At 62.0% G+C, this 456,212-nt stretch carries 431 protein-coding genes, 1 tRNA gene and 16 pseudogenes; 161 read left to right on the forward strand and 287 right to left on the reverse strand.

All coding sequences use genetic code 11. From position 1 onward, the window contains the following. Positions 1-45 precede the first annotated feature (45 nt). Entirely contained in the window at positions 46-870 is an 825-nt protein-coding gene (locus tag QOU61_RS21430) for an alpha/beta fold hydrolase (protein WP_289653186.1), read from the reverse strand. Positions 871-1,013: 143 nt separating this feature from the next. Beyond that, positions 1,014-2,531, reverse strand: a complete 1,518-nt coding sequence (locus QOU61_RS21435) for an MFS transporter (RefSeq protein WP_289653187.1) — start codon at positions 2,529-2,531, stop codon at positions 1,014-1,016. Positions 2,532-2,742: 211 nt separating this feature from the next. Between QOU61_RS21435 and QOU61_RS21440 the strand changes: the two genes are divergently transcribed. Then, positions 2,743-3,645, forward strand: a complete 903-nt coding sequence (locus QOU61_RS21440) for a LysR substrate-binding domain-containing protein (RefSeq protein WP_289653188.1) — start codon at positions 2,743-2,745, stop codon at positions 3,643-3,645. Between the two features lie 655 nt (positions 3,646-4,300). On the opposite strand, the pseudogene QOU61_RS21445 reads toward QOU61_RS21440, so the two are convergent. The 4 genes and pseudogenes from QOU61_RS21445 to QOU61_RS21460 all read right to left on the reverse strand — a co-directional run. After that, positions 4,301-4,409: pseudogene (locus tag QOU61_RS21445) on the reverse strand (nitroreductase family protein); the annotation flags it as partial. Positions 4,410-4,490: 81 nt separating this feature from the next. Beyond that, positions 4,491-5,447: an MBL fold metallo-hydrolase gene (locus tag QOU61_RS21450; protein WP_289653189.1), complete on the reverse strand. Its 957-nt coding sequence runs from the start codon at positions 5,445-5,447 to the stop codon at positions 4,491-4,493. Between the two features lie 53 nt (positions 5,448-5,500). Next, positions 5,501-5,890, reverse strand: coding sequence for a cupin domain-containing protein (locus tag QOU61_RS21455; protein WP_289653190.1), 390 nt, complete (start codon positions 5,888-5,890; stop codon positions 5,501-5,503). A gap of 63 nt (positions 5,891-5,953) precedes the next feature. Beyond that, positions 5,954-6,706: an SDR family oxidoreductase gene (locus QOU61_RS21460; protein WP_289653191.1), complete on the reverse strand. Its 753-nt coding sequence runs from the start codon at positions 6,704-6,706 to the stop codon at positions 5,954-5,956. Positions 6,707-6,787: 81 nt separating this feature from the next. Between QOU61_RS21460 and QOU61_RS21465 the strand changes: the two are divergent. Together QOU61_RS21465 and QOU61_RS21470 are read left to right on the forward strand one after the other, a co-directional pair. Next, positions 6,788-7,133: pseudogene (locus QOU61_RS21465) on the forward strand (transposase); the annotation flags it as partial. 580 nt (positions 7,134-7,713) lie between these two features. Then, the gene (locus QOU61_RS21470; protein WP_289653192.1) at positions 7,714-7,950 is read left to right on the forward strand and encodes a hypothetical protein; all 237 of its coding nucleotides are present in this window, start codon (positions 7,714-7,716) and stop codon (positions 7,948-7,950) included. A gap of 449 nt (positions 7,951-8,399) precedes the next feature. Here QOU61_RS21470 and QOU61_RS21475 read toward each other — a convergent pair whose 3' ends face one another. The 8 genes from QOU61_RS21475 to QOU61_RS21510 all read right to left on the reverse strand — a co-directional run bounded on the left by QOU61_RS21475 (position 8,400) and on the right by QOU61_RS21510 (position 15,499). Next, complete coding sequence (locus QOU61_RS21475; protein ID WP_289653193.1) at positions 8,400-8,609, reverse strand: hypothetical protein; 210 nt, start codon at positions 8,607-8,609, stop codon at positions 8,400-8,402. A 792-nt stretch (positions 8,610-9,401) separates the two neighbouring features. Next, entirely contained in the window at positions 9,402-9,638 is a 237-nt protein-coding gene (locus QOU61_RS21480; RefSeq protein WP_289653194.1) for a hypothetical protein, read from the reverse strand. A 243-nt stretch (positions 9,639-9,881) separates the two neighbouring features. Continuing rightward, the gene (locus QOU61_RS21485) at positions 9,882-10,862 is read right to left on the reverse strand and encodes an ABC transporter substrate-binding protein (RefSeq protein ID WP_289653195.1); all 981 of its coding nucleotides are present in this window, start codon (positions 10,860-10,862) and stop codon (positions 9,882-9,884) included. 199 nt (positions 10,863-11,061) lie between these two features. Continuing rightward, positions 11,062-12,126, reverse strand: coding sequence for an ABC transporter substrate-binding protein (locus QOU61_RS37365; protein WP_289653196.1), 1,065 nt, complete (start codon positions 12,124-12,126; stop codon positions 11,062-11,064). A gap of 204 nt (positions 12,127-12,330) precedes the next feature. Next, a complete protein-coding gene (locus QOU61_RS21495; protein ID WP_289653197.1) occupies positions 12,331-12,678 on the reverse strand; it encodes a Lin0512 family protein in 348 nt (115 codons plus the stop codon). A 99-nt stretch (positions 12,679-12,777) separates the two neighbouring features. Further along, complete coding sequence (locus QOU61_RS21500; RefSeq protein WP_289653198.1) at positions 12,778-13,308, reverse strand: DUF8737 domain-containing protein; 531 nt, start codon at positions 13,306-13,308, stop codon at positions 12,778-12,780. Between the two features lie 64 nt (positions 13,309-13,372). Then, the gene (locus tag QOU61_RS21505) at positions 13,373-14,653 is read right to left on the reverse strand and encodes an MFS transporter (protein ID WP_289653199.1); all 1,281 of its coding nucleotides are present in this window, start codon (positions 14,651-14,653) and stop codon (positions 13,373-13,375) included. 15 nt (positions 14,654-14,668) lie between these two features. Next, positions 14,669-15,499 (reverse strand): class I SAM-dependent methyltransferase, encoded by an 831-nt coding sequence (locus QOU61_RS21510; RefSeq protein WP_289653200.1) that lies wholly within the window; start codon positions 15,497-15,499, stop codon positions 14,669-14,671. Positions 15,500-15,626: 127 nt separating this feature from the next. Here QOU61_RS21510 and QOU61_RS21515 point away from each other — a divergent pair, with 127 nt between their 5' ends. After that, positions 15,627-16,601 (forward strand): LysR family transcriptional regulator, encoded by a 975-nt coding sequence (locus QOU61_RS21515; protein ID WP_289653201.1) that lies wholly within the window; start codon positions 15,627-15,629, stop codon positions 16,599-16,601. 95 nt (positions 16,602-16,696) lie between these two features. On the opposite strand, the gene QOU61_RS21520 is transcribed toward QOU61_RS21515, so the two are convergent. Together QOU61_RS21520 and QOU61_RS21525 are read right to left on the reverse strand one after the other, a co-directional pair. Then, complete coding sequence (locus tag QOU61_RS21520) at positions 16,697-17,035, reverse strand: hypothetical protein (protein ID WP_289653202.1); 339 nt, start codon at positions 17,033-17,035, stop codon at positions 16,697-16,699. A gap of 259 nt (positions 17,036-17,294) precedes the next feature. Further along, positions 17,295-18,254 (reverse strand): LysR family transcriptional regulator, encoded by a 960-nt coding sequence (locus QOU61_RS21525; RefSeq protein ID WP_289661660.1) that lies wholly within the window; start codon positions 18,252-18,254, stop codon positions 17,295-17,297. A 113-nt stretch (positions 18,255-18,367) separates the two neighbouring features. On the opposite strand from QOU61_RS21525, the gene QOU61_RS21530 reads away from it, so the two are divergent. Together QOU61_RS21530 and QOU61_RS21535 are read left to right on the forward strand one after the other, a co-directional pair. Continuing rightward, positions 18,368-18,790, forward strand: coding sequence for a DoxX family protein (locus tag QOU61_RS21530; RefSeq protein WP_289653203.1), 423 nt, complete (start codon positions 18,368-18,370; stop codon positions 18,788-18,790). Between the two features lie 92 nt (positions 18,791-18,882). Next, positions 18,883-19,251, forward strand: coding sequence for a nuclear transport factor 2 family protein (locus tag QOU61_RS21535; RefSeq protein ID WP_289653204.1), 369 nt, complete (start codon positions 18,883-18,885; stop codon positions 19,249-19,251). 33 nt (positions 19,252-19,284) lie between these two features. Here QOU61_RS21535 and QOU61_RS21540 read toward each other — a convergent pair whose 3' ends face one another. Both QOU61_RS21540 and QOU61_RS21545 read right to left on the reverse strand, forming a co-directional pair. Further along, the gene (locus QOU61_RS21540; protein WP_289653205.1) at positions 19,285-19,758 is read right to left on the reverse strand and encodes a nucleoside deaminase; all 474 of its coding nucleotides are present in this window, start codon (positions 19,756-19,758) and stop codon (positions 19,285-19,287) included. A gap of 14 nt (positions 19,759-19,772) precedes the next feature. Further along, positions 19,773-20,756 (reverse strand): LysR family transcriptional regulator, encoded by a 984-nt coding sequence (locus tag QOU61_RS21545; RefSeq protein ID WP_289653206.1) that lies wholly within the window; start codon positions 20,754-20,756, stop codon positions 19,773-19,775. A 116-nt stretch (positions 20,757-20,872) separates the two neighbouring features. Between QOU61_RS21545 and QOU61_RS21550 the strand changes: the two genes are divergently transcribed. Further along, positions 20,873-21,616, forward strand: coding sequence for an SDR family NAD(P)-dependent oxidoreductase (locus QOU61_RS21550; protein ID WP_289653207.1), 744 nt, complete (start codon positions 20,873-20,875; stop codon positions 21,614-21,616). Here QOU61_RS21550 and QOU61_RS21555 read toward each other — a convergent pair. From QOU61_RS21555 to QOU61_RS21565, 3 genes are all read right to left on the reverse strand, one after another. Continuing rightward, complete coding sequence (locus QOU61_RS21555) at positions 21,566-21,922, reverse strand: helix-turn-helix transcriptional regulator (protein ID WP_289653208.1); 357 nt, start codon at positions 21,920-21,922, stop codon at positions 21,566-21,568. The two genes, QOU61_RS21550 and QOU61_RS21555, sit on opposite strands and share 51 nt — an antisense overlap. A 173-nt stretch (positions 21,923-22,095) precedes the next feature. Beyond that, entirely contained in the window at positions 22,096-22,482 is a 387-nt protein-coding gene (locus QOU61_RS21560) for a VOC family protein (protein ID WP_289653209.1), read from the reverse strand. Next, on the reverse strand, positions 22,448-22,822 hold the full coding sequence (locus QOU61_RS21565) for a winged helix-turn-helix domain-containing protein (protein WP_289653210.1): 375 nt from the start codon (positions 22,820-22,822) through the stop codon (positions 22,448-22,450). Before QOU61_RS21565 ends, QOU61_RS21560 begins: the two co-directional genes overlap by 35 nt. Before the next feature lie 393 nt (positions 22,823-23,215). On the opposite strand from QOU61_RS21565, the gene QOU61_RS21570 reads away from it, so the two are divergent. Both QOU61_RS21570 and QOU61_RS21575 read left to right on the forward strand, forming a co-directional pair. Beyond that, entirely contained in the window at positions 23,216-24,490 is a 1,275-nt protein-coding gene (locus QOU61_RS21570; protein ID WP_289653211.1) for a M20 family metallopeptidase, read from the forward strand. 141 nt (positions 24,491-24,631) lie between these two features. After that, on the forward strand, positions 24,632-25,300 hold the full coding sequence (locus QOU61_RS21575) for a trimeric intracellular cation channel family protein (protein ID WP_289653212.1): 669 nt from the start codon (positions 24,632-24,634) through the stop codon (positions 25,298-25,300). A 207-nt stretch (positions 25,301-25,507) separates the two neighbouring features. On the opposite strand, the gene QOU61_RS21580 is transcribed toward QOU61_RS21575, so the two are convergent. Beyond that, the gene (locus tag QOU61_RS21580) at positions 25,508-25,909 is read right to left on the reverse strand and encodes a DUF1801 domain-containing protein (protein ID WP_289653213.1); all 402 of its coding nucleotides are present in this window, start codon (positions 25,907-25,909) and stop codon (positions 25,508-25,510) included. Positions 25,910-25,967: 58 nt separating this feature from the next. After that, complete coding sequence (locus QOU61_RS21585) at positions 25,968-26,429, reverse strand: MarR family winged helix-turn-helix transcriptional regulator (protein ID WP_289653214.1); 462 nt, start codon at positions 26,427-26,429, stop codon at positions 25,968-25,970. A 157-nt stretch (positions 26,430-26,586) separates the two neighbouring features. Here QOU61_RS21585 and QOU61_RS21590 point away from each other — a divergent pair, with 157 nt between their 5' ends. Beyond that, positions 26,587-27,423 (forward strand): SDR family NAD(P)-dependent oxidoreductase, encoded by an 837-nt coding sequence (locus tag QOU61_RS21590; RefSeq protein ID WP_289661662.1) that lies wholly within the window; start codon positions 26,587-26,589, stop codon positions 27,421-27,423. Positions 27,424-27,652: 229 nt separating this feature from the next. Here the strand turns inward: QOU61_RS21590 and QOU61_RS21595 are convergent, their stop codons facing one another. Further along, the gene (locus QOU61_RS21595) at positions 27,653-28,924 is read right to left on the reverse strand and encodes an MFS transporter (RefSeq protein ID WP_289653215.1); all 1,272 of its coding nucleotides are present in this window, start codon (positions 28,922-28,924) and stop codon (positions 27,653-27,655) included. Positions 28,925-29,089: 165 nt separating this feature from the next. Here QOU61_RS21595 and QOU61_RS21600 point away from each other — a divergent pair, with 165 nt between their 5' ends. After that, complete coding sequence (locus QOU61_RS21600) at positions 29,090-29,230, forward strand: hypothetical protein (RefSeq protein ID WP_289653216.1); 141 nt, start codon at positions 29,090-29,092, stop codon at positions 29,228-29,230. A gap of 199 nt (positions 29,231-29,429) precedes the next feature. Here QOU61_RS21600 and QOU61_RS21605 read toward each other — a convergent pair whose 3' ends face one another. Further along, on the reverse strand, positions 29,430-30,203 hold the full coding sequence (locus QOU61_RS21605) for an outer membrane protein (protein WP_289653217.1): 774 nt from the start codon (positions 30,201-30,203) through the stop codon (positions 29,430-29,432). An 822-nt stretch (positions 30,204-31,025) separates the two neighbouring features. Between QOU61_RS21605 and QOU61_RS21610 the strand changes: the two genes are divergently transcribed. Continuing rightward, on the forward strand, positions 31,026-31,979 hold the full coding sequence (locus tag QOU61_RS21610; RefSeq protein WP_289653218.1) for a patatin-like phospholipase family protein: 954 nt from the start codon (positions 31,026-31,028) through the stop codon (positions 31,977-31,979). Between the two features lie 18 nt (positions 31,980-31,997). On the opposite strand, the gene QOU61_RS21615 is transcribed toward QOU61_RS21610, so the two are convergent. Then, the gene (locus QOU61_RS21615; RefSeq protein ID WP_289653219.1) at positions 31,998-32,210 is read right to left on the reverse strand and encodes a hypothetical protein; all 213 of its coding nucleotides are present in this window, start codon (positions 32,208-32,210) and stop codon (positions 31,998-32,000) included. A gap of 248 nt (positions 32,211-32,458) precedes the next feature. Between QOU61_RS21615 and QOU61_RS21620 the strand changes: the two genes are divergently transcribed. Further along, positions 32,459-34,963 (forward strand): arylsulfatase, encoded by a 2,505-nt coding sequence (locus tag QOU61_RS21620; protein ID WP_289653220.1) that lies wholly within the window; start codon positions 32,459-32,461, stop codon positions 34,961-34,963. A gap of 481 nt (positions 34,964-35,444) precedes the next feature. Here QOU61_RS21620 and QOU61_RS21625 read toward each other — a convergent pair whose 3' ends face one another. Next, a complete protein-coding gene (locus QOU61_RS21625; RefSeq protein WP_289653221.1) occupies positions 35,445-35,612 on the reverse strand; it encodes a hypothetical protein in 168 nt (55 codons plus the stop codon). 539 nt (positions 35,613-36,151) lie between these two features. Here QOU61_RS21625 and QOU61_RS21630 point away from each other — a divergent pair. Then, positions 36,152-37,096, forward strand: coding sequence for an AraC family transcriptional regulator (locus tag QOU61_RS21630; protein WP_289653222.1), 945 nt, complete (start codon positions 36,152-36,154; stop codon positions 37,094-37,096). A gap of 294 nt (positions 37,097-37,390) precedes the next feature. On the opposite strand, the gene QOU61_RS21635 is transcribed toward QOU61_RS21630, so the two are convergent. Next, positions 37,391-38,194, reverse strand: coding sequence for an LssY C-terminal domain-containing protein (locus tag QOU61_RS21635; RefSeq protein WP_289653223.1), 804 nt, complete (start codon positions 38,192-38,194; stop codon positions 37,391-37,393). A 420-nt stretch (positions 38,195-38,614) separates the two neighbouring features. Between QOU61_RS21635 and QOU61_RS21640 the strand changes: the two genes are divergently transcribed. Beyond that, positions 38,615-38,899: a hypothetical protein gene (locus tag QOU61_RS21640; protein ID WP_289653224.1), complete on the forward strand. Its 285-nt coding sequence runs from the start codon at positions 38,615-38,617 to the stop codon at positions 38,897-38,899. Between the two features lie 494 nt (positions 38,900-39,393). Here QOU61_RS21640 and QOU61_RS21645 read toward each other — a convergent pair whose 3' ends face one another. Next, positions 39,394-40,431 carry an alpha/beta hydrolase gene (locus QOU61_RS21645; protein WP_289653225.1) on the reverse strand — a complete coding sequence of 346 codons (1,038 nt, stop codon included), beginning with the start codon at positions 40,429-40,431 and terminating at the stop codon, positions 39,394-39,396. Positions 40,432-40,613: 182 nt separating this feature from the next. Here QOU61_RS21645 and QOU61_RS21650 point away from each other — a divergent pair, with 182 nt between their 5' ends. Then, the gene (locus tag QOU61_RS21650) at positions 40,614-43,469 is read left to right on the forward strand and encodes an ATP-binding protein (RefSeq protein ID WP_289653226.1); all 2,856 of its coding nucleotides are present in this window, start codon (positions 40,614-40,616) and stop codon (positions 43,467-43,469) included. A gap of 100 nt (positions 43,470-43,569) precedes the next feature. On the opposite strand, the gene guaA is transcribed toward QOU61_RS21650, so the two are convergent. Further along, positions 43,570-45,165: a glutamine-hydrolyzing GMP synthase gene (guaA, locus tag QOU61_RS21655; RefSeq protein ID WP_289653227.1), complete on the reverse strand. Its 1,596-nt coding sequence runs from the start codon at positions 45,163-45,165 to the stop codon at positions 43,570-43,572. 137 nt (positions 45,166-45,302) lie between these two features. Here guaA and QOU61_RS21660 point away from each other — a divergent pair, with 137 nt between their 5' ends. Both QOU61_RS21660 and QOU61_RS21665 read left to right on the forward strand, forming a co-directional pair. Beyond that, positions 45,303-45,674 (forward strand): nuclear transport factor 2 family protein, encoded by a 372-nt coding sequence (locus QOU61_RS21660; RefSeq protein ID WP_289653228.1) that lies wholly within the window; start codon positions 45,303-45,305, stop codon positions 45,672-45,674. A gap of 48 nt (positions 45,675-45,722) precedes the next feature. After that, complete coding sequence (locus QOU61_RS21665) at positions 45,723-46,055, forward strand: DHCW motif cupin fold protein (protein WP_289653229.1); 333 nt, start codon at positions 45,723-45,725, stop codon at positions 46,053-46,055. Between the two features lie 34 nt (positions 46,056-46,089). Here the strand turns inward: QOU61_RS21665 and QOU61_RS21670 are convergent, their stop codons facing one another. Next, complete coding sequence (locus tag QOU61_RS21670) at positions 46,090-47,388, reverse strand: RsmB/NOP family class I SAM-dependent RNA methyltransferase (RefSeq protein WP_289653230.1); 1,299 nt, start codon at positions 47,386-47,388, stop codon at positions 46,090-46,092. A 169-nt stretch (positions 47,389-47,557) separates the two neighbouring features. After that, positions 47,558-47,980 (reverse strand): MAPEG family protein, encoded by a 423-nt coding sequence (locus QOU61_RS21675; RefSeq protein ID WP_289653231.1) that lies wholly within the window; start codon positions 47,978-47,980, stop codon positions 47,558-47,560. Between the two features lie 157 nt (positions 47,981-48,137). Between QOU61_RS21675 and QOU61_RS21680 the strand changes: the two genes are divergently transcribed. Next, on the forward strand, positions 48,138-48,842 hold the full coding sequence (locus QOU61_RS21680) for an acriflavin resistance protein (protein WP_289653232.1): 705 nt from the start codon (positions 48,138-48,140) through the stop codon (positions 48,840-48,842). A gap of 51 nt (positions 48,843-48,893) precedes the next feature. Further along, a complete protein-coding gene (locus QOU61_RS21685) occupies positions 48,894-49,718 on the forward strand; it encodes a metallophosphoesterase family protein (protein WP_289653233.1) in 825 nt (274 codons plus the stop codon). An 81-nt stretch (positions 49,719-49,799) separates the two neighbouring features. Here QOU61_RS21685 and QOU61_RS21690 read toward each other — a convergent pair whose 3' ends face one another. From QOU61_RS21690 to QOU61_RS21720, 7 genes are all read right to left on the reverse strand, one after another. Further along, on the reverse strand, positions 49,800-50,075 hold the full coding sequence (locus tag QOU61_RS21690; protein ID WP_289653234.1) for a hypothetical protein: 276 nt from the start codon (positions 50,073-50,075) through the stop codon (positions 49,800-49,802). Positions 50,076-50,273: 198 nt separating this feature from the next. Then, a complete protein-coding gene (locus QOU61_RS21695; RefSeq protein ID WP_289653235.1) occupies positions 50,274-50,567 on the reverse strand; it encodes a hypothetical protein in 294 nt (97 codons plus the stop codon). Positions 50,568-50,748: 181 nt separating this feature from the next. Then, complete coding sequence (locus QOU61_RS21700) at positions 50,749-51,273, reverse strand: GlcG/HbpS family heme-binding protein (RefSeq protein ID WP_289653236.1); 525 nt, start codon at positions 51,271-51,273, stop codon at positions 50,749-50,751. Between the two features lie 25 nt (positions 51,274-51,298). Then, positions 51,299-52,264 carry a tripartite tricarboxylate transporter substrate binding protein gene (locus QOU61_RS21705; RefSeq protein WP_289653237.1) on the reverse strand — a complete coding sequence of 322 codons (966 nt, stop codon included), beginning with the start codon at positions 52,262-52,264 and terminating at the stop codon, positions 51,299-51,301. 31 nt (positions 52,265-52,295) lie between these two features. Next, positions 52,296-53,324: an NADPH-dependent curcumin/dihydrocurcumin reductase gene (gene curA, locus QOU61_RS21710; protein WP_289653238.1), complete on the reverse strand. Its 1,029-nt coding sequence runs from the start codon at positions 53,322-53,324 to the stop codon at positions 52,296-52,298. Positions 53,325-53,543: 219 nt separating this feature from the next. Next, positions 53,544-55,040: an IMP dehydrogenase gene (gene guaB, locus QOU61_RS21715; protein ID WP_289653239.1), complete on the reverse strand. Its 1,497-nt coding sequence runs from the start codon at positions 55,038-55,040 to the stop codon at positions 53,544-53,546. A 188-nt stretch (positions 55,041-55,228) separates the two neighbouring features. Beyond that, positions 55,229-55,477, reverse strand: coding sequence for a hypothetical protein (locus QOU61_RS21720; protein ID WP_289653240.1), 249 nt, complete (start codon positions 55,475-55,477; stop codon positions 55,229-55,231). 145 nt (positions 55,478-55,622) lie between these two features. Here QOU61_RS21720 and QOU61_RS21725 point away from each other — a divergent pair, with 145 nt between their 5' ends. After that, positions 55,623-57,098 carry a DHA2 family efflux MFS transporter permease subunit gene (locus tag QOU61_RS21725; RefSeq protein ID WP_289653241.1) on the forward strand — a complete coding sequence of 492 codons (1,476 nt, stop codon included), beginning with the start codon at positions 55,623-55,625 and terminating at the stop codon, positions 57,096-57,098. A gap of 179 nt (positions 57,099-57,277) precedes the next feature. On the opposite strand, the gene QOU61_RS21730 is transcribed toward QOU61_RS21725, so the two are convergent. Further along, positions 57,278-57,964: an RlmE family RNA methyltransferase gene (locus tag QOU61_RS21730; protein WP_289653242.1), complete on the reverse strand. Its 687-nt coding sequence runs from the start codon at positions 57,962-57,964 to the stop codon at positions 57,278-57,280. A 9-nt stretch (positions 57,965-57,973) separates the two neighbouring features. Further along, on the reverse strand, positions 57,974-59,035 hold the full coding sequence (locus tag QOU61_RS21735; protein ID WP_289653243.1) for a Ppx/GppA phosphatase family protein: 1,062 nt from the start codon (positions 59,033-59,035) through the stop codon (positions 57,974-57,976). A gap of 186 nt (positions 59,036-59,221) precedes the next feature. On the opposite strand from QOU61_RS21735, the gene QOU61_RS21740 reads away from it, so the two are divergent. Then, positions 59,222-61,594 carry a xanthine dehydrogenase family protein molybdopterin-binding subunit gene (locus tag QOU61_RS21740; RefSeq protein WP_289653244.1) on the forward strand — a complete coding sequence of 791 codons (2,373 nt, stop codon included), beginning with the start codon at positions 59,222-59,224 and terminating at the stop codon, positions 61,592-61,594. Positions 61,595-61,704: 110 nt separating this feature from the next. Here the strand turns inward: QOU61_RS21740 and QOU61_RS21745 are convergent, their stop codons facing one another. Beyond that, the gene (locus QOU61_RS21745) at positions 61,705-62,505 is read right to left on the reverse strand and encodes a hypothetical protein (protein WP_289653245.1); all 801 of its coding nucleotides are present in this window, start codon (positions 62,503-62,505) and stop codon (positions 61,705-61,707) included. A gap of 112 nt (positions 62,506-62,617) precedes the next feature. Here QOU61_RS21745 and QOU61_RS21750 point away from each other — a divergent pair, with 112 nt between their 5' ends. From QOU61_RS21750 to QOU61_RS21760, 3 genes are read left to right on the forward strand one after another with little or no spacing between them, the layout of a single operon-like run. After that, a complete protein-coding gene (locus QOU61_RS21750; RefSeq protein ID WP_289653246.1) occupies positions 62,618-63,115 on the forward strand; it encodes a YaiI/YqxD family protein in 498 nt (165 codons plus the stop codon). A gap of 4 nt (positions 63,116-63,119) precedes the next feature. After that, on the forward strand, positions 63,120-64,931 hold the full coding sequence (locus tag QOU61_RS21755; RefSeq protein ID WP_289653248.1) for an ABC-F family ATP-binding cassette domain-containing protein: 1,812 nt from the start codon (positions 63,120-63,122) through the stop codon (positions 64,929-64,931). Between the two features lie 28 nt (positions 64,932-64,959). Then, positions 64,960-66,042 carry a D-TA family PLP-dependent enzyme gene (locus QOU61_RS21760; protein WP_289653249.1) on the forward strand — a complete coding sequence of 361 codons (1,083 nt, stop codon included), beginning with the start codon at positions 64,960-64,962 and terminating at the stop codon, positions 66,040-66,042. Here QOU61_RS21760 and QOU61_RS21765 read toward each other — a convergent pair. From QOU61_RS21765 to QOU61_RS21805, 9 genes are all read right to left on the reverse strand, one after another. After that, positions 66,039-67,271, reverse strand: coding sequence for a BaiN/RdsA family NAD(P)/FAD-dependent oxidoreductase (locus tag QOU61_RS21765; protein ID WP_289653250.1), 1,233 nt, complete (start codon positions 67,269-67,271; stop codon positions 66,039-66,041). The genes QOU61_RS21760 and QOU61_RS21765 overlap by 4 nt on opposite strands. 157 nt (positions 67,272-67,428) lie before the next feature. Beyond that, positions 67,429-68,346, reverse strand: a complete 918-nt coding sequence (locus QOU61_RS21770; RefSeq protein ID WP_289653251.1) for an SDR family NAD(P)-dependent oxidoreductase — start codon at positions 68,344-68,346, stop codon at positions 67,429-67,431. A 127-nt stretch (positions 68,347-68,473) separates the two neighbouring features. After that, positions 68,474-68,953, reverse strand: a complete 480-nt coding sequence (locus QOU61_RS21775) for a MaoC family dehydratase (protein WP_289653252.1) — start codon at positions 68,951-68,953, stop codon at positions 68,474-68,476. A 258-nt stretch (positions 68,954-69,211) separates the two neighbouring features. After that, a complete protein-coding gene (locus QOU61_RS21780; RefSeq protein ID WP_289653253.1) occupies positions 69,212-70,939 on the reverse strand; it encodes an AMP-binding protein in 1,728 nt (575 codons plus the stop codon). A gap of 204 nt (positions 70,940-71,143) precedes the next feature. Continuing rightward, complete coding sequence (mmsB, locus tag QOU61_RS21785; protein ID WP_289653254.1) at positions 71,144-72,034, reverse strand: 3-hydroxyisobutyrate dehydrogenase; 891 nt, start codon at positions 72,032-72,034, stop codon at positions 71,144-71,146. 20 nt (positions 72,035-72,054) lie between these two features. Next, complete coding sequence (locus tag QOU61_RS21790) at positions 72,055-73,131, reverse strand: enoyl-CoA hydratase/isomerase family protein (protein ID WP_289653255.1); 1,077 nt, start codon at positions 73,129-73,131, stop codon at positions 72,055-72,057. Continuing rightward, positions 73,128-74,273 carry an isobutyryl-CoA dehydrogenase gene (locus QOU61_RS21795; RefSeq protein ID WP_289653256.1) on the reverse strand — a complete coding sequence of 382 codons (1,146 nt, stop codon included), beginning with the start codon at positions 74,271-74,273 and terminating at the stop codon, positions 73,128-73,130. Before QOU61_RS21795 ends, QOU61_RS21790 begins: the two co-directional genes overlap by 4 nt. Positions 74,274-74,290: 17 nt before the next feature. Continuing rightward, positions 74,291-75,787, reverse strand: coding sequence for a CoA-acylating methylmalonate-semialdehyde dehydrogenase (locus tag QOU61_RS21800; RefSeq protein ID WP_289653257.1), 1,497 nt, complete (start codon positions 75,785-75,787; stop codon positions 74,291-74,293). A gap of 223 nt (positions 75,788-76,010) precedes the next feature. Beyond that, complete coding sequence (locus QOU61_RS21805; protein WP_289653258.1) at positions 76,011-76,658, reverse strand: TetR/AcrR family transcriptional regulator; 648 nt, start codon at positions 76,656-76,658, stop codon at positions 76,011-76,013. Positions 76,659-76,846: 188 nt separating this feature from the next. Here QOU61_RS21805 and QOU61_RS21810 point away from each other — a divergent pair, with 188 nt between their 5' ends. From QOU61_RS21810 to QOU61_RS21820, 4 genes and pseudogenes are all read left to right on the forward strand, one after another. Then, complete coding sequence (locus QOU61_RS21810) at positions 76,847-77,617, forward strand: enoyl-CoA hydratase (RefSeq protein ID WP_289653259.1); 771 nt, start codon at positions 76,847-76,849, stop codon at positions 77,615-77,617. Positions 77,618-77,765: 148 nt separating this feature from the next. After that, a pseudogene (locus QOU61_RS37370) lies at positions 77,766-78,678 on the forward strand (FAD-dependent monooxygenase); the annotation flags it as partial. Between the two features lie 345 nt (positions 78,679-79,023). After that, positions 79,024-79,317 carry a hypothetical protein gene (locus QOU61_RS37375; protein ID WP_502876967.1) on the forward strand — a complete coding sequence of 98 codons (294 nt, stop codon included), beginning with the start codon at positions 79,024-79,026 and terminating at the stop codon, positions 79,315-79,317. Then, the gene (locus QOU61_RS21820) at positions 79,314-79,499 is read left to right on the forward strand and encodes a hypothetical protein (protein WP_289653260.1); all 186 of its coding nucleotides are present in this window, start codon (positions 79,314-79,316) and stop codon (positions 79,497-79,499) included. The genes QOU61_RS37375 and QOU61_RS21820 overlap by 4 nt, the downstream gene beginning before the upstream one ends. Positions 79,500-79,613: 114 nt before the next feature. Here the strand turns inward: QOU61_RS21820 and QOU61_RS21825 are convergent, their stop codons facing one another. Continuing rightward, complete coding sequence (locus tag QOU61_RS21825; protein ID WP_289653261.1) at positions 79,614-80,903, reverse strand: metallophosphoesterase; 1,290 nt, start codon at positions 80,901-80,903, stop codon at positions 79,614-79,616. A 97-nt stretch (positions 80,904-81,000) separates the two neighbouring features. Between QOU61_RS21825 and QOU61_RS21830 the strand changes: the two genes are divergently transcribed. From QOU61_RS21830 to QOU61_RS21840, 3 genes are all read left to right on the forward strand, one after another. Continuing rightward, entirely contained in the window at positions 81,001-82,116 is a 1,116-nt protein-coding gene (locus tag QOU61_RS21830) for an AI-2E family transporter (protein WP_289653262.1), read from the forward strand. Between the two features lie 256 nt (positions 82,117-82,372). Beyond that, a complete protein-coding gene (locus tag QOU61_RS21835; RefSeq protein ID WP_289653263.1) occupies positions 82,373-83,563 on the forward strand; it encodes an acetyl-CoA C-acyltransferase in 1,191 nt (396 codons plus the stop codon). Positions 83,564-83,581: 18 nt separating this feature from the next. Beyond that, positions 83,582-84,877: an MFS transporter gene (locus QOU61_RS21840; protein ID WP_289653264.1), complete on the forward strand. Its 1,296-nt coding sequence runs from the start codon at positions 83,582-83,584 to the stop codon at positions 84,875-84,877. A gap of 17 nt (positions 84,878-84,894) precedes the next feature. Here the strand turns inward: QOU61_RS21840 and QOU61_RS21845 are convergent, their stop codons facing one another. Next, positions 84,895-85,674 carry an acetoacetate decarboxylase gene (locus tag QOU61_RS21845; RefSeq protein WP_289653265.1) on the reverse strand — a complete coding sequence of 260 codons (780 nt, stop codon included), beginning with the start codon at positions 85,672-85,674 and terminating at the stop codon, positions 84,895-84,897. A 230-nt stretch (positions 85,675-85,904) separates the two neighbouring features. Here QOU61_RS21845 and QOU61_RS21850 point away from each other — a divergent pair, with 230 nt between their 5' ends. Beyond that, positions 85,905-87,068, forward strand: coding sequence for a patatin-like phospholipase family protein (locus tag QOU61_RS21850; protein ID WP_289653266.1), 1,164 nt, complete (start codon positions 85,905-85,907; stop codon positions 87,066-87,068). A gap of 14 nt (positions 87,069-87,082) precedes the next feature. On the opposite strand, the gene QOU61_RS21855 is transcribed toward QOU61_RS21850, so the two are convergent. Further along, a complete protein-coding gene (locus QOU61_RS21855; RefSeq protein ID WP_289653267.1) occupies positions 87,083-88,642 on the reverse strand; it encodes an acyl-CoA carboxylase subunit beta in 1,560 nt (519 codons plus the stop codon). After that, entirely contained in the window at positions 88,572-89,549 is a 978-nt protein-coding gene (locus QOU61_RS21860; protein ID WP_289661664.1) for an IclR family transcriptional regulator, read from the reverse strand. The genes QOU61_RS21855 and QOU61_RS21860 overlap by 71 nt, the downstream gene beginning before the upstream one ends. Positions 89,550-89,663: 114 nt before the next feature. Here QOU61_RS21860 and QOU61_RS21865 point away from each other — a divergent pair, with 114 nt between their 5' ends. The 3 genes from QOU61_RS21865 (at position 89,664) to QOU61_RS21875 (ending at position 93,306) form a co-directional block, all read left to right on the forward strand. Next, positions 89,664-89,885: an acyl-CoA carboxylase biotin carboxyl carrier protein subunit gene (locus QOU61_RS21865; RefSeq protein WP_289653268.1), complete on the forward strand. Its 222-nt coding sequence runs from the start codon at positions 89,664-89,666 to the stop codon at positions 89,883-89,885. Between the two features lie 66 nt (positions 89,886-89,951). Continuing rightward, a complete protein-coding gene (gene glsA, locus QOU61_RS21870) occupies positions 89,952-91,796 on the forward strand; it encodes a glutaminase A (RefSeq protein ID WP_289653269.1) in 1,845 nt (614 codons plus the stop codon). A gap of 130 nt (positions 91,797-91,926) precedes the next feature. Further along, positions 91,927-93,306: a patatin-like phospholipase family protein gene (locus QOU61_RS21875; protein ID WP_289661666.1), complete on the forward strand. Its 1,380-nt coding sequence runs from the start codon at positions 91,927-91,929 to the stop codon at positions 93,304-93,306. A 1-nt stretch (position 93,307) separates the two neighbouring features. Here the strand turns inward: QOU61_RS21875 and QOU61_RS21880 are convergent, their stop codons facing one another. The 5 genes from QOU61_RS21880 to QOU61_RS21900 all read right to left on the reverse strand — a co-directional run bounded on the left by QOU61_RS21880 (position 93,308) and on the right by QOU61_RS21900 (position 98,443). Further along, positions 93,308-93,832 (reverse strand): carboxymuconolactone decarboxylase family protein, encoded by a 525-nt coding sequence (locus QOU61_RS21880; RefSeq protein ID WP_289653270.1) that lies wholly within the window; start codon positions 93,830-93,832, stop codon positions 93,308-93,310. Between the two features lie 367 nt (positions 93,833-94,199). Then, positions 94,200-94,556 carry a Zn-ribbon domain-containing OB-fold protein gene (locus tag QOU61_RS21885; RefSeq protein WP_289653271.1) on the reverse strand — a complete coding sequence of 119 codons (357 nt, stop codon included), beginning with the start codon at positions 94,554-94,556 and terminating at the stop codon, positions 94,200-94,202. Beyond that, positions 94,553-95,689 carry a thiolase family protein gene (locus tag QOU61_RS21890; RefSeq protein WP_289653272.1) on the reverse strand — a complete coding sequence of 379 codons (1,137 nt, stop codon included), beginning with the start codon at positions 95,687-95,689 and terminating at the stop codon, positions 94,553-94,555. The genes QOU61_RS21885 and QOU61_RS21890 overlap by 4 nt, the downstream gene beginning before the upstream one ends. Positions 95,690-95,901: 212 nt before the next feature. Beyond that, positions 95,902-97,068: an acyl-CoA dehydrogenase family protein gene (locus QOU61_RS21895; RefSeq protein ID WP_289653273.1), complete on the reverse strand. Its 1,167-nt coding sequence runs from the start codon at positions 97,066-97,068 to the stop codon at positions 95,902-95,904. A gap of 172 nt (positions 97,069-97,240) precedes the next feature. Next, complete coding sequence (locus QOU61_RS21900; RefSeq protein WP_289653274.1) at positions 97,241-98,443, reverse strand: CaiB/BaiF CoA transferase family protein; 1,203 nt, start codon at positions 98,441-98,443, stop codon at positions 97,241-97,243. Positions 98,444-98,673: 230 nt separating this feature from the next. On the opposite strand from QOU61_RS21900, the gene QOU61_RS21905 reads away from it, so the two are divergent. After that, positions 98,674-99,642 (forward strand): alpha/beta fold hydrolase, encoded by a 969-nt coding sequence (locus QOU61_RS21905; protein WP_289653275.1) that lies wholly within the window; start codon positions 98,674-98,676, stop codon positions 99,640-99,642. Positions 99,643-99,741: 99 nt separating this feature from the next. Here the strand turns inward: QOU61_RS21905 and QOU61_RS21910 are convergent, their stop codons facing one another. From QOU61_RS21910 to QOU61_RS21920, 3 genes are all read right to left on the reverse strand, one after another. Further along, positions 99,742-99,873 (reverse strand): hypothetical protein, encoded by a 132-nt coding sequence (locus QOU61_RS21910; RefSeq protein WP_289653276.1) that lies wholly within the window; start codon positions 99,871-99,873, stop codon positions 99,742-99,744. 59 nt (positions 99,874-99,932) lie between these two features. After that, a complete protein-coding gene (locus tag QOU61_RS21915) occupies positions 99,933-101,264 on the reverse strand; it encodes an MFS transporter (protein WP_289653277.1) in 1,332 nt (443 codons plus the stop codon). A 629-nt stretch (positions 101,265-101,893) separates the two neighbouring features. Next, the gene (locus QOU61_RS21920; RefSeq protein WP_289653278.1) at positions 101,894-102,172 is read right to left on the reverse strand and encodes a hypothetical protein; all 279 of its coding nucleotides are present in this window, start codon (positions 102,170-102,172) and stop codon (positions 101,894-101,896) included. On the opposite strand from QOU61_RS21920, the gene QOU61_RS21925 reads away from it, so the two are divergent. The 4 genes from QOU61_RS21925 (at position 102,171) to QOU61_RS21940 (ending at position 107,339) form a co-directional block, all read left to right on the forward strand. After that, a complete protein-coding gene (locus QOU61_RS21925) occupies positions 102,171-102,899 on the forward strand; it encodes a carbonic anhydrase (RefSeq protein ID WP_289653279.1) in 729 nt (242 codons plus the stop codon). The two genes, QOU61_RS21920 and QOU61_RS21925, sit on opposite strands and share 2 nt — an antisense overlap. Before the next feature lie 266 nt (positions 102,900-103,165). Then, complete coding sequence (locus QOU61_RS21930) at positions 103,166-105,040, forward strand: phospholipase C (protein ID WP_289653280.1); 1,875 nt, start codon at positions 103,166-103,168, stop codon at positions 105,038-105,040. Between the two features lie 62 nt (positions 105,041-105,102). Further along, positions 105,103-106,524 (forward strand): cytochrome c peroxidase, encoded by a 1,422-nt coding sequence (locus QOU61_RS21935; RefSeq protein WP_289653281.1) that lies wholly within the window; start codon positions 105,103-105,105, stop codon positions 106,522-106,524. 14 nt (positions 106,525-106,538) lie between these two features. After that, a complete protein-coding gene (locus QOU61_RS21940; RefSeq protein WP_289653282.1) occupies positions 106,539-107,339 on the forward strand; it encodes an EfeM/EfeO family lipoprotein in 801 nt (266 codons plus the stop codon). 17 nt (positions 107,340-107,356) lie between these two features. Here QOU61_RS21940 and QOU61_RS21945 read toward each other — a convergent pair whose 3' ends face one another. The 8 genes from QOU61_RS21945 to QOU61_RS21980 form a co-directional block, all read right to left on the reverse strand. Beyond that, on the reverse strand, positions 107,357-108,526 hold the full coding sequence (locus QOU61_RS21945) for an acetyl-CoA acetyltransferase (protein ID WP_289653283.1): 1,170 nt from the start codon (positions 108,524-108,526) through the stop codon (positions 107,357-107,359). Between the two features lie 56 nt (positions 108,527-108,582). Continuing rightward, on the reverse strand, positions 108,583-109,227 hold the full coding sequence (gene eda, locus QOU61_RS21950) for a bifunctional 4-hydroxy-2-oxoglutarate aldolase/2-dehydro-3-deoxy-phosphogluconate aldolase (protein ID WP_289653284.1): 645 nt from the start codon (positions 109,225-109,227) through the stop codon (positions 108,583-108,585). Continuing rightward, a complete protein-coding gene (locus QOU61_RS21955; protein ID WP_289653285.1) occupies positions 109,224-110,156 on the reverse strand; it encodes a sugar kinase in 933 nt (310 codons plus the stop codon). The genes eda and QOU61_RS21955 overlap by 4 nt, the downstream gene beginning before the upstream one ends. A gap of 39 nt (positions 110,157-110,195) precedes the next feature. Then, a complete protein-coding gene (gene denD, locus QOU61_RS21960; protein ID WP_289653286.1) occupies positions 110,196-111,182 on the reverse strand; it encodes a D-erythronate dehydrogenase in 987 nt (328 codons plus the stop codon). 53 nt (positions 111,183-111,235) lie between these two features. Then, a complete protein-coding gene (locus tag QOU61_RS21965; RefSeq protein WP_289653287.1) occupies positions 111,236-112,144 on the reverse strand; it encodes a carbohydrate ABC transporter permease in 909 nt (302 codons plus the stop codon). 83 nt (positions 112,145-112,227) lie between these two features. Beyond that, positions 112,228-113,187, reverse strand: coding sequence for a carbohydrate ABC transporter permease (locus tag QOU61_RS21970; protein ID WP_289653288.1), 960 nt, complete (start codon positions 113,185-113,187; stop codon positions 112,228-112,230). A 138-nt stretch (positions 113,188-113,325) separates the two neighbouring features. Continuing rightward, positions 113,326-114,648 carry an ABC transporter substrate-binding protein gene (locus tag QOU61_RS21975; protein ID WP_289653289.1) on the reverse strand — a complete coding sequence of 441 codons (1,323 nt, stop codon included), beginning with the start codon at positions 114,646-114,648 and terminating at the stop codon, positions 113,326-113,328. A gap of 58 nt (positions 114,649-114,706) precedes the next feature. After that, positions 114,707-115,768, reverse strand: coding sequence for an ABC transporter ATP-binding protein (locus QOU61_RS21980; RefSeq protein WP_289653290.1), 1,062 nt, complete (start codon positions 115,766-115,768; stop codon positions 114,707-114,709). A 214-nt stretch (positions 115,769-115,982) separates the two neighbouring features. Between QOU61_RS21980 and gntR the strand changes: the two genes are divergently transcribed. The 4 genes from gntR (at position 115,983) to QOU61_RS22000 (ending at position 120,731) form a co-directional block, all read left to right on the forward strand. Continuing rightward, positions 115,983-117,053: an HTH-type transcriptional regulator GntR gene (gene gntR, locus QOU61_RS21985; protein ID WP_289653291.1), complete on the forward strand. Its 1,071-nt coding sequence runs from the start codon at positions 115,983-115,985 to the stop codon at positions 117,051-117,053. Positions 117,054-117,213: 160 nt separating this feature from the next. Continuing rightward, complete coding sequence (locus tag QOU61_RS21990; RefSeq protein WP_289653292.1) at positions 117,214-119,037, forward strand: IlvD/Edd family dehydratase; 1,824 nt, start codon at positions 117,214-117,216, stop codon at positions 119,035-119,037. Positions 119,038-119,160: 123 nt separating this feature from the next. After that, positions 119,161-119,895, forward strand: a complete 735-nt coding sequence (locus QOU61_RS21995) for an SDR family oxidoreductase (protein ID WP_289653293.1) — start codon at positions 119,161-119,163, stop codon at positions 119,893-119,895. An 89-nt stretch (positions 119,896-119,984) separates the two neighbouring features. Then, positions 119,985-120,731 (forward strand): SDR family NAD(P)-dependent oxidoreductase, encoded by a 747-nt coding sequence (locus QOU61_RS22000; RefSeq protein ID WP_289653294.1) that lies wholly within the window; start codon positions 119,985-119,987, stop codon positions 120,729-120,731. Positions 120,732-120,824: 93 nt separating this feature from the next. Here the strand turns inward: QOU61_RS22000 and QOU61_RS22005 are convergent, their stop codons facing one another. Next, positions 120,825-121,733 carry a DMT family transporter gene (locus QOU61_RS22005; RefSeq protein WP_289653295.1) on the reverse strand — a complete coding sequence of 303 codons (909 nt, stop codon included), beginning with the start codon at positions 121,731-121,733 and terminating at the stop codon, positions 120,825-120,827. A 97-nt stretch (positions 121,734-121,830) separates the two neighbouring features. Between QOU61_RS22005 and QOU61_RS22010 the strand changes: the two genes are divergently transcribed. The 3 genes from QOU61_RS22010 to QOU61_RS22020 are packed head-to-tail and all read left to right on the forward strand — an operon-like array spanning position 121,831 to position 123,901. Beyond that, a complete protein-coding gene (locus QOU61_RS22010; RefSeq protein ID WP_289653296.1) occupies positions 121,831-122,748 on the forward strand; it encodes a LysR family transcriptional regulator in 918 nt (305 codons plus the stop codon). Next, positions 122,745-123,431 (forward strand): site-2 protease family protein, encoded by a 687-nt coding sequence (locus QOU61_RS22015; protein WP_289653297.1) that lies wholly within the window; start codon positions 122,745-122,747, stop codon positions 123,429-123,431. Before QOU61_RS22010 ends, QOU61_RS22015 begins: the two co-directional genes overlap by 4 nt. A 35-nt stretch (positions 123,432-123,466) precedes the next feature. Beyond that, on the forward strand, positions 123,467-123,901 hold the full coding sequence (locus tag QOU61_RS22020; RefSeq protein WP_289653298.1) for a hypothetical protein: 435 nt from the start codon (positions 123,467-123,469) through the stop codon (positions 123,899-123,901). 9 nt (positions 123,902-123,910) lie between these two features. Here QOU61_RS22020 and QOU61_RS22025 read toward each other — a convergent pair whose 3' ends face one another. Further along, a complete protein-coding gene (locus tag QOU61_RS22025) occupies positions 123,911-125,116 on the reverse strand; it encodes a glycosyltransferase family 39 protein (protein WP_289653299.1) in 1,206 nt (401 codons plus the stop codon). A gap of 563 nt (positions 125,117-125,679) precedes the next feature. Here QOU61_RS22025 and QOU61_RS22030 point away from each other — a divergent pair. Further along, positions 125,680-126,900, forward strand: coding sequence for an ABC transporter substrate-binding protein (locus tag QOU61_RS22030; RefSeq protein WP_289653300.1), 1,221 nt, complete (start codon positions 125,680-125,682; stop codon positions 126,898-126,900). A gap of 85 nt (positions 126,901-126,985) precedes the next feature. Here QOU61_RS22030 and QOU61_RS22035 read toward each other — a convergent pair whose 3' ends face one another. From QOU61_RS22035 to QOU61_RS22055, 5 genes are all read right to left on the reverse strand, one after another. Next, positions 126,986-127,780 (reverse strand): energy transducer TonB, encoded by a 795-nt coding sequence (locus tag QOU61_RS22035; RefSeq protein WP_289653301.1) that lies wholly within the window; start codon positions 127,778-127,780, stop codon positions 126,986-126,988. Beyond that, positions 127,777-128,220, reverse strand: coding sequence for a TonB system transport protein ExbD (exbD, locus tag QOU61_RS22040; RefSeq protein WP_289653302.1), 444 nt, complete (start codon positions 128,218-128,220; stop codon positions 127,777-127,779). Before exbD ends, QOU61_RS22035 begins: the two co-directional genes overlap by 4 nt. 3 nt (positions 128,221-128,223) lie before the next feature. Then, on the reverse strand, positions 128,224-129,156 hold the full coding sequence (exbB, locus tag QOU61_RS22045) for a tonB-system energizer ExbB (protein ID WP_502876805.1): 933 nt from the start codon (positions 129,154-129,156) through the stop codon (positions 128,224-128,226). A 247-nt stretch (positions 129,157-129,403) separates the two neighbouring features. Further along, a complete protein-coding gene (locus QOU61_RS22050) occupies positions 129,404-131,722 on the reverse strand; it encodes a TonB-dependent siderophore receptor (RefSeq protein WP_289653303.1) in 2,319 nt (772 codons plus the stop codon). A gap of 352 nt (positions 131,723-132,074) precedes the next feature. Beyond that, a complete protein-coding gene (locus QOU61_RS22055; protein ID WP_289653304.1) occupies positions 132,075-132,536 on the reverse strand; it encodes a MarR family winged helix-turn-helix transcriptional regulator in 462 nt (153 codons plus the stop codon). Positions 132,537-132,697: 161 nt separating this feature from the next. Between QOU61_RS22055 and QOU61_RS22060 the strand changes: the two genes are divergently transcribed. Next, positions 132,698-133,855: an efflux RND transporter periplasmic adaptor subunit gene (locus QOU61_RS22060; RefSeq protein WP_289653305.1), complete on the forward strand. Its 1,158-nt coding sequence runs from the start codon at positions 132,698-132,700 to the stop codon at positions 133,853-133,855. Beyond that, complete coding sequence (locus tag QOU61_RS22065) at positions 133,852-136,998, forward strand: efflux RND transporter permease subunit (RefSeq protein ID WP_289653306.1); 3,147 nt, start codon at positions 133,852-133,854, stop codon at positions 136,996-136,998. Before QOU61_RS22060 ends, QOU61_RS22065 begins: the two co-directional genes overlap by 4 nt. 78 nt (positions 136,999-137,076) lie before the next feature. Here the strand turns inward: QOU61_RS22065 and QOU61_RS22070 are convergent, their stop codons facing one another. Continuing rightward, complete coding sequence (locus QOU61_RS22070; RefSeq protein ID WP_289653307.1) at positions 137,077-139,365, reverse strand: arylsulfatase; 2,289 nt, start codon at positions 139,363-139,365, stop codon at positions 137,077-137,079. A 125-nt stretch (positions 139,366-139,490) separates the two neighbouring features. Here QOU61_RS22070 and QOU61_RS22075 point away from each other — a divergent pair, with 125 nt between their 5' ends. Next, a complete protein-coding gene (locus QOU61_RS22075) occupies positions 139,491-140,141 on the forward strand; it encodes a TetR/AcrR family transcriptional regulator (protein ID WP_289653308.1) in 651 nt (216 codons plus the stop codon). Positions 140,142-140,168: 27 nt separating this feature from the next. On the opposite strand, the gene QOU61_RS22080 is transcribed toward QOU61_RS22075, so the two are convergent. The 6 genes from QOU61_RS22080 to QOU61_RS22105 form a co-directional block, all read right to left on the reverse strand. Continuing rightward, positions 140,169-140,888 carry an ABC transporter ATP-binding protein gene (locus QOU61_RS22080; protein ID WP_289653309.1) on the reverse strand — a complete coding sequence of 240 codons (720 nt, stop codon included), beginning with the start codon at positions 140,886-140,888 and terminating at the stop codon, positions 140,169-140,171. Beyond that, positions 140,885-141,667 carry an ABC transporter ATP-binding protein gene (locus QOU61_RS22085; protein ID WP_289653310.1) on the reverse strand — a complete coding sequence of 261 codons (783 nt, stop codon included), beginning with the start codon at positions 141,665-141,667 and terminating at the stop codon, positions 140,885-140,887. Before QOU61_RS22085 ends, QOU61_RS22080 begins: the two co-directional genes overlap by 4 nt. After that, positions 141,657-142,643, reverse strand: coding sequence for a branched-chain amino acid ABC transporter permease (locus tag QOU61_RS22090; RefSeq protein ID WP_289653311.1), 987 nt, complete (start codon positions 142,641-142,643; stop codon positions 141,657-141,659). Before QOU61_RS22090 ends, QOU61_RS22085 begins: the two co-directional genes overlap by 11 nt. Continuing rightward, the gene (locus QOU61_RS22095; RefSeq protein WP_289653312.1) at positions 142,643-143,506 is read right to left on the reverse strand and encodes a branched-chain amino acid ABC transporter permease; all 864 of its coding nucleotides are present in this window, start codon (positions 143,504-143,506) and stop codon (positions 142,643-142,645) included. Before QOU61_RS22095 ends, QOU61_RS22090 begins: the two co-directional genes overlap by 1 nt. 76 nt (positions 143,507-143,582) lie before the next feature. Further along, positions 143,583-144,836 carry an ABC transporter substrate-binding protein gene (locus QOU61_RS22100; protein ID WP_289653313.1) on the reverse strand — a complete coding sequence of 418 codons (1,254 nt, stop codon included), beginning with the start codon at positions 144,834-144,836 and terminating at the stop codon, positions 143,583-143,585. A gap of 950 nt (positions 144,837-145,786) precedes the next feature. Further along, positions 145,787-146,755, reverse strand: a complete 969-nt coding sequence (locus tag QOU61_RS22105; protein ID WP_289653314.1) for a DUF2971 domain-containing protein — start codon at positions 146,753-146,755, stop codon at positions 145,787-145,789. Positions 146,756-147,478: 723 nt separating this feature from the next. Here QOU61_RS22105 and QOU61_RS22110 point away from each other — a divergent pair. Continuing rightward, complete coding sequence (locus QOU61_RS22110; protein WP_289653315.1) at positions 147,479-148,573, forward strand: site-specific integrase; 1,095 nt, start codon at positions 147,479-147,481, stop codon at positions 148,571-148,573. 679 nt (positions 148,574-149,252) lie between these two features. Here the strand turns inward: QOU61_RS22110 and QOU61_RS22115 are convergent. From QOU61_RS22115 to hppD, 24 genes are all read right to left on the reverse strand, one after another. Continuing rightward, complete coding sequence (locus QOU61_RS22115) at positions 149,253-150,203, reverse strand: ATP-binding protein (protein ID WP_289653316.1); 951 nt, start codon at positions 150,201-150,203, stop codon at positions 149,253-149,255. Then, the gene (locus tag QOU61_RS22120) at positions 150,172-151,764 is read right to left on the reverse strand and encodes an AAA family ATPase (protein ID WP_289653317.1); all 1,593 of its coding nucleotides are present in this window, start codon (positions 151,762-151,764) and stop codon (positions 150,172-150,174) included. The genes QOU61_RS22115 and QOU61_RS22120 overlap by 32 nt, the downstream gene beginning before the upstream one ends. Beyond that, positions 151,764-152,894: a metallophosphoesterase family protein gene (locus QOU61_RS22125; RefSeq protein ID WP_289653318.1), complete on the reverse strand. Its 1,131-nt coding sequence runs from the start codon at positions 152,892-152,894 to the stop codon at positions 151,764-151,766. Before QOU61_RS22125 ends, QOU61_RS22120 begins: the two co-directional genes overlap by 1 nt. A 114-nt stretch (positions 152,895-153,008) precedes the next feature. Next, entirely contained in the window at positions 153,009-154,403 is a 1,395-nt protein-coding gene (locus QOU61_RS22130; RefSeq protein ID WP_289653319.1) for a BilD N-terminal domain-containing protein, read from the reverse strand. Beyond that, a complete protein-coding gene (locus tag QOU61_RS22135; protein WP_289653320.1) occupies positions 154,400-154,840 on the reverse strand; it encodes a hypothetical protein in 441 nt (146 codons plus the stop codon). Before QOU61_RS22135 ends, QOU61_RS22130 begins: the two co-directional genes overlap by 4 nt. A 1-nt stretch (position 154,841) precedes the next feature. Beyond that, positions 154,842-155,270 (reverse strand): ubiquitin family protein, encoded by a 429-nt coding sequence (locus QOU61_RS22140; protein WP_289653321.1) that lies wholly within the window; start codon positions 155,268-155,270, stop codon positions 154,842-154,844. Between the two features lie 89 nt (positions 155,271-155,359). Continuing rightward, on the reverse strand, positions 155,360-158,740 hold the full coding sequence (locus QOU61_RS22145) for a UvrD-helicase domain-containing protein (RefSeq protein WP_289653322.1): 3,381 nt from the start codon (positions 158,738-158,740) through the stop codon (positions 155,360-155,362). Between the two features lies 1 nt (position 158,741). Beyond that, entirely contained in the window at positions 158,742-159,002 is a 261-nt protein-coding gene (locus tag QOU61_RS22150) for a hypothetical protein (protein ID WP_289653323.1), read from the reverse strand. A gap of 758 nt (positions 159,003-159,760) precedes the next feature. Continuing rightward, the gene (locus QOU61_RS22155; RefSeq protein ID WP_289653324.1) at positions 159,761-159,910 is read right to left on the reverse strand and encodes a hypothetical protein; all 150 of its coding nucleotides are present in this window, start codon (positions 159,908-159,910) and stop codon (positions 159,761-159,763) included. Positions 159,911-160,070: 160 nt separating this feature from the next. Next, positions 160,071-161,822, reverse strand: a complete 1,752-nt coding sequence (locus tag QOU61_RS22160) for a ParB/RepB/Spo0J family partition protein (RefSeq protein WP_289653325.1) — start codon at positions 161,820-161,822, stop codon at positions 160,071-160,073. Between the two features lie 266 nt (positions 161,823-162,088). Then, positions 162,089-163,060 carry an ArdC family protein gene (locus QOU61_RS22165; protein WP_289653326.1) on the reverse strand — a complete coding sequence of 324 codons (972 nt, stop codon included), beginning with the start codon at positions 163,058-163,060 and terminating at the stop codon, positions 162,089-162,091. A gap of 661 nt (positions 163,061-163,721) precedes the next feature. Next, entirely contained in the window at positions 163,722-164,942 is a 1,221-nt protein-coding gene (locus QOU61_RS22170; RefSeq protein WP_289653327.1) for an MFS transporter, read from the reverse strand. A 136-nt stretch (positions 164,943-165,078) separates the two neighbouring features. Further along, positions 165,079-165,630, reverse strand: a complete 552-nt coding sequence (locus tag QOU61_RS22175) for a hypothetical protein (RefSeq protein ID WP_289653328.1) — start codon at positions 165,628-165,630, stop codon at positions 165,079-165,081. Between the two features lie 64 nt (positions 165,631-165,694). Next, positions 165,695-166,738, reverse strand: coding sequence for an alpha/beta fold hydrolase (locus QOU61_RS22180; protein WP_289653329.1), 1,044 nt, complete (start codon positions 166,736-166,738; stop codon positions 165,695-165,697). A gap of 136 nt (positions 166,739-166,874) precedes the next feature. After that, positions 166,875-167,219 (reverse strand): acyl-homoserine-lactone synthase, encoded by a 345-nt coding sequence (locus QOU61_RS22185; RefSeq protein ID WP_354142461.1) that lies wholly within the window; start codon positions 167,217-167,219, stop codon positions 166,875-166,877. 46 nt (positions 167,220-167,265) lie between these two features. Further along, on the reverse strand, positions 167,266-167,769 hold the full coding sequence (locus QOU61_RS22190) for a cysteine hydrolase family protein (protein ID WP_289653331.1): 504 nt from the start codon (positions 167,767-167,769) through the stop codon (positions 167,266-167,268). Positions 167,770-167,847: 78 nt separating this feature from the next. Continuing rightward, complete coding sequence (locus tag QOU61_RS22195) at positions 167,848-168,486, reverse strand: acyl-homoserine-lactone synthase (protein ID WP_289653332.1); 639 nt, start codon at positions 168,484-168,486, stop codon at positions 167,848-167,850. A gap of 192 nt (positions 168,487-168,678) precedes the next feature. Continuing rightward, entirely contained in the window at positions 168,679-169,407 is a 729-nt protein-coding gene (locus QOU61_RS22200; RefSeq protein ID WP_289653333.1) for an autoinducer binding domain-containing protein, read from the reverse strand. 94 nt (positions 169,408-169,501) lie between these two features. Continuing rightward, positions 169,502-170,176, reverse strand: a complete 675-nt coding sequence (locus tag QOU61_RS22205) for an MmgE/PrpD family protein (protein ID WP_289653334.1) — start codon at positions 170,174-170,176, stop codon at positions 169,502-169,504. Between the two features lie 34 nt (positions 170,177-170,210). Continuing rightward, on the reverse strand, positions 170,211-171,536 hold the full coding sequence (gene fahA, locus QOU61_RS22210; protein WP_289653335.1) for a fumarylacetoacetase: 1,326 nt from the start codon (positions 171,534-171,536) through the stop codon (positions 170,211-170,213). A 26-nt stretch (positions 171,537-171,562) separates the two neighbouring features. Beyond that, positions 171,563-171,772: a DUF2783 domain-containing protein gene (locus QOU61_RS22215; RefSeq protein ID WP_289653336.1), complete on the reverse strand. Its 210-nt coding sequence runs from the start codon at positions 171,770-171,772 to the stop codon at positions 171,563-171,565. 10 nt (positions 171,773-171,782) lie between these two features. Then, on the reverse strand, positions 171,783-173,393 hold the full coding sequence (locus QOU61_RS22220) for an FAD-dependent oxidoreductase (protein WP_289653337.1): 1,611 nt from the start codon (positions 173,391-173,393) through the stop codon (positions 171,783-171,785). A 210-nt stretch (positions 173,394-173,603) separates the two neighbouring features. Further along, a complete protein-coding gene (locus QOU61_RS22225; protein ID WP_289653338.1) occupies positions 173,604-174,770 on the reverse strand; it encodes a homogentisate 1,2-dioxygenase in 1,167 nt (388 codons plus the stop codon). 201 nt (positions 174,771-174,971) lie between these two features. After that, entirely contained in the window at positions 174,972-176,069 is a 1,098-nt protein-coding gene (gene hppD, locus QOU61_RS22230; RefSeq protein WP_289653339.1) for a 4-hydroxyphenylpyruvate dioxygenase, read from the reverse strand. Positions 176,070-176,345: 276 nt separating this feature from the next. Between hppD and QOU61_RS22235 the strand changes: the two genes are divergently transcribed. After that, positions 176,346-176,885, forward strand: coding sequence for a MarR family winged helix-turn-helix transcriptional regulator (locus tag QOU61_RS22235; RefSeq protein ID WP_289653340.1), 540 nt, complete (start codon positions 176,346-176,348; stop codon positions 176,883-176,885). Here the strand turns inward: QOU61_RS22235 and QOU61_RS22240 are convergent. Continuing rightward, the gene (locus tag QOU61_RS22240) at positions 176,875-177,240 is read right to left on the reverse strand and encodes a YciI family protein (protein WP_289653341.1); all 366 of its coding nucleotides are present in this window, start codon (positions 177,238-177,240) and stop codon (positions 176,875-176,877) included. The genes QOU61_RS22235 and QOU61_RS22240 overlap by 11 nt on opposite strands. Before the next feature lie 137 nt (positions 177,241-177,377). Here QOU61_RS22240 and QOU61_RS22245 point away from each other — a divergent pair, with 137 nt between their 5' ends. Further along, the gene (locus QOU61_RS22245; RefSeq protein ID WP_289653342.1) at positions 177,378-178,736 is read left to right on the forward strand and encodes an MFS transporter; all 1,359 of its coding nucleotides are present in this window, start codon (positions 177,378-177,380) and stop codon (positions 178,734-178,736) included. Further along, a complete protein-coding gene (locus QOU61_RS22250) occupies positions 178,733-180,145 on the forward strand; it encodes an FAD-binding oxidoreductase (protein ID WP_289653343.1) in 1,413 nt (470 codons plus the stop codon). The genes QOU61_RS22245 and QOU61_RS22250 overlap by 4 nt, the downstream gene beginning before the upstream one ends. 98 nt (positions 180,146-180,243) lie before the next feature. On the opposite strand, the gene QOU61_RS22255 is transcribed toward QOU61_RS22250, so the two are convergent. Further along, the gene (locus QOU61_RS22255) at positions 180,244-181,302 is read right to left on the reverse strand and encodes an integrase core domain-containing protein (RefSeq protein WP_289653344.1); all 1,059 of its coding nucleotides are present in this window, start codon (positions 181,300-181,302) and stop codon (positions 180,244-180,246) included. A gap of 135 nt (positions 181,303-181,437) precedes the next feature. Continuing rightward, positions 181,438-181,698 (reverse strand): DUF1488 family protein, encoded by a 261-nt coding sequence (locus tag QOU61_RS22260; protein ID WP_289653345.1) that lies wholly within the window; start codon positions 181,696-181,698, stop codon positions 181,438-181,440. Between the two features lie 590 nt (positions 181,699-182,288). On the opposite strand from QOU61_RS22260, the gene QOU61_RS22265 reads away from it, so the two are divergent. The 3 genes and pseudogenes from QOU61_RS22265 (at position 182,289) to QOU61_RS22275 (ending at position 183,813) form a co-directional block, all read left to right on the forward strand. Beyond that, positions 182,289-182,426: a hypothetical protein gene (locus tag QOU61_RS22265; RefSeq protein WP_289653346.1), complete on the forward strand. Its 138-nt coding sequence runs from the start codon at positions 182,289-182,291 to the stop codon at positions 182,424-182,426. 76 nt (positions 182,427-182,502) lie between these two features. Continuing rightward, the gene (locus QOU61_RS22270; protein ID WP_289653347.1) at positions 182,503-182,685 is read left to right on the forward strand and encodes a hypothetical protein; all 183 of its coding nucleotides are present in this window, start codon (positions 182,503-182,505) and stop codon (positions 182,683-182,685) included. Positions 182,686-183,038: 353 nt separating this feature from the next. After that, positions 183,039-183,813 (forward strand): annotated as a pseudogene (locus QOU61_RS22275) (sensor histidine kinase). 407 nt (positions 183,814-184,220) lie between these two features. On the opposite strand, the gene QOU61_RS22280 reads toward QOU61_RS22275, so the two are convergent. From QOU61_RS22280 to QOU61_RS22295, 4 genes are all read right to left on the reverse strand, one after another. After that, positions 184,221-184,463, reverse strand: a complete 243-nt coding sequence (locus tag QOU61_RS22280) for a hypothetical protein (protein WP_289653348.1) — start codon at positions 184,461-184,463, stop codon at positions 184,221-184,223. A 69-nt stretch (positions 184,464-184,532) separates the two neighbouring features. After that, positions 184,533-185,828 (reverse strand): glycoside hydrolase family 130 protein, encoded by a 1,296-nt coding sequence (locus QOU61_RS22285; protein WP_289653349.1) that lies wholly within the window; start codon positions 185,826-185,828, stop codon positions 184,533-184,535. 33 nt (positions 185,829-185,861) lie between these two features. Beyond that, the gene (locus QOU61_RS22290; protein ID WP_289653350.1) at positions 185,862-188,147 is read right to left on the reverse strand and encodes a glycosyltransferase family 4 protein; all 2,286 of its coding nucleotides are present in this window, start codon (positions 188,145-188,147) and stop codon (positions 185,862-185,864) included. Further along, positions 188,144-189,064, reverse strand: a complete 921-nt coding sequence (locus tag QOU61_RS22295; protein ID WP_289653351.1) for a class I mannose-6-phosphate isomerase — start codon at positions 189,062-189,064, stop codon at positions 188,144-188,146. The genes QOU61_RS22290 and QOU61_RS22295 overlap by 4 nt, the downstream gene beginning before the upstream one ends. 565 nt (positions 189,065-189,629) lie before the next feature. On the opposite strand from QOU61_RS22295, the gene QOU61_RS22300 reads away from it, so the two are divergent. From QOU61_RS22300 to QOU61_RS22315, 4 genes are all read left to right on the forward strand, one after another. After that, a complete protein-coding gene (locus tag QOU61_RS22300; RefSeq protein ID WP_289661670.1) occupies positions 189,630-190,001 on the forward strand; it encodes a signal transduction histidine kinase in 372 nt (123 codons plus the stop codon). A gap of 95 nt (positions 190,002-190,096) precedes the next feature. After that, the gene (locus tag QOU61_RS22305) at positions 190,097-190,324 is read left to right on the forward strand and encodes a hypothetical protein (RefSeq protein ID WP_289653352.1); all 228 of its coding nucleotides are present in this window, start codon (positions 190,097-190,099) and stop codon (positions 190,322-190,324) included. A 369-nt stretch (positions 190,325-190,693) separates the two neighbouring features. Next, on the forward strand, positions 190,694-190,879 hold the full coding sequence (locus tag QOU61_RS22310) for a hypothetical protein (protein WP_289662310.1): 186 nt from the start codon (positions 190,694-190,696) through the stop codon (positions 190,877-190,879). Positions 190,880-191,018: 139 nt separating this feature from the next. Beyond that, the gene (locus QOU61_RS22315; protein ID WP_289653353.1) at positions 191,019-191,258 is read left to right on the forward strand and encodes a helix-turn-helix transcriptional regulator; all 240 of its coding nucleotides are present in this window, start codon (positions 191,019-191,021) and stop codon (positions 191,256-191,258) included. A gap of 561 nt (positions 191,259-191,819) precedes the next feature. Here QOU61_RS22315 and QOU61_RS22320 read toward each other — a convergent pair. Next, on the reverse strand, positions 191,820-192,158 hold the full coding sequence (locus tag QOU61_RS22320; RefSeq protein ID WP_289653354.1) for a hypothetical protein: 339 nt from the start codon (positions 192,156-192,158) through the stop codon (positions 191,820-191,822). Positions 192,159-192,415: 257 nt separating this feature from the next. On the opposite strand from QOU61_RS22320, the pseudogene QOU61_RS22325 reads away from it, so the two are divergent. The 3 genes and pseudogenes from QOU61_RS22325 to QOU61_RS22335 all read left to right on the forward strand — a co-directional run bounded on the left by QOU61_RS22325 (position 192,416) and on the right by QOU61_RS22335 (position 194,687). Then, positions 192,416-192,767, forward strand: a pseudogene (locus tag QOU61_RS22325) (hypothetical protein). 951 nt (positions 192,768-193,718) lie between these two features. Continuing rightward, the gene (locus tag QOU61_RS22330) at positions 193,719-194,141 is read left to right on the forward strand and encodes a hypothetical protein (protein WP_289653355.1); all 423 of its coding nucleotides are present in this window, start codon (positions 193,719-193,721) and stop codon (positions 194,139-194,141) included. 354 nt (positions 194,142-194,495) lie between these two features. After that, the gene (locus QOU61_RS22335; RefSeq protein WP_289653356.1) at positions 194,496-194,687 is read left to right on the forward strand and encodes a hypothetical protein; all 192 of its coding nucleotides are present in this window, start codon (positions 194,496-194,498) and stop codon (positions 194,685-194,687) included. A 701-nt stretch (positions 194,688-195,388) separates the two neighbouring features. Here QOU61_RS22335 and QOU61_RS22340 read toward each other — a convergent pair. From QOU61_RS22340 to QOU61_RS22395, 12 genes are all read right to left on the reverse strand, one after another. Continuing rightward, positions 195,389-196,090 carry an SDR family NAD(P)-dependent oxidoreductase gene (locus tag QOU61_RS22340; RefSeq protein WP_289653357.1) on the reverse strand — a complete coding sequence of 234 codons (702 nt, stop codon included), beginning with the start codon at positions 196,088-196,090 and terminating at the stop codon, positions 195,389-195,391. Positions 196,091-196,129: 39 nt separating this feature from the next. Continuing rightward, entirely contained in the window at positions 196,130-196,936 is an 807-nt protein-coding gene (locus QOU61_RS22345; protein ID WP_289653358.1) for a glutathione S-transferase family protein, read from the reverse strand. Between the two features lie 54 nt (positions 196,937-196,990). Next, positions 196,991-198,190 (reverse strand): ABC transporter substrate-binding protein, encoded by a 1,200-nt coding sequence (locus QOU61_RS22350; protein WP_289653359.1) that lies wholly within the window; start codon positions 198,188-198,190, stop codon positions 196,991-196,993. A gap of 163 nt (positions 198,191-198,353) precedes the next feature. Beyond that, entirely contained in the window at positions 198,354-199,514 is a 1,161-nt protein-coding gene (locus tag QOU61_RS22355; protein ID WP_289653360.1) for an iron-containing alcohol dehydrogenase, read from the reverse strand. A gap of 49 nt (positions 199,515-199,563) precedes the next feature. Further along, positions 199,564-200,337 carry an enoyl-CoA hydratase-related protein gene (locus QOU61_RS22360; RefSeq protein WP_289653361.1) on the reverse strand — a complete coding sequence of 258 codons (774 nt, stop codon included), beginning with the start codon at positions 200,335-200,337 and terminating at the stop codon, positions 199,564-199,566. A gap of 11 nt (positions 200,338-200,348) precedes the next feature. Beyond that, positions 200,349-201,359, reverse strand: a complete 1,011-nt coding sequence (locus QOU61_RS22365; protein ID WP_289653362.1) for an NAD(P)H-dependent flavin oxidoreductase — start codon at positions 201,357-201,359, stop codon at positions 200,349-200,351. 19 nt (positions 201,360-201,378) lie between these two features. Beyond that, positions 201,379-202,566 (reverse strand): acetyl-CoA C-acyltransferase, encoded by a 1,188-nt coding sequence (locus QOU61_RS22370; RefSeq protein ID WP_289653363.1) that lies wholly within the window; start codon positions 202,564-202,566, stop codon positions 201,379-201,381. Between the two features lie 15 nt (positions 202,567-202,581). Continuing rightward, positions 202,582-203,712 carry an acyl-CoA dehydrogenase family protein gene (locus QOU61_RS22375; RefSeq protein WP_289653364.1) on the reverse strand — a complete coding sequence of 377 codons (1,131 nt, stop codon included), beginning with the start codon at positions 203,710-203,712 and terminating at the stop codon, positions 202,582-202,584. A gap of 23 nt (positions 203,713-203,735) precedes the next feature. Continuing rightward, the gene (locus tag QOU61_RS22380) at positions 203,736-204,917 is read right to left on the reverse strand and encodes an acyl-CoA dehydrogenase family protein (RefSeq protein WP_289653365.1); all 1,182 of its coding nucleotides are present in this window, start codon (positions 204,915-204,917) and stop codon (positions 203,736-203,738) included. A 12-nt stretch (positions 204,918-204,929) separates the two neighbouring features. After that, positions 204,930-205,667, reverse strand: a complete 738-nt coding sequence (locus QOU61_RS22385; protein ID WP_289653366.1) for an SDR family oxidoreductase — start codon at positions 205,665-205,667, stop codon at positions 204,930-204,932. A gap of 47 nt (positions 205,668-205,714) precedes the next feature. Beyond that, the gene (locus QOU61_RS22390) at positions 205,715-207,268 is read right to left on the reverse strand and encodes a class I adenylate-forming enzyme family protein (RefSeq protein ID WP_289653367.1); all 1,554 of its coding nucleotides are present in this window, start codon (positions 207,266-207,268) and stop codon (positions 205,715-205,717) included. Between the two features lie 62 nt (positions 207,269-207,330). Beyond that, entirely contained in the window at positions 207,331-207,969 is a 639-nt protein-coding gene (locus QOU61_RS22395; protein ID WP_289653368.1) for a 2-hydroxychromene-2-carboxylate isomerase, read from the reverse strand. 219 nt (positions 207,970-208,188) lie between these two features. Between QOU61_RS22395 and QOU61_RS22400 the strand changes: the two genes are divergently transcribed. Further along, on the forward strand, positions 208,189-208,689 hold the full coding sequence (locus tag QOU61_RS22400; protein WP_289653369.1) for a winged helix-turn-helix transcriptional regulator: 501 nt from the start codon (positions 208,189-208,191) through the stop codon (positions 208,687-208,689). A 304-nt stretch (positions 208,690-208,993) separates the two neighbouring features. Here QOU61_RS22400 and QOU61_RS22405 read toward each other — a convergent pair whose 3' ends face one another. The 3 genes from QOU61_RS22405 to QOU61_RS22415 all read right to left on the reverse strand — a co-directional run bounded on the left by QOU61_RS22405 (position 208,994) and on the right by QOU61_RS22415 (position 211,670). Further along, complete coding sequence (locus QOU61_RS22405) at positions 208,994-209,785, reverse strand: SDR family NAD(P)-dependent oxidoreductase (protein WP_289653370.1); 792 nt, start codon at positions 209,783-209,785, stop codon at positions 208,994-208,996. Between the two features lie 166 nt (positions 209,786-209,951). Continuing rightward, complete coding sequence (locus tag QOU61_RS22410; RefSeq protein WP_289653371.1) at positions 209,952-210,755, reverse strand: enoyl-CoA hydratase/isomerase family protein; 804 nt, start codon at positions 210,753-210,755, stop codon at positions 209,952-209,954. 198 nt (positions 210,756-210,953) lie between these two features. Continuing rightward, positions 210,954-211,670, reverse strand: a complete 717-nt coding sequence (locus tag QOU61_RS22415) for a hypothetical protein (RefSeq protein ID WP_289653372.1) — start codon at positions 211,668-211,670, stop codon at positions 210,954-210,956. A 654-nt stretch (positions 211,671-212,324) separates the two neighbouring features. Here QOU61_RS22415 and QOU61_RS37380 point away from each other — a divergent pair. The 4 genes and pseudogenes from QOU61_RS37380 to QOU61_RS22430 form a co-directional block, all read left to right on the forward strand. Further along, a pseudogene (locus QOU61_RS37380) lies at positions 212,325-212,489 on the forward strand (hypothetical protein); the annotation flags it as partial. Positions 212,490-212,510: 21 nt separating this feature from the next. Further along, the gene (locus tag QOU61_RS22420; protein ID WP_289653373.1) at positions 212,511-213,233 is read left to right on the forward strand and encodes a zinc-binding dehydrogenase; all 723 of its coding nucleotides are present in this window, start codon (positions 212,511-212,513) and stop codon (positions 213,231-213,233) included. Beyond that, a complete protein-coding gene (locus QOU61_RS22425) occupies positions 213,230-213,838 on the forward strand; it encodes an NADPH-dependent F420 reductase (protein WP_289653374.1) in 609 nt (202 codons plus the stop codon). The genes QOU61_RS22420 and QOU61_RS22425 overlap by 4 nt, the downstream gene beginning before the upstream one ends. A 20-nt stretch (positions 213,839-213,858) precedes the next feature. Then, positions 213,859-214,830 carry a zinc-dependent alcohol dehydrogenase family protein gene (locus QOU61_RS22430; protein WP_289653375.1) on the forward strand — a complete coding sequence of 324 codons (972 nt, stop codon included), beginning with the start codon at positions 213,859-213,861 and terminating at the stop codon, positions 214,828-214,830. Positions 214,831-214,870: 40 nt separating this feature from the next. Here the strand turns inward: QOU61_RS22430 and QOU61_RS22435 are convergent, their stop codons facing one another. The 4 genes from QOU61_RS22435 to QOU61_RS22450 all read right to left on the reverse strand — a co-directional run bounded on the left by QOU61_RS22435 (position 214,871) and on the right by QOU61_RS22450 (position 219,220). Continuing rightward, the gene (locus QOU61_RS22435; RefSeq protein ID WP_289653376.1) at positions 214,871-216,013 is read right to left on the reverse strand and encodes a zinc-binding dehydrogenase; all 1,143 of its coding nucleotides are present in this window, start codon (positions 216,011-216,013) and stop codon (positions 214,871-214,873) included. 111 nt (positions 216,014-216,124) lie between these two features. Further along, on the reverse strand, positions 216,125-216,496 hold the full coding sequence (locus QOU61_RS22440) for a c-type cytochrome (RefSeq protein WP_289661673.1): 372 nt from the start codon (positions 216,494-216,496) through the stop codon (positions 216,125-216,127). 68 nt (positions 216,497-216,564) lie between these two features. Continuing rightward, a complete protein-coding gene (locus QOU61_RS22445) occupies positions 216,565-218,748 on the reverse strand; it encodes a xanthine dehydrogenase family protein molybdopterin-binding subunit (protein ID WP_289653377.1) in 2,184 nt (727 codons plus the stop codon). A gap of 10 nt (positions 218,749-218,758) precedes the next feature. Next, complete coding sequence (locus QOU61_RS22450; protein ID WP_289653378.1) at positions 218,759-219,220, reverse strand: (2Fe-2S)-binding protein; 462 nt, start codon at positions 219,218-219,220, stop codon at positions 218,759-218,761. Between the two features lie 561 nt (positions 219,221-219,781). Between QOU61_RS22450 and QOU61_RS22455 the strand changes: the two genes are divergently transcribed. Next, complete coding sequence (locus tag QOU61_RS22455; protein WP_289653379.1) at positions 219,782-220,369, forward strand: alpha/beta hydrolase; 588 nt, start codon at positions 219,782-219,784, stop codon at positions 220,367-220,369. Between the two features lie 132 nt (positions 220,370-220,501). On the opposite strand, the gene curA (QOU61_RS22460) is transcribed toward QOU61_RS22455, so the two are convergent. Then, entirely contained in the window at positions 220,502-221,515 is a 1,014-nt protein-coding gene (gene curA / locus QOU61_RS22460) for an NADPH-dependent curcumin/dihydrocurcumin reductase (RefSeq protein ID WP_289653380.1), read from the reverse strand. A gap of 320 nt (positions 221,516-221,835) precedes the next feature. On the opposite strand from curA (QOU61_RS22460), the gene QOU61_RS22465 reads away from it, so the two are divergent. The 6 genes from QOU61_RS22465 to QOU61_RS22490 all read left to right on the forward strand — a co-directional run bounded on the left by QOU61_RS22465 (position 221,836) and on the right by QOU61_RS22490 (position 228,931). Continuing rightward, complete coding sequence (locus QOU61_RS22465) at positions 221,836-222,780, forward strand: GlxA family transcriptional regulator (protein WP_502876968.1); 945 nt, start codon at positions 221,836-221,838, stop codon at positions 222,778-222,780. A 280-nt stretch (positions 222,781-223,060) separates the two neighbouring features. Continuing rightward, positions 223,061-223,684 carry a hypothetical protein gene (locus tag QOU61_RS22470; RefSeq protein WP_289653382.1) on the forward strand — a complete coding sequence of 208 codons (624 nt, stop codon included), beginning with the start codon at positions 223,061-223,063 and terminating at the stop codon, positions 223,682-223,684. Between the two features lie 113 nt (positions 223,685-223,797). After that, positions 223,798-224,709, forward strand: a complete 912-nt coding sequence (locus QOU61_RS22475) for an oxidoreductase (RefSeq protein ID WP_289653383.1) — start codon at positions 223,798-223,800, stop codon at positions 224,707-224,709. A 10-nt stretch (positions 224,710-224,719) separates the two neighbouring features. Beyond that, positions 224,720-225,406: a VOC family protein gene (locus QOU61_RS22480; RefSeq protein WP_289653384.1), complete on the forward strand. Its 687-nt coding sequence runs from the start codon at positions 224,720-224,722 to the stop codon at positions 225,404-225,406. A 181-nt stretch (positions 225,407-225,587) separates the two neighbouring features. Then, positions 225,588-227,051, forward strand: a complete 1,464-nt coding sequence (locus tag QOU61_RS22485; protein ID WP_289653385.1) for an MBL fold metallo-hydrolase — start codon at positions 225,588-225,590, stop codon at positions 227,049-227,051. 509 nt (positions 227,052-227,560) lie between these two features. Continuing rightward, positions 227,561-228,931: an MFS transporter gene (locus QOU61_RS22490; RefSeq protein ID WP_289653386.1), complete on the forward strand. Its 1,371-nt coding sequence runs from the start codon at positions 227,561-227,563 to the stop codon at positions 228,929-228,931. Between the two features lie 117 nt (positions 228,932-229,048). Here QOU61_RS22490 and QOU61_RS22495 read toward each other — a convergent pair whose 3' ends face one another. The 6 genes from QOU61_RS22495 to QOU61_RS22520 all read right to left on the reverse strand — a co-directional run bounded on the left by QOU61_RS22495 (position 229,049) and on the right by QOU61_RS22520 (position 235,524). Continuing rightward, entirely contained in the window at positions 229,049-229,825 is a 777-nt protein-coding gene (locus QOU61_RS22495) for an SDR family oxidoreductase (protein ID WP_289653387.1), read from the reverse strand. 38 nt (positions 229,826-229,863) lie between these two features. Next, positions 229,864-231,066 (reverse strand): CaiB/BaiF CoA transferase family protein, encoded by a 1,203-nt coding sequence (locus tag QOU61_RS22500; RefSeq protein ID WP_289653388.1) that lies wholly within the window; start codon positions 231,064-231,066, stop codon positions 229,864-229,866. Positions 231,067-231,120: 54 nt separating this feature from the next. After that, complete coding sequence (locus QOU61_RS22505) at positions 231,121-232,035, reverse strand: 3-hydroxyacyl-CoA dehydrogenase NAD-binding domain-containing protein (RefSeq protein ID WP_289653389.1); 915 nt, start codon at positions 232,033-232,035, stop codon at positions 231,121-231,123. 58 nt (positions 232,036-232,093) lie between these two features. Further along, complete coding sequence (locus tag QOU61_RS22510; protein WP_289653390.1) at positions 232,094-232,861, reverse strand: acetoacetate decarboxylase; 768 nt, start codon at positions 232,859-232,861, stop codon at positions 232,094-232,096. Between the two features lie 232 nt (positions 232,862-233,093). After that, entirely contained in the window at positions 233,094-233,516 is a 423-nt protein-coding gene (locus QOU61_RS22515; RefSeq protein ID WP_289653391.1) for a phasin family protein, read from the reverse strand. A 142-nt stretch (positions 233,517-233,658) separates the two neighbouring features. Further along, on the reverse strand, positions 233,659-235,524 hold the full coding sequence (locus QOU61_RS22520; RefSeq protein ID WP_289653392.1) for a fatty acid--CoA ligase: 1,866 nt from the start codon (positions 235,522-235,524) through the stop codon (positions 233,659-233,661). A 291-nt stretch (positions 235,525-235,815) separates the two neighbouring features. On the opposite strand from QOU61_RS22520, the gene QOU61_RS22525 reads away from it, so the two are divergent. Next, positions 235,816-236,445: a TetR/AcrR family transcriptional regulator gene (locus QOU61_RS22525; protein WP_289653393.1), complete on the forward strand. Its 630-nt coding sequence runs from the start codon at positions 235,816-235,818 to the stop codon at positions 236,443-236,445. A gap of 218 nt (positions 236,446-236,663) precedes the next feature. Here QOU61_RS22525 and QOU61_RS22530 read toward each other — a convergent pair whose 3' ends face one another. From QOU61_RS22530 to QOU61_RS22540, 3 genes are all read right to left on the reverse strand, one after another. Next, a complete protein-coding gene (locus tag QOU61_RS22530; RefSeq protein WP_289653394.1) occupies positions 236,664-236,888 on the reverse strand; it encodes a hypothetical protein in 225 nt (74 codons plus the stop codon). Positions 236,889-237,007: 119 nt separating this feature from the next. After that, the gene (locus QOU61_RS22535) at positions 237,008-237,193 is read right to left on the reverse strand and encodes a hypothetical protein (protein ID WP_289653395.1); all 186 of its coding nucleotides are present in this window, start codon (positions 237,191-237,193) and stop codon (positions 237,008-237,010) included. A gap of 717 nt (positions 237,194-237,910) precedes the next feature. Beyond that, complete coding sequence (locus QOU61_RS22540; RefSeq protein ID WP_289653396.1) at positions 237,911-238,192, reverse strand: hypothetical protein; 282 nt, start codon at positions 238,190-238,192, stop codon at positions 237,911-237,913. A 120-nt stretch (positions 238,193-238,312) separates the two neighbouring features. Here QOU61_RS22540 and QOU61_RS22545 point away from each other — a divergent pair, with 120 nt between their 5' ends. Further along, positions 238,313-238,468: a hypothetical protein gene (locus tag QOU61_RS22545; RefSeq protein WP_289653398.1), complete on the forward strand. Its 156-nt coding sequence runs from the start codon at positions 238,313-238,315 to the stop codon at positions 238,466-238,468. On the opposite strand, the gene QOU61_RS22550 is transcribed toward QOU61_RS22545, so the two are convergent. The 12 genes from QOU61_RS22550 to QOU61_RS22605 all read right to left on the reverse strand — a co-directional run bounded on the left by QOU61_RS22550 (position 238,465) and on the right by QOU61_RS22605 (position 249,346). Beyond that, positions 238,465-238,647: a hypothetical protein gene (locus QOU61_RS22550; protein ID WP_289653400.1), complete on the reverse strand. Its 183-nt coding sequence runs from the start codon at positions 238,645-238,647 to the stop codon at positions 238,465-238,467. The two genes, QOU61_RS22545 and QOU61_RS22550, sit on opposite strands and share 4 nt — an antisense overlap. Positions 238,648-238,819: 172 nt before the next feature. Continuing rightward, complete coding sequence (locus QOU61_RS22555) at positions 238,820-239,257, reverse strand: hypothetical protein (protein ID WP_289653402.1); 438 nt, start codon at positions 239,255-239,257, stop codon at positions 238,820-238,822. Between the two features lie 55 nt (positions 239,258-239,312). Next, on the reverse strand, positions 239,313-239,666 hold the full coding sequence (locus QOU61_RS22560) for a hypothetical protein (protein WP_289653403.1): 354 nt from the start codon (positions 239,664-239,666) through the stop codon (positions 239,313-239,315). 191 nt (positions 239,667-239,857) lie between these two features. Next, entirely contained in the window at positions 239,858-240,607 is a 750-nt protein-coding gene (locus QOU61_RS22565) for an SDR family NAD(P)-dependent oxidoreductase (protein WP_289653404.1), read from the reverse strand. Positions 240,608-240,682: 75 nt separating this feature from the next. Continuing rightward, entirely contained in the window at positions 240,683-241,798 is a 1,116-nt protein-coding gene (locus QOU61_RS22570; protein WP_289653406.1) for an SDR family oxidoreductase, read from the reverse strand. Between the two features lie 49 nt (positions 241,799-241,847). Further along, the gene (locus QOU61_RS22575) at positions 241,848-242,789 is read right to left on the reverse strand and encodes a D-2-hydroxyacid dehydrogenase family protein (protein WP_289653407.1); all 942 of its coding nucleotides are present in this window, start codon (positions 242,787-242,789) and stop codon (positions 241,848-241,850) included. A gap of 12 nt (positions 242,790-242,801) precedes the next feature. After that, complete coding sequence (locus tag QOU61_RS22580; protein ID WP_289653408.1) at positions 242,802-243,602, reverse strand: alpha/beta fold hydrolase; 801 nt, start codon at positions 243,600-243,602, stop codon at positions 242,802-242,804. 20 nt (positions 243,603-243,622) lie between these two features. Then, complete coding sequence (locus QOU61_RS22585) at positions 243,623-244,183, reverse strand: 2,4'-dihydroxyacetophenone dioxygenase family protein (RefSeq protein WP_502876806.1); 561 nt, start codon at positions 244,181-244,183, stop codon at positions 243,623-243,625. A 44-nt stretch (positions 244,184-244,227) separates the two neighbouring features. Beyond that, entirely contained in the window at positions 244,228-244,932 is a 705-nt protein-coding gene (locus QOU61_RS22590; protein WP_289653409.1) for a glutathione binding-like protein, read from the reverse strand. Between the two features lie 69 nt (positions 244,933-245,001). After that, positions 245,002-245,577, reverse strand: coding sequence for a carboxymuconolactone decarboxylase family protein (locus tag QOU61_RS22595; RefSeq protein WP_289653410.1), 576 nt, complete (start codon positions 245,575-245,577; stop codon positions 245,002-245,004). 385 nt (positions 245,578-245,962) lie between these two features. Next, positions 245,963-246,247: a hypothetical protein gene (locus QOU61_RS22600; protein WP_289653411.1), complete on the reverse strand. Its 285-nt coding sequence runs from the start codon at positions 246,245-246,247 to the stop codon at positions 245,963-245,965. Positions 246,248-246,496: 249 nt separating this feature from the next. Further along, entirely contained in the window at positions 246,497-249,346 is a 2,850-nt protein-coding gene (locus QOU61_RS22605) for an ATP-binding protein (protein ID WP_289653412.1), read from the reverse strand. 388 nt (positions 249,347-249,734) lie between these two features. Here QOU61_RS22605 and QOU61_RS22610 point away from each other — a divergent pair, with 388 nt between their 5' ends. The 4 genes from QOU61_RS22610 (at position 249,735) to QOU61_RS22625 (ending at position 253,107) form a co-directional block, all read left to right on the forward strand. Further along, on the forward strand, positions 249,735-250,925 hold the full coding sequence (locus tag QOU61_RS22610) for a thiolase family protein (RefSeq protein ID WP_289653413.1): 1,191 nt from the start codon (positions 249,735-249,737) through the stop codon (positions 250,923-250,925). A gap of 21 nt (positions 250,926-250,946) precedes the next feature. Next, entirely contained in the window at positions 250,947-251,774 is an 828-nt protein-coding gene (locus QOU61_RS22615) for an NHL repeat-containing protein (RefSeq protein ID WP_289653414.1), read from the forward strand. A 95-nt stretch (positions 251,775-251,869) separates the two neighbouring features. Next, on the forward strand, positions 251,870-252,709 hold the full coding sequence (locus tag QOU61_RS22620) for an alpha/beta fold hydrolase (protein WP_289653415.1): 840 nt from the start codon (positions 251,870-251,872) through the stop codon (positions 252,707-252,709). Continuing rightward, positions 252,706-253,107 carry a hypothetical protein gene (locus QOU61_RS22625; protein WP_289653416.1) on the forward strand — a complete coding sequence of 134 codons (402 nt, stop codon included), beginning with the start codon at positions 252,706-252,708 and terminating at the stop codon, positions 253,105-253,107. The genes QOU61_RS22620 and QOU61_RS22625 overlap by 4 nt, the downstream gene beginning before the upstream one ends. Positions 253,108-253,121: 14 nt before the next feature. On the opposite strand, the gene QOU61_RS22630 is transcribed toward QOU61_RS22625, so the two are convergent. Continuing rightward, complete coding sequence (locus QOU61_RS22630; protein ID WP_289653417.1) at positions 253,122-254,294, reverse strand: patatin-like phospholipase family protein; 1,173 nt, start codon at positions 254,292-254,294, stop codon at positions 253,122-253,124. A 102-nt stretch (positions 254,295-254,396) separates the two neighbouring features. Further along, positions 254,397-254,630, reverse strand: a complete 234-nt coding sequence (locus tag QOU61_RS22635) for a hypothetical protein (RefSeq protein ID WP_289653418.1) — start codon at positions 254,628-254,630, stop codon at positions 254,397-254,399. A gap of 90 nt (positions 254,631-254,720) precedes the next feature. Between QOU61_RS22635 and QOU61_RS22640 the strand changes: the two genes are divergently transcribed. From QOU61_RS22640 to QOU61_RS22655, 4 genes are all read left to right on the forward strand, one after another. Continuing rightward, positions 254,721-255,602, forward strand: coding sequence for a LysR family transcriptional regulator (locus QOU61_RS22640; RefSeq protein WP_289653419.1), 882 nt, complete (start codon positions 254,721-254,723; stop codon positions 255,600-255,602). 283 nt (positions 255,603-255,885) lie between these two features. Then, positions 255,886-256,302 carry a hypothetical protein gene (locus QOU61_RS22645; RefSeq protein ID WP_289653420.1) on the forward strand — a complete coding sequence of 139 codons (417 nt, stop codon included), beginning with the start codon at positions 255,886-255,888 and terminating at the stop codon, positions 256,300-256,302. A gap of 149 nt (positions 256,303-256,451) precedes the next feature. Further along, complete coding sequence (locus QOU61_RS22650) at positions 256,452-257,126, forward strand: peroxiredoxin-like family protein (protein ID WP_289653421.1); 675 nt, start codon at positions 256,452-256,454, stop codon at positions 257,124-257,126. Between the two features lie 139 nt (positions 257,127-257,265). Next, positions 257,266-258,309 (forward strand): alkene reductase, encoded by a 1,044-nt coding sequence (locus QOU61_RS22655; protein WP_502876969.1) that lies wholly within the window; start codon positions 257,266-257,268, stop codon positions 258,307-258,309. 16 nt (positions 258,310-258,325) lie between these two features. Here the strand turns inward: QOU61_RS22655 and QOU61_RS22660 are convergent. Next, a pseudogene (locus tag QOU61_RS22660) lies at positions 258,326-259,382 on the reverse strand (AraC family transcriptional regulator). A gap of 133 nt (positions 259,383-259,515) precedes the next feature. On the opposite strand from QOU61_RS22660, the gene QOU61_RS22665 reads away from it, so the two are divergent. Together QOU61_RS22665 and QOU61_RS22670 are read left to right on the forward strand one after the other, a co-directional pair. Continuing rightward, positions 259,516-260,052: a carboxymuconolactone decarboxylase family protein gene (locus tag QOU61_RS22665; RefSeq protein WP_289653423.1), complete on the forward strand. Its 537-nt coding sequence runs from the start codon at positions 259,516-259,518 to the stop codon at positions 260,050-260,052. A gap of 47 nt (positions 260,053-260,099) precedes the next feature. Then, entirely contained in the window at positions 260,100-260,606 is a 507-nt protein-coding gene (locus QOU61_RS22670; RefSeq protein WP_289653424.1) for a YkgB family protein, read from the forward strand. A gap of 610 nt (positions 260,607-261,216) precedes the next feature. Here QOU61_RS22670 and QOU61_RS22675 read toward each other — a convergent pair. Together QOU61_RS22675 and QOU61_RS22680 are read right to left on the reverse strand one after the other, a co-directional pair. Beyond that, positions 261,217-261,585, reverse strand: coding sequence for a restriction endonuclease (locus QOU61_RS22675; protein WP_289661677.1), 369 nt, complete (start codon positions 261,583-261,585; stop codon positions 261,217-261,219). Then, positions 261,543-262,061: a hypothetical protein gene (locus QOU61_RS22680; protein WP_289653425.1), complete on the reverse strand. Its 519-nt coding sequence runs from the start codon at positions 262,059-262,061 to the stop codon at positions 261,543-261,545. The genes QOU61_RS22675 and QOU61_RS22680 overlap by 43 nt, the downstream gene beginning before the upstream one ends. Positions 262,062-262,188: 127 nt before the next feature. Here QOU61_RS22680 and QOU61_RS22685 point away from each other — a divergent pair, with 127 nt between their 5' ends. Further along, a complete protein-coding gene (locus QOU61_RS22685; protein ID WP_289653426.1) occupies positions 262,189-262,698 on the forward strand; it encodes a transposase in 510 nt (169 codons plus the stop codon). A gap of 33 nt (positions 262,699-262,731) precedes the next feature. Next, positions 262,732-263,070: a CoA transferase gene (locus tag QOU61_RS22690; RefSeq protein ID WP_289653427.1), complete on the forward strand. Its 339-nt coding sequence runs from the start codon at positions 262,732-262,734 to the stop codon at positions 263,068-263,070. Positions 263,071-263,352: 282 nt separating this feature from the next. On the opposite strand, the gene QOU61_RS22695 is transcribed toward QOU61_RS22690, so the two are convergent. Further along, on the reverse strand, positions 263,353-263,478 hold the full coding sequence (locus tag QOU61_RS22695; protein ID WP_289653428.1) for a hypothetical protein: 126 nt from the start codon (positions 263,476-263,478) through the stop codon (positions 263,353-263,355). A 251-nt stretch (positions 263,479-263,729) separates the two neighbouring features. On the opposite strand from QOU61_RS22695, the gene QOU61_RS22700 reads away from it, so the two are divergent. After that, a complete protein-coding gene (locus tag QOU61_RS22700) occupies positions 263,730-263,930 on the forward strand; it encodes a hypothetical protein (RefSeq protein ID WP_289653429.1) in 201 nt (66 codons plus the stop codon). Between the two features lie 466 nt (positions 263,931-264,396). On the opposite strand, the gene QOU61_RS22705 is transcribed toward QOU61_RS22700, so the two are convergent. From QOU61_RS22705 to QOU61_RS22765, 13 genes and pseudogenes are all read right to left on the reverse strand, one after another. After that, positions 264,397-264,657 carry a hypothetical protein gene (locus QOU61_RS22705; RefSeq protein WP_289662312.1) on the reverse strand — a complete coding sequence of 87 codons (261 nt, stop codon included), beginning with the start codon at positions 264,655-264,657 and terminating at the stop codon, positions 264,397-264,399. After that, positions 264,588-264,816 (reverse strand): annotated as a pseudogene (locus QOU61_RS22710) (PRC-barrel domain containing protein). The gene QOU61_RS22705 and the pseudogene QOU61_RS22710 overlap by 70 nt, the downstream one beginning before the upstream one ends. Before the next feature lie 4 nt (positions 264,817-264,820). Continuing rightward, complete coding sequence (locus QOU61_RS22715) at positions 264,821-266,860, reverse strand: heavy metal translocating P-type ATPase (protein WP_289653430.1); 2,040 nt, start codon at positions 266,858-266,860, stop codon at positions 264,821-264,823. A gap of 212 nt (positions 266,861-267,072) precedes the next feature. Next, complete coding sequence (locus tag QOU61_RS22720) at positions 267,073-267,573, reverse strand: DUF417 family protein (protein WP_289653431.1); 501 nt, start codon at positions 267,571-267,573, stop codon at positions 267,073-267,075. A 178-nt stretch (positions 267,574-267,751) separates the two neighbouring features. Next, positions 267,752-269,026: an urea ABC transporter substrate-binding protein gene (gene urtA / locus QOU61_RS22725; RefSeq protein WP_502876970.1), complete on the reverse strand. Its 1,275-nt coding sequence runs from the start codon at positions 269,024-269,026 to the stop codon at positions 267,752-267,754. Positions 269,027-269,037: 11 nt separating this feature from the next. Next, positions 269,038-270,990 (reverse strand): adenylate/guanylate cyclase domain-containing protein, encoded by a 1,953-nt coding sequence (locus QOU61_RS22730; RefSeq protein ID WP_289653433.1) that lies wholly within the window; start codon positions 270,988-270,990, stop codon positions 269,038-269,040. A 332-nt stretch (positions 270,991-271,322) separates the two neighbouring features. Then, positions 271,323-272,573, reverse strand: a complete 1,251-nt coding sequence (locus tag QOU61_RS22735; protein ID WP_289653435.1) for a threonine/serine exporter family protein — start codon at positions 272,571-272,573, stop codon at positions 271,323-271,325. An 83-nt stretch (positions 272,574-272,656) separates the two neighbouring features. Then, positions 272,657-274,081, reverse strand: coding sequence for a class II fumarate hydratase (fumC, locus tag QOU61_RS22740; protein WP_289653436.1), 1,425 nt, complete (start codon positions 274,079-274,081; stop codon positions 272,657-272,659). A gap of 192 nt (positions 274,082-274,273) precedes the next feature. After that, complete coding sequence (locus tag QOU61_RS22745; RefSeq protein WP_289653438.1) at positions 274,274-275,905, reverse strand: NAD-dependent malic enzyme; 1,632 nt, start codon at positions 275,903-275,905, stop codon at positions 274,274-274,276. 590 nt (positions 275,906-276,495) lie between these two features. Further along, a complete protein-coding gene (locus tag QOU61_RS22750; RefSeq protein WP_289653439.1) occupies positions 276,496-276,861 on the reverse strand; it encodes a hypothetical protein in 366 nt (121 codons plus the stop codon). 75 nt (positions 276,862-276,936) lie between these two features. Next, positions 276,937-277,302, reverse strand: a complete 366-nt coding sequence (locus QOU61_RS22755; protein WP_289653441.1) for a DUF3551 domain-containing protein — start codon at positions 277,300-277,302, stop codon at positions 276,937-276,939. Between the two features lie 14 nt (positions 277,303-277,316). Then, positions 277,317-279,011 carry a thiamine pyrophosphate-binding protein gene (locus QOU61_RS22760; protein ID WP_289653442.1) on the reverse strand — a complete coding sequence of 565 codons (1,695 nt, stop codon included), beginning with the start codon at positions 279,009-279,011 and terminating at the stop codon, positions 277,317-277,319. 376 nt (positions 279,012-279,387) lie between these two features. Next, positions 279,388-279,891 carry a YkgB family protein gene (locus QOU61_RS22765; protein ID WP_289653443.1) on the reverse strand — a complete coding sequence of 168 codons (504 nt, stop codon included), beginning with the start codon at positions 279,889-279,891 and terminating at the stop codon, positions 279,388-279,390. 408 nt (positions 279,892-280,299) lie between these two features. Here QOU61_RS22765 and QOU61_RS22770 point away from each other — a divergent pair, with 408 nt between their 5' ends. Further along, complete coding sequence (locus QOU61_RS22770; protein ID WP_289653444.1) at positions 280,300-281,082, forward strand: sensor histidine kinase; 783 nt, start codon at positions 280,300-280,302, stop codon at positions 281,080-281,082. Positions 281,083-281,569: 487 nt separating this feature from the next. Here QOU61_RS22770 and QOU61_RS37225 read toward each other — a convergent pair whose 3' ends face one another. The 7 genes from QOU61_RS37225 to QOU61_RS22800 all read right to left on the reverse strand — a co-directional run bounded on the left by QOU61_RS37225 (position 281,570) and on the right by QOU61_RS22800 (position 291,338). Beyond that, on the reverse strand, positions 281,570-282,097 hold the full coding sequence (locus QOU61_RS37225) for an FUSC family protein (protein WP_354142543.1): 528 nt from the start codon (positions 282,095-282,097) through the stop codon (positions 281,570-281,572). 60 nt (positions 282,098-282,157) lie between these two features. Next, complete coding sequence (locus tag QOU61_RS22775; protein WP_289653445.1) at positions 282,158-282,964, reverse strand: SDR family NAD(P)-dependent oxidoreductase; 807 nt, start codon at positions 282,962-282,964, stop codon at positions 282,158-282,160. 136 nt (positions 282,965-283,100) lie between these two features. Beyond that, entirely contained in the window at positions 283,101-284,018 is a 918-nt protein-coding gene (locus QOU61_RS22780) for a winged helix-turn-helix domain-containing protein (protein WP_289653446.1), read from the reverse strand. A gap of 389 nt (positions 284,019-284,407) precedes the next feature. After that, on the reverse strand, positions 284,408-284,845 hold the full coding sequence (locus QOU61_RS22785; protein WP_289653447.1) for an ABC transporter substrate-binding protein: 438 nt from the start codon (positions 284,843-284,845) through the stop codon (positions 284,408-284,410). Continuing rightward, positions 284,763-284,987: a protein kinase domain-containing protein gene (locus QOU61_RS22790; protein ID WP_289653448.1), complete on the reverse strand. Its 225-nt coding sequence runs from the start codon at positions 284,985-284,987 to the stop codon at positions 284,763-284,765. Before QOU61_RS22790 ends, QOU61_RS22785 begins: the two co-directional genes overlap by 83 nt. Beyond that, on the reverse strand, positions 284,984-285,142 hold the full coding sequence (locus QOU61_RS22795) for a hypothetical protein (protein WP_289653449.1): 159 nt from the start codon (positions 285,140-285,142) through the stop codon (positions 284,984-284,986). The genes QOU61_RS22790 and QOU61_RS22795 overlap by 4 nt, the downstream gene beginning before the upstream one ends. Positions 285,143-285,839: 697 nt before the next feature. After that, a complete protein-coding gene (locus tag QOU61_RS22800; protein ID WP_289661681.1) occupies positions 285,840-291,338 on the reverse strand; it encodes a trifunctional serine/threonine-protein kinase/ATP-binding protein/sensor histidine kinase in 5,499 nt (1,832 codons plus the stop codon). Between the two features lie 488 nt (positions 291,339-291,826). Here QOU61_RS22800 and QOU61_RS22805 point away from each other — a divergent pair, with 488 nt between their 5' ends. The 5 genes from QOU61_RS22805 to QOU61_RS22825 all read left to right on the forward strand — a co-directional run bounded on the left by QOU61_RS22805 (position 291,827) and on the right by QOU61_RS22825 (position 296,406). Next, positions 291,827-292,684, forward strand: coding sequence for a branched-chain amino acid ABC transporter permease (locus QOU61_RS22805; RefSeq protein ID WP_289653450.1), 858 nt, complete (start codon positions 291,827-291,829; stop codon positions 292,682-292,684). A 3-nt stretch (positions 292,685-292,687) separates the two neighbouring features. Beyond that, complete coding sequence (locus tag QOU61_RS22810) at positions 292,688-293,923, forward strand: substrate-binding protein (RefSeq protein ID WP_289653451.1); 1,236 nt, start codon at positions 292,688-292,690, stop codon at positions 293,921-293,923. A gap of 66 nt (positions 293,924-293,989) precedes the next feature. Next, entirely contained in the window at positions 293,990-294,991 is a 1,002-nt protein-coding gene (locus QOU61_RS22815) for a branched-chain amino acid ABC transporter permease (protein ID WP_502876807.1), read from the forward strand. Beyond that, entirely contained in the window at positions 294,978-295,712 is a 735-nt protein-coding gene (locus QOU61_RS22820; RefSeq protein ID WP_289653452.1) for an ABC transporter ATP-binding protein, read from the forward strand. The genes QOU61_RS22815 and QOU61_RS22820 overlap by 14 nt, the downstream gene beginning before the upstream one ends. Next, positions 295,705-296,406, forward strand: coding sequence for an ABC transporter ATP-binding protein (locus QOU61_RS22825; protein WP_289653453.1), 702 nt, complete (start codon positions 295,705-295,707; stop codon positions 296,404-296,406). Before QOU61_RS22820 ends, QOU61_RS22825 begins: the two co-directional genes overlap by 8 nt. A gap of 121 nt (positions 296,407-296,527) precedes the next feature. On the opposite strand, the gene QOU61_RS22830 is transcribed toward QOU61_RS22825, so the two are convergent. Continuing rightward, complete coding sequence (locus tag QOU61_RS22830; RefSeq protein WP_289661686.1) at positions 296,528-297,265, reverse strand: response regulator transcription factor; 738 nt, start codon at positions 297,263-297,265, stop codon at positions 296,528-296,530. A 498-nt stretch (positions 297,266-297,763) separates the two neighbouring features. On the opposite strand from QOU61_RS22830, the gene QOU61_RS22835 reads away from it, so the two are divergent. Continuing rightward, positions 297,764-299,137, forward strand: a complete 1,374-nt coding sequence (locus QOU61_RS22835; protein WP_289653454.1) for a helix-turn-helix domain-containing protein — start codon at positions 297,764-297,766, stop codon at positions 299,135-299,137. Between the two features lie 596 nt (positions 299,138-299,733). On the opposite strand, the gene QOU61_RS22840 is transcribed toward QOU61_RS22835, so the two are convergent. Continuing rightward, the gene (locus QOU61_RS22840) at positions 299,734-299,970 is read right to left on the reverse strand and encodes a hypothetical protein (RefSeq protein WP_289653455.1); all 237 of its coding nucleotides are present in this window, start codon (positions 299,968-299,970) and stop codon (positions 299,734-299,736) included. 873 nt (positions 299,971-300,843) lie between these two features. Between QOU61_RS22840 and QOU61_RS22845 the strand changes: the two genes are divergently transcribed. Next, positions 300,844-301,605, forward strand: a complete 762-nt coding sequence (locus QOU61_RS22845; protein ID WP_289653456.1) for a response regulator transcription factor — start codon at positions 300,844-300,846, stop codon at positions 301,603-301,605. 141 nt (positions 301,606-301,746) lie between these two features. Here QOU61_RS22845 and QOU61_RS22850 read toward each other — a convergent pair. From QOU61_RS22850 to QOU61_RS22905, 12 genes and pseudogenes are all read right to left on the reverse strand, one after another. Then, positions 301,747-301,892: pseudogene (locus tag QOU61_RS22850) on the reverse strand (IS5/IS1182 family transposase); the annotation flags it as partial. A gap of 333 nt (positions 301,893-302,225) precedes the next feature. Then, complete coding sequence (locus tag QOU61_RS22855; protein WP_289653457.1) at positions 302,226-303,044, reverse strand: helix-turn-helix transcriptional regulator; 819 nt, start codon at positions 303,042-303,044, stop codon at positions 302,226-302,228. Positions 303,045-304,173: 1,129 nt separating this feature from the next. Then, positions 304,174-304,845 carry an urease accessory protein UreG gene (gene ureG, locus QOU61_RS22860; protein ID WP_289653458.1) on the reverse strand — a complete coding sequence of 224 codons (672 nt, stop codon included), beginning with the start codon at positions 304,843-304,845 and terminating at the stop codon, positions 304,174-304,176. After that, positions 304,842-305,549: an urease accessory protein UreF gene (locus tag QOU61_RS22865; RefSeq protein ID WP_289653459.1), complete on the reverse strand. Its 708-nt coding sequence runs from the start codon at positions 305,547-305,549 to the stop codon at positions 304,842-304,844. Before QOU61_RS22865 ends, ureG begins: the two co-directional genes overlap by 4 nt. Positions 305,550-305,579: 30 nt before the next feature. Next, complete coding sequence (gene ureC / locus QOU61_RS22870) at positions 305,580-307,283, reverse strand: urease subunit alpha (protein WP_289653460.1); 1,704 nt, start codon at positions 307,281-307,283, stop codon at positions 305,580-305,582. A gap of 9 nt (positions 307,284-307,292) precedes the next feature. Beyond that, positions 307,293-307,634: an urease subunit beta gene (locus QOU61_RS22875; protein ID WP_289653461.1), complete on the reverse strand. Its 342-nt coding sequence runs from the start codon at positions 307,632-307,634 to the stop codon at positions 307,293-307,295. Between the two features lies 1 nt (position 307,635). Continuing rightward, on the reverse strand, positions 307,636-308,208 hold the full coding sequence (locus QOU61_RS37230; protein WP_354142462.1) for a HupE/UreJ family protein: 573 nt from the start codon (positions 308,206-308,208) through the stop codon (positions 307,636-307,638). A gap of 12 nt (positions 308,209-308,220) precedes the next feature. Further along, positions 308,221-308,520, reverse strand: a pseudogene (locus QOU61_RS22885) (urease subunit gamma); the annotation flags it as partial. Between the two features lie 25 nt (positions 308,521-308,545). Then, entirely contained in the window at positions 308,546-309,379 is an 834-nt protein-coding gene (locus tag QOU61_RS22890; protein WP_502876971.1) for an urease accessory protein UreD, read from the reverse strand. 204 nt (positions 309,380-309,583) lie between these two features. After that, complete coding sequence (locus QOU61_RS22895) at positions 309,584-310,858, reverse strand: beta-propeller fold lactonase family protein (RefSeq protein ID WP_289653465.1); 1,275 nt, start codon at positions 310,856-310,858, stop codon at positions 309,584-309,586. A 64-nt stretch (positions 310,859-310,922) separates the two neighbouring features. Continuing rightward, positions 310,923-311,504 carry a cytochrome P460 family protein gene (locus QOU61_RS22900; protein WP_289653466.1) on the reverse strand — a complete coding sequence of 194 codons (582 nt, stop codon included), beginning with the start codon at positions 311,502-311,504 and terminating at the stop codon, positions 310,923-310,925. 40 nt (positions 311,505-311,544) lie between these two features. Next, entirely contained in the window at positions 311,545-312,141 is a 597-nt protein-coding gene (locus tag QOU61_RS22905) for a cytochrome P460 family protein (RefSeq protein ID WP_289653467.1), read from the reverse strand. A 274-nt stretch (positions 312,142-312,415) separates the two neighbouring features. On the opposite strand from QOU61_RS22905, the gene QOU61_RS22910 reads away from it, so the two are divergent. The 4 genes from QOU61_RS22910 (at position 312,416) to QOU61_RS22925 (ending at position 314,285) form a co-directional block, all read left to right on the forward strand. Then, entirely contained in the window at positions 312,416-313,039 is a 624-nt protein-coding gene (locus QOU61_RS22910; protein ID WP_289653468.1) for a sulfite oxidase-like oxidoreductase, read from the forward strand. 85 nt (positions 313,040-313,124) lie between these two features. Continuing rightward, positions 313,125-313,787: a ferredoxin reductase gene (locus tag QOU61_RS22915; protein WP_289653469.1), complete on the forward strand. Its 663-nt coding sequence runs from the start codon at positions 313,125-313,127 to the stop codon at positions 313,785-313,787. Positions 313,788-313,792: 5 nt separating this feature from the next. Further along, positions 313,793-314,059, forward strand: a complete 267-nt coding sequence (locus QOU61_RS22920; RefSeq protein ID WP_289653470.1) for a DUF6510 family protein — start codon at positions 313,793-313,795, stop codon at positions 314,057-314,059. Positions 314,060-314,081: 22 nt separating this feature from the next. Beyond that, the gene (locus QOU61_RS22925) at positions 314,082-314,285 is read left to right on the forward strand and encodes a DUF2171 domain-containing protein (protein WP_289661688.1); all 204 of its coding nucleotides are present in this window, start codon (positions 314,082-314,084) and stop codon (positions 314,283-314,285) included. A gap of 473 nt (positions 314,286-314,758) precedes the next feature. On the opposite strand, the gene QOU61_RS22930 is transcribed toward QOU61_RS22925, so the two are convergent. The 6 genes and pseudogenes from QOU61_RS22930 to QOU61_RS22955 all read right to left on the reverse strand — a co-directional run bounded on the left by QOU61_RS22930 (position 314,759) and on the right by QOU61_RS22955 (position 319,952). Further along, positions 314,759-315,364, reverse strand: coding sequence for a DsbE family thiol:disulfide interchange protein (locus QOU61_RS22930; RefSeq protein WP_289653471.1), 606 nt, complete (start codon positions 315,362-315,364; stop codon positions 314,759-314,761). Next, entirely contained in the window at positions 315,365-315,541 is a 177-nt protein-coding gene (ccmD, locus tag QOU61_RS22935) for a heme exporter protein CcmD (RefSeq protein ID WP_289653472.1), read from the reverse strand. A gap of 6 nt (positions 315,542-315,547) precedes the next feature. Continuing rightward, positions 315,548-316,315: a heme ABC transporter permease gene (locus tag QOU61_RS22940; RefSeq protein WP_289661690.1), complete on the reverse strand. Its 768-nt coding sequence runs from the start codon at positions 316,313-316,315 to the stop codon at positions 315,548-315,550. 244 nt (positions 316,316-316,559) lie between these two features. After that, positions 316,560-317,744: pseudogene (gene hemA / locus QOU61_RS22945) on the reverse strand (5-aminolevulinate synthase); the annotation flags it as partial. A 390-nt stretch (positions 317,745-318,134) separates the two neighbouring features. Continuing rightward, positions 318,135-318,773 carry an enoyl-CoA hydratase-related protein gene (locus QOU61_RS22950; RefSeq protein ID WP_289653474.1) on the reverse strand — a complete coding sequence of 213 codons (639 nt, stop codon included), beginning with the start codon at positions 318,771-318,773 and terminating at the stop codon, positions 318,135-318,137. A gap of 804 nt (positions 318,774-319,577) precedes the next feature. Continuing rightward, positions 319,578-319,952, reverse strand: a complete 375-nt coding sequence (locus QOU61_RS22955) for a response regulator transcription factor (protein ID WP_289653475.1) — start codon at positions 319,950-319,952, stop codon at positions 319,578-319,580. Positions 319,953-320,175: 223 nt separating this feature from the next. On the opposite strand from QOU61_RS22955, the gene QOU61_RS22960 reads away from it, so the two are divergent. After that, a complete protein-coding gene (locus tag QOU61_RS22960) occupies positions 320,176-321,192 on the forward strand; it encodes an integrase core domain-containing protein (RefSeq protein ID WP_289653476.1) in 1,017 nt (338 codons plus the stop codon). A gap of 70 nt (positions 321,193-321,262) precedes the next feature. Here QOU61_RS22960 and QOU61_RS22965 read toward each other — a convergent pair whose 3' ends face one another. The 9 genes and pseudogenes from QOU61_RS22965 to QOU61_RS23010 form a co-directional block, all read right to left on the reverse strand. Next, the gene (locus QOU61_RS22965) at positions 321,263-321,790 is read right to left on the reverse strand and encodes a hypothetical protein (RefSeq protein ID WP_289653477.1); all 528 of its coding nucleotides are present in this window, start codon (positions 321,788-321,790) and stop codon (positions 321,263-321,265) included. Positions 321,791-321,924: 134 nt separating this feature from the next. Then, entirely contained in the window at positions 321,925-322,752 is an 828-nt protein-coding gene (locus QOU61_RS22970; protein WP_502876808.1) for an ABC transporter substrate-binding protein, read from the reverse strand. A gap of 21 nt (positions 322,753-322,773) precedes the next feature. Beyond that, positions 322,774-323,496, reverse strand: coding sequence for an energy-coupling factor ABC transporter ATP-binding protein (locus tag QOU61_RS22975; RefSeq protein WP_502876972.1), 723 nt, complete (start codon positions 323,494-323,496; stop codon positions 322,774-322,776). Positions 323,497-323,498: 2 nt separating this feature from the next. Further along, positions 323,499-324,191: an ABC transporter permease gene (locus tag QOU61_RS22980; RefSeq protein WP_289653479.1), complete on the reverse strand. Its 693-nt coding sequence runs from the start codon at positions 324,189-324,191 to the stop codon at positions 323,499-323,501. 314 nt (positions 324,192-324,505) lie between these two features. After that, positions 324,506-325,336, reverse strand: coding sequence for a universal stress protein (locus QOU61_RS22990; RefSeq protein WP_289653480.1), 831 nt, complete (start codon positions 325,334-325,336; stop codon positions 324,506-324,508). Between the two features lie 472 nt (positions 325,337-325,808). Further along, positions 325,809-325,886, reverse strand: a pseudogene (locus tag QOU61_RS22995) (nucleoside diphosphate kinase regulator); the annotation flags it as partial. Positions 325,887-326,054: 168 nt separating this feature from the next. Then, on the reverse strand, positions 326,055-327,665 hold the full coding sequence (gene ctaD, locus QOU61_RS23000) for a cytochrome c oxidase subunit I (RefSeq protein WP_289653481.1): 1,611 nt from the start codon (positions 327,663-327,665) through the stop codon (positions 326,055-326,057). Positions 327,666-328,332: 667 nt separating this feature from the next. Continuing rightward, positions 328,333-328,464, reverse strand: a pseudogene (locus QOU61_RS37385) (amino acid ABC transporter substrate-binding protein); the annotation flags it as partial. Between the two features lie 78 nt (positions 328,465-328,542). After that, on the reverse strand, positions 328,543-329,025 hold the full coding sequence (locus QOU61_RS23010; RefSeq protein ID WP_289653483.1) for a universal stress protein: 483 nt from the start codon (positions 329,023-329,025) through the stop codon (positions 328,543-328,545). An 880-nt stretch (positions 329,026-329,905) separates the two neighbouring features. Between QOU61_RS23010 and QOU61_RS23015 the strand changes: the two genes are divergently transcribed. From QOU61_RS23015 to QOU61_RS23035, 5 genes are all read left to right on the forward strand, one after another. Further along, positions 329,906-330,424 (forward strand): DUF6306 domain-containing protein, encoded by a 519-nt coding sequence (locus QOU61_RS23015; protein ID WP_289653484.1) that lies wholly within the window; start codon positions 329,906-329,908, stop codon positions 330,422-330,424. A gap of 160 nt (positions 330,425-330,584) precedes the next feature. Next, positions 330,585-330,767: a hypothetical protein gene (locus QOU61_RS23020; RefSeq protein WP_289653485.1), complete on the forward strand. Its 183-nt coding sequence runs from the start codon at positions 330,585-330,587 to the stop codon at positions 330,765-330,767. An 80-nt stretch (positions 330,768-330,847) separates the two neighbouring features. Next, positions 330,848-331,354, forward strand: coding sequence for a PAS domain-containing protein (locus QOU61_RS23025; protein ID WP_289653486.1), 507 nt, complete (start codon positions 330,848-330,850; stop codon positions 331,352-331,354). Between the two features lies 1 nt (position 331,355). After that, a complete protein-coding gene (locus QOU61_RS23030) occupies positions 331,356-331,835 on the forward strand; it encodes a hypothetical protein (protein ID WP_289653487.1) in 480 nt (159 codons plus the stop codon). A gap of 27 nt (positions 331,836-331,862) precedes the next feature. Then, a complete protein-coding gene (locus QOU61_RS23035) occupies positions 331,863-332,273 on the forward strand; it encodes a DUF488 domain-containing protein (RefSeq protein WP_289653488.1) in 411 nt (136 codons plus the stop codon). Positions 332,274-332,543: 270 nt separating this feature from the next. Here the strand turns inward: QOU61_RS23035 and rnk are convergent, their stop codons facing one another. Both rnk and folE read right to left on the reverse strand, forming a co-directional pair. Further along, entirely contained in the window at positions 332,544-332,951 is a 408-nt protein-coding gene (gene rnk / locus QOU61_RS23040) for a nucleoside diphosphate kinase regulator (protein WP_289653489.1), read from the reverse strand. Positions 332,952-333,005: 54 nt separating this feature from the next. Further along, complete coding sequence (gene folE / locus QOU61_RS23045) at positions 333,006-333,569, reverse strand: GTP cyclohydrolase I (protein ID WP_289653490.1); 564 nt, start codon at positions 333,567-333,569, stop codon at positions 333,006-333,008. Between the two features lie 670 nt (positions 333,570-334,239). Here folE and QOU61_RS23050 point away from each other — a divergent pair. Together QOU61_RS23050 and QOU61_RS23055 are read left to right on the forward strand one after the other, a co-directional pair. Continuing rightward, a complete protein-coding gene (locus QOU61_RS23050) occupies positions 334,240-334,674 on the forward strand; it encodes a GreA/GreB family elongation factor (protein ID WP_289653491.1) in 435 nt (144 codons plus the stop codon). A 680-nt stretch (positions 334,675-335,354) separates the two neighbouring features. Continuing rightward, the gene (locus tag QOU61_RS23055; RefSeq protein ID WP_289653493.1) at positions 335,355-336,143 is read left to right on the forward strand and encodes a hypothetical protein; all 789 of its coding nucleotides are present in this window, start codon (positions 335,355-335,357) and stop codon (positions 336,141-336,143) included. Between the two features lie 203 nt (positions 336,144-336,346). On the opposite strand, the gene QOU61_RS23060 is transcribed toward QOU61_RS23055, so the two are convergent. After that, complete coding sequence (locus QOU61_RS23060) at positions 336,347-337,195, reverse strand: LysR family transcriptional regulator (protein ID WP_289653494.1); 849 nt, start codon at positions 337,193-337,195, stop codon at positions 336,347-336,349. 224 nt (positions 337,196-337,419) lie between these two features. Between QOU61_RS23060 and QOU61_RS23065 the strand changes: the two genes are divergently transcribed. The 4 genes and pseudogenes from QOU61_RS23065 to QOU61_RS23075 all read left to right on the forward strand — a co-directional run. Beyond that, positions 337,420-337,830, forward strand: a complete 411-nt coding sequence (locus QOU61_RS23065; protein ID WP_289653495.1) for a c-type cytochrome — start codon at positions 337,420-337,422, stop codon at positions 337,828-337,830. Positions 337,831-337,897: 67 nt separating this feature from the next. Then, positions 337,898-338,467: a hypothetical protein gene (locus QOU61_RS23070; RefSeq protein WP_289653496.1), complete on the forward strand. Its 570-nt coding sequence runs from the start codon at positions 337,898-337,900 to the stop codon at positions 338,465-338,467. Between the two features lie 170 nt (positions 338,468-338,637). After that, complete coding sequence (locus QOU61_RS37235; RefSeq protein WP_354142544.1) at positions 338,638-338,760, forward strand: Rieske (2Fe-2S) protein; 123 nt, start codon at positions 338,638-338,640, stop codon at positions 338,758-338,760. Beyond that, positions 338,714-338,828: pseudogene (locus tag QOU61_RS23075) on the forward strand (NAD-binding protein); the annotation flags it as partial. The gene QOU61_RS37235 and the pseudogene QOU61_RS23075, both read left to right, overlap by 47 nt. Positions 338,829-338,888: 60 nt before the next feature. Here QOU61_RS23075 and QOU61_RS23080 read toward each other — a convergent pair. From QOU61_RS23080 to QOU61_RS23125, 10 genes are all read right to left on the reverse strand, one after another. Continuing rightward, positions 338,889-339,404, reverse strand: coding sequence for a hypothetical protein (locus QOU61_RS23080; protein ID WP_289653498.1), 516 nt, complete (start codon positions 339,402-339,404; stop codon positions 338,889-338,891). Between the two features lie 130 nt (positions 339,405-339,534). Continuing rightward, on the reverse strand, positions 339,535-340,548 hold the full coding sequence (locus QOU61_RS23085) for a formate dehydrogenase subunit gamma (protein ID WP_289653499.1): 1,014 nt from the start codon (positions 340,546-340,548) through the stop codon (positions 339,535-339,537). 62 nt (positions 340,549-340,610) lie between these two features. After that, on the reverse strand, positions 340,611-341,207 hold the full coding sequence (gene fdh3B / locus QOU61_RS23090) for a formate dehydrogenase FDH3 subunit beta (protein ID WP_289653500.1): 597 nt from the start codon (positions 341,205-341,207) through the stop codon (positions 340,611-340,613). Between the two features lie 12 nt (positions 341,208-341,219). Next, a complete protein-coding gene (locus tag QOU61_RS23095; protein WP_289653502.1) occupies positions 341,220-344,138 on the reverse strand; it encodes a formate dehydrogenase subunit alpha in 2,919 nt (972 codons plus the stop codon). An 11-nt stretch (positions 344,139-344,149) separates the two neighbouring features. After that, on the reverse strand, positions 344,150-344,350 hold the full coding sequence (locus tag QOU61_RS23100) for a formate dehydrogenase (RefSeq protein ID WP_289653503.1): 201 nt from the start codon (positions 344,348-344,350) through the stop codon (positions 344,150-344,152). Between the two features lie 29 nt (positions 344,351-344,379). Then, positions 344,380-345,192: a TorD/DmsD family molecular chaperone gene (locus tag QOU61_RS23105; protein ID WP_289653504.1), complete on the reverse strand. Its 813-nt coding sequence runs from the start codon at positions 345,190-345,192 to the stop codon at positions 344,380-344,382. A gap of 371 nt (positions 345,193-345,563) precedes the next feature. Beyond that, entirely contained in the window at positions 345,564-346,043 is a 480-nt protein-coding gene (locus QOU61_RS23110; protein WP_289653505.1) for a DUF3306 domain-containing protein, read from the reverse strand. Next, positions 346,036-346,701: a DUF3305 domain-containing protein gene (locus QOU61_RS23115; RefSeq protein ID WP_354142463.1), complete on the reverse strand. Its 666-nt coding sequence runs from the start codon at positions 346,699-346,701 to the stop codon at positions 346,036-346,038. The genes QOU61_RS23110 and QOU61_RS23115 overlap by 8 nt, the downstream gene beginning before the upstream one ends. A 243-nt stretch (positions 346,702-346,944) precedes the next feature. Continuing rightward, positions 346,945-347,283, reverse strand: a complete 339-nt coding sequence (locus QOU61_RS23120; RefSeq protein WP_289653506.1) for a carboxymuconolactone decarboxylase family protein — start codon at positions 347,281-347,283, stop codon at positions 346,945-346,947. A 128-nt stretch (positions 347,284-347,411) separates the two neighbouring features. Continuing rightward, entirely contained in the window at positions 347,412-347,798 is a 387-nt protein-coding gene (locus tag QOU61_RS23125; RefSeq protein WP_289653507.1) for a gamma-butyrobetaine hydroxylase family protein, read from the reverse strand. A gap of 147 nt (positions 347,799-347,945) precedes the next feature. Between QOU61_RS23125 and QOU61_RS23130 the strand changes: the two genes are divergently transcribed. Further along, positions 347,946-348,101 carry a hypothetical protein gene (locus tag QOU61_RS23130; RefSeq protein WP_289653509.1) on the forward strand — a complete coding sequence of 52 codons (156 nt, stop codon included), beginning with the start codon at positions 347,946-347,948 and terminating at the stop codon, positions 348,099-348,101. 155 nt (positions 348,102-348,256) lie between these two features. Here QOU61_RS23130 and QOU61_RS23135 read toward each other — a convergent pair whose 3' ends face one another. Together QOU61_RS23135 and QOU61_RS23140 are read right to left on the reverse strand one after the other, a co-directional pair. Further along, the gene (locus QOU61_RS23135) at positions 348,257-348,820 is read right to left on the reverse strand and encodes a DUF6505 family protein (protein ID WP_289653510.1); all 564 of its coding nucleotides are present in this window, start codon (positions 348,818-348,820) and stop codon (positions 348,257-348,259) included. 7 nt (positions 348,821-348,827) lie between these two features. Next, entirely contained in the window at positions 348,828-349,583 is a 756-nt protein-coding gene (locus tag QOU61_RS23140; protein WP_289653511.1) for a biotin/lipoate--protein ligase family protein, read from the reverse strand. A 242-nt stretch (positions 349,584-349,825) separates the two neighbouring features. Between QOU61_RS23140 and QOU61_RS23145 the strand changes: the two genes are divergently transcribed. Together QOU61_RS23145 and QOU61_RS23150 are read left to right on the forward strand one after the other, a co-directional pair. Next, positions 349,826-351,811, forward strand: coding sequence for a 4Fe-4S binding protein (locus tag QOU61_RS23145; protein ID WP_289661697.1), 1,986 nt, complete (start codon positions 349,826-349,828; stop codon positions 351,809-351,811). A gap of 100 nt (positions 351,812-351,911) precedes the next feature. Beyond that, positions 351,912-352,709 (forward strand): annotated as a pseudogene (locus QOU61_RS23150) (Mrp/NBP35 family ATP-binding protein); the annotation flags it as partial. A 351-nt stretch (positions 352,710-353,060) separates the two neighbouring features. Here the strand turns inward: QOU61_RS23150 and QOU61_RS23155 are convergent. Together QOU61_RS23155 and QOU61_RS23160 are read right to left on the reverse strand one after the other, a co-directional pair. Next, complete coding sequence (locus QOU61_RS23155) at positions 353,061-354,068, reverse strand: DUF6352 family protein (protein ID WP_289653512.1); 1,008 nt, start codon at positions 354,066-354,068, stop codon at positions 353,061-353,063. Between the two features lie 251 nt (positions 354,069-354,319). Then, positions 354,320-354,904, reverse strand: a complete 585-nt coding sequence (locus QOU61_RS23160) for a uracil-DNA glycosylase family protein (RefSeq protein WP_502876809.1) — start codon at positions 354,902-354,904, stop codon at positions 354,320-354,322. A gap of 519 nt (positions 354,905-355,423) precedes the next feature. On the opposite strand from QOU61_RS23160, the gene QOU61_RS23165 reads away from it, so the two are divergent. The 8 genes from QOU61_RS23165 to QOU61_RS23200 all read left to right on the forward strand — a co-directional run bounded on the left by QOU61_RS23165 (position 355,424) and on the right by QOU61_RS23200 (position 361,074). After that, entirely contained in the window at positions 355,424-356,263 is an 840-nt protein-coding gene (locus tag QOU61_RS23165; protein ID WP_289653515.1) for a succinate dehydrogenase iron-sulfur subunit, read from the forward strand. A gap of 21 nt (positions 356,264-356,284) precedes the next feature. Continuing rightward, positions 356,285-356,689, forward strand: coding sequence for a succinate dehydrogenase, cytochrome b556 subunit (gene sdhC / locus QOU61_RS23170; RefSeq protein ID WP_289653516.1), 405 nt, complete (start codon positions 356,285-356,287; stop codon positions 356,687-356,689). 4 nt (positions 356,690-356,693) lie between these two features. Next, positions 356,694-357,080, forward strand: a complete 387-nt coding sequence (sdhD, locus tag QOU61_RS23175) for a succinate dehydrogenase, hydrophobic membrane anchor protein (protein WP_289653517.1) — start codon at positions 356,694-356,696, stop codon at positions 357,078-357,080. A gap of 169 nt (positions 357,081-357,249) precedes the next feature. After that, positions 357,250-357,693: a CBS domain-containing protein gene (locus QOU61_RS23180; protein ID WP_289653518.1), complete on the forward strand. Its 444-nt coding sequence runs from the start codon at positions 357,250-357,252 to the stop codon at positions 357,691-357,693. Positions 357,694-358,073: 380 nt separating this feature from the next. Next, the gene (locus QOU61_RS23185; protein WP_289653519.1) at positions 358,074-358,316 is read left to right on the forward strand and encodes a hypothetical protein; all 243 of its coding nucleotides are present in this window, start codon (positions 358,074-358,076) and stop codon (positions 358,314-358,316) included. Between the two features lie 336 nt (positions 358,317-358,652). After that, positions 358,653-358,874, forward strand: a complete 222-nt coding sequence (locus tag QOU61_RS23190; RefSeq protein ID WP_502876810.1) for a hypervirulence associated TUDOR domain-containing protein — start codon at positions 358,653-358,655, stop codon at positions 358,872-358,874. Positions 358,875-358,897: 23 nt separating this feature from the next. Continuing rightward, positions 358,898-360,652, forward strand: coding sequence for a molybdopterin-dependent oxidoreductase (locus QOU61_RS23195; protein WP_289653520.1), 1,755 nt, complete (start codon positions 358,898-358,900; stop codon positions 360,650-360,652). A gap of 47 nt (positions 360,653-360,699) precedes the next feature. Beyond that, positions 360,700-361,074 (forward strand): hypothetical protein, encoded by a 375-nt coding sequence (locus QOU61_RS23200; RefSeq protein ID WP_289653521.1) that lies wholly within the window; start codon positions 360,700-360,702, stop codon positions 361,072-361,074. A 1,280-nt stretch (positions 361,075-362,354) separates the two neighbouring features. On the opposite strand, the gene QOU61_RS23205 is transcribed toward QOU61_RS23200, so the two are convergent. The 7 genes from QOU61_RS23205 to urtA (QOU61_RS23235) all read right to left on the reverse strand — a co-directional run bounded on the left by QOU61_RS23205 (position 362,355) and on the right by urtA (QOU61_RS23235) (position 369,146). Then, positions 362,355-362,702 (reverse strand): FmdB family zinc ribbon protein, encoded by a 348-nt coding sequence (locus QOU61_RS23205; protein WP_289653522.1) that lies wholly within the window; start codon positions 362,700-362,702, stop codon positions 362,355-362,357. Positions 362,703-362,950: 248 nt separating this feature from the next. Beyond that, the gene (gene fmdA, locus QOU61_RS23210) at positions 362,951-364,180 is read right to left on the reverse strand and encodes a formamidase (RefSeq protein WP_289653523.1); all 1,230 of its coding nucleotides are present in this window, start codon (positions 364,178-364,180) and stop codon (positions 362,951-362,953) included. 32 nt (positions 364,181-364,212) lie between these two features. Beyond that, on the reverse strand, positions 364,213-364,902 hold the full coding sequence (gene urtE / locus QOU61_RS23215) for an urea ABC transporter ATP-binding subunit UrtE (RefSeq protein WP_289653524.1): 690 nt from the start codon (positions 364,900-364,902) through the stop codon (positions 364,213-364,215). A 12-nt stretch (positions 364,903-364,914) separates the two neighbouring features. Next, positions 364,915-365,670 (reverse strand): urea ABC transporter ATP-binding protein UrtD, encoded by a 756-nt coding sequence (gene urtD, locus QOU61_RS23220; RefSeq protein ID WP_289653525.1) that lies wholly within the window; start codon positions 365,668-365,670, stop codon positions 364,915-364,917. A gap of 10 nt (positions 365,671-365,680) precedes the next feature. Further along, entirely contained in the window at positions 365,681-366,817 is a 1,137-nt protein-coding gene (gene urtC, locus QOU61_RS23225; protein WP_289653526.1) for an urea ABC transporter permease subunit UrtC, read from the reverse strand. A 17-nt stretch (positions 366,818-366,834) separates the two neighbouring features. Continuing rightward, entirely contained in the window at positions 366,835-367,761 is a 927-nt protein-coding gene (gene urtB / locus QOU61_RS23230) for an urea ABC transporter permease subunit UrtB (RefSeq protein ID WP_289661701.1), read from the reverse strand. Between the two features lie 122 nt (positions 367,762-367,883). Then, a complete protein-coding gene (urtA, locus tag QOU61_RS23235; RefSeq protein WP_289653527.1) occupies positions 367,884-369,146 on the reverse strand; it encodes an urea ABC transporter substrate-binding protein in 1,263 nt (420 codons plus the stop codon). Between the two features lie 173 nt (positions 369,147-369,319). On the opposite strand from urtA (QOU61_RS23235), the gene QOU61_RS23240 reads away from it, so the two are divergent. The 6 genes from QOU61_RS23240 to QOU61_RS23265 all read left to right on the forward strand — a co-directional run bounded on the left by QOU61_RS23240 (position 369,320) and on the right by QOU61_RS23265 (position 377,958). Continuing rightward, entirely contained in the window at positions 369,320-372,706 is a 3,387-nt protein-coding gene (locus QOU61_RS23240; protein ID WP_289653528.1) for a hybrid sensor histidine kinase/response regulator, read from the forward strand. Next, positions 372,681-373,604, forward strand: a complete 924-nt coding sequence (locus QOU61_RS23245; protein ID WP_289653529.1) for a response regulator — start codon at positions 372,681-372,683, stop codon at positions 373,602-373,604. The genes QOU61_RS23240 and QOU61_RS23245 overlap by 26 nt, the downstream gene beginning before the upstream one ends. Before the next feature lie 1,052 nt (positions 373,605-374,656). Continuing rightward, positions 374,657-375,838 carry a site-specific integrase gene (locus QOU61_RS23250; RefSeq protein WP_289653530.1) on the forward strand — a complete coding sequence of 394 codons (1,182 nt, stop codon included), beginning with the start codon at positions 374,657-374,659 and terminating at the stop codon, positions 375,836-375,838. Positions 375,839-375,949: 111 nt separating this feature from the next. Continuing rightward, positions 375,950-376,023: transfer RNA gene (locus QOU61_RS23255), tRNA-Gln, on the forward strand. Positions 376,024-376,191: 168 nt separating this feature from the next. Beyond that, complete coding sequence (locus QOU61_RS23260) at positions 376,192-376,758, forward strand: methyltransferase domain-containing protein (protein ID WP_289653531.1); 567 nt, start codon at positions 376,192-376,194, stop codon at positions 376,756-376,758. Between the two features lie 33 nt (positions 376,759-376,791). Beyond that, positions 376,792-377,958, forward strand: a complete 1,167-nt coding sequence (locus QOU61_RS23265) for a hypothetical protein (protein WP_289653532.1) — start codon at positions 376,792-376,794, stop codon at positions 377,956-377,958. Between the two features lie 60 nt (positions 377,959-378,018). On the opposite strand, the gene QOU61_RS23270 is transcribed toward QOU61_RS23265, so the two are convergent. The 3 genes from QOU61_RS23270 to QOU61_RS23280 all read right to left on the reverse strand — a co-directional run bounded on the left by QOU61_RS23270 (position 378,019) and on the right by QOU61_RS23280 (position 380,599). Next, positions 378,019-378,900, reverse strand: coding sequence for an alpha/beta fold hydrolase (locus tag QOU61_RS23270; protein WP_289653533.1), 882 nt, complete (start codon positions 378,898-378,900; stop codon positions 378,019-378,021). A gap of 89 nt (positions 378,901-378,989) precedes the next feature. Next, positions 378,990-379,721 carry a methanethiol S-methyltransferase gene (gene mddA, locus QOU61_RS23275; protein ID WP_289653534.1) on the reverse strand — a complete coding sequence of 244 codons (732 nt, stop codon included), beginning with the start codon at positions 379,719-379,721 and terminating at the stop codon, positions 378,990-378,992. Between the two features lie 41 nt (positions 379,722-379,762). Beyond that, on the reverse strand, positions 379,763-380,599 hold the full coding sequence (locus QOU61_RS23280) for a class I SAM-dependent methyltransferase (protein ID WP_289653535.1): 837 nt from the start codon (positions 380,597-380,599) through the stop codon (positions 379,763-379,765). Between the two features lie 150 nt (positions 380,600-380,749). Here QOU61_RS23280 and QOU61_RS23285 point away from each other — a divergent pair, with 150 nt between their 5' ends. Next, positions 380,750-382,318, forward strand: a complete 1,569-nt coding sequence (locus tag QOU61_RS23285) for a winged helix-turn-helix domain-containing protein (protein ID WP_289653536.1) — start codon at positions 380,750-380,752, stop codon at positions 382,316-382,318. 184 nt (positions 382,319-382,502) lie between these two features. Continuing rightward, on the forward strand, positions 382,503-382,772 hold the full coding sequence (locus QOU61_RS23290; protein WP_289653537.1) for a DUF1127 domain-containing protein: 270 nt from the start codon (positions 382,503-382,505) through the stop codon (positions 382,770-382,772). A gap of 477 nt (positions 382,773-383,249) precedes the next feature. Here the strand turns inward: QOU61_RS23290 and QOU61_RS23295 are convergent, their stop codons facing one another. The 4 genes from QOU61_RS23295 to QOU61_RS23310 all read right to left on the reverse strand — a co-directional run bounded on the left by QOU61_RS23295 (position 383,250) and on the right by QOU61_RS23310 (position 387,471). Further along, the gene (locus QOU61_RS23295) at positions 383,250-383,468 is read right to left on the reverse strand and encodes a hypothetical protein (RefSeq protein WP_289653538.1); all 219 of its coding nucleotides are present in this window, start codon (positions 383,466-383,468) and stop codon (positions 383,250-383,252) included. A 75-nt stretch (positions 383,469-383,543) separates the two neighbouring features. After that, on the reverse strand, positions 383,544-385,070 hold the full coding sequence (locus QOU61_RS23300) for an indolepyruvate oxidoreductase subunit beta family protein (protein WP_289653539.1): 1,527 nt from the start codon (positions 385,068-385,070) through the stop codon (positions 383,544-383,546). Next, positions 385,067-387,214 carry a thiamine pyrophosphate-dependent enzyme gene (locus QOU61_RS23305; protein WP_289653540.1) on the reverse strand — a complete coding sequence of 716 codons (2,148 nt, stop codon included), beginning with the start codon at positions 387,212-387,214 and terminating at the stop codon, positions 385,067-385,069. Before QOU61_RS23305 ends, QOU61_RS23300 begins: the two co-directional genes overlap by 4 nt. A gap of 59 nt (positions 387,215-387,273) precedes the next feature. After that, entirely contained in the window at positions 387,274-387,471 is a 198-nt protein-coding gene (locus QOU61_RS23310) for a hypothetical protein (RefSeq protein ID WP_289653541.1), read from the reverse strand. Positions 387,472-388,162: 691 nt separating this feature from the next. Between QOU61_RS23310 and QOU61_RS23315 the strand changes: the two genes are divergently transcribed. Further along, positions 388,163-389,443 (forward strand): MFS transporter, encoded by a 1,281-nt coding sequence (locus tag QOU61_RS23315; protein WP_289653543.1) that lies wholly within the window; start codon positions 388,163-388,165, stop codon positions 389,441-389,443. A 181-nt stretch (positions 389,444-389,624) separates the two neighbouring features. On the opposite strand, the gene QOU61_RS23320 is transcribed toward QOU61_RS23315, so the two are convergent. From QOU61_RS23320 to QOU61_RS23345, 6 genes are all read right to left on the reverse strand, one after another. Further along, positions 389,625-390,839, reverse strand: coding sequence for an ABC transporter substrate-binding protein (locus QOU61_RS23320; protein ID WP_502876973.1), 1,215 nt, complete (start codon positions 390,837-390,839; stop codon positions 389,625-389,627). Between the two features lie 91 nt (positions 390,840-390,930). Beyond that, positions 390,931-391,692, reverse strand: a complete 762-nt coding sequence (locus QOU61_RS23325; protein WP_289653545.1) for an SDR family oxidoreductase — start codon at positions 391,690-391,692, stop codon at positions 390,931-390,933. Between the two features lie 13 nt (positions 391,693-391,705). Beyond that, positions 391,706-393,214, reverse strand: a complete 1,509-nt coding sequence (locus QOU61_RS23330; protein WP_289653546.1) for a class I adenylate-forming enzyme family protein — start codon at positions 393,212-393,214, stop codon at positions 391,706-391,708. 35 nt (positions 393,215-393,249) lie between these two features. After that, on the reverse strand, positions 393,250-393,663 hold the full coding sequence (locus QOU61_RS23335; protein WP_289653547.1) for a PaaI family thioesterase: 414 nt from the start codon (positions 393,661-393,663) through the stop codon (positions 393,250-393,252). Then, complete coding sequence (locus QOU61_RS23340; protein ID WP_289653548.1) at positions 393,660-394,676, reverse strand: quinone oxidoreductase family protein; 1,017 nt, start codon at positions 394,674-394,676, stop codon at positions 393,660-393,662. Before QOU61_RS23340 ends, QOU61_RS23335 begins: the two co-directional genes overlap by 4 nt. A gap of 134 nt (positions 394,677-394,810) precedes the next feature. Continuing rightward, positions 394,811-396,316 (reverse strand): aminotransferase class V-fold PLP-dependent enzyme, encoded by a 1,506-nt coding sequence (locus tag QOU61_RS23345; RefSeq protein ID WP_502876811.1) that lies wholly within the window; start codon positions 396,314-396,316, stop codon positions 394,811-394,813. Between the two features lie 101 nt (positions 396,317-396,417). Between QOU61_RS23345 and QOU61_RS23350 the strand changes: the two genes are divergently transcribed. Continuing rightward, positions 396,418-396,918, forward strand: a complete 501-nt coding sequence (locus QOU61_RS23350; protein ID WP_289653550.1) for an Lrp/AsnC family transcriptional regulator — start codon at positions 396,418-396,420, stop codon at positions 396,916-396,918. Between the two features lie 40 nt (positions 396,919-396,958). Here QOU61_RS23350 and QOU61_RS23355 read toward each other — a convergent pair whose 3' ends face one another. The 8 genes from QOU61_RS23355 to QOU61_RS23390 form a co-directional block, all read right to left on the reverse strand. Continuing rightward, complete coding sequence (locus QOU61_RS23355) at positions 396,959-398,158, reverse strand: cytochrome P450 (protein ID WP_289661704.1); 1,200 nt, start codon at positions 398,156-398,158, stop codon at positions 396,959-396,961. Positions 398,159-398,247: 89 nt separating this feature from the next. Then, the gene (locus QOU61_RS23360; RefSeq protein WP_289653551.1) at positions 398,248-399,207 is read right to left on the reverse strand and encodes a catechol 2,3-dioxygenase; all 960 of its coding nucleotides are present in this window, start codon (positions 399,205-399,207) and stop codon (positions 398,248-398,250) included. Next, the gene (locus QOU61_RS23365; RefSeq protein WP_289653552.1) at positions 399,204-400,070 is read right to left on the reverse strand and encodes a substrate-binding domain-containing protein; all 867 of its coding nucleotides are present in this window, start codon (positions 400,068-400,070) and stop codon (positions 399,204-399,206) included. Before QOU61_RS23365 ends, QOU61_RS23360 begins: the two co-directional genes overlap by 4 nt. Further along, the gene (locus QOU61_RS23370; RefSeq protein ID WP_289653553.1) at positions 400,070-400,762 is read right to left on the reverse strand and encodes a 4-carboxy-4-hydroxy-2-oxoadipate aldolase/oxaloacetate decarboxylase; all 693 of its coding nucleotides are present in this window, start codon (positions 400,760-400,762) and stop codon (positions 400,070-400,072) included. Before QOU61_RS23370 ends, QOU61_RS23365 begins: the two co-directional genes overlap by 1 nt. Beyond that, entirely contained in the window at positions 400,759-401,472 is a 714-nt protein-coding gene (locus QOU61_RS23375; protein WP_289653554.1) for a PIG-L deacetylase family protein, read from the reverse strand. The genes QOU61_RS23370 and QOU61_RS23375 overlap by 4 nt, the downstream gene beginning before the upstream one ends. 33 nt (positions 401,473-401,505) lie before the next feature. Next, on the reverse strand, positions 401,506-402,213 hold the full coding sequence (locus QOU61_RS23380) for a TetR/AcrR family transcriptional regulator (RefSeq protein WP_289653555.1): 708 nt from the start codon (positions 402,211-402,213) through the stop codon (positions 401,506-401,508). A gap of 134 nt (positions 402,214-402,347) precedes the next feature. Next, positions 402,348-403,106: an SDR family NAD(P)-dependent oxidoreductase gene (locus tag QOU61_RS23385; RefSeq protein WP_289653556.1), complete on the reverse strand. Its 759-nt coding sequence runs from the start codon at positions 403,104-403,106 to the stop codon at positions 402,348-402,350. Next, positions 403,099-403,503: a hypothetical protein gene (locus QOU61_RS23390; RefSeq protein WP_289653557.1), complete on the reverse strand. Its 405-nt coding sequence runs from the start codon at positions 403,501-403,503 to the stop codon at positions 403,099-403,101. The genes QOU61_RS23385 and QOU61_RS23390 overlap by 8 nt, the downstream gene beginning before the upstream one ends. 71 nt (positions 403,504-403,574) lie before the next feature. Here QOU61_RS23390 and QOU61_RS23395 point away from each other — a divergent pair, with 71 nt between their 5' ends. After that, positions 403,575-404,171 carry a TetR/AcrR family transcriptional regulator gene (locus QOU61_RS23395; protein ID WP_289653558.1) on the forward strand — a complete coding sequence of 199 codons (597 nt, stop codon included), beginning with the start codon at positions 403,575-403,577 and terminating at the stop codon, positions 404,169-404,171. A gap of 37 nt (positions 404,172-404,208) precedes the next feature. On the opposite strand, the gene aqpZ is transcribed toward QOU61_RS23395, so the two are convergent. The 3 genes from aqpZ to QOU61_RS23410 all read right to left on the reverse strand — a co-directional run bounded on the left by aqpZ (position 404,209) and on the right by QOU61_RS23410 (position 406,061). After that, on the reverse strand, positions 404,209-404,904 hold the full coding sequence (aqpZ, locus tag QOU61_RS23400; RefSeq protein ID WP_289653559.1) for an aquaporin Z: 696 nt from the start codon (positions 404,902-404,904) through the stop codon (positions 404,209-404,211). A 118-nt stretch (positions 404,905-405,022) separates the two neighbouring features. Then, positions 405,023-405,448, reverse strand: a complete 426-nt coding sequence (locus tag QOU61_RS23405; RefSeq protein WP_289653560.1) for a DUF6882 domain-containing protein — start codon at positions 405,446-405,448, stop codon at positions 405,023-405,025. Between the two features lie 67 nt (positions 405,449-405,515). Beyond that, positions 405,516-406,061 carry a hypothetical protein gene (locus QOU61_RS23410; RefSeq protein WP_289653561.1) on the reverse strand — a complete coding sequence of 182 codons (546 nt, stop codon included), beginning with the start codon at positions 406,059-406,061 and terminating at the stop codon, positions 405,516-405,518. A gap of 368 nt (positions 406,062-406,429) precedes the next feature. Here QOU61_RS23410 and QOU61_RS23415 point away from each other — a divergent pair, with 368 nt between their 5' ends. Both QOU61_RS23415 and QOU61_RS23420 read left to right on the forward strand, forming a co-directional pair. Beyond that, positions 406,430-408,175, forward strand: coding sequence for an ATP-binding protein (locus QOU61_RS23415; RefSeq protein WP_289653562.1), 1,746 nt, complete (start codon positions 406,430-406,432; stop codon positions 408,173-408,175). 79 nt (positions 408,176-408,254) lie between these two features. Beyond that, entirely contained in the window at positions 408,255-408,833 is a 579-nt protein-coding gene (locus tag QOU61_RS23420; RefSeq protein WP_289653563.1) for a peroxidase-related enzyme, read from the forward strand. A gap of 10 nt (positions 408,834-408,843) precedes the next feature. Here QOU61_RS23420 and QOU61_RS23425 read toward each other — a convergent pair whose 3' ends face one another. Then, positions 408,844-409,467, reverse strand: a complete 624-nt coding sequence (locus QOU61_RS23425; protein WP_289653564.1) for a ParB-like protein — start codon at positions 409,465-409,467, stop codon at positions 408,844-408,846. Positions 409,468-409,763: 296 nt separating this feature from the next. Between QOU61_RS23425 and QOU61_RS23430 the strand changes: the two genes are divergently transcribed. The 7 genes from QOU61_RS23430 (at position 409,764) to QOU61_RS23460 (ending at position 415,501) form a co-directional block, all read left to right on the forward strand. Continuing rightward, positions 409,764-410,666, forward strand: coding sequence for an ion channel (locus QOU61_RS23430; RefSeq protein ID WP_289653565.1), 903 nt, complete (start codon positions 409,764-409,766; stop codon positions 410,664-410,666). A gap of 66 nt (positions 410,667-410,732) precedes the next feature. Further along, positions 410,733-411,074, forward strand: a complete 342-nt coding sequence (locus QOU61_RS23435; protein ID WP_289653566.1) for a hypothetical protein — start codon at positions 410,733-410,735, stop codon at positions 411,072-411,074. 182 nt (positions 411,075-411,256) lie between these two features. Next, positions 411,257-411,544 (forward strand): acyl carrier protein, encoded by a 288-nt coding sequence (locus tag QOU61_RS23440; RefSeq protein ID WP_289653567.1) that lies wholly within the window; start codon positions 411,257-411,259, stop codon positions 411,542-411,544. Positions 411,545-411,556: 12 nt separating this feature from the next. Then, entirely contained in the window at positions 411,557-412,027 is a 471-nt protein-coding gene (locus QOU61_RS23445) for a 3-hydroxyacyl-ACP dehydratase FabZ family protein (RefSeq protein WP_289653568.1), read from the forward strand. Then, on the forward strand, positions 412,024-413,229 hold the full coding sequence (locus tag QOU61_RS23450; RefSeq protein WP_289653569.1) for a beta-ketoacyl-ACP synthase: 1,206 nt from the start codon (positions 412,024-412,026) through the stop codon (positions 413,227-413,229). Before QOU61_RS23445 ends, QOU61_RS23450 begins: the two co-directional genes overlap by 4 nt. 37 nt (positions 413,230-413,266) lie before the next feature. Continuing rightward, on the forward strand, positions 413,267-414,544 hold the full coding sequence (locus QOU61_RS23455; RefSeq protein ID WP_289653570.1) for a beta-ketoacyl-ACP synthase: 1,278 nt from the start codon (positions 413,267-413,269) through the stop codon (positions 414,542-414,544). Between the two features lie 21 nt (positions 414,545-414,565). Next, positions 414,566-415,501, forward strand: coding sequence for a lipid A biosynthesis lauroyl acyltransferase (locus QOU61_RS23460; protein ID WP_289653571.1), 936 nt, complete (start codon positions 414,566-414,568; stop codon positions 415,499-415,501). 52 nt (positions 415,502-415,553) lie between these two features. On the opposite strand, the gene QOU61_RS23465 is transcribed toward QOU61_RS23460, so the two are convergent. From QOU61_RS23465 to QOU61_RS23495, 7 genes are all read right to left on the reverse strand, one after another. After that, positions 415,554-416,648, reverse strand: coding sequence for a polyamine ABC transporter substrate-binding protein (locus tag QOU61_RS23465; RefSeq protein WP_289653572.1), 1,095 nt, complete (start codon positions 416,646-416,648; stop codon positions 415,554-415,556). A 2-nt stretch (positions 416,649-416,650) separates the two neighbouring features. Beyond that, positions 416,651-417,826, reverse strand: a complete 1,176-nt coding sequence (locus QOU61_RS23470) for an aminotransferase (RefSeq protein ID WP_289653573.1) — start codon at positions 417,824-417,826, stop codon at positions 416,651-416,653. An 8-nt stretch (positions 417,827-417,834) separates the two neighbouring features. Then, the gene (locus QOU61_RS23475; RefSeq protein ID WP_289653574.1) at positions 417,835-418,164 is read right to left on the reverse strand and encodes a rhodanese-like domain-containing protein; all 330 of its coding nucleotides are present in this window, start codon (positions 418,162-418,164) and stop codon (positions 417,835-417,837) included. A gap of 117 nt (positions 418,165-418,281) precedes the next feature. Continuing rightward, positions 418,282-420,216: a potassium transporter Kup gene (locus tag QOU61_RS23480; protein WP_289653576.1), complete on the reverse strand. Its 1,935-nt coding sequence runs from the start codon at positions 420,214-420,216 to the stop codon at positions 418,282-418,284. Positions 420,217-420,364: 148 nt separating this feature from the next. Continuing rightward, a complete protein-coding gene (locus QOU61_RS23485) occupies positions 420,365-422,263 on the reverse strand; it encodes a potassium transporter Kup (RefSeq protein ID WP_289653578.1) in 1,899 nt (632 codons plus the stop codon). 144 nt (positions 422,264-422,407) lie between these two features. Continuing rightward, on the reverse strand, positions 422,408-423,238 hold the full coding sequence (locus QOU61_RS23490) for an OmpA/MotB family protein (RefSeq protein ID WP_289653579.1): 831 nt from the start codon (positions 423,236-423,238) through the stop codon (positions 422,408-422,410). A gap of 34 nt (positions 423,239-423,272) precedes the next feature. Beyond that, entirely contained in the window at positions 423,273-424,046 is a 774-nt protein-coding gene (locus tag QOU61_RS23495) for a motility protein A (RefSeq protein ID WP_289653580.1), read from the reverse strand. Between the two features lie 382 nt (positions 424,047-424,428). Here QOU61_RS23495 and QOU61_RS23500 point away from each other — a divergent pair, with 382 nt between their 5' ends. The 5 genes from QOU61_RS23500 to QOU61_RS23520 all read left to right on the forward strand — a co-directional run bounded on the left by QOU61_RS23500 (position 424,429) and on the right by QOU61_RS23520 (position 430,306). Further along, positions 424,429-425,997 carry an ABC transporter substrate-binding protein gene (locus tag QOU61_RS23500; RefSeq protein WP_289653581.1) on the forward strand — a complete coding sequence of 523 codons (1,569 nt, stop codon included), beginning with the start codon at positions 424,429-424,431 and terminating at the stop codon, positions 425,995-425,997. Between the two features lies 1 nt (position 425,998). Next, positions 425,999-426,994, forward strand: a complete 996-nt coding sequence (locus tag QOU61_RS23505; RefSeq protein ID WP_502876812.1) for an ABC transporter permease — start codon at positions 425,999-426,001, stop codon at positions 426,992-426,994. Then, a complete protein-coding gene (locus tag QOU61_RS23510) occupies positions 426,991-427,827 on the forward strand; it encodes an ABC transporter permease (RefSeq protein WP_289653582.1) in 837 nt (278 codons plus the stop codon). Before QOU61_RS23505 ends, QOU61_RS23510 begins: the two co-directional genes overlap by 4 nt. Continuing rightward, a complete protein-coding gene (locus QOU61_RS23515) occupies positions 427,828-429,435 on the forward strand; it encodes an ABC transporter ATP-binding protein (RefSeq protein WP_289653583.1) in 1,608 nt (535 codons plus the stop codon). 61 nt (positions 429,436-429,496) lie between these two features. Then, on the forward strand, positions 429,497-430,306 hold the full coding sequence (locus tag QOU61_RS23520; protein ID WP_289653584.1) for an alpha/beta fold hydrolase: 810 nt from the start codon (positions 429,497-429,499) through the stop codon (positions 430,304-430,306). A gap of 65 nt (positions 430,307-430,371) precedes the next feature. Here the strand turns inward: QOU61_RS23520 and QOU61_RS23525 are convergent, their stop codons facing one another. After that, positions 430,372-431,034 (reverse strand): GntR family transcriptional regulator, encoded by a 663-nt coding sequence (locus tag QOU61_RS23525; RefSeq protein ID WP_289653585.1) that lies wholly within the window; start codon positions 431,032-431,034, stop codon positions 430,372-430,374. Between the two features lie 242 nt (positions 431,035-431,276). Between QOU61_RS23525 and QOU61_RS23530 the strand changes: the two genes are divergently transcribed. The 4 genes from QOU61_RS23530 to QOU61_RS23545 all read left to right on the forward strand — a co-directional run bounded on the left by QOU61_RS23530 (position 431,277) and on the right by QOU61_RS23545 (position 434,344). After that, positions 431,277-432,161, forward strand: a complete 885-nt coding sequence (locus QOU61_RS23530; RefSeq protein WP_289653586.1) for a fumarylacetoacetate hydrolase family protein — start codon at positions 431,277-431,279, stop codon at positions 432,159-432,161. A 29-nt stretch (positions 432,162-432,190) separates the two neighbouring features. Next, entirely contained in the window at positions 432,191-432,601 is a 411-nt protein-coding gene (locus QOU61_RS23535; RefSeq protein ID WP_289653587.1) for a RidA family protein, read from the forward strand. A 76-nt stretch (positions 432,602-432,677) separates the two neighbouring features. Next, positions 432,678-433,091: a RidA family protein gene (locus QOU61_RS23540; RefSeq protein WP_289653588.1), complete on the forward strand. Its 414-nt coding sequence runs from the start codon at positions 432,678-432,680 to the stop codon at positions 433,089-433,091. Between the two features lie 53 nt (positions 433,092-433,144). Next, positions 433,145-434,344 (forward strand): ABC transporter substrate-binding protein, encoded by a 1,200-nt coding sequence (locus tag QOU61_RS23545; RefSeq protein ID WP_289653589.1) that lies wholly within the window; start codon positions 433,145-433,147, stop codon positions 434,342-434,344. Between the two features lie 3 nt (positions 434,345-434,347). On the opposite strand, the gene QOU61_RS23550 is transcribed toward QOU61_RS23545, so the two are convergent. From QOU61_RS23550 to QOU61_RS23580, 6 genes and pseudogenes are all read right to left on the reverse strand, one after another. Next, positions 434,348-435,175: an SDR family NAD(P)-dependent oxidoreductase gene (locus QOU61_RS23550; protein WP_289653590.1), complete on the reverse strand. Its 828-nt coding sequence runs from the start codon at positions 435,173-435,175 to the stop codon at positions 434,348-434,350. A gap of 13 nt (positions 435,176-435,188) precedes the next feature. Next, positions 435,189-435,902: an RraA family protein gene (locus QOU61_RS23555; RefSeq protein ID WP_502876813.1), complete on the reverse strand. Its 714-nt coding sequence runs from the start codon at positions 435,900-435,902 to the stop codon at positions 435,189-435,191. 128 nt (positions 435,903-436,030) lie between these two features. Further along, complete coding sequence (pssA, locus tag QOU61_RS23560; protein ID WP_289653592.1) at positions 436,031-436,912, reverse strand: CDP-diacylglycerol--serine O-phosphatidyltransferase; 882 nt, start codon at positions 436,910-436,912, stop codon at positions 436,031-436,033. 191 nt (positions 436,913-437,103) lie between these two features. Continuing rightward, on the reverse strand, positions 437,104-437,802 hold the full coding sequence (locus QOU61_RS23565) for a phosphatidylserine decarboxylase (RefSeq protein ID WP_289653593.1): 699 nt from the start codon (positions 437,800-437,802) through the stop codon (positions 437,104-437,106). A 95-nt stretch (positions 437,803-437,897) separates the two neighbouring features. Next, a pseudogene (locus QOU61_RS23575) lies at positions 437,898-438,231 on the reverse strand (endonuclease domain-containing protein). Between the two features lie 99 nt (positions 438,232-438,330). Further along, complete coding sequence (locus QOU61_RS23580) at positions 438,331-440,277, reverse strand: ABCB family ABC transporter ATP-binding protein/permease (protein WP_289653596.1); 1,947 nt, start codon at positions 440,275-440,277, stop codon at positions 438,331-438,333. 195 nt (positions 440,278-440,472) lie between these two features. Between QOU61_RS23580 and QOU61_RS23585 the strand changes: the two genes are divergently transcribed. After that, positions 440,473-441,078 carry an LOG family protein gene (locus tag QOU61_RS23585; protein ID WP_289653597.1) on the forward strand — a complete coding sequence of 202 codons (606 nt, stop codon included), beginning with the start codon at positions 440,473-440,475 and terminating at the stop codon, positions 441,076-441,078. A gap of 24 nt (positions 441,079-441,102) precedes the next feature. Here QOU61_RS23585 and QOU61_RS23590 read toward each other — a convergent pair whose 3' ends face one another. From QOU61_RS23590 to cysS, 6 genes are all read right to left on the reverse strand, one after another. Beyond that, positions 441,103-441,573, reverse strand: coding sequence for an L-2-amino-thiazoline-4-carboxylic acid hydrolase (locus QOU61_RS23590; RefSeq protein WP_289653598.1), 471 nt, complete (start codon positions 441,571-441,573; stop codon positions 441,103-441,105). A 72-nt stretch (positions 441,574-441,645) separates the two neighbouring features. Further along, positions 441,646-442,023, reverse strand: a complete 378-nt coding sequence (locus QOU61_RS23595; RefSeq protein WP_289653599.1) for a VOC family protein — start codon at positions 442,021-442,023, stop codon at positions 441,646-441,648. Then, positions 442,020-442,601 carry a DinB family protein gene (locus QOU61_RS23600; RefSeq protein WP_289653600.1) on the reverse strand — a complete coding sequence of 194 codons (582 nt, stop codon included), beginning with the start codon at positions 442,599-442,601 and terminating at the stop codon, positions 442,020-442,022. The genes QOU61_RS23595 and QOU61_RS23600 overlap by 4 nt, the downstream gene beginning before the upstream one ends. A 43-nt stretch (positions 442,602-442,644) precedes the next feature. Next, the gene (cimA, locus tag QOU61_RS23605) at positions 442,645-444,243 is read right to left on the reverse strand and encodes a citramalate synthase (RefSeq protein ID WP_289653601.1); all 1,599 of its coding nucleotides are present in this window, start codon (positions 444,241-444,243) and stop codon (positions 442,645-442,647) included. Further along, positions 444,240-444,752: a GNAT family N-acetyltransferase gene (locus QOU61_RS23610; protein WP_289661708.1), complete on the reverse strand. Its 513-nt coding sequence runs from the start codon at positions 444,750-444,752 to the stop codon at positions 444,240-444,242. Before QOU61_RS23610 ends, cimA begins: the two co-directional genes overlap by 4 nt. Continuing rightward, positions 444,752-446,203, reverse strand: coding sequence for a cysteine--tRNA ligase (cysS, locus tag QOU61_RS23615; protein WP_289653602.1), 1,452 nt, complete (start codon positions 446,201-446,203; stop codon positions 444,752-444,754). The genes QOU61_RS23610 and cysS overlap by 1 nt, the downstream gene beginning before the upstream one ends. Positions 446,204-446,492: 289 nt before the next feature. Between cysS and QOU61_RS23620 the strand changes: the two genes are divergently transcribed. After that, positions 446,493-446,798 carry a hypothetical protein gene (locus tag QOU61_RS23620; RefSeq protein ID WP_289653603.1) on the forward strand — a complete coding sequence of 102 codons (306 nt, stop codon included), beginning with the start codon at positions 446,493-446,495 and terminating at the stop codon, positions 446,796-446,798. A gap of 133 nt (positions 446,799-446,931) precedes the next feature. Beyond that, entirely contained in the window at positions 446,932-448,110 is a 1,179-nt protein-coding gene (locus QOU61_RS23625) for a DUF2865 domain-containing protein (RefSeq protein WP_289653604.1), read from the forward strand. Between the two features lie 10 nt (positions 448,111-448,120). Here QOU61_RS23625 and QOU61_RS23630 read toward each other — a convergent pair whose 3' ends face one another. The 3 genes from QOU61_RS23630 to QOU61_RS23640 form a co-directional block, all read right to left on the reverse strand. Next, the gene (locus QOU61_RS23630; protein WP_289653605.1) at positions 448,121-449,869 is read right to left on the reverse strand and encodes an NAD+ synthase; all 1,749 of its coding nucleotides are present in this window, start codon (positions 449,867-449,869) and stop codon (positions 448,121-448,123) included. A gap of 43 nt (positions 449,870-449,912) precedes the next feature. After that, complete coding sequence (locus tag QOU61_RS23635) at positions 449,913-450,266, reverse strand: diacylglycerol kinase (RefSeq protein WP_289653606.1); 354 nt, start codon at positions 450,264-450,266, stop codon at positions 449,913-449,915. Between the two features lie 195 nt (positions 450,267-450,461). Further along, positions 450,462-451,850 carry a class II 3-deoxy-7-phosphoheptulonate synthase gene (locus tag QOU61_RS23640; protein ID WP_289653607.1) on the reverse strand — a complete coding sequence of 463 codons (1,389 nt, stop codon included), beginning with the start codon at positions 451,848-451,850 and terminating at the stop codon, positions 450,462-450,464. A gap of 189 nt (positions 451,851-452,039) precedes the next feature. On the opposite strand from QOU61_RS23640, the gene QOU61_RS23645 reads away from it, so the two are divergent. After that, positions 452,040-452,942 carry an alpha/beta hydrolase family protein gene (locus QOU61_RS23645; RefSeq protein ID WP_289653608.1) on the forward strand — a complete coding sequence of 301 codons (903 nt, stop codon included), beginning with the start codon at positions 452,040-452,042 and terminating at the stop codon, positions 452,940-452,942. 929 nt (positions 452,943-453,871) lie between these two features. Here QOU61_RS23645 and QOU61_RS23650 read toward each other — a convergent pair. Both QOU61_RS23650 and QOU61_RS23655 read right to left on the reverse strand, forming a co-directional pair. Then, positions 453,872-454,909 (reverse strand): ABC transporter substrate-binding protein, encoded by a 1,038-nt coding sequence (locus tag QOU61_RS23650; protein ID WP_289653609.1) that lies wholly within the window; start codon positions 454,907-454,909, stop codon positions 453,872-453,874. A 54-nt stretch (positions 454,910-454,963) separates the two neighbouring features. Then, positions 454,964-455,749: a redoxin domain-containing protein gene (locus tag QOU61_RS23655; protein ID WP_289653610.1), complete on the reverse strand. Its 786-nt coding sequence runs from the start codon at positions 455,747-455,749 to the stop codon at positions 454,964-454,966. Between the last annotated feature and the right edge of the window lie 463 nt (positions 455,750-456,212).

Raw genomic sequence — 456,212 nt, forward strand, 5'->3', positions numbered from 1 at the left:
GACCATCGACCGCGCCGGCGGCGCGGCCGATGGCTCGCAATTGTGCTAGCCCTTGATGAAGGCCAGCAGGTCGGCGTTGATGGTGGCAGCCTCTGTGGTCGGCATGCCATGCGGAAAACCCTTGTAGGTCTTCAGCGTGCCATTCTTCAGAAGCTTGGCGGAGAGCGGCCCTGAATCGGCGTAGGGAACGATCTGGTCGTCGTCGCCATGCATCACCAGCACCGGCACGGTGATCTTCTTCAGGTCTTCGGTGAAGTCGGTCTGCGAAAACGCGACAATGCCGTCGTAATGCGCCTTGGCGCCGCCCATCATGCCCTGCCGCCACCAGTTCAGGATGACGGGCTGCGACGGCTTCGCACCGGGCCGGTTGTAGCCATAGAACGGGCCGGAGGCGAGGTCCTGATAGAACTGCGAGCGGTTGGCGGCGAGCTGGGCCTGCAGGCCATCGAACACCTCTTTCGGCAGGCCGCCCGGATTGGCGGCCGTGCGCACCATCAGCGGCGGCACGGCGGAGAGGATCGCCGCCTTGGCAACCCGGCTCTCGCCGTGGCGGGCGATGTAGTGCACGACCTCGCCGCCCCCCGTGGAATGACCGACATGCACGGCATTCCTGAGGTCGAGATGGGCGATTACCGCCGCGAGGTCGTCGGCATAGTGATCCATGTCGTGGCCGCTGCCGCCCTGGCTCGAGCGGCCATGGCCGCGACGGTCGTGGGCGATGACGCGAAAGCCATGGTTCAGGAAGAACAGCATCTGCGTGTCCCAGTCGTCGGCCGAAAGCGGCCAGCCGTGGCTGAACACGATGGGCTGTCCCGAGCCCCAGTCCTTGTAGAATATCTCGGTACCGTCCTTGGTGGTGATCGTGGGCATCGCGCGCCTCCGAGTTTGGGCCGAATGACGTGGCGGGTTCAGCACGTCCAGCATCACATTCGCACAAAGTCCGGAAAATTGCCCGTTATGTGTTGTTAGAGATCGTTAGCCGAACGACGGCTTCTCCCGCCGCACGAGCCGCCTCAATCGGCACCCTGAACTTCGGCCTGCCGAACCGATCGGGCGTTGAAGATCAGGAAGCTGAGGGCCGCCATGATCCAGACCCCAATCCCGCCATAGAGCATCACCCAGCCGAAGCCGTTCGCAAGCGCCGCATGCACGGCGGAATCCGTCAGGCCCCGCACAGAGACGGCGTTTCCGGCGGCGATCCTTTCGGCGAGCAGACGCAGCTCGCCTCCGTCGAGGCTTGGCAGCGCGCTCCTGAGCTGCGCCAGCACGCCGCTTGCAAGGATGAAGCCCATCATCGCGATGTTGACCGAAAGCGACACCATGCGCGCGCTCATGTCGATACCTGAAGCCATGCCCGCGCGGTCGCTCGACACCGAACCCGTCGTCGTGTTGGTGACGGGCGTGTTGGCGATGCCAAGGCCAATTCCCGCGGTCAGGCATCCAGGCAGCATGGTCAACCAGTTTGCCTGCGCGGCGGCGCTGCCGAACCTCATCAGGACGAAGCCCGCGCCGATCGTGAACAGCCCCGCCGGAATGATGACACCGGGCTGATAGCGCAACGACAGGCGCTCCGCCACTGGCGGCATCACGAGGGTCGGCAGCGTATAGGCGAGCAACGCGAGACCGGCGGAAACGCTGTCGTAGCCGAGCCCGGCCTGGAACCAGATCGGCAGATAGATCATGAATGGCCAGTAGCTGAGGTTCATCGCCGACGAGCCGATGATCGCCCCGGAAAAGGGACGGATGCGAAAGACGGAGAAATCGAACATCGGCCGCCGGCTGACCTTCTCGGCAATCAGGAAAGCGATGAAACCCGCGACCGACACGCCGAGGATGGCAAGGCCCCGCGCGCTGGCGAAACCAAAATCCGGTCCCTGCGTGATGTAGAAGACGAGACAGAAGACGGCGAGCGACAACGTCACAATGCCGGCGAAGTCGAGGCTGCTGGCCTTCGGGTCCTTCGATTCCCGAACGCCGCTCATGGTGAGCGCGAACGCCAGAACGGCGAACAGCACGTGTATGAGGAATACCCATGCCCAGCTCAGGAGGCCGGCGATCACGCCGCCGATGATCGGCCCGAATCCCAGGCCGATGCCGAAGATGACACCCCACCAGCCCCAGGCGACCGCGCGTTCCCGCGCGCCTTCGAACGCGTGAGAGAGCACGGCGATCTGACAGATCAGAAGCGCGCCGCCGCTCATGCCCTGGAGGAACCGCGCAACGATGAGCGTGGTGACGTTCTCGGCGACACCGCAGATCAATGACGTCACGCCAAAAGCGGCGATCGCGACCAGAAAGATGCGCTTGCGCCCATAGCGGTCCGCCAGGGTTCCGATCGCCATCAGCACCGTGGTGACGGCGATCGTGTAGGCGTTCATGATCCATTGCAGCTGCTGGAAGTCGGCGTGCAGCACGCGCTCCAGCGTCGGCAGGATCGCGGGGATGCTGGAAATCTCCAGTCCGAACATCAGGCACGAAAGGCAGACGGCGGACAAGACGACCACGCCGCGTCGTGTCAATGTTGTGGGCATGCTTCGGCCTTTCGTTGTTGCGACGCCGACGGCTTAGCCCACGCTGCTGCCAGATCCTGGCAGCAGCGACCTGCTGGTCGGCGCACGAATAATTGATGCGGCGGAGGAGAACCTGTCCGCCCTGTTGCATGCCGCGGAAGCTAGTGGCGGCTTGATCCCTTTAGAATTGGATGGTTGGATATTTCAGAGACAACAATTTCGAATAAACGAGATGACCACGCTGGATGTTGACGCCGTCAAGGCATTCGTCGCGATCGCCGATCTCCGCAGTTTCACCCGCGCGGCCAAGGCGCTCGGCACGACGCAGGGCGCGATCAGCGTGACGTTGAAGCGGCTCGAAGCCCGGATCGGCAAAAAGCTGGTGGAACGCACGCCGCGGCTGGTGCGCCTGTCGGCACACGGCGCGGTGTTTCTGGATTCCGCGCGCGATTTCCTTGCCGCGCATGAACGCGCCGTCGCCGGGCTGTCGTCGGTCCGGCGCCGGCTCGCCATCGGCATCGCGACGAATGTCGGGGGCGGTGAGGTTCCGACATTGCTGACGCGGCTGAATGCGCATGATCCCGCGCTGACCATCGACGTCCGGCTGGACGATTCCCGGGACCTTCTGGACGCCTTCGACCGCGGCGAAGTCGATGCAGCGATCGTCCGTCGCGAGGACGATCGGCGAAATGGCGAGGTGCTGGTGTCTGAGCAATTCGGCTGGTTTGCCGCGCCGGGTTTTGTGCACCGCGCAGGTGAGCCGCTGCGCCTGGCGGCATCGTCTCCCTCCTGCGGGCTTCGAAACATCGCCGCGCATGCGCTCGATGCCGCGGGAATACCATGGACGGAGGTTTTTCTCGGTTGCGGCTCGTTTGCCGTGACGGACGCCGTCTCGGCCGGCCTTGCAATTGCGGCCCTGTCGCGCCGCCTTGCCCCATCGGGCACAGTCGAGGTCGGACGCCGGTTCGGGCTCCCTGCACTCCCCTCTTCGGAGATCATGTTGCTGGCCAGACTTTCGGATCGAAGATCGCGCGCAGCGCTCAGAACAGTTGCGACGGCCTTTCGCGAGCATGATCCGTCCGCGTCGGCCGCATCAGGTGGCAAGCGGACACGCGTTGCCACATCGATGTCGTGAGCGGGTCGTACAGCCCATCAAACAGCCCCTGCTGTCATCGCCCGGCTCGACCGGGCGATCTAGTATTCCAGAGACGGCCGTGTTCATCTGCGACGCTTCTGGAATACTGGATGCCCCGCATTCGCGGGGCATGACGAAGAGAGGATACACGTCCGCATTCCCGCGGCCCGAATGGCGCCCGAGGCGTTGAGCGAACCACCCTCAAAGAAAAGAGGGCGCAGGGAATGCCGGGTGCGCGATGCACCCGCAGCCTCGCGTGCGAAAGGTGGAAAGCACACGAGTTAGTCACCACAGGTACACCGAAACATCCGGCATTCCCTGCGCGATGGTTTTAACGGTTTCCTTCGTGCTCTCCCCGGAGACCGGGCTTTGTTGCCTCCGTCGTTCGCAAGATCATCTTGCGAGCTTGATGCCAGCGTCGGGGCATCAGGACCACACGACTTCGCCGTCCGCGCGCCATCACTCGTCTGTTGAGACGCCGCGTCCATCGCATCCCGCCTCGCGTCCGTGACGATCGCGATACGCCCCTCTTGTCAAGGCGGAACGGCGCGGGTCTTAAAGATGATTTGCCCGACGGCTCAAGCGGAATATTTTTGTGCGAGGGGCTGGACAGGGTTTGCGCTGATTTGCCCGTCGGGCAAATCAGCGCGTGCTGCGGAACAAGCTGCGGCGGACAGCACGCGCTCAAGCACCTCCCTCGACACAGGCTCGTCTTTGAATCTGCGCACCGCCCGTCGGCTTGTGACTGCCTCATACACGTCCATGATGATCGCCTCGCTACCGCCGGTCATCCGTTTCGTTCAAACGCATGCGGTCGTCTCGTTCGGCCCTAACCCAGCAAGCGGTCAGTACTCCCACGGGCCCGGTACCCAACGAAAGACGTCGCGGTCGACCGCCACATGGCAGACGGACGGGAACGACAGGTGAGTGGCCACCAGCGACTCGCGGTTCGCCGCCAGCTCCCGCAAAAGACGGACGCGGACGCGGGCCGCCTCCTCGGGGTCGTGTTCGAAGCCGTTGTACCAGTCGGGGTGCTCGAACCCGACCTGGAACACGGCGTCGCCAGCGAACGTCAGACGGTCGCTGCCGGATGCCAGGCGGACCACGCTGTGCCCGGGGGTGTGGCCGCCAGTGCGTGTGACGAGCACCCCCGGCGCCACCTCGTGCTTCTCCTCGAACGTCCGCAACTGGCTCTGGTACTCGTGCAAGAACCGCTTGGCCGTCCGCCGAAGCGCGTCCGGGAACCCCGGCGGCATGGAGACGTGGGAGAAATCGGGCGACTCCCAGAACTTGGTTTCGGCGGCGGCCACGTGGATGCGCAGGTCCGGACGCAGCCGGCCCCTCACTCCGTCGACGAGCAGCCCGCCGACATGGTCCATATGCATGTGGGTGAGCACCACGTCGGTCACGGATGCGAGATCGATGCCGGCGGCCTCCAGTCGCTGGACGGTCCGCCCGGCCCGCGGCAAGTCCGGGAACTCCGCCCCCATCCCAGCGTCGATGAGTATGGTCCGGCCGCCGCTACGCACCACGACCACGTTCAGCGCCCACTCGAGCACGTCCGGCGGCAGGAACATGTCCTCCAGCCAGGCCGCCCTGACGGCCGGGTCAACGTTGTGGCCCAACATCGCGCCTGGCAGCGATAGCACCCCATCGCTGACCACCATTACGTCAATTTCGCCGACCTTCAGCGCGTAGCGCGACGGAACCAACTCGGGCTCCGGTCTACCGTGGATGTACTTCGCGTTCACCTTGTCGGCGCAGTGCTTGACCGAGTGCTGTGAGGTGTTGTCCAAGCTCATGTTTGTCTCCTGCTGACTGCCTTACCTTTCGTGTACTTGGGTTGCTGTAACAGTCACTGTGCGGGCACGAGCGCCGGGGCGCCCTTGTCCTTGATCAAGAGCACCAGGAATTTCGCCGGCTGGGTGCCGCTTGCGTTCCGGTCGACGACATGAACGTCATCAGGGCCTTCATAGAAGGACTGTCCTGGTGTCAGTGTCACCTGTTGTCCACCCTTCAGCTGCATCACGACGGAGCCCTCCAGCACGTAAACAAACGCATGTGCATTGTGTCGGTGGATAGCGCTCGACCCGCCGGGCGCATGCTCGACCGTGATCATCAGAGCTTCCCTGCCGGGATTTTCCGGAAGATCCTTAGACATGAGTGACGTGACCTTAGGCTCCTGAGCCACCGCCGTGCCGGTCATGAGGCACAGAAGAACCAACGCAACGAGTTTGATCGTCATAGTCGTCTCCTTCGTTCGTTGCCCGCGACCCGCTCGTGACAGACTGGACGTACCTATGCGGGATCAGGCTTTTGCCTGTGAGCGGCGGAGCCATTCGTCCAAACCGATGCGGCCGAGGCGCGCTTCGCCCAACGGCACGAGCGAATGCTCCTCGACCCGGCCGCCCCAATATCGAGCCTCGGGGTCACGCACCACCTGGCGCGGGTCGCCGACGGCCTTCAGGTAACGGGCGACGATCTCGTTGAGCGGCGCTCGTTCCGGACCGGCGATCTCGACGATGCCGTTTCGCGGCGCCGCGAGCGCCACCTCGGCAACGATCGCAGCCACGTCATCCGCCGCGATGGGCTGGAACAGGCCGGGCGGGAGCCTGACTGTGTTTCCATCCGCACTTGATGCGGCGATACCGCCGAGGAATTCCATGAACTGGGTCGCGCGGACAACGGTGTAGGGGATGCCGGAGGCCTCGATCAGTTCCTCCTGCGCGACCTTGGCGCGGAAATAGCCGTTGTCTGTCCGGTCGATTGCGACGATGGACAGCGCGACATGGTGCCGGACGTCCGCTGCGGCCTCCGCCGCCAGAAGGTTGCGGCCGGAAGTCTGGAAGAATTCCAGCACCGCCTTGTCTTCAAACGAGGGCGAATTGGCGAGGTCGACCACCACCTGCGCACCGGCCAAGCCCTCCTTGAGCCCCTCGCCGGTGATGGTGTTGATGCCGCTCTTGGGCGAGGCGGCGACAACCTCGTGGCCGCCCTGGCGCAGAATGGCGACGGTCTTCGAGCCGATCAGGCCGGTGCCGCCGATGACGACGATCTTCATGACTTACCCTCCCTCGTCGATGACTGGAGACCCTTCAAGGGTTTGAAGGCTGGGGAGGACAATACGCGAGCATCGTGAAAAACCCGAGATGTATTCTCCAAAGGCCGCGACTTCGGCGCCTGGCTCGGACTGGTGCCCAAGCAGATCTCGACGGGAGACCGCACGATCCTCGGCAAAATCTCGAGGCGCGGCAATCGCTACCTGCCCGTTCTGTTTGTGCAGGCGGCATGGGTTGTGCTGCTCAGGATAAAGAACTGGGAACCACGGGCTCAAATCCTGGATCGAAGCCGCCAAGAGGCGGTTGCATCACAACGTGCTGGCGATCGCGCTCGCCAACAAGCTTGCCCGCGTCGCCTGGGCGGTGCTGGCTAAAGGACGCGCCTTCGAGTTGACGAGGACTGACGATGTAGGCGTCCGACCCGCTTGATCCTCGCGCCGTGCTCGGCGCGGTCAAGGCGCAGCCTGGCAACGCCGGAGCCAGCCGCAAGCCAAGCGCGACGGCCGGCCTTGACCGCCCCTGCGCGCTACGCGATCGACGTTCTGGGACGAAGGAACGCCCCTTGGCTCGAACAAAGGAACTGCACGATATGAGGAGCAAGCGATGACGTAACCCTATCAACCGTTTCCAGCCGAGGTCTGCGAGAGGATGAGACAAAATGGAGGATCGGTCTTCCCGGCGCATGCGAACACTGGTGACCCAAATGGCCCATTGAGGCCTGTCCGGTACTGAGATCGCACGCGCGCTGATATCCATGATGGCCCGGAGCACAACACGCTCCAATCAGAGACCGGATACATTGATGCAAGGCCGCATCTGCCAGGTTGACGAAACCTCTTGCAACGCGCGGCCGGACCATACATTGGGTCAAAAGGCGAAAACTCAACGTGAGCAAGTTCAGTCCGCTAAGCCCCATTGAACGGATCTCAATGAGGCGTGTTGCCACTTCGCTGATGGGCCAAAGGGCGACATTGTGATGAGTGATGCCGTCCCATGCTGATTTTCGCGAATGAGCAATTTTGACCATACGCTCGCATTGCTCTGCGGCATGATATTTCGATCACCGCTCTATTCTCGGCATCCATCGGTGACTGAGAGTGTTGTGCTCCCGCCCGATCTTGGGAAAAGCATCATGCCCGAAATTCAGCCAATGGGTAACGATACGCTATTCCGTGTTGTGGTGTTGGTGTTGGGAACGATCCCGGTCGCTCTGGTTGCCGCGGCGGTGCTGATATCCCCGCCGTAATTCCGGGGTGATCGCTGGTAATAACCTGGCGCATGTCGCGGGATAGCCAAAGGTCGCTACCAAAGACCCGCTGTTCACAAAACAAGCGCTCGCGCAGATAGCCAAAAGCGGGTACGTCAAAAATTCTGAATGAGTACGGCGAGGCGCAAGCCAAATTAGTCGGCAAAGCCGTCGCCCTTACCGACGGAAAGGCAGGCACGGTCGAGAACGTTTGGCTAGTCCATTCGGCATCGGCTGCGCGCTGCCCAGAGCGCGCTCCTTTCAGATCATTCCAATCAGGATGAAAAGAGCGACCTCTGTCAGGAAAGTGGCGCTCATAATGGCGACCGTAAGGAACGCGTCGCCCGCTGGTAGAGGGGTCATAGCATGCCTCGCGCGTTGCGACGACTGGAACCGGTTCTGGCTCCCTGCCCGCGCCAACACCCTTGACCCTTGCCCATCGCGCTCCGTTAATAAGCACCACGCCGCACGGCGCGACGCGCATAGCGGTAATCGCGACGGTCGACACGACGCGCAGTCACGCGGGCGCGCCGGTACGTGACGGCCTGCGCTTGATCAACGCTTAACTCCACGCCGCGCGGTGTCACCTGGGGCGAGACCGGAATGATCGCCAACATCACTGCTGCAAACAGCAGTCCGACAATCGAGGAAACTCTCATTGCACCTACTTCCTATTGTCCACCATGGCCGTGCCACCAGCAAAAGCTGTCTGGTCTGTGTGCCTATTTGTCGGCCACTCTGAGATCGCCCTATTCCGCGAGGATAGACCGCGAAAGGCTGCCAACTGAGGTCGCCTTAGGGCTTGTTCCGGCAGAGAGAACCAAGCCGCCCAGGAATGCATCGTCTCTTTCTGCTGCTCCATATCGGAGCTCGCAGCATTAGGGCACGAAAAGGTCGCGCAGGATGTTCTTTTTTATACACCCCGGTTGATTTTCTTGCGGCCAGCCGTTGCTGCGCGGCGAAATAACAGCCATCACGAGTAGGCGCGGCTTCCGGTTTGGGTGAATCGCGTCTTTCTAATCGTGCACCAACCACTTCCGGTCTACCGCGATAAGCAGACGATTTAAGAGGCTTTCAGGACTTTCGCATTTGGGCCATGTGTGGACTCACGCCGCGCATCAGCAAGGAGAAGCGTGGCCGACAATGTGCAAGCGCCGTCTTTGGTGGAGCAACACGCATCATGGCAATCCGTGCCATCAAGCCGCCGAATGGCGGGCTCTGCTCAACTTGAACGCTTGCCTTCCCACGCAGCCCTCAGCATCTGCTCGATGCGGTTGGCTTGCTCTTTCGTCAGATTGACCGCCAGACTGGTCCCAACCACTGCCGGCCCCTTACGTTGTCGATCGTAAACCATCCAGCCCTTGCCCCCCTGGCGAACCAAGAATCTGGATGGAGGAGACGCGTTGTCGCGTTCCTTACATATCCGATCCCACGTATTGATCATCGGACCATCACCTGAATCCTTCGATCAGCGTCCTCCAGCCAAGCGCATCGTTCCCCATTAGCAGCACAACGCCAAGCGCTGCCAAGTGGTGTGGCAATTCGCAATCGGGACGGGCGTTCATGTTGTTGACGAACGCCGCGACCGCGCCTCTAAGATCGCCTCGGTCGAGATATTCGAACGCACGTTGCTTGCACCGCTCGACATATTTGTCGCGCGGCATGTCAGTTATCAGGGAACGTTCCATTTTCGCCACCCCAACCGATGACCGTTTCGAATAATGGAGGTTGGAAGGGAACGGATTTGACGTCTGTTCGAGAAGTGACAAAGAGACGTTTTTTAGTCGCAGTGTGGGAATTAGGACACAGGCGCGCGCATCGCGACCGCGCCCGTCCGCGCCGGGCTCAGCCCGCCCTTTATGGCTGTCACAGTGACCGCGCGAGGTCAGAAAAGCGCCCCTCTCGAACTCATGCGCCGCAAAAGGCAATCGCTATTCAATCACCTCGTCGGCGAGGGCGAGGAGCGTGGGGGGTACCGACAGGCTGAGAGCCTTGGCGGTGTTGATGTTGATCACGAACTCGTATTTTGCCGACTGCATCACTGGCAAGTCTGCCGGTTTTTCACCCTTGAGAATCCGTCCGGTGTAGACACCAGCCAGTTGCATGACGACATAAAAATCCGCCCCATAACTCATCAGCCCGCCACTCACTGCATATTCACGGTTGTCGAACATCGCGGGCAATCTATAGCGGGCCGCCAACCTGACGATTTGTTCGTGACGGCTGAAGAAAAACGCATCGGTGCTGACAAGCAGGACGGTGTCGGGCTGCGGAGGCAGCTTTGCAAAGGCAGCATCAATATCGGCATCCGTGCTGGCGTTGACTGTTTCAACGTGAAGGCCAAGGCCCGCCGCGCCGGCTTGCAGGTCCTTGAGATAGGAGCCAGACAATACCGAGTTGGGGTTGACGAGCGCGAAATAGCGCGCCCCCTGCGGCACCACCTGGCGAATGAGCTCAAGCCGTTTCGCTGCGATGTCGGCATTCAAGGAGGTCGCGCCGGTGACATTGGCGCCCGGTCGGCTGAGGCTTGCCACGAGGCCAAGGGCGACCACGTCAGCGCCGGCGGCGAAGACGATCGGAATTGTCGTCGTTGCAGATTTGGCAGCAAGTGCCGCATCCGTGCTGCCCGGAGTTGCGATCACGGCGACCTGCCGGCGGATCAAATCGACAGCCATCTCGCGCAGCCGATCAACATGCCCATCGGCCCAGCGGAATTCGATTGCAACGTTCCGACCCTCGACAAAACCGGTGTCGCTTAGGCCTTTTCGGTAGGCCGCCACGCGCTGGATGTTCTGCTCGGGTGAGCCTGCGTGCAGGAAGCCGATGACAGGCATCGATAGCTGCTGCGCCCGCGCGGCGAACGGCCAGGCCGCAGCCCCAGCAAGCGTACGGATGAACTCGCGCCGCTTCATTGCACCCCCCCTGCAAAGACTTCGGTGTGTCGGGCTTCGGAAGACAGTGGATGCGCGGGGGCGTTCGACAGACCTTAAGTGTCGTGCCTAAGGAACGATAACACACCACAAGGGTGCTGCACTGCGAGATTTCGAACCCGCAGATGTCGGGGTTGGGTCACGAGCGACAAAACTCACATTGAGCAGAACAAGTCCGCTCTTACCCTGATCGCCGACATGCCAAGCCACATGGATTTCCGTCGGTCAGGGCCAATAAGAGACTCATGCGCTGCATCAAAGATGCTTTTATTCGATCACTTCGTCGGCTCTGGTGAGCAGCGTGGGGGGAATGGTGAGCCCGAGCGCCTTTGCGGTGGTGAGATTGATGCAGAGCTGGAAACGGGTCGGCTGCTCGACTGGCATGTCCGCCGGTCTTTCGCCCTTCAGGATGCGGTCGACATAATAGGCGGTGCGGCGCGCGATCAGGCGCTGGTCCGCGCCGTAGGAGATCAGCGCGCCGGCATCCAGCACTTCCTTCACATAGCCGCAGCACGGCAATTTGCGCGCCAGCGCGAGCTCCGCGATCCTTTTTCTTGCCGACATAGAACAGGCTTTCGGCATTGAAGAAGACGGCCTCCATGTGGTCTCCGACCATGGCGTCGAAAGCGGGCTCGAGGTCGTCGAGCGTGCCGACGTTGTAAGGCTTGCAGGTCAGTCCGAGCTTGGGACCGGCGACGTTCGATTGCTCGACATAGAAATTCGAGATCGGATTGGTGGGGTTGACGATCATGGCAACCTTCGCGAGTTGCGGACTGATCTCCTTGAGATATTCGAGCCGCTTGCCGACAAGCTCGAGGCCAAAATTGGTAAGACCCGTGGCGTTGCCGCCGGGATGGCGCATACTCTCGACGAGCTTGGCCCCGATCGGATCGGCGACATACATGAAGACCATCGGGATGGTCGAGGTGGCTTTCTTGACATAGGGCGCCGCACCGCCGACGCCCACCAGCACGTCGGGTGCGAGCGCCACAAGCTCGGCCGCCATGCTCTGAAACTTCTCCGGCTTTTCGGCGGGGAAACGGTGAATGAGCTCGATTTTTCCTTTATAGCCAAGCTCTTCAAACCCCCCGAGCAGGCAACCGTAATAGGGCCACTCGCCGTCTGCGTCGGCGGCGTGCCAGAGCACGCCGACACGCGGAATTGTCGTCCTTCGCTGGGCCCACGACCGGACAGGCGATACCGCTGCCGCGCCCACCGCGAGAGCAAGGAAATCTCGCCGTCTCATGCTGCGCTCCCAACCATGGCAGCGCATCATGTCCGCGCAGGCCGGATGTACGAAGAGCCAAAAAGGTGGTCTACGTCCGCAGTGGGTCCCAGGACCGGACTCATGCGGTGCAGCAAAAGAGAGCGCTATTCGATCACCTCGTCAGCAACCGCCAACAGGGTCGGCGAAACTTCGATATCCAGCGATTTCGCAGTCTCCAGATGGCTATGCCGCGCCGTTCTCGAGGCTGACGATCACGGCGGCATTGGCGATGATGATGGCGTCACCGCCCTGCTCCGCCGGAATTTCCAGCCCGCCCTTCACTGCGGTCACGGTGACGGTGCCGTAAGGCAGTTCCTTGGCGACGGCTGCGGTGTCGACACCAGCCGGATCAGGCACGCCGATCGTGACATCGACGAACATGTCGTTCGCGGTCTTGCCCAGCATGCGGAAGAAGCCGAGGCTGGAATGGCGGATCGCGTCCGACACCGCGCGCTTTGCGGCTTTCGTCGCGTCGCGCCCGTGAACGTCGACGCCCATGCCCATTTCGGTGATACAGCGGATACGTGCCATTGCTCGCCTGCTCCCACGCGATCATTTGGGAACGTGATACCGTGTTGATCCCGCGGGAGCAAATTTTCCGGCCCCACATTTTCTGGCCCGGTGCGTCGCTCATTGACTCCGGGATGCCGCTGCGAAGGCCGTCTCCCGATCTCCCCTGGCCTGGGAACGCACCAGAAAATAGAACGCGACGATGTGCGTGATCATCAGCATGGGCACGTAGATGATCGGGATCGCGTACAAGGCGCCAAGCTCGCCCGCCAGCGCGGGAAGGCCAACCTGGACGGCGTGGTAGTAGTCGAGGATGAGATCGACGACACCGACGAGGTTGAATGCGACCACGAACAGCCAGAACAGCGGGCGGACCCGCACCGTGAGAAGCGCCAGCATGGCCAGCACGCCGGTTGCGAAATCATAGTAGGCGGCGAACGCCGCGAAGCCGGCCGGCAGGTTGGGGCCGACGACGCCGGGAAGCATGAAGACAAGCCCGAAAAAGCGGAAGCTGTGCACCGTGGCGATGGCGCGCTGTGCTTCGAGATGGTCCATCACCTTGAGCCGCGGCCAGACGTAGACGCCGAAGCAAAGCAGCCAGGCGACGTATCCCAGGACGAGCTGGATTTGGAAGATAACTTCCGACGACATGTTGGTCTCCTATCAGATGTTGATGATGCGGCCTCTCAATTCGGATCTGCTCGCCTTGGAGCCCTCAGGCAGACACAGCGAGCGGCTGCAGCCTCGATCGCCGCTCTGCCTCGCGCTCCGGATTTACGAGCGCCATGGCGATGGCGCCGCCCACCAGCATGATCACCCCGCACATGAAAAAGCCGGCGTTGAACCCGTCGAGCGGTGTCGCGGCGCTCTCAATCACACTGCCCATGATGTAGGGTGCGAGCAGGCCGGCTGAGCTCGCGACCGCAGTGCCGATCGCGAGCAGTGCGCCGCGTTGCGCCGCCGGGGTGATTTCACCGACGACGGCATTGCCGATGACGTAGATCACCGAAGGCAGCGCCACCCCGAGCGTCATCAGGGCAATCTTGACGGGAATGCCCGGAACGTACGGCAGCATTGTCAGCGCGGCGCCGCCAAGGACGACGCTCGACCCGCCGAGGATGCCGCGCGCCAGCCTGCTCGACACGCCGCGCGACAGCAGCCGCTGCGAACACCAGCCGGTCGCGAGCATCGCGACCGCGCTACCGGCGGCCGGCAGTGCTCCCAGGAGCCCGATCGAGCCTTGCGCAAGGCCAAGACCCTTGATCAGGTAAGCGCCCTGCCAGGAGAGCGCCAGCGACAGGGCCCAGTTGGCCCCGAACGCCGCCGCCCAGCACGCTAGGATCGAGGGGCTGAGCAGCAATTGAGCGTAGCCGACCCTGCGGGATGATTGCGCCGCATCGTTTGCCGTCAGGCTGGCGTCGTCCAACGAGCCTTCGCGGCCGAAGACGAGCCACAAGGCGCACCAAACGAGGCCGATCAGGCCGAGTGCGCCGAAGGCCCAATGCCAGGTCCAGCGCACAATGACCCAGTTGAGCAGCGGGAGTGCCACCACGACGCCGATCGCCCCGCCTTGCGCGATGACGGCGGTCGGAACGGTACGCAGCTCGTTGGGAAACCACTTGTAGGCGGAATGCAGCGCCACTGGTGCTGCGGGACCTTCGCCGGCTCCGAGCGCGATACGACAGGCCACCAGGGTCTCGAACCCGACCGAGCCGACCATCGGAAACTGGGTCAGCGCCCAGATGATGCCCATCGCCAGCAGCACCCAGCGCGTCTGCACCCGGTCGACAAGAAAGCCGGTCGCGATCGACGAGACCGCAAACAGCAAGAAGAAGCTGGACCCAACCAACCCGAACTGGCGCGGGCCGAGCTCCAGCTCCTGCATGATCGGGACGGCGGCGATCCCGATCACCGCCTTGTCGGCGAAATTGATCACCATGAAAATGAAGAGCAGCAGCACCGCGATCCAGGCACGGTTGCGGGAGTCAGGGCGCATGGACCAGCCCTCCCTTCAGGTCTTCGTGGATACCGCCTCGAACACGGCGGTCAGGATGCCGATCCGCTCGTCCATGAGGTTCTGTCCCAGGTTCGCGGCGAGCTGCGCGAACTCCGGCCCCATCACCACGCCGAGATTTGGCGAAGGCGGCGGCCCGGACGCGCGCATCTGCGCGAACCAGGCCTTGGCGGCGCCGGTGTCGTCCTGCCAGACGAGCGTGCGGAAACCGGCCAATTCGATCGCGTCCCGCGTTGCGGCGGCGGTCAGGAGAAAGCTCGTTGCCGGGGTTCGCGCCCACGGGAGCGGATAGTGCGGCTCGCCCCTCTTCAACACGACGTCGAACGTCGCAAACCTGCCGCCTGGCTTGAGCACGCGCCGGATTTCGCGGTAGAGCCGCGGCCGATCCGCAATGTTCATCGCCACATGCTGCAGCAACACGGCGTCGAAACGGCCATCGTCAAATCGAAGCTCGAGCGCGCTGCCGGCCTGGAACGACACCTGCCCACCTTGGCCCGTGCGCTCCGTCAGATAGCGTGCCGCGTCGACGAAGGGCTCGCTGAGGTCGACGCCAACGACCTGGCAGCCGCACGTCGCGGCGAGAAAGCGTGCCGGGCCGCCGATTCCGGAACCGACATCGAGAACCGACATGTCGGCGGTGATCCCGGCGAGCCTCGCAAGCTCGACGGTGGCGGCAAACCCGCGCGTATGAAACTGGTCGACGCCGCCCAATTGCTGGGGCGTGAGCTGCTGATCCTCGGGTCCGAAAACGGCGAGCGCCGCCTTCAGCCGTTCGGTCACGCCGGTCGCGCGATAGTGATCGCGCACGCCATCAAGTCCATCGGTCATTGCAAGCTTCCTCCGAGACTTCAGAGATGTCCTGGGAGCAGAGAGGTCCCGACACCGCCATGGCCCCCTGGTTTGCGATGTACGACTGCTTTCCGCGAGCGACTATCTGCGATAATGTCGACGAGCCATGAAGCAGAACTTCACAGTCAGGCAAGGTGCGCTGGGCGGCGTGGAGGCGTTTCTGAGCATCGCCCAGCACCGCAGCTTTCGCAGGGCGGCCGCCGAGCTCGGGGTGACTCCGTCGGCGATCAGCCAGGCGGTCCGCGCACTCGAGGCGCGGATCGGCGCAGCGCTCTTCATCCGCACCACCCGCAGCGTCGGCCTGACCGAAGCCGGCGAACGGTTCCTCTCGCGCGCCAAGCCCGCCTTCGAGGAGCTTGTCGCGGCTGGCGAGGTCGCGCGTGAACTCGGACAGCGGCCGGCCGGGCTGTTACGGCTCTCGGTGCCGCGCGCGGTGGTGCCGCCCGTGCTGGAGCCGCTGATCGCGTCGTTCTGCCAAGCCTATCCCGACATCGAGCTGGAGATCGCCGCGAGCGAGGAGTTGGTGGATCTTGCGGCCGGCGGGTTCGATGCCGGCATTCGTCTGGGCCAGTTCATTGCAGCCGACATGGTCGCGGTGCGGTTAACGCCGCCTTTTCCCTTCGTCGTCGTCGCGAGCCCCGACTATCTGGCGCGGCGGAAGGCGCCGGAACACATCGACGATCTGCGTGAGCACGCATGCCTGCGCATGCGCCGAACCAACGGCGCGATCGCACCCTGGCATTTTGTCGACGGCAACAAGGCGATCGAAGCCATCGTCTCCGGTCCGCTCATCGCGCACGACTTCCCCACACTCCTTGGAGCCGCGATCCAGGGTGTCGGACTTGCGCAGGTGCCCGGCCCGCTCGCCAAGGCGGCGATTGCCGATGGCCGATTGCAGACGCTGCTGGCGCCCTTCGCCGTCACGGCGCCGGGTCTCTTTCTGTATCATCCGGGCCGACGCCAGGTGCTGCCCAAACTGCGCGCGTTCATCGAGCACGTCAAATACCGCAGCAGCGACGCCCCGCGTATCACAACAACGGCGCGGAAACTGCGCAAGCAGGGCAGTGCAAAGAGCTCTTGATGACGCCGGGCGGTCGAGGGCCCCCGCAAATGACATCGCCGGGCGCTTACCAAAAGGCGGCGCAGCAGGCCACTGCAGAACCAAAGCGTCTACCTTCAAGTCAACTGAAGCCGGCGCGTTGCGCTGATATGCCTCGCAACAAAGTCCCGGACATGTTCGGGCACCGGGACACGTTCGATATCGCAGAAGGATTGAATTTCTTCGGCCACCTGGTTCGACATGTCCTTGACCCAATGCTCAAGTGTGTTGAATGCCAGGACACGGACCGGCGTGTTGAATTGGCCGGTCAGCAGATCAGAGACGATCGCTTCAAGATTGGTGTACTCGATCTCAACCTCGCGATAACCGATGCCTCGCGCTGCAAAACTGTCGACCACCAGGTAAAGGGTCTGATCGGCGCCGTAAGGCACTGCCATTGATAAATGATTTGCCATATCCACCTCCGCCCAGGGGCGGCGTAACGCTTAACATAAGGCAGCCGCGTCCGGTCAAACCGAAGCAATTCTCTCCGCGGCCGCTCGACAATGCTCTGCCATAACCACGGCAGGCGCTCGCAGGTTCCAGGGATTCGCCGCTCGGCGCCGAATTCATTCTCTGGGAAGGAAGATCGATCCTGCTCTGAGAAGGAAGATCCTGCGAAACGGTTCGAACCGGCCAAGGTTGCCCGGTGCCGTCCGAGAGTGAATGAAGCAATCAATGCTTCCTTCGCTGTTTCGGTCGCTTCCAGCCCATCACTGCTTCTGCGCTCCACCGCGCATCCGTCAGCTCGGCGATCAGGAAGTCGGCCAGGGCGGAGACCTTGGCGGGACGTGAGCGCGCCGTCGGCGTCACGAAGTACAATCCGCCTTGCGGCAGGCGCCAATCGGTGAGGACAGGCTCAAGTTGCTTCTTGGGAAAATATTGCGTCGCGATGAATTCTGGGAGCTCCGTGATCGCCAGCCCTTCGAGCACCGTCGGCAACAACGCCTCGACACTCGTTCCCCTGAGCGGCCCGGTTGGCGTGACCGGGCACTCCTCGCCTGTTTTCTGGTGCGTGAAACGCCAGACGTCGCGCTTCGATCGATTGGTGTAGCTCAGGCATTGATGGGCGCCCAGATCGTGCGGGCGCTGAGGACGGCCATGGCGCGCAATGTAGGCTGGCGAGGCAACGACGAACCGGCTAACGGGCGCGATCAGTCGCGCGACCAGCGATGAGTCCTCCAGGACGGCGATGCGCAGCGCGGCGTCGAAGCCATCACCGATCAGGTCGGTCTGCGCGTCGGTGAGATGAAGATCGACCTCGATCTCGGGATAGCGGCGAAAGAACGCCGGCAGTATCGGGGCGACCCAGCGCGCGCCAAAGGACAGCGGCGCGGCCAGCTTCACGAGACCGCGCGGGCGGCTCGAGGCCTCGCGCGCGAAGTCCTCGGCTGCTTCCGCGTCCGCGTAGATCTTCGAGGCCCGCTCGGCGAGCGTGTGACCGTAGTCCGTCAATGCGAGGCGCCGTGACGTCCTGTTGAACAGGCGCCCGCCAAGGCGCTCCTCCAGGCGCGTGACGGCCCGCGAGACGGTCGCCACCGATACGCCCATGGCTCGGGCCGCGGCCGCGAACGAGCGCTCCTCGGCCACCTTGGCGAACATCGCCAGTCCCTCGAAGTCCGGCAGTCTGGATATCGCCATTTCTGCAACGATGATTTTCAATCATTTCTATTTCGAAACGAGGGGCTCCGCAACACTATTCGCCGTGCCCGCAACCAGAAGCGGGATTGCATCCAAGGAGACCTTCCATGTCCGCGACCCGTTACCTTCCCTTCGCCGGCCGACTGATGATCGGCCTCCCCTTCGCCATGAGCGGCTTGAGCAAGCTCGGCGCCTACGGCGCCACGACCGGGCTGATCAGCGCCGTCGGATTGCCCTTCCCGCCGCTGGCCTTCGCGGTGGCTGTCGCCGTCGAACTCGGCGGTGGCCTGCTGCTCGTCGCCGGCTATCGTGCCCGCTCCGTCGCCATGGTCCTGGCGCTGTTCTCGCTCGCGACGGCGGTGTCGTTTCACAGCAATTTCGCCGACCAGAACCAGATGATCCACTTCCTCAAGAACGTGATGATGGCAGGCGGGCTGCTGCAGATCGCGGCGTTCGGGGCCGGTGCGCTCAGCATCGACAACCGGCGCAAGCTCGCCGCGCCGGGTTCAAGCCCTGCGTTGGCCGCCTGAAGAGCCGCCGGCGTCCCTTGCGCGTGGTCCCACCACGTTCGAAAGCGCCGCCGGCGCTCGCCCCTGCCCTCGACACCGAAAGGAAAATAGCCATGTCCCGCTTCAGCACATCGACCCTGATGCTTCGCAACCTGAACGACGTGTTCGGTGAAAGCGACCCCGTGCGCCGACGCGCTGTCGTCGACGAGATCTTCCACGAAGACGCCGTGTTCTACGATCCCAACAAGGGGGTGCATCGCGGCCGCGACGAGATCGATCGCATCGCCGGCGTGATCAAGGCCACGCATCCCGATTTCCAATATCAGCCGATCGCCCCGCCCGAGGAGCTGGGCGATGGCGGGCGGGTGCGATGGGTGTCGGGCAGCCCCGGCAAGGCGCCGGCTTACGCCGGCACGGATTTCATCATCGCCCGGGACGGCCGGATTGCTGCCGTCTATCTGTTTTTCGACAAGCTGCCTTAAGTTCGACGCGGCGGGGTGGCGAGCCGCCCCGCCCTACGCCTGCCTGTCTTGCCGCCGCTTCCAGTCCGCATAGATGTCCGCCTGCGCTTTCGGGCGAACCGGCACATGACGGATCGTCATCGACTGTTCGGCGAATGGTTTCGCGAGCTCCGCGTAGATCGCCGCCGTCGACAGGCCGAAAGGCGCGCCGTCATCATTGGAATAGGCGTAAGCGACTTCGCGGACGCCGGCCATCCGCATCGCGGCCATGCACATCGGGCACGGATGCCCGCTCGCATAGACGACGCAGCCCTCGAGGCTCGGCGAGCCAAGCTTGCGGCTGGCGGCACGGATCGCCGTCAGCTCGGCATGCGCGGTGGGGTCGTTGGTGCTGTGGATCTCGTTGACCCCGGTGGCGACGATCTCGCCGTTCTTCACGATGACGGCACCGAAGGGACGACCGCCGCTTTCCACATTGGCGCGCGCGAGCTCGATCGCCTGGGCGAGGAAACGCTGGTCGGTGTCCATGTTCATCGTTCCTTTCACCTGCGCCTCGGCCGCAACGAGGGTCTTTTCAATTCGCGTTGAAGCCGATCCCGCTGCTGTCCGGCTGCCGCTGCTGTGTCTGCCTCGCCTTCGACGGCGGGGACAAGGTTCGCGGCGAGAAAATCCACAAGCACCCGGAGCTTGGGAGCGAGATACCGGCTCGACGGCCACAGGATCCGAAGCGGTCCGGAGCGCTCGGTGTAGTCGTCGAGCACGGTGACGAGCACGCCGTCACGAAGCTGCCGGCCTATGGCGAAGTCCGGCAGGTAGGCGATGCCCATGCCTTGTTCGGCCATAAAGATTATCGGCTCGAGCGTACTTGCCACGGCCGTCTTCGGCAATTCACTCTCGATGCTGGCATGCTCGGGCTGCAGCGGCCATCGCTCGAACTTTCCACTGGTCGGAAACTTGTGGTGCAGGCAGGCATGAGCCTTGAGGTCGTCCGGGGTCAGAGGAACACCTTTGGCCGCCAGATAGGACGGGGCGGCCACAAGACGTCGTCGATACGTGCCCAAGGCCCGCGACATCAATCGCGTGTCGCCGGCCTCGGCGAAGCGCACCACGGCGTCGAAGCCCTCCTCGATCACATCGACGACCCGATCGCTGAAATCGAGATCCAATGTTATCTCGGGATAGGCGCGCATGAACGCGACGAGCGCAGGCATCATCAGGATGCCGACCAATGGCAGGCCGACACGCAGCGTACCGCGCGGGGCCTCCTGCGTCTGCGACAGTTCAAGCTCGGCCGCCTCGATTTCGGAAAAGATGCGCCGGCAGCGCTCGAGGAACAGGGCGCCTTCCGCGGTTAGCGTGATGCTGCGCGTGCTGCGATGCAGAAGGCGCACGCCGAGCCGTTCCTCTGTCCGCGCCACGGCCTTGCCGACTGCCGACGACGACACGCCAAGCTGCCGTCCCGCAACCGTGAAACTTCGGGCCTCCGCCGCCCGAACGAAGGCATTCAGCGATGCCAGACTGTCCATCCGCGAACCTCCATTTCGGACATTTCAGTCCGATATGTTTGGAACTATGGACCGATTTTCAAATCTCGGGGAGAGGCCATCTTGGGTCCAACATCACACAATGAAGGACTGGATCCATGAGCACCCCCGTCGTCTTGATCACAGGTGGACTTACCGGTATCGGGCGCGCTGCGGCCGTCGCCTTTGCAAAGAAGGGCGCGAAAGTCGTCGTTGCCGGTCGGCGCGACGAGGCCGGCAAGACGCTGGCCAAGGAGCTGCGCGGTCTTGGTGCAGAGGCCGAGTTCATCAATGCCGACGTCCGCAAGGAAGATGACGTTCGCACCCTGGTCGACAAGACGATCGCGCGGTTTGGCCGACTGGATGTCGCGGTAAACAATGCCGGCACCGAAGGCCGGCCCAGCCCGATCACGGACCAGACCGCCGAAAGCTATGCCGCGACGTTCGATACCAATGTTCTCGGCGTGATCCTGAGCATGAAGCACGAAGCACGCGTCATGCAGGGACAGCACAGCGGGACCATCATCAACATCTCCTCGACCTACGGGCACGAAGGCGCGGCGGGGGCCTCTCTGTATGTCGGCAGCAAGCACGCCGTCGAAGGCATCACCAAGTCGGTGGCGCGCGAGCTGGCCACGTCAGGGATCCGCGTGAACGCCGTGGCGCCTGGAGCGACGGACACCGGCATGCTGACCCGCTTCACCGGCACGCCGGAGAACAAGGCGGCTCTGGTGACGACCGTTCCGATGACGCGCCTCGGCCTCCCGGAGGAGATTGCCAACGCGATCGTCTTCATCGCATCGGATGAAGCGTCATACATCACCGGCCACGTCCTCAACGTCGATGGCGGCAAGAGCCACTAGACGATCCTGTCCGGTGCGAGGGCTCGCGTCGCGCCGGTAGCGGCCTGGACTGCTGCCGAACATGCGCTTGAACGCAAGGCTGAATGCGGTGTCGGATTCGTAGCCGATGGCTTCGGCGATGGTGGCGAGATTGGCGTCCTCGCGCCGGAGCGCATTGCGGGCGATCGTCATGCGCCAGCGGGTCGGATATTCGAGCGGCGCCATGCCGACAAGGCTCTTGAACCGTTCGGCAAACGACGTGCGCGACATGCCCACTTCGCTGGCGAGATCGCTGACCTTCCAGCGCTGCGCGACATTGCCGTGCATCAGGCGGAGCGCAGCGCCGATATGCGGGTCGCTCAGCGCGCCGAGCCAGCCCCCTCGTCGTCATGACCTCGCGACACGGAAATTCATGAGGAAGACAGAGATCGACTTCACCCCGCGAAAGCGGGCTCTGATTCTGTGAGCAGCCCTTGAAAGACTCGCGCCACCAGCGCCGCTCAGTGCCGCTGCGCGATCTGGACGAGGTTGCCGCAGGTGTCATCGAACACGGCGGTGGTGACCGGTCCCATCGCCGCCGGCTTCTGAGTGAAGATCACGCCGAGCTGCACAAGCCGCTCATATTCCTTCTGCACATCGTCGACGCCGAACGACGCGCAGGGAATGCCGTCGGCGACGAGGGCGGCCTTGAAAGGTTTGGCTGCCGGATGCTCGTCAGGTTCCAGCAGGAGCTCGACGCCGTCAGGATTTTCAGGCGACACCAGCGTCAGCCAGCGATGATGGCCCAGCGGAATGTCGTGCTTGGGTTTGAAGCCCAGGATGTCCCGATAGAACTGCAATGCTCTCTCCTGGTCATCGACGAGCACGCTCGTCAGCACGATTCGCATGTGACACACTCCCTTTTCCACCCGGTTTCCTGAGGTAAGCGCCCAGCCAGACCGTCGAAGCGCGCCGCAGTGGCGCAAGTTCCAGAAAGTGGAATTTGCTTCGCCACTGCCATTCACAGCGCAGCAATCCCACCTCCTCCAGAACCGTGAGATGCCGCGACAGCGCCTGCCGGGTCAGGCTGGCGCCGTGCCACTGCGTCATGCGGACGTGCAGCTCAAACAAGGTCTGCCCGTCCCGTTCTGCCAACTCGTCGATCAGGCGCCGGCGTGTGCTGTCCGCCAGCGCATGAAACAGCCGATCCAAATCCATGATGATGTATGCCGCACCTGGCGCCATCATGCAACAATCTTATTGCATGACAGAGAGTGGTCGGGAGTCCGGCGGTCCTGACCATCGCCTTGTGCCCGTCGGAATTGGTTGCCGCTGAAAGGTTTGCGCGCCTGGCCCCACCGTCAGCTTGGCTTACCCGTCAGGGCGATGGTCCGGATGGACCTCACCCCAATAGGTAACTAGCGTCGCACTTCGCCCCCGGTGAATGCACGGGACAGTTTCGGCCCGGCGGCGGTCAATGGTCGGTGATCCTCAGGGTAAGAGTCACTTTCCGATGGAAGATTTCGTCGGTGGAAGATTTCGCGATCGCGAAGGTCGAGGAGGTCGAACAGCACGCACACGCAGCCGCCGTCGCTTCACAGACGGATACGAGCCGCGGGCAGGCGTCAGAAGGAGATCATCATGGCTGAGCATACATCCCTCAACAGCGCATCCGTTGTCCTGGCGAACCTGGGCAAGCTGCTGCCCGATCTCGAGCCGCTTTATAAGGACATTCACGCCCATCCCGAATTGTCGATGCAGGAGACGCGAACAGCGGGCATCGCTGCCGACAGGCTAAGAAAGGCCGGTTTCGAGGTGACGACCGGGGTGGGCAAGACGGGTGTAGTCGGACTGCTCCGCAACGGCGAAGGGCCAACCGTGACGCTCCGCGCCGACATGGATGCGCTGCCGATCGCCGAGAACACCGGCCTTGCCTATGCCAGCAAAGTCTCGGCGACGGATGCCGAAGGCAATGCCGTGCCGGTGGGCCATATGTGCGGCCACGACATGCATGTCGCGTGGCTGGTCGGCGCAGCGACATTGCTGTCGCAGGCGCGCGAGGTCTGGAAAGGCACCTTGATGGCCGTCTTCCAGCCGGGTGAGGAAACAGCGCAAGGCGCCCAGGCCATGATCGACGACGGTCTGCTCAAGCGCTTTCCGACGCCCGATGTCGTGCTTGGCCAGCATGTCATGGTCGGCCCCGCCGGCACCGTCGCCGGAAGCGCCGGACCGATCACGTCCGCGGCGGACAGCCTGCAAATACGCCTGTTCGGGCGTGGCGCGCATGGCTCGATGCCGCAGGCCAGCATCGATCCCGTTGTCATGGCGGCATCCGTCGTCCTGCGGCTCCAGACCATCGTTTCGCGCGAGGTTGCCGCAAACGACGCGGCGGTAGTTACGGTCGGCGTGTTGCAAGCCGGCACGAAGGAGAACGTCATTCCCGACGACGCCATCATCAAGCTCAATGTGCGGACATTCGATGCGGGTGTACGCAAGCACGTGCTTGCGGCGATCGAACGAATCGTCAATGCCGAGGCCGAAGCCTCAGGCGCCCCGCGCAAGCCGGAGATCACGCCGCTCGACCGCTACCCGCTCAACGTGAATGACGAGACCGCGAGCAATCGCATCGCCGAGGCTTTTCGCGGCTATTTTTCCGCCGATCGGGTGAAGCACACCGGACCCGCGCCAGCGAGCGAGGACTTCGGCTGCTTCGGCACCGCCTGGCAGGTGCCTTCGGTGTTCTGGTTTGTTGGAGGCAATGATCCCGAAACTTATGCCAGGGCCAAGGCGGCCGGCAGGCTCAATGAGCTACCGGTCAATCATAGCCCGCAATTCGCGCCGGTCCTGCACCCGACCATGGAGACCGGCGTCGAGGCACTGGCCGTCGGCGCGCTGGCATGGCTTGGCGCAAGCTGACGCCGTTTGCGTCGGCGGCTGCGAACCGAATGCGTGGCGTGGTGGTGCCGACCCACGCCGGCGGCTTTCGTATCGGATTCACCCCCGGCGCCGCTTCGTGCTTTCATTCGACACGTTTAGGTTTTCGCGGATGGAGCCGTCATGATCACCATTGAAACCTTCGTGCGTATTCTTGACCTGGGCGGCACCTTCGTTTTCGCGATCAGCGGAGCGGTTGCCGCGGTCAATCGCCGGCTCGACATTTTCGGTATCGTCGTCCTGTCCTTCGTGGCGGGAAATTTTGGCGGGATCGGCCGCGATGTGCTGATCGGCGCGGTGCCGCCGGCCGCCCTGACCGATGGACGATACCTGCTGGTTTCTGTCCTGGCCGGGCTCCTCACCTTCTTCTCGTATGCCGGTGTCGACCGGCTGCACAGTCCCGTACTCCTGTTCGACGCGGTAGGACTATCATTCTTCGCCGTTGCCGGTGCGCAAAAAGCGATCGCGTTCGGGTTGAGCCCGGTCATGTCAGCTCTTCTGGGCATGCTGACGGGCATCGGCGGCGGCATGACGCGCGACGTTCTCCTCACCGAAATCCCACAAGTGCTGCGTTCGGATCTATACGCCGTTGCGGCGCTGGCCGGCGCCTCCGTCGTCGTCATCGGCGATATGCTTGGTCTTCCCTATGGCGCCTCAGCTCTGGCCGGTGGGGCCTTGTGCTTCGGCCTTCGCTTCATGGCGATCAGACACGGCTGGCATTTGCCTGTCGCGCTTTTGTCCGCGCAAGAACGCGCCGGAATAGATCGCTCCGATGATGAGAAACCGCACTGAACTTGCCGTTGATCGGCGATCGCCGCCGCAAGGCTACGGCCAAACATGGCCTGCCACCGGCTGCTCAGCGCCCTGCCCCTGGCCGGAGATGGGCATCCTCACGGAATGCCTTCTAAAAAACGCGGCGTCGATTGGCGATCTGAAATTCGCGAAATGATGAGCTTCCGTCGTTGATCCGCGCGAACCGTCCTCACCGTGCCGAAAACTTCATTCCGCGGACCCGAGGCGCGACCGCATGTCCCGGTATGCCGCCGCGATAAGCTCACTCAATGCAGCGGCGTCCACCTGTTGCGCCCAGCGGAGCTTCACGTGCCGCATCCGTTTGCCGGTGCCTTCCAGGAGGCCGGCCGGGTCGTCGAGCATCGCCCCGTAGAAAAAGCCAACATTCACATGAACGCTGAAGGCGTTGACGTATCCAAATGCCGCATCGCCCACACACGCAGTGGGATGGCCATCGTGCAGAAGCTCGCGAACGTCCGCTCCGCAGCCGCGCATCCGTTCAAACCATGGCTGGGCGAACCGTCGCAACTCGTCATCAGGCTTGGAAAACCAGGCGTCGATACCGGGGTCTCGCGGAACGGCGCTCGGGAACCGGAGGAGTTGGCTCATCGGAGCAGCTTTGCCAGCCTGGCTCGCCATGTCAAAGCGACCCCCAAGCGTAGATCTATCAACGCAGCAGCCTTCGCAGCAGAGCCGTACACAGCTCGATATCGTCCACACTCCAGGAGGCAAGCCGCTGCTCGAACACGGCCCCCTTGGCCTGCATCGCGCCCTCCAGCCGCCGACGACCGTCAGGGGTCAGCGACAGGACGATACTCCGCCGATCCGACGGATCGGTTGACGTCGCGATCAGTCCCAAGCGCACAAGCTCGCGGATGAGGCGGCTCGTCGCGCTGCGGTCCATGCCGACAGCTTGGGCCACGGCGCTGGGTTTGGCCGGGCCGAACGCGTTGAGCCACAGCGCGATATGGAAAGCGGCGGGCTGTAGTTCAGTGTGAAACGTCGCCGCCGCCGCCGCGGTCAAAGCCCGGGATTGGCTCACCAGCGCGTGCAGCGCAGCGCCGAGCTCGCGGATACACCGTACGCGCCGTCTGTCGTTCCGCGGAGCTTTGCCGTTGTCCAAAGCCATCATCCCATCGTCTGTCGCCCTGCCTCTCCGACCTCTTGCCATATTAGTTGACAAAAATCCATCATCCATATAGCGGATATATCTCCACTATTGGAGAGCAGCCATTCCGACCATCGTCATAACCGGAGCAACCAGCGGCATCGGTCGATACGCGGCGATCGCGCTCGCCCGGCAGGGAGCGGATCTCGTGCTCACCGCGCGCAACCAGACCAGGGCCGATGCAACAATGGCGATGATCGCGGCGGCCGCGCCGGGCACGCGGATTGACGTACACTATGGTGACTTTGCCGATCTCGCGTCCGTCGCGGCCCTCGGACGCGAGATCGTCGCGCGCCATACCCGGATCGACACGCTGATCAACAACGCAGGAATTCATGCCTTCAAATCACGGGTCACCGCGGACGGCTATTCCGAGATGGTCGCGGTCAATTACCTGGCACCATGGCTTTTGACGAGCATTCTACAGCAGACCATGATCAGGTCGGCGCCGTCGCGTATAGTCACGGTGGCATCGCAAGCCTCGCGACAAGCTGCCGGATTTGATCCCCTCGCCGCGCTTGTCGACAAGCACCCGTTCTCCGCGCGAGGCTCCTCGGCGATCTACGGCCGTACCAAATTGATGAACATCATGTTCTCGATGGAATTGGCGCGCAGGCTGAAGGGGAGCGGCGTGGCGGTCAACTGCTTATGTCCCGGATTCAACGTGACGGGGCTCGGGCGCGAACTGTGGTTCGCAGCGCCGCTCGAACGGCTGCTGACCTGGTTGAAGATCGGCAATCCGGAGCGCGGCGCCGCCATCATCGTCCGCCTGGCCAGCGATCCTGCCTTCGCGGAGGTGACGGGCGGCTATTTTTCGGCCAGCGGCGCACGACCGCTCGTCCCCGTGGCGCCGGGCGCTGACCGGCAAGCGCAGCAAGCGCTGTGGCAGGCGACCGCGGAACGAGTTGCCGCCTTCTGCCGCGACGAAGTCATAGAGGGTTGCGTTGGCGAATGAAGGCTAACGGGTGCAGGCGGATTTTCCCTGCGGCTCTTCGCGATGGAAGCCGCGGCCAAGGCGGGGAGCCTTGAGCTCGTCGTCGCGACCTCGGAATGAGGACGTTCGCAAGGACGATAGAGATCGGCTTCAACCGACAGCGGATGGCTGTGCGAGCGCCGGCAAAACGCGGCCGGGACTGCCGAAGCCGAAAAATGAGCTTAGCGACACGGCGACACCAAAGCCGCCCTCAGACCATGGCCTTACCCGTCCGCTTCGCCACCGCCTTCTGCACAAAATACAGCGCGACCACCGACACGATCGAGGTCGCGACGACGATGTAGCCGAGCCGGTCGAAATGGATCAGCGATCCGTCTGCATCTTCCGCGATGATCGCGGCCGCCGCCAACGAGCCGAGGCCGCCGGAGAGCTGCTGGAGCGAGGCGCTGACTGCGCTGAACGAGCCGCGCTGGCTGGCGTCGGGGATCGCCGACATCAGCGCCTGCGACGGGATCATGCGGGAGAAGATGCCGACGAACATCAGGACGTTGACAACGATCACGGTGGCCAACGAGACCTGACCGAGATGGGTGTAGATCAGCACCATGATGACCGACACCACGCTGCCGAAGACGAAGGTCGGGTACTTGCCGAACGCGTCGCTCGCCCGGCCGACCAGGGGTCCCATGACGATGCTGAACAGACCGGAGACGAGATAGATCGTCGGCAGGTGCACGATGTCGATGCCGAGATTGTGCACGGTATAGGCGCTGCCGAACGGCATCAGCATGTAGCCGCCGGTCGCCAGCAGTGTCGTCACCGCGAAGGCGAGCGTGTAGCGCGGCTGCCCGACGGTCGCGATCAGGTGCCGGAACGGATTGCTGTCGTGCTGGTGCCGCAAATGACCGGTCACCGGCTGCATCGCGAACGCGATGACGATGATCGCCGCGATCGACAGGCCGACGATCGCGGCGAAGCAGACGTGCCAATTCCAGTGGTTGGCCAGAAACAGGCCGGCCGGAATGCCGAGTACCTGGCTTGCGGCGAATGCCGTCTGAACAAACCCCATCACACGGCCGCGCAGATGCAGCGGAAACAGGTCCGTGATGATGGCGAGCACGACCGAGCCGATTACCCCGCCAAACAGTCCGGTCACGATCCGGCCAAGCAGCAGAACGTGGTAGTTCTGCGCCACCGCGCAGAGCAAGGTTCCTAGCGTGAAGCCGACATAGAAGAACAGGAGCAGCCGCTTGCGATCGAAGCGATCGGCAAAGCCGGCGGCAAGGATACCTGAAAGTCCGGCGCTGAAGGCGTATGCCGAAACTGCGACACCGAACTGCCCGGTCGTAATGTTGAGCGAGGGCATCATCATGGCGCCGAGCGGCGACATGATGATGAAATCGAGAATGATCGTGAACTGCGTGAACGCGAGTAGCGCAATCAGGAGTGATTGGTAGCGCGAAAATCCGGTCTGGCGTTCTTGCGGGCCGTCGACCGGCGTCGCTAGGATTTGATCCGTCATGCGATTCATTTCGTGTTGAAAGGAGGGAGATGTGCGGGGACAAGCGACGCGGAATCCGGCCGTCAAATTCCGCGCCGAATGATGTTGGAGAAGTGCACGGCTCCCCCGCACCCGGCCTTTTCCTTACGCCGCAGCCTGCGCTTTTACTACGGATGCGAAGTCTGGATGTATGCCTATTTGCGCGGGCACGATGCCGACGCCGACATGGCAGGCGAACGCCTCGATCTTGCCGTCTTCCACGTACCAGAAGCCGGCGGCCGGGGTGTCGACTTTGGTCCAACGCAGCGCTGCCTCAGAACAGCCTGAAGTCGAAATTGAAGACTGCCGAAACGAGGCAGATCAGGGCGTGTAGTCATAAAGGGGGAGATGTCGGCTTTTGGAGGCTAGGCTGAAATTTTCTGCTCAATCAGAGGCATTTGCGACATCCGCGCGATATTCTGCCAAGGCGGGTACAAAAAACCCCGGCCGGTGCCGGGGTTTTTGAGTCGCTGGAGAGAAGCGGAGATCAGTACCTTGCGACGAGCGGGCCACCCCAGTTGAAGTGGTAGTTGATGCGTGCAGTGACCAGATCTACGTCCTGACGGATCGAGTCGGTGCGGAATGGGCTGCCGGCCGGGATACCAGCCAAAACGCCTGTCGATGTTGCGGTGATGCTGCGGTTGCCCATGAAAAGGTGATCGTACTCGACGGCCACCGACCAGTTCGGCGCGAATCCGTATTCGACACCGGTGCCGATGGCGCCGCCCCAGCGTGTCTCATTCGCCGAATCGAACAGCGCGCCTGATGTGGTGACCGTGCCTCGGAATTTATCATCGGTTACGGCGGCGCCGCCCTTCACATACCAAAGGACGTTATTCCAGGCATAGCCGATTTGGCCGGTGAACAAGCCGAACGCTTCGATCTTGGAATTGTTGGTCCAAGCGGGAATGAAACGGCTAACGTTAGATCCCTTCAAATCAGCCCAGTCGCCTTGCGCTTCCAGACCGAACACCCAGTTCTGCATCTGCCAGCGATAGCCGACCTGGCCACCAACCACGCCGCCATTCGCATCATGACAACCTTCACCGAAGGGAGCGACAGGTACACGGAAGCTCGTGACATCCCAACATTTGTGGGACCAGCCGCCGCCGCCGTTGGCGCCGATGTAGAAGCCGGTCCAATTATAGAGCACGGGAAGCGGGGCCGGCGGTGGTGCCTTGACGGCCATATCAGCGGCCGACGCCGGAGCGGCGATGCCCAACGCTACGAGACCTACGGTAGCCGAGAGGAATTTCTTCATCGCATTTCTCCATCTGCGTCGCATCTTGCATCTATCCGATAGATGCACTCGCAACCGCCGATAATGATGGTGTCGATTTGCGCTTGATTCCAAATTCCACCTGAAGCGTAGGCGATTTGACGCGAAGATTCTGTGCCTCAAATACAACTGTCGGCTTTTAGAATATGGCTGAAAGAAGTCGAATTGCGTGCGCCTTTTGGGCTGAAGCCTGAAGCAGACGCCTATCCGTTTGCTGCGGTGCGCGGATTGATACGCGCTCGATCACTGCGGGACCGTCCAGGCCTGACCCGACAATTTTCGCTCTCGTCCCTTGCCATGGCGGGACGATTGGCATCGAAACGAGCCCGCACAAGAGCTGCCGAGCATCGATCGCATCAAATCGCGTCAACGCGAGGGAGGCGAACAAACGGCCGGCTCTCATCCACGCACATTGCGGGAGCCATCGCCTGGATGATTGAATTCGAAAAGGAAATTTCTGAGGGCGGCGGCGCGCCACCCTGCGGGAGTGCCGTCCAGACGGCATCGCCAGCTGCAAAACCCAATGTGCAGACGAACTCTTGCGACCAAATTGCCGCTGGATCACCGGTCTTGGCTGTGCAGAATCGGCAAATTGTTAGTCGTCACGCTTTTCATTTTGTCCGATTTGCATAGGCAGATATCAATCCCAGGTGCTTCAAGCTTCCGATCAAGACTGGCTCGTTCAGGAGTAAGGGCGATAGAAACTGCTGCCGTCGATCCAACCGCAAATTGAGGGCATTTCCAGTGAAAAGCGTGACTCTCGCTCTCCAGGGAGGTGGAGCACATGGCGCCTTTGTCTGGGGCGTGGTCGACCGTCTGCTGGAGGACGGCCGCCTTGGCATCGAGGCGATCAGCGCCACAAGTGCCGGCGCGATGAATGCGGTTGCGCTTGCATCCGGAATGGCAGCGGGCGGCCCCGAGGCGGCGCGGAAAAGGCTGCATGACTTCTGGCAAGGAGTCTCACGAATGGATTTGATTTACGATCTCTACTCCCCCTTGAACCAATGGATTCAAGCGCTGAAATTGCCGCCGGAGTACCATCCGTTTCACGCCGCCCTCCACTTCCTGACGCACACCCTTCCGCCTACGCTGCTCAATCCGCTCAACGTCAATCCGCTCAGGGATCTGCTTTTGACAGCGGTCGATTTTGAACGGCTCAATCAGTCGCCTCCGGCACCGCAGCTCTTTCTCAACGCAACGAATGTCCGCACTGGGAAGATCAAGGTCTTCCAGACCCCCGACATCACTGTCGACGCCGTGCTCGCGTCGGCCTGCCTCCCGCCTTACTTCCAGGCGGTTGAAATCGATGGAGAGCACTATTGGGACGGCGGCTATCTCGGAAACCCTGCGATCTTTCCGCTGATCTATCGAAAGGGTGCCAAGGACGTCGTCATCGTTCAGGTGACGGCCATCAGGCGCGACGAGCTGCCGACGAGCGCTGCGGACGTCCTGCACCGGATCACCGAGATCAGCTTCAACTCATCGCTGATGCGAGAAATGCGCGCAGTCGCTTTCGCGACAAGATTGATCGACAATGGCGAACTGGACGAGGCCAAACACAGTCGCATGTTCATGCACTGGATCGGCAATGACCGTCTCATGTCCGAGCTTGGTACTGCGACGCAGTTTCATCCGGAGTGGAGCCTGCTATGTCGATTGCGCGATGCAGGACGGGAGACCGCCGGCAGGTGGCTCGATCAAAATTTCGAACATCTCGGCTCACGCTCGACGGTCGATCTTGCGGACATGTTTCTGTGATGTTGCGGGTCCCCTCCATTAGCGCATTCGGTCGATGATCGATGCCAAGACCAGATTCTTCACCGAAACCCGAAGCACTTGGCCTCTGTAGCCGGGAGCGGCTGCCATAAAGACCAACACCAGATTGATTGGTGTCTTGCCCACATCTTGGCCGCTCAAGGCAAGTTTGAAGAATCCGAAGCGCGCATGAAGGTAGCCCGCTCGGGGTTCGACTCGCTTCACGAACGTCATCTGCTCGCCTTTGCGGACCACGGCGCTGAGTTCTATGCCGGGAGCGGAAACAATTGTCGCAGGGCTCTTCAGTTGGCGCGGATCAATGCCGGCAATCGGCCCCCGCTGCGTGCGCTTGAACCAGCCCGCAACATCGCAACTTCTGCCGGCGATGCCGGAGCCGCCTTCAAATCTGCCGTAACTGCATAGTGAGCGGCTCTAGCCGCGCTCAGGATGCGGGACCGCGTCGCGGATGGACGGAGGGAACCATGAGCACGATGAGGAGCATTCGGCTCGGGCTGCTGGCAACTGTTGCCGTTGCGGCAGCGTCAGGTCTACCGGCCGCCGCACAACAGATCACCGGCACACCGGGTTCACCCGGCGCCACGACGACGATTGACGGAAAGTATCTTCCACCGCCAGCGCCGAAGTTCGGCGGCGACATCAACCTGCAGGCCAGTCAGTCCAAACCGTACTGGCCCGCCCGAGTGGTGCCGCCGCAGGGCGCGCCCAACGTGCTCCTGATCATGACTGACGACCAGGGCTATGGAGTTTCGGGAACCTTTGGCGGCGTCATCCCGACACCTGCGATGGATCGCATCGCGCAGATGGGCCTGCGCTACACTCAATGCCACTCCACGGCACTTTGCTCGCCGACGCGGGCGGCGCTGATCACCGGCCGCAACCACCACTCGGTGGGGTTTGGCATCATTTCCGAGCAAGCGACCGGTTATCCGGGTTACGACAGCATTCTCGGACCGGAGAACGCCACCATTGGCACCATCCTGAAGCAGAACGGCTACGCCACGTCCTGGTTCGGCAAGAATCACAACACGCCGAGCTATCAGTACGGCGCGACGGGACCATTCGATCAATGGCCTATCGGCATGGGCTTCGACTACTTCTACGGCTTCATGGGCGGCGAGACCGACCAGTGGACGCCGTATTTGTTCCGGAACACCACCCAGGTTTTCCCCTGGGTCGGAAACCCCGGCTACAATCTGACGACCGACATGGCGGACGATGCGATCGCCCACCTGCGACAGCTCAATGCCGCCGCGCCCGATCAGCCGTTCTTTGTCTACTACGTGCCCGGCGGCACCCATTCGCCGCATCAGCCGACCAAGGAATGGATCGACAAGTTCAAGGGCAAGTTCGACATGGGCTGGAACGCCCTGCGCGAGCAGATTTTCGCCAATCAAAAGCGGCTCGGCGTCATCCCCGCGAACACGCAGCTCACAGCCTGGCCGGACGACCTGCAAAAGTGGGAGACCTTGACGGCCGACGAGAAGAAGCTGTTCGCGCGGCAAGCGGAGGTGTTCGCCGCTTATGTCGCCTACACCGACCATGAGATCGGCCGCGTGATCCAGGAAGTCCAGGATGAGGGCAAGCTCGACAACACGCTGATCATCTATATCAGCGGTGACAACGGCACGAGTGCGGAAGGCACCACGCGCGGGACGCCAAACCAATACACGGCGTACAACGGCATATTGGACCTCCCCATTGCCGAGCAGTTGAAGGCCTATGACGCCTGGGGCTCGGCCGCTACATACCCGCACATGGCGGTGGCCTGGTCATGGGCCTTCGACACGCCGTTCAAGTGGATGAAGCAGGTCGCGTCGCACTTCGGCGGCACCCGGCAGGGCATGGCAATCGCCTGGCCGAACCACATCAAGGATGCCGGCGGCATCCGAACCCAGTTCCACCACTTGATCGATATCGTGCCGACCATCCTTGAGGCCACCGGCATTCCCGCGCCGCTGATGGTCAACGGCATCGCGCAGAAGCCGATTGAAGGCGTGAGCATGGCGTACACGTTCGACAAGGCGAACGCCAACGCGCCATCCGCGCGCACGACGCAGTATTTCGAGATGTTTGCCAACCGCGCGATCTATCACGACGGCTGGATTGCGGCGACAACACCACCTGCGCCGCCATGGCTCCTGGGGACTGTCAAGCTGCCTGAGGATGTGGTCAATGGCTACAAGTGGGAACTCTACAACATCGCCGAGGATTACTCGGAGAGCAACGACCTCGCGGCGAAGATGCCGGACAAGCTCCGCGAGTTGCAGGAGCTGTTCATCGTAGAAGCGACCAAGTACAACGTGTTCCCACTGGACAACTCGGTGCTTCCGCGCATCGTCGCAGCGCGCCCAAGCGCGACCGCGGGTCGGAACACCTTCACATACTCGGGCGAGTTGTCAGGCCTGCCCGAGAGTGATGCGCCCAGCATCCTGAACAGGTCCTATACGATCACCGCGGAGCTCGACATTCCAGGCGCCGGCACCACCGTTGGGCGCGCGGGCCCACAGGATGGTAACGAAGGCATGATCGTCACTGAAGGGGGACGCTTCGGTGGCTATGCCCTGTATCTGCTCAGGGGCAAGCCAGTGTTCGTCTACAACTTCGTCGGCCTCGAACACTTCCGCTGGGAAGGCAAGGACGCGCTCACACCGGGCAAGCACACTGTCGTGTTCGACTTCAAGTATGAGGGTCCCGGTTTCGGCAAGGGCGGCACGGGCGTCCTGAAGGTGGACGACAAGGAGGTCGCCACCAGCAAAATCCCGCACACCATTCCATTCATCATTGCCATCGAGGAAACCTTCGACGTGGGTGTCGATACCCGCACCGGCGTTGAAGACAAGGACTATCAGGTGCCCTTCCGCTTCACCGGCAAGCTTGACAAGCTCACCATCAAGCTCGGGCCGGTGCAGCTCACCAGCGAGGATCATCAGGTCATTCGGCACGCCCGCGCCGGCGCGAACAACTGATACCACAGCAATCCGGTCGGGTGTCCCTTCCTCGGGGTCCGGCCGGAGACCTTGGTGATCACGGGGCTTGAATCACGGCTTGGAGGGCAGGCTCGACCTGGCTCTCCAAGGAGAGGCTTGCTCGCCATCGCTCGAAAGCAGACGTGTCATGCTCACTTGGCGTTTTGGCGTGACCCCCAACCGACATTCCAGAGGCGCGCACGAGCTGCGGCGGCAACTGGTTCAATCCTGGGGCCCTATGCCGCGCATGGTCCGCCGGTCGGGAGTGAGCAATCTTGCTCGGACACCGGCGGGGAGCAGCGCCAAGGTTGGGGTTCGCTCAGGTGGTTGCATCGAGAACGTAAAACAACACTTCGTCCGTTTCTGCCGATTTCGCATAGCTTCCCATTCTCGGCTGTCGGATGATGTCGATCGTCGACGCTCAGCAGGCGCGGCAAAACTAGCGTGAATAACCAGGTGGCTTGGAGCACGGCACTCTGCTTTAGCGGGTCAGGTCGGTGCCACAAGTTTCCAGACACTTCTTCGTCCACAGCAAATCAAGGGAGACGCAAATGAGTAAGCTTGAACGCTTTTCGGCAGCACTGATCGCTGCGGCCGTGTTCGCTACTCCGGCCATGGCGTCGTGGTACGACAGAAACGGCACAGTCATCCATCCCTCCCGCGTCTACCACTGCATCCGGGCTCCAGACGTTGGCCAATTTGCCGGAGGTTCGTGGAATAATGCTCCGTGCGAACCGGCAGTCTGGTACTCGGGCAGCAGGAAACAGCACCGTGCGGCCAACGCGAGGTACGCGCCTGGCGTCGCAACAGGCGGCTCCAACAACAGAGGCGGCTTGGTCGGCGGCGCGGACCCAGGTACTTACAAGCCCTAAGAATAGGCGCTGTGTTTCTGCGGGGGCATTTGTAAGCGCCCCCGCTAGCCTTCGCCCACGTGCAGTAACCGGACGACCCGCGATCAGGTTATCAGGGTCCGCCGCTGAACCTGACCGGTTTTAAGGGTTAGATGTGTCCTGCCGGCCAGGCAGGTCTTGCCGGAATTGCAAGGTCAACAGCATCTGTCATTTCACCATCGAAGTTCCGAAACCGCATAGTCGAAAGTCGCCAACTGCCTGATGCTGCGTCCTAGGTGAGACCAAAGCGCTTCAAACAGGTCGCAAGAACTGTCCGCCGGCTCGACAGGGCGGAACAATGGCTGGTGGCACGCAAATCTTTACGGATCCGGACGGCTACGCAGCCGCCATCGGCGACGCCCGCCTCAACCTGACGATGACAGGCGCAGGAGCTTTCAGGGCTGAGCTCACCTGGATGCAGTTGCAACATCTGAAGATCTATCGATGTTGCGAAAGCCTCTCGCGCATCGGCTATATCTCCCTCTCCCCCAAAATGACTTTCCTGTCGTTTCCCATCAACGCGACGTCCGCCATATTCAGTGGATTTTCCGTTCGAAACGGCGACATCATTTTTCACAGCCCAGGCGAGCGCATGCATCAACGGTTCATCGGTGGATGCCAATGGGGTTTGATCGCGCTAACGGCACAGCACTTCGCTGATTGCAGCAAGGCATTGGTCGGAAGATCGTTCGCGTCACCCGGCGCGAGCAGCGTAATTCACCCTTCGCGAACGGAAATAGTGAGGTTTCGGCGTCTGTTCAGACAGGCCTGCCATCTCGCCGAGGGCAGAAGGAAAATAGCTGAACACCCCGAGGTCGCGAGAGCGCTGGAACACGACATGCTTCACGCTATCATTCATTGCCTCGCAGGAGGCATCTCGGGCGAGACGATCAAGGCGAGATGCCATCACGCAGCCGTCATGGCTCGTTTCGAGGAAGCGCTGAGCAAGCTTGCCGATGACAGGCCTAACATGGCCAGGCTTTGCGCAGAGATCGGCGTAGCGGAGCGAACGCTCCGGATGTGTTGCGCCGAATTTCTCGGCATAAGCCCCACGCGCTACCTTCTGCTGCAACGCCTGAACAAGGCCCGTGCCGCGCTGCAGCGAGCTAACCCTTCGACAACGAGCGTTGCGGAGATCGCCCGAGACCATCAATTCCTGGAGCTCGGGCGCTTTGCGGTGACCTATCGCATCACCTTTGGTGAATCGCCTTCCGTCACGCTGCATCGACATCCCCGAACCTGAGCGGAATGCCGAAGTTGGCGAAAGTGCACAGCCGCGACGGGACGCTTCACCAATATTGCATGGTCGATTTCCGTCATTCCGTCTCTTGACCCGCATGCAGATGGCGGACCCTGCGAAATTGTCGCCCACACCGCCCTTGAGGGGTGCGAGCGCGAACAGAAACAAGACCTAACGCCAACCGCCGGGCGGGTCAGCCAGCCGGATGCCTTGCTTGAACCAAAGGCAAGCGGCGCGATCAACTCCCGAAGGACCGCCCTCTGGCGGTCTTTTCGTTGAGCGCCAATATCGCTGCGCCTATTTGCTGAGTGCGTTGCTGACGCCGTGCCAGATCTGATCCTTCAGCGCGATGAGCGATGGCGCCGGCAAGGTCACCGGCGGTGCTGCTTGCCTGACGCCATCGATCACCAGAGTGGCTACGTCGATTTCACCGTCCGTGTAATAGGGATCGCCTTCGCCATTTCTTCCAAACAGCGTCGGGCCCGTTCCGGAAATCTGGAAGAAGTTTTGAACCATGCCCGCTTCACCGAGATCGCGCATCAAAAGATCGCGTTCGGCATCAATGTCGGGCGCAATGTGATGGGTGACCTGCCCGGTGTCGTGGCTCAAGCCCACGCCGCGGTCGAAGGTGACGGAGCCGAGCCAGACTGGACGGCCATCGCTGCCTTTTTCAAGCACCATCCAGAAGCGGACGTGATGTCGCTTGTCGGCGCTTCTACCGTCCGGCTTTTCGAATGCGAGCTCTTCTTTCTTGCCCATGTAATAGAGCGGGCTGACCGGCGCGTCACGGTACGGTCGGTCGAGCACGACGCTGCCGACGATTTCGATGCTGGTGCGCAATGTAATCGGGTCAGCCGGATACCAACCCGCGGAATGCATGGCAAGGAGGACGTCTTCCTTGCTGCCGACGAGGCCGACGTTGAGCGCATCGCCCGGGATATCACTTGCGGTGCGCGTCACCATGGGCAAGGACGCAAGGCCCGGCTCATGTTCGTGATGGCTCCACAAAGAGGGCAGCAACAAATAGGCGAGCATCAGGTAAGCGACGACCACGCTCACCAGAACGAGCCACCATCGTCGCCTGCCTGCAATCTGCTTCATGCGTTGTAACAGCGGTGTTGCGGCATTCGCCTTGTGTGACCTGCCAAGCCGGCCGTCGGGTTCACGAGGTCAATGGCCGCTCATTTGGTCACCAAATGCCGGGTCGGGGTTACGGTGCTTTCAGGCCGCGCCTTGGAAATCGCGAACGTCAGCCAGGCATTCCAGCCCGACAGCCGCCCGCTCGTCTATGCGAAATCGGCAGAGCTTTCCTCGGTTGCTTGTTGCGGCGAGACTGTGTCTCGTGCACCCAGCTGCCGACCCTGATCTCTCAGCCCATCGAGCTGCATGAACTGCGTCATTGCCAAGGCTTGACCGACAAAGCGCTTGCCATTTTGCCGAATATGCATAGCGCGGCATCCAACGTCTCCTTAGCCTGCGTCAAATCCTGAACAGCGCCGCGTTGTTGCACTGGAGTGAGTCATGAGCGCGCCTCGCTATTTTGCGATTTTCCTATTTTTGCTCCTTGCTGCCATGCCATTGGAGCGTTCCGGGCTTATCGCGACGGCGGTTGCCGAAACGGTCAAGGACATACTGGCGGCCCAGATTCGCAGTCAGGGAATCGTATGCGACAAACCCCGGCGAGCAATACGGGACGCAAAGCGATCAAAGCCGGATTATGAGGTCTGGATCCTGACATGCGAAAACGCGACTTACAGGGTCAGCCGCTATCCCGATCTTGCAGCGAAGATCGAGCGGGTTCGATAGCCGCTCCAGCGCCTCAGGTTGAGACCGGAACGTCGGCCGAAACGCACGATCGGCGTCGATGCCGATAGGGCGTCATCTGGGCTTTCGTTGCATCATTCGAGAGAGAGAATGTGATCAAGCTGGGGTACTTCCGGGCGACCCCGAATTATTCCCACTCGATTGTTCTCATCGAACCTAATAGATTGATTTTTCGGTATGAAGTTTCTGTTCGCCAGAAAACTTCCGTCCCTCAAACCGTCAGACGCATACGGCTTCTGACTTCAAAGGGAAATTTGGGCCGCTCGGGATTTTTTCGCTTCCAGGGACTATCGAGAGCTATCGGTCAATTTTTCTCGAATCCGATATCAGCCACACCACAGACAGGGCCAAAAACTACCGTCAGCAGTCCCTATCTTCGATCATCTAAGTGCCCTATCGGGCGACTAAGACCCATCCGGACATCGATCGCAAGAAGGCGGCGACCGTGTCGCCGCCTCCTGTTTCACAATTCTGTATCAGGGCGCTAGATGGGCCTTTATCTCGGCCGACATCTGACGGATCGCGGCCTGGGGCTCGGGGTCGGTCAGGATGCCGTTCAGCAGGACGAAATCGTGGATCATCCCGTTGTAGCGGGTGGCGATCACCGAAACCCCAGCCTCCTTGAGCTTGCGGGCGTAGGCCTCGCCTTCGTCGCGCAGCGGATCGTTCTCCGAAGTTATCACCAAGGCCGGCGGAAGCCCGTGTAGCTCCTGAAGGCTGGCGCGCAGCGGCGAGACGTAGGGGTTGTCGCGGGTCTTGGCCTCCGGCGCGTACAAATCCCAGCCATACTTCATAAAGGCGCGGGCCAAGAATCGCCCCGTGCCGTATTCATGGTAGGACGCGGTGTCCACGCTGGCGTCGGTGGCCGGGATCATCAGCACCTGGTAGCTAATCTTGGGTCCGCCGCGGTCCTTGGCCATAAGCGTCAATGCTGCAGTCATGTTGCCGCCGACCGAATTGCCGGCCACCGCAATCCGGCTGCCGTCCGCGCCGAACTCTTCGGCGTGGGTCGCCACCCACTTCAGCACGGCATAGGATTGATCGAGCTGAGTGGGGAAGCGCGCCTCGGGCAAGGAGGTGTACTCAACGAACACGCCGATCTGGCCGGAGTTGATCACCAGGTCCCGCAGCAGACGCTGATGGTTCTGGAAGTTGCCGACGATCCAGACACCGCCGTGAATGAATAGCAGCACGCCGGGCTTGTCGGTAACCTGCTCGGGTTTCATGATATAGATCTTCACCGCTTTACCGTCCTGGGTGATGGTCTGCTCGGTCGTGTTCACTCCCGACATATCGACTGAGGTCTTGTTCTGAAGCCCTGTCAGGATCTCTTGCGGCTTCGGCTGGGGGAGTTCCCAGAACGGGCTTGGGTCCTTGTTGATCTCCCGCAGGAAGGCGCGAACTTGGGGATCGATGCGAGGATCGGTCGCAGGATCTGGCGTTGCAGCTTGTGTAGTTTGCGTCATAACCGTGGCTCCGAGAATGATTGTTGAAAGAAGAAGGGTGCGTCGCATGTATCACCTCTGGCGTTTTGCCGATGGTCGAGCGTAGTGGCGAGTTCAATGATGCATTGCTGGCCTGTTCGACCGTCCGATGCTCACCGCCACGACCGACGTTTAAGTTCGTTTCGCAGGTGAATTCCCTGAGTGTGTGCTGAGAAGTTCTGAGGATTGCTCGATCTACGAGGATCGCCGAAGTGACAGAGGAGAGCCCACAAGCCGTTTATGCGTCGAATGAATGGGAGATCGATCTCACCCGGCGTGAGGCGCGCTCCCGAGGCGTCTCCGTGCCCATTGGGAGCCGCGCATTCGAGATCCTCGAGATTCTGGTACGGTCGGGCGGCGAGCTCATCAGCAAATATCGCCTGATGGAGCAAGTATGGCCGGGTGCGGTCGTCGAGGAAAACACCCTCCAATTTCATATATCCGCCATTCGGAAGGCGCTCGGCGCTGACCGTGGCCTACTGAAGACGGTGTCCGGCCGTGGCTATCGCCTGCTGGGGCGCTGGAGCGTCCTGGAGGCGACCGAGCCGGGACATCGGTTCGGCAACGCAGAGCGCAACCCGAAGCAGCCATTTCGAACCAATGTGCCGATTGCAGGATCGGCTCTGATCGGCCGAAGCGAGCCACGGCAGCACCTGCTGGATGTCCTGTCGGCCTATCGTGTCGTCACGCTGACCGGACCAGGCGGCATCGGAAAGAGCGTGCTGGCCCTTGAGGTTGCGCGCAGCATCTTTCCAACGCTTGAGGGCGATTGCTGGATCGTTGAGCTGGCCTCGCTGTCGGACCAAGCACTCGTGCCGGCGGCGGTTTCAGTCGCACTCGGACTGAGGATCGCGGGCAGCGTGATTTCCGCCGAATCCGTAGCCCGGGCTCTCGACAGAGCGAAGCTGCTCCTCGTGCTCGACAATTGTGAACACCTCATCGATGCCGCAGCTAAGCTCGCGGAAACGATCGTTCGTCTATGCCCGAATGCGTCAGTGCTTGCGACGAGTCGAGAAATCTTGAGGATCGAGGGCGAGTACGCCTATCGCGTTCCGCCGCTCGACGTGCCGCCTTCGCGCCAGGATGACAAGGATGTCATTCGTGAGTACAGCGCCGTTCAGCTGTTCAACGCCAGACTGATCGCCCTCGACGCCGGCTCGTCGGCGCGCCCGGAAAATCTGCCGCTCATTGCTGCGATCTGCCGGCGCCTCGACGGCATCCCGCTTGCCATCGAGTTTGCGGCGGCACGCGTCGCGACACTGGGACTTCAGCAGACGACTGACCTTCTCGGTGACCGCTTCAGCCTCCTGACAGCCGGCCGTCGAACGGCTCTGCCGAGGCACCAGACCCTGCGCGCGACGCTGGATTGGAGCTACGAGCTGTTGCCGGAGGCGGAACGGACCCTGCTGCGTCGATTGGCGATTTGCGCGGGCGGGTTCACGCTCGAGGCGGCGACGGCGGTCATGGGCGATGACGGCGTGACGGCCGCCATGGTTGCCGAGGGCATCGCAAGCTTGGCCGCCAAGTCGCTCGTATCCCTGGATGCATCGGCACCGTTCGGTCGCTGGCGACTGCTGGAGACAATTCGGGCCTATGCGCTCGACAAGCTGGCCGAGAGCGGTGAAGCGGAAGGGATTGCTCACCGGCACGGGGCGTTCTTCCGCGATCTGTTTGCACTGGCCGCCGAGGGCCCATTCGTGAACTTTCACGACCTGCCCCATTACGTCCGGGACCTCGACAATATACGAGCGGCGCTTGGCTGGGCCTTCTCTCGCGGAGCCGAGAAAGTCGACATCGGAATCGGACTTGCCGTCGCCGCCGGGCCTGTCCTGCTGGCAACGTCCATGCTGCCTGAATGTCATCGCTGGTCGGAGCAGGCGCTGCTGGCCCTCGACGACACCAAGCGCGGAACGGCCGATGAAATGCGTCTACAGGCCGGCCTGGGCTATTCGCTGATGTTCACGGGCGGCGGGAGCGACGAGGCGCGCGCGGCCCTGGATAGAAGCCTCTTCATCGCCGAGGATTGCGGCGAAGTTCCCTATCAAATGTGGTTGCTCAGCGCACTGAACATCTTCCACTTTCGAAATGGGAATTGCAGGCTGACGCTGCAATGCGCAAAGCGCAGTTTAGCCGTGGCCAAGGTCATTGGCGACCCGGCCGCCTTCGCGTTGGCGCATTTCGTGCTGGGGAACTCACTTTACTTGGTCGGCGATCTTAAAGGCGCCAGCGGGGAGTTTGAGGCGGCGTTACAGAATCGGTCACGCACACAGCGCACCAGCAAGGTCTATTTCGGCTTTGACGTCGCCGCCCCGGCCGCGATGGGTTTGGCGAGCACGCTATGTCTGCAGGGCTATCCGCGTCAGGCCACCGAACAGGCGCACCTGATCCTTGAGGATGCCCTTCACATCAAGCACTCGATAACGTTGAGCTTAACTTTGATACACGCCGTCTTGCTGTTCCTCTGGACCGGCGATCTGCAAACCGCCGAGAAGGTCACCGATTGGTATATCTCCAATGGCCGGTCCCATTCCTTGGCTCTACAGGTGGTGGTCGGACGTGGTCTCAAAGCGCTGCTGGCGATCAGCCGCGGCGATTCGCAAACCGGAGTCGATATCTTGCAGGGTTGCGTGCAGGAGCTTCGCGCCGCGAGCTACGGGATGATGGCTTCGCCATTCAACATTTCGCTTGCGGAAGGGCTCGCCGCGACCGGCCGATTTGGCGAAAGCATGAATGTGATCGATGACGGCATCCACTTGGTCGAGGTGAACGGCGACCTCATCTATATGACCGAGTTGTTGCGGGTGAAAGGCGTCCTTCTTCTCTCAATGCCTCAGCCTCGCGTCGAGGAGGCGGAAATGCTGTTCGTCCGTTCGCTTGAACTGAGCCGACAACAAGGCGCGCGTGCCGGTGAGCTGCGCACTGCGATCGAACTGGCAAAGCTGATGGCCGCCCAGGGGCGACGCGAGGACGCCCGTAAGCTGCTCGAGCCGGTGTTCACATGGTTCGTTGAGGGCCTGGACACGGATGATCTGAAAGCGGCGGAACGCCTGCTGACGACCTTGCGGTAGAGCAGATCTGGCTGCGGTAACGCCCCTATCGACCACTATCGCTGGGACAACGTCGCATCTGACCCGCTACTCTATCCCACTCTATCCCCCAATGCTCCCCCTACTCCCACTCGATCGTCCCCGGCGGTTTTGACGTCACGTCATAGACCACGCGGTTGACGCCCTTGACCTCGTTGATGATGCGGGTTGCGGTCTCGCCCAAAAACTTCATGTCGAAGGGATAGAAGTCCGCGGTCATGCCGTCGGTCGAGGTCACCGCGCGCAGGCCGACCACATATTCGTATGTGCGCCCGTCGCCCATCACGCCGACGGTCTTCACCGGCAGCAGCACCGCAAAAGCCTGCCAGATCGCGTCGTAGAGACCCGCTTTCCGGATCTGGTCGATATAAACAGCATCCGCGTGGCGCAGGATGTCGAGCTTTTCCCTGGTAATGTCGCCGGGGCAGCGGATCGCAAGCCCCGGCCCCGGGAACGGATGCCGGCCGACGAAGATCTCGGGCAGGCCGAGCTCGCGGCCCAGTGCGCGCACCTCGTCCTTGAACAGCTCGCGCAGCGGCTCGACCAGCTTCATGTTCATGCGCGCAGGCAGGCCGCCGACATTGTGGTGCGACTTGATCGTCACCGAGGGCCCGCCGGTGAAGGAGACGCTCTCGATCACGTCGGGATAGAGCGTGCCTTGCGCGAGGAACTCGGCGCCGCCTATCTTCTTTGCTTCCTGCTCGAACACGTCGATGAACAGCCGCCCGATGGTCTTGCGCTTCACCTCGGGGTCGGTGACGCCGGCGAGCTCGCCGAGGAACTGCTTCGAGGCGTCAACATGCACGAGCGGGATGTTATAGTGGTGACGGAACAGGTCGACGACCGTCTCGGCCTCGTTGAGCCGCAGCAGGCCGTGATCGACGAACACGCAGGTGAGCTGGTCACCGATCGCTTCATGGATCAGCACGGCGGCAACAGCAGAGTCGACGCCGCCCGAAAGGCCGCAGATCACCTTGCCCTTGCCGACCTGCTTCCTGATCTTCTCGATCGCCTCCTCGCGGAAGGCGCGCATGGTCCAGTCGCCGGCCAGCGCCGCGACCTTGCGCACGAAGTTGCGGATCAGTTGCGCGCCATCAGGCGTATGCACCACCTCGGGATGGAACATCAGCCCGTAATATTTGCGCTTCTCGTCCTGGATGATCGCGAAAGGAGCATTCGGTGACACGCCGGCGATTTCAAAGCCCGGCGGCATTTTGGTGATGCGGTCGCCATGGCTCATCCAGACCGGATGGCGCTCACCCGTCGACCAGACGGATTCGAACAGGCAGCTATCAGCCTTCACCTCGACATCGGCGCGGCCGAATTCCCTGTGGTGCCCGCCCTCGACCTCGCCGCCGAGCTGCGCCGCCATCGTCATCTGGCCGTAGCAGATGCCGAGCACGGGGACGCCGGATTCGAAGATCGATTGCGGGGCGCGGGGCGAACCCTCTTCATGCACGGATTCCGGGCCGCCGGAGAGGATCACCGCCTTCGGCTTCATCTCCCTGAAGGCTTCCTCCGCCTTCTGGAACGGCACGATCTCGGAATAGACGCCCTCCTCGCGGACGCGGCGGGCGATCAGCTGGGTCACCTGACTGCCGAAATCGACAATCAGAATCTTTTCATGGGCCGAGGCCACTGAGGGCATCGACTCGCGGGCTTTCTGTGCGGCTGTCATGGATAGCAATTACGCGACGAGGGGGCGACCTGCAACGGGTGCTGCCGCCCGGCCCACATGCTTTGTGGAGATGGACAAACGGGATATAGGTCAGTAATATTGACCTATATGAAACCATTGAGATCGGGAGGATCAGCTTGCCGGCTTCATACTCACCCTCGGACCTGGCCGCGCTCGGGCGGACCTGGGTCGCCGCCTGGAACGCCCGCGACCTCGAAGGTGTGCTCGCGCTCTATGCCGAGGACACCGAGATGACCTCGGACCTGATTCCCAAACTCGGCTTCGACGCCAGCGGAACCGTCCGCGGCAAGACGGACCTGCGCGCCTATTGGAGCAAGGCGCTGGCGCTGGTGCCGGAGCTGCATTTCACCCTGATCGACACCTTCGTCAGCCCCGACAGCGTGGTCGTGTTCTACGAGAACGAGCGCGGCAAGAGGATCTGCGAGTATCTGCGGCTCGACGCGGCGGGCAAGATCAGGCAGGGCTCGGCCAACCATCTGGCGCATTAGAGAACGCGGAAGCGCTCCGCGTCGCTCGAAAACGGAAGGACATTTCTCATGAAGTTTCCCGCGATGCCCTTCACCGTCACGGACTGGAGCGGGCTGCCTGCCACCACGCATCCGGGCGAAACCGGGCAAGCCCTCTGGCGCACTCTGAATTTCGGCGAGCTCCGGGTCCGGATGGTCGAGTACACGCCCGGCTATCTCGCCGATCACTGGTGCGACCGCGGCCACGTTCTCTTCGTCGTGGAGGGCGAACTCGACACCGAATTGCGCGACGGCCGCACCTTCAAGCTGCTGGCGGGCATGAGCTACCAGGTGTCGGACTTCGGCGACGCCGCGCATCGCTCCTCGACGAAGGTGGGTGCGAAGCTTTTCATCGTGGATTGAGCCGGCCCGGCGCCCGCGCGAGCAGGTCAGCAATTCAGCCCCGGCGCAACACCGACACGAAAAATCCATCCGTGCCGGTGCGCCGCGGCGTCATCAGCCAGCCTTCGTCGGAGCGAAGCGCCGCGGCGGCGAAGGCCTCCGCCTTGTCCCACAGCACGCTTGCGGTCTCTTCCGGCGGCACCACGGCAAATTCCGGATGCCGCGCGAGGAAGGCGCGCACCTGCTCGCCATTCTCGACCGGCAGTACCGAGCAGGTGATGTAGGCGATCCGCCCGCCCCGCTTGACCAAGCCTGCGGCGCGTTCCAGCACTTCGGCCTGTTCCTTGACGCGGATCTCGAGCGCGCCGGGACGCATGCGCCACTTGGCGTCGGGGTTGCGCCGCCAGGTACCGGTTCCCGAGCAGGGTGCGTCGATCAGGACGAGGTCGGCCGACGCCTTGATGTCAGCGATCGGGTCGACCTCGCCCTTCGGCGCCCGGATTTCGGCATTGTGGACCCCGGCGCGCGACAGCCGCTCGTGGATCGGCGCGAGCTGCCGCTTGTCGCGGTCGGTCGCGATCAGGCGGCCCTTTCCTTCCATCATCGCCGCGAGCGCCAGCGTCTTGCCGCCGGCCCCGGCGCAGAGATCGATCACCTGCTCGCCCGGCTTGGGGGCGGAAAACAACGCCGCGAGCTGGGAACCTTCATCCTGAACTTCAACGGCGCCCTTGATGAAATCCTCTTCCGCCTGGATGCCCGGATTGCGCGCGTCGGCGGCCAGCGCGATGCGCAGGCCGACCGGCGACCATGGCGCTTCCTGCGCCCGCAAGTGAGCCAGCGAGCGCAACACCTTGTCGCGCCTCGCCTTGAGCGTGTTGACGCGCAGGTCGAGCGGCGCCCGGCTCGCCATCGCGGCGGCTTCCGCGACCCGATCCTCGCCAAAGGCCTGTGCGAGATGGCCATCGAGCCAGTCGGGATAGTCGCCGGCAACGTGCGGCGGGGCGCCATCGAGCGAACGCGACGCGAGCGCCGCACGCTCGCGGTCGGTCAATGGCTGAGGCGCAAAGCGGCTGCCGTCGCACAGCGCCGCAATGGCGTCTGCATCCATTCCGCGCTCGAGCCTGAGCATGCCGAGCACCCGCGCGCGCGGGCTGTCGTCATCCATCAGGAACGCGCTCGAGGCGCGCCGCCGCAGCACGTCCCAGACCAGGCCCGCGATCGCCGCGCGGTCGCCGGAGCCGGCATAGCGATGCGCCGAGCCCCACTCCTTGAGCGCCTGGGCGGCCGGAATGCGCTGGGTATCGATCACCCCGATGAGGTCGATGGCGGCGGAAAGCCGGGCGGCTGGCGTCATGTGAAGACTTTCTGCCGGAGAGCCCGGCGCTACAGCATGATCCGGAAAAGTGTGTGGCGGCTTTCCGAAAAGATCATGCTCAATCAGGAACCTAAAGCGCGATGACGATTCAACCTGATCTCATCGCGCTTTAGAGGTCCGCTTCCGAAGCGAACGTCAAATCGCTCCACTAGATCAGGAGCAGGATCTTCAGCGCGAAATAGAGCCACATCGCGAGCAGCACGAGCGCGCCGGCGAACCAGGCCAGCGAGCGCCGGCGCAGGTCGTTGGAGCCGACGAAAATCCCGGCATGGACGAAGCGGGTGACCACGAACACCCACGCCATCGCCACGATGAACAGATCGGCATGGCGCAGCGGCAATGCCAGCGCGATCAGCCCATATAGCAGCAACGGCAGCTCGAACTGGTTGCGGAAGCAGTTGCCGATCTGCGTGGCGCGGGCCGGCCAGTTGGGCTGCCCGAGCACGATGTCGCGGATTTTGGTCTCGCCGCCGACCAGCGCCTGGCGCCGGGCGCCGGCCATCCAGAACAGAAGCGCGAAAGTAAGCCCGATCTGGACGAAGATCGGCAGCAAGACCATCCGGACCGTCATGGAATTCCCTCGGGCAAAACTCTGAGTCTCCGCTATAGCCCGCCACGCTGCCCCATGACAATCAAGCGAACACTTGAACCATCATCGCCAAAGAGGCTAACTAACCCTCAATTGCTTCAGCGATTTTTTAAGGCCCCGCGGCGGCCATGAGCTAGCGATGACGATCACCGGTCCGATCCTGAACGATGCGGCCGAGCTTGCCGACTTTCCTGGCGAAGCCGTCGCCTCGCTCCTGCAGGTGATCGGTGACCATACCGGGCTGTTCGGCGACGATCCGGAAGGCGCGCTGAGCCTGGTGATGTCGGGGCTGGCCGGCCTCGCCGCCGCACTGGCGGTCGCCATCGTGCTGAGCGTCGCTGTCGCGGACGGATGGCGCACGCGGCGCCACGTCGTCCGGCACGGCATCGCCGCCTTCGTCACGCTCGGACTGGTCGCCTTCGTCGTCTACGACATGCGGCACGCGACGCTCGCCTTTCTCGGCCTCAACGTGAACAAGCCGGCGATCGAGTTCGAAATCCGCCTGCCCAAGGCGGCCTTGTCGGAGGTCGCTGAGACCCAGGTCGAACTGCACACCGACCGGAACCAGCAGCTCGCCCGGGTGGTGGACCGGACCGATGCGGAAGACGGCCGCAGCGTGCTGCGCGGCTCGGTGACCCTCGATTATCGCACCACCAACCGGACGGTCATCCTCAGCCTGCCGGGCCGGGCGCAATGCGTGTTCAGACTGAGGCTGGCCGCCAATCCCTCGCGCTCCGACCAGTTCGGGCCCTGGCATCTGGCCGACCAGATTGACGCTCCTTCGCCGGGCGAAGCCGGCGCGATCAGGCAGGATGCCTTCGCGATCCGCTATCGGGTGCTGTGACGAAAGCGCGGCCGTCATGATTTCGATGCGGGGCGTGGCTATGGTGCGGCCATGAGCGAATTCCGCCTGACGCAGATTTCCGACACCCATCTGGCGCGCCGTCACAAAAGCCTCATCGACAATTTCGAGAAGATCAGCGCGCATATCGACGCGACGCGGCCGGATCTCGTCGTCAACAGCGGCGATATCGCTTTCGACGCCCCGACCAACGCGGATGATCTGGCGTTTGCACACACCCTTCATCAGACACTGCCGGTTCCCTGGCGCGCGCTGCCAGGCAATCACGATATCGGCGACAACCCGACAGCGGTGGGACCGGCGCCGGCGCAAGCCGTCAGCGAACCCGCCCGGCACGCCTTCCTCGCGGCCTTCGGCGAGGACCGCTGGTCATTCGAGGCGGCGGGCTGGCGCTTTCTCGGGCTGAACTCGCTGGTGATGAATTCCGGCCTTGCGAGCGAGGCCGAACAGTTCGACTGGCTGGGGCAGCAGCTTGCGCTCACGACAGGCCGGCCGGTGGCGCTGTTCCTGCACAAGCCGTTGTTCCTCAACGAGCCCGGCGATCCCGAGGTGCCGGAAACCGCAATCCGCTATGTCCCGCAGCCGGCGCGCCAGCGGCTGATCGAGATGCTCGCCGCGGTCGACCTGCGGCTGATCGCGAGCGGCCACGTCCACCAGCGCCGCGACTTCACCTATCGATCGGTGCGACACATCTGGGCGCCGTCAGCGGGCTTCGTCATTTCGGACGCGCGTCAGGAGCGCATCGGCATCAAGGAAGCAGGTCTCGTCGAATATCGCTTCCGGCCGGACAGCTTCGAGGTCCGCCACCTGCGCGCACCGGGCCAGACCGACGTCGATCTCGACACGCTGCTCAAGTAGCTGCGCGACCTGGTTGAGCGGATTTGACGTTCGCTACGCGTCTGCCGCGATTTTCCTTATGCGAACGTCAACTAGCGATGCTCAGGGTCGCGCGGTATCCTTCAGCTGCTGCGTGATCACCGCGAGCAGCGATCGCAGCGATTCCGCATTCGCCACGACAGGCGCCGGCGGCCGGGGCGGCGCGGCCGGCGGCATGGGCCCGGGCATCGCAATGGGAGCCGACGCGGCGGGCTCGGCCTGCGGTTCGGGCTCGACGAAGTGGCCGTGCAAAACGTCATCGCGGCGGCCCATCGCAAACAGGGTCGCCCAATAGCCGACGGCGATCAAAATGACGCAGAAAATACCGATCTCAAACATCGCTACACCTGAAATTGGTGTATCGATTCAACCTCATGGAGCTCCGGTCAAGGGAACGCTGGGGACAGAATGACGCAAATTGCGCCCCTGTGGCCTTTGGGATACGCCCGGCGGCCTCAAAGTGAGCCGGAAGCGGCCCAAACGGCGCCGCGCCGGGACACGGACCGACCCGGCCACGCCTCCCGCCGACGCAATGGACTAATAATAGAAGCCCGGCGCCGCCCGGTACGGCCCCACATAAATGTACGGCCCTGACTGGACGTAGGCCGGATAGGGCATGTCGATCGCCACGCCCGGGCCAGAAAAGCGGTGCCGATAATAGAAGTACGGTCCGGGGGTCGCGCGCACGCCGTAGCCGCCAGTGAGGTAGTTGGCGTCAGGGTATTCCTTGCCCATGGCGCCGGGTTCCTGGGTCGCCTGCTGCGCCATCGCCGGCGTCGCCAGCATCGCGGCCGCAACGAAACCAGCCGATAACAGCTCGAGCCTGGTCATTGGTTTCTCCATTCCCTGCGAGAAGCCAACGACGATGTCGGGGGCGGCGTTCCGAGCTGCGGCTCAAGGACGCGTGAGGCCGGCGCCGAGGAAATGATCGCGTGGTTCCTTCGGAAAGGAAAACCCGCTCATTTCCGCGATGATCGCGGCGGACGGACAGCGGACGTCAAATCCGTTTCCACTAGAGATCGCGGTTCTTGATCCCGGCCTTCGCGTAGAGCTCGTTGACGTGCTGCTTGACGTCCGCCGGCGTGTTGTCGTCGGCCGGCCGATGTGCCCAGCCGACCTTGCCGCGCGCATACTGCCCGATCACCTCGTCCTGATCGGACGTCGCCCCACTGATGCCGTAGCAGCCCACCATCTCGTTGCCCTTGAAGACGGGCGCGGCCCCGCCGGAGGCCGCGACGCGGCCGTTCGACATCACCGCCATCGCGATCATGAGCTGCGGATTGCGCTCCTTGAACCATTGCTGGATCACGAGCCCGTCGGGGAAGCGCGGCGACATCGAGCGGAATGCGGCCACGGTATAAGCCTTGGCCCACGCGGTCTCCGGCGTGACGAAGCCAGCATCGTCCATGCGCTCCAGCGCGATCAGATTGCCCTCCGGGCCGACCACCGCGATCGAGACCGGCACGCCCATCTCGTCCGCCTTCTCGATCGCCGCCTTGATGAATTCGCGGCACTCGACTGCGCGCAATTTTGCCATGAGAGTTTTCCTGGTTTTGTCGATGTCAGTTGCGCAAGCCCGCGGTGGTGACGACGTCGTTCCATTTTTTCGTTTCGCTCGCGATATAGGCGCCGAAGGCCTCCGGCGTGCCGCCCTTAATATCGAGGCCCGCGGCGTGCAGCGGCTTCATCACCTCCTCCGCCTTCAGCGCCTCGTTGATCGCGCGCGACAGCGCCTCCACGGTCTCGCGCGGCATGCCGGCGGGGCCCACGATCCCGAACCACACGCTGGTGTCGAATCCCGGCAGGCCGGCTTCCGCCACGGTCGGCAGGTCGGGCGCGGCCGCGGCGCGCGTCAGCTCGGAAGAAGCCAGCGCCTTGAGCTGGCCCGATGCGACATATTGCAGGACGGTCGAGGCCGGCGAAAACATCACCTGGATGCGGCCGGCGAGCAGGTCGGTGACGGCCTGGGCGCTGCCGGAATACGGCACATGCACCATTTTCGTTCCGGCCATCATGTTGAACAATTCGCCCGACAGATGCGGTGCGGTGCCGACGCCGGAGGAACCGAAGAAGATCTGCTCGGGCTTGGTCTTGGCGAGCGCGATCAGCCCTTTCACATCACTCACGCCGGTGGAGGGATGCACGACCAGGATGTTCGGCGACGAGGTCGTGTAGGCGATCGGCGCAAAATCCCTGGCAAAGTCGAACGGCAGGTTGGGTTGGATCACGCCGTTGATGACGTTGGCCGCAGTGCCTACAAACAGCGTGTAGCCATCCTTCGGCGCGCGGGCGACCTGCTCGGCAGCCACCGTGCTGCCACCACCCGGCTTGTTCTCGACGACAAATTGCTGGCCCATGGTCTTGGAAAGCCGCTGGCCGAGCACCCGCGCGGTGAGATCGGCCGCAGCCCCCGGCCCGAAGCCGACGATAAGGCGCACCGGATGGGTCGGGTAAGAACTTTGCGCGATGCCCGTGGCAGGCAGGAGAAGGACCAACAGCAAACCGAGGCAAAACTTCAGTACGGACATCGCGGCACGCTCCCCCTTGCGGCCGGTCCCGTCACGACTTGTCCTTGTCCGGCCCGACCCGCACCAATTGCTTGCCGAAATTGGCGCCCTTCAGCAACCCCATGAAGGCGGACGGTGCATTCTCCAGCCCCTCGGTCACGAACTCCCTGTACTTGACCTTGCCCTCGCGCACCCAGCTCGACATGTCGCGCAGGAAATCCGCATGGCGCGCGGCAAAGTCGCTGACGATGAAACCGCGGATCGTGAGCCGCTTGGTCAGCACGTTGCGCATCAGGACGCCCGCCCATGGCGGCGGCTTCGCCTCGGTATCGTTGTAATGCGCGATCAGCCCGCACACCGGCACGCGCGCGAACGGATTGAGCAGCGGGAACACGGCATCGAACACCGCGCCGCCGACATTTTCGAAATAGACGTCGATGCCCTTGGGGCAGGCGCCCTTCAGTTTCGCGGCCAGCTCGGGATCGCGATGATCGAGGCAGTCGTCGAAACCGAGCTCGCGCTTCACATAGTCGCACTTGTCCTTGCCGCCGGCGATGCCGATGGCGCGAGCGCCCTTGATCCTGGCGATCTGGCCGACGGCCGAGCCGACCGCGCCCGAGGCCGCCGCGACAACGACGGTCTCGCCGGCCTGCGGCTTGCCGATCTCGAGCAGTCCCACATAGGCGGTCATGCCGGGCATGCCGAGCACGCCCACCGCGGTCGAGATCGGCGCCAGCTTCGGATCGACCTTGACCAGGCCCTTGCCGTCGGACAGCGCATGCGTTTGCCAGCCGGTGCGGGCCTGCACGATGTCGCCCTTGGCAAAGGCGGGATTGTTCGAGGCGATCACCTCGGAAACCGCACCGCCCTCCATGACGCCGCCGATCGGCACTGGCGCGGCATAGGACGGCGCATCACTCATGCGGCCGCGCATGTAGGGATCGAGCGACAGCCAGATCGTGCGCAGCAGCACCTGGCCTTCGCCGGGCGAGGCCGGCGCAAATTCCTCGATGCGGAAGTCGGACGGTTTGGGCTCGCCAACCGGGCGGGAGGCGAGAACGACGCGCTTGCCTTGGGCCATGATGATTGCTCCCGTTCTATCCGACTGTGGATGATGTAGCTCCAAAGTCGCCACAACGGAAGCACGCTCCCTCGCCCCGCTCTTGCGGGGAGAGGGTTGGGGTGAGGGGCATCAATCCGCAAACAGTGTGTTTGCAGTGGCTCCCCCTCACCCGGATCGCATCAATGCGATCCGACCTCTCCCCGCATGCGGGGAGAGGTAACCCGTACGCTCTCGCGGCTACGCCCCGCCGGGATAGTTCGGCGACTCGCGCGTGATGGTGACGTCGTGGACGTGGCTTTCGCGCAGGCCCGCGCCGGTGATGCGCACGAACTCGGCCTTGGCGTGGAATTCGGCGATGTTGCGTGCGCCGACATAGCCCATCGCGGCGCGCAGGCCGCCGGCGAGCTGATGCATCACGTTGCTGACCGGTCCCTTGTAGGGCACCTGGCCCTCGACGCCTTCAGGCACGAGCTTCAGCGTATCCTTGATGTCCTGCTGGAAGTAGCGGTCGGCCGAGCCGCGCGCCATCGCGCCGACCGAGCCCATGCCGCGATAGGCCTTGTAGGAGCGGCCCTGCCACAGGAACACCTCGCCGGGCGTCTCGTCGGTGCCGGCGAGCAGCGAGCCGACCATGGCGATGTCGGCGCCGGCGGCGAGCGCCTTGGCCAGATCGCCGGAATATTTGATGCCGCCATCGGCGATCACCGGCACGTCCGACTTCTTGGCGGCTTCGACCGCATCCATGATCGCGGTGAGCTGCGGCACGCCGACGCCGGCGACGATCCGCGTGGTGCAGATCGAGCCCGGCCCGATGCCGACCTTGATCGCGTCGGCGCCTGCGTCGATCAGCGCCTGCGCGCCGTCGCGGGTTGCGATGTTGCCGGCGATCACCTGCACCGCGTTCGAAAGCCGCTTGATGCGGTTGACGGCCTCCAGCACGCGGGAGGAATGACCGTGCGCGGTGTCGACCACGACGAGGTCGACGCCGGCATCGATCAGCCGCTCGGTGCGCTCATAGCCACCCTCGCCGACCGTCGTCGCCGCGGCCACCCGCAGCCGGCCCTGCGCGTCCTTGCAGGCAAGCGGGTGCGCGACCGCCTTTTCCATGTCCTTGACCGTGATCAGCCCGACGCAGCGATACTGCTCGTCGACCACGAGCAGCTTTTCGATGCGGTGCTGATGCAGCAGCCGCTTCGCCTCGTCCTGGCTCACGCCCTCGCGCACCGTGACGAGGTTGTCGCGCGTCATCAGCTCGGAGACTTTTTGCCGGGGATCGGTCGCAAAGCGCACGTCGCGGTTGGTGAGGATGCCGACGAGCTTCCCGGGCCTGCCCTCGGCGCCGCCGGTGACGACCGGAATGCCCGAGATGCCATGGTCCTTCATCAGCGCCAGCGCGTCGGAAAGCCGCGCCTCGGGGCCGATGGTCAGCGGATTGACCACCATGCCGGACTCGAACTTCTTGACCTGCCGCACCTGCGCGGCCTGGCCTTCGGGATCGAAATTGCGGTGGATGACGCCGATGCCGCCGGACTGCGCCATGGCGATCGCCATGCGCGCCTCGGTGACGGTGTCCATCGCGGAGGCGACGATCGGGATATTGAGCGCGATAGCGCGGGTGACGCGGGAGCGGATATCGACCTCGGAAGGCAGCACATCCGAAAGGCTGGGCTTGAGAAGCACATCATCGAACGTGAAGGCTTCCCGGATCGCCTGAGGTCCCTGCACACCAGCCATTTGCCAACTCCTCCTCGGCGGTAGGCCGCCATATCACGATTTAAGGATGAACGCCGACGCCGGCGACGCTATCGGCGTCACCGTCGAATCGAAGCCCATCGATGGGGTTGACGGCGGTCGATAGCATGGCCGGGCGCCGAATCAAAGCGATTCAGCGCGTTTGGCTGCCATGCACCGGCTTTTCGTTCCTACCGCGGATAGCCCGGCGGCGGGCCGTGCTGGCGGATCGCGTCCACGACTTCCTGATGCCGGCGCTGCTCCCGCTTCATATGGACGGCGATGATGGCATGCGCCGACGGCACCAGCAGCAGGATGTGGAAAATCAGCCCGAAAATCACGCAAAACACGATCAGGACGAGGTTCAAAATGGCCGAAAACGGCTGCCCGTTCAGGAGCAGCCCGATCGGCGGCAACAGAGCGGCAAGCACGTAGATCATGGCTCAAGGCCTCCGGACCCTGTGATGCGTGATGACGCAGGATTTAGGCCGTCTTCGGGGTTCCGCAATAGCCTCCCCGGCGGCGGGATGATACAGCCACACTCTCGCCCTGCCCGTTCACGCCGGGTTTCTTCTCCAAGAGCTGATGAACAAAGAACGTCTGATCCCGCTGATCGTCGCGACCGCCCTGTTCATGGAAAACATGGACTCGACCGTGATTGCGACGTCGCTGCCGGCGATCGCGGCCGATATCGGCACGAGCCCACTGACGCTGAAACTCGCGATCACCTCCTACCTGCTCTCGCTCGCGGTCTTCATCCCGGCGAGCGGCTGGACCGCGGATCGCTTCGGCGCCCGGCTGGTGTTTGCGAGCGCAGTCGGCGTCTTCATGATCGGATCGATCGGCTGCGCGCTCGCCTCCAACATCCACCATTTCGTGATCGCGCGCATCCTGCAGGGCATGGGCGGGGCGATGATGACGCCGGTCGGGCGGCTGGTGCTGCTCCGCTCGATCGACAAGAGCGCGCTGGTCAATGCGATGGCCTGGGTCACGGTGCCGGCGCTGATCGGTCCCGTGATCGGCCCGCCGCTCGGCGGCTTCATCACCACCTATTTCTCCTGGCACTGGATTTTCCTGATCAACATCCCGATCGGGCTGCTCGGCATCTTCATGGCGCTGCGGTTCATTGATCCGATCAAGAGCGAGGATCACGAGCCGTTCGATCTCTATGGCATGGTGCTGGCCGGCATCGGGCTCGGCGGTATCGCCTTCGGGCTTTCGGTCGCAGGCCTCAACCTGCTGCCGTGGTCGATCGTCGCGGCGCTGGTCGCGGTCGGCTCGATCTCCATGACGCTGTACGTGGTCCATGCGCGGCGCACGGGCTCGCCGGTGCTGGATTTCTCGCTGCTGCGGCTGTCGACGATGCGGGCCGCCGTCGTCGGCGGCTTCATGTTCCGCCTCGGCATCGGCGCGCTGCCGTTCCTGCTGCCGCTCTTGATGCAGGTCGGCTTCGGGCTGTCGCCGTTCCAGTCCGGCCTCGTCACCTTTGCCTCCGCCGTCGGCGCGATGGGCATGAAGACGCTGGCCGCGCGCATCATCCGCGCCTTCGGCTTCCGCAACATGATGACCGTGAACGCGGTGGTGAGCTCCTTCTTCCTGGCCGCCTGCGCGCTGTTCACGGTGACGACGCCGCTGCTTCTGATCATGATCATCCTGGTGGTCGGCGGCTTCTTCCGCTCGCTGCAGTTCACCTCGATCAACACCGTCGCCTATGCCGAGGTGGAACCGGCACAGATGAGCCGGGCCACCACGCTCGTCAGCGTCAACCAGCAGCTCGCGATCTCGGCCGGCGTCGCGGTCGGCGCCTTCTCGGTCGAGACCACGATGGCGCTGCGCCACATCAGCGAGCTCGACGCCACCGTGTTCGCGCCGGCATTTGTGGTGGTTTCCGTGATCTCGGCGGCGTCGGCCTGGTTCTTCTGGCAGATGCCCGACGATGCCGGACACGAGATCTCCGGCCGCAAGGCGGTCGAGATTTCCAGCCGCAGGGGTGCGGCAAAGGCCGCGGTCAAGGTCGCGAGCCAGACCACCGGCGATGCGCGCGACCAGCGGCTGGGCTAGGTGATTTTTTTCGTAGCTTCACAAACAGTCGTCATACCCCGCGCAAGCGGGGTATCCAGCACGCCGTGTTCTTTCCGATCAATCGCTGACTTCTCGGAATACTGGATCGCCCGCTTTCGCGGACGATGACGGCGGAGAGCATGACGCGTTCGTCTGACGGCTGTCCTGTATGGAACAGGCTATCTCAAGGCCCCGCCCCGAAACCCCGTCGCCAGCACGTAGCGCTCGGAGGAATCCTGCCGGCTCGAGGCCGGCTTGACGTGCTTGACGGCGGCGAAGTCACGCTTCAATTGCGCCAATAGCTCCGCATCGGCGCCGCTCTGGAACACCTTTGCGAGAAACGTGCCGCCGGGATTGAGCACTTCGGTCGCAAACAGCGCCGCAGCCTCGACGAGGCCGATGATGCGAAGCTGATCGGTCTTGCGGTGACCGGTGGTGTTGGCGGCCATGTCCGACATCACCACGTCGGCGCGGCCGCCGAGCATCGCCACCAGCTTCTCGGGCGCGTCGTCGGCCAGGAAATCGAGCTGCGCGAAGGTCACGCCGGCAATCTCGGGCATTTCCAGCAGGTCGACCGCGACGACCTTGCCCTTGCCCTCGACGGCCTGCACCCGCTTGGCCGCGATCTGGCTCCAGCCGCCGGGCGCTGCGCCAAGATCGACCACGGACAGGCCGGGCTTGAGCAGGCGGTACTTGTCGTCGATCTCCATCAGCTTGAACGCCGCGCGCGAGCGAAAGCCCTCGCGCTTGGCGCGCGCCACATAGGGATCGTTGAGCTGGCGCTCCAGCCAGAGCTTTGAGGACAGCTTGCGCTTGCCACCGGTCTTGACCGTGACATGCAGCCGGCCGGTCTTGTCCTTTGCCATCGGCAGATCCTATGCGCGCAGCGCGCCGTCCTCGCGCATCATCTCGACCAGCATGCCTTCGCGCAAACCCCGGTCGGCGACACGCAGCCGCGGCAGCGGGAACGCCCTGCTTATCGCATCGAGAATGGCGCAGCCCGCGAGCACCAGATCGGCGCGCTCGATGCTGATGCAGGTATTGCCGGCGCGCTCCTGATAGCTCATGCCGAGCAGCTTTGCGACCGTCGCGTTGATCTCGGCGTCGCTCATCCAGATGCCGTCGACCCGGCGGCGATCGTAGCGGGCGAGATTGAGATGGATACCGGCGAGCGTGGTCACGGTGCCTGACGTGCCCAGAAGATGCATGTCCCTGAGGTCACGGCCATGCTCGGCCGCGAACGGCGCGATATGGCCGGTCACCTTCTCGATCATCCGCGCGTAGCACTCGCGGCTGACGTCGCGGCCGCCGAAATGCTCGGCGAGCGAGACCACCCCGAGCGGAATCGACATCCAGGCCTTGATGCGCGGCTGGGCGTTGGGTTCCTCGGGATCGCGCTCGATCCGCACCAGTTCGGTCGAGCCGCCGCCGATGTCGAACAGGATCGCGCCCCGGCCCTTGGGATCGAGCAGCGGCGAGCAGCCGATCACGGCGAGCGCCGCTTCGGTCTCGCGGTCGATCACCTCGAGCCGGATGCCAGTTTCGGTCGCGACGCGGTCGCGGAATCCTTCCGCGTTGGACGCCGCCCGGCAGGCCTCGGTCGCGATCAGCCGCAGCCGCCGCGCCTTCCGAAGCTCGATCTTGTCGCGGCAGATCGAAAGCGCGGCGATCGCGCGCTCGATCGCCGCCTCGCTGATGCACCCCGTCGTGGAAATGCCCTCGCCCAGCCGGATGATGCGCGAGAACGAATCCACCACCCGAAACCCGTCCCCGACCGGACAGGCGATCAGGAGTCGGCAATTGTTGGTGCCGAGGTCAAGCGCCGCATAGACGTCGGTTTCCTGGCCCGGCGCATGGCGTGGCGCTGCCACATCGGCAGTTCCCGCCAAAGCGCCGCGCGGCCCTCCGCCGTCGCGAAGCCGCGTGTCATCTTTCATTCAAACTGTCTTCCCGCGGCCGTCGCCGGCCGGCTTGAATAGCCTTGTTCACGGAAACTTTAGCAGCGAAGCGGCCCGGTGCAACAAGCCATCACATCGACTATGTCCGATCAGGCGTTGTCGGCTCCCTTGCGGTGCGTTATTTCAGCAAAGCCCCGCGAAATCGCGCTAATTCAGGCATTTTCCATGCAAGATCACACGCCTTCCGCCTCGCCCGACAACGCTATTGCGATGCAAAAATTTGGCGTCGGGCAGCCGGTGCGCCGCAAGGAGGACGACACGCTGGTCCGCGGCAAAGGCCGCTACACCGACGACTTCGTGCTGCCGAAGCAGGCCTATGCCTGGATGGTGCGCTCCAGCCACGCCCATGGGATCATCAAGGACATCAACACCGACGCAGCGAAGGCGATGCCGGGCGTGCTTGGGGTTTGGACCGGCGCAGATCTTGTAGCCGCCAACTACAATCCGCTGACCAGCGGAGTGCCGCTGAAGAATCGCGACGGCTCGCCCCTGCTGCAGACCAACCGGCCGGCGCTCGCGACCGACAGGGTGCGCTTCGTCGGCGATCCCATCGCCTTCGTCGTGGCCGAGACAGCGGCGCAGGCGCGTGATGCCGCGGAGGCCGTCGAACTCGACATCGAGCCGCTGCCGGCCGTGACCGACGCGGCCCAAGCCGCAAGGCCCGGCGCGCCGCAACTCTACGATCACATCCCGAACAATACCGCGCTCGACTACCATTTTGGCGACTCGGAAAAGATCGACGCGGCCTTCGCCGCCGCCGCGCATGTGACGAAGCTCGACATCGTCAACAGCCGCGTTGCCGTCGCGCCGATGGAACCGCGCGCTGCGCTGGCCTCCTACGACGGGCCGAGCCAGCGCTATACGCTCAGGGTTCCGACCCAGGGCGTTGCCGGCAACAAGGCGACACTCGCCGGAATTCTCAATGTGCCGGCGGAGAAGGTCCGCATCATCACCGGCCATGTCGGCGGCTCGTTCGGAATGAAGAACGTCAGCTATCCCGAATATACCTGCATCCTGTACGCGGCGAAGACGCTCAGCCGCCCCGTGAAATGGACCGACGAGCGCTCGACCAGTTTTTTGTCGGATAACCACGGCCGCTCCCAGCTGATTCACGGCGAGCTTGCACTCGACGCCGACGGCAGGTTCCTCGCCCTGCGCATTTCCGGCTATGGCAATCTGGGCGCCTATGTCGCCGGCGTCGCGCCGATGCCACTGTCGCTGAGCATCGGCAAAAACATCGCGAGCGTCTACCGCACGCCGCTGCTTTCCATCGACATCAAGACGGTCCTGACCAACACCACGCTGATGGGCGCCTATCGCGGCGCCGGCCGGCCCGAAGCCAACTACTACATGGAGCGGCTGATCGACCGCGCCGCCGACGAGATGGGCATCGACCGCCTCGCCTTGCGCAAGCGCAACTTCGTCAAGCCGGCGCAGCTGCCTTTCGCGGCAGCCTCGGGCTTCACCTATGACAGCGGCGATTTCGCCGGCGTCTTCAACAAGGCGCTGGAGGTTGCGGACTACGCGAATTTCCCCAAGCGCAGGAAGGAAAGCCGCAAGCAAGGCAAGCTGCGCGGGATTGCCGTCGGCTCCTATCTCGAGGTCACGGCGCCGCCGCGCGGCGAGCTCGGCAGGATCACTTTCGAGATCGACGGCACCGTCAAGCTGACCACCGGTACGCTCGACTTCGGCCAGGGCCATGCTACGCCGTTCGCACAGGTGCTTTCTGCGCAGCTAGGGGTGCCCTTCGAGAAGATCACCCTGGAGCAGGGCGACAGCGACCAGGTCTGGACCGGCGGCGGCACCGGCGGCTCGCGCTCGATCACCGCGACCGGCAGCGCCATCATCCAGTCCTCACAGCTCGTCATCGCCAAGGGCAAGCAGGTCGCGGCGCATTTTCTCGAGGCTTCCGAGAGCGACATCGAATTTACCAATGGCCGCTTCACCATCGCCGGCACCGACCGCTCGATCGGCATCATGGAGCTTGCCGAGCGGCTGCGCGATGCGAAGCTGCCCGACGGCGTGCCCGCCTCGCTCGACGTCGATCACGCCACCAAGGACACGCCCTCGACCTTCCCGAACGGCTGCCACGTCGCGGAGGTCGAGATCGATCCGGACACCGGCGTGGTGCAGGTCGTGCGCTACACCGGCGTCAACGACTTCGGCACCATCGTCAATCCGATGATCGTCGCGGGCCAGCTCCATGGCGGCGTGGTGCAGGGCATCGGCCAGGCGCTGATGGAAGAGGTGCGCTACGACGCCGGCGGCCAGCCGATCACCGGCTCGTTCATGGACTACGCGCTGCCGCGCGCCGAGGACGCGCCTGTCATGACGATCGGCGACCATCCCTCGCCGACAAAAACCAACCCGCTCGGCACCAAGGGCTGCGGGGAAGCCGGCTGCGCCGGCAGCCTCGCCACCATCACCAACGCGGTGCTCGACGCGCTGTCCGACTATGGCGTCAAGCAGATCGACATGCCGCTGACGCCGGAGCGGGTCTGGCGCGCGATCCAGAACGGCAAGCCAAAGGCGGCGTAGCGAAGCTGCCTTTCACTAAGAAAGGACTCGTCATGCGCGGGCCAGACCCGCGCATCATTCTCCAAAAAAGAGATGGATTGCCGGGTCAAGCCCGGCAATGACAAGCAGCGCTACGCCGCCGCCTGCTCGCGCGGCTGGTAGATCGCGATGTGGTGGCAATGCGCCAGCGGCGTCGCGCCGTTGGCGACCACGAGCGCGTCGAGCTCGACGAAGCGGTGGCCCTTCTTCTCGTAATTGCCGATCACCTTCGCGCGCGCCGTGAGCTCGTCGCCGACATCAGCGGCCGACAGAAGCTGCATGCGGCTGCCGACATGAATCCACGGCCCGAGGATGGCGTTGTCGACCAGCGCCTTGTTCATCATCCGCTGCAACAGGCCGGGATGGCCCAAACCTTCGCGGGCATAGATCGGGTCGGTTTCCCTGATGTCGGCGAGATAGTCGCGCGCCTCGGCCGTGTGCCACGCGCGCGGCACAGTGCCGAGCCAACGCCCGTCCTCGTAGGAGGCGGCGCTCACCGGCTTGCGTTCGGCGATCGCCGCAACGGCCGGGAAGTCCGCAAGCGCAACCGCCGGCGCGGACGCCGGCAGCGCCGCGCTGCCGGTGGCGCACAGCTCGCCCCTGCTCACGACCTCGATCGTCAGCGTGCCCTCGCTCTCGCTGCCCTGAACATCCGCGATCTCGCCGTCATAGACGGGTTTGAGGAAGCGCGCCTCGATCAGCCCGCGCTCGAGAAAGGCGCGGCCCCATTTCGCGACCGGCAGATGCAGCATGTAGGCGATCACATCGACGCCGGGCACCAACCCGCCCGAAAAACCATATTTTCGCGCCACGGTGTCGTCGTGGATCTTGTTCTCGGATAGCTTGGAGGTGTTGTAGGCGGAGACACGATAGGTTGCGTTGCGGCCGGTCATCCTGCGTCTCCCTCAGAAGCGGTCTTCGCGCCAAAATCGCGCAAAGGAACCGGCGAGGCAAGTCTCCGTTTCGCTCGCAATTTCGCAGCGGATAGAGTACCACGCCCGCACGATGACATCCGCTGCCCATGCGACCCGCATCTATGTCGACGCCGACGCCTGCCCGGTCAAGGACGAGATCTATCGCGTCGCAATCCGGCACGGCCTGCCGGTCAGCGTGGTTGCGGGAAATTTCATCCGTGTGCCGCAGGACCCGCTGATCGAGCGCGTCGCCGCCGGCTCCGGCATGGATGCCGCCGACGACTGGATCGCCGAGCGCGCCGGCAAGGGCGATATCGTCGTCACCTCAGATATCCCGCTGGCGAGCCGCTGCGTGAAGGCCGGCGCCGAGGTGATCGCGCCGAACGGCAAACCCTTCACCGAGCAATCGATCGGCATGACGCTCGCGGTCCGCAACCTGATGACGGACCTGCGCTCGTCCGGTGAAATCACCGGCGGTCCCAAATCGTTCGCGCCACGCGACCGCTCGACCTTCCTGTCCGCGCTCGACCAGACCATCCGCCGCATCCAGCGCCAGCGCTCAGCGCTGTCAGAGCCGGGCCGGGATTGAGATCGTGGCCCCACCGCTGGTCCAGCTCAAGGAGATCGCGCTGACCTTCGGCGGCACGCCGCTGCTGTCGGGCGTCGAGCTTTCGGTCTCGCCCGAGGAGCGCGTCTGCCTGATCGGCCGCAACGGCTCCGGCAAGTCGACGCTGCTGAAGATCGCGGCGGGCCTGGTCGAGCCGGACCGCGGCAGCCGCTTCGTGCAGCCCGGCGCCACCATCCGCTATCTGCCGCAGGAGCCGGACTTCGGATCGCATGAGACCACCCTCGCCTATGTCGAGGCGGGCCTCGGCCCCGGCGACGACCACTACCAGGCGCGCTATCTGCTCGAGCAGCTCGGCCTCTCCGGCGACGAGCAGCCAGCGCATCTCTCCGGCGGCGAGGCCCGGCGCGCGGCGCTGGCGCGCGTGCTCGCGCCCTCGCCCGACATCCTCCTGCTCGACGAGCCGACCAACCATCTCGACCTGCCGACCATCGAATGGCTGGAGCAGGAGCTTGACGGCCGGCGCAGCGCGCTGGTCCTGATCAGCCACGACCGCCGCTTTCTGACCAACCTGTCGCGCGCGACCGCCTGGCTCGATCGCGGCAGGATCCGGCAGATCGATCGCGGCTTTGCCGCTTTCGAGGCCTGGCGCGACGAGGTGCTGGCCGAGGAAGAGCGCGACCAGCACAAGCTCGACCGCAGAATCGTCAACGAGGAGCACTGGCTGCGCTACGGCGTCTCCGGCCGCCGCAAGCGCAATGTGAAGCGCCTCGCCAACCTGCATGCGCTGCGCGCGCAGCGGCGCAATTATCGCGGCGCGGCCGGCAGCGCCAACCTCGCCGCGGCCGAGGCTGAAAAGTCCGGCCGGCTGGTGATCGAGGCAAAAAATCTTTCCAAGGCCTATGGCGAGCGCAAGATCGTCGATGATTTCTCGATCCGCATCCAGCGCGGCGACCGCATCGGCATCGTCGGGCCGAACGGCGCCGGCAAGACCACGCTGGTCAATCTGCTGACCGGCGCCGACAGTCCCGACGGCGGCACAATCCGGCTTGGCGCCAATATCGAGATGGCGACACTCGACCAGCACCGCGAAAGCCTCGATCCCAGGTCGACGCTGGCGGAAGCCCTGACCGGCGGCCGCGGCGACCATGTGATGGTCGGCGGCAAGCCGAAACACGTCGCAACCTACATGAAGGATTTCCTGTTCGCCGAGGTGCAGATGCGCACGCCGCTGGAGGTGCTTTCCGGCGGCGAACGCGGCCGGCTGATGCTGGCACGCGCGCTCGCCAAATCCTCCAACCTCCTGGTGCTGGACGAGCCGACCAACGATCTCGATCTCGAAACCCTCGACGTGCTCGAGGAGATGCTCGGCGACTACGAGGGCACCGTGATCCTGATCAGCCACGATCGCGATTTCCTCGACCGCGTCGTCACCTCGGTGATCGTGCCCGAGGGCGACGGCCGCTGGATCGAATATGCCGGCGGCTATAGCGACATGCTGGCCCAGCGCGGCGCCGACCTCAAGCGCGAGACGATCAAGGCGCAGGTCGCCGAGCCGAAGAAGGAAGCCAGGCCAGCGGCGCCGCCCAGCGCACCAAAACGCCGGCTCTCTTTCAACGAGAAGCATGCGCTGGAGACGCTGCCGAAGACGATCGCCGCGCTGCAGGCGGAGATCGCCAAGCAGCAACGCACCCTTGACGACCCCGATCTCTACAGCAAGGATCGCAAGAAGTTCGAGAAGGCCTCGGCCGCGATGGCGAAAGCGCAGGCCGAGCTTGCCGCCGCCGAAGACCGCTGGCTCGAGCTTGAAGTGCTGCGCGAAGAGATCGAACAGGCCTAGAACACGCGCCGTCACCGCGGGGAATGCCATGACCACACCGCTTGCAGCCAAGATCGCCCGGGAATACGGCACACCCTGCGCCGTGATCGACGTGGACAGGGTCGAGCGCAACATCGCGCGCGTCCAGGCGGCCTGCGATGCCGCCGGTGTCGCCAACCGGCCGCATATCAAGACCCACAAGAGCCCGCTGCTCGCCCGGATACAGGTCGCGGCCGGCGCGCGCGGCATCACCTGCCAGAAGCTTGGGGAAGCCGAGGTGATGGCGGATGCCGGGATCGACGACATCCTGATCTCCTACAACCTGATCGGCGAGGAGAAGATGGCGCGGCTGGCCGCGCTGCAGGCCAAGGCCAGCATGACGGTCGCAGCCGACAATTCCACCGTCATCGCCGGCCTGCCGAAGGCGGCGGAGATGGCGGGCCGGCCGCTGTCCGTCGTCGTCGAATGCGATACGGGGCGCAAGCGCGCCGGCGTCGAGACCCCGCGCGAGGCCGTTGCGCTGGCGCGCGAGATCGCCGCGTCCAAAGGGCTGCTGTTCGGCGGCTTCATGCTCTACCCGACCGAGACCGGCTGGACCGAGGCGCAGGCCTTCTTCGACGAAGCGCTCGCCGGCGTGCGCGAGCACGGGCTAGACGCCCGGATGGTCTCGACCGGCGGCTCGCCGAACTTGAAGAACCTCGGCAAGCTCAAGGGCGCGACCGAGCACCGGCCTGGCACTTACATCTACAACGACCGCATGCAGGTCGCGGCCGGCGTCGCGAGCCTCGACGATTGCGCGCTCACCATCTATTCGACCGTGGTCAGCCGCGCCGCGCCGGAGCGCGGCATCCTCGATGCCGGCTCGAAGACGCTGACGTCGGATACCGGCGGCGGGCTCGACGGCCACGGCCTGATCCTGGAGCATCCGGAGGCCCGGATCGCGCGCTTTGCCGAGGAGCACGGCTTCCTCGATCTGGCCCGCAGCAACACGCGGCCTAATGTCGGCGACGTCGTGCGGATCGTGCCCAACCACGTCTGCGTCGTCGTCAACATGATGGACGAGGTGGTGATGGTGCGCGGCGATGAGATCGTCGGCACGCTGCCGGTCGTGGCACGGGGAAAATTGCGCTAGCGGTCAAGCCAGCGAAGCGCGCCTCGTCCCGCCGCGGCACCGGTCGCAAACGAGGCCTGCAGGAGATAGCCGCCGGTCGGCGCCTCCCAGTCCAGCATCTCGCCGGCGGCAAAGACACCGGCGAGATGCCGCAGCATGAAGTCCGCATCGAGCGCGTCGAACGCGATTCCGCCGGCACTCGAGATCGCGCGCGCGATCGGGGCGACACCGTCGAGCCGGACCGGCACGGCATTGACGAGGTCGGCGAGGCCGGCGGCCGACAAGGACGACAGCGATATGCCGGACATCTTCGCCGTCTCCTGCAGCAGGCCAATCGCAACAGGTGAAAGCTGCAGCGCCTTGCGCAAGAAATTCGAGAACGACTGTTTTGCGCGCGGCATCGAGAGGCGCGCAGCGAGCGTATCGTGATCAAGGTCGGGCTTCAGCGCGACGCGCAGCATGGCCGCACCTGACGCGGCAACCGCCTCGCGCAGCTCCGCCGACAGCGCGTAGATCGCGCCGCCCTCGATGCCGCTGCGCGTCACGACGGCTTCGCCGCGGATGCTCCTTCCGCCAAACGAGAGCGCGACACCCTTGAGCGGCTGGCCCGCGAAGCGGTCGCGGAACAGGTCCGACCAGGCCACGGTGAAGCCGGAATTGGCCGGCCGCAACGGCGATATCGCGATGCCCTTCGCGGTGAGGATCGCCGTCCAGGCGCCGTCGGAACCGAGCCGCGGCCAGCTCGCCCCGCCGAGCGCCAGCACGGTCGCGTCCGCGGCCACGGCGCGCGTTCCTTCCGGCCCCTCAAACAGCAGCCGCCCGTCGCCGTCCCAGCCGGTCCAGTGCTGTCGAAATGCGAATTGCACGCCCGAGGCACCGAGCCGACGAAGCCAGGCGCGCAGCAAAGGCGACGCCTTGAAGCTCTTCGGGAACACACGCCCGCTGGAGCCGACGAACGTCTCCTCGCCAAGCGCCTGGCACCATCCGCGCAAGGCATCAGGCGGGAACGCGTCGATCGCAGCTTCAAGCCTCGGCGCCGCCTCGCGGTAACGTGCAAGAAACTGCGGCAGCGGCTCGCTGTGCGTGAGGTTGAGCCCGCCGCGCCCCGCCATCAGGAATTTGCGGCCAGCCGACGGCATCGCGTCATAGACGGTGACGCGCGCGCCGCCTTGCGCCAGCACCTCGGCCGCCATCAGCCCGGCCGGGCCGGCGCCGATGACGGCGACATCGTTTGCGGGAGGAAATGACATGGAACGAGTTTAGGTCGGATTCGCTGGCCAAACACAGTCGTCATGCCCGGGCTTGACCCGGGCATCCATGCAATATCGCTCGATGGCTCCAAAGACGTGGATGGCCGGGTCAAGCCCGGCCATGACGAAATGCGTAATGGACCCGCCCCGTCGCCGCTTACAGCTTCACCCCTGCCCTTGCGGCGGCCTGCGTGACATATTTCTGGGTCTGCTGGAACGCATTCTCCAGCGCCTTTGCCGTCGACATGTCGCTGATCTCCGTGAAATGCGCGGCGATGGCATCGGGCGTCCATTCCGACGGCGGCAGGTTGATGCCTTCGGTCTCCATGATCCTGATCACCGCAAAGGAGCCGGCGCCCGCGCCCATGATGGTGCGGGTCGGGGCGTCCTCGCTCAAGAGGTATTCCACCGCCGGCGTGATCGCCTCCGGCTTCATCAGCGACAGCGCCTGCGGCGGCAGCAGCTCCTCCGTCATGCGGGTCGCGGCCGTCGGCGAGATCGTGTTGACGCGGACATTGTTCTTGCGGCCCTCCTCGGCGAGCACGTTCATCAAGCCGATCATGCCGGACTTGGCGGCGCCGTAATTGGCCTGGCCGAAATTGCCGTAGAGGCCGGACGACGAGGTGGTCAGCACGATACGGCCGTAATTGCGCTCACGCATGCCCTCCCACACCGCCTTGCAGCAATAGAAGGTGCCGACGAGATGAACCTGCAGGACCTTGGCGAAATCGGCCAGATCCATCTTGCCGAAAGACTTGTCGCGCAGGATGCCGGCATTGGCGCAGAGCAGGTCGACACTGCCCCACTCTTTGGTGGCGCGCTCGACCATCGCCTTGACCTGCTCGAAATTGGAGACGTCGGCGCCGTCGGCGATCGCGGTGCCGCCCGCTTTGCGGATTTCCTCGACCACGTTCTCCGCGGGGGTCAGCGAGCCGCCGCTACCGTCGCGCGCGCCGCCGAAGTCATTGACCACGACCTTCGCGCCGCGGCTCGCCAGCCCCAGCGCATGCGCGCGTCCCAATCCGTTGCCTGCGCCGGTGACGATGGCGACGCGTCCGTCAAACCTGATAGCCATGATTGCTGTTCCCGGATTCTACCCTCTAGTCATGCCCGGGCTCGACCCGGGCATCCATCTAACACTCAAGTTATTTTTTGATCAGTGATGGATTGCCGGGTCAAGCCCGGCATTGACGAATAGAGCGCTATGCGAAGTAGATCAGCCCGATCCAGTCGGCGACGAGCGCGGGCCTGTCCTCGCCCTCGATCTCGACCGTGACATTGGTGCGCGACTGCAACTCGTTCGGCTTGCGCAGCTTCGCTTCGGCGAGCACGAAACGGCCGCGAACGCGAGAGCCGGCCTTAACCGGCGAGATGAAGCGCAGCTTGTCGAAGCCGTAATTGACGCCCATCGTCGTTCCCTCGATCACGGGCATCACCTCGTAGGACATGATGCTCAGGAGCGACATCGTCAGGAAACCGTGCGCGACGGTGGTGCCGAAGGCGGTCTCGCGCCTGGCGCGCTCGGGATCGATATGGATGAACTGATGATCCTCGATCACGTCGGCATAGGCGTTGATCCGCTTCTGATCGACCAGGTGCCATGACGACACGCCGATCTCGCGGCCGACCATGCCTTGATACGCGGCCAGCGAGACCGGCGGCTTCTTCCAGACTTCATTCATCAATGCGTGTCCGCGTTCCGAAATTCGTGAGCCATTCCTCCTTTTACGAATTTCAGACGGCGGGCACCAGCGATCTTGTGATCGGTCAGCGGCGCTAGTGGAGCGGATTTGACGTTCGCTACCCGTCTGCCGCGATTTTCCTCATGCGAACGTCAAATCCAAAGCTCCACTAGAACAAATAATTTGCTAGTGGTCCTTTGATTCTAACATTCGCAAAAGTACCTGCAACGATGGGATGCGAATGTTAGAATCGGACCACTAGCCCTCGGGGGCGCGCGGCTTCGCCAGCTCCGGAAAATCCTCCTCCCGGAACTCCTGGCCGCGCAGGGAATCGCTGCGGTCGTTGTCGTGCTCCAGCCGCCGCAGCTGCACGCGGCGAATTTTTCCCGAGATCGTCTTCGGCAATTCGGTGACGAGCTCGATCCGCCGGATGCGCTTGAACGGCGCAAGGCGCTCGTGCAGATGCCGGAAGATCGACAGCGCCGTCTCCGGCGAACGCTCGGCGCCGGCGACCAGCAGCACATAGGCCTTGGGGATCGCGAGCCGGATCGGGTCCGGGCTCGGCACCACGGCAGCCTCGGCGACGGCGTCGTGCTCGAGCAGCACGCTTTCGAGCTCGAACGGCGAGATGCGGTAGTCGGAGGATTTGAAGACGTCGTCGGAGCGGCCGACGAAGGTGAGATAGCCCTCCTCGTCCGCGAACACCACGTCGCCGCTGCGATAGACCTCGCCGTCGGCGCCGCTCAGTTTGCCGTCGTCGCCCTGATAGCCCTGCATCAGGCCCGCCGGGCGGCTTGCGCCGAGCACCAGCGATACCTCGCCTTCCCGGGTGTCGTGCCCGTCGGCGTCGGTGATCCGCACCCGATAGCCCGGCAGCGGCCGGCCCATCGAGCCGACCTTGACCTTCTGCCCCGGCGAATTGCCTGATAGTGCCGTCGTCTCGGTCTGGCCATAGCCGTCGCGGATCGTCAGGCCCCAGGCGGCTTGCACCTGCTCGATCACCTCGGGGTTGAGCGGCTCGCCCGCGCCGCACACCTCGCGCAAGCTGACCTTGAAGTCGGCGAGCTTCTCCTGGATGAACAGCCGCCACACCGTCGGCGGCGCGCACAGGGTCGTGACGCCGCAGCGCGCGATCGTCGCGAGCAGCCCCTTCGCCTCGAAGCGTGGCTGGTTGACGATGAAGATGGTGGCGCCGGCATTCCAGGGCGCGAAGAAGCAGCTCCAGGCGTGCTTGGCCCAGCCCGGCGATGAAATGTTGAGGTGAATGTCCCCGGGCTTCAGCCCCAGCCAATACATCGTGGAGAGGTGGCCCACCGGATAGCTGCGCTGGCTGTGCCGCACGAGCTTCGGCTTCGCCGTGGTGCCCGAGGTGAAATAGAGCAGCATCGGATCGTCGGCGTGCGTCGGTCCGTCAGGCACAAAACTCTCGGAAGCCTTGGCCGCATCCTCGAACGGCAGCCAGCCGTCGTGCCTGCCCGTCGCGCCGACGACGATGCGAACGAGCTTTTCGCTGCCGAGCCCCGCAAATTTCGCGACCTGGTCCTGCGATGCGACCACCGCGCGCGCCCGGCCGCGATCGAGCCGGTCGCGCAGTTCGTCCGGCGTCAGCAGCGTGGTCGCGGGGATCACGACGACGCCGAGCTTCATCGCCGCCAGCATGGTCTCCCAGAGCGGCACCAAATTGCCGAGCAACAGCAGCAGATGGTCGCCGCGTTTCAGCCCTTGGGCGCGCAAAAAGTTCGCCACCTGGCTGGAGCGGCGCGACAGTTCGGCAAAGGAAAGCCTGGTTTCGCTGCCGCTTGCGGCGTCGACGATCCAGAGCGCCGCGCGCTCCCGGCTGTCGGGATTGCGCGCCAGTTCCGCATCGAACCAATCCAGCGCCCAGTTGAACGGCGCCGGATCGGGCCAGCGAAAACCCTTGATCGCCGCATCGTAGTCGGTGCGGTTTTGAAGCAGAAAGGCGCGCGCTTCCTGAAAGGTGGTCATCTCGTTCCCTTGGCGCCCGCCAGGGTCGGCCAGAGACGACGACCGTCACTTCCCGGCTGGTGGAGCGGATTTAACATTCGCTACTGTCTATCCGCGGGCCTACAAAGCGAATGTCAAATCGGAGCTCCACCAGGAAATATCGTTTGCTAGCGGTGCCTTGATCCTGACATTCGTAAAAGTGCCCGCTGCAATAGAATACGAATATTAGGATCGGACCGCTAGCGCCCTAACGTGCTGGATAATTCCGGAAAAGTCGACCCCGCCATGGCCTGCGGCATCGAAGGCCTGATAGATCTGCTGTGCATGCTTGCCAAGCGGCGTCACCGCGCCCGAGGTGTCCGCGGCATCCTGCGCCAGCGTCAGGTCCTTCACCATCAGGTTCGAGGCGAAGCCCGGCTTGTAATCATTGTTGGCGGGCGAGGTCGGCACCGGCCCGGGAACCGGGCAATAGGTTGTCAGCGACCAGCATTGACCCGACGAGGTGGAGGCAACATCGAACAGCGCCTGGTGCGACAGGCCGAGCTTTTCCGCGAGCACGAAGGCCTCGCCGACCGCGATCATGGAAATGCCCAGGATCATGTTGTTGCAGATCTTGGCTGCTTGCCCGGCGCCCGCGCTGCCGCAATGCACGATCTTCTTGCCCATCTTCTCCAGCACGGGCTTGGCCGCGGCGAACGCCTTGTCCTCGCCACCGCACATGAAGGTCAGCGTTCCCGCCTTTGCGCCGCCGGTACCGCCGGAAACCGGCGCGTCGATCGATGACACGCCATGCTTTTTGGCCAGCGCATGGGCCTGCCGCGCGCTTTCGACGTCGATGGTCGAGCTGTCGATGATCAGCGCGCCCTTCGCCATCGCGGGCACGATCTCGTTCCACACGCCAAGCACATGCTTGCCCGCCGGCAGCATGGTGACAACGACATCCGCGCCCTTCACCGCGCCGGCCGAACTTTCAGCGATTGCTGCACCGTCGGCTTTTGCCTGGTCGCGCGAGGCCGCCACGAGATCGAAGGCCACTACCTTGTGCCCGGCCTTCACCAGGTTGGCCGCCATCGGTCCGCCCATGTTGCCGAGGCCAATGAATGCGATCGTTGCCATCTTTCGTCTCCTCCGCTCGGCTAGCTGAATTTCAGTTCGTCGGCGCCGATCTCGGCGAAATAAGGTGCGACCATCTCCGGTGTCACGTCCTCGATTGCAGCCGGCGACCATTTCGGATTGCGGTCCTTGTCGATCACGGCTGCGCGCACGCCCTCGCGGAAATCGTCGCTGCGGAACACCTCGAGCGCGGCGCGATATTCCCGCACCAGGCACTCTTCCAGCGAAGACGCATTTCGCGCCAGCCGCAAGAGTTTCAGCGTCACCACCATGCCGCGCGGCGATTTCTCGCCCAGGACCTTCAAGGTCGATTGGGCAAGATCCGAGCCGTCGCGCTTCAGGCTATCGACAATATCCTGCATGCGATCATGAGCGAACCAGGGATCGATCTGTCCACGTAATGCCGCCACGGGGCCCGCCTTCTCGCCGGTGGCAAAGCCTGCGATCAGGCGATCGATCTCCGTGGACGGCGTGCCCGGACGCACCTTCGTGAGCGCCTCGCGCAAGGCGGCGAGCAGGCCTGGCGGCACCACCGCATCGGCAAAGCCGGCATAGATCGCGTCAGGCCCGTTCATGGTCTGGCCGGTCAGGCCGAAATAGGTGCCGATCTCGCCCGGCACGCGCGGCAACAGATAGGTGCCGCCGACATCGGGGAAGAAGCCGAGGCCGACCTCGGGCATCGCCAGCTTCGTCCGCTCGGTGACGACGCGATGCCGGCCGTGCGCGGAAAGCCCGACGCCCCCGCCCATGACCAGGCCGTCCATGAACGCTACATAGGGCTTCGGATATTTCGCGATCCGCGCGTTCATGACGTATTCCTGGCGCCAGAAGACCTTGCCGAGGTCTCCTCCCACCCTGGAGCTTTCGTAAAGTCCGCGGATGTCGCCGCCGGCGCACAGACCGCGCTCGCCCGCTCCCTCCAGCAGCACCACCGCGATGTCGGGATCGGACTCGAACCGGTCGAGTGCCGCATCGATGCCGAGCGACATCTCGAATGTCATCGCATTGATGGTCTTCGGGCGGTTGAGGCGGATCACGCCAGCTCCACCTTCGCGCCGAACGATGAGATCGCCGTCGCTGTCCTCGGCCGGCACGCTCATCGCGCGCCCTCGATCAGCTTGCGCGCCACGATCAGTCGCATGATCTCGTTGGTGCCTTCGAGGATCTGGTGCACCCGCAAATCGCGCACGATCTTTTCGATGCCGTACTCGCTCAAATAGCCGTAGCCGCCATGCAGCTGCAGCGCCTGGTTGGCAACCTCGAAGCCGACGTCGGTGCCGAAGCGCTTGGCCATCGCGCACAGCATGGAGGCGTCATGATCCTTGCGGTCGAGCGCGGCCGCGGCGCGCCAGACGAAGGTGCGGGCGGCCTCAAGCTCGGTTGCCATGTCGGCGAGGCGGAACTGCAACGCCTGGAATTCGTCGAGCCGCTTTCCGAACGCCTTGCGCTCCCGCATATAGGCAAGCGCCTTGTCGAGCGCGCTCTGCGCCCCGCCGAGCGAGCAGGCCGCGATATTGATGCGTCCGCCGTCGAGCCCGGCCATCGCGATCTTGAAGCCGATGCCCTCCTCGCCGAGCCGGTTGGCGACCGGCACGCGCGCATTCTCGAAGATCACCGCCCGCGTCGGCTGCGCGTTCCAGCCCATCTTGCGCTCATTGGCGCCGAGCGAAAGGCCCGGCGTGTCGCCTTCCACCACCAGCGTCGAGATGCCCGACGGCCCGTCGCTGCCGGTCCGGACCATCACGACGTAGACGTCGCCGCCGCCCGCGCCCGAGATGAACTGCTTCTGGCCATTGAGCACGTAATGGTCGCCGTCGCGCACCGCGCGGGTGCGCAACGCTGCCGCGTCCGAGCCGGAGCCCGGCTCGGTCAGGCAGTAGCTTGCCAGCAGTTCCATCGTGCAGAGCCGTGGCAGCCATTTCCTGCGCTGCGCGTCGTTGCCAAAGGCGTCGATCATCCACGATGCCATGTTGTGGATCGAGATGAACGCGGACACCGTCGGGCAACCTGTCGCCAGCGCTTCGAAGATCAGCGCGGCGTCAAGCCGGGTCAGCGCGGAGCCGCCGACATCGTCGCGGATATAAACCCCGCCGATGCCGAGCGTTGCGGCTTCCCGCATCACGTCGACCGGAAAGTGCTTCTCCTCGTCCCAGCGGATCGCGTGCGGCGCGATTTTCTCCGCAGCGAATTCCCGCGCCATGTCGCGGACCGCGATCTGGTCTTCGTTGAGGGCAAAGAGCATCCGGTCCCGCGCTCCGCCTAGTTCATGGTCGGGATCGAGAACTCCGCGCCCTCCTTGACGCCGGACGGCCAGCGCGAGGTCACCGTCTTGGTCTTGGTGTAGAAGCGGATCGAGTCCGGACCATGCTGGTTGAGGTCGCCGAAGCCCGACTTCTTCCAGCCGCCGAAGGTGTAATAGGCGATCGGCACCGGGATCGGCACGTTGATGCCGACCATGCCGACATTGACCTTGGCGGCGAAATCGCGCGCAGCGTCGCCGTCGCGGGTGAAGATCGCGACACCATTGCCGTAGTCATGATCGGACGGCAGCGCCAGCGCTTCCTTGTAATCGTGGGCACGCACGACAGACAGGACCGGCCCGAAGATCTCTTCCTTGTAGATGCGCATGTCCTTGGTGACGTTGTCGAACAGACAGCCGCCCAGATAGAAGCCCTTCTCGTAGCCCTGCATCTTGAAGCCGCGCCCGTCGACCGCAAGCTTCGCGCCTTCCTTGATGCCGATATCGATGTAGTTCTTGACACGCTCGACCGCCTCGCGCGTCACCAGCGGACCGTAGTCGGCGGTCGGATCGATCGAGGTGCCGATCTTCAGGGATTCGACGCGCGGGATCAGCTTTTCCATGAGGCGGTCGGCGGTGGTCTTGCCGACGGGAACGGCAACGGACACCGCCATGCAGCGCTCGCCGGCCGAGCCGTAGCCGGCGCCGATCAGGGCGTCGACGGCCTGGTCCATGTCGGCGTCGGGCATCACGATGGCGTGGTTCTTGGCGCCGCCGAAGCACTGGGCGCGCTTGCCGGTCTGCGCCGCGCGCTCGTAGATGTATTGCGCGATCGGCGTCGAGCCGACGAAGCCGATCGCCTTGATGTCGGGATCATCGAGGATGGCGTCGACCGCCTCCTTGTCGCCGTTGACGACGTTGAGGATGCCCGCCGGCAGGCCGGCCTCCATCATCAGTTCGGCGAGCCGCATCGGCACGCCGGGATCGCGCTCGGACGGCTTCAGGATGAACGCGTTGCCGCAGGCGATTGCCGGCGCGAACTTCCACATCGGGATCATCGCCGGGAAATTGAACGGCGTGATGCCGGCGACGACGCCGAGCGGCTGCCGCAGCGAGTAGATGTCGATGCCGGGGCCGGCGCCTTCGGTGTATTCACCCTTCATCAGGTGAGGAATGCCGCAGGCGAACTCGACCACTTCGAGACCGCGCTGGATGTCGCCCTTGGCATCGGGAACGGTCTTGCCATGCTCGCGCGCGAGCAGCTCGGCGAGCTTGTCGTAGTCGCGCTGCACCAGTTCGAGGAACTTCATCATCACGCGGGCGCGGCGCTGCGGATTGGTCGAGGCCCATTCGCCCTGCGCCGCCTTGGCGTTTTCGACGGCCGAGCGCACCTCGGCCTTCGAGGCCAGCGCCACCTTGGCCTGCACGTCGCCGGTCATCGGCTCGAAAACGTCAGCCGTCCGACCCGACGTGCCCTTGACCTCGCGGCCACCGATGAAATGTCCAATTGAGCGCATGGCTTCCTCCTTGAGGGGCGCCGGGATCCGTGACGACCGGCGGGTTTGCTTGACAAACCCTATCGGCCCGCATCTCGCGGGATGCAAGTCCGATAAATTGCACCATAGATGTGCGGAAATACAGGATCAAGGCAGGCCACGGCCGACCGGACGACGATCACGCCTTGCCGCAGCTTCGGCGCGCGCGGGCCCGTCTCACATCCGAAAAACAGGCCGGCCAAATCTAGTTCGGCTTGCGCGCCTTCCTTGCCGCAGGCTTGCTTGTCGCAGGCTTGCTTGTCGCAGGTCTGGCGGCAGCGCTGCGCGCGAACGCCGCCTCCCGACCGGCGCCGAGAATCTCCTCGGAGAACTCGCCATTGCCGGCGATGCGGGACAACACCAACGTACCCATCATGGTCGCGAGCGTCGCCACCGCCTGCTTGCGCGCCGCCTTGCGCGGCAGGTCCGGAAGCTGATCGGCCATCATCTCGATCATCTCTTCCAGCTTGGTCGCAAAGGCCTTGCGCGTCTTCGGGCTTTCGCGGGCGATCTCGGCGCCCAGCGCAGGCACCGCGCATCCCTGACCGGGATTGTCGCGATGCAGCGTGGTCAGGTAGGAATCGACGATGCTCGCGAGCCGCTTGTCCGGCGCCGCCTGTCCCGTGATCTTGCGCCAGTGCTCGAGCGCGCGATCCATCGCATAGGCAAACGCCTCGATGACCAGCGCCTCGCGGGAATCGAAATGCGCATAGAAGCCGCCATGGGTCAGGCCCGCTTCCTTCATCAGGTCGGCGACGCCGATGCCATGCGCGCCCTTCTCGCGCAGCCGCACCGACGCCTTGCGCACGATCCGCTGGTGGGTTTCCTGCTTGTGTTCCCGGGAATAACGCATCACGTTCTCATTAAATGTTTATGGTCATATAATAGCATCCCCGGCGATAAAATCTGCACCTATTTCGGCTTTCCGCTGGCCCGAACTGTCGCACTGCGAAACGGAACCGGGCGGCCTTGACAAGGCCGCCCCCGGTCCGGGAAGTGGGTCCGCAAGACAGGGAAAAGACAGGAAAAGGGAGCCCGCCGGTGGAAATGCTCAATCATCATTGTGGCGTCGCACGGGATTCCCGCGGCGTCGTCCACCTCACCCTCGCCAATGCCGGTTCGCTGAACATTCTCGGCTCGGCCGCCATCGAGGGCCTGCGCGAAGGGCTGGAAAAGCTTGCGGCCGATCGCTCGATCCGCGTGCTGATCCTGGCCGGCGAGAGCCAGAAAAGCATGATCGGGGGCGCCGATATCAAGGAAATGGCGGGCCTCGACCAGAAGTCGGCGGAGGCCTTCATCAGCCGCCTGCGCGATCTCTGCGAGGCGGTGCGCGCCTTCCCGGCGCCGGTGATTGCGCGGATGCCCGGCTGGTGCCTTGGCGGCGGGCTCGAGGTCGCCGCCGCCTGCGACGCCCGCGTCGCCGCCCACGACGCCAGGTTCGGCATGCCGGAGGTGCGGGTCGGCATTCCCTCCGTCATCCACGCCGCGCTGCTGCCGCGGCTGATCGGCTGGGGCCGCGCCCGCTGGCTGGTCATGACCGCCGAGAATATCGATGCGCCGACCGCGCTCGCCTGGGGGCTGGTCGATAGCATCGCGCCGCAGGGCAAGCTCGACGAGGCGGTCGAGCGCAGTGTGCAGGCGCTGCTCGCCTGCGGCCCGGAAGCCCTGCGCGCGCAAAAGGCGCTGCTGCGGCAATGGGAGGAGCTGCCGCTGACCCAGTCGGTCAATCTTTCGGTCGGCGTGTTCGGGCAATGCTTCCTCACCGACGAGCCGAAGCGCATGATGCAGACCTTCATCGACCGCAAGCGATAGGCGGAAAAAGCGCATGAGACCCGCCGGCAAGGGACCGCTGGATTCGCTCTACTTCGACTATCCGAAGTTTGCGGCGAAACGCGTGCCGGAGCTCGACGGCAGGACCGCGAGACACCCGGTCCTGATCGTCGGCGCCGGGCCGATCGGCATGACCGCAGCGCTGGTTCTGGCGCGCTATGGCGTCCCAAGCGTCCTGATCGACCGCAAGGACACCTTCAATGACGGCAGCCGCGCCATCTGCATCGCGCGGCCGAGCATGCATATCCTGGAACGGATCGGCGCAGTCGCGCCGTTCGTCGACAAGGCGCTCGGCTGGCGCTTCGGCCGCAGCTACTACCGCGGCGAGCAGATCTTCCGCCTCGAGATGTCGCATCCGCCCGGCGAAAAATACCTGCCGATGTACAATCTGCAGCAGCAGTATATCGAGAAGTTCCTGCATGACGCGGTCGCTGCCTGCAGCCTCATCGACATGCGCTGGCAAAGCGAGCTGTCCGGCATCGAGCAGCATGCCGACGGCGTCACCGTTCAAATCGCTTCTCCCGCGGGCAACTACCTTCTCGACGCCGACTATGTGCTCGCCGCCGACGGCGCACGCTCGCCGATCCGCTCGATGCTCGGACTGCGGCTGAAGGGCGACAATTACGAAGGCCGCTACGTGATCGCGGATATCCGCATGGACCACGATTTTCCGACCGAGCGCCGCGCCTTCTTCGAGCCGAGCGGCAATCCCGGCGGCACGGTGCTGATCCACAAGCAGCCCGACAACATCTGGCGCATCGACTACCAGCTTCGGGAGGGCGAGAGCGAGGAAGAGGCGCTGCGCGAGGAAAACATCCGCGCGCGCGTTACCGCCATCCTTGCCGATATCGGCCATACCGGACCGTGGGAGCTCGAATGGTGGAGCATCTATTCCGCCAACACGCTGTGCCTGGACGATTACCGGCAAGGCCGCGTGTTATTCATCGGCGATTCCGCATATCGTGCCGATCTTCGGGGTTCGCGGGCTCAACAACGGCCTGGCCGACGCCGAAAACATCGGATGGAAGCTCGCGCTCGTGCTCAAGGGCGAGGCCCATGACCGCCTGCTCGACAGCTATTCGCCGGAGCGGCGCGGCGCCACACTGGACGTGTTCGCCAATGCCACCAAGAGCACGCGCTTCATGACCCCGCCGACGCGCGGCTGGCGGCTGGCGCGCGAGGCTGCGCTCTCCTTAAGCCTGCACCAGGAATTTCCGCGGCATCTCGCCAATCCCCGCCAGATGCAGCCCTATACCTATTCGGAAAGCCCGCTGACACCCTACGCCGGGCGCGACGCGGAATTTGCCGGCGGACCGGTCTGCGGCAGCGCCGCCCCGAATGCCATCCTCGCCGACGGCAGCCATCTGCTCGACCGTGCCGGGGACGGCATGACGGCGATCCTGTTCTGCGATGGAGCGCCTTCGGCCGAGCAGGCCGACCTGCTTGAACGGCTCGGCGCAATCGACAGCCGCTTCGTGGCGCTTGTCGTTGGATCGCAGCGCGCCGCCGGCACGAAAGGGATCGCGGACGATGACGGCGAAATCGCCCGCCTGTTCGCAGCCAGGCCCGGCACGCTTTACCTGCTGCGGCCCGACCTACATATCGCCGGACGATGGAGGACGATCGCACCGGCCGAGATCGAGCGGACGGTTCGCCTTTGTCTCGGGAAGGAAATCCCATGAGCACCATGCCCGCCGACGATTTCGAGGCCGCCTATGAGGCGCTGGCTATGGCGATCGATGCGGCCGGCCCCGAGCGCGAGGCCCTGTTCCTGACCCGCCTTGCGCTGGTGCTCGGCCATCAGCTCGGCGACGTCGAAGCCTTCAGGACGGCGATCAGGATCGCGCTCGACGACCTCAACTAGTGTCCCGAATCCGAAGTTCGCATCATTTCGCGGCAACCTCTTAAGCGAACTTCGGATTCAAAGGACACTAGTGGGGGAACTGCTTTTTTGTACGCACGATCGCTGAGCAACGCATTACAGATCGATTATCGTTCTTGCAGGGATTGCTTCTGGTGACTTGGGCACATTCCCCAGGATCACGAGACGCTGCAGCCAAGTCAGTTCGCGCTCAGGCGTCTTGGGAATTTCGACATAGTCGATCGTAATCCGGTCGTTTTCCTTCTCGATCCGGAAGTAATTCAAGCGATACGAAGGATAGTAGACCGCGGGCAACAAGCCAAAGCGCACCGGAACACGGGACAATAGCTTCAGCCACGTACCGGTATTGATGACGACTTGACCGGCGGGACCTAGTCGCCGCAGGAACGCCGCGTGCGTGTGTCCGAAAATGAACACCGCTACCTTGTCATCCGCCTGGAAAACCTCCTGAGCCCCTTTTAGGTAGGGCGCATCCGAATCGAGGTTCAGGGTCACTCCGTGGCTCGTCTGTAGACGAAAGCGATGCGCCGTGCGCATGAGGTCACGTTCGACGACCAACGCAGGGATACCGAACAAAATCAAAAATAGGGAATTGATCGTGATCACGACCTGAAGGACGTTGTCGATGATCCCGAGCCTGCTCATCAGCGGGTTGTGAAATATGATATTGTAATCAAAGATGCCTGCGACCCGAAGAATTTCCCCGAGAATCGCTATCATCGTGACGCCGGCCAGCAGCAGGAAGGGCAGCAGCACCCAGCGCAGCGCCGTACTCATCTCGCGGTAGAAGTAGTTCGACAGCATCCAGTCGGGAATCTGCATCGTGCCCACGGAGCGGATGTCCTTGAGCCAGTCTCCCCGGCCGAAGTCGGAATACCGGCTGGCTCCGCTGACGAAGGTTTCCGTGATGAAGTAGCCCACCGGGAGAGCGTAAGCGTTGCCATATTCGGGGAAGCTGTTGAACTGATCGCGCTGCTGTCCGTGTTCGATCCATATCCTCTTGTCGCCCACCGGGCGGATCAGGACCAGGCTCGGGTCCAGATGGATGTTGTATGCCTGCAGTTTCTCCACAAAGGCCGGATCGCAAGCGAGATCGTAATCGTGATTCCCGACCATCATGGTCACCTTGATGCGCGCACCGGTGGCCCTGAGTTGATCGAAAATCGCCTGGTGCGCCTGTATGATGTGCGCAAGCTTTTCGACCCCGCGTACAAGCGTGAGCTCCCAGAAGCCAAACGTGTCGCCCACGATCAGAAGTTCGGTGTCGGGGCCTTCCTTTTCCAGCTCCTTCAGGAATTCGATGAACTCGGCGGCGTAATCGCAATGCTGCAATTGACCGTCGCCACCCATGTGCAGGTCACTGACAAAGTAATACTTCTGTGCCAAAGTATGATCTCCGTGCCAGGCCGGTCGAAAATTTCCGACCGCGGGTCATACGCGTGCGCAGGATATCCCCGCGGCCGGCTTGATGTAAGCTTGAACCATGAACCCCACTCGGCCCGTCGCATTCTGGATTGCGGTATTGGCGGCGGTCGTCGTCGCCGTCGTTCTGTTGCGCGAAGTCCTGCTGCCTTTCGTCGCCGGTATGCTCCTGGCGTATCTACTTGATCCTCTGGCCACCCGGCTGGAACGGCTTGGAATGAATCGCCTCATTGCAACGCTAACCATCGTCGGGTTGTTCGTTGTCGGCGTGACCGCGCTTATCATTCTGACCGCCCCTGTCGTTGTCCGTGAGCTTGCCTATTTCATCGATAATTTTCCGCTCTACATCAAAAGGGTGCGGGAGCTCGCGACCGATCCAAATCGGCCGTGGCTGAGCAAGCTTGTCGGAGAAGGCCTAGCCTACGCCGAGCAGTCGGTTGGCGAACTTAGCACAATGGCGACTGCCTGGCTCCGCGATTTTCTGCGTTCGGTTTGGACCGGAGGCCGCGCGCTGATCTCGGTTTTCTCCCTCCTGGTGGTGACCCCGATCATTGCCTGCTATCTCATCTATGATTGGAAGAAGATGGTGGCGGTTATCGACAACTGGATACCGCCGGCGCAGCGCGATAACGTCCGGGCTCTTGCTCGCGAGATCGACAACACGATCGGCGGCTTTGTGATCGGTCAGAGCACGCTGTGCCTGATCCTCGCGGTATTCTACGCGGCAGCGCTGTCCTTGCTCGGGCTCAAGCATGGGCTCCTGATCGGAATTGCGGCAGGACTGATAAGCTTCGTGCCGTATCTCGGCTCGCTGAGCGGGCTGGTCATATCGACGTGCATTGCGATTGCACAGTTCTGGCCGCATTGGGCCGTCATCTGGACCGTCCCGGCGATCTTCTTCGTGGGCCAGACTCTGTCAGACTATTTGCTGTCGCCCTATTTCGTCGGCCGGCGCGTCAACCTGAACCCGGTCTGGATCATGTTTGCGCTGTTCGCATTCGGCTACCTGTTCGGATTCGTCGGCCTTTTAATTGCCGTGCCGCTTGCGTCCGCCATCGGCGTGCTGACGCGCTTCGCGTTGCAACGATATTACGAAAGCTTCCTTTATACGGCCATCCCGAGGGCAACTGCGGCAGATGCGGTTAGATTGACGCCTTCCGACAAGAAGATGGGTTGATTCCATCAATTTGCGGCTTGGAGAGTCAGCAACGGGTCTTTTCGACCTGGTCTGTGGATCTTGCCCGCAATTGTTGCCCGCGACCGCCCCGGCCGCCGTTTCGGCAGCGCGTCGTGGTCGGCCAACCTTTGCTCACCCGAGCACGAAATTTTCTCATGAGGCGACCCACGCTTTTTCATGGGATCGCGCGTTGCATTTCTTGCGGCGCATCATATGATATTCGTCATACAACTATTTCGCTCCGGGAGTTCCAACCATGGCCACCGATCCCGTCGTCATCGTTTCCGCTGCCCGCACCCCGCTCGGCCGCTTCATGGGCGAGCTCACGCCCTTGAGCGCCCACAAGCTCGGTTCCCATGTGATCGGCGCCGCGCTGGAGCGCGCCAGGCTCGCGCCCGAGAAGGTGGACGAGGTGTTCATGGGCAATGTGCTGCCGGCCGGACAGGGCCAGGCGCCGGCGCGCCAGGCCGCGCGAGGCGCCGGTCTGCCCGACGCCACCGGCGCCACCACGGTCAACAAGGTCTGCGGCTCCGGCATGAAGGCGACCATGCTCGGCCATGACATTATTCTGGCGGGCTCCGCCGGCATCGTGGTGTCCGGCGGCATGGAGAGCATGAGCAATGCGCCGTATCTTCTGGCCAAGGCGCGCGCCGGCTATCGCGCCGGCCACGACCGGATCATCGATCACATGATGATGGACGGGCTGGAGGACGCCTATGAGAGCGGCCGCTCGATGGGCGATTTCGGCGAGGCGACGGCGGAGGCCTATCAATTCACCCGCAAGGACCAGGACGCTTACGCGATGGAGACGCTGACCCGTGCCCGCAAGGCGGTCGAGGGCGGCGCCTTCAAGGCCGAGATCGCGCCGATCACGCTCACGGAAAAAGCCGGCCAGCGCATCATCGCCAATGACGAGCACCCGCTGAAGGTCGATCCCGTCAAGATACCGGGCCTGAAACCCGCCTTCCGACCCAACGGCACGATCACGCCGGCCGCCTCCTCGGCCAATGCCGACGGTGCGGCCGCGCTGGTGCTGGCGCAGCGCTCGCGCGCCGATCGCGAGGGCCTGCCGGTGCTCGCCACGATCAAGGGTCACGCCACCCATAGCCAGGAACCGCAATGGTTCACCACCGCGCCGATTCCGGCGATCCGCAAGCTGCTCGACAAGGTCGGCTGGAGCGTCGGCGACGTCGATCTGTTCGAGATCAACGAGGCGTTTGCGGTGGTCGCGATGGCAGCCCAGCGCGACCTCGGCATCCCGCGGGAACGGCTCAACATCAACGGCGGCGCCTGCGCGCTCGGTCATCCCATCGGCGCGACCGGCGCGCGGCTGATCGTGACGCTGTTGCATGCGCTTGAGGCGAACAACCTGAGGCGCGGTGTCGCCGCGCTCTGCATCGGCGGCGGCGAAGCGACCGCGATCGCCGTCGAACGCAACGTGCACTGACAGCAATTTGGGGGTTTCGTGATTTCGAACTGGCTTGCGGGCAGCCTTGCCCGCCGCAACATCCACTACGGCTGGGTGATGGTCGGCGTAACCTTCCTCGCCGCCCTGATCTCGGCCGGCACGGTCGGCGCGCCCGGCGTGTTCATCGTGCCCCTGCAGCACGAGTTCGGCTGGACCACCGCCGAGATTTCCTCGGCGCTGTCGGTGCGCTTCATCCTGTTCGGGTTGATGGCACCGTTCGCCGCGGCGCTTTTGAACCGCTACGGCCTGCGCAACGTGACGCTGGCCGCCCAACTGATCGTCGTCTCGGCGCTGCTCGCCTCGTTGGCCATGACCAAGGTCTGGCAATTGATGCTGCTGTGGGGCGTGCTGATCGGCATCGGCACCGGCATGACCGCGCTGGTGTTGGGCGCGACCATCGCCACGCGTTGGTTCGTGGCGCGGCGAGGATTGGCGGTCGGCATCCTCACCGCGAGCGTCGCAACCGGGCAACTCCTGTTCCTGCCGCTGCTCGCAAGCCTGACCGAGCGGCTCGGCTGGCGGATCGCGCTGGCGCTGGTCTGCGCCGCGCTTGGGGTGGCCGCGCTTGCGGTGCTGCTGCTGATGCGCGACCGGCCGAGCGATGTCGGCCTGCGCCCGTTCGGCGACGACGGCAAGGCTCCCCTGCCCGCGCCGCCGCCGGCCAATGCGCCGATCGTGGCGGCCGCACTCGGCACGCTGCGGGACGCTTCCAAGTCACCGTCGTTCTGGATCCTGTTTGCGACCTTCTTCATCTGCGGCGCCTCGACCAACGGCCTCGTCCAGGTGCATTTGATTCCGATGTGCCTCGATTTCGGCATTCCGCAGGTCCAGGCAGCGAGCCTGCTCGCCGCCATGGGGATCTTCGACTTCTTCGGCACCATCGTCTCGGGCTGGCTGTCGGATCGCTACGACAACCGCTGGCTCCTGTTCTGGTATTACGGCCTGCGCGGGCTGTCGCTGCTGTTCCTCCCCTTCACCGACTTCTCGTTCTACGGTTTGTCGCTGTTTGCGATGTTCTATGGGCTCGACTGGATCGCCACGGTGCCGCCGACGGTGCGGCTGACCGCGCAGCGGTTCGGCGCCGAGCGCGCCAACCTCGTGTTCGGCTGGATTTTCGCCGGCCACCAGCTCGGCGCCGGCACGGCCGCCTTCGGGGCCGGCCTGTCGCGGACGGTGCTCGCGTCCTATCTGCCGGCCTTCTTCATCGCCGGCGCGCTCTGCCTCGTCGCGGCCCTGATCGCGCTCGCGATCTCGCGCCAGCCGAAACCGGCGCTGGCAACCTCGGCGCCCTAGTCCGCGCTTGGAAGCGACTATTCCGCCGCAAGCCCCGTGGCGATCGGCTCGGCGTGCCTGACGTAGTCGTGAACCACGCGGCCGAAGGGCAGCGTCAGGTCGGCGAGGAAGTGATGCGCGCCGACCACGCGCCGCACCGGAAAGTCGGCCACCGGTGCGTTGACATGCGGCACCAGATGCAGCCGTCCCGGCCCGATCCACGAGCCCTTGACGTTGATATCGGTCAGGTTGATGGCGACGAGCTGGCAGACTTCGAGCTGGCCGTCGACGCCGGGGATCATCTTCAGGTTGACCTGCGTCTTCGACAGCGTGGCGCGTGTGAGGTCGCCATTGCCTGCCATGCTCTCGTGCTTGTAGCCCATAGTGCCCATCGCCACGAGCTGGCCGGCATATTCCAGCGTGCCGGTGAGCGTGTCCTTGACGATTTCAAGCTTGGGATGGGCGTATTTCTTCGGAAAGCCCCAGATCTCGCGGCCCGCGGCGATCGGCGGATCGTCGTCGAGATACATCTGCGAGACGAAGTTGACGTCCTCGCCGTTGAGCCGCGCCGGAATGACGAGGCCTGATTCCGTGTAGCTGCCGAAGCCGGAACTGTCGGGCATCTTGATCCATTCATAGTGCACGATCGGCTCATTGATCGGCTCGAGCGGCTCCGGCAGGCCGGCGCGGATCAGGGCCGCATCGGTCTCGTAGGTAATGACCAGGAATTCACGGTCGACGAAGCGGTAAGGGCCCGCCGGGTAGCTCGGGCCCGCGGCCGGCATCGACGGAAGCTTGAGAAGGTCTTCCCTGCGCATCGCCATTTCCCCTGCCAAAGGTTGCTGACAAAAAGCTAGCCAGCACACTTGACAGGGATGTGAGGGAAATCCGTCAGGCGCGTGACCTCCATGATCTGACCTGCATTTTGTCATGGACGGCAATGCCCGCCGCGCAGGCAAGCGCGTCACATCGGGCCATTGCGCGCGACCCGCCGTCATCACGGCGTCACGGCGAGGCGAAATGGTCGGCGCGCTGGGAGCAGACCACCATGGATGCGAGAACACCGAGCCTGGAACGGACGACGGCGCGCGGCTGGCGGCCGGAGGGCTGCGACCGTGTCGCGCTGGTGCTGCAGGGCGGCGGCGCGCTCGGCGCCTATCAGGCCGGCGTCTACCAGGCGCTGCATGAGGCCGGCGTCGAGCCGGACTGGGTCTGCGGCGTCTCGATCGGCGCGATCAACTCGGCGATCATCGCCGGTAACCCGCCGGAGCGGCGGCTGGAGCGGCTGCACACCTTCTGGGACCGCATCACCAGCCGCAAGATCTGGCACTACACGCCGGATGGCGACATCTATCGCAAGGCACGCAACCTCGCGAGCGCGCTGATGACGACGACGCTCGGTCAGCCCGGCTTCTTCGTGCCGCATTCGACCAATCCCTGGCTCAGCGCGGCCGGCGCAAGGACCGCGACCAGCTATTACGACACCGAGCCGCTGCGCCGCAGCCTGCTCGAGCTCGTCGACTTCGACCGCATCAATTCCAAGGCGATCCGGTTTGCGGTCGGCGCCGTCAACGTACTCTCCGGCAACTTCATCTATTTCGACAACGCGCACGACGAAATCATTCCAGAGCACGTGATGGCAAGCGGCGCGCTACCGCCGGCGCTGCCGATGGTGAAGGTCGGCACCGATCATTTCTGGGACGGCGGCATCGTCTCCAACACGCCGTTGCAGCATCTGCTCGACCAGGAAGACAATCTCAACTCGCTGGTGTTCCAGGTCGACCTGTTCAGCGCCCGCGGGGTGCTGCCGCGCGACATCCAGGACGTGATGGCCCGTCACAAGGACATCATGTATTCCTCGCGCACGCGCCACAACACCGACGTCTATCGCAGGACGCACAACCTGAAGGCCCGCCTTTACAAGGCGCTGTCGCGGGTTCCCGAGCACGAGCTTTCAGAGGACGAGCGCGCGCTGAAGGCGTCGCTGAGGAGCCTACCGGGGATCGCGATCATGCAACTGATCTACCAGCAGAAGGCCTATGAGGGCGACGCCAAGGATCACGAATTCTCAGGCACCTCGATGCGCGAGCACTGGTCCAGCGGCCACGAGGACACCCGGCGCACGCTGAAGCGGCGCGACTGGATCAGGATGCCCGAGGACGGCATGGGCATCGTCGTCCACGACGTGCACCGCGAGAACGAGCAGGCCTGATACCGCCGACGCGATCAGGGCCTGATCGCCATATTCGTCGCAAGCCCCGGGGTGCGCAGCGGCTCGGCAAGGCGTGCGAACTCGCAGAGCAGCGAGCGCGTCTTGCGGGGATCGATGATCTCCTCGACCCAGAACTTCTCCGCCGAGCGGAACGGCGAGCGCAGCTTGTTGAGCCGCTCCTCGATCTCCTTCAGTTTCGCGGCCGGATCTTCCGCCGCGTCGATGTCGGCGCGATAGGCGGCCTCGATCCCGCCCTCGAGCGGCAGCGAGCCCCAATAGGCCGACGGCCAGGCATAGCGGATCGAGAAACGGTCGGCCGGCTGATGCACGACGCCGGCGACGCCAAACGAATTGCGGATGATGACGGTGCACCAGGGCACCGTGGTCTGGTTCACCGCGGCCATCGCGCGCACGCCGTGGCGGATGGTCGCCGCCTTCTCCGCCTCGAGCCCGATCATGAAGCCGGGGCAGTCCATCAGATAGACGATCGGCAGATGAAAGGTCTCGGCGAAATCGACCCAGCGCACCACCTTCTGGCAGGCGTCCGCCGTCCACGAGCCGCCATAGTGGAAGGGATCGCTCGCGAGCACGAGGACCGCGCGGCCCTCGAGGCGCGCCATCCCGACGATGATGGGGCGGCCGAAATTGGCGTTCATCTCGAAGAATGAGCCCTTGTCGACGACGGCCTCGATGATCGGGCGCATCTTGTAGACCTGGCGGCGGCTGCGCGGCACCGCCTTGATCAGCGACTCCTCGCAGCGTTCGGGATCGTCCGCGCAGGGCAGCGTCGGCGGCAGCTCATAGACCGAGGACGGCAGATAGGAGAGGAAACGCCGCGCCCGCGCGAACGCCTCCTGCTCGGTATCGACCGCATCGTCGACGCCGCCGGCGCGGGTCTGGATGTCGGCGCCGCCGAGCTCCTGCTTGGAGAGATCCTGCCCGAGCCGCTTCACGACCGGCGGGCCGGCGACGAACATCGCGGAGTCCCGCGTCATCACCGAATAGTGGCTGGCCGCGAGTCGCGCCGCGCCAAGCCCTGCGACCGAGCCGAGGCCAAGGCCGACCACAGGCACGCGCGCGAGGTTCTCCGTCGTGTAGCGGTACCAGCGATTGCCGCCGATGCCGCCCGGCAGGTTTGCGGCGCCCTTGGTCTCGATCGTCTTCACCGAGCCGCCACCGCCGGAGCCCTCGATGATGCGGATGATCGGCAGGCGGAAATCATGCGCCATCTCCTCCGCCATCAACGGCTTGGCCGAGATCGAAGCATCCGCCGAGCCGCCGCGCACCGTGAAGTCGTCACCGACCACGACGACCGTGCGGCCGTCGACCCTGGCGCGGCCGAACACGCAATTGGCCGGCGTCACATGCTGCAGTTCGCCGTGCTCGTCATATTCACCGATGCCGGAGACGGCGCCGATCTCGTGAAAGCTGCTGGCGTCGATCAGCCTGTCGATACGTTCGCGGACGGTGAGCCGGCCCTGGTCGCGCTGCCGCTTGACCTTCTCAACGCCGCCCATCTCGCGCGCGAAGGCTTCGCGCCGGGCGAGTTCGTCGAGTTCGGGCTTCCAGTTCATTCGTCTCCTCCGTCTTGACGGTCTTGTTGTCGGTCGCGGCCGCCGTCGCAAGCGACTTCCGCTCCAGGCGGCTGTTGAAGAAATCGCCCTCGGCACCGGCGAGCAGGCCACCGACCGCCTTGCCCAGCTCCAGCATCAACGGCGCGACCTCCTTGTGCAACCGCTGCTCGTCAAACATCGCCGAAAGCAGTCCGATCGTGATCACGACGTAGGTCTGATATTGCGGCGACCACAGGGGAACGGCGAGACCGTTGATGTGCGGGCTCCACAACCCGCAGGCCACGACATAGCCGCGCTCGTGCAGGAATGCGCGCGTCGCTTCGATCCGCGGCCTGAGCATTCGTCCGCCTTCGGGAATCTCGCGCTCAAGCTCCGCGATCAGGTTGTCGCCGACCTCCGGCTGCAGCGCCGCGGTATAGGCGTGGCCTGCCGCGGTGCTCCAGATCGCGATCCGGCTGCCGATGGTCTCGTGCAGCCCCAGCGCATTCGCCGCGCGCGCATATTCGAGATAGACCATATGGAAGCGATCCGGGATGACGAAGCCGACGGTGCCGGGCAACTGGTCGGCGACATCCTGCAGCCGCAGCCGGATCAGGTTGCGCAGTTGCAGGCCCTTCATCATCGATGTGCTCATCGCCACCGCGCTCGGCCCGATCCGGTATTTCTGGTCGCGCGGCAGATAGACGAGCTGGCCCATGCGGGTCAGCGTGTGGGTAAGCCGCGACACCGTCGATCGCGGCAGCCCGCAGCGGTTGGCGATTTCGAGGTTGCCGAGCCGCGCCTCTTGGCCTTCGAAACAGCGCAGCACCTCGAACGCCCGCGACACCACCTGGATGATGTCGCCCTCGCCTGACCGATCCCCGGCGAGCATTCCCACTCTGCTTAACCGTTCCGAGCGTCGTCCCAATGCCATCTCCCTATTTTCCGTAATACGGAATAAAATTCCACTTGCAGATCACGCTACCTCAGGCAATCTGCCGCGACAACAAGAAGCGGTTCATAGGTGGGGGCGTGCCTCGGAATGCCTGAGATCAAGATCGTGACCGAGGTCGCAGGACGCGTCTGCGCGCTGCCGGTCGAGGCCGGCGCCACCATCGATGACGGCGAAGAGGTCGCGTTCGTCGAGGCGATGAAGATGGAAATCCCGGTCGCCGCGCCTGCGGCGGGCCGGTTGAAGGCGATCCTGGTCAAGCTCGACGAGGTGATCACCGAAGGCCAGGCCGTGGCCATCCTCGAAACCTGAGCCCGCCGAATTGCCTATTTCCTGGGCCGGTTGCGCGAGCGGCAATGGCGCGGCAAAACTCCCGCGATGAAACCCGCTTCCGCCTCTCACGCCTGGGCCAGCGCCAAGCCGCCCCTGCTCCGGTTCCTCGACCGCTGCCACCAGGATTTTTCCGCCGAGACCGGCGGCAGTGTCGCTGACTACATTCCCGAGCTCGGCAAGGCCGATCCCGATCATTTCGGCATCAGCCTCGCGACCCTCGACGGCCATGTCTACGAGGTCGGCGACACCGGCGTGCCCTTCACCATCCAGTCGATGTCGAAGCCGTTCGTGTTCGCGCTGGCGCTGGATACGCTCGGTGCCACAAGGGTCGAGAGCACGATCGGCGTCGAGCCTTCGGGCGATCCGTTCAACTCGATCCGGCTCAATGCCGAGAACCATCCCTTCAATCCGATGGTCAACGCCGGCGCGATCGCCTGCACCGGCCTGATCCACGAGGCCAGGGGCGCCGAGGCCTTCGAATTCATCCGCCAGGCACTCAGCCGCTTTGCGGGGCGCGAGCTTGGCGTCGATGAAGCGGTGTTCGCCTCGGAAAGCGCGACCGGCGACCGCAACCGCGCCATCGCCTATCTGTTACGAACCAACGCGGTGATTACCGACAACGTCACTGCGGTGCTGGAAGTCTATTTCCGGCAATGCGCCATTCTGGTCACCGCACGCGATGCCGCGATCATGGCGGCGACGCTCGCAAACCGCGGCGTCAATCCGGTGACTGGCGAACAGGTGATGACGCCTTACGCGATCGCGCGCACGCTTTCGGTGATGACGTCATCGGGCATGTACGACTATGCCGGCGAATGGATCTACCGGATCGGCATCCCGGCCAAGAGCGGCGTCGGCGGCGGCATTCTGGCGGCACTGCCGGCGCGCCTCGGGCTCGGCAGCTATTCGCCGCGGCTCGACCGGCACGGCAACAGCGTGCGCGGCATCAAGCTCTGCGAGGCGCTGTCGGCGCATTACGACCTGCACATGCTCAACCGCAGCGACGACGCGCGCAACTCGATCATCGCCGACTACACCATCGGCAAGAGCCCGTCGCGCCGCAGTCGCCGGCCGCAGGAGCGGAAGATCCTCGCCACGCATCAGGACGCCGTGCGCGTGTTCGAGCTCGTGGGTACGCTGTCCTTCTCCAATGTCGACTACGTCTCGCGGCAGCTTGCGACGAGGCCGCACCCGCAATTCGTGATCTTCGACCTGCGCCGCGTCACGGCGGTGACGCGCGCCGGCGCGCGCCTGCTCGCCGAGGAATTCCGCGAGCTGGAGCGTCTTCGCGTCACCGTGATCCTGTCCGGCATCAAGCGCACGTCGGCAGGCTGGAAGATCGTCCAGGAATGGACCGAGGGCCTCACCAATCTGCGCGATTTCTATCTGCTCGATACCGCGATCGAGTGGGCCGAAGACCAGCTCGTCTACCGCCATGGCGGCGCGATCGACTTCGACGACATCACCGAACTGTCCGAACAGGCGCTGCTGGCGGGCCTGAGCACGGAGGAGCTGACCGATCTCGCCTCGCTCGCGTCGGTGAAAACATACCGCTCGGGCGAACGCATCATCGCGGCCGGCGGACCCGCGACGTCGCTCTACTTCCTGCGCAGCGGCGTGGTCCATGTCACGCTGCCCGATGGCGTTCGCCTGGCGACGCTGACGGCCGGCACGACCTTCGGCGAAATGGCGCTGCTGGAGCCGGTCCGCTCCGCCGATGTGTCGGCGGATCGCGCCGCCAGCGCCTTCGAAATACCGCTGCGCGACTTCGAACGCTTCCGCAGGCAACATCCGCGCGCCGGCGAGCGGATCATGCGCAACCTCGCCCAGCTTCTCGCCGAACGGCTGATCGTCGCCAACGCCAAGGTCGAGCTGCTGACCTCCAACTGAGGCGAAAAGCCGGGGCGTTGCGCCATTTCCGGTCGAGTCTTTGACATCCGGCGTCAAATGGTTTCTTAACGTAATCCAAATTCAATGTCCGTTTGGTTCGGCCTCCTGAAGCTTGAGTTTGTCCGGCGTGCTGCGTCCTGCTGTTCTCATCATTGGGCTTTGCATTGCCCTGCTCGGCTGTGCCTCCATCCAGAATGCGCCGGTCAACCTGCCCGGCTCCAGCGAAGGGCTCGCTGGACAGATCCGGCTGAACTTCGAGGGAAAGAACCAGGAAAGCGAGGACGTGATCGGGCTCGCCTTTTCAGGCGGCGGCACCCGGGCCGCGGCCTTCTCGTTCGGCGTGCTCAGCGAGATGGAACGTACCCCGATGCGGGGCGCCAGCGGCTCGATGCTCGACCGCCTCGACTTCATCTCCGGCGTATCGGGCGGCTCGGTGACGGCGGCCTATTACGGGCTGCGCAAGCGCGCCGCGCTTGCCGACTTTCGCGAGCGGTTTCTGCTGCGCAACGCCGAGGAGGAGCTGGAGACCAACCTGACGCTTGCGACGCTCGGCAAGGCGCTGGCGGGCGGCGTCAACGATGCCCGCGGCTTCCCGCGCTGGCTTGACGCCAACCTCTTCAACGGCGCGACCTTCGCCGATTTCCGCGAAGCCGGGCGTCCGCGGGTATGGATCAACGCCTCCGACATCTACAACCGCACGCCGTTCGTGTTCGGGCCAACCGTCTTCAACGCGATGTGCAGCGACCTCTCGAAATACCCGCTGGCGAATGCGGTGGCGGCGTCGGCCGCGGTGCCGGTGGTGTTCGCGCCCGTGGTGATGGAGACGTTCTCCAGGCAATGCCGCGATCCGCTGCCCTCCTGGGTCAACAAGGCCCTGAAGGATCGCAACGCCCCGCCGATGGTGAGCTCCGTCGCGAAGGCGATGCGCCGCTACCACGACGGCGAGGTCCCCTATATCAAGCTGCTCGACGGCGGCCTCGTCGACAATTTCGGCCTGTCCGGATTCACGATCGCGCGCCTGACCGCCGACACGCCTTACGGGCCGCTGTCGCCCGAGCAGGCGGTGCGGCTGCGGCGCGGGCTGTTCCTGGTGGTGGACGCCAAGAACGGGGTTGCCGGAAACTGGGTCAACACGATCGAGGGACCGAACGGCGTCGAACTGATGATGGCGGCCGCCGACACCGCGATCGACGCCAGCGTCGCCACCAGCTACACCGCCTTCGACAGCACCATGGGGGACTGGCAGAGCGCCCTCATCAAATGGCGCTGCGGCCTGTCGGCGGCGGATCGCGTCAAATTCGGCGCCAGCCCCGGCTGGAACTGCCGCGACCTGAAATTCTACATCGGGCGGCTTGGCTTCGATCAGCTCGATCCGGCGCAGGCACGCGCGCTCGAAACCATTCCGACGCGCTTCCATTTGCCGGCCGAACAGGTCGACAGCGTCATCGCCGCGGGCCGCGATGCCTTGCGCAGCAGTCCCGTGGTCCGCAGCTTCGTCCGCGGCGTGTAGTTCAAACCACTTCCGACACCGGCTGCAGATCCACCTCGAACGTCTCCAGGAACTTGGAGGTCATGATGTAGAAGCCGACCGAGAGCTGCAGCTCGACCAGCGCGCCAGGCGTCAATTTCGCAGCGACCGCCTTGAAGGTCGCATCCGTCGGCTTGCGCAGGCGCACGATCTCGTCAGTGAAGGCGAGCACCGCGCGCTCGACCTCGTTGAAGCAGTCCGCCTTCTGCCAGTTCGCGAGCGCCTCGTTCTGCACCTCGGTGACGCCGACATTGCTGCCGATCCGCTTGTGGGCTGCGACCTCGTAGGGCGCTTCGCAGAGAATGCCGGTGCGCGTGATCGCGAGTTCGCGCAGGACGGGATCGAGTTCCCCCTTGTGCCGGATGGCGCGGCCGAGCCGGCAGTATTGCTCAAAGTAGGCAGGCGAATGCGCCATCATCCGGAAGATGTTGGCGTTGCGGTTCTTGTCGAGGATTTCGCGGGTGCGATCGCTTGCCTTGGTCGGATCGCAATAGTCGATACGGGCCATTTCCCAGAACCTTCAATGATCGGCGTTTCCTGTTGCGACAAAAACACTACCCAGCGGTCGCCCGCCGGGCAACACGACGGCGACACGAACGAGTCAAATTGCCGCCGCATTAGTCATCGAGCCTGACATGTGTCGATATTCGCTCGAATGGGGACTTGCTGAAGAGCGAATACGCGTCGTGGGGTGTTCCGAGTACCGAATATTTGCGTGTCGTCCGAGGCCTCCCCGGGCAACGATGACGCGTGCCCAGGTCTAGGGAGAAACCATGAAGGAAGCCACCAAGAGGGCGGCCTCGGAAGCACTTGCGCAAATGCTGGCGGTGACGGCAATGCTCGTCATCGCCAGCGTCATCTTCTACTGGCACTGATCATCCCATCTTCTCGAAATACGGCACGAGGTGCCCGGCGAACGGCATGAAGCGCGCGCTGACGCGGTCGCCGATCGCAAGCGACCTGTCGCCGTGGGCCATCATACGGAACCCTTCGACCGCATCGACCAGCACGATGTTGTAGGGAACATGCGCACGGGCCTCCGGCGTCGCGGCACGGACGACCAGTGAGGTCGCATGGACCATGCCCTCGCCGCTGGCGCGCTTCTCGGCAATATCGGTCCCGCCGCATGCCGCGCAGAAGCCGCGGCGGAAATACTGCACATGGCCGCACGGGCCGCAGGCCTGATAGAGGATGGCCTCGTGCCCGGTGGTCCAGTCGGCAGGTTTCATCATCGCACGCGCTCCAGGAACATGCTGACATGGGACGACAGCACGCCGCCGTCGCCATGCAGCAGCGCGATCGAGGCATCGCCCACCTGGCGCTTTCCGGCGCGGCCCGTCATCTGCAAATGGGTCTCGACGAGGTGCGCCATGGCGCCGCCAACGCCACAATGGCCGTAACTCAACAGGCCGCCATGGGTGTTGAGCGGCATCGCGCCGTCGCGACCGAAATGCCCTGCCCGCACGCGGGCGGCGGCCTCGCCGCGGCGCGCCAGCCCAAGGTCTTCGAGCAGCATCGCCAGCGTGATGGTGAAGCTGTCGTAGACAGCGGCATAACGCACATCTGATATCGCAAGCCCGGCGGCGGCTTTTGCTTTCGCGATCGATATTTCCGCGCCGAGCTCGCTTAAGCGCGGCATCGCGGTGACGTGCTGGTGGGTATGCGCCTGCGCGCAGCCGCGGATGCGCACGCCGAAATTCGATGCCCGCTCACGGCTGACAATGAAGGCCGCGCCGCCGTCGGAGACCGGGCAGCAGTCCAGCAGCTTCAACGGCAGCGCCACCGGTTTTGACACCATCACGTCCTCGACCGTGATCGGCTCGTGAAACTGCGCGCCGGGATGGTCGAGCGCGTGGCTGCGCATCAAGACGGCGAATTCGGCGAGGTCTTCTTCGGTGACGCCGTATTCATGCATGTAGCGCGAGGCGACGAGACCGTAATAGGCGGGGATGGTCGGCCCGAGCGGTACCTCGTAATCGGGATGGCCGACCTGCGCGAGCGCCTGGATCGCGGCGTCGCGGCTCTGCCCGGTCAGCCGGTTCTCGCCGGCGACGACCAGCACATGGTTCGCCACGCCGGCCTCGACCAGATGATGCGCCAGCATGGTCATCGCAAGTCCGGTGGCGCCGCCGACCTGCACCGCATGCGCGTAGGACGGACGGATGCCGAAATGCTCGGCGAACACGGTCGCAAGCATGATGTGCGGCGACACTGTCGAATAGCCGCACAGGATGCCGTCGATGTCGGCGCGCTTCAGGCCTGCGTCGGCCAGCGCCAGCGCAGCCGCCTGGCTCATCAGGTCGAGCGAGGATGAACCCTCATGCTTGCCGAACGACGTGAGGCCAGCGCCGGTGATGAAGCTCATCTTCTTACCTCCCCTTGAAAAGGGGAGGTCGGTTTGCACCCGGCGATGCGATGCATCGTCCGGCAGCAAACCGGGAGGGGATCAGGTCGATCATCCGTAGCTGCTCAGCCGTTGACCCCCTCCCCAACCCTCCCCCTTTCAGGGAGAGGGAGAAGAAGCAGGCTGCGTCCCTCACGACTTCGACACGCATCATCAATGCGATTTCACCTTCATCAATATGACTTCGGCAGGCCGAGCACTTTCTCGGCGATGAAGCTCAGGATCAGCTCGCGGCTGACGGGCGCAATGCGCGGGATCAGCGATTCCCGCAAATAGCGCTCGACATGGAATTCCTTGGCATAGCCGAAGCCGCCATGGGTCATCACCGCCTGCTCGCAGGCATGGTAGCCGGCTTCGGCCGCGAGGTATTTTGCCGAATTGGCGGCGGGGCCGCAGGGCAGTCCCTTGTCGTACTGCCAGGCGGCCGACAGCGTCATCAGCCAGGCCGCCTCGAGTTCCATCCAGTTCTTCGCCAGCGGATGCTGGATCGCCTGGTTCTTGCCGATCGGCCGGTTGAACACGATGCGGCCCTTAGCGTAGTCGGCGGCGCGCGACAGCGCGAGCTTGCCGAGCCCGACCGCCTCGGCCGCGATCAGGATCCGCTCCGGGTTCATGCCGTGCAGGATGTACTCAAAACCCTTGCCCTCCTCGCCGAGGCGATCCTCGACCGGGATCTCGAAATCCGCCAAGAACAATTCGTTGGAGTCGACGGGTTTTCTGCCCATCTTCTCGATCTCGTGCACCGCGATGCGGCTGCGGTCGAAATCGGTGTAGAACAGGCTCAAGCCGAAGGTCGGGTTCTTCACCTCCTCCAGCGGCGTGGTGCGCGCCAATAGCAGGATCTTTTCCGCGACCTGCGCGGTCGAGATCCAGACCTTCTGGCCGTTGACGATATATTTGTCGCCCTTCCTCACCGCGCGCGTCTTGAGCTGCGTGGTGTTGAGCCCGGTATTGGGCTCGGTGACGGCGAAGCAGGCCCGCTCGGTGCCGTCGACGATGCCGGGCAGCATGCGCTCGCACTGCTCCTTCGTGCCGAACACGACCACGGGATTGAGCCCGAACACGTTCATGTGGATGGCTGACGCGCCGGACATGCCGGCGCCGGATTCCGCGATCGTGCGCATCATGAGCGCGGCTTCGAGGATGCCGAGCCCTGAGCCGCCATACTCCTCGGGAATGCAGATGCCGAGCCAGCCGGCGTCGGCCAAGGCCTTGTGGAAGTCGGCGGGGAAGCCGCCCTCCTTGTCCTTCTTCAGCCAGTAGGCGTCGTCGAAGCGCGCGCAAATCTTGGCGACCGCATCGCGGATCGATTCCTGGTTGGCGGTCAGTGCAAAATCCATCGGTCTGTCCTTCCAGTGTCCCGGCTCTGACATTCGCATCATTTTGCGGAGCCACGTCTGCGAATGTCGGAACCAAAAGGACACCAGCAAATATGAAGTTCTAGTGTGGCTCTGGCTCTGACGTTCCTTTGAGGAATGTGCTGCGAAAGCGAAAGGAACGTCAGAGCCGCCACTAGCTCGCGGGCGCAGGCCTGGTGACGCCGTCGCGCACAAGGCCCGAAATCTCATCGGCCGAATAGCCGGCTTCCCGCAGGATTTCGACACCCTGCTCGCCAAGCCGCGGCGCCAGCCGCTCGGGCACGGCCGGTGTATCCGAAAAACTGGCCGACACCTTCATGGTGCGGATCGGTCCCTCGCTCGGATGGGTAACGATGGGGAAATAGCCGGTTGCCGCAAGGTGCGGATCGTCAAGCAGGCTCTCCAGATCGTGCATCGGCATCACGGGCACGTCGGCCTTGTTCAGGATCTCGATCCATTCGGCGGTCGTGCGTGTCTCCAGAATCCGCGCCAGCTCCGCATAGACCTCGTCGATATTGGCGGCACGCCCGGCGAAGCTTGCGAATTTCGGGTCGTGCTTGAGGTCATCGCGGCCGGTCGCCTTGAAGAAATTATCCCACTGCTTATCGTTATAGACGATCACGCAGAGATAGCCGTCGCTGGTCTTGTAGGGCCTGCGGTCGCGCGAGAGATGCCTGGCATAGCCGCCCTTGTCGAGCGGCGGCTCGTAGGTGAGCCCGCCCATGTGATCGCCCATGACGAAGCCGGCCATGGTCTCGAACATCGGGATGTCGACGCGCTGGCCGCTGCCCGAGCGGTCGCGATGCACCAGTGCAGCGCAGATCGCACCGACCGCCGTCAGCCCCACGATGCGATCGACCAGCGCGTTCGGCACGTAGCGCGGCGTGCCGTCGGAGGTCTGCGCCATCAGCGCCGGCAGCGCGGTCGCGCCCTGGATCAGATCGTCATAGGCGGGCTTGGCGGCGTAAGGGCCGCCCTGGCCGAAGCCGAACACGCCGGCATAGACCAGCCGCGGGTTCACCTTGGAGACGACGTCGTAGCCGAGATTGAGCCGCGCCATCGCCTGCGGCCGGACGTTGTAGACCAGCACGTCGGCGGAACTGATCAGCCGCAGCACGGCGTCGCGGCCGGCCGGCTTCTTCAGGTCGAGCGCAATCGAGCGTTTCGAGCGGTTGGTGTTGAGGAACACCGGCCCCATCCCCGGATGCCGGGTCGGACCGATCAGGCGGGTGACGTCGCCTTCCAGCGATTCCACCTTGATGACGTCGGCGCCGAAGTCACCGAGCATCTGGGTCGCATAAGGCCCCATCAGCACGGTGGTCATGTCGATGACCTTGATGCCCGCAAGCGGTCCCATGGCGGCGCTCTCTCCCGGTTGGTTGTGGCCCACGTAAGGACAGGCTTGGGCCAAGATCAAGCACGGCGGACGTATGGGCATATGCGTGGCGCCTGCTCGCGTTCCCCGAATTCCGCGCGGCGGGCAAAGGCGCCGCATCCGGAAACCGCCGATCAGACTCCATCGTCGGCGGCATCCGGCGTACAACCATGGGCAATCACAGCCACCACGAACGGGCCGCGGAGACGTCGATGAACGCAAAAACAGAATTCGCCTTCGTCGAGACCAACGGCATCCGGTTGCGGGTCGCCCTTGCCGGAAAGGGACCATTGGTCGTGCTGGTGCATGGCTGGCCGGAAAGCTGGTACTCGTGGCGCCATCAGATTTCGGCGCTCGCCGAGACAGGCTATCGCGTGGCCGCGCCGGACGTGCGCGGCTATGGCGGCAGCGACAAGCCGGCGGCCATTGAGGCCTATTCGATCAAGGAGATATGCACCGACATTGCAGGTCTGATCGACGCCCTCGGCGAAAGGCGGGCGATCCTGATCGGCCATGATTGGGGGGCCCCGATTGTCTGGAATACGGCGTTGTTTTTCCCGGAGAGGGTGCGAGCCGTCGCCGGATTGAGCGTCCCCTACACCGGAAGAGGCCCGGCGCCTCGCGTCGAACTCTTCCGCAACTTCTACAAGGATCGTTTTTTCTATCAGATCTACTTCCAGGAGCCAGGCGTCGCGGAATCCGAGCTCGAAGCCGACGTGCGCACGTCACTGAGGAAGATCTACTACGGCTCGTCCGGCGACGCCTTGAAGGCAGGACCCAGGGCGAGGAAGCCTCCCGACGCGAAATATCTCGACGGCCTGATCGATCCGGATCCGCTGCCGGATTGGCTGACGCCCCGCGACCTCGACTATTATGTCGGGCAGTTCGAGCAAAGCGGCTTTCGTGGGCCACTCAACCGTTACCGCACGTCGGAAATCGATTTTGCCGAGCTGGCGGAGATCGCGGACCGCCGGATCGAACAGCCGGCGGCCTTCATCGCCGGCCGGCTTGATCCGGTGCTCGCGTTCGTGCCGGGCGTCGACCTTATCGAGGTCATGCGCAAGCACGTTGCCGATCTGCGCCTCGTTCGACTTTTCGACGGTGCCGGCCACTGGATTCAGCAGGAGCGCCCCGCCGAGGTCAACGCCGCTCTCCTGGAATGGCTTCGCGGGGTGGACTAGCGGCCTATCCCGCAACTCGCGAACCCGGCGACGTGAGCGCGACGTGGGTTTTGACGCGCGCCAGCTCGCCGACGGGGAGCGAATGCTGGAGTCGGCCCCCTAGCCGTAGACCCATATGATGATGAATACGACGGCGCTGTTGATGGCGGCCGCCAGCAGCGAGAGCAGTAGGGCTGCTTCCGCTGCAACCGTCCAGGATCGTGCTGGTTCGACCGGAATTTGTGTCGGCATGGATACCTCCCGTGGCATCCTCAGATCACAAATCATGTGCAATTTAGGTCCGCCCGCCCTCAATGCTCCCAGATGCTCATCTTGCGGGTCTCGGGCATGAGGAACAGGCTCAAGACCAGGCAGATCGCCGGAACAGCGATCGGGTAGATCAGTGCATAGGCGAGACTGCCTGTCGCCTGGTAGGCCGCTGTCGTGATGAACGGCACCAGGCCGCCGCCCCAGCCGTTGCCGATCATGTACGGCATCGACACCGCCGTATAGCGGATCCTGCCGGGGAAGAATTCGGCAAGGAACGCGCCGATCGGCCCGTAGACCATTCCCACGTAACATACAAGAATGACCACGATGAGGATGGCAATCGGCACGTTGATGTTGCCGGGCTGTGTGACCAAGCCGAGCCAGCTATACAGCGGATAGTAGGTCACCGCCGCGAGGAAGAAGCCGCCCAGGATGACCGGCTTGCGGCCGACGATGTCTGACAACCAGCCGAAGAAGACGAGCGACGGGGTTCCGATCACCAGCCCAATTCCCACGATCAAGGCGCTGGTCAAGGTGTCCACCTTGGACACCGTCTGCAGGTAAAACAACGCCCAGAACTGGCTTGAGTACCAGACCACGCCCTCGCCCAGCACCACGATGGTCGCGATCACCACGTATTTCAGATTGACCGGATTGAGGAAGGCGTCACGCCAGGGGTTCGTGCTGGTCAGCCCCTTCGCCTTGATCTCGGCATAGACCGGCGACTCCTCGAAATTGGCCCGCATGTAGAGCGTGACGAACACCAGCAGGAAGGAGAACAGGAACGGAATGCGCCACGCCCATTCGTTGAATACCGCCTCGCCGAAGTAGCTGCGTGTCGCAATGATCACGATGAGAGACACTACGATCCCAAGCGTCGGCGAGGTCTGCAGCCAGCCGGTATAGTAGCCGCGGCGTTCGTCCGCCACGTGCTCGGCGACGTAGGTGATGGCGCCGCCATATGAGCCGCCCAGGCAAAGGCCCTGAATCATGCGCAAGCAAAACAGGATGATCGCGGCGGCCAAACCGATCTGCTCGAAGGTCGGGATCAAGCCGATCGCGCCGGTGCCAAGAGCCATGCCGACGAGCGTCATGATGAACGTATATTTGCGGCCGACGCGGTCGCCGAGCCAGCCGAAGACGAACGCTCCCAACGGACGGACCAGGAAGCCGGCGGTGAACAGCGCGATCGTCGAGAGCAGAGCCGCGACGGGGTGGCTCTTTTCGAAGAATTTGACCGACAAGATCGTGGCCAGACTTCCGAAAATATAGAAGTCATACCATTCAATGACATTTCCCGCGGACGCAGCCATGATCACGGTCCGGAAGTTCCGCGGAAATCGAGATGCTTGATCGATAGCCATCTGAGCCATGTTGATCTCCTTCAAGGCCTGATCGCGTCGCGATGCTGTTAAATGAAACGCTTCGTCGTAATGAACGTCCCTTCTCGACATAGGCCGAGCCATTGTTGCCCACTGCCGGGCGAAAACGGGCGCGCCCGCTCGTCGAGCACGGTCAATGGTCAAGCATGAGCACAGATGTCTTTACGCAAGATCACGTGTCTTGCGCCGGCGATGTCCGCCTTGGCTCCTAGCGGACCCAAGGCGACGTCCGGCCGGAGGCCGCTTTCTTTTCGGTCGCCTCAATGACCTCGGCGTTGCTCCGCCCGAGGGCTCTCACGCGCATCTCGCAGAAGATGTCCTATCATCCAGCCTTTGAAGGTCAGCAGCACTGGCCCATCTGCAAGTCGCGCCTGATATTGCAAGGCGAAACGGCGACGTGTCGGCCATACGGTCGGATGCGCAATCACGACTTTACGACGCGCCAAATCCGCTGGCAACAACGCTTTGGTCGCGATTGCAATGCCATTCCCGCGGCCGCCGCCTCGATCGCAAGGCCAATGCTTCCCAGGCCGCTGCCGTACTCCGTTGACGCGGTGCCAAATCGCGCGTGAGCGAGCCGGCGACACCGACCGCCACGCCGCGGTCGAGACGCCGGCGCGTCATGGTGGCCGGCCGTCTTCGATGGCATCAAGGAAGCCCGTTTCGACCGATCCGCGGCGAGCAAATTCGAACGTCGAAAGCTTCGCTCTCCTTCGCTCACTCTTGTCGGGATTTTGATTGGAATTGTCGTCGCGGAGTTGCATTGCCTGAGCCGAACCACTTTTGCTAGCTTTGAGCGACTGGTCGCCCCGGGTCGAAAAGCAACCGAGATGCGGCCAGACGTTCGTGCCATTGGCGGCAGGACAGTTGCTTGAACAAGAATGCAAAGGGGAAGCCATGTGCGATTTCTGCCAACGCAAGACAAGCGCGCTGTCGCGGCGCGCCTTCGGCCTGTTCGCGATGTCGTCGGCGGCGCTGCTGCTGGCCCGGGCGGCGGCCGATGCAAAGGAAGCGAAATCGCCGCCCAAGCCGGAAAACGTCCTGGCGCCTGATGGCGCGCTGAAGCGCCTGCGCGAAGGAAACGAGCGCTATGTCGAAGGCGAGATGCGGCGACACGACTTCAAGCGCGAGCGGGAAGCTTTGGCCGGCGGACAGAATCCCTATGCGGCGATATTGAGCTGCGCCGACTCCCGCATCGCGCCTGAATATGCATTCGACAGCAGCCGCGGCGACCTCTTCGTGTGCCGCGTAGCCGGCAATTTCGCCAGCGACGAGACTGTCGCAAGCATGGAATATGCGGTCGCGGTGCTCAGCACGCCGCTGATCCTGGTGCTGGGTCACGAGGCGTGCGGCGCGGTCGAGGCCACGATCAAGTCGATCAAGGAGGACAAGCCGCTGCCCGGCCACATGCCGTCCCTGGTCGAGGCGATTGCGCCCGCGGTCAAGGCGGTGGCCTCGCACAGCGGCGATACGCTCAGCAATGCGATTCGGCAGAACGTGTTCGACAATGTGGCCAAGCTGAAATCGGCCACGCCGATCCTCAGTGCTGCGGTCAACGACGGGAAGCTGAAGGTCGTCGGCGGCATTTACCGGCTGAAGAGCGGAAAGGTCGAGCTGCTCGCCTGAGCCTCGAGCCCCATCGGCCACGTTAGCTCGGCGTAAAGCTGTTTTCCAATCCGTCGCCGCCGGTCAAGCCCCGGCGCGGGGTCGCGCGCCTCGCGCCCTCGCGACGGTGTCACCATTCGATCACGTCGCCGAACCTTCAAGGCATTGTCACGGATGGTTCATCGCGTTGTGACCCAGCTCTGAAAACTTTCCCCGCGGCGCCACCCCCACCCTTCGCTGCGCCAAAAAACCTATCTCATTAAATACTCAAGAAGGAGGCAATCTTCATGCGTTTGCCCATAACTCTCGGTCTGGTCTCTACTTTCGCCTTGTTGATCGGCGGCGCCGGCGCCATCGCTCAAGACCACGATCGCGACGATTTCCGCAATGGAACGCGCACACCCATCAAGCATCTGGTCGTGATCTTCCAGGAGAACATTTCCTACGACCACTATTTCGGCACGTACCCCAAGGCGATGAACCTGCCCGGCGAGACGCCGTTCAAGGCAAAGCGCAACACCCCGCTCAACAACAACCTTGTAACGCCGCTCGACGTCAATCATCACTTTGAGCCGATTGGCGAATTGAACCTCCTCGCCAACAACCCGAACGCCAACCCCAACGCCCCGGTTGGACCCAACAACTCCCGGCACAACGGCACTGATGCCGCCAATCCGTTCCGGCTTTCGCCCAGCCAGGCGTCGACCGCCGACCAGGGCCACAACGACATGCCGGAGCAGGCCGCCTACAACAACGGCAACATGGACGGCTTCCCGGCGTGGGTCGGCAGTGCCGGCACCGCCTCCAGCGGCCCGCAGGCGCCCCCAGCCGCCGTCGCCACCAAGGGCCTGGCGATGGGCTACTACGACGGCAACACCGTCACGGCGCTGTGGAACTACGCCCAGCACTACGCGATGAACGACAACAGCTACGCGACCCAGTTCGGCCCTTCGTCGCCGGGCGCCATCAACCTGATCTCGGGCCAGACCAACGGCTTCGCCCACGCCACCAACGTGCAGGACGCCAGCGGCAATCTGCTTCACTCGACCCACGAAGCATTCGGCGACGCCAGCCACACGTCGAGCAACATCACCCTGATTGGTGACGGCGATCCCGAGCAGGACAAGTGCTCCAACCCGACCATCGACCAGGTGACCATGGCAGGCCCCAACATCGGCGACCTGCTCAACAAGCGCAACATCACCTGGGGCTGGTTCGAGGGCGGCTTCAACCTGCAGACCGTCAACGCGAACGGCAGCACCGGCTGCGCGCGCTTCACGGCTGCAACCACCGCCGCGAGCCCCGCCTCCGCGTCGACCGACTACATCCCGCACCACCAGCCGTTCCAGTATTATGCGTCGACCCGCAACCCGAACCACCTGCCGCCGCACTCGGTGGCATCGGTCGGGTTCACCAACATCCCGGGTACCCGCACGGCGGATCCGGCGAACCACCAGTACGACACCGACGACTTCTTCGCGGCGCTCCATGCCGGCAACCTGCCGTCGGTGACCTTCCTCAAGGCGCCGGCATTCCAGGACGGCCATGCCGGCTATTCCGACCCGATCGACGAGCAGCACTTCATCATCAAGGTGAGCAACGCGCTGCAGGAAAGCAAGTTCTGGTCGAGCACCGCGATCGTCATCCTGTATGACGACTCCGACGGCTGGTACGATCACCAGATGCCGCCGATCGTCAACCCGTCGTTCAACCCGACCACCGACGTGCTCAACGCCGCCGGCGTCTGCAACGTCGGCCTGCAGCAGGGTCGCCCGACGCGCAATGTGCCGCTCAACGGCGCGTTCGGCCAGTCGGCGTGGGGCCGCTGCGCGTACGGCACCCGCCAGCCGCTGCTGGTGATCTCGCCGTTCGCCAAGCACAACCACATCGACCACACGCTGACCGACCAGACCTCGGTCCTGAAGTTCATCGAGGACAACTGGCTCGATGGCGAGCGCATCCAGCCGGGCGGCTCGCTCGACACCATGGCGGGCACGATCGAACACATGTTCGACTTCGACCGCCGCGTCGACAATGACGACCACAAGCTGATCCTCGATCCATCGACCGGAGCGGTGGTGTTCGCCAGCCACCGGGACGACGATGACGACCATGATCACGGTCACGACCACGACCACGACCACGATCACGATCGTCACTGAGCAGATCGTTTGAGATCAGAATGCGCGGGCCAGGGCGGCGCCCCGGCCCGCGCGAATGCAATATGAAGACCATGACCGAGTACGCGAAGCGACGTCCTGCAAGCTTGCGGCGCGGCACCAGCGCCGTTGCCGGCCTTTTTCTGCTGCTGGCGCTGCCCCACGACGCGACCTCGTTTCCGATCGACGGGGATCAGACGGTGCTGCCGGCGGGCAGTGAGCTCAACGAGGATGCGGACTACGTGCCGCACGAGATACTGCGTTCGGAATATAGCGGCGACCGCACCTCCTATGTGGTGGCGCTCGGCGATCTCGCCTTCAACTCGCCATCGATCCTCGGCGACGTCGCGCGCCGCGCCGGCATCAGTTGCGGCACATGCCACGTCGGCGGCGCGAGCAACGCCAGGCTGTTCATTCCCGGCCTGTCGACCCGACCCGGCACGTTCGACACCACCGGCGCGCTGTTCAACCCCAAGGCCGACAATCACGTGCTCGATCCGGTGCGGGTTCCGAGCCTGCGCGGCGCGCGCTACCTCGCGCCCTACGGACACGACGGCCGCACGGCGTCGCTCCGCGACTTCGTGCGCAACGTCATCGTCGGCGAGTTCGCCGGGCCTGAGCCGTCGCCGTCGACCCTCGACGCCATCGTCGCCTATGTCCAGGAGATCGATTTCCTGCCCAACCCCAGGCTCGGCGACCGCGGTCGCCTCACCGCGACCGCGAACGAGGCCGAGCGCCGCGGCGAAGCCCTGTTCGCAAAGCCGTTTCCGCATGATCCAAATCTCAGCTGCGCCGGCTGTCACCCCGCGGCGGGCGCGTTCGTCGATCACCTGCAGCACGACATCGGCTCGGGCGGACTTCACAAGACCCCCACCCTGCTCAACGCGAACTTCAACGCGCCCTATTTTCATGACGGCCGCTACGACAGCCTTGATCAGGTCGTCGATCATTTCGACCATGTCTACGAACTCGGGCTGTCGACGCAGGACCGCGGCGACCTCGTCGCCTATCTGCGCGCCGTCGGCGATGCGCGCCAGCCTTTCGACAGCGATGGCGTGACGACCCGCTTCAAGGACATCGACACTTTTTCGCTGCTACTCGGCCAGGCGATCACGGCGCGGGACCGCGATGCGATCAACCTTGCGGCCGAAACCCTGGGCGGCGAGTTCCGCGACCTTGCCGAACGGTTTCCCGACCACCGCGACACCGCGGTGACCGACGCGCTGGTCGAGCGCCGCATGGTCCGCGCGGCCGTGAAGGACGTGGTGATCAGCTTGCGCCGGATCGCCATGGCGGTTTCGGCCGGCGATCTCGACGCGGCCACCGCCGAATACAAGGTCTACTACGGCCTCACCTTTTCCAGGGCGATGCCGCTCTTGCGCGGCACCGAGCCGTGGTCGCTGTTCAATCCCACCGTGCGGGCGGCCCATGACGCCGAGCGGCGGCGGCTGCTGCGCGCGCCGGCGCAGGCGGAGCTGCAGCGATGAACAGCGGAGACATCATGATGAAAGTCGCCGACTGCTGGATATGCCCGCTTCTGCTGGGCACGATCCTGGCGCTGGCCGTCGTGCCGCAGGCGGGTGCGGCGCCGCTCGAGGCCACCGCCGAGAGCTATCGGCACTACCTGATCGACGACATCGGCCAGACGCTCGCTGGCGCCCGTGCCCTGCGCGAGCGCCTTGCCGCCCACGACCTCGACGGCGCCCGCAAGGCCTGGATCGCGGCACGCACCGGCTGGGAGCGCTCGGAGGTCTTCACCAGCGGCTTCGTCCCCGAGCTTGATCAGCAGATCGACGCCTGGCCGAACGCCAGCCACGGCTTCCACGGCATCGAGGCCACGTTGTTCGGCGCGAGCCGCAGCACCGATGCCGGCGCGGAAACCGACGCGCTGATTGCCCACCTCGCCGACCTCAAGGCGCAGCTCGACCATGTCGAACTCGCACCACAGCGCCTGCTCAACGGCATCGCGCGGCTGGCCTTCGAGATCGGCGGCAACAAAGCTGATGGCGGCGAGTCGCGGCTAAGCGGCACCTCGCTCAACGACATGCAAAGCAATGCCGACGGCATCGCCCTCGCCTACCGGGTGGTCTTCGCCGACGCCATGGCGGCCGGCGATCCAAAGTTGGCCGCGGCGGCGCGCACCGCCATCGAGCAAGTGCAAGCGACCGTCAAGATCTCCGACCTGCGCAATCTCGACGCCGACAAGCTGCGCGCCGGCAGCGAAGAGCTGATCGCGCTGCTGCAGACGGCCGCTCCCAAGATCGGCCTGGACAAGCCGACGCTCGAGGAAGGCGCCCGCTAGGCTACGTCGGCCGCGGGCTACTTCACCGGCTCCAGCACCGAGACGTAGTTGGCGACCGCGGCACCGCCCATGTTGAAGATGCCGGCGATTTTGGCATCCTTGATCTGCATGCCCTCGGGCGCCTGGCCTGCAAGCTGCATCGCCGTCATCACATGCATGGAGACGCCGGTCGCGCCGATCGGGTGACCCTTGGCCTTCAGGCCGCCGGACGGATTGACCGGCAGCTTGCCGCCCTTCTGGGTCCAGCCTTCCAGGATCGCGCGAGCGCCCTGCCCCTTCGGCGTCAGCCCCATCGCTTCATATTCGATCAATTCCGCAATGGTGAAGCAGTCATGGGTCTCGACAAAGGAGAGATCGGTGAGCGCAACGCCCGCCTTTTCCAGCGCGCGCTGCCACGCCACCGTGCAGCCTTCGAACTGCAGGATGTCGCGCTTCGACATCGGCAGGAAATCCTGCGCGTGCGCGGTGGCGCGGAAGCTGATCGCCTTGCCCATGCCCTTTGCGGTCTCGGCATCGGTCAAGACCAGCGCCGCGGCGCCATCCGACACCAGCGAGCAGTCGGTGCGCTTCAGGGGGCCGGCGACGTAAGGGTTCTTCTCGCTCTCGGAGCGGCAGAAGTCGAAGCCGAAATCCTTGCGCATCTGCGCATAGGGATTGGCGACGCCGTTCTTGTGGTTCTTCGCCGCGATCATCGCCAGCGCATCGGACTGGTCGCCATATTTCTGGAAGTAGCCCTGCGCGATCTTGCCGAACACGCCGGCAAAGCCGCCGACCGTGTCGCCGTCCTCAGGCAGATACGAGGCTTTCAGCAGGTTGCGGCCGATCTCGGGGCCGGGCGTCCGGGTCATCTGCTCGACGCCGACCACCAGCACGACCTTGGCCGCGCCGGCCGCGATCGCGCGGATGCCCTGGTGCACGGCGGCCGATCCGGTGGCGCAGGCGTTTTCCACCCGGGTCGCCGGCTTGAAGCGCAGATGCGGATCGGCCTGCAGCACCAGCGAAGCCGTAAAGTCCTGCGGGGAGAAGCCGGCATTGAAATGGCCGAGCACGATCTCGTCGACATCGGCGGCGGCAATGCCGGCATCCGCCAGCGCCTCATTGGCAACCTTCACCACCAGGCTTTCGACGGTTTCGGTATCGAATTTCCCGAACGGCGTATGCGCCCATCCGACAATGCTCGCTGTCATGGCTATGTCTCCGTTGATCCCATTTGGTCCCGTTCTAGCCTATCGGAAAGAGGACTTCACGCCGCTTTCGCCGATTTGACCGCCCGCTGGCACAAGGCGGTTATGCCACTCCAGTTGCCTGCCTTGATGTCCGCGGCCTGGCACAGCCAGGAACCGCCGACCGCGACCACATTGGGCTCGGCGAGCCACGCGGCCGCGTTGCTCTCGCCAATGCCGCCGGTCGGGCAGAAGCGGACCTGCGGGAAAGGCCCCGCCAAGGCGCGCAGTGCCTTGATACCGCCGGCCGGCTCGGCCGGAAAGAACTTGACGAGGTCGAAGCCGGCGGCGAGCGCGCCCATCACATCGGAGGCGGTGGCGATCCCCGGCGCGAACGGCAGGCGGCTCGCGGCGGCCGCGCTCAGGAGGTCCGGCGTGGCGCCGGGACTGATGCCGAAGCGGGCGCCGAGTGCCTCGGCGCGGGCGAGATCGTCAGGGTTGAGAATGGTGCCGATGCCGACGATCGCCTCCGGCACATCAGCGATGATGGCCTTGGCGGCTTCGACCGCGACCGGCGTTCGCAGCGTCACTTCGAGCGTGCGGACGCCGCCCGCGACCATGGCGCGCGCCAAGGGCACGGCATCCTCCAGCCGCTCGATCGTCAGCACCGGCACGATGCGGGCCGATCTGAACAAGGCTGCGAGCTTGTCCTGCTTGCTGGTCATGACGAAACCTCGCGACGGGGAACGGGAGTTGCCGGCATCGCCGAACGCGGAATGATCGCGCCGGGATGGCACACCACGACGCCCGCGAGCCGGTGGCCGGCGCGGGCGGCCTCGACCGGGCTCTCGCCGGCCAGCCGCGCCGCGAGATAGGCGGCGGCGAAACTGTCGCCGGCCGCCGTGGTGTCGACCACCGGCGCAGTCACCGGCTCGGCCGCGATCCGGCGCGAGGCGCCCTCGAAACGCAGGAGGCTCGCGGGCTCGGCAAGCCGCAGCACCGCCTCGCCCGCTCCGATCCGCGCCAGCAGCGCGTCTGCACTCTCAGCCGGATAGAGCGCCGCGAGATCGTCGGCCGAGGCCAGCACGATGTCGGCGGCCTGGAACGCTTCTTCAAAGACGCGCCGCGCAATGTCGAGATCGGGCCAGCCGCGGGCACGGAAGTTGGTGTCGAAGACGATGCGGGCACCCTGCCGTCGCGCGCGCCCCAGCGCCTCCACGAGGCGCGCCCGCGCGGGCCCGGCAAAGATCGACAGCGTGATCGCCGAGAAATAGACCAGCGAATAATCGGACAGCGATTGCAGCAGGGACGCGGTCTCGGGCAGATCGAGCAGGCTTCGCGCCGCCGCGCTCTCGCGCCAGTGGAAGAAGCGGCGCTCACCCTTGCCGTCGGTCTCGATCAGATAGAGGCCGGGCAGCCTGCCCTTGAGCCGCGCGACCTTGCCGACGCCGATGCCCTCCGCCGCCCAGCCCGCGATCATCTCGTCGCTCAAGGGATCGTCGCCGAGCGCCGTGATGTAGTCGACGGCGACGCCGAGCCGGGCGAGATAGACCGCGGTGTTGAGCGTGTCGCCGCCGAAGCCCCGGGAGTAGCGGCCCCCGCCCGCCGGCTTCAGCTCGATCATGCACTCGCCGATGCTGGCAACACGGATCATGCTGCGACCTGATCAGTAGACCTGGATCAGTTGACTGGATCAGTTGACGAATTGGCCGCCGAGCTCGTCCTCGATGTGGATGCGGATGATGTCGTCGAACGTCTGCTCGGCCGTGGTGAAGCCGAGCTCACGCGCCCGCCTGGCCGCGAAATTGCGCGGCCAGCCGTCGACGATGCCCATGATGAAGGGATCGGGCACCCGCTTGATGCGCGCGGCCACCTTCTCGCCGGCGACGCGCTTCAACGCCGCGATCTGCTCGCCGACGGTTGCCGACAGCCCGGGCATGGTGAGGTTGCGGCGCGCCCCGACCGTGGCCAGGTCCATGGTCCCGGCATGGAGCAGGAAGCCGACCGCCGAGCGCGGCGTCGCGTGCCAGTGACGGACGTCCTCGGAGACCGGCAGCACCGCCTCCTTGCCCGCGAGCGGCTCGCGCAGGATGTTGGAGAAGAAGCCGGACGCCGCCTTGTTCGGCAGGCCGGGACGGATGCAGATGGTCGGCAGGCGGATGCCGATGCCATCGAGGAAGCCGCGGCGGGAATAGTCGGCCAGCAGCAGCTCGCCAATCGCCTTCTGGGTGCCGTAGCTGAGCAGCGGCGTGTGGAAGAACTCGTCGCCGATCGCTTCCGGAAACGGCGCGCCGAACACCGCGATCGAGGACGTGAACACGACGCGCGGCTTGTAGCCGCCGCCGGCAAGCCTGATCGCATCGAGCAGCATCCGCGTGCCGTCGAGGTTGATGCGGTAGCCCTTGTCGAAATCAAGCTCGGCCTCGCCAGAGACGATGGCGGCGAGATGGAAGATCACGTCGGGACGGCCGGCGATCAGCTTTTCGGCCGCTCCCGGCACGGCGAAATCACCGGCGAGGACCTCGACCGGAAAACCTGTCTTCTCAGGTCTTGCCGGCGCCACCACATCGTGCAGCGTCAGGCGGCTGATCTCGCTTTTGCCAAGCCGGCCGTCGCGCAACAGCCGATCAACCAGCTTGCGGCCGACCATGCCGGCGGCGCCCAGGACCAGAACGTGCAAGAGCCTTCTCCTTTTTGTTTCTTTGCTTTTCTTCGCGACGAAGCAGCGCGCGCTTATTCCTTCACGGCGCCGGTCATCGCCGACACATAATGCTCGACGAAGAAGGCGTAAAGGATCACGAGCGGCAGCGAGCCGACCAGCGCGCCCGCCATCAGCGAGCCCCATTTGTAGATGTCGCCGTCGACGAACTCGTTGACGATCGCGACCGGCACCGTCTTGTTCGGCGTCGACTGCAGGAAGGTCAGCGCGTAGATGAACTCGTTCCAGCACAGCGTGAAGGAGAAGATGAAGGCCGAGATCAGGCCGGGGATCGCGAGCGGCACCACGATCTTGACCAGGATCTGCCAGCGGCTGGCGCCGTCGATCAGCGCGCATTCCTCGAGCTCGAAGGGGATCGTCTTGAAGTAGCCCATCAGCAGCCAGGTCGAGAATGGAATGAGCAGCGTCGGGTAGACCAGGATCAGCGACAGCGGCGAGTCGAACAGGCCGTAGGCCTGGATCACCGAGGCCAGCGGGATAAACAGGATCGAGGGCGGCACGAGATAGGCGAAGAAGATCAGGATGCCGACCGCGTCCGCGCCGCGGAAGCGCAGCCGCACGATGGCGTAGGCCGCGAGCACGCTGGCGACGATCGAGAGCGTGGTGGCGCCGACCGCGACATACATCGTGTTCCAGAGCCAGCGCGGATACTCCGTCTCGAACAGCAGCTTGCTGATGTGCTTGAAGGTCGGATGCACAACCCAGAACGGGTTGTACTTCTCCATGTCGATGAGCTGCTCGTCCGGTTTGATCGAGGTCAGCCCCATCCAGTAGAACGGGAACAGCAGCACGAACAGGATGACGAACAGCGGCAGATAGAGCGTGACGAGGCGCCGCGGCAGCGACTCCAGGTAGCTCATGCCTTCGGTGTCGTCGCCCGCGGCGGATGATGCGGCTTTGGTCTGCAACACGGAATCAGTCATTGCCGCCTCCTTGCTGCCACTTGCGGCAGCGCGCGCGAGGCCTGCCTCGTTCGCGCAAACAAGATGACGCAGCGACCCGCAGATCAGTCATTGCTGCCCCCTTGCTGCCACTTGCGGCGCTGCATGCCGAACCAGGAAATCGTGATCGCGGCGAGCAGGAACGGGATCATCGCGGTCGCGATCGCAGCACCCTCGCCGAGCCGCCCGCTGATGATGCCGCGCTGGTAGCTGAGCGTCGCCATCAGATGCGTGGCGTTGACCGGCCCGCCGCGCGTCAGCGCCCAGATCAACTGGAAATCGGTGAAGGTGAACAGCACCGAGAAGGTCATCACCACGGCGATGATCGGGGTCAGCAAGGGATAGGTGATGTAGCGGAAGCGCTGCCAGTTGGTGGCGCCGTCAAGGGTCGCGGCCTCGTAGAGCGAAGGCGACACCGTCTGCAGGCCCGCGAGCAGCGTGATCGCCACGAACGGCACGCCGCGCCAGATGTTGGCGATGATGACGCTGGCGCGCGCCCATTGGGCATCGCCGAGGAAATTGATGTTGTGATTGATCAGGCCGAGCTTGATCAGCGACCAGGAGATGATCGAGAACTGCGCGTCATAGATCCACCAGAACGCGATCGCCGAGAGCACGGTCGGCACGATGAAGGGGATCAGCACGATGGCGCGGATCATCGCCTTGAACGGCATGTGGCGATTGAGCAGGAGCGCGAGATAAAGCCCGATCGCGAATTTGATCGCGCTGGCAACCAGGGTGTAGAGCAGCGTGTTGAACACCGAGAGCCAGAAGATCGCGTCGTCCCACAGCCACTCGTAGTTCTCCAGCCCGACGAAGATGCCGCCGCGGCCGATCCGCTCGTCGGTGAAGCTCATCCAGACGCCGAGGCCGAGCGGATAGGCGAGGAACAGGATCAGGAAGGCCGCCGCGGGCAGCATGAACCAGATCGCGATCCAGTTTCGGTTGGTCTGAAGCCGCGACCACAGCGAAGGCTCGCCGGTGGCGACGCCGCGGACCGGCATCGAGGTCTGAACGGTGCTCATTCGAACTCCAAATCAAGCTGCGCCGCCCGGCCGGACCGACCGGGCGTCGCCTTGCTGTTTGCGCCGGAGCGCGGTGCGGCCGATCGCCGCCGCGCCCAGCTTTCACCGACCGGAACGAGCCCGGTCGGGCCGCCGCCGTCAGCGGAAGATGCGCTTGGCCGAGCGTTCGGCCGAGGCCATCGCCGTCTTCAGGTCTTCGCGGCCGGTGCAGTAATTGGCGAACATGTCGACAACCACGAAATCGGCGATCGCGGCGGCGGCATTCTCACCCATCTTGCCGATGCCGGCGGGGGTGTTCGCGGTTGCAGCCACGCTCTGATACGGCGTGTTCTTCGGGTCCGCGGTCCAGATCGGATTGGAGTCGTAGGCCTTGAGGAAGTGCGACAGGTAGCCCTGCGCCGCCTCGACCCACGGATTGAACTGCGCGGGTTCCAGCATGAAGGCGGTGAACGCCTTGCAGGTCTGCGGGTACTTGGTGAAGTTGTAGACCAGGATCGGGAAAGCGAGGTGCAATTCCCGCGTCTTGCCGTCGAGGCCAGCCGGCAGATGCGCGTGGTTCATGTCCTCGGCGATCTGCGGGTTCTCCTTCTTCGCCGTGACATAGATCGAGATGCCGTTCACGGTGAGGAAGAGCTGGCCGGCCAGGAACGCCTTGTTGTTGGAGCTGTCGTTCCAGGACGCGGTGCCCGGCACGAAGTTGTCGTACAGGCCCTTCACATATTCGAGCGCCTTGGCGGTCTCCGGCGAATTGACGACCACCTTGTTGTCCTTGTCGATCAGGTTGCCGCCATGCGCCCACAGCGCCCAGTGCAGCCAGCCATTGGCGTCGCCCGAGGCGTGGCCAAGCGCCATGCCGGCCGGCGTGCCGTTCTTGTTCATGGCCTTGACGAGGTCGGAGAAGCCCGCGAGGTCCTTCGGGAACTCCTTGTGGCCAGCCTTCTCCATGGCGGCAACGCGGTAGTTCACCAGACCGCCGGTGGCGGCGACGGGAATGCCGATCCACTTGTTGTCGAGCTTGCCATAGGCCTCGCCCGACGGCGTCCAGCCGCCGCACTTCTTGCCGAGATAGTCGGCGACGTCGGTCATATCGGTGCATTTGCCCGGGAACAGGAACGGCAAGGAGTAGAGGCCCCAGACCATGTCCAGCCCCTGCCCGGTGTTGGCGGCAACCGACGCCTTGGGCTGGATGTCGTCATAGGATTCGTTCGACACGTTGATGGTGGCGCCGGTCGCCTTCTGGAAGGCGTCGACGATCTTCATGAAGGCGACGTCCTCGGCCTCGACGAAGCGCTTCCAGCGCAGCAGGTTGACCTTGGCGCCGGCTTCCGGCTTCCACGGCGCCTCCTGCGCCCAAGCCTTGGCGTAGCCCAGCAACTGCTCGCTCGACATCGTCGCCGCAGCCGTGAGCATCGTCGCTCCGCCCTTGAGCAGCGAACGTCGGTCGGTCAGGAAATCAGCCATTTCACGTTTTCTCCCGGTTTATGATCTTGGTTGAATCGAATGTCGCAGCAAGGCGGCCTCACAGCCGCTTGCCGGTGTCCTTGTCGAAGACATGCGCGGCCGATGCGCGCGGCCGCAAATGGACCCGCTCGCCCGGTATGACCTCGTGACGGTCGCGGAACACGGCGATGATGTCCTGGGTGCCGATCCGCGCCACCACCTGGGTCTCCGAGCCGGTCGGCTCGACCACGACGACCTCGGCCTCGATGCCGTCGCTGGCGAGTTCCAGATGTTCCGGCCGCACGCCGTAGACCACGGGCCGGCCGTCGGAGGCCGACGGCGCGGCGGCAAGCGGCAATTTGCTGCCATTGTCGGTCTCGACGAAGGGCTGGCCGTTGGATTTGAGGTGGCCGTTCAGGAAGTTCATCGCCGGCGAGCCGATGAAGCCGGCGACGAACTGGTTGTCGGGCTTGTCGTAGAGCTCGAGCGGCGCGCCGATCTGCTCGACGATGCCGTCATGCATCACCACGATCTTGTCGGCCATGGTCATGGCCTCGATCTGGTCGTGGGTGACGTAAACGGTGGTGGTCTTCAGCCGCTGATGCAGTTCCTTGATCTCGGCGCGCATCGCCACGCGCAACTTGGCGTCGAGGTTGGAGAGCGGCTCGTCGAACAGGAACACCTGCGGATCGCGCACGATCGCGCGGCCCATCGCCACGCGCTGGCGCTGGCCGCCGGACAATTGCCGGGGATAGCGGTCGAGCAGCGGGGTCAGCGCCAGGATTTCGGCGGCGCGCTTCACGCCCTTGTTGATCTCGTCGGATTTCGCGCCGCGCAGCTTGAGCGAGAAGCCCATGTTGTCCGCGACAGTCATGTGCGGATAGAGCGCGTAGTTCTGGAACACCATGGCGATGTCGCGCTCTTTGGGCTGGACGTTGTTGACCACCCGTTCGCCGATCGAGATCGTGCCCGAGGTGATGTTCTCCAGCCCTGCCAGCATCCGCAGCAGGGTCGACTTGCCGCAGCCGGAGGGGCCGACCAGCACCACGAAGGCGCCGTCCTCGATCGGGATCGTCACGCCGTGCAGCACCTCGAAATTGCCGAACGATTTCCGCACGTCGCGGATCTGGACAGACGACATCCACTTCCCTCCTCGAATTTCCCCGCAGCGCGCGACGAGCGCCACCACCGTTATGCCTGTTTTTTCTTTGTCCGACCTCGCGTTGATGCGAGGCCTGGCCGGATCGGCATTGTCCGCAGTTTATACGGTTTTGGCAATCGCTCGATTAGCAATCTCTTGGTAGCGCTGTCAATAATCCCTTTGCCTGTACCTATGCGCATGATATGAGCCGCTGATGGCACGAAAGCGCAGCAAGCTGACCAAGGTCCGGCTGACCGAAGTGGCCAAACTGGCCGGCGTCAGCCCGATCACGGCCTCGCGCTTTTTCAGAAATCCCGAAGCACTCTCGGTCGGCAAGCGCGTGCGGGTCGAGAGTGCGGCCAAGGAACTCAGCTACGTTCCCAACCTTGCAGCGCGTGCGCTCGCCTCGCAGCGCACCGAGGTGATCGGCGTCCTGATCCCCTCGCTCACCAACAATGTGTTCGCCGACGTGCTGCGCGGCATCTACGATGCGGTCGACGGCAGCCGATACAGCATCCAGCTCGCCAATACCCGCTACAGCATTCTGCAGGAGGAAAAGCTGCTGCGGGTGTTCCTGACGCAGAAGCCGGCCGGGCTGATCGTGACCGGGATCGACCAGACCAGGGAGTCGCGCGCGATCATGGAAGCCTCCGATTGCCCGATCGTGCAGATCATGGAGATCGGCACCGAACCGGTCGACATGATGATCGGTTTCTCCCATTCAGATGCCGGTCGGGCGGCGATTTCCCACCTGCTCGCCGAAGGCTGCCGGCGGATCGGATTCCTCGGCGCGCGTATGGATCCGCGGGTGCAGCGGCGGTTTCTGGGTTACCAGGCTGCGATGACCGAAGCCGGCCTGTTCGACCAGAGCCTTGTGGTGACGACCCCGGCGCCGACCTCCGTCACGCTCGGCGGCACGTTGTTTGCTGATCTCCTGACAAAGGCGCCCGACACGGACGCGGTTTTCTGCGCCAATGACGACCTTGCCCTCGGCGTTCTGTTCGAGTGTCGCCGGCGCCATATTTCGGTACCGGAGCAGATGGCGATCGTCGGGTTCAACGACCTCGAATTCATGGGATCGGCCGTCCCGACACTGACGAGCGTGCGCACCAACCGCTACGAAATGGGCAGGAACGCTGCGACGATGGTGATCGAGGCACTCGAAGGACGGCGACCGGAACAGCCGGTTGTCGACCTCGGTTACAGCGTGATGACACGGCAGAGTTCGACGCGGCGAGGCCACGCTGCTGCGTCCGCCCCGGTTCGAGAAAGCGTCCAAAATTGACGAATTGATAGCGCAACCAAATTTGCTGGGATATGGTCGAAAGGCGAATCCCGACGGCCAGCGACCGCTTCGTCTGGGTTTGTCATGCGCGCGATTTGGCGCAAGGTAGAGAAAGAAGCCCTTCGACGGGCCTTCGAGTTGCATCGCGGGAGGGAAACCAATGAACAAACCGCCCATCAATGGCCAGGGTGCGAACGGCAAAGGCCGCAAACTCCGCTCCAGCGATTGGTTCAATGATCCGCACAACCCGGGCATGACCGCGCTGTATCTCGAACGCTACCTCAATTACGGCCTGACCCGGCAGGAATTGCAGTCGGGCAAGCCGATCATCGGCATTGCCCAGACCGGCAACGACCTCTCGCCCTGCAACCGCCATCATCTGGAGCTGGCGCATCGGGTGCGGGAAGGCATCCGCGCCGCCGGCGGCATCGCCATGGAATTCCCCACCCATCCGATCCAGGAGACGGGCAAGCGCCCGACCGCCGCACTCGACCGCAACCTCGCCTATCTCGGGCTGGTCGAGGTCCTGTTCGGCTATCCGCTCGACGGCGTGGTGCTGACCACGGGTTGCGACAAGACCACGCCTGCCTGCCTGATGGCGGCCGCGACCGTCAATCTGCCCGCCATCGTGCTCTCCGGCGGCCCGATGCTCAACGGCTGGCACGACGGCCAGCGCACCGGCTCCGGCACCGTGGTCTGGAAATCGCGCGAGCGGCTCGCCGCAGGCGAGATCGACTATGAAGAGTTCATGCAGATCGTGGCGTCTTCCGCCCCCTCGATCGGCCATTGCAACACCATGGGCACCGCCTCGACCATGAACTCGCTGGCCGAAGCGCTCGGCATGTCGCTGCCCGGCTGTGCCGCGATCCCGGCGCCTTACCGCGAACGCGGCCAGATCGCCTATGAGACCGGCGTGCGCATCGTCGATATGGTCTGGGAGGATCTCAAGCCGTCGGACATCCTGACCCGCAAGGCGTTCGAGAACTGCATCGTGGTCAATTCCGCGATCGGCGGCTCGACCAATGCGCCGATCCACATCAACGCCCTGGCCCGTCATGTCGGCGTGGAACTCGACATCGACGACTGGCAGAAGGTCGGCCACAAGATCCCGTTGCTGGTGAATATGCAGCCGGCCGGCGCCTATCTCGGCGAGGAATATCATCGCGCCGGCGGCGTGCCTTCCGTGGTACGGGAATTGATGAAGCACAAGGCGATCCACGAGGATGCGCTGACCGTCAACGGCAGGACCATGGGGGAAAACTGCCGCGAGGCGCCGCTGCCCGACGGCGACGTGATCTGGAACTATGACAAGCCGCTGGTGAAGGATGCCGGCTTCCTCGTGCTGCGCGGCAATCTCTTTGACTCCGCGATCATGAAGACCAGCGTGATCTCGAAAGAGTTCCGCGACCGCTACTTGAGCAATCCGAAGGACCTCAACGCCTTCGAGGGCCGGGCCATCGTGTTCGAGGGACCGGAGGACTATCACGAGCGGATCGACGATCCCGCGCTCGACATCGACGAACGCTGCGTCCTGTTCATTCGCGGCGCCGGCCCGATCGGCTATCCCGGCGGCGCGGAGGTCGTGAACATGCAGCCGCCGGCGGCGCTGATCAAACGCGGCATCCTGTCGCTGCCCTGCATCGGCGACGGCAGGCAATCCGGCACGTCGGGCTCGCCCTCGATCCTCAACGCCACGCCGGAAGCCGCCGCCGACGGTGGCCTCGCGATCCTCAGGACCGGGGACAAGGTGCGGATCGACCTCAACAAGGGGACCGCCGACATCCTGGTTTCGGAGGAGGAGCTGAAGCGCCGCCGCGCCGAGCTGAAGGCCAAGGGCGGCTTCCCGTATCCGGCGGACCAGACGCCGTGGCAGGAGCTCTATCGCGCGACCGTCGGCCAGCAGGCGACCGGCGCCTGCATGGAGCTCGCGACCCGCTACCATGACATCGCGGGCAAGGTCGGCGTCGCCCGGCATAATCATTAGGACCTGACTGTCATTGCCGGGCTTGCCCCGGCAATCCATCCCTTTCGCAAACAAGATGGATACGCGGGTCAAGCCCGCGTATGACACCGGGAAAATCCGAGAATGTCGTAGGGGAGAAACGCAATGTCAGACCGCCTCAAGGGCAAACGGGCCTTCGTGACCGCGGCAGCCGCCGGCATCGGCCGCGCCTCGGCCATCGCCTTCGCGCGCGAGGGCGCCAGCGTGTTTGCCACCGACATCGACGAAAAGGGCCTCGCCGCGCTGAAGAATGAAGGCATCGCTGAGGTCGCCAGGCTCGATGCGCGCGACAGCGCAGCGGTGGCCGCGATGGCCAAACGCGTCGGCGCAATCGACGTGCTGCTGAATGCCGCCGGCTTCGTGCATCACGGCACGGTGCTCGACTGCTCGGACGAGGACTGGGATTTCTCCTTCGACCTCAACGTCAAGTCGATGCATCGCACCATCCGTTCGTTCCTGCCGGGCATGCTGGAACAGGGGCGCGGCGCGATCGTGAACATCTCGTCCGCCGCCGGCGTGTTCAAGGCCGCGCCGAACCGCTACGTCTACGGTGCGACCAAGGCCGCCGTCGCGGCGCTGACGCGGGCCGTCGCGGTCGATTTCATTTCAAAAGGCATCCGCTGCAACTGCATCTGTCCCGGTACCATCGAGACGCCGTCGATGCTGCAGCGCGCGTCGGCCGCCGGTCCCGGCGGGCGCGAGATGTTCGTCGCGCGGCAGCCGATGGGCCGGCTCGGCACCGCGGAAGAGATCGCCTCGCTCGCGGTCTATCTCGCCAGCGACGAGAGCGCATTCACGACCGGCGTGGCGCACATCATCGACGGCGGCTGGACGCTGTAGATAATTCCTCTCCGCCATTCCGGGTCGGCGCCAGCCGGCGCATCCCGCAATGACGCGATCAAGCAACTCAATTCGGAAAGAGCCGTGACATGAACAAGATCGATCTCAACGGCCGCAGCGCCGTCGTCACCGGCGGCGCGCAAGGGTTTGGGCGCGCGATCACCGAGCGCCTTGTCAATTCCGGCGCCAAAGTCGCGATCTGGGATCATGACCTGCCGCTCGCCGAGAAGACGGCGAAGGAGATCGGACCGGCCGTCATCGCGCTCAAGGTCGACGTCACCGACCCTGCCGCGGTCGAGAAGGCGCGCGAGGCGACGCTCGCCGCCTTCGGCAAGGTCGACATCCTCGTCAACAATGCCGGCATCGCCGGCGTCAACAAAACGGTGTGGGAGACGGATCTGGAGGAATGGCGCAAGGTGCTGCGCATCAACCTCGACGGCCCCTTCATCTGCTGCCAGGCGATCGTGCCGCAAATGCTCAAGCAGAAATACGGCCGCATCATCAACATCGCCTCGATCGCGGGCAAGGAAGGCAATCCCAACGCATCGCATTACTCGGCTTCGAAGGCCGGGCTGATCGCGCTGACCAAATCGCTCGGCAAGGAGCTTGCCCAGCACGACATCCTGGTCAACGCGGTGACCCCGGCGGCGGCGAAGACGGCGATCTTCGACCAGATGACGCAGCAGCACATCGACTTCATGCTGTCGAAGATCCCGAAGGGCCGTTTCGTGCTGGTGGAGGAGCTTGCCGCGATGGTCGCCTGGCTGGCGTCGGAAGACTGCGCGTTCTCGACCGGCGCGGTGTTCGACATCTCCGGCGGCCGGGCGACGTACTGACCCGCTAGGAGGCCGCGCGGTGGCGCCGTGTCGAAGGCCCCATTTGCCCATTGATACGAGCGCCACTCCGTCGACAGCGGCTCGACACGTCGCTCATAGAGCTTCATCCACCCTCGGTCGCGCGGCCTTGAGCCGACCGCTGGTCGTTGCAATCCAGATGCCGGCAAAGACCGTCGCGATGCCCGCCACCAGATTCCAGTGCAGCGGCTCGTTGAGAAGCACCGCGCCAACCAGCGACGCGGCGATCGGATTGACGCAGACCGAGATCGCGACGCGGGTCGGTGTCGTTCGTTCGAGCGCCAACGCCCACAGATAGAAGGTGAGCGACGCGCCGAAGGCCCCGAGATAGATGGCGGCAAACCATTGCGATGGGCCGAACGCGACGACCGGAGCAAAGCTGCCGCGCCACCATGAGAGCAGAATCAGGCAGGCCGCGCCGACCCCCATGGCCGCTGCCGTGAAGGGAATAGGCCCGGCTCGACGGATCAATGGCCTGGACCAGATGCTGTAGAGCGCCATGCAGAGCGCTGCGGCGACCATCAGAAGATCGCCGCGCCACGCTCCTTCCGGCGCCGCGGCCAGACCCGACAGCAGCGCCAGCGCGACGCCGAACACCGCGATCAGCACACCGGCGGACTTGCGCAGCGTCATTGCTTCCGCGCCGAGCAGCGCGCCAACCACCATGGTCAGGAGCGGCAGCGTCGACAGCGCAAGCGCGCCGCGCGCGGCGGTGGTGAAGATCAGCGCGGCATTGAACAGGATGGGGAAGAGCGCGAAGTAAAGCACGCCCAGCCCAGCCGTGCCGAGCCAGTCCTGACGCACTGCCCAGGCACCACCCTTCATCCAGGCGAGCGGCAGCAGAAGTAAGAACCCGATGCCGAAGCGGAAGGAACCGATCGCGAGTGGATCGATTGCGCCCACCAAGTAACGTGTCGCCCCGATCGAGATTCCGCCGAGACCGCTCGACAGGACCGCGGCCAGGACTCCGCCGATTTCTCCCATGGCCCCGCTCCCCGCGTTTCTTTCTTGCGGTCGATCGTAGGGAGGGGCTAATAATCATGAAATGGAATTTATCTGATAGAATAAATCAAATTCTGTGATGAGCTCCCCTCACCTCGATCCTGACCTTCTGCGCGCGTTTGTTGCAGTAGCCGACCTGCGCTCCTTCACGCGCGCGGCCGCGACGCTCAACCGGACCCAGTCGGCGGTCAGCATGCAGATCAAGCGCCTCGAGGAACAGTTGGGTACGAAGCTGTTTCACCGGACCAAGGCAAGCGTCGACCTGAGCCCTGCCGGCGAAGGCCTGCTCGGATATGCAAGACGTATCCTGGTGCTGAGTGACGAAGCCGTGGGCCGGCTGCGCCAGCACAAGATCGAAGGTGTGGTCCGTCTCGGCGTGATGGACGACTATGGCACCTTGATTGTGCCGCCATTGCTGGCGAGTTTCGTTGCCAGCCATCCCTTGATCCATGTCGAGATGGAAACAGGACTCACATCGTCGATGTCGGCGCGGCTCGGCAAGTCCTACGACCTCGTCATCGCCATGCATCCGCAAGGAAGCGGCGACGGCGAGTTTTTGCGGCGCGAGCAAGCGATATGGGCAGCCGGCCACACGCGTTTCGTGGAGGACCAGGATCCGTTGCCGCTCGCGCTCTACCCTCAGGGCTGTCTGTTCCGAAAATGGGCGATCGAGGCGCTCGACGGCCTCAAGCGGCGCTGGCGTCTCGCATTCGTGAGCCACAGCCTTGCCGCCGTGGAGTCGATTGCCGCACAGGGGCTCGCCGTCACCGTCGTCAAGTCGGGCACGTTTCCACCACGACTTCGACCGTTGTCGGAGCGCGAGGGCCTGCCGCCGCTTCCCGCTGCCGACATCTGCCTGCATCGAAGCGCCAATCTGTCGCGCGCGGCATCGTTGCTTGCTGACCATTTGCGCAGGTCAATCGCCAGCGGCCCGCCCTCGAAGCGCCATCGCGGCAGCGCCGTACCATCACGTAAACCGCATGAGACCGTCGCGTGAGCGCCAACATCACCCTCTACCAGATCTCGGTCTGGGTCCTGCCGCTGGTCATCGCCATCACCTTCCACGAGGCGGCGCACGGCTTTGCTGCCCACCGGCTCGGCGACGACACCGCCTGGCAGATGGGCCGGGTCAGCTTCAACCCGCTGCGCCACATCGATCCCTTCGGCACCTTGATCCTGCCGGCGATGCTCTTGTTCGCCCATTCGCCGTTCCTGTTCGGCTATGCCAAGCCGGTTCCGGTGAATTTCCGCAAGCTGAACAATCCGAAGCTGGACATGGTGTGGGTGGCGCTGGCCGGCCCCGCCACCAACATCCTGCTCGCGCTTGCCGCGGCGCTGGCCTTCCACGCGCTGCCTTTGGTGCCGGCAACCAGCGCTCAATGGGTCGCCGACAACCTGAAAAACGCGCTGCTGATCAACATCGTGCTCGCGGTCTTCAACATGATGCCGATTCCGCCGCTCGATGGCGGCCGCGTCGCGGTCGGCCTCCTGCCCGGGTTCCTTGCGCGGCCGCTGGCGCGGCTCGAACCGTTCGGCATGCTGATCCTGATCGGAATTTTGATCCTGCTCCCCTTGGCGGGCTCGCAGTTCGGTCTAAATCTTGATGTTATTTCGACCATACTGCGAACGGTCACCGGTTACGTGCTCGGGTTGATTCTGCTTCTCAGCGGCAACGCCTAGCCGCCGGGAGGGCTTGTAAAAGGGCTGGAGCCATCTTGGTCAAAGCTGCCGACATGATGATCGCGCGACGTGCCGATACCAGGGCCCGCGCCGATTTTGCGACCTGGAAGATGATGGCCAAGCTGAACGGAACCTCGACGCTGCCTGCGGAAGCGCAGACCTTCCTTGCCGGCTACAAGGCGCTGCTCGACAAGATGCCGGACACCGAGGCGACGGAAGCGACCATCAGCCTGATCTACAAGGCCTACTTCAAGGAGATGGGCGGCACCGGCGCGCCGCCCGACGTCCGGCCGCGGTCCGCCCCCCCGCCAGCCGCAAGCGACAACGTCACCGCATTCCGCCGGCCGGCACCCAAGCCGAAGCCTTCGATGTTCGCGGCGAGCGCGACCGGCAAGCCGCGGCTTCCGGTGGCGCTGATCTTCATCTGCCTTGCCGCGATCTATGTCGGCATCCGCTATTACTGGCGCTGAGGCCGGCCTTTACCGGTAGCGCTTCAGGCGGTCCCATATCTGCTCCAGCGGCACGCGCAGGCCGCGGCAGATGAAGATCGGCCGGCCGTTCTCGTAAGGCATCGCAAAGGGGCTGTCGGTTCGATCGACCACATCGATCGAATTGCAGGCGCGCCGCCAGCGCTCGACATCGCCGCCGACATGGATGACGAGCGGATAGCCGCTGCCGCGCGGCCCCCACAACCAATACTGGTTATGCCCGCTGAGCGCCGGCGGCAAACCGTCGGCGCGGCCATAGACATCGATCGCCGCGGCCTGCCCGTAATGCGCGGTCAGGATCGCGGCGTGCTTCTGCTCGTCCGGCGAAAGGCTCCGGAACACCGCCGCAACCTTGCCTTCCAGCTCGCGCCATCCGAACTCGTCGGACAGGCTTTGCGTCAGTGGCGCACCGACGCCGGCCGCCTCGATCGGCGCGGGCCGCAGGCGCGTCACCTCCATGTAGCGTTGCAGCACGGAGGGTTCGAGAATCGGCAGCACGACCGGCGCCATCAGCACGCCGAGGGCAAGCGCGGCAACCATCCAGCCGCGTGTGATCCACACGCCGAGCCGCTCGCTCCAGACCGCGCCGGCCGCGAACATCGCCGGATAGGCCGGAAACAGATAATAGTTCGTGCCACGCTCCAGGAAATAGAAGGCGGTGGCGAGCACGAAGCCCAGCGACAGCCAACGCACATCCGCAAGCCTGCGGTCGACGAAGGGAGCGACGACGCCGGCCAGCCACAGCGGCGCCAGCGCCAGGTTCATCGCGGCCGCCTGGCGCAATTCGAATTGCCAGAACGGTCCGGTAAAATCCTTCTGGCGGTCGAGATGCGGCAGGATCACCTCGAAGAACGGCCAGCCGTGCCACCATTGCCAGATCAGGTTCGGCGCGAACAACGCGGCCGAGATCGCAACCCCGACCCATAGCTGCCACCACAGCAGGATGCGCCGCGCGGGCGTTGCGGCAACGCCGAGGCCGAGCGCGACCAGCCAGACGGCGATCCCCCATTTGGCCTCCATGGCTAGCCCGGCCAGCACCCCGATCCAGATCAGATCGCGGCGCCGATCCTCGATGATGGCGCGCGCCAGCAGAAAGGCAGCGCCGGTCCAGGCGATCGGCTCGAAGGTCGAGGTTGTCAGGTGAGATGCGAGCCCGGCGAGCCCCGGCGCGATCGCGGCGGCGACGCTTGCGAACACCGCGGCCCTCCCGCCGCCGCCGAGCAGCCGCGCGAAGCAGCACCAGTCCGACCGCCGCAAGGGTCGCCGGCAGGCGCAGCAGCCAGATATTGATGCCGAAGACTTGCGTGGCCGCGGCGATCAGCGGCACCAGCGGCGGCTGGTCGACATAGCCGAAGTCCGGATGCCAGCCGCAAGCCAGGAAATAGAGTTCGTTGCGCTGGGCATCGTAGCGGTGCGCCGTCGCGGCGTGCACGATGGCAACCAGAAGCGCCACCAGCCAGACCGCCGGCTGGCGCGCGATCGCGGCCCTGATGGACGCCAGTCCGGTCGGCCCCGCAGGCGCGGTGACCGTGGATAGACCCGTCTGACTCATGGGAGAGGATGCCCCTTGCAACGGGTCGAACTCTACCAAGTCGCAGGATCGGGCCTAATGAATTTGTCGCAACGTGGAATTTGCCGCGAACCGCGGGCGACCGATCGCAAAACGGAGAAGAACCCCACACTAGGCGACGCCGTCAAGGCCGGGCATAGTGGCGCGATAGACCGGGCCGAGACCCGGAAAAAAGCACATGGGAGGGGAAATGAAGCGGGCGATTGCGGCCGTGGTCATGTCCACGGGATTGTTCTTGGCCGGCAGCGCGTTGGCGCAGACCATGGACAAGGTGGTGAAGGTCGGCAGCCTCGGCGACCAGTCCGGCCTCTATGCCGACATCGGCGGCGCCGGTTCCACGGTCGCCGCCCAGCTTGCGATCGAGGATTCAGGCCTGCTGGCAAAGGGCTGGAAGATCGAGGTGATCTCGGCCGACCACCAGAACAAGCCGGACGTCGGCGTCGCCATCGGCAAGCAATGGATCGACGTCGAGAAGGTCGACGTGTTCGTCGACCTCGCAAGCTCCGGCGTCGGGCTCGCGATCGCCAACCTCGCCAAGGAGAAGAACGTCGTCAATTTGAACTCGGGCTCGGCGTCATCGGACCTCACGGGTTCGCAATGCTCGCCGAACACCGTGCACTGGGTCTACGACACCTACATGCTCGCCAACGGCACCGGCAAGGCGCTGGTGAAATCCGGCGGCGACACCTGGTTCTTCCTGACCGCCGATTACGCGTTCGGCCAGGCGCTGGAGCGCGACACGTCAGCCGTCGTCACCGCCAATGGCGGCAAGGTGCTGGGCTCGGTCAAGCACCCGCTCAACAATGCCGACTTCTCCTCGTTCCTGCTGCAGGCGCAGAATTCCAAGGCGAAGATCGTCGGCCTCGCCAACGCCGGTGGCGACACCACCAACGCGATCAAGCAGGCGGCGGAGTTCGGCATCGTCTCGGGCGGACAGAAGCTCGCGGGCCTGCTGATGTTCCTGTCCGACGTCAACTCGCTCGGACTCAACGTGGCACAGGGGCTCAACTTCACCGAGACGTTCTACTGGGACATGAACGACCAGACCCGCGCCTTCAGCAAGCGCTTCATGGAGCGCACCAAGAAAATGCCGCCGACCATGGTGCAGGCCGGCGTCTATTCCTCGCTGATCCATTACTTCAAGGCGCTCGAGGCGCTCGGCGGCAATCCGCATGACGGCCGCGCTGTCGTGGCCAAGATGAAGGAGATGCCGACCGACGATCCGCTGTTCGGCAAGGGCTCGATCCGCGCCGACGGCCGCAAGATCCACCCCGCCTATCTGTTCGAGGTGAAGAAGCCGACCGAACAGAGATATCCGTTCGACTATTACAAGCTGATTGCCACCATCCCTGCGGAAGAAGCCTGGCTGCCGCTGGAAAAGAGCGTCTGCCCGATGGTGAAGAAGAGCTGAGCGGGGCTACGTGCTCTTCCACCCTCTCCCACAAGGGGAGAGGGAAAGAGACCATCCCGAGCGTGATCCAAGATGACGCCGCGGCTCAGCTCTTGCCCTTGACGCGGAAGATCACCGGCAGCGTGAAATTCAGGCCCTCGTCGGCCACGAGCGGCGGCGGTTGCGGCACGGGATCGGAACGGCGAATCATCGCCAGCGCCGCCTCGTCGAAGGCGGCATCGCCCGATCCCTTGACCACGCTGGCCGACAGCACATGGCCGAGGCGATCAAGCGTAAAGCCGACCAAGATCTCGGCACTCTTCTGGACGCGCTCGGCGGGATAGCGCTTGTGGCGGTCGAGGTGGGCGATCAGCTCCTTCTGCCAGGTGGCGCGGACCCGTCGCGCGGTCTCGCCGGTGCCCTGCGCGGGCGCCACCGAACGGGTGCCCTGCGGCATGCTCTCCGAGCTCGGGGTGGCGGTCGCTTCCGCGGCAATCGACTCCTGCGAGGCCTGGGTCTGCACCGCCGCGATCTTGGCTTCGTCCTCGACCGGCTTCTTCACCTCGTTCGGCGTCACCACGCGGTCGGCGTCCTCGGTCTCGGTCGGGGTGTCCTTGGGCAGATCGCTTTCCTTCAGCTCCGCCTTCTGCTCGGCGAGCGCTGGCGAGGCGACGGAAGCATCGGAGTCCGGGCCCGGCGGCAGATCGGTCGGCTCGAGCTTCGGCGAGGAGAACTCCAGCCCGATCTCGATCGCCGGCGCGCCCAACTCGTCATCGACCTCGGCATCCTTCAGATGCGCGACCGCCAGCGCCGCGCCGCCGAAATGCAGCGCAAGCGCCGTCAGTCCGGCAAACACCCACAGCCGGCGCGACGCACGGGGCTCGGTGTCGAGAGCGTTCATTTCGGCGTATCCGCCACTCCTTCCAGCGCGACCAGCTTGATCTTGGCGTAGCCCCCTGCCCTCAGGATCTCCAGCACGTCCATCAATTCGCCGTAAGGCACGGCGCGATCGGCGCGCAGGAAGACGAAACGGTCCTTGCTCGCATCGGGCATGGTGTCGAGCGCGTGCACCAGGTCGACGCGCTTGACCAGCGTCTCGCCGATCGCGAGCGCAAGATCCGGCTTGATGCTGACGTAGGTCGGCTTGTCCGGCTTCTTGGTCGGCGCCGCGGTCGAGGACGGCAGGTCGACCGGCAGATCGACGGTGGCAAGCGGCGCCGCGACCATGAAGATGATCAGGAGCACCAGCATGACGTCGATGAAGGGCGTGACGTTGATCTCGTGCGCTTCCGCGAACTCTTCCTCGTCGTCAAAGCCGCCTTCTACGATTGAAGCGCCCATCGGTTACTCCGCCGCGGCGCGCGAATGAGCCCCGCCATAGGCACGGTCGAGATCGCGCGACAGCAGACGCGCCGCGGCGCCGGAAGCGCGGCCGACCCACTCCAGATAGGTTTTCGTCAGCCGTGCGAAGTGGTTGTAGATGATGACGGCCGGGATCGCGGCGACGAGGCCGATCGCCGTCGCCAGCAGCGCCTCGGCGATGCCGGGCGCCACCACCGCCAGGTTCGTGGTCTGCGCCTTGGAGATGCCGATAAAGCTGTTCATGATGCCCCAGACCGTGCCGAACAGGCCGACGAAGGGCGAGGTCGCGCCGATGGTCGCGAGCAGGCCCATGCCGAGCCGGATGCGGCGGGCTTCGGCGCGCGAGATCTCGGCAAAGCTCGAGGCCGCGCGCTCCTTGATGCCGGCATCGGAGGAAATCCCGGCCGACAGCCGCGCCTCGCGCATCGCGGCGGCAAGGAAACCGGACAGCACGCCGGTCTTCGAGCCGAGCGCGAACTGCGCTTCCGCAAGCGAGCGGGCATCGGCGATCCTGTGAAGCGAGGACCGCAGCTTGCGCTGGGCCGCGGCGAGCTCGATCATTTTCGCGATGAAGATGGTCCAGGTCACGAGCGAGGCAAAGGCAAGCCCGATCATGACCGCCTTGACGACGATGTCGGCGGAAAGAAACATCGACCAGGGCGACAATTCGCGCGGCACCTGCAGTGTTACCGGTCTGGCGGCCGGCGCCGCCGTGGCAGAATCGAGCGTGGCTTGCGGCGCAGCCATCGCAGGGGCCTGTGCCGGGATCGCGGGTGCGGCCGGAACCGGCTGGGCAGCCGGCTGCTGGGTAGCGACGGGCGCCGCAGGCGCTGCGGCCGGCTGCTGGGCTGATGCGGCTGCCGCCATCGCAAGCAGCGAGAGCGCTGCCGCTACGTTAAGAAGCGTTCTAAACATTACCGTCTCCGGCCCGGATGAGCCTGTCGTTATGCCGGTTAGCTTGGCCAATTCAAGGTGAATGACCGAGCACGCCAAACAAAACCGCTTGAGAAGCGACCTTTTCGATCGAAAACCCTCAACGGGCGGTCTGATTTCCGATCCCGTTTCCAGGACCCTTCCGGTCTAGCCGCGAAATGGCTCCGAGTGAACCAGAAGGCCTCCAATCTGGATGGCCTCCTAATCTGGATAGCCTCTTGCCGCCCGGTCAGAACCGATAGGTCGCCTTCAGCCTGACGGTGCGCCCCTGCCCCGGCGAGAGGTTGTTGTTGGCGTCGGCTGAAGCCCAATAGCCCTTGTTGAAGATGTTCTCGACGTTGAGCTGGGCGCGCCAGTTCTGGTCGATCTGCGCGTAGACTGCCGCATCGAAACGGACGAAGCCCGGCAGCCGCACGGTGTCGTCGGAAGAAGCAAAGGAGTCGCTGAAATAGATCACGCCGAGCGCCGCCGACCAGATCGGCGTGAACTGATACTTGTTCCACCAGGCGAACTGGTTGTAGGGCACGAGCTGCACCCGGTTGCCGGGGACGACGGTCGCCGACGTCGCGCTGGTGATCCGCGCATCGGTGTAGGCATAGGCGAGCGAGGATTGCCAGGCGGGCGTGATATAGCCGACGAGACTTGCCTCGAACCCGCGCGTCACGGTGCGGCCCGAGGCGAAGAAGAAGCCCGGATTGTTGCCGTCGGCAATCGGCTGGTTGCTGCGGTTCAGGTTGTAGAGCGCCGAGGAGAACAAGAGCTTCGGATTGACGTTCCACTTCACGCCGACTTCGCTGTTCTCGAATTTCTGCGGCTGGAGTATCGCCGTGCCCGGAGAGAGCGTCGAGAACTGGTCGCCGGAGGCCGGCAGATAGGAGGTGCTGTACATGCTGTACAGCGAGAGCGTGTCCACCGGCTTCACGATGACGGCAGCCTGCGACGAGATCTTGTCGTCGATCCGGGCCTGGTTGGTGTTGGTGTTCATGTCGAGCGCCGAGTTGTCGAAGCGGTCGAAACGCGCACCGCCAATCAGCTGCAACCAGCGCGTGATCTCGACGGTGTCGCGCGCGTAGGCGGAATCGACATAGAGGCGATACTTGCTGTTGGTATCCGGGCTGGTCACTCCGTCGGTGTTGGTCCCGGTGAAATGGTGGATGAAGCTGACCGGGCCGAAATAGGTCGGCGCGAACGGATTGGCGACGATGGTGCTGGTGCCGTTCGGGAAGATGCCGGTATTGCGGATACTGACGCCGGACTGCTGGCCGAACTCGGTGCCGAAGGCCACCGTGTGCAGCGCCGGACCCGTATTGGTCTTGTAGACGAAGTCGGTCTGGTTGAAGACGTTGTCGCGGTTCGTCGTGTTGTTATAGGCGGCGCGATTGAAGGCTGTGTCCGTCGGGTTCACCGCGCCCGACAGCGGCCCGTTGCCCGGATAGATGTTCTGGTAGAATTTCTTGTAGTCGGCGACGATGGTGCCGTTGCGTACCGTCAGCCCGTTCTCGAAATCATGGTCGATGATCATCATGCCGGTCTGCACGTCGGCGCGCGCAAAGTTCAGGTTCGGACTGCCGAAGAAGGTGGAGTAGTCGCCGGCCGGCACAAAGGGCGCGGCCGGATTGAAGCGCGTCGACGACGGCGCAGTCGCGCTGAGGCCCTGCGAGGGGTTGCCGCGATCGGCCGTGCGACCATCGTGGAAATACTCGTAGGAGAGCTTGATCTTGGTGGTGTCGCTCGGCGCCAGCGTCACCGTCGGATTGATGCCGTAGCGCTCCAGATGGGTGAAGTCACGGAAGCCGTCAGCGCCTTCATAGAACACGTTGAGCCGCGCGGCGACGTTCTCGTTGATCAGCTGTCCGGCATCGAGGGTGAACCGGCGGTCGCCCCAGGATCCGGTCTGGGCCGAGGCCTCATAGATGCGCGTGCCGTCAGCCTCTTTCAGCGTGCGGTTGACGAGGCCGCCGCCGGCGCCGCGGCCGAAAGTCAGCGCGCTCGGCCCCTTCAGCACCTCGACGCTCTGGGCGTTATAGAAGTCGCGGAAATACTGGACGTCGTCGCGAAAGCCGTTGACGAAGAAATTGGCGCTGGAATCGACACCGCGGATCACCAGCTCGTCGCGGTTGCCCTCGCCCTGATGCACGGCAACGCCCGGCACGTAGCGCGTCACGTCGGCGAGGTTTTGCGGGCTCTGGTCGGCGATGAAATCCTTGGTGATGACGGACAGCGACTGCGGGATGTTGACGAGTGCGGTGTTGGACTTGGTCGCAACCGAGGTGGAGTTGGCGTAGACGCCGACCTGGCCGGTGCGGGCGTCCTGCGAGACCGCGAAGGCCTTCGGCACTGCGGGTTGTGCCGGCTGGCTGGCGACTTGCGGACGCGGCTTGCGCGTGCCGCTGCCCGCGCGGCGCGACGGCGCATTGGCCGCGGTGCGCTTGGCTTCGGGCGCGGTGACCTGGATCGGCGGCAGCTGCGCCCCCGACTGCCCTTGCTGCGGTTCGCCTGCATTCTGCGCGCGCGCCGTGGCAGCGAGCGCGCCGAACGCGACCGCCATTATCGCAAACCTGCTTGTCGCAAGAAGGAATTTCGTCGAGCAGTTTGCAGCGCGGCTTGGTGCGCCGGTCGCCACGATCGCACGCGGCGACATTGTTTGTTGTCTTGCCATTTTCTTGCGCCCCACAAGCCCGCCCAACATCGATAGTGCAAATCGCAGCGAGCGATGCGCGGTGGTATCGAGCGCAAAAATTCAGGTCAACGCGAATGGGCGTTTTGCAATCTTGAATCCATCCAGATCAAAACCATTCTAAAAACGATTCTAAAAGCGTGATGCGCAAAACAGGGAAGATTACCCGATCGGTATCATGTGACGGCGGCGTCAGGCCAGCTCGCGGTGAATCGGCCAGACGTTACTTTGCCGCGATATGGCCGGACGGATCGGAGATCAGCTTGATGCGATCCTTGATGTCCTGCAGCGCCTTGAGGCTTGTCTCGATCGCGTCGTCGGACATGCCGTCCAGCACGTCGGAGGCAATCGCGTCGCGCAGGCTGTCGAGGTCGTCGACGAGCTGGCGGCCGGCGGCGGTCAGGAACAGGCGGTTGGCGCGGCGGTCCTTCGGATCGTGGCGGCGCTCGAGCAGGCCATGCTCCACCAGCCGGTCAAGCAGCCGCACCAGCGAGATCGGCTGCAGCTCGAGCACGTCGGCGAGATCGACCTGGGACAGGCCCTCCTGCTGGCGCAGGCGAAACAGCACGATCCATTGCGCGCGCGTGGTGCCGCGACCCTTGGCGCGGTGGTCGATGTAGTTGCGCAACAGCCGCGAACTCTCGACCAGTTGTGCAACGAGCTGGCGTTTGAGATCGAACGACATCAACGCCGTGCAAACCTTTCCAATAGTTTATGATTCTCAAGTTGTAGTGTGTTTACACATTAAATGCATGCGTATTATACCCGATTATCTGGTATACCTAGGAACGCTTTGAAAGACCCTTTATTCTTATTTTTTGACGTCCCGCACGGAACAACACGAAAATGACACGAACGGTTTGGTGGGTTTTGCTGGGGTTGGCCGTGGCCGTTGGGGGCTACTACGGCTGGTCCCGCTATCAGGCGGCCGACCTGGCCAGCGCCCAGAAATCCGCCGCGCGGCCGCAGCCGATCCGGGTTTCGGTCGCCCCGGTCGAAAAGGCTGATTTTCCGATCTATTTGACCGGGCTTGGCACGGTGCAGGCCTTCAACATGGTGGTCGTGCGCACCCGGGTCGACGGCCAGATCGACAAGATCGCTTTCCAGGAAGGCCAGATGGTCAACCAGGGCGACCTGCTCGCCGAAATCGACCCGCGGCCGTTCCAGGCGGCGCTTGACCAGGCCAAGGCCAAAAAAGTGCAGGACGAGGCCGACCTCGCCAACGCCAATCTCGACCTGCAGCGCTACACCAAGCTCGGCGAGTTCGCGACACGGCAGCAGACCGACACCCAACGCGCAATGGTTGCGCGAATGACCGCACTGATCGCAGCCGACGACGCGGCCATCACCAACGCCCAGACCCAGCTCGATTATACCCAGGTGAAAGCTCCGATTACCGGCATCGTCGGGCTGCGCCAGGTCGATGTCGGCAATATCGTCAATGCCGTTACCCAAACCGGCATCGTTTCGATCACCCAAATCGAGCCGATTTCTGTTATCTTCACCGCGCCAGAAGATCAGCTGCCTTACATCAATGAAGGCCAAGCGGCAGGCGCACTCAAGGTGATCGCGATCACCACCGATGGCAAGAAGCCCTTGGCCGAAGGCAAGCTGGCGGTCATCAACAACCAGGTCGACACCACCAGCGGGACTATTCGGCTGAAGGCGGTGTTCGACAACAAGAACCATGCGCTCTGGCCCGGACAGTCGGTCTTGACCCGCCTTCTGATCAAGACCCTGAAGGACGTCACCGTGGTCCCGGACGACGCGATCCAGCATTCGACCGACGGCCTCTATGCCTACGCGGTCAGCCAGGACAACAAGGCGGAGCTGCGCAAGGTCAAGGTCAGCCAGTCGATCGACGGCCGCTCGGTGGTCGACGAGGGGTTGAAGCCCGGTGAACAGGTCATCACCGGCGGGCAATTCAAGGTTCAGCCGGGCTCGCTCGTCACCACGGCGGTGGCGAGCTCGGATCCGGCGCAAGGCAAGGTCAAGCAGGAATGATCGGCGGCGGGATTTCAGCACCCTTCATCCGCTTCCCCATCGGCACCTCGCTGATGATGGCCGGCATCCTGTTTGTCGGCCTCGTCGCTTATCCCCTGCTCCCGGTCGCGCCGCTGCCGCAGGTCGACTTCCCGACCATCCAGATCACCGCGACGCTGCCGGGCGCGAGCCCCGAAACCATGGCGACCTCGGTGGCGCAGCCGCTGGAACGGCAGTTCGCGCAGATCCCGGGCATCGCCCAGATGACCTCGACGAGCTATCTCGGCACGGCGAGCGTCACCATCCAGTTCGACCTCAACCGCTCCATCGACGGCGCCGCCAACGACGTGCAGGGCGCGATCAACGCCGCCAGCGGCCAGTTGCCGAAAAACCTGCCCTCGCCGCCGACCTATCGCAAGGTCAATCCGGCGGATTCCCCGATCCTGATCCTGTCGGCGACCTCGGACACGCTGCCGCTCACCACCGTCAGCGACGCGATCGACGCGCAGCTCGCCCAGCAGATCAGCCAAATCTCCGGCGTCGCCCAGGTCTTCATCGGCGGCCAGCAGAAACCCTCGATCCGCGTCCAGGTCGACCCGGCGAAGCTCGTGGCCAAGGGCCTGTCGCTGGAAGACGTGCGCAGCGCCATCGCGATCACCACGGTCGACAGCCCCAAGGGCAATATCGACGGCGACAAGCGCTCCTACACCATCTACGCCAACGACCAGCTCCTCGACTCCAAGGACTGGAACGACGTCATCATCGCCTACCGCAACGGCGGACCGTTGCGGATCCGCGACATCGGCCAGGCGGTGACCGGACCGGAGGACGCCAAGCAGGCCGCCTGGGCCAACGGCAAGCGCGGCGTGTTCCTGGTGGTGTTCAAGCAGCCCGGCGCCAACGTCATCGAGACCGTCGACAAGATCAAATCGCTGCTGCCGCGGCTGGTGGCGGCGATCCCGCCGGCCATCAGCATCGAGATCCTCTCAGACCGCACCCAGACCATCCGCGCCGCGGTTGAGGACGTCCAGTTCACGCTGGCCCTGACCATCTTCCTGGTAGTGATGGTCATCTTCGTCTTCCTGCGCAGCTTCTGGGCGACCGTCATCCCGACCGTGACCGTACCGCTGGCGCTGTTAGGTGCCTGCGCGCTGATGTGGGTGTTCGGCTACACGCTCGACAACCTGTCGCTGATGGCGCTCACCATCGCGGTCGGCTTCGTGGTCGACGATGCCATCGTGATGCTGGAAAACATCACCCGCTACATCGAGGAAGGCGAGCGGCCGCTTGCCGCCGCTTTCAAGGGCGCAAGCGAAATCGGTTTCACCATCGTGTCGATCAGCATCTCGCTGGTGGCCGTGCTGATCCCGCTGCTGCTGATGGGCGGCATCATCGGCCGCCTGTTCCGCGAATTCGCGGTCGTGCTGGCGATGACGATCTTTGTCTCCATGGTGGTGTCGCTGACGTTGACGCCGATGATGGCCTCGCGCTTCCTGCGCGCGCACGGCGAAACCAGGCACGGCAAGTTCTACCAATGGAGCGAACGCGCCTTCGACGGGATGCTGCACGCCTATGAGCGCGGCCTCGACCTTGCGCTGCGCTGGAAGTTCACCACGCTGATGATCTTCTTCGCGACCGTCGGCCTGTCGGTCTATCTGTTCGTGATCATCCCGAAGGGCTTCTTCCCGCAACAGGACGTCGGCATGATCACGTCGACCTCCGAAGCCTCGCAGGACATTTCCTTCGCGGCCATGAAGGACCGCCAGGAAGCGCTCGGCAAGATCGTGATGGCCGACCCCGATGTCGCCACCTCCGCGATGTTTATCGGTGGCAGCGGCCGGGCCGGCAACAATGGCGGCATCTTCATCACGCTGAAACCGCGCAACGAACGCAAGGCCAGCGCCCAGCAGATCATTGCGCGGCTCCGCCCCAAGCTGGAGCAGGTCCAGGGTGCCCGGCTTTACATGCAGGCGGCGCAGGACGTGCGGCTGGGCGGCCGGCCGACCCGCACCCAGTTCGAATTCACGCTGCAGGACGCCAACCTCGCCGAGCTCAACGAATGGGCGCCCAAGATTCTGGCGAAGATGCAGACGCTGCCGCAGCTGCGGGACGTCGCGACCGACCAGCAAAGCCAGGGCACGACGCTGGACCTGAAGATCAACCGCGACACCGCCTCGCGCTATGGCATCCAGCCGCAGCTGATCGACGACACGCTGTATGACGCGTTCGGCCAGCGCCAGGTCACGCAATATTTCACCCAGCTCAACAGCTATCACGTGATCCTGGAAATCCTGCCCGAGCTTCAGGGCAAGCTGGATTCGCTGGACAAGATCTACATCAAGTCGCCGACCACCGGCGATCAGGTGCCGCTTGCGACCTTCGCGAAATGGACCACCGTGCCGGTCCGGCCGCTCTCGATCAGCCACCAGGGCCAGTTCCCGGCGATCACCATCAGCTTCAACCTCGCGCAGGGCGTGGCGCTCGGCCAGGCCACCGATGCGATCCAGAAGGCGATGGTCGACCTCGGCGCGCCCGCGACCCTCAATTCGAGCTTCCAGGGCACCGCGCAGGCGTTCCAGCAGTCGCTTGGCACCGTGCCGCTCCTGATCCTGGCCGCGCTGGTCGTGGTCTATCTGATCCTCGGCATCCTCTATGAGAGCTACATCCACCCGCTGACCATTTTGTCGACGCTGCCCTCGGCGGGCGTCGGCGCGCTCGCGATCCTGATGGCGTTCGGCTACGACTTCAGCCTGATCGCGCTGATCGGCATCATCCTTCTGATCGGCATCGTCAAGAAGAACGGCATCATGATGGTCGACTTCGCCATCGCCGCCGAGCGCGACGAGCACCTCACGCCGGAGCAGTCGATCCGCCGGGCGGCCCTGCTGCGCTTCCGGCCGATCATGATGACCACCATGGCGGCGATGCTCGGCGGCGTGCCGCTGATGCTCGGCACCGGCACCGGCTCGGAAATCCGCCAGCCGCTGGGCTATGCCATGGTCGGCGGCCTGATCGTCAGCCAGGCGCTGACGCTGTTCACGACGCCGGTCATCTACCTCTATCTCGACCGGCTGAACAACGCGTTTGCGAATTGGGGCAGCTCCGATGCAACGCCTGATGAGGGCGATGCCGAGCACGGCTCGGTCAAGCAGGCCGCCGAATAGCCCGCAAACGAGCGCGCCTTCCACGACGAACCAAGCCGCTCCTTCGGCGGCCGCAGCGAGAACGGGGGCTCGCGCCGCCTACTGCCTTGCCATCTGCGCATTGCCGACCGCCTCGCCGTCGAGCTTCTGGTCCTCATGCATAACGACCGTGACCTTGGCGAGCGCGCCTGTGAATTCGAACGGGGCCTCGTAATGCGACACCGGGCTGCCGCGGTCGCGCCCGATGTCGAGCCCCGACCACGAGATCAAATTGTGGAAGCCGAGCTGGGTCTGCAGGCTGCCGGCGGGCTCGCCGTCGATCAGCAGCGTGTATTCGCTCACCCCTGTGCGCGCGCCCTTCGCCGGCGGCTCCTTGCGCACCAGCCGCTCGACACGAACGCCGAGGCAGCGCGCACCTGATCCCACCTTGCGCTCCGAGCGCACGACCTGATGCGAACCGCCGATATTGAGATCGTGCACCAGGAAGCCGTCCTTGATGTAGAGGCTGTAGCCGGAGGTGGCGTCGCCATGGGCGATCAGCACGCCCTCGGCGCCGCCGGCGTCGATCTCCACATGCGCCTCGACGGTGTAGCTGCGGCTGCGCACATCGGGGGCGACGTCGGTCGGCACATGGCCCATGCCGGCGTGGAAGGTGAAGCGGTTGCGCGCGCCCTGGAAGCGCGCGGCGTTCTCGGCAAAGCGCGGGCCGAAGCGGTCGTCGAGCGGCAGCACCTTGTGCTTCTCGGCCTCGCTCCACCACAGGGCGACCATCTCGGCGAGCCGTTCGGGTTCCCTGGCCGCCAGATCGCTGGTTTCGGAAAAATCCTGGTCGAGATGAAACAGCTCCCACTGGTCGTTCTCGAACGGCGTGCCCGGCGGATGATAGGTGACGGCCTTCCAGCCGCCCCGCCAGAGCCCGCGATGGCCGAACATCTCGAAATATTGCGGCGAGGCTTTTGACGGCGCCCCGGCATCCTTGATCGAGCGCGCAAAGCTCTCGCCTTCGAGCGGCATCTGCGGACATCCCGCGATCTCCTTCGGCGCGTCGATGCCGACAAGCTCGAGCAGTGTCGGCACCAGGTCGCAGGCATGGACGAACTGGTGGCGCATCTCGCCCCCAGCCTCGATGCGCTTCGGCCAGGACAGGACGAAGGGATCGCGGATGCCGCCACCATGGGTGTTCTGCTTGTAGCGGCGCAGCGGCGTGTTCGAGGCCATCGCCCAGCCATGCGGGAAATTGGAATGCGTATCGGGGCCGCCGATGTCGTCGATGCGGGCAAGCTTCTCGCTGACAGGCTCGGGCTTGAAATTGTACGGCCCCATCGCGTTGATGAAGCCGAGCGGGCCGCCCTCCTGGCTGGCGCCGTTGTCCGACATCACGATGACGAGCGTGTCGTCGCGGACGCCTGATTTCTCCAGAAAGGCGATCAGGCGGGCGAGATGGCGATCGGCATGGTCGAGCATGCCGGCGAAGGCGGCCTGCAGGCGCGTGAAGACGCGCTGCTCGTCGTCGCTGTGCTCGTCCCAGGCTTTCACGCCGTCATTGCGCGGCGGCAATCGGGTGGTCTGGGGCACAAGCCCCATCGCCTTCTGCCGCGCCAGGCGGCGGTCGCGCTCGATGTCCCAGCCATCCGCGAAGACCTCGTCGTAGCCCGCGATGATGTCGGCGGGAGCCTGATGCGGCGCGTGGCAGGCGCCGAACGCGACCCAGGTCAGCCACGGCAGATCGGGCCGATCAGCGATGTGGTCGCCGATGAAGCGGATCGCCTGGTCGACGAGGTCGGCGGTCAGATGATAGCCGCTGGCATGGTTGCCCGGCGGATCAATATGCGTGTTGTCTGACACGAGCTCCGGCGCGTACTGGTCGGTCTCGGCGTCGAGGAAGCCGTAGAAGCGGTCGAAGCCGCGGCCGAGCGGCCAGCCGTCGAACGGCCCGGTCGCGCCGCTCTCGGTGAGCGGGGTGACGTGCCACTTGCCGACCATGTAGTTGCGATAGGCGTGCGCCCGCAGCATTTCCGCAAGCGTTCCCGCCTCGCGGGCGATCTTGCCGCGGTAGCCGGGATAGCCGGAATCGAAATTGGCGAGGCAGCCGACGCCGACCGAATGATGGTTGCGCCCGGTGAGCAGCGCCGCGCGCGTGGTCGAGCACATCGCCGTGGTGTGGAAGCCGGAATAGCGCAGGCCTTCGGCGGCAAGCCGATCGATGGTCGGGGTCCTGATCGGCGAGCCGTAGCAGCCGAAATCGGAGAAGCCGACATCGTCGAACAGTACGACCAGGATGTTGGGCGCGCCGGCCGGCGGCTTGATGGCCGTCGGCCACCAGGGTTTTGAGCTCGCAACCGTCTTGCCGATCGTGCCGCCAAACGGCGTGTCGCTGGCTGCGCCCATGCGTCCCTCCCTTAGCCGGCGCCTCGCGGTGGACGACCGCCGCTCACCTCCGCGTCGACGCGATTCGGATTGCGTTAAATAATAATCCGAATTATGATTATGATCGAGCGGAGATGCAAGCGCCCATGCGGCTGGAAACAGGAGAACTCGACCTCCCCGGTGTCACCCCGTCGCGGCAGAAGCGCAGCCGCGCGACGACGCTGGCGCTACTCGAAGCCGGCGCCGACATGCTGAGGACCCGCGGCCTCACGGAGCTTTCGATCGAAGCCCTCTGCGCCAAGGTCGGCGGCACCGTGGGCGCCTTCTACAGCCGGTTCGAGAGCAAGGAGGCCTATTTCAACGCCCTGATGGAGATCGCCGCGCGCGACGGGGCGCGCCGGCTTGCCGCACTCGATCGGCGCGGCACGCCCGGCGACGCCGAGCTTGCCGATCTCTGCCGCGGGATCGTCAGCGGCATCGTCGGCTGGATCCGCACACATGAGGGCGTGCTGCGCGCGGCGCTCCAGCACGACGACACAAGGCCGGACAAATGGACGCCGTTCAAGCGGCTCGCGCGCTCAAACGCCGAACGCGCCACCCCTCTCCTGCTGCCGCTCATGGGCAAGGGCCGCAAGGCCGCCAAGACGCGCGCCATCGCGTTCGGATTCCAGGTCGTGCTGGGAACGCTGGTGAATGCGATCATCAATGATCCCGGCCCGCTGTCGCTGCATGACAAGGAGATGGAGACGCGGCTTGCGAGCTGCCTCGTGCTGCTGCTGGAGGCGGAGGCGGGTTGAAGGCGGCGCGGCCTTACGGCTGCGGCTTCAGGCCGTCCCGAGATAGGCCTTCTGCACCTGCGGGTCCTCGGCGAGGGCTTTCGCGGTGCCCGACAGCACGCTCTTTCCGACCTGCAGCACGGTTGCGAAGTCGGCGACCTCCAGCGCAAGCTCGATCGACTGCTCGGCGAGCAGGAGCGTCAGGCCCTCGCGATGCAGCCGGCCAAAAGTCTCGTACATCGTCTCCACCACCGCCGGTGCCAGGCCGAGCGACGGCTCATCAAGCATCAAGAGCTTCGGGTCGCTCATCAAGGCCCGGCCGACCGCGAGCATCTGCCGTTCGCCGCCCGACATGGTGCCGGCGCGCTGCTTGCGCCGCTCCTTCAACTGCGGAAAGACTCCGTATACGCGCTCCAGCAGCGCCGCGGCGCGCGCCTTGTCGCGCAGCGGCGTGGCGCCGAGCAGCAGATTGTTCTCCACGCTCTGCTGCACGAACAGCCGCCAGCCTTCCGGCGACAGCGCGAGCCCCTTGCGCACGATCGCAAAGGCGCTCTGCCCCGCGATGGCCTCGCCGCGAAAGCTGATCGAGCCCGAGTGCACCGGGATCAGCCCGGCGATGGCGTTGAGCGTCGTGGTCTTGCCGCCGCCGTTGGAGCCGAGCAGCGCCACCACGCTGCCCTCGGGCACCTCCAGCGACACGTCGGACACGCCAATCAGGTCGCCGTAGCGCACCTCCAGATGCTCGATCCTGAGCAGCGGTCCGGTCATGGTTCGTCCGCTCGTGGCTCGGGGACGCCCATCAGCTCGATCGGGGTGTGGCCGGCGGCAGCCTTGGCGGCGCGCGTGCCGAGATAGGCGGCGATCACGGCGGGGTTGCTGGTGACCTCACGCGGGGTGCCGCGCGCGATCTCGCGGCCCTGGTGGAACACCACGACCCGGCTCGCCAGCGACATGATCACTTCCATGATGTGCTCGACGATCACGAGCGTGATGCCGGAGCGGTGGATATCGCGCACCAGTTCGATCGCAAGCTGCACCTCGCGCTGGGTCAGCCCGGCCATGGCCTCGTCGAGCAGCAGGACCTTCGGTTCGGTCGCAAGCGCGCGCGCAATCTCCAGCCGCTTGCGGCCCGGCGTGCCGAGCGAGCGTGCCGGCGCATCCGCAAGGCGCGCCATGCCGACGCGCGCCAGCACCGCGCGCGCCTTTGCCTCCGCCTCCGCGCGATGCGACGTGCGCAGGAAGGCGCCGATCATCACGTTCTCCTTGACCGACATGCCCTCGAAGGTCAGCGGCACCTGGAAGGTACGCGCGAGCCCGAGGGCTGCGCGCGCTTCCGGCGAGAGCGCCGTGATGTCGTGGCCGTCGAACCGCACGGTGCCGGAGGTCGAGGCGAGATCGCCGGTCAGGCAGTTGAAGAAGGTGGATTTTCCGGCGCCGTTCGGCCCGATCAGGCCGAGGATGTCGCCCTGCTCCAGCGTGACGCTTGCGGAATCGACCGCCTTGAAGCTGCCGAACGCCTTGGTGATGCCGCGTGCCTCAAGCAGCATGGCCGGCTCCCGCCTCGCCTTCCGGCGCCTTGCGGCGCTTCTCGAGCAACTGCCTGATCAGCGTCAGAATGCCGCCCGGCTGGAAGCGCGCGATCAGGACGATGATCGCGCCATAGACCACGAAGGTGAGCCCGGCTCCCTTGCCGCCGAGCAGGCTGTTGGAGATTTCTTCCAGCGGCACCAGGATCGCGGCGCCAACCAGCGGCCCGAACAGGAGGCCGGCCCCGCCGAGCGCCGCCATGATCAGCATCTTCACCGAGATCAGGATGCCGAGCCCCGACTCCGGGTCGACGAAGCCGAACATCATCGCATAGAGCGCACCGGCAATGCTGGTGAGCCCCGCGCTCAGCATGAAGGCGTAGAGCTTGGTGCGGCTTGCGGGCGCGCCGAGCGAGCGCGCGGCGCGTTCGGAGTCCTTGATGGCGCGCAGGTAGAAGCCGATCCGGCTGTTGGTCATCCACCAGGTGATCGCGAGCGTGATGAGGAGGATCGCCAGAAACAGATAGTAGTAAGGCAGCGCCGAGATGAAGGAGAGATCGAAGACGTTGCGCGGCACCGGCGGGCCGCTGAGGCCCACCGCCGCCCCGAGATAGGTGGTGTTGGTGACGATGAGGCGCGCAAGCTCGGCGACCGCGATGGTTGCCATGCTGAAATAATGGCCGGACAGCCGCAGCGTCGGCACGCCGATCACGGCCGCGATCGCGACGCTGAACACGATGCCGGCGGGAATGCCGACCAGCGGCGACAGCGCGAAATGGGTGTAGGCGCCCATCGCGGCATAGGCGCCGCAGCCGAAGAACACGACATGGCCGACCGAGACCTGTCCGGCATAGCCGCCGATGATGTTCCAGGCCGAAGCCGCGATGGCATAGAGCAGCACCAGCGCGCCGAGACGCTGCTGGAACGGGGTCGAGAACAGCAGCGGATAGGCGATCACCAGCGCAAGCCCGACGGAAAGCCAGACGAGCCGCCGCATCACATCTTGCCCATCAGGCCCTGCGGCCGGAACCAGAGGAAACCGAGGAACAGCGTGTAGACCACGATGTCCTTGTAGACCGCACCGATCAGATAGGCCGACAGCGACTCGATCACGCCGATCAGGAGACCCGCGACCAGCGCGCCGGGCACGCTGCCGAAGCCGCCGAGCGACACCGTGACGAAGGCAACGATGGCGAGCGTCTCGCCGACCGTCGGCACGATGTAGAAGAAGGTCGCGATCAGCGCGCCGGCGAGCCCCGTGGCGCCGGCGGCGATCGCCCAGGCCACGGCCTGCATGCTGTCGGGGCGGATGCCCATCAGCTGCGCGGCGGTGGAATCCTCCGCGACCGCCAGCATCTTGGAGCCGAGCGAGGTGCGGGTCAGAAGCCAGTGCAGGCCGAGCGTCACGGCGAGTGCGACCACGCCCGCGAGCAGCCGCGAAGCCTGGATGCGGATGCCGAACAGGTCGAGCGTGCCGCCGACCAGGTTTTCCGGCAGCGTCAGAAAGTTTGCGCCGAACCACCAGAACACCGAGTAGCGCAGCAGCAACGCCAGCCCGAAGGTGCCGAGGATCTGCGCCAGCATCGGCCCCTTCATGACGTGCCGGATCAGCGCGAAATAGATGAGGACGCCGAGCGTCGCCAGCACCAGCATCGCGAGCGGCGCGCCGACCAGGGGTCCTGCGCCGAGCAGCGTGTAGACGACATAGGCGACGTACATGCCGAGCATCACAAAATCGCCGTGCGCGAAATTCACGACGTTCATCATGCCCCAGACCAGCGTCAGGCCCGAGGAGAACAGCGCGTAGACCGCGCCGAGCAGCAGACCGCCGACAATCACCTGGACAAGAACAAGGGACATGCGCCGCGTCTGGTTCCGATGTGGCGGGTTTCCTGCAAAGCTTCCTGCAAAAATGCGCGCAATGGCCGCCTAAAGACTACCAGCCCTTGTATGGCGTGGCCGCCTCCTTGGTGGTCGCGCTCTTCGGCCAGACCGCGACATAGTTCTCGCCATCCTGGAGCTGGATCATGACGCCCGAGGCGAGCGTGTTCTGGCCCTTCTCGTCGAACTTGACGCCCTTGTAGCCCATCATCAGCTGATCCGGCTTGAGGTCGGTTGCGCGCAGCGCCGCCTGGATCTTGGCCGGATCGGTCGAGCCCGCGCGGTCGATCGCGTCCGCCAGCACGAAAAGCGCCTGCATCTGCCGCCCGGCGGTGTCGTCCAGATCGTCGCCGCTCTTCTTCTTGTACATCTCGGCGATGATTGCCGTCGGCGAGCCCGGCGGGCCGACGCTCCAGGACGAGCGGTTGAAGACGCCTTGCGAAATCTTGCCGACCGCCTTGATGAAGGACGGATCGGAATAGCCGGAATCGTCGCCGATGATCATCGGCGGCTTGTAGTCGAGCGCCTGCATGGTCTTGGCATAGAGGATCGCATCCGACGTATAGGCGACCATGATCACGACGTCGGGCTTCTTCTCCTTGAGTTGAAGCACCTGGCTCTGCACGTCGGTGGCATTCACGCCATAGGCGATGTCGAGCGCGATGTTCTGGCCCTTTTCCTTGAACACGCTGGCGATCACGCTGGAGACCGAGGTGCCGTACTCCGTGTTGTCGTGGACGACGGCGACATTGTCGGTCTTGACGCCAGCCGCTTTCATCTGGGCGAGAAAGTCGTAATAGATCCGGGCGAAGTCGGTTGCGACCGGCGTGGTGCGGAAGAACCATTTGAAGCCGCGCTCGGTCAGGTTGGCGGCGACCGACTCGCCATTGACGAAGGGAATGCCGTATTTCTCCGCGATCGCGCTCGCGGTGAGCGTGATGCCGGACTGATAGGCGCCGGTGAGCGCGACCACCTTCTCCTCGGTGACCAGGCGCAGCGCCTGGTTCTGGCCGGTAGCGGGGCTGCCCTGGTTGTCGGCGAACACGACGTCGAGCTTGGCGCCGCCGAGCCCGGCGAGTCCCGCATTCTTCGCCAGCGGGAAATCGCCAAACTCGGGATGCGCATTGTTGATGATGTCGACCGCGACCTCGATCGCGGCCTTGGCATGGATGCCGGCGCTCGCCGCATTGCCGCTCAAGGGGAAGATGGCGCCGATCTTGACCGTCTTGTCCTGCGCTGCGGCTTCGCCCGCGAACACAGCCGACATCGCGGCGGCGCAAAGCAGCCCGATGATATGCCTCAATTTCATCTGACAGTCTCCGAGAACGACCCACCCGTTGCCAGGCTTTTGACAGCCGGGATACGCGCGAGCCGTGTCGGCCCTGCCGCTCCCCCCTCTTGTTGGCCATTCAGCATTGCATGGTCGATTGGCATCGGCAAGTTGCGGCCGCCAGTCGCCGCTCGCGCGATCGCTAGATACTTTGTCGATCAGCGGCGCTGCCTCGCGTGCAGGCAGCATGCCGCTCAGCGCCACGACGCAGGCGGGCGCAACGCGCGGGCCGATGGCGCATTCCGGATTTTCGAAGGCGGTCTCGGCGTGCCGCGGGCTTTCGCCACGAAGGCAACGACCCCAAATCCAAGCGAAAGCCGCCGGGGCCACAGCGCTGCAGCACGCTTGCCAAGCCCGCCATCAAGCGGGTAGAACGGCGCCACCACGAGGCCTTGGCGAATTGCTGTCACCGCATCGCGGGGCCCTGCCGGACGGTTCACTAAATAGTTGAATTTGTTCGGAAATTCCTTGGGGAATGGTGTAACGGTAGCACAACAGCTTTCGGGCTAAACCATTGAAATCTCTCATCCGGTTTTGCAATCCCATTCCATTTTGATCCGGCTGTTTCCGGGCATTTCTGAGCTGTTTGGAAAACTCGCTGCGCGAGGGAATCGACCGGCTGATCAAGTGCAAGAAAGCTCGGTGCGAGGCCGCCCTACCCTGAAACTGCCCCAACCCTTGATCGCAGAAGTCGGGATTCGAGAAGCCAACCTTCTGCAAGAACTCTATCCTTCTCCGGGTCGAGCACCCGCGCGGCGAGCGGAATGCCGGCCCTGTTATTCCTGGGGCAGCCGGAGGAAAAACCGCGGCTCTCTAGCGCGCGCCTTGACGGGCTATGACGCAGTAGCGGTTGGCCTCTTCGGGAGCTCGGACTGGACCTACAGCCGGCCAACAAGAACTCACTACGCTTATTCGGGAGGTGGCGGCAGCTACAGCGCGATCGCCGATCTGCAGATCGGGATGTCCTCCGGGTAGCCAACATCCTTGAGCAAGGTTGCGACCATCGCTTCCGCCTTAGGGGGCGCCAACGGTCCAACGAGTATTTCCTTGATGCTGCCAGGCTCCTTCAGCGGAAGGTCCGCCTCGACGTAGTCCTTGTCTCGGAACGACTTGCGGATGTCATCGAACTTGCCCGGGACGTTCATGATAACGTATCGAGCCTCACGTTCATTTTCGTATTGGAGATGCTTTGCCGTCAGGCAGTTCCACACTAGTTGCGACGCAATGACTTCCTTTTCCATAGCGTTTAGAAATTGGATCAACAGTTCTTTGTCCCTGGGCATTTCAATATTGGCCTTGCCGTATCGGCTGGTAATGTCGGCCGCTTTCTCCATAACAAGCCTGTGGCGCGCCCTCGTTGCCTCGTCACCGTAGATTACGCGGCCGACGTGGAGATTCTCACTCGCCTTGTCGCTCAGCGTGTCCTTGTCCGGCTGCAGCAATGACGGCGCGAACCCGATTGCGAAGCCGAGCCCTTTAGCACCATATTCCAACCACTGCTGACGATCGTCGCGGTGCCTGCTCAGGCTGAACATGTAGAACTCGAACGCGTCCACGATAGAGTTCACCTCCAGCATATCGTCCAAGCCGGTGCAGACGCTGCGCTCGAACGGGTCGTTAGACCAACCGACCGACCTCTTCACCTCGCGCGCAATCTGCAAGGAGTATTCGAACTCGGTCTTGTCGCGCTGGTGCAGATGTCGGAAACACCAAATCTGCTGCTTGCTCAATATCCCGAGTAGGGCCTCCTCGTTCGTATAGTGGTAAAGAGGCCCTGTTGGCGTGCTTTCGTTCTGCTCAACGAGCAGTTGCCGTTGGGACCATGCGCCGAATTCTTCCAGCGCTGCACGGAGCTCGGCTGGCAGGTGGTCATGCCGATTATCGAAAGTGTCGGTCATCCAATTCTATGTATCACGGGAATCGTCCAAAAAAGGGGATGGAGCGCACAAAGCCACTGCTGATCGCCACGAGATCGATGTGGCTCAGCGGCGGGGGCGCACAAATGGGCCTGAGCGGACAAGTTTCATAGGGAGATCTCAGAGGACTGACTTTCAGCCGGTCACTACCACTGCACCCGCGCTTACCCGCTTTGCCAATCAAAACTGGGAGCGCCGAAGTGACGACCGATATCAAGCCTGTCTGGAAGAAAGAATTGCCTCGACTCGTGCTCAGCGAACGCAAGTACAAGAAAGCGCCAACGGCGAGACCGTAGTTACCTTCTGAAGTCGCCGTTCAGTTTCGAGATCGCGACGATATCGGAGGGCGCCTCTGCACGCTCGGCCATGGACATGCATTGCCGTGCGTCCCTCTGCAACTGCAACTCAGCTTCTTACTTTCAGAAGTGAGCGCACGACCTCAGCGACGCAGGATCGACCTTTGGGGCTTGGCCGTCCGTCAAATTCTATCCAGCGACGGCCATCGTCAGCTAGCGTCGGTCAGTCCAGTCCATCATGGGTGCCACAGAAAAACGATAATCTTGCGATTCCAATGATTTACCCTACACTCTCAATGGGATGAAAGAAGAACGTGTGCACTCCAAACTAGACGAGGTTGCACACGTTTGTACCCGTTTTGACCTCTCGGTGCACACATAGTGCACACGAAAGCCGGAGTGCACACGCGTGGCGACCTTCACTCAGTTGGCATCGGGAAACTGGCGCGTCCAGGTCCGCCGCAAGACCCGTTATGTGGCCGAGACGTTCCGACGACGCAAGGACGGAGAAGAATGGGCGCTCGAAATGGAGCGCAATATCGACCGTAACGGCTCCTCCAAGCCCCGGGCCCTGCGCAACGTCCGGACGTTCGGCGACCTGATTGATCTCCACGACAACGATATGCGGGAGGTCGGCAAGCCCCCTCGCCGTTCGAAGGCCGCGGTCATGGAAGCCCTCAAGGACGAGCTGGGGACAGTAAAGCTGCCTCGGCTAGATCGTGAGCGATTGATCGAATTTGGAAGGAAGCGCGCGAAACAAGGCGCCGGTCCCGCAACGCTAGCGATCGACTTGTCTTTCATTCGGACGATCGTTTCGCACGCAGCCGCCGTTCATGGAGTCGAAGTCTCGGCTGAGGAGGTCCGCTTAGCCCGAATTGCGTTGAAACACCTCGACCTTGTGGGTAGAGGCGTCGAACGCGACCGCCGACCGACACAAGACGAAATCGATGAGCTCATCGACTATTTTGAAACCAATCCACGCCAAGTGATCCCAATGGGTCGCATCGTCCGCTATGCAATCGCGACGACAATGCGTCAGGAAGAGATATGTCTACCGCAGTGGCCTGACGTCGATACGAAGAAGCGGCTCGTTTTACTTCGCGACCGAAAGGATCCGCGACACAAAATCGGCAACCATCAAAAGGTCCCGTTACTCAATTTGACGGGATATGATGCATGGGAAATTTTGCTGCAACAGCGGATTATCACCCGAGGTCAAGGGCGACTCTTCCCACACAATCATCGATCTGTCAGCGCCGCGTTTACGCGCGCGTGCAATGAATTGAAGATTGACGACCTTCACTTCCATGACCTTCGCCACGAAGGTACAAGTCGGTTGTTTGAGGCAGGACTCCCCATTGAAAAAGTGGCGCTGGTAACGGGCCACAAAGATTGGCGAATGCTACAGCGCTACACCAATCTAAAGCCTGAAGATCTTCACAAATTGCAGAAGGCGTCTCAGCCGTCGCTGGAAGAATTCATTGAGACGCTAGCAGCCTCCTAGAGGTCCGCAACGTTAGCGAGACGGTCGCGAACATCCGTCGATCGAATGTTATGGAACAGTCCGACCAACTGATAAGCTTTGTGTAATTTTCTTGTCAGTGGTCCACTGGCTCCGGTTGTGCCGCAGTGACTGATCGTTCAGCGTAGCGCGTAGAGAGTTTTGCGAGAGTGGTTGCAGCCCGCAAGCGTAAGAAAGGCTATCGCGAGCGTCCTAAAGGTGCGTAGCTCTGCGTGACCGGCATGCGGCCTCTTCGAGGCCAATGCGCCTGCCTCTGGTGGCGCACGTGACCTTGCCTTCCATGTCCCCATTTCGCGAAACCAGTCTCGCTTTGTCTTCAGGATGCCCTCGGCAACTTCCGCCCGAAGCGCGGCAATCGCCTCAGCAACATGCGGCAGGGCCTTGCCGTTTAAGCAGGATCCGAATGAGAAGTCGGTAGCAACTCCGTCGGTCCTCACACATTTCCATGTATCGCTAGTCGACACCAATGCCAACCTTGTCTGAGACTTCTGGATGTCGCTCTCCAGGAGCCAGCTCGGTGGCGTCCGGTGCGGGGATGCGGCTCCCGACGGGATGCCGGTAGAGCATCTGGCGAAAATGCTCCTCGGCTGCGCCTTATGAGGCGAAACGCAATTCGCCGATCTGGACGGAGATTTTCGCCATTGCTTCCTTGCAAAATTCCTCAGGCGGCGACCGCGTCGGAAAGACGCAACGTACGGCCCCCCAACGAACCGAAGCTGCGCAGCCGGCAAGTGAGCACGATGATCTGTTGATGCTTGCCGGCGCGGCTCAGCGCGTCGAACATGCGTTGAATCCGGTCGTCATCGCAGTAGACGAGAGCATCGTCGAGAATGATGGGGACGGTCCCTCCCCGTTCGGTAAGCATCGCGCCCATGGCAAGACGGACAAGAACGGCAATTTGCTCCTGCGTGCCGTCGGAGAGGCGGTCGAATGCCTCCGGCCGATCCCGCCTGATGCCGGTGACGGCAAAGCCGTCGCCGAGTTCAAGTTCGGCCCCTGGGAATAGGTCGTTCAGGAACGGCCGCAAGTGCCGCCGTACTGGCTCGTAGTAGCGCTGGCGTCCTTCCGTGAGACAGGCTGAGATCGTGTTGCGCAGTAGCTTGAGCGTCGCCACACGTTTCTGAAGCTGCGCGCATTGGCGCTCGGCAATCGCGCGCTGCTCCTCGGCGGCGGCCAGGGCCTCACCTACGCCGTCGCCGCCGGCGGTCTGTATCTGGCCGGTCAATCGGCCGATGGCGCGTGCGAGCTGGTGAAGCTCGTCATTCCGATTTGCCAGGGCCTGCTCAAGCCGGTCGTGGCGCGCTTGCCGACGCTCGATCTCGTCTGCATCTGGTGCCGTCTGCCGCCGTGCGGCGAGGGTCGCGGCAGCAATCTGATATGCCGCTTCTGCATCCGTGACCTGGTTCGCCAGCGCGGCTTCGCGCGCCTGCCGCTCGGCATCCGGGCAGAGCGCGACGTCCTCGGCAATTCGATTGCGCAGAACCTCAAGCTTGGATTCCGCCGCGCTGCGAGCCTGAAGCGCGGCTTCCAGTGCGCTCTGTTGCTGGCGTAGCGCTTCATCGAGGCTTTCGCGGCGTGCCTCAGCGGTTACTCGCTCCTGAGCGAGCCCCATTTGTCGCTCCCTGATCTCGGCATTCGTCGGCAAGCGGAAGCGCGTGCGCCTCGGCGATTGTGTCGACGCCGGCGCCCTTCAGAATGGTAAGGCGCTCTTCGTCGTATTCGGCGCGCTTCTCCTGCCGCGGCTGCGCCGCGGGAGTGACCGTAATGATGGCTAGATCGCCGACGGTGATCTTGGTGGGCGCCACGATCGCCGCGCTGTACGCGCCCTTGGCGCGAGCGGAGCCGATTCGAACCTGTCCGGCCCCCTCGGGCTTCACCTCGACCGCAAGCTGGGCGGCAACGGCCGACAATTGGGCGTCTAGCGTAGCGATCTGCCGCTCCAGCTCGTCGAGCCGTTCGACGGTCTTGGGCTTGACCCGGATTTGGGCAAGCTGAGCGTCCGTCTCGCGCAGCTCTTCGGCCGTGCGCTCGAGGACTTTTAGTTGGCGCGCGAGCTCGTCTTTGCGCTGGGCGCGAAGCACCGCGGCGCCGAGACGTTCCAGCTGCCGCTCACAGGTGGACAGTGCGTGGAGCCGCTTGTCTACTCCGGCGATATCAAGTTGCGTTCGCGTGAGACCGGCGCGCGCTTCCTGCTCACGGGCTTCGTGCTGCGGAAGTTCGCGGGCGAGTGCGGATTCCGCCGCGCGATTGGCATCGATGCGCGTGGTGAGGTCGCGGTGTTGCTTGAGCCGTTGCGCAACGGCTTCAAGGCCGCGTTTGGCTCCTGTTTCCTCGGCCTCAAGACGGCGAACCTCCTGGGCAGCAGACTGTGCGTTCGCAAGAGATTCCTTGGCCATCAGAATATCCGTACTGGCTTGTTGGATGGCCACAGGGTCGGTCAGGTCGCGGTGGCGACGGCGGAGCTGTCCGAGCTCGTGAAACTGGGTTTCGAGGGCGGTGAACTTGGTGCGATTTTCAGCCTCGATCGTGCGCCAACGCTCCGCGTCGGCAATCGCCCGCTGCAACGGCCCGTCGGCGCGTGGGCGCTGTTCGGAATCGGTGAGATAGCGCCGGATCTCGTCGTTGATCGCATCGAGCGTCTGCCGTGCGCGCTCGCCGCCAATCAATGCCCCGACTTCGGATTCGATTGCGGTGTTCAGCGCGGAGGACGCGCCTGCGCCGGGAACCGGCGCGGCGAAGGAAGCGCCCTGCCCGACCCACAAGAGGCCGAAGGCGCCGTCGTCGAGCGCGCGGCCGCTGCCCGGGCTCACGCCGAGGATATCCCATATGGCCTCGTCCGCTTGTTTGGAGCGCGCGATCTCCCGCCCGTCCTCGGTGAGCGATGCGCTTGGCGACCGCAAGAACGACTTGCGGATCACATAGGCGTACCCGTCCTGCTCAAAAGTGACCTGCACCGTCGCGGGCAACTGGCTGCCCTCGGAGCCGAGATCGCGGATGTCCTGATTCTTGCTGTCGTGCCGGGAAAAAAGACAGGTCCGGATTGCCTTGAACAGGGTGGATTTGCCGATTTCGTTGCCGGCGGCGAGGACGTTGACGCCGGCGCCGAAGCCATCCACCTGCATCGGGGTGACGAACCGGCCAACTCCCTCGACGGAAAGCGCCTTGATAAGCATCACGCCGCCTCCTTGCCGTTCTTGCCTGCTACGCGGAGGTACAGCTCAACGAGAGCTTCTTCGGCGCGGTGACGCATATCCGGCGCCTGCCCGGCATCATCCAGGACACCCCTGAGCCGATCGGCTGCTCGCGCGAGGACACCGTCGAAGTCGATCGACTCAAGATCGGCTTGCGTGGGTCGCACGGCGAGCTCTTCTTGGTCGACGTCGAGATGAAAAACCGCGGCTTCAAGATCGACCAAGCGCCGCTGAAACTCGGCGTAGGCTGTGACCGGCAGCGATCCCTGAAGCTGCAGACGCACGATGGAGCGCGCGAGATCGGCTTCGTTGCGGAGGCGCTGGTCGAGGTCTGAAAGGCCGGCGGCGTCGGCAAGATGCTCGCTGTGCGTGATCCATCGGTACGTCCCGGTGACGAGGGGCGTCACCGACGCAGGCGCTCCCGGGGCAGCGATGTCGACGAGCAGCGCCGTGCCGCGCTCCTGGCGACCGGCGCGATCCGGCTCGGGCGTTCCGGCGTACCAGGCGGCGGGGCCGACTTGCAGGGTACGATGCCAGTCGCCGAGCGCCAGATAGTCGAGGCGGGCGCGGGTCGGACGCGCCGGATCAATCGGGTTGGTGGCTTCGCCTTCCTGCCCGAAGTTCACGACGGAGCCGTGTGCGAGGCCGAGCCGCAACGCGCCCTCGGCTGTCGCGGCGGAATCCATCCACGCCGTCACGTCGTCGAATTCGGTCTTGCGGCAGAGCGGCGCCGGCAACAGGAACGCGCCCTCGTCGATCTGCGCGGCCTTGGGCGCAAGGTGCAGATGAACATGGCCAGGCAGACCGAGTTGGGCGACGCGGTCCCAAACGCCCTCCGGGCGGTGCGGATCGTGGTTGCCCGGCAACAGGTGCCAGCGAATGTCTGGAAAGAGCTTCATGCGCTCGATCGGCGCGCGCAGTGTGATCGGGCTTGGGGCCTCGCTGTCGTAGACGTCCCCGGCTACGAGCACGTGCCCCGCACCGTGCGAGCGCGCCAACTCGCCGAGCCGCTCAATGGAGGCAAGGCGTGCCTGACGCAAAGCTTCCTCTTTGGCGCCGAACTGTTTGAAGACCTTGCCGATTTGCCAGTCGGCAGAGTGTAGAAACCGCATTCTTGCCCCCCTTAAAGGTTGCCACTTCTGCCGGGCCTAAGCTAGGGATTGTAGGCCCTTGCAGCGCCGCCCCAAACTGTTGGCGCCGGCATCCGATCGCCAATCCCCTGCTTTTCAATCGGTGCCGGCGGGGCAAACCGGAAAGCGAGCGGCCAAAAAAACTGCTCCGCCGGCACGGGTATGGGGCGAGCGCTGCGCACTTTTGTCGAGAACGGGCGCACGAAGCGCCGCGCAAGACGGGCAACCACGCCTCCGCGGGACCGCCGACCATGACGGGTGTTCGGGCCGAAGCGCTGTCAGATAGATCTGTTGCTCGCTGGCCGGGATCGTCTGGCTCGCGCGGTGCCGGAGGAAATAGCTCGCCGTAAGGAGGCCGGCCCAGAAGGACACGAAGGCGACGGTCGGTATCGGTGCGTTTCCCGGATCGTCCGTGGGATGCAGGCACTGGGCGCATCCCAGCCCGTCCGCGTGGAACGACGCCAGCGCGGACCAGTGCGTCGTGGCTCCGACGCCAAGCCAGTCGGGACCAGCGCGCTGGACAAGCCAACGGGTCGGAATATCGTCCACACCGACCAGGACCGACGCCGCCAGCGGTAGCAGCGACGGCAGTTGAGCGGGCTCGTAGCGTTTCGGAACTGGCTCGATGGCCAGGCCGCAGCCGGTGAGAATGGTGGCAAGGTCGTGGGCCTTGTCATCCTTCAGGCGCGAGCGCTGCAGCAACATGTAGCGGTTGAGATTGCTGGTGTCGGTAGTGTCGGGCTCGATAACGCGGGCGCGGCCCTCGACACCGGGCACCCGCGCCAGCGCGTAGAGGATCGCATTGATGATGGCGCCGCCGCTGATGCAATCGAAGGTGCCGAGCTGCCTGACGAAGGGCGTTCCCTCTGGCGCGAGCGCGAACACGACGTTGGTGGCCGGCGCAAACACCGTCTCCATCCGCGCGGGGTTGCGCGCGGCGTGCGCGAGCGTGCGCATCGACGTCTTGAACGCTTCCGCGGCGGCCAGCCCGGCCGCCGCCATGCCGCCCAAGGGCCACAAGCCGCCGTCCCACATATTACTGGCGGTCTGGTCGCCGAGATGGCCACTCCACGGCCTCGCGTTCAATCGAATGAGGCGCGCGGCCCGCACTGAAATCTCGGAATTGCCAAGCGTTATGGCGATGTCGACCTCGCCTACCGGCGCTCCGGTGGCGAAGCTGTAGCCGGGCAGCAGGTCGGCTCCGGCGCGCGCGAGTTCCTCGACGAGGTCACCCCGCCCGAGCGGGGGCTGTTGCCCGACCAAGGCGGCCGGCGGACAGATCAGGTGCACGTGATGGCCGGACCGCGCCATCAGCATGGCCGCCGTCACGAATGCTGTTTGGGCCGAATGAGAGGCGATGTTAGCGGCATCGGCGACCAGCGCCACGCGCAGTCCCGTCAGCGCCGCGATCAGCTCGTCGTCGGTCACCGTGTCGTGGACCTCGTCGCGCATCAGGAGAAGTGTGCGGTCCAGGGCGTCACGGAGCGTCATGCGAGCACCAACCGCGACGAGATCGCGACCTCTTGCCACTGCCCGTCGGGCTGGATCTCGGTGAGGAAGGCCTGGCCGAACCCGACCGGGCCGAGCCCGAAATTCGGGATCACGAGCGACAGGAAACCGGGCTTGTGGATGATCGGGAACTCGTCGTCGGTCGGCGAGTGGAACGCCTCGCCGGGATGCGTGTGCACCTGGACGCGGATGCCCGTGTTCGTGTTGCCGAGCTCCAGCCAGAAGTAGCTCAGCCACTGGTCGTCGAGCACGAAGCCGCCGAGGTGCGCCTTATGGCGCGGATGCACGACCCTCGTGATGTGCTCCGGGGAGTCCCACGAGCTCAGCCACAGGACCTGGCACTCGCGGCGGCCGCAGCCGCACGCCCGGAAGTGCTTGAAGGTGTCTTCAAGCACTCCGCCGTTGAGTCGATACATCATCTCACGCTCCGCCCTTCACCTTGCTGGGGCGCAGCAGCAGGATATCGTGCGGCTTGACGCCGGCCTCCTTGAGAGTCTGGGAGTCCGACAGCTCGTCGCCGCCCTTGTAGAGGGAGAGCGTGTGGGGGTTCGGCAGCGGGCCGAAGGCCGCGAGCGCCTTGTCGAGCAGCGCCTTCACCGTCTCCTCGGCGCGCACCTCGAACTTCTTCTTGACGCCGTCGTAGAGGATTTCGACAGTGAACTCCCGCGGATGCTCCGGCTCCCGGATGGCTTCCGCCACCTCGGCCTCAGCCTTCTCGACCTCGTGCCGGGCCTCCTGCTCCTTTTCGAGCGCCTTCTCGAGGTCGCGCTCGGCGTGGCGGAGGTGCTCGATCGGCTCCTCCGCCGCATGGTCGGCCTCATTGGGGCCGGACGAATTGTGATTGGTCATTACGCTTGTACCTTTCCGTTTGAGCGTGGCCCTGTGCCGGGCTCTCACCCTGTCAATCGGCGGCGGAAAGGGCGACCGGTAATGCGGTGCTAGAATTTTTTGCGCAGCGTCCCGTTCGGCGCGCAGGCGCAGATGAAGAAGGCCGGGCAGCCGGGGCAGGTCCGGGGCGAAGGATCGATCGGAAAGCGCCCGGCGCGGATGGCCGCAAGGAAATCGTTCAGCTTTTTCCTGCGCGCCTCCAGCGGTTTGGGCTTGAGCTGGATATCAAAGACGTCCTGATCGGCGAGATGGACGAGCTGGACCAGGGCGTCCGGAAAGGCCTGCCGGGCGGCGAGGACGAAGGCGGCCGCGCCGACATCGTCCTCTTCGGCAGATCGGCGGTGCCCTGTCCTCACCCGGCGGAGCACTCGCCGGCCACTCGGTTCCAGCAGCACATCGTCCGGCCGTACGACGATGTCGTGATCGCCGAAGCTGAGGCGCAGAGCCGTCGGCGGCTCCGGCGTAAGGCCCGCCCGCGTTCCCGCAAAGAATCGGATCATTGCGACAGCCAGCGAATGGAATGCGGCAACATCGCCGTTACGGCCCAGTCCCTCCGCTTCGAGAGCCGTGATGACGTGAACCTCTATCTCGCTTTCGGCGATGGTGGCAGCGATCAGGCCGTCCGAGACCACGCGCACCGCTTCGTGCATGCGCATGAAGTCCGTCATGCTGCGCCGCCCGCCGACCTGAAGCACGTGAGTGTAAAAGAACCGGCGCGGGCAAGACTCGTAAAGGGCCATCTGCGGGCCGGTGAAGCTGAGCTTGCCTTCGTAGGTCCAGGTGATCGCGCGGTCTTCCGGCGCCTCCGGGAGCGTTCGCGACGGCGTGACCGATTTACGCGCGAGCCCTGACCCCATCCGGGCGAGAAACGGGGATTCCGGGCGGTTGGTGCCGTTGGACTTTTGCGTCGGGCAATAGAGGAACAGGCGGTCGCGCGCGCGGGACTGCGCCACGTAGAAGAGGCATTCCTGCTCCTCCGCCTGCCCCTCGCGCAATACGTCAAGTGCGCTACCGGTGGCACCCTCGACCATGCCGTCAGGCGGCGGGCACGCCGGCGCGCGTGGGCTGCCCGGTAGAGTATCGGCGTTCATGCCGGGCAGATGAACCACGGGAAACTCCAGGCCCTTGGCCCCGTGGATCGTCATCAGCCGGACGGCATCGATGCCTTGGGCAGCCGCGGGCAACTGCCGGAGATCACGTTCGTCGCCGAGACGGACCAGCCGGCGCACCCCGTCGAGCAGACGCACGACCGGCTGACCGCGCCCCGATGGCTGGGCGCGCACAAAATTCAGGAGTTGCCAGAGCGCGATGCAACGCCCGCGGTCGATGACATCGGCCGAGACCGAAAGGCGCGCTTCGATTCGCGTCCGGTCGAGAAGGAGCGTCGCGAGCACCGTCCACGGCGACGCACCGGCATCGAAGCCGGCCAGCGCAGCCGACAGGCGGCGAAGCGCTGCGGCGCCGTCGGTCGAAAGCTCCGCAATACAATCGATATCATTCAGCCAGACGAGCGGGGCGGTCTCATTGGCGCGCAAGTGGTCGAGAACCGCGCCGACGTCACCAAGGGACATAGTGAACTCGGGGCCGCAAGCGACGCGGGTAAGCCCCATGGCGCGGCGATCAACGAGGATCGAGAGAAAGGCGAGCAGGTCTTTCACCTCGTCGCGCTCGAAGAGGCTACCGAGGAACAGCACCGGAATGCCGAGACGCTCCAGCTCGTGTCCGAGCGTGGAGAGCTTTTCGTTGCCGGTGCAGAGCACGGCTTGATCGCCATAGCAGACGCCGGCAGCGCGCATTTCCTCGATCGCGTCGGCAAGCGCCACGGTTTGCTGGGCAGGCGTCGCGACGGCGCGATGTTCCGGCGGATGCCCGCCGCGGTCACGCTCCGCTGCGAGGTCTCCGCCACCCCCGCCTGCTTTCATTTTGGCGGCAAAGGCAGAAAACGCATCGACGATCTCGGCAACCGATCGATAGTTTCGAGTGAGGCGCCCACGTTCTCCACCCGGAAAATCGTCCGTCCCGAAGCGCGCCATGTTGAACGACGAGGCACCACGAAACCGATAGATAGACTGTTTGGCGTCACCGACCGCCCAGAGGTTCTGGCCGTCTGGCCGCAACGCGGTGAGGAGACGCACGCTGCTGCGGTTCACGTCCTGATACTCGTCAACCAGAACATGGTCGTACTCGGCTTGCAGGTGCGCGCGAATGGCCTCGTTGGCTTCGAGAAGCCGCACAGGCAGGGAAACGAGATCGCCGAAATCGACGCAATGCGTGTCGCGCTTGAGCTTTTCGTAGCGGTCGTAGACCAGAGCGACTTCGGCCGCGCGTGCGGCTGCTTCTCCCGCGCCGGCTACGCGCATGTTCTCCGCAAGCTCGGCGTACCGCTTTTCGTCGACCACCTCATCCTTGGCGCGCGAGATCGCCGCGAGCATGTCGGCGATGATTTGCGTTGGATCGGAAAGATGCTGGTAGTGCACGAGGCATAGCCCCGGAAATACATCCTCCAGGCGATCGACGGCTTCCGTCCGGTCCATCAAGCGTGGATCTTTGGGCAGGCCGAGCTCGAGATGGAAGCGGCGGATGAGATCGAGGCCGAACGCATGAAAGGTGCCGATCCACATAGCCGCGGCGGCATCCTTGTTCTTGGCGGCGATGCGTTCGGCCATTTCGCGCGCAGCCTTGTTGGAAAAGGTGAGAACAAGGATGCGGCGCGGATCAATCCCGTCGGCAAGAAGCCCTTCAATGCGGGCGGCCAAGGTTTGCGTCTTACCGGTCCCCGGCCCGGCTTCAAGCAGATAAGCGCAGCCTCGATGCGCGGCGGCCGCGATCTGCCCGGGATTGAGGTCGCGGGAAACACTCTCTTCCGCCGCTGGCGGTTCGATCACGGGCAGAAGCAGCGCGTCGAATAGCTGTTGGGCGACCACGGCAAACGGCGCCCCGAGCCGCTCGGCGATCGCCGTCGCGGAAAGCCCCTCCTCCACATGAAGGCGCCGTGCGACGGATCGCGGAAGCAAGAACTCGCGAGCGAAGAGGTCCATTTGGACCTCTCGCCGCTGTTTGCGGCCGTAGTCCACGACGCGGTCAAGGCCAACCGGTGAAGCTTCGGCCGGGCGCGTAGGGTCAACGTCGCGTGCCGGTATGGGGTCGCCGTCGTCGCCGAGTTCCGCGTGACCGATTTCATGAGCGACGAGAAATGCGCGTTCGAATGGTGTGCCCGCGTCCTCGTGAAGGATGAGATCGTCGCGCGCGACGAACACCGCACGGCCGCCGTCAAGAACGGCCGCGCCTGGAGCAGCGATTTCGACATCAATTCCCCGCCGCTCCGCTTCAGCACGCACGAAAGCATAGGGCTGCCACGGATCGAGCCCGTTTGCGACCGCCTGCGCATGCAGTCGGGCGGCGGCTTGTCGGGCAAGTTCGATCGCATCCATCTCAGTCGGCGTCGGCGAGGAGCCGCGCGCGCTTGTCGTCGGGCACGCCCGCGTCGATCAAGAGACGCTCGAACGTGACTGGCTCGCCGGCTGCCGCAGGGGCCGATCCCCTGCGTGGCGTGACCGTGATGGGGAGCGTAACGCCGATGAACCCGATTGGGGCGAAGCGCAGCGGCGCACCCGAGCGGCCCGTTTTTTTGAGAGCGAAGCGGTCCGCGAGGAGCCGCGACCGGCAGGGAGCGGCGGGGAAAAAACCGGACAAGCGAGGGTTTCGATCGGCGGGACGCTTCCCATAGGTCGTGACGCCAAAGCAGGGAGATCGTCCTCAACGGCCAAACGGCAGACAGCGGCCGTGACCGCGGTGGCCGTCACCGCACCGGACGAAAGCAGCGAGCCAGCGCCGTGGTCGATGCCGAGTGATGGAGCGTCACCGCGGCACGCTGCGAGCCTTATCCTGACCGGATCGAGGGCAACGGTATGCGCATCGAAGGCGCGCCTCTTGCGGCGACAAACGCGGCCAAAGCCATGTCGGGCCGCTCGCCACCGGCCGGCATCGGACCGCACGGGCCTTGCGCGCCCAAGCAACGATGCGAAGCGGATGCGGCTATCCGCGCCGTCCTTCGCAGCGATGTGTCAATTTTACGATTGTCGTGTAAGACTGACGTCGCGTGTGCCGAATTCCCGGCTTGCGCAGGGCGATCACGCCATATGAGGAATCATGGAGGGCTGTATGGCCAAGAAAGCGAAGAAGGCAAAAAAGGCGAAGAAGACCGCCAAGAAGAAAAAGAAGTAGCCCGCGAACGGATATTTCTTTTTCCTACCGTGTCGCTGCCGCCTGACGGGATCCACACCAGCTGGTGTCGCTATCAGTCGCTTCAGTCGATGATCGGTAGACCTATCTAGAGGCCGGGCCTTGGTGCAGCACTCTGCTGCATCAAGGCCCGGTTCTTGGGGAGCCACCTTATTGCGGTGGAGCGCGCCGCCAGCTCTCAGCGGCCGCCAGCGAAGGCGCAAGGCCTCTTAGGGAAATGACTTGAGCAGGGGCGGTAGAACCTGCACCAGCAGGACAGCTGTGGACGTCAATGCGGACAGGCCGACCAGCGCCTGGCTGACGCAGGTCCGCACCAATCCGGCTTCGGCGATTTTGGTTGCGTCGTATGTTTTCGGCATCGGCCCGCTCGCCCCACTGCACCGCACAGGCGAGCTATAGGCTGAGTCGCGACCCGCACACGCGATCACATTTCGCGGGGGCCGATTGACTCTTTTACGACTCAGGGACTCGCGCATTCGGGCGCGGAGCAAGGCTCCGCGCCCGAATCGTCAGGGCAGCTCACACGGTAAACAAATGGCTAACGCTTGCCCAGTGCGATGCAATCTGGAAGCTCTTTCCGGTGACATATCCGCTGACCGGAAACGCCATGTAGCGCGGCACCCAGGCGTCGACACGCGGCCGCCCGGTGCCTGCAAGACAATCGCGGATGATGGTCTTCTGTAGCTTCGCAGTCTCCGAAACATTGGCATCGGCGACCGTCTGGCCTGCGACTTCCGCCAGCATCGCGTTGACGGCGGCACGGTCACGAACAAGGTCCAGGAACACCTCGTCGGTCGTCCACCATTGTGCGACCGAAGGCTTGAGGATCGCGCCCAGCGCCTCGACAAGGGGCGAACCGGCGGCCAGCGTCTCGGCCATGGCGAGCGCAAGGACACGGAGCACCGTCTCGTCCGGCAATGCCATCAGCCGCGCGAACACCAATGCCGCCCAATAGGGGTCTGCGTTGCTTCGCGCCAGTGTGCCGAGATAACCCGGCTCAAGGTCGAGCAGTTGCAGCACCGCCTGCCGTTCGGCTTCGAACGCGGCTTGCGCCGGACTCGCGCTGACGCTGCCGGCGATCGCCTCCTTTTCGGCACGCTGCGGCTCGGGCCTGACGCTCCACAGCGCCGAGCCCGCGATGACATGCGCGACCGCAAGACGCAGTGCGACGGCGGGATGGTCGCGCAATTCGGCACGGACGATGGCGTGGCGATGCAGGGCCAGATAGTTCTCAGCCGCCTTGGTGAGTTCGGCTTTCGTCGCCACCTCGACGCCGCCATCGGCCTCTGTCCCGCCACCGGCCGCCTCGTTGCGCGGTCTGCGCTCGCCAAGGACGCGATAGCCTTCATGGGCTTCGACCTCGCCATTAATGCGGATTTCGATAAAGACCTTGCCGCCCTCCTCTTTCGGCGCTTCCTCGTGTTTCCACGTCTGGAACCGGGCTCCGCGTTCCAGCACGATCACCTGCCAGCCCTGCCCCACGAGATCGTCGCGCAGGCGGCAGGCGGCTGCGTTCTGGAGAGCCCAGAATGCCTCGCTATCGGCAAAATAGCTGGCCTCGCCGAACAGGTCGGTGATGATCTCGGCCTTATAGTCCTCGATCGGAAATCGCGCCGCGCTGGTTGCGATCTGGTCGCTGCCGAACAGCCATTGCCTGAGCTCATGGCCGCGCGGCGCGCCTTCGGCCTCATCGTTCTCCACGTCGCTCGCGGCCTCATAGGCCGCCAACCAGTCCTTTTGCTGGCGTCTTGTTGCGGCGGTCAGAAGCTGCAAATCCTCCGGCTCGATGTCGCCGCGCCGGTAGGCGTCCTTGATCTTGCCGTGGAGGCCGGCAAGCGCCAGTCGCTGCTTCACATAGCGTTCGGTGACGCCAAAGGTGCGGGCGATATCGGCAACGCCCCGCCCTTCTTTGACCAGCTTGGCAAAGGCCTCGTACTCTTCCAGTTCGTCCATCGGCGCGCGCGCGACGTTTTCGATCAGCGACGCCTCGATGGCATCCGCGTCGTCACCCGCCTCGGCAACGGCGCAAGGCAGCCAGACTTCATCCAAAGGCATCCCCTGCTCTTCGGCGACCTTGATCACCGCGAAATAGCGCCGCCGCCCGGCTACGATCTCAAAACCCTCGCCGTTTGGCCGCACCAACAGCGACTGCAGCACACCGCGCGCACGGATCGAGGGCAGGATGTCGGAAACGTCGGGTGGCTTGCGGGCGTGGCGGACATTCACGGTTGCGATTTTAAGCTGACTCAAGGGAATATGTTGCAGGTCCATGGTCGTCTCTCCTTGCTGGTTGGGATCAGGGTTGATTGCGGGCGGCCTCGTGATTCCGCTCCCGCTGTCCTCGGGGTGGGCGCTTCCTTCGGTCCCGAGATCGAGAGACCGTTTGCGGTTGGGGGAATGGCTGAGACCGGCCGGCGCGGTCGGAAGTGGGCACGCAGAAATGCGCCGCCTCCGATGGCAAGTCGGCACTCGCGGGAAGGGCCTGATCGGTCGCGACGACCGCTGCCGAATGGACCTCGTCCCGGCCTTGCGGGCGGTCATGACACCTCCCCGGCATTGGCAGACGTGGCGGCCAGTCGTTGATGGAAGCCGAGCAGGAAGTCGGCGGCTTTCGAGGCCTTGCCGGCGGCGCGGAAGATGGCCCGGTTGTCGGCGCGCAGTACCGAGAGCCAGTAATCGAGATAATCCGCGTGACGAACGGTCGGCTTGATGGAAAGCGCCGCGCAGACGAACGCGGCGGTCATTTCTGCGACCAGCTCCTCGCAGGCATAGGGCGGTGAACCGAATCTGCCGGTCTGGTCGCGGCGTAGTCTTGCGGGGTGACCGGTCCAGTGCCCGAGTTCGTGGAACAGGGTTCGATAGAAATTGATCTGATCGTAGAATGCGGGCTGCGGCGGGATATGGACGGTGTCGTCTGAGGGCCGATAGAACGCGTCTGCGCCATCAATCCGGATATCAGCGAGTGTCGCCTTGGCGAGCGCTTCGGCCTGCGGGACGATTTGTCGTTCTGGCAGGGCCGGCGCCGATAGAAGGCAGCGTTCCGGCAGGTTGTCGCATTGCGCCGCATTGAACACGGTGTAGCGCCGCAGGAACGGCACGGGCTGGAGGTCGTCCGCGCCTTGCTGCGGGCCGGCGCCGTCATCGGACTGTGCATCGCGCTTGGGAATGAACCTGTCGGCGTAACAGACGGTAACGCCATGCTCGCCCTTACGGACTGAGCCTCCAAGGCTGACGGCCTGACGAAAGGTCAACCAGTTCTGCGATGGAAAGCCGCAGGTAAACAGCTGGCCCCACAGGATCAGGACATTGATCCCGGAGTACGGCCTGCCGGTCGCCGCATTCCGTGGCAGGCCAAGCGAGGCAGCGTGCGAGCCATCGCCCCACGGCTGCGCCCAAGGGAACGTTCCGCCTTCAAGATCGGCGATGACCTTGGCGGTGACTTCGTCATAGAGATTTTTGCGCGTTGGCTCTTTGGTTTTCCGGCGCTTGTTTCCCGACGTGGCCATCATCAACTCCCTTCTTGCTTCTCCCCCGCAGGTCCCCCGGAAGGCGGGGTGGGCGGCGAAGAGCGACCGGGAAGCCCCGAACATCCGAGGCGGGCCGCACCGGAACGGCCGTAGCGACAGCGGAGGACCGCGGGGGATGTGCGCTTTGACCTGAGAGGAGTTAGGCCGAACCCCAGCGGTTGCGGCCCGCCGGTTCGGGGCTATACGGGAGCGCCGCCCACCGCGCCGACACGGGACCTCAAAGGAATTCGCCAGCCGCAAGGCGGCTGGCTCATATCAGGAGCCACGTTGTCGGCCCCGTGCCCGTGGACGTGCCGACGACCGCAACAGGCCCGTGCGGCCCGCGCGGGCAGTCCATTTCCGTGAGGTCAGGAGATCACCTGCCGCGCCTTACGGCGGCCGCCGCGGTTGTCGTGCTGCGGCCTCATCGTGATGCCAGGGAGCCCCCGGCCGAATGGCGACAATCGCTTTTATCGAGCTCGGCTCCCCAAGGGTCCGGCCCGGTGCTTGAGCCGTATAGCGGGCGGCACCAAAAAAATGCCTCCGCAAGACAAGAGCGACGAACTTGCACGTGGGAAACACTTCCGGCGGTCATGCGCGTTCACGAACTGGTCCAGATGATCCTGCCGCTCCGCGGCCGAGCCCTGACAACCCGTCGGGCGACTCAACGGGATGACGACCTCCTATGTGTCCCTATCGGCCGCCATACAAGCCAGGAGATTGCGAACCACGCGACCGCCAGGATCTGAAGGCCGACGTTAATCGCGAAGGCTGCCTGATAGGCGATTTCGGGGTAGCGCCCTGCCTGTGGCGTCCAGTGCTGCAGCACGACGCCGGTTGCGTATTGCAGGACGAAGGCGGCGCCGAGATGGAGAAAGTTCAGCACGCCATTGGCGCGCCCGGCGAGCTCTTTGGGGAAATAGTCGGCGAGGATTGAATAGCCGACGACTGTCGTCGCGCCGACGGCGGCAACGACGATCCAGGTGACGGACGACGGTACCGGCCATCGCAGGATCAAGGCGAACTGGGCGACAGCAAAGATGATCGCGACTACTCCCAGCAGGGCCTGCGGGCCGATGCCTCGCCGGCGCAACCGGTCGACGGCAATACCCAGCAGCGCCGCTCCCACGCTAAGTGCAGAAGCCATCATGAACAGATACCACACCACCTCTGCCCGGCTGAGGCCTTCGATGTCGGCAAGCCATTGCGCCGCCCACAGGCCCTGAAGCGCCCATGCGGTGCCGATCAAGGTCGCCGAAAGGGGCGCGATCCGCCAGAAGCGCACGTCCCTGAAGACTTTGCCGAGACCACCGGAGGACTTGCTGGCTGCGGCCGTTTCAGATTCTGGCACAACGAGATGGGTGATCAAAGCGCAGCACGCGGCAATGATAGCGAGGGAGCCAAAGAGGCCCCGCCAGCCGATCCAACGCAAGAGCGGCTCCGCCGGCGCCGTCGCCGAGACCGCGCCCAACGCGCCAAGCATGATCATCGATCCATTCAGGAGCGGAAGGCGGTCTTTGGGAAACCAGAGCAAAAGGGCTTTGAGGCCTGCGCTTAAGGCCGCCGCGGCGCCCAGGCCGATAAGGGCTCGGCTCGCCAGGAGCGCCAGGTAATTGCCTGATGCAGCAAACAATGCAGCACCGATAGCGAGAACGACCAGCAACGCGCTCTGGATGCGCCGCGGACCATACTGGTCGAGCAACACGCCGATGGGTATTTGCGCCGCAGCGAAAGTCAGAAAATAGACCGATGTCAGCAGACCGAGATCGGCAGCACCAAGTCCGAATTCCAGCGCGAGCGGAGCCGCGATGAGCGCGTTGATGGTCCGGAACAGATATGAAAGGTAGTAGCCAGCTGCGAACGGCAGAAAAACCCGCAGCAGCAAGGTGCGGATATCGGCAGGCTTGGCCGGCGCCGGCCGGGTCGCCGTCTGCCAGGGTGGCGAACGGGGTCCGGCGATCGCCGCTCCGTCTCGACTCTTCTTGTGGCGTTCGGCAAGCTCGGTACAAGCGGCTACACCATCATGGAAAGTTGCCTTTGCTGCCGTCCTCCCGGACGGCAGCGGCTGATCCTGTCATCTTCCCGAACCTGGTCAGAGCATCGAGCCCTGACGGCCCTCCTCTCGACGTCTGCGGTGTTACCCCGCTCCGTCGTTGATCGCCTGCCGAACCGGCTGGTGTGGCCGCTCCGGCCCGATCAAGCGGCTCCTGAACGAGCGGTGCGCGCCTGCGAAGGCGCTGGTCTACCTGTGAGGTAAATTCTTCGAAGCGTTCTGCCCCGCGCCTGCACGCAGCAGGCAACTTTGCCGCCGGTACCAAAGGGGCGATAGCCAGATGAAATCGCGCGTGAAGCGCAACGGTCTCGCTCACGATTCGAAGATCGTGATCGAGTTGTTCGAGTTGGCGGGCCATTCCATCGAGCCGCCGCGACAGGTTGGCTCTTTCGCTAGTCGTATCATCTAACGCGAGGAAGCGGTCGAGTGCTGCTTCAATAAGATCGGACTCACTGGCCCCGCTTCGTCTGGCCGCGATCGCCAATCGCGCCGCCGCCCGTTCCGAGAGATCAACGTCCATGCTGCGTCTCCTTGACAGGACGCAGAAGCGCCCTTCAAGAGGCCTGTTTTTCAGTTCGGTGGTTCTATTTTTGCGGAAGCTGCGGCTTCGAGGGTGATTGATATTCCCGACGCCAGCTTCCGCGTTCGACATGGCTGAGGAAGCATTCGACCTGCATGTTGAACGCAGCCGGCTCCTCCAGATTGATCGCATGCCCAGTGTTGGGGCATATCCACAGCCCCGCATTGGGAAGCATCGATTTCAGCATCAAGTTGGTTTCAAGGCAGGGTGCATCCTCGTCGCCCACCGCGAGCAGCAGCGGTATCTTCAGGCTTGACAATCGATTCTGCAGATCATGCAGTGGCGGCCGCAAAGCTTGACAGCGCACCATTGTGTTTGCCATTCCCCGAGGCGATTGCTGGCGCAGATGCGCCAGAAACGCCTGCCACGTCCTTTGATCCTTGTATTTGAGCTGGATGCGCGTCGGTCCATGAGCGATCCTCTCGGCCATGGCGTCCATCCCCCGTTCCATGAAGGCCCGCGCCAGCGTCGAGGTCTCCTTCAACCAGGCGCTACGATGTGACGGAAGCGAACCTGATCCTACGGCCGCGGCGACGATAGCACTGACTTTTTCCGGGTAGCGCAAGCCAAACAGCAAAGCAGTATATCCGCCCATGCTCAGCCCGATTATGTGGGCGCGGTCGAGCGCGAGAGCCTGCATGACGGCTGCGACATCCTCTATCGCAAGCTCCCAACCATACGCGGTGGCATCTTCGGGAACCTCGCTTGGCGGATAACCCCTGGCATTGAAGGTGATACAGCGATAGGCGCGGCCGAAATGGCGGATCTGGGCTTCCCATTGCCAACGGTCGGATCCGAATTCATGCAGGAAAATGACTGGATAGCCGTGGCCGGATTCCTCGACATAAAGTCTGGCGCCGGCGGCATCGACATATGCCATTGTTGTTTGGTCCCCCAAAAAAAGTCCCACCGGATGATCTTGGCAATCGTTCAAGGCGCAGAATGGCCCATTGCGATTGCGCCTTGTGGCGCAAGCCCGCAGGATTTTGAGAGGATCAACTTCCATATGGCCGCGCAGCGCGGAGAAAGCCGTTGCACGACCTCGCATGGGATGGCTCCGTCATGTTATGGGGCAAAAAGAGAGCTTCGCGGGCGATGATGACGACTATGGCGCATCGGCAGTGCATCGAAGGGTGTCGATGATGCCGGGCCAAGCTTTCGACACCGGCGCCGTATGTCCACTTTCAGACGGATCCGCGCGGGCTGTCTGAGCACTGGCCCTCGGTTGGGAGCCAGCTCGGTCTTACCTCCTTGGACGGATTGCCATTGAACGCACTCCGTGCACGCAGCGTCAGGATGCGTTCCATTCGCACGTCGGTTACGGTTATGATCGATCGAGCGTTGAGAGCGCGCAGGCTGTCGATCATCGCGGCAAAGAGGAGAGGTGTCGCCTGGTTGAGACCGCCTGGCGTCGGCGTCACGGCCAGCCTGGTATCGACAGAAAATCGCGAGTTCAGCCATCGCGGCGCTCCGGGTCTGCGCCAGGGATCGAAGCCGCAAGGCCGAGACCGCGTGCGGGCTCGGTTCACGAGAGCCCGGGAACCGGGCGCCGGAGCGCGCGAGGGCGGCGCCCGATCACGACAAGAGCAGCTGAACCTTCTGCCTCAGAAGCGGATCGTCCAGGCACACGGCCCATTCCAGCAGCGTCTGCCGGACCGTTGTTGGCAAGATGCCATGAAGCGCCAGCCGATCAAAAACGAGCGATCGGTCCGTTTCGACGCGCACTGCGATGAGGTCCGATAGCAAGCGGACGTCGTATCCACGCTGGGCGCCCTGCAGTGCCGCAATGAAGATCTCTTCTTCGAGCCAGCTTCCTCCGAAAAAGATGATCCCAGTTTCAGGTGATGCCAGAGTGTCCGTAAACCTCCGATCGTGCCAAATGGAAATGCCATCACCGTCCAGCTGCGTCATCGAGTGCCCATCCCGCTCAGTAGCCTCAATCCCAAACGGATGGCATTCGCCGATGAGGGTCGACGCGACGCCGAAGATCTCCAATCCCGCCTGCAGCAATGAAAGACTGACCTGACGCGCGGCAAGACCGGCCGAAGCTGGCGTCTCGCCCCGCGTCAGATTGATCAAAACCACTCGACTATGTCGTGGGTCTGCGAGCATCTACGTATAAAACGACCTTTGCCAGACGCTTCTCACGAGGCGCGGTCAGGCGGCCGCCCTGATACGATCCGGTGACACGAGCACAGGTCCGTTCACCTCGGCTTGTTCATACATCCTTTGAACTGCTTGTTCGGACGTTTCCAGGAAGCCCGCGACCGCCATGGTCGATCCGACCTGCTGCGGGGCAGCGATCCGTCGCAACGGCCAGCCCGCTCGCCGCAGAATGCGTTCCATCCGGGTATCAGTAACCGTCACGATGCTGTTGGCGCACGCGCAACGGGCGGCCTCGATCATGGCAGCAAACAGGATGAAAGTTGCACGGTTGAGACCGTTGCCCACCTGCTCAGCGGCAAGCGTGGTATCGACGCAAAAGCGCGAGCTTTCGAGAATTCTTTCGTCGCGAGGCACGGCCGTCCCGCCAAGCAGAACGGGGAAGGTGTCAGCCAACATGGTCGGTCCCGTGGTCGGGAGTAGACGAACCGAGCCCACCGGCTCCCCACCGTCTGTCATCAGAATGAGGTAAGTTGGCCCGAGAGCGTCAAAAACGTCGAGCTCGAACTCACCTGAGACGGAGACTGACCAGTCAAGCCTATCCTTGAAGACGCGCCGCCGCAGCCGATACATCGCTGCGAGCAGATCCATATGAAGCCCAAATTGAGGGGTGTGAAGTGCGATGGCATTCATGCCGACCTCCTGAAGTTATCGGGAGGCCTCCAGACCAGAAAGGGGTTTGGCGATCGCCTGTCATATTTTGCAGGTGGATCGCGCTCCACCTGATTACGCTAGACCATTCTGGATGGAATACAATATATCATTGACGCGCGCTACGAGCGCCAAGCCTTCTCGATTCTCGGACGAATGAGAGTCTGTCGATGATTAGGACAACAAGCCGCGTCGCAGCGCCTCTGCAACGCACTGTGCAATGGATGCCGCACCGAGTTTGCGGCGCGCATTCTCCAGATGAAAGACCACAGTGCGCGGCGCAATTTCGACCAGGACCGCGATGTCCGCGACAGTCTTTCCTCGCGCAGTCCAGGCGAGGCACTGACGCTCACGCTGCGTCAGTTCACTTCCCACGGGTTGCGCCGTCGGAGGCAGGTCAAGTCTGACGGCGACATGAGTATGAAAATACAAACCTATGAGTTGCGCGACGTCCTTCCAGTCGGCCACGAGGCGCTCCGGATGAACCTCCCGGTCGCCGGTCGCCAGTGTGAACGCGGCCGTCCGTCCAAATCCACCCCTGATGGGCACGGTGATACCTGATCTGATCCCGAAGGTGCTCGCTTCATCAAAGAAGCGGCGCTGCTCGCGATTTCCGGCCGGGGCTGAGGCCTCTCCTCCCCAACTAAACAACGTATGTTCAAGACGCGCCCTGCGTACCACCGGGTCCAGCTGCTGATATTCAAGCTGGAAATACCGGCTGGTCCACGACTTCGGATAGGACGAGATCAGCACTGGCGTTTCGCCGGTGATGCGAAGATAGGCAAAATGCTGGAAGCCGAGCCTGTGCGTTAGTCGAGTTGCGACTCGCTCGAACGCATCAGCTTTGTTCGCGGTCTGGATCGCGTCAACGAATTCCTGGAAGATGTTCTCGACGGGATTCATTCTGGTAATGCCATCTGAGAAGATGTCGCCGTCTCAAGTTACCGACGATAGTCGCTAGATCCATCTTGGAGAAAGGTAGGAGTAGGTCACTCTGCTATCGATCATGAGGAAATGTGAAGACCCGCATGATCCTTGACCTCCTTGATCGGCAGGTCGGTTCCTGGTTAAGCCAGATCACCGCGAGCGATCCATCGACATTGCTCTGGAAGCTACCGCCGGCCCGGTTAAACGCCAATGCCAGCGCCTGCAGTGTCTTGTCGATCGGAAGCTTTCGTAGGCGGCATGCAGTCGCGGCGGCGGCAAACACGCCGGCGACCCCGGTGGGATCGAAGCCGTGATACTCCGCCTCGGACAGGTTGAGCCGCGCGCCCACTTCGGCACCAACTGCGAGAGCGGTAAGTAACTCCCGACCGCTGCACCCGCCGCCACGTTCGGCGATGGCAAGTGCGACCGGGACGATCGAAGACCCCATGTGCAATCCCGGCGCCATCGCGTCGCAATAGTCGAGCGCGCGGCAAACAATGCCATTGGCGAGCGCGGCCAAATGGGCCGGCGCCTTGCGGTCGGTGAAGAATACGGTCGCCTCGTTATGGCCGCCCCAACCCAACACATAATTCTGAATTTCACGGCAACCGTCTTCAGATGAGCCGGCGATGCCCGCACCGATCACGGCCAGCATCATCTGCTTGACGACGACGTGCGCGCTCGCGGGGATATCCTCGAATCTCGCTGCCGAGACGAATCCCGCCAATATCCGTTCGCTACTCATTCGTTGCCTCCGTCGCCCGCAAGCGCCTCGCAGTCTATTCGGCAGCTTGCACCGTCGCCCGGCATTCGCCAAAGCCGATGCGAGCGAAACCTTCCCGCTCGCACCAAGCGCTCAGGATCACCGTGTCGCCGTCTTGCAGAAAGGCCCGGGTCTCACCGGATGGCAGCGTCACAGGCGATCGTCCTCCCTCCGTCAGTTCAAGCAAGCAGGCGCGCGCGTCGGGCGCCGGGCCCGATATCGTTCCGGAGCCAATCAGGTCGCCGGCCTGCAGGTTGCAACCATTGGAAGTGTGATGCGCGATGACCTGCGCCAGCGTCCAGTATGAATCCGCATAGGTCGACGATGACAGGCGAACGGGCGCAAGATCGTGCGCCTGCATGGCCGCGGTCTGAAGATGGACCGAAATCCTGATGTCGATGGCGCCACAGACCTCGTCCTGCTTCGAAGCCAAATGCGGCAGAGGTGCGGGGTCGCCGGCCGGCCGACGGTGAGGCAGTCGATAAGGTTCGAGCGCGTCAAAGCTCACGATCCACGGTGAAATGGAGGTCGCAAAGCTCTTGGCGAGGAATGGTCCGAGCGGCTGATATTCCCAGGACTGAATGTCGCGCGCAGACCAATCGTTCAGAATGCAAACTCCGAAAAGATGGTCCTCGACCTCCTCTATCGCGATCGGATTTCCCAGTGCGTTTCCAGCGCCGATGAATATTCCCAGTTCGGCTTCGTAGTCCAATCGTCTGCAGGCGGCGTAGATGGGATCGGAAGAATCTGCGTCACGGATCTGGCCTTTTGGGCGACCGATCGCATGTCCTGAGAGGAGGATCGAGGACGTGCGGCCTTGATAGCCAACGGGAAGCCACCGGTAGTTCGGCAAAACCGGATTGTCGGGTCGAAACTGCTTTCCAACATTGGCCGCGTGGTGGATTGAGCAATAGAAATCCGAGAAGTTGCCGATTTGAGATGGGATCTTGAACTCCGCCTGATCGATCGCCACCAGGGCCTCGGTCACGTTCTTCCTTTCGTGAAAATCGTGCCGCAGGATCCGCGACAGGTCAGACCTCAGGCTACGTTGGACTGCGCGCCCCGCGGCCATAAAGGCGTTCAGGCAGGGAGAAGAGGCCAGCGAAACGGCCGATCGCGCGGTTTCGCCAAGATGGGGCAAAAGACACGGCGCGGCCAGGTCCACGATAAATTCGCCGATGGCGATGCCGCCGCGAAATGGCTCGCTGCTACCCGACCGGCGGAACACCGCGATCGGCAGGTTCTGAATTGGAAACGGGCAATCTGGCTTATTGGCCGCGTCAATCCAACTGCGGCCATTCAGATCGTGTGTTTCGTTAAGTCTTCCACTTACGTCTGCCATGTCCGACCCGAAATGCTGGAGGATAACTATTGCTTTTCTTCTTGTTTGGTCCGCGCGGCAGCGCTTCGTATCGCCGCGCGCAACACTTCGCGATCGCCAATATGATTGGCAAGAATGAGCACGAGCTTGCAGTTCATCAGCTCGGCCTCGGGCTCGCTCATGTGACGCTGGGAATCAATTAGCTCTTGGTAAAAGCCATCGGGATCAGCGATATTGGGCTTGGTGTTGAGATTCACGTCGTTACCTTCAGGCCGCCATCGCGCGCGCCAACGCCTTTTCGATTTTCGCCGGCTCAAAATGTCGCCACCTTCTAGCGACATGCTGGTCGGGCCGGATCAGATAGGTCGTTCCGGGCCGGCCGTCGAAACGCGCCGTAAGCACGCCCCTTGAGTCTTCGATATCGCGGCCCACCACGATGACCTTTGCCCGGACCCGGCCAAAGACGATCTGGCCTAGTTTGGGCCGCTCGCCGAAGACCAGCACGACAAAGCCGTCACCCACAAGCTTCAATAGCCAGCTGTCGATGCCGCCGTAGCGTAGCGGCGCATCGTCACAGTTCGTACCAGGCGACATCCGGCCCGCGAACACGCCTTCGTCCGGGGTGTTTAGTGACGAGGTCGCGTAGGGTGTTGGGCGCGACAGACGGCCCGAATTGAGCAGAAGGCGAGCGAATTCATGATCCGCCGCCAGTTCGAGAACGGCATCGCGGTAGCGCCGGCTGTTGTCGCTCTTCGGCGTAATGAAATCAGTCGATCGTGTCGAGTTGAGCAGATTGTCGTCGGCCGCTGCCGACCGCTCCTCATCGTAGGTGTCGAGCAATTCGGGCGGTGCGTCGCCGTCGATCACGAGCTTCAGCTTCCAGCCGAGATTGTCGATGTCCTGTATGCCGCTATTGGCGCCGCGACCGCCGAATGGTGAGACCTGATGCGCGGCGTCGCCGGCAAACAGCACGCGACCATGGCGCAGCTTGTCGATCCGCCGACATGCGAACTGATAGATCGAGACCCATTCGAGCTCGAACTCCCGCGCATCACCGAGCATTGCTCGCACTCGGGGAATCACCTTTTCCGGCTTTCTCTCTTCCTCGGGATCAGCTTCGCGACCGAGCTGAAAGTCGAGACGCCAGACGTCGTCCGCTTGCCTGTGAAGCAACGCCGATTGATGGCGATGGAACGGCGGGTCGAACCAGAACCAACGCTCCGGCGGGAAATCGGCCTTCATCACCACGTCGGCAATCAGGAAACGATCGTCGAAGCGTTGGCCCGTGAACGCTGCGCCGACCATCTGGCGCGGATCGCTGTTGGCGCCATCGCAGGCCAACACCCATTCTGCCTGTAATGCAAAGACGCCATCGGGATTCTCGACCGTGAGAACGACGTGGTCGGGCGCCTGCTTCAGATCGACGACTTTGTGTTTCCAGCGCAACTCGATGTGGGGCCGTCGGCCGATCTCGTCGACCAGATACTCTTCAACGTAGTACTGCTGAAGGTTGATCATCGCCGGCATCTTGTGATCGGTTTCCGGTAGCAGATCAATTTGGTAGCACAGCGCGTCGCGGAAAAACACCTTGCCCACCTTCCACCGCACGCCCTTGGCGATCATGCGATCAACGCAGCCCAGGCGGTCCCAGATCTCGAGCGATCGCTTGGCGTGCGCCACCGCCCGAGAGCCGAGCGAAACCGTATCGTTATCATCGAGCACGATTGCCCGGATACCACGGGGCGCCAGCTCGAGCCCGGCGCTGAGACCTATCGGGCCAGCGCCCACCACGACCACGGGATACCGCGTTAACGGGGTGCCGGTCTGCTCGGGCGACGGCCTGTATTGGAATTGCCGATACTTGTAGGTCTTGGACATGCATTTTTCCGCGAGCGCCGCAGACAGCCACTGGCCTGGATTTCCCAGAAAACCGAAAATTTCTCAAATCTCGCGCAATGTGAGGATCTTTCCGGCTGACGCCTGCGTGGGTGGCTATCGAGCGGCCTTAACCACCCACATCTTGCCGGTTAGGAGATCCTGGCCAAGGCTCGCCCGTATGCGAGGTGCTTGGCACAGGTATTCACAGGCTCACCTGGCAAGCTTGGCCCTCTGAGCTACCAGTCTGTCCGAAGTTCTCCACGATTCAGCATAGGATTCCAATTCGACCGATTTCGCCGCTGAACCGATCTCCAACGCGTCGCGCGCGTCAATCATCACTGCGTATTCGTTGGTCTCGGCTGCGGGCATTTCATACATGCGCTGCAGCGCTTTGGGATGCGGCCCATGCGTAAATCCGCAGGGGTGAAGTGAGACCGTTCCTGGATGAATGTTGTCGCGGGAGAAGAAATTGCCGTCGTGATAAAACACGACCTCGTCGTAATCGTCGTTGTTGTGAAAGAAGGGCACCTTTATCGCGGCCGGATCGGTTTCGAACGGTCGTGGTACAAAGGTGCAAACGACGAACCGGTGCCCAACCCAAGTGGTGTGAGCCGACGGCGGAAGGTGGTACCGGTGGGACGACAGCGGGCGGATATCCCTTACATTCAGCCGCACCGGAACCAGATCTCCGTGCCAACCGACCGCGTCGAGCGGATTGAACGGATAGGTGACGATCGATACTTCCTCACGCCGCTTGATCTGTACGCACCACTGCCTTTCGTCTTGTTGAGCCTTGAACGCCTCGTCGATCCGCGGCGTTTCGAGGATCGCTTCATCGTAAAGCGCGTGTCGGCCGACGAGTCCCCGGTCGGGCGTGCGCAGGGATCCGTCGGTGCTTTCGATGAGAAGAACCGCCATGGGCTCCTCAACCTCCAGGCGCCACATCGTCGAACGCGGCAACAAGATGTAGTCGCCCTTTTCGACCGACATGTGCCCGTAGTCACAATACAGATCGCCCTTGCCACGATGAATGAAAAGAAGTTCGTCGCCGTCCGCGTTGCGCGCCAAATAGTCCATCGATCGGTCAATCCGCCACATGCGGAATTTGACGTGTGCATTATGCAGGATTGGGTCGGCGTTCCAGACCATTTGTTGCGTGCGCTTTAGAGCGGCAAGATCGAAAGCGCGCGGGCGCAACGGTCCTTCCCAAGACAACCAGCCTGTCGGCGGATGGGTATGGTACATATGCGAGGCGGGGCCAAAGAAGCCTTCCTTGCCCAATTCGCGCTCGAACGTACCCTCGGGCAAATCCGCATGGGCTTGTCGGGACGACTGGCCTTCGATTCTCGGAAGGCCGATATAGCGGGCATTTGACATCGATAGTCTCTCCAACTTGTCTCGAAAGGCGTGTTGTCAGCCGGAGTTGCGGGTGTCCAGCACCGAAACCATTCTCTCGGTCCTCGCGATCGGATCGCCGTGGTCGACGAGGCAATCCGCAGAACGTGTTTGCGCATGTCAGATCGCGATTCAGCACAACCAAGGCGCCGTCGCAGCCGCCTGGTTTGAGCGTGGCGAACTTTATTGCGTCGCAACCACTCCGCGCTCGATCTGGTCGCGCTCTATAGCCTCGAACAGAGCCTTGGCGTTTCCCTCGCCAAAGCCCTCGTTGTCGCGACGCTCAATGAACTCAAAAAAGATCGGCCCGATCAGGTTTTTCGAGAATATTTGAAGCAGCAAGCCCCAACTGTCGTCGACGTCATTGTGTTCGCCATCAATCAGAATACCGTTGCGCTTGAGACGCGCCATATCCTGGCCATGTCCAGGCAAGCGCGCGTCGACGCCGGCATAGTAAGACTCCGGGATTGGTTGCACTGGTATTCCTGCGCCGGCAATCGCCTCAATGCTTTCGTTCAGGTCATTGCTCAAGAAAGCCAGATGCTGCACTCCCTCCCCCTTGTAGAGATCGATATATTCCTGGATTTGCGACTGGGGATCGGTCGGCTCGTTGACCGGAATACAGATCTTGTTGCAGGGACTCTTCATTGCCCGGGTTCTGAACCCAGTCTTTGTGCCCTTGGTGTCGAGGTAAAACACCTCTCTAAAGTTGAATATACGACGGTAGAAATCGACCCACACATCGAGCTGGCCAGCCCGAACGTTGTGCGTCAAATGATCCACCGTCAGGAAGCCTACACCCGGAACTGCCGGCTCCCGCGGGTTCTGCAGATTAAACAGCTTCGCCTTGAACGAACTCTCGCTCGCGTCGTCAATCAGGTAGAGTAGGCTTCCGCCGATGCCACTCAGGGCAAGGCCGTCGACAACGCGCTGACCATTTTCGTCCCCGTAAGCCTCGGCACCCATTTCGACAGCACGCTCGAAGGCGACTTTGGCATCGTTGACGTGAAAGGCAATCGCCGAGATGCAGGGGCCATGGACGCGCGCAAAGGCGCCACCATGGGTTTGCGGGTCCGCGTTCAGCACGATGTCCACACCACCCTGCCTCCACAGCGAGATATCCCGACCATCGACTGCAGCAATTCGCCTGAAGCCCAACTTTTCGAACAACTCCGCCATCGGACGAGGGTCAATGGCTGCGAACTCGACGAACGCCATACCCTCTGTGCCGGCTGGATTATCGTGATGTGCTGTTGGATTCTTCTCGATAGGAACGCCCATTTTCATCCTCCCTAGGTTTCGGAAGACGATACTTTCATTGTGAAATTATTGCAATATAAAAATAGAAGCCGCGGACTTTCTCGCAAAGTAACCGCCGAACAACGAACATTCTCGTGGAGCCGAGGAAAGATGATTGCACGGACGCATGCCTTCATTTTCCCTGGGCGAATTTTCTGATCGCTGAATGTTCGATTGCTTTGTCTACTTAGGTCATTTAATTGATTTCATCTTCGAATTTTTGCATTTTGTAGAAGATCAGTTCTTTCTGAGGAAACCATGCCAAAGGCCGCGAAACGACGCTCCGAACCTAACGCCGTTGCCCCCGAATCTGCCGAGCCTTTGGCATCATTGGAGTTGCGAGCGTGGATCCCCTATCGTTGTTCCGTGGTCGCCAACCGCGTAAGCCATTGCCTCGAACGTATGTACGGCGAGCAGTACGGGTTGACGGTGCCTGGTTGGCGAATAATGGCCAATCTCGGTCGTTACGCACCATTGTCCGCAAAGGAGGTGGCTGAGCGCACAGCGATGGATCAGGTTCAAGTAACGCGCGCGATTACGCAGATGGCGTCGGTCGGCCTGATCAGCCGTCGAGTTGACGTGGAGGATCGCAGGCGTGTTGTCTTGAGGCTGAGTCAAAAAGGTCTCGACGCCTACGCACAGATCGTTCCGCTGGCCAAAGCCATCGAAAAAAAACTACTCGCAGGTTTGTCGGCGTCGGAGCGGAGCGAACTCAGCCGCCTCACTGAGAAACTCATGCTGAGTGCCGAGGCAACCCTCGGCGATGATGTCGATTGGCGGAAATTCGTTACTCCGTAACAAAATCACCATCACCTTTAGCTTTGCGATCCGCGTGACGCTGTCGAACGAGTTCAGCTTCCAGGAAGTTGGGCTCCGGCTCGGGCGTCATTAGTTTTAGCCCATAGATCTCTACCGTCTCGAAGAGGCCAGCAGCATTATAAGGCTCGCCGGAAATAAACCCCTCCGCACTCGCGCGGTCTTCGGCTTCCAGCACCACAAACATTCCGATTGCACTACCGCGCTGATCTAGAAGGGCTCCGCCCGCAACGGTGGTGGGGAGCGCTGCTATCATGTGTTCGAGATGCTTGGCTCTGATGGAAAAGCGCTCCTCTGCTGCGCCCGTCCGATAGCGGCATTGAATTAGAAAAGACATCGATCCTCCTCATCTTGTTGCAGTGCGCACACGGCATCCGACTAAAACCGAGCCGGCTTCTCATACTTTCATATTGACATATTTTCAAAATGAAATTGATATTGAGAGCGCACAATCAAAAAAGCAGGGAGTACGCCATGACCACCGGACGAGCCATGGAATTGGGCGCAGTTGCTGCGCCACAGCTCACTTACAGCGAAAAGAAGGTAATCTTCCTTTCAAGCCTGGGCGGTGCGCTGGAATATTACGATTTCATCGTTTACGGCGTGTTTGCCCAATACATCTCGACAGCATTTTTTCCGTCTGGTGACGCCCTGGTGTCGCTGGTAAGCACCTATGCAATTTTCGCGATTGGCTATTTCGTCAGGCCACTTGGTGGCTTTGTACTAAGCCACTTCGGCGATCGATATGGGCGACGCAACGTGTTCTTGGTGTCGTTGCTGGCAATGTCTCTTACGACAATTGGAATGGGATTGATGCCCACCTACGCCACAGGTGGCGTCGCAGCTACGCTGGCGTTTGTCGCCTTGCGTTTGATCCAGGGTTTTTGCTTGGGGGGCGAGATCGCAGGAGCTGTAACGTATGTCGTAGAAGCAGCGCCACGCCGAGCGGGTTTTGCCTGCGGCATTCTTTTCTGCCTGGCTGGAATGGGCGTCGTCTTCGCAACTGGCGTCAGCGTAGGCATCCATACCGCTTTGTCGCCATCGGAAGCGGCAATTTATGGCTGGCGTGTCGCTTTCCTGATCGGGGGCGTGTTAGGTGTGATCAGCTATTGGGTGCGAGGTTCGCTCGAAGAGTCTCCGGCGTTCAATCGAGTTCGCGATCACGTTTATCGAGCCCCTGCGGCCGAGGTCTGCACAAATTACTGGCCCCAGCTTCTCGTTTCGTTTGGCGTTATCTCGTCTGTCGCTACGCTCAACGGCCTGCTATTCGTTCAAATGCCTGGCTATTTAACGCGAATGCTGAGTTATGAGCCGGCCTCGGTGTCGAATGCCACTATGGCAGGCGTGACCGCTCTTTCACTCACCGTTATCCTCGTGGGATGGCTGTCCGACACCATGCCCCGTCGATGGTTGCATAGGCTTGGTACGATCATCTTTGTCATCGCCGCGTGGCCTGCATATCAACTGATCACCGGGCATTCGGCAAATCTTGTGACCTTGATGGTCATCATCGGCTGTTGCGGCGCCTTGATGAATGGAACGTTTGGCGTAATCGCGGCTGATCTTTTCCCGACGCGAGTGAGATTTACGGGTATCGCCATTTCGTACAATTTGAGCTTGGCTATTTTTGGGGGATTGACCCCTCTTATGGCTACACTGTTGATCGGATGGACCGGCTCATTGGCTGCTCCGAGCCTGTGGATGGCGGGCTGCGCGGCGCTAGCCCTAATCTCCGGGCTTTGGCTCAAGCGGATGGACGGGCAAATACTGGCAACGAGTGCCGAACAGGTCCCGGATTCTCGTGACGCTGCCCTGCCGGTGGCAAACCGATGAACGTTCGAGCAGATCAGGTGAACCCGGACAGTCTGGACAGATTAGGTCAGGAGCTTTCGGGCCGGTTTGGATCACGATTTACCAACAACGCGGCCATTTGCGACCATCATGGCCATGGCTTGTCGCATCTTCTCGGAAGGTCTCCGGACGCGGTGGTGTTTCCCAATACGACGGAAGAGGTGGCCTACATTGTTCGAACATGCCGACGGCTGGACATTCCTCTGATTCCATTCGGCACGGGAACTTCCGCAGAGGACCACGTTGCTGCCGTGCATGGCGGGCTTTGCGTCGATCTCTCCACGATGAATCGGGTGATCGCTGTTAATGCGGACGACATGGACGTCGTCGTACAACCGGGCTTAACGCGCAAGCGGCTGAATGAAATCCTGCGGGATACCGGACTGTTCTTTCCAATTGACCCCGGCGCAGACGCTTCGATCGGCGGTATGGTCGCAACACGCGCGTCAGGAACTAACGCCGTCCGCTATGGCACGATGCGTGACAATGTACTGACTCTGGAGGCTGTGCTTGCTGACGGGACGGTCATAAGGACGGGCGGACGCGCAAGGAAATCCTCCGCCGGATACGATTTGACTCGTTTGCTCGTCGGCTCGGAAGGCACACTGGGTGTCATCACAGAGGTGACTCTCAAACTCCACGGCATTCCCGAAACAACTGGCGTGGTGGTTGCATCGTTCCGCTCGATCGATGACGCCGCCAGAACCGTCATCGAGATCATGCATGCTGGAATTTCAATTGCACGTGTCGAGCTTATGGATGCGCTTCAGATGCGAGCATGTCGGCAATATTCCAAGATCGATTATCCTGAAGCTCATTGTCTGTTCATGGAATTTCACGGTTCGCAAACAGTCGTGCGGGAACAGGTGCAATCTACCAGGGCGATTGCGGAGGATATCGGCTATTTGACCTTTGCCTGGGCCGAAACGGCTGCGGAAAAGTCGAGTTTATGGGAAGCGCGTCACAATGCCTACTTCGCCGCGCTGGCGTTGAGACCGGGTGCGCAAGGACAACCGACAGATGTTTGCGTGCCGATATCGAGATTGGCCGAGTGCATCAATGAGACGCGTCTTGATATTGAGGAGCATGGATTGATCGCGCCCATCTGCGGTCATGTCGGCGACGGTAACTTTCATGTGCTTTTACTTGTCTACCGCGACCGACCGGACGAACAAGCCGCTGCAGCAGCCTTCAATGACAGGCTCGTCGATCGCGCCCTGAGAATGAGTGGAACCTCTACGGGTGAGCACGGCATCGGCAAGGGCAAACTGAAATACATGTCGCAAGAACATGGGCCGGCGGTTTCTGTGATGAGGGCCGTGAAACACGCGCTCGATCCCACGAATATCTTGAACCCAGGCAAGGTCATACCGGCCGCCTCGGCTGCTTGAAAGCCATATCCCGATTCAGATCGTCTGAACTGCCGTCTGCGATCAAAGCATGTCGCCAACCAGCTATACTTCGATGGAAGGAAAACAAATGCCGTTCTTCAGAAGCCTATCTGCTGTAGCGGCTGTGTGTACCGAAAACCTAAACACGGGCGTAGTGGTGGTGAAGTCCGCCCAAGATGGTGCGTGAACTGACCACACCGGTTCGCTGAACCGGGCGGAAGACCGGCGCATCCTTGTCCAAGGATTCGATGAGTTCTGACGCCGTTGTAATAGTCCGCATAGGATCGCAGGATTCGGCGGAGATGCGCCTCGCCCAAAACGATGACGTGGTCCAAACACTCACGCCGGATCGATCCGATCAGCCGTTCGGCAAAGCCATTCTGCCAAGGTGAGGCTGGCGCAGTGGGCTTGTCCCGAATGCCCATGGCACGCAATCGGCGTGTGACGACGGTGCCGTAGACCCGATCGCGATCTCGGATCATGTAAGCCGGGGCCATGTCCCAAGGAAAAGCCTCGGTGATCTGACGTGCAACCCACTCCGCCGTCGGGTTGGTTGTGACGTTAATCCAAACGAGATCTCTACGATCCAGCCGCACGAAGACGAGCGCATAAAGCAGATCGAAGCCGATGGTCGGGACAACGAACAGGTCCATGGCGGCAATGTCTGGAGCATGATTACGCAGAAAGGTGCGCCATCCTTGGCTAGGTGGCACTCGCCGCTTGACTATGTACTTGGCGACGCTCGACTGCGCGACCTCAAATCCCAGTTTGAGCAGCTCGCCGTGAATGCGTGGCGCGCCCCAAAGGGGGTTCTCGATACTCATCCGCCGGATCAGCGCGCGCAGCTCCGTCTCGACTGGCGGCCGCCCTCCCCGTCGACGCGATTTCCAACGCCAGTAGCGACGAAAGCCAGCCCTGTGCAAACGTACGAGCGTCTCGGGCCGGATGATTGTGATGACCTGCAGGATTGATGGAAACCAGCGATACAGCTGGATGAGGAACCAGCGATCATTGTTCGTGAACCGGACGCGACTAGGCAGCCTACGCCTCAGGACAATCAACTGATCTCGCAGCGCCGCGTTCTCAGCTTCAAGCCGCAACTTCGACTTGAATGGCGAGGCCACCACGGCCAGAACGAAGCAGATCAGCCCGATCATTCCGCCAGCTTAGGCGACTCCATCGCGTCATCAACTCGGATAAGGTTTTCGGTACACACAAGGGCCGATCAGATCACCGATGCCGACGTTTGCTTCGATCAGCCTCGCCAATCAAACCACCGGCGGGCATTCGTTTCAAAAATTTTCGGCGACCAGATCGTAAGACCCCCTGCTTCCGCGAACGTAGACCCTGGCGGCGGCGGCGCATATCCGATCACGGTTAGAATCGAACGCGTTCAGAAAGCCCGACTCATCAGGACGGGCATCTGGTTGAATGCGCCTCAACGCGCCTTCGTCTATAAAAAACGATGCCTCTATCGCGCTATCGTGTCCCCAAAATCGCACGGCATGCCGCGTTCGGTCATATGAACGACTGTGATTTGGAAACTCAATCATGTGGCTGTGACCGATCAAGTTGTCGGTGTACGGGGCGCCGTGCCAGCTTGCCGAACCCCACCGATGAATATTCGATGGCCATAGTTTGTCCTGACCCGTGACGCGCACGGCAAACGATGTGCCGTTGGCCGATACAAGATCTGGCGTAGCGAAAGCTTTGCACAACGGGAATAGTGTTGAAACGATCCGGCTGCGCTCAAGCGTAAATGGCTACTCCGGAATCGGATTACAACCCTGCTCGATCATGGCCCGATAAATAACTGCAACCAGCCTCGTTATTCGGCGAAGCGTCACTATATCTTCTATATCACCGCGCGCTTCCCCGGCTGTCATCGGTGACTGAGAGCATTGCGCTCCCGCCGCGATAAGAAGGCGGCCGATATGTCCAATATCTACAAATTCAGTGTTCGCGAGTGGTTCGTACCGCCGGTATTGCTGCCGATCTTTTTTGTGGTGCTGATCGCCGCCGCGATGCTCATTCAATGGTAGTCCACCTCGGCGGACCGGCGCAGCCGGCTCACGCAAACAGCTCGTTCGCTCCGACGAAACGAACCTGGCCATCGTTGGCCAAGGAGCTCCACGCTAGAGCGGTGGCCGCCTTGGATGAAGCTCGTGAGATGCCGTCGGGAAATCAACGCACGGAGGTGATGAACAAGGCAATGATCCTGCGAAATGCTGCTGAAATGCACGAGCATTTCTTCAGCAAGAGCGGGACGCCGGCCGAATGACGGCCGTTCAGCGTGACTTCCTAACCGTTCACGCATCGTGGCTGGCTCGGGTATTCAGGAAAAAGAGCGCCCGGGCATGGATCAAATGAGCACCGAGATGCTTGTCCCAGATCGACCGCCTGTCCGGTCGATAGCTGTTTTCGTGGACGCTCATCCGATGGTGCTCGATCTTTCATGCGTTCCAGCCGTCGTTCTCATCGTCGAGGACGAGATGATGATCCGCATGCGCACGGTCGACATGGTCGAAGACGCCGGTTGAAGCCCTGGATGCCGACGAAGCCGTCGCAATCCTGGAGTCCAGGGTCCGACATCGCGCTAATGTGCACCGACATCCAGATGCCGGGCAGCATGGACGGCTTGGGACTAGCGCACGCCGTGCATAGACGTTGGCCGTCGATCAAGATCATCGTGGTGTCAGGGCAATTGAACCCGCCGAGCAGTGGTCTTCCCCCCTGCAGCAGGTTTTTCGGCAAGCCACTCGAAGCCGGGCAAATGATAGCCGAGATGCACAGCATGATCGGCCACGCCTAACGCCGTCGGTTTTCACGCCGGATACCGCCAAAATCGCCCGATTGCGGCAGGAACCGCGAATGCAAGTGCGGGACACGACTTATGGTGATAGGGTTGGGGGTGATTGAAGTCGATCTTCGCACAGACCGGCGCGCCGGGAGCGGCGCAGAACCGCACCAGGACTTTCTGGCGGCGGAGAATGTCAGCCTGCGGCTTCTCCTCGCGCAGGCCGAGATCAATGCCCGCAGTCTGCTTACCGACGCCGGCATCGAGGCCAAGGAGCGCGAGGCGTCCGACAAGCTGCAGAAGCTGATCTTGGAGGAACTGCACCACCGCATCAAGAATACGCTCGCGACCGTGGGTGCCATCGTCTCCCAGAGCCTGCGCAATTTGCAGGGAGCTGAACACGCGCAGCACGCTATCGAAGGCCGGTTGCTGGCGCTCGGACGGGCGCACGATCTCCAGCGCGGATCTTGGCACCGTTGTCCGCGGCGCCACCGCCTTCGACAATCCGGATGAGCCGAAATTCTCGATTTCGGGACCAGATATCCGGATGACGTCGGGTGCCGGGATCGCCGTCGCGATGACGCTTAACGAGCTTTGCACGAACACCACGAAGTTTGGCGCCCTGTCGGTCCCGGAGGGACGCGTCGACATCACCTGGGCGCTGGACCCAAAGACACAGTGCCTGCACCTAGCATGGACCGAGAACAACGGTCCGGCCGTCCACCCTCCGGAAAAGCGCAGCTTCGGGACGCGACTGATCGAGAGGCTGGGCAAGCAGCTCAAGGGCAATGTGCGGTTAACCTATGATTCGACCGGTTTCGTGTACGCATTCGACGTGCCGATCGCTTCCCTGACTTCGCCGGCGGCGTAAGTCCGTATTCAGATCGATTGACGGACCAAGGGATATTGCGGGTCCAGATCAACAACGGCCCCAGCACGGGGGAAGAACTGGGGCCGTCATTCATCGGATACCGAGGGGGACGGCATCCGGTCACCTCTTACCAAGTTAGTCCCGTCACGTGACATTGGTTCCAGCCACTATTCGAGAGCAACGGGCACGAGCGTGAACCTCGGCACGCTCTGTGCCGACAGATAGCTACTGGAGGATTGCAGTGTCCGGACCTGACACAACGCCGCCAGGCATTATTCGGTCTGGCGGCGTTGTGCGTTCTGGAGCGTCCTAATTCCGGACTCTTGAGCCACCACAGCCATCGGTAGCTGTGCCTCGAGCACGCGCGGCCGCCCAAGTCACCAGATTTTCGGCGCGCGCGATCAACCTCAGTCGAAGGCCGATGGAAGTTCGCCCTTACGAAAGATGACGGCCGGCTCGTCGTCATAGTCACCCATTTCGGGATCGCCGGTGGATGAGAAGGCGATGACGCCCAGCTTGCTCAATGCCAGTCTCTCTGCCGTTCGAAGGGCACCCGTTGCCGTTTTGCAGGCGATCGGAGCATCGGCTTTCAGGCTTCCTCCCCGGCCGGCGATGAAGGCCTGGACGAAGTAGCTTGTTTCGCGAGCCATGGGCTTCTCCTTGGGCCTCCCGTCAGGGCTCTCCTTTGAGCGCGCAGGTCACACCGGGCGATTTCGGATTCAGGACATCGAGTGCAGCAGCGCAGAAATCTTGATGGTCGCGAAATTGGAGAAGGTGTCCGATACGGCGTACGGCAGTACGAGTTGATCGTTGTGGGTCATCGCCCCGCAAGTATACACCACATTGGGAACGTATCCTTCGCGTTCGCCTGGTTCAGGCCGCAACAACGGTTCGCTCGAACGCGCCAGCACCCTGGACGGGTCGCGCTTGTCGAGCAGCGCGGCGCCAATCGAATATTTCCGGACCGGGCCGACGCCGTGCGTCAGCAGCAGCCAGCCTTCCTGCAGTTCGATCGGTGATCCGCAGTTGCCGATCTGCACAAACTCCCAGGGAAATTGCGGCTTCAGGATGGCCTGACCGCCTTCCCATCTGTACAGGTCGTCCGAATGGACCAGATAGAGATTCTCGTTGTCCTGGCGGGCGATCATGGCGTACTTGCCCTCGATCCGGCGCGGGAACAGCGCCATGCCCTTGTTGCGCGCGGCAGCTCCGTGCAGCGGCGTCATTTTAAATGAGAGGAAGTCGGTGGTTTCGATCAATTCCGATCGGATCGCAGTACCCTTGTAGGCGGTATAGGTCGCGTAATAGGTCGTCCGCCCGCCATCGTTGAATTCGACGAAGCGGGCGTCTTCGATGCCGTTCGACTGCGATTCCGTGACCGGGAAGATGACGCGTTCACTGATGTCCTGCTCCGGCTTGAAGACGACCTCGACTTCGTCGCCGATTGGTCCGGGGGCCCGATATCCGATCCGGGGGCTCGAAGCGAGCCGGGCGGTCGGATCGATCGCAATGCTACCGTCGGCCGCGATGGTACCGGCGCGAAACGTCAGCGATGACACATGCCCTTCGCCGACAGCACGGAGGCTGAGAATGAAGCGCAAGCTGCCCGCCGGGATTTCCGACTGATCAGGGTGCGGGACGATGCTGGGGTTGAACAGCGCCGACGCCTCGAACGAGTACTCGTGCATGAAATAAGCGCCGATGAGCTGGCGCTGGACTTCGGAAAACGTACCGTGCGCCGCGAGCGCCTCCTCCATTTCGTCGGCGCGGAGTTCGAACGTCTCCAGCAAGTTGCGGTGCCGGCCCTGGAAGTTCTCCAGGACATCAGCCAGTTGGCTGGCTGCGGCATTCGCATCGAGCTTGAGGACACGCTCGACAATATGGTTGGCTCGCGTCTTGTCGGTCGGGTTGAGATCACGCGGTTCAGTCGCCGGCTTGAACGGGCGAACGATCACGCGTGCGGGATCGGGACGCAGGTAAAGCGCCCGCCGATTGAGAAAAGCCGCTTGTGACAAGGTGCCCTCTGTTCGTGCGAATGAACGTACTAATCAAGCGCCGATGGTGCGAAGCGCCACGGGATGTGTCGGATTGACATTGACGCGCGCAAGCTGACGCATCTCGGCAAGCGCCAGAAGATAGGACACGACCGACTCGCCGCCACAATTTTCATTGGCACGATCGGGGTGCAGGCCGTCGCGGCAGCTGCCGGTCGCGGGATTGACCAGCGCAACCGCCAGGTCGTTGCTGCCGAGAAACCAGGAGAAGACCTTCGTTGCGATGGTCTTCCATTCGGAATCGTTGTCGGCGCGCCACGCCGTCAGGCATGCTGCAACCGTCGCGGTGGCTTCCAGCGGCTGTTGGTCGAACGCGCGAGGAGGTTTTCGCAGTTCGCCGAAGCCGGCCGTGCCCACGGGGCGGAAATGGCCCGTCGACGTCGTCTGCTGTATCATCAGCCAACGCAGCGTTCTCAATCCGGCATCGACATAGGTGGGCGTTTGCGTTGCAAGGCCGGTCACGATCAAGGCTTGCGGCAAGCGCGCGTTGTCATACGCCAGGCCTTCCTCGAACCACTTCCAGTCCGGCGTCTCGACCAATGCCAGGATAGATATCAGCCTGTCGGCAAGAGAATGCCTGACCTTGCGGGCATACCGATCGTCGGGAACTGCGGCGCAATAGGCGTCGAGACCGAGAAGCGTGAAGGCCCATGCGCGGGGCGAACGAAAGCTTTCCACGATCGGTAGCGCCTGGGTGAACAAGGCGGCGGCCCATCGACGCCGTGACGGGCTTGCGTCCTTGTGGGCGCACTCGCCCAGCGCCGACAGGGTTCGTCCATGGCTGTCCTCCGAACCCTTGTCTTCGAGCCAGGACCGGTTGAAGCCCATGAAGTTGCGAAATCGTCTGGTGTCGGGATTCCACGCATGCTGCACAAAGGCGGCAAAGCGGGCCGTCAGAATTTCCGAAAGGGGATGCTCGCCCGATTCATTGAGCGCGCAAGCCAATAGCAACGCCCGCGCATTGTCATCGACGCAATAGCCGTGCGCGCGATCCGGTACCGAATGCACCGCGTGCTGGAACAGGCCGGTATTGTCGCACATCGACAGGAAATGGCCCAATTGCATGTCAGGGGCTGCGGTGCCGACCGGAGCGATCGCGTCCGGCCCGGCGCGCACGATCACCTTCAGTCGGTGGCGCTGCCGCGCGTTCTCGAAGGTGGTCATGTAGCGCTCGGCCGTGCGCTCCCATGTCATCGGCCGGCTGGCCGCGTAAGCCCGCTCGCGCATCGCCTGCCGGCGAGGTTCGTCGGTCAACAATTCCGCGATTCCGTTGCCGATTGCTGCCGCGTTGCCAAAGGGGACGAGAACACCGTACCCATTGGCCAGCAATTCGCGCGCGTGCCAATAGGGCGTTGAGACGACCGGTTTTGCGAGGCCGAAGCTGTAGGCCAACGTACCCGACGTCATCTGCGCTTCATTGAGATAGGGCGTGACATAGACATCGCACATCGAAATGAATTCGAGCAGCGTGGGCTGATCGACGAACTGGTCGAGGAATACGACGTGATCCTCAACGGCGAGTTCATGCACGCGCGTCATCAGGCTCTCGCGGTATGCCTCGCCCTTGTCCCGGACCAGGTTGGGATGCGTTGCACCGAGCACGACGTAGACCGCGTCCGGACGCCGTTCCAGGATCGAAGGCATGGCGTCGATCATCACCTCGATGCCCTTGCTGGGAGACAGGAGCCCGAATGTCAGAATGACGGAGCGGCTGGCGAATCCAAGTTTGGCTTTTGCCGCCTCAGGCCCGATGAACGGAAAGTCGGGAATGCCATGGGCGATGACCTCGATCTTGTCGTCCGGCACCCGATAGACGCTGCGCAGCAGTTCACGGCCCTTGTTCGCCATCACGACGACCTTCGAGGACGCTTCGACGATGCGCTCGATCACCGTACGCTGGATCGCCGTAGGCTTCGCCAGCACGGTGTGCAGTGTCGTGACAATCGGCATGGTGAGGCGTGACAGCAGCTCGAGGATATGGGCGCCGGCTTCGCCCCCGAAAATCCCGAATTCGTGCTGCAGGCAAACGATATCGAATTGGCCGGCGTTCAGAAACGCGGCGGCGGCAACATACTCGCCGATGCTGTCATCCTTGATCTGTAGCGCGACCGAAGCAGGATAGTCATAGGTCTGATCGGGGTCGGTCATCGCCACGATACCGGCCTGCAGGCTTGGCTGCGAATTCGAAATCGCGCGGTGCAGGTCAGTGGTAAATGTCGCGATTCCGCAGCGGCGAGGCAACGAATTGCCGATCACCGCGATCCTGCGGAGCGGCGTCATGTCCGCGCCTCGGTCAGGCCGGTCAATTTTGGCAGATCGGGAGCGGCTGGCTGCTGACCGAGCCTCTGCAACAGCGAACCGGCCGGAGCCTGCGCCGGATACGCGATCAGGGCGGTCAACCCGTTGCCACCAACTTCGATGCCGGTACGGCCGCCGCCGGCGAAAGTCGCCTGCCCGATAGATAGCGTGGCCAATCCGATCGACGCATTGCCGTCGAGAGCGAGAATCCAGGTCTCGGACTCGGCGGACAGCGCCCAGCTTGAAGTCTCGGGCAGCTCAATTCGCTCGAGAACGAAATGCCGGCCCGCGACAAGAACCGTTCGTTCATCGGTCAAGCGGGTCGGATTGCCGTGAGATCGAGGCGGCCAAGCGTGGGCTACGGCCACGCCGTTGTCGACGTCCAATTCACGCCCTCTGCCATAGTCGAACAGGCGGAAGGTCGTGTCGCTGCGCTGCTGGATTTCGGCCAACACGATACCGGCGCCAATGGCGTGGATCGTGCCGGCCGGGATGAAGATGACATCGCCCTTCGCAACTGGACGCCATTGCACCAGCTCGGTGATCGAGCCGTTCGTGATCGACGCCCGCAATTCCTGCGGCGTTACCCGGTGCTTCAATCCAACGCCGATCTGCGCGTCGGGCTCTGCCGCGATGATGTACCAAGCCTCGCTCTTGCCATTCGGCATCCCCATCGCGCGCGCGAAGGTATCGTCCGGATGGACCTGGATCGACAATGGCGCGCTGGTGAACAGCAGCTTGAGCAACAACGCCGGCACCGGAGCATTTTCTCCATCGGCCCGCTCGAACCACAGCTCTCCCACGGCGTCACTGGAGGCGTCGATGCTGCTCCATGGCTGGAGATCGCTGACGCCCCAGGGCTTGTGCATGGCCCGTACGGACGCGTGTTCGATGGGCATAGGTCATCCTGACGCGTGACGCGCACGCCGGAGCGACGTGCCGTTGCTCGATATCGTCGATCGCGATTTTGTGGCTAAGGCGTCTCGTCTCCGGCCAGGCCTTCCTGCAGGAAGCCGGTGACGCTATCGGTCATATGGATACTCTGGCACCCTATAGCAAGCATCGCGCGATGCGCGCGGTCGATATAGCGGAAACAGTGCTTACAGCCTCGCCTCGGTGATTTCCCTCGACATCGTGCAAGAAAGGGCGTCTGCTGCAGTTATCACCGCCCACCCTTGGCTGCTATCGGTGACTGAGAGACCAGTACTCCCGCCACAAAGAGGGCGGTCAGTATGTCCACCATCCAAATAAGCTGCATGAGTGGCTCGTCCCTCCTTTAATGGTGCCGGTTTTCCTCGGTCTGGTGAGTGCCGGCTCGGTCATTATCCAGTGGTGATGCCGCGGCGGCGAAGAATGCCCGGCGCGATGCGCCATTGAGGCGCCGCTGCCCCGTCGTGGTGGGTGAAGGCCGCGTTCCGTGAGGAGTTGCGGTGTGAATGCACGCCAACAAGAGGAGGAGTCCCCATGTCGCTTACACAATTCCGCGTCGATGACGGACCGCATGCCATGGACGGGTTACGGCTTTTTGCCCGAGATGGATCTGAACCGGTCGAAGCGTTCATAGGCCGCAAGGTGGTGGACGTCTGGGCCGAGTCGATCGAGCACCTTGGAGGAAGACAAAGCCTGTTCCGCAGTCAATACAACGCGCTTGGCAAGCTGAACCTTGCGGCGCTTGAGCGGATCGTGAGCGCGAAATACCGGCGCGGCGCCGCGGCCAACCGCCAGCATCCCTTTGTCGAGGTCCTGTTCTCGGACATCACGGAAAGCGGCGAGGTTCTGAACTTGAGCGAACTCGTCCGTGAGCCCTTGCCGCCGGCGTTTCACCGGCTGTCTTGAGCCCGATCAGCAGCTCCTTCCGGGAGCAATCCACACGAGCGAGGCCCGAAGGGCTCCAGCAGAATCATGATCGCGGCATCGTAAAAGGAACAATGATGAAAAAACCCATTCTCTCGATTGACGAGCCAGAGCGGAAGAAAGCCGTACGAGCCGACCGGCCACCTACCGAAGGGTTTGCAACAATCGTCGACGGCCATTTCAAATCGGAGTTTGACACGACCGACGGTGCAGAAGCCGCGGGTCGCGCGCTGAAATCAGGTTATCCGATGCTTCAGATCGAAATCTATGACGCCGACAAGAAGGTCCGCACTTTGTTGAGCTAGCGAGCCTGACTATCGCGTCGCCGGCGGTAGCAGCTCGCTCGCCGGGATCCCACGCCGCATATTTCTTGATGGTCCAGTCCGGATTGTCACGTCATTCCTGAAAATCGGTGTCGTTCAGGTGTCCACTTGCCCCCCTGGAAGCGGTCACCTCCATGCGGCTATCGTCGTCGCGATAGACGTGTAGCCCAATGCAGAAAGGCCGGGCATCGATCAGATGATCGTCCGCCACTGATGGTGAAGGTCGAGAACCGGAGCACCGGCCTACCTCCGCGCAGCGTTCTAAGACTCAGTGCGAAGCGCTCGCCGGCCTGTTCGCCACAAATTTGCTTTAGCTGGTGTCTTAAACGGCCATCCAACTAGGAGAATGAAGTGGCACAAGTTAGGAACACCGCGGTCAAGCGGAGAGAGTACACACGAGACGACGTGAAGATGCTGAAGGCCCATTCGAAGGCCAGGACGCCAGTTGTGAAGGTAGCAAAGCAGATGAAGCGCTCGGTCTCCGCACTCAGGGCCAAGGCGCACTTGCTCGGCATCGGTCTCGGCCACCAGCGCTGAGAAATTGCATTTTCTGCAATTATGTGATAGGCAAACCGTCCTTTCCAGTTCGTTGCATTCCCAAGATCGACGAACCTCCAAGAGGACTAGAACCTCCCGAACAGGGGGGTTCTTTTCCTTTTGGCGAACGGGGATTGAAATGCCGACCGCCAAGCTCGTTCCAGAAGATGTTCACGGCAGGGTCGGCGCCCGCATCAAGAGCATCCGTCAAGCGCTTGGCCTCTCACAAGCCGCACTCGCCGATCGCCTTGAGGTGAGCCGGCCGACCGTATCGAATATCGAAAATGGGAAGGCGAGGATCTTGCTCAGCGATTGCAAGGACTACGCCGAGGCGCTGGGCACTACTCCGACGAACCTTCTCAAGGGGATCTGGCGGTGATCACTTTCGCTCTTGGCTATCGCCGACGAGGTGATCGAATAAGGCCCGGATGTCTGTTCCTGGCCCTAGCTGACGATTGCCATGTACGGTCGGTATGTCGGCTTTCGAAGCTAAAGCTGAGGACGGACGTATGTCCAGAGGGCCGCCTATGACCCTCAACGGACAATCGGTCGGCATCTGGCGAGTTCAAGAAAAGCACAGCTACGTGCTGGCCTCGTTTGATTTAGATCAATGGCCCCTCTTGGTCTCTGCACAACACCGCGAGTATGAAGCCGCGCGAAGAACAGGTCCCCGATAAAGATGAGCCAGCGACGGCTAGATCGTCGCGGTTAGAGGCGGCGCGCCAAATCATCGAAGAATACGCGGAAGGTCTGCGCCAGATCATCAAAAAGCTCCGCCTTCATCTGAATTGACCTTTCATTCGAATGTCACCTGTTGGCACGAAACGACCAGTCAGGCCGGTCTTGCGATGTCCGTTGATTGGGGTAGACCGGAAATAGCGCGCGGGCCTCTTGGGAGGCGCCGCGACTTTCTCTGCGGCGGTAACGTTGACCGGTTAGGTTAAGAAGGGAGCTTTGTTGCGCGCTGTTGCAGCCGGCCGCTATCTTCGCGCATGAATTCAACTTTTTGTCGTGCTTTAGCGATCGAGCGTTTATGAAAAAGTCGCGCGAAGGTTTGAGCGAAGTTATTTGCCCCGCCTGTGATGGCACGGGATTCTTGAAGGTCAAGCAGCCAGCGCAACCAGGCCGCAAAATCTATCCTCCCAAGTGCCCGGAATGTCTCGGCAAAGGCCGAATAAAGGAGCCGCCCCCAAGTGAGCTGGGGATCGCTCCCAGACGGCTTGGAGTTCCAACGACAGGCAAAAAAGCCAAATTCGGGATCTATCGAATAATCCAGCAAGCTTTCGCGCGTTTCCGGCGCGGCAGGATCTCCTTCGCGGGCGGGGCGCTTACCCCGGCGACACTCGCGCTGCCACCGTGTCGCTGTGTCCGTTGCTAGGTGCGTGGCCGACGTCGTGAATGACCGAACGCCGCGCCGAAATCGAGCATGCAGAGAAAGCCGCTGCACGCAGGTTACCATCGCGCTTTGATTCGCACAGGACGCAAGAACACTGCATAAATCGAGCGGGAGGGACTCTAAGATACGGGAGCGTGGCAATGAAACGCATCGTGTTTGGTCTGCCCCTCAGTACGATAGTTGCTTGCCGCGTTGGCAGCGCTATGGCGCGCGACCTTGACGGCCGCTACGCCAATTCACCGCTCAAGTCATGGTTCGATCATCTCGCGAGCGGCAAAGGACTCTGCTGCTCGATGGCGGATGGCGAAACCGTCGCAGACCCTGACTGGGAGTCAAAGGACGGCCATTATCGGGTTCGCCTTGAGAACAACTGGATCGATGTCCCCGATGATGCCGTGATCACCGAACCGTGCAGGACGCACAATGGTTTGGCCGATGCGGTCTGGCGGTCAAATCTCAATTCGGTGCTTGATACCAGGAAGCATGACTTAAAGGTCGTGGACGCAAAGTTTGAGTAAATGGTTGGCCTCGTCGTCCGTTCTTGGAGGAAGAGCATAAGATATCTGCTCGTTCCGAGTGTTTTTCGGTTTGGCACAACCCAGACATGGCGCTGTGGTCCGCCGACGTCTGCTGTTGGGGGTAGAACGGACATACCGTTCAATCGCGCAGACTTCCGAGTTTGACCCAAAGCGACCTATTTTCGGTGGCCATTAACCTATCATCCACTTGCACCATCAATAGTGACACGATGCGTGTTTGCGGCAGCTTGTTTCATAATTCTCGCTTCTAGCCACGCAGCATTTGCATCGGATGTTCAGCCGAACGATTATGTTTTTGCGATGGAAGAAGGGATCGCCTGTGCCGATTGGTCTTCTTTCGAAACGTTTCGCGACGCTGATCCAAGAACGCAGTCAAACTTTCCGCCGATTGTTTGATTATTCGCGCTCCGCCGCCCGTGAGGCTCTTTGTGGAGGCGGTAGAGGAAGGGGCATCGGCTATCTGCGCCCGACCGTACGGGCATTCGCGATGTCTGTGGTTCCCTATCGGGAAAGCACAAACCCAACTATCTACCGGCCAGCGAAGGATTTAACGGCATTTGGCGGATACCGCCATGTCGCCTTCTGGCCCATCACTGCCAACGGCGACGTCGCCTTTGACGGTGAGTTTTGGAGGCGAAGCGGACTGGTTGTGCTCACTCCGAGTTTTGTAGAGATTGACACCCGGAGTGGACGTTGCAGTGAACAGATTTATTAGGCTGGGCGTACCGGACCGCTTTGCGAAGCTTCATCAGATCGGAGCTCTACCATCGCCTCTCAGGAGTCGCGCGGTGTTGCAGCCGAACTTCCGATTATACGGTAGTGCGGCGCTATACACGGGAGCGAGTCTCATATTGGCTTCGCAGGCCCGCCGCCCTAGAATTGCGGCGATCGCAGGACGGGCGAAATGCAGTATGTTTGCGACGCGCCGAAGGGTAAGACGTGGTTCCGTATCGAGACGGAAGGTGAAGCGGTGCATGAGTCGCGCCTGATGGGCCACACAGTCGAAACATATTTCCGCCGCGAGCGGGAGAAGGCAGTCCAGTCCTGGCGTCCGGAGCGGCCCAACGCGATCGAGCGCGACATCGGCCTCGAGGCCCATGTACAGCGAGAGATGCCGCTTTTCCTCACGCTGCGCGACAGGGAGGGCAATGCACTGACTACAGCGATGCTGCCACCGGGTGGCAAGGATCGCGGCGGGTTCCGGATCATCATCGTTGCCGCATCCAATGCCGATCCTTATCCTCAGCAGGACGCGGCCATCGCGGCACTGGGAGCGCATTTCGGTCTCACACTCGATCGCAACCGCTGCTTCCCCTACGGTCGCTAAGGAGCCTGACAAGTATCGCCGCTTGATTGGAGCGATGTCGGCTCATGGCACTTTTCGGACGTGGAGCGATGTCCGACTTGAGTCCGTTGTGCGCACCAAAGCGGACTCCGCCGTTCACGGCATCTAGTAGACCAGGATAAAGCCGATCAGAAGCACCAGGCCGCCGACGACGATAAGCTTGAGGATCATTGCGGGCGGCATGTTCACGGCCTCTGGCGCGGTGGGCGGTCAGCAGTAGAAACCCCGGCTGCCCCTCTTTTCATTCAGTGGCTCTCCTGCCCTCAACGGCGGCGGAGTTGAGAAGATCAGCGCGAAGCGCTCGCCACACTCGGCCGCCCGGAGTAGGCTGCCGCCATGACCGATAGCGCCGCCGAGACTGCCAGGCTCATGAAGGTGACAGAGGCGATCGTCCGCGAGCTGGATCGCCAGGGCGTTGCTGAGGCGGTGGCGGATCTTGGATTCGACCCAATGGAATTGGCCAGGATCGTCATTCGCGCCGCCGATGGGGACGTCATCCCCCTGTTCGGGTCGCGGCCGACCTCATGACCGCGGCCGGTTGGTTTGACTGATTTGAGCGCGAAGCGCTCGCCGGCCATTCGCGTTCGCGACCCTCCATCATCGGCTCCAGGACGTAGGACAGCACCTCGATCAGCTCAACATTGGTCAATCGACAAAATCGACGGCATCATCCAAGGTGCTGCTTTGCTGCCGACCATTAGCATTTGGGCAGCGTTCGGATTTCCCCTTATCCCGGACGCTATTGGCTCGGATGCCTGTTTCTTATTGGCCTGATTGCATACTGGTGGACGACATCCCGATACTCGAAGGGAGTAGCGCTGGAGGACGCTGAGCACACTGGCAGCAAATGTTCAGAACACCGACGTCGTAACGCAGAAGAACGTTTGGCGCACGAGAGCGTCTAAATGGCTCCAAAGCGGCGTCTAAACGTTCTCACTCTGTGCTTTGCAGGCGAGATGCTAGATGCTTGATCTTGCAAGGAGAATAGTGGAGGGCGCACCAGGGCTCGAACCTGGGACCCGCTGATTAAGAGTCAGGTACTTTCGTCAACGCTTCAATTACTTAGCTGTAAAACATATTCGATTCGCACTCAACGAAATCAACGAGTTACAGCCTAGACGTAAATGAAAAGCTGACGGTTCGAATACCACTCCCGCGCCGGCGACGCAGTACTGATCGCACCGGCCTCCAGAGCGGGAGGGATCAAACCTCGGAACTCTCGCGCTGCACTACCAGCTCTCTCCAAAGGGTCGCAGCTCAACGTTGAATGACCACGCGCTGCGGTCCTGGTGGACTACATGCCAGATCTCGTCCGCAATCGCTCGCGGCTTGATGAAGAAATCGTCCGGCCGCTCCGGATAGCGTTTCCTCGTCCATTCCAGGTCAATCACGGCGTCAACCACGACATAGGCCACGTGCACACCTTGTGGACCGAGCTCGCGTGCGATTGCCTCACCCAGGATGCGCTGCGCCGCCTTGCTCGGCGCGAAACCGGCGAAGCCAGGCTTGCCGCGCAATGCCGACGTGTTACCGGTAGCAATGATGGCGCCCTTGCCGGCGCTGACCATCGCAGAGGCGAAGCGCCTCGCCAGGTACAACAGCCCCATCGTGTTGACCTGGAAGTTGCGGTTGAGAATTTGCGGATCGATCTCCCGGAATGTGCCAAATGCTCCGCCAACAGCGTTGTGGATGACGACCTCGGGATTGCCGAGGTCGCGCTCGACGGCGGACGCCACCGCTTCGACCTGCCCGGGGTCCGACACGTCGCACCGATATCCTTTTGCGTTCGGCAGCTGCTTCTCGAGGGCGGCAAGACGTTCCTCGTTCCTCGCGAGAAGGGCGACGCCATAGCCGCCCTCGGCAAATCTCCTGGCGAGTGCCGAACCCGTGCCGGGTCCAACGCCGGATATCAGGCAAACAGGCGCGGTCATGCGATCAAACCTCCCGGTTGGAGCCGGCGGCTCTCATGTTCAAGCCGCCGCCTTTGACAACAATTTTTCAACATACGGCTTGAGATCCAGCCTGAAATGCTCGTGATCGACCAGCCGAGCAAAGTGGGCAAACAGCAGCGGGTAGTCGTTTTGCACCCCCGGATGCAGGATCCTCTCCAGCCCACGCTGGCTCAACTGCCCGGCGCGCGCGTGCTCGTTCATGAACAGCGCAAGCTCGGCAGCAAAGCAGATGTCGGCCAGGGTCACGCCGCTCCCTACCAGTGTGTTCCGTCGCGGAGACAGAGCCCGTTCGAGCCCCGAGGCATAGATCGCGAATGCCTCTTTGGCTCGTGCGTGAATAGCCGCATCGACCGTGCCCGCCGACAACGCCAAAAGATAGATCTGCGAGTCCCTTGCAAAGACCAGGCTGACATCGAGGAAGCTGTCGATCCTGGAGGCTTCATAGGTGTCACGACCGTAGAGCGGGTACGTCGCTTCGCCCAGACGCGCCACTGCCCGCATGATGCTGTTCGACTCGAAAATTCCGATCGTTCCATCGGGGCCGAACGCAGCGGGCACGTTGCCGAATGGCTGCGCTTCCAGGAAGTCGTCGGTCTTGAAAAGCTGGGCGCCGGTCAACCCGACCCGCCCCTGACAGGCAAGGGATGAAAGCGATTGACGTTCCTGCTCGGACAATGGGCGCGCGTCGTAGTCCCACAGCCAGTCCTGCAATTCCTTGCCGGATGCGCCCCTGACCTCGACGTCCACGCCGCAAAATCGGGCAGCAATGGTCGCTTTCCATACACGTGGGTTCGGCAAATAGGAGAATATTCGCAAGTCGGCCATCGTGGATTGCTCCTGATGAACTCTGTACCCGCAGGACCAGCCCTCCCGGATGCCCTACTCCGAGCTCGCGTCGAGAATTTCTCCGAACTGTTCCCAGCGGGTTCCCGTCCAGCGCTGAAGCTGCAGTTGCGTCCAGATCATGTTGTTGTTCTCGCTGGTGTTGATCCGGATGCCAGGCAGTGCCGTCGGCAGCACAAGGTTCTTCAGCGACTTCGCCTGCTTGATGATGTTGTCGCGCGAGAAGTCGTCGCCGCATTGCTTGAGGACCTGCTCGAGCAGCATGCCCTGCTGATAACCGGTGAGATAGCTCGTATTGGTGATATCGGAGCCGGCCAGATATCTGTCGAAGAACGCTCGATAAGTCCTAACGCCCTCATCGTCCTTCCAGTTCTGGTCCTCCGGGTCCTTGTTCGGGGTGCCGACGATCACGCCGACGGAATTCTCCAGGCCCGCTGGCTTCAGCGTGCCGGCGACCGACGACGAAGGGAAGTTGATGATGACCGTCGCTTTCCACCCGGTCTCGGCCGCCCGGCGGATGGCCTGCGCGGCGAATTTCGGAGTGCCTGCAATGAACAGTGCTTGCGCGCCTGAGCTTTTCAGTGCGACGACTTGGGAGTCCACCGTCGGCTCCGTGGCTTCGTAGCTTGCCGTGACCACGCGCTTGTCGAAATCGGCACCCAGGACCGCCTTGAACGCGTTGACATAGTCACGCCCGAGATCGTCGTTCTGAAAGAGGATCGCGTATTTCGCCGTCGGCAAGGCCCGCATCAGATATTTTGCATAGATCTTCCCCTCGGTATCGTAGCTGACGAGGCCGGTGGTCGTCAGGGGATAGTCCTTGGCGTTGGTGAACTTGGTCGCGCCGGTGACGATCGCGATCGTTGGCACTTTCTTCGCTGCAAGATATTTTGCCACCGCCGTATTGCCCGCGGTACCGAGTTGGCTGAACATGAAGGCGATCTCGTCGCTTTCGACCAACCGGCGCGCATGCTCGAATGCCTTTGGCGGGCTATAGGCATCGTCGAGTGTGACATAGTTGATCTTGCGTCCGTTGATGCCGCCACGATCGTTGATCGACTGCACATAGGCGAGCACGCCCCGTCCAACCTGCCCAATTGAGGAAGCGGCTCCACTTAGCGGAAATATACCCCCGATCTTGATTTCCGTCGCTGTGACACCGGGCGTATCGCTAGCCCGGCAAGGCACGGAAAGCGCAACTATGAGTGCGCAGGCGAGCTGGATGCTTCGAAACATCGTGCGTTCCTCTCCTGTTTGCCCGCCTTGCCTGCAGGCCGCGGGGCTTATTTCCCCGGCCGAGTGATCTCAAGCGCCACCACATCGTCGGCGTTCGAGAGCTTCGGATGAGCGCATGCCGTTGCATCGGACGCGAGATTGGCCGCGACATTGGACAGGCTCTTCAGGCGGCCAACTTGAGTATCTTGACGACGTCGCCAGGCTCACGGATCGGCTGCGGGTTCGCCCGCGTAAAGATTGAGAGCATTGCGTTTCTGCCGATCAGTTCGAAACGGTCCTCGGCGACGCCGACATCGGCGAGTCTCCGCGGCAGGCCAAGCTCTGCGATGAACGCTGCGAAAGCCTCGCTGGCGTCGCGACCTGCCGCGCCGAGGGCCGCAGCGATCGATTTCTGCGCGGCCTCCGTCGCAGGACGGTTGTATTTGAGCACGCTCGGCATCATCACCGCCGTGCAAAAGTAGTGCGGTACGTCGCAAGTCCCCCCGAGCACATGGCCGATGGCATGGCTCGCGCCCATCGGCACCCTCGCCTGCAACCCGAAGGCCGACATCCAGGAGCCCAACTGACAGTTCAGTCGCGCCTCATCGTCGTTCGGGTTGTTCCTGGTGCGCCGGAGACCATCATGCAGATAGCGCAGCCCCTGTTGACAAACAGCGTCGACGAGGACATTGGGACGGCTGGAACAAATCGCTTCGATGCCGTGATCCATGGCCCGCGTGCCGGAGCCAAGCCAGAGTTTCTCCGGCGTGTATCTGGTCGTCGCCGGATCGAGAATGATGCTGCGCGGCATCATCATGGGGTGATTGAAGATCTGCTTCAGTTTCCGCCGGGTATCGGTGACCAGCGCGCCGGAATTGTATTCGCCGCCCGACAGCGTGCTCGGAATGGCAATCATGCGGACCTTTGGCGTCCGGAATTGCCCGAAGCGCCGCTCCGGCGTGGTCTCGAAGCCATCGAGCCCGTCCTGCTCGAAGATCTCGTGCTCCATGCACATCAGCACGATCTTGGCTGCATCGACCACCGAGCCCCCGCCGATCGCGACGACCAGGTCGGCCCTCGCTTCCTTGGCTTGCTTTGCAATCCGCACCACCACTTCCCGGGTCGTATGCTGCGGAATGCCATCGAAGGTTTCGGCATAGCGATTACCAAGCGCATTGCGGATCTTGCCGATCTCGTCCGTGCTCGTGTTCAATGTACGGCTGACAATCAAATAGACACGCTTCGCATTCAGTCGCTCGGCTTCCTCGCGCAATGCTTCGGCCGCTGGCTTGCCGTAGATCACGGATTCCATGGTCGGGAACTGATAACTGCCCGCGATGCGCATGCTCTTCACTCCCCTGATATCTCGATGTTTTCGCAATGTGCCCGAACGGTCAGGCCGACAGCTTGGAAAAGTCCGGCGGACGTCGTTCGGCAAATGCGGCAAATGCCTCGCGCGCCTCGGGCGTCTTCAGGCGCTCCTTGAACAACTGCCCTTCCTCGGCGATCTGCGCCGCGATCCGCTGCTGATCACGCATCAGCTTCTTGGTCAGGCGGAGCGAGCCCGCGGGGCGCCTGGTCAAGGCGATCGCGGCATCATGCGCCCGCTTGCGCAGTTCGCCCTGCGGCACCACCGCATTGGCCAGGCCGCAAGCCAGTGCCGTGGCCGCCTCCATCGGCTCGCCCAGCGCAAACATGGCGTAGGCCGGCGCGTGCCCGATCCGCAGCGGCAACAGCCAGCTCGACGCCGCCTCCGGCACCAATGCGAGATTAACGAAGGGCGTGATCAGCCGGGCGTTGTCGGCGAGATAGATGAGATCACAATGCAGGAGCATGGTTGTGCCGACGCCTACCGCATTGCCCTGCACGGCGGCCACCAGCGGCTTGGTGGCCTTGCTGATGGTTTCGATGAAGTGATGGGCCGGGCTGTCGACGGCACTTTCGCCGCGGGCCTGGCTCGCGAAATCCGCCAGATCGTTGCCGGCCGTGAAGCTGTCGCCGTCGCCCTGGAACAGGACGACTCGGACGGACGAATCCGTCCCGGCCCTTACCAGCGCGTCCGACAATGTGTCGTACATCGCGCCAGTCAGCGCGTTCTTCTTCTCCGGACGCTGCAACGTCAGCGTCATGACGCCGTCAGCGATCTCGGTTTTGACGTGCTCAGTCATGGTGCTCTCCATCAAGCGACCGCGAGGGCCGGTTTCTGCACTTCGACGCCGTCGAGGAAGCCGGTCAGTCGTTGACGGACGATGGCTTCGGCTTCGGCCATGATCCGATCGATGAGTTCCTTGACCGTCGGGATGTCGTTGATCAGGCCGACCACCATGCCGCAGCTCCAGGCACCGGCATCCATGTTGCCGTCGACCATCACCTTCGGATAGACGCCAGCGACCTGTTCGTGGATGTCCTCGATCTTCAGGCTGACGCCCCTCTTGCGCTCGACCTCGAGAAGCTCGTCGACCCCCTTGTTCTTCAGAACGCGCTCGGTGTTGCGCAGCGCGCGCATGACCAGCACGGTGTCTAGTTCGGTTGCCTTGACCAACGCCTGCTTCACATTGTCATGGACCGGCGCTTCCTTGGTGGCGACGAAGCGGGTGCCCATGTTCATCCCGGCAGCGCCCATCGACAGCGCGGCGACGAGGCTGCGCGCGTCCGCCATGCCACCCGAGGCCACGAACGGGATTTTCAGCTCGTCGGCCGCGCGCGGCAGCAGGATCATGTTCGGGATGTCGTCCTCGCCGGGGTGGCCGCCGCACTCGAAACCGTCGACGCTCACGGCGTCGCAGCCGATCTTTTCCGCTTTCAGCGAATGCCGCACCGAGGTGCACTTGTGGATCACCTTGATACCGGCCGCCTTCAGCGCAGGCATGTATTGCTCGGGGCTGCGGCCCGCCGTCTCCACGATCCTGACGCCACCTTCCCTGATCGCGGCGATGTATTCGGGATAGGGCGGCGCAGTGAAGCTCGGCAGGAAGGTCAGGTTCACGCCGAACGGCTTGTCGGTCATGTCGCGGCAGCGCGCGATCTCTTTCGCCAGCAGCTCCGGCGTCTTCTGCGTCAGGCCGGTGATGATGCCGAGCCCTCCGGCGTTGGACACCGCGGCGGCAAGCTCGGCGAAGCCGACATAATGCATGCCACCCTGGATAATCGGATGCCGGATGCCGAACAGTTCAGTGATTGCTGTCTTCACGTGTTATCTCCGCCTTCGGTCAGTGGACGATTTCGAACAGACCCGCCGCGCCCATGCCGCCGCCGATGCACATGGTCACCACGCCGTATTTCGCCTTGCGACGCCGCCCCTCGATCAGGATGTGGCCCGTAAGCCGCGCGCCGGTCATGCCGTAGGGGTGGCCGATCGCGATCGAGCCGCCGTTGACGTTCAGCTTGTTCGGATCGATGCCGAGCTTGTCCCGGCAATAGATCACCTGCACCGCATAGGCCTCGTTGAGCTCCCAGAGATCGATATCGTCGATCTTCAAATTGTGGCGCTTCAGGAGGCGCGGGATTGCTGCGACGGGGCCGACGCCCATTTCGTCCGGCTCGACGCCGGCAGCGACAAAGCCGCGGAAGATGCCGAGCGGCTTCAGGCCTTTCATCGCCGCGATCTTGTCGCTCATGATGACGCAAGCCGAGGCGCCGTCCGAGAGCTGGCTGGCATTGCCGGCGCTGATGGTCTTGCCCTCGAACACCGGCTGGATCTTTGCGAGGCCTTCCGCCGTGGTATCCGGCCGCGGTCCCTCATCCTTGGTCAGCGTCACCTGGTGGTAGCTGACCTGCTTGGTATCCTTGTCGAGCACGGCCATCTTCGTCGTGATCGGCACGATCTCATCATTGAAGCGACCTCCCTGCAACGCCGCGCCGATGCGGCGCTGGCATTCGAGGCTGTACTCATCTTGCTGATCGCGGCCGATCTTGTAGCGTTCGGCGACGACCTCGGCGGTTTCCAGCATCGACATGTACATTTCCGGCTTCATCGCCATCAGCTCATCGTCGACCGCATGGAACTTGTTCATGTGCTCGTTCTGCACCAGGCTGATCGACTCGATGCCGCCGCCGATCGCGATCTCGACGCCGTCGAGCATCACCGAGCGCGCGGCGACCGCGATCGCCTGCAGGCCTGACGCGCATTGCCGATCGATGGTGGTGCCGGCGACCGTTACCGGAAGGCCGGCGCGGATCGCACCCTTGCGCGCGACATTCATCACCATGGTGCCCTGCTGCATGGCGCAGCCCATCACCACGTCCTCGACCTCGCCGGGCGCGATGCCGGCGCGCTTCACGGCTTCGGCGATCACATGGCCGGCCATGGTCGGGCCGTCGGTGTTGTTGAGCGCGCCGCGATAGGCTTTTCCGACGCCGGTACGCGCGGTGGAAACGATTACTGCTTCAGTCGTCATGCTTGCCTCTTTGCTTTAAGCCGCGGCCTCGAGCTGTGCGTAGCGCAGCACGTGATAGGCGGGATCGCCGAACTGGATGTTGATGGAAGAAATCCGCTTGAAGTAATGGCCCACATTCAGTTCATCAGTCATCCCCATGCCGCCATGGATCTGCACTGCCTGGTCGGCAATGAACTTGCCGGCGTAACCGACCTTCGACTTGACGCCCGAGGCGAGCCGCGAGACGCCGGCGCCGCCTGCGTCGAGGCTGAGATTGAGATGCTGCATCAGCGAGAGCGCTTCCTGATGCGCGATGAACATGTCGACCATCCGGTGCTGCAGCACCTGGAAGCTGCCGATCGTGGCGCCGAACTGCCTGCGTGTCTTGGCGTATTCCAGCGTCGCGGAGTTCAACTCCCCGATCGCGCCAACCGCCTCGGCGCAAAGCGCGGCGATGGCGCGGTCCCGGCAGGCCTCCAGCGCGGCGACGCCCTCACCTTCCTTGCCAAGCAGCTGTCCCCTGACGCCGCGCAGGCTGATCTCGGCGGCGTGGCGGCCATCGATGGTCTTGAAGCTTTGCAGGTCGAGATTGGCGGCGTGGCGGTCGACCACGAACAGGCTGACACCCCCACGATCGTGGCGATGACCCGACGTGCGCGCGGAGACGATCAGATAATCGGCCCAGGGCGCGGCGATGACGGCTGCCTTCTCGCCGCTCAGCACGTAGTCCTTGCCCTCGCGACGCGCGCTGGTCGTGACGTTGGCAAGATCGAAGCGCGAAGCCTTCTCGGCCCAGGCCAACGCCCAGATCTCTCGTCCCGCAATGATGTCCGGGATTAGGGCCTGCTTCTGCTCTTCGGACCCAACATGCTCGATCAGCCCGCCGGCAAGCAAGATCGTCTCAAGGAACGGCTCGACCACGAGGTGGCGGCCGAACTCCTGCATGATGATCATGGTCGACAGCGTCCCACCGCCGAGGCCGCCAACATCCTCGGAGAACGGCGCGGCGAACAGGCCGAGCTCGGCAAATGCCTGCCATTGCGTCCGGCTCCAGCCCTCTTCGCTTGCGACGATCTTGCGACGTGCATCGAAGTCATACTGGTCGCGCAGCAGCCGCTGGACGCTGGATCGCAACAATTCCTGCTCTTCCGTGAACTGGATATCCATCCGATCCTCTTGTTTCGCGGTTGCTAGAGACCGAGCACCGCTTTGGCGATGATGTTGCGCTGGATCTCGTTCGATCCGCCGTAGATGCTGAGCTTGCGTGAGTTGAGGTATTTCTCCGACGCCGTGTGTCCGTAGTCCGGGCCCGGCATGAAATGATTGGCGCTGAAAGGATGTTCGCGGATCGCGAGCCCGTAATTGCCGATTGCGCGATGGGTCAGTTCGGTAATGTTCTGGAAGATCTCGGTCCCGCGGATCTTGAACAGCGACGCCGACGGCCCCGGATCGATGCCGCGCGCCATCTGCGCCACAACGCGAAGCTCGGTCGCCTCCAGCGCCAGCACGTCGAGCTCGACACGGGCGATGTCCCTGATGAATTCCAGATGAGCCGGATCGTCTTCCGGGATCTCGGCCTTCACGATCTTCTTCAGACGCTCGATGTAGCGCGTCGAGCGGCCGATGCCGGCCATGGAGGTACGTTCATTGCCGAGCAGGAATTTGGCGTAGGTCCAGCCCTTGTTCTCCACGCCGATCAGGTTCTCGACGGGCACGCGGACGTTTTCCAGGAAAACGTCGTTGACCTCGTGCGAACCATCGATGGTGATGATCGGCCGCACGGTGACGCCCGGCGATTTCATGTCGATCAAGAGGAACGAGATGCCGGACTGCGGCTTGGCCGACGGATCGGTGCGAACCAGGCAGAAAATCCAGTCCGCATGCTGCGCCAGCGTGGTCCAGGTCTTGTGGCCATTGACGATGTAGTGGTCGCCGTCGCGGACCGCCTTGGTGCGAACCGTGGCGAGATCGGATCCGGAGCCCGGCTCGGAATAGCCCTGGCACCACCAGTCCTCGCCCGACAGGATACGCGGCAGATGCCTCTTCTTCTGAGCCTCGTTGCCGAATGTGTAAATGACAGGGCCGACCATCGTGATGCTGAAGGCCAGTGGCGGCAGCGTACCCGCACGAGTGGCCTCCTGCTCGAAGATGAATCGGCGCGTGATCGACCAGCCGGGGCCACCATATTCCTTCGGCCAGAGCGGCGCGATCCAGCCCTTCTTGTACAGGATGCGATGCCAGAGCAGCATCTGCTCCTTGGTCAGGTCGGTCTCCGGGTTGGGGACGCGCATCTCTGCCGGATAGTTATCCTTGATGAACGCGCGCACCTCGTCGCGGAACGCCGTATCTTCTGGGGATAGCGCGAGCTCCATCGGTCGGGCTCCCTACCACTTCTCGCCGAAGGGCCGGATTTCCAGCTCAAAAGTCCAGGCGCTCTTCGGCTGTTGGTAGAGCTGCCAATAGGCGCCTGCGACCGAGGCCGGCGGCATCAACAGATCGGGATTGTCGAGCGCCTCCTTGCCCCAGATCTGCTCTCGGCGCTGCCGCACCCATTCGGTATCGACGCCGGAGTCGATGATGAGATGCGCGACATGGATGTTCTTCGGCCCCAATTCGCGCGCCATCGCCTGGGCCACCGCGCGCAGACCGAACTTGGCGCTGGCAAACGCTGCATAGCCGGGGCCGCCGCGCAACGACGCGGTCGCCCCGGTGAAGAAGATATTGCCACTGCCCCGCGGCAGCATCAGCCGCGCCGCTTCGCGGCCGGCGAGAAAGCCGGAATAGCAGGCCATTTCCCAGACCTTGCGAAACACACGCTCGGTGGTGTCCAAAATCGGGAAATTGACGTTGGCGCCGATATTGAAGATGCAGGCTTCCATCGGCGCGTGCTTGTCGGCGTCGTTGAGGAAGGAGATGATCTCCTCCTCCTTCCGCGCATCCAGCGAGCGTGCGTGGATTTCACCACCGGCCGCTTCGATTTCCTTGACCAGCGGCTCGAGCTTGGCGCCGTTCCGGCGGCCCGCAAAGATCGTGAACCCTTCGGAAGCGAATTTCTTGGCAATCTCGGTGCCGATGTAGTCGCCGGCGCCTATCACCGCAACAGTCTTGTTTCTCTTCTGCAAGGGTCTTCTCCGGCGTTGGCAAAGGATTGGTACGAGGTCTCCGGCGCTCAGCTGCGCAGCGATTCCGCTAGCTTGTGCTTCAGGAGCTTGCCTGTCGACGTCGCGGGCAGAGCATCCATCAGAATGATCTCCGACGGCCGCTTGCAGGAGGTGAGCTGCGGCGCGATATGGGCCATCAAGTCCTGCGCCGTGACATTCGATCCCTTCAGGAGCTGGACGAACGCGACAGCCTCTTCATTGCCCTCGACCTGCCGCCCGACCACGGCAGACTGCACCACGGCGGGATGGGTGCTGATGACCGCCTCGATCTCGGCCGGATAGACGTTGAAGCCAGAGCGGATAATCATCTCTTTCGTGCGCCCGACGATGTACATCTGATCGCCCTCGAACCGGGCAAGATCACCGGTATTGAACCAGCCATCTTCGTCGATCGCTTTCGCGGTGAGCTCGGGCGCGCGGTAGTAACCACGCATCACGTTCGGGCCGCGGACGTGGAGCTCACCGATATCGCCATTCGTGACAATCGTCCCGTCCCGCGCAACAATGCGCGCCTCCAGGCCCGCCAGGATCGCTCCGACCGAATTGTCGCTACGCGGCGCATCGGGACGCACGCCGGATATTCCCGGCGAGCACTCGGTGATGCCGAAGGCGTTGAACAGGGGAAGGCCCAGCTCCTTTTCCACGCGCGCTTTCAGATCAAGATCGAGCGGGGCCCCGGCGACCGCGATCAGTCGGAGCGCGCCGCGGTCCAGTTTGGGCAGCCCCGCCGTCGCCTTGTATTCGAGAAGCCGTTGGTAGGTTGCGGGCACGCCGTTCAACAAGGTGACGCCCTCTTCGGCCATCGCCCTCACGAGCGCCGCCGGGGCGTATTTGACCACCAGACGGATCCTGGCGCCGACCATGAGTGTCATGATCAGAAGCGAAATTCCGACGATATGAGAAATCGGCAGCACGCAATATTGCACGTCGGCTGCAGTCATATTGCGATGAATGGCCGTGCTCTTGGCGCTAAACAGCAGATTGCGATGCGTGAGCATGACGCCTTTCGGCGTTCCCGTGGTTCCCGACGTGTAGATCAAGACAGCAACTTGCTTTGCACCATCGGCCTCAACGGGCTCGGCGCGGGTATTCTCATTCAGTGCCGCAACGCCGATATGAGCGAGCGGGCCAACGTCGCGAATGCCGGCTCCCGAGCGCGATGCATGGGCGGCCGCCTCCTCGGAAACGTCTGCAGTGAAGAAGACGCGACGGGCACCGCTGTGATCCCTGATCTGGTCGAGTTCACGCGGTGACAGACGTGGATTGGCCACGATGGCCCAGGCATCCAGCCGACTAGCGGCGAACAGCAGGCAAGCCAGCGATATACAGTTTTCACTGACGATCATGACGCGGTCGCCGGACCGGATTCCCAGCTCCCGCAGCGCATCGGCGGTTTCAGACACCGCGCGATCAAACTGGCGATAGGTCAACCTCTTGCCGTCCTCGACAAGGGCGATGCTGTCCGGCGTTGCCGCAACATAGTGCTCAAAGACCTGGTGGATGCGGTTCGGCAGGCTTTCAAGAATTTCGGCCGCCGCGTCGCTTCGCTCCGATGTCAGCAAGGATACCTCCTCCGCGATTGCCGCTTTTCCGGTCTCGTGTGCAACTCTCGGCTAACAGCGCTTCATGCCGTCTTGCGTCGCGCGACATTCAATTGCGCGACGATCTCTTCCTCGACATTGCGCAGACTGTCCTTGCCGAAGAAAATCTCATTCCCGACGAAGAAGGTCGGCGAGCCGAACGCACCGCGAGCCACCGCGTCGCTGGTGTTCTCGATCAGCTTCTTCTTGACGTCGTCCTGCTGCGTGCGCGCGATGAGGCGATCGATGTCGACGCCCGACGAAACGAACGCCTCGCGGAAGATTTGGGGATCGTCCATCTTCTTCGGCTCGACCCACATGTGGTGGTAGGCCGCGCGGAAATAGATCTCGAACATCCCCTCGAACTGCGCGGCGACGGCGCCCCGCATCAGCGTCAACGTGTTCACCGGAAAGAAGGGATTGGACTTGAACTTCGTGATGTTGTGCCGGCGCAGGAAGCGCTGCGTCTCCAATGAGTTGTATTGCGGCTTGTTCTTGATCCCGCGCAAAGAGTCGAACGGCGACATGTTGCCAGTGGCCTTGTAAACACCGCCCAGCAACACCGGGACATAGTCGAATTTCACGCCGGTCCGCCGCTCGATCTCCGGCAGGACGAGTTCCGCGAGATAGGCGTTGGGGCTGCCGAAATCGAATTGAAACTCGACCCTGAGCGGTGCGGCCATCGCGAGTGCCCTTTCCCTTGGTGCGGTGGCAGACCGCCTGTCGTTGTTGTGACAGAGCGTATAAAGTTCTATTTTAGAACTGTCAAACGGTTTCATACTTCCGTCCGGTGAAGGCGAACACGACCGGTTGAACTTGCCCTAGTTCCGAATTAGAATGGACAGTGCTTCGCTGCTTGTCTCGAGATTCACTGCTTGACGGCGAAGTGACTGGAGAAATAGATGAAGTGGAATGCGCTTGAAGAACAACCATGCTCGCTCGCCCGCACCGTTGCGGTGATCGGCGATCGTTGGAGTCTATTGATCCTGCGGGAATGCTTTCTGCGCAAGCGACGGTTCGAAGCGTTTCAGGCGTCGCTCGGGATCACCCGCCACCTGTTGGCCGATCGCCTGAAGAAGCTGGTGCGCTTCGGCGTGCTGCGTCGGATTCCCTATCAGGAATCGCCCAAGCGCCACGAATACATCCTGACCCAGAAGGGCCTCGATCTCTATCCGATCATCATGTCGATCGTGCATTGGGGCAACATCCATATGGTGGATTCGCGCGGACGGCCCATGCTGCACCAGCATAAGAACTGCGGGCACACGTTCGATCCCGTGATGGTCTGTTCCGAATGCGGTGAACCGCTTTCGGCGAAAGCTGTGCATGTTCACCCCGGACCAGGCGCACGGAAATCCTCACCTGTCCACGCGCAGGCCGAGGAGACCAGGAAGGCGAAATAAGTGACTTTCGACGCCGACCGTTCTATTAGCCCAACAGGCCGGGCCGGTCCGCGCTGAAAACGGTACCGCCCTGATCCGAGCGAGTGCGCGTCCAGCGTTTGAACGCCGCGCAATCCAGATTTGTGACGCAAAAACACACTAGCACCAACCGCGGCAGAGGGCGTCGAACGCCTGTATTCAGATAAATTTGGCGTTTGCGTCGTATTGTCTGCGGGGGGATGCCCGAAGGCACGCCCGCCTCACGCGCTCCCGTTCGGCAAACCGCGCGTGCTCGAGTCGAGCATCGAGGCTCCTTTCGTGCCCGTCAATTCAGGATTACGGCGGAACCGCCACCGTCGATCGCAAGCGCCTGACCGCTGACGTGGCGCGACGCTTCAGAGGCGAAGAACACGACCGGCCCCTTGATATCGTAGTCGCCGCCAGCGCGCCCCAGCGGCGTGACCTTCGCGATCTCATCGGCCCTTTCTGCTAGCCCGGCCGACAGCTTCGTCGGGAAATAGCCTGGACAGATGGCGTTGACGTTGATGTTGTGCTTGCCCCACTCGGTCGCGAGCGCTTGGGTGAGCGTGATCAGCGCGCCCTTGCTCGTATTGTAGGCGACCGAGAAGACCCCGCCGTCGGGGCGGGAGCCGCCGAACCCCGCGATCGACGCGATGTTGATGATCTTGCCGGAGTTATTGGGGATCATCGAGCGGCGCGCGACCTCGCGCGCAACGAGAAAGCACGCATCGACGTTCAGCCCCATCACCTTGCGCCAGGCTTCCGGGCTGTGCTCGATGGCCGAGGCGCCCCACACCGTGCCGGCGTTGTTGACGAGGATGTCGATCTTCCCATGGTGGTCGAGCACCGCGCCGACGAGGCTCGCGGCGGCGTCGGCGGTCGCAGCGCCGAGGTCGTTCGCGATGGTCAGGACCTCGATATTCGTCCGCCGGAGAGCGGCCGATGCGGCGTCGAGTTCGTGCTGCTTTCGCGCGCTGATCGCCAGCTTGCAGCCCATCTCGCCGAGCGCCTCGGCCATCTGGAATCCGATGCCTCGCGATCCGCCCGTGACCAGCGCAACCTTGCCGCCGAGATCAAACAGCTTGTTCGCCTGCATAGTCGCTCCTCTCCTTGACCGTGTTCACCTCGCCGATGGACGATCCGGCTTCTGCCTCGCGCGCCAACAGGTCCACGACCTGTCTGGCGAGGCCGCGGCGATGCGTTCGAGTCAGAGATTGCCGGCGCGCTCGTCCATGTTCAGCTCGAACTCCCGATCTACTTGCCTACAGGTCCGCGATCTGGCGACCGAGGTCGAGCTCGAACGCGCCGGCGGTCCCAAGGCCGCGTTCACGGGATTTGGCCATCTTTTCGAGTGCTGCCGAAGACCTCAAGGTCCCGCCGAAGATCGCTTGCGTCGATTGAAGCTCGGCCTGGCGGGGCAAGCCGTTTTGATTGAGGATCGACTTGGTGGCATTCAGCGCCTGGCTGTCGAATGACAGAATGCGGCGCACGAAATTGGCGACAAAGTCGTCGAGCTCCGCGTCAGGGATAGCGCGATTGATCCAGCCATATCTCTCAGCCGTCTCGGCATCGAAATCGTCTCCGCCGAGCGCGATCTCGATTGCCCTCGCGCGCCCGACCAGGAGCGGCAGGCGCGCAAGGGCGCCCCCGCCCGCAATTAGGCCGAATCCGACCTCCGGCTGACCAAAGACGGCTTTCTCTCGACTAGCGAAGCGCAGGTCGCAGGCCAAAGCGAACTCGGCGCCGCCCGCGCGCGTCCGGCCGCGAATGACCGCGATGCTGAGAACGTTGCTGTGGGCGAGCCTGGTCGCGGCCTCGATCCAACGCGGCTTGCCGAAGCGGCTGGTCGATTCCCCCACGCCATAGTGAGCGAGGAAGAAGTCCGGATTCGCGCTCTCGAAGGTCACGACCTTGAGGGAGGGCTCGGCCCCGATCGCTTCGACGAGGTCGAAGATCTCGTCGTACATCTGATCGTCGACCGTGTTGATCGGTGGGTGATTGAGCGTCACACGCCAGAAGCCTGGCACCTGCTTGTCGGTGGTGATCCTGGTCGTCACGTTGCCCATTTTGTTTCCCTTCTCCGTCTGGGAAAAAGACGCCGCGTCACCCTACTTGCTATAGCAATCGAGGGGGGAGGACATAGATGCCTCCTTTCGGGACGCGTTGTCGAAGCAAAGTCGGGCCCGGCTGGCGCCTCGTATCCGAAGTTCGCTTCATTTTTAACGCGCCTTCCGGAGCGAACTTCGGATTCGGACACTAGCGCTTCAACTATAGGCAACGTTGCTGAAGTCGATCGCCACCATCAGTAATTCAGGGATCGGTCGGCGATCAGGCCCCATGGCAAATGCTCGTCGACGCGAAGGAAGCTTTATTCCATTTGCTTCGATGTAGTCGGTTGTGAGCTGCGCTGCCGCAAAGTTTCCAGCGACTTCGACGTTGTAGTCGTGTCGCCGAAGCAGGCGATCTGGCCCAAAATAGAATCGCTGAAGCGGACCGTGGCTGGCCAGTCGGCCTGGTAGATAGGCGCGGAGAACCCGCCAAACTTCATTGCCTTCATGCCACGGTTCTTCTTCTTCGACCGCGACGCCATCCCATTTCAGAAGAAATGGAGTGTTGAGATAGGTCCACATGGCATAGCCGTTGAAGTATGCGCGATGCTCAGCCCGCCAAGCGGTGCTCAAGCCGTGTCCTATGAAAGCGTTCCGTGGAAAGGCCCATTCGGCAACGACCGCGCCGTCCAACTTCTCGATCGCCAGTCGTTCAGGGGTGAACGATGTGCGCTGGTCCGCCGCTCCGAAGGGCGCGACTGAAGCGCGCTCCTCCTTCAACCAGACAGTCATCCGGCGTGTGCTGAGATCGGGCATGAGCCCTTTCAACGGGAAGAGGCCGCCACCAGTCACGGCGTCCGCTTCAACTCGCGAAAGGCGTTGCCATCTGTCAAACCCGCCGTGGGCCTCCAGTACCTCATCGAGAAATGACATCTTGTCTGGTCCCCTGTTTGTTCAAGCCGTTGATCGAAAAGCCGAGAAATCGCAATCAAATCCGAGTTCCACTTTCTCGGAGCCGGGCACTTCGGCGCGGGGCCCGGGCGCCCATCTCCTGGCGTGAAGATAGCGGTCGAGCCAACCCTACCCGCAATGTCTATGGTCGGGTGATGACATGGATGCCTCGTTTCGAGACAGATTTGCGGAGGAATTTCGAACCCCGAGCTGCGTCCATTGGCGACAGCTGGTCACTGTCAGCTGGGCCACAAATCTCTCGAACCTGGTTGAGGTCCGCTGGGCAGTGCTCCGGTCATCGGGCCTTTGCTGCTTTCGGCCAATGCCGCGACCAGCCGCATGGCCGAAATAGAGGCAACAATGACATGGAGGGTGCTGCCGAGCGGCAGTTATCTTGGCCCCGAAGCACGCGCGTCGCTCGCCGCATGAGGCCGACATCTTTCGAATTTTGTCGAAGCGCACCGGGGTGATCTGGCGTCCGGCGCACGGCTGCTGGAGGTTCGCATGCGAAGGATAGTCCACCACGAACTCGGGCAGCCGTCAGAATTGCTTCGGGTTGAAGAGGGTCCGTCCGAGCCGCTCGGGCCAAGCCTGGTTCGGGTTCGCGTTTCCTGTGCGCCGATCCATCCCGGCGATTTGCTGGGTGTCATGGGGTCGCCCGCATTCGGCACGCAGCCGTCGATAGGGCCAGGCGGGCGGGTCCCGGGATTTGAAGGTGCCGGTGTCGTCAGCGAAGTCGGGGCGCGCGTCGATGCAAGCCTGGGATTGAGGCAAGGGCTCAGGGTCGCGTTCTTTCCTGCGCCTGGCTCGTGGCGTGACGAAGTGGTCGTGCCGGCCGGGTCCGTAACGCCGTTGCCTGACACGATTCCAGACGAAATCGGCGCGCAACTCCTGATCAACACTGCCACGGCGCTCACCGCGATCAGAACCGCGCATGAATCGGTGTCCCCAGACTCGCGCACTGGCGTTGTCGTGCTGCTGACCGCCGCGGGATCTGCTGTCGGGCGGCTCCTGGGCAAGCTCCTGACCGACCGAGGCGTGAAAGTCATCCGGCTGGTGCGAAGCGAAGCGGGCGCGGAGAAGCTGGCCGGGCTCCGGCCCGGCTCGCCGATCTTTGCGACTGACGCAGCCGGCTGGAAGGAGCGCGCTAGGGCCGCCGCTGGGGGCGCAAAGATTCACGTCGCGATCGACAGCGTCGGCGGCGCTCTGCTCGGCGACATCGCTGACCTCTTGGCTGAAGGGACCGGGACGGTCGTCAATTTTGGTTCACTGGGCGGCGAGGCGAGCGACATCCGGCTGTTTGCGCCCCGCGCCCTGACGCTCAAGGGTGTGTTCCTCGGGCAGTGGATGCAGCAGCCGGCCGACGTGCGCCAGGCCGATATTGCCATCGCGCAACGGCTCGCGCTCGAGCCCGGGCCACTGTTCGAGGTTGCGGCGAGCTATCCGCCATCGCGGATCGGCGACGCAGTCGCGCATGTGGGCCGGCCAGGCCGGAACGGCGTGGTTCTTTTTGACTTCTCCAGCGCGCGGGGAGCGGGATCATGAGGTTCGGAACGATCGGTGCGGGCGCGGTTGCGCTTGGGTTCGCGCGAGAAGCCCTGAGGGCCGGTCATCAAGTGGTGTTGAGCAACAGGCGCGGTCCGGAATCCCTTGCCGACATGGTCGCCGGGCTCGGGAACGGTGCGGAGGCGGCCACGATCGCGGAGGCGGCGAGCCTTGACTATGTCCTGTTCGCCGTCCCCTGGCCGAATGTCGAGGACGCACTTCGAGGCCTGCCGGCGTGGAACGGACGCGTTCTCATCGATGCTACAAATCCGTTCAGTGCGTACAGCCCCAAACTCGTATTGGCGGACCTTGGTGACAAGGGGGCGAGCGAGATGGTCGCCGCGCTGGCACCCGGCGCCCGAGTCGTGAAAGCGTTCAATTCGATCGTCATCGAACGCTTCAACGAAGGGCCCACCAAGGAGGGTGGCCGCCGCATCATCTTCGTGTCCGGGGATCACACGGAGCCAGTCGAATTCGTGAAGAATCTGATCGCCAGTTTCGGCTTCGCGCCCATTCATCTTGGCGGCCTCGTGGCCGGCGGCCGCATGCAGCAGGCGGGCGGTCCCCTCGCTGGGCGCGACCTTGTCGACTTCGGCTACCACTGATCTGAGGAAGGAAGCCGCATATGCGTGGAGCGAGAATCGAAGCCTTTGGTGAACCGACGAAAGTACTCGAACTCGTCGATGAGCACGAACCGGCTGCGCCCGCGGCAGGCGAAGTGCTGGTCGGCGTCGAATACGCTCCGGTCAACATGAACGATCTGTACGTGATCCAAGGCGTGTTCCCCGTTCGGCCTTCGCTGCCCAGCTTCGTCGGCAATGAGGGAGTCGGCCGAGTCCTGGCGCTGGGCGGCGGCGTCGAACATCTCAAGGTCGGTGATCGCATCCTGATTCCGCTCTATGCATTCAGTTGGCGCGAGCGTTTGGTGGTGCCCGCGGCTGGGCTTTTTAGGCTCCCTGACACCGATCCCAAGCAACTCGCGATGCTTGGTATCAACCCGCCGACCGCCTCTCTTCTTCTCGACGAAGCCTCTGATCTGAGACCGGGCGATTGGATCGTTCAAAATGCGGCGAATTCAGGCGTTGGCCGCTCGGTCATCGCCATCGCGAAGGCTCGTGGCCTGAAGACGATCAATGTCGTGCGCCGGCCGGAGCTCATTCCCGAGCTCGAAGCCATCGGCGCCGATTTCGTGATCGTCGATGAAGACGGTTCAATCGACAAGATCCATGCCGCCGTCGGCGATGATCGCGTGCAGCTCGCGATCGACGGTGTCGCGGGCAAGAGCAGCGCGCTGATTGCGGGCGCGCTGACAGCACACGGAACCTTCGTGGTCTACGCCTACATGAGCGGGGGACTGGTGACGATCAGCCCGTTCGAGCTGATCGTGAAGCGCGTCATCGCCAGGGGGTTCTTCATGAACCATGCCGATATCGAGCCGAAGATACCCGCGGCACTGCGCGAGGCTGTTCCACTCGTCGCCTCTGGAGCTATCCATGTGCCGATCGCCGCGGTCTACCCTTTGTCATCGCTGCGCGAAGCGGTTCTTCACGCCGAGCGCGGCGGAAAGGTTCTCCTCGAACTCGGCGGAGCGGACTGAAAATCCGGAGATCGATCGACAGCCGGGCGATCGACGCTGCCTACTCGATGGCCAGGCTCGGGTTGATCAGGAATTTTTCGCCCGTCGCTCGGCGGCTGTAGGCCGCAATGACATCGGGATCGAGCGCCTCAAGCAGGGAGATGGTGCGGGTGTATTGGCTGGCGAAGGTCGTCCTGATTTCAGTGGCAACCCGCGCTTTCAACCGCGCCTCGACCTCCGGACCCACCTTGGCCAAGAAGTGAAAGAGCAGCCAGCCGCCGATACCCCACGCCATGCCGGCGCCACGCGTTAGCTCAATCGGTCCAGGATCGAGAGTACCATAGATGTAGACCTGCTTGTGAACGGAAGTACCGTACATGTTGTACGTTTCTCCGGATGTGCCGGCAGCGACGGCCTCCATGGCGTTGAGGATCTGGCCGGCGAGCTTGCCTCCGCCGATGGCGTCGAAGGCGAGTGTTGCTCCCGTCGCCTTGAGAGCCGAGACCAGATCGTCTCTGAAAGTTGCCTGAGCCGAGTTGACGATATGCCCCGCCCCAAGGCCCCTCAAAATTCGGACCTGCTCTTCACTGCGGACGATATTCACCAGTGGAACCCCATCCGCCTGGCACAATCGGTTTAGTATCTGGCCAAGGTTCGACGCCGCTGCTGTATGCACGAGGCCCCTGTGTCCCTCCCTTCTCGCGGTCTCCAGCATGCCAAGAGCGGTTAGCGGATTGACGAAGGCGGACGCGGCCTCTTCCGGCTTGATTCCGGCGGGCAGAACCAGACAGTCGGCGGCCCTGGCTTTCCGAAGTTGTCCATACATCCCCCCGCCGAAGATCGACACTGTCTTCCCGAGCAGCGCCTGGGCTTCCGGCGACGCGCCGGCGTGCGTCACCATACCTGCTCCTTCAAGACCGACCGGCATTGACTTCCCGATCCGAGCGGAGAGCGCGCGCATCACCGCGGGCGCAATCGGCGCCGTCACGACCGTCTGGCTGCCTTGGCCCGATGCCTTTGCAGAGCTTGCGTCTGCGGCGGCAAGCAACAGCCCAAGATCGGAGGGGTTGATCGGCGTCGCCTCGACGCGAACAACCACCTCATCGGCCGTTGGCGACGGCACGCTCACCGCAGCGAGCGATAACTCGAGCGTTCCATCCTGCTTAACCAGCGATCGCAGTTCCAAGCTTGTCTGATTGGCCAAAGACTTGCTCCTTAGCTGAGATGACGGACGGAAATCAGGCGACTTGATCAAGATGTCTATCGAGATCCTCGCAGGTGAGCCGGTCACGGTCTCGATGGATTCTCAAGTCATTCACTCAGGACTACCATCAGCGTTGAATTGCAGGAGATAGGCCCACAGCCCCGCAATTTCGGCTTGATCCTTCATGCCCGCGAACGCCATTTTGTTTCCGGGGACCTTTGTTCTCGGATTTTGCATGAACGCCGCGAAGCTCGACTGATCCCAGGTGAAGCCGGCGTTTTTAAAAGCGGACGAGTACTGATATCCCGCAGCCGCTCCGGCTTTGCGGCCGGCCAACCCATTCAGCTCTGGGCCGAGCTTGTTTTTTGCCCCTTGACCGACGGCGTGGCAGGCTTGGCATTTGGCGAAGGAGACTTTGCCTGGCGCGCTGTCCTGTGCGACTGCCACCCCGGCCCCGGCAAGAAGCGCTGCGGCAACCACCATGAATGCAGCTTTTTCTTCCACGTTCCGCCTCCAATTGTTCGCGTGCCCGCGCAGCCCGCGTCGATCAGTCAAACGAAGGTCACACCATTGCCCCCGAAGGGCGTGGTCCGAATACGCTTGCCGGTTGCTGAGACGATCGCGTTACCCAAAGCTGAACACATCGGCATCGTGCCGACCTCTCCGAAGCTGCCGGGCTCGTCGCCGACAGAGATGATCTCGACGGTGACGTCGGGGGCCTGATCGATCCGGAGGAGCTGATAGGTATCGAAGTTGGTCTGCTCGGGCGCTCCGCCCGCGAGCGTGATACTTTCACTCATCGCATTGCTCAGTCCAAAGATCATTCCCGCTTCGACCGCTCGTTCAGCGAGCATCGGGTTGATGGCGAGACCGGAATCACAGACGCCGACGAGCCGCTCCACCTTCAAGGCGTCAGCTGTTCCGGAGACCTCCACAATCACGGCGAGCCGACAGTGGTAGAAGTCCGACTGCCAAAACGCCACGCCCTGGTGGTGGCCCGCGGCAACCTTGCCCCAGCCGGCGATCGCGGCAGCTCGATCGAGTACAACGGTGCTTCGCGCATCATTCGCCAGCAGCCTGCGACGATAGGCCAACGGATCCATTCCCGCCTGGCGGGCCGCATCGTCGATCATCGACTCCAGCATGAAGCCATTATGTGTATCGTTGTTGCCGCGGAAGGCGCCGATCCGGACGGGCAGCGGGACATTGACGTAGGTTCCTGCCTCATTTGGAATTCCGTAAGAGCTGCCCACAAGGCTAAATGTCGGCAGGTCTACCGGCTTCTTCGTGGCGTAGAACCAGGGAAAGAGCCGCTGCCACAGTCCATCACAGGCGATTTTTGCTTCATAAGCGACGGGCATCCCGTCAGCACTGAGCCCCATACGCGCGCGACCCAAGAATGCCGTACGGTGCTGATCGACCCTCAGGTCCTCTTCGCGCGTCCAAACGACTTTCACGGCCCGCCCGGTCGCCTTAGCCAGCAGCACCGCCTCGGTCGTGTGCTCCATCCCGGAGCGTCGGCCGAAGTCGCCGCCCTGGTATTCGTTGTGAACGACGATGGATGACGGGTCGATGCCGAGCGCGCGCGCCGCGTGGACGGCATCCAGGCTCGGGGACTTGGTGGAAAGCCACAACTCCACTTGGTCGCCGACCCGGGCTGTGCATGACACCGGCTCCATGCAAGCGTGCGAGAGGAATGGCATCGAAAACTCCGCCTCGAGGATCTTCGCGGCGGATTTCATGGCGGCGGGGACATCTCCGTGGCTTCCAGTGGTCGAAACGCCGGGCTGCTCCAATCCCCGCCGCAGCGCAGCCTCGACCGTTGCGGAAGAGGCCTCGCTGTTCGGATGGCTGGCATAGGTCTCGCGTACCTCAGCCAACGCCTTGGCGGCCTGCCAATACTGCTCAGCAACGACGGCAACGCCTTGGGGCACCGCCATGACCAGTCTGACTCCTGGCATGGATCTGGCCTTGGCGTCATCGATCTGCGTAACCGTCGATCCGTAGGCTGGGCCGTGTCTGACGGCCGCGTACAACATGTCCGGCGCTTCATGGTCCAGTCCGAAGCGAGCGCTTCCATTGACCTTCGCGGGCACGTCCAGCCGGTCCAACCGCTGACCGATCAAATGGAGTTCGTTCCTGGTACGCAGCCGAGGCTTTGCGGGAACCTGCTCCTTGGCGGCGTCGGCGGCGAGTTGTCCGAAGGTGAAATAGCGGGCGGATGGCGAATGCGTGACTTTGGACTCGGCGACGGAAAACTCGTCAGGTCTGGCACCCAATCGCCTCGCGGCGGCCGCAACAAGCATTTCTCGCGTCGCCGCCGCCGCCTGACGCATTGCGCCATAGAAACCCGGAATCGAAGAGCTCCCCGCAGTGAGGACAAGCCCCTCGTAGAGTATGGGATTGATGTATTCTGCGCGGCGTTCGGTGGTGAACTGATATCGCATCCGTGGCCAGGCGGCGCCCAACTCGGCGGCGATGATTTGTGTCATCCCGGTGGAGTTCCCCTGTCCGCCCTCGGCTTGAGCAATGATCGCGGTAACGATGTCGTCCTCGCCGATCGCAAGAAAGGCGTTGAACTGACCCGGGCGCAGCGGCGTTTCCTTTGCGCGGGCGCCTGTGATCGTGATTTGGAAGGCGAGAAGAAAGCCGGTTGTACCGATCCCTTCGAGGAGGGCGCGTCGGCTCGGTAACGCTCGAGGGCCGCGGTTTGAGCTTTGTCGTTCGATGTTCATGGTCGCGCGCTCACTGTCTTCCGAGAGAGCTCGAGGCGTCTGTGATCGCGGCGCGAATTCGTGGATACGTGCCGCATCGACAGAGATTTCCACTCATCGCTGAGTTGATGTCGTCACGCGAGGGCTTCGGGTTGGACTCAAGCAACGCAAGCGCAGCCATGATCTGACCCGATTGGCAGTAGCCACATTGGGGAACATTGTTCTTGATCCAGGCCGACTTGACGGCTTCCGCAACGCGTCCGGCTATCCCTTCGATCGTGGTGACTTTGCTGTCTCCGACGTCGGCAAGAGGTGTCTGGCACGAACGGACTGGCTGCCCGTCCATGTGCACGGTGCAAGCGCCGCAGAGCGCCTGCCCGCACCCAAACTTGGTTCCTTTCAGACCAAGGAGGTCGCGGATGGCCCACAAGAGAGGCATCGTCGGGTCGACCCCATCCAGGACGCGCTCCTGTCCGTTTACGGTGAGCTTCATCGCGCGGCCCTCGTTGTTTCGATTTACCCCTTACGCTCTCGTGGACAAGGTCAAGCCTTGCTGCTTCCCTTCGGGCTGACGGCATCCTCTTGAGTTGCGCCTCTTCTTCAGTCGCGTCCTTCAGACCGCCATTCTTGCTCAAGCACTGCCTTGCGCCGCTCGCTCGCGCGTGCACGCGGGATCGCATCATCCCGCCCCCTCCGGCCATCGACGGCCGCCGGCTGCTCTCCGAACAATGCGGCCGCGAGCACCCTAGGCGGGCGCTGGTTTATCGCGCCATGTCGTTGATGCCACCATTTCGGCCACAGCATACTTCGCAGTGAGAGGTGCTTCGGGTTGCGAACGAATCCTCCGCGCCAAGTGGCAGCCTTATCGAGCTTCGTCGGCGTGCCCCGGATGGCCGAAGAATCGGCAATTCCACATGTGTCCGGGTGTTGAAAACCAATACCCTCCGTGGCCAAGCGGCGCGGACGCGAGGCAATCGGACACACCCGAGTGAGGACGATATGGCGAAGTCATCAGACATAATTCTAGTGCACGGCGCTTGGGCGGACGGCGAAGGTGATCCCGCTCCTTGCCGCCAGAGGTCACTCCGTCACCGCCGTGCAGCTTCCCCTGACGTCGCTCGGCGACGACGTGGCGACGGTCAGGCGGGCTATCGCGCTCGCGTCGGGTCCAATCATCCTGGCAGGCCACTCCTACGGCGGCGCCGTTATATCCGAGGCCGGAAACGACCCGAAGGTCGAGGCGCTCGTGTACATCGCGGCCTTCGCTCCGGACGCGGGTGAGTCGGCAGGATCTCTCGGTGCGAGCGTCGAGCCTGCGCCGCTGGGTGCGGAAGTCCGCCCTGACGCGGAGGGGTATCTAAAGCTCACCCAATCGGGCGTGAGCTGCTCCTTTGCGCAGGATCTGACCGACACGGAAAAGCTGGTCCTCCATTCCGCCCAGTCGCCAACAGCGGGTGTTGCGTTGGGTGGAACGGTGTCCGCGCCGGCATGGCGCGGCAGGACGTGTCGCTATCTCGTCGCAACGAACGACCGCGCCATCCAGCCCGCCGGAGCATGGCCAAGCGCCTCAACGCGGCGGTTGTCGAGGTTGCCGCCAGCCATGTCGCGATGCTGTCACATCCGCAAGAAGTGGCGTCGCTGATAGCTGGATAAGACGGGAAGCGCGGTTCATGTTGAAAATTTGCGAGGCTTCGGAGCTGAGGAGGATGAACCGAACGGCCGGCTCGGCAATGCCGGCGGCATCGCCTCTCTTGAGTCGGGCCGCCCTCCCGCGTCAGGAAACGCGGACAAGCGTTTTTCCAAAGTTGTGTCCCTCGAGCATACCGATGAATGCCTGCGGGGCCGCTTCCAAACCCTCGACAACATGCTCCCGGTGACGAATGCGTCCGGAGTGAACCAACGGGGTTATCTCCGAGAGGAAGGCTCGATAGAGTTCTGGCGCGAACTCTGTGTTGATGAAGCCCCTGATCAGCAGGCTTCGCCGGAGGATCGCCAACATCGTCTCCACGACAGAATTCGGCTCGGCGGGTGCGTCCCCGTTGTAATATGCGATTAAGCCACAGACGGGAACGCGGGCGTAGCGGTTCAGGAGCGGCAAGACCGCGTTCCAGATCGGTCCGCCAACATTCTCGAAGTAGACATCGATCCCGTCGGGGCATGCAGCCGCGACCGCCTTCGAGAGGCCCCGCGCCTTGTGGTCAACGACGGCGTCGAATCGAAGCTCGTCACGCACATAGGCGCACTTTGCCGCGCCTCCGGCGATGCCGACCGCACGAGCGCCCGCCAATTGGGCCAGTTGGCCGACCACGGATCCAACTGCGCCTGCCGCGGACGAGACGACCACTGTTTCTCCGGGTTTGGGTTGCCCGATGGCTTGAAGGCCTGCATAGGCAGTGAACCCGGGCATTCCCAGGACACCCAGTGAGGTCTGAGGGGGGTTAAGCCCGGTCTCCACCCTTTGCAGGTCTCGCGGTACGACCGCCGCGTGTGTGCGCCAGCCGATCCGCCCCTGGACGAGCTCTCCTCGGCTAAAGGATGGATGCCGCGAACGGACGACCTCGGCGACGACCTCCCCCTCCATGACACCGCCGACCTTGACTGGCGGGGCATAGGACTCGGCGTCGTTCATGCGTCCGCGCATGTAGGGGTCCAGCGAAAGAAACTTCGTCGCCACGAGGACCTGTCCCTCAAGCGGTTCGGGCAATGCACCGGTTTCCAGACGAAAATCACCCGCCCGGGGCAAGCCCTTCGGCCGCGCCGCCAAAACCACCTGTCTGTAGGGATCCATCGCAAACTCCCGGAGCGCGCTCCCTGGACAACGGGAAGGTTCAAACACTCCACGGCAATGTCGCTGGTCACTTCTATATGGCACCACCGGTTCCACAAAAGGTCGGAGATGCCGCAATTCAAGACATGGCGGTCAGACGTGGCCGCCCTCATGCGCGAACCGTTTAAGCCATTCGGTGGCGTCCCGAATGGAGGCAAATATGTCCTGCGGCGACGCCCGGATTCGAGTAGGGTTCCTCCGTTAACTTGAACGTCGGGGCGATTGCCCCCATGTCCTGACAACCACCCGAAGCCACCTCGTTCGCCGATTGGGAGGCCACTATTCTGCGACTCGGGCTCCTCTTGCCGACAGGCTTCAGCGTGATGAGCTTCGCGCCGATCTCGGCTTTTGAAGCAGCCAATCTCGTTGCCGGCGAACGCTTCTATGATCTCCGAATTCTGTCGGAGACAGGTGAGCCACTTACAAACTCGCTCGGCTGGACGATGAATACCGAACCGCTGGGCGAAGGCAGTTTTGACACGCTCATGGTGGGCTCGGCGCCGGATTTGGTGCCGCCATCGCCACGCACGGTTGCCTATTTGCGCGAGGCCGTATCAACGACAAGGCGTATCACCTCAGTCTGCATTGCAGCGTTCACGCTGGCGGAAGCGGGAATTCTGGATGGCCGACGTGCGACCACGCACTGGTTGCGTGCCGAGGAACTTGGCAGGCGATTCCCCAAAGTCACCGTCGAAATGGATCGGATATTCATTGCCGACGGACCCGTGTGGACGTCGGCTGGGATGACGGCTGGCATTGATCTCGCGCTTGGTCTTATTGAACGCGACTTGGGCCAGCAGGCAGCGCAACGCACCGCGAGGGTGCTTGTCGTCCATCATCGCCGCGCTGGCGGTCAATCGCAGCATTCCGCAATGCTGCAGCTCGATGCCAAATCCGATCGCGTTCAAATTGCGCTGGCCTTTGCAAAGCAGAACCTTCGCGAACCGCTGACGGTCGAGCTGTTGGCCGACGCTGCCCGGCTAAGCCCTCGACAATTTAGTCGAGTGTTCCGGACAGAGACCGGCCTTTCGCCGGCAAAGGCAATTGAAAACCTGCGCCTCGAGGCCGCAAGGTTCATGCTCGAGCAAGGCCGGCTGCCAATCGAGGAAATTGCTCGCGAGACAGGATTCGGCGATCGCGAGCGAATGCGGCGCAGTTTCCTTCGTACCTTCAGTGCTACGCCCCAAGCCCTTCGCAACGCAGCGCATCCGCTGGCGACCATCTAACCGTTCGATGACCGCGATAGCGGCGCGGGCATTCGCTTCTCAAGCGCGGCGCTTCCACATCCAACTACGGCTTAGCCTCCTAGCCGCGTGCGGAGCTCCATCTGAACCTCCCATGTCTCGCTGGCATGGGGACCAGCTTACAAAGTCTTTTTCAGGCCGGACCGCCGCGCCTATAGCAAGACGGCACTGTGCGCGGGTCTGCCTGGCAGGCAGGGCTTCGCGGCCTCGATCCGTCAGCCCGGCACGAAGGCCAGCGCCTTGAACCTAGCGGAGCGTGCTCATGTGCAACGGCATCAAGGCCTCGCTGTTCCTCCTTCTGTCGATCACCATGTCTGGCGCAGCCGCGGCGCAGTCCGCCAGCGATCAACCGAAGGCAAGCGGCGTGGAAACAGACATCGCGAGGATCAAGCAGGCGATGCTCGGAAACTGGGAGAGCATCGCTCCGGAAGTGCGGCCGAGCGCAGGCAAGAGCCCCGACGGCTCGCTCAAGCCGTTCTACCTCAAGCGCGCTTTCAAGTATCTGCCGTCCGACCGGTTCGAGCTCGAGGTCGTCAACTCCGCCGACCCTTACGGTGCCGTGCCGCTCGCGCTCATCAAGATCGGCGGACATATGCTGTGGCAGGGCCCCCACCCGATCGCTGCGGGTGCGCAGAAGGTCGATTTCGTTGCCGATGAGAGCTACGAGGTCACTCCGCTCGCAGCGGGATTTGCCGACGTGCTCAACAAGGTCGCCCCGGCAGGCTACGCCCCCTGGGCGGTCAACTCGCCGCAGAGCATCTTCGGGAAGACGTTTGTCCCGTTCGGTCTGAAGGAAGGGACGAGTTTCATGGAGTACGATCTCGTTTACCTCAGAGGAGACCTGCTGTTCTGGGGCGCGCGCAATATCCGACGGCCGCGGCTTTGATACCGAACAGAACCGGCCTACCAACCTGCAGATCCCGCTGGTCCGAAAGTAGCGCGGGTGTGATAGAGTAATCGCGCTTTGGTCTTGAAAAATTGACTTGAGCAGGTACCTCCATGGCCGGCTCTCCACAAGGCGAAATCCCTTCGCAGCTCGGCAAGACAGCCGTTGTCACGGGAGCCACGGGCGGCCTCGGCTACGAGACGGCCTTGGCCTTGGCCAAAGCCGGCGCAGAAGTCATACTGACCGGCCGCGACGATCGGAAGGGGCAATCGGCTCTCGAGAAAATCAGCGGCGAAGTGATCGGCGCCAAAGTAAGCTACGAACATCTCGATCTGGCCAGCCTCGCATCGATCGCTGACTTCGCACAGCGGATGCACGTCCGGCAGTCCCTTGATCTCCTGATCAACAATGCGGGAGTGATGGCGCTGCCCCGCCGGCAAACAACGGCGGATGGTTTTGAGATGCAATTAGGAACAAACTATCTGGGTCACTTCGCTCTCACGGCTCGGCTGATGCCATTGTTGCGCCGGGCAGGCGAACCAAGAGTTGTCAGCGTCAGCAGCCTTGCGCACCGGACCGCGCGCATCGATTTCGGCGATCTGCAGGGTGCACGCCTGTACTCGCCATGGAAGGCATACGGCCAATCCAAGCTCGCGTGTTTGATATTTGCGCTCGAACTGCAGCGGCGCAGTGACGCGGCCCGCGGGAACCTGATCAGTAACGCCGCCCATCCTGGATTTTCCCGAACCAACCTGTTCGCGAGCGGCCCGGGCGGCTTTATTTCTCTTGCGACCGCTTTCGCAGCGCCATTGTTAGGTCAGTCCGCGGCAGACGGCGCGAGGCCGATCCTGTTCGCAGCGACAAGCCCGCAAGCAAGGCCGGGCGCCTATTACGGACCCGGTGGAATCGGCGAATTGCGAGGCGCGCCAGCGCCCGCCCTGATCATGCCTCAAGCCCGCGACGCAACGACAGCTGCAAGACTTTGGGATGTGTCCGAAAAGCTGGTCGGTACGTCATTCGCTTGAGGTACGACAGATGCAACTCGCCAAGCAGATCATCGACGTCGGACTTTCGACCAACGATCTGGAGTCGATGCTGCGGTTCTGGCAGGAGGATGTCGGTCTGCGCTTCGATCATGTGCAGCCGATTCGCCGCGGACAGAAACAGTACAGGCACAATGAGCAAGGCTCGGTCATCAAGCTCAACCATCATGCGGAGCCCCTGCCCGAGGCCGCACCGAGCGGTTACCGCGAACTGATTATCGCGCGAGAGGGTCTGCAGAAACCGCGACGGATGGCCGATCCCGACGGCAATCGCGTTCAGCTGGTGCCGCCGGGATACGATGGTGTCACCCAGATAGCCGTCACCGTGGCGGTCCGCAGCCTCAGCGAACATCGCAGGTTCTATGGCGACATCCTCGGCTTCAGCGAACAGTCATGGTCGGACGGTCCGGCCTTTCGCCTGGGCGACAGCTTTGTTCTTCTCCAGGAAGACCGTGCGGCGACCGTCGATCCGATTCGTCAGGCACGCGGCTGGCGCTACATCACCCTGCAGATATCAGATATCGACGCCGTGCATGACGAACTGCGAAGCAAGGGCGTGCGCGAAGGTCTTGCACCGATCACGCTTGGAGACGTGGCGCGGATCTCGATGATCCTCGATCCGGACGGCAATTGGATCGAGCTGTCCCGCCGCGCCTCGATCGTCGGAAGCCTGTCTTGAGGAGAAATACTGTGGCCACCCATCCAAACCGGGCAGCGAAGATAGCCGCGACCGTTCCAACTGGAGCTTCGGAGGCGGGAGGGGGAATGCTGTCGGGCCCGTCCGAGGCCGGGTTCAGGTCGGATCAACAGAGCACGTAAAACCTCGGATGCCCGGAGTGCCTCCACGATCTTCTTGGAAAGTGGGCATCTTCGCCCTGTCGGTGGCCGCCATGTTCGCCGGTCCCTTACCGGCCCAAAATGCCGGGCTCGATGCCGACGAAGTGATCCGCAAAGCTCAAGCCGCCATCGGGGGGCCTTCGGTGCATTCCATTCAAGTGATCGGTGTCGGTTCAGGCTCGTTGTTCGGCCAAGCGCTCGAACCCGATTTCGTATGGCCGAAATTGACGTACACCAGATTCATTCGAGCGATGGATTTCGAAAATAATTCTTATCGGGAGGATGTGATTCGGGCCCGCGGCGAGTTGCTGGGAGGCGGAGCGACCCCTCCGTTCGGTCTCGGCGGCCTCCTGACCATCGGATTGCTCAAGGATGATCTCTGCTGGAACACAGCAAGACCGTTCGTCGGCCCCGCGCCCGGACAGCTCGAGGCTCGGGTCAACGATCTATGGACCACATCGCCGCAAGGAGTGCTCCTGGCTGCGAAACGCTACGGCGCCGTCGCCGCGAACAAGGTCGTGAATGGAGAGACTTTCACGACTCTCAGTTTCGCCATCCCGCGCACATTGATGGCCGTCGTATGGCTCAACAAGGCGGGTTTCGTCGTCAGAATCGCTTCCAGAGTACCCGATGCGGTCCTTGGCGATACTGACATCGTCACCAGATTCGAAGATTACCGCGACGTTGAAGGACTGAAATTTCCCATGCGACTGCGGCAATCTCAGGCTGGGACGGAAGTGTTCGATATCGCGATTCAGAATGTGAAGGTCGATTTGCCCTTGCGGGTCGACGTACCTGCCGGCATTCGTGGAGCGAAGCCTTCGATCAACGTTCAGAATGTGGGCTCGGGAGTTTGGTTTCTCGAGGGACCGACCCACAATAGCGTAGCGATCGAGATGAAGGACCAGATCGTGCTGGTCGAAAGTCCGATATCCGGCGGCTATGCCGAGCAGATGTTCCTCGCAGCCAACGCGTTGGTCGCCAGAAAGAAGGTGGGGACCGTGATCGCAACGCACCATCATTTCGATCACGCGGGCGGGTTGAGATACGCCGCAGCGGAAGGAGCCAAGCTGATGGTGAGTTCGTTGGCGCTGCCCTTTTACGAAAAGGTCTTCGCGAATCCGAACACCATCCATCCCGATCAACTCGCTGGGAGCGGCCGCAAGCCAGTTTTAGTCGGCGTCGACGAAGGCACGGTTCTCTCTGACGGTACGCAGAAGATCGAAATTCATGAAGTGCACGACAGCTCTCATTCCCGCGGGTTCCTGATGGCCTATATTCCCGAGGGCCGGATCCTGATCGAGGCAGACGAGTTCCAAATCCCGCCCGCGGCCGCGTCTCTGCCCTTGCCCGTCGGCAGCGAGATCAACCTGGTCGAAAATCTGAATCGGCTCAAACTGCAGGTCGACACGATCTTGCCGCTTTACTCTCATGCCCTCACAGGAAGAGAGCTTATAGTCCGTACCGAGAGGCCGCTGCAGAGGTAGGCTACCCGCGGAAGAAGACCGGCGGGACGACAGCGCGTCCTGCCGTGGGGGCGTTCAAATCGAACAGAGCTTGAGCCGTCAGGAGACGGCGTCGCCAGCGATCTGGATACACGCCCCGGCCGACCCGCCAGATACTGCTAGCAGCAGCGCGCCCCGTTCACAGCATATCCGGGACAGCCCGGCGCGCGTATTGCTACACAATCAAGCGCCTGATAGATTAGTGATTGTCTTTTGAAGCTGGCATGGCCGTTTGACCTTGGTTCTTGCCCGAAAGTCGATCACGATGCCGACTGCGTGCCCGAGGGCGCTCCAAAGGATCAGGAACCATGCGCGCGGCGCGACCGGGTTCGATCCCGGGCGGACCTCGTCCAACATTCAGATTCTTATTGTGCGGAACGTCAACCGCCGTGGTTATCGCGGCGCACCCGGCGTCAAGGAGTAAGACGGCAAAATACGTTCCAACTCGGAGCAAAAGACTCCGAGGGAATACAAATGAGGGGAGTAAACAAATGGCTATTCACGCAACCGGCGTCCGTACAATTCCTTCCGCTGAAAAGGAGCCGATCGCCGTCACAAAGCTGTTCTCCAAGATCGGCTGGCGGATTCTACCCTTCCTGATTGTTTGTTACATGATCGCGTTTCTGGATCGCATCAACATCGGATATGCCCAGCTTCAGATGAAGCAGACGCTGACTTTCAGCGATGCGACATACGGCTTCGGCGCCGGCATATTCTTCGTCGGCTACTTCCTGTTCGAAGTACCCAGCAACCTGCTGCTCGAGCGCATCGGCGTTCGCAAGACGTTGCTGCGCATCATGTTCACATGGGGCATTGTTGCGTGCGCCATGGCGTTCGTGCAGACGCCGCTGCAATTCTATGTTGCCCGGTTCCTGCTCGGCGCACTCGAAGCGGGCTTCTTCCCCGGCATCATTCTCTATCTGACGTACTGGTACCCTTCAGCACGGCGCGGCCAGATTATCGCGATGTTCATGACCGCAACAGCCATCGCGTCCGTGATTGCCGGTCCGCTTTCCGGCGCAACGATGAAGTATCTTAACGACATCCAAGGCTGGCATGGCTGGCAGTGGCTCTTCATTTCCCAAGGCCTGCCCGCGTCAATCCTCGGTCTTGCCGCCTACTTCTATCTTCAGGATAAACCCGAAGACGCCAAGTGGCTGAGTCCCGAGGAAAAAACCGCGCTGCGCTTCCAGCTCGATCACGATCACAAGGACGTCGAGTCCGCGCATCACGCCGGATTCTTCCAGATGCTGAAGGATCCGAAGGTCTACGGCCTTGCGTTCACCTACTTTCTGCTGCTGGGCGCGACCTACACCATGGTGTTCTGGATTCCCTCGCTGATCAAGAGCTGGGGCGTGGCCGATCTGTTGCACGTAGGTCTGCTTGCCACCTTGCCGCAGATCGCAGGCATCATCGGCACGATTCTGATGGGGCGTCACTCGGACAAGACCAGAGAGCGGCGGTGGCACTACGCCACCTGCGTAGCCGTCGCGGCAGTCGGCCTGTTGGCCATCACATTTTCCAACGGCAATTTGGTTGCGTCGATCGTAGGCCTGACGCTCGCCGGCCTCGGGTTCATCTCGGCGACGCCATTGTTCTTCACCACCACGACTGAGTACCTGTCCAAGGCAAGCGCCGCCGGCGGCATCGCGCTCATCAGCAGCCTCGGCAATCTCGGCCCGGCTGTCGCACCTTCCCTCACCGGCTACATTACCGCAACGACCGGCAACTCGCTCTTCAGCACCTATCTTATCGTGGCAGCCTACCTGCTGTCCGGCCTGCTGTTGCTGATCATCGTAAAGGCTGCGGACCCAAACGAGGTCCTGAACGAACCAGCTATCGAGGCCGGATTGACATCTTGAAGGCAGCCGTCCGATGGTCCTGATAATTCAAGGTCCAAAAAGGGCGCCGCATCAAGCGGCGCCTTTTTCGAGGTTCTTGAGGTCCATACGCTCAAGTCTTGCCTTCGAGCGCGAGCCTTAGGCCGTCGTGGCCAATCCGCCGTCGACCGGAATGACCGCACCGCAGACAAAACCGCTCGCCCTCGAGGCGAGGTAGATGGCAATGCCCGCGAGGTCGTCCGCATGTCCCATACGTTTCATGGGCGCATCGTCGATGACTTCCTTCGCACCATGCTCATCGATCGCATCGGTCATTTTCGACGGGAAGTAGCCGGGCGCGATCGCATTGACCGCAATGTGCTTTGGGGCAAGAAACTTTGCCATGATGCGCGTTAGATGGTTCACGCCTGCCTTCGACGCAGCATATGAGTAGGCTTCGAGATGCGACGTTCTGATGCCCTCGATCGAGCCGATGTTGATCACTCGCGAGTAGGAATTCGCCGATCCCGCCGCTTCCAACAGATCGAGCAGACTCTGGGTCAGGAAGAACACCGACTTCACGTTGAGGTCCATCACCTTGTCCCACCCATTTTCGGGGAACTCGGCGAAGGTCGCGCCCCAGCTTGCACCTGCATTGTTGACCAGAATATCGAGCTTCTTCTCCCGCTTGTGAAGCTCGCCGGACAGGCGCGCAATCTCCTCCATGCGTGAAAGATCCGCCGGGATGGCGATACATTCGCCGAACTGCGACAGCTCTTTTGCAAGCGCCTCGCAGGCTTCGGCGCGCCGCGCGGTGATATAGACCTTGGCGCCGTTTTCGACGTAGGCGCGGGCGATCATTTCGCCAAGACCTCGACTACCTCCGGTGACGAGAGCGACCTTTCCCCGGACCGAGAACAGCTCTTCGATTTTCATGCGACGCTCCTGATGAACTGGAAATGCGTTGTCGTTACTCAGCCAATGGCGCCGACGGCGCGCATCTGGGCGATCGTCGCCGCATCGAAACCTGCCTCCTTCAGCACCTCATCGCTGTGCTGGCCCACCGAAGGCGGCATCCTTGGTTGGACCTTGTCTGCGCCACGCAGCGCAATCGGGCTATTGATCGTCCTTGTTTCGCTGCCGGCGAAGGGAACGAGAATGTCGTTGTCGATGAGCTGCTGGTCTGACGGAATATCCTCCGGCGTGGCCACAACGTCGAACACGATCCCCCTTTCCGTCAGGCGCTTGCGCAATTCCGCACGATCCACCTTCTCGAATTCCTTGTCGAGCAATGCGATCAGTTCGCGCGATCGCGTCAATCGATCCACCTTCTTGGCAAAACGCGGGTCATCGATCAGATCCTCGCGACCGAGACATTTCATGAACTCCGGCCACTGCTTTTCTTCATTGAGAATGGTCAGGATCAGCCAACGACCGTCACGGCACTTGTAATAGTTTGTCAGCGCGTTGAATGCGACCTCGCGTGCCGGACGGTCTGTGAAGGTCGCGCCGCACAATGCTGCTTGCGCGTTATAGCCGTTGGCCCAAAGTCCGTTCGCCACCAGCGACGACGACACCTCCGTGCCCTTGCCCGTGTTCTGGCGCTGATAAAGGGCCATCACGATGCCGGAATAGAGCGTGAAACCGGCGGAGTGATCGCCCATGCCGTTCGCGGGTCGCACCGGCACTGCCTCCGATGACGCGCGAACTGTGTCCATCAAGCCCGACCGCGCCCACCATGCCGTGACATCGAAGCCTGGCTTGGTCGCCTCGGCGCCGTTTTCGCCATAACCGGAGAACGAAGCGTAGATCAGCCTGTCGTTCAGCGACGACAGGGCTTCATAGCCGATGCCGAGCTTTTTGCGGACGGCGGCGGGATAGTTGGTGATGAAGACATCTGCCTGCGAGGCTAGACGCTGGATCGCGATCTTGCCCTCGGGTTTCGCCATATCGACCGCGAGGCTGCGCTTGTTGCGCGAACCGAGCATCCACGCGTAATTCTGATCGCTCCTGGGATGGCCGGGAAGCTTCGTAAGATGCCGGTAGGGATCCCCTGCTCCCGGCGGCTCGATTTTGATGACATCGGCGCCGAAGTCCGACAGAATCGTGGCCGCCGCCGGCGCTGCGATGAAGCTGCCGCAATCGATCACCTTCAGGCCCTCGAACAAAAGTCCCATTTCGTCCTCCCGTTGATCGCGCCTCAGGCCCCGACGCCGCGATTGCAGCGCATGTTATTTGCCAGCCTTCACCGCTTTAAGCGCGCGGATGATGGCCAGTTGTTTGGCGTCGCGTTCACTTTCGAGCTGCTCAGGAGGTTGCGCCGCAAAGGATGCCTCGGCCTGCGCGATGATCTTGTCCTGCGCGGCCTCATCCAGATTGACCGACGCCATGTTCTTCCAGGCCTCGTTGAGACCCGGACCGAACTGCTTGAAGAACGATTTGAACCCACCCGCGCCGCCACCGAGATGGAACGAGCGGAACGGACCGTCCGCCGCCCATCGCAGGCCGATCGAACTCGTCACGATGTCGTCGAGTTCGTCGACTTTGACGACGCCCTGAATGACCAGGTAGCAGCATTCCCTGAAAATCGCCCGTTGCAGGCGGTTCGCGACGAAGCCGGGCATTTCCTTGTGCACCACGCGGGGCACCTTGCCAAGCGCCGCGTAGAACGCGACCGCGTCATCCAGCGCCTCCGGGCTCGTTTTCTCGCCGGGAACGACTTCGACCAATGGAATCAAATGGGGCGGGTTGAAGGGGTGCCCCACCAGCAGCCGCTCGGGTCGGGACGTCTTCAGCGCCTGCTCCGTCGCGGTCTTGGCAGAGCTCGACGAAAGCATCAGCGCGTGCGCGCCCGCGACCTTGCCGATGCGCGCCCATAGATCCTGCTTGAACTCGATCCGCTCCGGTCCGTTTTCCTGAACAAGATCGGCGCCCGTCACCGACCGCTCGAGATCGGCCTCGAAGCTCAGCCTCTTTTCCAGATTGTCCGTCGGCAGCCCAAGCTCCTTGAGCGTCGACAGATTGTTGCGAATATAGTCTCGGACGATGGTCTCGACGTCCGGGCGCGGATCGTTGACGACCACCGCCAGCCCGTGCGCGAGAAAGAGCGCCGTCCACGATGCGCCGATGACGCCGGCGCCGACCACCGTAACTTTCGAATACCGATTGAGAATATCCCGCTGGGTTGTGGCCATCACATCCGCCTTACTTCTTATCTGAACTGGTCGAAGGCGCACTGTCGGTGAGATAGTCGTAGATGACGGTGGCCGGCGAAAGCGTGAGATCCGTCAGGATGTGCGTGGCCGAAATGATCTCACGGACGGGAAGATCCGCAAGCGGCGCCAGCACATGTTCGAACAGTTGCAGCCGCGCCGGACCCCGCCACGCACCCTTCACCGAGATATTGGTGATTTCGGTGCGCACCAGTTCGCAAATGCGCGGGCGCCTTTCGTAGCTCGGGAGAATTTTCAACATGAACGTGGGCACGCAGATTTCTTGCCGCGCCTTTTCCAGATCCATCGGCTTGTGCTTGTAGCCCATCGTCGCGCGGGCGACGCTGAGCGTACCGTAGTCCAGCGTGCCTACCAGCGTATCGGAATCGACGAACAGCTTTGCCGAGCCGAGCTTCTTCGGAAACGCACTGAGCTCGCGGCCCGCGGCAATCGCCGGCAGATTGTCGAGATACATGCCTATGATGTATTCGCCGCGTTCTTCCTTGTGTCGCACGACCGCGGCCTGCCCACACTCAACATACGAACCGTATCCCGTGGTGTCGGGCATGTTCATCACTTCGAAGCGTACCAGCGGTTCGTCGACTTCAAGCGGCTCGGGCACTTGCTTGACGAGAGCTTCCCGATCTGTCCGGTAGGTGATGTTCAGATATTCGCGCGATGTGAAGCGATGCGGGCCTGGAACAAACGCCGGAGCTCCGGTCGGCGTGGTGTATTGCCTGAGCACATCCTCTTTTTTCATCTTGACGCTCACCCTTGAGTTAGACGTTTCAGCGTTCGGTATCGGCGCCACCCTCACAACATATTCGCGGCGTTCCGCACCGGCCGCCAGTACGGACCTTTAGGCCCGTCACTGCAAGGCGGATCATTGTGAAATCGCAGGGCCTTGTCCCGGAGACGTGCCGCGCCAATATTCTTTCGCGTTGCAGCAGAGCCTGTCGGTACCGTCCCTCATACGAGGCGGATCTCGCGTATCAGACCTTCCTGGACTCGATGGCCGCCCGCGCTTCGGCAAAGCTATCGCGCATTCGATCAAGAATGATCCTGGGCGCTTCGCTGTTCGATTTCTGGACCAGTTCAGCGAGGTCCCTGGTATTCTTGACTGTCGCTTCGAACACTCGCTTGGCCAGCTCAGCCTGCTTGGTCGCAACTTCCTGAGGAGAACCGCCTGGCCTGAAGTCAGCGATCAGTTGCCGTGCCTCGCGGCCAACCTCCGCCAGGATTTCCTGTTGCTTCGCGAGAACCGCACGGCCCCCCTCCGACGCCACCGCAGTGGACTTCTGCATCGCCTCGATGTTCTTGCGGTGGATATCGACAAACGCCTCGTAGTCGATCTTCGGCAGGCTAATCTGCTTCGCCATATCGGCGAACATATCGATGACTGTCTTCTCGGCCATTTTTCCCTCCCGGTTGATTCATGCGTGGAGCTGTTTGCATTGCCCACATCGCTGTTTGGCTCTCATCATCGTCAGACCTACTTCGCCCAATTAAGCAAATAATCGATCAAATAAGATACCAGCCCGGGTATCTTCCTTCAGGCTAACCGTCCCCGTATTTCGCGCGCAGCACCTTTTTGTCGATCTTGCCGACGCTTGTCTTGTCGAGCGCTTCGACAAACTTGATCCTGTCCGGAATGGCAAAACGCGAGATCACGCCCTTTTCTGCATAGGCTTTAACGTGCTTCTGAACAGCCGCATCATCCACGTTGCCGCCGGGACGGACGACAAGAATGGCGAGCGGACGCTCACCCCATTTGGCATCCGTAACGCCGATGATCGCGGCCTCGCTCAGACCTGGCATCTGGAGCAGGATGTCCTCCAACTCGATCGACGAAATCCATTCGCCTCCGGTCTTGATCACATCCTTGATCCGGTCGGTGATCTGGACGACGCCGTGCGCGGTCATGGTGCCGATGTCGCCGGTGTGAAGATAGCCGCCCTCCCAGAGCTTTTCCGACGACGCCGGATTATTGAGGTATCCCATCGTCAGCCACGGCGCGCGGACGACGATTTCTCCAGCGGTGCGGCCGTCGTGAGCGACGTCCTTCATCTCGGCATCCACGATGCGGAAGTCGACGAGCGGCACCGGCGTTCCGGTCTTGGTGCGAAGCTCGACCTCCTCATCGAGGTTTCCGGTCAGCTCATGCTCCTTGAGCTGAGCGATCGTCAAGATGGGACCGGACTCCGACATGCCATAGCCCGCGAAGATGTCGATGCCACGCTGCATCGCCGCCTTGGCCAGCGCTTTGGTCAGTGCCGCGCCGCCGATCACCATTTTCAATCTGGAAAGATCGACGTCCTTGCTGTTGGGCGCCGACAGCAACATTTGCAGGATCGTCGGAACGCAATGGCTAAACGTCACGCCCTCGGTCTTGATCAGCTTCAAGAGAAGTTCGGGTTGATACCGACCGGGATAGACCTGCTTTACGCCCGCTGCGGTCGCGGCATAGGGCAATCCCCAGCCGTGGACGTGAAACATCGGCGTGATCGGCATGTACACGTCTTCACGGTGAAACCGCCCTTGCCGCCCCGGCGAGCCGAATCCGACCAGATCGATCAGCGTGTGAAGCACAAGCTGGCGATGGCTGAAGTAGACGCCTTTGGGCGCGCCGGTTGTTCCCGTGGTGTAAAACATGGTCGCACGAGTGTTCTCGTCGAAATCCTCGAACGTGAAATCGGGTGAACTCTTTGCCAGGATCTCCTCATATTGACCGACGGCCTTGATCGGGCAGTTCGGAAACACGCCGTCATCCGACATCAGAATGATGCCTTCGACGGATTCAAGCTGCCCTTGCAACTGCTCGATCAACGGAAGAAACTCTACGTTCACCAACAGCAGCTTCGGACGCGCATGATTGAGCGTGAACAGAATCTGCTCGGGCGACAGCCGTATATTGACAGTTTGAAGCGTGGCGCCGAGCATCGGGATCGCAAAATAGCATTCCAGATAGCGGTGACTGTCCCAATCCAGTACGCCGACCACATCGCCGCGACGGACGCCCTTCGAAGTGAGACCATCCGCAAGACGCCCGATTCGTTCGCGCAGGTCGCTATAGGTGTAGCTGCTGAGATCGCGGTAGACGATCTCCTGATCGGCCGACTGTGCCATCGGCGCGTGAAGAAGGTGTTTGATCAGCAGCGGGTACTTGTAGGCCGACGGCGTATGCTCGATCAGGAAATCAGACATTGATTTCTCCCTGGGTCTAGAGGACGTCGGCACCCATGTCGGCGGAACTGTTTCGCCTGCTTTTGCCCGCTCGGCTTGTCGTCCCTTCCGCGCCCTGTCGGAAGCAGCTAGGCCGATCCGATTTCTTATTCTATCGTTCGCTTGGTTGAATAGAAAGTCAAGCCAAATCCAAGACCGGGCAGAGTGCGGGCTTGTCCCAGCGCGCGCGTATCGATGCACCGCATGATCAATGAAAGGCTTTGCTCACTGGGCGCTCCAGGTCCGCCTCACGCCAGCAGAGATGCCGGCGAATCGGCGTTAGCGCGAAGGTCCTGCGAACCGGCCGGCTAACGGATCGTTTTCGCCTATCGGTCGCTTGATCGATTCTCGACAATACCTCTGCAAAAGTGTAGAGGTCGGCGATCCATTGAAACGGTTTCTGCGGGCCTCGCCGAAGCGAACGGAAGCCAGGAGTTTGCCAGGTCTCATGTTAGCGGCCGGGTTCTTCATCATTGACGGAATGAGAAGAAAATGACGAAGCCCTTGGCGCGTGCGAAGGCGCGTACGAAAAAGCCGAAATCGTTACGAAAAGGCCCCGACCGCCGCCGGCAGATCATTGCCGCAGCGTCCGAACTGTTTGCGCGGAATGGATTTGAAGGCACGTCGATCCGCGATATCGCAGCCGCGTCAGGCGTTTTGTCCGGTTCGCTGTACTATCACTTCCCGTCCAAGGAAGATCTGCTCTTCACGGTGCACCAGGAGAGCCTTACGGCGATGCGCCAGGAGGTCGAGACCGCCATTGCCGGAATCAACGAGCCCTGGCGGCGGCTCGACGAGGCCATCGTTGCGCACTGCCGGATATTGCTCGGCGGCAGCGTGACTCGCGCGATCCTCACGCCGCCACGCTACTACAATCTCAAAGGTGTTCGAAAACTCGTCCGCCAGCGCGACGAATACGAGCAGATTTTCGCGAGGCTCATCGACGAATTGCCTCTGCGTGCCGATTGCGACCGGCATGTGTTCCGGCTGTCGATCCTTGGCGCCATGAACTGGACCGTGTTCTGGTACACCGCAGGCGGCCGCTTAAGCGTCGACGATGTCGGCCGGCAGATCGCCCTAATGGTGCGAGGCGCCACCAGCAGCGCCACGACAAAAAAATAGCGATCGCGTTCGTTCGCAAATCGGTATCCGGGAAAGCTGTATCCGAAGTACGGATGTGATCAGTTGTTGGAATGCATTCGCTGGAAGACGCTCCTCAACGGCGCGATACTGCATTTGGCACAGCATGGCCGACCACAACCCCCGTTTAAATGCTGATCGCGCTTCGCTTTTCGCGCTCAGTCAGTCCAGTCCATCAAGGTTGCAGAGTCCATAGAGGCCTACGCGCCAGCCGGCCGTCTCTTCTCGGCCTCTTCCGCGAGCTTGATCCAGTCGTCTTCCAGCCGCAGCCACGCCTCCTGATCGATGGGGCTGGTCGCCCGTTCCGCCAGTTGCTGACATTCCTTGGCTTCGCGGCGGAACCGTTCCACGTCGGTTTCGGTCGTGACGACACCGGAAACTGAGGGAAATCTCATACAAAGCCCCGCCGACGCGCGAATCTTCACGGGCCAGCCACCGGGTACACGGGCCCGAACGAATTTTTCCGCAAAGATGGGCCCCGTCGTCTCGCCGTCGGCGCGGCCGCCGCCAACGCGAAAGCCCGGTGCCTCCGCGAGTGTCCTAACTAGGACAGCACCCGCGCCTCGGAAGCGGGGGTCGCGAGAAGCGTAGCGCCGTCAGAGCCGCTGACGTTGCCAACCGTTTCCTGGATTTCAGGACCGTTCGTCTGGATCAGGGATAGCTGTTTCCGCATCTCGGCGAGGCGAGCACGGCAATATTCACGGTACAGAAAATCGAAAATGGCGGGCATGGTCGAACCCTCCGTCGTTTTGAACAAGCCGCCGGCTAGGGGGAGCGGTACCACCCTTCTGCGGCCCCAGATGTGAACAGGATCACACTTACGAGTATAAATTCCCGCCGAGCCCGAACCGCCTCGGAGGTGGAGGCGGCGAAGGGCGCGACCAGCGCGGGCGTGCGTCAATCGAGGCCGGCCACCACACCAAGAAGGAGAAAGCCTCTCTACGGCAGCGACCCTCTCAGGCCTGCGACACTCTCAGAGGTGTGGGTGCTGGGCTCACTGTGTTTGGGCACAGCGATGAGCCGTTCACCTCTCTCAACCGGTACCTCACTTCGAACGAGGACCGCGCCAAGCAAGAGCATCGTGACCAGCAGCCCACTCAGGGCCGCACCCAGCCATAGATCGGACCCATGGCGCATCATTGCAGCACCCACGCGCATCGCCCCCGGCCCGCTGCAACAAGCGTTGTTGAGTCGTTAGGCGCTTTGGTGGCGGGATTTTGCCGGATCGATGCGTGCACGCCCATCCGGGTGCCCGCCGAAGCGGACCTTTTAGATCACAATAAGCGTTGAGACGGTAACGCCGGGGCAGGACCGCGAGCCCTGGAGTGTGGGTTATGGGTACGATCCCTCTGGACCTTTAAAGAAAGTGCGAACAGCGGTGGGCTGCTAGATTTGCCCGGCGCGTTCCGCCGTCGGCGCCGCCCGAGCACATGGTTGAAAAGCCGGATCAGCAGCAAGCTCCGCCTGGCACAACAAAGAAGAAGGCCGGCCGGGCGAAAGCGGCAGGCTTGAAGTCCGCACCGGCGGTGTGAGCGCGGGACCGAAGCCCCGCCCCGCTCTCTTCACCGTCTAAGCCCTCCGCGGCTTCAAGAGCCAATTCCCGCTCAATCATTTTCAGCCGTTTTCTAAGAGCGCGATCTATAATGCTGGCCTCTCTTGGCGCGATTCTTCCACTGGTGATATCGGTCAGCATCCTGCACTGAAACGCCGCGATCTGGTCCAGCGTCATCTGCTCTATTTGAGCTAGCCGAATGGGCGGTGCGCTCTTTGGAACACCGAACGTCCCACGGCGACACGAATAGCCATAGATGAGGTTTTCTGTGTGGGGTTACGCAACGAGACCGCTCGGATGCACGGGCAGATCCGCGCCCAGGAGCGCGAGGTCCGCATGCTGCAGCGCGCTGGCGTCACGACAGCGTCGGCGGAGCTATTGCTCGTTCGCATGCGGGGCAAGATCGACGACCTCTGCCGCGAGCGGGAAGCGCTCCGAAAGGCGGTCGACTAGGTCTCGGCCGGCGGCTTCAGCGGGCTGGCGGCCCACCTTCTGACGGTGTCGTCGTGCAGCGGATCCCCATCGCAACGGAAGCAGACATAGTGCTCGCGACCGGCCGTCTCGTCGCGGACGAGCTTCATCGGCCTTCCGCAGACCGGGCACGGCTCTCGGACCGGATGCAGCACCGACATTTTGTCTTTCCTGCCACGATCAGCTTAGTTCCCTGTGTTGCTCGAGCACAAGCGTCGTCGCAAACTTGTCCGTGAACGTTCGACGGCGTAGGCGCCGATCGGCTTGCCGACGGGTCAATACGGAAGCTCGACGCCCTCGGGAAGATCGTCCGGGTCCAGCTTCATCTCCAACCTATAGCCATGGAGCGTCGCCCGCCGGTGGCTTCGTGCCGTGCATCACGACGAACTTGAAGCGCTCCCCGATCATCATTTGCAGGATCGGCGGCAGCGCATCCATGGGCACCGGAAGGAGCCCGGTGATAGGGTCGCCGTACCCATCGAGAGATCCGACGCCGAGCGGCCGCAGCGCCTTCCGCTCCTCCGGATCCAGGTCCCTCGAAGGCAGCAAGGTCAGGTCGATCCGGTCAGTCCTCAGCCCCTTCGGATGCAGCAGCCTGCCCCGGACCTGCAGATGGCGGAATTCATGGTAGGGGTCGATCGGCTGCCGGTCCGTGTTGAGACTGAGCGAATAGCCCCAACCCCAGTCCTCGATCGCCACAACGTAGTAGACGTCCAGTTCGCGCGGGCTGCGCCGGCGCTTCTTCCCGGTCGGCTTCGGATCGGCAGCCATGATCCCGCTCTCTGCCCAGAGGCGCCAGGCTATCCGAGTCGGGCCCCACCGAAAATCAGTCGAATCCGTGAGCCGCGCCCACGATCGCCTGCGTCGCCGCGAACGCGCCGCCCGGCTTGAGAAACGCCTCGACTTCAGCCTCGAAGTCGGCGCGCGGCATCCGAGCCAGGTCGCGCCAGCGCTCGGAAGCATGCGGCTCAAAGAACTCGTTGCCGAGAACCAACATGAACTGGGTCTGCACCAGCTCGTTCTCGCGAAGGCGATCCCGCAGCACGGGCACGGCGCCGGCGGCCTCGTTGACGGCACCGACCCTTGAGGTCTCGTCCCGCAGCGCCTCCCGGAGCTTCTCCTCCGTGAAGTCCAACACGTCGAGTACGAAGTCGGCGAAGTCAGTACGTCGTGGTGTCATGGCAATGGCTCCGTTCTATGAAGGTACGGGACGGAGTAACTGCCGAAGGTTTCACAGGAGTCTCATCCGCAGTCGTTGCGGCAATATTTTGTCGACGAAAATGAAGCTTAGTTTCCCATCGATCTTCAAGAGATACTGTAGAAGCGCCTCCGACGCTCTGCATGATCACAGACGGCTCCGCCGAGCTACCCTCAAAGCGCGCTCAATCCGCCATCGACGACGAGATCGGCGCCGGCAACGTAACTGCTCTCGTCGGAAGCCAGGAACAGCGCGGCGGCAGCGATCTCCTCGGGTCGGCCAAGCCGGTCGAGCGGAGTTGCAGCCCTGAAGCTCGCCCTGATCGCGTCGGCGCCTTCTTTCGTTGCCGCCTGAGCATCGATGATGGGCGTGTCAATCGCGCCGGGACTGATCGCGTTGATACGGATGCCGCGGTCCTTCAGTTCGGCCGTCCACGTGCGCACAAAGGAACGAACGCTGGCCTTGGTTGCGCTGTAGGCGGTGTAGCGCGGAATGCCCTTGAACGCGGCGATGGACGAAATCAGGACGATGGCGCCTCCGTCACGGAAGAGAGGCAGCGCCTTCTGAACCGTGAAGAGAAGCCCGCGTACATTGATGCCGAAGGTCTGGTCGAAATTCTTCTCCGTGACCTCGACGAGCGGCTCCGGATCGATGAAACCCGCGTTCGCGACCAGGATATCGATCTTCCCGTTCTCACTCTTGATCCTGTCGTAAAGCCGATCGAGATCCTGCAAGTTCTGCACGTCCCCTCGAACGGCCGCAGCACGATCTCCAATGAGAGAAATCGCCATGTCGAGTTCGTCCTGTCGGCGGCCGGTGATGTAGACGAATGCCCCCTCCCTCGCAAACCGCTGGGCCGTCGCGAGCCCCAGGCCACTGCTGCCGCCTGTAACCACCGCCACTTTACCCTGTAGCCTGAGCATCATTCTTCTCCTTTCAGATCAGCTCCCTTCAGATCAGAGATTTTCGCGACCAGTGTGCCGCGCACAAACCCCGCATCATTTGGACGCCGGAGGCAGGAATTTGCGGTCGATCAGAGACTGTAGCGCGTTGCGGAACGAGATCTCGGTGTCAACCGTCTTTGCGAACCCGGCCTGGCGCAGCTTGATGGTACTCACGAAGGCTCGCGGTCCCGCCGGGGCGCCATAGGCGAACGCGAAGTCAGCATGCTGGTCTCCTTGACCGACCAGCTCCCGCAAGCTCCGCGAGCGAAGACCATACTTCGCGGCGATCTTGTCCCAGATCGCGGCGTTTTCGGCGAGGTAGGCCGTCACGCTCGTCGGCATGTCCGGTCCGGCCTTGACGCCAAGGGTCTCGGCGATACCCGGCCACACATTGCGCCACTCAAACACGTCTCCGTTGGTGATGTTGAAAGCCTCATTCGCTGCCTGAGGCGATTGCGCGGCCCAGACCGCCACGTCTGCAACGAGATCGGCATCGGCGGCTTCCCAAACGAACGACGGACCTCCCGGGAAGCCGAGCGGCTCCCCCTTCTCGCGGCGGATCGCCGCGTAGACTCCGATGGCAGGGAGAACATTCAACGCGCCTGGGGTGGGACCGGTGACGAGCTGCGGACGCAGAGCCGTGTAGTTGAAACCGCGCTTGGCACCCATCTCGCCGACATAGGCTTCCTGGTCGAAGAAGAAGTTCGGGTGATCCTTGCGGGCATCACGTTCGCGAGCCGGGATGGGAATGGGATGCAGGTGGACGCCGTAGACCTTCGTCCCCTGCAGAATGCTGATGTGCTGGAAATTCCTGGCGCCGCGGACGATCGGCTCGACCACGTTGCGCAGCATGGCATTGTTGGCCTCGATCTGATCCTTGCTCGACCAGCCGGCGACCAGCTCGGGCTTTTCGTGGAGAGCCGTATAGGCGATGTGTGTGACGTCGGTCAGCGGTTCGAATGCGGCGCGGGTCTTGTCCTGGTCACGCAAATCGACCGACAGAAAGTCGACGTTGCGGCCGCTCGGCAGCGCTGGCTTGCGGCGCGAGACGCCGACGACCTCCCAACCCGCGTCAAGAAACCTCTCGATGGCCGCGACGCCCAGCAGGCCGCTAGCACCTGTGATCAAGACCTTCTTCGGAATGTCTTTGCTCTGATTGGCCGTGCTCATGATTTCAATCCTCGTTGTCTAGTAAGTGTTTGTCGCGCGTGAGGACGGGTTACGCAGCCGCGGCGTTGGCCTCGAGCCACTTCGTGATGTTGGCTGCGGCATCGCCGTAGAAGGTCCGATAGAGATCTTCGGTCACGTAGCCGATGTGAGGGGTCGCCAGGAGGTTCTGCAGCTTCCGGAACGGATGATCCGGGGGCAGTGGCTCCACGTCGAATACGTCGACCGCCGCGCCGGCAATCCGGTGCGACTGCAGCGCTTCGATCAGAGCTGCTTCGTCCACTATCGGACCACGCGACGTGTTGATGAGCCTTGCCGTCGGCTTCATCAGGGCGAGTTCGGGCGCCCCAATCAACCCCTTGGTACGATGGCTCAGGACGAGATGGACTGTCACGATGTCCGCTTCGCGGAACAGCGTCGGCTTGTCCACGAGGGTGGCACCAGCGGCGCTGGCTTTCTCCTGCGTGAGGTTTTGGCTCCAGGCGATCACCTTCATGCCAAAGGCAAGACCGATCCGCGCGATTTCTTTTCCTATGTTTCCCAACCCGACGACCGCGAGCGTCTTGCCTCGCAGGTTCGAGCCGAGCCCGATCTGCCAGCCGCCCGCCTTGAGCGACGCCGCCTCCCGGTCGATGCCCCGCATGTTCGCCAGGATCAGCGACCAGGTGAACTCGATGGTCGGGGTAGAATCGTAGCCCGTCGCGGTGACCGCGATGCCGAGATCGGTCGCGGCCTGGCTGTCGATGGACGCGTTTCGCGGTCCCGTCGAAGCAATCAGCTTGAGGTTCGGTAGCTGCTGCAGAATCTCCCTTGGAAGCGGCGTACGTTCGCGCATCACGCACACCACATCGAACGGTCGCAACTGTTCGATGACCGCCGAGGCCTCGACCACGTGGTCGTTGAACACGACGATCTCGGCGTACCGACGGACGTCAGACCAGTCAGCGAGCCGCAGCGCCACGTTCTGGTAGTCGTCTAGGATAGCAATCTTCATTGCACCCCTCCCTCAGCGTTCGGCGACGAAGAACTCGGCCAGAGATCCCGCGACCGCCTTGGGATTGTTCTCCATCGGAATGTGTCCGGCCGACTTGATCCGGACGAGCCGCGTTTCTGGGATCTCCCGTGCGTAGCGTTCGGCATAGTCGATGGTCTGAAACGGGTCGTCCTCGCCCCACACCAAGAGCTTTGACTTCCTGGACTGCAGTAATGCCGGCAGCATCTCCATGGTGTAGCGATGGTCGGCAGCGCCCGCGAGCGCCAGCCAGGATCGGGCGACCCGTGGATCCGTCCAAGGATCGAGATACTCCGCGATCTCGGCCTCGCTGGCCGGTCGTCCGAGCGCCTTCACGACCGATACGCGACGCGCAGCCAGAATATCGTCGCGCGTCGTTGCCGCAGCGACCGCCGGATCCCGGAAGCGGGCAACGCCTGGCACCGGCCACGAGTCGTACATGATTCCGTTCACGACCGCCACGCGCGGCACCTTCACCTCCTTTGCGAGCATAAGATGCTGCGCAACGCCTCCACCGATGTCGTGGCCGGCCACCATAACAGGGCCCTTATGCCCGAGCGCCTGGAGGAAACGTATCAGCCAAGCCGAGAGACGCGGCACCGAAGCCTCGCTAATAGTGAGTTCACCTCCGGATCGGCCGAAGCCGGGGAAATCGACCGCCACTGGGCGGAGACCGGCGGAAGCGATGCCCTCGAGCACAGGCTGCCAGACGCGGCTCCAATAGGTTCCGTGAAGCAGGAGAACCAAGGGTCCGCCTTTGCCGGCGGTCAGATAGCTGATCGGCACGCCATCCACATCGACAGTCTCTCGCCTCGTCATCGCACGATCCTCTTCACATGGTCCTTGCCGAGCCCGACGGCTTCGTAGTGCTGCATGGCGTGTTCGAGCTTGGTGAAGACATCTTCGTATCCGAGCGCCTCGCCGTAAGGATCGACGTACGTGTACCCGCCCGTCACGTGGAAAAGCGTGGCCATCTCCTTGACGTCATCGGGAACAACAAGCGTGTGCGTCTCGCCGGGCGGCTCGAACGCATAGTCCCCAGGGGACGCGACCCAGTCGTGCTCGAGGTACCGCCAGCTTCCTCGCAACGTGAAGGCATGCACCGGTCCGGAATGCCGGTGGCGCGACAACACGCCCGAGGATCGGACTCGAAGGATGTTGATGTAGTAGCCTTGGCTCACATTGAGCACGAGCGGCCTGAAGGCGACGGTCGGCGATTGCGGGACCCATTCCCGCTCGTCCCCGTTAAGCTCCAGCGCAGAGCCGATGAATACATCCGGCACCATGCCAATGGGCTGCGGTTTCTGGTAAGCGATCTTCCTTTGATCGATGGACCTGCTTTCGGACGCCTGCATGTTTTCCGACGAGGACTTCATCGCTGTTCTCCTTCCATCGCGTGAAACGAGGTTCTATCCCTCCGTCAGGCCACCGACGCCCTGCTCGCTGTTTGCCCGAAAAGGATCTTCTTTCCCTCTTCCGTAACCGCAGGGCGGCTCGAGTATGGTTCGCCTTTCGCGTAGGCCCGTTGCGTGCCGGGGCGCTGGCGCACCGCATGGAACCAGCGCCCCAGGTTCGGGAAGTCGTCCAGATTCTGCTGCTGGCGCTTCCAGGGCACGACCCAGGGATATGAAGCCATGTCGGCGATGCTGTAGGTGTCGCCGACGATGAACGCGCGGTTTTCGAGGTGCCGATCGAGCACGCCGTAAAGACGGTTCGTCTCCTTGACGTAGCGGTCGATCGCGTAGGGGATCTTGGTCGGCGCGTAGACTCCGAAATGGTGGTTCTGACCGGCCATCGGCCCAAGGCCACCGACCTGCCAAAACAACCATTCCGTCGCGGTCTTGCGGCCACGCACGTCCTTGGGCAGGAAGCGGCCGGTCTTCTCAGCTAGGTACAGCAGAACGGCCCCCGACTCGAATACGCTGATTACCTCGCCACGGTCGGCAGGCGCGGTATCGATGATCGCCGGCATGCGGTTGTTCGGCGAGATCGCGAGAAATTCGGGCTTGAACTGATCGCCGGCGCTGATGTCGACCGGATGGATCGCGTACTCTAGCCCGGCTTCTTCCAGGAACATCGTGATCTTGTGGCCGTTCGGCGTGGGCCAGTAGTAGAGCTCGATCATCTCCGGTCTCCTTGTGCGCCAGGTGCAAAGGCTGCCCCCGCGCAATAGCGAGGGCAGCCTTCGGTGTCGTCAGGCGGCCGGCTTCAGTTTGCCGGGCGCATTCCACTCGGCGCCCTTCATGAACGAATCGTTCGGGGTCTCGGCGAGATGATTGGTGTAGTTGGAGATGAGCTTGGTCGCGGCGAGGACGAGCACGTCCAGCACCGACTGATTGTCGTAGCCCGCGGCCTTGAAGGCGGCGACGTCGGCCTGGCTCACGACGCCGCGCTGCCGGGTGACCTTGGTCGCGAACTGGCGCAAGGCCTCGAGCTTCGCGTCGGCGATGGGGCGGCCCTCGCGGACGGCGGAGATCGCCTCCGGCTCTACCTTGGCCATGCGCGACAGATTGGTGTGACCGGCCATGCAATAAGTGCACTCGTTCTCGTAGATGATAGCGAGATAGACGATGTTGCGCTCTTGCGGGGTGAAACTCGTCTTTTCGGCGATCCCCCAAAGGGTGCTGTAGGCCTCAAGTGCTGCCGGACTTTGTGCGAGGACGCGGTGCAGGTTGGGCACGAAACCCCAAGACTTCTGAACGCCGTTGAGGATTTCAGTGGAAGCCGCCGGCGCGGTGTTCGTGTCGTGAAGCGTGAAGCCGTTGATCATTTTTCTCTCCCTTCTCGAGGTCACAACGTGGGACCGCACCCTCACCCATTCCTCGGCGCTGCGGCAGACGCGATCTGGCGATATTATTTATTCCGATGGGGAATGGGTCTCCTTCTGCAAATGAGCCATCAATTCCCTTGAGCAGCGGCGATGGGCCGCGGAGCGCTCCCGAGACGTCCTCCCGATTGCTCTCCGTTCCTCTCCTTGCGCGGAGTGTCTAGCTTCGTCCGCTCCCTCTTCGGATCGCGTGGCGAAAATGGAAAAGCGCTGACGCTAACGTCGCGCGACTTCTTGTCGGAGGCGAGTTAAACGTTCTAAGATTTTGTAAATCGTGACGGGCGAGCAAACATTGCTGGAAATTGGGGAACCCGACGGCTGGTGAACGTCAGATATCGTGACGATTGCGCAGAATGATCAATTGGACGATGAGTTCGTTGTGGGGCGTGAAGTAAAAGGCCAGGGCAAGAGGGTCCGGCAAGCCGCGCTTGTCGAAGTTTCCATCAACATTGGCAGTGACAATGAAATTGCCGTAGTGACTCACAACTTTTGTAACCGCGATCGATAATTTCTCGCCGATGATGTCCCGCTCCGCCCAGTTCCTAACGGCCGTCTCACCCCAGTAGTCGCGCAGTTGATCGTTGACGAGCGCGTCATGGGCAAATGTGGCCATCAACCGATCCAGATCGAAGCTATTCGCAGCCCCCACAAACTCCGAAATTAGGGGTGGAAGCGTAGTCGGTCCATTCGTCGAAGAACGGGGGCTTGGCATATGAATCAGCGACCGTCGGGATTGACATCATTCCCAACAACATGCCCCAGTTGCCGAACCTTTGCTCATTGTATGATGTAAAAACTTGTAAATCGGACCCTTACACCTGTAGGTCTCTGCTTAACCTACGCAAGCTGCATCGATTTAGGGCTATGCCGTTATGATCGCATGCGCCAATTTTAGATCCGCAGTATCGAAACCTTCCGTAAATCGGTCGTACACACCAGCCACGCATTGACGCGCTTCCGCACCCTCGCCTCCGTCCTGAAAAAGACGTGCGAGTGTCATGGCGGATCTGAGCTCAAGACTGAGCGCATGTTGAGTCTGAGCTTTAGCAATCGACTCCCTCACACATGTCGTCGCCGCAAGGTGGTCCTTTCGCGCTGCGAAGATTTGCCCTTTGATGCGCAACAATTCGGGCAAGTCAAATTCGGCGCCCGTTTCGATCGATCGAGAAATTGCACTATTCACCGTGAAGAGCGCGTCTTCCAACTCCCCCACCTTTAGAAGGCCGCCTGCGAGCGCCCCCATGAGGGTGCCGCGAACCACATTGTACTGCTCAACCTGCATGATTTCCAAAGCCTCCCTCAATGACTTTATTCCCGCCCGCACCTCATCGCTCGCGACCTGCAGTTCGCCCTTCAGCCCAATCCCCGCGGCACGATAGGGTCCCAACGAGTGTCGTCCGGCAAACCCGATCAACTGCTCGACCAATTTCCAAGTTCTAGAGAAATCACCTGTCCAGAACATCACCGAACCGCCATAGAGAAGTGAGGTGCAAACAGAGACTGGATGATTTCGACCGCAGCTCATTTCTTCAATCGCCTTCAGCGCAGTTCCTGTTGCCCGGTCGGGAAACCCGCGCAGCCACAGAACTCGAGCAAGAGCCACGATAGCTCCTATTCGATTGACAGTTCCGAAGTAGTTGGCGTGATGCGAGCCGAGTTCGGCTGCAAGCGACATTCCTCTTTCGAGATGGGACTGCGCCGCGGCTTGATCTCCACTCACGTGGTGCGAGACACCTATCATCCACTCGGCCCAGATGAGGCCCGCAGGGTCTGAAATTGCCTGTGCTACGCTCCTTCCACGCTCGACAGCCGCCCTGGCGCCCTGAAGGTCACCTTTTCGGACGAGAAGGAGATTCAAGCTTGCGAGGAGTTGCAATTGGCGGGGCCTGTCCTCGAGCGCTTCGGCCAGCGCGAGCCCGCGATCGATCGCGGCGCGAACCGTGCCGTGGTTCCCACGGGTGTACATCGACGCCAGCGCCAGCGACTCCTGGAGAATCATCTCCGTTCTCGAGCAATCGCCGGTATCGTTGATAATGGCCAGGGCCCTTTCGCAGAAGCGCCTGCACTCTTCCAACAGAGATAGGCCGAGCAGAAGCGGCGCCGCCTGCGCAACAAGAGCCACTCCAAAGGCCGAATCGCGGCGATCGGACAGGGCCCACTCCAGCGCCGCACGCACGTTGCTGACGTGTGGTGCGTATACGGATAGATCGTGCTTACCTATCCTTGAGCGGAGGATCTCGTCGCTTTGGAGAAACTTGAAATAGAATTCCGCGTGAAGTCGGGCAACGTGAGCGACTTCCCCTCGTTCGTCGAGTTTTGCTCTGGCATATGCGCGTGTCGTGTCGAGCAGCCGGTGGAGTACGGACCCGACCACCTGAGTGGTCGATAGCAGCGACTTCTCAAGTAGGCTTTGGATGGTCTCCGCAACGCGCGCCTCATCCAGGTCTGTTCCCGACGCAACAGCGCAGGCTGCCTCAATCGTGAAATCTCCCGCGAAGACCGAGAGCCGCCGAAAGACAGCCTTTTCGTGATCGGGAAGGAGGTTGTAACTCCAATCGAGCATCGCGTTCAGCGTCTGATGTCGAGGGAGCGCGGTTCGGCGTCCATGCCAAAGCATACTGAAGCGATTGTCGAGCAATTCCGCGATTCCACGAATCCCGAGAGAGCCTGCGCGACCGCCGGCGAGTTCGATGGCGAGGGCGATCCCATCGAGCCGACGACAGATCATTGCGACGGTCGGTGCGTCTACGTCGCTCAACGCTGCGCGATAGCCACTCGCTATAGCCCGTTCCATGAAAAGTTGAGCTGCCGGAAATCTCAGCACTTCCGCGGCAGTGAGATCGGCATTCTCCGCGGGCGGACAATCGAGTGAATACAACAAATGGACGCGTTCACCCTCAACGCGCAGCGCTTCGCGGCTGGTCGCCAGGATATGCGCTTGTGGTGCTTCGCCGACGACCCGTTCAGCCAATTTCGCCGCCGCATCGATCACGTGCTCGCAGTTGTCGAGAACGAGGAGGATCTTCCTGTCGCCCAGGAACGCCACAAGGCTGCCGTAGGGATCGTGAGCCTGGATCATGAAGCCGAGTGCCGAGGCGACTGCGGCTGGAACGAGCTGGGCATTCGTCAACGCGCTCAGATCGACAAAGGAAACGGCACCACTGAAACCGCTCAACAATGCGTGCGCCACCGAAATGGCCACGGTGGTCTTGCCTATGCCGCCTGGACCGACGATGCTCACGAAACGGTCCGTGACGAGCTGCTCCGATACGGCTCGAACAGCTTCATCTCGACCGACCATCCGCGCCAACGGCGGCGGCAGTTTTCTGGGCTGCTCGCCGTCCGGAGATCCTCCCGCAACGGTCAGCTGCTCCGTCGAACACGACACGGGCGCGACAAAACAATAGCCGCGACCGGCAACGTTCGATATGTAGCGAGCCCCCTCCTCTCCGCCGAGCGCTTTCCGCAAGGTGGCAATTTGAACGCGGAGATTGGCCTCATCCACTGTCACATTTGACCACGCGAGCGAGATCAGTTCGCTGTAGCTGACGACCTGGCCCGCCCGTTCCATCAGGGCGATCAGGACGTCGAGGGCGCGTCCGCCAAGCGGTATCGTCTCGTCAGCCCTCTTAAGCAGCCTGCCCGCCACGGACAGACTGAACGGACCAAAGGAAAACACGTCACCGGGCTGGATGTTGCGACGAGCGTTCATACAAGCATTCCGCGGTGTTAGCTCGCTATCGCGGCTCTCTTTGCGCAAGGCAACTGCCCGCGCCGGACCCGCCGTATTCTAGCGCGCGTTCCCTCCCTTGGGCGACTCGGCCGCCAGCGCGTCCACTCATCGGAGCGTCTGTCGAATACGGCCGAAATTGCAGTACAAACAAGGAGGTACAGCATACGCCGACGGTGCGAGGTCGACAAGTTTGGAGCCTGGCGACGCACGATTTCGATGAGAAAAGGCGCTCTCTGGGAAGCGCGCATCGTATATTCCTAGCAGGAATAGACGTTATTGCGATAAGCGCTCTGCCGAGATCGTCGCCGGCGCCGCAATTTGGTCGGCACGCGTTCCCTGCGCGTCATCTCGGCGGAGGCCTTTTTTCATGACATCGAAGCACTCGGTAGTGATCGTTGAGCCGGTTCGAACGGCCATCGGAACATTCGGCGGCACCTTGAAGGATATTCCGGCCGTCGAACTGGGCGCGGCGGCCATCAATGCCGCTCTTCAGCGTTCCAACCTGCGGCCTGACGAGATAGGCACGGTCGTCATGGGAAACACGGTGCAGGCCGGCAACAAGATGAATCCCGCGCGCCAGGCCGCGATCCACGGGGGACTTCCGGTGCAGGTACCTGCCATGACGGTGAATCGCGTCTGCGGCTCCGGCGCGCAGGCAATCGTTTCCGCGGCACACGAAATCCTGATGGGTTCGGTGGATGCAGCCATCGCCGGCGGCATGGAGAACATGGACGCAGCTCCGTACCTGGTCGCGCACGGCCGATGGGGCCACCGCTTGGGGGACGGCTCCATCTACGACAGCGTGTTGCGCGACGGCCTCAACGATGCCTTCTCAGACGCGCACTCGGGCTGGCACACGGAAGACCTGGTCACAAAGTTTCAGATCAGCCGCGCGCAGCAAGACGAATGGGCCTTGCGTTCTCACAGGCGCTTCTCTGCAGCGCAGAGCGCCGGTAAATTCGACGGCGAGATCGTGCCCGTCGAAGTTCGCGTGCGAAAGGGACCGAGCACGTTCCGGGTCGACGAGCATAACCGTCCGGACGCGACGATCGAGGCGCTGGCCAAGCTGAAGCCGGCTTTCCGCGATGGCGGTACGATCACCGCCGGCAATGCGCCGGGCTTGAATACGGCCGCTGCGGCGATGGTGCTGGCAGGAGAGGATTGGGCGGACAAACGCGGTCTGACGCCGATTGCCCGACTGGTGTCGTACGGCATCGCTGCGGTGGAACCGGGTATGTTCGGGCTCGGCCCGATCCCCGCCGTCAGACAGGCGCTGGCGCGCGCAGGCTGGAGCAATGATGACGTCGAGCGCTTCGAGATCAACGAAGCGTTTGGCGCCATAGCGCTTGCAGTCATGCAGGAGCTCAAGCTGCCGCCCGAGATCGTGAACGTCGAGGGTGGCGCCATCGCGCACGGGCATCCGATCGGTGCGACCGGCGCTGTGCTGACGACCCGCCTCCTCCATTCGATGCGTCGGGACGGTCTCAAGAAAGGTATCGTCACGATGTGCATCGGCGGTGGCCAGGGGATCGCTCTGGCCCTCGAGATGATCGCTTGAGGATAAGCACAGGAGGCTTCGATGGTCCTTCTTGTGACGAGCGCCTCGGGCGCGAATGGCCCGGGTTACGGCAAGCTCCTGGCATTCGATCCGGACGGCGAGTTGCTTGGCCCGTTCAGTGAGGACGCCCGGATCATCGACCCGCGCGGACTCGGCGTCGACGGTTCGCTGCTCTTCCTCAATAGCGGCGCAAACCGCATTCTGGCGCTCGATGGCAAAGGCCGTGTGGTGCGCGAGACGGGCGCGATACCCGGACTGAACCCAGGCGGCGGCAATTTCGGACCCGACGGCCGGTATTATGTCGGATTGCGCGCTGCGCGGACGATCATGGCCTTTACCCCCACTCTCGATGGAGCCGGCGAAGCTGTGCTTCCGAGCGCGGTGGTCCCATTCCCACGCGGATTTGCCTTCGGGCAGGATGGCACTCTCTTTCTCGCGTCCGGTATCGGCCCGGGCGGCGAAGGCGACAACACGATTCTGGCGTTCGATCCGGCGCGAACGGTCAAGTCTTCCTGGAAGGTCCAAGATCCGGATCTCGGCCCTCTCGACCTTACGATCGCACCGAACGGAAACGTGGTCGTCAGCAGCGAACATCCCTTCGGTGCTCCGGACTCGGCGACGACCATCCGCGAATATGACCGATCCGACGGCCGTCTCGTTCGCGTCCTGACTCCGGATCGTGGGATCGGATTCCGGAAACCCCGCGGGCTACGCTTCGGGCTGGACGGAAAGCTGTATTGCGTCGCCCAGGATGAAGTCGTCGCGTTCGATTTCGCGACCGGCAAATCCCTGGGCCCGGTCGTTAGACTACCAGGTCTCAACGGCCAGGCCGTGATCTTCTTTGGATAGGGAGGAAAGGAATGCAGACATCGGGAGAAGAGCATCGGTTCGCGCACGGCCAATGGCCGTACGAGCCGAGATTCAAGCAAGTCAACGGCTGGCGCATGCACTACGTCGACGAGGGCATCGGCGATCCGGTCGTTCTCCTGCACGGCAATCCGGCTTGGGGATTTCTGTACCGGAAATTTATCAAACCGCTGACTGCGGCGGGTAGGCGCGTGATCGTGCCGGACATGGTCGGCTTCGGGCTGTCCGAGAAGCCCACCCGCGAACAGGCCCACACGCTCGACGGCCACATCGCCAATCTAACCGGCCTCCTGCGACAGCTCGACGTGCGCAACGCGACCATCGTCTGTCACGATTGGGGCGGCCCCACTGGCCTCGGGTTCGCCCTGTCCAGTCCGGACCGCGTCCGCGCTCTGGTCATCATGAGCACCTGGGCCTGGCCGCTGCCTCCGGCCGAGTTCCACAAGCGGATTTTCCCATGGCGCATGATGCATGCGCCCCTCGTCGGACCCTATCTTCTCGGACGTCACAACGCGCTTGCAGGTCGCGGAATGTATCTTTCCGTGGTCGACCGCAAGAAGTTCAGGGCGGAGGCCCAGAGCGTCTATGAGAACATCCTGCCAGATCCCGCATCGCGTCTACTCACATGGACCTGGCCGCGCTGGATCCCGCTCGACAAAAGCGCGCGCGCCTTGGCCCGCTTCGAATGGCTCGAACGCGAGCTGAAGAAGTCGAAATTTCCGACGCTGCTGGTCTGGGGGCGGGAAGACGAGGTCTTCGACCACAAGACGTTCGCAACACGCTTCAAAGAGCTTTTGCCGCACGCCGAGGGACCCGAGCTGGTGACGGGCCGGCATTTTCTGCAGGAGGACTCAGGCGAGGAGATCGCCGGCAAGATCAACCGTTTCCTGGACCGTATCGAGGGAAGGCAGTCATGACACCTATTCAAGTCATCGAAAATCCGACGCTCGAAGGCAAGAGGAGAGCGTTCGTGCTCGCGGAAGACCGCGTCGGACACTACCCGGAATTCCGCGAATTCTTCGTCAAGCAGTTCTCTCTGGAGACGAACGCCCTATCGCGCCCCGGCTACGTGCGGGCGCCCTCGGGAATGGTCTACGCGCTCGTCTTCATCGGCCGCAGCGGGGAACCATTTCCCGACGGGATCGAGATCTACGCCCTGCCCGACGCGTTGGAGCCGTTGAACGATCCGGAGATCGACGCCGATCTTTGGGCGCTGCTCAGGTGGATGATGGCCGGCGTCGGCGGCGACTGGCGCGTGGAGGACCTGGATGCGACCGGGCGGCTATACCAGTTGAGCGTGGCCGCAAGCGCGTGATGGCTCGTGGTCGCTCATTCGGCGACGAGCGCTGTCAGGTCCTTGGCTTCGTGAAGGATAACACCCGACAGTGGGTCGAAATGGTCCGTCCAGGGCTTACGCGCGAGCACGGCTTTGGTGTGCGTATAGCCTGCTTCCCAACGCTGCTCGATTGCGGTCTGGCTGAAATCGATGTCCTTGGTGTGATCTTCATACTCCAACTGCGGCGCGAGCAATTGGACCACATGCATTCGGGTCTGGCAGCCATAGCCCAGCAATTCCCTGACCTCCGGGTTGCTGCGCTCGCTTTCGGGCAGCCGCGATGCGAGTTCGTTGATGACGTGACGCAACCGATGCGTCTGCCGGTGGCGCGCGATCTGACTCGCAATGCGGCTCGAATACTGGACGTCCTTGTGGCGGTTGAGAACATCGGCCATCGTCATCGGCTCGGGTCCCACCGAATTCCACAAATGGACGGAGAAGATCACCGAGTCCCTTCTCGGATTGTCATCGAACACCGCCTCGGTGGGTGTATTGGAAAGGATGCCGCCGTCCCAGTAGAGTTCGCCGTCGATACGCACGGGCGGAAAGGCAGGCGGAAGAGCCCCAGAAGCCATGATATGCCTCACGTCGAGCCTGCCATCGCGGCTGTCGAAATTGCGCATCCGGCTGGTTCGCACATGCGCCGCGCCCACAGTCAGGCGCGGCCTTCCCTGATTGATCAGGTCGAAGTTCACCAGCTCGGCGAGAGTGTGTTCGAGCGGCGCCGTCGAGTAGTAGCCGGCGTGGTCGGCGCCCAGCGGAAAGGCGTCTCCGGCATGGGCAAGCGGGTTCGGCGTGAAAAATCCGGGGATGCCCTGGGTCAGCGTGCTCCAGTGCGACCAGCGTCCGTCCAGTCCAGGGAAAGCGCCCTCAAAGCCCCAATGCGGGACGCGCTGCACGCGGCTCCAGAACGCATGCAGCCGCTCCAGCCGGCGCTGCGGCTCGTTTCCGGCAATCAGACTTGCGTTGATGGCGCCGATCGAGGTGCCGATGATCCAGTCCGGCTCGATTCCGACTTCCTGCAGCCCTTGATAGACACCGGCCTGATAGGATCCCAGTGCGCCGCCGCCTTGCAGAACGAGCACCACCTGTCCCGGGAGGTCAGCGCGATCCGCCCGGCGCTGCGAACGATCCGCGGCTTCAGGCCGTTCAGTCGGTCGGTTCATGCGGGCCCTCCTACTTTCAAGTAACTCTTCGCCGATTCAAGGCCGGAACGGCGTTCTGTCGATCTGTCCACCGGCCACCACGATGGTCGATATCGGTACGTCCTAGCCGCGTCCGTGGGCGGCGCAGCGAAGCAACATCTCGAGATGGGGCGCGACGAGGATGGCCAGGCTCGCCACCGCACTGCCCGTCATCGCATAGGCGAACAAGGCATCCCTTGCCGTCGCTCTCAGGATCGGAACCGCTTCGCTTGGGACCGCCTTCGCGCGGATCGAACGGATCCGGTCGGCGCCGGCGGCCCGGACGAGGCTCGCGATCGGGTGTTCGTTCGTGCCCATTGCGTCTCTCCTTTGCGTGGAGAGTGGCCAGTTCTTTTCAGTCATGGCAGACAGGACGGAGCGATATCGCTCATTCCTGCGGAGAATAGGATGGATCGTCTAGCTTCAATGGAGACGTTCGTGCGGGTCGTTGAAACGGGCTCCTTCTCCGGAGCGGCCCGACAGCTTCGGGTGGGGCAGCCAGCCGTCTCCAAATCGGTCGCCCAACTGGAGGAATACCTCGGGGTCAAGCTGCTGACGCGTTCGACGCGCGGCCTCACCCCGACGGAAGCCGGGCTCGGTTATCTCGAGCGCGCCAGGCGGGCTCTCGAGGAAGCGGCCGAGGCCGAGCTCGCCGCACGCGGAGCCGGAGCAGGTCTTAAAGGACGATTGCGCGTCTGCGCCGCCGTCACGTTCGCACGCATCCATCTCATTCCGATGTTGCCGCAGTTCATGGCTCAGCATCCCGAATTGGATCTCGAGGTGGTCCTGGACGACCGTCAGATCGACCTCGTCCAGGAGGGCATCGATGTGGCGCTCCGGATGGGAAAGATGATGGATTCGACACTGACCGTTCGCCGCGTCGCAAGGTGCAAGCGGCTCGTCCTCGGGACGCCCACCTACTTCGATCGGGCGGGCATACCCTCGACTCCGAGCGAGCTGAGCAAGCACCAGGCCGTGGTCTATCTGCAGGGAGAAGGCAGTGTGTGGTCCTTCAGGCGCGAAAGCACGGAATTGTCCGTTAACGTTCAAAGCAGATTGCGGGTGACCGCCGCGGAAGGCGTAAGAGCCGCAGTGCTCTCTCATGCAGGCCTAACCATCGCGTCGGAGTGGATGTTCAGTCCGGAACTGCAATCGGGCGCCGTTCGCACCGTCCTATCCGAATGGAGTCTCCCGCCGCTCGACCTGTGGGCGGTGCTTCCGACCGGCCGTGCGGCGACAGCCAAGGCGCGAGCCTTCGTCGGGTTCTTCGAACGTTCGTTCAACGCCTAAGTTCGGAGAAGATCGGACCCTACTGCCGCTCGCGAGGCGGTTCGGTCTCGGCGGTCGCCGGAATGGTTCTCGTCGATGCTGGCGGGGCATGAGGCGGAGATCCCGGTCAACCACGGAGGCTTCGTCGGGCAAGATCTCGGAAGTGCCCATATGACCGTTCTCTCCGACGAGAGCGCGATCTAGCCGTCCCGCATCACGTCAGACGACCGCAAGCGCTCGGCGACCGCGCAGCGTGCGACCGCAGCCATGGGGCGCATCTCGGGAGTTCGTGAGACGAACAAGCATGTCTTCGAGCCCCACCGACATTCAACATCTCAAGCAGATCAGTACGGTGACACGCATGGAGTTGCTCATCTCGAGCCTCCTGCAAAGGAGTGTCATCATGTCCCGCACCTCGACCTTGAAGCGCTCACTCAGCGCAGCCGCTGCCGTGGCCGTCTTTGTCGCTCTGCTGTCGCCGGCGAACGCAACCGACCGGCAAGATACGGCTGCTGTTTACCCCGATGTGTCGATCAGGGCCGCCACGGATCGTGCGCCGATCGTGTTGACCTCACGCTTGCCCTGGCTTGCTCCGGTCGGCCATCGGCAGCCCCGCCAGGCAGACGTCCCCCGTCATGAAGCCGTCTCAACATGGGAACGCCAGCAACAGCAGGTGGACCAGGAGTTGGACCGCAAGCTGATCATCTGCCGTGGCTGCTGAGATTGGGCGGTTCTCATTCCGGGCCGGAATAAGCGCTAGTCCGTCGTGCCCGCTACCTCATACGGCGGCCTCCTTTAGCTTTCTGCACGTGAGTTCAACCAAACGGGCGGCGCCGCCGTCCTCCACGCCGACGCCAACGGAGAACCGTCATGTCGCTTCAAGCCAAGCTCGATGCCTTCAAAGCCGATTTCGAGGCTGGAAAGCCGCCCTATAGCGTTCCTCGCTCCGTCATCGAGACGATGCACCGCGCCACCGCAGAACTGATCGAATCGGGCGCGGCCAAGCGCGCCAAGAAGGCCGGCGACCTCGCTCCAACCTTCTCGCTCAAGGATCCGGAGGGCAATGTCGTGAGCTCGGCCGACCTGCTGAAGCGCGGCCCGCTGATGCTCAGCTTCTACCGCGGTGTCTGGTGCCCCTACTGCAACATGGAGCTGCAGGCGCTCGAAGCCGCCAAGCCGGAGTTCGACAAGTACGGCGCTTCGCTCGTCGCGATCTCGCCGCAGACCGCTCCGAACAGCCGCAAGTCGGTGCGCCAGAACAAGCTGTCCTTTCCAATCCTGTCGGACGCGAAGGGCAAGGTCGGCGCCGCGTTCGGCCTGCGCTTCAACCTGCCCGACTATCTGGTCGAGCTCTACAAGCAGCTCAAGAACGATCTGCCGACGTTCAACGACGACCCGAGTTGGACCCTGCCAATGCCGGCCCGCTACGTCATCGGACAGGACGGCGTCATCCTCTATTCCGAAGTGAACCCCGACTACACCCGCCGGCCGGAGCCTGAAGACATGGTCCCGGTCCTCCAGCGGGCGGCGGCCGTCAAGGTGTGACGGCACATGAGGCGGCCGGTGGGGCGCAATGACCACCGGCCGCTGTCCTTCCACTCAAGCACCCGAAAGGAATGTACCCGTGGCCAAGCTCTTCACCCCGACCCAGGTCGGCCCCTATCGTTTGTCCCATCGCGTCGCCATGGCGCCGTTGACGCGGATGCGCTCCGACCCCGGCGACATCCCGAGCGAGCTGATGGTCGAATACTACAAGCAGCGCACGACCAAGGACGGCCTGATCATCTCCGAAGCGTCGCCGGTCTCGATCCGCGGCAACGGTTATGCCGGTGCGCCCGGCATCTACTCGGACACTCAGATCGCGGGATGGCAGCGCGTCACCGAGACGGTCCACGCCAGGGGCGGCCGCATCTTCCAGCAGTTGTGGCACGTCGGCCGGCAGTCGCATGTCGACCTGCAGCCGAACGGGGACGCGCCGGTCGCGCCCTCCGCCATCGCGGCCGAGGGCCACGCGTACTCCACGCGCGGCGAGGTCCCGTTCTCGATGCCGCGCGCACTCGCGCTGCATGAGATCCCCGCCATCATCGAGGAGTTTCGGTCGGGCGCCGAGCGGGCGCTGCGGGCGGGCTTCGACGGCGTCGAAATCCATGGCGCGAACGGCTACCTGCCCGACCAGTTCCTGCAGGACGGAACGAACAAGAGGACTGACGAATACGGCGGCCCCATCGAAAACCGCGCCCGCTTCATGCTGGAGGTGACGCAGGCCGCCATCTCGGTCTGGGGAGCCGATCGCGTCGGCGTGCGCATCGCACCGAGCGGCACCTACGGATCCATGTCGGACAGCGATCCGGCGGCGACCTTCGGCTACGTGACGACGCAGCTTGACCGCCTGGGCATCGCCTACCTCCACGTCGTCGAGCCGCGCATCAAGGGCACCGAGGAGCTCTCGCATGGCCGGGCGCCGATCGCCGCTCAGCATCTGCGGCCGAAGTTCTCGCGAACTTTGATCGCGGCTGGCGGCTTCACCCCGGCTTCCGCGGAAGCCATCGTCACCTTCGGCGACGCCGACCTCGTCGCCTTCGGTCGCCATTTCATCTCGAATCCGGATCTGCCGGAGCGGATCCGCCAGGGCTTGCCGCTCACCCGTTACGACCGGTCGACCTTCTACGGCGGCGACGCGCGCGGCTACACCGACTACCCGACCGCAGAGGCGGCGGCAGCAGCCTGAACCCTGCTCGCGTCTGTCATCTCTCGGCCAGCGAGGGTGCATCGCCGCCCTTCGCTGGCCTACGCTCGTCAACCGCATCGGCTTCAATGACCTTCGCCGGATTCGCATCGGCAGGAGCTGCCGGCCTTGCGAAGATGTCCTGACCCGACGGCTCCTGCATCTTGCGCCACTGCGCCGGAGTGACGCCCATGTGGCTCTTTGAAGGCGCGTTGGAAAGCGGCTTCGGATTGGTAGCCAACCGCCTCCGCCACGGCGCCCGTCGAAAGAGACGACCTCCTCAACTCGTTCGCCGCGAGCGTCATCCGGACGTCAGTCAGAAGATCGGAGGCCGAGCGCCCGAGCTTCTCCTGGAATTGCCGGGCGAGCGTGGCGCGCGACATATTGCACAGGCGCGCGAGGTCGGGCAGCGACCATGCGCGCGCAGGCTCGTTGAAGAGAGCCGCCACGGCCGGCGACAGGCGCGGATGACCGGCAAGCGCGAGGAGACCACGCGGTGCGTCGTCGGCCTCGCTTGCGAGCCGCAGCACCAGCGCGAACATTGCGGTCGACAGCGCATTCAGCATCGCGCGACCGCCGAGATGATCGTCCGCCGACTCCCCGCGCATCAGGGCGACCAGGCCGGCGAGCTGTGCGGCGTTCTCTCCTCCGTCCTGACCACGGGTATGTACCACCAGGTGAGGCGGCAGATAGGCGCGCAGCAGGCGATCGTGCGGAGGCGCGATCGCGAAATGCCCGCAAAGCAAGTCGAGTCGGTCTCCCCTGCCGGCGTTCTCGCTGATGATGAAATTGAGCTCCCGGCGATCTCGCGCCGGCCTGGGCCGAGCGCCGCCGCCGTCATGCATGACGTGGCGCGGATTGCCCGGCAGCAGCAGGATATCCCCGGTCTCCAGCCGGAGCGGCTTGCCGCCGGCCGGGTCTTCCAACACGGCCGAACCACCGACGACCGCGTGATAGGGCATCTCATTCGCCTCGCCCGGCCCCTGATCGATCCGCCATGGCGCGCCATAGGAGCAGCGCAGATCGAGCCGCCCGCGCACCGGCATCATCTCGAACAGCCTGCTGAGCCGGTCCATGGCGACCTCCCGAACGGACGAAGGGATTGAGACGATAGAGCATATAGTCGAGTATTCGCGACATTCAAAGTCTCGCCCACTGCTCATACTGTCACTCCGCAATCGTTCACCATCCCAACAAAGGAGTGCCATCATGTCCCGTCTTGCCGTCCCCAATCTCGAATCCGATGCCGGTCCGTCCGGCCAGGTCTACGCGCAGATCAAGAAGGCGATCGGCAGCGTGCCGAACACCTTTGCGGCCATCGCTGCCCACGGTCCGGCTGCGCTCAAGTCGGTTCTCGCCGCTGATGCGGTGCTCGCATCTGGCTCGCTTAGCAAGCGCGACCAGGAAACCATCAAGCTGATCATCAGCGGTGTCGCTGGCTGCGACTACTGCGTGGCTGCACACAGCCTGCTCGGCAAGCTCGCAGGATTGAAGCCCGACGAGCTCAAGAACATCCGCGATGGCAGGCCCACAGGCGATTCCAAGCGCGATGCATTGGCCCGCTTCGTCCGCAAGCTCGCGGAAACCAGCGGCACCGTCAGCGACGAGGAGTTCGCGGCGATCAAGGCCGCCGGCTACAGCGACGCCCAGCTGGTCGAGATCAGCCTGGCTTTCGCGACCACCGTCTTCACCAACGTCTTCAACAACATCAATGACACCGAGATCGACTTCCCCGCCGTCGCGTGAGGCGACCGTGCGATCCGTCAGATCTCAAACATGAAAGGATCACGACCATGACTACGCTGTCCACCACCGTTCACAATCCGCTCGTCCGCGCGCTGCACAGCTCCGGCCTGCTGGCCGAGGACCTCGACTACCACCTGCTCCGCGCCGCAATGGTGATCATCTTCGCGTGGTTCGGGTACGACAAATGGTTCGAAGCGGAGATCAGAGGACTGCTGCCCATAATTACCCACGGCCCGTTTATCTTCTGGACGATTCCGGTTTTGGGCATTCGCGGCACCGCCATTTTTCTCGGCACCTCAGAATGGACCTTTGGCACGTTGCTGCTTCTGGGTTTCTGGAACAAGAAAGCCGGCATGCTCGGCGCCCTCGGTTCGACCTTCACCTTCATCGCTACCTTCACGGTCCTGCCGTTCGTTCCTGACGCGTGGGATGCTGGCGCCGGAGGCTTTCCAGCGATGACGATTAATTCGGCCTTCCTTCTGAAGGATCTCGTGCTGCTCGCCGTCTCGCTCTACCTGCTGAGACAGGATGTGGTTCGCCTGACGCGGCAATAGGGTGGCACCCTGCTGACGGCGATGCGTCGCCGGTGAGCTTCACGCTCGCCGGCGATTGCGCGTTCCAAAAATGCCGAAGGAGTGCTGCGGAAAATTCCGCGGCAATCAAACTGTTTGTGCGCCCGACGGTCTGATGCACCTGGCGGGCCAAGGCGCAAACAGAAAACTGACGAGGATACGAGCGATCGGCCATGTGAGGCGTGTCCGCTTTGTTCCGCCACAAGCGGCCTCGCGCCAAGTCACATTCTGGATCCTTCTGAGACGAGCGGCTTCGGCCGAATGTCCGCTTTGCCGCCAAAACCTCGCGGTGCTTGAAGCTGGAGCTTTGGACGCCCCGCCCCTCTGTACGATCAAGTACGCTGCAATGCTCCGTTAGCGAAAACGCGTTGGATTACCGACCTCAACCGGGATAAGCTAGCTCACTACTTCGGTCGGCGTCCTCAATGCGAAAGGAAGCGAGAACAACTCCACCAGACTACGCAAAACTGCGATAGCAGCCGGCCGCACTACCCCCACTCGATTGTCAATTGATCGACTAAACCCGCCCCAGCATTGAGGTTTGCGGCATCGCGTTTACGCCGTACCGTCACGCGTACCGTCAAGATTTTTGTCAGGCACCGCTGCGGTAGCGATCTAGCCAATGGCGCAGGTCGAGATAGTCCTTCAGGGAAACCTGGTAGCGAAGGTCACTGGCGAATTCACGGGCCGGCGCAGTGAAGTAGGACGTCGTCATGACCATCGCCGCGTTGACACGCTCGTGCTGAGCCACGCCGTGCAGCGCACGCACGACGCCAACGCCGACAGGACGGTCGGGTGCATGCCGCTTATATTCAACCACATAGAGGAACGATCCAACATCATCCCGCCGGGCTGCGTACATGTCCTTGCCGCCGTCGCGCGTCTGTGGGGTAAGCGTCACTGTGTAGCCATGGCGCTCTAAGAGCTCGGCGACGAATTCTTCGAAACGGCGTGGCGGCATCTCAAACAAGAGCCGAGGATCGTCAGCGACTTGGCGACGAAGGCATCGCTGATGACGCGGACATCGGTGATGATCCGGCGTTCCCTCTCACCGCCGGGGCGAAGCGGCCGCCCGTCCGTCCCGACCAGCCCCGGGGTGTGCCAAGGAGACAGCAGCGCCGCAAGCGCGCCAACATCCGGCACATGACCCGCGCGCCACTGATCCTCCAAGACTCGCGCCAAGCGTGGATTGCCACCTGTCGCGGTCAAGAGCCTTTTCATCGTCTCCGTGTCTAGTTTCCCGTCGAAGACGCGGTCGAGGAATGCGACGAAAGATTCTGCGTTTAGTGGCGGGAGTCGGATGGGCGTGCCGAGTCCGAGCTCGCGATGACTTGCGACAGTGGAAAACCGCCACGGACCCGTCTCCAGCTGTTTGATACCCTCCAGCGTCTGTTTTGGGTCGACCAGGTCCGCTCCATCGATGATGGTCCTTGTCATCCGGCCCGAAACGCTCGTGCGTTGGCACAGAGCCGGTTTTCGCTGCTACTGGCGCTGGAAGTCACGATCTTTGGGAGGCCGGCCGCAGATTGAGGCCAGGCTGCGTGCGTTGATCCGGCGGATGAGCATGGACAACCCTCTTTGGGGCGCGCCCCCCATCCACGGCGAACTGCTCAAGCTTGGGTTTGGGATCGCGCAATCGAGCGTTGCCAAATACATGGTCAAACGGCAGCAGCCACCCAGCCAGGGATGGCGGACCTTCTTGCGCAACCACGCGCCGGACATTGCCGCCATGGACCTGTTCGTTGTTCCAACGCTCGGGTTCGACCTGCTTTATGCCTTCGTCGTGGTCCGGCTCGACCGCAGAGAGCTCGTCTGGATCAACGTCACCGCAAATCCAACGGCTGAATGGGTTGCACGTCAAATAACGGAGGCATTTCCTTGGGATGAGGCTCCGGGCTACATGATCCGCGATCGGGACCGGGTCTATGGCAGCGTTGTCACACGAAGATTGCGCGCGCTGCGCATCCGGGACAGGCCTACCGCACCAGCGGCGCCTTGGCAGAATGGCTTTGCCGAACGGCTGATCGGATCGATGCAGTCTCTCTCTCGACCTCAAGAGACCAGAGGCGATTGACGTAGCTTGCAAGCTGGCCGAGAAAGTGATGTCTTGATCGAACGGTTCCGGCCAGGCGTAATGGCGCGGCTCGGTTTAGGCTACGAAAGGCTCAGCAAAGACAACCCTCGTCTGATTTACCTGTCGATCAGCGGCTTCGGACAAGAGGGTCCCTATTCTCAGCGCCCATGCTCGGATTCCGTGGCACAGGCGTTTTCCGGATTGGTATCGGTCAATGTCGGAGCCGACAACATCCCGCATCGGGTTGGCGCCACTCTCTCCGACGTTTGCACCGGCCTGTACGCCTTCCAGGCCGTCTCAACCGCCCTGTTTGCAGCGGGCAAAGGTAGCGGGGGAGCGCTACCTACGTTCCACCCGACCGTTCTCCGCTGAGTTTTTGGTGTCCGTGGCCTAAACGGCACGCTCTTGGGCCTTCCGGCGCCTCAAATGAGCGTCGGGCCGATGCCAGCGGTGAACGCCCCCTAAGCGAGCCCAGTTGACATCGATTATCATGGCATATTGCGCCCAAGGCATACCCGGGCTTGCGCTGCACGCGTTTCACAGTTTGATCTATGGGCTGTGAAATTCTCGCACTGAGCCCCGCCCCGGTTCGGACACCCGCACGACGTGTCTTTTTTGGCCAAGGCTCGGGACGAGCGCCGCCGGCCTATTCGTTCAATTGAACAGCATCAGCAGGGTTGCTGCCACCCCAGCAAATCCAGAGGCGGCGACGAAAAGGAAGCAGACTTCAGTACGGTCCATGTCCAGCGTCCGTATCAGTCCCTGCCAGACCTTCAACATCGGTCCCACCCGGCCGGTTCCTCAAATGAAACACGGCGGGGCGGCGACGGTGGTAGGCTCAAACGAGAAGCCGCCCAACGTTTGCGTTGCCGCATTCTGGTGCCATTGGGACCCCGGCCGGTTCCGAAAAAAGGACCTTTCGCAACCGTTTGTGGAACATTAGTAGCCATCACCGGCAAATTCCTTGTCGTAGGCGGCCCGGTGGCTGACAGACCAATTGCGCTCCGTCTGAAAAAAGAAGGAGGAGTGCCATGCTCGAAGGGCGCCGTTTCAAGCAGCTCACCACATTCAAAGACAGGTTGCAGGTGCGGGCAAAAGAGGTCCACGACCAAGCCGAAAAACTACCGGCCGGTCCCGAACGGGACGCGCTTCTGAAGAAGGCACGTCAGGCCGACACCGCTGCTCATTTAAACGACTGGGCTAACTCGCGGGGATTGCAGCCTCCAAAGTAGCGATAGGGCGGGTAGGCTGCCGCGCGGCCCCAAGCCGGCGCTTGGCGCATCTCTTGCGGCCTCGGGAAACCTGTTGCCACTGGCCTCCTAGATTGGGAAAAATGGCTAACGCACACGGGTGTGAGGCGTGAAGCTGATGAGGGAGTACCGGGTCTAGGTCATCGGCCGGCACGGCCGCATCATCAATCGTATCGACGCGCATTGCACCACTGAGGGCGACGCCAAGGAGCGGGCGGAGCAGCTCGCCGAAGGTCAGGTGGTAGAGCTTTGGGAAGGCACCCGCATGATCGAACGATTTGATTTGAACCGAAGAAGTAAAGCCGTCCCTTTAAATGGGCCAGCACAGGATTGCGGTCGCTTGTGCCCGCCGCGTGGACAAACGCGGCACCTGGCTAGGGTAAGCAGCGCAGCCGCGCCCCGTCGGCAGCATCGTGGCCGTTTCACCTTTACCGAGGAACCGCCATCGTCATGATTGATCGTACAGCATGTGTGCAAAGTGCTGAGAGATCACGAACGAATTGGGCATCTTAGAAGTCTGGCTAGTCGCCTCACGGATCAGCGGACGCATGACGGCATCGCGGTCCTGATTGCGGATCTCGAAGCGCAAAGGGCTGCTCTGCACCCGGATTGAAAGGAGCGGCCCCAATCTGATCCGCGTCAACCCGATGATTTCCCCGGAGCACCGGCAGCATTTTCTTCGACCAATTTGACTGTCGAGATCGGCCATTGGCCTTCATGGCCTTGCCACGGAAACGCGCAGGCCATGCAGCTCATCGAGAAAGACCCTATCGATTGTTCCGGCTTTGCCGTCGGAGAAGACCACGGCTTTGCCGACAAGCTCGACCCGTGCGAAAAGCGCGGGACCGAAGCCCCGCGCCCCTATCATGTGCTTACTCCACCGACTGGCCAGTGCTGGCAACCAAGCTTCGCGCACGCGCAAGCAACTGCGCGTTAATGGCGACGATGATCGTGCTTGCCGACATGAGGGCGGCGCCAACGGCTGGACTTATGACGATCCCCCACGGATAGGCCACGCCGGCGGCCAGCGGAATAGCAACAATATTGTAACCCGTCGCCCACAAGAGATTTTGAACTATCTTTCGATAAGTCGCACGCGAGAGCGCCACGATGGCGAAAACGTCGCGGGGATCGCTGCGCACCAATACGACGTCCGCTGACTCAACCGCGATTTCGGTTCCGGCGCCAATCGCAATGCCGAGATCGGACTCGACCAAGGCTGGCGCATCATTGACACCATCGCCGATCATCGCAACGGTCACGCCGCGTGCCTTCACCTCGCGGACTTTCTCAAGCTTTTGGTGCGGCAAGACTTCAGCGAAGTAGTCGTCGAGACCAAGCCGAGCGGCGACCGACTTGGCAACCGCCGTGGCGTCGCCTGTGATCATCAGGCAGCTGATCCCCATGGCTTTGAGACGTGCGATGGCATCGAAGGACTCTTTGCGAATCACGTCGGCAAGAGCGATCGCGCCGACTGGCTTGTCATCGATCAGCAGGTAGACGACGGTATTGCCTTCGTCGGCCAATTCCTTGATACGCTCGTGCCGCGTGTCCAGTCCTCGCTTGCGGACATAGTCGGGGCTCACGACTCTGACGCTATGTCCTTCGATCACGGCCTCAGCACCTTGGCCCGGCAGGTTTTTGAAATCCCGGACCGGCTTCGGCGTGACGCTGCGCTGCTTGGCACCTCGCATGAGGCCCTGCGCAATCGGATGCTCTGATTGACTTTCAAGCCCTGCGGCCCACGCGAGTATCTCGCTCTCGCACAAATCAGACAGCGTCACGACTTCGACAATTCCAAACCGACCTTCTGTCAAGGTTCCCGTCTTGTCGAATAGCGCGGTGCCCAGATTGTGGGCGCGTTCGAACGCGGCGCGGTCGCGGATAAGAAGGCCATTCTGAGCCGTAAGCCGCGTGCTCACTGCAACGACCAGAGGCACTGCGAGACCGAGCGCGTGCGGACAGGCGATGACCATGACAGTTGCCATCCGCTCGATCGCATAGTCAAAGCCGAAGCCAAAGCCGAGCCACGCCACGAGGGTTGCGCCGCCGACGGATAGAGCAATGTAGGTCAGCCACAAGGCGGCGCGATTGGCCAAATCCTGGGTCCGCGAGCGGGTCTCCTGTGCCTGTTGGACCAGCGCAATGACCTGGGCCAGATACGTCTGATCCCCGGTCTTGCGCACAACAACGGTCACGGCACCCTCGCCGTTCACCGCCCCGCCGACAACCTCTTGGCCTTCAGTCTTCTCAACAGGCCGCGACTCTCCGGTCAGCATCGATTCATTGAAGCTGGAGTAACCCTTGGTGATCACACCATCGATCGGTACCCTCTCGCCGGGCTTGACCAAAACGCGGTCGCCCGGGCGCAATTCGGCGATTGGGACATCTTCGGCGTCTTCATTGGGTTTGAGCCGGTGCGCGGTCGCCGGCAGAAGCTGAACCAGCGCCTCCAAGGCGCGTGAAGCTCCCAAGACGGATTTCATTTCAAGCCAATGTCCAAGGAGCATGACATCGACCAGCGTCGCCAACTCCCAAAAGAACACCGTTCCAGGAAGGCCGAAGACCACCGCGCTCGAATAGAAAAAGGCGGTCGAAATAGCGACCCCAATGAGCGTCATCATTCCGGGCTGGCGTGCCGTCAGTTCGTTGCGGATTCCCTTGAGGAAAGGCCAGCCGCAGTAGAGATAGACCACGGCAGAAAGACCGAAGAGGACGTAAGACTCTCCCCTAAAGGCAAGACGCTCGCGCAGGCCGAGCGAGTCCTGCATGAGCGGCGACAAAGCGAGGATCGGAACGGTCAGGATCATCGAGATCCAGAATCGATTCCGGAAATCTGTAACCATCGCCGCGTGGCCGTTTCTGACATGCCCATGACCCATGTTCATGTGATGGTGCGCGATCGGACCCATATGGCCCATATTCCCATGAGGCATTGGTCACCCCCCAGCGTGAGCAGGATTGTTGTGACGTTCGGCGTTTGCGCTACCGTTGCGCGCACGTCTCCTGCGACCTTCGCGCCTGTCGATCGGAATCGTTCTTGAGTTGGACATCAGCTTCAGTGAGCCGGACTGCTTGGGGCAGGCAATTCATGCCGACCCTGCTTCCGAGATGATCTCGCGATTCAACTCCGTGTTATCTTCGCCGCACGTGTCAGATCCCACTTGAACAGATAGAATGAAGCGACGAGGAACAGAACGTCCTTCATCAGGAAGCCGAGTGGCAGGGTCATGATCGGGAATCCGCCCGCCTCACGGGCCCAGCCATCGGGCAGGAAAGGAATAATGCTGATGGTGCCGATGAAGGTTACGATCGACCCAAGCGCGCCCAGGATGCCAAGCCTGGGGCTCCAATAGCCAAGGAAAATGAGAGTGCCGAAGATCGTCTCGGTCGTCCCGAGGAAGAAACCCGCGCCGCGAACGCCGAAGGCCGGGAGCAGCCAAAAGACGATGGGGCTATGGCTGATCAAGGGGACCAGCATCTCGGCGGTGTACTGGCTCCACTTTTGGATGCTGAAGGCGAAGAACGTAAAGATCATCGCGGCACGAATCAGATGACGGTCAAGATCGCTTCGGAACGGGGCGGTCTTCGAAACATAAAGCATAAGCTGGTTCAACCGATTCATAATGTCGTTCCTCATTGCGCTTTTACGGTCCTCTGATTAATCGCGATCTAAAATTTGGTGGGTTGCGCAACGGGCAGATCTGCTGGCTTTGCGCCGTTCAGAATCTGGCCGGCGTAGATACCTACCTGACGATATCCAGCGGCGAGGCTCGCTCCGTAGCTCACCAAAAATCGGACCGTCACCAGTCATGGAATGTTGGTTCAATGCACCCTCCGCATACCCAAGGAAAGGTCCAATCGGCCGTGCGCCTTGCGCTCTCGGGGAGATACCTGCTCCAGGGCTCGGCTCGGACCGGATTGATTGACTGCCAAATGACGTCAAAAGTCCCGGAAGAATTTATTTTGCCTATCATGATTGGCTTGGAAAGATGATGATTCGTGTTCATCACAACCTCGAAGCCGCTCGGCGCCTTGATTCTCTGACCGTACATGGCCTGCCGGACCGCATCCACATCGGTGGTGCCCGCTTGGACAACGGCTTGCGCCCACATTCTGAAGCCAATAAAGGTCGCTTCCATCGGGTCATTTGTCATTTTGTCTCCTTGCTCGTTGAACTCAGCCCACATTTTCACGAACACTTTGTTTTCTGGTGAGTTGACCGCGTGGAAATAGTTCCAGGCTGCCAAGTGCCCGACTGGGACGATGCCTACGCCGAGCAATTCGCGCTCGCCGACAGAGAAAGCCATGACTGGAATCTCGTTGGCGTCCCCATGTTGGGCTGCGAGCTCCGCATAGAAGTGGGTATTAGCATCTCCGTTAATGGTTGATATCACTGCGGTCTTTTTTCCCTCCGAACCAAAGGCTTTGATCCTATCGACGATCCCTCGCCATTCGGAATAGCCGAACGGTGTGTAAATGGTCATAATGTCGTCTGGCGATACGCCCTTCTCGGCGAGATACGCGCTCAGGATTCGGTTGATCGTGCGCGGATAGACGTAGTCAGTGCCGAGCAGAACCCATCTGCGGATCTCGCCTCCTTCCTTGCTCATCAGATATCGAACAGCCGGAATTGCCTGCTGATTTGGCGCTGCTCCCGTATAGAAAATGTTTCGCGAGCTCTCTTCGCCTTCGTATTGTACTGGGTAGAAGAGTAAGCCGTTCAGCTGCTCGAAGATCGGCAGAACGGCTTTGCGGGACGCAGAGGTCCAGCAGCCGAACACAACCGCGACTTTTTTCTCCGAAAGTAATTCCCTGGCTTCTTTCGCAAACATGTCCGGATCAGACGCGGGATCAACTACTACCGGTTCCAACTTCCGTCCCAGCAGCCCCCCCTTTTTGTTTTGGTCTTCTATCAACATGAGAACGCTGTCCTTAAGTACCGGCTCGCTAATCGCCATGGTGCCCGACAAAGAATGTAGAATTCCGACCTTGATGGTGTCTTCGCTTGCGTGACCCGTTGAAACGAGAGACACAAGCCACAGACCGAACAATCCCGGTAGGACACCTCGCAGCATCGAAGTTGATTTCACGTCGCTGCCCCGATCAGCTCGAAAATGCGGGTTGCCTTTGTCATGCCCTTGGCAATGACCGACTCGATGGATCTGAACAGGAAACAATGACGAACTCGCAAGTAAACGCCTTCACTCACAAGGATAGCAGTCCCAAACTGCTTGTTCAGACCTTCGAGGCGCGCTGCGAGATTCACCGTATTCCCGAGAGCCGTGTAGTTCATGCGCTCGGCGGAGCCGAGGTTGCCGACCACGGCATCCCCGACATGAATGCCAAACCGTGTGAAGAATGGCTTCAGACCTTCACTTTCGAACTGAGCGTTGAGCTTTTCGCAAGCCAATCTGGCCGCAACAGCTGCCCGGCAGGCTCGCTCAACATGGTCGGGCTGTGGATTAGGTGCGTTCCAGAACACCATCATGGCGTCACCAATGAACTTGTCGATTGTTCCGCCTTCAGCGAGGACCGCCTCTGCAAGCACCGAAAAATAGCGCGACATCTGGTGCATGAGAGTGTCGGGGTCGACGGACTCGGCGATGGTCGTAAAATCCCGAACATCAGTGAAAAGGACTGTAATCTCCTCCCGAACTCCGCCAAGCTCTGTAGCGATGGAGTTATCGATGACCCGCTGGACGAGTTTTTTGGGAACGAAGCGAGCGAACGACCAAATGGCACGTTGCGCGAGACTCATCGCACTACCAAGCTCGTGAATTTCCCTGATACGTGATACGACCAGCTTGGGTGCGGGCTCAGCCAGATTTTGGAGCTTAACGGCTTCAGCCGTTAAGGCTTTCAGGGATAAAGACATTCGGCTGCCAAATATCCAAACGGCGGGAATGAAGACAGCGGCGGCAATAGTTGCAAGTATTAGTCCCGTGAACTGGAGCCTCCGAATATTTTGGGCAAAGTCTCCTTGGGCTCCCACTAACAGTATGCTGACGTTGTAGGGCTCGCCGAGAGGGAATTTCGCCAACCTAAACAGGTAGTCATTGCCTTGGTCGTCACGGATATTTCCATCGTAATGTTCGCGGCCGTGTGCCCCCCGCAGCACAGCCGCTGCGACCCCCGAGTTGATCTCCTTGATGTTGGGCAATTGTGGTTGAGATGGATGTGTCATCGCGCTGGTAACGAGTTGTGCAAAATCGGGGTCGGCGATGAGGGAGCCGGTGGAGTCGAAGATCAAGACGGTACCGTGCTTTCCTGGCCGTTGCGTTTGGACGAAATCGCTGAAAGTATCGAGCTTGAGATTGGCGGCAAGGACGCCCGGCACCTTGCCCCGCAGGGGTGCGCTAATCGTGATCACCGGTGCGCCAATGCTGGACGAAAGATAGGGCAAGGAGACAAGCAACTGGTCGGCTTTCATCGTGTCGTGATACCAGGGCTGCTTGCGGTCGTCGTATCCGTATTTCCATAGATCCAGTTGTCCGACATCATTGCCCTGCCGATCTTCAAAAATGCGTCGCATGGGCAGTTCGCCGCCCGGGCCAGGATGGATCGAATTGATGGCAATATCGGCCTGAGGTGTCGCGCGTAACTTCGCACGCTGCTCCTCGTTCAGGTCACTAGTGCGCCGGACCTGCAACCAAGCGCCATTTTCAAAGGCGACACAGATACTGTCAATTTGGGGCAGTTCCTGCAGTGCGGCTTTGAATAGTGCGATCGCCGGGTCGGTCTCGGTACTCTCATTTGATTCGGCTACGCTGGAACTGGTCGCCAGCACACGCACCAACGATGCTATAGCGGTCATCTCCGTCTGAAGACGTCCCGATGCCTTCGCGCTCGTCGCGTCCATATAGGCGGATGCAGCTTCCTTCGTTGCCCAATGAAGAGCCTGGACCTGAATAGCAATCAGCAGCGCGGCTAAAGCAATGATAAACGCCATCACCGCGACGGTGATTGAGGTTCGAAATGTCAACGTCAACCGATCACTTGGCCGCACCAGCTCTTTGAGTTGAACCTCCTGGGTCGCCATACCTGCTCTATCTCTGTTAACTCGTGCGCCCGGCCGGTTAGGTTAGAGTCGACCGTGCTGTTGGCGAAAAACGCGAGATGAATCGTCAGATGAGTCTCGCCAGCGGCCGACGCCTCTTGCCGGATACCTGGCGACGGGCCCATTCCTACGTTAATGCGAAAGCGCGAAACTGTCTGTTTTGGGAATGACGTGATTTAGGGGGCTTTGCGTCAATCACCCTTATTACTTTTCCGAACTGCTTCGCCTTGCTCTCGATGGCGACTACGACAGGACGTTGCGCTTCTGTCCGTGGCTGTTAGAGCGGCTACCACTCCTTTCGCGCGAATGCGGCATCATTCGTTCGTGACCGCTCGCCGATCAACGAGACAATCGATCGCCATCTTCGCCACGACGATCCCTAAGCTCATGGCCAATACAACCTCGAGTGCGGTCATCCCATCGGCAATTGTAGCGCCGACTAACTCAGACGTTGCCTGCGCCATGTCAGCAATTTGCATAAGGCCGCTCATCATCCTGAACGCGTAGACGCCGGGTATCATCGACACCACTGAGGCAAAGGCGATGGCTGCGAACGGCCAATGCCTGCGGCGCGAAACCGGGGCCAGCAGCAACCCGACGATAAGACAGGCCACGAGAGCGCCTGTTACGACTCCGAAGCCGAATTTGGTGATCGCAACCCACCGGACACCGTGGGCCAGCATACCGACGGCGACCGGCCATGCCAGCATGTTCATAGGGGTCGAGAAAAATACGCTGTAGCAAGCTACAGCGACGCCGGCCGCTATTACATCCAGCCATAGAGGCACCGCCGTGGCGGGCGGATCAACCGGCAACGACGCCTGGAACACCGTGAGGCCCAGCAGCAAACCGGCCGAGATCGCGACCACGACGAGCCCGGCATAGATCAGGCGTGCCGCACCGAGATGGATGCGGCCGCGGATCAAGTCAATCGCACCATTGAGAAAGTGCGGACCCGGCACAAGCACCATGCAGGGGCAGACCACGACCAACCGCAGCGCCGTGCTGAGTTGATAGCGCACCGCCAGTCCGCCGATGAGACCCGCAAGAAGTGCGGCGCAGAAGGGCTGAACGAAGATGTTCGCGCTCACCCTGGCGATGGCGCGGCGGAGCACGGCGCCCGCGCCCGCGCTCGCGAAGATCAGCGACGTGGCAAGCTGGTGCTGAATTCCGAAGATGATTGCTAGTGCGGCCGCGCCGACTGCTGCGACCAGGGCAAAGAGCCACGTCGGCACCGGCGGTGCTTTGGCGATGGTGACGATCCTTTCGTGCGCTTTGTCTGCTGAAAGCCGGCCCGCCTCTATTTCGGTGATCAATTGGATTGCCGACGCGACGCGCTCCATATTGACACCAGTTGGATCCGCCACGACGCTCGGGATCGATGTCAATCCTCCACCGGCTTGCCGCAACTGCAGCTCGCCCCAACGTGGCAACAGGTCGGCTGCGATCCCGAACTTGTCGCCGAGCCGCTGGCCTGCGACTATCACCTGATCCGTTGCCTGGCCGTTGACATAAAGGACCCTTGTGATCGCGAGGATGAGCCCGGAATGCTCTTCATTTGTCATGGCCCATTCTCCGGGATTGAAATACAGCCCTTTCAAGCGTCGGCTTGGCGCTTGGACAGATCGTCGCGCGTTAATTTCTCCTTTTAGCCAACGGCAGATGGCGTCCCTGCGGTAGCGACGTAGGGTTTCACCATCTTGGCAGGATCAACGACGTGGTCGAACTCGGCCTCGCTGACGAAGCCGAGCTTGAGAGCGGCAGCCTTCAAGGTCAGGTCGTTATCGATGGCATAATGCGCGATCTTCGAGGCGCGATCGTAGCCGATCACCGGCGCAAGCGCTGTCACCAGCATCAACGAACGTTCAACATATTCGTTGATCTTCCTCAGGTTTGGCTTGGTCCCTTCCACCAGGAACTTGCGGAAGTTGACGCAGCCGTCACTCAGGATCGTAACCGAGTGAGCGATGTTGAAGATCATCAGCGGCTTGTAGACGTTCATCTCGAGATAGCCGCCGGCGCCGCCAAAACCGACCGCAACGTCGTTCGCCATGACCTGCACGGCAATCATGGTGAGCGCCTCGCATTGGGTTGGATTGACCTTGCCCGGCATGATGGAGGAGCCCGGCTCGTTCTCCGGGATATTCAGCTCGGCAAAGCCGGCCCGCGGCCCGCAGGACATCAGGCGGATGTCGTTCGCGATCTTGTACAAGGACACCGCCAGCGTGCGCATCGTGCCGGACAGCTGCACCAATGCGTCATGGGCGCCCTGCACGGTGAACTTGTTCGGCGCGGTGACGAAGGGCAGGCCCGTCAGCTTGCCGATTTCGCGCGCGGCCGCCTCGGCAAAGCCGGGCGCCGAATTGATGCCGGTGCCGACCGCGGTGCCGCCGAGCGCCAGCCGGTAGACGCCCGAGAGCGAAGTTTCCAGCCGCTCCAGATCATCCGACAGCATGCCGGCATAGCCCGACCATTCCTGGCCCAGCGTCAGCGGGGTCGCATCCTGCATATGCGTGCGGCCGATCTTGACGATGTTGTCCCATTCCTTGGACTTGGCGGCGATGGCGTCGCGCAGCGCGGTGACCGCCGGGAGCAGCCGCTGCTTGACGTTCACGGCGGCCGCGATGTTCATGGTCGAAGGAAACGAGTCGTTCGACGACTGCGCCATGTTGACGTGATCGTTGGGATGCACGGGCTTGTGGCTGCCGAGCGGCGTGCCCGCGATATGGCTGCAACGATTTGAAATCACCTCGTTGACGTTCATGTTGAACTGCGTGCCGCTGCCGGTCATCCAGACGTGCAGCGGGAACATGTCGTGGTGCTGGCCCGCCAGGATTTCGTCGCAGACCTGGACGATCAGCTTGTATCGCGTGTCGTCCAGCCGCCCGCTCGCATGGTTGGCGATCGCGGCGCCTTTCTTCAGGATTGCGTAGCCCGTGATCATCTCACGCGGAATCAGATCTTTGCCGATGCTGAAATGCTCCAGCGAGCGCTGGGTCTGCGCTCCCCACAGCTTGTCCGAGGGGACCTCGACCACGCCGAGGCTGTCACTTTCTCTCCTGAAATTGGTCATCCGGTTTCTCCTTGCTTGGCCATTCACTCGAGCGCAAATGAATAGGTTCGTACTGCTCTTTGCTGGTGACGCTCTTGCGAACCACGCTAGCCGACCCGCAGGGTTCCCTAACTCCGATCAATTCCCGACAGCGTTCGGCTCTCTCGACGTTCGATCGACGTACCCATCAAGTCATGCTTCCGGGCATACGCGCTAATCGATGCGACTGTAAGCGGGGACGTAAGCCTTGTCGGCTATTAGGCGGCTGACATCTTTCGGGCGGGCAATTCGGGCGAGTCCATGATCGAATATGTATTCCGCGATCCGTGCCGCAACGTGCAGCGAAGCCGTCAATATCTTGTTCTGCGGCGGATAGATCAGGCCGACGTCGAGACTGTCTTGGTCGACTTGCTCGGCAACAGCGTTGGCGGCGACGATGAACATCTCGTCCGTCACCCGCTTGGCTTCGGTCGCATAGACTGCCATTCCCATGGCGGGGAAGATGTAGACGTTGTTGCCCTGGCCTGGCGCGAAGTGCTGGCCGCCGACGGTCAATGGAGGAAACGGACTGCCGCTCGCAAAGATCGCGCGACCCTTCGACCAAGTGTACGCTTCCTCCGCCGTGCATTCCGACCTAGACGTCGGGTTGGAGTACGGGAAGATGATCGGCCGCTCGTTGATCTCGGAAATGGCCTCGATGACTTTCTGGTTGAACAGTTTCGGGACTGTGCTTACGCCAATAATGCCGGTCGGTCTCAGTGCTTTGATCGCTTCGGCAAAGCTGCCTATCGGCGCGTGCTCGATCGCGAACGGCTTCTGAAAGTCCAAAAGCTTTCTCGATGACGTCAACAAGCCGTTGATGTCGAACAAATTGTTCCGGGTTCTCGCCTCCTGCAGGGCGAGCCCTTCCTTAGCCATCGCCTGCGAGATCAACTCGGCTATGCCGGTTGCGGCAGAACCGGCACCGAGAAAGAGGAATCTTTGATCGGCGAGCTTTTGGCGGCTGATCCGCAACGCCGCGTAAATGCCGGCCAAGGCCACCGAGGCCGTGCCCTGGATGTCGTCATTGTAGGTGCAGATTCTGTCGCGATACTTCGCCAAGATTGGGACAGCGTTGGTGTTGGCGAAATCTTCCCACTGGATGCAGCTTTTCGGGAAGAGCTCTTGTACCGCTTCGACGAATTCATCGATAAAGGCGTAGTACGGTTCGCCGCGCACGCGCGATTGGCGTAGGCCGAGATAGAGCGGATCTTCGAGCAGAGCTGCATTATTCGTTCCAACGTCGATCGTGATTGGGAGACAAAATTCCGGCGGGACACCTGCGCAAGCGGTATAGAGCGCAAGCTTTCCGACTGGAATACCCATGCCGCCGACGCCGAGATCGCCAAGGCCGAGTATCCGTTCGCCATCGGTCACCACAATGAACCGTACGTCCTTCTCTGGCCAATTGGAAAGCAATTGCTTGACGCGGCCCCTGGCCGAAATCGGCACGTAAACTCCACGGGCGGCATGGAAGATATGGTCGAACTTCTGGGAGGCCTCGCCAACGGTCGGCGTGTAGACAAGCGGCATAAACCCGGCGGGATCGGACATCAAGACCGCGTAGTAAAGAGTCTCATTTCGCGCCTGCAAGTCTGACAAGAACAAATACTTCTGTAGATCATTGTCCAACATAGCAAGCTGCGTGTGTATCCGGGCCATCTGGTGGTCGAGCGACGTGGGTACCGGCGGCAGCAAACCTTCAACACCAAGACTTCGCCGTTCTTCATCGGAGAAGGCCGTTCCCTTGTTGGTGTGTGGGTTGCGCAACAATGCATAACCTTTGCTACCAATATTCAAGGTCATGAACAGCTCCTAGTCGTTCAATGAGAGGTGACGTCGCTTCCCTTGAGACGCGCCGTCGGGTGATGCTCAGCCCAGCATGAGTTTGCGATGGACTTTATGGTTTGCCTGACCATCAGGCCCAGGTGACAACTCGCTGCTCGAGCCTTTACCAGGTTTCATTGCTTGCGGTCGCTTCGATATGCCCTTCAGTCTCACACGCGCGTGCTCTCTGAAATTGCGCCCATTCAGAACGCGTAGAGGATCATTGCGTAATCCTCCCAGCCGAGCGAGTTTAAAGTTGTAAGATGGCGTTAATCGTCGATGCTGAGAGGCCGTGTGCGAGGCACCCGATCCCGGTCCTGCAGATCCCAAAGTGGCGGTTCGAGCGCCTCGGACATTGTGGCGTTGGAGCAATGTCTGCGGCATGTGTATGGTCGATAGCCGACGCCACCGCCACCAACACATACACAACTGGCGACCGAGATTCAGTTCTGCCCGTCAACGAGGGGACGTCGTCGACTATTCGGTATCCTTACCAAGGACGTCGACCGACGCGATCGCTCACTTTGCTCGAATGGCGGCGACCCACATGTCAATAGGCCTCTTCTCGTTCAGCATCTCCGACAGATGATCAATTTACCATCCAGTTCTGCGTCCAGTCGTCGTTCTTGACGCTCCCACGTTGAGAGGACCTCGGTTGAAGGCACATCGGCCTTTCGAGGTTGGCGATGGCCGATCGGCGCCCGCCACGGCAATTGCGATGTCAGATCCAACGCGCGGTTTCGGGCCGAGACGGGTATCGCGACGTCGTTCTTCTCATTCTCTGCGCTGGCACTGACCTGGAGATCAGGGAAGACATCGACGTTTTCGTGCTTCTCAGCGGCAAAAACCGGCGCAAGCGAACCGAGGAGAGCAACGCCAGCCGCCACGAGTACACCATTGATGGCCGACTGTTTCATGATCGAGATTGAAGACATGACGACGATCCTTGTGTCGAGACTCTCTACGACTGACCCCAGTCTGGTGTCACCGTACTCATCCAGCCAAACCGCTTAATGCCGCCACAGATCGAGGATGTGCTCATCCATCTCACCATCCCCGATCGGTGTACCTGATTGAGGCGTCGCTATTCCTGAAGCAGAATTGATTCGGCAATACGCCAAACGGCCAGATGCGGTGGCTTGGCATTGCTGGTAGCTCGTGAAACTACAGTCGCCGCGCCCGCCACCACACTCGTCGCGTTGGATACAAAACGGATAGTCGCGAGCCGCGATCTGGTTGTCGACCGCGAAAGCGACCGCGGACGTCAGCGGCGCAAATAGGAACGTACGCATTGTTCTCCCCGCGTGAGACTGTCTCGACTGCGCGGCCATGGTGCATCTGACTTTTTTCAGCGGCTCGGTGCGATTTTCGTCCATCCGAATTCGCTCCCTCACCCGCCGGTAACTGCAAGTATCGTTTCCTTGATCTTTGCTTTGGCGTAATTGCCGGCCTGTTCCAGCTCAACATGCGGGAAGTTAGGCAATTCGTTAGCCGCAACCACACAGTCGATAACGGCCGGGCAATCGGCCTTGAGCGCTTTATCGATAACATCACGCAACTCGGCGGGCCTTTCGGCCTTGAAGCCTACCCCGCCGCAGGCCCGCGCTAGCGCCACATAGTCCGGATTGGGGAAGTCGATCCCGTGTTTCCAGGCCGGCACCCCGATCGCTTCGGCCTCAAGCGTGATCAGTCCGAAAGCCGAATTGTTATAGACGAAGCACTTCACCGGCAGCTTATGATGCACGGCAGTGAGGAATTCGCACATCAGCATGTTGAAACCGCCGTCGCCGCAGAGTGCGATGACTTGGCGCGAACGGTCGAGCGCCTGAATGCCGTTAGCCTGACCAAGCGCGGTGCCAACGGCGCCATTGTTGAACGAGCCGATGATCCGCTGCTCGCCACTCTGGCGGATCCAGTTACCGGACCAGAGCGTATTGAGCCCGGTGTCGATGACGAACACGGCATTGCGCGCGGCGAGGTCACTCACCGCACGCGCCACAGCCTGCGGGTGAACAAGGTTCTTGCTGCGCGCAAGATCGGATTGTTTGTCTAGCATCTCGTCCCAGGCCTTGCGCCGATCTGTGATGAAATCGAAGAATTCGCTGTCGCTCTTCGGCTTTACCCGACTGAGCAGTGATCTGATCGTCGGTCGCACAGACCCATTGACACCGAGCGCAGTCGGGGTGCGGCGGCCGAGCACACGCGCCCGATCGTCAACCTGGATGACGGCTCCCTTGCGGGGCAAGAATTCGGAATACGGATAGTCTGTGCCGAGCATCAAAAACAAATCGCAGCGCATGGCGGCTTGATAGACCGGTTTCGTCCCGATCATGCCGATGCCACCCATCCACCGCGGGTCGTTGTAAGACATAATGTCCTTGCCTTTGAAGGAATGGATCAGCGGTGCCTTGAGGCGATCGGAAAGCGCACGTAATTCTTCCGCTGCGCCATTACATCCAGCACCGCACATGATGACGATACGGTCAGCTTCGTCGATGCGACGAGCCATCTCGGCAATATCTGCTTCGCCGGCGGATATTTCGGGTCGCTGCTTGAGCGTTGTAACGCTCGTAACGCTGCCTTCGGACGTCGCGCCAATGACATCTTGTGGGAGAGTCAAATGTGCGACGCCGCGGCCAGCATAGGCGGCGGCGATGGCCTGATGGATAACGGCCGGCGCCTGTGCGGGCGATGAAATCGTTTCGGTATAGAGCGAGACATCACGGAATAGCAGGTTTGACTCTGTCGCCTGAAAATAGTCAGTGCCCTGCTTCTGGCGCGGCATCTCTCCGGAGAGCGCAAGAACCGGCGCATGGTCGCGATTTGCTTCGTAGAGGCCGGCGACGAGATGCGTGCTGCCAGGTCCGGTTGTGCCGCAACAAACGCCGAGCCGACCCGTGAGCTTTGCCTGCCCCGCGGCCGCGAGCGCAGCTCCTTCCTCATGGCGGACGCCGATCCATTCAATTTCGCTGTGACGAACGGCGTCGGCGATCGGATTAAGCGAATCGCCAATTAGTCCAAATATCTGCCTGACACCAACCTTTTCGAGCACGTCGACCAAAGTACCGGCTACTGTCTGTGACATCTACGTCTCCTCCAATTTCAAATTGTCTCTATCGCGACGCACGTTCGACCGACAGGACTTTCTGCTTGGCCTTTGGCCGGGCGCGCAAGCGTCACTCACTTGTCTAAGGTAGAGAGCCATTCCTAAGCGCCTTAGCTCGATCTGCTAACGCGAAAACGCAAATCTTGCTGTTTCGGGACTGACGTAGTTTAGGGTGTTTTGCGTCAATCATCGCGTCGCCCTCTGCCAAGCGAGCAAAGCACACCTTTTGTTTGGTAACCGCGATAACCGAGCATGTCGTTAGTGTTGTTGCATGAGTTCTCTTTGATTGCGAACGACCTCAAGAAGAGGGCCGCCCGATGGGAGCAAAGTGACAAGTTGCGGGAAGGCAAACGCTTCACTGCTCCGCGACGCGAACGAGATCCTGCTTCAAGAGATAGAGTGAGACGGCAAGCAGCACGGTGTCCTTCATCAAGAACGGGACATTGCCAGTCATAGCCGGAAAACCGGCTGCGGGATCCCAGCCGTCCGGCATGAACGGAATGATCGTAACCGTTCCGACGAAGGTCGCGGTCGAACCGAGGGCACCGAGGATGCCGAGCCGCTTGTCCCAGAATCCTGCAAGCAACAGCGCGCCGAATGTCCATTCCGACACGCCGAGTAACCAGCTCGCACCCTGGTGGCTGAACACGACGTACAGCCAAGAGATCAGCGGACCGTTGCTGATGAAGGGAACAAGCCGCTCCGCCTCGTACGCCCACCACTTCTGGTAACCGAAGAGAAGAAATATGATTACCATCGAGACGCGGATAGCGTGGTAATCGAGATCTGACGTGAGCAGGATCGACCTACGTAGCTTTCCGACAAACGGATTAAGTGTGGTGTCCATAAGCGCGTTCATTGCTTACTCCTCTACGCGGCAACCGAGCGATGCCGGAAGTCGATTGGGTGTGTGCTTGTGAGATACGTCCAAGAAATTCGGGTGGTAGAGAGTCTCACGCAATCCTCATCGGTGCACGAGTTCAACGTTGTAAGAAAGTGTTAATTGTCGGGGAGCCACAGCCGCGTGCTGCTCGAAGATCGACCGTCTCGAACTCTTCAGGACAAACCACTCCACGACGGTTCGGGGAAGTCGTCAGGAGGAGATTTGTATGGATCGATATCAAGGACTCTACGCATTGCCCTGCAGGTGCAATTCAGTAACGACGATTAACACCATCTCACAACACTGAGCTCGCTTCTGTTGGGAGTTTGCTGGATGCTTGTCCCCAATCGGAAGGCAACAATGCAATTCCGCTTGAGGAGCGCCATGCGCGAGACAGAAGGACTGGTCAAGATAGCGGAACCCCGCGAGATTTTTGGTACAGCGCCGACGGCAAAGAGGCCCATCACTTGGAGCATGACGGCCAAGGCGGCTCCGCAAGAGCCTTCGGAGTTCGAGTCCTTGTTACTGGCAATAGCGGGACACGATCTCCGGCAGCCACTTCAAGTGATCCAAGGCGCTCACGATTTCCTCGGTCTTGGCGTTCGAACGGCGTCCGAGTTGCGTCTGCTGCGGGCCGGCCAGAGTGCTATCGATCGGCTGAAGGACCAGCTTGATCAGTTACTGGCCGCTATCCGGTTCCGCGAGCATGCGGAGGGAGTGAAGTTGACGCCGGTTCCAGTTGGGCCCCTGCTTCGACAAGCTCGTCACGAGCAAGAGATTGGCGCCCTACGCAAAGGAGTCAGCATTCGGACCGTCCAAACCACCGCCACGATACACGGCAACGCGCTGCTTCTCAGCACCGTCCTGCGCAACTTGGTTAGCAACGCTATCAGATACACAGAACCCGGTGGACGCATTCTCCTGGGTTGCCGTCACGTCGGCGAGAGCATTCGTATCGATGTCTATGACACTGGAATCGGCATGACCGCGGACCAAATGCCTAGAGTTTTCGAGGCTTTCACTAGGCTGGATCCGGCGCGACGCGATGGTTTGGGCGTCGGCCTCTTCATCGTGCGCCAGGCCGTCGGCATATTAGGGTATCGCGTCGATATCAACTCAGAGCCGTCGCAAGGGACCCGATTCTCGATCTTCGCACCAAGAGCCTAGAAAGCAGCAGTGCAACCGCGTCAAGCTGAGTCGCTTCGGGGAAACAATGTTCGGAGCGCAGCCATGAAGTTTGTGTTCGTGAATGACAGGGCGCCCCGCGCACCGTCTACATGCGCGCATTGTTCGACTTCGATAGCAAGGAGCTATCTCCGAGATCTGTCCTCTAAGACGCTGTACTGCGATCGCAAATGCTACCTTAGTGCAACTGTACCGTTTGCGGGGACAGGTAATGATGGCTTGTCAATACTTGGCCTCCAGTGGGCTGACGATTTTCAGCGCGCCCTTTTCGGCGGCTTGGACAATTAGGAGGAGCTCATGCTCCTGAGCAGCCTAATTGGGCGTCGCTCCAGTACCCGGCCCTTCCGCTAAGCGAATCGAGGGGCACCTTTGAGAGATTATCGGGCGACATGATTGCCGAGTGGACAACCAATCCCCACTGTCGATCAAAGACTGCCTCATTTCGCGTAGGAATGGGCGCGGCAGCCCCTCATTGCGATCTTCTCCCGACTGTTCGGAAATACAAATATGAAGCCACCCATTTGCCTCCAACCCCGATTCCGACTCCAACCACGGTATCAGCCAGACGCAGGACTGGTTGCTGCCAGGCATCTGTGGGACTAATCGCAGCAACAACCATGACGACCACGGTGGTTATTCCCGTAGTGACAATGTCGTCTTGTCGCCCCAAAAGCATCATTGCCAATGTGCCGATCCCAATTAGCGCAGCTAGGCCTGGTACGGTGAATGGGAAAACCCAAAGATAGGGCAAGCACAGTGCGAAGCTCACGCCCGTAGCTACCAACCGGCTCGCTCCTGCCGACAAACTGTCGTCCCGCGAGCCCCGAAACACAAAGAGGGTAGCCACCGCCGACCACATGCCTCCTAATAGATCAGAATCCATGCGGACCATTGAGGCTAACGCGTAGGTCATGGTCCAATAGGAGATCGCGCACACGATTCCCATATTTAGCGAATAGACGAGCTTCCAAGACGAGAGCCTTGCCCGAACAATCATACCATCACCTTTTTCGGCGCTGGAAGCCAAGCTATCCTACTCAACGACTTGTCTTCAGGATCAGAGAGCCTTGTGGTCGCGGGTAGCCGCTTCCAGCTCGGCCTTTATGCCGAAGAAACTCTCGTCAAGCGCAAGTGGATTTTCACGATTGAGGCCGATCAGCTTAGCCCTCGCATCGCCACCTCGCGCGACTTCGAGGGCGTTGGCCTCTATTCCCTCCACGATCGCAGCGGAGACATCGACCGCGGACTCGCGTGCGAAACCAAGATCCACCCCCGCCTTAGAAGTTGCCATCATCGGAGTTTCAGTGGCGATCGGATAGACCGTCAATACGTGCACGCCCTCGCCCTTGAGCTCACGGCGCAGCGCCTCACCGAAGCGGGCAAGCCCGGCTTTCGTGGCTGCATAGCTCCCATAGAAAGGCACGCCGGTCAGCGCAGCCGCAGATGTCACGTTGACAATCAGCCCATGGCCACTCACGCGCAAGTATGGTAGTGCCTCTCGCGTCAACAGGATTGGCGCCAGCAGATTGACCTCGACCATGGCCCGAATCTCGCCTTCGGAGATAGTCTCGATCCGTCCGGCCCGCACCGCGCCAGCATTGTTCACGAGGATGTCCATGCCGTCGAATTCTGCCTTCGCATAAGCCAGAATCTTCTGTCGATCCGGACCTCTGGTGACATCCGCCGCAATCGCTCCTATGCTCGCGCCGAGCACCTTGAGCTCAGCAACAGCCCGGTCTAGCTCCACTTGTCGCCGACCCACAATTGCCACGCGCGCTCCGCGCGCCAACATTGCCCGCGCTAGCGCCAAGCCGATGCCGCTGGAGCCGCCAGTGATCACAACGCGCTTCCCCTTCAAATGCATTGCTCAATCCTTCTGCTCAAGGCGCTCGGCTGTCGACTTCGCCATTTGCAACAGGGTTATGGCCCTAAGCTCGTTCTAGCGAGCATACCCTACTCCTGATCGAACAGCTAAGCCTCTATGGCTGACAGTCTTTCAGCTAGGCCAAAGACGCCAGAAGAGCTCTTGCATCTCGAAGATCCGGTGTCTCAAATTCTTCCGCAAAGCGGTCGTAAACGGGTGCCAAGATGCTCCTTGCCTCTTCCCGCTGGCCTCCCTCGGAAAGCAACCGCGCGAGTGTTGTGGCCGAGCGCAGCTCGTAAGCAAGAGCAGATTGATCTCGCGCAAACCTTAGCGACTGCCTAAGGCAATCCAGAGCAGCCGCAACGTCCTTTTGTGGCGCGGCCGCGAGCACCTCAGCTTTTAGGCGCAGCAGTTCGGCTATGTGAAAGGTCGCTCCTAAGCTCGTCGCCTGGCCTATCGCTCCGTTAACGGTCAATAGAGCTTCGCCGAACTGGCCCGCTTTCAATAGCCCCTGCGTCAGGGCGCCCGCAAATACAGTCAGGAGGATATTGTGGTGTTCGGAATGCAAGGCTCCAAGTGCGGTTCGTAGCAATTCGATACCAACGTCTGCTTGTCCACGTGCTGCTGCGATCTCATCTTTCAGACCGGTGCCGACGGCTTGACTGGCTTGCAGGGGAGCTTGCTCCAGCGGGGGACGCGCCACGGCGGCCACGAAGCAATAGCCTCGGCCCGCGACGTTAGAAATGTACCGGGCGCCGTCCAGACCATCGCGGAGCACTTTGCGAAGACTAGCGATATGCACACGGAGATTTGCTTTTTCCACAACGACGTCTGGCCAAGCCCGCGCGATGAGCTCCTTTTGGCTGATAACTTCGCCGGCGCGCTCTACCAAGACGGTCAAAAGATCGAGCGCACGACCGCCAATCGGAAGTGCTTCCTCCCCCCTCTTCAATAACCGCTCAGCTACGGAGAGTTTGAATGGGCCAAAGGCAAACACGTTGTTGACGCGCAAACCGTCGATCTCAGGAATGGGCTCAGATGCGCGCTCTTCCATCGGCGAAGTCCCAGCCTCAAAGCGCTGGAATCTAACTGGCATACGTGTGCGACCCCTTGTGTCGAGCTCTAGGAGCATGGCACGCTTCCATCTTGGCTTAGCTTCGAACAGATCCGCAGGTTTCGATAGCGTCCGCTACAACGTTTGGATCACAACCCGCGCGGACATCGGCACTTTACCGCTGATCATCGCACGCGCGTCCTCTCCAAGGATTCTGACCGTCGTATCTCGCGCTCCTCGTCTGAGAACTTGGAGCATAGCGACGTGTCGTTTGGTCGTCTTTATGGTTCCTGCGATAGTTTTCGCCAAAATGCCGTGTTTCTTTCGCGGACCGTATGCGTCTGCTACGCCGGTAACGTGAATTGAAATACGACCCCGCGCGGCTCTCACTAGCGAACCAGCGGGCAGCCTCCCTTAGAGAGGGGTCTCGTCACTTCCTCTCCAGGGATCGCGCGGACGAGCTTATAAAGATCCCAATCGGATGAAGATTCGCTCGGCGTCTTGACTTCGAATAGGTAGTTGTCCCGCACCACTCTGCCGTCGATCCGGAGTTTGCCTTTGTTGGTCATTGGATCTTCGATGGGAAGGTCGCGCATTTTGGCCATGATAGTATCCGGATCGCGCGTGCCGGCCGCCTTAACGGCCTTGAGATAGTGATTGACAGCGCTGTACACGAGCGCCTGATCCCAAGTCAGAGGACGTCCCATCCTATTCGCGAATTTGGCAGACCGCCCGCTCGTCTCATCATTCAGATTCCAGTAGAACTGGCGCCATATAGGCGAGTGTGCCCGCGATGAACTCGGGCGGCGCGGGCGCTTGTCGCTCACGTGGAAGGCGTGACGCAATGCCGAAGCCTGTAAGTTTGACCGATCTGGTGTCGTAGTTCACCAAGAGATTGACGGGCTTGATGTCCTTGTGGACGAGGCCGCGCTCGTGGAGCTTGCCCAACGCTACAGCGGTGCTGATCAAGCGAGGTGCAAAAAGCGTCCCACCTCCATCGGATTGGCCACGCGCAGGTCGAGCGGCTCGCCGCCGGAATCCTCGAGCAGCAATGTGGCCCGATCGCCTTCGCGGATGAGCTCCAGCGGTCGGGCCGCCCATGTTCCGTCCAAATCGTCCTTCAACCCATATTCGTGAATGAGGCGATCAAGGATGGCTGGACGCGGATGCTCGGCTGCGGGCGAGACCGCTGGCCCGGTGCTGCGGTTTCCGTCGGCGTCCAGGCGCCATCCTCGGGAGAAGACACAATCCCCGTCCTCCCACACGACCTGGAAGTTGCTATTCCTATCGGTATCAAACCGAGTAGATGGACTCACTGTCGACTCCATCACTCCGCCAATCAAGGCCCTGCGATCCCGCGCACCCGACTGGCCGGTCCGAGATTAATCCGAGCTAACTTGCCACGTACGGTGCGCTTTGACAATTTCACCCCTTGTCCAGCAATCGGCTGAACGGGACACCGGGTTCTACGCAGACATGTTCTCGCTCGCTTCGAAGGAATGCTTTCCAGTAGAGCTAGGTAAATTTGGCAGGATGGGCTTCTTGCCTCCTCTCACTGGCCATACTCGGAAGGCGACCCCGTAAGCTTGTGGCCGAGCTGCAGGGCTGAAACGGGCCAACGTATCGAGCGACCTTTCGGTGTGCATGGCCGCGCTCGGGTTAGCTTCGACCAGACTTGAAGCTTTGGACCGCGCGTCCGCTACGGCCTTTCAGATTACAACGTCGTGGATGTGGGCAGTTCATCGGTGATGGTGTGTACACAATTTCCTCCCGGATTCTAACCATCGTTTTCGCTTCTCTTTCGCGGGCCGTATGCGTCTGCTACGCCGTCAACGTGAATTGAAATACGGCCCCCCGCGGTTCATTGGCGCACGCCCACAAGCGTCCGCCATGCGCCTCAATAATCGAACGGCAGATCGATAAGCCCATCCCCAAGCCGTCTGGTTTGGTGGTGTAAAAGGCCTCAAACAACCGTTCGACCCCCTCAGGCATCAACCCCGGACCTGAATCCCGCACCGAAACGACAACCCCAGAGTCGGTCTTTGCGGTGCTGATCAGTAATTCCCTCGGTCCCCCGCTCATTCCGCTCATCGCCTCGATGGCGTTGATGAGCAAATTGAGAATTACTTGTTGCAGTCGGACGCGATCCCCCTGAATCGCCGGCAGGTTCTCCGCAAGCTGAGCTTGAACCGAAACGCCGTTCTTCTCCATTTCCCGGCTGGTCAACGCGATAACCTCCAGGATCACTTCGTTGATCTCCAAGCTAGCCTTCTGCGGGGGAGCCTTTCTGACGAGCGCGCGGATCCGGTCCATGACTTCACCGGCGCGAACGCCGCTCTCCAGGATGAGACCGAGCGCCTCCCGGACCTCCTGGAGGTTTGGCGGATTGGCGCCGAGCCACCGTAAAGCGGCATCGGCATAGGTGACCGCCGCCCCGATCGGCTGATTGATCTCGTGCGCAATCGAAGCTGATAATTGTCCCATCGTTGCGACGCGATTCGCGTGCGCGAGCTCCATTTGCATTTCGCGCGCCGCAGCTTCCGCCCGCTTGAGCTCAGTCAGATCAAGTACGAAGCCGACGCCCTCATTCGGCCTTCCCTCGAACACCGCGCGGCCGACCAGCACCGGCACGCGGCTACCATCCTTGCGGAAGTACTCTTTCTCTTCGGGTTGGACGGCCCCTTTAACGCTTGCGTCTACCAAGGCGCGTGTGGTGCGATCACGCCATTCCGGAGGCGTCAATTCCATCCAACTCAGATGGCCAGCCTTGAGATCCTCTCTGTCGTATCCCACAATACGGAGAAAGGCGTCGTTAGCATCGATGATCCGACCGTCCAAATTCCATATGACGATGCCGATGATGTTCGAGTCGACCAGCCGTCTTATCCTCGCCTCACGCTCTTGCAGATCATCATAGAGACGGATGTTCTCCAATGAAATCGCCGCCTGCGACGCCAGCAGTTTGAGGATGACGATCCGGTCTGGCGTGAAGACATGCGGAGCCAAATTGTTCTCGAGGTAGAGCGATCCAACCAGTCTGGCTTCCTTGAGCAGCGGCAGGCAGAGAATTGAACGCGCGTGATGCCGACGAATGTACTCGTCGGATAAAAACTGTTTCTCGCTTGACGCATCGTGCAATAGAATGCTGTCCTTTGTTCGGGCAACATAGTGAAGGACCGATTCTGGAAGGTCCGCAGCGGTCACGCTTGTTTGCCGTGGATCGACTGCCACCGTATCGCTGTCCGCCGTCGCTTCCGCCACCGTTCGATACTCATCACCTCGCGCAAGGATCAAGAGACCTCGCTCAGCGCCCGCGTGCTCAATTGCTGCACGCATGAGCGTGTCGATTAGCTTCTCCAAGACGATCTCGCCCGATATGGCTTGTGAGAGCTTTATTACAGCACCAAGATCCAGTTGCTCGGCGGGTGTAAGGATCGTGCTCGTCGGATCGGGTTGCGGCTTCCTATCTCTGAGGTGCGGATATAGCCCGTCGAGTTGACGTACCTTGCCATCGGCCCCCCATTGCAGATAGCAGTCGCGGGCGTCCCGCAAATACGTGTCTGCGATCTTATCGAAGCCACGTGCCTTGTAGAAGCGCGCGGCGAGCTCGTTGGCGAGCGCTTCATTGTGCACAAATCCGTTTGCGTGCGCCGAGCGGATGGCCTGCTCGTACAAACGCATCGCGTCCACCTCGCGACCGTTGATGCGGGCAATTTCGGCGGCAGCCAGCGCGGCGCGATTTTCGAAATTCTCTGGGCAATTTTCTGCCCAGACTTGGAGCTGCCTGTTGTGAGTTGCTAGAGCTTCAAAATGCTGCTGTCTCAGGTCGAGAGATGCAGAATCCCAAGATGCTGCGTACGCAAGCGCGCTATAAAAGTGAAATTCTGCCGTTTCGAATTGTGACGGCGATGTCCAAAGCAGCCGTTTCGCCGTCAATGAGGCATCGACGGCTGAGGCATAATCCCCGGCAAAGAAGCGGGCTTGCAGCTTTCGGATCGAATACCAGCACTCAGCTTCCGCCACAACCAGACCGCTTGAAAGATGTTGTTCATATTGAAGCTCATCGAATTTCTCATCGTCGAAAAAGCCGAATTTCGCTGTCAACCCACGGAGGCTTAGGATTAGTCTGAGCTGGGCTGTGATGTCATCGACTATGAGACCGAAGCCAAGCTTCCGCGCGAACTCCAGACCCTTCTCGGCTTCATATTGCACCTCTGCGAGCCGATCTCCCGCCGCCAAAAGATTTGTGACGAGGTGGTTACAGCTATAGGCCGCGAAAGTAAGGTCACCGGTTTCGTGTGCGATATCGAATGCGCGACGCACCAAATCGCGACCGGCCTGGACATGTTTCGCCCACGGTATGACCATGTTTCCGAAACACATATAGGTTCGAGCCTGAAATCGCTTCAGCCCATGTTTTTCGACAAGCTCATAGCCTAATCGACCGAAACGGAAGCCATCCTGGTAGTTGCCAAACCGCGGTCCAGAAATGACGGCAAGCCATACATATGCGAACCCTGATCCGTCGCTATTGCCGTGCTCGAGGCTGAGATTGACCATATGGCAAATGACAAGCGAAGATAGATTTTCGTCGGTAAAATACGCCGCCGACATTACTTTTGTCAGAACATCCATCGTCGATAGGGAGACAGCGTCGGTCATTAAAGGGAGTTCGGTAAGGGCATCGATCGCGCGCCTTCCGAGCAGCGACCAGATCCGATCGTATTCTTGTCGCACGTGCTCGTATGTTGGATGCGGCGACCATTCGACTCCTACATGTCGCAGATAGTTAAGACAGACCGCAACTGCGCGCCCGCTCTGATCAAGTATCGTATAGAGATCAACCTGCAGACACGTGATGATCGCTAGCTCGATCGTGCTTGCGGCGCGCGATGAAAGCATCGTCAGGCGACCCGCTGCTGCCGCCAACTGGCCAGATAGAAGCTCGCATTCAGCTCGATGCAATTCCAACGTGAAAGTGAGCTCTCGTCTTCGCTCCCAGGCGTCGTCGCCCAACAGTGCTTGGCCGGCGATGAGATATCCAAGCGCCGAGGCGTAGGCCGTGGATGCCTGAGCGCGCTTGCCTGCGATCAGGTTGAGCTCAGCCACATCCTCGCGTTCTTCTCGCGAAGTGATCATTGTCGTGCCGCGGTTGAACTGATTGACAATATCGAAGATTGCGTCCTTTCTCTGCTCTGGAGGAGTATGCATCAGCAGCAGCCTCCCTATTCGAAGGTGAGCTTCCGCGCGCGACCGTTCTGAGACTAGGGAGTATGCTGCTTCCTGAACGCGATCATGCAGGAATTTGTAGGAAATCTCCGAGCGGAAGATGAGGCCCGCTCTGACTGCTTCCCAAAGCTTGGCGTGAATTTCCTCGTCGGGGTCCTGATACACCATCCTCAGCGTGGCGAACTCTGCACTGTTGCCAAGACAGGCAAGTTGCCTCACGGCGTGCTGAGTTTCGACCGGCAGCCGGCTCAATTTTTCTACCATAAGGTCCACCACATTATCGGTGTAACCCTTGGCGCGAATCCGAGCCAAGTCCCAGGTCCATCGCGAAGCGCTATAATCGAAGTTGAGCAGCCCCTCTTCGGCAAGCGAAGAAATAAACTGAATAGTAAAAAATGGATTGCCATCAGTTTTTGCGTGAACCAACTGTGCTAACGGAGCTGCACGCTCTGGATCGCAGCGAAGAGAATCTCCAATCAGGTATTCCAGGTCCTCAAGGACCAGCGGCACGAGGACGATCTCCTGCGCGGTCGCTCCAGCTTTTCGAATCTTTTCTAGCTTGCGCGTCAGTGGATGTGTGGAATCGACGTCGTTGTCGCGATAGGCGCCAATCAACATCAGGTGCCGCACATCCGGCTGAGTCAGCAGGTCCTCGAATAAATCGAGCGTTGCCGCGTCGAGCCATTGCAAGTCGTCGAGGAAGAGAGCAAGCGGATGCTCCGGTCGCGCGAAGACGCTGATGAATCGCCGGAGGACCAACTGGAAGCGGCGCTGTGCATCCAATGGCGGAAGAATAGGGAGCGGCGGCTGTTCTCCTACGATAAGCTTCAATTCAGGGACAAGATCTACGATGAGCAATGCGTTCGGACCAAGCGCCTCTTGAAAGGAGTCGCGCCAGATGCGCAGCTCGGGTTCGCTTCTGCTCAGGAGGGGGCGGACAAGGCCCTGAAGCGCTTGTGCCAACGTGGCATACGGGATGTCACGCTTATACCGGTCGAACTTGCCCGAGGCAAAAAGGGCTCGCGGCGAAACGAGCACCTTGTGCAGCTCATTGACGACGGAGGACTTGCCGATCCCGGAATGACCAGAGACGAGCACCAATTCCGGCCTGCCACTCGCTACGACGCGGTCGAAGGCGGCAAGCAGAATCTCGGTTTCGGATGCTCGTCCATACAATTTCTCGGGAATCACTAGCCGGTCGGAGGAGTCATGCTCGCCAAGCGGAAATTCGTCGATGCGGCACTGGCTTTCCCATTGGACAAGGCAGCGTCGCAGATCATTCTCGACCCCGACCGCTGTCTGGTAGCGTTCCTCAGCCGTCTTGGCGAGTAGCTTCATGATGATTGCGGAGACAGGAGCCGGAACATTCTCCAACCGGTTGCTTGGCGGCGTCGGTTTTCTCGCGATATGGCAGTGAACCCATTCCATCGGATCGGAGGCCATGAACGGAAGACTGCCAGTCAGCATTTGGTAGAGCGTGATTCCGAGTGAATAGAGATCACTCCGGGAATCGATCGAGCGATTCATCCGCCCTGTCTGCTCCGGCGCCATGTAAGCGAGAGTTCCGGCGATGAACTCGGGCGCATCGGCCGACTGGCGTTCGCGCGGAAGACGCGAAGCGATGCCAAAGCCGGTCAGCCAAGCTTGACCGGTCGTGCAATCGACGAGGACATTGGTCGGCTTGATGTCCTTGTGAATGAGACCACAATGATGCAAGTGACCTAGCGCGGCCGACAAGGCAACTGCGAGGCGCAGGAATGTTCTAGTTTCCACGCGCGGAGCGATAAGGCGGTCAAGCGGCTCGCCCTGCGGGTCTTTGAGCACGAGTATGGTTCGCCCACGCTCGCGCACAAGCCCCAACGGTCGAGCCGCCCATGCATCGTCCAAGTCGTCCTTGATTTCATATTCATGCGTGAGACGATTGAGGCTGTTGGGCGTCGGGTGCTCCGTGACCGGAAGCACTACCAGGACAGATTGCCGATCGCCATTGGCACACGTACGCCATCTTCTGCAGAGGAGGCGTTCGGCGTCCTCCCACAACACCTCGGAGCCAATATCACGATTCTCGATGAACCAAGAGGATGGGTCCATGCCAAGCCACACGTCCTTACGAAACATGGAAACGCGGTTGCACGGTGCTGTCGCTAATATCAAGGCCTCAATATCAGGACCTCGCGGTTTTAGCCCTTCCCAGAGAGGTCGGGTGAGCCCCTGAAATTCCTTCTAGTTTTGGCGGTCCGTTGTGGGTGAGCAAGCCACGACGGTATCATAATATTGCAGCCCACTAGGCGCCAAACCCATCGAATTTCTGCCCGGCTAATTCATCCGACCTCTTCGGCGTCCCGTCCAAAAACCCGGGCTGTCAAAAACTGCGGACCTCCATGTCGATCGCCCCAATTTAGCCGCGCACTAGCGTCCAATTCTTTCCCCTTTCAGACTGAACGGTGCGCTCGCGCATCAGCGGGTTCGTCTGTATACCTGAAGCGCGATCACCGCGGTTGGCAAGTAGGAACACTTGGGGCGAGTCATTACGTTAGGTTCCCAGGCTCGTCTCCAATTTCCCGACAGGTGCCGGAGGCATGGAAAGCGCGCTGAACGCCACCTTCGAAGTTATGACATTCGGGGCCGTCCTTGTCCTCGTGGTGCTGGGCCTCGGCATCATCGCCGGAATGATGGGCATCTTCAACTTCGCCCATGGCGAGTTTGTACTGCTCGGCGCCTACACCACATATCTAGTTTACAGCTTCGGGCTGCCGGTTTGGCTCGGCATGCTCGCGGCCCCCCTTGTGGTGGCGGCGATCGGCTTTGTTCTCGAGCGCCTTGTTATCCGACGCTTCTATGCCGCTCCAGTTGCCGCCATGCTTGGGACCTACGCGCTTGGCCTTGTCATTCGGGAGGGCGTGCGCAGCCTCATCGGCGGTCTTTATATCTCGGTGCCGGAGCCGATCGCCGGCTCGCTAACTGTCGGAAACGTCCAACTCTCGCGTTGGCGGTGCGCCATCATCGTTATCACCGCCGTGGTGACGATCGCCACCTACCTACTGCTAACACGGACTTCCTTTGGGCTACGCGTGCGCGCGGCACTCGAGAATCCGTCTCTCGCCCGCGCCTCCGGCATCTCGACCAACGTCCTCTATGCCGTTATTTTTACTTACGGGACGGCTCTCGCCGGCCTCGCTGGCGCACTGGTAGTTCCCATGTTCTCGCTTTTCGCCGATCTCGGCATCCGCTTTCTCATTGAGGGCTTCTTCGCGATCATGTTGGGAGGCGTCGGCACGTTCGAAGGATCGGTTGCCGGCGCCGCTGTAGTCGGCGCGCTGAGCGCGGCGCTACCCTGGGCAGTAGCGCCCGTGCTGGCCGACGTCCTAATCCTCGTCATCGCTATTGTTTTCGTCAAACTTAAGCCGGGAGGACTGATAGCGGAAAGGAGAAGGTGAACCATGCGAAAGCAAATTAAGGTCAGCAGTATCCCTTCCTTGATGGACCGGCGGCGGTTTCTGCAGAGTACCGCCTGGATGAGCGGAGCGCTCGCGACCGGCATCAGCAGCTGGGCCATTCGGCCTAGCTGGGTGTATGCGGCGGCACCGATCAAGGTCGGTATCGCAACCGATCTCACTGGCGCCATAGCGTATGAAGGCACAGCTAATGCCAACGTCGCCAAAATGGTGGTCAAGGACATCAACAGTGCCGGCGGTATTCTGGGTCGCCCGATTGAACTCCTCATCGTAGACACAGCCTCCGACGAATCGGTCGCCGTCGCCAATGTTCGGAGACTCATCCAGCGCGACAAGGTTGACGTCGTGCTGGGTGGCATCACCAGTTCGATGCGTAATGCCATCAAGGACGTTATCGTCACACACGGGAAGAGGCTCTATATTTATCCAGAGCAATACGAGGGCAAGGAATGCACGCCCTACATCTTTTGCACTGGACCGACCCCCGCGCAGCAATGCGACCAATTCATCCCCTGGCTGATCAAGAACGGCGGCAAACGCTTTGCGCTCCCGTCCGCAAATTATGTGTGGCCGCATGTCCTCAATGAATATGCCCGCAAGATCATTGAAAACAACGGCGGTGAGGTGATCTTCGAGGAGTATTATCCGCTCGACCAAATCGAATACGGCGCTACGGTCAATAAGATCATGACCAATAGCGTCGAAGTGGTATTCAACACCATAATCGCGCCTGGCGTAGGACCTTTCTTCAAACAGCTCTACCAAGCCGGCTTCGGAAAACGCGGCGGCCGCCTCGCTTGCGTCTTTTTCGACGAGAACGCGTTCAACCTCAATGCACCCCACGAAATCGAAGGGCTGGCTAGTTGCCTCGACTATTTCCGCGCGGTGACATCTGAGGATCCGGCCAGTGCAAGAATTCAGGCGGAGTATGATGAAGAATTCCCCGGCAAAATCCTTTTTGCAGCCGGTAGCGCGGCGACCGGCATGTATCGCGGCCTGAAATTGTGGGAATTGGCCGTGAAGGAGGCGGGCAATCTCGAGCGCGAGAATGTCGCCGCAGCGCTTGACCATGCGAAGATCTACGAGGGACCTGGCGGACCTGCGCAAATGGTGCCGGGTAGGCGTCACTGCAAGATGAACATGTATATAGCCGTTGCCAAGAATGCAGATTTCGAGATTGTCGCGCGCAGCGAGGGTCTCGTCGATCCGAGGGAGTGCTGAAGGCTGGCCAAGAACACACCAGCGTCGTCGAGCATCACCGCCTCAGGTGGCAATCTCCGGAGGCAAGTGATTCCTGTACTAGAGATTGTGCTTTTCGTCGTGTTTGCGGCGGCTCCAATTGTCCTCGGGGACTATCTCACGGTCTTCGTTACGCGCGTTTTCATCCTTGCGCTGCTAGCGCTTAGCTTCGATCTTGCATGGGGATATTCCGGCATCTTGAGCTTCGGGCAGGCACTCTTCTTCGGCGCGGCGGGATACGGCGTTGCCCTTGTGGCTCGCGACCTCGAAATTGCATCGATTTTTATCGTCTTGCCAGCTGCGCTTGCCATCGGCCTGATTTCGTCGTTTGGCTTAGGCGCGCTTCTGCTGCTCGGGCGCAATCCGCCGACAAAGATCTTCGTCGCGTTGGGTACCCTCAGCGGCTCTTATGTGGCGGAGCGGCTCGCGCGGGGCTGGTATTACATCGGCGGGCAAAATGGCATTCCTTCCATCCCGCCGATGACCTTGGGTGGCTATGAATTTGTCGAAGGGCGCTACTACTACTATCTCGCCTTTAGCGTTCTTGCGATTGTCTATCTCGCTTGTCGCTTCGTTGTGCGTTCACAGTTCGGACTCGCGCTCGCTGGCGCGCGAGAGCACGAGACGCGCATCGCCTTCTTCGGCTACAACACGCCGGAGCTAAAGCTAATCGGGTTCTCTCTGGCGGGTGGTATCGCCGGACTCGCCGGCGGCCTCTACACCTTCCACGAGGGCTTCGTGTGGCCCAACATCCTGGGTGTGGTGCTATCGACGCAAATCGTACTCTCCGCTCTTTTGGGTGGCGCCGGTACGCTGATCGGCCCCGTTATCGGCGTCATGGCAATCGAGATCGCAGGGTTCTGGCTAGCCGACAGCTTTCCCAAAATCTGGCACATTATCCTCGGGTTGCTGCTGCTTCTCGTCGTCGTATTCTCGCCGACCGGGCTGATCGGGCTCGTGGTGTCCGACCGTGAACGGGTAGGCAGCTTCGGTTGCCCTCTTCCGCCCCGTCGCCATTCCGATGTGGGAGTTGATGATGGCACTACTTGAAGTGCGTGGGCTCACCAAGCTTTTTGGACGATTTGTGGCGCTAGGTGGCGTCGACCTAACCGTCGGCGAAAATGAATTTCACGGTCTCATCGGTCCCAACGGCTCCGGCAAGAGCACGCTGATGAAATGCGTGGCTGGCGCCGAATTCCCGACCGAAGGAACGATCCACTTCGTTGGCCGCGAGATCACCACGACCACACCTGCGGAGCGAGCACGCGCCGGCCTCAGCCTCAAATTCCAAATCACCAGTGTGCTCCCGGCGCTTACAGTGTACGACAACGTACTCCTCGCGCTACAGGCCCGAAGCTCAACCGTTAGCTTGATCTTCTCACGTACGCGCAGAGCACTCTATCAACGAGTTATGCACCTGCTCCAACAGTTCCACTTAACTGAATGGTGCTGGGAACGAGCAGCCGCACTATCGCACGGTCATCAGCAATGGCTCGAAATCGCCATGTCCGTCGCGTGCAAGCCGCAGCTACTCTTGCTCGACGAACCAACTGCTGGGATGAGTCTCGAAGAGCGACGCATCACGGGCGAGTTGCTGATGCCAATCAGGCGGCACTGCTCGCTGGTGATCGTCGAGCACGACCTCGACTTTATTCGCAATATTTGCGACGTTATCACTGTCCTCGACCAGGGAAAGGTGATCGACACTGGCACGGTCAAACACATACAGAACAGCCGGAGAGTGCAGGAGGTATATCTTATTCGTGTCTGAGTTGGCGTTTCTCCAAGTTAGCGAGCTTTGCGTCTCATACGGGCTTAGTCAGGTGCTGTTCGATGTAACTCTCGCGGCGCCAAGACATGGCGGCGTGGCGGTGCTTGGTCGAAACGGCGCTGGCAAATCGACACTGCTGAAGACAATTGTCGGCGAGCTCGGGCCTAGCAGCGGTAGCATCACGTTGAACCTTCAGGACATCACGCAACTGCCGACCGAACGTCGAATTCATGCGGGCCTGGGCTACGTGCCGCAGGAGTATTCCGTCTTTAACCGGCTGAGTGTACGTGAGAACCTTGAGGTGGGCGCACTCACGAAGCGAGACCGGTCAGCGATCGATCAGGTGCTCGCATGGTTCCCAAAGCTCGGTCGACGGCTCGATCAGACGGCAGGAACGCTTTCTGGTGGTGAGCGCAAAATGCTGGCGATCGGCCGTGCCGTCTTGTCGGGTCCCAAGCTCCTGCTGCTCGATGAGCCGACTGAGGGGGTGTGGATTGGCGTTGTGGAGGAGATCGCCGATTGCTTGCGGGACCTTGTCAAAAACATCGCCCTCGTTATTGTCGAGCAGCATCTTGAGCTTGCGCTCGGCGTAGCCGACTACGCTTACGTGCTCGATCGAGGTCGGGTCGCTCTTGAGGGCAAGTCGGCTGCTGTGCGCAAAGATTCAAGGCTTCTGCAGCTTCTCGCACCCTAGGCGGGTAAGGCGACGTCGAGGCTGGCAGCGCAAGTGATTTCACGAGCTTCTCTACAGCCGAGCGAAACAAATCGTCGTCTACGATCGATATGAGCGGAAGCTCTGCCAACCGTTCGTTTCACTATCGAGCCGCCGGCTTACTCCCGGCCGGGACAGAGTGCTGTGGATCGGTTATTCTAGACCTGGGCGTTGGCATTCCAATTTTTTCTTGTCCCCGAATGCCGAGATTCTCAGCAATGAGCACCAGATCGGCCAGTGATTTCATGCCCATCTTTCGCATCATGTGACCACGGTGAATTTTCACGGTCATTTCGCTTATGCCAATTCTGTGAGCCACCTCCTTGTTCATAAGACCGGCTGTCACTAGCGCCATAATTTGACGCTCGCGAGGGCTCAGCGTTTCAAACCGGGCTCGGATATCCAGATTGGACTGCTCTTCCCTACGACGTTTTAGATCGCGTTCAAGAGCCCTGGTTACTGCATCAAGCATCTCCTGATCGCGAAACGGCTTTGTTAGGAAGTCGACTGCGCCGGCCTTCATTGCCTTGACCGACATGGGAATATCCCCATGACCGGTGATGAAGATGATGGGTATGTTGACCCCTAAACGACTGAGTTCTGTTTGCAAATCAAACCCGCTCAGCCGAGGTAGTCTGACATCTAGGACCAAGCAGCTTGGGACGGCAGGAAATGGATGTTCCAGCAGTTCCGTTGCGGATGCGAACGTTCTTACGCTTAGTCCGACCGAACGAAATAGGCTGCTGAGTGCGCCGCGAGCGAGCGGATCATCGTCGATCACAATTACAGTTGAGTCGTCCGTAGTTGGGACGGCGGAGCCAGCAGGCGCGCTTTTTTTCATTGCGCGAACTTCCGTTTGACCCAGTGAAACTTCGAGTTTTCGACTGAAGTAATTCATTGTCATTGTACCACGACCATGTTGCTAAGCCGAACGCTTTGTCCAACGGAGTGAGCATCCCAAGAATGAACAGCCCCGTCTCGGAGGAATTTGATCCGGCCCGGAGGACCTTGCTTTTTTAGGTGGAATTTCGGCCTGTTGCGGGCTGACGGGAATAGGGGCGGCCTCAATTATCCTCGTCCGGGAGGAACGGCTGCGTCGGGATCGGCAGTTTGCCCGCACCTGGCGAGAACAGCTCCCTGGGTTCCCTCCCTTCGGAGCGATTGCGGGGGTACTCGGCGTGGTATACCCTTGATACCGCTTCAACAATGCCCTTTTGGGTGTCCGCGGTACCTTGAGGAGCTGCGGCACCGTTCTCCGCGACGACGCGTTTCGCCACGGCAGGAAGACTGGACGGCGCGCCGTCACTAAGAGCGCGTCCATCGTGAACCAGGTGCGGTGATGGGACTCTCAGAGCGGCCTGCAAGCTCGGTCATAACTATTGCGGGGCACGCTGAACACGTTTGTTCGGTCGCCGAGGGGGCGACGCCTCCCCCGGGAATAGAAGCGGTATCGAGCTCCTGGCAAAGATCAGCAAAAAAATACGGCCTCGATCCAGTCGATAGCAAGGCGCCAAGCATCCTCACGCCTGCTGAGTTGAAACATTTTCGCGAACCGCTGGATAAACTCATCTTCACCGCCCAAGAGGAGATAGATCAATTATACAAGGTGGTTTGCGAAGCCGGATATGCCGTCTTGTTCTGCGATAGCTCGGGCGTAGCAGTCGCCCATCGTGGCGAAGATGCACGGGCAAGCCAGTTCGAATATTGGGGAACTTGGCTCGGCGGGGTGTGGTCCGAGGAGGTGGAGGGCACGAACGGCATCGGTACCTGCATCGTCGAAGAGCGGCCTGTAACTGTTCACAGAAGTCAGCATTTTAGGTCCAGACACATTAATTTAAGCTGCTCCGGCGCGCCCGTATTCGGGGTCGATGGGCGACTGATGGCAGTCCTGGACGTCTCTGCCATCGATCCCGAACTCTCCGAGCGAGCGCACGCTCTGACTGGCGCACTCACAGTACGATCGGCGCGCGTGATAGAAGAGCGATTTTTTCGTGAGCAGTTCCGTCGAGAGTGGATCGTTGCGGTAGCGCCGCTGGAGGGAGGCGCTCAGGGCATGCTGCTGGCGATTGACGGCAACCAACGCATCATCGGCGCAAACCGCGTCGCGCGCACGTCCCTTCTGCTCGATGACCGCGGGCTCCGGACGGGTATCAGCTTGTGGTCGATCTTCGAGCGAAATGTGGACCTCTTCCGGCGCCAAGACCGACCCGATATCTCTGCGCGATTGCTCATCGTTGGCAGCAATGACAGTAGGCCCGTGCTTGTGACCCCACCCGATCACCCCACGAGTGGCTCGAGTAATCCAACGAACTGCAACCTGCACACGCGCCCGCGCCTAGGCTCGATTGATATCTCGAGGCCGCCCCCAACACCGCAAGCGCACGGCGGATTGTCGCCTAGTGCGATGCGCCGGGTACGGGAATACGTGGAAGTGCATTTAGGCGAAAATATCGATTTGTCGATGCTGGCCGGAGTCGCTGGACTTTCAGTGCATCATTTTGCGCGACAATTTAAGCAGTCCGCCGGGCTAACGCCGCATGTCTACCTCACGCAAAAGCGAATCGAACGCGCGCAGGAAATGTTGGTTCGGACGGATCTCCCGCTAGCGCAAATTGCGTTCGCTGTGGGGTTTTTCGATCAAGGTCATCTAGCGCGTCATTTCCGTCACATGCTAGGCACGACCCCTCGAGAGTTTCGCTGGTCGCAAGGATAGACGACCGATCCCTTATTCGCGCACTCCTCGAAGAACCATCAAAGAAGCCCACCCTAGCTCGAGCACAGCACCTGTCGCAGTCTATGGACGCCTAAAGGCGCGATCATCCATATCATCAACTCATCCACGAAAACCCCATCTAGAACTTCGAGCACATGCCGTCACGCTGACTCCTGCACTCCGATCCCCTAGCTGATGCGCTTCGATTTTTTCTGATAACTCAGTTTTCCCATTCCAGCAGTCTCCGACAACACGTCGCCGCATGACTGATAAGCGGCCGATTTCGGAACGCATCAGGAAGCCAGAACGGTGATCGGCGTTGAACGCGCGTCTCACAACGCAAATCTGAGGAGGAGGAAGCGGCATTACGCGCCAACGCGTAACACACTGCTGATGTATCTGCCCGCTTGAGAGCGCAAGCGACTCTAACAGACCTGCCTACGCGCTTCGATGTGTAAACGCGCCACACCCGACCGGAGGTTGGCGCGAAGTGCGACCGTTGGATGCGGAATTCTCGCCGCGTCTGGCATCAGAAAAATGATTCTTTTTCAACCGCGGGGTCGTAGGTCGTAGGCCGCGCCGGGGATCTGGTACAGTTACTTGTGGTGGTGGTGGCGTGAAAGCGTTCTTAGCCTCGGATAGAACGCGCTACTTGCAAAGGCACTCATGGGATAGATCGATTGAACCGATGGCCGGCCTGCATTCAACACATCAGCATTCGGGTGGTAAAATGCGTACGCGCCCGGCTCCTGCACTGCCGCCTGTGCCAACGCAGGAAATTCACCGCTGACCATCAGTAGGGCAACCGTTCCGATTATTCTAAACATGATCATCTCGCTCTCCTTGTCTAACACTCAGAATATCGCGGGCGCTCAAAACGTCTTGATCGGTCATGCTGTTTGTTTGCTGAAATTGCGTTGTTTCATTTGACTCTCAAAGACGCAGCTTCCTCACAAGGCAGCAGACAAAGAGCCATAAAGCTCCTGCGCGGCCACCACGTTTCAAACGAACGTCATGGCTGATTGCGCAAGGACCCGTCTATCCCTCACCAGAATCACCAGAACGGGTTGCGAGCAAAGGGCAATCGACGCAAACCTTTGTTTAGTACCTGCAACCATCTCGGCTATCACCGCGCACCCAAGTACGAATAGAGCTATCCAACCCATCGTTCTAGTCTCGCTGCCAGTTCTACTTGGTCGATTGCCTAGCCCGCCACGTCAACGATTTCGGCCAGCAGATCGAGCGCAGGTGTGAACGAAGCGCGACAACAGACAAGGAATGACAACGCGAACCAACACCAAGATCGGAGGAGAAAGAAATGCTCAAAAACTCCCAAACTGCACAGCATGGCGCGCCAAGGCGCTGCGCGGTCTGTGACGGACCGTTTGGTCTCATCCGGTACTATTCCTGGCGAACTCCCCTGTGTTCTAAGAAATGCGTCGAACACCTCAAGGCCCGCCGCGAGGAGGGCCGCAAATGGCTGCGCCGATTTGAGACCGCCTAGAAGGCGATGCACTCACAAAAAGGAATTGCAAGTTTCATACACCCTCGATCGGCCAGCCACACATCGACCGAGACTCATCCTGTCGCCAGTACCTAGGGCGCATTCTTTCAGATCGCTCGCAGCAGTCTAGCTGCTACGATCTTGCGAATGAAATGAGAAGAAAAGCTTGTCTTGGGCTCTGGCACGATGTCGAGTATAACTCATGACCGTTGACCGACCGCTAATTGCTATTATCGATAGTGACGATTCTTTGCGAGCGGAATTGCGGATCTTGCTCGGCGCGGCGGCCTTTGCGGTCGAGCTTTTCAATTCGGCCGAAGAATTCTTGAAAAGGAACAGGCCTCAATCACCCCAATGCATCGTGTTGGACGTGCGGCTGCCGGGAATGAGCGGTCTCGATCTTCAATCCCGACAAGCAAAGGTTGGATGCAAAACACCCTTGGTGTTTCTTACCGCTTATGATGAGGTAAGGACGTCCGTTCGGGCGATGAAAGCCGGGGCCATCGACTATCTTATCAAGCCCTTTCAGGATAAAGAGCTACTCGATGCGGTGAATCGCGGCATCGAGTCTGATCGCGCAAAGCGTTTGCAAAGACAGACCTTTGACGAGCTGCGCACTAGGCTCGTATCGCTGTCGCCTCGCGAAAGAGAGACGATGGTGTTGCTCTCAGCAGGACAGGGACCCAAGCAGATTGCGGGCAAATTGGGGGTCTGCACACACACGGCTCGCGTTCACAGTAGCCGGATTATGTACAAGATGGGGGCACGATCTATCGCCGATCTGGTGCGGATGGCGGACAAGCTGGGACATGTGCCGGGCAAAGAAGCAATTCGTTCCGACGACATCCCTGTGAGCAACTGCTGCGGAGCTCCCCGCCGAGATTCGAACGTCCGCAAGTCTTACGGCTCTTCAACGGATGGCAGCCGCGGTCAATCTATGGCGGCCGCCCCTTCACTATCCTGAGGTCACCACATTCCCGCCGGCGCGAGCCGGTTGTTCGCAGAGGCATTGGGGTCGCATGCACAGTGCTAGTGCACGCGACAGTACCATCATGGCAATGTCGATTCCGTCTATGATATGACTCCACACGCCAGCCCGCTGTCAGCGAACGAAGCGGCTGGAGCAAGAGGTGTACGGACCGAACGTATCCGGCAGATCGCCCCAGGGTGCTCCAGATCGCAGGCCCCGTTGAGAACACGATGGTCGTTCACCGGAACTCCACACGTTTTGTTGGGTGGCTTCTGCTTGATTGCGAACCATTCATAACACGACTAAGCGGACCGCCTGTATGGGCTTGACGATCTGCCGCTCGATCGTCGAGACCCATGGGGGACGGCCCTGAGCCACGGTGTGCGAACCACGCGGATACTTGCTTCGATTTACGATTCCTGCCCAGCAAGACGCGACGTCGTAATCATCCGGGAGCGTGCGCGCGACGCTGCATGTCACTGCCCGCCTAGTTTTTATGGCACGCGGGCCCAAGGACCGAGCGACGAAAGGTATCCTCTCCAGCGTGCTTCTGGCCTAAATTAACCACGAGCCGGCCCTGGGCGATCGCGTGAGACGTGACGCTTGTTGTCGCCCTATTTGAACTCCCTGCGATATTCGCTTGGCGTCCAGCCTGTAATCTTGCGGAAGGCCACACTAAATGAGCTTGTTTGAGAGTAGCCAACCGTAAACCCGACGTCGGTGATCGAGATTGATGGATCTGCCAAGAGCAGTTTAGCCTGTTCCATGCGCCTTCGTACTTGGTACTGATGCGGCGGAATCCCGAAAGATTTTTTGAAGGCCCGACAAAAATGGTGCTGACTCAAACGGGCGAGTCGCGCAAGCGTGACGAGGCAAATTTGCTCGCCTAAATGTTCCTCAATATAGCCCACGACAGCGCGCTTCTGCCAACAAGCAAGGCCTCCACGAGTCAGGGCTGCATCACGCTCGTTGTTATCGTCACAGCGGGACAACTCAATTGCGAGCACGCTAGAAAGCGCGGACAAGTAGAGTGTTCTCCTTGCTTGCCCATTTTCGATCGCGCTCTTCAACTTGGCTGCGGTTTCCCAAACGACGAGGTCCTCAAAATGTACTCTCGCGGCATAGTCGATTTCTCCGCCATTCCGGAGAATCGTTGGATCCAAATACAGAAACGTCAAGCGGGTGGATGCAGCGGTCTCGAGCCGCTCTCGATAGCCGCAGCCAGCCGGGACGAAAGTGAGCTTCTTTGCAAGATTTCGAATCTTAGATGGTGAAAATCCATCAACTAAGGTTTCGCCATCTCGGCGGGCGCCCTCGTTGTACATTGCCAGGAGGTGCACGGGACCTTGGAATTCCAGCTCTATCGTCCTCCCAAGCGGCGCATGTATACTTTCCGCAAACCAACCGGGACAACCGGTACCGAGACGCTTCACGAACTCAACCGGAGCAATTTGGACAGTAGGGTGAAGAAGCCTATTATCACTTGAAGGGGATTTGATACCGACAGGCGGTCTGGTTTCCTCCAAATCCCGGAGGTCAACTGCAGTATGACTGGCACCGCCATGTGGCGAGCCTATCCTTGCGGGCCGTTCGCTCGACGCGCTCGTCATCATCCATGTCACCAGCTGATTCCTTCTCCGACGTAACACTTGTCCAAAATCATAGGCTCGGTGGCTCGGATAGCGCTATTCCGACGTAGGTTACTCCTGGTTCCCGATGGTCGTAGTCACGCAAACCAACGGTCTATCTTGGGTCTTTCGAACGGTAACTTCCGTCGAGGGTTCGTTACATCAAAAGCCGTTGGTTAATCCGCCCCCCACGATCGCCCGGCTCGTTCTCTTATCAATCCGCCACAATGCGACGATTTTCGGAGGAAGAGCTGCGCCGCTGTTTGAGACTGATTTCAGCGCGCAAAGCCACTAGATCAGCGAGCAGCCTGGGATCGCAGTAACGTGGAGGCCAAGACTAGCCTCAAGGACCGTGTCACAAAGCTTTGCGAAGCGCGCTAATCTGGCAAGATGCCGCGACAATCCGGAAATAGCTGAAGGTGTCAAGTTCGCGCACTATGCGCAGACCTCCACTACCGCCCCCTTAAACTGAGTTGGGAAAATGTCTGCGAAATCAGCAACGCTGCAAGCCGCATCCGCGCCGGTCTGTTTAGTTCTCACCATGCAGTCAGCAGAAGCGCACCGCTTCGCGTTGCGGTCCCTTTCCGCCTTAGCTGACGCTCCGTCGCTGCTTGCGCCTAGGCCACCGAGCCAACCAAATGTCTGACACCTATTTCTGTGTCTTCTGGGCCGAAAAGGATGCCGAGCGAAAGGCTCTTTCCGCGAAGCCCGAAAGCAATTCGGCTTCCACGTTCCGCCTCCGGGCGCCGTCACGCTCTGTTCGGGTGGCGAAGATATCCGCGCTTTCCCCGGCAAAACGCTAGATCGGCGCGAGCGAAGCGCTCGATGCGGCGCAGCTTGCCCGCGACGGGGGTGTCGCGTGTCGATAGCCCGGACAACTTGTCAAAAGACTGAATACGCCGGGTCAATTGAATGAGTGGCGAGGTAAGCAAACCTAAAGCGACGCCGCGGCCAACCCGCCCTTCTCTAGAATGAACCCGGCGATTTCATCGACGCCGTGTCCGCTTTTCAGATTGGAAAAAATGAATGGTCGCGTACCTCGCATGCGTCGGGCGTCCGACTCCATAACCTGAAGATTGGCACCTACCAGCGGAGCGAGATCGATCTTGTTGATCACAAGCAGATCGGACCGCGTTATGCCGGGACCGCCTTTGCGTGGGATCTTTTCGCCTGCGGCGACGTCGATCACGTAGATAGTCAAGTCCGCGAGTTCGGGACTAAAGGTAGCCGCGAGATTGTCGCCACCTGACTCTACGAAACAGAGCTCTGCTTGCGGGAATCTCAAATTCATGTCCTCGATCGCGGCGAGATTCATGGAGGCGTCCTCACGTATCGCCGCGTGAGGGCAGCCGCCTGTCTCCACGCCCATGATACGCTCTGCTGGCAACGCTTGGGCGCGGGTCAGAATGAGTTGATCTTCCTTGGTGTAGATGTCGTTCGTAATCACATAAATGTCGTAGAAATCTCGGAGATGCTTACATAACGCCTCTACGAGAGCCGTCTTGCCCGAGCCGACTGGTCCTCCGATCCCGACGCGGAGTGGACCGTGGTATACCGGAGCGAACTTGCCGCGAAGAGGGGACGTCCCGCTTTCAACTGTCCTCATGACCGGAACAACCTCGTATATTGAGTTTCATGCGCAATGGAGGCGAGTTCGACCATAAAGCCCGCGGAGCCCAGGTTATCGAGCGTGGCGCAGGCTCCTTGTGCGCTCGCAGACAATACCGCGTGCTCAAGCTCCGCGATAGCGAGTTGACCGTCGGTTTGCCCGAGGGGGATCAGTCTCACGCCGGCGATTACCAAATTGGCGACATAGCTGTGCAGAAATGCCGGTAGCGCGACGCCTGCCGGGATCCCCTCCACTGCCGTCCGAGCGCCGAGGACAACGGCTAGCACCGGCTGGACCTGGATCTCCCCGAAGAAGTCCAGGATAGGATCAGGCCAAACTTTGCGGAGTGTGTTGAGGCAAGCGGTCGCTTGTTGCGACGATTCAAGCGCGAATTCCGGTGTCCCACGCGAGGCCCCTGCCACCTCCGCGACCCTCATCAAATTGGCCCGGTCGTCGTTGATCGCACAGCGATATGCCTCGGTGAAGAAGACCGCTTCATTCCGCCCGGATCCGTAGCAAAGATCTGCCTCCAGCCAATCGACAAGGCTTGAGCGGTCATAGACGTGACCAGCTTCGGCGGCCCATTCGAGACCATGCGAGTAACTGTAGGCGCCGTTCGGGAAGTTCGGCGAAAGCCAGCTTAGAAGTCGCAAAAAGCATAGAGGCGAGCACAGGCGCTCTTCGTTCGTCATAATATTCATCCATTGTACTCGTGAGTACACGTCGGCATATCAGTACATAAAGTAACGTTGAGCCATTGGCAGCACCTTCACGGGCGCGCAAGTGAGCAGCCGCCCATCTGCTCGCACTTCATAGGTTTCTGGATCAACCTCCATGTGAGGGACGGCGTTGTTGAGAATCATCGAATGCTTACCGATCTTGCGCGTATTCGAGACAGGAAGAAGTCTCTTCGCAAGGCCGAGGACCTTGTTTCTCACCAGGGATGCCTCGCTGACGAACGTCACTGAGCTCCTGGTCAGAGAACGTCCGAACGCGCCAAACATCGGCCGATAATATTGAGGCTGGGGAGTGGGAATGGAAGCGTTGGGATCACCAATGATAGCCGCGGCGATCGTGCCAGACTTGAGAACCATGTCGGGCTTTACGCCAAAAAAGGCTGGGTCCCAGATTACGATGTCTGCAAGCTTTCCGACTTCAATTGAGCCGACATAGTTGGAAATACCCTGGGCTATCGCAGGATTGATCGTGTATTTCGCGACGTAGCGCCGTGCTCTGAAGTTATCGTTGCCACCATTCTCCTCAGCCAATTTCCCGAACTGCTTCTTCATCTTGTCTGCGGTCTGCCACGTGCGGGTAATCACCTCACCGACGCGCCCCATTGCCTGGCTGTCTGACGATACGATAGAGAGAGCTCCCAGATCGTGCAAAATGTCTTCCGCGGCTATGGTCTCCTTGCGTATCCGGCTCTCAGCGAAGGCGACGTCCTCTGGAATACGACGATCAAGATGATGCGTGACCATGAGCATATCGAGCGCTTCGTCGAGCGTATTCACTGTATAGGGCCGTGTTGGATTTGTCGAAGCCGGGATAACGTTCCCCTCGCCACACACTTTTATGATATCCGGCGCATGTCCGCCTCCGGCGCCCTCGGTGTGAAATGTATGGATCGTTCTGCCCTTGAATGCGGCGATGGTTTTTTCCACGTAACCACCCTCATTAAGAGAGTCGGTATGGATCAAGACTTGCACATCCATGTCGTCCGCGACGGAAAGGCAGCAGTCGATCACAGCGGGCGTCGCGCCCCAGTCTTCGTGCAGTTTGAGACCGCACACACCAGCCTCGATCTGCTCAACGAGGCCAGCGGCCAGGCTCGCGTTACCTTTACCGAAAATGCCGAGGTTCATTGGGAAAGCGTCCGCTGCCTCGAGCATCCGCTGAATATGCCAAGGGCCTGGGGTGCAGGTTGTTGCCGCTGTACCTGTCGCCGGTCCGGTTCCTCCACCCATCATCGTTGTTAGGCCCGAATAGAGCGCCTCCTCGATCTGTTGCGGGCAGATGTAATGGACATGAGTGTCGATCCCGCCCGCGGTAATGATCTTGCCTTCTCCTGCAATGATCTCAGTACCAGGTCCGATGACTATGTCGACGTTGGGCTGCACGTCGGGATTGCCGGCCTTCCCAATCCCTGAAATGAGCCCATCATTGATAGCGATGTCCGCCTTCACGACACCCCAGTGATCAAGAATCAGGGCGTTGGTGATGACGGTATCAACGGCTCCCTGGCTGCGCGTACGCTGTGACTGTCCCATGCCGTCACGAATGACTTTCCCTCCGCCGAATTTCACCTCCTCTCCGTAAGTCGTGAAGTCCCTCTCCACCTCTATCAGCAGATCAGTATCTGCGAGACGAACCTTATCCCCGACCGTCGGTCCGAACATCTGCGCATAGGCGGCGCGGCCCATTGTGTGGGGCATTTAGTTACCTCAATCGCCTGAAGTGGCCGCGGCGCCACTCGGTGACGGCAAAGGCCCCATCACCAGGGCGCTAAAGCCATAAACTACGCGGGCGCCGCCATAAGGAATCAATGACACTTCGCGCGACTGCCCCGGCTCAAATCGCACGGCCGTCCCGGCCGGGATATCGAGGCGGCGACCGACAGCGGCGTTTCGATCAAAAGCGAGAGCCGCATTTGTCTCAGCGAAATGATAGTGGCTGCCCACTTGAATAGGCCGATCTCCGGTGTTGGCAACCTCAATTGAGATGGCTGTCCTATCCTTGTTCAGGACAATCTCACCGGATGCTGGAAAGACCTCGCCAGGGATCACTTCAGCCTCCCAATAGTGACAATCCGACCACCACTGCGCATCCACCCGCTGCGCGCAGCAAGAGCGTTTCGGCCGAGCTCCGCACGCAGAAACCAGCTCCGATGCCGACAGCAAGGAGCGCAGAGGTTGCGAACGTGAAACCTGCTGCATAATGAATAAGGTTGGCTGTGGCTGCTTCCGTTCCGTGAGCGTGCCCATGGAAGAAAGCGAAGAGAGCGACGATAGCGGCTCCCAAGGTTACCCGGGCCCGTACTCTAAGAGCAACAAGCACTCCCAGCAGAACGACCGACAAGCAAATGGCCTGCTCGACGAAAGCGATTTGCAAGCCCAAGCTCGCCGCTGCGAAGCCGCCTAACATCGCCGCCACGAAGGTTGCAGGCCAAGCCACAACGGCGCGCCGGTCTGTGAACACACTCCAAAGGCCTACCATAGTCATAGCGATGAGGTGGTCTGCCCCACTAAAAGGATGTGCAACTCCGGAGCTGAACGAATTCACGGGTCCGACACCTGTATGGGCATGAGCCGGGAACACCAACGCCTCGGCCAACGCAATGCAGATCAAGGCTAACCGCATCAAGAACTCCTATCGAATCGGATTGTGGACCGGCACGAGTTTCGTTCCGTCGGGGAATGTGGCTTCCACCTGCATCTCGGAAACCATTTCGGAAATGCCCTCCATGACCTGGTCCTGTGTTAGTACTCGGCCGCTCGCGGACATGAGTTCGGCGACCGATTTACCATCACGTGCTCCCTCCAGGATGAAGTCCGTAATCAATGCGATACTCTCGGGATAATTGAGCTTGAGGCCCCTCGCGAGTCGCCCTCGCGCGACCATCGCTGCGACAGCTATCATCAGCTTGTCCCTTTCCCGTGGTGTAAGATTCAAGGCCTCCTCCGTTCCATAAATGCCGCTAGCACGACCACATCTTTGGTATTCCGAAAGGCCCTGACCCAAGCTCTCGACTGAATTGATCCAGCAGGCTGCGAAGTCCCCGCCGCAGATCGGAACCTGCCGTTGCGGCGACGCGCACAACTATGATCGCCCCGACGATTGTGGCGGCACAGCAGCAGTCGAGCGAAGCCGCTATCTCGCGCAAAGCCCTCAGCCGTGTATCAAGACTAGGTCCGAAGTAGATGAGCGTTCCAAGAGCCTTCCAGTTGGAGAGCAGCGCTTTTCTATGCAGTTGCGCGAACACCTCGTCTGAGACGCGGAAGCCGTCCGCCCATATCAGGTGGCCATCCTTTTTGATACGCCAACTGTCCGATATGTGCCCGCTAACGACTTTCTCTCCGCACGCAGTACGACCGAGTACCATCCATTCGAGCGCAATCAGTTCAGCTCCTGAGCAAAGATCAATCTCGGTCTGCCGACGGATGCGCGCTTGATTAAAGACAATGGTTTCTTGCGGGAGCCAAGCAAGCTTTGCCGTACCGCACGCTTTCAACTTTGTCCTGATACGCGCGGGTCGATCCAGCGCCTTGTAGACTTTTTCCGCGGCCTGTGTTGTGACCGCGACCGATGCATTGTCGAGCGCCACCACTTCAATCTCGAGCAGATCACCGCCGGCAATGCCGCCTGACGAGTTTACGATGACCGTCTCTGTCACTAAGTCGCCTCCTATCCTTGGAAACATCAGGCCAATAGGAAACTTCTGATAAACTTCGGAGATTCGAGTACCGCTGGCGGAGCCAGTTAGTACGATCCGGCCGGCTCCCTCGGCCCGCTCTAGATCGACGTCGCTGATACTTTCTCTCCCCGAGCCGAAAGGCCCAGGATCACTCGGGGTCATCGCCGGAATCGCCCTGGTGTGTTGCTTCGAACATCGGCTCGACAAATCTTGAAAGTGAGCACGTTGATTGAGATTGGTTGGAGGCCGGAAAGCGAGGCAAGGGCGGGCGTGACAATTTGTTAAACCGGTCACGCCCGAACCCGCGTTGCGAGAGTGGGATCAGAATCCCGCAAGCCCTTGCGGACTGTTGCGAGGAATCTTGACGCTGGCGACCTCTGTCAGCGAGCCGTCCGGATGCGTGGCGTAGCCCACCAGCTTCGAGGCATTCCCGTAAATCTGATAGAGAAATGCGCCGTCCGACGTGATCCAGCTATCGGCGGGGCCGCTGGTCACCGTTCCGTTCAGTCCCCTGGCGGTGCCGTCCCCCGGGACCCTCGGGCACGCGGGATCGCACGCGATTTCCAGGCCGCGGCCATTGATGTGGTAGCTGCTGATGTTGCTGTAGCCGAAGTTCGTCGCGTAGACCGTTCGATCATCAGGCGAGACCGCCAGCCAACACAGCTCGGACGGCACGCCCGCGCTTGTGTCGATCTTTACGAGCGGGCCGATGCTGAGCATGCCGTCTTTCTCCACGGTGCCCATGGAACATCCGTCACCGACGGCGTATGCGATGACGAAGGTATTCGGCCGCTCGTGCAGGAAGGCGATGTAGAACGGAGAGCCGCCTTTCGCGTCATAGAACCTGGCCGTGCCGAGCGAGCCGTCCTTTTGCAGGGGAAATGCGGCGAGGCCATCAGGATCTGGCGCATTCGATGCGATTGAGTGGAACGCACCGCCAGCCCGCTGCACCCAGAGAATAGGCGAACCATCTGGATACAAGCCTGTGACCGCGATTGGCTCGTCGAAAGTGGTGCCGACAAGAACGAGCTCCTCGTTGGGCGAGACCACGACCATGGTGGCTACGCGGTTCCTCTTGCTATACGTGTTGACCGTATAGCGCTCCGGCCGCGCCGCGAGTTTACCTTCTGCGTCGACAGACATCAGCCGGAGGTGATCGGGACCGAACGAATGCAAGACGAAAAGAGTCCGAGTAGAAGGAGCAAATGCGAGCGATTTGGCGGTTCCGCTTCTTCCTTCCACAGGGTTACCCGTCGGCTTGACGTCGACCAGCGAAAGGCGACCGTCTTCGCTCACACGGAAGGTCGAAACGGAATTGTCTCCACCATTGGTCGTGAACAGAAAGCGCCGATCCGGCGTGAAGATGATGCTGCTCGCGCCTTCAAACGCGTTGGGTGCGCTTTCTTGGCCGCTGATCGGCTTGAATTCGCCAGAGCCCGCACCACCCGTCTTGATGCGTTCCATCTCTGTAAGCGCACCTGTTGAGCTCCGCTGGTAGTGGATAATCGCATTCTCGACTTCATTGGTTTGCATGTAGAGATGTCCAGGCTTTCCTTTCGCCGCAGACATGTCCTTCATCATCGCCTCTTTTGCCATCTGCTACTCCTTTGGTTGAGCTTAAATATAGGGGTTAGGTCTCACTCTCCACGAAGCGTCCCCTCTATCGCTTCAATGCAGGGTATCCATCGACGTAGATCCAATCAGTCGTGCGCGCCGGCACGTGACAGGATTTGCAATTCAATCTGTAGTCGGTGGAAGTTGTCTTTGTGGGGTCGGCAGCATCGAACCAAGACCAGCCCCACCCATCGCCCCACAAGGCGTGCCCCGGATAGCGGCCGGCACCGTCCTTCACCATGACGAACCAACCTTTCAACTTCTCTGCGTGGCTGACGGTACCGGTCGTCATGTCCTTGGTAACGGTTTCAAACACCTCTTTCACGAGCACGGTTCCGTCGGGAAATCGGCCGTCCTTGCGATAAGCCTCGATAGATCCCGGTGATGCGAGCACGACGTGCAGTTCCTTCGAGCCTCGGCCTTCATCAGCCGCTATAGCCCAGCTGCCGAGCGCCTCATAAGTAGTCAGATAGTCAGGCGGAACGCGCAGGTTACCCTCAGCATCGACTGCTGCTTGCGTTTGTGAAGCGCTACTAATTGAAATCGCCTGCATGGGACTCAGCGCGACGATCGCAATGGCTACGGCAACTCCCGAAATGCCGAGAGTGAAGGCGCGAACGGCTCTCATGACTCAGTCCCTGCTTTGCGGTGGATGTCGAGCGGGTACATCATTTGTCCAACAGGGGATAGAACTGGGTCCACACCTCATCCTTTTTCGCGCTCGCGATGTGGCAATATGCGCATTCCCCCTTTGCCTTCACTTTCGCCATCGGAGCCTTTGGCTCATGGTGATTGAAATTGAAATATCCCCATCCGTTGGTTTCGGCGAAACGCTTGGAATCCTTGACCGTGACATCGGCGCCGTTGAAAGGCCCGGGGAAGTAGCCTCTTCCCGATGGCTCGGTTCGCGATCCATCCTGGTTCTCGCCAGGCAATGTAAGTTGAAGCTCCTTGAAGAAGATCGTGCCTTCGGGAAATTGACCGGTCTTCATGTAAATCTCATATGAACCCGGCTCGATGTAGACGTTGTGAAATTCCGGAAAGTTCGCATGGCCGTCATTCAACGCATTCGGCGTAAGCGGAGATCCGAGGTACACCCAATGATGCCAATCCTTCGGCAGAAGGAGTTGCCCGTCGGCCGTGTATTCAGGCAAGTAGCGAGTGGCGGTCTGCGCGTTGCCATTTTTAAGAGATCCGAAGAATAAGGTCGCTGCGATCGCGCTGCTCGCAATGACGACGGCTGCTGTTCGAAATCTGATACGCATCGCTTTCTCTCCTGCGACTATGGCCGGACGCGCATTCGCGCCGGCGACTGATGAGTTTTCTCATCGTGGGTGATACAGGACATACCGGGCTGGTGAGCGCCGCGCGCGTCGGCGATTGCTTTCGTTTTTTCAATCTTGATGCATTTGGCTTAGCGCCCATCGACAGGCGAATACTTTTGCATCAAGTGTAGGCCCAACGAGCGGCGGGCGACCGGATAAAAGCGCCCCAGTTCTCCTCGCGCGGCGCACTTGCGGCGAAGAAAGGCATGATTCCATGGATGAAGAGGCTCACATCTCTCGCGGGTTTAGGTCAAAGCGACACGAGCAAACGACGAAGGATCGCGTGCCGCCTGGACAGTACGTGACAACCGAATTCCCGATTCTTTCGGCGGGCCCAACACCGCAAACTAAAGTGGCGAACTGGAATTTTGCTCTTCAGCTTGGTGGTTCCCTGCTCGGGCGGTGGAGTTGGGCCGAGTTCGAAGCGCTGCCGCAGACTGCGGTCAAGACCGATATTCATTGCGTCACGAAATGGTCGAAGCTCGATACGACATGGCAGGGCGTCACCTTCGACGATCTGTTGAAAGCAGCCGGGCTTTCGGAGCCTCCCGAACCTTATGTCATGGCTCATTGCGATGGTGGCTATTCAACAAACGTCCCTGTTGCGGATCTGGTCGGCGGCAAGGGCATGATCGTTACTCGTTACGACGGTCTACCGATCCTGCCCGCTCACGGCGGGCCAGCTCGTCTTTTGGTGCCGCATCTTTACTTGTGGAAGAGCGCCAAATGGGTGCGCAGGATCCGATTTATGCCGAAAAACGAGCGCGGCTTTTGGGAGTCACTGGGATATCACAACTACGGTGACCCTTGGAAAGAGCAGAGATATGACGGGGACTAATCGCCCTTCTCCACTCAAACGGCTTGAGTGGCAACTCGCTCAGGTACGCGATGTCGTGGTGGAAACGTGCCGCGTAAGGAGTCTCATGCTGAAGCCAGCCAGCTGGCCAGGACACCTCCCGGGCCAGCACGTCGATATCCGGCTCACAGCCGAGGACGGGTATCAAGCACAGCGCAGCTATTCCATCTCATCTCCGCCTGAAGACGAATTGCTAGCGTTGACGGTAGAGCGAGTGCAAGACGGCGAGGTTTCCCCCTATCTACTAGATGAGCTACGCGTCGGCGACCAACTCGAGCTTCGGGGACCTATCGGGGGATACTTCGTCTGGACCGGTGCCGCAATGAGGCCGATCTATCTGCTCGCTGGTGGAACGGGTATCACGCCGTTGATGTCGATGCTTCGTCACCGCGATAGACGGCCAAGCCGCCCTCCCGCCCTAATGATTTACTCGGCCCGAACCTGGGAAGATATAGTCTACCGAGACGAGCTCGAAGCGATTGTGCGGCGCGATTCCGGCTTTCGCCTTGTTTACGCGCTTACCCGCCAGCAGCCAGAGGGCTGGACAGGCCATCGTGGGAGAATCACCAAGGGCCTGCTTTCAGCAAACTGGTTTCCACCTGCACATAACCCGGCGATCTATGTCTGCGGTCCCACTAGCTTCGTCGAGACCGCGGCCAATCTTCTTGCAGAACTCGGATTTGACCCTCTCAGCATCAAGACAGAACGATTTGGTCCGTCAGGAGGATAGATACCATGCCCAATAACGTCTCCGATCTTTTGCTCGACGGCAATGTCGCGGCACGCCTCCTCCAGCGGATCTTCGTTCCTGACATAACACTTGCTAAGATTCGATGCCATTCATGCGACCGTGTGAGTGGCGTGGGATCTCTGATCTTGCATGCATCTCCGATGGGAGCGGTTCTGAAGTGCGCAGACTGCGAAAGCGATCTGATGAGAGCGGTTGATACGCCGCGCGGTCTGTGGCTCGAGATGACCGGCGCGCGATTTCTGCGATTCTAATGGTAGTCGCAAACAGGATGGTATTCACATCGGAACTGTGGATCGCATCATAGTGGGCATGATCAGGCTGACCAAGAATGACAGCGGCGAAGGACGGCACGAGGGCCACCATCACTATATTGACCCGGGACTGGTCGCGGATATCGAGGGCCAGACGGTGCGGCTGTCGGCGGTCGCGGCTGCCGCTGTTGCCTTCGAGGAGGAGAAATCGGGGGAGCCAACCTAGTTAGCAAGCTTGAGATACAAGAGGTGGAATATCTGAATCGAACGAGCGGGAGGATGTCATTGAGGTTTATGAATCTCTCCACAAAGAGCCCCTGAACAAATTAGATTCCCCGTCACGGCCGCTTGCCGCGCGGCTTTGTGCCTGCCCCCGATTCCGTGGCGCAGCTCGCACTGTGTTCCATGTCTATGCCAGCCCTCTTTGGCGGTATATTGCCGACCGTGATGACAGCCATGGGCGGAAGCTGGTGCGGCCAAGAGTAAGAGCACGAGGGCTATGGACGGGATTGCAAAGCGATTCATTGCTAGGCCCTCCTGGCGATCACATCGTGATGTTTACAGCTTAGCACCAAGCCGGAATTTGCACCAACGATGCCATGAGGCCAGCGACCTAAGGCGATCCAATTGAGCGTCCTGATGTGTCAGAGCGAGTGTCTTAATTAGGACAGAACCCGGCACATGGCAGGCTGATCAGAGTTATCGCGAGATCGAAGCTGCATTGACCGCCTTGTCGATCTCGGCCATGAGCGCGCTGTCGATGTTGTCCGGCGTGATTGGGCCAACCAGTTTGTAGGCGATCTTGCCGTTACGGCCGACGATAAACGTTTCCGGCACACCGTAGACGCCCCATTCGATCGCAGCGCGGCCGTTGCCGTCGACGCCGACCGAGGCAAACGGATTGCCATGGCGGCTTAGGAAACGCCGAGCGTTGTCGGGAGCGTCCTTGTAGTTGATGCCGACTAGCTGCAATCGGTTGTCCTTGGCGAGCTCGGTCAGCAGCGGCGCCTCATCATGGCAGGGCACGCACCAGGACGCCCAGACATTGACGACGCTGACTTTGCCCTCGAATTTCGCCGGATCCAGTCCCGGCACTTGGGCGCCGTTGATGAGCAAGCCCTGCAGCGGCGGCAACGACGTCTGTGGGGCGGGATGTCCGATCAGAGCGGAGGGAATCCGCGAGGGATCGCCATCGCCAAGCCGGAGCCAAAACAGAGCGGCCAGCGCGAGAAAAATGATTGCCGGCAGCACGATCAGCCATGAGCGGGGCTGCGGGCTTGCTTCGGATGTCACCTGTTCGGTCATCTACGGCTCCGTTGCGCTGCGCCCAGAGCGCCGCATTACCCCGCTGTCCTCGAGCTCACGCAGGCGACGCTTCTGGTTGAGGTAGTCGATCGCGATCCAGGCGGTAAGCAGCCCAACTACCAATGCGGTGGCAAGGTAAGAGGTCACGATAAAGGAGGTGTAAGGCCCAAGCGACATGGTGCGTTATGCCGGTTGCGAGGCAGGCAAAGCCGCGCTCACATCGCTTGACGAGGCGTGTGCCTGCATCATTTGAAGGGCGCGCACACGCCGCCGGAGGATTTCGTTGCGCATCGCGGCCACGTGCAGCGTGACGAACAGCAGCGTGAAGCCGCTGGCCATCACCAACAACGGAATCAGGAAGGTGCGATCGAGTGTCGGGCCACCCATCCGAAGCACCGAGGCCGGCTGATGCAGCGTGTTCCACCAGTCGACCGAGAATTTGATGATGGGCAGATTGAGGGCCCCGACCAGGGTCAGCACCGCGGATGCACGCGCGGCGCGCGAGGGATCTTCCACCGCCCGCCACAGCGCAATCAGGCAGAGATACATCAGGAAAAGGATCATCACCGAGGTCAACCGCGCATCCCATTCCCAATAGGTGCCCCACATTGGCCGACCCCACAGCGATCCCGTCACCAGCGCGAGAAAGGTGAAGCTGGCACCGATTGGCGCTGCGGCCTTGGCGGCGACGTCAGCGAGTGGATGGCGCCAAACCAAGGTACCGAGTGCGGCTGTGGTCATGACAGCCCAGACGAACATCGATAGCCAGGCGCTAGGCACATGGATGAACATGATCTTGACGGTCGCGCCTTGCTGATAGTCGTCCGGTACGCTCGCCGACAGATAGAGCCCGAGCAGGAGCAGGACGGCGGTTGCCGTCGCGAGAATGGGCAACAGTCGCACCGTCAGCGACAGGAAACGGGTCGGATTGGCAAGGTCCACAAGCATCATGGCTCTGCAGTAGCAGCAGTAGCATCCGCCACTGACTTGCTGCCTCCCGTTGTTGCTGGATAGCGTTGACGGACTCCAACCAATGTTGGAGAACAATTTTCGACAAGCCGCCCATGATTCAAGTGACACCGATTTCCTCGGCGACGGGAGGCGTCGGAAGCCCGAGGCTGCAAAACACTGCGCGCTTTCCGCACGACCTCGTGCCGGTAACGTCACGAGAAGAGAGATACTTACCCAACGGGCTCGACCAAATTTCGGCGAGCGCAGTGGTCAGGTGTTCGATATCCGCCTCGGAGTGAAAGGGCGACGCGGTGATACGGAGTCGCTCTTTACCGCGCGGGACCGTTGGGTAGTTTATCGGTTGAATGTAGATGTCGTATTCGTTCAAAAGGATATCGCTAATTTGCCTGCAGAGGTCCGCGTTTCCCACCATTACCGGAACAATGTGACTAGGATTTCGCAGATGCGGTACGCCAACATCATCGAGTCGGCTCCTGAGCCGTGCGACGCATCTGTGCATGGCCTGCCGCTCCGTCGAACTTGACTTAAGGTAGCGGACGCTCGCAAGCGCGCCCGCCGCGATGTGTGGCGGCAGAGCCGTCGTAAAGATAAAGCCCGACGAGTAGCTACGCACAAAGTCGCACAGCGCTTCAGAGCCTGCGATATAGCCGCCGATGACGCCAAAGCCCTTAGCCAGCGTGCCTTCAATCACCGTCAGTCGATTCGTCAGCCCCTGTTGCGCAGCTATACCAGCCCCATGTGATCCATAAAGGCCTACAGCATGCACCTCGTCCAAATAGGTCATGGCACCATGTGCTTCGGCAACGTCACAAAGTTCCGCGATCGGTGCGATATCTCCATCCATTGAATAGACCGATTCAAAAGCCACCAGCTTGGGTGCATCGGCGTCGACCTCTGCAAGTTTACGCGCAAGATCGGTGGGATCATTATGTGCGAAGATCCTAACCGGAGCACGGCTACCGCGAATGCCTTCGATCATCGAAGCATGATTCAGTTGGTCGGACAGCACCACGCAACCCGGAATGCACGACGCTAGCGTGCCAAGCGCAGCCCAGTTTGAAACATAGCCTGAAGTAAATAGAAGCGCGGCCTCTTTCTGGTGAAGATCGGCTAGATCGCGTTCGAGGAGGACATGGTAGTGATTGGTGCCCGAGATGTTGCGTGTACCGCCGGCGCCCGCCCCGCAGCCGTCGAGTGCCTCGTGCATAGCTGCTAGCACGGCTGGATGCTGCCCCATTCCAAGATAGTCATTAGAGCACCAAACCGTCACCTCTTTTGTCCCGCGGGCGGAATGGAACGCTGCGCGAGGAAACCTGCCTGCCTTGCGTTCCAGATCGACGAACACCCTGTAGCGACCCTCCTTACGCAGTTCGTCGAGCCGCTCGCAGAAATACGCGTCATAATTCATGGACCCACCTGGAGCTGGGATCGATGCTGGTCTACTTCGCTGTCATTCGCCGGCGCTGTTCGGCGCGCTCACGGAAGAAGCCAAGCAGGTGACCGGCAGGATAATCTGGCTAGAGTATGCCGTCTGTTGCGGCATTGCTCGGACTTCGCGAACATTGCGCAATGTTTGCGGGACCAAAAACTCAAACCGGCATGATGCCTCGATCCGCCAGAGCTCATGTGCGGTCGTCCGAGCCAGGCCGTCGGACCTCAAGATTCATTTCCGAGTACGCTTGATGCTTGAGTTCCCACCCGGCGCTTTTCAGCGAAAAATCGAATCGTACCCGGTCCCAGCATCGCCGGCCGCGGGTTCCGGCGTCCTGCTCATTTGGCCCTCGCCACATCGGCAGCGCTAATGCCCTCCAGGGCGAGCCCGTATCCGATGCCCTCGTCGATGATGCGTCGCAGTTTCTGGGTCAGCGCTATGCGCGTGTACCTCGTCGTGAGCGGCGGCAGTTTCGCGAGCCCTTCTGCGATCTCGCGGGCGCGGACAAGCAGCTTGTCGGCAGGCACGATTTCGTTGACCGCGCCCCATTCCTTCGCCGTCCGGGCATCCAGCTCCTGGCGGGTCAGTATGAAATAGCGCCCCCGTAGGGGTAGCCAAGACAATATCGGAGAGCAGGATGTATTCCGAGTGGAGCCGTACCGGGCCGTTCACCGCAGCGATCAGCGGTGCTTCGATGTCCAGGATGTTCATGAGGACCTTTTTGCCCTCTCGGTAGATCTTGTCGTAGCCTTGCGGGCTAAAGAAGTCGAAGCCCTCAGGACTGATAGACTCCATAAACGCTCCGCCACTACCGGTCAGAATGACGACGCGATTATCGGCATCGGAGGCGACCGCGTGAAACAGGTCGACGAACTGTTCATGGGTATGCCCATTGAACACTAACGTGCCGCCGTCGGTGTGAAGTGCCACTTCCAACACACCTGTGTTCGAACAGGTCAAGCGAGCATTGGGAAAGCTGTCGCGATAAGCGTCAAAGCGGGACATGGGAAAGTCCATCCTGTCTCGAGTTGCAATGGAACGCCTACTGGGAAGACTAACGGTCTCGTGCAAAATTGAAGTGATCTGGCTTGCTCTAACTTTTTCAGCCTTGTGGTTTGTAGTCCTCGACTACGAGCTGCCTGAGGCCGCGGTGACGACAATGCGACGCCCACCTGCGCTCTTACTCCAGTTGCAGACAGCAGCAAGCTAGGCTGGTTGCCTCGCGCCGATTAGAAGCTGTACTTATTCGCGACGCTTTCCGATCGCGACGAACGGATTGGAGTGCCAAATCTGAAGTTTGAGGGCGGCCATGCAGGGGCGAGCTTCATTCTACTAGCGAAGCCGCAAATATAATCCTACCGCCGCCCGGGCGTTGTACCAGAGCAGTTCTCGCTCGCGGACGGTGGCTGGGCACCAGCTTGCGAGGGCTCGTGAGCTCTATGCGGTAACGGCCCCCTTGGACGGCGCTGTTAGACAAATGGCTTGGCAGAGCACAAATGGCGCAAGAACTGGATAGGACTAGCAACGCAGCACAAGCTCGGACGGCGTACGCGACTTAGAGAGAGAGGAGGCCCAACACATCGGGTGATTCCTCCCTGTTGACTTGGGCCGCAAGACTCGACTTGCGGCCCTTTCTTTTAGGTGCAGTGAACAGAAATGGGATGTCCGATAGATACGTAACGCATTCGCCGCGCTAGCTCATATCAGGGGAGCGAGACATCAAGCCCCTCACGACCGTATTCTCTCAATCTTTCCCGCAGAGATTTGTGTTTCGACACGAACGCTCCTAAGTGGCTATGGGCCGATCTCTTATTCTTGTCTGAGTGTTTCGAAAAGGCAGTCGCTAAGGCGTTTCCCATCGAAGGGTTTAGGCAGGAAGGCAACGGCTCCAGCCTCCATTGCGCGCTGTCTGACGGCCTCGTCGGGATAGGCTGTTACGAAAATGATCGGTATCTTAAAGCCAAGTTCGGACAAACGCTCCTGCAGTTCGATTCCGCTCATGTTCGGCATTTGCACATCCAGAATCAGACATCGCGTCTCCCGCGGTGATGATGACTTCAGAAACGTCTCGGCGGATGCGAATATGCGCGTTTTAAATCCGAGTGACCTCACGAGACTTTCTGTCGCTGCACGAACCGTATCGTCGTCGTCCACAATTGATATCAGCGGAATGTCCCTGGTCATTCACTAGATCCTCGGGAGGCAAACGACTGGCGTCGGTGCTTCCAAGAAGCAAGAGCCATCATGCCAAGCAGGGGAAGTTCACGAAATAGCACCAAGGTGCTAGTATGGCGTTTTGCCGCCATGGCGCTTGGATTGGCTTTCATCAAGCCTGCAGGCCAGCTGTCATTGTCGGAAACTAAATCCGGCTAGTAAGCGCAGTGGAATTGGGTGATGCTCTTGGTTGATGAGAGATGTTTTTAGCCTGATTTGGTTGGCGCTGATCGGATTGTTCCGATCGCGAGCGTCGCTGCAAGTAGAGATCTTGACGCTTCGTCATCAACTCAACGTGCTGCGGCGTAAATCGCCGCAGCGACTAACCTTCACCAGCATCGACCGTCTGGTATTTGCCGGGTTGTATCGGTTGGCGCCCGGCGTGCTGGACGCTTTGAAGATCGTCAGGCCGGAGACCGTGATCCGCTGGCATCGTGCCGGTTTCCGATCGTATTGGCGCTGGAAATCCAGACGGCGCGGCGGCCGGCCGACGACCCCGCTGGAGATCCGTCATCTCGTTCGCGAGATGAGTCTCGCCAACCCGTTATGGGGCGCACCACGGATCCATGGCGAGCTTCTCAAGCTCGGCATCGATGTTGGGCAAACCACCGTTGCAAAGTATATGGCGAGGGGAAGGCGACCGCCGTCCCAAGGGTGGAAGACGTTTCTTCATAATCACGCCGACGGCATCGCGTCGATGGACCTATTCGTGGTTCCGACACTCTCATTCCGACTGCTCTACGGGTTGCTGATACTACAATACGATCGCCGCCAAATCCTATGGCTGGGAGTGACTGCGTACCCAACGGCTGAATGGATTTCGCGCCAGCTCACCGAGGCCTATGGTTGGAAAGTACAACCGCGATACATCGTCCGTGACCGCGACGCCGTCTACGGTGACGTCTTCATCCGCCGCCTTCGGGCGATGGGCATTCGGGATCGGCCAACCGCGGCGCGATCGCCGTGGCAGAACGGGTATTGTGAAAGGGTGATCGGTTCGGTCCGGCTGGAATGTCTTGACCACGTTGTCGTGTTCGGCGAGCGGCATCTTCGCCATCTGCTGCGATCTTACACGACCTACTATAACGCGGCTCGCACGCACCTTTCACTCAACAAGGACGCGCCGTCGCCGCGAACCGTACATCCCGTTGGTCGCATTTTTCCTACGCCATTTCTTGGCGGACTTCATCATCTGTATGTGCGAGTTTGATTTCCGACAGGCACAACACCATTTCCTGCGTGCCAAACCGAAGGTCGCCCACCTGATAGCCGCAGATAGTTCAAATGACATGAAATCGTGAAGCTGTCGGAATATATGTCACCTGCCAGCAAGGGACGAGAAGCCGAAACGAGACCGTCGGCACCACGAACAGGTCGATCGCAGCAATCCCGTCAGCATGGTTCCGCAAGAATGTCTTCCAACCCTGTGACGGAAGTCCCCTCCTCCGCGCCATATACTTGGCGACGCTGGTCTGACCGATGTCGATCCCAAGCTTGAGCAGTTCGCCGTGGAGACGAGGCGCTCCCCAGAGCGGATTGGCGATGCTGATCTCGCGGATCAATTGCCGGATCTCAAGTGACACTGCGGGACGCCCCGGCCGGCGCCGCGACTTCCAGCGCCAATAGGTTCGAAAACTCGCTCGATGCCGGCGTACGATGGTCTCAGGCCGGACGATCGCCAGCGCGTCGCAAGCGGTCGGGAACCACAAACAGATCCAACCGAGCACCAGCCTGTCCACCGACGAGAGCGTCGATCGCTTCGGCCTCAGGCGCTGCAGCACGTTGATCTGCTGTCGCAGAGCCAGCACCTCCGCTTCCAGACTGGCTCGCGACCGGACAGCCAACCGGATTCAATTTTACGACAAGGACAACCAGATCCTCTGCCGATGTAGACACCGACATCGATACAAGAACGGCAACACTGCCAAGGCAGCCGCACGCATCAGGCGCTCGGATCCCTGGCATTGGGGTAGAACAGTTGCTCGCCGTTGACCTTGTAATCGGCGATCGCCTTCTGGCCTTCGGCCGAAACCAGCCAGTCGATGAATTGCTGCCCCAATTCCTTCTTTACGCTGGGATGCTTCGCCGGATTTACCAGTATGACGCCGTACTGGTTGAATAGCCGCTTGTCGCCTTCGACCGCGATGACGAGATCACCCTTGTTTTTGAACGAGAGCCAGGTGGCGCGATCGGCGAGTACATAAGCATTCGAAGCCGACGCGGAATTGAGCGCGGCACCCATGCCCTGGCCAATCTCCCTGTACCAGGGGCCCTTGTCCTTCGCGATGTCAACGCCTGCGAAGCTCCAGAGTTTGAGTTCAGCCTGATGCGTTCCGGATTTGTCGCCGCGCGAAATGAACGGGACGCCCTTGCGCTTCAGTGTTTTGAATGCGGCGACGATATCCTTCGATCCCTTGATGCCGGCAGGATCGCGTTGCGGGCCGACCAGGATGAAGTCGTTGTACATTACCGGGTAACGCTTGACGCCGAATCCCTCCGCCAGGAATTTTTCCTCCGCGGCCCTCGCGTGTACGAACACGACGTCGGCGTCGCCACGGCGGCCGGTATCGATCGCCTGGCCGGTGCCTTGCGCGACGACCCTCACATCGATTCCCGTCTTCGACTTAAACAGCGGCAGGAGGTGGCCGAACAGACCGGAGTCTTGCGTCGAAGTGGTTGAAGCCACCAGAATCGATTTGTCCTGGGCGACGGCGGTGGCGGTAAAGACAACACCGGCAGCGACCACAATCAGCAAGCGGCGAATGAACACCTTATATCTCCTACGGGTTTATCAGACGAGCAATTCTCCGGCGAGGAAGGTCCTTGCTTCGCCGCTTCGCGGTGTATTGAAGAACGACGATGCGAGACCGGATTCGATCGCACGGCCTCGGTGAAGCAGAACGATTTCGCCCCCCAGCCGCCGGGCTTCGCCAAGGTCGTGGGTTGCCATCACCACCTTGATGCCCCGCTGGCTCACCGCGCGAACGATATCCTCGATCGCCTTGGTGGCGGCGGGATCGAGACTCGCGGTCGGCTCATCCAGCAAGAGTATTTCTGGGTCGCGGGCGAGCGCGCGGGCCAGCGCGAGTCGCTGCTGCTCGCCACCTGAGAGCCGGCGAGCGGGACGATCTACCAGTTGTTCGAGGCCGACCAGCGCGAGAAGATCGCCAATACGGCGATTCTGTTCCGCTCGCGCGACGCCTGACGCACGCAGCGCATAGCCGACATTGCCACCTACACTGCGCCGGAACATCACGGGGCGCTGGAACACGATGGCACGCCGCGTCGGAGGGGCATCCTCCCGTCCGCCCCAGCTTATGTGCCCCTGCGATGGAGCTGCCAAGCCCATCGTGGCCCGCAGCAGCGTGCTTTTCCCAGAACCGTTTGGGCCGACCAAAACCGTCGGCGGTCCGGGGTTTAGCGTCAGTACGATACGATCCAGGATCGTCACCGCCCCGGCTGCGACCGTGACGTTCTCGAACCTGATCGGCAGATCGGTGATTGGCGCGCGCATAGTCATGCCGCCATTCGTTCGCCCGCACGACGTGCGGTCCAGGCGAGTGCGTTGACCGCGACCACAATCCCAATCAGCACCATGCCGAGCCCGACGGCCAGCGGGAGGTCGCCCTTGGAAGTCTCCAGTGCGATCGACGTCGTCATCGTGCGGGTAAATCCCTCGATATTGCCACCGACAATGATGATCGCGCCGACTTCCGCTGCCGCGCGGCCAAAGCCAGCCAGCAGCGCGGTGACGAGACTAAAGCGTGCGTCCCAGATCAGTGTCATCACGCGGCCGGCCGGACCGATATTCATCGCAGACATTTCATCGCAGTATTCGATCCACAAATCCTCGATGGTCTGGCGCGTGAGCGCGGCGATGATCGGGGCAACCAGCACCGCTTGCGCGATGACCATCGCCTTCGGCGTGAACAACAGGCCCCACGACCCGAGTGGACCCGATCGCGAGAGTGCCAGGAACACCACCAATCCGACCACTACCGGTGGCAGGCCCATCAGCGCGTTGAGCGCGACGATGATGCCCTCCCGGCAGGGAAACCGTATCAGCGCCATTAAGGCCCCAAACGGCACGCCAATCAGGGCGGCAAGTAATACGGCCGAAAGGGTCACCATGAGCGACAGCCGTACGATGGCCAGGAGCGCCGGATCACCGGTCAGCAACAAGTGAACCGCAGAAATATCGTCCGGCATATATTTATCCACCCTTGCTTATCTTGAGCAGTGACCGCGGATATGGTCACATTCCGTAACAAGTTCATCTATATGCATATCTGTGCTATCATCGCAGACCTATTGACCACCGACGAAGCCGCGACGTACCCGCGCTTGTCCGAACGCAAGCTCTATGAACTTGTGGCGCGGCGCGCGGGGCCCTGTACCAAGGTAACGGGCCGTCCGCGCGCGGCTCTCGACCCTGGGTAACGGTCGGCCTGACCGCGCCAGCAGCGCTCGCTCACGGAGCTTGGAATCGGCCTTTCTTTCTCCTGTCCACGATCGTGTTCCATTCAATGCGACATCAGGGTTGGAACCACCGTCGATTCGAGAATGTCGCGCGTCGCGCCACCTAGCACGAACTCACGAAGCCGCGAGTGACCATAGCCACCCATTACAATCAAATCTGCCGATTGCTGTGCCGCATGAGAACGAATCCTAAGTGACACGTCTTGGCCATGAGCGACAATATTTCTGGGTTCGACAATTACACCGTGCCGCGAAAGATGGTGCGCTATATATAGTCCGGGCATGCCGTCATCAGCCTTTCCTCCAGTTGCAACAGTTACCACTTCAACCTGCTTGGCGCGTGTTAGGAATGGCATGGCGTCAGCTATTGCGCGCGCGGCGTTATGGCTGCCGTCCCAGCAAACGAGAATCTGGTCAAACTTGACTGCACCTTGCTGGAAATGGGGAACGATCACGATTGGACGACCGGATCCGAGCAGGGCGGCCTCGATCATGACCTCGTCGGAGCCGTCGCCTTCCGGGTCAGCTTGGGGAAGGATTGTCAAATCGAACCTTCGCGCGGTGCGCGCAAGGAGTTCAGGGAGGTTAACCGCTCCCGCGTTGAGAACCATTGATTCAGCAGAGAGGCCCTCTCGCTGCCACGCTTTTTCGAACCGGACTTTTGCAGCCTCAGCCGCGGCTTCCACCTCTCGACGATAATGATCCAGAACAACCGCCGCCGCACCGTCAAACAGCGCTCCAACGGAGACAAGGTCTTGCGCAAATGCAACACCCGTGATGTGCGCGTCGAAGGCCTTGGCGACTGCTGCTGCGTAGTCCATGGCGAATGACGGCGCTTCGCCGGTCGGAAGCGTCACCAGAATGTCCTTGATCATAATCACTCTCCACTTGTCTCCACTGGACGACGTATTTTTGCATCACCTCGGCTGGAACTGAGACTCCGCCTTGCAAGGAGTTAGAGTTATTCGCTCGGATCGGTCCTTGTTGGCAAAAGTCGCGAGGCGTTCCCAAGCAAACCAATCCTGCGAGGCGGGCGGTCTCCCACGGAATCCTTGCAAACTGCACTCGGACCTCACGCTGAACTCATCACATAAGCTGCGCGAGGTAGAGCGGGCCGCCGAAACCGCCGACCATTCCTATGGTCACACAAATTATAATCATGGCGGCCTCACTGAAGGAAACATCGCGCACGGCATCATCACACGGTGCTTTCGAGACAGATTACGCCACCCAAATCGACGATTGGATACCGCTGGTGGCATCCTTAGCGGAAACAAGGCTCATCTCACGGTTCTCCTCGCGTTCGGTTGATACAGCTAGAATAGTCAGCGATCGCATATGGTGGGCCTACGTCTGAAATTGGATGGTCTGACCGACCGAAAGGCCGATCAGTGCCGCCCCGACCGGCGTGAGAACCAAGAGGCGTTTCAGCGCCATCTGGGTTAGCGCGATTGATTGCAGCCATCAAAACGAGTGCATCCGTGTCGCCGTGCTCCGCCGCTACGCGCGCCAATTTTTGGAAGCGCCGACGATTGGGCGCCGGTATAGTGACCGTTGGAAGAGATTGTTTAGACACGGCGGGCCTCCTCGCATCTATTTAATTCGTGGCAGGACCTCAAATTGATGAAACGGCGGCGGCGACGACAACGTCCACTCCAGCGTGGTCGCGCCGGGCCCCCACGGATTGTCGGCAGCCCTCTCCTTCCGGGCGAAGGCATAGACCATGCCCACGAAGAACACGATGAGACCAGCCGCCGAGATATAGGATCCAACCGAGGCAATCTGGTTCAAGCCGCCAAATGCATCGGGATAATCAGCAACTCGTCGCGGCATTCCCGACAATCCGAGGAAATGCATCGGAAAAAACGCAAGATTGACCCCGACAAATGTCAGCCAGAAGTGCAACTTGCCGAGAGACTCCGAGTACATGTATCCGGTCATTTTCGGGAACCAATAGTACCAACCCGCGAAGATGGCGAACACGGCGCCAAGCGATAGTACATAATGGAAGTGAGCAACTACGTAGTAAGTATCCTGCAACGTTCGGTCGATGCCCGGATTGGCGAGCACAACACCGGTAACGCCGCCGACAGTAAACACGAAGATGAATCCGATCGCCCACAGCATCGGCGTTCTAAACGTTATGGAGCCACCCCACATGGTGGCTATCCACGAAAAAATCTTGATGCCGGTCGGCACCGCGATCACCATACTGGCGAACGCAAAATAGGCCTGTGCGCTGCTTGACATCCCGACGGTATACATATGATGAGCCCAGACGAGGAATCCGATAAATCCAATCGCAAGCAATGCATAGACCATTCCGAGATAACCAAAGATTGGCTTGCGGCTGAATGTGGAAACGACGTGGCTGATGATGCCAAAGCCGGGTAGAACCATGATGTAAACCTCGGGGTGACCGAAGAACCAGAACAAGTGCTGATACAATGCCGGATCGCCACCGCCTTCCGGCGCGAAAAACGTTGATCCAAAATTACGATCGGTGAGAAGCATGGTGATAGCGCCCGCGAGTACAGGCAGCGATAGCAACAACAGGAAAGCCGTCACGAGAACAGACCAGGCGAATAGCGGCATTTTGTGCAGTGTCATGCCTGGGGCCCGCATATTGAAAATGGTGGTGATGAAATTTATCGAGCCGAGGATCGACGACGCACCCGCGATATGCATTGACAGGATCACGAAATCGACAGACGGCCCCGGGTGGCCCGAAGTCGACAACGGTGCGTAGAGCGTCCACCCGGTACCAGCGCCGTTCGAGCCGGGCGCGCCTTCGACGAACATCGAGATGATGAGCAGCGCAAACGACGCCGGCAGCAGCCAGAACGATATGTTGTTCATGCGGGGAAACGCCATGTCCGGCGCGCCGATCATCAGCGGCACCATCCAGTTGCCAAATCCACCCATCATCGCCGGCATGAGCGTAAAAAAGATCATGATCAGACCATGGCCGGTCACGAACACGTTGTAGGTATGTGAGCTGGTGAAAATCTGCAGCCCAGGCTGCTGCAACTCCATCCGAATCACGACTGAAATGATTGCACCGATCAGCCCCGCACAGATCGCGAACACGAAGTACATCGTTCCGATGTCTTTGTGGTTGGTCGAATAAAGATAGCGCCGCCAGCCGCTCGGATATGCGTGGGCTTCCTCATGCGTGTCAGCAACCTTAGACATAACCGGCATGACTAGCTCCGAATTCGACCTTATTTCCGCGCACATAATTCACTATCCGTCTCATCGGTGAGCGCGACGGGCAAACGAATTTAATTGTTATCTGGATGCAAGATTTCTGATCGAATAAGCCGATTGTAGATTTCTGCCACTGGTGCAGACGGCCGCTGGCGCCAGCGATGCAGCGGGAAGTAGTTGGGCTGACAACTTCTCAAAAGTATCCAGCGATCAGCTTCTGCTAAGGATCAAGCGAGAGAAAACGCTCTCAAATGCTCATTGAGGCCACAGAGAAATTGACTGGGCCGGCACGCGACTTGCGAGCCTGTTCCTACAACCGCCAAGAAGGCTTCGAGTATCTGGGAGCCACCGTCGGATACATTTCGTGTATCTTGCGGAACTCACGTGAAATCTCTGCATAGCCGACTGCATCAAGGAAGTCGCAGAGAACCCTGTCCGCCTCCGCATGCACGTTGGAGCAATTGTCGTTTCTTTGCAGAGATTGAAGTCTATTGATCGCGTCTTGCTTGGTCATCGTGTACTCGATTTGCGGTTTTGCACACTGGTAATTCAACCGTCCTCCTTGCGATTTGATACCAAATTGCAAGTCTCGCTAGCCGCGACGTTGGATCGAACAGACGCTATTCACGACGGCCTTTCCGCGATCAACTAACGTCTCAAAGCCCGAGATTGGCGCGCCGCCCACGGCATTGATCTTGTCGATCGCAAGTTGATAGGCGTCGCGATAGTATCGGCCGGTATTGGCGACCGGCCCCGTCAACTGTACGGACGCTCCCAGGACGATGTCTTTTGCAGAAAACCGACCCCGACGGCATCGTAAAGGCTGCGGCTACCAGCAAAAGCGCTGACAGACGGAGAGGCACGGTGAAGCTCATCTTTTCCCCCGCGCCTTCAGTTGCTGAATCGGCGTGACGTTGCTCGCCCGGTGCTCGGACTTTACAGCAACGAGCACGCTGCATGGCGGCTCATGCAGAATTGACTCGCCCACCGACCCATTCAACCAGCGCGCAAGCGTCCCTTGATCTCGATGACCAACGACGATCAAATCCGCGTTTATCTCTCTTGCGGATAGAATTATCCGTTCCGTCGGCTTGCCGTACTTGAGTTCGCCGGCTGCTGTGCATCCGGCACCTCGTAAGCGTTTCACGCCCTCCTCAAGCACGGCCTCGATTACAAACCGTTGATTGTCGGGGATGAAAGACATTGCCTCAACGATAAGCATGCTTTCGGACGGGTCAATGATCGCAAGAAGATGAACCGTCGCTCCGCAGACTGACGCCAACTTTTCGGCTTGAGCCAGCGCTTCGCGGCCATCAGGCGATCCGTCGAAGGCCAAGAGAATCTTGTGGTACATATGATATCTCCCTTGCTGCAGCGCTGGGCTACTGAGCCGGCGATCGACGCATTCGGCTGTCCAAGGCCTGCCGCCGCCTCTGTATCGGCGTTAACCGGCTCACCGCCGCCGAAGGAATATTCACTCATAGGCCCACGGCAGACGCGAAGAACTCGTTGAAGTCGCTGTGCTCTGCCTCAGGTCCGCCGGCGGCGGCTGCCAACGGGTATTAGCACTGGCCGCAGGCGTCTTTCATCGACAGGCCCGAGTCGTAGAAGCAATGACGGATCGCTGCCGCGGATTTCGGACCTAATCAAACGCGAACGAGCGTCCAAAACTTGGCTTAGCGTTCTGAGGAGAGAACTCGCCAGTTCAAACCTTCGAACCAATGAATTCTTCATTCGGGTCTCCCACCATGTCCGCCTGCCGCCGGCGTGCCATCGGCGCGTTGCGGTCAACGTATGCTTGCAATTGATTTTGACAAACGAAAAGTATCGCCACTTAATATCGATTTTACTGCCGCTAACCGGCTTCGCGTCAGCGAATCGACTGTCAGCACGCGCATTCACTCGCTTAGGGTCGCAATGCCGAAGGCAACCATAAGAGGTTCGAAAACGCCTCGTAGGCGATCGAGACGAGCGTGTAGGTTTAGGCGCAACCCAGGGCGTGACAACCTCGTTTATGCGCTCAGCCTCGAAGTGAACAATTGAGCCGCCGTAGCTCACGTAGACTCCAAGCCGCGGTCCGTTCAGACGTAACAACTTCCTTGATGCAAACCGACAATATTTCTCGCTTGTCAACGCAGCTCAAAGAGCGAGAAATCGAGCGGCGGCCGACATGCAATATGCGACCTGACGTATCAGGAAGGCTGCAGGTCCTCGTTCGCAGGGAAACGAAAATCATGCATAAAGCCCGGTTACCACGCCAAATTGATTCAGACGACACGGTCCAGACGCCCGCATCCTCTCCATGCGGAATGGGCGAGGCCGATCCTGCTTACTTCGGTTATTGGTCTAAGGAAGAAATGCTGCATTTTCTCAAGGATCTCCTTGAAACCGAGCGCATCGGCACCAGGGCGTTTGCTGCAATCGGCCGCGCAGCTGACCTTCATGTTGCAGACCTGGCTTTTGAGTCGGAACTCGCCCAAGGGGCAATATGCGTTCTTCTCAAGAAGGAGATTGCCACGAGAGGAGGCGGCGACGCGCTTGGCCAAAGTCAAAAGAAGACCGTCACGATGCCCGACCCGAAGTCCGGCCTCCAGCGCACGATTACGTTCGCAAGCTTCAATCAGGCCAGGTTGTCCGACATGATTGAGCAGGCCGTTCTGAATATCTTCGATTCCAAACTGAACGCGAAGCTTATGTACCTGCTACTCCTCCATCGTAAGCAAGTCGAGCAACTTGAAACCTTCCTTACCTAAACGACTTGCATGCGACGTTGCTATCCCAGATCGAGTTGTTGCGCGGGATCGTCAGATTGCCGGGACGGCGCCGTCAAGTCGAGCCTTGGGACGAATATGACCCCGCCGGACGCGATCGTCCGGCAATCCCCACATCTATGAAGCTGATGGAGAAGTCGACATGGCCGCAATTGAAACTTGCGAACAGCGGGCAAAGAGAGAACTCGACCTACAACTGGACGAGGAACTGGAGGGCACATTTCCGGCGAGCGATCCGCCTAAGGTTACTCGCTTTTCCACCAGATCTCGCGGGATTGCGAACCGGCAACGAAAAAACGCTGCTGTACCGAAAGATGAAAGCTGAGACCGCCTAAGCAAGCAGCCGCAATTCGAGATGCCTCAAGCAATCACCTGACTATCTATTGCTTTGCAGAGGACCACGCCATGGTGGGCTCCAAGTCTAACGCAGCGGCGGGCGTACCGCACGCTCTTATCGAGGCAATCCTCGGCACCGCTTCGGACGCAATCATTGCCAGCGACGCCGACGGGCGAATCACCTTTTGGAATCCTGGGGCGACCCGGATATTCGGCTTTACCACAGAGGAGGCTGTCGGAAGCTCCCTCGATTTGATCATTCCGGAAAATCTCAGAGCACGTCATTGGGCGGGATACGCTCGGGTAATGGCAACCGGCGAAAGCCATTACGGCCAAGGCGACCTTTTGTCGGCGCCGGCATTGACCAAGGACGGACGGCGCATTTCTGTCGAATTCACGATCGTCTTGCTGCACCACCAGGGAAGAGAGTTGGTTGGAACGGCAGCCATCCTCCGGGACGCGACAAAGCGCTTTGAAGAAATCCGCGAACTGAGGCGTCAGCTCAGGAAATCGAGATGCAGCGACGCCGCACCGATTGTCAACACGGCATCTTCCCCAGCGAAAGCGGGAGTGTGAAATGACCGAACTTCCTCGTCTAGAGTCTCAGTACGATGCTTTTTTATTCGCTTCCGTTTGCGAAACAGATGAGATGACATTGAGCGTCTTGTCTGTACTCGCACGTCACGACGTTGATCCCTGGCAAGAGGCTGCTCGCTTGGCCCAGCTTTCGAGGGATCAGGCGGTAAGCAGCCTTGCTTCGAGGATCTGGAAATCCAATAGCGAGCGGTGGTCCGCGTCGGAGGCGAGCATTCTGGCGGCACGTTTGATCGAACTTCTGCCCTCACATGGCCGTCCCCGCTCCAGCCAGCTCCGGGCGAACGACGGCAACGCCAGGCTGACATTTTGGGTCGTCGCTGGGCTGCTATCTATGTCAATCGCCATATCGGGAAACAGCATGCGAAAAGCCAAGGACTCCGACGTGTCGACCCATATCGTCAGCACGAATGTACAGGAAAATGCGGTGACACGATCGTCCCGCGGGATTGGAACAGATTAGGGCATCGGAGATCCAGGAGGAATATCGATGAGCAAGAGAATTTCTGCCGGGAACATCAAGCTGAAACGGGCATACGATTCCGCTGGCTCGGGTGATGGCACCCGAATACTGATCGACCGTCTGTGGCCCCGAGGCGTCAGAAAAGCAGATGCTGCGATCGATTTCTGGGCCAAGGACATCGCTCCTAGCACAGCGCTGCGGAGATGGTTCGGGCATGATCCTGCTCGTTGGCACGAATTTCGACGCCGCTACTCGGAAGAGATACATCGGTGTCAAGATCGGCTCGACGAACTGCGCACCCTCGCCCAGAAAGGACGCATTACCCTAGTTTTTGCTGCACATGATGAGGCTCACAACGACGCCGTCGTATTGAGAGAGATCCTCCTTGGTCGGAGCATTCCACGAAGGTCGTCCCGTCCTCGCTCGTCTTCACTCTGACCGTGCCAAAATCGCGGTTTTGCAGGCCACAATCGGGCCCCCATGCCCAGGTCGTCGACCGCACTCGTACTAGGCTTCGGAGGCGGTCAACTGCCGCATTCCTAATACCGTACAAACAGATCGGCCCGTGGACCGAATCAATCGACTGGATTGAACGATGCTGGTCAGGATCGCAACGCTAACCGTGGTCGTCATTCTTCCGAGTCGGGCAGAAGCGTGGGCGCGATGACAACCCACGTGCACCGCGCCCCTTTTCCCTCCAATGATTGCCTAGACGGCGCGACCGACTTTGAGCACCGTTAATTCGCGCCTTTCGCCGGTTCTGGTGTGGAACGATATAGTCTGATTGACCGAAAGGCCAAGAAGCGCAGCGCCGACAGGCGTCAACACGGACACGCGCCGGAGCGTGATGTCGGCATCAAAGGGATAAACCAGAATGATCTCCTGACTCTTTCCGGTCTGTTCGTCCCGAAACTCGACCTGGCTACCAAGATTGACAATGTCCGGACGCAACTTCTCCGCGGGAAGGACGTGCGCACGATCGAGCTCCTCACGAAGATACTCGCATACGTCCATCATCGGCCCGCTCGTCAGCGACGATAGCGCAGATAGCCTGGCGAAGTGGTTCGCGTCAATTGCAATTGGCGGTCTCATTTCAGCTATCCTTTCGCGATGCATTTCTTACTCCTAACGTTATCGAGCGACCGAGCTCGCTTTCCACCTTACGCGCTTCTAGGCTGCCTGGGGGCCGTCATCGAGCCCGGGAGACACGGCGGAAGACCGAGTGGCCTTACGGCGCGCTTTGAGCGGAAAGCGCAAGGGCGCACCCGCCGACGCCACGACATCCTCAACTGTAACGGAGTGAACTCCACCATCGATACTGAAGAACTTCATGCGATGCCCGACGCTCAATCCAAGAACGGCGGCGAGCTTGGAAATGCCGACCACACGGCCATTTGGGATGTAGGCGACCCAGGCCCGGTCGATGATCGGCGCCATGTGGTGCTCGCAATGGCTTTCGAAGCGAATCTCCCGCAGTACGATCATTTCGTCATACCCTTCGATTTCCTCGAAGGTCTTTTCCAGAATCTCGGCCGGGTCTTGGTCGTATCCCGAGAAAAACTCCGCGACCGAACGTGTCACACGAGCCGGCGTTTCGATCAGGCCATCTCGATCGGGATCTTCTCCGGTCCATCGGATGATGGTTCGTACCGCCGCTTCGACTTCCGCTAGGCTCGGCCTTTGGGTTTCTGTTTGCGACCCTCGCCGACCCAGCAAATGCACGTTTGGATTCATCGGTACACCCTTCTAGGCCGAAGTCCATGCAGCGTTTGGCGCACTTGTTGACGTCCATTTGGATGACCCGTGAGCAGAAAGGTGTCGAGCAAGAGCCGGATTTCAGAACTTAATCTCCAACAACGTAACTTGGCGCACCGCCCAGACAAACGAAAATACTTGGCGCTGCAAAGCAGAATTCATGCTTGGTGGAGCAGCGGTCAGCGGTGCTTGCCGGCGACCTCCATTGCTCGACATGCGGAGTCCGTCAAGTTCGAACAGTCAGGTCGATGGCAGCCAACACTATGGCGTCGACTGTTCCGGACAACAAACATGAAGCTCCTTCCCGGCGCTAGATTCGCTCGACGCCCGCCGTTGCGCCTTGGTAATCATGACCTCGACTCAGTACGAGGCGACGGCTCACATTGATATGTCCAAGATCGATCTTGGAAGCATTGATATTGCAGTAAACAGGCAACGAAATTCGGTTGCCCAACGCATCAGTTGATGGGTATGACTCCCAGGTCACCGCAGTATCTAGATATCACACCTTCGAAAGTATCCGCTGTGACGCGATCTTAGCCCAGCGCTAGATACTGCCCTGTAAGATGCCGCGGCGGGTCGATCCGCCTCTGTTCGCGCACCGCCGCTTCGTGCACCGGGTGTAAGATGCCTTCAGAAAGACGTGGCCATGAGAAACATTGAGCGAAGTCATTTCGAGCAGCGGCCGTCCATCGTCCTGACGGCGATGGACCGTGAAGCATTGTTTGCTCTGCTTGGCGACCCGTTGAAGACAACGGATGTGGCCGCTGCTTGCTTTCTTCGTGAGGAGATCGAACGCGCGGATATCATGTCAGATGATGTCGCTCCGCACTCGTCGGTCCGAGTCGGTTGTTACGTGAAATTCGTCGATCACGCGGATGCGCGCATTCGACGAGCTCAACTCGTTTTACCGGAAGAGACTCGGTGCAAACACCGTATTTCAGTCTTGAGTCCCGTCGGAAGTGCGCTGATCGGCCTTGGACCGGGGCAGTCGATCCGTTGGAAGGAGCAAGGTAGAGAGCGAAGCCTCGCGGTTCTTGAAGTGCGCGCGAGGCCGCCTGGTGGCGGTGCCATCGAAGAATAATTTCTGACTATCTCATCGCGGCGGGCGAGACAGCATTCCATATTATGGCGACCAATCGCCTCGCGCTAGCATCCCTCACTCCAGGGGCTGTACTGACAGCACGTTGTCCTATCCCGATCGTCTTCTTTCCCAGAACAAGACAGTTGTAGCAAAGCGATAATTGAATTCGTTTGTGTGGCCCGAAAGCCGAGTCTATCTCCCTCTTAAAGTTCTCTCTCGATCTGGAATTGTCGGCAACGAGAGCGGTAGGAGGCACCATGTCTACCCGACAGACGAACAGGCGCGGCGTTGCATCAGCTATGTGCGCCGAATGGCCGCATATGGTCTCGGCGATCCTTTTATTGGCCGTCACGCTCCCGTCTACCGGCTTTTGCTTCTGGCGCGAACACCTGTCTTGCTTCCATCGATGAGTTTGAATCGCACTCGCGATCTCAGCCATCGTCGCGCTGGGCCGCGTGTGCTTGTCGTCCGACCGTCACGGTCCTGGGACGCAAGCCAGGTCTCGCCAATGCATCGAGCGGCATCACAAAGGCAACAAAGGCCACGTCGTCGCCTGACCCGCAACTCGCACGATCCATCTCGCGCAAGACGATTTCGCGACCCTGTTGAGTAACGCATTTTGCAAACATAAATCCTGTACTCAAGCGACAATTAAATTCGTTTGCGAGGTGTTGCCGTTGATGAAATACCAAAACGGCGTTGCGGCGCTCGTCACAGACGTGATCACGAAATCGGCGCCGATATGGGAGGACGTGATGTCACAAACCTCAACTTCAAAGAACGTCGCCAATCGTCGAAGCTTCCTTACGCTCGCGATCGCCACCGCGGCGATTGTTTCGATTTCGCAAAGCGCTCTCGCGCGCGACAGGCACCATCACAGCAAGACCGCCGCTTCGGAATCTGACACACAGAAGAATGCTGCCCGTGATCAGAAGACGTTTCAAACCGCAGTGGCTCTTCGAGATCTTTGGCTTGGTCACATTTTCTGGGTGCGGAACGTTTCGGTCGCAGCGATCGACAAAAACGATTCGGCGATCAAGGCCGCGGAAAAGCAAGCAGTTGCAAACGCGCAAGCTATCGCCGCCTCAATTGAACCCTTTTATGGTGCACCAGCAAGGGATAAGTTTTTCAAGCTTCTCGCTGGCCATTATGGCGCGGTGAAAGCCTATCTGGTAGCGGCTGTAGCCGGTGATGTTTCTGCCCAGGCAAAGGCAACTCAGTCCCTTACGTCAAACGCCGAAGAGATCGCGACCTTCTTGAGTCAAGCGAATCCCTATTTGCCGAAAGATGCAGTGCAAGGCCTTCTTCTGGCGCATGGCGGCCATCACATCCAGCAAATCCAGCAATTGAGGGATCGCAATTACGACGCCGAGGCCCAGACTTGGGAAGAAATGAAGAAGCATGTCTATCAAATAGCAGACGCGACGGCGGACGCCCTGGCCAAACAATTCGCTAAAAAATTCTCCTGACGTTTCCAGCCGCATCCAGCGGCTCATCCGTCTTCGACAGAGCCGTCCAAGGCAGCTTGATCGGAGTTGAAAAAATGATGCAAAAGAGGGTTGCGTCGTGGAATCGCGATGACGATGTGCTTCTCGACTGCGGTAGCGCTCGCACAGATGATGCTATCGGGCTCGACGAGCTGTGAAGGATAGGTATCAAGCCGAGCCGTCGGTTATTCTGCCTCCACCTTCGCGACCGCCCGCAACACGGAGAGCGCCGTACCCAATGCAGCAGCATCGACATTCGTTGAATACGTGGCATAGACCGGAAAAGAGAAGTGGGGCGCGTCCGGGACTAGATGGAGTTTTCCGGATGCCAGATGAGACTCAACCGCATGCATTCGGAAGTAACCCGAACCACCCTCCGACAGAACATAATTGAGCGCCAGCGGACCAAGATTGGCCACCAAGCTCGGGGTTGTGTCCGGAAAACTTACCGCATGATGAAGGGAGAAATCCGGTCCCCATTCGACGTGAACGTATCTGGGATCATTTTCGTGATACGTCTTGAGGTCGGTTGTTACCAGTACGAGCTCTTCCTCGATCAGCAAATCTATCTGCAAACCAGGTCGATGCTGAGGCGCGTACATGATCGCGATATCAACGAGTCCGGCTGCTACGTGCGTGATTAGATCTTGAGGAACGTCGACATGAACGCGAAGCGCTATGTCCGGATGCGAGCGCCGCATCATCCTGACCCAGTCGAGCAGAAGCGGCTGCCACAAGCTGACCTCACTTCCAACCGTCAAAACTGCGCGGTGCCCTTCAGGCACGGCGACCTGCTGTTTTGCGCGCTGCCACAGTTGTACGAATGTCGGAGCGTAACGAAGGAATTGCTCACCCGCCGGAGTGAGACTCGCGCCGGCCTTATTGCGAACGAAAAGCGGTCGTCCGAGCTGCTGCTCAAGGAGGCGCACGCGTGCGCTTACCGTCGTTTGTGCGACATGCAAACGGTCGGCGGCTTTGATGAAGCTCCCCGTGGAGACGATCTCTATGAAAGTTCTAGCGAGCTCGATGTCCATGTTTTCATAGCATAATCAATGAGGACAAATGTCAATGAAATTCGTTTGTCTGCTCTGTTGTTCGATGTGACGGTGGCGTTCACCAAACGAGAAAGAGAACCTGGCGCTAAGGGTCACGCTCAGGGTGACAAGCCTGCTGGTAGTAAAAACTTTTGCCCTTCGTCACCGATACAGCAGCAAACGCAGCAAACGGTTAGCCGAGAGCTCTGCCCAGGAAGAAGAAATTGAACCAAATCTCCCTGCTAGTTGCGCTAATGGTTATCGCCGTCGACCCGGCTCGCGGACAGGATGTCGACATCCCTGCGGGGAGCCCTGACGCCGGTGCAATCGTCTTTAAGAAATGCATGGCCTGTCACCAGATCGGCCCCAATGCTCAAAATGGAATTGCACCGGTGCTTAACGGCGTCGTTGGCCGGCCGGCCGGTCAGTATCCAAACTATAGTTACTCATCAGCGAACAAGAACTCAGGTTTGGTGTGGGACGAGCGGACGTTATCCGCTTATCTCCGCGCGCCAACTAAAGTCGTACCTGGCACAAAGATGATCTTCTCTGGCCTGAAGAAAGGTCAGGAAATATCAGACGTGATCGCTTACCTGCGGCAATTCGCTGCAGATGGCCAACAGAATGGCCGATGATTGATACCGGGACGAGCATAGACGGATGCGCCATTCCCCCTGCGAAACATTAACGAAAGACCTTGCCATGGACGATCAGCCAGACACCGTTCGTGAAGCCGTCGGCGTCTTTGCGAGCGAGAACGATCTTCAGGCAGCAATCGACGAACTCCTGAGTTCCGGCTTCCACCGGGCGGAACTGAGTTTACTCGCCAGCGAAGAGGCGGTGAAAGAAAGGTTCGGCAGCGGCTTTGCGAGTGTGCGCGTTGTCGAAGACGATCCCGTTGTTCTGCGAACAGCATATGTCTCGCCAGAGGCCATTGGGGACGCTCAAGGGGGCATAGTGAGCGGCCTTGTGTATGCAGGAGCAACCGCTGCGGCAGGCACGGTCCTTATTTCGGGCGGAGCAATCGTCGCCGCCCTCGTCGCGGCAACATTAGCCGGTGGGGCCGGGGGCGTCGTCGGCGCGCTCCTGGCTAAGTGGCTGGGCGATAACCACGCGCGGTATCTGCAGACGCAAGTCGACCATGGAGGCCTGCTGCTATGGGTGCGAACCAGGGACACCAAGGCCGAGGATCGAGCAGTAGACGTCTTGAAGAGACATTCTTCACGGGATGTTCACGTGCACGCGTTGCCGTGGGAGGCTGTGCGGATTTAGTTGGAGGTGACGAAAGCGTAGCCCGCCAACGCGTCCTCGCGCTGTCTGAAGAGAGAGATGCCGCGTCGTCCCGATCCCCGTAGTTTTGATCTTACGCTCGGCCTTGCGCAAGACACACTTGCTGACGGAGCCAAGCTGCTTGGCCGTGTCAGTGACGAGCGGTGTTGTTAGTGCGGATTGGTAGCGAATTTGTCGCGGTCGGAGCTCGCTGCACTCATCGTCACGCTCCGCTTGTTGCGGGACTGAACGGCGCGCAGGGCAATCATTCTTGGTGCAAGTTTTATCGGGCTTGAAGTTGCGGCTGCCCTGCGTAGCCGCGGCATCGAGGTTCATGGTGGCGCCGGATGAGCGACCTTTGGATCACTGAGATTCAGCTTGCCATCCTGGATGGGATTCTTTGGCGGGCGTCTGAGGTCCACAATTAATTTTCGTAATCGATATTCCCAGTGCTGCGATCAATTTTCATGTGTTGGACAAGCGAGTCGTCAACGGTGACAACCTCGGCGGCGATGGTGCCGCCAACCGCATTGATGTTTCCAATTTTTAGCCGCTTGTTGCCGAGACGATCAAGTTGCGCGGTGAAATAGCCGCGCACGTCATCTACGGATAAAGTCATCGCCGGTACTACGTGCGATCCGAACAGCGCACTCATGCCTCCGGTGCTGCCACGCATCATATTGGGACCCATAATTCCAGAGGCCATCATGCTTTGGCCACCTTGCATCATACCGCTCATCATTGGGCATATCATGGCCCCGCCGCCCTGCGTCGTGCCCCGACCTATCATGCCTTGATTGGTGTCGCCTTGCATCATGCCGGGGCCCATCATACCCTGACCGGTGCCGCCCATCGTTCCCTGCGCAATAGCCGAGCCAGCGGATGCGATCCCAATGCCGAGCACCAGAGATACAGAAATAATTGTGCTTCTAGTGCTCATGGGCGTCACTCCTATCTCCGGTTAGATTGGGCCAACGCCGAACTCGACAAGCATTAGCCGGCTAGTCTAGTAACTCTATTCTGCACATACTTCCCACAAGTCGGCTCAGCGGAATTTCTCGAATGTTCAATCATTCCGCAGGAGTGGAGACCGGCTGTCGCTGCGTCTCGTTCGGCCCGGTCCGCGCCTTTTCCTCCTCGAGCCATAGATTATGGTGTTCCTTGGCCCAATTGAGATCAACGGTGCCGGTCCCCATGGCTTCCAACGCACCTTCCATGCCTACGGTACCAATGTAGATGTGCCCGATCATGGCGGCGACGAACAGCATGGCGACAATAGCATGCGCGATCTGAGCGACCTGCATGCTGGCGATGTCCGTGCCATAGAAGGGGAACATCAGCACATAGCCACTGGCCGCTACAGCAGTGCCGCCGAGAACGACGATCCAGTAAATCATCTTCTGCCCGGCGTTGAACCGGTAGGCCGGCGGGTGATCATGACCGACAATGCCGCCGCCGCGCTTCAACCATTCCACATCGACCCGATTCGGGATGTTTCCCGCGATCCACATCAGAAAAATCAAGAACACACCGATCGTGAACGGGAAACTCAGATAGTTGTGGCCGTATTTCGCCCATTGCGACCACGCCGTAAATGATTCGGGGCCGATGAGGGGCAACAGTAGAGGCTTGCCGAAGGTTACGTTGAGCCCCGACAGGGCGAGAATGATGAAACAGGTTGCCGTCATCCAATGCACGAACCGCTCGAAGCCGTTGAACCGCACGAGGGTGCGCCCTGACCGTCCACTCTCGATTTTCACCATGCCGCGCCAGAGATAGAAGACGATCAGTACGGCCAGAATACCGATGATGACAAGGCCACCGATCCAACGGAGCGTCACCTCGTGGAAATGTCGCCAATCACGGCCGGCGGGCTGCTCGATCGTGCAGGCCTTCTGATCGGGCACCGTGCAGCGACCTGATATCCGATTCAGTTCCTGGAAGAGTTGACCTTCCTTGACAGCGCTCGCCTGAGGGTTGACGGAGGTCGGCTGCTGGGCACTCGTAGGCTGCCCTCCAAACACCATCAGGAGGAATGCCAGCGCTCCGGCGATGACGCGGAACTTGATGGCTACACTCATCATGTCACATCCTCCTGTGATGGGCTCGCTTGGAACGTAGGCGAGCCTTGACCGCCGCGCTTGGATCAAGATGCGATGGTCTCTTGATACGCGGTCTTCCAGCCCCACGCTCCAGAGCCGTAACCGCGTTTCATCACGCGTTCCTTGTAAATCTGCGCTATGATTTCGCCGTCACCGGCGAGCAGCGATTTGGTGGAGCACATCTCTGCGCATAGTGGAAGCTTGCCTTCGGCCAGCCGGTTGGCGCCGTATTTCGCATACTCTTCCTTCGAGCCGTCAGCTTCAGGACCGCCGGCGCAGTAGGTGCACTTATCCATCTTTCCGCGCGAGCCGAAGTTTCCGACGCGGGGATACTGCGGCGCGCCAAACGGGCAGGCGTAGAAGCAATAGCCACAGCCGATGCAGAGATCCTTGGAGTGCAGCACGACGCCATCGGCAGTGGTGACGAAACAGTTTACCGGGCACACCGCCTGGCACGGCGCATCCGTGCAATGCATGCAGGCCATCGAGACCGATCTCTCGCCCGGCTTGCCGTCATTAATGGTTACGACGCGCCGGCGGTTGATTCCCCACGGGACGTCGTGCTCGTTCTTGCAGGCGGTAACGCAAGCGTTGCACTCGATACAACGGTCGGCGTCGCAGAGGAATTTCATACGAACCATGGTGTCGCCTCCCTATGCCGCACTGATCTGACACAAACTGACCTTGGGCTCCTGCATGCCGGTTGCCGGGTCGTAGCCGTAGGTCATGATCGTGTTGGCACTTTCGCCGAGTACGATCGGATCGGAGCCTTGCGGATATCTGGACCGCAGATCCTCGCCGGCGTACCAACCGCCAAAATGGAAGGGCATCCAGGTCACGCCTTTGCCGACACGTTCCGTCACCAGCGCTTTCATCTTCGCCTTGGCGCTGTTCTCAGCTCCTGTGACCCAGACCCAACCGCCATCCTTGATTCCCCGCTCGGCCGCGTCCGCTGGACTGATCTCGATGAACATGTCCTGCTGCAGCTCGGCGAGCCACCTGTTGGAGCGGGTTTCCTCGCCGCCGCCTTCGTATTCCACAAGGCGACCCGACGAAACGATCAGCGGGAACGCCTTGGCAATGCCTCTGTCGACGGCACTCTTCTGTACCGAGAAGCCGATATTCGGCAGTCTGAACTGCTTCGCGTCGGGCAACGTCGGATATTGTGCGATCAGATCGACGCGCGGCGAATAAATCGGCTCGCGGTGCACCGGAACTGGATCGGGTAAATTCCAGGCGACCGTCCGCGCCTTGCCGTTGCCGTAGGGCGAACAACCGTGCTTGATCGCGACGCGCTGGATGCCGCCGGAAAGATCCGTCGACCATGACACCGTGTCGATATTACCGGGGTTGCCGGCGACTTTTTCAATGGTCGCCAGTTCTGCGGCCGTAAGATCCTTGTCCCAGCCCAGTTTCTTGAAAACACCCATCGTGAATTCAGGATAGCCGTCCTTAATGTCCGAACCCGGCAGATATGAACCTTCGGCCAGCAGCGTCTGGCCGTTGCGCTCCACTCCAAAGCGCGCGCGGAATCCATTTCCGCCGTCCATGACAGCAGCGTCGCTGTTGTAGAGGATGGGGGAGCCGGGATGCCTGAGCTCCGGCGTGCCCCAACATGGCCACGGCAGACCGTAGAAGTCGCCGCCAACCTCCGGATCGTCCTTGGGCGCGCGCAACGTCACCAGATCGAATTTATGCTGGTTCCTCATGTGGGCTTTCAACCGCTCCGGCGACTGGCCGGTGTAGCCCGTGCTCCAGCTTCCCCGATTCATTTCGCGCAGGACGTCCTCGGGGACCGGACGATCGCCTTCAACCTTGATGTTCTTGAACATTTGGTCGGCGAAGCCGAGCTTCTTCGCTATTAAGTACAGAACCTGATAATCGTCCTTGGACTCGAAGCTTGGTTTAACGATTGGCTCACCCCACTGCAGTGAGCGATTGGACGCAACCCGCGAACCGGAGGTTTCGAACTGGGTGCAAATCGGCAGCAGGTACATGTTGTCCTTGCGCCCGGCCTTCACGGCGAGTGAAGCCCAGGTTGTGGGATGCGGATCGGCGACAACCAGCAAATCAAGCTGCGGCAGCGCTTTCATGGATTCTGGGATACGCGTGATGCTGTTGCTCGCGTGTCCTTGCACGAACATGCCTCGTACGTTGTCCTTCTGATCGACCTGGTCTCTTGGCAAAAGAACGGCATCGAACCAGCGCGTTAGGGGAATGCCCGCAGTTTCCATCATTTTTTTGGAATCGAAGCGGGAGACAAGATAATCGTAATCGACCTCCCAGACACGACCCCAATGCTTCCACGCACCTTCGCTTAGGCCGTAGTAAAAGGGCGTCGTGACGGTATCGACACCAATGTCAGTCGCGCCCTGCACATTGTCGTGCCCGCGGATGATGTTGGCACCTGTCCCCGGCTTGCCGACGTTACCCGTCGCCAACAATAACATACAGCTGGCGCGAACGTTCGCGGTGCCGACCGTATGATGGGTCTGGCCCATAGACCAAAGCAGGGTAGACGGCTTCTCGGTCGCGAACAATTTGGCGACGCGCTCGAGCTGTGCGCCGGGAACCCCACTGACGCGCTCGACCTCTTCCGGATTCCATTTGTCGATTTCTTTGCGAGCCTCTTCGAAACCATGGACACGCTGCTTGATGAACTCCTTGTCCTCCCAGCCGTTCTCGAAGATGTGCCACATCATCCCCATCAGCACGGGAATGTCAGTGCCGGGACGGATGCGGACATACTCGTTCGCATGAGCGGCGGTGCGCGTCATCCGCGGATCGATGACGATGAAGTTCGCCCTGTTGAGCTCCTTTCCTTCAAGCATGTGCTGCAGCGAGACCGGGTGTGCCTCCGCCGGATTGCAGCCCATGAACACCATGGTCTTGGAGTTGCGAACGTCATTGAAGCTGTTGGTCATCGCCCCATAGCCCCAGGTGTTGGCTACGCCAGTGACGGTGGTCGAATGACAGATACGCGCTTGATGGTCGTTGTTGTTGGTGCCCCAGAAAGCCGCAATCTTTCGGAAGAGATAAGCGCCTTCGTTGGAGAATTTCGCCGACCCCATCCAGTAGAATGATTCCGGCCCAGATTTCTGGCGGATCTCCAGCATCTTGTTGCCGATCTCATCAATGGCCTGATCCCATTTCACACGGGTCCACTGGCCGCCGACCAACTTCATCGGATATTTTAGCCGGCGCTCGCTGTGCACCAGTTCGCGGACCGAAGCGCCCTTGGCGCAATGCGAGCCCCTATTGATCGGGCTATCCCAACTCGGCTCCTGGCCGATCCATACGCCGTTGGATACTTCCGCAGTAACCGTGCAGCCAACGGCGCAGTGCGTACAGATGTTCTTGTGGATGGTGACCGCAGCGCCCGGTGCGGCCGGCGGGCCGGCCTTCGCTTTGCGCACACTCGTGAGCGGCAAGCTTCCGAGGGCGGCAAGGCCGCTTGCGGCAAGCCCCGAGCGGCGCAAGAAGGCACGACGATCGAGATGCTTGCTTGATTCACCGGCAAAGGCGGCGAGCGAGCCACGGTGCTTTTCGCGTTCGGTCCTCTTGATCAGCACTGTCGCCTCCCTTAACTCGGATAGCGGTTGACGCGGTAATAGGCCTTCACGTGGTCGCTTTCTTTGTAGCGAGACTTGCGTTTTTCATCGTTGCTCTCGCTGTCCGCTTTCGCCTCCAGAGCAAGGGGCGACGCGGCGGCGACCGCGATTCCCGCGCCAAGCGCATGAAGGAATCGGCGACGTCCGAGTAAGGTCTTGTCGAATGCTCGCATCACCACGTCCTCCTTCTTTGCACTTCCGCTCACGCGGGCAACGTGAATGCTTCCGTCTCGGTCTGCAGGAAGAGCCGACCGAGCGCCCCTACATGACGATAAAACTCAGCCGCCTCGGCCCGTTCCAGATCAACGAAGAAACGACCGATCCAGGAGGCAAGATGTTTCTCGAAGAACAGTTGCTGGATTCTATCGGTTACCGGGAACTGACCACTGACGATCCCGGCCATGATCTCGCAAAGCGTGGCGGCGTGGTCCTCCGGCTCCGCTTGTCCTTCGACACGTTCGATGCCGTGCGCGCCAAGATCCTCGCGCAATCGAGCCAACGGCCGTTCGTTAAGAAAACCGGTGAGATAGTAGGATCCATAGGGAAGCAGTTCGCCGCGCCCAACTCCGATGAAAAGGGTGAAGTACTCGCGTGCGATCCGCTCTGCGTTCGCGCTGCCGGCTGCCTGCGCAAGAGCCACATGCGCGAGGCCAAGCGAGGTCGTATCACCACGGAGCTTGGCAATCCGACCGAGCGTCGCTGCATCCGGTGTCCGGCTCAACAACATTGCGAGGAGAGAATATTCTTGAGCGCGGCTCGCATCGACGTCGTCAATCTCGACGGGTTGCTCGCGACGGTGCTCCGGCCACAGGATCTCGCTTTCGAGATCCATCACGGCTTCAACCGACAACGCACGCTTCGGAACATGAGACAAACTCGACACGCGAAGCTGAGGTGCTGCAGTCAGATCTGTAAGTCCTGGAACTCCGCCAATTGCGCGAACAGGACCCCGAGATTTCCGGCCGCTTATTTCATTATCCGCTTTTGCTGCGCCCTTGTGGATATTCACGGCCATCCCGTTAGCCTCTCACCAAATGCGCAGGTCCTGCGCTCGTTCGCTGTCGCCTGTGCAGAGTTGCTCGCGTGATGGGCATGCGTAGCAACTCAACGCGTGCGAAGCTCTCACCAAAGGGATGCATGAGACAATTGAATTATATTGGGAATTGACTGCAGTTTCCTTGTTAGACGCAGGATGCAGACCGAAATCGAATGCCGAGGATGCGATACGAAGCATGTCGCCGCCGGCGCGCACTGCCTCAGCCGCGGGGGTGGAGCGAAGGTTGTCGAGTGCGCTGAAAATGCTTGTGAAGTCGTCGATCTCGACCCGTTGAGACCCTCAGATGGGCGGCTTGCCGCACTGGCCTGGTCGGCTATTTCCGCTCGTTTCTAAACTCGAGGGAGTGAAGAATCACTCGTTGTGACGGGCGGATGCAACGCTGCAGCTCTGGTGTCCGGCTCCCCCAAGAGACGGGTCAAAAGTCGCCCGCCTTCCTCCCCGTCGATTGGTCCAAAGCCAGCCATCGCGCCAGGCGCGTTAAAGTCCCACGAGTTCTCCGATAGGCCGACAAAGTCTCGGATAACAGGATCTAACGACCACGCGCGACGAAGCGCCGCACGCGCCAAGTCGACAGGCACCCCGGTTTCTAGGAAAGCGCGGATATTGGATTCGGCACCAACCGATTCGATTGCAGGCAGACTCGCAGGATCGAATGGCAATACATTTCCGCTCGGCTCAAGAGGAGCAAGACCGGTTTCAGACGCCGTGCTATTCGAGGTCTCGATCTGCTTCGCTTGCTTGATCTTGTCCGTAGCCGCGTCGTGCTTGCGACGGGACCATCGCGCAAGAAAATCCGCGTCGTTACTCATCCCCGCTCCTATATTGCGGGCCACGCCGTGCCAGCGCTTCCGGATCCGCACGATTGCGCTTGCGCTTCTCGAAGGTCCGCTCGACGTGGTGTTCGGCGATAAACGAGGCAATGGTATCTCGGATCGAGACGGGCATGGGCACGGCTTCCACGATACCTTGGCCTGGCTCAGTCAAAGCCTCGCCTTCCGCTGGGTCTGCCGTGACGGCGGCAATTTGATACGGCGGGTCGCCTGCGGTTGAGAGCAAAGCAACCCATACTGAAGGCGCGGCCGAGACGAGATTATCGCGGTAATTTTCAGTTTCTGTGCGGTACAGCTCGATCTCAGCCGCACCAACGTAGAATGTCACGGTCTCTTCTTCGCTCGCCAGCTGCGTCCACGGATCCACGTCCGGGATCCCGCCAAGCACGGCGGTCGGGCGCCAGATAAATTCACACCACGGCGAATTTGCCGTGGACCGTTCGACAACGACGCCGATGGGAATCCGTAGGAGCGGCGCCATCATGTTCACACGGCTGCCTCCAGATTTTGGATCGAGCGTTTGATAAACATATTTTGCAATTTCATGCGTAGCACTTTCAAAGCGTGACCACCGGGATAGGAAAGACCGTTTCACTGCTGCGTTCTCGACTACTACGCTCGCCGCCTTGAATGTCAATCAGTGGAGTCGCGCTGGGCTCTTCCCTGAGAGCGAAGGGGCGGGCCACCGGAGGCATTTCGTAACACAGAGTTCGGACGACGGTCTCAGTCCACCATTGCTTTCGCAATCGCAAGGAACCATCCTCTCGCCAGAGACGGGTCCTCGGCGCCGCTCATAGCCATTCAAATTGTCATACCGAAAACAACCCAATCCGGCACGGCGCGTTCATCAGCGCACCAAGTGAGCCGGCTGATCACGCACTCATGCCCGTCCCAGCTTTTTCATTTCCTCAATGGCGAGAACCGAATGGGCGTAGGCCGCTCCAGCTCGCATTTCCGCGGCGACCCAGATTGCCTCCATCAGCTCTTGTTCCGAGGCGCCGTGCCGTAGTGCGGCCTTCGTGTGCCCCTTAATGCAATATGGACATTGGGTGACATGGGCCACTGCGACCGCGATGATTTGCTTAACCTTGGCAGGCAGCGCGCCGTCCGCGAAAACTGTCTGGCTGAAGTTTTGAAAAGCCGCCTCGGCGTCGGGTGATAGGTCCTTGCGCTTCTGTGCAAGCTCTCGCGTGCTCGACTGAGATACGATGTCGGGCATGTGTGTCTCCTGTTCTGGAGCTGCGCCGAGACCGACACTCCGGCCCCACCGCTTTGCGCTCTTGTTTATCGGCATATGGGGCGAGACAACCAATATACCAAGGCGGTGGGAGAACCGCATCCGAACTGTTAACGGACGCCCGGCTTGTCACGATCGAGACCCTTGGCGGCAAGATCATCCAGATACGACTGGAACAGCCGCCCGGCATCGCGCCCGACCTCATGTAAGAATGCCCAAGAAAATATGCCGGTCGTGTGCATGTCATCGAAACCGAGGCGTACCGCATAGTTGCCAACAGGATCAACTGAAAGGATCTCAACATTTCGCTTGCCACCGATCGTCTTGCGCTCGGATTCGGAATGACCTTGGACTTCGGCAGAGGGACTTGTCACGCGGAGCAATTCTGCGGAAAGGTCGAAGGATGCTCCATCGTCGAACACAACATTCAGCGTACGACGATCCTTCGCAAGGCGGATTTCGACGGGCCAAGGTGGGTCAGCGTTCGTCTGGCTCATTTCGCGCCTCCAGTCAGGACGGGCGAGGTTTCGCAATCAAAAGGGTCACCAATGCGATGGAAGCAGGCAAGTATGACAATTAGCCTCTCTTGCGTTGCATCCTGCTTACACTACCTTGTTGAAGTATCATCCTCTGGAGGTGGCGTCATGAAGGCTTTTATTGTGGCAGTGATTTGCGCGGCAGCGATCGGAGTTGGCGCGTTCTATGTCCTCCATGCCCAACAGGAGACGGTCGACGTCGCATTTTCGACAAGCGGCGCGCGCGTCGGCGACCCAGGACACAATCTCGTCGGGATAAACTAGAAGAAGCATCATTCGAGACAAGGTATGGCGCCGACGCTCGATCGGCCGGGCGATTTAGATTGCTCGCTTGGAATATTCACCGCGGGGCCCTCTTGAGCGCGTTTCGTAGTGAAAACATTGAGATGCGTCAGACCAATCGCCATCGACGGTGCTTCTCACGTGCGGTCGGCATTAATCAACCCAACAAGGTCGACTTGGTCTACAGACACGTCTTCGTCTTCGATCTCAAGGAAGGTGAATACACGCGTATGCGCGTGCAGCCGATCGGCTCCCGGCGCCGATTCCCGTGGCTTTAATGTGCGGAACCGCTCGCGCATCTCGCCATTCTCGATGCAGCGTTGCACGGCGAGCAGCGTCTGCGGCGAATGATCGCAGAGCGAAGCCGCAAAGGCGACCTCTTCTTCCGCTGCAACGCGAGCAGCCTGAGGATCGGGCGCGCCGAATTGCGACAGCAAGCGCGCAGCGAGACGCTCAACAGCACCTTGCATGTCCGCTTCGGTCGCCTCGGTTACGATGGCCAGCGTCGACCAGCCGAGACTTTCGATACCAAGGAAGCCCGAGCGCAGGGCTACTCGCTGTTTCTGGCCGAGTGCGGTTGGATCGTTGCAATCCCCGAACACGAAAGCTCCCGAGACGGCCCATTCGCCTGACTCAGCAGCGCGTTCAAACACAAACGTGTCTGACGGGTCTAGCCTGATGGTCCGCGGAAGCTTTAGCATCTTCGCGTCAAGCGAGCTTGGGGCCACGAAGGCCCGGATCATACCACGCCGCGCGAGAGAGGCCATCGAGAAGGCTAGTCCTATCCGCCGCGCCCACTTCGAACGGTGCGCTAATGAGAAGGTCGCCGTTGCGATCGATCCTGCGCCGCTCGCCGGCTTTGCTCTTGGGTAGCCGCGTCAGATAGTTGCAGGCGACAGGATCGAACCCAGATTCGTTCCATTGGTCGAAGCCAATCATCAAATGCCGCGCGAAACTTCCTACGATTGCATCAGTTTGAACAATTTCGAAGCCTTCTCCCATCAGCGATACGGTGCGCGGCATCGCGCCAGGCTCGATACTGACTAAATCAACTGCGCGTAGCATGACGCCCAGCACCAGCCAGGCTGGCGCGTCGGTCTCGGCGCAGTCTTCGGGCCAGCCGAGACGCACCCCGCCCAGCAGTCCGCCATCGAATAAGATTGAATCGGGCCACGCAAAATTGACTTCCCGCTCGGGTGGACAATGCGCCGCGATGGCATCGGCGGTCGCATTCATTCCGACGAATAGCGCACGCCGCGCTGATACCAGTGGCTCGGCCGGTTCCAGCACGACGGCAAGCTCGACGAGGTCGTAGCGCCCGACCGAGACCAGCGTTCCGGCGCCAGCTTGCATTGCAATTGCGAGGCCATGAGCAAACGCGTCGCCGCTCTCGCGCAACAAGACCGGAGTATAACCAGGCGGTAGGTCGAGCGCCCGCTCGGCCTCATTGACTCGCGACATCATGCGAACCATCCTCCTCGGTACCTATTGATCCAAAGTCGCAAATGCTCGCGGCTCCATTGCAAAATGTCCTGTGTGCGTTATCTGGGCAGGTATGATACCGAGGTCAAGCAGACGACGTCTCGAAATTCCGGTCGCATCGAAGCATGGAGGTCTAGCCATGCCGATTGTAAGGACCGACGCCGCGGGAGGAAACGATGGGTGATACCGCACCTCATCTGATGATCTGCACCTGCGAGAAAACCATGCCGCTGGACGCGCCGGCGATTGGCCGCGTCTGTACAGGGCAGATCACCCAAGCAGACCAGCTCTGCGGGCTCGAAATCGACCGGTTCAAGGCGGCACTCGCCGAAGGCATACCTGTTACCGTCGCCTGTACCCAGGAAGCACCCTTGTTCCGGGAGCTTGCGGAAGATCTCGTCACCTCCTCAGCGCTCACCTTCGTCAACATTCGAGAGGCCGCGGGATGGTCGAAGAACGCGGCTGCGGCTGGTCCGAAAACCGCGGCGTTGATCGCAGCGGCGGCCGAGGATTCGCCGCCCGTCGCAATGGTGACGCTCGAAAGCAACGGCGTCGCCTTGATCTATGGCCGCGGCGATGCGGCGATCGAAGTCGGTCGCCGACTTACCGATCGTCTCGACGTCACGGTGCTTCTGACCGAGCCCGGCGATGTGACCCCTCGCTACTCAAACGAATTTCCAATCCGGAAGGGCAGCGTACGCAATGGGCGTGGGCATCTCGGCCAGTTTGAACTGACGATCGACGACTATGCATTCCCCGCGCCTTCGTCGCGCCGCCGGCTGGAGTTCGGAGTTCCGCACAATGGCGCGGTCTCGACCTGCGACCTCGTACTGGATCTCAGCGGCGGCTCGCCAATGTTTCCCGCCCACGAATTGCGGCCCGGCTATCTGCGAGCCGATCCCCGTGACCGCGCCGCAGTCGAAAAACTGATCTTGGACGCCGGCCATCTGGTCGGCACGTTCGACAAGCCGCGCTTTATCGAGTTGGACGAATCGCTCTGTGCCCATTCGCGCTCCGGAATCACGGGCTGTACGCGTTGTCTTGACCTCTGTCCGACTGGCGCGATCACGCCAAACGGCAACGCGGTGACAATCGACCCCGCCGTCTGCGCAGGCTGTGGCGCTTGCGCCGCGGCCTGCCCGACCGGAGCGGCATCCTATGCGCTGCCGGCCGCAGATGTACTGATGCGACGGTTGCGCACGCTTGTGCAGGCCTACCGCAAGGCTGGCGGCATCAATGCCGTCGTGCTTCTTCATGATGGCGACCATGGCGCGCCGCTCATCGACGCGCTGGCGCGGTTTGGTGACGGCCTGCCGGCAAACGTGCTCCCGGTCCAGGTCAACGAAGTCACGCAGATCGGGCCTGAGGCGGTTGCCGCGCTGTTCGCTTACGGCGCAGCCGGCGTCACGTTGCTGACCCGTGCAAAACCCCGTCACGACCCTCTTAGCCTGCTGCGCGTTGTTGAGACGTCGGAAACCATCGTCGCGGCGCTCGGCTTCGGTGATGGGTTGGTGCGCATCATCCAGACCGATGACCCCGATCAATTCCGTGCAATGTTGGACGCAGCGCCGGTTGGCGTTGCAACCCAAAAGCCCGCCACCTTCGTTCCGCGTGGTGCCAAGCGCGGCCTACTTGAGACGACTTTTCGCGAACTCCATCTCGCGGCGCCTGTGCCCGTCGATATCGTCGCACTTGCGCCCGGCGCGCCGTTCGGCGGTGTGTCGCTGAATGTCGAGAGCTGCACGCTCTGTCACTCCTGTGTGACCGCTTGCCCCTCCGGTGCGCTGTCGGACAATCCGGACCGCGCAATGCTGCGCTTCACCGAGAGCATCTGTGTCCAATGCGGGCTATGCGAAGCGACATGTCCCGAGGACGCCATTACACTGCAACCGCGGCTCGATTTCCAGGCATGGAACGCGCCGAAGCGGGTGTTGAAGGAAGAGGATCCGTTCCATTGCATCGGATGTGGCAAGCCGTTCGGCACGAAAAGCGCAATCGAACGTGTGGTCGCCAAGCTTGAGGAAAAGCACTGGATGTTTACCGGTGCTAATGCACGGCGCATCGACGTCGTGAAGATGTGCGAGGACTGCCGCGTAGAGGCCGTCGTCAACGAAAGTTTCGACCCGCATGCGGTACCGCGCCCACCGACCGTGACCACCGAGGATTACTTGCGCGCTCGCGAAGCGGGCAAGGCCAATCCAATCAAGTAGTCACGAACGCCGTCAACCGCGCTGCAGCAAGAGTCAGGAGATTCGTGTGCCCGTTACCGAGACTGAAGCAAGGGCGCGCGCGACGTCGAAGCAAATCGGCATTTCGGGTATCAAGCATATCGTCGCGGTCGCCTCCGGCAAGGGTGGTGTCGGAAAGTCCACGACGTCGTGCAATCTTGTGCTTGGATTCGCCGCGCTCGGGCTGAAGGTCGGCATCCTCGATGCGGATATCTACGGTCCCTCGCAGCCAAGACTGTTCGGGCTGCGCGGCAAGCCACGGCTGGTCGGCCCGCGCACGCTGGAGCCGATGGAGCGCTTCGGCGTGAAAGTCATGTCGATCGGCTTTTTGGTCGAGGAAGACCTCGCAATGATCTGGCGCGGGCCGATGGTGATATCAGCCATCACCCAGATGCTGCGCGAAGTCGCATGGGGCGATCTCGACGTGCTCGTCGTCGATCTGCCGCCGGGCACCGGCGATGCGTCACTCACCATGGCACAACAGACGCCGCTTGCGGGCGCGGTAATAGTCTCGACGCCGCAGGACATTGCGTTGATCGACACGAGGCGTGGCATCGCCATGTTCCGGAAAGTCAATGTGCCATTGCTCGGCGTGATCGAGAATATGTCGAGCTTTTGCTGCCCCGATTGCGGGCACGTATCGCCGATCTTCGGCCACGGCGGCGCGCGGAGCGAGGCCGAAAAGATCGGTGCGCCGTTCCTCGGCGAGATACCCCTGGACATTCAGATTCGCATGACGTCGGATGACGGGCGTCCGATCGTTGCGACCGAACCCGAGAGCGTCCATGCCAAAGTCTACATCGGAATCGCCCGGCAGGCCTGGTTGGCGCTGTCAGCGGGACGAGCCAACAAGTCCACGCCACGTATCGTCATCGAATGAATTTGCGGGAATTCCACGACTGGTCTGACCCGAGTGAGGTCGGCGGCGCTTTGAAAATGAATATCCGACGACCATGCTTCTGCTCGTACGTCGAATTCAAATAGCATCGAGGCAAGGTGGCGCAGGCGGTGTGAAGGCCCCGAACATCCCGATCGCCAGCGAGCCAAGCTTTCGACGTCGCCGTGTACACCATCCAAGAAAACAATCTGCGCCGTACCCTGCATCTTGCGGAGAATGCCGACCGGAAGCGAAGTCGTTGTCGGGTTTCTCTTGCGGCAGATCCGACCCTGCGTCGCATTCCGGTCGATCATGACGGGACGTGCTTTGTCAGGACGCCGACTGGCAGTTACGTCAACTTATCGGTTTCGGATGTCGGATCGGCAAGCCGATCAACAGATTCTGCGGCTTCATATGAAGCATTTTGTCAGGTGTCATCGCCAGGATCAAGTAGACAGGCTCCGATCCGATCTTTTCGACAACCACCGTGGGATCGCTAAATTTCAACTGGTAGAGACCGACGATACTGGCCTCACTTCTCGGGTCAAGGGAGCCGGCATTCCATAAAGTATCGCCAATTTTCGTACCGACTGCATCTAGACCCAAATACCAGTCAAACTTGACGTCGCGCATTTCGGTCAGCGGCTGAATCTCGACGTCGACCGCAAGCATATGTTTGATCCAGCGCGTCATTACTTCACCCAGCTTTGCCAATCCGGGTTGTCCCGCGGTAAGGTCGAGAGCCATGTCAAACGCATCGCTACGCTCCCAGTAGGTATGCGCAGTATCCTCAACCATGACATCGATCTCCGCTTCCGTCGGGGAATCGAGCATGGCTACCAAGGGCGACTTCCGTGCGCTATCGGCGCCGGCGATGGTCTCGTCGTCGGCAGCGATCAACGAACCTCCATGCACGGTCAGCCGTTGCGGACGGAACAGCAGTTCAGCGGCTCGAAGCACAAATGGATCATCGCAACCGTCGAGCGCGTTGCGCAGGATCAAATGAACCAGCTGGTTTAGAAACAAAGGTGGCGTCTTGCCGACGTCGCGACGGATAAGGTCCAGATAAGCACCCTCCAGCGTTCTCTGCTGCAGAAGACGATCGCGAAAGGCTATTATGAGACCCCAGTTCTCCCGCGCGTCGGCGTCGAACAGCGCCGCAATTTCTCCGTCCCTGACGCGACGGCGTGGATCTGCGAGCAGTGAAGCATGTAGCACATGTTCGGCCGGACATGCCTCGGCCGGCGGAATCAGTTCCGTTCGGGCCAGATAGACCTTCAGAAACTCATCGGTCACAAGCAAGCCGCCACCGGCGTCTCTGTCCGTCAAGTGGTGACCGCAGGAAAGCCAAAAATCTCTCATTCACTCTCCCGCTACGAACGCTGCAAGGCATTATCTCGACAAGTGCGCCTTTGCCATTAGCATCTAGACTCGCGAGGGCAACGATCTTGGCTTGCTGCAGTGCACTGCGAACCCGTCATGGACCGCACCTAGTTCGCGGCGCCCTCGATCGCAATAACGTCGCAAGATATCGGAATGCGACAGCTAGCGGAACGGCCATACATTCCGGATAGGTGGCGCGTCAATACTGCCGATCTGGCGGCCTGACCGTCTCAATCCTTGATCGCGCGCTGCACAGCCCTTCGCAGCCAAGGTATCGTCTCCTGTTCAAACCAGGGCTGTCTTTGCATCCAAATTCCACTTCGCCAACTAGGATGTGGGAGCGGAAAGAACTTCGGGCCATATTCAGCAAATGCCTTTACCGTCTCCGTCATCGACCCCTTCCGACCTGATCCCAAATAGCGCTTTTGAGAGTATTGACCAACTAACAGCGTCAATTGAAGATTTGGCAGGTGATCAAGTACGCGTTCGTGCCAGAGAGGCGCGCACTCCGGACGAGGTGGCTTATCGCCGCCGCTCGCCGCTGCGCCGGGGTAACAAAAACCGATAGGAACGATCGCTATTTTTGTCTGGTCGTAAAACGTCGAACGGTCCAAATCCATCCAATCCCTCAGGCGATTGCCGCTTGCATCGTTCCACGGGACACCCGTCTGATGGACTTTGCTGCCTGGCGCCTGACTGATGATCAATAGACGCGCGCTCCCTGACACACGCAGAATTGGCCGGGGGCTGTGTGGAAGCTCGGTTTCACATATCCGACAAACACCAATTTCGAGCAGGAGGCGTGGCAAGGACATTCGACGAGTATTTCGGTTTTGCTATTTTGATATGGTGGACCAAACGAGCGCCGCAAGTCACAAATAGCCGACGACGGCATATTCGCCCGGTTCCGTTTGAACGCGAGATCGGCGCCTCGGCATCCTGGAAACACTACTGCTGATCGCGAAGGACACCACACCTGTCGGAGTAATGACCACTACCGAATCGCCTTCTGCTAACCGCCTAGCAATTGTGCGAACTGCAATCACGATCAGATCACGACGCTGCTAAGCGAGACTTCGTGTTGTTGCGACACTCTCCAAGCGAGCTCCGCTTACTTTCGCCAACATCGATAAAATTGCATTCAAGCGTCAACAAAATTCATTTGCCTAACGGCATCGCGGGATAGATCGTCGCGTAAGTCGCGAGGGAGACGGACGCCGGCCAATCGAAATTGGATCTTTACCTCTGCGTGGGTCTAAGGCGTGTTGCGGCGTCGTTATATCAGACCTGTCCAAGGAGCGTACGCTTCTAACGGATCGCACAGGGCACTCGCCATGATCATAGAATCCTCTAAACAAGTCTCACGCAACCATCTGTTCAAACGATTTCCAATACCGATAAACTTTGGGCTCACGAAAGAATCGAGGGTTGATCGCGGGAAGGCTTGGCCTGCTCCCGCCGGAGCAACACGCACCAAGTCGTTCGAAATCTACCGTTACGACTCAGATTCGGGACGCGGCCCGCATATTGATACCTTTGAGGTCGATCTCGACGATTGTGGGCCGATGGTTCTCGACGTGCTTATTTGGATCAAAAGCAAGGTCGACTCAACGCTCACATTTCGGCGCTCGTGTCGCGAGGGTGTCTGCGGATCCTGCGCTATGAACATGGATGGCACGAACTGGCTTGCCTGCACGAGGTTCATTTCAGAAATGGAAAGCCCGGCAAGGATTTACCCGCTCGCCAACATGAAAATCATCAAGGACTTGGTCCCCGACCAGACGCACGTCTTCGCCCAGTACGCCGCCATTGAGCCATGGCTACAGTCCAAGACACCGACGCCGGAACGCGAGCGGCGTCAATCAGTCGAGGAGCGCAGCCAAATCGACGGCTATTACGAGTGCATTCTTTGCTTCTGCTGCACCTCTGGCTGCCCAAGCCATTGGTGGAATGGTAACCGCTTCCTGGGACCTGCCGTTCTGCTCCAGGCCTGGCGCTGGCTAACCGACAGCCGAGATGAAGCGAAGGAAGAGCGCCTCAGCAAGCTCGAAGATCCCTTCCGACTCTATCGCTGCCATACGATCCTTAATTGCACGCGGACTTGCCCTAAAGGTTTGAATCCCGGCAAAGCCATAGCGCACATCAAAAAGGCAATGATCGAGCGTCAGCGCTGATTTTGTAGGAGGTAAGTCCCGATGGCATCCAGCTCGTCCTCCAAATCGCAAAAGCCACTCTCGCCAAATATCCAGCTCTACCGCCCTCAGTTGACATCCGTACTTTCGATCCTCAACCGAGTCACCGGCGTATTCTTGAGCATCGCCGCAATAGCACTCGTGATCTGGCTTCTGGCAGCAGCCGCGGGACCGCAAGCTTACGCCATCGTGCAAGCGGGGCTCGCCTCTTGGACAGGTCAAGTGATTCTGTTCGGATGCACGTTCGCGTTTTTTCTGCATTTCTTCGGTGGGATCCGACATCTCGTCTGGGACACCGTACACGGATTTGACCTTCGGACGATCTATATGTCGGGATGGGCCGTCGTGGCCGCCAGCATTGTGATGACGGCCGTTGCCTGGATTGCCAGCGCTCACATAGGAAAGTAACGCGATGGGACGTCACGACATGGGCACACCCCTAGCGCGCGCTATCGAACTTAGGTCTGCAAAAGACGGAGTCCACCACTGGTGGATGCAACGCGTCTCGGCGATTGCACTTGTCCCGCTCACGATGTGGTTCATCCCCGCGATCATCGCGCAGACTGGGGCCGATTATACAGCTTTCGTCGCCTGGATGCGGAATCCCATCACTGTTGTCCTGATGGACCTTTTGCTCATCGCGCTATTCTACCACGCCGCACTTGGTCTGCAGGTAGTCGTCGAGGACTACGTTCACTCCGATGTCAAATTCGCGGCCGCGATAACGGTACGGCTCGCCTGTTTCACGCTCGGCGCCGCGGGCATTCTCGCAACGCTTCGCATAGCCTTGGATTCCTAGAGGACTCGATTGCAATTCCTAACAAAGGTAGCTTCCCATTTCGCGCCCTCCGCGCTTGTCGACCGGCCGCCTGTGGAGCGAGGTCTCCGAGGGAGCTTCGTCATTCAATGGTAAGCGCGCCAGTGTGCGTTCAGCCGGCTGCCGCGAGCGAAGACAGAGGAAGAGATCAATGTTCGTCGACAGACTCCTACCTATTGCTCACCAAAAGCTCGTCACGATCATCGACAGTACGCAACTTATCGAGGCGGCGAAGCTCCTGCGCGATGCGGGCACCGACATTCTCGCCGTCTGCACCTCCAGCGGAGTGCTGGCGGGAGTGATCACGAAGACAGATGTCGTAGGTCAGATCAGTCGTTGCCAGGGTCAAAGCTGCGCTACTCAGGCGTCATCAGTTATGACTCGCGACGTTGTCGTCTGCAAACCCGGTGAATTGCTTAGTGACGCGTGGTCGATCATGAAGATACGAAAGTTGAAGAATATTCCGATTGTCGATGCTGAGTCACACCCGATCGGAATGCTAAACGCGCGCGACGCTCTCCAGCTCCTTTTAGAAGAAGCTCAGGATGAGGAATTGCTGCTTCGCGATTATGTGATGTGCGTCGGATATCACTAGTTCCGACCAGAACGACCGAAGCGCCGTTCGCACCTGAGGCTCGATTCGCGAATCTCGCTGGTGACGCTCGAAAGCGGTAGCTTTCCCCGACGGATAGCCGCGACGAGATCGCAATCGAGGCCGGGCGGCGGGCTCTCCGACGGTCTCGACACTCGGCTAACTCTCGACTCGACGCGCAAACATATGCTCGACACGGCACGTTAGCACTTCGTCCATCTTCGCCATCCGCCGATCGTTTCGACACGCTAATTGTCCATCCAACCGCAAAAATGCATTTAAGTGTCAAGATAATTCGTTTGTCTAACGTCCATACAGAACATACACGGCTGCAATGATCGCATGACACGCAGATAGGTCACCCGACTCCGCTGGAGCAAGAAATGACGACCGCGCATAAAAATACCAGAATACGAAAGCGCGCAGCAGGAATGGCAAGATTCTTCAGCCAGTCGAACCGCGAGCGCTATCGCAAGTTGGCAAGCGGCATGATCAGCCAAGCGGAGCAGCATCAGCTATTAGAGGACCTTGCAGAAGAAATGGACGCATTCAAGCGCGAGGTTCGCTGCTGTCTTTCATCTGCAGCCGAGAGGAGCATCGCTTCTGACTCTCGCGACCGGATATGACCTGGTCCGGAGCGGCGTCATGTCCCGCTTGAGGTCCGCAGGACGACCCCTGATTCCCGCACGGGATCGACAAATTCGACGATCATCCTGGTCGAGTGGCCCATGGTGATAAAGGTGCTCGTGTCGTCTCTCCAATCGACGAAAGCGCTTGACCAGTCCGCGCCACTATTGACCCTAAGCGCCCGATGGCGGAACCAAAAGCGCGCGCTTGCCGAAAGATGCTGCGATCTCAAGGAACCGATAGGGAGTGGAGCGGTTGGTCCTCATGCCCCTCAAGCAAATATGCATTCCATGCGAGAACTGGCTCCTTGCAGTTCTTTGGCGGCGCCGGATCGAATGACCGTGCCGAAGACCTTCAAGATTCATGATCGCGTGAGCTGGAATTCCGAGGCTGGACGTGTCAGCGGCACGATCATCCGCGTGCATACTCTTAAGTTCGAGCTCAACGGCTATACGCACCATGCGAGCCCGGACGATCCACAATACGAGATCAAGAGCCGCAAGACGGATCATATCGCCTTTCACAAGGGTTCCGCGCTCACCAAGCTTGGCAATTGACGCCCTCATGTTAGGCGCGCTCGATGATAGAGAATGATCGGTCGATGCGCACGAATTCAGAATCTTTCCCGGTCGAACCGCTCCGGGCAACACTTAGCGATGCCGACGATCGCATCCGCCTCAATCATTGGATGCCTCCACAAAACGGGATCGCGCCCCGGATCCGCATAGGACGGCGCTGGATCAATACGCTGTGGGGCTTGCCGATTGCCGCTGCGGCGCTGCTCTGCCTGGTCGCCTTGGCTCAAAGCCTGCGCGAAATTCCCGGCGTAGAAGCCTTTATCCGACAGCATCCCGGCATTGCACAGGCTGCGCCATCCGTCGATTCGGGGTTCCCGTGGTGGCTGCAGCTTCAGCACTTCCTGAACATGTTTTTCATGCTGTTTATCATACGGGCTGGCCTGCAAATCCTGGCTGACCATCCACGTCTCTACTGGGGTCGCGATTGCACGCCGGGGACCGACTGGTTCCGCTTCCAGGTTCCGGTGCCGGAGGGGCGCGTGTGGACCGCCAAAGACGATTCCGTCACTCTGCCGACATGGCTCGGCATTCCCGGCCTGCGCCATACCCTCGGCCTATCGCGCTGGTGGCATTTCTCGGTCAACTTGCTGTGGCTGATCAACGGCGTTGCCTTTTATGCGCTGCTGTTTTCAACCGATCAATGGCGCAGGCTGGTGCCGTTGACCTGGGAGGTCTTCCCTGCCGCGCTTTCAACGGCGATCCAGTATGCATCGCTGCAATTTCCGCTCGATCACAGCTGGACTCGCTACAATGGCCTCCAGCAGCTCAGTTATTTCATCACGGTGTTCGTCGCGGCGCCGGTCTCTATCGCCACCGGACTAATGCAGAGCCCCGCGATCTCCAACGCGCTGGGATGGTTTGGCAGGCTATTCGACCGGCAGGCGATGCGGTCGATTCATTTCATCTCGTTCGTCTGGTTCGTGGGCTTCATTCTGGCGCATGGCGTCATGGTGTTCGTCACCGGCATCAGACAGAACACCAACCACATGTTCGGCGGCGTGGACAACGCGTCATGGACGGGCTTTCCGCTGTTCGTGCTGGCGATGGTCATTCTGACGATCGCCTGGCTTCTGGCTTCGCCCCTCACTATCCGGCACGCCCGTCTGGTGCAGCGTGCCGGCGCGTTCATGATCGGTTGGATCATGGGATTAGCCGAAAGCTGGGACGCGCGCTCTCAGCTCACGAAGCAAGATATCTCCCCTTACTTCTGGCCAAACGGCACGATGCCCAACTCCAAGGAGTTTGATGATCTCGTCGCGGAGGAATTCGCCGGCTACAGGTTGCGAATCGGCGGCCTGGTCGAGGCGCCTCGGGAATTCTCTCTCGCCGACCTTAAGGCGATGCCGAAGCAGGAGCAGATCACGACACATTTCTGCATTCAGGGCTGGTCTGGCGTTGCCGAATGGGGCGGCGTTGCCATGCGTGATATCCTTGATCTGGTGAAGCCAATGTCCGAGGCTGGTTACGTCGTGTTTTATTCGTTGGCCGACGGTGCCGATGGCGGGCGCTACTATGACGTCCACAAGATCGAGAACATGCGCCACGCACTGACGATCCTCGCCTACGAGATGAACGGCGCGCCGGTCAGCGTGCTGCATGGCGCGCCGTTGCGACTGCGATGCGAGAACGAGCTGGGCTTCAAGATGGTCAAATGGATCGCGGCGATCGAATTCGTGCGCGACTTCGCCGATCTCGGCGCGGGCCAGGGCGGCTATAACGAGGACCATGAGTTCTACGGCTATCGCATGCCGATCTGATCGCCGTGGGGCCCCAGCCTGCTTCGTGACTACATGAGGAGCTACGCATGCCTCGAGAAAATTCCGATACCTCCAGCGACTGGAACCAGCGTCAACGCGCTCTGTCCAGGTGGGACAACGAAGGCGGCGCTGGCCCCGACGGGCCCGCCTCGGATTCAGAGTGCGAAACTGAGCGCACTGCAATCCCGGATCTCACCAATGCAGAACTCGTCACCCTGCGTATCCGCGTCATCGCGCTAGAGAACCTGATGATTTCCTTGCTTGCAACAGCTTCGGATGACCAACTCAGGTTGGCTCGTGAAATGGCGGGCTATATTTCCCCGCGGCCCGGCTTTACCCAGCATCCTCTGACGATTCATGCGGCCGCCCACATGGTCGCTCTCGTCGAGCGCGCCAACCATTTTCGAGATTCTGAATCTTGATTGCACCGCTATTCGCATCAGGCCCCAATGAGAGCGGACAGTCTATTTCGATCGCAATTGGCACTTAGCCGACACTGATGAATGTCCACTCCGCGTCAAAAGCTGCCGATGCGCATGTCCGGACCGAAGCCGAGCGTCCCTGGAAGAGACGGTCAGTTCAAAGCTCGCCCTCGCCTGCGCATGGTGACAGCACCACCCTTCCCGGCTCGCTAAGTGCCGAACATCCGCAAGCGCCTTGACCCGTGGCGGGTTGTCGGTCGCGTTCGGGTGGTACCACTTTCAATTACGGCATAGTGACTCCTTCAGCCACAAAGCTTTGCCGAGGCTATGCCTTTTTATCGCTTCGCGCTGCGAGGAGAGCCTTCCGGGATTTGAAACGCCCCTGTCCGCTGGCACGTGGACCGAAACGCGGTCCCAGGGATCTCGCCGCGCGAGCGAGCCCGCCCAGCTCTGAGAGCATTCGCGCTCGTGGACGGCGGCGATGTACTTGGCTGCCCGCCATTCGCAGGATGTCTTCGAAGATAGACACCCCCATCGCCCCGAGCGCTCCGTCCATACGAATTTCGCGGATGTCAGACAGCGAAACGGTCGGAGGGAGGCAGGAAACGGGGGGCGCTTGTAGCCGCGCTCGAAAAGCCGGCATCGAGTTCATTGCTGAAAATGGCGGCGGGACGGGCGTGAGGCTATCAGTCGTTTAACAGTCCCTAACTCGCGCATGTGCTTATCAGCCGGCTCCACGACCATTCCATAACCGTCATTATCCGAAGCCAATAGTTGGCGTAGAAAATCGCGGCCGAAAGTAGCGGGGAAGCGCTACCACCCGCTACGAGAGTTTTTCGTTCTTAAGTTCACGAGTGGATCTGCGTGAGTACGCGCTAAGAAGCGTGACGTTTTCCCGCGTCCGACACCGAGACCACTCGTCGTCCGTCGCTCGCCCTGCCCTCTGAAACTTTTATCGTGCACGTCGCCCGACCTCACGCCGCCCCCGGACCGGCTCCAGATGGCCTGCTCACCTTGGCCGACGTAAGATTTTTCTTGATCTCTCGCTGCACACGTCGTGCACACGACGTCTTCTAAAACCTTGAAAAGAAAGCTGTTTCGCTCCAATCCATCATGAGCAAGCTTGGGCAAGCTTCAGCTAAATTGCGGCAAGCCAGGGGTCTTTGAGGAAAGACACCGGCCCGGGACGACCCAAAAAGGGGAAGGAAACGCGCGAGCGACGGTCCGCCATCTCAAGGGAGCTCCCAAGGTAGCAAGCCACGGAGACGACCGCGAGGCTCTTAGTGGCTAATCATCCACGGGCGCGCAGTCGGAAAACCTTTCGCGCCGCCCCTCGTCTTCGTCATCAGCCGTGCCGGTTTCTTCCTGCCGGTCGAGCAGCAGCCACAGCCGGGACCGTGTGCGGCCTTATACTGATCGAGCGTCTTCGGCGCATGCCGGCTCTGCTCATTAGTGGCATGCGCCTTACGCCTGTCCAAGGGCATGCACAAGAACGCCGGCGCCGTCAGGATGACGCGCGGCGATTCAGACTCGCATTGCGGACAATCTTGCGGCAGGTCGCATTCGACCATCGGCCGCAACTCGGTGAACGGGCCGCAATCGTTGCAGAGATATTCGTAGACAGGCATTTTCAATCCTCGCGCAATCGTGTGTGATATTTGCTGGCGATGGATGCGGGGCGGCCAAATACGCAGCCGTCCCGCATCCTTCGCCGGTGTGGCGGTTCAGAAGCTCCCTACACACCCGCCACGAGACCTTCAGAGAACTTCTGAACCGATCACACTGGAATGAATCATTTCCAGCGTCCTTGCCAATCCGAGGTTCGCTAAGTGCCCGCTGCGAGTAGGTGCGAACCTCGGATTAAGGACGCTGGTGATCACTTGTCCGGCGAGATCGGCATCTGCACGTCGCCCTTGATGTGCTTGATCGGCCCCGCCGACGACGGCATCACGTCGAAGTCGAAAATCTCCGTCGGCAGCCACAGCGTGGCGCAGGCATTGGGCACGTCGACCACGCCGGAGATGTGGCCCTGGCAGGGTGCGGTGCCAAGGATCGAATAGGCCTGGGCGCCGGAGTAGCCGAACTTCTTGAGATATTCGATCGCGTTCAGACAGGCCTGGCGATAGGCGATGTGAACGTCGAGGTAGTGCTGCTTGCCGGCCTCGTCCACCGAGATGCCTTCGAAGATCAGATAGTCCCTGTAATTCGGCGTGATCGGCGACGGCTTGAATACCGGATTCTTGATGCCGTATTTGGCGACGCCGTCCTTGATGACGTCGACCTTCAGATGCAGCCAGCCGGCCATCTCGATCGCGCCGCAGAAGGTGATCTCGCCGTCGCCCTGGCTGAAGTGCAGGTCGCCCATCGAGAGGCCGCCGCCGGGCACATAGACCGGGAAGTAGATCTTCGAGCCGCGCGAGAGATCCTTGATGTCGCAATTGCCGCCATGCTCGCGCGGAGGCACGGTGCGCGCGCCTTCCAGCCCGATCTTCGCCTTGACGTCGCCCTTGGCCTGGCCGGCATGCGCAGTCGGCGCAAACGGCGGATTGGCGAGGCCCGGCACGCGGGTCGGGTTGGTCGCGATCAGCTCGGCTTCGCGTGCGTTCCATGCGGCAAGCATCTTCGGATCGGGCAGACAGCCGATCAGGCCGGGGTGGATCAGCCCGGCAAAATTGACGCCGGGCACATGGCGCGACGAGGTGTAGAGGCCCTTGATGTCCCAGATCGACTTCTGCGCCAACGGGAAGTGATCGGTCAGGAAGCCGCCGCCGTTCTGCTTGGAGAAGAAGCCGTTGAAGCCCCACAGGCTCTCCTTCAGCGGGCCGACGTCGAGCAGGTCCACCACGAGCAGGTCGCCCGGCTCGGCGCCCTTGACGCCGATCGGGCCGGACAGGAAATGCACGATCGAGAGATCGATGTCGCGGACGTCGTCAGCGGAATCGTTGTTCTTGATGAAGCCGCCGGTCCAGTCATAGGTCTCGATGATGAAATCATCGCCCGGATTGACCCACGCCACGATCGGAATATCGGGGTGCCAACGGTTATGGACCTTGTCGTTTTCATAGGCCGACTTGGTAAGATCGACCTTGATCAGTGTCTCTGGCATCGAGGTGCTCCCCTTGGGTTTACGCGTGGTGGTTAGACGGACAGGTATTTCGAGATCTGCGCGGCATCGACGTTGTCGCGCGGATCGTCGCGAACGATCTCGCCGTTCTCGATGACGAGCACGCGGTCGGCGATGTCGAGCGCAAAGCTCAACACCTGCTCGGAGACAACGATCGACAGGCCGCGCTCATCGCGGATACGCTTCAGGGTCCGCGCCATGTCCTTGATGATCGACGGCTGGATGCCCTCGGTCGGTTCGTCCAGCAGCAAAACCTTCGGCCTAGTCGCAAGCGCACGCGCGATCGCGAGCTGCTGTTGTTGTCCACCGGAAAGGTTGCCGCCACGGCGGCCCTTCATCTCCAGCAGCACCGGAAACAATTCGTAGATATCGGTGGGCACTTCCGAGCCGCCGGAGACGACGAGGCCGGTCTCGATATTCTCCTCCACCGTCATGGTGGAGAAGATCATGCGGCCCTGCGGCACATAGGCGAGACCCTTCGCGACCCGCTCGTAGCTCTTCATCGCACCGAGCTCGGTGCCGTCCATGGTCACCCTTCCAGTCCTGGCCGGCAGGATGCCCATCAGCGATTTCATTAGCGTGGTCTTGCCCATGCCGTTGCGGCCCATGATCGCGACGATTTCGTTCGGCGCGACGGAGACGTTGAGGCCGTGCAGCACTTCGCTCTGACCGTAGGCCACGTGAAGATCGGAGATTGCGAGCATCGTTTCAGTTCCTCAGTGGCCCAAATACACTTCGATGACCTTTGGATCGTTCTTCACGTGCTCCATCGTCCCTTCGGACAGGATTTGCCCCTGATGCAGCACAGTGACCTTGTGAGCGATGTCCTCGACGAACTTCATGTCGTGCTCGATCACGAGCACCGAGCGGTCCTTGATGATGCGGTTAAGCAGCTCCGCAGTCTTGGCACGTTCACTGACACTCATGCCGGCGACGGGCTCGTCGAGCATCAGGAGGTCCGGGCCCTGAATCAGCAGCATGCCGATCTCGAGCCACTGCTTCTGGCCGTGGCTAAGACGGTCGGCATAGATGTCGAGGCGGTCCTTCAGGAAGATCATCTCGGCAACCTCCTCGACGCGCTGCTTGACGGCATCGTCGCGCTGGAATGTGAGCGAGCCGAACACCGTGCGCCCGCGCGGAAAGGAAATTTCGAGGTTCTCGAACACGGTGAGGGCCTCGAACACCGACGGCGTCTGGAACTTGCGCCCCACGCCGGCCTGCACGATCTCGTTCTCGCGCAGCCTGGTCAGCTCCTGGCCGCGAAACTGAATCGAGCCCGATGTGGCGCGGGTCTTGCCGCATATCAGGTCGAGCACTGTGGTCTTGCCGGCGCCGTTCGGGCCGATGATGACGCGGATCTCGTTCTCCTCGACATAGAAGGAGAGATCGTTGACCGCCTTGAAGCCGTCAAAGGACACGGTGAGGCCAGAGACGGCGAGCAGGAAGTCCTTTGGCTGATGGCCGACGAGCATGATCGCCTCCCTACTCCGCCGGTGCACCGTCGGCGACATAGCCGGCCGCCGATTTCGGTTTGCGTGAAGCAAGCAGGCGATCGATGCGCTGCTGAACGTGATCGCCCCAGATGCCGGAGAGGCCGTTCGGGAAGGCCAGCACCACCGCGATGAACAGCGCGCCGAGGCCGAACAGCCAGAGCTGCGGGAAGGATTCCGAGAGACTTGTCTTGGCGAAGTTGACGAGCAGCGAGCCCCACACCGCGCCGAAGATCGACATCCGGCCACCGACCGCAGTGTAGATCACCATCTCGATCGAGGGCACGATGCCAACGAAGGACGGCGACATGAAGCCGACCTCGAGGGTGAACATCGCGCCGCCGATCGCGGCAAACACCGCGGCCCCACAGAAGGCGAATATCTTGAAGTTGGCGACGCTGTAGCCGGAGAAGCGCACTCGGTCCTCCTGTTCCCTCATCGCAACGAGGATGCGCCCGAGCTTTGTCAGACGGATGAACTGCGCGGCGAAGATGCAGCCGAACAACGCTACCACTTCCACGAAATAGAGGATGTACTTGGCGTGGTCGGTGCGGATATCCCATCCATGCAGCGTGCGCAGGTCCGTGATCCCGTTGATGCCGCCGGTGTAGCCCTGCTGGCCGACGATCAGGATCGTCATGATCGCCGCGATCGCTTGCGTGATGATCGCGAAGTAGACGCCGCCGACGCGGCGCTTGAACATCGCCGCACCGATGATGAACGAGAAGATCGCCGGCACCAGGACGATCGCGATCAGCGTAACCGGAAAGCTGTGAAACGGCTTCCAGAAAAACGGCAGCGCGGTCAGCTGGTTCCAGTCCATGAAATCGGGAATGCCCGGCGTCGACTGGATCTTGGTGTTCTGGACCGAGGACGCCTCGAGCTTGAGATACATCGCCATGCAGTAACCGCCGAGGCCGAAGAATACGCCCTGCCCGAGGCTCAAGATGCCGCCATAACCCCAGCACAACACAAGACCGATGCCGACGAAGGCGTAGGTCAGGTACTTGGCGACGAGGTTGAGGCGGAAGATATCCAGCGACAATGGCAGGATCACAAACAGGAGAGCTGCAAGCGCCAGGAAGCCGACAAGCTCGGTGCGATTGAAGAAGCGCGAGTTGATGATCATGATCAGCCTGCTTGTTGCTACTTGCGGACCTTGAGCGCGAAGAGCCCCTGCGGGCGCAGCATCAGGATCGCGACGATCGTGAGCAGCGTGATGACCTTGGCCATCGATCCCGACATGAAGAACTCCAGCGTCGACTGCGTCTGCGAGATCGAGAAGGCGGAGGCGATGGTACCGAACAGCGAGGCGGCGCCGCCGAACACGACGACCAGAAAGGTGTCGACGATGTAGAGCTGGCCGGCGGTCGGCCCGGTCGAGCCGATCATGGTGAAGGCGCTGCCGGCGATCCCCGCGATGCCGCAGCCGAGGCCGAAGGTGTAGCGGTCGACCTTCTCGGTGTTGATGCCGACGGCGCCCGCCATCACGCGGTTCTGCACCACAGCGCGCACCTGCTTGCCCCAGCGCGACCAGAACAGCACATAGGCGACCGCGATCGTGATCAGGATGGTCAGGCCCATCACGAACATGCCGTTGATCGGGATCTGGATCGAGTCGGTCGCCTGCCAGGAGCCCATCATCCAATCCGGCAGTTCGACACCGACCTCGCGCGCGCCGAAGATCGAACGATAGGACTGCTGCAGGATCAGGCTGAGGCCCCAGGTCGCGAGCAGCGTATCGAGCGGGCGCTTGTAAAGATGGCGTATAAGTCCCCACTCGACCAGCATTCCGAGCGAGCCCGAGGCGATGAACGCGAGGACCATCGCGATGAAGAAATAGCCGGGAAACAGCCAGGGCGCGACGTGCTGGACCGCGTTCGACGTCATCCAGGTGACGTAGGCGCCGAGGATCATGAACTCGCCGTGGGCCATGTTGATGACGCCCATCTGGCCGAAGATGATGGCGAGCCCGAGCGCCATCAGCACGTAGACGGAGAACAGGATGAGCCCGGCAAATCCCTGCATCGCCAAGATGGCGCCGAGATCACCGATCGAGTAGTCGCCGAACATTTCGTCGTCCTCCGTCATTCCAAGGCACGCGCCGCGACGCAGCGACGCTCGATCCGAGGCGTGGGCAATATCGTCCACGCCGCAATGCGTTCAGAGCGAGGTTGCACCCTCAACTCGCCGCCTCACTGGTAGCCCTTCGGGAACGGATCCGGTTCGACGAGATCGGCGGTCTCGTAGATCAACTCATACTGGCCGTCGGCCTTAGCGCGGCCGACACGGGTCTTCGACCACAGGTGATGGTTCTCGTGGATGCGGACATAGCCTTCCGGTGCACCCTTGAACTCGACGCCGGGCGAGGCACCTGCGACCTTGTCGATGTCGAAGGAGCCCGCCTTCTCCACCGTCAGCTTCCACAGCCACGGACCGAGATAGGCGGCCTGCGTGACGTCACCGATCACGGTCTTCTCGCCCCACATCTTCTTGAAGGCGGGCACAAAAGTCTTGTTGTTCGAATTGTCGAGCGACTGGAAGTACTTCATGCAGGCAAAGGCGCCCGCGATGTTCTCGCCGCCGATGCCGTCGATCTCGTCCTCGGTGACCGAGATGGTCAGGAGCGTTTGCTTCGAGAGGTCGATGCCGGCCGCCTTGAGCTGTTTGTAGAAGGCGACATTGGACCCGCCGACGATGATCGCGTAGATCACGTCCGGCTTGGTCAGCTTGATCTTGTTGATCACCGAGTTGAATTGGGTGCTCCCGAGCGGGAAATATTCCTCGCCGACGACCTTGGCGCCCTGCAGGTGGCCCTCGATATGCTTGCGCGCGATCTTGTTCGAGGTGCGCGGCCAGATGTAGTCGGAGCCGAGCAGGTAGAAGGTCTTGGCGCCCTTGGTCTTGTTGACCCAGTCGAGGCCGGCGATGATCTGCTGCGTCGCCTCCTGGCCGGTGTAGATGACGTTCTTGGATTGCTCGAGACCTTCGTAGAAGGTCGGGTAGTAGAGCATGCCATTGTACTGCTCGAACACCGGCAGCACGGCTTTGCGCGATGCCGAGGTCCAGCAGCCCATCACCGCCGCGCATTTGTCGTTGACGAGCAGCTTCTTCGCCTTCTCCGCGAAAGTCGGCCAGTCGCTCGCCCCGTCCTCCTGGATGAACTTGATCTTGCGGCCGAGCACGCCGCCGGCGGCGTTGATCTGCTCGATCGCGAGCTTCTCGGCCTCCACCGACCCGGTCTCGGAGATCGCCATGGTGCCGGTGACGGAGTGCAGGATGCCGACCGTCACCTCACTATCAGTGACTGCAAGACCCGTCGTATTGACCACAGAGGTTGCGGGGATGTCCGCGAACGAGGGACGGGGCAACATCGAAACGGCCGGCAGCGCGGCCATTCCCATCAAGAGCTTGCGGCGGAGCGGAGACTTCAGGCCTGGTCTGGTTTCGTCTGACATAAGCACCCCATTGGTTCGACAACGCTTATTTGTGGGGCCGAGGGTTGCTCATTTTTGTGCAGCGCACTGATACGTGGGATTGCGTATACTGCACCGCAAAATAGCGACGTAGGTTCTGGTACGGGATTTGCCAGCAACAAGACCGGGACATTCCGGATCAGGAGCCGAGCAAAGTGGCAGGGCGGCAGCGGATCGACCGCGTCAGGCGCCAGTATAACCAGTGGGTTGCGAACCAGACGCTGGAAGACTATGCGCTGCGCTTCACAGCCAAGAGTGCGCGGCGCTGGTCGGCCGCGCGGGTCGCCAACACGGCGCTCGGGGCTATCTCCTTCCTCGCGCTGGAAGCGATCGGCGGCACCATCACGTTGAATTACGGTACGATGAACGCGTCCGCCGCGATCCTCGTCGTCAGCGTGATTATCTTCCTGTGCGGGCTGCCGATCGCCTATCACGCCGCCAAATGCGGCATCGATATCGACCTCCTGACCCGCGGCGCCGGCTTCGGCTATATCGGCTCCACCATCACCTCGCTGATCTACGCCTCCTTCACCTTCATCTTCTTCGCGATCGAGGCCGTGATCCTGGCCAGCGCGCTCGACATGTGTTTCGGCATTCCCCGTCCGGTCGGCTATTTGATCAGCGCGGTCGTGATCATCCCGCTCGTGATCTACGGTATCACGCTGATCAGCCGCTTCCAGCTCTGGACCCAACCGCTATGGGTCATCCTCCACATCATGCCGTTCGCGGCGATCGCCTGGGCCAACCCGCATTCGTTCGCCGAATGGCGCACATTTGCCGGCGAGCACGGCGACTCAGGCGGCCATCTCGACCTCCTGCTGTTCGGTACCGCGGCGTCGGTCGTGTTCGCGCTGGTGGCGCAGATCGGAGAGCAGGTCGACTTCTTGCGCTTCCTGCCGCGCGACCGCCGCACCTCCCGAAAAGCCTGGTGGATCGCATTGCTCAGCGCCGGCCCCGGCTGGATCGTCCTCGGCGCGCTGAAGCTGCTCGCGGGCTCTTTCCTCGCCTTCTTCGCGCTGAGCCACGGCGTACCGGCGGAGCACGCCGCCGAGCCCGCCAACATGTATCTCGAGGCATTCCGCTACGTGTTGTCGCAGCCGGATTTGGCGATGGCGCTGACCGGGACGTTCGTCATCCTGTCGCAGGTAAAAATCAACGTCACCAACGCCTATGCCGGCTCGATCGCCTGGTCGAACTTCTTCTCCCGCCTCACCCACTCCCATCCCGGCCGCGTGGTGTGGCTGGTGTTCAACGTCGTGGTCGCGCTGCTGTTGATGGAGATCGGTGTCTACAAGGCGCTTGAGCAGACGCTGGCGCTCTATTCAAACGTCGCGATCGCCTGGGTCGGCGCGCTCGTCGCCGACCTCGTCATCAACAAACCGCTCGGCCTGCGCCCGCAGCACATCGAGTTCAAGCGTGCCCATCTCTGCGACATCAACCCGGTCGGGGTCGGCGCGATGACGATCGCCACTATTGTCTCGATCAGCGCGTTCTACGGCCTGTTCGGACCGACCGCGAAGGCGCTGTCGGCCTTCGTCGCACTCGCGGTCGCCTTCATCGCCGCACCGCTGATTGCCTGGGCCACCGACGGCAAGTATTACATCGCGCGCAAGCCGAAGCGGAGCTGGCAGAATATTGAGTCGATCCAGTGCTGTATCTGCGAGCATTCGTTCGAGCCGGAGGACATGGCCGCCTGCCCGGCCTATGCCGGCCCGATCTGCTCGCTGTGCTGCTCACTCGACGCGCGCTGTCACGACCTCTGCAAACCGCATGCGCGGATCGGTGCGCAAGTGTCGGAAACGCTCGGAAAACTGATGCCGCAGCCGATCTACGCCCGCATCAACTCGCAGCTCGGGCATTACCTTGGCGTGTTCGCGGTTTCCGCCGGCCTCGTCGGGCTCGTGCTCGGGCTGATCTATTTGCAGACGTCGGCGACCGTGCACGCCGACGGACTGCTCGCCGACGTCCTTTGGAGGGTGTTCTTCGCGCTGATCCTGATCATCGGGGTGGTGGCCTGGCTTTTCGTGCTGGCGCAGCAGAGCCGGCGCGCGGCCGAGGCGGAAACCCGGCGGCAGACCGCGCTCCTGATCCAGGAAATCGACGCCCACAAGCGCACCGACGCCGAGCTGCAGCGCGCCAAGGAGGTTGCCGAGTCCGCCAACCTCGCCAAGAGCCGTTACGTCGTCGGCCTGAGCCACGAGCTGCGCTCACCGCTGAACGCAATCTCGGGCTATGCGCAATTGCTCGAACAGGACACCACGCTGCAGGCCCGGCCGCGCGACCAGGTGCGTGTGGTCCGCCGCAGCGCCGACCATCTGTCGGGATTGATCGACGGCATTCTCGATATCTCCAAGATCGAGGCAGGCCGCCTCTATCTCTCGCGCGACGAGGTGCGCTTGAGCGATTTCCTCGACCAGTTGGTCGGCATGTTCCGCCTGCAGGCCGCCGCCAAGGGCATCGACTTCGTGTTCAAGCGGCCGGCGCTGCTGCCCGTCGTGGTCTATGCCGACGAGAAGCGGCTACGCCAGATCCTGATCAACCTCCTCTCGAACGCGATCAAGTTCACGCAAGCCGGACACGTGCAATTCATCGTTCATTACCGCAGCCCGGTCGCCGAGTTCGAGGTGACCGACACCGGGCCGGGTATCCAGCCGGACGATCTCGAACGCATCTTCGCGCCGTTCGAGCGCGGTGCGCTCGGCGTCTCGCAGCCGCAGACCGGCACCGGCCTCGGCCTCACCATCAGCCGCCTGCTCGCGGGCGTGATGGGCGGCGACATCAAGGTGACCTCGACCGTCGGCACCGGCAGCACGTTCCGCGTCAAGCTATTGCTGTCGGAAGTCACCAATCCGCGCCGCGACGCGCCGGTCGACGCTCCCGTCTACGGCTATCATGGCACGCGCAGGACCATCCTGATCACCGACGACGATCCGACCCATCGCGACCTCTTGCGCGAGGTGCTGGCGCCGCTCGGCTTCATTCTGCTCAGCGCGCCCGACGGACCGGGATGCCTCGCGCTGGCGCAGCATTGCCGGCCTGACCTGTTCCTGCTCGACATCTCCATGGCCGGCATGGACGGCTGGACTGTCGCCGAAGCCTTGCGCGCTGCCGGCCACCACCAGGCGCGCATCCTGATGATCTCGGCGAGCGCGCTGGAAGCCCATGGCGCGCCGCTGGCGCAGCCGTTTCACGACGGCTACCTGATGAAGCCGATCGACATCCCGCGGCTGCTCGAAACCATCCGCCAATTGCTCAAGATCGAATGGCAGTATGAGGCCGCCGAGCCGGCCGCACCCCCGCCATGGAAGCCGGACAGCGGTACCCGCCCGCCGGTGAAATATCTCGAGGAGCTGATCGACCTAGGGCAGCTCGGCTATATCAGGGCGATCCAGCTCAAGCTTGACGAGATCGGCAACGAACACCCTGAACATGCCAATTTCGTTACGCAGATGCGCACGCTGATCGACCAGTTCGATCTCGACCAATACATGGCGACGTTGAAGACCTTGCGCAGCTATGACCATCGACAAGAAAAAGCGTGACGTCGCGCTCGTCGTCGACGACTCCCCCGAGACGCTCCGCCTGCTCACCGATGCGCTCGACGGCGCCGGTATGACCGTGATGGTGGCGCTCGACGGCGCCTCCGCTATGCGGATCATCGACCAGATCACGCCCGACATCGTGCTGCTCGACGCCGTGATGCCAGGCATGGACGGGTTCGAGACCTGCCGGCGGCTGAAGCGCGACGCCGGGCTCGACGGCGTGCCGATCATCTTCATGACAGGCCTGGCCGAGACCGAGCACATCGTGCGCGGGCTGGAAGCCGGCGGCGTCGACTACGTGACAAAACCGATCGTGGTCGAGGAGATGCTGGCGCGCATCCGCGTCCATCTCGCCAACGCCCGCATGACCCAGAGCGCGCGCGCGGCGCTTGACGTCTCCGGCCGCTATCTGCTGGCGCTGAACAGCGCGGGCAAGCTGCTATGGGCGACGCCGCAGGCGCAGAGACTCCTGTCCGATACGCTCGCCGACACCGGGGACTTCGCGCTGCCCGACCCGATACCGCAATGGCTCGACCAGGCGCAGAAGGGCAAATCCGGGGCGAAGACCGCGACCACGGCATCCCTCCCCGGCAACGAGCAGCTCCGTCTGCAGTACATGGGCAAGCTCGGTCCCGACGAGTTCCTGCTGCGGCTCGCCAAGGACACCAGCGGCGACATGCCCGCGGAATTCTCCAGCGAGCTCGGGCTGACCACCCGCGAGGGCGAGGTGTTATCCTGGCTCTCGAAGGGCAAGACCAACCGCGACATCGCGCAGATCCTGGGCCTGAGCCCGCGCACCGTCGACAAGCATCTGGAGCAGATCTATTCGAAGCTCGGGGTCGACAATAGGACCGCCGCCGCAGCGATCGCCGTCAGCGCGAGACATCGCAAAACCTGACGCGCCATTCGTTAAGTCGGCCGGCAAAGCCAGCAATCGCTAGATTTTCCTTGATCTCTCGGTGCACACATCGTGCACACGCCCCCTTCTAACCCGCTGAACGAAATGCACTTTCATTCCAATCCATCATGGGCCAATTTGAGCTGGCTCCAGCCAAAGAACGGACGTTCGAGCAAACTCCAGGAAACGCCAGCAGGTTCGCCTTGTGCCAACCCGGATATCCGGATGGTTGAATGACTAGGCCGTTCTGGAGCTACGAAGCAAGGCGAATAAGGAGTCCGCCGTGACTTCGTGCTTTCGAATGAATGGGTCCGAGCTCGCCGTGCTCGCGCATTAAGCTTATTGCGAGCCGACTGAATCACTTAACTGCCGGCTGCACTTTGTGGACCGCTACGAGTTCGTGCGCGCTGTCACGCGGCTTCTCGCCCGGCGGGCTTGATCCTGAGAACTCAAACTCAAGTCAACGAAAAATGATCGTCGTCATCTCTTTCGATCTTATTGGACAAAAGGGATCTTTCGCCATTCCAACCATCTCATAACACGTCCCAAGTTTTCTCTCCTTTCAGTGGAGTGAATGCTTGGCGCCGTGATTGAATGAACTAAGAGATGCACAGGTTAATGGAAGACGGAAGTTCACGTCGCGAAAGGCCAGAACGTGACCCATGGGGCGAACCTCGAACATTGATCTATTTTCTCGAAGTTGAGCGTGTGAGATTCCGGATCTCGGTTTTCGAAATCAAGTGCGACATGAACCATCACGGGTGCGACGACAATGACGGTACGAAAGTCTGAGAATCTGCTTCGCGGCGATCGAACCCCGTCCTATGTCGACCGGGAGACTGGCGCAGCCGAATTGCTGATTTCGACAGACACATGGGATCAATGGGTGAAGGAAGGCCGCCTGCCCCCACCGTACGACACGTTCCCTTCGGGCACTCCCCGCTGGCGCTGGGAAGACGTAGACCGTAAACTCTCCGGCCGGACGGTATCGGACACCACCGATGCGGCCATGCATGGAGCGTTGAGATTTGGCCAGAAAAAGGGAAACCGGCGTGGCGCTGCCTGAAGGGGTAGAGACCAAAACCATCCGCAAAAAAAGCGGAAAGGCCTACACCTACTATTATTGGAATCCCGGACGAAACACCGACCGCGAGGGCGAGCGGATCAAATTGCCCGATGCGGTCAAGCATCCGGCACGGTTTTTCGCCGAAGTCGAGCGGCGCCGGAACTCGACTCCTACCAGCTATCCGGCCGGCTCGATCGGCGATCTCATCACCCGATACCGCGCAAGCGACGAATTCAAACGGCTCTCCGAAGGCACACAATCTAATTACGAAGTGCACATGCGCCGCTTCGAGGCGCACGATACTTGGGGCATGGTGGCGGTTCGCGACCTGGCGCCGATCACGGTCCAGACCGCACGCGACGCAATGAAAGAAACCGCGGTGATGGCAAACCAGATGCTGTCGGTCGGCCGCACTATCTGGGATTGGGCGATTCCGCTTGACCTCGCCAAATTCAATCCGTTCGACAAGGTGAGAGACTTCGACATCCCGGACCGCGGGCATGTGCCGTGGCCGTCATGGGTGATCGACTATGTCCGAACGCAAGCTTGGCCGGATCTGGTCCGCATGATGCGGCTCGGCGTGATGACCTGCCAGCGCGGCAGCGATCTCATCAGGATGGGGCCCGAGCACCGCGACCGCAACGGCCTCTGGTGTCGACCGCTCAAGACCAGAAAGCGCCGCAGGTCCTTTCACATTCCCCTCGCGGCCGCCGACGCGCTCGAGATCGACCAGTGGGCCGAGACGCCGGTGACCTTCACGAATTCACGCTGGCTGAAGCCGATCGATCGCTTCCGCGAAGACCTTTACCTTTATTCGCCGAAGGGCGCGCAATACACCGCTGACGGCCTGCGCGCGCGTTGGGGTCGCTGGCTTGCCGACACCCCGGAAGGCCGGGAGATATGTCGCCGCTGGAAAGAATGGGTCGTCGCCCAGGTCAAGAAGTACGATTGGGACATAGAGCCCGACGACGCTGACCATCCGACCATCCACGGCCTGCGCGGCACCGGCATCCTGGCGCGCGCCCAGCAAGCCTACGAGGTCGACCAGATCGCCAACGACATCGGCATGTCCAGGCAGAACGTCGAGCACTACATGCGCTTCAAGGATCAGATGCAGGTCGCGGCCCAAGGGCAAAAGCGGCTTCGGCTGGTCTCGAAGGAGGACTAGACCGCGAACGTTTGGACGGCTATATCACCGCTGCCAGACGCCTGATTTGGAAAACTCCTTGGCGATCTTGGAAAACTTCCGAAAAAAGCGCTGTCAAATCAGCTACTTCGGTGGGGAATGGTGTAACGGTAGCACAACAGACTCTGACTCTGTTTGTCTTGGTTCGAATCCAGGTTCCCCAGCCAGCTACCCGGCCCGATCAGAAATTCTGATTGTTGCCCGAATTTTTTTGCGGACGCAGGGCAGTGTCGGTCATCGATCAGGAATATTACAAGTCGGTACCGCCAGGCAGCCTGGCCGAACGACTTCTTCTAATCGCCAGGGACCGCATATTTCGAGATTTCACGTCTCATATGCATCCCTCCGCGGAGGACCAGATCCTCGACGTTGGCGTCTCCGACGTGATCAACGACGGCGCGAACGCGCTCGAAAGAAGCTATCCCCATCAGGAAAAAATCACGGCATGCGGCCTGGGCGCAGGCATCGAATTCAAGGCCGCCTTCCCGCTCTGCCGCTACGTCCAGATCGAGCCCAACACCCGCCTGCCTTTTGCGGACAATTCATTCGACGTCGCGACGTCGAATGCCGTCCTCGAACACGTCGGCAGTCATGACAATCAAATGCTGTTCGTCAAAGAGCTCTGCCGCGTTGCGCGCCGCGTATTCATAACCGTGCCCAACAAGTTTTTTCCGGTCGAGCATCATACGGCGCTGCCGCTGCTCCACTATCACAGCGGCGCCTTCCGCGTTGCGTGCCGGATCACCGGAAAATCGGAATGGGCGCAGGAAGAGAACCTGATTCTGATGACGCGAAAGCGGCTATGGCGGCTTGCTTCGCCAATCGCCAGGCACGCAGCGGTCGGCCACACCGGCTTGATGCTCGGGCCGCTATCATCCAACCTGTACCTTGCGCTCGACTAGAATCCCCCCCCTCACGCTTCCAGGCGCAAGATGATGGCAAAAACGAACAACAACGCGCTCAAGGCCGTCTTCGCGTTCCTGTGTCTTGCAGTGCTGGCCAGCCAGTTGTGGGCGATGTCGCGATGGAACGAGACGCGTGGCGTCTACGACGACATCTGCTACCTGCGGCAGGCGCACCTGTTCCAGAGGTTCGGGCTTGCGGGCCTGGAGACCGACATCTCCCACGACGACGATCATTATCTGACCTCGAAGCTGAAGGAGATCGGCTACCCCGGCTGGAGCAACGCGGCGACAGCGCCCTGTCACATGCAGATGCAGCGAACAGGAAAGCTGGTGATCCAGTACCCGCCGGGCGTCGGAATGGTGCTGGCGCTGTTCCCGCAAGGTCGCCAGGTCATCCCGATGTACATGCTGGCGACGGTCGCCATGTTCGGCTTTGCGTTACTAGCCATCTTTCTCGCGCGGACGGCGTCTTCGACCATTCTCGCAGGCGTGTTTGGCTGCCTTGTGATCTACATGATGATCAATCCGGCGAAGGCAAGCTATTCGATGGCGCCGACCATGGTCGTATGCGCGCTCGCAGGTTTTCTCACGGCGCGATGGCTTGCCGGGCCGCAACGCGATGCGAGAATCGGACTGATCGTCGCGGTGGGCTTCCTGCTCGGCCTTACCGTCAACTTCAGGGTAGCGAACCTGGTCCTGGCTTCAGGCTATTTCCTGCTCTTCCTTGTTTCGTTCCTCGCATCCCGCAAGGCGCTGCCGTTCCTGCAAGGCGCGCTCTTTACGGCATCGTTCGTCGTTGGCATGGCACCAACCCTGATTTCCAACGCGATCAACGCCGGCAGCCCGTTCGTCTCGACCTATGGCAACAATCCGGAGGTCCAGCCATTCCACCCTTCAATCGCGGTGATTTCGCAGTATTTCACTGATCCGATGCAGGTCGGCCTGGTCGCCGTCGCGATCGCCGCAACGATCTATTTGCTGAGCCGAGGAGACGGCGTCAGGCGCGTGGTGCTGGTGACGGCGGTGAATCTCGCACTGAATGTCGCTTTCTTCCTGACCTATTCGGTGGCGACGCCGTACTACATGATCCCGATTGCCATGCTTTCGCTGTGGAGCCTGTTGTTCGCCTTCCTCATGCAGGAAACGCAAACGGCGGAGGATGCCGTTGGCTGGCAGGCCGCACGTGCCGCATCCTGATCGAACGGCTTTGCGTTGCCGCCCCTCAGGAATCCGGGCACGCGCGGATGATGCAAGAGATCAGTCGCTCTGACAGGCCGTGAACATGGCCTCGACCGATCCGTCCCCTGCTTCAGGCCCCGATGCGAGCGACACCCCGGCAAGATCGTCAGCGCGCATGATGTGCGCGGCGATCAGGGGATTCACGCGGCTGGCATGGGTGAGCGGCAGCATGTGGCCGGCCGCGGGGAAGTGATGCGCTTCGGCTCCAGCAATGATCGAGGCAAGCCGGCCGACGATGCGCTGGGTCAGGTAAGGCGACAGGCCTCCCGACAACAACAGCGTCGGGACGCCAATGGCGGATGCGGCGGACGTGACATTCTCTTCGCCAAGCGCCGCGGCGAAATCGTAGGCGACTTTCCCGACACGCTCGATCATGCGCAGACGCGCGTCCTCGGGAATCGCTTCGGCGGGGGCCGATCCATTCCAATAGGCCATGAACCTGTCGATCGCTTCCGTCTCCATGCCGTTCCACAGATCGGCGGAAACGTCGCGCGCCAACCGGGCAAACAGGTCATGCAGCCGGCGGTCCGCGGCGTTCTCCTTGAGCAAGGTCGGCACCACCGGCTCGATCAGCGTAAGGCTGCGCACGCGGCCGGCAAACGGTGACGCCGTCGCCATCCTGAAAGCGATCGCGCCGCCATAGGAATGGCCGACGAGATGCAGCGGTCCTTTCGCTTCGCTCACGAATTCGCCGAGATGCGCGACTTCGCCGGCGAGGGTCGTCGGCCAATCCGTCGACCCGCGATGGCAACCGTAACCGGAGATGTCGGGAGCAAGAACCCGATAGCGGGCGGCAAGCGTCTCGGTCAGCCTGGCCCATTGCCGGCCTGAGCCAAGCGAGCAATGCAAGGCTATGACACAGCTTTGCTGATTTCCCGTCGGAAACGCTGAAATTGTCATCGGACCATTCCCAATTGTGCTTCGGCATCTGCAAAGCGATGGTGGAGGCGTCGAGCGTCGCTGCGGATCGGCGAGGTTTCGCGGCGCGATCAGGCCGATCTGCGCCACGGCACCAGCATCGACACCCGCTGCCGGTAGCGGCGATAGTCGTCGCCGAACTGGCTCACGAGGTCGCGTTCCTCGAGCATGATGCCGATGAGGATGTACGCGGTCGTCACTGCGGCAAACAGCAGATGCCCCGCGGTCATGTGCGGCGTGGCCCAGAACGCGATGATGAAGCCGAGATAGATCGGGTGCCGCACGAAATTGTAGAGCAGCGGCGTGCGGAATCGCGCCGCCGGCATCTCGCGGCCAACCAGATGGTTCGCGACCTGATGCAGTCCGAACAGCTCGAAATGATTGATCAGGAACGTGCTGGTCAGCACGATCAGCCAGCCAAGCAGCGACAATCCGGTCAGCAGGCCGCCGATCATGGGATCGTCGAGGTGCCACACCACGGCCGGGATCGGCCGCCACTGCCAGCAGAGCAGCGCTAGCGCCGCGGTAGCAAACAGCACATAGGTGCTGCGCTCGACGGACTTCGGCACGAACCGCGTCCACCACTGCTTGAATTGCGGACGCGCCATCACGCTGTGCTGGATCGCGAACAACGACATCAGCAGAAGATTGACGATCAGCGCTTCCGTCGTCGGCGCCGGCCGGCCGACGTCGATCGTCCGCGGGACGGCCACGTTGCCGACAAAGCCGACCGCGTAGAGAAAGGTGGCGAAGAAGAAGGCGTAGGAAGCAATTCCGTAAACAAGCGCAATGATCCTGCTCATCAAAAAACTCCGGGTTGAAAATATGCTTGACGAAAGTCCCCTCACCGCCTGGCGATCACCACCTCGAGATATTCGCTCGGCACCACCATGGTGGTGTCGCCGGACCTGTTCATGCGCACGATCAGCGCGTGCAGGTCGTCGCGGAGGTTTTGCTGGCCGGCCGGGTCCAGTGCGGCGAACGCCTTCAGCACAGGACCGTAGAAGGTCCTGAACACGTCCAGGAAATGGTCCGGCGAGCGGTAGCGGAAGTTGAACCGCTTCGGCTCGGCCCTGATGGAACGCGCCTCGTGGCCGAACATTTCCTCAAGCGCGGCGTGCGTGCCCCACAATGCCGGCGACCGGGCGCCGGCCGGCGGCGGCAGATACTTGCCGAGGGTCTTGAAGACCTGCCCGATAAAACCCTCCGGCGTCCAGTTGGCGAGGCCGATGCGGCCGCCGGGTTTGCAGACGCGCAGCAATTCGGAGGCCGCCGTCGCCTGGTTGGGCGTGAACATGACGCCGAAGGTGGAAACGACCACGTCGAACGCGGCTGCATCGAACGGCAGGCATTCGGCGTCCGCCTCCATGAATTCGATCGAGAGCCGCTCCGCAGTTGCGCGCTCCCGTGCGCATTCGAGCAGCGCCGGAACATAGTCGGTCGACGTGACGTCGCACCACCGCCGCGCGGCCGCGAGGCTGGCCATGCCGTTGCCGGCAGCGACGTCCAGCACGCTGGAACCGGAACGCAGATCGAGCGCTTCGCAAAGTTCCTCGCCGACGATCTGCAGCGTGGTGCCGACGATGGCGTAGTTGCCCGACGACCAGGCGGCCTGTTGCCGGATCTTGAGTGCGGCAAGATCCGGTGTGACGGTTTGTCGCGCGGTGCTCGTGGTCGCCATGGGCCTCTCCTGTGCGGATTGCAGCGCGGCTATGCTGCGATGAACCGAACATGGCGCTGCACGGACCTAAAGACTTGGAGGCGAGCGTGATTTTGCCTTCGGAAATGCTTGATTTTTTCCCCAGGGCGACCAACGGCGGATTTTCGGCGAGTGAGATTTATCTTTGAAAATCATGCGCTTGACGTCGGACGACGGGAGCTGATCTGCGCCGGCGAAGACATCCCGCTCGAGCCGCAGGTTTTTGACCTGCTGCTCTACCTGCTCGAGAATCGCGATCGGGTCGTCGGCAAGGACGAACTGTTCGAGAAGGTGTGGGACGGCCGCATCGTCTCGGAGTCGACCCTGACGAGCCGCATCAACGCGGTGCGGAGAGCGATCAGGGACACAGGCAAGGATCAGCGTCTGCTGCGCACCGTTGCGCGCAAGGGCTTTCGTTTTGTCGCCAACGTCCAAGTCGATCGGCCGGCGGCGGTGCTACAATCCGCATCCCATCTGGTCGAGGGCGCGCCGGAGCGACTGGCGCTTCCGGCGTTCGATCGTACCGCGATCGCGGTACTGCCCTTCACCAACATGAGTGACGCGGTCGAGCAGGACTATTTTTCCGACGGCATCAGCGAAGACATCATCATGGCGCTGTCGAAGCTGCGCTGGTTCTACGTGATCGCCCGCAACTCCTCGTTCGTCTACAAGGGCAAATCGGTTCACCTGAAGCAGATCGGCGACGAGCTTGGCGTCGCCTATGTGGTCGAGGGCAGCGTCCGGAAGGACGGCGAGCGCGTGCGCATTACGGCGCAGCTGGTCGACGTCTCAACAGGCAGCCATATCTGGGCGGAGCGCTACGATCGCGCCCTGGCCGACGTTTTCGCCGTGCAGGACGAGATCACCCAGGCCATCGTTGCCGCAATCGAGCCGCAGCTTTATGCCGCGGAAAACTTCCGCGCCCGGCGCAAGGCACCGGACAGCACGGACGCCTGGGATCTCGTGATGCGCGCCCTGTCGCATTACTGGCGCGTCACGCGCCAGGACAACATGGTTGCCCAGGCGCTGCTCGAGAAAGCCATCACCATCGATCCGCAATACGGGCAGGCCCTCGGCGTGCTCGCCGCCAGTCATATCTTCAGTGCCCATATGGGATGGGAAGACATGGCGAAGGCGCTGCCGGTCGCCGAGCGCGCGGCGCTCGCGGCCATTCACGCCGACACCGAGGACGCCTGGGCACATTGCGCGCTGGCGAGTGTCTATCTGTTCACCCGGCGTTTCGACGACTGCCTCGCGGAATTCGAGCTGGCGTTGACGCTCAATCCCAGCTTCTCGCTAGCGCGCGGCTACTACGGCGTTGCGCTCGCCTATTGCGGACGCTGGGAGGAAGGCGACCGCGCGGCGCGCCATGCGTTGCGCCTAAGCCCGCGCGACCCCTTTGCCGCGATCTACTGCGGTGTCGCCTCCTACAGCCAGTTCGTCGGCTGCAACTACGAGGAGGCCATCGATCTCGCGCGCGAGGCGCTGCGTCTGCGCCCCGATTTCGTCGGCGCCCACCGCGTGCTGACCGCTGCGGCCGCGATGAGCGAACAACCGGAGCTGGCGGCCGCGGCGCTGGAAGCCCTGCGCCGCGTCCAGCCGACGCTGTCGCTCTCCTGGCTGGCCAGCGAGATGCCGTTCAAACGCGATGCCGAGCGCGAGCAATACCTGGAAGCGTTCCGGCGGGCGGGGCTTCGATAGCTGCCTCCGAATGGAGGGTCATGAAGGCTCGCGCGCCGGCGCCAGCCAAGGCCGCTTCGCGGCAATCCTCCGCGAAGATATTTCAAGCTTTTCTGGACGATAAATCGTTGGTCTCTGAAAGTCTTCGCCAGCGGCAGCGTGCATCCTGCACAAAGGGGAGCTGCACCGCAGAAGGTAGAAGACGATGACCTTATTGAGTGACCCTTACAGTTATTCGGGTACGACATACATTTTGAAGACGATCCGCGCTGCCGGCCGCGCGCTGTCCCGGCTCATCAACGGATGGATTGCAGCCATCATCGCGCAGCGCGAATATCAGGCCGGCCAAGCTGCCCTGCGACGCCTCGGCGACCGGGAGCTGAGAGACATCGGCATCTATCGCGGCGAGATCGATTGCGGCTTGCCGGACGCTGCCAAGACGCGGGAACTGATGCAGAACAAGCATCTTCCCTAACGAGCGGCGTGTCTCCTGGCGAAGAGGCCCGGCGATGGAGGAGTCTCCAGAACCGCGGTGACGGGGTCGGAAACGAGCCCGTCACCGCTCGACCGTGGCGCAGGATCAGTTGGCGGCTGCCTGACCACAAGTTCACGCCTCTCCAAAGTAGCCGGAACCGGATTTTCCTGGGCCAGCCGCAACGCCTGCTGCTCCGTTCGGCGCAAGCGCCAGCTCTCCCTCAGCAAGCGGATCAGCCCCCGCCAGGAAAGCTCCAGCAACACCTCATGGTGTCTCATTCCCTTGCCGCCCTTGACCAGGCCAAGGTCCCTGATCAGGCAGTAGCGGCCACTGCTCATGCGAGCGAGTCGGGCATCCGCGAACCATTTCATGGCGCGAGGATGCACCGTGATACGGACTCGTCAATCCTTGACAGCGCGATTCGCCTGCAGATCCGGTCATCGCCGGATCTGCGCTGTTCCATCCTTGCCGGCCTCATCACCCAGGGATCGACATCGCCGCCAGCAACCGGCGCCGCAAGCCACCCAGCCAGGAGACGAGCCCCCATGCGAGCTGCGGCCCACAATCATCGCGACGGCCTTCACGGGACAGCGATGTTTCGCCCAGCCCGCCGCTCTCGCACGACACGAGTTGGTATACGGGGATTCCGACCGCCGCGGATGCGACGATGTCGTAGACCTGCTCGACCGGCTTCATGCGACCATCCTTTCGCCGGGGGCTCATTCGCTCGGGGCGAATGCCTCAGACCGCAACCGCCCGGCCCCCGCCGCGCTAGCCATGCATGATTTCGGCCAGTTTGCGTTTCAGGGCGTCGCCGCTCTCGTCCACCACGGCCGCCCTCCTCAGGGCGCCAAGCTGCGTGGCCGCGGCGCCGCGCCGCTGCAGCTCCGGCAAGGCATCCATCAATATCTCGAACTTCTTGACCGCCCGATCGTGGGTATCGCCATAGCCCTTCACCAGGCCAAGGCAGCGCGCGATTTCGACCGCTAGTGCGTAGTCCTCTGATGCGATCCTGGTGACGCGCTCCAGCCAGGATTCGTGGCGCGCGCGCTCGGCGATCCAGCGCAGCGAACGTGGACGCATCGGCTTGAGGCTCGCGATCAACGACAGCAGCAGGAAGCCCGGGATCGAACTCGTCTTCACCGTGCGCCCTTTGCGCGTCGCCCGGTCCAGCAACGCGGAAGCCCACTTGCTCCGCATCATCCAGCGGCCGATCGGCGCCGGAACGGTCTCGACGATCTCCTGCCTCCGGGGATGAAAATATTCCGCAATCTCGACGATCTCGCCGTGCTTCGCCTTGACCTCCTCGCGCACGCGATCGAAACGGGCGCGCCGGATCTTCAATTCCGCGACCCGGATCGTGTCCTCAAAGGACATGGCGAGCGCGAGCGAGCGTCCGACTTCCGTCAGGAGCTCATCGGGCTTCCCGTCGCGCGCCCGCTCGATCGTCAGGATCGGCTCCAGGCGTTGCAGGTAGAGCCTGGCATAGTTCTCGTCCTGATATTCGGTCAGGCGATCCACGCCCGCGCTGATCACCGGACGCGACAGGCTCGTCAGCCGGTCTGATATCGTCGACAGCAGTGCCGGTATCCTGCCTTCGCCCTGGGCAGCCGGCAGCGAACTGCCGGGTGACGCCGCCGGTCCGGCCGTCGCGGTCTCATATCCCGCCTTGAACGCGCGGACGCTCGGCTCGACACCGACGCCGCCGCGGCGGATCGTCGCCTCGAACGCCGAGCGCTGAAACGGCAGCGCGCCGGAGGCGGACAGCACGCCGAACATCACGGCGGTGACCAGGCTTCCCGTCATCTCGGCGATGCCGGCCATATCGAAGGCGTAAAGGCGTAACGACGACTCTTCGCTCGATTTCAGCAAGGCCTGGCTGTCGACGCGGTCATCCGCCACCGCGACGCGCTCCTGCATGGTGAAGACGCGGTGCGTGGACGTGATCAGCGTCGTGCGCTCGGGCGTGACGAGGCCGCGCGCGATGGCGCGCCCGGCTTCCATGAATTCGGAGGCGAGAACGATATCGACGTCCCCCGGCACCGGCATCAGCGCCAGCACGGGAGCCTGGGTCCTTGCCGCATTCTTCGGAAACAGCTCCACGTAATAGACCGTGGCGCCGGTGCGCTGCGCGACCCCCGGCACCGATGTCTTCTGGGCGAGGTAGCCGCCGTGCTCGGCGAGATCGACGATCCAGTCGGTCAGCACCCCGCCGCCTTCGCCGCCCATGGCGAGGATCGCAATCGTGATCGGACGGACGCGCGAGGCCCCCCTGGTGTCAAGGACCGGTGCGTTCATCGCGCCATCTCCACCCGTGCGCCTTCCATGCGCCGCTGCAGGAAGCCGATCACGCGATTGCGCAAGCGCTGCCTGAGGCGGTCCCACCACGTCGGATTGTTCACGATCGACGCCTTGTAGAACGACGGGCATAGCACCGCCGCGTGTGCGACCTCGCCGCACAACCCGCATCCGACGCAGGAATCGACGACCTTGGTGACGGGCTCCCGCCGCAACGGGTCCGGATTGGGCGCGATCGTCAAGGACGGGCAGCCGGACAGGCGGATGCAGGAGTGATCACCGGTGCAGGTGTCCGCGTCGACCCCGAAGCGCTCGCGCACGACGCGCTCGCCCCGCTTGATCGCCTCGCGCATCAAGGGCTTCTCCCGGCGCTGCTTGTTCAGCATGCATTCCGACGACGCGATGACGACCTTCGGGCCTTCAGCCTTGGTGGTCAGCGCCTCACGCAGCACGTCGCGCATGGTCGCGAGATCGTAGGTACGCGTGACATGCCTGACCCAGTTGACTCCGACGCCGCGGACCGCCTTCTCGATCGGATGCTGGGTCGAACGGGTGGCGATGTCGCCGGCGGATGACAGGACGTCCTGGCCGCCGGTCGCCGCCGCATAGCCGTTGTCGACGACCAGCACCACGCTGTCGGTCTTGTTGAAGACCTGATGGCCGACGCTGCTGACGAGCCCCGAGTGCCAGAGCCCCCCGTCGCCCAGCACGGCCACCGGGCGCTTGCCGTTCTGGCCCGACAACGGCGAGGCGCCGGCCCCGCCGAGGCCGTAGCCGACGGTCGTGTTGCCCAGGTTGAACGGCTCGAGCGCTGCGAACGTGTGGCATCCGACGTCGTTGCTGATGTGCAGCGTGCCGACCTCGCGCTGCACCAGCTTCATCGCGGTGAAGATCGGACGCTCCGGGCATCCGGTGCAGAAGGACGGCTGCCGCCCATGCACGTTCTGGCCGAGCGTATCCAGGGCCGCCGAAAGGCTCTTGTTGGTCTGCTTCGGCGGCTCGGGCGCCAGCAGATCGGGACGATGGGTTGCGCAGAAACGCTGCAGCGCCGCCTTGAGCACCCCGCCGGTATATTCGCCGGCCATCGGAAGGACCGACTTACCTTCCACCTTCGTCTGCAGGTCGGCACGCCGCAGAATGGTGTTGATCCCCTGCTCGATGAATTCGGGCTGGCCCTCCTCGATGACCAGGATCGCCTTCTTGCCCGCGCAGAAGCGGACGAACTCCTCGTCAATGAGCGGATAGGTCGCGTTCAGGACATAGAGCGGGATACGGCTGTTGCCGTAGACGTCGGCAAGCCCCGCAATCTCCATGGCGCGCAGGACGCCGTTATACATGCCGCCCTGCATGACGATGCCGACGTCGGCGGCCTCACCGTCGAAAAACTCGTTGATGCTGTTTTCCCGGATGAATTTCACTGCCGCCGGCCAGCGATGCTCGATCTTCTCCCGCTCATGGTCGTAGGTATAAGGGGGTAGCGCGTAACGGCTGACGTCGCGCACCGGCTGCTCCAGCGCATCGGCGCGCGAAAATGCCGGCTTCACATTGTCCTTGGCGGTGAAGCTGCCATAGACGTGGCAGGCCCGGATCCGAAGCTGCAGCATGACCGCCGTGTTGCTGGCCTCGGAGAGCTGGAAACCCTTCTCGACCGCCTCGACGATCGAGCGCACGTTCGGGCGCGGATCGAGCATCCAGAACTGCGATTTCATCGCGAAGGCGTGGCTGCGCTCCTGGTTGATCGAGGAGCCTTCGCCATAGTCCTCGCCGATGATGATCAGCGCGCCGCCCTTCACGCCGCCCGATGAAAGCGCGGCCAGCGCGTCGGATGCGACATTGACGCCGACCGTCGCCTTGAACGTGCAGGCGCCGCGCAGGGGATAGCTGATCGATGCCGCCAGGGCCGCCGCGGCCGATGCCTCGTTGGCGCTGGACTCGAAGCGCACGCCGAGTTCCTGCAACAGATCGTTGGCGTCATTCAGCACATCGATGAGATGCGAGACCGGCGCGCCCTGGTAGCCCGAAACATAGGAAACACCCGACTGCAGCAGGGCCTTGGTGACCGCCAGGATGGCTTCGCCGCGAAATTCCTCGCCGGCGCCGATCCTCAGTTGCTTGACCTCTTCCTTAAATGAACGCTCGGCCATTGCACCCCCCAGCCTGCACGAAATGGAATCCGACTTCGCTAGCCATCGTCTCTTGCCCTTCAGTTCCGAAGGATCACCGCCGCATCCAACCCGACGTTCAGATCCACTTCCAGGGCAATCGGCCGCTTTTCGATCACGTCGCCGCCTTCCACCCGTCGCTCGCGTGGATCAAGACATGGCCTTTTGCGCGCACACGGCGATCCCACCGAGACGTTCTCGTCGAATTGCGTGCATGGCTTCAATTGCGCTGCGAGCACCAGATCCTCCGTCGTTCCCCCGAGACTAGCGCCATCTTTGCGGCTTGATCAAACTATCATACTAATATTAGTCTCTTTCAGTCCACAGGTTTTTGACGCAACTCCGCTAATTTCCTCTATATAGCCGAAAAGATGAATGTGTGCGGACTTGTCGATAAGCCTATTTTTAGTATGATAGTCCAATAACGATTGCTCCGACGAGGTGTCGCATGCCATCCCGCGGTCCACATGAAATAGTCGTCGACACCTTCGCTGTCGGCGCACCGGTCTCTCGCTGGCGCCTCGGCTACGCCTGGGAAGAGAGGCTGCGGTCGTCGGTTCATCACAACGCTTGCTCCGACCTGGGGCCCTGCACGCGAAGTCGCCTCGACGGCATGCGTCACCCCGTTCAGGAAAGCCCACCGTCACATCTTGTCCGGTCCTGACTCATGGCGTCGGCGGCGCATGCGGTTTTCGGTGGCGGCGCACTCATGAGCCCGGGCCGAAGACGCGTCGGCGCGGCCCGGTGCTCCGGCGCGAGCGTTGATGACGACGAAACTGTTGAGCTCCCAGCGGCAATGCTCGCGGGGTGAATCAACTCGCAAACAATCACTGAAGAGGGGGGATATCCATGTCAGCTCAAAACACTACAACCGCGCCTCGAGATCCGGCGATTTTGCGCCGCGCTATCGCAGCCGGTTTCACTGGAACTGTGATCGAGTGGTATGACTTCGTCGTCTTCGGCACGGTTTCCGTGCTCGTGTTCGGCAAGGTGTTCTATCCCGAGCAGACGCCGTTCATAGCTCTGTTGTCCTCTCTGGGCACGTTCGCAATCGGCTTCCTTGCACGGCCGCTCGGAGGCATCTTCTTCGGCTATCTCGGCGATCGAATCGGACGACGCAACACGCTCATGGTCACCCTGGCGCTGATGGGCGTCGCGACCTTGTTGATTGGTCTTCTCCCCGGCTATCACGCCATCGGCGTCGCGGCACCGGCGCTTCTGATCCTGCTGCGCCTGGTGCAGGGCTTCTCGCTCGGCGGCGAGTTCGGCGGGGTCGCGACCTTGCTGATCGAGCACGCCCCCAAGGATCGTCGCGGCGCGGTGGGAGGCTGGGCGCAGGCGGGCGGCTTCGTCGGCCCACTGCTCGGAACCGTGGTGATTCTCATCCTGAGGTCGGCGCTTTCTGACGCCGAGCTCGTCAGCTGGGGATGGCGGGTGCCGTTCCTGCTCAGCGTGCTCCTGATCGTGGTTGCCGCGTACATTCGCACGCACATCACCGAAAGCCCCGAGTTCGAGCGGGCTCGCGCCCACAAGGAGCTCTCCAAGCATCCCTTGCGCGGCGTCATCGCGGAGTATCCCAAGGAGATCTTCTGCGTCTTCGGCATGCATGCCGGCAACGCGTTGCTTTTCTATACCGGGCTGACCTTTGCCGTTGCCTACATCACCAGAAATGTCGGCCTCAGCCAGACCGTCGCGCTTTGGGCAAACGCCGTATTTCTCCTGGCCGCCACCATCAGCTGCATCGTCGTATCTCGTCTGTCGGACAGGACCGGCCGCAAACCGATCTACCTTGCGGGAACGATCCTGGGGATGGTCATGGCCTTCCCCCTGTTCTACATGCTCGATACGGCAAACGTCGGCATTGTGCTGTTGGCTGCCGCGATCATGGGCGCGATCGAAGGCGGCTTTCTATACGGCATCCAGCCGTCCTATTTCGGCGAGTTGTTCCCGACCAAGTTCCGCTATCTCGGCATGTCGCTGGGTTATCAGGCGGCGACCGTTCTCGTCGGAGCGACCGCACCGATGATCGGCGTGCTTCTTACCGAATGGAGCGGCGGACACCCCTGGGCCTTCTCCCTCTATCTCATCGCAATTCTCGTTCTGGCGGCGGTATCGGTTCTTCTTGCCGGAGAGACCAGGCATCGGGACATCGAGCGCATCGAGGACCAGCGGGGCGATTCATCGCTCACGGAGCCGCGCGGGGCCGTCTAGTGGAGCGGATATTCCGAAGTGTCCTGGGTCGTCGGCCCAGGACGTGCGGATAGCTTGAGCCTGCGGACAAAGTTGCAGGCGGTACCAAGTTCATGAATCAAAAGTCCCCGCCAATGGCGGGGACCTTGTCGGCAGCCCGGCCGCATCCGTTGCCGGATGCGGCTGTGCTGTTGTTGCGAGATCAATGCTTGACCAGCGGACAGGCGCTTTCCGACAACGGGCGGAACGCGTCATCGCCCGGGATCGTCTCGAGGATCTTGTAGACATCCCAGGGCCCCTTCGATTCCGAAGGCTTCTTCACCTGCGCCAGATACATATCGTGCACCATCCGGCCGTCGATGCGGATCTTGCCGCCCTTGGCGAAGAAGTCGTCGACCGGCATTTCCCGCATCTTGGCCATCACCTTCTGCGCATCCAGCGTTCCCGCAGCCGCAACCGCCTTGAGATAATGCATGGTCGATGAATAGTCGCCCGCCTGGGTCGAGGTCGGCATCTTGCCAAACTTCTTCAGGAACCGTTCGGACCAGGCGCGCGATTCGTCCGTGCGGTCCCAGTAGAAGGCTTCCGTCAGCAACAGACCCTGGGCGGCCGCGAGCCCGAGCGCCTTCGTGTCGTTGAGGTTGATCGCGAGACCGACAACCTGGTTCTTGCCCTGACGGCCGATGCCGAATTCCGCCGCCGACTTGATCGAGTTGATCGTATCGGCGCCGCCATTTGCGAGCGCGATCACGTTGGCGGGCGAATTTTCCGCCTGCAGCAGGAAGGAGGAAAAATCGCTGGTATTGATCGGGTGCCTGACTTCGGAAACCACCTGTCCGCCGGCCTGCTCCACGAACCTGCGGCTGTCCTGCGCGAGCTGGTGGCCGTAGGCATAGTCGGCCACGACCAGCGCCCACTTGTTGCCGCCCCGCCGCACCACCGCATTGGCGGTGCCGCGCGCCAGCGCGTAGGTATCCCACGTATAGTGGATGCTGTTCGGCGTGCACTTCTCGTTAGTGATGACCGAGGTGCTCGCGCCATTGACGATCGCGATGCGGTCCTTGTTCTTGGTCAGCTCCATCACCGCAAGCGCCACCGCGGAGTTCATGAGGTCGGCGATCATCACGACGTTCTTCTCGTCGATCCATGCGCGCGCCAGCGTCGCGCCGATGTCCGCCTTGTTCTGATGGTCCGCTGACAGCACCTCGATCGGACGCCCCAGCACCTTGCCGCCGAAATCATCGACGGCCATCTGGATTGCCGTCACAGCACCCGGCCCCGAGATGTCGGCGAACAGCCCCGACATGTCCGTCAGCACGCCGATGCGAACGGGCCCATCCTGCGCCGTCTCGGCCGATGCCGACGCGCCTGCCGCGAGAAGGCCAAGTGCGAAAGCTGCTTTTGCGATATTTCTCATGTCAATCATCGTGCATTCCGTCCTTATCGACTTTTCCGGATCGCGGAAGACCTTCCCGGACCCGCTCCAACAACACCAACCGTTTTGCCCATCACAGGCGCTGACCACCACTTACATCGATGCTCTGCCCCGTAATCCATCCGCCGTCGTCGGACGCCAGGAAGGCGACCACACGGGCGATGTCGCCGGGCTGTCCGACCCGGCCCAGCGCAATCGTCTGCGCGATGCTCCTGCTCAAATCCGCGTCCCTCGCGGCTGCGTTCATGTCGGTCGCGGTCGCCCCCGGCATCAGCGCATTCACGGTAATGCCGCGCGGCCCTAAGTGAACGGCAAGAATCCGCGACAGCGTCGACAGCGCCGACTTGGTCGGCGCATAGACCGGCATTGTCGGGAACGAAGCCCGCGCGCCCATCGACGAGATGTTGATGATGCGGCCACCGTCGTTGAGCGCGGGCAACAATGCCTGGATCAGAAAGAACGGCGCCTTGAAGTTGACCTGAACCATCCGGTCGAAATCGGCCTCGGTCACCTGCTCGATCGTCTTGCGATCGTCAATTCCCGCATTGTTGACGAGAATGTCGAATGACGACGCGCCCCGCCGCTGCCTCAGCATGCCGAGAAACGTGTCCGAGAGCGTGCGATGTCCCGACGCGTCGGCGAGATCGGCAGCGAGGGTAAATCCGGCGCCGCCTGCGCCCTCGATCAGCTCGAGCGTCCGGTCCGCTTCCTCGGCGGCCTTGTTGTAGTGAACCGCGACCAGCGCCCCGTCGGCCGCGAGCTGCACGGCAATCGCACGGCCAATGCCCCGGCTTGCGCCGGTCACCAGAGCCACCTTGCCTGCAAGCCGCTTCATCGCATCCCTGAACTCAACTGGACCAGCCTCGCGCGGCCTCGAGCGAGCGCGCCTGCTCGATCAACGCCTTGCGGTCAATCTTGTTGGTGCCCGCCCAGGGCAGTTCGGACACGAACTTGACCCGGCGCGGATGTTGATAGGCGGGAGCATGCTCAAGCGCGAAGCTCTTGACCTCGTCGTAGGGGACCTTTGTCCCTGCCCTCGGAACGATGAAGGCCACCGGCATCTGCCCGCGCTCCTCGTCGGCAAGCGGCACGACGGCGGCCTGCTGGACGAAAGGCGCGCCCTCGAGCATCTTCTCGACCTCGACGGGATAGATGTTCTCGCCCGAGCAAACGAACATGTCGTCGGCGCGGCCGACGAAGAAATAGAATCCATTCTCGTCGCGGCGCATCACGTCGCCGCTGTAGTACCAGCCGTCGCGCAGCACCTCGTCCGACTTTTCCGGCAGGTTCCGGTAGCCGCTCATGACGGCCGGATTGCGCATCATCAACACCTCGCCGCTGCCGTTGGGATTCGGCACCAGCTTGACCTGGTCCGGTTGCAGCGGATAGCCGATCGACAACGGAGGCGCCGGCAGCCCATCCGGATGCGCTCCGAACACCGCCGGGCCCGCCTCCGTCGTCCCGTAGCCAAGCGAGATGCTTGCCTGCGGGAAGGCTTCGTGAACGCGCTCGATGAGCGCCAGCGTGGTTGGCGCCGACGCCAGCGATATCTTCCTCACGGCAAAGGGAAGCGACCGGGTCAGGTCGGTCTCCTTGACGACGCGGGCGAACATGGTCGGCACCGCGACCAGATCCGTCACCCGGTAGCGCGACAACGCGCTGATGTAGCCGCGCGCCTCGAAGCCCGGCAGCATCACCAGCGATGCATTCGCCGCGAACGCCACCTTCATCGAAAACAGTCCGTTCATGTGAAAGAGCGGCTGGGCGATGATGAATCGCGCATCCTGCGAGACGTCGGGCGCGCGCATCGACACCGCCCAGGCCTGACCCGAATGGGTCAGTGGCACCCCTTTGGGGCGACCAGACGAGCCGGACGTATAGAGCATCTGGCCGATTTCATCGGGCGCGACCGTCACCGTCTCGAAGGTCGCCGGATGAACGGTCACGCCAAAGCCCGACGGACCATCATCGTCGAAACTGATCGTGGGCACGCGGCCCCCGATCAGCGCCTCGCCGGCGGCGTCCACGAACGCGAATTCGATCTTTGCATCGTCGACGATGTAGTCGATGGTCTCGCGCGGCAGCTTGATGTTCAGCGGCACCGCGACATAGCCCGCGCGCATGATGCCGAAATAGGCAGCGGCGTATTCCGCGCGGTTGAGCGCCACGATCCCGACATGGGCCCCGCGCTTCAGCCGGCGGCCGACCAGCGTCCGCGCCACGCCACCGGCGAGGAGGTCGATCTCCCGATGGGTCCAGGTTCGCGGCGCCTCGGGATCGCGCAGATCGATGATCGCGGTCCTGTCCAGATCGCGCGACCTGTCGATAAGATCGCCGAGATTGCTCCACTGCCTCATGCCGCCGGCCTCCAGCCGAACATATCCGTCGCGCCTCACTGGGTGGCGTAGGTTCCCCGTCCGATCGCAATCAGCGCCTTTTTCTCATCGTACACATCGATGTCGGCAACCCCGACGCTGCGGCCGAGCCGCCGCACCCGGGCGGTCGCGAGCAGAGACGTATTGATCGCCGGCCGGAAATAATCGACCCGGAAATTGATGGTCGGCAGGCCGCGCCCGACAAACATCACGAGCGCAAAGTCGCCCACCGTGTCGATGATCGAGGCGATCGGGCCGCCGTGCCACTGTCCGCTCCCGGGTCCGCGTTCGAACTCCGGCCGCATCGGCGCGCGCATGGTGATTTCCTGCTTCTCGGCATCCAGACCAGTGACGCTCAACCCGAGAAAGTGGATGAAGGGAGACCCGCGCAGCATCGCCTCGATCTGCGCCGCCTCGAGCAGCGGCTTCATGGCGCCACCACGATCTTGCCGAACACCTGCCTGCCTTCGAGCACGCGCATCGCCTCCCCCGCCTGTTCCAGCGGGTAGACATTGTCGATCAGCGCCTTGAGCTTGCCCGATGAGACGAGTTCGAAAAGCCGGCTGATGTCGCTGCGCTCCCATCCGTTCGAGCCGCGAACCTGCAGCTCGAATGTCCAGATCACCCGCAGGTCTTCGGCCGGATCGTAGCCCGCCGTGGCGCCGCAGGTCAGGATGCGGCCGCCGAGCTTCAGCGCGCGCAGCGACTTCACCCAGGTATCGCCGCCGGTGAAGTTGACGACGACATCGACGCCACCATTGTCCGGCATGCTGCGATTGCGCTGCGGGCGGCCATGCCGCTGACGGATCACCTGGAGGAAATCCTCCTGGGTGTAGAGAATGACCTCGTCGGCGCCGAGCGCCTTCAGCCGCTCGCCCTTCTCCGCCGTGCCGGCGCAGGCGATCACATAGGCGCCGGCGATCTTTGCAAGCTGCACGCAACACACCCCGACGCCGCCGCTCGCGCCAAGGATCAGGACCTTCTCGCCCCGCTTGACCTGTCCGATCTCGGTCATCATGCGATAGGCGGTCCCGTAGGCAACGGGCAGCGCCGCGGCCTGCTCGAAACTGACGTTGTCTGGAATGCGGAACAGCTGATGGGCCCGCGCCTTGCACAGTTCGGCCAGACCACCATTCATGGTCTCGCCCATCAGGCCGCCTTCGATCCGGTTGAGCGGATCGACCAGCACCCGGTCGCCGACCTTCCAGTCGCCGACCCCGGGGCCGACCTTGACGATCTCGCCCGCGACATCAAGCCCGATGATGACGGGAAATGGAATCTTGATGCCCGGCATCCCGCGTCGGGTAAAGACATCGTGGTAGTTCAGCGAGGTCGCGCGCACGCGCAGCAGGACATCGCCTTCGCCGATCTCAGGATCAGGAAAGCTCGCCTCATATTTGAGCTTCTCGATCCCGCCATGTTCCCGCAACACCACTGCACGCATAGAAACATCCCTTCTGCCAGCCATACCCGGCACCTTGCGGCTGCTCTATACAACAGAGCGCCTTCAGGACCCAAAAAATTGCAACCACCTCTTCGCCCGCCGATGGCTGCCATGCGTTTCCGACAGCGGGCCCGTCATGACACCTCAGATACCAGGCGATCCTGCCCGGCAATTTCTGCGCGCGGGTAGAAGACGGCCCTGCGACTATCGACCGCATAACAATCCAGGAAATCGGTTGCGTCCCGCGCGAGCTGCGCAACCGAATCCAGGATGTACTGCACCTTCTCGTCCGACAGCAGGACGCTGAAATTCAGCCGCGTAAAGCCCGGCTTGCGAAGCTCCTCTCCACGCGCAATCGCGCGCCGCAGGTCCTCGGAGGCCGCCTCGTCGATATCGAGCAGACGATGCACATAGGGACCCGCGCAAGCGCATCCGCCACGCGCCTGTATGCCGAACCGGTCGCTCAGCATCCGCGTCACGAGCTGCTGGTGGACGTAGCCGCCCTTCCCGTCCCCGATCCGGAACGAGATGATGGGGAGACGATCGGCCCGCGTATTGCCAAGGAGCTCGATGCGATCGACCTTGCTCCAGGCCGACAGCGCGCGTGCGCTGAGTTCGGCATTGCGCGCCGACATGGCGCCCTCGCCGATCGCCTCCTTCACGAGGAAGGCAAGGCCGGCCCTGATATCGCCGATCACGTTCGGCGTGCCGGCTTCCTCGCGCCCTTCGAGGCGATCGCTGTAGTCATGCCCGGTTGGCGACACGAACTTCACGGTGCCGCCTCCGGGCCAGGTCGGCGTCTCCGTTTGCACGGCATCGCGACGCACGATCAGCACGCCCGATGCGGCGGGACCGCCAATGAATTTGTGCGGAGAGATGACGATGGCGTCGATCTCGACGCCAGGGGCCGGCTCCATGGCGATCGGCAAATAAGGACCGGCGCCCGCATAATCCCAGATGATCCGTGCCCCCGCGGCCTTGACCTGCCTGGTGATCGAAGCGACGTCAGCGATGATCCCCGTCACGTTTGACGCCGCGGATAACGCGCAGATCACGGGACGTCCGCCCGCGCCGGCAAGGGCCGCGTCGAGTTGCGCGAGATCGGGACCTCCGGTCACGGCCTCCGGGATTTCAACGATTTCGGCGCCGCTTTCCCGCCAGGGCAGAATATTGGAGTGGTGCTCGTAGGGACCGATCACCACGCGCGGCACGGTCCCGGCGCCGAGCGCCGCCTGGATGCCGAACAGGTTCACGAGACGATTGAGCCCCGCGGTTGCCCCCGACCCCGCAAAGATGACGGCGTAGCGCTGGTCCGCTTCGCAGCAATCGGCGATCGCATTGCGAGCGGCCTGCCGGAGCCCGGTGATGAACCCGCCGCAATACGAGGCTTCGGTGTGGCTGTTGGCGTAGAAGGGCAGCACCTTTGCCAGAACAAAGTGCTCGACCGACAACAACGCGCGGCCGGATGCGACGTAATCGGCGTACACCAGCTTCTTGCGGCCGAACGGCCCCACCAGTTCGGCGTCGTTTCCGACCAGGTCCGCAGCCAGGCGCTCAAGGCGATCGTCGCCCGCCATTCCATCCTTGAAGGATGTCAGAAGATCAATCGCTCGCAGAAGGTGTTGGTCCGTGGCGGACATATCGGATGCAGTCGCTTCGTCCAGGCTGACGAAATCTCTATCAGTCAATGAGGGTTGATTCCTCACAACATTTCGGGGAAAATGGCCTAAATATCGTTCATATGATCGAATATACCATGAAAATAGACAAGATTGATTTAGCCATCCTGAGCCGCCTTCAAAAGAACAGCACGCTCTCGCAACGGGATCTGGCCGAGCAGGTCGGGCTCTCCCAGAATGCCTGCTGGAGGCGCCTGCAGCGGCTCAATGCGAGCGGTCTGCTCAAGGGGACCACGACCGACATCGACCTTGCCGCGCTGGGGCTGGACCTGACCGTCTTTGTCATGGTGCGAACGCGCCACCATTCAAAGGAATGGGCGGACCGCTTTCGCAGGCATGTCGAGCGTTTGCCTGAAGTGATCGACTTCCACCGCATCGGAGGCGACTGGGACTACATGATCAAGGTCGTGGCCAAGGGCATGCACGGCTATGACGTGTTCTACCAACGCCTCATCACCAGTTTCGATCTCGACCGGGTCACTGGCCTGTTTTCCATGGAAGGGATCGTCCGCAATCGCCCCGTCGATCTCACCCGCCTGGTTACGATCGCCAGCGATGCCTGACGCCACAGCGCCAAGCCGGGCCTGAACAGTTCCGGACCGGCTAAGCCGCCGCCACCGGCAGCCGCTCGAGCGAGCGCAAGCCAGGCTGCCGCTGCCACCGGATCTCGGAAGGGTCGACCGCGAGGCGGAGATTCGGCCAGCGCGTGAACAACGCCTGAAGCGCACAGGCGGTCTCGATCCGCGCGAGCTGGTGGCCGAGGCAGAAATGAATGCCGGTCCCGAACGACATGTGCCGGTTCGGATGCCGCGCGAGCTCGAGCGCTTTCGGATCATCGATCACCTGCGGATCGACATTCGCCGCCACGAGCATCGCCATGACGCGCTCACCCTTCTTCAGCTTGACGCCATCGAGCTCCACATCCTGGCGGACGTAGCGCGGCTTGGAAAACTGCACCGGCGACACGAAGCGCAGAAACTCCTCGACCGCGAGCGCCGTGCGGCTCCAGTCCTGCCTCAGCCAGTCGCGCCGCGCCGGCTCCCTGAGCAGCTCGAACACCGAGCCGCTGATCAGATGCGCCGTGGTCAACGAGCCCGCATTCAGCAAAAGAAAGAGCATCGACAGCATCTCGTCCGGACTGATCCGTCCGCCTTCCATCTCGACTCGCACGAGCTCGGCAATCAGTCCTTCGCCGCCCTGCTCGCGGGCGGCTTGCAGACGCTCTTCCATATAGCGCCGCATCCTTTTAAAGGCTGGAAGCACACTGAAAAAACCGATCGCGCCCTTGATCCGCGCCATCGCGTTGGCCCAGCCGATGAAGGTGGGCCGGTCGGCCTCCGGCAGGCCGAGCAATTCGCAAATGACCGCCAGCGGCAAGATCTGCGCATAGCGCGCGACAAGATCGGCCGGGCTCCCCTCACTGAACAAGTCGCCGGCCAGGCCATCGGCGATCGTGCGGATGCGCGGTTCCATCCCCACCACGGCACGGCGCCGGAACGCTTCGTCGACAACGCTGCGCAGGCGGGTGTGGTCAGGCTCATCAGTGGTCAGCATGTTGCTGGCGAGCGTTTCAACGAATTTCGGCATCCACCAGCGCAAGCCGGCGACGGAGCCGTCCTCCTTGCGCAACGTAAAGGTCGAGGACTCCTTCAACACATGCGCAGCCACCTCGTGCGTGGTGGTGACCCAAACCCGGCCCACGATCGGAAAATGAACGAAAACCACCGGCCCTTGCGCGCGCAACTCCGCAACCATCGCGGCAGGATCACGAAAGAAAGCCTCGCTGGTAAAATCCACCCGCATCGCCCACTCCGCCATGTCGGCCCGGCCCATGCGGGACATGGGGCGAAACCGGCCGGTTGCAAGCCCGGCCGCGTTCAATCCAGCGCGAACTAATCGCCGGCGACCGGCGGCGTGCCGCGGGTGTGGAAGGACTCGATCGTCTTCAGACCCCAGGCCTGGCCCTTCTTGCGTTCCTCCTCGGTCCAGACGATCGGCTTCCAGTCCGGGGCCAGGATCAGGCGCGCGCCGGCATTCGCCACCTCGACGCGGTTGCCGCCGGGCTCGAACACGTAGAGGAAGAAGGTCTGCTGGATCGCGTGCTTGTGCGGGCCGGTCTCGATCGGGACGCCATTCTCGAGAAAAATATCGGCGGCGCGCAGTATCTCCTCGCGGCTGTCGAGCGCGTAGGTGACGTGGTGGAAGCGGCCCTTCTGGCCGTAGTGGTCGCGGGTGTAGGCAAAGTCGTAGCTCTTGTTCGACATCGTCATCCACATCGCCGCTTCCGTGCCGTCATTGAGCACGATCTGCTCCGTGGTCCGCAGGCCGAGATAATTCTCGAAGAACAGGCGGTTGGCTTTGATGTCGACCGCGAGACAATTGAGGTGATCGAGCCTGCGCACATTGACGCCGCGCGCGGGAAAGCGCTGCGCCTGGTTCTTCAGCGCAGGTCTTAGCTCATCCGGCGCCTTGTACCACTCGGTCTCGTAGTAAAGCTCGACCACGTGGCCGTCGGGATCGCGGCAGCGGAACGCCGGCCCCTGCCCCATGTCGCCATCGATCCAGCCGATCGCGAATTCGGACCCCTTGAGCGCGGCGACCCGCCGCTCCAGCGCCTGCGGGCTGCGCGCACGCAGCGCCATGTGGCCCATGCCGGATGTGTTCGACGCCGTGAGCTTCAGCGAGTAGCGCTCGTAGTCGTCCCAGCCGCGCAAATACACGGACTCGCCCTGCCTGGCGCTGACGGTCATGCCCATGACGTCGACGAAGAATTCAAGGCTCTCGTCGGGCTTCGGCGTCAGCAGCTCCATATGGCCGAGATGGGCGAGATCGAAGATCGGCTCCGGCGTCATTTGGGCATTCCCTCAAGCAGCGGCCGCGTCACGTCATCGAACAGCTCGTCGGCGGCGTATTCACGGGGGATGAGTTTCTGCTGCGCCGCATAGCACGTGATCAGCTCGAGCGAGCGGCGCATCTCTTGCGCCGTGAAGCGCGGCGCCGATGATGCTGCTCGGGCGGATTCGGCGAGCAAGCGATGAATCTCGCGGACGATGTCGGGACGCTCATCGCAAAGCCGCCGGCTCACCACGACCATGTGGTTGATCGGGACCACGCCATGCCTGGCAAACCAGGCTTTCTCCTCGCCCGCGACATCGGCAAACAGCGGCTTCAAATCGGGATGATCGGCCTTCTCGCCAAGCACAGCGTCGAGCTCGCCGTCGATCAGCATCTGCACGATTTGCTTGCCGGTCGGCGCGCGGCGCGTCGTATCCCTGTATTCGGCGACATGGGCGTCCTCGAACGTCACCCAGTCGATCCGATCGAGATCGACGCCATGATCGTTGGCGAGGATACCGCGCAGCCAGGCGCCGGTCGTCGTCGTGAAGGAGCGGATGCCGACGCGTTTTCCCGCGAGATCGGCGGGCGCAAGCCGGCCGCGCTTCACATTATGGAGTGCATGGCCATGCTGAAATCGCGCCAGCACCACGTCGGGCAGCAGCACCATCGGCTTGTCAAAGCTTTTCGCCATTAGATAAGTGACGATCGCCATCTCCGCGACATCGAAGGCCTGCTCGCGAACCATGGGCTTGAAGCCCTTGTTGGTCGGCGAATACTCCGCGAAGTCGAACGCCACCCGGTCGGACCTGATCGTGCCGTTCTTCAGCGCCGCCGTGCCGGGGTGGTCGCCGAGCAAGGTGCGCAGCCGCATCGTCATTATTCGGGCTCCGCTTCATCGACATAGACAAGGCCGGCCTTCGCGAGCGGCTCGCGCATGTTGTACATGTCGAGGCCCAGCACACCCGATGCGAGCTGCCTGCGCTTGCCTTCCTCGTCGGCGTGGCGCTTCTCAGCCCTGGCGACGACGTCGGTGGCGTATTTCCGCTGCACCACGACGACGCCGTCCTCGTCCGCGATTACGGCGTCGCCGGGATGAACGTTGATGCCGGCGCAGACCACGGGCACGTTGACCGCACCCGGCGTCGCCTTCACCGTGCCCTTGGCCGAGATCGCACGCGACCACACCGGAAAGCCCATCTCGCGTAGCGCCTTCACGTCGCGGCAGCCGGCATCGATCACGAGCCCGACCACGCCGCGCGCCTTCAGCGAAGTCGCCAGCAGTTCGCCGAACATGCCGTCGGTATTGTCGGCGGTGCAGCCGACCACCAGCATGTCGCCCGGCCTGCACTGCTCGACCGCGACATGGATCATCCAGTTGTCGCCGGGCTGCGCCAGCACCGTAACCGCAGTGCCGGCGGCTTCCGCCCCCGTCCAGACCGGCCGCAGATAGGGCTTCATCAACCCGAAGCGGCCGTAGGCTTCGTGCACCGTGGAGACGCCGAGCGCGCCGAGCCGCTTCACGAGATCGGCCTCGGTGCGCTTGATGTTGCGGACGACAATAGTCTTCATATGAGTTCCTCCACCGCCATCGGAAACAGCCGCTGATAGGCCTCGCCATAGGTCATGGCCTTGCCCGAGTTGCGCCCGCCCTGCATGCCCCGCTGCAGCGCGACGCGCTCGTAATAGGCCCAGAGATGCTTTTGCGCCGCGAGGATCTCGAAGGTCGTGCGCTTGATGTCCCAGACCTCGTCGATATTGAGGATCACTTGCGGCTTGAAGTTGCACATCTCGGGCTGGTGCGGTTCGAACAGGAACACCGGCGGCGCATTGTAATTATAGTCCGCACTCGGCTTGTGGCCCATCGCCTGCGCCACGATGCGCGCTTCCTGCGCATAGGCGGTCGCGGCGGGATGATCGACGTTGTAGGGATCTTCCAGCGAATGCGTCAGCACGAAGCTCGGATTGAGCTCGCGATAGATGTCGATCAGCCGCTCCATATGCGCCTCCGTCAGCCGCAGCGGATAATCGCCGGCATCGAAGAATTCGATCTCGGCGCCGAGCGCGGCGGCGGCGCGTTCCGCCTCGTCCTTGCGGCCGGCCTTGACCTTCGCGAGCGTCATGCCCGGCTGCTTCCAGGCAAATTGCGACTCGCCGCGTTCGCCGTAGGCGAGGCAGACGATCTTGACGCGGTATCCCTTTTTCGCATGGAGCGCGATCGCCCCGCCGGCGCGCCAAACGAAGTCGCCGGGATGGGCGGAGACAACGAGACCAGTCTTCATGGGAACTCCGTTTTCGTCGGGAATTGGTTGCGTCTAGTGCTTGACCCTTGCCGATCGCGCGCGCGACGGCACAAGCTGGTCGAGCGGCTGCGCCTGCAGCGCGGCGACGGTCGCCCGCACGAGCTGCTCGATCGCGTCGGCCGCATCGGTGCCGTCGGCGTCGCCGCGCGACAACCGCGAAACGCGCTCCGGCGTCACCAGCGAGTAGTAGAGCGCGCCGAGCAGGAAGTGACAGCGCCACACGATCTCGGCGCGGGGAATATGCGGCAGGCTCGCATAGATCGCGTCGATGAAGGCGTGACTGGTGTCGTCGAAGGTCTGCGCGATGATCCTGCGCGCCACGTCGTTGCCCTCGGCCGACATCACCGCGCGCAACCGGGTGAAGCGCGCGCCGCCGCCTGCCAGATCGCTGCCCGACGAAAATGCCGGAAGCACATAGGCGCGAACGATCGCCTCCAGCCGGTCCTGCAGGTCGCGCACGCGCAGCGCTGCGGCCAGGAGCTCGGAACGGCGCAGGTTCATCGGCCCGCAATGGCGCCGGTAGATCTCGAGCAGCAGGCCGTCCTTGGTCTTGAAATGATAGGTGACGCTGCCCGGATTGGCGCCGGCGGCCTGCGCGATGTCGCGCACCGAGACCGCGTTGAAGCCGTTGGTTGCGAACAGCTCTTCCGCCGCCGCCAGGATCGCCTCGCGCAGATTGGGCTTGCGGTTCGCCGCTTCCGCATTTGATCGTATGACCATGCTATTTGTACTAGTGTACAAATAGCATGGTCAGGTCAACAGCAATCGCGCCGATGCAGCCGTGCGCCCGCAGGCGCGCGCTGTTCCGGAGACGACGATCGGCGCGACGACGCGATCGACCGCGCCTGCGGGGCTCAGAGCATGACCCGGCCGCCGGCGACGTCGAGCGTGGCGCCGGTGATCCAGCCTGCGGCATCCGACAGCAGGAAGAGCGCCGCCTCCGTCACGTCGGTGACGGTTCCGATCCGCTGCAACGGGAACCCATTGGCAATGGAATTGCGGACCGTGGCGGGCGCGGCAGCAAGCCGATCGGTCACGACAGCGGAAGGCGCGATCGCATTGACGCGCACCTGGCGGGAAGCAGCCTCGGCCGCCGCCTGGCGGGTCAGCGCCTGCAGTCCGGCTTTCGCGGCGGCGTAGGATGCGGACGCACCCGAGAGCTGGCGGCCGGCCGACGACGACATCAGCACGACCGCGCCGCTTCCCGCCGTCATCATCGCGGGCAGGAAGGCGCGCAGCGTCAGGAAGACCGAGGTCAGGTTGTTGTCCAGCGTTCTGTGCCAACGCTCAAGGCTGTGCTCGACCAGCGGCGTCGGCTCGCCGCCGCCCCCCGCACAGGCCGCGATTAAGGTGGGGACGCCGAACGCACGCACGGCCGCCTTGCGCAGCCGCGCCACCGCCTCCTCCTGCGTGAGATCGGCCGCGATCGCGATGGCGTTTCCTCCGGCCGCCGCAATGCCAGCCACGACACGCTCGAGCGCGGCCGCGTCGCGCCCGCTGACCACGACCCTGGCGCCACGCCTTGCCAGCGCCTGCGCAATATCAGCGCCGATGCCGCGCGAGCCGCCGGTCACCAGCGCGACGCGGCCCTCAAACGCGCCCCTCTCAGACATAGCGCGTCACGACCATGGTGACCGCGGTGACGGCAAGCAGCGCCGCCGCGACGCGCTGCGCCTTGCCGATGCGGTCGCGGGCGCCGTCGATGCCAAGCTTCCCGCCGTGCAGCGCCCGCACAGTGGGAACGCCAACCGAGGCCTGCACCAGAAGGGCAATCAGGGCGCAGGCGGCGCCCAGCGCCAGGACCTGTTCGGCGCGCGCGAAACGATCGCCATGCAGCGTGTGCCAGATGTAGCCGCCGCTCAGGAAAGCGACGATGCCGGCGCCGAATTGCGGAAACACCAGCTTCTCGCCGCCAAGGCCTGCAAGACGCGCAAGCACAAAGGTCGATCCGGCCCAGAACACGGCGACGAGAACGTGGAAGGCGATGACGGCAATCGCGACGGCGGACATGGCATGACCTTTCGAAACGGAATGGACAATTGACTATACATTATGTATATTTAAAATGCGATCACAAGATCATGACCAAGCGCCACTATTCGAGCCCCGTGAGGGAGAAGGCCGCCGCCGAGAAGCGGGAGCGGACGCTTGCGGCCGCGGCCGAGGTGCTGGCGAGCGGCGACCTGACCGCGTTCTCGCTCGACGCGGTCGCGCAGCGCGCCGGCGTGACGCGGCTCACCGTCTACAATCAGTTCGGCTCGCGAAGCGGGTTGCTCGAAGCGGTGTTCGATGACCGCGCCATGCGCGGCGGCCTCGGGCGCATCGCATCCGCGATGGCGATGGCCGACGCGCAGGCCGCGCTTCGCCGCATCATCGAGATCTTCTGCGAGTTCTGGGAGTCCAACCGGGCCCTTGGTCCGCTACATGCGGCAATTTCGCTCGACCCGGAATTCGCCGCCGCGCTCGAACAGCGCAACGAGCGCCGCCGCAGGCTCCTGACCACGCTGGTCACGCGGCTGGCGGGCGAGGCTCCCCTCGCCCGCCGCCGCGACGCCGTCGACATGATGTTCGTGATGACCGGCCAGCCGGCCTATGCCTCGCTGCGCAAGGGCCGCAGCACCGTTGAAGCCTGCCGCCTGATCACGCACGGCTGTGAAGCCGCGCTTCGCGCGCTGTGACGAACCGCGCCAGCGCGCGATGGCGGCACGCTGCCGATCAGTCTTCGTACAGCATGCGTGTCAGCCATCCGGCGATCAGCGCGCCGACGACGGGCGCCACGATGAAGAGCCAGAGCTGCCCGATATACGGGCCGCCGGCGAACAGCGCAGGCGCGATGCTGCGCGCCGGATTGACCGACGTGTTGGTGATCGGAATCGAGATCAGGTGGATCAGCGTCAATCCAAGGCCGATCGGAATGCCGGCGAAGCCCACCGCGGCGCCCTTGGATGTGGTGCCGATGATGATCACCAGGAAGAAGAACGTCAGCAGCAGCTCGGCTGCGAAGCAGGCGCCGACGCTGAAATGCGATGGACTGAGCTCGCCGTAGCCGTTCGAGGCAAAGCCGCCCATGACCCAGTCGGGCTTTCCGGATGCGATGAAATAGAGTGCGGCAGATGCAATGATCGCGCCGACGACCTGCGCGACGATATAGGGGACGACGTGCCTGTTCTCGCAGCGGCCGGCGGCCCAGAGGCCGAGCGTCACGGCCGGATTGAAATGGCCCCCGGAGACGTGCCCGACCGCGTAGGCCATGGTCAGCACCGTCAGGCCGAAGGCGAAAGCGACGCCGAGAAAGCCGATGCCGAGCTGGGGAAACGCCGCCGAGACGACGGCGGCGCCGCAGCCTCCAAACACCAGCCAGAATGTCCCGACGAATTCGGCGGCCAGCCGCCGTTGCATATCGTTCTGCATGGACTTCTCCCTTTGCGCACCCTTCCCCCGCGCTTGTTTTACACGATTCGGCTCCCCGTGACGCCGAGGCTAGCCGTGCGTCGCAACGCAAGAGTACCGCAGCCGCGTCGACGCCCTCTCACCGCGCGCTCGGCCGACCCTCGTCCCTTCGAAAGTTCGACAGAGCAAAGAACAGCGTCACGTCTTCAAGCGCTTCGATCCATACGCCGGATGCATCGAGCAGCCTCGCTGCGACGGCCGCTATTTCCAGCGCGTCATCCCGCCCTGCCGGCCATTCGGGCGTGACCAGCAAAGTCAGCCCGTGCCTGTTGCCAAACGCGCGCACGCTTTCCAGTCCGCGCCGGGCCTGTGGTGGGATCGTCTCATTGGCCCAGGACCACAGGAACGTCCCCCCGGACAACGAGGCCGAGCCGATCACGCGGATGTCCGCGCTGACCGTGCCGCTGTCGGTGGCGAAGATCAGCCGTGCATCCTCGAGCGAACAGTCATACCGGCAGTCGCGCAGCCCATAATCGCGCAACCATGCCTCGTTGCGTTTCTGCATGAGGCGAACGGCTTGCCTGCTCCAGGCGGCCCAATCCGGCACCACGCCGGTCTCTGCCGGAGCAGGACTATCTTCGCTTGAGTTCGAAGGAGGCAAAGAACTTGTCCTTGTTGGCAGCCGCGAGCTCACGATAAGCCTTCGGATACTCGATAGAGAGCATGTACATGCGCTCTTTGGTCCGGACGTAGCGGAAATAGCCTCCCGTATTTGGACCCTCGACGGCAAACGAAAGCATGTCGCTGCCATCAAGGGGTCCGCGGACGATGTCGGACACCCTGTTCGACGGATTGGACGCAAAGGATTTCGGGATGTCGTCGAGCCGCGCCGTCGCAGCGCTCAACAGAGCCTCGACGGCCGCAAACTTCACGCCCTCCGGGCTCTTGCCGCCGACGACATGCGTCGCAGCTCCAGTAGCGGAATCGTGGATCGTGAAATCGTGGAACGGCACCGGCAGCCGCACGGAGAACGAGCCCTTGGTGGATTCTCCAAGGTACCAACCCGAGCCGTCGCCGACGCTGACGCCGGCGCGATGCATTTCGAGCTTGGGCTGCTGCGCACCTGCGGGGGATGGCACCAACACCATCAGAAGCAAGGCGATCGTCAAGGCGCGCATATCCGTCCCCTCTCCCGTCGAGAACGATCGTACAGGGATAGCTGAGATCAATTTGTGACGGTAACCCTGATCAAGATCGACTTCGGGACGGCATCGGCATGCCGCGCCGAGGGCAATGGCCGCTTTTCAGCTTGGTAAATCGAAGGTTAAGCCGAGGACCGTCCACAGCAACCAACACGATGCGCAAAACCCCCGATTTCCCGATGTTTCCAGTGCATCGACCGGGTGGTGTGATGCGGGCATGCTGTCCGGCTCACAGAATGCGTCGGATTTGAATGGCCCGCCACCGCGGAGGCTTAACTGTTTGTGCAAGGACGAACCGCATAGTGGTTGCCGACGCCATTTCGAATGCTTTGGATACCACGACCGTGACATCTTTAGGACGTGTAATTTCGGTTCGCGGATCGCTCGCCCGGGTCGGCCTGCTTTCGACCAGCAAGATGACGATCCCGGAAATACGCGCCACGGTCGGCCGTTTCGTCAGCATCCGCTGCCCGAACTCGATCATCGTCGCGATGATCACCGACGTCTCCTGCGAACAGGTGCCCAGTTCCGCGGACTACATCGCCACCGCCGGCGTCGACCTGCTCGGCGAAATCCTCGGCGGCGAGCGCCCGAAATTCCAGCGCGGCGTCACCCACTATCCTACCATCGGCGACCCTGTCGACCTCATCAACAACCAGGAGTTGCGCACGGTCTATGCGCCGAGCGGCTCCGACCAGATCAATGTCGGCACCCTGCAGCAAGACCCTTCCGTCATCGCCTATGTCGACGTCGAGGAAATGCTGTCCAAGCATTTCGCGGTGCTCGGCTCGACCGGCGTCGGCAAATCGACCGGCGTCTCGCTGCTGCTCAACGAAATCCTGAAGTCGCGGCCGAACCTGCGCATCTTCCTGCTCGACGTCCACAACGAATATGGCCGCTGCTTCGGCGAGCGCGCGCAGGTGCTCAACCCGCGCAACCTGCGCCTGCCGTTCTGGCTGTTCAACTTCGAGGAAATCGTCGACGTGCTGTTTGGCGGGCGGCCCGGCGTGCCCGACGAGCTCGACATCCTCGCCGAGGTGATCCCGCTCGCCAAGGGCGTCTATACCCAGTACCAGCACTCCGACCGCATCGGATTGAAGCGCGCCGACCCGCGGGCGGTCGGCTACACCGTCGACACGCCGGTGCCCTACCGCCTGGTCGACCTGATTTCGCTGATCGACGAACGGATGGGAAAACTGGAGAACCGTTCGTCGCGCATCATCTATCACAAGCTGATCTCGCGCATCGAGACCGTGCGCAACGATCCGCGCTACGCCTTCATGTTCGACAACGCCAATGTCGGCGGCGACACCATGGCGGAAGTGATCAGCTACCTGTTCCGCCTGCCGGCGCAGGGCCGGCCGATGACCATCATGCAGCTCGCCGGCTTCCCGGCGGAAGTGGTTGATTCCGTCGTCTCGGTGCTGTGCCGCATGGCGTTCGATTTCGGGCTCTGGAGCGACGGCGTCTCGCCGCTGCTGTTCGTCTGCGAAGAGGCGCACCGCTATGCCTCCGCCGACCGCAGCATCGGTTTCGGCCCGACCCGCAAGGCGGTGTCGCGCATCGCCAAGGAAGGCCGCAAATACGGCGTCTATCTCGGCCTCGTCACCCAGCGCCCTGCCGAGCTCGACGCCACCATCATCTCCCAGTGCAACACGCTGTTCACGATGCGGCTCGCCAACGACCGCGACCAGGCGCTGCTGCGCTCGGCGGTCTCTGACGCTGCGGCGAACCTCTTGTCCTTTGTGCCTTCGCTCGGCACGCGTGAAGTGCTCGCCTTCGGCGAAGGCGTGGCGCTACCGACCCGGCTGCGCTTCAAGGAGGTGCCGCCGCATCAGCTGCCGCGCAGCGAGGCGGCAATCAAGACCATGCCGTCGGTTGCCGCCGGCCACGACTTGCATTTCGTCGCCGCGGTGCTCGAGCGCTGGCGCGGCGCCACCTCGCAGCGCGACGTGCCAAACGATCCATCACTCGGCGATCGGCAGACGGTGCGCCCGAGCGAACCGCGCCCGGTGGAGGCGCCGATGCTGCAGCCCTCGATGGGGCTCGATCCCGACCGCTTCTCGCTCCTGAAGAAGCCGCTGCGCTAGCGCAGGCGCCGGCGCATCCGCCTTGCGCCGGCCGCCTCATCGACTATGGTTTTCGCAAACGATCAGCCGGAACCATGTCATGACGCAAGCCGCCGCCAATCGCTTTCCCGTTCCCGCCCTCGACAAGCTGCCGGAAGACATCCGCACGCGCCTGATGGCGGTGCAGGAAAAATCGGGCTTCATCCCGAACGTGTTTCTGACGCTCGCCTACCGGCCCGACGAATTCCGCGCCTTCTTCGCCTATCACGACGCGCTGATGGACAAGGAAGGCGGCCTCACCAAGGCCGAGCGCGAGATGATCGTGGTCGCGACCTCGGGCGCCAACCAGTGCCAGTATTGCGTGATCGCGCACGGCGCGATCCTGCGCATCCGCGCCAAGAATCCCCTGATCGCCGACCAGATCGCGGTCAACTACCGCAAGGCCGACATCACGCCGCGCCAGCGCGCGATGCTCGATTTCGCGATGAAGGTCGCGACCGAAGCGCAGAAGGTGTCGGAAGCCGATTTCGCCGCGCTCGATGCGCACGGATTTTCCAACGACGACATCTGGGACATCGCCGCGATCGCCTCGTTCTTCGCGCTGTCGAACCGGATGGCCAACGTCACCGGCATGCGTCCGAACGACGAGTTCTATCTGCTCGGGCGCGTGCCGAAGTGAGCGTCAGCGCCTAATCGTCGCCGGCCGGCCCGCACCAGCCGGGAAGATAGATCGCGTCATGGCTCTTGGCCGCCGCCTGCGCCTTCTCCATCGCCTTGTCGAAATCCTGCTCCACCAGCTTGCGCGACATCTTCCGCCGCAGGAAGTCGGCCCAGAGGAATTCGCTGAACGGCGTGGTGTCCTTGGCAAATCCTCCGGAGCGACGCAGCTCGCCGGCGAGACTGCGGAACGGATCGTCCTTGAGATCGGCAATTGATTTCGGCAGGTCCTTGAAATGCCGACGCTCGCCCTTGGCGTCGTAGGGATAGACCCAGCGCTTGTTGTCCATCACGCCCCAGAAGGCGTCGCGCTCGACCATCCTGAGATCGCCGATCGGCGTGACGAGCACGTCCTTGACGCCCTCCTCGTGCAGCGCCCTCGCGAGATGATGGTGGTCGACCACGTAATAGCGCTGGCTCGGTCCGACCACGACCGGGATCATGTGCTTGCCGAGCATCTCGGACTGCTTCTGCGCCTTCTGCTCGCGCCAGCGCTGGCGCTTTTCCTTGACCTCCCGCATTCCGACCGTCATCTGCGTCGGGCGGAGCGAGAGGATCGACACCGGATGGACCTTGGGCTCGCGCACGTTGGCCATGTTGAAAACCTCGTTTCAATTTTAACAAAAACGTGCCCTGAAACGCGGGCGATTATGACATGATGGCGAAGGCTAGTGGAGCGGATTTGACGTTCGCCGCCGGCTCGCCACGATTCCCTTGCGCAAACGTCAAATCCAAAGCTTCACTAGCATCAATGGCTTGCGAGTGGTCCTTTGATTCCAGCATTCGCAAACGAGCCTCCCGAAATGGGGAGCGCATGTTGGAAATCGGACCGCGAGGAGCGGATTTTGACGTTTGCCGACCACTGGAAAATGCCTTGCGAGACTGAAAAACGATGACCTGGCATCACAACGAGCGGGCTTCGCGGCGGGTCGTGCGGCTGGGCAGCCGCGAGATCGTCACCGAAGGCCTGCACTTGAGCTTTTGGGCCGATATCAGCCACCGCTGCATGACGGCGTCGTGGCCTTCCTTCATCGCCGGCGCGGCGCTGGTCTTCATCGTCTTCAATGCGGTGTTCGCGACGCTTTACTGGATCGGCGATCAGCCGATCGCCAACGTGCCGGACGGCGCCTATATCGACTACCTCTATTTCAGCATCGAGACGCTTTCGACCGCCGGTTACGGCGACATGCATCCACAGACCCATTACGGCCACTTCATCGCGGCGATCGAGCTGTTCACCGGCATCTTCTCGATGTCGCTGATGACCGGGCTGATCTTCGCCCGGTTTTCGCGGCCGCGGGCGCGGCTGCTGTTCGCGAACAATCCCGTGATTTCGACGCATGAGGGGAGGCCGACGCTGATGATCCGTATCGCCAACGAACGGAGCAACATCATCAGCAATGCCACCGCCAAGCTCTGGCTGTTCAAGAACGTGGTGAGCAAGGAAGGCCAGTCGATCAGGCGGTTTGACGAGCTGCCGCTGCTGCGAAGCGAAAGCCCGGCACTGGCGTTGAGCTGGACGCTCTATCACGTCATCGACGAGCAGAGCCCGCTTTACGGTCTTACGCCCGAAGATTTCGCCGCCAACGGCCTTTCGCTCGTGGTCCAGATCGACGGCTATGACATTGTTGCAGCGCAAACGCTGTCCGCGCGCAAAGCCTACGACCATGTGGAGATTCGGTTCGGCCATCGCTATGCGGACATTCTCGGCACCGCCGAAGACGGGCGGCTGCTGTTCGACTACAGCCGGTTCCACGACACGTTCGAGGCCGAGGACTTCTCTCCCCAGAGTTGAAGATTCTTGATGTGAAGCGCGGCTCGCATGCTACATTTATAAGTGAAGTTTCGGAGCCGGCCTTCCGTGAAAACCCAGCGGCCCATTGCGACGGATGAGGAGCATCGCGTGCTCCAGTTCCGGCCGCGCCAGCAATCGCCGCTGCTCCGGCGCCCCGACGGCCTCGCCCCACCCAAGCCCGACAACAAGCTCGAACCGCTCGACCTGTCGCGCTATGAGCGTCCGCGCGAGGCACCCGACGATTTCCGTCAGCGCATGCTCGGCAACATCGCAGGCCTCGCCTTCACCGTGGCGTTGACGGCAATCGGTATCTGGCTCGTGATCAGCATCGCCGATCTGCGCCGGACCCAGGACTGCGTGCTGATGGGGCGGCGCGATTGCGTCCGCATTTCCACACAACCCTTCTGAGAATCCGGTCCGGGCCGCCCGGCGGGCAGGACCCGGCCGGTCCGCCTCCATTGAACTCAGGCCCTCCCTCCGATATACGGGCATCCGACTCTGGACGGTGGGCCTGGATGGTTTTTCGGGCGCGTTTCCCGCCTGCCGTCCCGCCCTTGGGACTTATCTCAATAAATCAAAGGCTTAGTGTGATGTCCTCAACTTTCGATCAGGTCGCCAAGATCATCGCCGAAACCTGCGACATCCCGCGCGACACGATCACACCGGATAGCCACGCCATCGACGATCTGGGCATCGACAGCCTTGATTTTCTCGACATCGCGTTCGCCATCGACAAGGCGTTCGGTATCAAGCTGCCGCTGGAAAAATGGACCCAGGAAGTCAACGACGGCAAGGCGACCACCGAGCAATATTTCGTCCTGAAGAATCTCTGCGCGCGCATCGACGAGCTGGTCGCGGCCAAGAGCGCGGGCGCCTAATCGCCCCTCACCATGCAGCTTGACTATTTTCAGCTGATCGACCGCATTCTCGACCTCAACACGGAAGAGAAGCGCATCACGGTCGAGGCACAGGTTCCGACGACGAGCACGATCTTCGAGGGGCATTTCCCTGGTCACCCGCTGATGCCCGGCGTGCTGCTCATCGAGTCGATGGCGCAGGCCTCGGGCTGGCTGCTGCTCGGGCTGATGAAGTTCGAGCGGATGCCGTTCCTGGCTGCGGTCAAGGAAGCCAAGATGCGCGGCTTCGTCACCCCGGGCGAAGTGCTGACGATCGAGGCCCACGTCCTGCACGAGGGCTCCGGCTATGCGATCACCGAAGCCAAGGTGAAGGTCGGCGGCAAGCTGAGGTGCAACGCGACCATCATGTTCAGCCACATCCCCTTCCCCAACGCCGACATGCGCGGACACATGGACGCCATGGCCAAGCGCATCGGCTTCCCGCAGCAGGCGCTTCAGCGATGACCGACGCAGCCCCCACCAAGGCGCAAGCGGCCGAAGTCTGGATCACCGGAATCGGCCTTGCCACCTCGCTTGGCGAGGGGCTGGATGCGAACTGGGAAGCGCTCAATGCCCGTCGCGTCAATGTCGACGAGAAGACCTTCGCGCCCTATGTCGTCCATCCCTGGGTGCAGGTCAGCCTGGACGCGCAGATCCCGAAGAAGGGCGATCAGCGCCAGATGGAAGCCTGGCAGCGCATCGGCACCTATGCCGCCGGCCTCGCGCTGGATTCCGCAGGCGTCAAGGGCAACAAGGACATCCTGGGACGGATGGACATGATCGTCGCCGCCGGCGGCGGCGAGCGCGACCTGGCGGTCGATGCCGGTATCCTTGCCGCCCAGGCCCAGGGCAACGCCGCACCGGGCCTCCTGAACGAGCGCCTGATGAGCGACCTGCGCCCGACGCTGTTCCTGGCGCAGCTTTCCAACCTTTTGGCCGGCAACATCGCGATCGTGCACGGCGTATGCGGCACGTCGCGCACCTTCATGGGCGAGGAACTCGCCGGCATGGACGCCGCACGGATCGCCGTTGCGCGCATCGCAGCCGGCCAGAGCGACATCGCGCTGATCGGCGGCTCGCATAATGGCGAGCGCAAGGACATGCAGATGCTCTACGAGTTCGGCGATTTCAGCCTGAAGGAGCGTTTCGCACCGGTCTGGGCGCGCCGGCAGCACCCCGGCTTTGCCCTCGGCTCGGCGGGCGCCTTCCTGGTGATCGAATCCCGCGCCCATGCAGAGGCGCGCGGCGCCAAACCGTTCGCCCGCCTCACCACGGTCGTCGCCGACTACAGCCGGCGCAAGCAGGAGGGCGAGCTCAAGGCGTCGCTGGAAAAGCTCTGGTCGAAGCTCGGCAGCCTTGACGACAGCGCGGCGATCATCACCGGCGCGACCGGCGCCGAACCGGCCACCTCGGAAGAGCGTGCCTTCCTCGCAGGTCATCGCCGCCACGCCGTGCGCGCCACCGGAACCTCGTTCGGCCACACCATGGAAGCGCAGTTCGCGCTCGGCATCGGCCTGGCCGCCCTCGCGCTCTCGCGCGGGGCGCTGTATCCGGCGAACGATACTGCCGGCGTCGAGATTGAAATGTCCGGCACGCCGTCCCAGATTGTGGTCATTGGGACGGGTCATTGGCGCGGCGAAGGCATGGCGCTGGTCGAGGCGGTCTAGGCGACCACCGACCACGCTGATTGGCGGGGATAAAGACATGGCAGCACCACGCGACAAGTTCGGGCGGCCGATCGTGGTCGTGACCGGCATGGGCATTGTGACCTCGCTCGGCGCCGGGAGAGCCGACAATTGGGCCAAGCTGACCGCGGGCGAGTCCGGCATCCGCACCGTCACCCGCTTCCCGATCGACGGCCTGAAGACGACCATGGCCGGCGCCATCGACTTCGTTCCGGTTGAGCCATTCTGCTCGGTCGGCCTGACCGAGCGCCTGGGCGAGATGGCGGTCGACGAGGCCCTGGCCCAGTCCGGCATCGGAACCAAGGGCGACTTCCCGGGGCCGCTGTTCCTGGCGGTCGCCCCCGTCGAGCTCGAATGGCCGCAGCGGCTCGAGCTTGGCCGCGCCACCGGCAAACTCGATCCCAATTACGACGATCTGCTGCGCGCCTGCGGCGGCGGCGCCTACACCCACCTTCACCGCCGTTTCCTGTTCGGCTCGGTCGCCGATTTCCTGGCCGAGAAGTTCGGTACCAAGGGCTCGCCGATCTCGCTCTCGACGGCCTGCGCCTCCGGCGCGACCGCGATCCAGCTCGGCGTCGAGGCGATCCGCCGCGGCGAGACCGATGCCGCGCTGTGCGTCGGCACCGAGGCATCCGTCAATCCGGAAGCGATGGTGCGGTTTTCGCTCCTGTCGGCGCTGTCGACCCAGAACGATCCGCCGCAGGCCGCCTCAAAGCCGTTTTCCAAGAACCGCGACGGTTTCGTGATGGCCGAGGGTGCCGGCGCGCTGGTGCTGGAAAGCTATGAGGCCGCCAGCGCCCGCGGCGCGCAGATCCTCGGCGTCGTGGCCGGCTGTGGCGAGCTCACCGACTCCTTCCACCGCACCCGCTCCAGCCCCGACGGCAAGCCGATCATCGGCTGCATCAAGAAGACGCTCGCCGACGCCGGCATGGAGGCGGAGCAGATCGACCACATCAACGCTCACGGCACCGCGACGCCGGAGAACGACAAGATGGAATACCTGGCGACCTCGGCCGTGTTCGGCGAGCACGCCAACAAGATTCCAGTGTCGTCAAACAAGTCGATGGTCGGCCACACCATCTCGGCCGCCGGCGCGGTTGAGGCGGTTTTCTCGCTGCTCACGCTGGAGCACCAGCGCATCCCGCCGACCATCAACTACGACAACCCGGATCCGGCGATCCCCTTCGACGTGGTCGGCAACAAGGCCCGCGACGCCAAGGTCACCGCCGTGATGTCGAACTCGTTCGGCTTCGGCGGCCAGAACGCCTCGCTGATCCTGACGCGCGAGCCGGCGTAAGCCGACCGCGCCGCCTCCTCGATGCACCCGCTGCTTGCCCGAACCAAGGCGCGCGCGCGCCGCGCGGCCAAGCCGATTGCGGAGGCCGCGGTCGGCACCGTCACAGTCGCGCTGCTGCGCACGACGCGCTATTTCGACCCGACCAGGACCGCCAATGCGTTCGGACGCATCTCGCGGCTGATCGGTGCGCGGCTGCGCGAGAACGAGATCGGGCGCAGCAATCTTGCGGCCGCCTTCCCGGAGAAATCGCCGCAGGAGATCGAGGCCATCCTGGCCGGGGTCTGGGACAATCTCGGCCGCGTCGGCGCCGAGTTCGCCCATCTCGACCGCATCTGGGACTACGACCTCGAGCATCCGGAAAAGCCGAGCAATGTCGAGTTTTCGGCGCGCAGCAAGGCGCTGTTCGATCGCCTGCGCGACGACGGCAAGCCGGCGCTGATCTTCGCGAGCCACCTCGGCAATTGGGAATTGCCGGCGCTTGCGGCGGTCGCCCACGGGCTCGACGCAGCAATCCTCTATCGCCGCCCCAACAGCGCGAGCGCCGACCGTATCATCGAGGAAATCCGCCAGGTGAAGATGGGCACGCTGATCCCGGCCGGGCGCGACGCGCCGCTGCGGCTTGCGGAGGCCCTGCAGAAGGGCCAGCACGTCGCCATGCTGGTCGATCAGTATCTGACCGGCGGCGTCGAGGTCACCTTCTTCGGCCGCAAGACCCGCGCCAACCCGATGCTGGCGCGGCTGCTCAGGCAGATCGAATGTCCCGTTCACGGCGTGCGCATCATCCGCCTGCCCGGCCACCGCTTCCGCGCCGAATTGTCCGAGGAGGTCGCGCCCGTGCGCAACGACAAGGGCGAGATCGACGTACAGGGCACCACGCAGGCAATCACCTCGGTGGTCGAGGGCTGGATCCGCGAATATCCGGAGCAATGGCTCTGGCTGCACCGGCGATGGCGGTAGATTGCGCGGTCATTCCGGGATGGTGCATTAGCATCGCGCCGGAATGACTGCGTTACCGCCCCGTCTTCACCCGCGTCCACAGCCGGTTGATGACCCGCTGGGTCGCCGGATCGCGCGCGGTGATCACGAACAGCTTTGCGAGCGTCGCCTCGTCCGGATAGATGTTCTTGTCGCCGAGGATTTTCGGGTCGATCAGCTTCTGGCTTGCCAGATTGCCGTTGGCATAGGACAGGAAGTCGGAATTCTTGGCGGCGACTTCGGGCCGGTAGAGGTAGTTGATGAGCTCGTAGGCTTCCGCCACGTTCTTCGCGTCCGCGGGGATCGCGAGGTTGTCGAAGAACATCTGCGCGCCCTCCTTCGGGATCGCATAGCCGATCTCGACGCCGTTCTTGGCTTCCGCCGCGCGGCTGCGCGCCTGCATGATGTCACCGGACCAGCCGACCACGAGGCAGATTTCGCCGGTCGCCAGCGCACTCAGATATTCCGAGGAATGAAACTTGCGCACCGACGGCCTGACCTTGAGCACGAGGTCGGCCGCTTTCTCCAGATCCGCCTGCTTGGTCGAGTTCGGGTCGAGACCGAGATAGTTCAGCGCCGCGGGAAAGATGTCATCGGCGGAATCCAGCATGTGGACGCCGCAATCCCTGAACTTCGCGAGGTTCTCCGGCTTGAAGACGATGTCCCAGCTATCGATCTTGGCGCCGGGTCCGAGGATTTTCTCGACCGCCTTCACGTTGAAGCCGATGCCGGTCGTGCCCCACATGTAGTTCGCGGCGTAGAGGTTGCCGGGATCGTAGGTCGCAAGGCGCTCGGTCACCACCGGCCAGGCGTTGGCAAGGTTCGGCAGCTTCGACTTGTCGAGCTTCTGGAACACCTTGGCCTGGATCTGGCGCTGCAGGAAATAGGCGGTGGGCACCACGACGTCGTAGCCGGACTTGCCGGCGAGCAGCCGCGTCTCCAGCGTCTCGTTGGCGTCGAATGTGTCGTAGACGACCTTGATGCCGGTCTCCCTGGTGAAATTCTCCAGGACGTCCGGCGCCATATAGTTCGACCAGTTGTAGAAATTGACGACGCGCTCCTGCGCGCGCGCCGGCATCGATGCCAGCGCCAGCACGGCCGCTCCGGCAGCAAGCAGTCTGAGGCGCATCGTCAACCCGCCTTTCGCCGGCGATGCACCGCGTCCGAGAGCCGCTCCAGCGCGGTGTCGATCGTCGCATCCTTCTTGGCGAAGCAGAACCGCACCACCGAGGTGACGGCGTCCTTTTCATAGAATGCCGACACCGGGATCGCGGCGACCTTGTAGTCGGTCACGATGCGCCGGCAGAACGCCTCGTCGGTCTCGTTGAGGCCGAGCGGCGACAGATCGACCGTGAGGAAATAAGTGCCCTGCGATTTCAGCACCGGAAAGCCGATGCTCTCGAGCCCCTTGGTAAGGCGGTCCCGGCTTCTGGCGAGTTCCTGGCGCATGTCCAGGAAATACTGGTCCGGCTTGGCGAGCCCATAGGCCACCGCCGCCTGCAGGTTCGGCGCCGTGGTGAAGGTGAGGAACTGGTGCACCTTGGCGGCGACGCGCAGCAAGGGCGGCGCGGCGCAGACGAAGCCGACCTTCCAGCCCGTGAGCGAGAAGATCTTGCCGGCGGAGCCGACCTTGATGGTGCGGTCGCGCATGCCGGGAATGGTGATCAGCGGGATGTGCTCGTGCCCGTCGAAGATCACGTGCTCCCAGACCTCATCGCAGATCGCGACGCTGTCGAACTCCTGGCAGAAGCGCGCGAGCAGCTCGAGGTCCTCGCGCGGATAGACCACGGCCGCCGGGTTGAGCGGGTTGTTGAACAGCACCGCCTTGGTCTTGGGATTGAAGGCGCTCTTGAGCATCTCCTCGGACAGCCGCCAATGCGGCGGCTCGAGCCGCAGCAGTCGCGGAATGCCGCCGGCCTGCCGGATGATCGGCAGATAGGAATCATAGACCGGCTGGAACACGATCACTTCGTCGCCGGGCTCGACCACCGCGAGGATCGCACTTGTCAGCGCCTCGGTGCCGCCGGAGGTCACCATGACTTCCGTCATCGGATCGAGCTTGAGCCCATGCCAGTGACCGTAATGGGTCGCGATCGCCTGGCGCAGTTCCGGGATGCCCATCATCGACGGATACTGGTTGTAGCCGTTGACCGATGCATCGGCCGCGGCGCGGCGGATATCCTCCGGGCCCGGATCGTCGGGAAAGCCCTGGCCGAGATTGATCGCGTCGTTGTCGCGCGCGAGCTGCGACATCACCTCGAAGATCGTGACGGGAAGATCCGCAAAGACCTTGTTCGTGGAGATCATGATGCGCGTCAGCCGCCGGTCCGGGTCGGCAGCCCCGCAGCCTTCCAGCCGATGATGCCGCCGGCGAGATGCCTGTCGTAAGGCAGGCCGGCTGCCTGCGCCGCGAGCGAGGCCGTCACCGAGCGCTTTCCCGAGCGGCAGGCGAACACGACCTGCTTGCTGCCCGGATCGGGAATCTCGCCGGGGTCGAAGGTCGACAGCGGCACGACGACGCCGTCGGGATAGGCTTCCACCGCGACCTCGTTGGGCTCGCGGACATCGACCAGGAGATAGCGACCCTCCGCGATCCCCCTGGACACCTCCTGCGGCGTCAGATCATGCACCTTGTGGTCCGCCACGGAAAACCTCCGATCATGCTCAATCCTGCGCGACGATCGCGCCACAGCCGGCCGCCAACCTCGCCCCTCGCGCGCGGAAAATCAAGCGTTGCCGCGGCCTTGGCGGAGCGCGCTCGCCTAGACCGTCACCTGCGTGCCGACCTCGACCACCCGCCCGCTCGGGATCTGGAAATAGTCGGTGGCGTCGTTGGCGGTGCGGCTCAGCGCGATGAACAGGTGATCCTGCCAGCGCGGCATCCCGGAATGGGCGGCCGGCTTCAGCGCGCGGCGCGACAGGAAGAACGAGGTCGACATGATGTCGAACTGCCAGCCGAGCTTGCGCGCGATCGCGAGCGCCCGCGGCACGTTGGGCGATTCCATGAAGCCGAAGCGCAGCGTCACCTTGGAGAAGGTGGCGCTGATCGGTTCCAGCCGCACCCGCTCGCTCGGGTCGATGCGCGGCGTCGGCGCAGTCTCGATGGTGAGAATGACATTCTTCTCGTGCAGCACTTTGTAGTGTTTCAGACTATGCATCAGCGCAGTCGGCGCGCTCGCGGGATCGCTGGTCAGGAACACCGCCGTCCCCGAGACCCGCTGCGGCGGGCGCTTCTCCAGCATCGCCACGAGGTCGGCGAGCGGGAATTCCAGCTTGCGCGACTTCTCGAACAGCAGCCGGCTGCCGCGCCGCCAGGTATACATCACCAGCATGACCAGCGAGCCGAGCGCAAGCGGCACCCAGCCGCCCTCAAAGACCTTCAGCAGGTTCGCCGCGAGGAAGGTGAAATCGAGGAACAGGAACGGCGCGATCAGCGCGGCGGCCGCGATCGGCGTCCAGCGCCAGACCTTCCAGAACACGACAAAGCCCATCATGGCGGTGACGACCATGGTACCGGTGACGGAGATGCCATAGGCGGAGGCGAGCGCGCTGGAGGAGCGGAACATCAGCACCAGCAGCATCACAGCGACCAGCAGCAGCGCGTTGATGCGCGGGATGTAGATCTGGCCGGAATGCGCCTCCGAGGTGTGGCGGATCTCGAAGCGCGGCATAAGCCCAAGCTGGATCGCCTGGCGCGTCAGCGAATAGGCGCCCGTGATTACGGCCTGGCTCGCGATCACAGTGGCGACCGCCGCGAGCAGAACCATCGGCAAGCGCGCCCAATCGGGAAACATCAGGAAGAACGGCAGGAAGGTCGGGTTTTCGACGACCTTGGGATCGGCGATGACGAGCGCGCCCTGGCCGAGATAGTTCAGCGCGAGCGCCGGCAGCACGATGACGAGCCAGGCGGTCTGGATCGGCTTCTTGCCGAAATGGCCGAGATCGGCATAGAGCGCCTCGGCGCCGGTGACGGCGAGAAACACCGCGCCGAGCGTGATGAAACCGATGATGCCGTGATGAACCATGAACGACACGGCGTAGAGCGGATTGAAGGCGAGCAACACTTCCGGCCGCTGCGCAATCGCCGGAAACGCGGCGAGCCCGATGACCAGGAACCAGACCAGCATGATCGGGCCGAAGAACGAGGCGACACGCGCGGTGCCGCGCGATTGCACGGCAAACAGCGCGAGCAGGATCACCACCGTGATCGGCACGATATAGGGTTCGAAGGCCGGCGTCAGCAGCTTGATACCTTCGATCGCCGACAACACCGACAGCGCCGGCGTGATCACGGCATCGCCGAAAAACAGGGCGGCACTGATAATGCCGAGCAGGACGAGGGTGCCGGCCGCCTTGGTGACGCCGCGCTGCGCCAGCGCCATCAGCGCCAGCGTCCCACCCTCCCCGTTGTTGTCGGCCCGCAGCAGGATGACGACATATTTCAGCGTCACCACGATGATCAGCGCCCACAGGATCAGCGAGATCACGCCGAGCACGGCCTGCGGGGTCGCGGTACCGCCGGCGCTCGCGGCAACCACCGCTTCGCGCAGGGCGTAGAGCGGGCTGGTGCCGATATCCCCATAGACGACGCCGATGCTGCCGAGCGTCAGGGCACCAAAACCGGCCGTGGAATGGGTGTCGCCATGTCCGTTGACCGCCGCCGTTTCCGGGGCGGTAGCTGCAACTTCAGGGTTCATTGGAAAAGCTTAAGGCCTCGAATAAATCAGGGCACGCGGCAAGCGAGGCGGCTTATAGACCTGCGGCAGGCGCATAGCCAAGCCAAATTTGGGCCGGCTCCATGCAAAAAACGCATGAAATTTGAGCCGCTTCGACCCATTGCCGACGTCAAATCGTCACCTGCGTGCCGACTTCCACGACCCGGCCGGTCGGAATCTGGAAATAGTCGGTCGCATCATTGGCCGAGCGGGTCAGCGCGATGAACAGATGGTCCTGCCAGCGCGGCATGCCCGACTGCGCCGCAGGCTTCAGCGAGCGCCGCGAGACGAAGAACGACGTCGACATGATGTCGAACTGCCAGCCGAGCTTGCGCGCGACCGCGAGCGCCTTGGGCACGTTGGGCGATTCCATGAAGCCGAAGCGCAGGCGCACGGTGGCAAACCGCTCGCTGACGCTCTCCATCCGCACCCGCTCCGATACGTCGACCCGCGGCGTCGGCGCGGTTTCGATGGTCAGGATCACATTATGCTCGTGCAGCACCTTGTTGTGCTTGAGGTTGTGCAGCAGCGCGGTCGGCACGAAGCTCGGATCGCTGGTGAGGAACACCGCGGTGCCCTTCACAATGTGCGGCGGGCGCTTTTCCAGGCTCTTGAGCAGGTCGGCGAGCGGCACCTCGATGCGCCGCGTCTTGGCGATCAGCATCGCGCTGCCGCGACGCCAGGTCCAGATCGTGACCGCCATGGCGACGCCGAACAGAAGTGGCACCCATGCGCCCTCGAACAGTTTCAGCAGATTGGCGCTGAAGAAGGTGGTGTCGACGACGACGAAGGGCAGGATCAACGCCGCCGCGGTCGCCGCGCGCCAGTTCCACAATTTCCAGATCACCACGAAACCCATGATGCCGTCGGCGACCATGGTGGTGGACACCGCGATGCCATAGGCCGAGGCAAGGCCGCTCGAGGTGCGGAACAACAGGACGAGCAGCAGCACGCCGATCAGCAGCAGCCGGTTGACGCGCGGCAGATAGATCTGCCCGGCATGCGTTTCCGAGGTGTAGCGGACCTCGAACCGCGGCAGGAGCCCAAGCTGCACGGCTTGGCGGGTCAGCGAATAGGCACCGGTGATCACCGCCTGGCTCGCGATCACGGTTGCAGCCGTCGCCAGCGCAACCAGCGGCAGCAGCAGCACCTCGGGAACCATCCGGTAGAACGAGTTCTCGATCGTGGTCGGATCCGACAGCACCAGCGCGCCCTGGCCGAAATAATTGATCAGCAGCGCCGGCAGCACGAAATAGAGCCACGCCGCCTGGATCGGCTTGCGGCCGAAATGGCCGAGATCGGCGTAGAGCGCCTCCCCGCCGGTCACCGCGAGAAAGACCGCGCCCAGCGTCACCAGGCCGATCGTGCCGTGGGACAGCAGGAATTGCACCCCATAATAGGGATTGATCGCGGTGAGCACCGAGGGATCATCGCAGATGTTGACGATCCCCATGGCGGCGATGGTGCCGAACCAGACGATCATGACCGGACCGAAGGCGGAGGCGACGCGGGCGGTTCCCCTGCTCTGGAAGGCAAACAGCACGACCAGGATCAGCACCGTGAGCGGCACCACGTAGTGCTCCAGGGCGGGCGTCGCGAGCTTCAACCCCTCGACCGCCGACAGCACCGAGATCGCCGGCGTGATCATGGAATCGCCGATGAACATCGACGCGCCGACCACGCCGAGCGCGAGCAGCGGCCAGCTCCGCCGGCCAAGCGCGCGCTGGCCCAGCGCCATCAGCGAGAGCGTGCCGCCCTCCCCGTTATTGTCGGCCCGCAGCAGCAGAAGGACGTATTTGGCGGTCACCACGATCAGCAGCGCCCACAGGATCAGGCTGAGCACGCCAAGCACGATGACGCGGCTCGCCGGCTGGCCCTGGGCCGCACCCGAGACCGCCTCGCGAAAGGCGTAGAGCGGCGAGGTACCGATGTCGCCGAAGACGACGCCGATGCTGCCGAGCGCCAGCGTCCAGAAGCCGGCTATGGCCGGTTGCTCGCCGGCCTCGGTCGATGGAACACTGACAGCCATGGGCTGGGAAAACACGCGCTCGCTTGATTTGATCCGGCCCGCTATCGAGGGTTTTCCGCACGCCCTGTCAATCGGGCAAGGGTCGAAGGCAGGCCGTGGACCCTGCGGCGCACCGGCGCACTGCGCGGGCGGTATTTAGGTATTTCAGGGCTTCAGATCCGGCGGCAGCGGCGGATCTTCGCGCATCAGCGTGATGGTCACGCGGCGATTGGCTGACAGCGAGGGATCATCGGGGAACAGCGGCTGGGTATCGGCCTTGCCGCTGACGGCGAAGATATGGGAGGCCGGCAGCCCTTCCCGTTCGAGGATCTGGCGCACGGAGTTAGCGCGGTCGGCCGACAGGTCGAACGGGCCGTAGTCGCTGCGGGTCGGCACGAAGCCGGCCGCGGTATGACCGACGATCGAGACCCTCAGCGGGGTCTGCTTCAGCGGGGTCGCGAGCTTCTCGATCAGGCGGCGGGTGCGATCGTACGGCGCCTTGGAGCCGTCGGGAAACATCGAGCGTCCGTCCTGATCGACGATCTCCAGGTTGAGGCCCTGCTTGGTCTCCTCGAACATGATGTGCTTGGAGATCTCGGTCAGCTCCGGCATGTCCTGCAGCGCCTGCCGCAGCGATGCGGAGGCGAGCGCGAATTCGCGGTCGACCTTGAGCCGCGCGCCGTTGATGCGGCTGCGCTCCTGCTCGTTCGGCGTCGGCGTGTTGGAGGCCTCCTCGGGATTGATGTGCTCGGCGTTTCTCAGCTTCGGCCGGGTCGGAAGCCCGTCGGATTCGATGATGCCGGAATAGCGCGCCTCGGTCTGCACGCCGAAGGCTTCGCGCATGGAGCCGGCGACGATCTTCAGCTTCTGCTGGTCCTGGTTGGAGAAGGCGACGAGCATCACGAAGAAGCTCATCATCAGACCCATCAGGTCGGCGAAGGTGACGAACCAGCCGTGACCGCCGCCATGGGCATCGCCGCGTTTCTTCTTGGCCATCGCGCGTTTCCTGGCAGCGCCGTTACCGAAGCCGTCAGGCCGGGACCGGCTCGCCCTCCTCGTGACGATGCTTTTCCGGCAGGTAGGCCAGCAGCATTTCGCGCACCAGCGTCGGGCTCTTGGAATCGCGGATCATCAGGATGCCGTCGATGATCAGCGTGCGGTTGGTTTCCTCGTCGAGCAGCTTGCCGTGCAGCTTGTCGGCGATCGGCAGGCAGAACAGGTTCGCCACCAGCGCGCCGTACAGGGTGGCGAGCAGCGCGGTCGCCATGAACGGGCCGAGCTTGGACGGATCGGTCATGTTGGCGAACATCTGCACCATGCCGATCAGTGTGCCGATCATACCGAAGGCCGGCGCGCAGTCGCCGACGGCGCGGTAGATCTTGCTGCCCTCGTCGAGATGCATCAGGAAATTGTCGCGGTCGCGCTCGAGATTGTCGCGAATGAATTCGAGGTCATAGCCGTCGGCGACGAAGCGGATGCCCTTGGCCAGGAACGGCTCGTCGGTCTCGACCTTTTCCAGGCCGACCGGCCCCTGCTTGCGGGCGATCTCGGCGATGCGCGCCAGCTCGTCGACGAGGTCATGGGCCGACAGCCGGCTCATGGTGAAGGCGAATTTGGCGCCGAGCGGCAGGCCGTGCAGCAGCGAGCTCAAGGGGAAGCGGATCATGGTGGCGGCCAACGAACCGCCGAAGATGATGATCATCGCATGTTCGGAGATGAACATGTGCAGGTCGCCGCCCATCAGGATCATCGTGGTAATGACAATGATGCCGGAGATCAGTCCAGCGCTTGTCATGATATCCATGGGAAGCTCCACGCTACGCGTACGACCGCCCGTTCAAGGCGGTGCGGCCCGTTCTGAGCCGCCATCCGCGACCCTACGTTGCGGCCATTAAAGACGCGTAAAGGTTAAACCGGCCGGGGTCCGACGGCCCTGCCGGCCGGCACACCGGATGCGGCCGACGGCCATCCCGGGGGGCGGATGCCGGGCGGCCTCAACCTTCCGCTAACCATCAGCGCAGCGAGGCGTGCCGGCGTCGGCGACGGGCGGCGGCTCCGGCGCGCAGGCCACGGCGGCGCTGGTCCGGCAAAGCCGGCCACAACGTGGGGTCAGCATCTTGCATATTTTATTCAAAAATGATTGCCTTGTCTTCCGGGGACGGAAACACCTGACAAGGGGAAGCCAGATGCGGTTACGGCACGGCGTATCGACCTCGACCATGGCAATTGCGTTGCTGCTTGCGGCGCTGGCGCCCGCGGCGGCGCAGCCAGCTCCCGCCGGCAAGGCCGCTCACGTCATCATCCAGCCCGAGCCGCCGATCCTGATGCAGGGGCTGAGCCAGAACACGCCGACCAACATGGTCGCAGGCAACATCTATGAATCGCTGTTGCGTTTCGACGAGAAGTTCAATTTGCAGCCCTCGCTCGCCAAGAGCTGGACGATCTCGGACGACAAGAAGACCTACACCTTCCGCCTGCAGGACGGCGTGGTCTGGCACGATGGCAAGCCGTTCACCGCCGACGATGTGGTGTTCACGCTCGACAAGTTCCTGCGCGAAGTGTCTCCGCGCTGGCGGCCGGTCGTCAACAACCAGGTCGCCAAGATCGAGAAGGTCGACGACCTCACGGTGAAGATCGAGCTGAAGCAGCCGTTCTCGCCGCTGCCGCTGGTGCTCGAAGTGTCATCGACGCCGATCATCCCGAAGCACATCTATGACGGCACCGACTATCGTGCCAACCCCGCCAACAACACCCCGATCGGCACGGGTCCCTACGCTTTCAAGGAATGGAAGAAGGGCTCCTACATCCATCTCGTCAGGAACAAGCAGTATTGGCTGAAGGACAAGCCCTATTTCGACGATCTCTACTGGGAGATCATTCCGGACGCAGCCGCCCGCGCGGTGGCCTATGAGACCGGCAAGGTCGACGTGCTACCGGGCGGCGCGGTCGACATCTACGACGTCGGCCGGCTGTCGAAGCTGCCCAACACCTGCATGACCACCAAGGGCTGGGAGATGTTCGCGCCGACCGCCTGGGTCGCGGTCAACATGCGCAGCGGCATTCTCGCCAACAAGCAGTTCCGACAGGGGCTGATGTTCGCGATCGATCGCGAATTCGGCATGAACACGGTGTGGGACGGCATCGGCAAGGTCCCGACCGGACCGGTCTCGTCCAAGACGCGGTTCTATTCGTCGGACGTTCCGAAATATTCCTACGATCCCGAAAAGGCCAAGCAGCTCATCAAGGCCTCCGGCTACAAGGGCGAGAAGCTGAAGCTGCTCGGCATTCCCTATGGCGAGATCTGGAACCGCTGGGCGGAAGCCGTGAAGCAGAACCTGCTCGATGCCGGCGTCAACGTCGAGATCGAGGCGACCGACGTGCCGGGCTGGACCCAGAAGCTCTCGAACTGGGACTATGACCTCGCCTTCAACTTCGTCTACCAGCTCGGCGATCCCGCGATCGGGGTGGCGCGCAACTACATCACCAGCAACATCGTCAAGGGCAACCCGTTCGCCAATATCTCCGGCTATTCCAATCCGGAAGTCGACAAGCTGTTTGCGGATGCGGCGGTGGCGCCGACCGACGAGGAGCGCCAGCGGCTCTACACCAAGGTGCAGCAGATCATCGTCGACGACGTGCCGATCCTGTGGCTGCTCGAGCTGGAAAACCCGACTATCTACCGCTGCGACATCAAGGACCTGGTGACGACGGCGGTCGGGGTCGACGATGGGTTCCGCGACGCGCGAAGGAACTGAGGTGTCCCTCGGCCGCTACACGGAGCTGTTGAAGTTCCTCGGCTTGCGGCTCGCCAAGGGATGCGTGGTCCTGTTCGCGATCGCGATCCTGAACTTCTTCCTGATCCATGCCGCGCCCGGCGATCCCGTAACCGTGCTCGCCGGCCAGTCGGGCGCGGCCGACGAGGAGTTGCTGCGCCAGCTCCGGCAGCGCTTCGGCCTCGACCAGCCGCTCGCCCATCAACTCTGGATCTATCTGAAGGACTACGCGACGCTCGATCTCGGCTTTAGCTACCGCCAGCAGCAGCCGGTGCTGACGCTGGTGCTCGAGCGGCTGCCCGCCACCCTGCTGCTCACAGGCGCGGCGTTCGCGGTCTCGCTGACGCTGGGCGTCATCATGGGCATGCTGGCGGCGCGCCGCGTCGGGAGCTGGTCCGACAGCGCCATCACCGCGCTGGCGCTCGTCTTCTACGCCACGCCTTTGTTCTGGATCGCGCTGATGAGCCAGATCGTGTTCTCGCTCAAGCTCGGATTGCTGCCCAATGTCGGCTACGAGACCATCGGCGCCGGCTACACCGGCTTGGCGCGCGCCGCCGACATCGGCACCCATCTGATCCTCCCGGCCCTGACGCTCGGCCTGTTCTTCACCGCGCTCTATGCCCGTATGATGCGCGCATCCATGCTGGAAATATCGGGCGCTGACTTCATCAAGACGGCGCGGGCCAAGGGCCTGCCGCCGTTCCTGATCCTGCGCCGCCATATCGCGCGCAACGCCGTGCTGCCGGTGGTGACGCTCGCGGGCCTGCAGGCCGGCCAACTGGTCGGCGGCGCGGTCCTGACCGAGACCGTGTTCGCCTGGCCCGGCATGGGACGGCTGATGTTCGACGCGCTGGTGCAGCGCGACTATGCCGTGCTGCTCGGCGTGTTCTTCGTCTCCTCCGCGATGGTGGTGCTGTTCAACATCATCACCGACATCCTTTATCGGATCGTCGATCCGCGCATCGAGGCGGCCGCATGAGCTTCGTCAGGCGCTTCGCGCGGAACCGCGGCGCGGTGATCGGGCTCGCGCTGCTCGTGGTGCTGCTCGCGTTTGCGATCATCGGCCCCTACCTCTATCCGCAATCGCCCTGGCGCGTCGTCGGGCGGCCGTTCCTGGCGCCGTTCGCGATGGAGCGCTTTCCGCTCGGCACCGATACGCTCGGCCGCGACATCGCCGCCGGCCTCGTTCATGGCGCCAGCGTTTCACTCACCATCGGCGTGGTCTCGACCCTGGTGGCGCTCCTGATCGGCGTGCCGCTCGGCGCGATCGCGGGCTATGCCGGCGGCATCGTCGACGATCTCCTGATGCGCTTCACCGAGTTCTTCCAGACCATCCCGAGCTTTGCACTGGCGATCGTGCTGGTCGCGATCCTGCAGCCGACGCTGGGCTCGATCGTGCTGACGATCGGGCTCGTATCCTGGCCGCCGGTAGCGCGGCTGGTGCGGGGCGAAGTGCTGTCGCTGAAGACGCGGGAATATGTGCTCGCCGCCGTCACGCTCGGCCAATCGACGTCGCGGATCATCTTCAGCCAGATCCTGCCGAACGCGATCGCCCCGATCGTCGTGATGGGCTCGCTGATGATCGCATCCGCCATCCTCCTGGAGTCGGCCTTGTCGTTCCTCGGGCTCGGCGATCCCAACCGCATGAGCTGGGGTTACATGATCGGCGCCGGCCGCGCCCGGCTGATTGATGCCTGGTGGATCAGCTTCTTTCCCGGGCTTGCGATCTTCCTGACCGTGCTGGCGCTCAACCTCGCCGGCGAAGGCCTCAACGACGCGCTCAATCCGCGCCTGTCACGGGGTGGGCGATAGATGGCCGCTTCCCTGCTCGCTGTCGAAGGCCTGAAGCTGGCGCTGCCCGCTTTCGCCGACCGCTCGTTCGCCATCGACAATGTCTCGCTCTCGATCGCGCCCGGCGAGACGCTGTGCGTGGTCGGCGAATCCGGCTCCGGAAAATCGATGCTCGCCCACGCCGTGATGGGCCTTTTGCCGAAGGAGGTCAGGCCGACATCCGGCAGCATCCGCATCGAGGGCCGCGACCTGCTCGCGCTCGACGAGCGGACGATGCGCGACGTGCGTGGCCGCGAGATCGGCATGATCTTCCAGGAGCCGATGACCTCGCTCAACCCGATCATGCCGATCGGCCGGCAGATCGAGGAGACCTTCGAGGCGCATGGGCTGCTCGATCCGCCGCGCCGCCACGCGCGGGCGATCGAGCTGCTCACCGAGGTCGGCCTGCCCGACCCCGCGCAGATCGCGCGGGCCTATCCGCACGAGCTGTCCGGCGGCCAGCGCCAGCGCGTCATGATCGCGATCGCGCTTGCGCTCGAGCCGCGGCTGCTGATCGCGGACGAGCCGACCACCGCGCTCGACGTCACCACGCAGGCGCAGATCCTGAAACTGATCGCCGAGCTGCGCCGCAAGCGCGGCACGGCAGCCTTGTTCATCACCCATGATTTCGGCGTGGTCGCCGATATCGCCGACCGCATCGTCGTGCTGCAGCAGGGCGTCCTGGTCGAACAGGGCACGGCTGATGCCGTGCTGGCGCAGCCGCAGCATCCCTACACGCAACGGCTGATCGCGGCCGTGCCGTCGCTGCGACCGCCGGAGCGCCCCGCCGAGCCGACGCGGCCGCCGGTGCTGGTGGTGGAAAATCTCGGCAAGACCTATCGCAAGCGCGGGCTGTTCCAGACGGCGCGCAGCGTGACCGCCGCGGCCGATATCTCCTTCACGCTGGCGCGCGGCGAGACCCTGGGCCTGGTCGGCGAATCCGGCTCCGGCAAATCGACGATCGGCCGCTGCTGCATCCGCCTGATCGAACCGGACCAAGGCCGCGTCGTGCTCGACGGCGTGGCGCTCAACAGCCTGCCGCCGGGTGCGATGCGCCGGCAGCGCAGCCGCATCCAGATGGTTTTTCAGGACCCCTACGCCTCGCTCAACCCGCGACAAACCATCGGCCGCATCATCGCCGACGGGCCGCTCGCCCATGGCGTCACGCATCAAGAGGCCACGCGGCGGGCGAAGGAGCTGCTCGAGCTGGTCGGGCTTTCGGCCGGCGCGATCGACCGCTACCCGCACGAATTCTCCGGCGGCCAGCGCCAGCGCATCGGGCTTGCGCGTGCGCTCGCGCTTCAACCTGACGTGCTGGTCGCGGACGAAGCGGTCTCGGCGCTCGACGTCTCGGTGCAGGAACAGATCCTGGCGCTGATCAAGACCATCCAGGACAAGCTCGGCCTCGCCATCCTCTTCGTGACCCATGACCTGCGCGTCGCGGCGCAGATCTGCGACCGCATCATCGTGCTGCAGCGCGGCCACATCGTCGAGAGCGGCCGCACAGCCGCGCTGTTCGCCAATCCGCAGCACGCCTATACGCGGCAACTGCTGTCAGCCATTCCCGGCAGCACACGCTTCAAGAATTGAAAGACCTGCTGCGCCGTCCGCGCGGGCGGATGGCATTCACATCATCGAGGAAGGAGACACGATGGCGACCCGGCACGAAATGATATTCGAAGGCGTTCCGGTCGCCTATTGGGAAGGCGGCCGAGGCTTTCCGCTGCTGCTGATCCACGGCTCGGGCCCTGGCGCCTCGACTGCCGGCAACTGGCGTCTGGTGCTGCCGATGCTCGAACAGCACTTCCATGTCATCGCGATCGACCTGATTGGGTTTGGCCAGAGCGGCCGCAAGCCCGCGCCTCCCTATTTCGATCTCGGCCTCTGGCATCGCCAGGCGAACCACGCCCTCGGCCTGTTCGGCTCCGAGCAGGTCGGCGTTCTCGGACATTCGCTTTCCGGCTCCATCAGCCTGCGCCTTGCCGCGCTCGATCGCCGCGTCTCCCACGTCATGACGACGGGCACGATGGGCACCGTCTTTCCGCTCAACGAGCACCTGGTCAGGACCTGGTCGTTTCCCCCGACGCGGGACGCGATAAGGCTTGCCGCCCGGTCGCTCATTTTCGACGAAAGCGTCATCACCGACCCCTATATCGACGGTCGCGTCGAGGTGCTGCATCAGGGCGACTACGGCGACTATTTCGCGTCCATGTTCGAAGGCGACAAGCAGCGCTACATCGATGCCGCTGCGCTCGATGGTCGCCTGTTGCGCGACATCGTCGCACGTGTCTGCATGGTTCACGGCCGCAACGACCTGCCGATCCCCTGGCAGGCCGCCTCATGCCGGCTCGCCGAATTCATGCCGCAGGCGGACGTCATGCTGCTCGCGCGCTGCGGGCATTCGCCAGCACTGGAGCATCCGGAAAAGCTGGTCGCGCTGGCGCGCGATTTCTTCAGGTAGTTGATTCTAACATTCGCAAAAGTGCCTCCCAAAGCGGCGCGAATGCCGGAATCGGAGCGCCAGGTCTACAATCCCCGGATCAGCCGCGCCGCGGTGTGCTCGCAGTGCTGCCGGCACAGCTTGCGCAGCCGCACGGCGTCGCCCGCCTGCAGCGCCTCGAACATCGCGCGATGCTCGGTCTCGGCCTGCCGCACGTCCTTGGTCAGGTTGATTTCAATACGGATATAGGGCGCGACCTGATCGCGCAGCATGGTGGCGAAGCGGCTGGCATGGCGGCGATGCGCCGAGGACAACAACCGCGCATGAAACTCCGAATTGGCGTCGAGCCATTTGTCGATCTGGTTCGGCGAACGGGTGGCGATCCGCTCCATCAGCGACAGCGCCTGCGACACCGCCAGGATGTCGTTGTCGGTCCGGCTCTGGGCGGCGACGCTGGCGAGATGCTCCTCAACTGCTGCGCGGAGCTCGAAAATCTCCTGGATCTCGGAGCGATCGAGCGACAGCACGGCATAACCGCGGCGCGGCCGCAGGACGACGAGCCCCTCGACCTCGAGCCGCGTCATCGCCTCGCGCAGCGGCACGCGGCTGGCGCCGAGCCGCCGCGCCAGTTCCTCCTGGCGCAGCACCCCGCCGGGCGGAAAGACCCCCGTCAGGATCCCCTCCCGCAACCTTCCGTACAGCGTCTCCGACACGGAGGGGACCCCGTCAAGGGGTGCGGCTTTCGGCATCAGTCTCCCCGATATTGAAGATTGTATTCAAAAATGCTTTGCTGCATTGGAAAGTTCTGACAGCGCGGCGGGGGGAAAGTCAACATGGGGATCAGCCTGGAGGACGGGACCTCGGCCAGCCTTGGGCCCAGCCTTGGGCCGGAGACGCCGCCCCGCCGGCTGCCTGCTCCAATCACGGACCGGCGTTTCGCACCGGTTGCCACGGGCGGCCGCGAGCCGGCCCTGCATGAGGAAAACAGACCATGAAGCTCGTCACCTTCAACAAAAGCGGCGCGGCCCATGTCGGCGTGCTCGCCAGCGGCGATACGGCGCTGGTCGACCTGACCGAGGCCGGCATCGCCAGGGACATGCTCGATCTCGTCGACCGCTTCGACAGCCTTCGCGACAGGGTCAGGACCGCGGCGGCCTCGCATCCGGCGCGCACCTATGACGCGCGCGACCTGCTCGCGCCGATTCCCCTGCCCCGCCGCAACATCTTCTGCGTCGGCAAGAACTATTACGAGCACGCGACCGAGTTCGGCTCGAGCGGCTTCGATTCCGGCTCGGTCGGCGGCAGCGAGGTGCCGGAGTATCCGATCATCTTCTCCAAGCCGCCCTCGGCGGTGATCGGCCCCGGCGCCGGCATCGACTCCTCGCTCGATCCCTACAATTCCGTCGACTACGAGGCGGAGCTTGCCGTCATCATCAGCCGCGCCGGGCGTGTGCGCGAAGCCGACGATCCCATGAGTTTCGTGTTCGGCTACACCATCCTCAATGACGTGACCTCGCGCGAGCTGCAGAAGCGCCACAAGCAGTGGCTGCTCGGCAAGGGTATCGACACCTTCGCGCCGATGGGGCCCGCGATCACGACCGCAGATGCGATCAAGAATCTTGCCGATCTCACGATCGAGCTCACGGTCAATGGCGAGCGGCGGCAGTCGGCCCGGATCCGCGACCTGATCTTCGACATCCCGACCCTGATCCGCGCCATCGGCCGCTCGACCAGCTTCGTGCCCGGCGACATCATCGCGACCGGAACACCCGTCGGCGTCGGCATCGGCTTCAAGCCGCCGCGCTACCTGAAGCCGGGCGACAAGGTTCGCATCACCGCGTCCGAGATCGGCGCGCTGGAAAACCCGGTCCTGTGAACGACCAGATCAACAACGGAGAACAATCGATGGCAGCGGACATCAAGATCTACAATCCCGACGAGCTCGGACCGCCGATGGGGCAATACACCCACGTGACACGGGTGAAGGCCAGCGAATTCCTGTTCATCGCCGGCATGCTGTCGGGCGACTCCAAGGGCAACATCATCGGCGCCGGCGACTTCGACAAGCAGGTGACGCAGGTCTTCAGCAACGTCGAGGCGGCGCTGAAATCGGCCGGGGCATCCTGGGCCAATGTCGTGCAGTTCACGACCTACCTGGTGCATTCCCAGGACATCCCGCGCTTCATGGAATTCCGCCTGCGCGAATTCCCGAAGATGTTCCCGAACGGCAAGTATCCGCCGAACACGCTTCTGATGGTCGACCGCCTGGTGCAGGAGCCGTTCCTGGTCGAGGTGCAGACCATCGCGGCGATCTGAGCCGCTTTGCGACAGCGGGCCGCGGAGCACTCCGCGGCTTTCGCGCCAGTGATTTTGCCGATTGGGGGCTCACACCATGACCAAGAAACGCTCGCCGGGACGCGAGGAATTCCGCGTCGCAGGACTGCCTGCGCCGCTCAGCCACTACACCGATGCGGTGAGGCACGGCGATATCCTGTTCGTCTCCGGGCTGACTGCGCATGATGCCGACGGCAGGCTGGTCGGGGGCGCCGACGCCGCCGCGCAGACCAGGCAAATCCTGACAAACCTGAAGAAAGTGCTGGATGCGGCCTCCGCCAGCTTTGCCGACGTGTTGAAGGTCACGGTGTTCCTCACCGACATCAACGACCGCGCCGCGATCAATCCGGTGCGGCAGGAATTTTTCGGTGCAAGCCGCCCCGCCAGCACGCTGATCGAGGTCAGCCGGCTGGCGCTGCCCGAGATGAAGGTCGAGATCGAGGCCGTGGTCGGCCTGCCGCCGCAGGCCTAAAGCCGACAACAACAAGAACGACAAGCCAACGACAAGAACAGGAAACAGGCATCATGCTCCACAAGGCACTCACACTCGCGGTCGCCCTCCTCTGCGGATCGGCGATCGCCGCTCACGCCGATCCCTCCAAGGCGATCAAGATCGGCGTGCTCAGCGACATGTCGGGCCCCTACGCCGATCAGGCCGGCCTCGGCTCAGTCGAGGCCGCGCGCATGGCGATCGAGGACGCCGGCGGCAGCATCGCCGGCCAGCCGATCGAGATCCTCTCCGCCGACCACCAGCACAAGACCGACGTCGCGACCGCGATCGTGCGGCGCTGGATCGACGTCGACGGCGTCGACGTGATCGTCGACATGCCGAACTCGGCGGTCGCGCTCGCCGTGCAGCAGATCGTTAAGGAGAAGAACAAGGTCGCGCTGTTCGCGACCGCGGCGACGACGGAGCTGACCGGCAAGCAGTGCTCGCCGAACGGCATTCAGTGGGTCTATGACGCCTATTCGAACGCCGCCGGCCTCGTCAAGGCGCTGGTCGCCAAGGGCGAGAAGAGCTGGTACTTCCTCACGGTCGATTATGCGCTCGGCCTGTCGCTGCAGGCCGAAGCGACCAAGGCGCTGACCGCGCTCGGCGGCACCGTGGTCGGCAGCGTTCGCCATCCGCTCAACAACGCCGATTTCGGCTCGTTCCTGCTGCAGGCCCAGGCCTCCAAGGCCCGCGTCATCGCGCTCGCCAACGCAGGCGCCGACACCATCAATTCGGTGAAGCAGGCGGCCGAATTCGGCCTCAACAAGGACCACATCATCGTCACGCCGCTGGTCTACATCTCCGACATCCACAGCATGGGCCTGCAGTCGACCCAGGGCCTGACCTATGTCGAGGGCTTCTACTGGGATCTCAACGACGACACCCGCGCCTGGTCGAAGCGCTTCTTCGAGAAGCGCAAGGCGATGCCGACCATGACCCACGCGGGCGTGTATTCCTCCGTCGCGCATTACCTGAAGGCGGTGAAGGCAGCGGGCACCTCCGACACAACGGCAGTGCTCGCGAAGATGCGCGAGATGCCGGTCAACGACTTCTTCGCCAGGGGCGGCACCATCCGCGCCGACGGCCGCATGGTGCACGACATGCTGCTGGTGCAGGTCAAGTCGCCCTCGGAATCGAAATATCCGTACGACTACTACAAGGTGCTGGCGACGATCCCGGGCGACCAGGCGTTCCGGCCGCTCTCCGAAAGCGAGTGCCCGCTGGTGAAGTGACAGCTAGGCTGACGACAACCCTGTCAGCTTCAGACTGAGCTCGCGCAGCCGCTTGCGGGCGGCTGCATCATAGGCCTGCGGGTTGGCGCGGGCCTCCTTCATGCCGTTGAAGAACAGCCCACTTTCGTCGGCGACATCATCGCCGCGCACCAGGTGCAGGATCGCCTCGCCGCCCTGCTCCACCGTCGAGACCGGCGTGATGCCGCCGGCCTGCACCATGGTCGTGTTCATGTAGGTCGCGGGGTGCAGCGAATTGACCGTGATGTCTGATCCCTTCAGCTCCGCGGCAAGATCGATGGTGAACATGATCTGTGCCAGCTTGCTCTGGGCATAGGCGCGCGAGCCGCTGTAGCCCCTGGTGATCATCACGTCGTCGAAATCGATCGGGTGCTGGCCGAGGGATGCGACATTGACGATGCGCGCGGGCGCGGCGGCCTTGAGCAGCGGCAACAGCAGACAGGCCAGCAGGAAGCCCGCGAGATAGTTCACCGCGAATCGCAGCTCATGGCCGTCGGCGCTGGTCTGTCGCGTCGCGCCACCATTCATCGAGCCGATTCCCGCATTGCTGACGAACACGTCGAGGCGCTTGTGGTCGGCCGCCACCGCCTCCGCAAGCCGCTTCGCTTCTGCAAGCGATGCGAGGTCGGCCTGATAGAAGGTCGGCGCTCTGTGCCCGTCGCGTTTGATCTCCTCGATCAGGGTCTGCGCGCGGCCCGCGTCGCGGCCGTGGATCAGCACATTGGCGCCCTCCGCAGCGAGATGCCGCGCCACATAGCGGCCGACGCCGTCGGTCGAGCCCGTGATCAGGACCGTCTTGCCGCGCATGTCCATCGCCATGCTCCAGTCAGTGGATCTCGGCGGAGCGCTTCAGCGCCTCCTTCAGCTTCTCCAGCGAAAAGTCCTTGGATCGCGCGATTGCCAGGATCGGTTCCTCGCGCCGGCCGCAGAGCTCGGCGGCGTCAGGCAGCTTTGCGGCGATATCGCGCGGAATGACGATGGCGCCGTGCCGGTCGGCGTGGATCAGATCGTCCGAGCGCACGGTCATGCCGGCGACCCGCACCTCACCGCCAAAGCTTTCGGCATGCACCCAGGCATGCGACGGGCCGATCGAGCCGGCCAGCGCCTGGAAGCCCGGCGCCCATTGCGGGATGTCGCGGATCGAGCCGTCGGTGATGACGCCAAGGCACCCGAGCGCCTTGTGCACGTTGCTCTGCACCTCGCCCCAGAATGCGCCATAGCCGACGTCCGGGCCGTCGATGTCCTGGATCACCGTGATGCGCGGCCCGTGCCCGGTGCCGACATATTCGTAATAGTCGATGCGGCGCTTGGACTGCTCGGCAGCGGAGAGACCGGACTGCAGCACCGAGCGGATCGTCACGGTACGGGCATAGCCGACCATCGGCGGCAGGTCGGGAAACGGGCAGACCAGCGGCTTCGTGGTATAGCCGATCAGCCGCCGCTCGGGCGCGACCACCTCCATCGCGTTGCAGATCGTCGGCGTGTCGTAGCGCGCCAAGGTCTCAAGCAGCGAAGCGGGAAGCGGTCCTGATGTGGTCACGGCGTTCTCTCCTGATCTTGTCCCGGCCATTTTCGAGGGCCGTGGACCATCAGGCCGTATAGCCGAGTTCAGGCATGAACCCAACTCGGCGAACGCTCATGGCAGATATTTGAAGGCTTGACGCCTGCCTAGTGCAGGCGCTCGGGGCGGTCGTCCTCGGGCGGATTGGAGATCGCCGGCGCGTAGCCCGAGGCCGGACTGGCAACCGACGTAGTGCCCGCCTGCGCCTGCGAGGCGGCCAGTGCCCGCGCCTGGTCGCGATAGGACTTCCAGCCCACCGGCAAGGCAAGCAGATAGGCGATCGAGCCGGCGGAGAGGATGTACCAGGGATAGCCGATCAGGAGCGCGACGAAGAAGATTACGGAGACGAACACCGGCAGCACCAGTTCCGGCGGCACGCGCATCCGCACCGTCTTGCCGGAGAACACCGGCAGGCGCGACACCATCAGGAAGGCGACCACCAGCGTATAGGTCGCGGTCAGGATCGCCGGCGCCGGCGGCAGGCCGAGGAAACCGAGATAGACCGGCAGCAGCACGACGATCGCACCGGCAGGCGCCGGCACGCCGGTAAAGAAATTGGCGGCAAAAGCGGGCTTGTTCGGGTCGTCCATGGTGGCGTTGAAGCGCGCCAGCCGCAGGCCGCCCGAGATCGCAAACAGCATGGCGGCGATCCAGCCGGCGTTGCGCAGCTCATGGAGCTGCCAGAAATACAGGATCAGGCCGGGCGCGACGCCGAAATTAACGAAGTCCGCGAGGCTGTCGAGCTCGGCGCCGAATTTCGACTGGCCCTTGATCAGGCGGGCGACGCGGCCATCGATGCCGTCGAGCACCGCGGCGAACACGATCGCCGCGACCGCCAATTCCATCCGCCCTTCGGTCGACAGCCGGATCGCGGTCAGGCCCGCGCAGATCGCGAGCAACGTGATGACGTTGGGCAGCAGCATGCGCACCGGGATCGGGCGAAAGCGGCGGCGGCGCAGTTCGAGATCGGTCGGGTCTTGCGGTATCATGGCCTCAATATAGCAAACGGCGGGGCATGCCGCCATTGCGGCAGTTCGCCCTCTGCACCGACCTTTCCGATGGTTAATCCGCGCAAAATGGCCGCTTACGCGCTGCGGAAGGCGGGCCGAGTGCCGCCGATTTGAAGTTCCTGCAGCACAAGCTGCTAATTCTACTTCGTGCTCGGGTGGTATGCGGCGGGTTACGAACTTCGGAAAGCGGGCGCTGCCCCGTTCAGCCGAAAGTCGGCCAAAATGGTCTCGCCGGCGATCGCGGTCTGGCCCTCGGCCACCAGCGGCCGCGTGCCCTCGGGCAGGTAGACGTCGAGCCGCGAGCCGAAGCGGATCAGGCCGAAGCGCTCGCCGGCGCCGATGGTCTGGCCTTCCTTGACAAAGGAGACGATGCGGCGCGCCACGAGGCCGGCGATCTGCACCACCCCGATCCGCCCGTTCGGCGTCGAGATCACGAGCGAGTTGCGCTCATTGTCCTCGCTCGCCTTGTCGAGCTCGGCATTGATGAAGATGCCGGGCCGGTAGGCGATGCGGTCGATCCGCCCCGCTACCGGGCTGCGGTTCACGTGACAGTTGAACACGCTCATGAAGATCGAGACGCGCGGCAGCGGCCGGTCACCGAGCCCAAGCTCGGCCGGCGGCAGGACAGTCGTGATCATGGAGATGCGGCCGTCAGCCGGTGCGACCACGATGCCGTCGCGTACCGGCGTGACCCGCACGGGATCGCGGAAGAACAGCGCGCACCAGATCGTCAGCACGGTGCCGATCCAGCCCAAGGGCGTCCACAGCCAGAACAGGACTAGGCTTGCGAGCGCAAAGCCGCCGATGAACGGATAGCCTTCGGGATGGATCGGCGGAATCTGCCGCTGGATGGAATTGGCGATGGACATGAAGACTACTGCTCTCTTCCCACTTTGCTACTCTCTCCCCTCTCCCCTTGTGGGAGAGGGTGGCACGCCGCGAAGGCGGCGTGCCGGGAGAGGGGTCAGGACGGATTCCCAAGCGCGGCCGCAATGGTATCGAGGACGCCGCCGGTGCTTTTCAGCACCTCATTATTCCAGAACCGCAGTACCCGGAACCCCTCATCTTCAAGCCATCGGGTCCGGACCGGGTCCGTTTTTACTCTCGGCATGTTGGCTGCCATCGACCTCGATAATGAGACGCCGCTCGAAACAAACAAAATCAACAACGTAGCTGCCGATCGTCGCCTGCCGCTTGAATTTGCTTCCCTTGAATCGGTGGGCGCGAAGGAAATACCACAGCCGCCGTTCGGCGTCCGTCATGTTGCGGCGGAGGACCTTGGCCTGCGCGGTCGTCATCCCCTCTCCCGTCTCGACTTCGTCGAGCCACCCTCTCCCACAGGGGGAGAGGGGATTTTCTTCGTGCTGCTGGAATCAAGCCGTTCCGAGCAGCGTCGATCACTCCGCGGCCGTTGCGATCGGATCGTCGACCTCGGGCGGGGCGCGGTTCGGCGCCTCGTTGTCGTCGTCGATCTGGGCAAGCCGCTCGCGCGCGGCCTCCGCCTCGCGCTGGCGGTTCCACATGCTGGCATAGAGCCCGCCCTTCGCCAGCAGCTGCGCATGGGTGCCGCGCTCGGCGATGCGGCCCTGGTCGAGCACGATGATCTCGTCGGCGGCGACGATGGTGGAAAGCCGGTGCGCGATCACCAGCGAGGTGCGGTTGCGCGAAACGCGCTCCAGCGCTTCCTGGATTTCGTGCTCGGTATGGCTGTCGAGCGCAGACGTCGCCTCGTCCAGCACCAGGATCGGCGGCGCCTTCAGCACGGTGCGGGCGATCGCGACGCGCTGCTTCTCGCCGCCCGACAGCTTCAGGCCGCGCTCGCCGACCTGTGTCTCGTAGCCCATCGGCGCCATCCGGATGAAGGTATCGATCTGCGCCAGCCGCGCCGCTTCCTCCACCTCGGCATCGCTCGCGTCCCAGCGGCCATAGCGGATGTTGTAGCGGATGGTGTCGTTGAACAGCACGGTGTCCTGCGGCACCATGCCGATCTGCGCCCGCAGCGAGTCCTGCGTGACCTCGCGGATATCCTTCCCGTCGATCAGGATGCGGCCGCCGGAGACGTCGTAGAGGCGGAACAGGAGGCGCGAAATCGTCGACTTGCCGGCGCCGGACGGGCCGACAATCGCGACCGTCTTGCCGGCCGGCACGTCGAAGCTGAGACCTTTCAGGATCGGCCGCTCCTCCTCGTAGGAAAAGCGCACGTCCTCGAAGCGCACATGGCCTGAGGTAACGACCAGCGGCTCGGCGCCGGGAATATCCTTGATCTCGGCCTCGCGCCCAAGCACGCCGAACATCTTCTCGATATCGATGACCGCCTGCTTGATCTCGCGATAGACCATGCCCATGAAGTTCAGGGGCTGATAGAGCTGGATCATCATGGCGTTGATCAGGACGAAATCGCCGACCGTGTTGTGGCCGGAGCGCACGCCGATCGCGCACATGATCATGGTGACGGTGAGGCCCGCGGTGAAGATCACCGCCTGCCCGGTGTTGAGCACCGCGAGCGAGGTGTAGGTCTTCACGCTCGCCTGCTCGTAGCGTTCCACCGAACGGTCGTAGCGCTGCGCCTCGCGCGTCTCGGCGCCGAAATATTTCACGGTCTCGTAGTTCAGCAGCGAGTCGATCGCCTTGGTGTTCGCCTCGGTGTCGGAGTCGTTCATCTTGCGGCGGATGCCGATCCGCCACTCGGTCGCGATGTAGGTGTAGTACATGTAGATCACGACGGTGATCATCGTCGCCAGCACATAACGCCAGTCGAACTGCCAGAGCAGCACGGCCATCAGCAGCGATACCTCGACGATGGTCGGGATCAGCTGCAGGATCACCATGCGCACGATGACCTCGATGCCGGTGCGGCCGCGCTCCAGGATGCGCGTCAGCCCGCCGGTCTTGCGCTCCAGGTGGAAGCGCAGCGACAATTCGTGCATGTGGACGAAGGTGATGTAGGCGAGCTTGCGCACCGCATGCATGGCGACGCGCGCGAAAATGCCGTCGCGCCATTGCGTCAGCACCGCCATCAGCACGCGCATCGTGCCATAGCTCGCGGTCAGCAGCAGCGGCGAGGCGACGATCCAGAACGCCCAGTTCGACGCCTCGACCGGCGCGGAGCCGTGTCCGGTCAGCGCGTCGGTCGCCCATTTGAAGGTGAAGGGCACCGCAAGGGTGGTGAGCTTGGCGAGGAGCAGCAGCACGACCGACCAGACCACGCGCATCTTCAGGTCGACGCGGTCGCCGGGCCAGATATAGGGCCACAGATGCGCGAGCGTCCCGATCAGGGTCGCGCGTTCGATCGCGGGGATGGGTCCCGGCGCTTGTCTGCCGTGGAACGAATCAGGATGAGCCATCAAATCGAAGCCTGGCGGGGAGCGGGAACGCGCCGCCTTTGTCTGTATTCACCCCGTCATATAGAGTGTTTATTTGCCCCGCGCACCCCGACAGATGGGTGATTCTTTCGCCATGTCCGGATATTTGCGGATAGATTTCCAAGGGCTACGAATCAGCGGCTTGACGCCCTTACCTTGCGGTGCCACATGCTGAAGATGAGCAATATTAAAACTGTCTGTGTCTATTGCGGCTCCGGCCCCGGGACCAATCACCATTTCATCGAATCCGCGAAGGCCTTCGGCAAGATCCTCGCCGAAAACGGCATCCGCCTCGTCTATGGCGGCGGCTCGCTCGGCATGATGGGCGCGGTCGCCTCCTCCGTGCTCGACCATGGCGGCACCGTGACCGGCATCATCCCGGACTTCCTCACTGCGCGCGAAAACGCCATGACCCGCGCGCAGGAAATGATCGTCACGCCCGACATGCATGAGCGCAAGCGGCTGATGTTCGAGCGCTCCGACGCCTTCGTCGCGCTGCCCGGCGGCATCGGCACGCTGGAGGAGCTGGTCGAGCAGCTCACCTGGCAGCAGCTCGGACGCCACTCCAAGCCGGTGCTGCTCGCCAACATCGACGGCTTCTGGGAGCCGCTGCTCGCACTGTTTGCGCATATGCGCGAAACCCAGTTCATCCGCCCCAACCTGTCGATCGACATCCTCAAGGCCGAACGGGTCGAGGACATCCTGCCCCGCCTGCGCGCCGCCGCCGCGCGCGTCGGCGAAAGCGGCAAGCAGATGGCGCCGGAGATCGCGCGAAGGCTTTAGGTCGAAGGCGGCAGCAACCCGCCTTCAATCCTCCTCGCCGGATCGCCGGTAGCGGAAATCGCAATGGCTGGCGCCCTGCATGATGGTTTGCGTGCGCGTCAGCCTGACGTCGGGATCAAACCCTTTGGCCGTATCGAAATCCGCGCTGCAGACCAGCAGGAATCCGAGCTCCGGCTCGCCGAGCGCCTTGTAGAATTCGGCGTAGCGGCATCCCGTGACGTCGATCGCGTAAGTGTCCTCTGACCGCTCGACCACCCTGTAGTCGAGCGCGTCTTCGCCGGCATAGGTTGCGAACGCGGACGCCATGACGTTGCCGAGGTTCTTGTCGTTCTTCGCCCGCCAGAACGCTTCGCCGTAGCGGCGATAGGTGTCGCCGAGCGCCTTTCGAACCAGGGCGTTCGCCCGCTCCTTGCCGAGCTCTGCCTGCAAGGCCTTCACGAGCGGCACCAGCAACTCGGCCTGGATCTTGGCTTGCTGAATGACGGAAACGGCCATGCTCCACCTCCCGTTCTGGCGTTGCGCGAAGTATAGCGCAGATCCACGGCGGCGTTGAGATGCGGCCGTCCTTCACGCCTGCGGAAACGTCACCGCCTCGATGCGGTTGCCGTCGGGATCGGTGACGAAGGCAGCGTAGTAGCGGACGCGATCGTGCGGCCGCAATCCCGGCGCTCCATCGGAAGCGCCACCGGCACCGAGCGCCGCGGCGTGGAAGGCATCAACCGCCTCCGGCGATCGCGCGCGCAGGCAGATATGCGTGCCGCTCCCCTCCTCCACCCGCTTCATGCCGGGGCGCAGGTTGATCCAGAATTCCGGATAGGCCTTGCCGAAGCCGATCGTCGCCGGCCGCGTGACGAGGCGTGCGAGCCCGAGCGGTGCAAGCGCAGCCTCATAGAAGCGCGCGGCGCGTTCGAGGTCGCTGACGGCAACGGAAATGTGATCAATCACGATGGCTCTCCCTCCTCCCTGCCCCACACCATTTCCTCGCTCCAGCCGAGCTGGTCGAATTCGCCAGCCCGCAGCGGCGCTTCACCGACCGAGAAGAACTCATCGAGCTGAGGCGGCTTGATCGCCGTTCCCGCGAGCATCGCATGGGCCTGGCCGCGATGATGGATCTGATGCTGGAACAGATGCATCAGCAGGCGGTCGCGCCGCTCAGCCTGAATGCGGGTATCACGGTTGACCCGCACGATCGCGCCGAGACGTTCATCCGTCAGCGCATTGCAATGCGCGATCAGGCGCGCATCTATCGCAGCTTGCGCGGTCCGCAATTCGCCGATTGATGGATACGGCACGGGATTGGCCCAGGCCTTCGGCCCGAGCCAGCCGCCTTCGAGCGCATCGACATAGAAGAGGTCGATGACATAGATGTGATTCAAGGTCGCCTGCAGGCTCGGAAAGAAGCTCGTTCGATCGGCCTCGAATGCCTGCCGATCGAGCCCGGCACAGGCCGAAAGCAGCCGATGGTTCGACCACGCGTTGTTGTAGGCGAACGCGCGGTAGGTCTGAACGAGGCTGGCGGGCATATCCACCTCCAGGCGCGAACTGATCCCCCATGCCAATGATGGCCTACGCCGGCGCGTCCGACCTCACAAGCTTGTAGAATACAGAATCCATCAGCGCCTGGAACGAGGCGTCGATGATGTTCGGCGACACGCCGACCGTGGTCCAGCGTTCGCCGGCCTCGTCCTCGCTCTCGATCAGCACACGCGTCACCGCTTCCGTACCGCCATTGAGGATACGGACGCGGTAGTCGACCAGCTTCAGCCCCTCGATATATTTCTGGTACTTGCCGAGATCCTTGCGCAAGGCGACGTCGAGCGCGTTGACCGGGCCGTTGCCTTCGGCGGCCGAGATCAGCCGCTCGCCGGCGACATCGACCTTCACCACAGCGAGCGCCACGGTGACCTGCTGGCCGTTGGCGTTGTAGCGCTGCTCGACATTGACGTCGAACTGCTCGACGCGGAAATATTCCGGCACCTTGCCGAGGGTGCGGCGGGCCAACAGCTCGAACGAGGCATTGGCGGATTCATAGGCGTAACCGGCGGCCTCGCGCTCCTTCAGCTCCTCGACGAGGCGCGAAAGCCTGGCGTCGTTCCTGTCGTAGGCGAAGCCTGCCCGGTCGAGCGCGGCGATGACGTTGGAGCGGCCGGCCTGGTCCGAGACCAACACCTTGCGGTGGTTGCCAACCGTCTCAGGCGCGACATGCTCGTAAGTCTGCGGATCCTTCAGCATTGCCGACGCATGGATGCCGGTCTTGGTCACGAAGGCGCTTTCGCCGACATAGGCGGCGTGGCGGTTCGGCGCGCGGTTGAGCATGTTGTCGAGCGTGCGCGACACCTTTGCGAGACTGGCCAACTGCGCATCGGAAACGCTGATCTCGAAGGAATCGGAAAATTCACGCTTCAGCTTCAGGGTCGGGATCAGCGAACAAAGATTGGCGTTGCCGCAGCGCTCGCCAAGGCCGTTCAGCGTGCCCTGGATCTGCCGCGCGCCGGCGCGCACCGCGGCCAGCGAATTGGCGACCGCCTGTTCGGTGTCGTTGTGGGCATGGATGCCGACGTGATCGCCCGGGATGAGCTTGGTCACCTCGCGCACGATCGCTTCCACCTCGTGCGGCATGGTGCCGCCGTTGGTGTCGCACAAGACGACCCACCGCGCGCCGGAATCATAGGCCGCCTTGGCGCAGGCGAGCGCGAATTCGGCGTTTTCCTTGTAGCCGTCGAAGAAATGCTCGCAATCGAGCATGACCTCGCGCCCGGCGGCCTTCGCCGCAGCGACGCTGTCGCGGATGGAGGCGAGGTTTTCCTCGTTGGTGGTCTCGAGCGCCACCCGCACCTGATAGGCGGACGATTTCGCGACGAAGCAGATCGCATCCGCCTTGGCCTCGAGCAGCGCAGCGAGCCCCGGATCGTTCGAGGCCGAGCGGCCGGCGCGCCGCGTCATGCCGAAGGCGGTGAAGCGGGCATGGTCGAGCTTCGGCTTGGCCGCAAAGAACTCGCTGTCGAGCGGATTGGCGCCGGGATAGCCGCCCTCGACATAGTCGATGCCGAGTTCGTCAAGCATCGCGGTGATCGCCTGCTTGTCGTGCAGGGTGAAATCGACGCCGTTGGTTTGCGCGCCGTCGCGCAGCGTGGTGTCGAAGAGATAGAGGCGCTCCTTGCTCATGACTGCGCTCCCGGCGCGGCGGCGTCGCCGAGCTGCTTCTGCATGGTGGTGTTGGCGAGCCACTCGCCGTTGACGGAAACGCTGTTGCGCTGGCGCGCCACATAGCCGCGCTTCCTGAAGAACTCCTGCGCGGTCTCGCTGGCGTCGACGGTCAGTGCCTTCACGCCGCGGCCACCGGCAAGCCGCTCCAGCGCATCGCACAGCATGGAACCGATGCCTTCGCCCGCCGCATCAGGGTGCACGTAGAGCATGTCGATGTGGTCGTTGCCTTTCAGCGACGCAAATCCGACCGGCGAATTCTCCAATGTCGCGATCAGCGTCAACTGGCCGGCAAGCCGCTTGCCGAAGGCCTGCTCGTCGTCGGCCGAGGCCGCCCAGGCCTCCTGCTGCGCTTCGCTGTAATCGTCGCCGGTCAACTCCAGGATCGAGGCGGCGAAGATCGCCGCCAGGACGGGCGTATCGGCGGCCAGAAATGGCCGCAGCGCTGGTTTTGGCGATTCCTGTGCCATCATCGCGCGATCTCCCAGGTGGTGACCGGCTTGCCGTCGGCGCCCTTGCCATCCTTGAGCACGACGCCCATTGCAGCGAGCTCGTCGCGAATGCGGTCGGATTCCCTGAAGTCCTTGCGGGCGCGGGCGGCGGCGCGTTCGGCGATCAACGTGTTGACCTGATCGGCGTCGATATCGGATTTTTGACGTCGGAGAATATCTTGCAACCCTACGCCCTTCAGAGTGAAACCCAAGAAGTCGCAAGTCGCCTTAAGATCACTGGCGGCTCGATAATCTCCCGCCCGGCCCTTCGCTGCTAGCGAATGAAGCGCCGCAATGGCTTGGGACGTGTTCAAGTCGTCACTGAGAGCCGAAAGCACATCCTCCGACACAGTTCCGTGCTCTGCATCTACGGTACGTGTTATGTGCTGAAAACTGTCGAGAGCGACTGCCGCCTGTTCAGTCGAATGCCGCGTCCAATCAATCGGCGATCGATAGTGCGTCATCAACATCTGAAACCGCAACACTTCTCCTGGCCAGTCTTTCAGCAGATCACGGATCGTGAAAAAATTGCCGAGCGACTTCGACATCTTCTCGCCCTCGACCTGGAGGAAGCCGTTGTGCATCCAGGTGTTGGCCATGCGCGCTTCATGGAACGCGCAGCAGCTTTGCGCGAGCTCGTTCTCGTGATGTGGGAACACCAGATCGATGCCGCCGCCATGAATGTCGAACTGCTCGCCGAGATGCTTCCAGGCCATCGCCGAGCATTCGATGTGCCAGCCGGGGCGGCCTTCAGACTTGATGCCCGCAGGCGAGGGCCAGGACGGCTCGCCGGGCTTGGAGGGCTTCCACAGCACGAAGTCGGTGACGTCGCGCTTGTAGGGAGCAACATCGACGCGCGCGCCGGCGATCATCTCGTCGAGCGAGCGGTTGGCCAGCGCGCCGTAACGCGGCAGCACCTTGTTCGCGGCGTTCATCGCCTGCGGCGAGAACAGCACGTGATCTTCGGCGACATAGGCGAAGCCGCCCTCGACCAGCTTCTCGATGATCGCGCGCATTTCGGCGATGTGCTCGGTCGCGCGCGGCTCGACGGTCGGGCGCAAGGCACCGAGCGCGTCGACATCCTCGTGGAACTGGCGCTCGGTGACCTCGGTGACCTTGCGGATCGCCTCGTTGAGCGGCAAACCCGGAAAATCCCGCGCCGCGCGGTCGTTGATCTTGTCATCGACGTCGGTGATGTTGCGGACGTAGGTGACTTTCGTCTCACCCTTGCCATCGTCCCACACGCCCTGTTTAGCCAGATGGCGCAACAGGCGGAACAGCACGTCGAACACGATGACGGGGCGCGCATTGCCGATATGGGCGAAGTCGTAGACCGTCGGCCCGCACACATACATGCGCACATGTTTCGGATCGAGCGGCACGAAGGGCCGCTTTTCCCGGGTCAAGGTATCGTAGAGTCGCAATTGCATGGGTATACCGTCGCTCGTGCCTTGCGGCCGGGCGTCCTGATGATCTCTTTGTGTAGAGAAAAGACGGCCTCAGCCAGCGAATCGCTAGCTAATAATCTCGCGGCAAATGATGCAGATGGCGAGGAAGCCGTTCATGGTCACACCATGGGGGAATCGGGGGCATGCCGTCAAGTGGGGCGTTTTCGGACCGATTTTCGCCGCAAAATCAAAGCACCTCCGCCGGCATGGTTAATCATCCTTAATCTTTTCGGTCTATCCCATGCGCGCGTTCCCCATTGATCGGTGCCCTATGCGACTTGTTACGGCGCTTTTCGTCTCCGCGCTCCTTGCCGCTGCTTCCGAAGCCGCGGCGGAAACCAGGGTTTTCATCGTCGCCAACCAGGCCGACGGCTATGGCGTCGACCAATGCCTGGCCCGGGGCGAGAAGTGCGGCGCGCACGCCGCCCTGTCCTATTGCCGGGCGCGCGACTTCAGCCAGGCGTCGGCCTATCGCCGCGTCGATCCCGACGAAATCACCGGTTCGGTGGCGAGATCCGGCGGGAACTGCGCCCATGGCGGCTGCGATGAATATGTCGCGATCACCTGCCAGCGCTGAAGCCTGATTCGGACCGGCCGATCTGCCACACCGGTGCCCCGGAAACGACGTGACGATGCCCCGGGAAGCAGCTATGTGGGAGCGCCTGCCGCGGGGCTTGCCGGCCGCGCGGAAATGCTTTTTACGGCCGGATATGCCAGAACAGCAGACTGCCTCTCTCCGCCGATGGATCCTCGCCTGCGCCGCGTTGCTCGGCGGGCTTGCGTCCGCTCCTGCCGCGTTCGCGCAGATGAACCCCGGCGCGCCGCCCCCGCCGCCTGCGGCGGCCACCAACCCGATCTGTCCCCGGCTGGAAGCGCAGCTCGCCACCATCGACCGTGGCGGCAGCAATGATCCGAACAAGGACGAGCAGATCCGCCGCTACCAGGACGCCGCCACCCGCCAGCAGGCCGAACTCGAGCGCGTCACCTCGCAGGCCAAGCGCATGGGCTGCGACAGCTCCGGCTTCTTCTCGCTGTTCAATGGCCAGTCCGCGCAATGCGGCCCGGTGAACAACCAGATCCAGCAGATGCGCGCCAATCTCGACCAGATGACCTCGAGCCTGGAGCGGCTGCGCACCGGCGGCAGCGTCGACCGCGACAACCAGCGCCGCTCCGTGCTGATTGCGCTGGCGCAGAACAATTGCGGGCCGCAATATGCCGCAGCCGTTCAGCAGCAGGGCCCCTCCGGCCCCGGCGGCTTCCTGAACAACCTGTTCGGTGGTGGCAACAACGCTCCCGGCATGCCGGTCCCGGCCGATCTCGGTCCGCCATCCGGCACCTACCGCACGGTGTGCGTGCGCACCTGCGACGGCGCCTATTTCCCGATCTCGTTCGCAACCGTGCCGACGCGCTTCCCTGACGACGAGAAGACCTGCAAGTCGCTGTGCCCGGCCACCGACGCAACGCTGTTCGCCTACCGCAATCCCGGCGAGGACATGAACCAGGCGGTTTCCATCGCGGGCCAGCCCTATTCGTCGCTGCCGAATGCGTTCCGCTTCCGCACCGAGTTCAATCCGTCCTGCTCCTGCAAGGCGCCCGGGCAGACCTGGTCGGAGGCGCTCAAATCGATCGACGACAAGGCGGCCGCCGAGCAGCAGGGCGACATCATCGTCACCGAAGAGAGCGCGCGGAAGATGCAGCAGCGCGCCCAGCAGACCAAGGGTGCAGCGGGTGCGGGCAAGAAGGGCGCGCCGGCGGCTACCGCGAACACGCCCCCTGCCCCTGACCCCTCGCAGCCCGCCGCCGATCCGGCAACTGCCGGCAAGGACCGGCCGATCCGCTCGGTCGGGCCGACCTTCCTGCCCAACAACGCGCCCGCCACCACGCGCTAGACCGGGTTCGCTAACCGTCAAACGCTTCCGCCGAGGCGCGGCCCACGCGCGACACCAGCTTCTCGTCGGGAACCGGCAGCGCCTTGCCGAGATCGCGGAAGCGGTTGGTGATGGGATAGCGGCGATCGCGACCGAAATTCTTGCGCGTCACCTTGACGCCGGGCGCGGCCTGCCGGCGCTTGTATTCGGCGATGTTCAGCAGGCGGTCGATGCGCGCCACGAGATCAGCATCGAAGCCCGCCGCGATGATCGAGGCGAGCGGCTCCTCGCGTTCGACCAGCCGCTCCAGGACGGCATCGAGCACCTCGTAAGGCGGCAGCGAGTCCTGGTCGGTCTGGTTCTCGCGCAACTCCGCCGTCGGCGGCCGGACGATGATGCTTTCCGGGATGACCTCGCCCGAGGGTCCGAGCGCGCCGTCCGGCTTCCAGCGGTTGCGCAGCGCCGAGAGGCGGAACACCTCGGTCTTGTAGATGTCCTTGATCGGATTGAAGCCGCCGTTCATGTCGCCATAGAGCGTGGCGTAGCCGACCGACATTTCCGACTTGTTGCCGGTCGTCACCACCATGGCGCCGGTCTTGTTGGAGATCGCCATCAGCAGCGTGCCGCGGGCGCGCGCCTGCAAATTCTCCTCGGTGATGTCGCGCGGCAGTCCCTTGAACACGCCGGACAGGATCTTCTCGAAACCCTCCACCGCGTCCGCGATCGGCAGCACCTCGTAGCGGATGCCGAGCGCGGCCGCCAGCCGCGCCGCGTCGTCGAGCGACACCTGCGCGGTGAAACGGTACGGCAGCATCACGCCGCGCACCGCGTCCTTCCCGAGCGCGTCGACCGCGATCGCCGCGCACAGCGCGGAGTCGATGCCGCCGGAGATGCCGAGCAGCACGCCGGGAAATCCGGTCTTGCGGACGTAGTCGCGCAGGCCAAGCACGCAGGCCGCGTAATCGGCCTCGTCGCCATCAGGGATTTTCGCGATCGGGCCAGAGCAGCGCCAGCCGGCGTCGGTCTTGCCCCAGCGCAGGGTCGTGATGCTCTCCTGGAACGCCGGCAGTTGGGCGGCGACCGACAAATCCGCATTCAGCACGAAGGAGGCGCCGTCGAACACCAGCTCGTCCTGGCCGCCGACCTGGTTGAGATAGGCGAGCGGCAGGCCGCTTTCGGTGACGCGTGCCACCGCAATCGACAGCCGCACGTCGCCCTTGTCGCGCGCGTAAGGCGAACCGTTCGGCACCACGATGATTTCGGCGCCGGTCTCGGCAAGGCACTCGACGACGTTCTCGTAGTCCTCGGATTCCTCGAGCCAGATGTCCTCGCAGATGGGAACGCCGACCCGCACGCCGCGAACCGTCACGGGACCCGCGGCGGGTCCGCGCGCGAACAGGCGCTTCTCGTCGAACACGCCGTAGTTCGGCAAATTGGCCTTGAAGCGCAAGGCGGCGATGCGGCCGCCGTCCAGCAGCGCCACGGCGTTGTAGAGCTTGTCGTCCTCGACCCAGGGGCTGCCGACCAGCATCGCCGGTCCGCCATCGGCGGTCTCGCGGGCCAGCGCCTCGACCGCCGCGCGGCAGGCCGCCTGGAACGCGGGCTTGAGCACGAGGTCTTCAGGCGGATAACCGGCAATGAACAGTTCCGGCAGCAGGACGAGGTCGGCGCCATCGGCCGCCGCCTGCGCGCGCGCGGCGCGGGCCTTGGCGGCGTTACCCTCGACATCCCCGACGGTCGGATTGAGCTGGGCGAGCGTGATCGAAAATTGAGCGGTCATGGCGCGATGGTGCACCCCTGTGCGGTCAACTGCAATTGCCCCTTTAGAACGCGCCCATGCGCTCGGCGAGGGCGAACAGCCAGAACGCGCCGGCCATCAGCAGGGAGACGCCGACGGCGGCCGAGCCCATGTCCTTGACCCGGCCGATCTGCGCGTCGTGATCGGTGGTCAGCCGATCGGCGAGCTTCTCGATCGCGGTGTTGAGCAGCTCGACCACCAGGACGAAGGCCACGACGGCCACGAGCTCGACTCGGCGCATGGTCGTGGCGCCGATCAGCCATGCGCCGGGCAGCGACAGCGCGAGCGCCGCCAGCTCCTCGCGAACGGCCTGCTCCGAGCGGACCGCAAAGACGAGGCCGTTCCGCGTGTTGATCGTGGCCCGCCAAAGCCGCAGCAATTCCAGTGCCCCCCTACGGCCAGAAGCCCGACGCTAGTGGAGCGGATTTGACGTTCGCTACCCGTTTGCCGCGATTCTTTAATGCGAACGTCAAATCCGAAGCTCCACTAGCATCAATAGCTTGCTAGTGGTCCTTTGATTCTAACATTCGCAAACGTGCCTCCCAAGTGGGGAGCGAATGTTAGAATCGGACCACTAGAACCCCGCCGCCGCCGGCACCGGCTTGACCTTGTTGCCGCGCTCCTGCTTGAGCAGCTCGGCGATCAGGAAAGCGAGGTCGATCGACTGCTCGGCGTTGAGCCGTGGATCGCAGACCGTGTGGTAGCGGTCGTTGAGATCCTCTTCGGTGATGGCGCGCGCGCCGCCGATGCATTCGGTGACGTCCTGGCCCGTCATCTCCAGATGGACGCCGCCGGCATGGCTGCCTTCGGCGGCGTGGATCGCAAAGAACGCGCGCACTTCCGACAGGATGCGGTCGAACGGCCTTGTCTTGTAGCCGGAGCTCGAGGTGACGGTGTTGCCGTGCATCGGATCACACGACCACACGACGCTGCGGCCTTCGCGCGTCACCGCGCGGATCAGCCCCGGCAGGTGATCGCCGACCTTGTCGGCGCCGAAGCGGTTGATCAGCGTCAGCCGTCCGGGCTCGTTGTCCGGATTGAGCACGTCGATCAGGCGCAAGAGCTCGTCCGGCTTCAACGAGGGTCCGCATTTCAGGCCGATCGGATTCTTGATGCCGCGGAAATATTCGACATGGGCGTGATCGAGCTGGCGGGTGCGATCGCCGATCCAGATGAAATGGCCCGAGGTCGCATACCAGTCGCCGGTCGTGGAATCGACGCGGGTGAAGGCCTGCTCGTAGCCGAGCAGCAGCGCCTCGTGGCTGGTGTAGAAGTCGGTCGCGCGCAGCTCGGGGTGGCTTTCCAGATCGAGCCCGCAGGCGCGCATGAAGTTCAGCGCCTCGGAGATGCGATCCGCCAGCTCCTTGTAGCGGCGCGACTGCGCGGAGTCCTTGAGGAAGCCGAGCATCCACTGGTGCACGCTGCCGAGATTGGCAAAGCCGCCGGTCGCGAACGCACGCAACAGATTGAGCGTCGCCGCCGACTGCCGGTAGGCCATCAACTGGCGCACCGGATCGGGGTTGCGCGCTTCCGCGGTGAAGGCGATGTCGTTGATGATGTCGCCGCGATAGCTCGGCAGCTCGACGCCATCGATCTTCTCGGTGGCCGACGAGCGCGGCTTGGCGAACTGGCCGGCGATGCGGCCGATCTTCACCACCGGCACCGCGCCGGCATAGGTGAGCACCACCGCCATCTGCAGGAAGATGCGGAAGAAGTCGCGGATGTTGTTGGCGCCGTGCTCGGCGAAGCTTTCGGCGCAATCGCCGCCCTGCAGGAGGAAGGCTTCGCCCGCGGCGACGCGCGCAAGCGCCTTCTTCAGATTGCGCGCCTCGCCGGCAAAGACCAGCGGCGGAAAGGTGGCGAGCTGCGCCTCGACATCGGCCAACGCGCGGGCGTCGGGATATTGGGGCATCTGCTGCACCGGCCGGGCGCGCCAGCTATCCGGTGTCCACCGCTCGGACATGGGGGTCAACTCCTTGAGCAAAAACCGTCACTTACCGAGGCAAGCGCATGCGCCGCGTTATACACAGGCTGCTCCATAACCGCTAGCCGCAATTCCGCCCCAGCATCAGACGCTTACCACAAGCCCTTGCGGCCAAAGTCGAATTCGCATTTGCTTGAACCACGACCTGAGGCAGGCGGGGACCGGGCGGTGGATACGGCGGCGCTGGACGACGTTTTCAGTGATGACATCACGATCCCCGCGGCCGACGGCTACCCGCTCGCCGCCACCCTGTTCCTGCCGCGGGGCGCCAAGCGGCATGCGGTGCTGATCAGCTCGGCGACCGCCGTGCCGCGCCGGATCTACCGCGGCTTTGCCGGCTACCTGGCGCATCGCGGCTGCGCCGTGCTCACCTACGACTATCGCGGCGTTGGCGGCTCGCGGCAGCGCGCGGTCGAAGGCTACAACCGGCCGCGATCGCTGGTCGGCTTCAAGGCCTCGATGGCCGACTGGGCCGCACTCGACATCACCGCCGCTGTCGCGTGGATGCGCGAGCGCTACCACAACCTGCCGCTCTCTTATGTCGGCCATTCCTTCGGCGGCCAGGCGCTTGGCCTGCTCAAGAACAACGGCGAGATATCGCGCGCGCTGCTCGTTGCCTCGCAGGCCGCCTACTGGAGGCTGATGGCCTCGCCGGAGCGCTACCGCGTCTACGCGCTGCTCAACTTCGTCGGCGTCCCCCTCACCCGGCTGCGGGGCTATGCCCCGGGGCGGATGGGGATCGGCGAGGACCTGCCCAAGGGCGTGTTCCTGCAATGGGTCAAATGGGTGATGAGCCCACGCTATCTGTTCGACGATTCCTCGCTCACGACGCTCGGCAATTTCGCCAACTACAAGGGCGCGATGCGCGCGCTGTGCTTCACCGACGATCCCTGGGCCACGCGGCCCGCGGTCGAGCTGCTCGCCGGCTTCTATACCGGGACGGCGGCGGAGATCATCTCCATCAGGCCTGCCGAGCTCGCGGTCGAGAAAATCGGGCATCTCGGTTTCTTCCGCCCCGAGCATCGCGACACGTTGTGGCGTGGTGCGGCGGAGTGGCTGGAGGGGCAGTGATCGGCGTACTGGATCGCAGCCGGAGCCTGTCATCGGGCGCGCATTCGCGCGACCCGTTGGCGGGCGATGACAATCGACAATCCTGGGGCAATGCTCGACACACGCCTTCGCCTTCTCGCGGCGGATTCCGCCCGAGGCCTTGATCAACATCTCCCTCCGAGAACAGAGGGCGCAGGGAAAGCCGGGCGCTTGACCGCACCCGCAGCCTCGTGCGCAAAGTAAAAAAGCACACGAGTTAGTCACCACAGGTTTGGCCACAACATCCGGCCTTCCCTGCGCAATGGTTTTAACGGTTTCCTTCGCGCTCTCCCCGGTGACCGGGCTTTTTTGCCACCGTCACTTGCGAAACGTCTCGCAAGCTTGATGCCAGCGTCGGGGCATCAGGACCACACGACTTCGCCGTCCGCGTTGGCACCGCTCGTCAATGGTGCCGCCGCGTCCATCGCATCCCGCGCCCAACGTTCGTGACGATCGCGAAACGCCCCTCTTGATCAGGACGGGACGCAGGAATTGAAGCCACTGATTTGCCCGACGGCGAAAGCGATTTATTTTTTGCGCGAGGACTGGACGACCCAAATCACGTTGACTTCGTTCAAGAATTTTTCCTGTCCGCGCAGGCGCTTTTTCAAGCGCCAAGCGCGCGATGACGCTCGCAAAACGCGGTGATTTGTTCGACCCGGGCAAATCACCCGTGACAGGCCATGTGCTCATAGACTGATGATGTCCGCCTAGCCCCGAACAACGGCGCAAAAGCAGACATGCTCTTATCGGCCCTATGGGCCATGAACGGACTCAACGGTAGGGATTTGTCGCCAGCCGTGGCTCTCTTACCTTGCGTTCATGCGCAGCCAGCTTCGGCACGTTGCAGTAAGTTCAAGCCCCAGCGAGCCGAGCCCTCGATCCACTTCGCTCCATCGGGCTATGCCTGCTCACTCGATCTTGCGGTAGTACAGGCGGACCAGCTCTTGCGGTGTCTTGTTGGTCTTGATGGCGCCGGATTCGATCCGCGTCTTGAACGCCTGCTCCAACGCCTGAGCGACGTCGAGCTGGTGATCAAAGCCGAGGCTTTTCGCGGCTTTGACCGACGCCTCAACCGGGACCGCCGCCCCATAGTAGCCGGCCGCCTGTGCGGCGAGGACCGCCTCGCGCGGGTGCTGGCCGGCCCACTCCCTTGCGTGCCTGAATGCCCGTGCGATCTTGGCCGCGGTCTCGGGGTCGTTATCGACGATCGCGCGCTTGATGACCGTGAGACAGCAAAACTCATTATTGTACGTTGTTTCGTTCTGGGTGACGAGCCGCCGGGCGACATGCTTGTCCTCCAGCAGCGATGTGCGGGGCTCTCCAATGGCGACCGCGTCGAACTTCCCCGTCTTGAACCCCTCCGCCACGTAGTCGTTCAGACTCGGCAGTGCCTCCCAGGGCAAGGTCGTCAGTGTGATGTCTCTGGGAGCATCCAGCCCGGGTGCCTTCAGCCAATGGTGAAGCCACATATGACCGTGCAACAGGAACGGCTCGACGGCATATGGAAGGATCTCGATCGTCTTCCCCTTGAGGTCAGCGGCGGACTGGATCGGGGCGTCCGGCGCGACCATCACCGACCAGCAGCCGAAGTGGTTGCCGTCGACGATGTAGTAGTCGACATTCCCGGCCACCATGTGATGAAGCTGGTCCGTGTCGAAATAGCCGAAATCGGCCTCGGTGAGCCCCGCGTCGGTCTTCACCCAGAGCCGATGGGATCTGCCCTCGGAGACGGCAGTGCGATTGTCGAGCGCGGCGATGCCCCGGACCCGCAGGCCTTCTTCGGCGAAGAAGCCTTTCACGAGAACCGCATACTGACCGAGGTGACAGGTCAGCCCCGTCGGGTCGTAGCCCATGATGAAAGTCTTCTGGTCCGCGGCGCCAGCCGGCACCCCTAACAAGCAGAGGACGATTCCCAAACTGATGATGAGTACGTTGAGGCGTTTCATTGTCAGCTCCTCTCTGGTTCTGAGGATACGACCCCCTACTTTTGTCATCACCACTCAGCGTCGTGCGGTGGCCTCGGGTTGTTGCAGGAGGCTCTCTACGGCCCGTTGGCTGACGCCATCGAGCCAATCTCGCCCTCCGACCTCGCGGACGATTACATTCCCCGCCCGATCGATAAGGTAGGTGGTGGGCAGGACAAGCACCCGATAGCTCCGTGCGGTTGACGAGGACGGATCTAACCCAACGCGAAGCGATACTCCTGCCTTGCCCACGAATGCCTGGATCTTTGCGATGGGTGCGGTGTCGAGATTGACGGCCAGCACTTCCAGTCCGCGATCTTTATATCGCCGATATAGCCCATCGATGGTCGGCATTTCTGCCCGACACGACCCGCACCACGTGGCCCAGAAGTTGAGGAGGACCACTTTGCCCCGTAGATCCGAGAAGCGGATCGGCGCCCCTGACAGCGTGGGCAAGGTGAAGTCAGGAGCCGGGAAGCTCGTCAAATTAGGCTGCGGGTGATCCTCGACCGGCTCGATAGCAGCAATCACCCATTCGAGATCGCGAGCCTGGAGGGAAAATCGGACCAGCGCACCCACCTGAAGTCCGAGAAGCTGTTCAGAGTGCTGTACCGGAAAGGCCATTCGCATGGCCGGCATGAGACCGGAAATGGGACCGTGGTCCAGCGTCACTGTCCCGTGGCTCTCGTCCACCGCTACCACGCGGCCCTCTCCATCGAAACGGGATTGGGCATGCCCCGGGACCACGGCCAAATGTAGATGCCAGCAGAGGGCGGATGAGACCAGCAATCGAATCCAAGGATGCAGGCCAGGCTTGTTCATGGTTGAACCTACCTCATGTGGCCGGCAGCGATGGCGCTTCCTCGTTGCCTCAAAGTAAGCATTTAGCAACAATCGTCGTGCGCCCGTGCGCACGATAAGTGCTCGGTGACAGACCGGCACGAAAGAGCTGTCGGTTTTATTGGAAGTGCGATGCCCGCCGACGGCATTCCCCGCTGCCCATCCACGTGGAACGGAGACATCGGCGCGTCCCGTCTCGAAGGGCAGCTCTAAAGAAGATTACACGATCCCAGGCTCATCCAAAAGACCTCATATTGGCCGAGGCGCGGCACAGACAATTCGGCCAAACTCACCGACCCTAGTGTCCGAGTCGGGTCAAAATCGGTAAATCTCACATTGAGGACAACAATTCCGCTTCGCCTGCCAAAGCAGACCTGGGCTGGTCAAAACACTCCCGGCGAGCAACCTGGCGCAGCGAAATTCAACTGAGTTGTTCGACCCGGGC

Source organism: Bradyrhizobium sp. NP1 (genome assembly GCF_030378205.1).
Taxonomy (GTDB): Bacteria; Pseudomonadota; Alphaproteobacteria; order Rhizobiales; family Xanthobacteraceae; genus Bradyrhizobium.

Coding starts and splice junctions, on each gene's coding strand:
- QOU61_RS21430 (WP_289653186.1), bottom strand. CDS start 870: ATGCCCACGATCACCACCAAGGACGGTACCGAGATATTCTACAAGGAC.
- QOU61_RS21435 (WP_289653187.1), bottom strand. CDS start 2,531: ATGCCCACAACATTGACACGACGCGGCGTGGTCGTCTTGTCCGCCGTC.
- QOU61_RS21440 (WP_289653188.1), top strand. CDS start 2,743: ATGACCACGCTGGATGTTGACGCCGTCAAGGCATTCGTCGCGATCGCC.
- QOU61_RS21450 (WP_289653189.1), bottom strand. CDS start 5,447: ATGAGCTTGGACAACACCTCACAGCACTCGGTCAAGCACTGCGCCGAC.
- QOU61_RS21455 (WP_289653190.1), bottom strand. CDS start 5,890: ATGACGATCAAACTCGTTGCGTTGGTTCTTCTGTGCCTCATGACCGGC.
- QOU61_RS21460 (WP_289653191.1), bottom strand. CDS start 6,706: ATGAAGATCGTCGTCATCGGCGGCACCGGCCTGATCGGCTCGAAGACC.
- QOU61_RS21470 (WP_289653192.1), top strand. CDS start 7,714: ATGAGCAATTTTGACCATACGCTCGCATTGCTCTGCGGCATGATATTT.
- QOU61_RS21475 (WP_289653193.1), bottom strand. CDS start 8,609: ATGAGAGTTTCCTCGATTGTCGGACTGCTGTTTGCAGCAGTGATGTTG.
- QOU61_RS21480 (WP_289653194.1), bottom strand. CDS start 9,638: ATGGAACGTTCCCTGATAACTGACATGCCGCGCGACAAATATGTCGAG.
- QOU61_RS21485 (WP_289653195.1), bottom strand. CDS start 10,862: ATGAAGCGGCGCGAGTTCATCCGTACGCTTGCTGGGGCTGCGGCCTGG.
- QOU61_RS37365 (WP_289653196.1), bottom strand. CDS start 12,126: ATGAGACGGCGAGATTTCCTTGCTCTCGCGGTGGGCGCGGCAGCGGTA.
- QOU61_RS21495 (WP_289653197.1), bottom strand. CDS start 12,678: ATGGCACGTATCCGCTGTATCACCGAAATGGGCATGGGCGTCGACGTT.
- QOU61_RS21500 (WP_289653198.1), bottom strand. CDS start 13,308: ATGTCGTCGGAAGTTATCTTCCAAATCCAGCTCGTCCTGGGATACGTC.
- QOU61_RS21505 (WP_289653199.1), bottom strand. CDS start 14,653: ATGCGCCCTGACTCCCGCAACCGTGCCTGGATCGCGGTGCTGCTGCTC.
- QOU61_RS21510 (WP_289653200.1), bottom strand. CDS start 15,499: ATGACCGATGGACTTGATGGCGTGCGCGATCACTATCGCGCGACCGGC.
- QOU61_RS21515 (WP_289653201.1), top strand. CDS start 15,627: ATGAAGCAGAACTTCACAGTCAGGCAAGGTGCGCTGGGCGGCGTGGAG.
- QOU61_RS21520 (WP_289653202.1), bottom strand. CDS start 17,035: ATGGCAAATCATTTATCAATGGCAGTGCCTTACGGCGCCGATCAGACC.
- QOU61_RS21530 (WP_289653203.1), top strand. CDS start 18,368: ATGTCCGCGACCCGTTACCTTCCCTTCGCCGGCCGACTGATGATCGGC.
- QOU61_RS21535 (WP_289653204.1), top strand. CDS start 18,883: ATGTCCCGCTTCAGCACATCGACCCTGATGCTTCGCAACCTGAACGAC.
- QOU61_RS21540 (WP_289653205.1), bottom strand. CDS start 19,758: ATGGACACCGACCAGCGTTTCCTCGCCCAGGCGATCGAGCTCGCGCGC.
- QOU61_RS21545 (WP_289653206.1), bottom strand. CDS start 20,756: ATGGACAGTCTGGCATCGCTGAATGCCTTCGTTCGGGCGGCGGAGGCC.
- QOU61_RS21550 (WP_289653207.1), top strand. CDS start 20,873: ATGAGCACCCCCGTCGTCTTGATCACAGGTGGACTTACCGGTATCGGG.
- QOU61_RS21555 (WP_289653208.1), bottom strand. CDS start 21,922: ATGCACGGCAATGTCGCGCAGCGCTGGAAGGTCAGCGATCTCGCCAGC.
- QOU61_RS21560 (WP_289653209.1), bottom strand. CDS start 22,482: ATGCGAATCGTGCTGACGAGCGTGCTCGTCGATGACCAGGAGAGAGCA.
- QOU61_RS21565 (WP_289653210.1), bottom strand. CDS start 22,822: ATGATGGCGCCAGGTGCGGCATACATCATCATGGATTTGGATCGGCTG.
- QOU61_RS21570 (WP_289653211.1), top strand. CDS start 23,216: ATGGCTGAGCATACATCCCTCAACAGCGCATCCGTTGTCCTGGCGAAC.
- QOU61_RS21575 (WP_289653212.1), top strand. CDS start 24,632: ATGATCACCATTGAAACCTTCGTGCGTATTCTTGACCTGGGCGGCACC.
- QOU61_RS21580 (WP_289653213.1), bottom strand. CDS start 25,909: ATGAGCCAACTCCTCCGGTTCCCGAGCGCCGTTCCGCGAGACCCCGGT.
- QOU61_RS21585 (WP_289653214.1), bottom strand. CDS start 26,429: ATGGCTTTGGACAACGGCAAAGCTCCGCGGAACGACAGACGGCGCGTA.
- QOU61_RS21595 (WP_289653215.1), bottom strand. CDS start 28,924: ATGACGGATCAAATCCTAGCGACGCCGGTCGACGGCCCGCAAGAACGC.
- QOU61_RS21600 (WP_289653216.1), top strand. CDS start 29,090: ATGTATGCCTATTTGCGCGGGCACGATGCCGACGCCGACATGGCAGGC.
- QOU61_RS21605 (WP_289653217.1), bottom strand. CDS start 30,203: ATGAAGAAATTCCTCTCGGCTACCGTAGGTCTCGTAGCGTTGGGCATC.
- QOU61_RS21615 (WP_289653219.1), bottom strand. CDS start 32,210: ATGACGTTCGTGAAGCGAGTCGAACCCCGAGCGGGCTACCTTCATGCG.
- QOU61_RS21620 (WP_289653220.1), top strand. CDS start 32,459: ATGAGCACGATGAGGAGCATTCGGCTCGGGCTGCTGGCAACTGTTGCC.
- QOU61_RS21625 (WP_289653221.1), bottom strand. CDS start 35,612: ATGACTGTGCCGTTTCTGTCGTACCACGACGCCATGGCCGGAGTAGCG.
- QOU61_RS21630 (WP_289653222.1), top strand. CDS start 36,152: ATGGCTGGTGGCACGCAAATCTTTACGGATCCGGACGGCTACGCAGCC.
- QOU61_RS21635 (WP_289653223.1), bottom strand. CDS start 38,194: ATGAAGCAGATTGCAGGCAGGCGACGATGGTGGCTCGTTCTGGTGAGC.
- QOU61_RS21640 (WP_289653224.1), top strand. CDS start 38,615: ATGAGCGCGCCTCGCTATTTTGCGATTTTCCTATTTTTGCTCCTTGCT.
- QOU61_RS21645 (WP_289653225.1), bottom strand. CDS start 40,431: ATGCGACGCACCCTTCTTCTTTCAACAATCATTCTCGGAGCCACGGTT.
- guaA (WP_289653227.1), bottom strand. CDS start 45,165: ATGACAGCCGCACAGAAAGCCCGCGAGTCGATGCCCTCAGTGGCCTCG.
- QOU61_RS21665 (WP_289653229.1), top strand. CDS start 45,723: ATGAAGTTTCCCGCGATGCCCTTCACCGTCACGGACTGGAGCGGGCTG.
- QOU61_RS21670 (WP_289653230.1), bottom strand. CDS start 47,388: ATGACGCCAGCCGCCCGGCTTTCCGCCGCCATCGACCTCATCGGGGTG.
- QOU61_RS21675 (WP_289653231.1), bottom strand. CDS start 47,980: ATGACGGTCCGGATGGTCTTGCTGCCGATCTTCGTCCAGATCGGGCTT.
- QOU61_RS21680 (WP_289653232.1), top strand. CDS start 48,138: ATGACGATCACCGGTCCGATCCTGAACGATGCGGCCGAGCTTGCCGAC.
- QOU61_RS21685 (WP_289653233.1), top strand. CDS start 48,894: ATGAGCGAATTCCGCCTGACGCAGATTTCCGACACCCATCTGGCGCGC.
- QOU61_RS21690 (WP_289653234.1), bottom strand. CDS start 50,075: ATGTTTGAGATCGGTATTTTCTGCGTCATTTTGATCGCCGTCGGCTAT.
- QOU61_RS21695 (WP_289653235.1), bottom strand. CDS start 50,567: ATGACCAGGCTCGAGCTGTTATCGGCTGGTTTCGTTGCGGCCGCGATG.
- QOU61_RS21700 (WP_289653236.1), bottom strand. CDS start 51,273: ATGGCAAAATTGCGCGCAGTCGAGTGCCGCGAATTCATCAAGGCGGCG.
- QOU61_RS21705 (WP_289653237.1), bottom strand. CDS start 52,264: ATGTCCGTACTGAAGTTTTGCCTCGGTTTGCTGTTGGTCCTTCTCCTG.
- curA (WP_289653238.1), bottom strand. CDS start 53,324: ATGGCCCAAGGCAAGCGCGTCGTTCTCGCCTCCCGCCCGGTTGGCGAG.
- guaB (WP_289653239.1), bottom strand. CDS start 55,040: ATGGCTGGTGTGCAGGGACCTCAGGCGATCCGGGAAGCCTTCACGTTC.
- QOU61_RS21720 (WP_289653240.1), bottom strand. CDS start 55,477: ATGATCTACGTGCTTGCCGCTCTGTTGCCGCCGATCGGGCTGCTCCTG.
- QOU61_RS21725 (WP_289653241.1), top strand. CDS start 55,623: ATGAACAAAGAACGTCTGATCCCGCTGATCGTCGCGACCGCCCTGTTC.
- QOU61_RS21730 (WP_289653242.1), bottom strand. CDS start 57,964: ATGGCAAAGGACAAGACCGGCCGGCTGCATGTCACGGTCAAGACCGGT.
- QOU61_RS21735 (WP_289653243.1), bottom strand. CDS start 59,035: ATGAAAGATGACACGCGGCTTCGCGACGGCGGAGGGCCGCGCGGCGCT.
- QOU61_RS21740 (WP_289653244.1), top strand. CDS start 59,222: ATGCAAGATCACACGCCTTCCGCCTCGCCCGACAACGCTATTGCGATG.
- QOU61_RS21745 (WP_289653245.1), bottom strand. CDS start 62,505: ATGACCGGCCGCAACGCAACCTATCGTGTCTCCGCCTACAACACCTCC.
- QOU61_RS21750 (WP_289653246.1), top strand. CDS start 62,618: ATGACATCCGCTGCCCATGCGACCCGCATCTATGTCGACGCCGACGCC.
- QOU61_RS21760 (WP_289653249.1), top strand. CDS start 64,960: ATGACCACACCGCTTGCAGCCAAGATCGCCCGGGAATACGGCACACCC.
- QOU61_RS21765 (WP_289653250.1), bottom strand. CDS start 67,271: ATGTCATTTCCTCCCGCAAACGATGTCGCCGTCATCGGCGCCGGCCCG.
- QOU61_RS21770 (WP_289653251.1), bottom strand. CDS start 68,346: ATGGCTATCAGGTTTGACGGACGCGTCGCCATCGTCACCGGCGCAGGC.
- QOU61_RS21775 (WP_289653252.1), bottom strand. CDS start 68,953: ATGAATGAAGTCTGGAAGAAGCCGCCGGTCTCGCTGGCCGCGTATCAA.
- QOU61_RS21780 (WP_289653253.1), bottom strand. CDS start 70,939: ATGACCACCTTTCAGGAAGCGCGCGCCTTTCTGCTTCAAAACCGCACC.
- mmsB (WP_289653254.1), bottom strand. CDS start 72,034: ATGGCAACGATCGCATTCATTGGCCTCGGCAACATGGGCGGACCGATG.
- QOU61_RS21790 (WP_289653255.1), bottom strand. CDS start 73,131: ATGAGCGTGCCGGCCGAGGACAGCGACGGCGATCTCATCGTTCGGCGC.
- QOU61_RS21795 (WP_289653256.1), bottom strand. CDS start 74,273: ATGCTCTTTGCCCTCAACGAAGACCAGATCGCGGTCCGCGACATGGCG.
- QOU61_RS21800 (WP_289653257.1), bottom strand. CDS start 75,787: ATGCGCTCAATTGGACATTTCATCGGTGGCCGCGAGGTCAAGGGCACG.
- QOU61_RS21805 (WP_289653258.1), bottom strand. CDS start 76,658: ATGCGTTATTCCCGGGAACACAAGCAGGAAACCCACCAGCGGATCGTG.
- QOU61_RS37375 (WP_502876967.1), top strand. CDS start 79,024: ATGACGGCGATCCTGTTCTGCGATGGAGCGCCTTCGGCCGAGCAGGCC.
- QOU61_RS21820 (WP_289653260.1), top strand. CDS start 79,314: ATGAGCACCATGCCCGCCGACGATTTCGAGGCCGCCTATGAGGCGCTG.
- QOU61_RS21830 (WP_289653262.1), top strand. CDS start 81,001: ATGAACCCCACTCGGCCCGTCGCATTCTGGATTGCGGTATTGGCGGCG.
- QOU61_RS21835 (WP_289653263.1), top strand. CDS start 82,373: ATGGCCACCGATCCCGTCGTCATCGTTTCCGCTGCCCGCACCCCGCTC.
- QOU61_RS21845 (WP_289653265.1), bottom strand. CDS start 85,674: ATGCGCAGGGAAGACCTTCTCAAGCTTCCGTCGATGCCGGCCGCGGGC.
- QOU61_RS21850 (WP_289653266.1), top strand. CDS start 85,905: ATGGATGCGAGAACACCGAGCCTGGAACGGACGACGGCGCGCGGCTGG.
- QOU61_RS21855 (WP_289653267.1), bottom strand. CDS start 88,642: ATGAACTGGAAGCCCGAACTCGACGAACTCGCCCGGCGCGAAGCCTTC.
- QOU61_RS21865 (WP_289653268.1), top strand. CDS start 89,664: ATGCCTGAGATCAAGATCGTGACCGAGGTCGCAGGACGCGTCTGCGCG.
- glsA (WP_289653269.1), top strand. CDS start 89,952: ATGAAACCCGCTTCCGCCTCTCACGCCTGGGCCAGCGCCAAGCCGCCC.
- QOU61_RS21880 (WP_289653270.1), bottom strand. CDS start 93,832: ATGGCCCGTATCGACTATTGCGATCCGACCAAGGCAAGCGATCGCACC.
- QOU61_RS21885 (WP_289653271.1), bottom strand. CDS start 94,556: ATGATGAAACCTGCCGACTGGACCACCGGGCACGAGGCCATCCTCTAT.
- QOU61_RS21890 (WP_289653272.1), bottom strand. CDS start 95,689: ATGAGCTTCATCACCGGCGCTGGCCTCACGTCGTTCGGCAAGCATGAG.
- QOU61_RS21895 (WP_289653273.1), bottom strand. CDS start 97,068: ATGGATTTTGCACTGACCGCCAACCAGGAATCGATCCGCGATGCGGTC.
- QOU61_RS21900 (WP_289653274.1), bottom strand. CDS start 98,443: ATGGGACCGCTTGCGGGCATCAAGGTCATCGACATGACCACCGTGCTG.
- QOU61_RS21905 (WP_289653275.1), top strand. CDS start 98,674: ATGAACGCAAAAACAGAATTCGCCTTCGTCGAGACCAACGGCATCCGG.
- QOU61_RS21910 (WP_289653276.1), bottom strand. CDS start 99,873: ATGCCGACACAAATTCCGGTCGAACCAGCACGATCCTGGACGGTTGCA.
- QOU61_RS21915 (WP_289653277.1), bottom strand. CDS start 101,264: ATGGCTCAGATGGCTATCGATCAAGCATCTCGATTTCCGCGGAACTTC.
- QOU61_RS21925 (WP_289653279.1), top strand. CDS start 102,171: ATGTGCGATTTCTGCCAACGCAAGACAAGCGCGCTGTCGCGGCGCGCC.
- QOU61_RS21920 (WP_289653278.1), bottom strand. CDS start 102,172: ATGGCTTCCCCTTTGCATTCTTGTTCAAGCAACTGTCCTGCCGCCAAT.
- QOU61_RS21930 (WP_289653280.1), top strand. CDS start 103,166: ATGCGTTTGCCCATAACTCTCGGTCTGGTCTCTACTTTCGCCTTGTTG.
- QOU61_RS21935 (WP_289653281.1), top strand. CDS start 105,103: ATGAAGACCATGACCGAGTACGCGAAGCGACGTCCTGCAAGCTTGCGG.
- QOU61_RS21940 (WP_289653282.1), top strand. CDS start 106,539: ATGATGAAAGTCGCCGACTGCTGGATATGCCCGCTTCTGCTGGGCACG.
- QOU61_RS21945 (WP_289653283.1), bottom strand. CDS start 108,526: ATGACAGCGAGCATTGTCGGATGGGCGCATACGCCGTTCGGGAAATTC.
- eda (WP_289653284.1), bottom strand. CDS start 109,227: ATGACCAGCAAGCAGGACAAGCTCGCAGCCTTGTTCAGATCGGCCCGC.
- QOU61_RS21955 (WP_289653285.1), bottom strand. CDS start 110,156: ATGATCCGTGTTGCCAGCATCGGCGAGTGCATGATCGAGCTGAAGCCG.
- QOU61_RS21965 (WP_289653287.1), bottom strand. CDS start 112,144: ATGACTGATTCCGTGTTGCAGACCAAAGCCGCATCATCCGCCGCGGGC.
- QOU61_RS21970 (WP_289653288.1), bottom strand. CDS start 113,187: ATGAGCACCGTTCAGACCTCGATGCCGGTCCGCGGCGTCGCCACCGGC.
- QOU61_RS21975 (WP_289653289.1), bottom strand. CDS start 114,648: ATGGCTGATTTCCTGACCGACCGACGTTCGCTGCTCAAGGGCGGAGCG.
- QOU61_RS21980 (WP_289653290.1), bottom strand. CDS start 115,768: ATGTCGTCTGTCCAGATCCGCGACGTGCGGAAATCGTTCGGCAATTTC.
- gntR (WP_289653291.1), top strand. CDS start 115,983: ATGGCACGAAAGCGCAGCAAGCTGACCAAGGTCCGGCTGACCGAAGTG.
- QOU61_RS21990 (WP_289653292.1), top strand. CDS start 117,214: ATGAACAAACCGCCCATCAATGGCCAGGGTGCGAACGGCAAAGGCCGC.
- QOU61_RS21995 (WP_289653293.1), top strand. CDS start 119,161: ATGTCAGACCGCCTCAAGGGCAAACGGGCCTTCGTGACCGCGGCAGCC.
- QOU61_RS22000 (WP_289653294.1), top strand. CDS start 119,985: ATGAACAAGATCGATCTCAACGGCCGCAGCGCCGTCGTCACCGGCGGC.
- QOU61_RS22005 (WP_289653295.1), bottom strand. CDS start 121,733: ATGGGAGAAATCGGCGGAGTCCTGGCCGCGGTCCTGTCGAGCGGTCTC.
- QOU61_RS22010 (WP_289653296.1), top strand. CDS start 121,831: ATGAGCTCCCCTCACCTCGATCCTGACCTTCTGCGCGCGTTTGTTGCA.
- QOU61_RS22030 (WP_289653300.1), top strand. CDS start 125,680: ATGAAGCGGGCGATTGCGGCCGTGGTCATGTCCACGGGATTGTTCTTG.
- QOU61_RS22035 (WP_289653301.1), bottom strand. CDS start 127,780: ATGAACGCTCTCGACACCGAGCCCCGTGCGTCGCGCCGGCTGTGGGTG.
- exbD (WP_289653302.1), bottom strand. CDS start 128,220: ATGGGCGCTTCAATCGTAGAAGGCGGCTTTGACGACGAGGAAGAGTTC.
- exbB (WP_502876805.1), bottom strand. CDS start 129,156: ATGTTTAGAACGCTTCTTAACGTAGCGGCAGCGCTCTCGCTGCTTGCG.
- QOU61_RS22050 (WP_289653303.1), bottom strand. CDS start 131,722: ATGGCGGTCGCGTTCGGCGCGCTCGCTGCCACGGCGCGCGCGCAGAAT.
- QOU61_RS22055 (WP_289653304.1), bottom strand. CDS start 132,536: ATGTCGTTCGATCTCAAACGCCAGCTCGTTGCACAACTGGTCGAGAGT.
- QOU61_RS22060 (WP_289653305.1), top strand. CDS start 132,698: ATGACACGAACGGTTTGGTGGGTTTTGCTGGGGTTGGCCGTGGCCGTT.
- QOU61_RS22065 (WP_289653306.1), top strand. CDS start 133,852: ATGATCGGCGGCGGGATTTCAGCACCCTTCATCCGCTTCCCCATCGGC.
- QOU61_RS22070 (WP_289653307.1), bottom strand. CDS start 139,365: ATGGGCGCAGCCAGCGACACGCCGTTTGGCGGCACGATCGGCAAGACG.
- QOU61_RS22075 (WP_289653308.1), top strand. CDS start 139,491: ATGCGGCTGGAAACAGGAGAACTCGACCTCCCCGGTGTCACCCCGTCG.
- QOU61_RS22080 (WP_289653309.1), bottom strand. CDS start 140,888: ATGACCGGACCGCTGCTCAGGATCGAGCATCTGGAGGTGCGCTACGGC.
- QOU61_RS22085 (WP_289653310.1), bottom strand. CDS start 141,667: ATGCTGCTTGAGGCACGCGGCATCACCAAGGCGTTCGGCAGCTTCAAG.
- QOU61_RS22090 (WP_289653311.1), bottom strand. CDS start 142,643: ATGCGGCGGCTCGTCTGGCTTTCCGTCGGGCTTGCGCTGGTGATCGCC.
- QOU61_RS22095 (WP_289653312.1), bottom strand. CDS start 143,506: ATGTCCCTTGTTCTTGTCCAGGTGATTGTCGGCGGTCTGCTGCTCGGC.
- QOU61_RS22100 (WP_289653313.1), bottom strand. CDS start 144,836: ATGAAATTGAGGCATATCATCGGGCTGCTTTGCGCCGCCGCGATGTCG.
- QOU61_RS22105 (WP_289653314.1), bottom strand. CDS start 146,755: ATGACCGACACTTTCGATAATCGGCATGACCACCTGCCAGCCGAGCTC.
- QOU61_RS22115 (WP_289653316.1), bottom strand. CDS start 150,203: ATGGGGCTCGCTCAGGAGCGAGTAACCGCTGAGGCACGCCGCGAAAGC.
- QOU61_RS22120 (WP_289653317.1), bottom strand. CDS start 151,764: ATGCTTATCAAGGCGCTTTCCGTCGAGGGAGTTGGCCGGTTCGTCACC.
- QOU61_RS22125 (WP_289653318.1), bottom strand. CDS start 152,894: ATGCGGTTTCTACACTCTGCCGACTGGCAAATCGGCAAGGTCTTCAAA.
- QOU61_RS22130 (WP_289653319.1), bottom strand. CDS start 154,403: ATGACGCTCCGTGACGCCCTGGACCGCACACTTCTCCTGATGCGCGAC.
- QOU61_RS22135 (WP_289653320.1), bottom strand. CDS start 154,840: ATGATGTATCGACTCAACGGCGGAGTGCTTGAAGACACCTTCAAGCAC.
- QOU61_RS22140 (WP_289653321.1), bottom strand. CDS start 155,270: ATGACCAATCACAATTCGTCCGGCCCCAATGAGGCCGACCATGCGGCG.
- QOU61_RS22145 (WP_289653322.1), bottom strand. CDS start 158,740: ATGGATGCGATCGAACTTGCCCGACAAGCCGCCGCCCGACTGCATGCG.
- QOU61_RS22155 (WP_289653324.1), bottom strand. CDS start 159,910: ATGCCGAAAACATACGACGCAACCAAAATCGCCGAAGCCGGATTGGTG.
- QOU61_RS22160 (WP_289653325.1), bottom strand. CDS start 161,822: ATGGACCTGCAACATATTCCCTTGAGTCAGCTTAAAATCGCAACCGTG.
- QOU61_RS22165 (WP_289653326.1), bottom strand. CDS start 163,060: ATGATGGCCACGTCGGGAAACAAGCGCCGGAAAACCAAAGAGCCAACG.
- QOU61_RS22175 (WP_289653328.1), bottom strand. CDS start 165,630: ATGGACGTTGATCTCTCGGAACGGGCGGCGGCGCGATTGGCGATCGCG.
- QOU61_RS22180 (WP_289653329.1), bottom strand. CDS start 166,738: ATGCGAGGTCGTGCAACGGCTTTCTCCGCGCTGCGCGGCCATATGGAA.
- QOU61_RS22195 (WP_289653332.1), bottom strand. CDS start 168,486: ATGAATGCCATCGCACTTCACACCCCTCAATTTGGGCTTCATATGGAT.
- QOU61_RS22200 (WP_289653333.1), bottom strand. CDS start 169,407: ATGAATCCCGTCGAGAACATCTTCCAGGAATTCGTTGACGCGATCCAG.
- QOU61_RS22205 (WP_289653334.1), bottom strand. CDS start 170,176: ATGAGTAGCGAACGGATATTGGCGGGATTCGTCTCGGCAGCGAGATTC.
- fahA (WP_289653335.1), bottom strand. CDS start 171,536: ATGGCAGACGTAAGTGGAAGACTTAACGAAACACACGATCTGAATGGC.
- QOU61_RS22220 (WP_289653337.1), bottom strand. CDS start 173,393: ATGTCCAAGACCTACAAGTATCGGCAATTCCAATACAGGCCGTCGCCC.
- QOU61_RS22225 (WP_289653338.1), bottom strand. CDS start 174,770: ATGTCAAATGCCCGCTATATCGGCCTTCCGAGAATCGAAGGCCAGTCG.
- hppD (WP_289653339.1), bottom strand. CDS start 176,069: ATGGGCGTTCCTATCGAGAAGAATCCAACAGCACATCACGATAATCCA.
- QOU61_RS22235 (WP_289653340.1), top strand. CDS start 176,346: ATGCCAAAGGCCGCGAAACGACGCTCCGAACCTAACGCCGTTGCCCCC.
- QOU61_RS22240 (WP_289653341.1), bottom strand. CDS start 177,240: ATGTCTTTTCTAATTCAATGCCGCTATCGGACGGGCGCAGCAGAGGAG.
- QOU61_RS22245 (WP_289653342.1), top strand. CDS start 177,378: ATGACCACCGGACGAGCCATGGAATTGGGCGCAGTTGCTGCGCCACAG.
- QOU61_RS22250 (WP_289653343.1), top strand. CDS start 178,733: ATGAACGTTCGAGCAGATCAGGTGAACCCGGACAGTCTGGACAGATTA.
- QOU61_RS22255 (WP_289653344.1), bottom strand. CDS start 181,302: ATGATCGGGCTGATCTGCTTCGTTCTGGCCGTGGTGGCCTCGCCATTC.
- QOU61_RS22260 (WP_289653345.1), bottom strand. CDS start 181,698: ATGATTGAGTTTCCAAATCACAGTCGTTCATATGACCGAACGCGGCAT.
- QOU61_RS22270 (WP_289653347.1), top strand. CDS start 182,503: ATGGATCAAATGAGCACCGAGATGCTTGTCCCAGATCGACCGCCTGTC.
- QOU61_RS22280 (WP_289653348.1), bottom strand. CDS start 184,463: ATGGCTCGCGAAACAAGCTACTTCGTCCAGGCCTTCATCGCCGGCCGG.
- QOU61_RS22290 (WP_289653350.1), bottom strand. CDS start 188,147: ATGACGCCGCTCCGCAGGATCGCGGTGATCGGCAATTCGTTGCCTCGC.
- QOU61_RS22295 (WP_289653351.1), bottom strand. CDS start 189,064: ATGCCCATCGAACACGCGTCCGTACGGGCCATGCACAAGCCCTGGGGC.
- QOU61_RS22300 (WP_289661670.1), top strand. CDS start 189,630: ATGTCGCTTACACAATTCCGCGTCGATGACGGACCGCATGCCATGGAC.
- QOU61_RS22305 (WP_289653352.1), top strand. CDS start 190,097: ATGAAAAAACCCATTCTCTCGATTGACGAGCCAGAGCGGAAGAAAGCC.
- QOU61_RS22315 (WP_289653353.1), top strand. CDS start 191,019: ATGCCGACCGCCAAGCTCGTTCCAGAAGATGTTCACGGCAGGGTCGGC.
- QOU61_RS22330 (WP_289653355.1), top strand. CDS start 193,719: ATGCAGTATGTTTGCGACGCGCCGAAGGGTAAGACGTGGTTCCGTATC.
- QOU61_RS22335 (WP_289653356.1), top strand. CDS start 194,496: ATGACCGATAGCGCCGCCGAGACTGCCAGGCTCATGAAGGTGACAGAG.
- QOU61_RS22340 (WP_289653357.1), bottom strand. CDS start 196,090: ATGACCGCGCCTGTTTGCCTGATATCCGGCGTTGGACCCGGCACGGGT.
- QOU61_RS22345 (WP_289653358.1), bottom strand. CDS start 196,936: ATGGCCGACTTGCGAATATTCTCCTATTTGCCGAACCCACGTGTATGG.
- QOU61_RS22350 (WP_289653359.1), bottom strand. CDS start 198,190: ATGTTTCGAAGCATCCAGCTCGCCTGCGCACTCATAGTTGCGCTTTCC.
- QOU61_RS22355 (WP_289653360.1), bottom strand. CDS start 199,514: ATGCGCATCGCGGGCAGTTATCAGTTCCCGACCATGGAATCCGTGATC.
- QOU61_RS22360 (WP_289653361.1), bottom strand. CDS start 200,337: ATGACTGAGCACGTCAAAACCGAGATCGCTGACGGCGTCATGACGCTG.
- QOU61_RS22370 (WP_289653363.1), bottom strand. CDS start 202,566: ATGACGACTGAAGCAGTAATCGTTTCCACCGCGCGTACCGGCGTCGGA.
- QOU61_RS22375 (WP_289653364.1), bottom strand. CDS start 203,712: ATGGATATCCAGTTCACGGAAGAGCAGGAATTGTTGCGATCCAGCGTC.
- QOU61_RS22380 (WP_289653365.1), bottom strand. CDS start 204,917: ATGGAGCTCGCGCTATCCCCAGAAGATACGGCGTTCCGCGACGAGGTG.
- QOU61_RS22395 (WP_289653368.1), bottom strand. CDS start 207,969: ATGGCCGCACCGCTCAGGGTCGAGTTTCAATTCGATTTCGGCAGCCCC.
- QOU61_RS22400 (WP_289653369.1), top strand. CDS start 208,189: ATGAAGTGGAATGCGCTTGAAGAACAACCATGCTCGCTCGCCCGCACC.
- QOU61_RS22405 (WP_289653370.1), bottom strand. CDS start 209,785: ATGCAGGCGAACAAGCTGTTTGATCTCGGCGGCAAGGTTGCGCTGGTC.
- QOU61_RS22410 (WP_289653371.1), bottom strand. CDS start 210,755: ATGGGCAACGTGACGACCAGGATCACCACCGACAAGCAGGTGCCAGGC.
- QOU61_RS22415 (WP_289653372.1), bottom strand. CDS start 211,670: ATGTCATTTCTCGATGAGGTACTGGAGGCCCACGGCGGGTTTGACAGA.
- QOU61_RS22425 (WP_289653374.1), top strand. CDS start 213,230: ATGAGGTTCGGAACGATCGGTGCGGGCGCGGTTGCGCTTGGGTTCGCG.
- QOU61_RS22430 (WP_289653375.1), top strand. CDS start 213,859: ATGCGTGGAGCGAGAATCGAAGCCTTTGGTGAACCGACGAAAGTACTC.
- QOU61_RS22440 (WP_289661673.1), bottom strand. CDS start 216,496: ATGGTGGTTGCCGCAGCGCTTCTTGCCGGGGCCGGGGTGGCAGTCGCA.
- QOU61_RS22445 (WP_289653377.1), bottom strand. CDS start 218,748: ATGAACATCGAACGACAAAGCTCAAACCGCGGCCCTCGAGCGTTACCG.
- QOU61_RS22450 (WP_289653378.1), bottom strand. CDS start 219,220: ATGAAGCTCACCGTAAACGGACAGGAGCGCGTCCTGGATGGGGTCGAC.
- curA (WP_289653380.1), bottom strand. CDS start 221,515: ATGGATCCCTACAGACAGGTGGTTTTGGCGGCGCGGCCGAAGGGCTTG.
- QOU61_RS22470 (WP_289653382.1), top strand. CDS start 223,061: ATGTGCAACGGCATCAAGGCCTCGCTGTTCCTCCTTCTGTCGATCACC.
- QOU61_RS22475 (WP_289653383.1), top strand. CDS start 223,798: ATGGCCGGCTCTCCACAAGGCGAAATCCCTTCGCAGCTCGGCAAGACA.
- QOU61_RS22480 (WP_289653384.1), top strand. CDS start 224,720: ATGCAACTCGCCAAGCAGATCATCGACGTCGGACTTTCGACCAACGAT.
- QOU61_RS22490 (WP_289653386.1), top strand. CDS start 227,561: ATGGCTATTCACGCAACCGGCGTCCGTACAATTCCTTCCGCTGAAAAG.
- QOU61_RS22495 (WP_289653387.1), bottom strand. CDS start 229,825: ATGAAAATCGAAGAGCTGTTCTCGGTCCGGGGAAAGGTCGCTCTCGTC.
- QOU61_RS22500 (WP_289653388.1), bottom strand. CDS start 231,066: ATGGGACTTTTGTTCGAGGGCCTGAAGGTGATCGATTGCGGCAGCTTC.
- QOU61_RS22510 (WP_289653390.1), bottom strand. CDS start 232,861: ATGAAAAAAGAGGATGTGCTCAGGCAATACACCACGCCGACCGGAGCT.
- QOU61_RS22515 (WP_289653391.1), bottom strand. CDS start 233,516: ATGGCCGAGAAGACAGTCATCGATATGTTCGCCGATATGGCGAAGCAG.
- QOU61_RS22525 (WP_289653393.1), top strand. CDS start 235,816: ATGACGAAGCCCTTGGCGCGTGCGAAGGCGCGTACGAAAAAGCCGAAA.
- QOU61_RS22535 (WP_289653395.1), bottom strand. CDS start 237,193: ATGCCCGCCATTTTCGATTTTCTGTACCGTGAATATTGCCGTGCTCGC.
- QOU61_RS22540 (WP_289653396.1), bottom strand. CDS start 238,192: ATGACGCTGGACCAGATCGCGGCGTTTCAGTGCAGGATGCTGACCGAT.
- QOU61_RS22545 (WP_289653398.1), top strand. CDS start 238,313: ATGCACGGGCAGATCCGCGCCCAGGAGCGCGAGGTCCGCATGCTGCAG.
- QOU61_RS22550 (WP_289653400.1), bottom strand. CDS start 238,647: ATGTCGGTGCTGCATCCGGTCCGAGAGCCGTGCCCGGTCTGCGGAAGG.
- QOU61_RS22555 (WP_289653402.1), bottom strand. CDS start 239,257: ATGGCTGCCGATCCGAAGCCGACCGGGAAGAAGCGCCGGCGCAGCCCG.
- QOU61_RS22560 (WP_289653403.1), bottom strand. CDS start 239,666: ATGACACCACGACGTACTGACTTCGCCGACTTCGTACTCGACGTGTTG.
- QOU61_RS22565 (WP_289653404.1), bottom strand. CDS start 240,607: ATGCTCAGGCTACAGGGTAAAGTGGCGGTGGTTACAGGCGGCAGCAGT.
- QOU61_RS22570 (WP_289653406.1), bottom strand. CDS start 241,798: ATGAGCACGGCCAATCAGAGCAAAGACATTCCGAAGAAGGTCTTGATC.
- QOU61_RS22575 (WP_289653407.1), bottom strand. CDS start 242,789: ATGAAGATTGCTATCCTAGACGACTACCAGAACGTGGCGCTGCGGCTC.
- QOU61_RS22585 (WP_502876806.1), bottom strand. CDS start 244,183: ATGAAGTCCTCGTCGGAAAACATGCAGGCGTCCGAAAGCAGGTCCATC.
- QOU61_RS22590 (WP_289653409.1), bottom strand. CDS start 244,932: ATGATCGAGCTCTACTACTGGCCCACGCCGAACGGCCACAAGATCACG.
- QOU61_RS22595 (WP_289653410.1), bottom strand. CDS start 245,577: ATGATCAACGGCTTCACGCTTCACGACACGAACACCGCGCCGGCGGCT.
- QOU61_RS22600 (WP_289653411.1), bottom strand. CDS start 246,247: ATGGCCACATTTGCCCATGACGCGCTCGTCAACGATCAACTGCGCGAC.
- QOU61_RS22605 (WP_289653412.1), bottom strand. CDS start 249,346: ATGAACGCTCGTCGCAACATCCAGCCCGGTGACGTGTTTTCCTTTGGT.
- QOU61_RS22610 (WP_289653413.1), top strand. CDS start 249,735: ATGACATCGAAGCACTCGGTAGTGATCGTTGAGCCGGTTCGAACGGCC.
- QOU61_RS22615 (WP_289653414.1), top strand. CDS start 250,947: ATGGTCCTTCTTGTGACGAGCGCCTCGGGCGCGAATGGCCCGGGTTAC.
- QOU61_RS22620 (WP_289653415.1), top strand. CDS start 251,870: ATGCACTACGTCGACGAGGGCATCGGCGATCCGGTCGTTCTCCTGCAC.
- QOU61_RS22625 (WP_289653416.1), top strand. CDS start 252,706: ATGACACCTATTCAAGTCATCGAAAATCCGACGCTCGAAGGCAAGAGG.
- QOU61_RS22630 (WP_289653417.1), bottom strand. CDS start 254,294: ATGAACCGACCGACTGAACGGCCTGAAGCCGCGGATCGTTCGCAGCGC.
- QOU61_RS22635 (WP_289653418.1), bottom strand. CDS start 254,630: ATGGGCACGAACGAACACCCGATCGCGAGCCTCGTCCGGGCCGCCGGC.
- QOU61_RS22640 (WP_289653419.1), top strand. CDS start 254,721: ATGGATCGTCTAGCTTCAATGGAGACGTTCGTGCGGGTCGTTGAAACG.
- QOU61_RS22645 (WP_289653420.1), top strand. CDS start 255,886: ATGTCTTCGAGCCCCACCGACATTCAACATCTCAAGCAGATCAGTACG.
- QOU61_RS22650 (WP_289653421.1), top strand. CDS start 256,452: ATGTCGCTTCAAGCCAAGCTCGATGCCTTCAAAGCCGATTTCGAGGCT.
- QOU61_RS22655 (WP_502876969.1), top strand. CDS start 257,266: ATGGCGCCGTTGACGCGGATGCGCTCCGACCCCGGCGACATCCCGAGC.
- QOU61_RS22665 (WP_289653423.1), top strand. CDS start 259,516: ATGTCCCGTCTTGCCGTCCCCAATCTCGAATCCGATGCCGGTCCGTCC.
- QOU61_RS22670 (WP_289653424.1), top strand. CDS start 260,100: ATGACTACGCTGTCCACCACCGTTCACAATCCGCTCGTCCGCGCGCTG.
- QOU61_RS22675 (WP_289661677.1), bottom strand. CDS start 261,585: ATGCCGCCACGCCGTTTCGAAGAATTCGTCGCCGAGCTCTTAGAGCGC.
- QOU61_RS22680 (WP_289653425.1), bottom strand. CDS start 262,061: ATGACAAGGACCATCATCGATGGAGCGGACCTGGTCGACCCAAAACAG.
- QOU61_RS22685 (WP_289653426.1), top strand. CDS start 262,189: ATGGACAACCCTCTTTGGGGCGCGCCCCCCATCCACGGCGAACTGCTC.
- QOU61_RS22695 (WP_289653428.1), bottom strand. CDS start 263,478: ATGTTGAAGGTCTGGCAGGGACTGATACGGACGCTGGACATGGACCGT.
- QOU61_RS22700 (WP_289653429.1), top strand. CDS start 263,730: ATGCTCGAAGGGCGCCGTTTCAAGCAGCTCACCACATTCAAAGACAGG.
- QOU61_RS22705 (WP_289662312.1), bottom strand. CDS start 264,657: ATGGCCGATCTCGACAGTCAAATTGGTCGAAGAAAATGCTGCCGGTGC.
- QOU61_RS22715 (WP_289653430.1), bottom strand. CDS start 266,860: ATGGGTCCGATCGCGCACCATCACATGAACATGGGTCATGGGCATGTC.
- QOU61_RS22720 (WP_289653431.1), bottom strand. CDS start 267,573: ATGAATCGGTTGAACCAGCTTATGCTTTATGTTTCGAAGACCGCCCCG.
- urtA (WP_502876970.1), bottom strand. CDS start 269,026: ATGCTGCGAGGTGTCCTACCGGGATTGTTCGGTCTGTGGCTTGTGTCT.
- QOU61_RS22730 (WP_289653433.1), bottom strand. CDS start 270,990: ATGGCGACCCAGGAGGTTCAACTCAAAGAGCTGGTGCGGCCAAGTGAT.
- QOU61_RS22735 (WP_289653435.1), bottom strand. CDS start 272,573: ATGACAAATGAAGAGCATTCCGGGCTCATCCTCGCGATCACAAGGGTC.
- fumC (WP_289653436.1), bottom strand. CDS start 274,081: ATGACCAATTTCAGGAGAGAAAGTGACAGCCTCGGCGTGGTCGAGGTC.
- QOU61_RS22745 (WP_289653438.1), bottom strand. CDS start 275,905: ATGACCTTGAATATTGGTAGCAAAGGTTATGCATTGTTGCGCAACCCA.
- QOU61_RS22750 (WP_289653439.1), bottom strand. CDS start 276,861: ATGTCTTCAATCTCGATCATGAAACAGTCGGCCATCAATGGTGTACTC.
- QOU61_RS22755 (WP_289653441.1), bottom strand. CDS start 277,302: ATGGACGAAAATCGCACCGAGCCGCTGAAAAAAGTCAGATGCACCATG.
- QOU61_RS22760 (WP_289653442.1), bottom strand. CDS start 279,011: ATGTCACAGACAGTAGCCGGTACTTTGGTCGACGTGCTCGAAAAGGTT.
- QOU61_RS22765 (WP_289653443.1), bottom strand. CDS start 279,891: ATGAACGCGCTTATGGACACCACACTTAATCCGTTTGTCGGAAAGCTA.
- QOU61_RS22770 (WP_289653444.1), top strand. CDS start 280,300: ATGCGCGAGACAGAAGGACTGGTCAAGATAGCGGAACCCCGCGAGATT.
- QOU61_RS37225 (WP_354142543.1), bottom strand. CDS start 282,097: ATGATTGTTCGGGCAAGGCTCTCGTCTTGGAAGCTCGTCTATTCGCTA.
- QOU61_RS22775 (WP_289653445.1), bottom strand. CDS start 282,964: ATGCATTTGAAGGGGAAGCGCGTTGTGATCACTGGCGGCTCCAGCGGC.
- QOU61_RS22780 (WP_289653446.1), bottom strand. CDS start 284,018: ATGGAAGAGCGCGCATCTGAGCCCATTCCTGAGATCGACGGTTTGCGC.
- QOU61_RS22800 (WP_289661681.1), bottom strand. CDS start 291,338: ATGGACCCATCCTCTTGGTTCATCGAGAATCGTGATATTGGCTCCGAG.
- QOU61_RS22805 (WP_289653450.1), top strand. CDS start 291,827: ATGGAAAGCGCGCTGAACGCCACCTTCGAAGTTATGACATTCGGGGCC.
- QOU61_RS22810 (WP_289653451.1), top strand. CDS start 292,688: ATGCGAAAGCAAATTAAGGTCAGCAGTATCCCTTCCTTGATGGACCGG.
- QOU61_RS22820 (WP_289653452.1), top strand. CDS start 294,978: ATGGCACTACTTGAAGTGCGTGGGCTCACCAAGCTTTTTGGACGATTT.
- QOU61_RS22830 (WP_289661686.1), bottom strand. CDS start 297,265: ATGAAAAAAAGCGCGCCTGCTGGCTCCGCCGTCCCAACTACGGACGAC.
- QOU61_RS22835 (WP_289653454.1), top strand. CDS start 297,764: ATGGGACTCTCAGAGCGGCCTGCAAGCTCGGTCATAACTATTGCGGGG.
- QOU61_RS22840 (WP_289653455.1), bottom strand. CDS start 299,970: ATGATCATGTTTAGAATAATCGGAACGGTTGCCCTACTGATGGTCAGC.
- QOU61_RS22845 (WP_289653456.1), top strand. CDS start 300,844: ATGACCGTTGACCGACCGCTAATTGCTATTATCGATAGTGACGATTCT.
- ureG (WP_289653458.1), bottom strand. CDS start 304,845: ATGAGGACAGTTGAAAGCGGGACGTCCCCTCTTCGCGGCAAGTTCGCT.
- QOU61_RS22865 (WP_289653459.1), bottom strand. CDS start 305,549: ATGAATATTATGACGAACGAAGAGCGCCTGTGCTCGCCTCTATGCTTT.
- ureC (WP_289653460.1), bottom strand. CDS start 307,283: ATGCCCCACACAATGGGCCGCGCCGCCTATGCGCAGATGTTCGGACCG.
- QOU61_RS37230 (WP_354142462.1), bottom strand. CDS start 308,208: ATGCGGTTAGCCTTGATCTGCATTGCGTTGGCCGAGGCGTTGGTGTTC.
- QOU61_RS22895 (WP_289653465.1), bottom strand. CDS start 310,858: ATGGCAAAAGAGGCGATGATGAAGGACATGTCTGCGGCGAAAGGAAAG.
- QOU61_RS22900 (WP_289653466.1), bottom strand. CDS start 311,504: ATGAGAGCCGTTCGCGCCTTCACTCTCGGCATTTCGGGAGTTGCCGTA.
- QOU61_RS22905 (WP_289653467.1), bottom strand. CDS start 312,141: ATGCGTATCAGATTTCGAACAGCAGCCGTCGTCATTGCGAGCAGCGCG.
- QOU61_RS22910 (WP_289653468.1), top strand. CDS start 312,416: ATGGATGAAGAGGCTCACATCTCTCGCGGGTTTAGGTCAAAGCGACAC.
- QOU61_RS22915 (WP_289653469.1), top strand. CDS start 313,125: ATGCTGAAGCCAGCCAGCTGGCCAGGACACCTCCCGGGCCAGCACGTC.
- QOU61_RS22920 (WP_289653470.1), top strand. CDS start 313,793: ATGCCCAATAACGTCTCCGATCTTTTGCTCGACGGCAATGTCGCGGCA.
- QOU61_RS22930 (WP_289653471.1), bottom strand. CDS start 315,364: ATGACCGAACAGGTGACATCCGAAGCAAGCCCGCAGCCCCGCTCATGG.
- ccmD (WP_289653472.1), bottom strand. CDS start 315,541: ATGTCGCTTGGGCCTTACACCTCCTTTATCGTGACCTCTTACCTTGCC.
- QOU61_RS22940 (WP_289661690.1), bottom strand. CDS start 316,315: ATGATGCTTGTGGACCTTGCCAATCCGACCCGTTTCCTGTCGCTGACG.
- QOU61_RS22950 (WP_289653474.1), bottom strand. CDS start 318,773: ATGTCCCGCTTTGACGCTTATCGCGACAGCTTTCCCAATGCTCGCTTG.
- QOU61_RS22955 (WP_289653475.1), bottom strand. CDS start 319,952: ATGACCAGGGACATTCCGCTGATATCAATTGTGGACGACGACGATACG.
- QOU61_RS22960 (WP_289653476.1), top strand. CDS start 320,176: ATGAGAGATGTTTTTAGCCTGATTTGGTTGGCGCTGATCGGATTGTTC.
- QOU61_RS22975 (WP_502876972.1), bottom strand. CDS start 323,496: ATGCGCGCGCCAATCACCGATCTGCCGATCAGGTTCGAGAACGTCACG.
- QOU61_RS22980 (WP_289653479.1), bottom strand. CDS start 324,191: ATGCCGGACGATATTTCTGCGGTTCACTTGTTGCTGACCGGTGATCCG.
- QOU61_RS22990 (WP_289653480.1), bottom strand. CDS start 325,336: ATGATCAAGGACATTCTGGTGACGCTTCCGACCGGCGAAGCGCCGTCA.
- ctaD (WP_289653481.1), bottom strand. CDS start 327,665: ATGCCGGTTATGTCTAAGGTTGCTGACACGCATGAGGAAGCCCACGCA.
- QOU61_RS23010 (WP_289653483.1), bottom strand. CDS start 329,025: ATGTACCACAAGATTCTCTTGGCCTTCGACGGATCGCCTGATGGCCGC.
- QOU61_RS23015 (WP_289653484.1), top strand. CDS start 329,906: ATGCATAAAGCCCGGTTACCACGCCAAATTGATTCAGACGACACGGTC.
- QOU61_RS23020 (WP_289653485.1), top strand. CDS start 330,585: ATGGCCGCAATTGAAACTTGCGAACAGCGGGCAAAGAGAGAACTCGAC.
- QOU61_RS23025 (WP_289653486.1), top strand. CDS start 330,848: ATGGTGGGCTCCAAGTCTAACGCAGCGGCGGGCGTACCGCACGCTCTT.
- QOU61_RS23030 (WP_289653487.1), top strand. CDS start 331,356: ATGACCGAACTTCCTCGTCTAGAGTCTCAGTACGATGCTTTTTTATTC.
- QOU61_RS23035 (WP_289653488.1), top strand. CDS start 331,863: ATGAGCAAGAGAATTTCTGCCGGGAACATCAAGCTGAAACGGGCATAC.
- rnk (WP_289653489.1), bottom strand. CDS start 332,951: ATGCATCGCGAAAGGATAGCTGAAATGAGACCGCCAATTGCAATTGAC.
- folE (WP_289653490.1), bottom strand. CDS start 333,569: ATGAATCCAAACGTGCATTTGCTGGGTCGGCGAGGGTCGCAAACAGAA.
- QOU61_RS23050 (WP_289653491.1), top strand. CDS start 334,240: ATGAGAAACATTGAGCGAAGTCATTTCGAGCAGCGGCCGTCCATCGTC.
- QOU61_RS23055 (WP_289653493.1), top strand. CDS start 335,355: ATGAAATACCAAAACGGCGTTGCGGCGCTCGTCACAGACGTGATCACG.
- QOU61_RS23060 (WP_289653494.1), bottom strand. CDS start 337,195: ATGGACATCGAGCTCGCTAGAACTTTCATAGAGATCGTCTCCACGGGG.
- QOU61_RS23070 (WP_289653496.1), top strand. CDS start 337,898: ATGGACGATCAGCCAGACACCGTTCGTGAAGCCGTCGGCGTCTTTGCG.
- QOU61_RS23080 (WP_289653498.1), bottom strand. CDS start 339,404: ATGAGCACTAGAAGCACAATTATTTCTGTATCTCTGGTGCTCGGCATT.
- QOU61_RS23085 (WP_289653499.1), bottom strand. CDS start 340,548: ATGATGAGTGTAGCCATCAAGTTCCGCGTCATCGCCGGAGCGCTGGCA.
- fdh3B (WP_289653500.1), bottom strand. CDS start 341,207: ATGGTTCGTATGAAATTCCTCTGCGACGCCGACCGTTGTATCGAGTGC.
- QOU61_RS23100 (WP_289653503.1), bottom strand. CDS start 344,350: ATGCGAGCATTCGACAAGACCTTACTCGGACGTCGCCGATTCCTTCAT.
- QOU61_RS23105 (WP_289653504.1), bottom strand. CDS start 345,192: ATGGCCGTGAATATCCACAAGGGCGCAGCAAAAGCGGATAATGAAATA.
- QOU61_RS23110 (WP_289653505.1), bottom strand. CDS start 346,043: ATGAGTAACGACGCGGATTTTCTTGCGCGATGGTCCCGTCGCAAGCAC.
- QOU61_RS23120 (WP_289653506.1), bottom strand. CDS start 347,283: ATGCCCGACATCGTATCTCAGTCGAGCACGCGAGAGCTTGCACAGAAG.
- QOU61_RS23125 (WP_289653507.1), bottom strand. CDS start 347,798: ATGAGCCAGACGAACGCTGACCCACCTTGGCCCGTCGAAATCCGCCTT.
- QOU61_RS23130 (WP_289653509.1), top strand. CDS start 347,946: ATGAAGGCTTTTATTGTGGCAGTGATTTGCGCGGCAGCGATCGGAGTT.
- QOU61_RS23135 (WP_289653510.1), bottom strand. CDS start 348,820: ATGCTAAAGCTTCCGCGGACCATCAGGCTAGACCCGTCAGACACGTTT.
- QOU61_RS23140 (WP_289653511.1), bottom strand. CDS start 349,583: ATGATGTCGCGAGTCAATGAGGCCGAGCGGGCGCTCGACCTACCGCCT.
- QOU61_RS23145 (WP_289661697.1), top strand. CDS start 349,826: ATGCCGCTGGACGCGCCGGCGATTGGCCGCGTCTGTACAGGGCAGATC.
- QOU61_RS23155 (WP_289653512.1), bottom strand. CDS start 354,068: ATGAGAGATTTTTGGCTTTCCTGCGGTCACCACTTGACGGACAGAGAC.
- QOU61_RS23160 (WP_502876809.1), bottom strand. CDS start 354,904: ATGTCCTTGCCACGCCTCCTGCTCGAAATTGGTGTTTGTCGGATATGT.
- QOU61_RS23165 (WP_289653515.1), top strand. CDS start 355,424: ATGATCATAGAATCCTCTAAACAAGTCTCACGCAACCATCTGTTCAAA.
- sdhC (WP_289653516.1), top strand. CDS start 356,285: ATGGCATCCAGCTCGTCCTCCAAATCGCAAAAGCCACTCTCGCCAAAT.
- sdhD (WP_289653517.1), top strand. CDS start 356,694: ATGGGACGTCACGACATGGGCACACCCCTAGCGCGCGCTATCGAACTT.
- QOU61_RS23180 (WP_289653518.1), top strand. CDS start 357,250: ATGTTCGTCGACAGACTCCTACCTATTGCTCACCAAAAGCTCGTCACG.
- QOU61_RS23185 (WP_289653519.1), top strand. CDS start 358,074: ATGACGACCGCGCATAAAAATACCAGAATACGAAAGCGCGCAGCAGGA.
- QOU61_RS23190 (WP_502876810.1), top strand. CDS start 358,653: ATGACCGTGCCGAAGACCTTCAAGATTCATGATCGCGTGAGCTGGAAT.
- QOU61_RS23195 (WP_289653520.1), top strand. CDS start 358,898: ATGATAGAGAATGATCGGTCGATGCGCACGAATTCAGAATCTTTCCCG.
- QOU61_RS23200 (WP_289653521.1), top strand. CDS start 360,700: ATGCCTCGAGAAAATTCCGATACCTCCAGCGACTGGAACCAGCGTCAA.
- QOU61_RS23205 (WP_289653522.1), bottom strand. CDS start 362,702: ATGCCTGTCTACGAATATCTCTGCAACGATTGCGGCCCGTTCACCGAG.
- fmdA (WP_289653523.1), bottom strand. CDS start 364,180: ATGCCAGAGACACTGATCAAGGTCGATCTTACCAAGTCGGCCTATGAA.
- urtE (WP_289653524.1), bottom strand. CDS start 364,902: ATGCTCGCAATCTCCGATCTTCACGTGGCCTACGGTCAGAGCGAAGTG.
- urtD (WP_289653525.1), bottom strand. CDS start 365,670: ATGCTCGTCGGCCATCAGCCAAAGGACTTCCTGCTCGCCGTCTCTGGC.
- urtC (WP_289653526.1), bottom strand. CDS start 366,817: ATGATCATCAACTCGCGCTTCTTCAATCGCACCGAGCTTGTCGGCTTC.
- urtB (WP_289661701.1), bottom strand. CDS start 367,761: ATGTTCGGCGACTACTCGATCGGTGATCTCGGCGCCATCTTGGCGATG.
- urtA (WP_289653527.1), bottom strand. CDS start 369,146: ATGTCAGACGAAACCAGACCAGGCCTGAAGTCTCCGCTCCGCCGCAAG.
- QOU61_RS23245 (WP_289653529.1), top strand. CDS start 372,681: ATGACCATCGACAAGAAAAAGCGTGACGTCGCGCTCGTCGTCGACGAC.
- QOU61_RS23260 (WP_289653531.1), top strand. CDS start 376,192: ATGCATCCCTCCGCGGAGGACCAGATCCTCGACGTTGGCGTCTCCGAC.
- QOU61_RS23265 (WP_289653532.1), top strand. CDS start 376,792: ATGGCAAAAACGAACAACAACGCGCTCAAGGCCGTCTTCGCGTTCCTG.
- QOU61_RS23270 (WP_289653533.1), bottom strand. CDS start 378,900: ATGACAATTTCAGCGTTTCCGACGGGAAATCAGCAAAGCTGTGTCATA.
- mddA (WP_289653534.1), bottom strand. CDS start 379,721: ATGAGCAGGATCATTGCGCTTGTTTACGGAATTGCTTCCTACGCCTTC.
- QOU61_RS23280 (WP_289653535.1), bottom strand. CDS start 380,599: ATGGCGACCACGAGCACCGCGCGACAAACCGTCACACCGGATCTTGCC.
- QOU61_RS23290 (WP_289653537.1), top strand. CDS start 382,503: ATGACCTTATTGAGTGACCCTTACAGTTATTCGGGTACGACATACATT.
- QOU61_RS23295 (WP_289653538.1), bottom strand. CDS start 383,468: ATGAAGCCGGTCGAGCAGGTCTACGACATCGTCGCATCCGCGGCGGTC.
- QOU61_RS23300 (WP_289653539.1), bottom strand. CDS start 385,070: ATGAACGCACCGGTCCTTGACACCAGGGGGGCCTCGCGCGTCCGTCCG.
- QOU61_RS23305 (WP_289653540.1), bottom strand. CDS start 387,214: ATGGCCGAGCGTTCATTTAAGGAAGAGGTCAAGCAACTGAGGATCGGC.
- QOU61_RS23320 (WP_502876973.1), bottom strand. CDS start 390,839: ATGAGAAATATCGCAAAAGCAGCTTTCGCACTTGGCCTTCTCGCGGCA.
- QOU61_RS23325 (WP_289653545.1), bottom strand. CDS start 391,692: ATGAAGCGGCTTGCAGGCAAGGTGGCTCTGGTGACCGGCGCAAGCCGG.
- QOU61_RS23330 (WP_289653546.1), bottom strand. CDS start 393,214: ATGAGGCAGTGGAGCAATCTCGGCGATCTTATCGACAGGTCGCGCGAT.
- QOU61_RS23335 (WP_289653547.1), bottom strand. CDS start 393,663: ATGAAGCCGCTGCTCGAGGCGGCGCAGATCGAGGCGATGCTGCGCGGG.
- QOU61_RS23340 (WP_289653548.1), bottom strand. CDS start 394,676: ATGCGTGCAGTGGTGTTGCGGGAACATGGCGGGATCGAGAAGCTCAAA.
- QOU61_RS23345 (WP_502876811.1), bottom strand. CDS start 396,316: ATGTCCGCCACGGACCAACACCTTCTGCGAGCGATTGATCTTCTGACA.
- QOU61_RS23350 (WP_289653550.1), top strand. CDS start 396,418: ATGATCGAATATACCATGAAAATAGACAAGATTGATTTAGCCATCCTG.
- QOU61_RS23355 (WP_289661704.1), bottom strand. CDS start 398,158: ATGCGGGTGGATTTTACCAGCGAGGCTTTCTTTCGTGATCCTGCCGCG.
- QOU61_RS23360 (WP_289653551.1), bottom strand. CDS start 399,207: ATGACGCCGGAGCCGATCTTCGATCTCGCCCATCTCGGCCATATGGAG.
- QOU61_RS23365 (WP_289653552.1), bottom strand. CDS start 400,070: ATGACGATGCGGCTGCGCACCTTGCTCGGCGACCACCCCGGCACGGCG.
- QOU61_RS23370 (WP_289653553.1), bottom strand. CDS start 400,762: ATGAAGACTATTGTCGTCCGCAACATCAAGCGCACCGAGGCCGATCTC.
- QOU61_RS23375 (WP_289653554.1), bottom strand. CDS start 401,472: ATGAAGACTGGTCTCGTTGTCTCCGCCCATCCCGGCGACTTCGTTTGG.
- QOU61_RS23380 (WP_289653555.1), bottom strand. CDS start 402,213: ATGGTCATACGATCAAATGCGGAAGCGGCGAACCGCAAGCCCAATCTG.
- QOU61_RS23385 (WP_289653556.1), bottom strand. CDS start 403,106: ATGTCTGAGAGGGGCGCGTTTGAGGGCCGCGTCGCGCTGGTGACCGGC.
- QOU61_RS23390 (WP_289653557.1), bottom strand. CDS start 403,503: ATGTCCGCCGTCGCGATTGCCGTCATCGCCTTCCACGTTCTCGTCGCC.
- QOU61_RS23395 (WP_289653558.1), top strand. CDS start 403,575: ATGACCAAGCGCCACTATTCGAGCCCCGTGAGGGAGAAGGCCGCCGCC.
- aqpZ (WP_289653559.1), bottom strand. CDS start 404,904: ATGCAGAACGATATGCAACGGCGGCTGGCCGCCGAATTCGTCGGGACA.
- QOU61_RS23405 (WP_289653560.1), bottom strand. CDS start 405,448: ATGCAGAAACGCAACGAGGCATGGTTGCGCGATTATGGGCTGCGCGAC.
- QOU61_RS23410 (WP_289653561.1), bottom strand. CDS start 406,061: ATGCGCGCCTTGACGATCGCCTTGCTTCTGATGGTGTTGGTGCCATCC.
- QOU61_RS23420 (WP_289653563.1), top strand. CDS start 408,255: ATGACGCAAGCCGCCGCCAATCGCTTTCCCGTTCCCGCCCTCGACAAG.
- QOU61_RS23425 (WP_289653564.1), bottom strand. CDS start 409,467: ATGGCCAACGTGCGCGAGCCCAAGGTCCATCCGGTGTCGATCCTCTCG.
- QOU61_RS23430 (WP_289653565.1), top strand. CDS start 409,764: ATGACCTGGCATCACAACGAGCGGGCTTCGCGGCGGGTCGTGCGGCTG.
- QOU61_RS23440 (WP_289653567.1), top strand. CDS start 411,257: ATGTCCTCAACTTTCGATCAGGTCGCCAAGATCATCGCCGAAACCTGC.
- QOU61_RS23445 (WP_289653568.1), top strand. CDS start 411,557: ATGCAGCTTGACTATTTTCAGCTGATCGACCGCATTCTCGACCTCAAC.
- QOU61_RS23450 (WP_289653569.1), top strand. CDS start 412,024: ATGACCGACGCAGCCCCCACCAAGGCGCAAGCGGCCGAAGTCTGGATC.
- QOU61_RS23455 (WP_289653570.1), top strand. CDS start 413,267: ATGGCAGCACCACGCGACAAGTTCGGGCGGCCGATCGTGGTCGTGACC.
- QOU61_RS23460 (WP_289653571.1), top strand. CDS start 414,566: ATGCACCCGCTGCTTGCCCGAACCAAGGCGCGCGCGCGCCGCGCGGCC.
- QOU61_RS23465 (WP_289653572.1), bottom strand. CDS start 416,648: ATGCGCCTCAGACTGCTTGCTGCCGGAGCGGCCGTGCTGGCGCTGGCA.
- QOU61_RS23470 (WP_289653573.1), bottom strand. CDS start 417,826: ATGATCTCCACGAACAAGGTCTTTGCGGATCTTCCCGTCACGATCTTC.
- QOU61_RS23480 (WP_289653576.1), bottom strand. CDS start 420,216: ATGAACCCTGAAGTTGCAGCTACCGCCCCGGAAACGGCGGCGGTCAAC.
- QOU61_RS23485 (WP_289653578.1), bottom strand. CDS start 422,263: ATGGCTGTCAGTGTTCCATCGACCGAGGCCGGCGAGCAACCGGCCATA.
- QOU61_RS23490 (WP_289653579.1), bottom strand. CDS start 423,238: ATGGCCAAGAAGAAACGCGGCGATGCCCATGGCGGCGGTCACGGCTGG.
- QOU61_RS23495 (WP_289653580.1), bottom strand. CDS start 424,046: ATGGATATCATGACAAGCGCTGGACTGATCTCCGGCATCATTGTCATT.
- QOU61_RS23500 (WP_289653581.1), top strand. CDS start 424,429: ATGCGGTTACGGCACGGCGTATCGACCTCGACCATGGCAATTGCGTTG.
- QOU61_RS23510 (WP_289653582.1), top strand. CDS start 426,991: ATGAGCTTCGTCAGGCGCTTCGCGCGGAACCGCGGCGCGGTGATCGGG.
- QOU61_RS23515 (WP_289653583.1), top strand. CDS start 427,828: ATGGCCGCTTCCCTGCTCGCTGTCGAAGGCCTGAAGCTGGCGCTGCCC.
- QOU61_RS23520 (WP_289653584.1), top strand. CDS start 429,497: ATGGCGACCCGGCACGAAATGATATTCGAAGGCGTTCCGGTCGCCTAT.
- QOU61_RS23525 (WP_289653585.1), bottom strand. CDS start 431,034: ATGCCGAAAGCCGCACCCCTTGACGGGGTCCCCTCCGTGTCGGAGACG.
- QOU61_RS23530 (WP_289653586.1), top strand. CDS start 431,277: ATGAAGCTCGTCACCTTCAACAAAAGCGGCGCGGCCCATGTCGGCGTG.
- QOU61_RS23535 (WP_289653587.1), top strand. CDS start 432,191: ATGGCAGCGGACATCAAGATCTACAATCCCGACGAGCTCGGACCGCCG.
- QOU61_RS23540 (WP_289653588.1), top strand. CDS start 432,678: ATGACCAAGAAACGCTCGCCGGGACGCGAGGAATTCCGCGTCGCAGGA.
- QOU61_RS23545 (WP_289653589.1), top strand. CDS start 433,145: ATGCTCCACAAGGCACTCACACTCGCGGTCGCCCTCCTCTGCGGATCG.
- QOU61_RS23550 (WP_289653590.1), bottom strand. CDS start 435,175: ATGGACATGCGCGGCAAGACGGTCCTGATCACGGGCTCGACCGACGGC.
- pssA (WP_289653592.1), bottom strand. CDS start 436,912: ATGATACCGCAAGACCCGACCGATCTCGAACTGCGCCGCCGCCGCTTT.
- QOU61_RS23565 (WP_289653593.1), bottom strand. CDS start 437,802: ATGTCCATCGCCAATTCCATCCAGCGGCAGATTCCGCCGATCCATCCC.
- QOU61_RS23580 (WP_289653596.1), bottom strand. CDS start 440,277: ATGGCTCATCCTGATTCGTTCCACGGCAGACAAGCGCCGGGACCCATC.
- QOU61_RS23585 (WP_289653597.1), top strand. CDS start 440,473: ATGAGCAATATTAAAACTGTCTGTGTCTATTGCGGCTCCGGCCCCGGG.
- QOU61_RS23590 (WP_289653598.1), bottom strand. CDS start 441,573: ATGGCCGTTTCCGTCATTCAGCAAGCCAAGATCCAGGCCGAGTTGCTG.
- QOU61_RS23600 (WP_289653600.1), bottom strand. CDS start 442,601: ATGCCCGCCAGCCTCGTTCAGACCTACCGCGCGTTCGCCTACAACAAC.
- cimA (WP_289653601.1), bottom strand. CDS start 444,243: ATGAGCAAGGAGCGCCTCTATCTCTTCGACACCACGCTGCGCGACGGC.
- QOU61_RS23610 (WP_289661708.1), bottom strand. CDS start 444,752: ATGGCACAGGAATCGCCAAAACCAGCGCTGCGGCCATTTCTGGCCGCC.
- cysS (WP_289653602.1), bottom strand. CDS start 446,203: ATGCAATTGCGACTCTACGATACCTTGACCCGGGAAAAGCGGCCCTTC.
- QOU61_RS23620 (WP_289653603.1), top strand. CDS start 446,493: ATGCGACTTGTTACGGCGCTTTTCGTCTCCGCGCTCCTTGCCGCTGCT.
- QOU61_RS23625 (WP_289653604.1), top strand. CDS start 446,932: ATGCCAGAACAGCAGACTGCCTCTCTCCGCCGATGGATCCTCGCCTGC.
- QOU61_RS23630 (WP_289653605.1), bottom strand. CDS start 449,869: ATGACCGCTCAATTTTCGATCACGCTCGCCCAGCTCAATCCGACCGTC.
- QOU61_RS23640 (WP_289653607.1), bottom strand. CDS start 451,850: ATGTCCGAGCGGTGGACACCGGATAGCTGGCGCGCCCGGCCGGTGCAG.
- QOU61_RS23650 (WP_289653609.1), bottom strand. CDS start 454,909: ATGAAACGCCTCAACGTACTCATCATCAGTTTGGGAATCGTCCTCTGC.
- QOU61_RS23655 (WP_289653610.1), bottom strand. CDS start 455,749: ATGAACAAGCCTGGCCTGCATCCTTGGATTCGATTGCTGGTCTCATCC.